General features: G+C 35.0%; 422 protein-coding genes, 10 tRNA genes, 1 pseudogene and 1 riboswitch (2 of these 434 only partly in view). Of the genes and pseudogenes, 239 read left to right on the plus strand and 194 right to left on the minus strand.

Features of this window, described 5'->3' with window-relative positions:
• Positions 1–488, minus strand: the 5' end (the start) of a protein-coding gene (gene asnA / locus E0Z07_RS05400; protein ID WP_131540396.1) for an aspartate--ammonia ligase. It extends 517 nt beyond the left edge of the window; 488 of the gene's 1,005 nt are visible here — the first part of the coding sequence; it begins with the start codon at positions 486–488; its stop codon lies beyond the left edge, outside the window.
• A 262-nt stretch (positions 489–750) separates the two neighbouring features.
• Positions 751–1,983 (minus strand): GTPase HflX, encoded by a 1,233-nt coding sequence (gene hflX, locus E0Z07_RS05405; protein ID WP_006257874.1) that lies wholly within the window; start codon positions 1,981–1,983, stop codon positions 751–753.
• A 238-nt stretch (positions 1,984–2,221) separates the two neighbouring features.
• On the opposite strand from hflX, the gene E0Z07_RS05410 reads away from it, so the two are divergent.
• Positions 2,222–3,559 (plus strand): hypothetical protein, encoded by a 1,338-nt coding sequence (locus tag E0Z07_RS05410; RefSeq protein ID WP_131540397.1) that lies wholly within the window; start codon positions 2,222–2,224, stop codon positions 3,557–3,559.
• Between the two features lie 87 nt (positions 3,560–3,646).
• Here the strand turns inward: E0Z07_RS05410 and E0Z07_RS05415 are convergent, their stop codons facing one another.
• The 3 genes from E0Z07_RS05415 to E0Z07_RS05425 all read right to left on the minus strand — a co-directional run bounded on the left by E0Z07_RS05415 (position 3,647) and on the right by E0Z07_RS05425 (position 5,974).
• Complete coding sequence (locus E0Z07_RS05415; protein ID WP_006257872.1) at positions 3,647–4,435, minus strand: S1/P1 nuclease; 789 nt, start codon at positions 4,433–4,435, stop codon at positions 3,647–3,649.
• Between the two features lie 4 nt (positions 4,436–4,439).
• Positions 4,440–4,952, minus strand: a complete 513-nt coding sequence (locus E0Z07_RS05420; RefSeq protein WP_006257871.1) for an acyl-CoA thioesterase — start codon at positions 4,950–4,952, stop codon at positions 4,440–4,442.
• An 80-nt stretch (positions 4,953–5,032) separates the two neighbouring features.
• Positions 5,033–5,974, minus strand: a complete 942-nt coding sequence (locus tag E0Z07_RS05425; protein WP_131540398.1) for an HU domain-containing protein — start codon at positions 5,972–5,974, stop codon at positions 5,033–5,035.
• A gap of 197 nt (positions 5,975–6,171) precedes the next feature.
• On the opposite strand from E0Z07_RS05425, the gene dprA reads away from it, so the two are divergent.
• Positions 6,172–7,281, plus strand: a complete 1,110-nt coding sequence (gene dprA / locus E0Z07_RS05430; RefSeq protein WP_449406731.1) for a DNA-processing protein DprA — start codon at positions 6,172–6,174, stop codon at positions 7,279–7,281.
• Positions 7,282–7,350: 69 nt separating this feature from the next.
• Here dprA and trpS read toward each other — a convergent pair whose 3' ends face one another.
• Complete coding sequence (gene trpS / locus E0Z07_RS05435; RefSeq protein ID WP_131540399.1) at positions 7,351–8,331, minus strand: tryptophan--tRNA ligase; 981 nt, start codon at positions 8,329–8,331, stop codon at positions 7,351–7,353.
• 137 nt (positions 8,332–8,468) lie between these two features.
• Between trpS and E0Z07_RS05440 the strand changes: the two genes are divergently transcribed.
• Positions 8,469–9,230, plus strand: coding sequence for a lysophospholipid acyltransferase family protein (locus tag E0Z07_RS05440; protein ID WP_131540400.1), 762 nt, complete (start codon positions 8,469–8,471; stop codon positions 9,228–9,230).
• A gap of 63 nt (positions 9,231–9,293) precedes the next feature.
• Here E0Z07_RS05440 and E0Z07_RS05445 read toward each other — a convergent pair whose 3' ends face one another.
• Both E0Z07_RS05445 and recA read right to left on the minus strand, forming a co-directional pair.
• On the minus strand, positions 9,294–10,175 hold the full coding sequence (locus tag E0Z07_RS05445; protein WP_131540401.1) for a hypothetical protein: 882 nt from the start codon (positions 10,173–10,175) through the stop codon (positions 9,294–9,296).
• A gap of 413 nt (positions 10,176–10,588) precedes the next feature.
• The gene (recA, locus tag E0Z07_RS05450) at positions 10,589–11,593 is read right to left on the minus strand and encodes a recombinase RecA (protein WP_006257865.1); all 1,005 of its coding nucleotides are present in this window, start codon (positions 11,591–11,593) and stop codon (positions 10,589–10,591) included.
• 593 nt (positions 11,594–12,186) lie between these two features.
• On the opposite strand from recA, the gene def reads away from it, so the two are divergent.
• The 4 genes from def to E0Z07_RS05470 all read left to right on the plus strand — a co-directional run bounded on the left by def (position 12,187) and on the right by E0Z07_RS05470 (position 14,384).
• Positions 12,187–12,765 (plus strand): peptide deformylase, encoded by a 579-nt coding sequence (gene def / locus E0Z07_RS05455; protein WP_131540402.1) that lies wholly within the window; start codon positions 12,187–12,189, stop codon positions 12,763–12,765.
• Positions 12,766–13,056: 291 nt separating this feature from the next.
• Positions 13,057–13,482 (plus strand): lipocalin-like domain-containing protein, encoded by a 426-nt coding sequence (locus tag E0Z07_RS05460; RefSeq protein ID WP_041888261.1) that lies wholly within the window; start codon positions 13,057–13,059, stop codon positions 13,480–13,482.
• A 25-nt stretch (positions 13,483–13,507) separates the two neighbouring features.
• Positions 13,508–13,924, plus strand: coding sequence for a lipocalin family protein (locus tag E0Z07_RS05465; protein ID WP_131540403.1), 417 nt, complete (start codon positions 13,508–13,510; stop codon positions 13,922–13,924).
• An 82-nt stretch (positions 13,925–14,006) separates the two neighbouring features.
• Complete coding sequence (locus E0Z07_RS05470; RefSeq protein WP_131540404.1) at positions 14,007–14,384, plus strand: VOC family protein; 378 nt, start codon at positions 14,007–14,009, stop codon at positions 14,382–14,384.
• Between the two features lie 70 nt (positions 14,385–14,454).
• On the opposite strand, the gene E0Z07_RS05475 is transcribed toward E0Z07_RS05470, so the two are convergent.
• Positions 14,455–14,784: a DUF4870 domain-containing protein gene (locus E0Z07_RS05475; protein ID WP_131540405.1), complete on the minus strand. Its 330-nt coding sequence runs from the start codon at positions 14,782–14,784 to the stop codon at positions 14,455–14,457.
• A 347-nt stretch (positions 14,785–15,131) separates the two neighbouring features.
• On the opposite strand from E0Z07_RS05475, the gene trhO reads away from it, so the two are divergent.
• The 11 genes from trhO (at position 15,132) to E0Z07_RS05530 (ending at position 25,504) form a co-directional block, all read left to right on the plus strand.
• Positions 15,132–16,490, plus strand: coding sequence for an oxygen-dependent tRNA uridine(34) hydroxylase TrhO (gene trhO / locus E0Z07_RS05480; RefSeq protein WP_131540406.1), 1,359 nt, complete (start codon positions 15,132–15,134; stop codon positions 16,488–16,490).
• An 11-nt stretch (positions 16,491–16,501) separates the two neighbouring features.
• The gene (locus tag E0Z07_RS05485; protein WP_131540407.1) at positions 16,502–17,743 is read left to right on the plus strand and encodes a peptidase U32 family protein; all 1,242 of its coding nucleotides are present in this window, start codon (positions 16,502–16,504) and stop codon (positions 17,741–17,743) included.
• Complete coding sequence (locus E0Z07_RS05490; protein WP_006257855.1) at positions 17,743–17,973, plus strand: ferredoxin; 231 nt, start codon at positions 17,743–17,745, stop codon at positions 17,971–17,973. The genes E0Z07_RS05485 and E0Z07_RS05490 overlap by 1 nt, the downstream gene beginning before the upstream one ends.
• A gap of 1 nt (position 17,974) precedes the next feature.
• Entirely contained in the window at positions 17,975–18,331 is a 357-nt protein-coding gene (locus tag E0Z07_RS05495; RefSeq protein WP_006257854.1) for an arsenate reductase family protein, read from the plus strand.
• A gap of 155 nt (positions 18,332–18,486) precedes the next feature.
• Positions 18,487–19,014, plus strand: a complete 528-nt coding sequence (locus E0Z07_RS05500; protein ID WP_131540408.1) for a dihydrofolate reductase family protein — start codon at positions 18,487–18,489, stop codon at positions 19,012–19,014.
• A gap of 695 nt (positions 19,015–19,709) precedes the next feature.
• Entirely contained in the window at positions 19,710–20,558 is an 849-nt protein-coding gene (locus tag E0Z07_RS05505; protein ID WP_082027811.1) for a YicC/YloC family endoribonuclease, read from the plus strand.
• A 30-nt stretch (positions 20,559–20,588) separates the two neighbouring features.
• The gene (gene gmk, locus E0Z07_RS05510; RefSeq protein WP_006257851.1) at positions 20,589–21,158 is read left to right on the plus strand and encodes a guanylate kinase; all 570 of its coding nucleotides are present in this window, start codon (positions 20,589–20,591) and stop codon (positions 21,156–21,158) included.
• Positions 21,159–21,168: 10 nt separating this feature from the next.
• Complete coding sequence (nadD, locus tag E0Z07_RS05515; RefSeq protein ID WP_006266056.1) at positions 21,169–21,756, plus strand: nicotinate (nicotinamide) nucleotide adenylyltransferase; 588 nt, start codon at positions 21,169–21,171, stop codon at positions 21,754–21,756.
• A 78-nt stretch (positions 21,757–21,834) separates the two neighbouring features.
• Positions 21,835–22,992 carry an iron-containing alcohol dehydrogenase gene (locus E0Z07_RS05520; RefSeq protein WP_131540409.1) on the plus strand — a complete coding sequence of 386 codons (1,158 nt, stop codon included), beginning with the start codon at positions 21,835–21,837 and terminating at the stop codon, positions 22,990–22,992.
• Positions 22,993–23,320: 328 nt separating this feature from the next.
• The gene (locus E0Z07_RS05525; protein WP_006257848.1) at positions 23,321–24,316 is read left to right on the plus strand and encodes an NAD(P)H-dependent glycerol-3-phosphate dehydrogenase; all 996 of its coding nucleotides are present in this window, start codon (positions 23,321–23,323) and stop codon (positions 24,314–24,316) included.
• A 198-nt stretch (positions 24,317–24,514) separates the two neighbouring features.
• Positions 24,515–25,504, plus strand: a complete 990-nt coding sequence (locus tag E0Z07_RS05530; RefSeq protein ID WP_131540410.1) for a TerC family protein — start codon at positions 24,515–24,517, stop codon at positions 25,502–25,504.
• A 73-nt stretch (positions 25,505–25,577) separates the two neighbouring features.
• On the opposite strand, the gene E0Z07_RS05535 is transcribed toward E0Z07_RS05530, so the two are convergent.
• On the minus strand, positions 25,578–26,003 hold the full coding sequence (locus tag E0Z07_RS05535) for a c-type cytochrome (RefSeq protein WP_131540411.1): 426 nt from the start codon (positions 26,001–26,003) through the stop codon (positions 25,578–25,580).
• 90 nt (positions 26,004–26,093) lie between these two features.
• Positions 26,094–26,501: a hypothetical protein gene (locus E0Z07_RS05540; protein WP_131540412.1), complete on the minus strand. Its 408-nt coding sequence runs from the start codon at positions 26,499–26,501 to the stop codon at positions 26,094–26,096.
• A gap of 252 nt (positions 26,502–26,753) precedes the next feature.
• On the opposite strand from E0Z07_RS05540, the gene E0Z07_RS05545 reads away from it, so the two are divergent.
• From E0Z07_RS05545 to atpG, 12 genes are all read left to right on the plus strand, one after another.
• Positions 26,754–28,229 (plus strand): DUF5687 family protein, encoded by a 1,476-nt coding sequence (locus E0Z07_RS05545; protein WP_131540413.1) that lies wholly within the window; start codon positions 26,754–26,756, stop codon positions 28,227–28,229.
• 1 nt (position 28,230) lies between these two features.
• On the plus strand, positions 28,231–28,926 hold the full coding sequence (locus E0Z07_RS05550) for an ABC transporter ATP-binding protein (protein WP_131540414.1): 696 nt from the start codon (positions 28,231–28,233) through the stop codon (positions 28,924–28,926).
• A gap of 775 nt (positions 28,927–29,701) precedes the next feature.
• On the plus strand, positions 29,702–32,353 hold the full coding sequence (porW, locus tag E0Z07_RS05555) for a type IX secretion system periplasmic lipoprotein PorW/SprE (RefSeq protein WP_131540415.1): 2,652 nt from the start codon (positions 29,702–29,704) through the stop codon (positions 32,351–32,353).
• Between the two features lie 24 nt (positions 32,354–32,377).
• On the plus strand, positions 32,378–32,773 hold the full coding sequence (locus E0Z07_RS05560; protein ID WP_131540416.1) for a bactofilin family protein: 396 nt from the start codon (positions 32,378–32,380) through the stop codon (positions 32,771–32,773).
• Positions 32,774–32,779: 6 nt separating this feature from the next.
• Complete coding sequence (locus E0Z07_RS05565) at positions 32,780–32,995, plus strand: AtpZ/AtpI family protein (protein ID WP_006257840.1); 216 nt, start codon at positions 32,780–32,782, stop codon at positions 32,993–32,995.
• The gene (locus tag E0Z07_RS05570) at positions 32,995–33,393 is read left to right on the plus strand and encodes a hypothetical protein (protein WP_131540417.1); all 399 of its coding nucleotides are present in this window, start codon (positions 32,995–32,997) and stop codon (positions 33,391–33,393) included. Before E0Z07_RS05565 ends, E0Z07_RS05570 begins: the two co-directional genes overlap by 1 nt.
• Positions 33,394–33,498: 105 nt before the next feature.
• Positions 33,499–34,677, plus strand: a complete 1,179-nt coding sequence (gene atpB / locus E0Z07_RS05575; protein ID WP_006262511.1) for a F0F1 ATP synthase subunit A — start codon at positions 33,499–33,501, stop codon at positions 34,675–34,677.
• A 55-nt stretch (positions 34,678–34,732) separates the two neighbouring features.
• Positions 34,733–34,927 carry an ATP synthase F0 subunit C gene (atpE, locus tag E0Z07_RS05580; protein ID WP_006257837.1) on the plus strand — a complete coding sequence of 65 codons (195 nt, stop codon included), beginning with the start codon at positions 34,733–34,735 and terminating at the stop codon, positions 34,925–34,927.
• Positions 34,928–35,021: 94 nt separating this feature from the next.
• Positions 35,022–35,522, plus strand: coding sequence for a F0F1 ATP synthase subunit B (locus tag E0Z07_RS05585; RefSeq protein WP_131540418.1), 501 nt, complete (start codon positions 35,022–35,024; stop codon positions 35,520–35,522).
• A gap of 13 nt (positions 35,523–35,535) precedes the next feature.
• Complete coding sequence (gene atpH, locus E0Z07_RS05590) at positions 35,536–36,072, plus strand: ATP synthase F1 subunit delta (protein WP_131540419.1); 537 nt, start codon at positions 35,536–35,538, stop codon at positions 36,070–36,072.
• 41 nt (positions 36,073–36,113) lie between these two features.
• The gene (gene atpA, locus E0Z07_RS05595; RefSeq protein ID WP_131540420.1) at positions 36,114–37,688 is read left to right on the plus strand and encodes a F0F1 ATP synthase subunit alpha; all 1,575 of its coding nucleotides are present in this window, start codon (positions 36,114–36,116) and stop codon (positions 37,686–37,688) included.
• Positions 37,689–37,751: 63 nt separating this feature from the next.
• A complete protein-coding gene (gene atpG / locus E0Z07_RS05600; protein WP_131540421.1) occupies positions 37,752–38,612 on the plus strand; it encodes an ATP synthase F1 subunit gamma in 861 nt (286 codons plus the stop codon).
• Positions 38,613–38,919: 307 nt separating this feature from the next.
• Here the strand turns inward: atpG and E0Z07_RS05605 are convergent, their stop codons facing one another.
• Complete coding sequence (locus E0Z07_RS05605) at positions 38,920–39,984, minus strand: endonuclease/exonuclease/phosphatase family protein (RefSeq protein ID WP_131540422.1); 1,065 nt, start codon at positions 39,982–39,984, stop codon at positions 38,920–38,922.
• Positions 39,985–40,118: 134 nt separating this feature from the next.
• On the opposite strand from E0Z07_RS05605, the gene E0Z07_RS05610 reads away from it, so the two are divergent.
• Together E0Z07_RS05610 and E0Z07_RS05615 are read left to right on the plus strand one after the other, a co-directional pair.
• A complete protein-coding gene (locus E0Z07_RS05610; RefSeq protein ID WP_131540423.1) occupies positions 40,119–42,953 on the plus strand; it encodes a TonB-dependent receptor in 2,835 nt (944 codons plus the stop codon).
• Positions 42,954–42,966: 13 nt separating this feature from the next.
• Positions 42,967–45,060, plus strand: coding sequence for a DUF5689 domain-containing protein (locus E0Z07_RS05615; RefSeq protein WP_131540424.1), 2,094 nt, complete (start codon positions 42,967–42,969; stop codon positions 45,058–45,060).
• A gap of 101 nt (positions 45,061–45,161) precedes the next feature.
• On the opposite strand, the gene E0Z07_RS05620 is transcribed toward E0Z07_RS05615, so the two are convergent.
• Positions 45,162–45,920, minus strand: coding sequence for a 5'-methylthioadenosine/adenosylhomocysteine nucleosidase (locus tag E0Z07_RS05620; protein ID WP_131540425.1), 759 nt, complete (start codon positions 45,918–45,920; stop codon positions 45,162–45,164).
• A gap of 501 nt (positions 45,921–46,421) precedes the next feature.
• Between E0Z07_RS05620 and ricT the strand changes: the two genes are divergently transcribed.
• From ricT to E0Z07_RS05650, 6 genes are all read left to right on the plus strand, one after another.
• A complete protein-coding gene (ricT, locus tag E0Z07_RS05625; RefSeq protein ID WP_131540426.1) occupies positions 46,422–48,023 on the plus strand; it encodes a PSP1 domain-containing protein in 1,602 nt (533 codons plus the stop codon).
• On the plus strand, positions 48,010–48,504 hold the full coding sequence (locus E0Z07_RS05630) for a gliding motility lipoprotein GldH (RefSeq protein ID WP_131540427.1): 495 nt from the start codon (positions 48,010–48,012) through the stop codon (positions 48,502–48,504). The genes ricT and E0Z07_RS05630 overlap by 14 nt, the downstream gene beginning before the upstream one ends.
• Before the next feature lie 33 nt (positions 48,505–48,537).
• A complete protein-coding gene (locus E0Z07_RS05635) occupies positions 48,538–50,853 on the plus strand; it encodes a transglycosylase domain-containing protein (protein WP_131540428.1) in 2,316 nt (771 codons plus the stop codon).
• A 69-nt stretch (positions 50,854–50,922) separates the two neighbouring features.
• Complete coding sequence (locus tag E0Z07_RS05640; protein WP_006257824.1) at positions 50,923–51,624, plus strand: CoA transferase subunit A; 702 nt, start codon at positions 50,923–50,925, stop codon at positions 51,622–51,624.
• Between the two features lie 20 nt (positions 51,625–51,644).
• Positions 51,645–52,298: a CoA transferase subunit B gene (locus E0Z07_RS05645; protein ID WP_131540429.1), complete on the plus strand. Its 654-nt coding sequence runs from the start codon at positions 51,645–51,647 to the stop codon at positions 52,296–52,298.
• Between the two features lie 111 nt (positions 52,299–52,409).
• The gene (locus E0Z07_RS05650) at positions 52,410–53,501 is read left to right on the plus strand and encodes an AI-2E family transporter (protein WP_131540430.1); all 1,092 of its coding nucleotides are present in this window, start codon (positions 52,410–52,412) and stop codon (positions 53,499–53,501) included.
• Between the two features lie 52 nt (positions 53,502–53,553).
• Here E0Z07_RS05650 and E0Z07_RS05655 read toward each other — a convergent pair whose 3' ends face one another.
• Together E0Z07_RS05655 and E0Z07_RS05660 are read right to left on the minus strand one after the other, a co-directional pair.
• Positions 53,554–54,393, minus strand: coding sequence for a universal stress protein (locus E0Z07_RS05655; RefSeq protein WP_131540431.1), 840 nt, complete (start codon positions 54,391–54,393; stop codon positions 53,554–53,556).
• Positions 54,394–54,535: 142 nt separating this feature from the next.
• Complete coding sequence (locus tag E0Z07_RS05660; RefSeq protein WP_131540432.1) at positions 54,536–55,327, minus strand: NAD(P)H-binding protein; 792 nt, start codon at positions 55,325–55,327, stop codon at positions 54,536–54,538.
• 98 nt (positions 55,328–55,425) lie between these two features.
• On the opposite strand from E0Z07_RS05660, the gene E0Z07_RS05665 reads away from it, so the two are divergent.
• A complete protein-coding gene (locus E0Z07_RS05665) occupies positions 55,426–56,697 on the plus strand; it encodes an alkaline phosphatase family protein (protein WP_131540433.1) in 1,272 nt (423 codons plus the stop codon).
• A gap of 84 nt (positions 56,698–56,781) precedes the next feature.
• Here E0Z07_RS05665 and E0Z07_RS05670 read toward each other — a convergent pair whose 3' ends face one another.
• From E0Z07_RS05670 to E0Z07_RS05690, 5 genes are all read right to left on the minus strand, one after another.
• The gene (locus E0Z07_RS05670; protein WP_131540434.1) at positions 56,782–57,576 is read right to left on the minus strand and encodes a porin family protein; all 795 of its coding nucleotides are present in this window, start codon (positions 57,574–57,576) and stop codon (positions 56,782–56,784) included.
• A gap of 28 nt (positions 57,577–57,604) precedes the next feature.
• Complete coding sequence (locus tag E0Z07_RS05675; RefSeq protein WP_131540435.1) at positions 57,605–58,744, minus strand: PCMD domain-containing protein; 1,140 nt, start codon at positions 58,742–58,744, stop codon at positions 57,605–57,607.
• A 317-nt stretch (positions 58,745–59,061) separates the two neighbouring features.
• The gene (locus tag E0Z07_RS05680; RefSeq protein ID WP_131541080.1) at positions 59,062–59,850 is read right to left on the minus strand and encodes a porin family protein; all 789 of its coding nucleotides are present in this window, start codon (positions 59,848–59,850) and stop codon (positions 59,062–59,064) included.
• A 1-nt stretch (position 59,851) separates the two neighbouring features.
• Positions 59,852–60,946: a PCMD domain-containing protein gene (locus E0Z07_RS05685; RefSeq protein ID WP_131540436.1), complete on the minus strand. Its 1,095-nt coding sequence runs from the start codon at positions 60,944–60,946 to the stop codon at positions 59,852–59,854.
• 253 nt (positions 60,947–61,199) lie between these two features.
• Entirely contained in the window at positions 61,200–62,726 is a 1,527-nt protein-coding gene (locus tag E0Z07_RS05690) for a bifunctional GNAT family N-acetyltransferase/carbon-nitrogen hydrolase family protein (protein ID WP_006257814.1), read from the minus strand.
• A 162-nt stretch (positions 62,727–62,888) separates the two neighbouring features.
• Here E0Z07_RS05690 and E0Z07_RS05695 point away from each other — a divergent pair, with 162 nt between their 5' ends.
• The 9 genes from E0Z07_RS05695 to E0Z07_RS05735 all read left to right on the plus strand — a co-directional run bounded on the left by E0Z07_RS05695 (position 62,889) and on the right by E0Z07_RS05735 (position 74,567).
• Positions 62,889–63,224, plus strand: a complete 336-nt coding sequence (locus E0Z07_RS05695; protein WP_006262518.1) for a single-stranded DNA-binding protein — start codon at positions 62,889–62,891, stop codon at positions 63,222–63,224.
• A gap of 170 nt (positions 63,225–63,394) precedes the next feature.
• Positions 63,395–64,114 carry a response regulator transcription factor gene (locus tag E0Z07_RS05700; RefSeq protein WP_131540437.1) on the plus strand — a complete coding sequence of 240 codons (720 nt, stop codon included), beginning with the start codon at positions 63,395–63,397 and terminating at the stop codon, positions 64,112–64,114.
• Complete coding sequence (locus tag E0Z07_RS05705) at positions 64,104–65,462, plus strand: HAMP domain-containing sensor histidine kinase (protein ID WP_131540438.1); 1,359 nt, start codon at positions 64,104–64,106, stop codon at positions 65,460–65,462. The genes E0Z07_RS05700 and E0Z07_RS05705 overlap by 11 nt, the downstream gene beginning before the upstream one ends.
• A 503-nt stretch (positions 65,463–65,965) precedes the next feature.
• The gene (locus E0Z07_RS05710; RefSeq protein ID WP_006257810.1) at positions 65,966–66,661 is read left to right on the plus strand and encodes an MgtC/SapB family protein; all 696 of its coding nucleotides are present in this window, start codon (positions 65,966–65,968) and stop codon (positions 66,659–66,661) included.
• A 21-nt stretch (positions 66,662–66,682) separates the two neighbouring features.
• Positions 66,683–68,080, plus strand: a complete 1,398-nt coding sequence (gene mgtE, locus E0Z07_RS05715) for a magnesium transporter (RefSeq protein WP_131540439.1) — start codon at positions 66,683–66,685, stop codon at positions 68,078–68,080.
• A 214-nt stretch (positions 68,081–68,294) separates the two neighbouring features.
• On the plus strand, positions 68,295–69,413 hold the full coding sequence (locus E0Z07_RS05720; protein ID WP_006257808.1) for an efflux RND transporter periplasmic adaptor subunit: 1,119 nt from the start codon (positions 68,295–68,297) through the stop codon (positions 69,411–69,413).
• A gap of 17 nt (positions 69,414–69,430) precedes the next feature.
• Positions 69,431–72,541: an efflux RND transporter permease subunit gene (locus tag E0Z07_RS05725; RefSeq protein WP_131540440.1), complete on the plus strand. Its 3,111-nt coding sequence runs from the start codon at positions 69,431–69,433 to the stop codon at positions 72,539–72,541.
• Between the two features lie 8 nt (positions 72,542–72,549).
• A complete protein-coding gene (locus E0Z07_RS05730) occupies positions 72,550–73,845 on the plus strand; it encodes a TolC family protein (protein ID WP_073143934.1) in 1,296 nt (431 codons plus the stop codon).
• Positions 73,846–73,856: 11 nt separating this feature from the next.
• The gene (locus E0Z07_RS05735; RefSeq protein WP_006262525.1) at positions 73,857–74,567 is read left to right on the plus strand and encodes an outer membrane beta-barrel protein; all 711 of its coding nucleotides are present in this window, start codon (positions 73,857–73,859) and stop codon (positions 74,565–74,567) included.
• Between the two features lie 66 nt (positions 74,568–74,633).
• On the opposite strand, the gene E0Z07_RS05740 is transcribed toward E0Z07_RS05735, so the two are convergent.
• Positions 74,634–75,326, minus strand: coding sequence for an HAD family hydrolase (locus E0Z07_RS05740; protein ID WP_131540441.1), 693 nt, complete (start codon positions 75,324–75,326; stop codon positions 74,634–74,636).
• 328 nt (positions 75,327–75,654) lie between these two features.
• On the opposite strand from E0Z07_RS05740, the gene E0Z07_RS05745 reads away from it, so the two are divergent.
• The 4 genes from E0Z07_RS05745 to E0Z07_RS05760 all read left to right on the plus strand — a co-directional run bounded on the left by E0Z07_RS05745 (position 75,655) and on the right by E0Z07_RS05760 (position 85,395).
• Positions 75,655–78,879 (plus strand): SusC/RagA family TonB-linked outer membrane protein, encoded by a 3,225-nt coding sequence (locus E0Z07_RS05745; protein WP_131540442.1) that lies wholly within the window; start codon positions 75,655–75,657, stop codon positions 78,877–78,879.
• A gap of 18 nt (positions 78,880–78,897) precedes the next feature.
• Entirely contained in the window at positions 78,898–80,436 is a 1,539-nt protein-coding gene (locus tag E0Z07_RS05750) for a RagB/SusD family nutrient uptake outer membrane protein (RefSeq protein WP_131540443.1), read from the plus strand.
• Positions 80,437–80,678: 242 nt separating this feature from the next.
• The gene (gene pafA / locus E0Z07_RS05755; RefSeq protein ID WP_131540444.1) at positions 80,679–82,328 is read left to right on the plus strand and encodes an alkaline phosphatase PafA; all 1,650 of its coding nucleotides are present in this window, start codon (positions 80,679–80,681) and stop codon (positions 82,326–82,328) included.
• A 142-nt stretch (positions 82,329–82,470) separates the two neighbouring features.
• Positions 82,471–85,395 (plus strand): M16 family metallopeptidase, encoded by a 2,925-nt coding sequence (locus tag E0Z07_RS05760; protein WP_131540445.1) that lies wholly within the window; start codon positions 82,471–82,473, stop codon positions 85,393–85,395.
• A gap of 205 nt (positions 85,396–85,600) precedes the next feature.
• On the opposite strand, the gene mfd is transcribed toward E0Z07_RS05760, so the two are convergent.
• The gene (gene mfd, locus E0Z07_RS05765; protein WP_131540446.1) at positions 85,601–88,963 is read right to left on the minus strand and encodes a transcription-repair coupling factor; all 3,363 of its coding nucleotides are present in this window, start codon (positions 88,961–88,963) and stop codon (positions 85,601–85,603) included.
• 3 nt (positions 88,964–88,966) lie between these two features.
• Positions 88,967–89,566 (minus strand): hypothetical protein, encoded by a 600-nt coding sequence (locus E0Z07_RS05770; RefSeq protein WP_131540447.1) that lies wholly within the window; start codon positions 89,564–89,566, stop codon positions 88,967–88,969.
• A 165-nt stretch (positions 89,567–89,731) separates the two neighbouring features.
• Here E0Z07_RS05770 and E0Z07_RS05775 point away from each other — a divergent pair, with 165 nt between their 5' ends.
• The gene (locus tag E0Z07_RS05775; RefSeq protein ID WP_073143943.1) at positions 89,732–90,685 is read left to right on the plus strand and encodes an NAD-dependent epimerase/dehydratase family protein; all 954 of its coding nucleotides are present in this window, start codon (positions 89,732–89,734) and stop codon (positions 90,683–90,685) included.
• Positions 90,686–90,740: 55 nt separating this feature from the next.
• Here the strand turns inward: E0Z07_RS05775 and E0Z07_RS17995 are convergent, their stop codons facing one another.
• Together E0Z07_RS17995 and E0Z07_RS18000 are read right to left on the minus strand one after the other, a co-directional pair.
• Positions 90,741–90,914, minus strand: coding sequence for a hypothetical protein (locus E0Z07_RS17995; RefSeq protein ID WP_006257795.1), 174 nt, complete (start codon positions 90,912–90,914; stop codon positions 90,741–90,743).
• Positions 90,915–90,942: 28 nt separating this feature from the next.
• Entirely contained in the window at positions 90,943–91,113 is a 171-nt protein-coding gene (locus E0Z07_RS18000) for a hypothetical protein (protein WP_165868443.1), read from the minus strand.
• A gap of 124 nt (positions 91,114–91,237) precedes the next feature.
• Between E0Z07_RS18000 and E0Z07_RS05780 the strand changes: the two genes are divergently transcribed.
• The 4 genes from E0Z07_RS05780 to E0Z07_RS05795 all read left to right on the plus strand — a co-directional run bounded on the left by E0Z07_RS05780 (position 91,238) and on the right by E0Z07_RS05795 (position 93,806).
• On the plus strand, positions 91,238–92,530 hold the full coding sequence (locus E0Z07_RS05780; protein WP_131540448.1) for an aldehyde dehydrogenase family protein: 1,293 nt from the start codon (positions 91,238–91,240) through the stop codon (positions 92,528–92,530).
• A gap of 29 nt (positions 92,531–92,559) precedes the next feature.
• Positions 92,560–93,201 (plus strand): trimeric intracellular cation channel family protein, encoded by a 642-nt coding sequence (locus E0Z07_RS05785; RefSeq protein ID WP_131540449.1) that lies wholly within the window; start codon positions 92,560–92,562, stop codon positions 93,199–93,201.
• A gap of 85 nt (positions 93,202–93,286) precedes the next feature.
• Positions 93,287–93,360 (plus strand) — tRNA-Asn (locus tag E0Z07_RS05790).
• A 372-nt stretch (positions 93,361–93,732) separates the two neighbouring features.
• A tRNA-Asn gene (locus E0Z07_RS05795) sits at positions 93,733–93,806 on the plus strand.
• Positions 93,807–94,421: 615 nt separating this feature from the next.
• On the opposite strand, the gene E0Z07_RS05800 is transcribed toward E0Z07_RS05795, so the two are convergent.
• Positions 94,422–94,856, minus strand: coding sequence for a VOC family protein (locus E0Z07_RS05800; RefSeq protein WP_131540450.1), 435 nt, complete (start codon positions 94,854–94,856; stop codon positions 94,422–94,424).
• 288 nt (positions 94,857–95,144) lie between these two features.
• On the opposite strand from E0Z07_RS05800, the gene E0Z07_RS05805 reads away from it, so the two are divergent.
• Entirely contained in the window at positions 95,145–95,561 is a 417-nt protein-coding gene (locus E0Z07_RS05805; RefSeq protein WP_006257790.1) for a CBS domain-containing protein, read from the plus strand.
• Positions 95,562–95,725: 164 nt separating this feature from the next.
• Here E0Z07_RS05805 and E0Z07_RS05810 read toward each other — a convergent pair whose 3' ends face one another.
• From E0Z07_RS05810 to panC, 3 genes are read right to left on the minus strand one after another with little or no spacing between them, the layout of a single operon-like run.
• On the minus strand, positions 95,726–96,694 hold the full coding sequence (locus E0Z07_RS05810) for a lysylphosphatidylglycerol synthase transmembrane domain-containing protein (protein WP_131540451.1): 969 nt from the start codon (positions 96,692–96,694) through the stop codon (positions 95,726–95,728).
• Positions 96,695–96,701: 7 nt separating this feature from the next.
• Complete coding sequence (panD, locus tag E0Z07_RS05815; protein WP_006257788.1) at positions 96,702–97,052, minus strand: aspartate 1-decarboxylase; 351 nt, start codon at positions 97,050–97,052, stop codon at positions 96,702–96,704.
• A gap of 12 nt (positions 97,053–97,064) precedes the next feature.
• Positions 97,065–97,913 (minus strand): pantoate--beta-alanine ligase, encoded by an 849-nt coding sequence (gene panC, locus E0Z07_RS05820; protein ID WP_131540452.1) that lies wholly within the window; start codon positions 97,911–97,913, stop codon positions 97,065–97,067.
• Between the two features lie 110 nt (positions 97,914–98,023).
• On the opposite strand from panC, the gene E0Z07_RS05825 reads away from it, so the two are divergent.
• From E0Z07_RS05825 to E0Z07_RS05845, 5 genes are all read left to right on the plus strand, one after another.
• On the plus strand, positions 98,024–98,827 hold the full coding sequence (locus E0Z07_RS05825; RefSeq protein WP_131540453.1) for a glycogen/starch synthase: 804 nt from the start codon (positions 98,024–98,026) through the stop codon (positions 98,825–98,827).
• 51 nt (positions 98,828–98,878) lie between these two features.
• On the plus strand, positions 98,879–100,522 hold the full coding sequence (locus E0Z07_RS05830) for a DUF4270 domain-containing protein (protein ID WP_131540454.1): 1,644 nt from the start codon (positions 98,879–98,881) through the stop codon (positions 100,520–100,522).
• A gap of 6 nt (positions 100,523–100,528) precedes the next feature.
• Positions 100,529–102,373: a glutamine--fructose-6-phosphate transaminase (isomerizing) gene (glmS, locus tag E0Z07_RS05835; RefSeq protein ID WP_041888359.1), complete on the plus strand. Its 1,845-nt coding sequence runs from the start codon at positions 100,529–100,531 to the stop codon at positions 102,371–102,373.
• Between the two features lie 153 nt (positions 102,374–102,526).
• Positions 102,527–104,038 (plus strand): F0F1 ATP synthase subunit beta, encoded by a 1,512-nt coding sequence (gene atpD, locus E0Z07_RS05840; protein ID WP_006257781.1) that lies wholly within the window; start codon positions 102,527–102,529, stop codon positions 104,036–104,038.
• Positions 104,039–104,064: 26 nt separating this feature from the next.
• Entirely contained in the window at positions 104,065–104,346 is a 282-nt protein-coding gene (locus tag E0Z07_RS05845) for a F0F1 ATP synthase subunit epsilon (RefSeq protein ID WP_006266097.1), read from the plus strand.
• 62 nt (positions 104,347–104,408) lie between these two features.
• On the opposite strand, the gene E0Z07_RS05850 is transcribed toward E0Z07_RS05845, so the two are convergent.
• On the minus strand, positions 104,409–104,969 hold the full coding sequence (locus tag E0Z07_RS05850; protein WP_131540456.1) for a hypothetical protein: 561 nt from the start codon (positions 104,967–104,969) through the stop codon (positions 104,409–104,411).
• A gap of 188 nt (positions 104,970–105,157) precedes the next feature.
• On the opposite strand from E0Z07_RS05850, the gene radA reads away from it, so the two are divergent.
• Both radA and E0Z07_RS05860 read left to right on the plus strand, forming a co-directional pair.
• Positions 105,158–106,528, plus strand: a complete 1,371-nt coding sequence (radA, locus tag E0Z07_RS05855) for a DNA repair protein RadA (RefSeq protein WP_006257778.1) — start codon at positions 105,158–105,160, stop codon at positions 106,526–106,528.
• Positions 106,529–106,544: 16 nt separating this feature from the next.
• A complete protein-coding gene (locus E0Z07_RS05860) occupies positions 106,545–108,185 on the plus strand; it encodes a DUF4139 domain-containing protein (RefSeq protein ID WP_131540457.1) in 1,641 nt (546 codons plus the stop codon).
• Positions 108,186–108,255: 70 nt separating this feature from the next.
• Here E0Z07_RS05860 and E0Z07_RS05865 read toward each other — a convergent pair whose 3' ends face one another.
• Positions 108,256–108,675: a hypothetical protein gene (locus E0Z07_RS05865; RefSeq protein ID WP_131540458.1), complete on the minus strand. Its 420-nt coding sequence runs from the start codon at positions 108,673–108,675 to the stop codon at positions 108,256–108,258.
• Between the two features lie 28 nt (positions 108,676–108,703).
• The gene (locus E0Z07_RS05870) at positions 108,704–109,135 is read right to left on the minus strand and encodes a hypothetical protein (protein ID WP_131540460.1); all 432 of its coding nucleotides are present in this window, start codon (positions 109,133–109,135) and stop codon (positions 108,704–108,706) included.
• Between the two features lie 351 nt (positions 109,136–109,486).
• Here E0Z07_RS05870 and E0Z07_RS05880 point away from each other — a divergent pair, with 351 nt between their 5' ends.
• A complete protein-coding gene (locus E0Z07_RS05880) occupies positions 109,487–111,235 on the plus strand; it encodes an alkaline phosphatase D family protein (protein WP_131540461.1) in 1,749 nt (582 codons plus the stop codon).
• A 243-nt stretch (positions 111,236–111,478) separates the two neighbouring features.
• Complete coding sequence (locus E0Z07_RS05885; protein WP_131540462.1) at positions 111,479–112,276, plus strand: M48 family metallopeptidase; 798 nt, start codon at positions 111,479–111,481, stop codon at positions 112,274–112,276.
• Positions 112,277–113,278: 1,002 nt separating this feature from the next.
• Here E0Z07_RS05885 and E0Z07_RS05890 read toward each other — a convergent pair.
• The 3 genes from E0Z07_RS05890 to E0Z07_RS05900 all read right to left on the minus strand — a co-directional run bounded on the left by E0Z07_RS05890 (position 113,279) and on the right by E0Z07_RS05900 (position 116,313).
• The gene (locus E0Z07_RS05890; protein ID WP_131540463.1) at positions 113,279–113,962 is read right to left on the minus strand and encodes a hypothetical protein; all 684 of its coding nucleotides are present in this window, start codon (positions 113,960–113,962) and stop codon (positions 113,279–113,281) included.
• Between the two features lie 84 nt (positions 113,963–114,046).
• The gene (locus tag E0Z07_RS05895) at positions 114,047–115,504 is read right to left on the minus strand and encodes an oligosaccharide flippase family protein (RefSeq protein WP_131540464.1); all 1,458 of its coding nucleotides are present in this window, start codon (positions 115,502–115,504) and stop codon (positions 114,047–114,049) included.
• 29 nt (positions 115,505–115,533) lie between these two features.
• Positions 115,534–116,313: a PdaC/SigV domain-containing protein gene (locus tag E0Z07_RS05900; RefSeq protein ID WP_131540465.1), complete on the minus strand. Its 780-nt coding sequence runs from the start codon at positions 116,311–116,313 to the stop codon at positions 115,534–115,536.
• A 238-nt stretch (positions 116,314–116,551) separates the two neighbouring features.
• Here E0Z07_RS05900 and recO point away from each other — a divergent pair, with 238 nt between their 5' ends.
• The 4 genes from recO to E0Z07_RS05920 all read left to right on the plus strand — a co-directional run bounded on the left by recO (position 116,552) and on the right by E0Z07_RS05920 (position 121,843).
• Complete coding sequence (gene recO, locus E0Z07_RS05905) at positions 116,552–117,268, plus strand: DNA repair protein RecO (RefSeq protein WP_131540466.1); 717 nt, start codon at positions 116,552–116,554, stop codon at positions 117,266–117,268.
• Positions 117,269–117,363: 95 nt separating this feature from the next.
• The gene (ileS, locus tag E0Z07_RS05910; RefSeq protein WP_131540467.1) at positions 117,364–120,765 is read left to right on the plus strand and encodes an isoleucine--tRNA ligase; all 3,402 of its coding nucleotides are present in this window, start codon (positions 117,364–117,366) and stop codon (positions 120,763–120,765) included.
• Positions 120,766–120,773: 8 nt separating this feature from the next.
• Entirely contained in the window at positions 120,774–121,160 is a 387-nt protein-coding gene (locus E0Z07_RS05915) for a TraR/DksA family transcriptional regulator (RefSeq protein WP_006257765.1), read from the plus strand.
• Between the two features lie 86 nt (positions 121,161–121,246).
• Positions 121,247–121,843: a lipoprotein signal peptidase gene (locus E0Z07_RS05920; RefSeq protein WP_006257764.1), complete on the plus strand. Its 597-nt coding sequence runs from the start codon at positions 121,247–121,249 to the stop codon at positions 121,841–121,843.
• A 164-nt stretch (positions 121,844–122,007) separates the two neighbouring features.
• Here E0Z07_RS05920 and E0Z07_RS05925 read toward each other — a convergent pair whose 3' ends face one another.
• From E0Z07_RS05925 to E0Z07_RS05935, 3 genes are all read right to left on the minus strand, one after another.
• Positions 122,008–125,151 (minus strand): S41 family peptidase, encoded by a 3,144-nt coding sequence (locus E0Z07_RS05925; RefSeq protein WP_131540468.1) that lies wholly within the window; start codon positions 125,149–125,151, stop codon positions 122,008–122,010.
• A 159-nt stretch (positions 125,152–125,310) separates the two neighbouring features.
• Positions 125,311–125,874, minus strand: coding sequence for a 5-formyltetrahydrofolate cyclo-ligase (locus tag E0Z07_RS05930; protein ID WP_131540469.1), 564 nt, complete (start codon positions 125,872–125,874; stop codon positions 125,311–125,313).
• The gene (locus E0Z07_RS05935; RefSeq protein WP_006257760.1) at positions 125,871–126,821 is read right to left on the minus strand and encodes a succinylglutamate desuccinylase/aspartoacylase family protein; all 951 of its coding nucleotides are present in this window, start codon (positions 126,819–126,821) and stop codon (positions 125,871–125,873) included. Before E0Z07_RS05935 ends, E0Z07_RS05930 begins: the two co-directional genes overlap by 4 nt.
• Before the next feature lie 837 nt (positions 126,822–127,658).
• Between E0Z07_RS05935 and E0Z07_RS05940 the strand changes: the two genes are divergently transcribed.
• From E0Z07_RS05940 to E0Z07_RS05990, 11 genes are all read left to right on the plus strand, one after another.
• Entirely contained in the window at positions 127,659–128,210 is a 552-nt protein-coding gene (locus E0Z07_RS05940) for an REP-associated tyrosine transposase (protein ID WP_131540470.1), read from the plus strand.
• Between the two features lie 365 nt (positions 128,211–128,575).
• Complete coding sequence (gene uvrC / locus E0Z07_RS05945) at positions 128,576–130,372, plus strand: excinuclease ABC subunit UvrC (RefSeq protein WP_131540471.1); 1,797 nt, start codon at positions 128,576–128,578, stop codon at positions 130,370–130,372.
• A gap of 20 nt (positions 130,373–130,392) precedes the next feature.
• On the plus strand, positions 130,393–132,630 hold the full coding sequence (locus tag E0Z07_RS05950; RefSeq protein ID WP_131540472.1) for a patatin-like phospholipase family protein: 2,238 nt from the start codon (positions 130,393–130,395) through the stop codon (positions 132,628–132,630).
• 505 nt (positions 132,631–133,135) lie between these two features.
• Positions 133,136–134,302 (plus strand): homogentisate 1,2-dioxygenase, encoded by a 1,167-nt coding sequence (locus E0Z07_RS05955; RefSeq protein WP_006266111.1) that lies wholly within the window; start codon positions 133,136–133,138, stop codon positions 134,300–134,302.
• A 31-nt stretch (positions 134,303–134,333) separates the two neighbouring features.
• Entirely contained in the window at positions 134,334–135,494 is a 1,161-nt protein-coding gene (gene hppD / locus E0Z07_RS05960; RefSeq protein WP_131540473.1) for a 4-hydroxyphenylpyruvate dioxygenase, read from the plus strand.
• Between the two features lie 258 nt (positions 135,495–135,752).
• Positions 135,753–136,532, plus strand: a complete 780-nt coding sequence (locus E0Z07_RS05965; RefSeq protein ID WP_006257752.1) for a DUF3108 domain-containing protein — start codon at positions 135,753–135,755, stop codon at positions 136,530–136,532.
• A 15-nt stretch (positions 136,533–136,547) separates the two neighbouring features.
• Positions 136,548–137,468: a tryptophan 2,3-dioxygenase family protein gene (locus E0Z07_RS05970; RefSeq protein ID WP_131540474.1), complete on the plus strand. Its 921-nt coding sequence runs from the start codon at positions 136,548–136,550 to the stop codon at positions 137,466–137,468.
• Between the two features lie 39 nt (positions 137,469–137,507).
• Positions 137,508–138,749 carry a M23 family metallopeptidase gene (locus E0Z07_RS05975; RefSeq protein ID WP_006257750.1) on the plus strand — a complete coding sequence of 414 codons (1,242 nt, stop codon included), beginning with the start codon at positions 137,508–137,510 and terminating at the stop codon, positions 138,747–138,749.
• Positions 138,750–138,768: 19 nt separating this feature from the next.
• Positions 138,769–140,394: a glucose-6-phosphate isomerase gene (gene pgi, locus E0Z07_RS05980; protein ID WP_006257749.1), complete on the plus strand. Its 1,626-nt coding sequence runs from the start codon at positions 138,769–138,771 to the stop codon at positions 140,392–140,394.
• Between the two features lie 53 nt (positions 140,395–140,447).
• The gene (locus E0Z07_RS05985; RefSeq protein WP_131540475.1) at positions 140,448–143,297 is read left to right on the plus strand and encodes a TonB-dependent receptor; all 2,850 of its coding nucleotides are present in this window, start codon (positions 140,448–140,450) and stop codon (positions 143,295–143,297) included.
• Between the two features lie 93 nt (positions 143,298–143,390).
• Entirely contained in the window at positions 143,391–144,341 is a 951-nt protein-coding gene (locus E0Z07_RS05990; protein WP_131540476.1) for an aldo/keto reductase, read from the plus strand.
• Positions 144,342–144,416: 75 nt separating this feature from the next.
• Here E0Z07_RS05990 and metG read toward each other — a convergent pair whose 3' ends face one another.
• The 5 genes from metG to E0Z07_RS06015 form a co-directional block, all read right to left on the minus strand.
• The gene (metG, locus tag E0Z07_RS05995) at positions 144,417–146,477 is read right to left on the minus strand and encodes a methionine--tRNA ligase (RefSeq protein ID WP_016650000.1); all 2,061 of its coding nucleotides are present in this window, start codon (positions 146,475–146,477) and stop codon (positions 144,417–144,419) included.
• Between the two features lie 195 nt (positions 146,478–146,672).
• Entirely contained in the window at positions 146,673–146,921 is a 249-nt protein-coding gene (locus E0Z07_RS06000) for a hypothetical protein (protein WP_025124880.1), read from the minus strand.
• 31 nt (positions 146,922–146,952) lie between these two features.
• The gene (locus E0Z07_RS06005) at positions 146,953–147,423 is read right to left on the minus strand and encodes a hypothetical protein (protein ID WP_006257742.1); all 471 of its coding nucleotides are present in this window, start codon (positions 147,421–147,423) and stop codon (positions 146,953–146,955) included.
• A 5-nt stretch (positions 147,424–147,428) separates the two neighbouring features.
• Positions 147,429–147,992: a hypothetical protein gene (locus tag E0Z07_RS06010; protein ID WP_131540477.1), complete on the minus strand. Its 564-nt coding sequence runs from the start codon at positions 147,990–147,992 to the stop codon at positions 147,429–147,431.
• Positions 147,993–148,138: 146 nt separating this feature from the next.
• Entirely contained in the window at positions 148,139–149,581 is a 1,443-nt protein-coding gene (locus tag E0Z07_RS06015) for a DUF5074 domain-containing protein (RefSeq protein WP_006257740.1), read from the minus strand.
• A gap of 139 nt (positions 149,582–149,720) precedes the next feature.
• On the opposite strand from E0Z07_RS06015, the gene E0Z07_RS06020 reads away from it, so the two are divergent.
• Both E0Z07_RS06020 and E0Z07_RS06025 read left to right on the plus strand, forming a co-directional pair.
• Positions 149,721–150,824, plus strand: a complete 1,104-nt coding sequence (locus tag E0Z07_RS06020; protein WP_006257739.1) for a DUF2891 domain-containing protein — start codon at positions 149,721–149,723, stop codon at positions 150,822–150,824.
• A 40-nt stretch (positions 150,825–150,864) separates the two neighbouring features.
• On the plus strand, positions 150,865–152,523 hold the full coding sequence (locus E0Z07_RS06025; RefSeq protein WP_006257737.1) for a hypothetical protein: 1,659 nt from the start codon (positions 150,865–150,867) through the stop codon (positions 152,521–152,523).
• Between the two features lie 245 nt (positions 152,524–152,768).
• Here the strand turns inward: E0Z07_RS06025 and E0Z07_RS06030 are convergent, their stop codons facing one another.
• The 3 genes from E0Z07_RS06030 to E0Z07_RS06040 form a co-directional block, all read right to left on the minus strand.
• Positions 152,769–153,116 carry a tRNA-binding protein gene (locus tag E0Z07_RS06030; protein ID WP_006257736.1) on the minus strand — a complete coding sequence of 116 codons (348 nt, stop codon included), beginning with the start codon at positions 153,114–153,116 and terminating at the stop codon, positions 152,769–152,771.
• An 81-nt stretch (positions 153,117–153,197) separates the two neighbouring features.
• Entirely contained in the window at positions 153,198–153,758 is a 561-nt protein-coding gene (locus E0Z07_RS06035; protein ID WP_006257735.1) for a 2'-5' RNA ligase family protein, read from the minus strand.
• 402 nt (positions 153,759–154,160) lie between these two features.
• A complete protein-coding gene (locus E0Z07_RS06040; protein ID WP_006257734.1) occupies positions 154,161–154,379 on the minus strand; it encodes a hypothetical protein in 219 nt (72 codons plus the stop codon).
• Between the two features lie 317 nt (positions 154,380–154,696).
• Here E0Z07_RS06040 and E0Z07_RS06045 point away from each other — a divergent pair, with 317 nt between their 5' ends.
• The 4 genes from E0Z07_RS06045 to E0Z07_RS06060 are packed head-to-tail and all read left to right on the plus strand — an operon-like array spanning position 154,697 to position 157,863.
• Positions 154,697–155,428 carry a hypothetical protein gene (locus tag E0Z07_RS06045; protein ID WP_006257733.1) on the plus strand — a complete coding sequence of 244 codons (732 nt, stop codon included), beginning with the start codon at positions 154,697–154,699 and terminating at the stop codon, positions 155,426–155,428.
• 28 nt (positions 155,429–155,456) lie between these two features.
• Positions 155,457–156,206, plus strand: coding sequence for a hypothetical protein (locus E0Z07_RS06050; protein WP_006257732.1), 750 nt, complete (start codon positions 155,457–155,459; stop codon positions 156,204–156,206).
• A gap of 2 nt (positions 156,207–156,208) precedes the next feature.
• Positions 156,209–157,039 (plus strand): DUF3592 domain-containing protein, encoded by an 831-nt coding sequence (locus E0Z07_RS06055; RefSeq protein ID WP_006257731.1) that lies wholly within the window; start codon positions 156,209–156,211, stop codon positions 157,037–157,039.
• An 11-nt stretch (positions 157,040–157,050) separates the two neighbouring features.
• Positions 157,051–157,863 (plus strand): DUF3592 domain-containing protein, encoded by an 813-nt coding sequence (locus tag E0Z07_RS06060; RefSeq protein ID WP_006257730.1) that lies wholly within the window; start codon positions 157,051–157,053, stop codon positions 157,861–157,863.
• Between the two features lie 301 nt (positions 157,864–158,164).
• Here E0Z07_RS06060 and E0Z07_RS06065 read toward each other — a convergent pair whose 3' ends face one another.
• On the minus strand, positions 158,165–158,614 hold the full coding sequence (locus E0Z07_RS06065; protein WP_006257729.1) for a GNAT family N-acetyltransferase: 450 nt from the start codon (positions 158,612–158,614) through the stop codon (positions 158,165–158,167).
• Positions 158,615–158,736: 122 nt separating this feature from the next.
• Between E0Z07_RS06065 and E0Z07_RS06070 the strand changes: the two genes are divergently transcribed.
• Positions 158,737–158,940, plus strand: a complete 204-nt coding sequence (locus E0Z07_RS06070; protein ID WP_006257728.1) for a hypothetical protein — start codon at positions 158,737–158,739, stop codon at positions 158,938–158,940.
• 239 nt (positions 158,941–159,179) lie between these two features.
• On the opposite strand, the gene E0Z07_RS06075 is transcribed toward E0Z07_RS06070, so the two are convergent.
• Together E0Z07_RS06075 and E0Z07_RS06080 are read right to left on the minus strand one after the other, a co-directional pair.
• Positions 159,180–160,433: an aspartate kinase gene (locus E0Z07_RS06075; RefSeq protein WP_006257727.1), complete on the minus strand. Its 1,254-nt coding sequence runs from the start codon at positions 160,431–160,433 to the stop codon at positions 159,180–159,182.
• Complete coding sequence (locus E0Z07_RS06080) at positions 160,434–160,907, minus strand: GNAT family N-acetyltransferase (RefSeq protein WP_006257726.1); 474 nt, start codon at positions 160,905–160,907, stop codon at positions 160,434–160,436.
• Between the two features lie 96 nt (positions 160,908–161,003).
• Between E0Z07_RS06080 and fbp the strand changes: the two genes are divergently transcribed.
• The gene (fbp, locus tag E0Z07_RS06085) at positions 161,004–162,008 is read left to right on the plus strand and encodes a class 1 fructose-bisphosphatase (RefSeq protein ID WP_006257725.1); all 1,005 of its coding nucleotides are present in this window, start codon (positions 161,004–161,006) and stop codon (positions 162,006–162,008) included.
• Between the two features lie 55 nt (positions 162,009–162,063).
• Here fbp and E0Z07_RS06090 read toward each other — a convergent pair whose 3' ends face one another.
• Positions 162,064–162,492, minus strand: a complete 429-nt coding sequence (locus E0Z07_RS06090; protein ID WP_006257724.1) for a fructose 1,6-bisphosphatase — start codon at positions 162,490–162,492, stop codon at positions 162,064–162,066.
• Positions 162,493–162,758: 266 nt separating this feature from the next.
• Here E0Z07_RS06090 and E0Z07_RS06095 point away from each other — a divergent pair, with 266 nt between their 5' ends.
• Positions 162,759–163,187 (plus strand): deoxycytidylate deaminase, encoded by a 429-nt coding sequence (locus E0Z07_RS06095; protein ID WP_006257722.1) that lies wholly within the window; start codon positions 162,759–162,761, stop codon positions 163,185–163,187.
• 12 nt (positions 163,188–163,199) lie between these two features.
• Positions 163,200–164,777, plus strand: a complete 1,578-nt coding sequence (locus tag E0Z07_RS06100; protein WP_006257721.1) for a S41 family peptidase — start codon at positions 163,200–163,202, stop codon at positions 164,775–164,777.
• Between the two features lie 354 nt (positions 164,778–165,131).
• Here the strand turns inward: E0Z07_RS06100 and E0Z07_RS06105 are convergent, their stop codons facing one another.
• A complete protein-coding gene (locus tag E0Z07_RS06105; RefSeq protein ID WP_006257720.1) occupies positions 165,132–167,198 on the minus strand; it encodes a M13 family metallopeptidase in 2,067 nt (688 codons plus the stop codon).
• A 161-nt stretch (positions 167,199–167,359) separates the two neighbouring features.
• On the opposite strand from E0Z07_RS06105, the gene E0Z07_RS06110 reads away from it, so the two are divergent.
• From E0Z07_RS06110 to E0Z07_RS06125, 4 genes are all read left to right on the plus strand, one after another.
• Positions 167,360–168,070, plus strand: coding sequence for an SCO family protein (locus E0Z07_RS06110; protein WP_006257719.1), 711 nt, complete (start codon positions 167,360–167,362; stop codon positions 168,068–168,070).
• 220 nt (positions 168,071–168,290) lie between these two features.
• Complete coding sequence (locus E0Z07_RS06115) at positions 168,291–168,521, plus strand: FeoA family protein (protein ID WP_006260493.1); 231 nt, start codon at positions 168,291–168,293, stop codon at positions 168,519–168,521.
• A 26-nt stretch (positions 168,522–168,547) separates the two neighbouring features.
• Complete coding sequence (feoB, locus tag E0Z07_RS06120; protein WP_006257717.1) at positions 168,548–170,656, plus strand: ferrous iron transport protein B; 2,109 nt, start codon at positions 168,548–168,550, stop codon at positions 170,654–170,656.
• Positions 170,657–170,663: 7 nt separating this feature from the next.
• A complete protein-coding gene (locus E0Z07_RS06125) occupies positions 170,664–170,795 on the plus strand; it encodes a FeoB-associated Cys-rich membrane protein (protein ID WP_006257716.1) in 132 nt (43 codons plus the stop codon).
• Positions 170,796–170,905: 110 nt separating this feature from the next.
• On the opposite strand, the gene trpA is transcribed toward E0Z07_RS06125, so the two are convergent.
• The 30 genes from trpA to pdxA form a co-directional block, all read right to left on the minus strand.
• Complete coding sequence (trpA, locus tag E0Z07_RS06130) at positions 170,906–171,676, minus strand: tryptophan synthase subunit alpha (RefSeq protein WP_006257715.1); 771 nt, start codon at positions 171,674–171,676, stop codon at positions 170,906–170,908.
• Positions 171,669–172,856, minus strand: a complete 1,188-nt coding sequence (gene trpB / locus E0Z07_RS06135) for a tryptophan synthase subunit beta (protein ID WP_006257714.1) — start codon at positions 172,854–172,856, stop codon at positions 171,669–171,671. The genes trpA and trpB overlap by 8 nt, the downstream gene beginning before the upstream one ends.
• Positions 172,843–173,478 (minus strand): phosphoribosylanthranilate isomerase, encoded by a 636-nt coding sequence (locus tag E0Z07_RS06140; protein ID WP_006266133.1) that lies wholly within the window; start codon positions 173,476–173,478, stop codon positions 172,843–172,845. Before E0Z07_RS06140 ends, trpB begins: the two co-directional genes overlap by 14 nt.
• Before the next feature lie 6 nt (positions 173,479–173,484).
• A complete protein-coding gene (gene trpC / locus E0Z07_RS06145) occupies positions 173,485–174,273 on the minus strand; it encodes an indole-3-glycerol phosphate synthase TrpC (protein WP_131540478.1) in 789 nt (262 codons plus the stop codon).
• Positions 174,270–175,262 carry an anthranilate phosphoribosyltransferase gene (gene trpD / locus E0Z07_RS06150; protein ID WP_006266135.1) on the minus strand — a complete coding sequence of 331 codons (993 nt, stop codon included), beginning with the start codon at positions 175,260–175,262 and terminating at the stop codon, positions 174,270–174,272. The genes trpC and trpD overlap by 4 nt, the downstream gene beginning before the upstream one ends.
• A 4-nt stretch (positions 175,263–175,266) precedes the next feature.
• Positions 175,267–175,827: an anthranilate synthase component II gene (locus E0Z07_RS06155; protein ID WP_025125773.1), complete on the minus strand. Its 561-nt coding sequence runs from the start codon at positions 175,825–175,827 to the stop codon at positions 175,267–175,269.
• A gap of 3 nt (positions 175,828–175,830) precedes the next feature.
• On the minus strand, positions 175,831–177,216 hold the full coding sequence (locus E0Z07_RS06160) for an anthranilate synthase component I family protein (protein WP_131540479.1): 1,386 nt from the start codon (positions 177,214–177,216) through the stop codon (positions 175,831–175,833).
• A 269-nt stretch (positions 177,217–177,485) separates the two neighbouring features.
• Positions 177,486–178,451: a carbohydrate kinase family protein gene (locus E0Z07_RS06165; protein ID WP_131540480.1), complete on the minus strand. Its 966-nt coding sequence runs from the start codon at positions 178,449–178,451 to the stop codon at positions 177,486–177,488.
• Between the two features lie 436 nt (positions 178,452–178,887).
• Positions 178,888–179,673 carry a lipopolysaccharide kinase InaA family protein gene (locus E0Z07_RS06170; RefSeq protein ID WP_006262586.1) on the minus strand — a complete coding sequence of 262 codons (786 nt, stop codon included), beginning with the start codon at positions 179,671–179,673 and terminating at the stop codon, positions 178,888–178,890.
• A 493-nt stretch (positions 179,674–180,166) separates the two neighbouring features.
• Positions 180,167–181,540, minus strand: a complete 1,374-nt coding sequence (locus E0Z07_RS06175) for an NADH-quinone oxidoreductase subunit N (protein ID WP_006257704.1) — start codon at positions 181,538–181,540, stop codon at positions 180,167–180,169.
• Positions 181,541–181,594: 54 nt separating this feature from the next.
• On the minus strand, positions 181,595–183,028 hold the full coding sequence (locus E0Z07_RS06180; protein WP_131540481.1) for a complex I subunit 4 family protein: 1,434 nt from the start codon (positions 183,026–183,028) through the stop codon (positions 181,595–181,597).
• A 9-nt stretch (positions 183,029–183,037) separates the two neighbouring features.
• On the minus strand, positions 183,038–184,930 hold the full coding sequence (gene nuoL, locus E0Z07_RS06185; RefSeq protein WP_016650020.1) for an NADH-quinone oxidoreductase subunit L: 1,893 nt from the start codon (positions 184,928–184,930) through the stop codon (positions 183,038–183,040).
• A 6-nt stretch (positions 184,931–184,936) separates the two neighbouring features.
• Positions 184,937–185,257 carry an NADH-quinone oxidoreductase subunit NuoK gene (gene nuoK / locus E0Z07_RS06190; protein WP_006257701.1) on the minus strand — a complete coding sequence of 107 codons (321 nt, stop codon included), beginning with the start codon at positions 185,255–185,257 and terminating at the stop codon, positions 184,937–184,939.
• Between the two features lie 2 nt (positions 185,258–185,259).
• The gene (locus E0Z07_RS06195; RefSeq protein WP_006257700.1) at positions 185,260–185,775 is read right to left on the minus strand and encodes an NADH-quinone oxidoreductase subunit J family protein; all 516 of its coding nucleotides are present in this window, start codon (positions 185,773–185,775) and stop codon (positions 185,260–185,262) included.
• Between the two features lie 2 nt (positions 185,776–185,777).
• The gene (locus E0Z07_RS06200; protein ID WP_006257699.1) at positions 185,778–186,323 is read right to left on the minus strand and encodes a NuoI/complex I 23 kDa subunit family protein; all 546 of its coding nucleotides are present in this window, start codon (positions 186,321–186,323) and stop codon (positions 185,778–185,780) included.
• A gap of 2 nt (positions 186,324–186,325) precedes the next feature.
• Positions 186,326–187,360, minus strand: a complete 1,035-nt coding sequence (gene nuoH, locus E0Z07_RS06205) for an NADH-quinone oxidoreductase subunit NuoH (protein WP_006257697.1) — start codon at positions 187,358–187,360, stop codon at positions 186,326–186,328.
• Between the two features lie 12 nt (positions 187,361–187,372).
• On the minus strand, positions 187,373–188,398 hold the full coding sequence (locus tag E0Z07_RS06210; protein WP_006257696.1) for a 2Fe-2S iron-sulfur cluster-binding protein: 1,026 nt from the start codon (positions 188,396–188,398) through the stop codon (positions 187,373–187,375).
• A gap of 41 nt (positions 188,399–188,439) precedes the next feature.
• Positions 188,440–189,798: an NADH-quinone oxidoreductase subunit NuoF gene (gene nuoF, locus E0Z07_RS06215; protein ID WP_006257695.1), complete on the minus strand. Its 1,359-nt coding sequence runs from the start codon at positions 189,796–189,798 to the stop codon at positions 188,440–188,442.
• A gap of 4 nt (positions 189,799–189,802) precedes the next feature.
• On the minus strand, positions 189,803–190,333 hold the full coding sequence (locus E0Z07_RS06220) for an NADH-quinone oxidoreductase subunit NuoE family protein (RefSeq protein ID WP_006257694.1): 531 nt from the start codon (positions 190,331–190,333) through the stop codon (positions 189,803–189,805).
• A 4-nt stretch (positions 190,334–190,337) separates the two neighbouring features.
• Positions 190,338–191,573, minus strand: coding sequence for an NADH-quinone oxidoreductase subunit D (locus tag E0Z07_RS06225; RefSeq protein WP_006257693.1), 1,236 nt, complete (start codon positions 191,571–191,573; stop codon positions 190,338–190,340).
• A 19-nt stretch (positions 191,574–191,592) separates the two neighbouring features.
• Complete coding sequence (locus E0Z07_RS06230) at positions 191,593–192,114, minus strand: NADH-quinone oxidoreductase subunit C (protein WP_006257692.1); 522 nt, start codon at positions 192,112–192,114, stop codon at positions 191,593–191,595.
• Position 192,115: 1 nt separating this feature from the next.
• Positions 192,116–192,667 carry an NADH-quinone oxidoreductase subunit B gene (locus E0Z07_RS06235; protein WP_006257691.1) on the minus strand — a complete coding sequence of 184 codons (552 nt, stop codon included), beginning with the start codon at positions 192,665–192,667 and terminating at the stop codon, positions 192,116–192,118.
• 14 nt (positions 192,668–192,681) lie between these two features.
• Positions 192,682–193,047 (minus strand): NADH-quinone oxidoreductase subunit A, encoded by a 366-nt coding sequence (locus tag E0Z07_RS06240; protein WP_006257690.1) that lies wholly within the window; start codon positions 193,045–193,047, stop codon positions 192,682–192,684.
• A 209-nt stretch (positions 193,048–193,256) separates the two neighbouring features.
• Positions 193,257–193,457 (minus strand): cold-shock protein, encoded by a 201-nt coding sequence (locus E0Z07_RS06245; RefSeq protein WP_006257689.1) that lies wholly within the window; start codon positions 193,455–193,457, stop codon positions 193,257–193,259.
• Between the two features lie 254 nt (positions 193,458–193,711).
• Entirely contained in the window at positions 193,712–195,061 is a 1,350-nt protein-coding gene (accC, locus tag E0Z07_RS06250) for an acetyl-CoA carboxylase biotin carboxylase subunit (protein ID WP_006257687.1), read from the minus strand.
• 72 nt (positions 195,062–195,133) lie between these two features.
• Positions 195,134–195,622: an acetyl-CoA carboxylase biotin carboxyl carrier protein gene (accB, locus tag E0Z07_RS06255; protein WP_006257686.1), complete on the minus strand. Its 489-nt coding sequence runs from the start codon at positions 195,620–195,622 to the stop codon at positions 195,134–195,136.
• Between the two features lie 24 nt (positions 195,623–195,646).
• Positions 195,647–196,645, minus strand: coding sequence for a beta-ketoacyl-ACP synthase III (locus E0Z07_RS06260; RefSeq protein WP_006257685.1), 999 nt, complete (start codon positions 196,643–196,645; stop codon positions 195,647–195,649).
• A gap of 161 nt (positions 196,646–196,806) precedes the next feature.
• Positions 196,807–197,004 carry a 50S ribosomal protein L32 gene (gene rpmF / locus E0Z07_RS06265; RefSeq protein ID WP_006257684.1) on the minus strand — a complete coding sequence of 66 codons (198 nt, stop codon included), beginning with the start codon at positions 197,002–197,004 and terminating at the stop codon, positions 196,807–196,809.
• Between the two features lie 9 nt (positions 197,005–197,013).
• Complete coding sequence (locus E0Z07_RS06270; RefSeq protein WP_016361602.1) at positions 197,014–197,637, minus strand: YceD family protein; 624 nt, start codon at positions 197,635–197,637, stop codon at positions 197,014–197,016.
• A gap of 50 nt (positions 197,638–197,687) precedes the next feature.
• On the minus strand, positions 197,688–198,758 hold the full coding sequence (gene pdxA, locus E0Z07_RS06275) for a 4-hydroxythreonine-4-phosphate dehydrogenase PdxA (protein ID WP_006257682.1): 1,071 nt from the start codon (positions 198,756–198,758) through the stop codon (positions 197,688–197,690).
• Positions 198,759–198,815: 57 nt separating this feature from the next.
• On the opposite strand from pdxA, the gene E0Z07_RS06280 reads away from it, so the two are divergent.
• The 4 genes from E0Z07_RS06280 (at position 198,816) to E0Z07_RS06295 (ending at position 201,097) form a co-directional block, all read left to right on the plus strand.
• Positions 198,816–199,409 carry a riboflavin synthase gene (locus E0Z07_RS06280; RefSeq protein WP_006257681.1) on the plus strand — a complete coding sequence of 198 codons (594 nt, stop codon included), beginning with the start codon at positions 198,816–198,818 and terminating at the stop codon, positions 199,407–199,409.
• Between the two features lie 68 nt (positions 199,410–199,477).
• Entirely contained in the window at positions 199,478–200,059 is a 582-nt protein-coding gene (locus tag E0Z07_RS06285; RefSeq protein WP_006257678.1) for an RNA polymerase sigma factor, read from the plus strand.
• 2 nt (positions 200,060–200,061) lie between these two features.
• Positions 200,062–200,289: a hypothetical protein gene (locus E0Z07_RS06290; RefSeq protein WP_006257677.1), complete on the plus strand. Its 228-nt coding sequence runs from the start codon at positions 200,062–200,064 to the stop codon at positions 200,287–200,289.
• Positions 200,273–201,097, plus strand: a complete 825-nt coding sequence (locus E0Z07_RS06295; RefSeq protein WP_006260495.1) for a mechanosensitive ion channel family protein — start codon at positions 200,273–200,275, stop codon at positions 201,095–201,097. Before E0Z07_RS06290 ends, E0Z07_RS06295 begins: the two co-directional genes overlap by 17 nt.
• Before the next feature lie 458 nt (positions 201,098–201,555).
• On the opposite strand, the gene E0Z07_RS06300 is transcribed toward E0Z07_RS06295, so the two are convergent.
• The gene (locus E0Z07_RS06300; protein WP_006257674.1) at positions 201,556–202,383 is read right to left on the minus strand and encodes a universal stress protein; all 828 of its coding nucleotides are present in this window, start codon (positions 202,381–202,383) and stop codon (positions 201,556–201,558) included.
• Between the two features lie 170 nt (positions 202,384–202,553).
• Between E0Z07_RS06300 and rimP the strand changes: the two genes are divergently transcribed.
• The 4 genes from rimP (at position 202,554) to E0Z07_RS06320 (ending at position 208,109) form a co-directional block, all read left to right on the plus strand.
• On the plus strand, positions 202,554–203,021 hold the full coding sequence (gene rimP / locus E0Z07_RS06305) for a ribosome assembly cofactor RimP (RefSeq protein WP_006257673.1): 468 nt from the start codon (positions 202,554–202,556) through the stop codon (positions 203,019–203,021).
• 14 nt (positions 203,022–203,035) lie between these two features.
• A complete protein-coding gene (gene nusA / locus E0Z07_RS06310) occupies positions 203,036–204,274 on the plus strand; it encodes a transcription termination factor NusA (protein ID WP_006257671.1) in 1,239 nt (412 codons plus the stop codon).
• A 45-nt stretch (positions 204,275–204,319) separates the two neighbouring features.
• Entirely contained in the window at positions 204,320–207,316 is a 2,997-nt protein-coding gene (infB, locus tag E0Z07_RS06315) for a translation initiation factor IF-2 (RefSeq protein WP_006257670.1), read from the plus strand.
• 121 nt (positions 207,317–207,437) lie between these two features.
• Positions 207,438–208,109 (plus strand): zinc metallopeptidase, encoded by a 672-nt coding sequence (locus E0Z07_RS06320; RefSeq protein WP_006257669.1) that lies wholly within the window; start codon positions 207,438–207,440, stop codon positions 208,107–208,109.
• A gap of 33 nt (positions 208,110–208,142) precedes the next feature.
• Here the strand turns inward: E0Z07_RS06320 and E0Z07_RS06325 are convergent, their stop codons facing one another.
• Positions 208,143–208,970 carry an endonuclease/exonuclease/phosphatase family protein gene (locus E0Z07_RS06325; protein ID WP_006260496.1) on the minus strand — a complete coding sequence of 276 codons (828 nt, stop codon included), beginning with the start codon at positions 208,968–208,970 and terminating at the stop codon, positions 208,143–208,145.
• 151 nt (positions 208,971–209,121) lie between these two features.
• Between E0Z07_RS06325 and E0Z07_RS06330 the strand changes: the two genes are divergently transcribed.
• Positions 209,122–210,081, plus strand: a complete 960-nt coding sequence (locus tag E0Z07_RS06330) for a bifunctional riboflavin kinase/FAD synthetase (protein ID WP_006257667.1) — start codon at positions 209,122–209,124, stop codon at positions 210,079–210,081.
• The gene (locus tag E0Z07_RS06335; protein WP_006257666.1) at positions 210,050–211,372 is read left to right on the plus strand and encodes an HTTM domain-containing protein; all 1,323 of its coding nucleotides are present in this window, start codon (positions 210,050–210,052) and stop codon (positions 211,370–211,372) included. The genes E0Z07_RS06330 and E0Z07_RS06335 overlap by 32 nt, the downstream gene beginning before the upstream one ends.
• 48 nt (positions 211,373–211,420) lie before the next feature.
• Here the strand turns inward: E0Z07_RS06335 and E0Z07_RS06340 are convergent, their stop codons facing one another.
• From E0Z07_RS06340 to E0Z07_RS06360, 5 genes are all read right to left on the minus strand, one after another.
• Positions 211,421–212,203 (minus strand): UDP-2,3-diacylglucosamine diphosphatase, encoded by a 783-nt coding sequence (locus E0Z07_RS06340; RefSeq protein ID WP_006257665.1) that lies wholly within the window; start codon positions 212,201–212,203, stop codon positions 211,421–211,423.
• A gap of 3 nt (positions 212,204–212,206) precedes the next feature.
• The gene (locus E0Z07_RS06345; protein WP_006257664.1) at positions 212,207–212,659 is read right to left on the minus strand and encodes a 6-pyruvoyl trahydropterin synthase family protein; all 453 of its coding nucleotides are present in this window, start codon (positions 212,657–212,659) and stop codon (positions 212,207–212,209) included.
• A 93-nt stretch (positions 212,660–212,752) separates the two neighbouring features.
• Complete coding sequence (locus tag E0Z07_RS06350) at positions 212,753–213,724, minus strand: hypothetical protein (RefSeq protein ID WP_006257663.1); 972 nt, start codon at positions 213,722–213,724, stop codon at positions 212,753–212,755.
• Between the two features lie 6 nt (positions 213,725–213,730).
• On the minus strand, positions 213,731–214,540 hold the full coding sequence (locus E0Z07_RS06355) for a hypothetical protein (RefSeq protein WP_071307112.1): 810 nt from the start codon (positions 214,538–214,540) through the stop codon (positions 213,731–213,733).
• Between the two features lie 203 nt (positions 214,541–214,743).
• Entirely contained in the window at positions 214,744–215,514 is a 771-nt protein-coding gene (locus tag E0Z07_RS06360) for an enoyl-CoA hydratase/isomerase family protein (RefSeq protein WP_131540482.1), read from the minus strand.
• A gap of 732 nt (positions 215,515–216,246) precedes the next feature.
• Between E0Z07_RS06360 and E0Z07_RS06365 the strand changes: the two genes are divergently transcribed.
• The 4 genes from E0Z07_RS06365 to E0Z07_RS06380 all read left to right on the plus strand — a co-directional run bounded on the left by E0Z07_RS06365 (position 216,247) and on the right by E0Z07_RS06380 (position 223,713).
• Positions 216,247–219,987 (plus strand): lectin-like domain-containing protein, encoded by a 3,741-nt coding sequence (locus E0Z07_RS06365; RefSeq protein WP_131540483.1) that lies wholly within the window; start codon positions 216,247–216,249, stop codon positions 219,985–219,987.
• A 35-nt stretch (positions 219,988–220,022) separates the two neighbouring features.
• Positions 220,023–221,720, plus strand: a complete 1,698-nt coding sequence (locus E0Z07_RS06370; protein WP_131540484.1) for a hypothetical protein — start codon at positions 220,023–220,025, stop codon at positions 221,718–221,720.
• Positions 221,721–221,827: 107 nt separating this feature from the next.
• On the plus strand, positions 221,828–222,445 hold the full coding sequence (locus E0Z07_RS06375) for a hypothetical protein (protein WP_131540485.1): 618 nt from the start codon (positions 221,828–221,830) through the stop codon (positions 222,443–222,445).
• A 17-nt stretch (positions 222,446–222,462) separates the two neighbouring features.
• The gene (locus E0Z07_RS06380; protein ID WP_131540486.1) at positions 222,463–223,713 is read left to right on the plus strand and encodes a gliding motility-associated C-terminal domain-containing protein; all 1,251 of its coding nucleotides are present in this window, start codon (positions 222,463–222,465) and stop codon (positions 223,711–223,713) included.
• A gap of 273 nt (positions 223,714–223,986) precedes the next feature.
• On the opposite strand, the gene E0Z07_RS06385 is transcribed toward E0Z07_RS06380, so the two are convergent.
• Positions 223,987–224,349 (minus strand): hypothetical protein, encoded by a 363-nt coding sequence (locus tag E0Z07_RS06385; RefSeq protein ID WP_006257656.1) that lies wholly within the window; start codon positions 224,347–224,349, stop codon positions 223,987–223,989.
• A gap of 81 nt (positions 224,350–224,430) precedes the next feature.
• Between E0Z07_RS06385 and E0Z07_RS06390 the strand changes: the two genes are divergently transcribed.
• A complete protein-coding gene (locus E0Z07_RS06390) occupies positions 224,431–224,910 on the plus strand; it encodes a GNAT family N-acetyltransferase (RefSeq protein ID WP_006257655.1) in 480 nt (159 codons plus the stop codon).
• Positions 224,911–224,913: 3 nt separating this feature from the next.
• Here the strand turns inward: E0Z07_RS06390 and E0Z07_RS06395 are convergent, their stop codons facing one another.
• Both E0Z07_RS06395 and E0Z07_RS06400 read right to left on the minus strand, forming a co-directional pair.
• A complete protein-coding gene (locus E0Z07_RS06395) occupies positions 224,914–226,140 on the minus strand; it encodes an MDR family MFS transporter (RefSeq protein WP_006262609.1) in 1,227 nt (408 codons plus the stop codon).
• 22 nt (positions 226,141–226,162) lie between these two features.
• Positions 226,163–226,795: a thymidine kinase gene (locus E0Z07_RS06400; RefSeq protein WP_006257652.1), complete on the minus strand. Its 633-nt coding sequence runs from the start codon at positions 226,793–226,795 to the stop codon at positions 226,163–226,165.
• 102 nt (positions 226,796–226,897) lie between these two features.
• Here E0Z07_RS06400 and E0Z07_RS06405 point away from each other — a divergent pair, with 102 nt between their 5' ends.
• From E0Z07_RS06405 to E0Z07_RS06455, 11 genes are all read left to right on the plus strand, one after another.
• A complete protein-coding gene (locus tag E0Z07_RS06405; RefSeq protein ID WP_131540487.1) occupies positions 226,898–228,298 on the plus strand; it encodes a hypothetical protein in 1,401 nt (466 codons plus the stop codon).
• 2 nt (positions 228,299–228,300) lie between these two features.
• Complete coding sequence (gene rsmI, locus E0Z07_RS06410) at positions 228,301–228,975, plus strand: 16S rRNA (cytidine(1402)-2'-O)-methyltransferase (protein ID WP_006257650.1); 675 nt, start codon at positions 228,301–228,303, stop codon at positions 228,973–228,975.
• Positions 228,976–229,755: 780 nt separating this feature from the next.
• The gene (locus E0Z07_RS06415) at positions 229,756–230,178 is read left to right on the plus strand and encodes an OsmC family protein (RefSeq protein WP_006257649.1); all 423 of its coding nucleotides are present in this window, start codon (positions 229,756–229,758) and stop codon (positions 230,176–230,178) included.
• A 3-nt stretch (positions 230,179–230,181) separates the two neighbouring features.
• The gene (gene recJ / locus E0Z07_RS06420; protein WP_131540488.1) at positions 230,182–231,885 is read left to right on the plus strand and encodes a single-stranded-DNA-specific exonuclease RecJ; all 1,704 of its coding nucleotides are present in this window, start codon (positions 230,182–230,184) and stop codon (positions 231,883–231,885) included.
• A 63-nt stretch (positions 231,886–231,948) separates the two neighbouring features.
• The gene (locus E0Z07_RS06425; RefSeq protein ID WP_073144023.1) at positions 231,949–232,938 is read left to right on the plus strand and encodes an aspartate-semialdehyde dehydrogenase; all 990 of its coding nucleotides are present in this window, start codon (positions 231,949–231,951) and stop codon (positions 232,936–232,938) included.
• Positions 232,939–233,133: 195 nt separating this feature from the next.
• A complete protein-coding gene (locus tag E0Z07_RS06430) occupies positions 233,134–233,793 on the plus strand; it encodes a response regulator (protein ID WP_006262614.1) in 660 nt (219 codons plus the stop codon).
• Between the two features lie 149 nt (positions 233,794–233,942).
• A complete protein-coding gene (locus E0Z07_RS06435; protein ID WP_006262615.1) occupies positions 233,943–235,361 on the plus strand; it encodes an MBL fold metallo-hydrolase in 1,419 nt (472 codons plus the stop codon).
• Between the two features lie 161 nt (positions 235,362–235,522).
• Positions 235,523–236,374 (plus strand): prephenate dehydrogenase, encoded by an 852-nt coding sequence (locus E0Z07_RS06440; RefSeq protein WP_006262616.1) that lies wholly within the window; start codon positions 235,523–235,525, stop codon positions 236,372–236,374.
• 63 nt (positions 236,375–236,437) lie between these two features.
• Entirely contained in the window at positions 236,438–236,725 is a 288-nt protein-coding gene (locus E0Z07_RS06445; protein WP_006262617.1) for a Dabb family protein, read from the plus strand.
• A gap of 207 nt (positions 236,726–236,932) precedes the next feature.
• Entirely contained in the window at positions 236,933–237,745 is an 813-nt protein-coding gene (locus E0Z07_RS06450) for a toxin-antitoxin system YwqK family antitoxin (protein WP_006262618.1), read from the plus strand.
• A 19-nt stretch (positions 237,746–237,764) separates the two neighbouring features.
• Positions 237,765–238,922 (plus strand): hypothetical protein, encoded by a 1,158-nt coding sequence (locus tag E0Z07_RS06455; RefSeq protein WP_006262619.1) that lies wholly within the window; start codon positions 237,765–237,767, stop codon positions 238,920–238,922.
• Positions 238,923–238,968: 46 nt separating this feature from the next.
• Here the strand turns inward: E0Z07_RS06455 and E0Z07_RS06460 are convergent, their stop codons facing one another.
• From E0Z07_RS06460 to E0Z07_RS06470, 3 genes are read right to left on the minus strand one after another with little or no spacing between them, the layout of a single operon-like run.
• A complete protein-coding gene (locus tag E0Z07_RS06460; protein ID WP_006262620.1) occupies positions 238,969–240,000 on the minus strand; it encodes an asparaginase in 1,032 nt (343 codons plus the stop codon).
• Positions 239,990–241,126: a 1-acyl-sn-glycerol-3-phosphate acyltransferase gene (locus E0Z07_RS06465; RefSeq protein ID WP_006257639.1), complete on the minus strand. Its 1,137-nt coding sequence runs from the start codon at positions 241,124–241,126 to the stop codon at positions 239,990–239,992. The genes E0Z07_RS06460 and E0Z07_RS06465 overlap by 11 nt, the downstream gene beginning before the upstream one ends.
• A 44-nt stretch (positions 241,127–241,170) precedes the next feature.
• Positions 241,171–241,941 carry a TatD family hydrolase gene (locus E0Z07_RS06470; RefSeq protein WP_006257638.1) on the minus strand — a complete coding sequence of 257 codons (771 nt, stop codon included), beginning with the start codon at positions 241,939–241,941 and terminating at the stop codon, positions 241,171–241,173.
• Positions 241,942–242,021: 80 nt separating this feature from the next.
• Between E0Z07_RS06470 and E0Z07_RS06475 the strand changes: the two genes are divergently transcribed.
• A complete protein-coding gene (locus tag E0Z07_RS06475) occupies positions 242,022–242,459 on the plus strand; it encodes a retropepsin-like aspartic protease (protein ID WP_016650045.1) in 438 nt (145 codons plus the stop codon).
• A 2-nt stretch (positions 242,460–242,461) separates the two neighbouring features.
• Here E0Z07_RS06475 and E0Z07_RS06480 read toward each other — a convergent pair whose 3' ends face one another.
• Positions 242,462–243,037: a DUF3109 family protein gene (locus E0Z07_RS06480; RefSeq protein ID WP_006260499.1), complete on the minus strand. Its 576-nt coding sequence runs from the start codon at positions 243,035–243,037 to the stop codon at positions 242,462–242,464.
• Positions 243,038–243,421: 384 nt separating this feature from the next.
• On the opposite strand from E0Z07_RS06480, the gene E0Z07_RS18205 reads away from it, so the two are divergent.
• Together E0Z07_RS18205 and E0Z07_RS06490 are read left to right on the plus strand one after the other, a co-directional pair.
• Positions 243,422–243,616 (plus strand): hypothetical protein, encoded by a 195-nt coding sequence (locus E0Z07_RS18205; RefSeq protein ID WP_006260500.1) that lies wholly within the window; start codon positions 243,422–243,424, stop codon positions 243,614–243,616.
• Positions 243,617–243,621: 5 nt separating this feature from the next.
• Positions 243,622–244,236: an FAD-dependent oxidoreductase gene (locus tag E0Z07_RS06490; RefSeq protein WP_131540489.1), complete on the plus strand. Its 615-nt coding sequence runs from the start codon at positions 243,622–243,624 to the stop codon at positions 244,234–244,236.
• 65 nt (positions 244,237–244,301) lie between these two features.
• Here E0Z07_RS06490 and E0Z07_RS06495 read toward each other — a convergent pair whose 3' ends face one another.
• The 4 genes from E0Z07_RS06495 to E0Z07_RS06510 form a co-directional block, all read right to left on the minus strand.
• A complete protein-coding gene (locus tag E0Z07_RS06495) occupies positions 244,302–245,267 on the minus strand; it encodes a PCMD domain-containing protein (protein ID WP_131540490.1) in 966 nt (321 codons plus the stop codon).
• A gap of 11 nt (positions 245,268–245,278) precedes the next feature.
• A complete protein-coding gene (locus tag E0Z07_RS06500) occupies positions 245,279–247,003 on the minus strand; it encodes a phosphoethanolamine transferase (protein ID WP_131540491.1) in 1,725 nt (574 codons plus the stop codon).
• 8 nt (positions 247,004–247,011) lie between these two features.
• Positions 247,012–248,184, minus strand: coding sequence for a BamA/TamA family outer membrane protein (locus E0Z07_RS06505; RefSeq protein WP_131540492.1), 1,173 nt, complete (start codon positions 248,182–248,184; stop codon positions 247,012–247,014).
• A 123-nt stretch (positions 248,185–248,307) separates the two neighbouring features.
• A complete protein-coding gene (locus E0Z07_RS06510; RefSeq protein ID WP_016650049.1) occupies positions 248,308–249,498 on the minus strand; it encodes an aromatic amino acid transporter in 1,191 nt (396 codons plus the stop codon).
• A 544-nt stretch (positions 249,499–250,042) separates the two neighbouring features.
• Here E0Z07_RS06510 and E0Z07_RS06515 point away from each other — a divergent pair.
• The 6 genes from E0Z07_RS06515 to E0Z07_RS06540 all read left to right on the plus strand — a co-directional run bounded on the left by E0Z07_RS06515 (position 250,043) and on the right by E0Z07_RS06540 (position 256,761).
• Entirely contained in the window at positions 250,043–250,417 is a 375-nt protein-coding gene (locus tag E0Z07_RS06515; protein WP_006257630.1) for a hypothetical protein, read from the plus strand.
• Positions 250,418–250,491: 74 nt separating this feature from the next.
• Positions 250,492–252,858: a TonB-dependent receptor gene (locus E0Z07_RS06520; RefSeq protein WP_006262631.1), complete on the plus strand. Its 2,367-nt coding sequence runs from the start codon at positions 250,492–250,494 to the stop codon at positions 252,856–252,858.
• A gap of 1 nt (position 252,859) precedes the next feature.
• Positions 252,860–253,222: a hypothetical protein gene (locus E0Z07_RS06525; protein ID WP_006257628.1), complete on the plus strand. Its 363-nt coding sequence runs from the start codon at positions 252,860–252,862 to the stop codon at positions 253,220–253,222.
• A 65-nt stretch (positions 253,223–253,287) separates the two neighbouring features.
• Positions 253,288–253,824 carry a DUF4625 domain-containing protein gene (locus tag E0Z07_RS06530; RefSeq protein WP_006257627.1) on the plus strand — a complete coding sequence of 179 codons (537 nt, stop codon included), beginning with the start codon at positions 253,288–253,290 and terminating at the stop codon, positions 253,822–253,824.
• Between the two features lie 132 nt (positions 253,825–253,956).
• On the plus strand, positions 253,957–256,062 hold the full coding sequence (locus E0Z07_RS06535; protein WP_006257626.1) for a prolyl oligopeptidase family serine peptidase: 2,106 nt from the start codon (positions 253,957–253,959) through the stop codon (positions 256,060–256,062).
• Positions 256,063–256,401: 339 nt separating this feature from the next.
• Positions 256,402–256,761 (plus strand): hypothetical protein, encoded by a 360-nt coding sequence (locus E0Z07_RS06540; RefSeq protein WP_225581463.1) that lies wholly within the window; start codon positions 256,402–256,404, stop codon positions 256,759–256,761.
• Between the two features lie 194 nt (positions 256,762–256,955).
• Here the strand turns inward: E0Z07_RS06540 and E0Z07_RS06545 are convergent, their stop codons facing one another.
• The 8 genes from E0Z07_RS06545 to E0Z07_RS06580 form a co-directional block, all read right to left on the minus strand.
• Positions 256,956–257,771, minus strand: a complete 816-nt coding sequence (locus tag E0Z07_RS06545; protein ID WP_233446016.1) for an SDR family oxidoreductase — start codon at positions 257,769–257,771, stop codon at positions 256,956–256,958.
• 70 nt (positions 257,772–257,841) lie between these two features.
• Positions 257,842–258,432, minus strand: coding sequence for a DUF1684 domain-containing protein (locus tag E0Z07_RS06550; protein WP_006257623.1), 591 nt, complete (start codon positions 258,430–258,432; stop codon positions 257,842–257,844).
• A gap of 98 nt (positions 258,433–258,530) precedes the next feature.
• The gene (locus tag E0Z07_RS06555) at positions 258,531–259,004 is read right to left on the minus strand and encodes a Dps family protein (protein ID WP_006257622.1); all 474 of its coding nucleotides are present in this window, start codon (positions 259,002–259,004) and stop codon (positions 258,531–258,533) included.
• Between the two features lie 176 nt (positions 259,005–259,180).
• Positions 259,181–259,657, minus strand: a complete 477-nt coding sequence (locus E0Z07_RS06560; RefSeq protein WP_006257621.1) for a hypothetical protein — start codon at positions 259,655–259,657, stop codon at positions 259,181–259,183.
• 75 nt (positions 259,658–259,732) lie between these two features.
• A complete protein-coding gene (gene mtgA / locus E0Z07_RS06565) occupies positions 259,733–260,452 on the minus strand; it encodes a monofunctional biosynthetic peptidoglycan transglycosylase (RefSeq protein ID WP_006257620.1) in 720 nt (239 codons plus the stop codon).
• A gap of 155 nt (positions 260,453–260,607) precedes the next feature.
• Complete coding sequence (locus tag E0Z07_RS06570; protein WP_006257619.1) at positions 260,608–261,324, minus strand: 3-ketoacyl-ACP reductase; 717 nt, start codon at positions 261,322–261,324, stop codon at positions 260,608–260,610.
• A gap of 66 nt (positions 261,325–261,390) precedes the next feature.
• Positions 261,391–262,161, minus strand: a complete 771-nt coding sequence (locus E0Z07_RS06575; RefSeq protein WP_006257618.1) for a DUF3050 domain-containing protein — start codon at positions 262,159–262,161, stop codon at positions 261,391–261,393.
• An 84-nt stretch (positions 262,162–262,245) separates the two neighbouring features.
• Positions 262,246–263,424, minus strand: coding sequence for an acyl-CoA dehydrogenase family protein (locus E0Z07_RS06580; RefSeq protein WP_006257617.1), 1,179 nt, complete (start codon positions 263,422–263,424; stop codon positions 262,246–262,248).
• Positions 263,425–263,870: 446 nt separating this feature from the next.
• On the opposite strand from E0Z07_RS06580, the gene E0Z07_RS06585 reads away from it, so the two are divergent.
• The 5 genes from E0Z07_RS06585 (at position 263,871) to E0Z07_RS06605 (ending at position 268,628) form a co-directional block, all read left to right on the plus strand.
• Positions 263,871–264,968 (plus strand): TlpA family protein disulfide reductase, encoded by a 1,098-nt coding sequence (locus tag E0Z07_RS06585; protein WP_006257616.1) that lies wholly within the window; start codon positions 263,871–263,873, stop codon positions 264,966–264,968.
• 107 nt (positions 264,969–265,075) lie between these two features.
• Positions 265,076–266,194, plus strand: a complete 1,119-nt coding sequence (locus E0Z07_RS06590) for a TlpA family protein disulfide reductase (RefSeq protein WP_006257614.1) — start codon at positions 265,076–265,078, stop codon at positions 266,192–266,194.
• Between the two features lie 90 nt (positions 266,195–266,284).
• On the plus strand, positions 266,285–267,406 hold the full coding sequence (locus E0Z07_RS06595) for a TlpA family protein disulfide reductase (protein ID WP_006257613.1): 1,122 nt from the start codon (positions 266,285–266,287) through the stop codon (positions 267,404–267,406).
• A 96-nt stretch (positions 267,407–267,502) separates the two neighbouring features.
• Positions 267,503–268,129, plus strand: coding sequence for a chloramphenicol acetyltransferase (locus E0Z07_RS06600; protein WP_006257612.1), 627 nt, complete (start codon positions 267,503–267,505; stop codon positions 268,127–268,129).
• Position 268,130: 1 nt separating this feature from the next.
• Positions 268,131–268,628, plus strand: a complete 498-nt coding sequence (locus tag E0Z07_RS06605) for an NUDIX hydrolase (RefSeq protein WP_006257611.1) — start codon at positions 268,131–268,133, stop codon at positions 268,626–268,628.
• Positions 268,629–268,792: 164 nt separating this feature from the next.
• Here the strand turns inward: E0Z07_RS06605 and E0Z07_RS06610 are convergent, their stop codons facing one another.
• From E0Z07_RS06610 to E0Z07_RS06665, 13 genes are all read right to left on the minus strand, one after another.
• Complete coding sequence (locus E0Z07_RS06610; RefSeq protein ID WP_006257610.1) at positions 268,793–269,632, minus strand: DUF4349 domain-containing protein; 840 nt, start codon at positions 269,630–269,632, stop codon at positions 268,793–268,795.
• Between the two features lie 769 nt (positions 269,633–270,401).
• Entirely contained in the window at positions 270,402–271,361 is a 960-nt protein-coding gene (gene metF, locus E0Z07_RS06615) for a methylenetetrahydrofolate reductase [NAD(P)H] (RefSeq protein WP_006257609.1), read from the minus strand.
• Positions 271,358–275,089, minus strand: a complete 3,732-nt coding sequence (gene metH, locus E0Z07_RS06620) for a methionine synthase (RefSeq protein WP_131540493.1) — start codon at positions 275,087–275,089, stop codon at positions 271,358–271,360. Before metH ends, metF begins: the two co-directional genes overlap by 4 nt.
• Positions 275,090–275,135: 46 nt before the next feature.
• Positions 275,136–276,329, minus strand: a complete 1,194-nt coding sequence (locus E0Z07_RS06625; RefSeq protein WP_131540494.1) for a trans-sulfuration enzyme family protein — start codon at positions 276,327–276,329, stop codon at positions 275,136–275,138.
• Between the two features lie 644 nt (positions 276,330–276,973).
• Complete coding sequence (thrA, locus tag E0Z07_RS06630) at positions 276,974–279,376, minus strand: bifunctional aspartate kinase/homoserine dehydrogenase I (RefSeq protein WP_225581464.1); 2,403 nt, start codon at positions 279,374–279,376, stop codon at positions 276,974–276,976.
• A gap of 12 nt (positions 279,377–279,388) precedes the next feature.
• A complete protein-coding gene (locus E0Z07_RS18210; protein WP_225581465.1) occupies positions 279,389–280,354 on the minus strand; it encodes an alpha/beta fold hydrolase in 966 nt (321 codons plus the stop codon).
• A gap of 16 nt (positions 280,355–280,370) precedes the next feature.
• A complete protein-coding gene (locus tag E0Z07_RS06635) occupies positions 280,371–281,510 on the minus strand; it encodes a trans-sulfuration enzyme family protein (RefSeq protein ID WP_131540495.1) in 1,140 nt (379 codons plus the stop codon).
• A 1-nt stretch (position 281,511) separates the two neighbouring features.
• Positions 281,512–282,786 carry an O-acetylhomoserine aminocarboxypropyltransferase/cysteine synthase family protein gene (locus E0Z07_RS06640; protein WP_006266182.1) on the minus strand — a complete coding sequence of 425 codons (1,275 nt, stop codon included), beginning with the start codon at positions 282,784–282,786 and terminating at the stop codon, positions 281,512–281,514.
• A 476-nt stretch (positions 282,787–283,262) separates the two neighbouring features.
• The gene (locus E0Z07_RS06645; RefSeq protein ID WP_006266183.1) at positions 283,263–283,970 is read right to left on the minus strand and encodes a tRNA1(Val) (adenine(37)-N6)-methyltransferase; all 708 of its coding nucleotides are present in this window, start codon (positions 283,968–283,970) and stop codon (positions 283,263–283,265) included.
• A 92-nt stretch (positions 283,971–284,062) separates the two neighbouring features.
• Complete coding sequence (locus E0Z07_RS06650) at positions 284,063–284,818, minus strand: GLPGLI family protein (RefSeq protein ID WP_131540496.1); 756 nt, start codon at positions 284,816–284,818, stop codon at positions 284,063–284,065.
• Between the two features lie 280 nt (positions 284,819–285,098).
• Positions 285,099–285,629 carry a P-loop NTPase family protein gene (locus E0Z07_RS06655; protein WP_006262652.1) on the minus strand — a complete coding sequence of 177 codons (531 nt, stop codon included), beginning with the start codon at positions 285,627–285,629 and terminating at the stop codon, positions 285,099–285,101.
• A 64-nt stretch (positions 285,630–285,693) separates the two neighbouring features.
• Positions 285,694–286,224 carry a ribosome maturation factor RimM gene (gene rimM, locus E0Z07_RS06660; RefSeq protein WP_006257597.1) on the minus strand — a complete coding sequence of 177 codons (531 nt, stop codon included), beginning with the start codon at positions 286,222–286,224 and terminating at the stop codon, positions 285,694–285,696.
• A 12-nt stretch (positions 286,225–286,236) separates the two neighbouring features.
• Positions 286,237–286,764: a 30S ribosomal protein S16 gene (locus E0Z07_RS06665; protein WP_006257596.1), complete on the minus strand. Its 528-nt coding sequence runs from the start codon at positions 286,762–286,764 to the stop codon at positions 286,237–286,239.
• Positions 286,765–287,345: 581 nt separating this feature from the next.
• On the opposite strand from E0Z07_RS06665, the gene E0Z07_RS06670 reads away from it, so the two are divergent.
• The 6 genes from E0Z07_RS06670 (at position 287,346) to E0Z07_RS06695 (ending at position 294,483) form a co-directional block, all read left to right on the plus strand.
• Positions 287,346–287,951 carry a hypothetical protein gene (locus tag E0Z07_RS06670; RefSeq protein WP_131540497.1) on the plus strand — a complete coding sequence of 202 codons (606 nt, stop codon included), beginning with the start codon at positions 287,346–287,348 and terminating at the stop codon, positions 287,949–287,951.
• A gap of 394 nt (positions 287,952–288,345) precedes the next feature.
• Entirely contained in the window at positions 288,346–292,872 is a 4,527-nt protein-coding gene (gene dnaE / locus E0Z07_RS06675; protein ID WP_131540498.1) for a DNA polymerase III subunit alpha, read from the plus strand.
• Between the two features lie 110 nt (positions 292,873–292,982).
• A complete protein-coding gene (gene trxA, locus E0Z07_RS06680; protein ID WP_006257591.1) occupies positions 292,983–293,300 on the plus strand; it encodes a thioredoxin in 318 nt (105 codons plus the stop codon).
• A 600-nt stretch (positions 293,301–293,900) separates the two neighbouring features.
• Positions 293,901–293,974, plus strand: a tRNA-Asp gene (locus tag E0Z07_RS06685).
• Between the two features lie 153 nt (positions 293,975–294,127).
• Positions 294,128–294,204, plus strand: a tRNA-Asp gene (locus E0Z07_RS06690).
• Between the two features lie 202 nt (positions 294,205–294,406).
• A tRNA-Asp gene (locus E0Z07_RS06695) sits at positions 294,407–294,483 on the plus strand.
• 234 nt (positions 294,484–294,717) lie between these two features.
• On the opposite strand, the gene E0Z07_RS06700 is transcribed toward E0Z07_RS06695, so the two are convergent.
• From E0Z07_RS06700 to E0Z07_RS06735, 8 genes are all read right to left on the minus strand, one after another.
• The gene (locus E0Z07_RS06700; RefSeq protein ID WP_039328873.1) at positions 294,718–295,704 is read right to left on the minus strand and encodes an ISAon1 family transposase; all 987 of its coding nucleotides are present in this window, start codon (positions 295,702–295,704) and stop codon (positions 294,718–294,720) included.
• Positions 295,691–296,044, minus strand: coding sequence for an ISAon1 family transposase N-terminal region protein (locus E0Z07_RS06705; RefSeq protein WP_006260368.1), 354 nt, complete (start codon positions 296,042–296,044; stop codon positions 295,691–295,693). The genes E0Z07_RS06700 and E0Z07_RS06705 overlap by 14 nt, the downstream gene beginning before the upstream one ends.
• A gap of 38 nt (positions 296,045–296,082) precedes the next feature.
• Positions 296,083–296,607 carry a GNAT family N-acetyltransferase gene (locus tag E0Z07_RS06710; RefSeq protein ID WP_225581909.1) on the minus strand — a complete coding sequence of 175 codons (525 nt, stop codon included), beginning with the start codon at positions 296,605–296,607 and terminating at the stop codon, positions 296,083–296,085.
• 75 nt (positions 296,608–296,682) lie between these two features.
• The gene (locus E0Z07_RS06715; protein WP_131540499.1) at positions 296,683–297,489 is read right to left on the minus strand and encodes a DUF4465 domain-containing protein; all 807 of its coding nucleotides are present in this window, start codon (positions 297,487–297,489) and stop codon (positions 296,683–296,685) included.
• 53 nt (positions 297,490–297,542) lie between these two features.
• On the minus strand, positions 297,543–298,637 hold the full coding sequence (locus tag E0Z07_RS06720; protein ID WP_131540500.1) for a DUF4465 domain-containing protein: 1,095 nt from the start codon (positions 298,635–298,637) through the stop codon (positions 297,543–297,545).
• Positions 298,638–298,665: 28 nt separating this feature from the next.
• Complete coding sequence (locus E0Z07_RS06725) at positions 298,666–299,967, minus strand: hypothetical protein (protein ID WP_006257587.1); 1,302 nt, start codon at positions 299,965–299,967, stop codon at positions 298,666–298,668.
• Positions 299,968–299,981: 14 nt separating this feature from the next.
• Positions 299,982–301,118, minus strand: a complete 1,137-nt coding sequence (locus E0Z07_RS06730; RefSeq protein WP_006257586.1) for a YncE family protein — start codon at positions 301,116–301,118, stop codon at positions 299,982–299,984.
• A complete protein-coding gene (locus tag E0Z07_RS06735; RefSeq protein WP_347278371.1) occupies positions 301,115–302,308 on the minus strand; it encodes an outer membrane beta-barrel protein in 1,194 nt (397 codons plus the stop codon). The genes E0Z07_RS06730 and E0Z07_RS06735 overlap by 4 nt, the downstream gene beginning before the upstream one ends.
• 268 nt (positions 302,309–302,576) lie before the next feature.
• On the opposite strand from E0Z07_RS06735, the gene E0Z07_RS18215 reads away from it, so the two are divergent.
• Entirely contained in the window at positions 302,577–302,786 is a 210-nt protein-coding gene (locus E0Z07_RS18215; RefSeq protein ID WP_233446017.1) for a hypothetical protein, read from the plus strand.
• An 89-nt stretch (positions 302,787–302,875) separates the two neighbouring features.
• Here E0Z07_RS18215 and tnpC (E0Z07_RS06740) read toward each other — a convergent pair whose 3' ends face one another.
• From tnpC (E0Z07_RS06740) to E0Z07_RS06765, 6 genes and pseudogenes are all read right to left on the minus strand, one after another.
• Positions 302,876–304,450, minus strand: coding sequence for an IS66 family transposase (gene tnpC / locus E0Z07_RS06740; protein WP_131540327.1), 1,575 nt, complete (start codon positions 304,448–304,450; stop codon positions 302,876–302,878).
• Positions 304,451–304,499: 49 nt separating this feature from the next.
• A complete protein-coding gene (gene tnpB, locus E0Z07_RS06745) occupies positions 304,500–304,838 on the minus strand; it encodes an IS66 family insertion sequence element accessory protein TnpB (protein WP_081048718.1) in 339 nt (112 codons plus the stop codon).
• The gene (tnpA, locus tag E0Z07_RS06750) at positions 304,838–305,128 is read right to left on the minus strand and encodes an IS66 family insertion sequence element accessory protein TnpA (protein ID WP_058699130.1); all 291 of its coding nucleotides are present in this window, start codon (positions 305,126–305,128) and stop codon (positions 304,838–304,840) included. Before tnpA (E0Z07_RS06750) ends, tnpB (E0Z07_RS06745) begins: the two co-directional genes overlap by 1 nt.
• A 70-nt stretch (positions 305,129–305,198) precedes the next feature.
• Positions 305,199–305,552: pseudogene (locus E0Z07_RS06755) on the minus strand (TonB-dependent receptor); the annotation flags it as partial.
• A gap of 113 nt (positions 305,553–305,665) precedes the next feature.
• Positions 305,666–305,846: riboswitch (cobalamin riboswitch) on the minus strand.
• A gap of 57 nt (positions 305,847–305,903) precedes the next feature.
• Entirely contained in the window at positions 305,904–306,344 is a 441-nt protein-coding gene (locus E0Z07_RS06760; protein WP_006257584.1) for a MepB family protein, read from the minus strand.
• Positions 306,345–306,420: 76 nt separating this feature from the next.
• Positions 306,421–307,242 (minus strand): hypothetical protein, encoded by an 822-nt coding sequence (locus tag E0Z07_RS06765; RefSeq protein WP_006257583.1) that lies wholly within the window; start codon positions 307,240–307,242, stop codon positions 306,421–306,423.
• 252 nt (positions 307,243–307,494) lie between these two features.
• Here E0Z07_RS06765 and E0Z07_RS06770 point away from each other — a divergent pair, with 252 nt between their 5' ends.
• The 8 genes from E0Z07_RS06770 (at position 307,495) to E0Z07_RS06805 (ending at position 313,890) form a co-directional block, all read left to right on the plus strand.
• A complete protein-coding gene (locus E0Z07_RS06770; protein WP_006257582.1) occupies positions 307,495–308,703 on the plus strand; it encodes an outer membrane beta-barrel protein in 1,209 nt (402 codons plus the stop codon).
• 408 nt (positions 308,704–309,111) lie between these two features.
• Positions 309,112–309,537 carry a hypothetical protein gene (locus E0Z07_RS06775; protein ID WP_036496581.1) on the plus strand — a complete coding sequence of 142 codons (426 nt, stop codon included), beginning with the start codon at positions 309,112–309,114 and terminating at the stop codon, positions 309,535–309,537.
• On the plus strand, positions 309,534–309,902 hold the full coding sequence (locus tag E0Z07_RS06780; protein WP_006257580.1) for a BlaI/MecI/CopY family transcriptional regulator: 369 nt from the start codon (positions 309,534–309,536) through the stop codon (positions 309,900–309,902). The genes E0Z07_RS06775 and E0Z07_RS06780 overlap by 4 nt, the downstream gene beginning before the upstream one ends.
• Before the next feature lie 2 nt (positions 309,903–309,904).
• The gene (locus E0Z07_RS06785; protein ID WP_006257579.1) at positions 309,905–311,107 is read left to right on the plus strand and encodes a M56 family metallopeptidase; all 1,203 of its coding nucleotides are present in this window, start codon (positions 309,905–309,907) and stop codon (positions 311,105–311,107) included.
• A complete protein-coding gene (locus E0Z07_RS06790) occupies positions 311,104–311,904 on the plus strand; it encodes a hypothetical protein (protein ID WP_131540501.1) in 801 nt (266 codons plus the stop codon). The genes E0Z07_RS06785 and E0Z07_RS06790 overlap by 4 nt, the downstream gene beginning before the upstream one ends.
• 86 nt (positions 311,905–311,990) lie before the next feature.
• Positions 311,991–312,473 carry a hypothetical protein gene (locus E0Z07_RS06795; protein WP_016650072.1) on the plus strand — a complete coding sequence of 161 codons (483 nt, stop codon included), beginning with the start codon at positions 311,991–311,993 and terminating at the stop codon, positions 312,471–312,473.
• Between the two features lie 78 nt (positions 312,474–312,551).
• Positions 312,552–313,343 carry an energy transducer TonB gene (locus E0Z07_RS06800; protein ID WP_131540502.1) on the plus strand — a complete coding sequence of 264 codons (792 nt, stop codon included), beginning with the start codon at positions 312,552–312,554 and terminating at the stop codon, positions 313,341–313,343.
• A 70-nt stretch (positions 313,344–313,413) separates the two neighbouring features.
• Positions 313,414–313,890 carry a hypothetical protein gene (locus E0Z07_RS06805; protein ID WP_131540503.1) on the plus strand — a complete coding sequence of 159 codons (477 nt, stop codon included), beginning with the start codon at positions 313,414–313,416 and terminating at the stop codon, positions 313,888–313,890.
• Between the two features lie 154 nt (positions 313,891–314,044).
• On the opposite strand, the gene E0Z07_RS06810 is transcribed toward E0Z07_RS06805, so the two are convergent.
• Genes E0Z07_RS06810 through ruvC form a run of 6 tightly spaced genes read right to left on the minus strand, consistent with a single transcriptional unit; the run spans position 314,045 to position 317,817 of the window.
• Entirely contained in the window at positions 314,045–314,575 is a 531-nt protein-coding gene (locus tag E0Z07_RS06810; RefSeq protein WP_006266204.1) for a GNAT family N-acetyltransferase, read from the minus strand.
• 36 nt (positions 314,576–314,611) lie between these two features.
• On the minus strand, positions 314,612–314,974 hold the full coding sequence (locus tag E0Z07_RS06815; protein ID WP_006266205.1) for an MmcQ/YjbR family DNA-binding protein: 363 nt from the start codon (positions 314,972–314,974) through the stop codon (positions 314,612–314,614).
• 2 nt (positions 314,975–314,976) lie between these two features.
• Positions 314,977–315,348, minus strand: a complete 372-nt coding sequence (locus tag E0Z07_RS06820) for an MmcQ/YjbR family DNA-binding protein (RefSeq protein WP_006266206.1) — start codon at positions 315,346–315,348, stop codon at positions 314,977–314,979.
• Positions 315,349–315,351: 3 nt separating this feature from the next.
• Positions 315,352–316,122 carry a cyclase family protein gene (locus E0Z07_RS06825; protein ID WP_071307157.1) on the minus strand — a complete coding sequence of 257 codons (771 nt, stop codon included), beginning with the start codon at positions 316,120–316,122 and terminating at the stop codon, positions 315,352–315,354.
• Between the two features lie 4 nt (positions 316,123–316,126).
• Positions 316,127–317,260: a radical SAM family heme chaperone HemW gene (gene hemW / locus E0Z07_RS06830; protein ID WP_131540504.1), complete on the minus strand. Its 1,134-nt coding sequence runs from the start codon at positions 317,258–317,260 to the stop codon at positions 316,127–316,129.
• The gene (gene ruvC, locus E0Z07_RS06835) at positions 317,260–317,817 is read right to left on the minus strand and encodes a crossover junction endodeoxyribonuclease RuvC (protein WP_006260508.1); all 558 of its coding nucleotides are present in this window, start codon (positions 317,815–317,817) and stop codon (positions 317,260–317,262) included. The genes hemW and ruvC overlap by 1 nt, the downstream gene beginning before the upstream one ends.
• Positions 317,818–317,987: 170 nt before the next feature.
• Between ruvC and E0Z07_RS06840 the strand changes: the two genes are divergently transcribed.
• Positions 317,988–318,926: a lysylphosphatidylglycerol synthase domain-containing protein gene (locus tag E0Z07_RS06840; protein ID WP_131540505.1), complete on the plus strand. Its 939-nt coding sequence runs from the start codon at positions 317,988–317,990 to the stop codon at positions 318,924–318,926.
• A 27-nt stretch (positions 318,927–318,953) separates the two neighbouring features.
• On the opposite strand, the gene E0Z07_RS06845 is transcribed toward E0Z07_RS06840, so the two are convergent.
• The gene (locus E0Z07_RS06845) at positions 318,954–319,433 is read right to left on the minus strand and encodes a hypothetical protein (protein ID WP_006257567.1); all 480 of its coding nucleotides are present in this window, start codon (positions 319,431–319,433) and stop codon (positions 318,954–318,956) included.
• Between the two features lie 47 nt (positions 319,434–319,480).
• Here E0Z07_RS06845 and E0Z07_RS06850 point away from each other — a divergent pair, with 47 nt between their 5' ends.
• Positions 319,481–319,981 (plus strand): DUF456 domain-containing protein, encoded by a 501-nt coding sequence (locus tag E0Z07_RS06850; RefSeq protein WP_006257566.1) that lies wholly within the window; start codon positions 319,481–319,483, stop codon positions 319,979–319,981.
• Positions 319,982–320,153: 172 nt separating this feature from the next.
• On the opposite strand, the gene E0Z07_RS06855 is transcribed toward E0Z07_RS06850, so the two are convergent.
• Positions 320,154–320,480: a hypothetical protein gene (locus tag E0Z07_RS06855; RefSeq protein WP_006262672.1), complete on the minus strand. Its 327-nt coding sequence runs from the start codon at positions 320,478–320,480 to the stop codon at positions 320,154–320,156.
• Positions 320,481–320,547: 67 nt separating this feature from the next.
• The gene (locus E0Z07_RS06860) at positions 320,548–321,420 is read right to left on the minus strand and encodes a DMT family transporter (protein ID WP_006257564.1); all 873 of its coding nucleotides are present in this window, start codon (positions 321,418–321,420) and stop codon (positions 320,548–320,550) included.
• Between the two features lie 195 nt (positions 321,421–321,615).
• Between E0Z07_RS06860 and E0Z07_RS06865 the strand changes: the two genes are divergently transcribed.
• From E0Z07_RS06865 to E0Z07_RS06870, 3 genes are all read left to right on the plus strand, one after another.
• Positions 321,616–323,010: a glycine-rich domain-containing protein gene (locus E0Z07_RS06865; RefSeq protein ID WP_131540506.1), complete on the plus strand. Its 1,395-nt coding sequence runs from the start codon at positions 321,616–321,618 to the stop codon at positions 323,008–323,010.
• A gap of 92 nt (positions 323,011–323,102) precedes the next feature.
• The gene (locus E0Z07_RS18220; protein ID WP_225581907.1) at positions 323,103–323,420 is read left to right on the plus strand and encodes a hypothetical protein; all 318 of its coding nucleotides are present in this window, start codon (positions 323,103–323,105) and stop codon (positions 323,418–323,420) included.
• Positions 323,421–323,423: 3 nt separating this feature from the next.
• A complete protein-coding gene (locus E0Z07_RS06870; protein ID WP_225581910.1) occupies positions 323,424–324,524 on the plus strand; it encodes an Ig-like domain-containing protein in 1,101 nt (366 codons plus the stop codon).
• A 919-nt stretch (positions 324,525–325,443) separates the two neighbouring features.
• On the opposite strand, the gene E0Z07_RS06875 is transcribed toward E0Z07_RS06870, so the two are convergent.
• The 3 genes from E0Z07_RS06875 to E0Z07_RS06890 all read right to left on the minus strand — a co-directional run bounded on the left by E0Z07_RS06875 (position 325,444) and on the right by E0Z07_RS06890 (position 327,934).
• Entirely contained in the window at positions 325,444–326,073 is a 630-nt protein-coding gene (locus E0Z07_RS06875) for a hypothetical protein (RefSeq protein WP_131540507.1), read from the minus strand.
• Positions 326,057–326,599 (minus strand): hypothetical protein, encoded by a 543-nt coding sequence (locus E0Z07_RS06880; protein ID WP_131540508.1) that lies wholly within the window; start codon positions 326,597–326,599, stop codon positions 326,057–326,059. The genes E0Z07_RS06875 and E0Z07_RS06880 overlap by 17 nt, the downstream gene beginning before the upstream one ends.
• A 948-nt stretch (positions 326,600–327,547) precedes the next feature.
• Positions 327,548–327,934, minus strand: coding sequence for a hypothetical protein (locus E0Z07_RS06890; protein ID WP_131540509.1), 387 nt, complete (start codon positions 327,932–327,934; stop codon positions 327,548–327,550).
• Between the two features lie 196 nt (positions 327,935–328,130).
• On the opposite strand from E0Z07_RS06890, the gene E0Z07_RS06895 reads away from it, so the two are divergent.
• The 4 genes from E0Z07_RS06895 to E0Z07_RS18230 all read left to right on the plus strand — a co-directional run bounded on the left by E0Z07_RS06895 (position 328,131) and on the right by E0Z07_RS18230 (position 330,354).
• Positions 328,131–328,568 carry an energy transducer TonB gene (locus E0Z07_RS06895; RefSeq protein ID WP_131540510.1) on the plus strand — a complete coding sequence of 146 codons (438 nt, stop codon included), beginning with the start codon at positions 328,131–328,133 and terminating at the stop codon, positions 328,566–328,568.
• Between the two features lie 357 nt (positions 328,569–328,925).
• The gene (locus E0Z07_RS18385; RefSeq protein ID WP_255404265.1) at positions 328,926–329,054 is read left to right on the plus strand and encodes a hypothetical protein; all 129 of its coding nucleotides are present in this window, start codon (positions 328,926–328,928) and stop codon (positions 329,052–329,054) included.
• Between the two features lie 326 nt (positions 329,055–329,380).
• Complete coding sequence (locus E0Z07_RS18225; RefSeq protein WP_225581906.1) at positions 329,381–329,884, plus strand: hypothetical protein; 504 nt, start codon at positions 329,381–329,383, stop codon at positions 329,882–329,884.
• Positions 329,885–329,901: 17 nt separating this feature from the next.
• Complete coding sequence (locus E0Z07_RS18230; protein ID WP_225581905.1) at positions 329,902–330,354, plus strand: hypothetical protein; 453 nt, start codon at positions 329,902–329,904, stop codon at positions 330,352–330,354.
• Positions 330,355–330,673: 319 nt separating this feature from the next.
• Here the strand turns inward: E0Z07_RS18230 and E0Z07_RS06905 are convergent, their stop codons facing one another.
• Positions 330,674–332,248, minus strand: a complete 1,575-nt coding sequence (locus tag E0Z07_RS06905) for a hypothetical protein (RefSeq protein WP_131540511.1) — start codon at positions 332,246–332,248, stop codon at positions 330,674–330,676.
• A gap of 445 nt (positions 332,249–332,693) precedes the next feature.
• Between E0Z07_RS06905 and E0Z07_RS06910 the strand changes: the two genes are divergently transcribed.
• From E0Z07_RS06910 to E0Z07_RS06920, 3 genes are all read left to right on the plus strand, one after another.
• Entirely contained in the window at positions 332,694–333,773 is a 1,080-nt protein-coding gene (locus E0Z07_RS06910) for a hypothetical protein (protein ID WP_131540512.1), read from the plus strand.
• A gap of 311 nt (positions 333,774–334,084) precedes the next feature.
• Positions 334,085–334,711 carry a DUF6266 family protein gene (locus tag E0Z07_RS06915; protein WP_006257549.1) on the plus strand — a complete coding sequence of 209 codons (627 nt, stop codon included), beginning with the start codon at positions 334,085–334,087 and terminating at the stop codon, positions 334,709–334,711.
• Between the two features lie 225 nt (positions 334,712–334,936).
• Positions 334,937–335,404, plus strand: coding sequence for a hypothetical protein (locus E0Z07_RS06920; protein ID WP_006262686.1), 468 nt, complete (start codon positions 334,937–334,939; stop codon positions 335,402–335,404).
• Between the two features lie 49 nt (positions 335,405–335,453).
• Here E0Z07_RS06920 and miaE read toward each other — a convergent pair whose 3' ends face one another.
• Positions 335,454–336,035, minus strand: coding sequence for a tRNA-(ms[2]io[6]A)-hydroxylase (gene miaE, locus E0Z07_RS06925; RefSeq protein ID WP_006257547.1), 582 nt, complete (start codon positions 336,033–336,035; stop codon positions 335,454–335,456).
• Between the two features lie 238 nt (positions 336,036–336,273).
• Between miaE and E0Z07_RS06930 the strand changes: the two genes are divergently transcribed.
• From E0Z07_RS06930 to E0Z07_RS06945, 4 genes are read left to right on the plus strand one after another with little or no spacing between them, the layout of a single operon-like run.
• Positions 336,274–336,480 carry a type II toxin-antitoxin system Y4mF family antitoxin gene (locus E0Z07_RS06930; RefSeq protein WP_006257546.1) on the plus strand — a complete coding sequence of 69 codons (207 nt, stop codon included), beginning with the start codon at positions 336,274–336,276 and terminating at the stop codon, positions 336,478–336,480.
• Positions 336,477–336,812, plus strand: coding sequence for a HipA N-terminal domain-containing protein (locus tag E0Z07_RS06935; RefSeq protein ID WP_025125596.1), 336 nt, complete (start codon positions 336,477–336,479; stop codon positions 336,810–336,812). The genes E0Z07_RS06930 and E0Z07_RS06935 overlap by 4 nt, the downstream gene beginning before the upstream one ends.
• Complete coding sequence (locus E0Z07_RS06940) at positions 336,805–337,752, plus strand: HipA domain-containing protein (protein WP_225581904.1); 948 nt, start codon at positions 336,805–336,807, stop codon at positions 337,750–337,752. Before E0Z07_RS06935 ends, E0Z07_RS06940 begins: the two co-directional genes overlap by 8 nt.
• 3 nt (positions 337,753–337,755) lie before the next feature.
• Positions 337,756–339,006, plus strand: a complete 1,251-nt coding sequence (locus tag E0Z07_RS06945) for a glycosyltransferase (protein ID WP_131540513.1) — start codon at positions 337,756–337,758, stop codon at positions 339,004–339,006.
• A 44-nt stretch (positions 339,007–339,050) separates the two neighbouring features.
• Here E0Z07_RS06945 and E0Z07_RS06950 read toward each other — a convergent pair whose 3' ends face one another.
• Complete coding sequence (locus tag E0Z07_RS06950) at positions 339,051–339,356, minus strand: cupin domain-containing protein (RefSeq protein ID WP_006257542.1); 306 nt, start codon at positions 339,354–339,356, stop codon at positions 339,051–339,053.
• A 126-nt stretch (positions 339,357–339,482) separates the two neighbouring features.
• Between E0Z07_RS06950 and E0Z07_RS06955 the strand changes: the two genes are divergently transcribed.
• Positions 339,483–340,406 (plus strand): helix-turn-helix domain-containing protein, encoded by a 924-nt coding sequence (locus E0Z07_RS06955; protein WP_131540514.1) that lies wholly within the window; start codon positions 339,483–339,485, stop codon positions 340,404–340,406.
• Between the two features lie 266 nt (positions 340,407–340,672).
• Here E0Z07_RS06955 and E0Z07_RS06960 read toward each other — a convergent pair whose 3' ends face one another.
• The gene (locus tag E0Z07_RS06960) at positions 340,673–342,061 is read right to left on the minus strand and encodes a dipeptidase (RefSeq protein ID WP_006257540.1); all 1,389 of its coding nucleotides are present in this window, start codon (positions 342,059–342,061) and stop codon (positions 340,673–340,675) included.
• 132 nt (positions 342,062–342,193) lie between these two features.
• Here E0Z07_RS06960 and E0Z07_RS06965 point away from each other — a divergent pair.
• The 4 genes from E0Z07_RS06965 (at position 342,194) to E0Z07_RS06980 (ending at position 344,654) form a co-directional block, all read left to right on the plus strand.
• A tRNA-Leu gene (locus tag E0Z07_RS06965) sits at positions 342,194–342,275 on the plus strand.
• A gap of 186 nt (positions 342,276–342,461) precedes the next feature.
• Positions 342,462–342,543 (plus strand) — tRNA-Leu (locus E0Z07_RS06970).
• Between the two features lie 314 nt (positions 342,544–342,857).
• Positions 342,858–343,697, plus strand: a complete 840-nt coding sequence (locus E0Z07_RS06975) for a mechanosensitive ion channel family protein (protein WP_006257539.1) — start codon at positions 342,858–342,860, stop codon at positions 343,695–343,697.
• A gap of 66 nt (positions 343,698–343,763) precedes the next feature.
• A complete protein-coding gene (locus E0Z07_RS06980) occupies positions 343,764–344,654 on the plus strand; it encodes a glycoside hydrolase family 25 protein (protein WP_006257538.1) in 891 nt (296 codons plus the stop codon).
• Positions 344,655–345,043: 389 nt separating this feature from the next.
• Here the strand turns inward: E0Z07_RS06980 and E0Z07_RS06990 are convergent, their stop codons facing one another.
• Both E0Z07_RS06990 and E0Z07_RS06995 read right to left on the minus strand, forming a co-directional pair.
• Positions 345,044–346,129 carry an ABC transporter permease gene (locus tag E0Z07_RS06990; RefSeq protein WP_006257537.1) on the minus strand — a complete coding sequence of 362 codons (1,086 nt, stop codon included), beginning with the start codon at positions 346,127–346,129 and terminating at the stop codon, positions 345,044–345,046.
• A 1-nt stretch (position 346,130) separates the two neighbouring features.
• Positions 346,131–348,365: a carboxy terminal-processing peptidase gene (locus tag E0Z07_RS06995; protein WP_006262692.1), complete on the minus strand. Its 2,235-nt coding sequence runs from the start codon at positions 348,363–348,365 to the stop codon at positions 346,131–346,133.
• Between the two features lie 340 nt (positions 348,366–348,705).
• On the opposite strand from E0Z07_RS06995, the gene surE reads away from it, so the two are divergent.
• The 5 genes from surE to E0Z07_RS07020 all read left to right on the plus strand — a co-directional run bounded on the left by surE (position 348,706) and on the right by E0Z07_RS07020 (position 353,691).
• A complete protein-coding gene (surE, locus tag E0Z07_RS07000; protein ID WP_016650099.1) occupies positions 348,706–349,473 on the plus strand; it encodes a 5'/3'-nucleotidase SurE in 768 nt (255 codons plus the stop codon).
• A complete protein-coding gene (locus E0Z07_RS07005; protein ID WP_006257534.1) occupies positions 349,474–349,752 on the plus strand; it encodes a hypothetical protein in 279 nt (92 codons plus the stop codon). It begins immediately after the preceding gene.
• Positions 349,753–350,877 (plus strand): lipid-A-disaccharide synthase, encoded by a 1,125-nt coding sequence (gene lpxB / locus E0Z07_RS07010; RefSeq protein WP_131540515.1) that lies wholly within the window; start codon positions 349,753–349,755, stop codon positions 350,875–350,877.
• Between the two features lie 23 nt (positions 350,878–350,900).
• Positions 350,901–351,521, plus strand: a complete 621-nt coding sequence (locus E0Z07_RS07015; RefSeq protein WP_131540516.1) for a C40 family peptidase — start codon at positions 350,901–350,903, stop codon at positions 351,519–351,521.
• A gap of 142 nt (positions 351,522–351,663) precedes the next feature.
• Complete coding sequence (locus tag E0Z07_RS07020) at positions 351,664–353,691, plus strand: ComEC/Rec2 family competence protein (RefSeq protein ID WP_131540517.1); 2,028 nt, start codon at positions 351,664–351,666, stop codon at positions 353,689–353,691.
• 5 nt (positions 353,692–353,696) lie between these two features.
• Here E0Z07_RS07020 and E0Z07_RS07025 read toward each other — a convergent pair whose 3' ends face one another.
• The 8 genes from E0Z07_RS07025 to E0Z07_RS07060 all read right to left on the minus strand — a co-directional run bounded on the left by E0Z07_RS07025 (position 353,697) and on the right by E0Z07_RS07060 (position 368,012).
• Positions 353,697–354,149: a thioredoxin family protein gene (locus tag E0Z07_RS07025; RefSeq protein ID WP_006257530.1), complete on the minus strand. Its 453-nt coding sequence runs from the start codon at positions 354,147–354,149 to the stop codon at positions 353,697–353,699.
• Positions 354,150–354,168: 19 nt separating this feature from the next.
• Positions 354,169–356,277 carry a peptide MFS transporter gene (locus E0Z07_RS07030; protein WP_006262695.1) on the minus strand — a complete coding sequence of 703 codons (2,109 nt, stop codon included), beginning with the start codon at positions 356,275–356,277 and terminating at the stop codon, positions 354,169–354,171.
• Between the two features lie 707 nt (positions 356,278–356,984).
• Positions 356,985–358,628 carry an MFS transporter gene (locus E0Z07_RS07035; protein ID WP_006257528.1) on the minus strand — a complete coding sequence of 548 codons (1,644 nt, stop codon included), beginning with the start codon at positions 358,626–358,628 and terminating at the stop codon, positions 356,985–356,987.
• A gap of 178 nt (positions 358,629–358,806) precedes the next feature.
• Entirely contained in the window at positions 358,807–361,440 is a 2,634-nt protein-coding gene (locus tag E0Z07_RS07040; protein WP_131540518.1) for a TonB-dependent receptor, read from the minus strand.
• Positions 361,424–362,218: a GLPGLI family protein gene (locus E0Z07_RS07045; RefSeq protein WP_006260528.1), complete on the minus strand. Its 795-nt coding sequence runs from the start codon at positions 362,216–362,218 to the stop codon at positions 361,424–361,426. The genes E0Z07_RS07040 and E0Z07_RS07045 overlap by 17 nt, the downstream gene beginning before the upstream one ends.
• 194 nt (positions 362,219–362,412) lie before the next feature.
• On the minus strand, positions 362,413–363,951 hold the full coding sequence (locus E0Z07_RS07050) for a peptide MFS transporter (RefSeq protein ID WP_006260529.1): 1,539 nt from the start codon (positions 363,949–363,951) through the stop codon (positions 362,413–362,415).
• Between the two features lie 39 nt (positions 363,952–363,990).
• Complete coding sequence (locus E0Z07_RS07055; RefSeq protein ID WP_006257524.1) at positions 363,991–365,763, minus strand: peptide MFS transporter; 1,773 nt, start codon at positions 365,761–365,763, stop codon at positions 363,991–363,993.
• Positions 365,764–365,846: 83 nt separating this feature from the next.
• Entirely contained in the window at positions 365,847–368,012 is a 2,166-nt protein-coding gene (locus E0Z07_RS07060; protein WP_006260530.1) for a S9 family peptidase, read from the minus strand.
• 213 nt (positions 368,013–368,225) lie between these two features.
• On the opposite strand from E0Z07_RS07060, the gene E0Z07_RS07065 reads away from it, so the two are divergent.
• The 10 genes from E0Z07_RS07065 (at position 368,226) to E0Z07_RS18390 (ending at position 376,509) form a co-directional block, all read left to right on the plus strand.
• Positions 368,226–369,542, plus strand: a complete 1,317-nt coding sequence (locus tag E0Z07_RS07065) for a hydroxymethylglutaryl-CoA reductase, degradative (protein ID WP_006266229.1) — start codon at positions 368,226–368,228, stop codon at positions 369,540–369,542.
• Positions 369,542–370,462, plus strand: a complete 921-nt coding sequence (locus tag E0Z07_RS07070; RefSeq protein WP_006260532.1) for a GYDIA family GHMP kinase — start codon at positions 369,542–369,544, stop codon at positions 370,460–370,462. The genes E0Z07_RS07065 and E0Z07_RS07070 overlap by 1 nt, the downstream gene beginning before the upstream one ends.
• Before the next feature lie 469 nt (positions 370,463–370,931).
• The gene (locus E0Z07_RS07075; protein WP_006260533.1) at positions 370,932–371,873 is read left to right on the plus strand and encodes a hypothetical protein; all 942 of its coding nucleotides are present in this window, start codon (positions 370,932–370,934) and stop codon (positions 371,871–371,873) included.
• Positions 371,874–371,884: 11 nt separating this feature from the next.
• The gene (locus E0Z07_RS07080) at positions 371,885–372,385 is read left to right on the plus strand and encodes a hypothetical protein (protein ID WP_006260534.1); all 501 of its coding nucleotides are present in this window, start codon (positions 371,885–371,887) and stop codon (positions 372,383–372,385) included.
• 80 nt (positions 372,386–372,465) lie between these two features.
• Positions 372,466–372,855 (plus strand): hypothetical protein, encoded by a 390-nt coding sequence (locus tag E0Z07_RS07085; protein WP_006257518.1) that lies wholly within the window; start codon positions 372,466–372,468, stop codon positions 372,853–372,855.
• A gap of 118 nt (positions 372,856–372,973) precedes the next feature.
• Complete coding sequence (locus E0Z07_RS07090; RefSeq protein WP_006257517.1) at positions 372,974–373,981, plus strand: TQO small subunit DoxD; 1,008 nt, start codon at positions 372,974–372,976, stop codon at positions 373,979–373,981.
• A gap of 129 nt (positions 373,982–374,110) precedes the next feature.
• Positions 374,111–374,839: a YqjF family protein gene (locus E0Z07_RS07095; protein WP_006257516.1), complete on the plus strand. Its 729-nt coding sequence runs from the start codon at positions 374,111–374,113 to the stop codon at positions 374,837–374,839.
• 11 nt (positions 374,840–374,850) lie between these two features.
• A complete protein-coding gene (locus E0Z07_RS07100) occupies positions 374,851–375,564 on the plus strand; it encodes a M949_RS01915 family surface polysaccharide biosynthesis protein (RefSeq protein ID WP_006257515.1) in 714 nt (237 codons plus the stop codon).
• Between the two features lie 73 nt (positions 375,565–375,637).
• Positions 375,638–376,348, plus strand: coding sequence for a carboxypeptidase-like regulatory domain-containing protein (locus tag E0Z07_RS07105; RefSeq protein WP_225602620.1), 711 nt, complete (start codon positions 375,638–375,640; stop codon positions 376,346–376,348).
• Positions 376,349–376,374: 26 nt separating this feature from the next.
• Entirely contained in the window at positions 376,375–376,509 is a 135-nt protein-coding gene (locus tag E0Z07_RS18390) for a hypothetical protein (RefSeq protein ID WP_006257513.1), read from the plus strand.
• On the opposite strand, the gene E0Z07_RS07110 is transcribed toward E0Z07_RS18390, so the two are convergent.
• Complete coding sequence (locus E0Z07_RS07110; RefSeq protein ID WP_006257512.1) at positions 376,506–376,916, minus strand: hypothetical protein; 411 nt, start codon at positions 376,914–376,916, stop codon at positions 376,506–376,508. The genes E0Z07_RS18390 and E0Z07_RS07110 overlap by 4 nt on opposite strands.
• A gap of 9 nt (positions 376,917–376,925) precedes the next feature.
• A complete protein-coding gene (locus E0Z07_RS07115) occupies positions 376,926–377,477 on the minus strand; it encodes a hypothetical protein (RefSeq protein ID WP_006257511.1) in 552 nt (183 codons plus the stop codon).
• 125 nt (positions 377,478–377,602) lie between these two features.
• On the opposite strand from E0Z07_RS07115, the gene E0Z07_RS07120 reads away from it, so the two are divergent.
• The 19 genes from E0Z07_RS07120 to E0Z07_RS07210 all read left to right on the plus strand — a co-directional run bounded on the left by E0Z07_RS07120 (position 377,603) and on the right by E0Z07_RS07210 (position 392,111).
• The gene (locus E0Z07_RS07120; protein WP_006257510.1) at positions 377,603–378,826 is read left to right on the plus strand and encodes a BaiN/RdsA family NAD(P)/FAD-dependent oxidoreductase; all 1,224 of its coding nucleotides are present in this window, start codon (positions 377,603–377,605) and stop codon (positions 378,824–378,826) included.
• Between the two features lies 1 nt (position 378,827).
• Positions 378,828–379,307: a hypothetical protein gene (locus E0Z07_RS07125; RefSeq protein ID WP_006257509.1), complete on the plus strand. Its 480-nt coding sequence runs from the start codon at positions 378,828–378,830 to the stop codon at positions 379,305–379,307.
• A gap of 517 nt (positions 379,308–379,824) precedes the next feature.
• Positions 379,825–380,262 (plus strand): DUF5958 family protein, encoded by a 438-nt coding sequence (locus tag E0Z07_RS07130; protein WP_006257508.1) that lies wholly within the window; start codon positions 379,825–379,827, stop codon positions 380,260–380,262.
• Positions 380,263–380,338: 76 nt separating this feature from the next.
• Positions 380,339–380,794: a DUF6896 domain-containing protein gene (locus E0Z07_RS07135; RefSeq protein WP_006257507.1), complete on the plus strand. Its 456-nt coding sequence runs from the start codon at positions 380,339–380,341 to the stop codon at positions 380,792–380,794.
• A 188-nt stretch (positions 380,795–380,982) separates the two neighbouring features.
• Positions 380,983–381,429 (plus strand): DUF3885 domain-containing protein, encoded by a 447-nt coding sequence (locus E0Z07_RS07140; RefSeq protein ID WP_006257506.1) that lies wholly within the window; start codon positions 380,983–380,985, stop codon positions 381,427–381,429.
• 135 nt (positions 381,430–381,564) lie between these two features.
• The gene (locus E0Z07_RS07145) at positions 381,565–381,903 is read left to right on the plus strand and encodes a DUF4279 domain-containing protein (RefSeq protein ID WP_233446019.1); all 339 of its coding nucleotides are present in this window, start codon (positions 381,565–381,567) and stop codon (positions 381,901–381,903) included.
• A gap of 160 nt (positions 381,904–382,063) precedes the next feature.
• The gene (locus E0Z07_RS07150; RefSeq protein WP_006257504.1) at positions 382,064–382,501 is read left to right on the plus strand and encodes a DUF6896 domain-containing protein; all 438 of its coding nucleotides are present in this window, start codon (positions 382,064–382,066) and stop codon (positions 382,499–382,501) included.
• Between the two features lie 254 nt (positions 382,502–382,755).
• Positions 382,756–383,115 (plus strand): hypothetical protein, encoded by a 360-nt coding sequence (locus E0Z07_RS07155; protein WP_006257503.1) that lies wholly within the window; start codon positions 382,756–382,758, stop codon positions 383,113–383,115.
• A 448-nt stretch (positions 383,116–383,563) separates the two neighbouring features.
• Positions 383,564–384,235 carry a hypothetical protein gene (locus E0Z07_RS07160; RefSeq protein ID WP_006257502.1) on the plus strand — a complete coding sequence of 224 codons (672 nt, stop codon included), beginning with the start codon at positions 383,564–383,566 and terminating at the stop codon, positions 384,233–384,235.
• A gap of 13 nt (positions 384,236–384,248) precedes the next feature.
• Positions 384,249–384,755 (plus strand): hypothetical protein, encoded by a 507-nt coding sequence (locus E0Z07_RS07165; RefSeq protein WP_006257501.1) that lies wholly within the window; start codon positions 384,249–384,251, stop codon positions 384,753–384,755.
• Complete coding sequence (locus E0Z07_RS07170) at positions 384,727–384,942, plus strand: hypothetical protein (RefSeq protein ID WP_225581571.1); 216 nt, start codon at positions 384,727–384,729, stop codon at positions 384,940–384,942. The genes E0Z07_RS07165 and E0Z07_RS07170 overlap by 29 nt, the downstream gene beginning before the upstream one ends.
• Positions 384,943–385,094: 152 nt before the next feature.
• A complete protein-coding gene (locus tag E0Z07_RS07175; RefSeq protein WP_006257499.1) occupies positions 385,095–386,180 on the plus strand; it encodes a diphosphomevalonate/mevalonate 3,5-bisphosphate decarboxylase family protein in 1,086 nt (361 codons plus the stop codon).
• A gap of 60 nt (positions 386,181–386,240) precedes the next feature.
• Complete coding sequence (locus tag E0Z07_RS07180; protein ID WP_225581570.1) at positions 386,241–386,642, plus strand: hypothetical protein; 402 nt, start codon at positions 386,241–386,243, stop codon at positions 386,640–386,642.
• A gap of 41 nt (positions 386,643–386,683) precedes the next feature.
• Positions 386,684–387,277: a penicillin-binding protein activator LpoB gene (locus tag E0Z07_RS07185; protein ID WP_006257495.1), complete on the plus strand. Its 594-nt coding sequence runs from the start codon at positions 386,684–386,686 to the stop codon at positions 387,275–387,277.
• A gap of 15 nt (positions 387,278–387,292) precedes the next feature.
• On the plus strand, positions 387,293–388,729 hold the full coding sequence (locus E0Z07_RS07190) for a COG3014 family protein (RefSeq protein ID WP_006260535.1): 1,437 nt from the start codon (positions 387,293–387,295) through the stop codon (positions 388,727–388,729).
• A gap of 7 nt (positions 388,730–388,736) precedes the next feature.
• Positions 388,737–389,090, plus strand: coding sequence for a cysteine-rich CWC family protein (locus E0Z07_RS07195; protein ID WP_006257491.1), 354 nt, complete (start codon positions 388,737–388,739; stop codon positions 389,088–389,090).
• Between the two features lie 72 nt (positions 389,091–389,162).
• Positions 389,163–390,101: a mevalonate kinase family protein gene (locus tag E0Z07_RS07200; protein WP_025125731.1), complete on the plus strand. Its 939-nt coding sequence runs from the start codon at positions 389,163–389,165 to the stop codon at positions 390,099–390,101.
• 66 nt (positions 390,102–390,167) lie between these two features.
• Entirely contained in the window at positions 390,168–391,091 is a 924-nt protein-coding gene (locus E0Z07_RS07205; protein WP_006257489.1) for a geranylgeranylglycerol-phosphate geranylgeranyltransferase, read from the plus strand.
• Between the two features lie 78 nt (positions 391,092–391,169).
• Positions 391,170–392,111 (plus strand): pseudouridine synthase, encoded by a 942-nt coding sequence (locus E0Z07_RS07210; RefSeq protein ID WP_006257488.1) that lies wholly within the window; start codon positions 391,170–391,172, stop codon positions 392,109–392,111.
• Between the two features lie 51 nt (positions 392,112–392,162).
• Here the strand turns inward: E0Z07_RS07210 and E0Z07_RS07215 are convergent, their stop codons facing one another.
• Together E0Z07_RS07215 and E0Z07_RS07220 are read right to left on the minus strand one after the other, a co-directional pair.
• Positions 392,163–392,894, minus strand: a complete 732-nt coding sequence (locus E0Z07_RS07215) for a pirin family protein (protein ID WP_006257487.1) — start codon at positions 392,892–392,894, stop codon at positions 392,163–392,165.
• Positions 392,895–392,986: 92 nt separating this feature from the next.
• Entirely contained in the window at positions 392,987–394,258 is a 1,272-nt protein-coding gene (locus E0Z07_RS07220) for an acetyl-CoA hydrolase/transferase family protein (RefSeq protein ID WP_006257486.1), read from the minus strand.
• Positions 394,259–394,400: 142 nt separating this feature from the next.
• Between E0Z07_RS07220 and map the strand changes: the two genes are divergently transcribed.
• The 8 genes from map to E0Z07_RS07260 all read left to right on the plus strand — a co-directional run bounded on the left by map (position 394,401) and on the right by E0Z07_RS07260 (position 403,735).
• Entirely contained in the window at positions 394,401–395,219 is an 819-nt protein-coding gene (gene map, locus E0Z07_RS07225; protein ID WP_006257485.1) for a type I methionyl aminopeptidase, read from the plus strand.
• A 16-nt stretch (positions 395,220–395,235) separates the two neighbouring features.
• Positions 395,236–396,000, plus strand: coding sequence for a class I SAM-dependent methyltransferase (locus E0Z07_RS07230; protein ID WP_006257484.1), 765 nt, complete (start codon positions 395,236–395,238; stop codon positions 395,998–396,000).
• 108 nt (positions 396,001–396,108) lie between these two features.
• Positions 396,109–396,789 carry a hexitol phosphatase HxpB gene (gene hxpB, locus E0Z07_RS07235; RefSeq protein ID WP_006257483.1) on the plus strand — a complete coding sequence of 227 codons (681 nt, stop codon included), beginning with the start codon at positions 396,109–396,111 and terminating at the stop codon, positions 396,787–396,789.
• Between the two features lie 15 nt (positions 396,790–396,804).
• The gene (locus E0Z07_RS07240) at positions 396,805–398,055 is read left to right on the plus strand and encodes a type IX secretion system plug protein (RefSeq protein WP_131540519.1); all 1,251 of its coding nucleotides are present in this window, start codon (positions 396,805–396,807) and stop codon (positions 398,053–398,055) included.
• A 52-nt stretch (positions 398,056–398,107) separates the two neighbouring features.
• Positions 398,108–398,503, plus strand: coding sequence for a Co2+/Mg2+ efflux protein ApaG (gene apaG / locus E0Z07_RS07245; RefSeq protein WP_006262728.1), 396 nt, complete (start codon positions 398,108–398,110; stop codon positions 398,501–398,503).
• 774 nt (positions 398,504–399,277) lie between these two features.
• Positions 399,278–400,903: an L-glutamate gamma-semialdehyde dehydrogenase gene (gene pruA / locus E0Z07_RS07250; RefSeq protein WP_006266256.1), complete on the plus strand. Its 1,626-nt coding sequence runs from the start codon at positions 399,278–399,280 to the stop codon at positions 400,901–400,903.
• 367 nt (positions 400,904–401,270) lie between these two features.
• A complete protein-coding gene (locus tag E0Z07_RS07255; protein WP_131540520.1) occupies positions 401,271–402,860 on the plus strand; it encodes a BCCT family transporter in 1,590 nt (529 codons plus the stop codon).
• A gap of 2 nt (positions 402,861–402,862) precedes the next feature.
• Positions 402,863–403,735, plus strand: a complete 873-nt coding sequence (locus tag E0Z07_RS07260; protein WP_006257477.1) for a universal stress protein — start codon at positions 402,863–402,865, stop codon at positions 403,733–403,735.
• A gap of 36 nt (positions 403,736–403,771) precedes the next feature.
• Here E0Z07_RS07260 and rsmG read toward each other — a convergent pair whose 3' ends face one another.
• Entirely contained in the window at positions 403,772–404,401 is a 630-nt protein-coding gene (gene rsmG, locus E0Z07_RS07265) for a 16S rRNA (guanine(527)-N(7))-methyltransferase RsmG (protein ID WP_006257476.1), read from the minus strand.
• A 114-nt stretch (positions 404,402–404,515) separates the two neighbouring features.
• Here rsmG and E0Z07_RS07270 point away from each other — a divergent pair, with 114 nt between their 5' ends.
• Positions 404,516–405,706 (plus strand): pyridoxal phosphate-dependent aminotransferase, encoded by a 1,191-nt coding sequence (locus E0Z07_RS07270; RefSeq protein ID WP_006262731.1) that lies wholly within the window; start codon positions 404,516–404,518, stop codon positions 405,704–405,706.
• A gap of 92 nt (positions 405,707–405,798) precedes the next feature.
• On the plus strand, positions 405,799–406,377 hold the full coding sequence (locus E0Z07_RS07275) for a Crp/Fnr family transcriptional regulator (protein ID WP_006257474.1): 579 nt from the start codon (positions 405,799–405,801) through the stop codon (positions 406,375–406,377).
• A 53-nt stretch (positions 406,378–406,430) separates the two neighbouring features.
• On the opposite strand, the gene gpmI is transcribed toward E0Z07_RS07275, so the two are convergent.
• Positions 406,431–407,948, minus strand: coding sequence for a 2,3-bisphosphoglycerate-independent phosphoglycerate mutase (gene gpmI / locus E0Z07_RS07280; protein ID WP_006257473.1), 1,518 nt, complete (start codon positions 407,946–407,948; stop codon positions 406,431–406,433).
• Positions 407,949–408,140: 192 nt separating this feature from the next.
• On the opposite strand from gpmI, the gene E0Z07_RS07285 reads away from it, so the two are divergent.
• The gene (locus E0Z07_RS07285; RefSeq protein WP_006257472.1) at positions 408,141–408,884 is read left to right on the plus strand and encodes a murein L,D-transpeptidase catalytic domain family protein; all 744 of its coding nucleotides are present in this window, start codon (positions 408,141–408,143) and stop codon (positions 408,882–408,884) included.
• Positions 408,885–408,946: 62 nt separating this feature from the next.
• Here the strand turns inward: E0Z07_RS07285 and E0Z07_RS07290 are convergent, their stop codons facing one another.
• Complete coding sequence (locus E0Z07_RS07290; RefSeq protein WP_006257470.1) at positions 408,947–410,470, minus strand: L,D-transpeptidase family protein; 1,524 nt, start codon at positions 410,468–410,470, stop codon at positions 408,947–408,949.
• Positions 410,471–410,714: 244 nt separating this feature from the next.
• On the opposite strand from E0Z07_RS07290, the gene E0Z07_RS07295 reads away from it, so the two are divergent.
• Positions 410,715–412,592, plus strand: a complete 1,878-nt coding sequence (locus E0Z07_RS07295) for a TonB-dependent receptor plug domain-containing protein (RefSeq protein WP_006257469.1) — start codon at positions 410,715–410,717, stop codon at positions 412,590–412,592.
• 172 nt (positions 412,593–412,764) lie between these two features.
• On the opposite strand, the gene E0Z07_RS07300 is transcribed toward E0Z07_RS07295, so the two are convergent.
• From E0Z07_RS07300 to E0Z07_RS07330, 7 genes are all read right to left on the minus strand, one after another.
• On the minus strand, positions 412,765–413,415 hold the full coding sequence (locus E0Z07_RS07300; RefSeq protein ID WP_006257467.1) for a WG repeat-containing protein: 651 nt from the start codon (positions 413,413–413,415) through the stop codon (positions 412,765–412,767).
• Between the two features lie 72 nt (positions 413,416–413,487).
• The gene (locus E0Z07_RS07305; protein WP_006257466.1) at positions 413,488–414,237 is read right to left on the minus strand and encodes an SDR family NAD(P)-dependent oxidoreductase; all 750 of its coding nucleotides are present in this window, start codon (positions 414,235–414,237) and stop codon (positions 413,488–413,490) included.
• A gap of 24 nt (positions 414,238–414,261) precedes the next feature.
• Positions 414,262–416,592: an AsmA family protein gene (locus E0Z07_RS07310; protein WP_006257465.1), complete on the minus strand. Its 2,331-nt coding sequence runs from the start codon at positions 416,590–416,592 to the stop codon at positions 414,262–414,264.
• Positions 416,593–416,660: 68 nt separating this feature from the next.
• Positions 416,661–417,233: a pentapeptide repeat-containing protein gene (locus E0Z07_RS07315; RefSeq protein WP_006257464.1), complete on the minus strand. Its 573-nt coding sequence runs from the start codon at positions 417,231–417,233 to the stop codon at positions 416,661–416,663.
• A gap of 82 nt (positions 417,234–417,315) precedes the next feature.
• The gene (locus E0Z07_RS07320; RefSeq protein ID WP_006257463.1) at positions 417,316–418,464 is read right to left on the minus strand and encodes a glutathionylspermidine synthase family protein; all 1,149 of its coding nucleotides are present in this window, start codon (positions 418,462–418,464) and stop codon (positions 417,316–417,318) included.
• Between the two features lie 3 nt (positions 418,465–418,467).
• Positions 418,468–418,851 (minus strand): hypothetical protein, encoded by a 384-nt coding sequence (locus tag E0Z07_RS07325; RefSeq protein WP_006257462.1) that lies wholly within the window; start codon positions 418,849–418,851, stop codon positions 418,468–418,470.
• A 7-nt stretch (positions 418,852–418,858) separates the two neighbouring features.
• Positions 418,859–419,152: a hypothetical protein gene (locus E0Z07_RS07330; protein WP_006257461.1), complete on the minus strand. Its 294-nt coding sequence runs from the start codon at positions 419,150–419,152 to the stop codon at positions 418,859–418,861.
• Between the two features lie 246 nt (positions 419,153–419,398).
• Here E0Z07_RS07330 and E0Z07_RS07335 point away from each other — a divergent pair, with 246 nt between their 5' ends.
• A complete protein-coding gene (locus E0Z07_RS07335; RefSeq protein WP_006257460.1) occupies positions 419,399–420,274 on the plus strand; it encodes an AraC family transcriptional regulator in 876 nt (291 codons plus the stop codon).
• 66 nt (positions 420,275–420,340) lie between these two features.
• Here E0Z07_RS07335 and E0Z07_RS07340 read toward each other — a convergent pair.
• From E0Z07_RS07340 to E0Z07_RS07350, 3 genes are all read right to left on the minus strand, one after another.
• Positions 420,341–420,411: transfer RNA gene (locus E0Z07_RS07340), tRNA-Trp, on the minus strand.
• Positions 420,412–420,462: 51 nt separating this feature from the next.
• Positions 420,463–420,837 (minus strand): DUF983 domain-containing protein, encoded by a 375-nt coding sequence (locus E0Z07_RS07345; RefSeq protein ID WP_006257459.1) that lies wholly within the window; start codon positions 420,835–420,837, stop codon positions 420,463–420,465.
• Positions 420,838–420,974: 137 nt separating this feature from the next.
• Positions 420,975–421,703 (minus strand): hypothetical protein, encoded by a 729-nt coding sequence (locus E0Z07_RS07350; protein ID WP_006257458.1) that lies wholly within the window; start codon positions 421,701–421,703, stop codon positions 420,975–420,977.
• Between the two features lie 329 nt (positions 421,704–422,032).
• Between E0Z07_RS07350 and E0Z07_RS07355 the strand changes: the two genes are divergently transcribed.
• Both E0Z07_RS07355 and E0Z07_RS07360 read left to right on the plus strand, forming a co-directional pair.
• The gene (locus tag E0Z07_RS07355; RefSeq protein WP_006257457.1) at positions 422,033–422,623 is read left to right on the plus strand and encodes a cytochrome b/b6 domain-containing protein; all 591 of its coding nucleotides are present in this window, start codon (positions 422,033–422,035) and stop codon (positions 422,621–422,623) included.
• 412 nt (positions 422,624–423,035) lie between these two features.
• Positions 423,036–424,448 (plus strand): WG repeat-containing protein, encoded by a 1,413-nt coding sequence (locus tag E0Z07_RS07360; protein WP_233446020.1) that lies wholly within the window; start codon positions 423,036–423,038, stop codon positions 424,446–424,448.
• Between the two features lie 7 nt (positions 424,449–424,455).
• Here the strand turns inward: E0Z07_RS07360 and tnpC (E0Z07_RS07365) are convergent, their stop codons facing one another.
• From tnpC (E0Z07_RS07365) to tnpA (E0Z07_RS07375), 3 genes are read right to left on the minus strand one after another with little or no spacing between them, the layout of a single operon-like run.
• Positions 424,456–426,030: an IS66 family transposase gene (gene tnpC, locus E0Z07_RS07365; RefSeq protein ID WP_131540327.1), complete on the minus strand. Its 1,575-nt coding sequence runs from the start codon at positions 426,028–426,030 to the stop codon at positions 424,456–424,458.
• Between the two features lie 49 nt (positions 426,031–426,079).
• A complete protein-coding gene (gene tnpB / locus E0Z07_RS07370) occupies positions 426,080–426,418 on the minus strand; it encodes an IS66 family insertion sequence element accessory protein TnpB (RefSeq protein WP_081048718.1) in 339 nt (112 codons plus the stop codon).
• On the minus strand, positions 426,418–426,708 hold the full coding sequence (tnpA, locus tag E0Z07_RS07375) for an IS66 family insertion sequence element accessory protein TnpA (protein ID WP_058699130.1): 291 nt from the start codon (positions 426,706–426,708) through the stop codon (positions 426,418–426,420). Before tnpA (E0Z07_RS07375) ends, tnpB (E0Z07_RS07370) begins: the two co-directional genes overlap by 1 nt.
• A gap of 42 nt (positions 426,709–426,750) precedes the next feature.
• Between tnpA (E0Z07_RS07375) and E0Z07_RS07380 the strand changes: the two genes are divergently transcribed.
• From E0Z07_RS07380 to E0Z07_RS07410, 7 genes are all read left to right on the plus strand, one after another.
• A complete protein-coding gene (locus tag E0Z07_RS07380) occupies positions 426,751–426,954 on the plus strand; it encodes a hypothetical protein (RefSeq protein ID WP_233446021.1) in 204 nt (67 codons plus the stop codon).
• A gap of 363 nt (positions 426,955–427,317) precedes the next feature.
• Positions 427,318–428,550, plus strand: a complete 1,233-nt coding sequence (locus E0Z07_RS07385) for a phage integrase SAM-like domain-containing protein (protein WP_058699236.1) — start codon at positions 427,318–427,320, stop codon at positions 428,548–428,550.
• A complete protein-coding gene (locus tag E0Z07_RS07390) occupies positions 428,535–429,806 on the plus strand; it encodes a hypothetical protein (protein ID WP_058699237.1) in 1,272 nt (423 codons plus the stop codon). The genes E0Z07_RS07385 and E0Z07_RS07390 overlap by 16 nt, the downstream gene beginning before the upstream one ends.
• A 67-nt stretch (positions 429,807–429,873) precedes the next feature.
• Positions 429,874–430,137: a MerR family transcriptional regulator gene (locus tag E0Z07_RS07395; RefSeq protein WP_058699238.1), complete on the plus strand. Its 264-nt coding sequence runs from the start codon at positions 429,874–429,876 to the stop codon at positions 430,135–430,137.
• A 99-nt stretch (positions 430,138–430,236) separates the two neighbouring features.
• Positions 430,237–431,475, plus strand: coding sequence for a primase-helicase family protein (locus E0Z07_RS07400; RefSeq protein ID WP_058699239.1), 1,239 nt, complete (start codon positions 430,237–430,239; stop codon positions 431,473–431,475).
• A 202-nt stretch (positions 431,476–431,677) separates the two neighbouring features.
• The gene (locus E0Z07_RS07405) at positions 431,678–432,523 is read left to right on the plus strand and encodes a toprim domain-containing protein (protein WP_058699240.1); all 846 of its coding nucleotides are present in this window, start codon (positions 431,678–431,680) and stop codon (positions 432,521–432,523) included.
• A 215-nt stretch (positions 432,524–432,738) separates the two neighbouring features.
• The gene (locus E0Z07_RS07410) at positions 432,739–433,356 is read left to right on the plus strand and encodes a hypothetical protein (RefSeq protein ID WP_131540521.1); all 618 of its coding nucleotides are present in this window, start codon (positions 432,739–432,741) and stop codon (positions 433,354–433,356) included.
• Between the two features lie 7 nt (positions 433,357–433,363).
• On the opposite strand, the gene E0Z07_RS07415 is transcribed toward E0Z07_RS07410, so the two are convergent.
• Positions 433,364–433,828 (minus strand): hypothetical protein, encoded by a 465-nt coding sequence (locus tag E0Z07_RS07415; RefSeq protein ID WP_058699242.1) that lies wholly within the window; start codon positions 433,826–433,828, stop codon positions 433,364–433,366.
• Positions 433,829–434,301: 473 nt separating this feature from the next.
• On the opposite strand from E0Z07_RS07415, the gene E0Z07_RS07420 reads away from it, so the two are divergent.
• A complete protein-coding gene (locus E0Z07_RS07420) occupies positions 434,302–438,084 on the plus strand; it encodes a DUF7149 domain-containing protein (protein WP_131540522.1) in 3,783 nt (1,260 codons plus the stop codon).
• Between the two features lie 367 nt (positions 438,085–438,451).
• Here the strand turns inward: E0Z07_RS07420 and E0Z07_RS07425 are convergent, their stop codons facing one another.
• Positions 438,452–439,375 (minus strand): TaqI-like C-terminal specificity domain-containing protein, encoded by a 924-nt coding sequence (locus E0Z07_RS07425; protein ID WP_131540523.1) that lies wholly within the window; start codon positions 439,373–439,375, stop codon positions 438,452–438,454.
• A 43-nt stretch (positions 439,376–439,418) separates the two neighbouring features.
• Here E0Z07_RS07425 and E0Z07_RS07430 point away from each other — a divergent pair, with 43 nt between their 5' ends.
• The 3 genes from E0Z07_RS07430 (at position 439,419) to E0Z07_RS07440 (ending at position 442,845) form a co-directional block, all read left to right on the plus strand.
• Positions 439,419–440,024: a master DNA invertase Mpi family serine-type recombinase gene (locus E0Z07_RS07430; RefSeq protein WP_058699245.1), complete on the plus strand. Its 606-nt coding sequence runs from the start codon at positions 439,419–439,421 to the stop codon at positions 440,022–440,024.
• A gap of 281 nt (positions 440,025–440,305) precedes the next feature.
• Positions 440,306–441,535 (plus strand): site-specific integrase, encoded by a 1,230-nt coding sequence (locus E0Z07_RS07435; RefSeq protein ID WP_225600313.1) that lies wholly within the window; start codon positions 440,306–440,308, stop codon positions 441,533–441,535.
• 194 nt (positions 441,536–441,729) lie between these two features.
• Positions 441,730–442,845, plus strand: a complete 1,116-nt coding sequence (locus tag E0Z07_RS07440; protein WP_006257453.1) for a Fic family protein — start codon at positions 441,730–441,732, stop codon at positions 442,843–442,845.
• A 1,083-nt stretch (positions 442,846–443,928) separates the two neighbouring features.
• Here the strand turns inward: E0Z07_RS07440 and E0Z07_RS07445 are convergent.
• The 11 genes from E0Z07_RS07445 to mce form a co-directional block, all read right to left on the minus strand.
• Positions 443,929–444,399 (minus strand): JAB domain-containing protein, encoded by a 471-nt coding sequence (locus E0Z07_RS07445; RefSeq protein ID WP_006257452.1) that lies wholly within the window; start codon positions 444,397–444,399, stop codon positions 443,929–443,931.
• A 190-nt stretch (positions 444,400–444,589) separates the two neighbouring features.
• Entirely contained in the window at positions 444,590–445,102 is a 513-nt protein-coding gene (locus E0Z07_RS07450; RefSeq protein WP_006257451.1) for a hypothetical protein, read from the minus strand.
• A gap of 2 nt (positions 445,103–445,104) precedes the next feature.
• The gene (locus tag E0Z07_RS07455) at positions 445,105–446,025 is read right to left on the minus strand and encodes a relaxase/mobilization nuclease domain-containing protein (protein WP_006257450.1); all 921 of its coding nucleotides are present in this window, start codon (positions 446,023–446,025) and stop codon (positions 445,105–445,107) included.
• 1 nt (position 446,026) lies between these two features.
• A complete protein-coding gene (locus E0Z07_RS07460) occupies positions 446,027–446,326 on the minus strand; it encodes a plasmid mobilization protein (protein WP_131540524.1) in 300 nt (99 codons plus the stop codon).
• A gap of 98 nt (positions 446,327–446,424) precedes the next feature.
• On the minus strand, positions 446,425–447,258 hold the full coding sequence (locus tag E0Z07_RS07465) for a toprim domain-containing protein (protein ID WP_233446022.1): 834 nt from the start codon (positions 447,256–447,258) through the stop codon (positions 446,425–446,427).
• Between the two features lie 270 nt (positions 447,259–447,528).
• Positions 447,529–448,770 carry a primase-helicase family protein gene (locus E0Z07_RS07470; RefSeq protein ID WP_006257447.1) on the minus strand — a complete coding sequence of 414 codons (1,242 nt, stop codon included), beginning with the start codon at positions 448,768–448,770 and terminating at the stop codon, positions 447,529–447,531.
• Positions 448,771–448,868: 98 nt separating this feature from the next.
• Complete coding sequence (locus tag E0Z07_RS07475; RefSeq protein ID WP_006257446.1) at positions 448,869–449,156, minus strand: helix-turn-helix transcriptional regulator; 288 nt, start codon at positions 449,154–449,156, stop codon at positions 448,869–448,871.
• A 91-nt stretch (positions 449,157–449,247) separates the two neighbouring features.
• Complete coding sequence (locus E0Z07_RS07480) at positions 449,248–450,072, minus strand: hypothetical protein (protein ID WP_006257445.1); 825 nt, start codon at positions 450,070–450,072, stop codon at positions 449,248–449,250.
• A gap of 186 nt (positions 450,073–450,258) precedes the next feature.
• Positions 450,259–450,332 (minus strand) — tRNA-Ile (locus E0Z07_RS07485).
• 24 nt (positions 450,333–450,356) lie between these two features.
• Positions 450,357–450,433 (minus strand) — tRNA-Ile (locus tag E0Z07_RS07490).
• Positions 450,434–450,502: 69 nt separating this feature from the next.
• A complete protein-coding gene (mce, locus tag E0Z07_RS07495; RefSeq protein WP_006257444.1) occupies positions 450,503–450,904 on the minus strand; it encodes a methylmalonyl-CoA epimerase in 402 nt (133 codons plus the stop codon).
• A 70-nt stretch (positions 450,905–450,974) separates the two neighbouring features.
• On the opposite strand from mce, the gene rbfA reads away from it, so the two are divergent.
• The 6 genes from rbfA to E0Z07_RS07525 all read left to right on the plus strand — a co-directional run bounded on the left by rbfA (position 450,975) and on the right by E0Z07_RS07525 (position 459,428).
• A complete protein-coding gene (rbfA, locus tag E0Z07_RS07500; protein ID WP_006257441.1) occupies positions 450,975–451,367 on the plus strand; it encodes a 30S ribosome-binding factor RbfA in 393 nt (130 codons plus the stop codon).
• Position 451,368: 1 nt separating this feature from the next.
• The gene (locus E0Z07_RS07505) at positions 451,369–452,574 is read left to right on the plus strand and encodes an ABC transporter permease (RefSeq protein WP_006257440.1); all 1,206 of its coding nucleotides are present in this window, start codon (positions 451,369–451,371) and stop codon (positions 452,572–452,574) included.
• Positions 452,575–452,981: 407 nt separating this feature from the next.
• On the plus strand, positions 452,982–455,507 hold the full coding sequence (locus tag E0Z07_RS07510; protein WP_225581569.1) for a tetratricopeptide repeat protein: 2,526 nt from the start codon (positions 452,982–452,984) through the stop codon (positions 455,505–455,507).
• Positions 455,507–457,285: an HSP90 family protein gene (locus E0Z07_RS07515; RefSeq protein WP_006257438.1), complete on the plus strand. Its 1,779-nt coding sequence runs from the start codon at positions 455,507–455,509 to the stop codon at positions 457,283–457,285. Before E0Z07_RS07510 ends, E0Z07_RS07515 begins: the two co-directional genes overlap by 1 nt.
• 2 nt (positions 457,286–457,287) lie before the next feature.
• Complete coding sequence (locus E0Z07_RS07520; RefSeq protein WP_131540525.1) at positions 457,288–458,364, plus strand: hypothetical protein; 1,077 nt, start codon at positions 457,288–457,290, stop codon at positions 458,362–458,364.
• A 2-nt stretch (positions 458,365–458,366) separates the two neighbouring features.
• Entirely contained in the window at positions 458,367–459,428 is a 1,062-nt protein-coding gene (locus tag E0Z07_RS07525) for a hypothetical protein (RefSeq protein ID WP_131540526.1), read from the plus strand.
• Positions 459,429–459,529: 101 nt separating this feature from the next.
• Here E0Z07_RS07525 and E0Z07_RS07530 read toward each other — a convergent pair whose 3' ends face one another.
• Positions 459,530–460,717, minus strand: a complete 1,188-nt coding sequence (locus tag E0Z07_RS07530; RefSeq protein WP_131540527.1) for a hypothetical protein — start codon at positions 460,715–460,717, stop codon at positions 459,530–459,532.
• A gap of 401 nt (positions 460,718–461,118) precedes the next feature.
• Between E0Z07_RS07530 and E0Z07_RS07535 the strand changes: the two genes are divergently transcribed.
• Positions 461,119–461,373, plus strand: partial view of a 2-hydroxyacid dehydrogenase gene (locus tag E0Z07_RS07535; RefSeq protein WP_131540528.1) — the 5' portion only. 744 nt of this gene lie beyond the right edge of the window; the window shows 255 of its 999 coding nt (coding positions 1–255); it begins with the start codon at positions 461,119–461,121; its stop codon lies off the right edge, out of view.

The following is a 461,373-nucleotide window of genomic DNA, read 5'->3' on the forward strand; positions in this document are numbered from 1 at the left end:
TTAGGCAGGATAGGTTCTATTCCTAGTTCTTCATATATTCTGTGTTCTGTGTCTAGCAATGTTTGATAGATTGAACGTACTATATTTTTCAAATAACTTAGAGTTCTATCAGATTTTTCAATGCGTAATTCCCAGTCCCATTGATCGACATAGATAGAGTGTATAGGACTGCTATCTTCATCTGGACGAAGGGCTTTCATATCTGTTAGAATTCCTTCATGAGCATCTAATTCTAGTTCTTGTAGTCTAATTCTTTTCCATTTTGCTAATGAATGTACTACTACGCCGCGATTGTTATTTAGAAATTTTACAGGGAATGACACTGGACGTTCTATACCATTTAGATCATCATTAATTCCTGTGCCTTCATTTACAATCATAGGTGATGATATAGGATATAGATTAAGTGCATCACATAGTCCTTTAGAGAATTGTTCTTTGACTAATGCAATGGATTTTTCTGTTTGTAAAATTTCTTTTTTGCTCATGATTTTTTGTTTTTGAATTTGTTTTAAAATAAAAAAGGCTCCTCAGAGAGGAGCCTTTAAACGGATAATGAAATAATATATAATTAACTTAAATCAATGCCAATAGGATTCCTCTTCGAGTCGTAGAAACGATTCAAATTATTATTAGAGAAATTATTGTTCATTGATAAATACATATAATCAGCTTTTTAGCAATAGTGTAAAAATAGAAAAAATATTATTATCTAATCTTCTTTTACTAATTAATTTATAAACAAATATTTTATTCTTCTTCTGAAGATTCAATTAAATGGTCATAATCCGGGAATAAAAAGTTGTTATAAGGGAAACGTGTAATGTGGATTTCACGTACTGCTTCATACACTTTCTTTCTAAACTCTTCAAAGTTTTCTTTGTTTGTTGCAGAGATAAAAATAGCATTGTTTTCACCTACTTTATTCATCCAAGTCTTCTTCCACTCTTCTATCGAATAGTGTTTTGAAGTGCGTTCTGTCATTAGATCATCCTCTTCTATTCTCTCTGGTTGATAAGCATCTATTTTGTTAAATATCATAATAGTAGGCTTGTCATTACTCTTGATATCCTTAAGAATCTCATTTACAGATTCGATGTGATCTACGAAGTCATGGTGAGAAATATCTACTACGTGTAATAATAGATCTGCTTCTCTTACTTCATCTAAGGTACTTTTGAATGACTCAACCAACTGAGTAGGTAGTTTACGAATAAAACCTACAGTATCTGACAATAAGAATGGCAAGTTGCCAATTACGATTTTACGTACAGTTGTATCTAATGTTGCAAACAACTTATTCTCTACGAATACTTCACTTTTACCTACAGCATTCATCAGTGTAGACTTCCCTACGTTAGTATATCCTACCAATGCTACACGTACCATCGCTCCACGGTTTCCTCTTTGAGAAGCCATTTGCTTATCGATTACCTTTAGTTTATCTCTTAAAAGGGTAATCCGGTCACGTACGATACGTCTATCTGTTTCTATCTCTGTCTCTCCAGGACCTCTCATCCCAATACCCCCACGTTGTCTCTCTAAGTGAGTCCACATACCAGATAATCTAGGTAACAAATATTGGAATTGTGCTAGCTCTACTTGAGTTCTTGCATAAGAAGTTTGTGCTCTTTGAGCAAAGATATCTAGGATTAAGTTAGTACGATCTAGTACTTTACAGTCTAGTTCTCTAGAAATATTCTTTTGTTGAGCAGGCGATAGTTCATCATCGAATATCACGGTATGAATATCGTTCTCTACAATATAATTATGAATTTCTTGCATCTTCCCAGTACCAACAAAGGTCTTAGGATTCGGCTTGTCCATTTTCTGTGTAAAACGCTTATATACTTGTCCTCCTGCTGTAAATGTCAAAAACTCTAATTCGTCTAAATACTCATTTAGCTTTGATTCATCTTGATCTTGTGTAATGATTCCAACGATTACAGAACGTTCAAAATTTATTTCTTCTCTATCAATCATATAAACTATATTATAGTGCAAAATTACTAAAATTGTAAGACTAAATAAGAAGATACTTTAAAATACTGTCTTTTAATTTGTTATCACTACCCTTGAAATGTGGAATATTATGAAAACATTTACTCTTTTTATGAAATCAAATAAGTTTTACTCTTTGTTTTTCAGTATCTTGCTATAGATTGTTATGGTACATTTTTTGCCATTATAGAAGAAGTGATAACATTTTATACTTTTTGAAATGAAAATAATACAATATATATTTTTAGTTATTTTTTCTCTTACTGGAGCTTTAAGTTTTGGACAGAGAGCTGTCGTAACAGCTAATAACTATGACATTAGTGATAATTTAGACCTTCAAGCTGTAGCTTCTATATTTGGAGAGTCTAAAGATTTATCTGATTTTGAATTTAGACTGAATGACCCTAATTTGAGAATTAATAACCTTGACTTAAATAGAGATGGTTATGTAGATTATCTACGAGTTGTGGAATTAGTGGAAGGAAGAACACACCTTATTGTGATTCAAGCTGTATTAGGTAAGGATCTTTTTCAAGATGTAGCAACTATTGAAGTAGAAAAAGATACAAGAGAAAATGTTGTATTAATGCAGGTAGTTGGAAACTCTTATCTCTATGGACCTAATTATATTTATGAGCCTGTTTATTTAAGTAGACCACCTATGTTTACTTTATTCTGGACTAGTAATTACAGAGCATATCACTCATCTTGGGGATGGGGGTATTACCCTGATTATTATTATCATTATTCGCCATACAGCACTGATCGATACATGAGCCATGTTAATATTCAGATTAATCATTATAATAATTACTATTATTCAAGTAAGCGATACAGCACACAGGCTCAGAATATGTATCAAGGGGTGGCTCAATCTTCTTATGAAAGGCAAAATCCTAATCAATCTTTTAGAACCAGATATAGTGAGGATAGTTTTTATAATAGAAAAGATTTAACCAATACTAGAGGTAGCTCTAACTCACGAAGTGAATATTCAGTAGACAGTAACCAGAACCCAAATTACAGAAGATCTGCTTATACGGATAATAGTAGTACATCTAGTAATGGAAACAGTAACTCTCGTTCTAGTTACAGTAGAGGTAGTAGTTCTACAGATAATACAGGTTCTAGTTCTTATAATAGAGGAGAGGCGATATCGAATACAGGAAGCAACAATTCTCGTTCTAGCTACAGTAGAGGTAACTCTTCTAGTAATGCGAGCTCATCGTCTAATAATTCCTCTTATTCTAGATCTAGTTATAGTAGAGGAAGTTCATCTTATCCTAGTAGCTCTAGCAATAGTAGTTATAGTCGTTCGTCTAGTAGTTCATCTTATCCTAGTAACTCATCATCTAGATCTAGTTATAGTAGAGGTAGCTCATCTTATCCAAGTAGTTCTAGCAATAGTAGCTACAGTCGTTCGTCTAGTAGTTCTTACCCTAGTAGCTCATCAAGTAGTAACTATAGCCGCTCATCTTCTGGAAGTAGCTCATCAGGCTACAGTAGAGGAGGAAGCAGTAGTTCATCTTCATCGTCTAGATCTAGTTATAGTCGATAATTTAAATGTAAATAAGCTAGTTTTAGCACTAAATAAGAAAAGGCGAAGTATCATTACTTCGCCTTTTCTGTATGCTTTAGATATGTCTTATTTAAAGATATCATTTAAGATTTTAGCTAATCTTAATCCTCCTTTTAGTAATTGACTTTCTACGTTGTCTTTGTGATCAAAGTGGTATCTGTAGCTTAGAGACTCTTCAGGCTCTACACTAGCATATAGTTTATTCGCCATCGTGTACGAATCATAGATCCAATCTTCTAATGTACCAGAAGTGATTTTTTGATTGTAGTTAGCACCGTGTACATCTAGTACAGTAGCATATTCTGTATAGCTGTATTTATCGAAATCAACTAGAGCAGAGTCCCATAGACTGTGTAAGTTAGTTGCTTTTCTAAACCATTCTATCTTTACTCTATTTCCTCCAAGATCCTCTGGTCTACCGATGTGTAGTGGTTGATGAGCATCACCGATGATATGGATTAAGAAGTACAGATTCTCTTGTTTTTTTGCTAATGGAAGATTCTTGTCTTTTAACTCTTCGATAAGGATAAGAGCTCTTTTATATAAGTTTTCATCTGTAGAGTTCGCTAGTTCTTTATCGAATGCTTGTCTATCTAGATCACCAGGCATATTGATATAGTGCCAGCTATCTGCGAACTTCCAAGAAGGATCTGACTTTAAAAAGTCTGGCCAGTTAGCCCAATACGCTAATTGTTGGTTGCCAATGATTTCTTTTAATTGTTTTTTAGCTTTTTTGCTTAGGTTTCTTTCTGCTAATTCAGCTACTACTCTGTGACCAGTAGTACCCCAAGCAAATACATTAGCTGTCTGTAATGCAAAGAATGCAACTACAAATAGGGATAATAATTTCTTCATAATATTATTCGTTAAATAGAGCTATAAGTTCTGTAGCATCACTAGGTTTCATCTTTCCTGCGATAACTAAACTCAACTGTTTACGTCTTAAGGCTCCGATGTATCTTTCTTTCTCTAAATCTGTTTCAGGTATTAGCTCAGGGATAGCTACAGGATGACCTGTATCATCTACAGCTACGAATGTATAGATAGCTTCATTTGCTTTTTTCTTTATTCCTGATTCTCTGTCTTCGATCCATACATCTAAGTACACTTCCATAGATGAGTTAAATGAGCGAGATATTTTAGCCTCCACAGTTACTACACTTCCTAGAGGAATGGGTCTGTTAAAAGCGACGTGGTTCACTGATGCCGTAACACATACTCTGCGCGAGTGTCTTCTAGCAGCGATACCAGCAGCTCTATCCATACGAGCTAATAATTCTCCACCGAACATATTATTAAGTGGGTTAGTCTCTCCTGGTAGAACTAAGTCTGTCATTAAAGTAGCTGATTCAGATACTAATTTTGCTTCCATTGTTATTATTTTCGACAAATATAGGCACATTAAATAAAAATCCCGAACCTTTTCAGATTCGGGATATATGTTTTAACTATTTATTGTACTAAAATCCAAGCATCAATATTGACAGTATTATGTATTTTTCTCATTTCTCGCTGAGCCTCTTGTTGAGTCGTATAGCTACCATAAGAGACAGGGTAGACTCCATATTTTGTACGAGATAGTGCTTTAGCACCTTCATACCCTTTTTTCTGTAGTTTCTTAGCCTCAGATAGAGAAGTTTGTTCTGATCTAAAAGCACATGCGATAACGTGGTAAGGGGTACTTACAGTCTCTTCTATAAGCTCCTCTTCTTCTTTTACTGGAATAGAGATAGTAGTGGCTGTAGGTTCTATGATAAAGGTCGCTTGTTGTATTTTATTCTCTACTCTACTCTGCACATTTTTACTTACAGTATATGCCTCATCATTTAAGTAGGCTTCATATCCTTTGTTTACAAATACTCCAGCTGTACTGATAAATAAAGCTACTACAGCAGCATATTTAAAGAAAGTATACTTTTTATTTGTTTTAACAGTGGGTACCGTAACAGTTTCAGCAAGTGGGATGATAGGAGATCGCTCTATCGTCTTTGCCATTACTGTAGACAGACCAAAAGAGGTCATTAAGTAATTGCTATTAGAAGCAGGTTCGAATACTAGATTACCTTCAGAGTTTGTTTGGAATACACCTACATTCAGTAATTCTAGACTACCGATATTGCTCAACTCTACTTCCCATCCTTTAATATTCTGATTGATTAATAAAACAGCTTCATCATAAGAGATATTCTCTTCTACAGCGATATGATTAGCTAATAACCCATCGTTATGCTTAATATTCGCATTAAAAGAAAGACTCTTCTGTGGAGGGAAGAAACATTGTTTCTCCTCACTGTAATATGATGACTTGATTTCTGTCAATAGAGCTCCAAAACCAGGAATGATTACACACTGGTATCTATAAAGCAAAGCTGATATGTATTTTTCGATCTTCATAAAGACAAAATTACATTAAACAATAACTAATCAAAAAAATATTCACTATTATTTTTAACAACCTATAACTTTTTTATCTATAGTAAGTTATATTTCTAAAACAAATGAAAGAATATCGAGGCTTGACGTGATATTGGATAGGTTTTTGAGGCTGTGAAGTGAAGATACAAATACTATAATTGATTACCAATTTACCTATGGAAGAAGAAACGTTATTTTATATGTTGGCATTACAATCGACTGTGGGAGTTGGCCCAATAACAGCTAAGCGATTATTAGAGTACTTCGGTTCTCCTAAAGAAGTCTTTTTAGCCAAAGAAAAGGATGTCATTGTTGTACATCGGATTGGTAGTATGTTATGGAGAAATCTTCAAGATAGCAATGTCTTAAAAAGAGCCGAACAAGAATTAAAAAATATTGAGAAGTATCACTTGTCTTGTTTTGATTATACAGATAGTTGTTACCCCACTTTATTGAAAGAGTGTGAGGATAGCCCTTTATTGTTATTTAGTACAGTACCTAGTATCAGTTTAGACAATAGAAAGGTTATTAGCTTTATAGGGACACGTAATCCAAGCAAAAGAGGTGTGGAAATCTGTATGGAATTAATAAGTGATCTAAAGTCGTATAACCCCATTATTGTGAGCGGTCTAGCCTACGGAGTAGATATTACCGCACATATAGCAGCTTTAGATAATGGTTTAGATACTTATGCTGTTCTTGGACATGGGTTGAATAGAATTTATCCTGATGTTCACACGGCGGTAGCTAGGCGTATTGAAGAACAGGGTGGGGCTTGTCTATCCGAGTTTTGGGTGAGCAGTAAGGTAGATAGAGAGAACTTTATTCAACGCAATCGCATTGTCGCAGGGATGTCTCAGGCTACTATTGTTATTGAAAGTGCTATTAAGGGAGGCTCTATGTCTACAGTGACCTTTGCTAATGATTATAACAGAGACGTTTTTGCTGTTCCTGGGAGAGTGGGTGATATTATGAGTGCAGGTTGCAATCATCTTATTCAAAAGAATAAAGCTCAATTATTAACTTCTGCTAAAGAGATTGTTGAAACCCTAAACTGGGATGCTCAAGCTAAAGCGCCTAAAGTTATTCAACCCCAACTGTTTCTAGATCTCAATCCTGATGAACAGTTGATAGTTAATTATTTGAGTAAGCATGATCGTGAGTTATTAGATATTATAGCACTCAGCTGTTCTCTACCGATTTATAAGGTAAGTAGTATCCTGCTTAATTTAGAAATGCTGGGTGTAGTAAGGCCATTGCCAGGTAAGTATTTTGAGCTTGTATAATAGCGATAAATACATAAGCCTTACACAGAGGTAAGGCTTATAAGATATCTTAAGAAAGGGTATAGAAGACTATTTAGCACTTCCGTAACCTAATTTCTCTCTTACTTTATTTAGAGTTCCTGTAGCGATCACAGACGCTTTCTCTGCACCGATCCCTAATAGACGATCTACTTCTTCTAAGTTGTTGATATAGTACTCGTATTTCTCACGAATATCTTTAAACTTCTCAACGATAAGTTCGAAAAGCTCTTGTTTTGCATGTCCATAACCATAGTTACCTCCTAAGTATTTAGCTCTCATCGCTTCTATTTGTTCTGGAGTAGCTAATAGTTTATAGATCGTGAATACATTACAAGTATCAGGGTTCTTTGGATTCTCTAGAGGAGTACTATCTGTCTCGATGCTCATAACCTCTTTTCTCAATACTTTATCAGTTTGGAAGATATTGATGGTATTGTGCCTAGACTTAGACATTTTGTTTCCATCTGTACCGGGTACTACCATTACTTCCTCTTGGATTTTTACCTCTGGTAATACAAAAGTTTCTCCCATTTGGTGATTAAAACGAGATGCTACATCACGTGTAATCTCTAAATGTTGCATTTGGTCTTTTCCTACTGGTACGAATTCAGCATCGTATAGTAAGATATCCGCTGCCATCAACATTGGGTAAGTAAATAACCCTGCATTAACATCAGATAAAACATCTGCCTTATCTTTAAACGAATGAGCTAATGTTAGACGTTGGTATGGAAAGAAGCAACTTAAGTACCAAGTAAGCTCAGTTGTTTGCGGTACATCTGACTGGCGGTAAAAAGTTACATGATTAACGTCTACACCACAAGCAAGCCAAGTAGCCGCAACACTATAGGTATTTTCTTGTAAAGTTTTAGCGTCCTTAATTTGCGTTGCAGAGTGCAAGTTCGCAATAAAAATAAAAGACTCATTCTCTTTTTTGTTTGCCATTTCTACTGCTGGTAGAATAGCTCCTAAAAGATTCCCTAAGTGTGGAGTTCCTGTACTTTGAACTCCTGTTAGAATTTTAGCCATTGCGTGATATTAATTATTTAAAAAGCAAAGATAAGCGAATTGAAGTTTATTTGCCTTGTTTTTACTAGTCAATGTAGTTATATGGTGTTAGAATTGTTTATTTTTGAAGTTAGTAAAAGATAGAATTTGTAATACAAATGGTGAAAAGTATAAGTGTGTTTTTCAGTTCACTTTGGCGACTGTGGTTTTATATCTGGATGGTAATCGTTATTTTAATATTATCTCCTTTTTTATTGATAACGATTGGATCAGAGAAGACATATCCTCAGTTTTTTAAAGTAGCTCGTATCTGGGCTATTCTCGTATTTTACGGCATAGGGATGAGGTATAAGATAGAAGAAGAAACTCCGCTAGAGAGAGGGAAGAGTTATATGTTTATTGCTAATCATACTTCGATGTTAGACATTATGATGATGCTTATTCTTGTAAAGGACAATCCTTTTGTCTTTGTAGGGAAGAAAGAATTATCGAGTATTCCAGTGTTTGGGTTCTTTTATAAACGTGCCTGTATTCTAGTAGATAGAAAGGATGCAAGAAGTAAAAAGCAAGTATTCGACAGTGCACAAGAGCGTCTAAGTAGAGGGCTTAGTATCTGCATTTTTCCTGAAGGCGGAGTGACAGATGATAGAACGATCATACTAGACAGTTTTAAGGATGGTGCTTTTCGGCTAGCTATAGATCATCAGATACCGATAGCTCCTTTAGCATTTGGTAGATTGAGACATTATTTTCCTTTTGTATGGGGGATAGGCCACCCAGGAGTGGTACCAGTCAAGATATTTCCTTGTATAGAAACGAAAGGGCTGACCCTAGAGAACAAAAAAGAAGTAAGAGATACAGCTTTTAATCTATTATATGATCCTGTGCTAGAATGGGAGAAGGAGTATAAAGCGAAATAATGCAAAAAGCGGTGAGACAACGAAGATCTCACCGCTTTTTTAGTTATAGTGTGGTTTATGGATTCACAGTTGTATGATACCTGCTCCTGAAATTCTACCACTAGCATGAACGAAGTCATTCATAGATTGGTTTTGTTCAGGTGATAATTTACTGTAATTAATATCAAGTTTAGAACGGCTCATAGATAAATCAAACAGTGCTTTTTGAATTTCTTTTTGACGACCTGCATCTGTTGAAGCTTTAAATTCTTCTACTAATGCTATCTCTTGCTGATAAGAAGCAATTACATCTTGTTGTGGTACGTCAGGTAATGTTAGTTCTAATGCGTTTGGTTCTGTAATGGTACATTCGCCTCCAGCAACCATGTTCTGTTGGTGAAAACCTTTGCTCTCTGCAGGTAAATCTTCATCGTAGAAAGCGATAAACTCAGCTTTAGTAAAGAATTTATTGTAGAAGTTACCTACTGCATTCTTATTATGTGTAATCTGTTCTGCAGGATATTCTTCACCTAAGAAATAGGTACATCTGTATAGGTTATTATCTATAAAAAGCGCATTAGTCGATTTAATATTATCTTCATAGAGTACATTATCAATAAGTACTTCTCTTGTAATAGAACCAAATTTGTCAAAGTTGCCTTCTGTAGCATATACCATCGAGAAGATATAGTGCGGTTCTAAAGTTGGGTTGATGATACCACCAGAGTTTTGTTTGAATACGTTGAACTTGTTTTTTTGTCCATTGTAGTCTAATTCGTGTATACCATTATCTAGCTTTAGTACCTCAAAGGTATTTGGTGCTAAGGTATATTTCTTTTCATCTAGTGATACTGTAATCTCTTTATCAGTTGGATTAGACAGGTAAAAATCATGTCTTTTAAACGGATCGTCACAGCTAATAAAGGTTGTAATTGTTAGCAAGAGTGCTAATAATCGTAATTTCATACTATTTTTTATGTTTTATTGAACAACAAAATTAAGTGATTCTTCTTTTAGTGCCTAGTGTTAATGGATTATTATTTAAAAGGCGTTGGTGTTGTTGAAATACTTTTTTTGTACTATTTAACGTTATTATGTATTGATTAATAGATATATGGCTTTAGATAGACATGATAAGAAAATTGTATTGAGAGGAATATTTAGTAGCTTACCTATCCTAATAGGGCTATTTGTGTTGTTTATCATTGCAGAAGGTAAAGGAGTTTTTCTAATTCCTTGTAATACTCTTTGTTAGTGGTTTTATGTATATAGCAGTATTGACGTTACGATATACTGCACTAGTAGGATTTATAGGTTGATATATAAAAAAATCCCTCACAATAACATTGTAAGGGATTCGTATTTAAGGATAGAAACAATTAAGCTTCTTTATTTTTGATTTCGTCCTTGATTAATTGTTCAAGTTCTTCCATTAGTTCAGGGTTGTCTTTGATCACTGATTTCACAGCATCACGACCTTGTCCTAATTTAGTATCACCGTAGCTAAACCAAGATCCGCTTTTCTTCACGATTTCATAGTCAACAGCCATATCCAGTACTTCACCTACTTTAGAGATACCTTCACCATACATGATGTCAAACTCAGCAGTACGGAAAGGAGGTGCTACTTTATTCTTCACGATTTTTACTTTCGTTCTGTTACCGATCACATTCTCACCATCTTTGATCTGAGTAGATTTACGGATATCTAGACGTACAGAAGCGTAGAATTTCAATGCGTTACCTCCTGTAGTAGTCTCAGGGTTACCGAACATTACACCGATTTTATCACGTAACTGGTTAATGAAGAATACAGTACAGTTAGTCTTGCTAATAGTAGAAGTTAACTTTCTCAAAGCTTGAGACATTAAACGAGCGTGTAATCCCATTTTAGAATCTCCCATCTCTCCTTCGATTTCACTCTTAGGAGTTAAGGCAGCAACAGAGTCAATTACTACTAAGTCAATAGCTCCAGAACGAATTAAGTTCTCAGCGATCTCTAATGCTTGTTCCCCATTGTCTGGTTGAGATATAATTAAGTTGTCGATGTCTACACCTAGTTTTTGTGCATAGAAACGGTCAAAAGCGTGCTCCGCATCAATGAATGCTGCTATACCACCTGCTTTTTGTGCTTCTGCGATAGCGTGTAAAGTTAAAGTCGTCTTACCTGATGATTCTGGACCGTATATCTCTATAATTCTTCCTCTAGGAAATCCTCCTACACCTAATGCAAGGTCAATACCTAGTGATCCAGAAGAAATAACTTCTACCTCTTCTACAGCAGTATCTCCCAACTTCATTACTGTTCCTTTACCATAAGTTTTGTCTAACTTATCAAGTGTAAGTTGTAACGCTTTTAATTTTGCTTCTTTATCTGCACTCATTTTTTATAAAAATTAGATTCTTACTGATGTAAAAGTAATATAAATTAATTACAGTCCAAGAGAGTTATATCATTATGCTATGAATTATAGCAGGGAGGTGTGTTCTCTTTGCTATGATATAATTTATAGCAATGCGTTGTTTTTTATCTCTTTATCATTAACGCCAATTCGACTCGAGCTAGCTGTCTCTTGGTTCTGCGTATTTATGGGTCACATACCTATAGCTTTATACCGAGATGCTTGGGGATTTCTTGAGGTTTGCTTGCACCTTTCTTCGAGAAAAGCGCTCTTTAGGCTAGTAAACTCCTAGAAAAGTGCAGGCAATCTCCACGAAAGTGCAAGCTAAGGACCTTATTAGAAGAGAACAATTTGCTTTTTAAAACTCGTCAACTTTATCTTTAATCTCTATGATTTCGCTAATATATAGGATAGAGATTTTTTTTGAGGTGAGGGTAAGTATGTTTGAATTAATGTTTTAATGGGAAGATTGGTCTTTCGTTTTTAAGTTTCTTATACCGTACTCATGTTATTTAAGGCTAGTTTTTTTGTGTAGGAAGTTACTTATCCCGACTTTTGTAACAAATAGAAACACAATGAAATTACCAATATTAGCATACGGAAATAAAATATTAAAAGTAGACTGTGATACGATAGATAGCAGTTCTGAAGATCTAAATAAGCTTATCGATAATATGTGGGAGACTATGGAGCATGCTTATGGATGTGGGCTAGCAGCTCCTCAGATAGGAGAGACTAAACAGCTATTCGTAGTAGATAGTATAGTGATGTATGAGAATGCAGAAGAGGATGAGCGAAAAGCTAACTTCGCAGAGGGAGATACAGGGATGCGCGAGACGTTTATCAATGCACGTATTGTCGGTAAGTCTGATGAGACATGGGATGAGATAGAGGGATGTCTAAGTATTCCTGATATTTTTAAGCGCGTTACACGTCCATGGTCTATCACGATAGAGTATCTAGATAGAGATTTTAAACCTCACACTAAGACGTTCCACGGTACTACAGCGCGTATTATACAACATGAGTATGACCATACTAGAGGGGTCTTATTTACTGATCGATTAAGCTCATTGACTAAAAAGTTGATAGGTACAAAGCTTAATAAGATTATGAATGGTAAGGTATTTACTGATTATAAAATGAAATTGTAAGGAATACAGAAGTCGCCTTTATAGCGACTTTTTTGTTTTCTGCATACAAGGTATTATTAGGTGAGAATAAAGTGATTTAGAAAGTGTATATATGATTATGTACTCCTCTGAGAATATGAATAGAAGAGGTCTGTTCTTTTTTTAACTAAAAAACGATTTTTATAAGAAAAGTTTATTTGTAATTTACTGTTTTACTTATCATTACGAGGTTGGTTAAATTATTCTTAATTTTATTTTTTCACACTTCTCTATCCTACATTTGATCCAACAAAAACAAAGATTTATATCGCTATGAAATTAACAAAAATGACTTTAGCTATTGCATTAGTAGCTATCACTTTCGCTTCTTGTAAACAACAAACTGAAGCTCCTGTATCTGAAGAAACAACAACTACTGAAGTAGTAGAAGAGACTACAGCGCCTGAGGCTGTGGACACTACAGTATTAGTTGCGTCTTGGACACAACCAAACCCTATTAATGATAAAGAAGTACAAGGATTCGAACTAAAAGAGGACGGAACAGCTACTTCTATTAATATGGCTACGCTTAAAACAAATAAGTGGTGGGTAGAAGGAGATAAATTGTTCTTAGAACAAGAGAGTATCGGTAATGGTACATCTAGTGTAGATACTGTGTCATACCAATTTGAGGTGGTTGATGGTAAAACATTAAACCTAGTGAATGGTGAATCAAAAGATTCATTCACTAAAAAGTAATCTAATTTAGATTTTTTAAGTACAAATGAAACAAACAGTTCTTGCTTTAGCTTTTGTAGCTATCGCTTTCGCTTCTTGTAAACAACAGACAGAAGCACCAGTAGTGGAAGAAACTACACCAACAGAAACAGTAGCTGAGTCTACTCCTGTAATTCTTGATATGAAACACTTGGTAGGTGCATGGACGCAGCCAAATGGAGCAGATGCAAGCTTGCTACAAGGTTTCGAACTAAAAGAGGACGGGACAATGTCTGCTATCAAGGACAAGGCTAACGAATTTACTAAATGGAAGATGGTAGATAATACTGTTATCTTCGAAACAGCGATGGTAGGTACTGATTCTACTTCTGTGAAGTCTGCTACGTTTACGTATGAGGTGACAGATCAGAATACATTAAAGCTTACTGCTAATGGTGTGACGGAAGTGTTCACTAAACAATAAGAACTACTATTATTTATATAAACAGAAGCTACCTCAAAAGGGTAGCTTTCGTTATTTTTGTAAGTATAATATAGATGTGATTATGGAACATAAAGAGCTTAATTTGTCAGTAGTAGAACTAAAGTCGTTTATCCCATGTAAAGACTTTGAGGTGTCTAAAGCGTTCTATACAGCTATTGGGTTTAAGATAGTATGGCAGAGTGAAGAACTGTGTCTGCTGGACTGTGGAACCGAGAAGTTCTTTTTACAGAATTTTTATAATCAAGAGGCAGCGGAGAATCTAATGTTTCACTTGCAGGTAGAGAGTGCAGATGATTGGTACACCCATTTGCAAAACCTAGATCTTCAGTCAAAATATGCTATCCGACTGACAGCTGTGGAAGACAGAGCGTGGAAGATGAGAGACTTCGTATTAATAGATCCTTCTGGAGTACTGTGGCGTATAGCACATAATATCTGATAAAAAGGTTATATAAGAAAGAGGATTGATTCATCAAATCAATCCTCTTTCTTATTGTAGAGTAATGTAACTACTTAATAAAACTAAGTGTCTTATCAGACCATTCACCGATAAGGGGTAATGGTTTTTTCTTTTCTCCTGCTGCATTAAGTATTCCCATAATCATATACAGAAGGATGATTAAGTATATTACTATTGCTATCATACCTGCAATGACCGGGAATATACCTGCTATTACTCGTATAACAAGTGATAAAACGAAGCTTAAGATTAATACACCAAATGATTGTCTTAAGTGGTATTTTAGTAAGTCATTTGCTTTTTCTTTTCCTACAAAGAATGCTACTAACCATCCAATTAATGTGATGTATGATACGATTGATAAAGTTTTATTATCCATTTCTATTAAGTTTATATGAAACAAATATCTGTATAATTGTCTCATATATTATTGATTAGGCTCGTCTATTTAAGAAAAATGGCTGTTTATAGGGATATTTAAGAAGTGCATTATCGTGTTTTATTTATATGATAGATCAATTCATAAATGTGATGACTATTTGTAAAGGTTATGTATGTGTTAGAAGTTGAGGTTCTGAAAAAAGGATTGAATAATTTGATAGTTAACTATTTATGTAAATTTTATAAGGTTCAATTCTCATTTTTAAATCTAAATAGTATCTTTGCACCGAAATTCTTCCATTTAGGATTTCAAACATATATAATCTACACTTAAAAGTATATAGCATGCAACTGTATAACACATTAAGCGCAGAGGAAAGAGCAGAACTTATCGAGCAGGCGGGAGAGAACCGTTTGACTTTATCTTTCTATGCGTACGCCAAAATAGAAAACCCACAACAATTTAGAGATGACTTATTCCTGGCTTGGGATGCATTAGACGCTTTAGGACGTACTTATGTAGCTCATGAGGGGATCAATGCTCAGATGTCTGTACCTGCATCTAAGTTTGATGCATTTAGAGAGACTTTAGAGCAATACGACTTTATGAAAGGTATTCGCCTAAATGTAGCTGTAGAGCAAGATGACTTATCATTCTTAAAGCTAACAGTAAAGGTTAGACACAAGATCGTAGCAGACGGATTGAACGATGATACATTCGATGTGACGAATAAGGGAATTCACTTAAAGGCAAAAGAATTCAACGAGTTATTAGAAGACCCGAATACGGTAGTAGTGGACTTTAGAAACCACTATGAGAGTGAAGTAGGGCACTTCGTAGGAGCGATCACTCCAGACGTGGACACATTCCGTGAATCACTACCAATCATTAAAGACCAATTAGAAGACATCAAAGAGGAGAAAAACCTACTGATGTACTGTACAGGAGGTATCCGCTGTGAGAAAGCATCCGCTTACTTTAAACACAACGGGTTTAAGAATGTTTACCAATTAGAAGGTGGTATTATAGAATACACTCGTCAGGTAAAGGCAGAAGGATTAGAGAGTAAGTTCATTGGAAAGAACTTCGTGTTTGACCACCGTCTTGGAGAGCGTATCACAGACGATATTATCTCTAACTGCCACCAGTGTGGTAAACCATGTGATACTCACGTAAACTGTGCTAACGAGGCATGTCACTTGCTGTTTATTCAGTGTGATGAGTGTGCTGAGCAGATGCATGGATGCTGTTCTGATGAGTGTTTAGATATCATTCAGTTACCAGTGGATGAACAAAAACGCTTACGTCAAGGAGTACAAAAAGGAAACTTAGTATTCAAGAAAGGGCGTTCGGAGGCATTAAAGTTCCAGAAAGAACGCAAAGCTACGGATGAAGTGAAGGCAGTGAAAGTAAGTGCAGTAACACAAATCCGCAAGAAACAAGCAGAGCGAAAAGTGCTTATTGGTACAGCTCAACACTACTTTACTAAAGCAAGTGTAGGGCAGTTTATTGTTGACAAGGAGTTAAATGTTGGAGATAAAGTAGCTATCGTAGGGCCTACTACAGGTGATGAGAGACTAACTATAGAGAAGATGATGGTAAATGGAGCGGAAGTTAGTACGGCTAATAATGGAGATAAGATGACTATGGAATTAGGTTTCCGTATTCGTAAAAACGACCAATTGTATAAAATAATAGATTAAGCATAAAGAATATGACAGTTTCAGGAAGAGTAGAGCTTATGGCTCCTGCAGGTAACTTCGAGTCTTTACAGGCCGCATTAGATAACGGTGCAGACTCAGTGTATTTCGGAGTAGACCAGTTAAATATGCGTGCGCGTTCTACGGTGAACTTTTCTATTGATGATTTAGAAGAGATTGCGAGAAGATGTAAAGAGAAGAATGTACGTACTTATTTGACATTAAACACTATCGTTTATGACCACGACTTATCTGTGGTTAAGACTTTATTGAATAAGGCAAAAGAGGCAGGGCTTACAGCAGTGATCGCGTCTGACCAGGCAGTGATCGCATCTGCAAGAGCGATCGGGTTAGAAGTACATATCTCTACTCAACTAAATGTGACCAACATTGAGACTGTTAAGTTCTATAGCTTATTCGCTGATACGATCGTGTTATCTCGTGAGCTGAGTTTGCGACAAGTAAAAAAGATCACTGAAGCTATCGAAAGAGAACAGGTGAAAGGGCCTTCTGGTAATTTGGTAGAGATAGAGATCTTCGGTCATGGAGCTTTGTGTATGGCTGTATCAGGGAAGTGCTATTTAAGCCTTCACTCGCATAACTCTTCTGCAAACAGAGGAGCATGTAAACAAAACTGTCGTAAGAAATACACGGTAATAGACCAAGAGAGTGGTTTTGAGATCGAGATAGACAATGAGTATATGATGTCTCCTAAGGACTTATGTACCTTAGATTTCTTAGATCAAGTGATCGATGCAGGTACTAAGGTGCTGAAGATAGAGGGTAGAGGTAGAGCTCCTGAGTATGTAGCAACTGTGATTCGTACCTACCGTGAGGCTATCGATGCTATCGCTGATGGTACTTACTCTCAAGAGAAAGTAGCAGAGTGGATGAAAGCTTTAGAAACGGTGTATAATCGTGGATTCTGGAGTGGATATTACTTAGGACAGAAATTAGGAGAATGGAGTGACAACCCAGGTAGTAATGCCACTCAGAAAAAAGTGTATGTAGGTAAAGCGGCTCACTATTTCCAAAAAGCGTCTATCGGAGAGTTTAAAATTGAAGCTTATGATATCAAGATTGGTGATAAGATTTTGATTACAGGACCGAGTACGGGAGCACAAGAGTTGATCGTAGATGAACTATTCGTCAATGAGCAGAAGGTAGAGAAAGCGACTAAAGGAGATGACTGTACAATCAAGATTCCGTTTAGAATTCGCTTATCTGATAAGCTGTATAAAATAGTAGAGGCATAATGGTCATAGTTACGCTACAACGCGATAAGTGTATCGGATGTAATTATTGTGTTGAGGTTGCTCCTCAGCAGTTTCAGATGTCTAAGAAAGACGGAAAGACTGTCTTATTGAAATCTGTGAATAATAAGGGATTTCATACGCTTAAGTCGCCAGATTACACTATTTTAGAGGCATGTGAACAAGCAGAGAAAGTTTGTCCAGTACATATCATTACCGTAAAAGATGTATAATATGAGAAAGATATATTATTTAAGTACTTGTACGACATGTAAGCGTATTATGGCTGAAATGCCTGAATTAGATACGTTTGAACTACAAGAGATCAAGAAGAATCCTGTAACAGAGTCACAGTTAGAAGAGATGTATAAGCAAGTGGGTAGTTATGAAAAGCTATTCAATAAGCGTGCTCAACTGTACAAAAGCGAAGGATTAAAAGACAAGAATCTTCAGGAAGATGATTTTAAAAAACTTATTCTAGAGCAATACACTTTTCTAAATCGCCCAGTAATGTTTATCGACGGTAACATTTACGTTGGGAATAGTAAGAAAGTAGTAGAGGCTGCTATCGAACAAGTAAAAAATAAATAGTAAAGAAAAGAGTCAGCATATGCTGGCTCTTTTTTTTGTAACTGAAGTTTAATAAATTATATAAACGTTTCAGGTAAGTTTTTTACCTGCTGAGGTAATTTTTTGTTTAGGAAAGGATAAAAGTTTGCAATTTTGTGTTTTAAGATCAAAGATATATGAGACAGGTAGTATTATACATTTCGAGTAGTTTGGATGGTTTTATCGCAAAAGCAGGGGATGATTTGAGTTTCTTGGATGCTGTACAGCGAGAAGGAGAAGATTATGGTTATGCCGCTTTTGTAGAAACTATAGATACAGTCTTGATCGGTAAACGTACGTATGACTGGGTAGTAAGTCAAGGACATGGGTTTCATCATGCGGATAAAGAGACGTATGTAATGACTAGACAAAATTTACCTACAGAAGGTAATGTGACTTTTTATAATGGTGATTTGAAGGAATTAGTATCTAAACTGAAATCACAAGAGGGCAAGGATATATTCTGCGATGGAGGAGCACTGTTAGTTAACAGATTACTGAAGGATGGTCTTATAAATAAGATCGTAATCTCTGTGATCCCAGTGTTGTTAGGTAATGGTACTAGACTATTCGATATTGGGATACCAGAGTCTAAGTTACAGTTAGAGGATACAAGGTCTTTTGAATCAGGATTAGTACAATTATGTTATAGCTTAATAAAGTAGTTTAAGAACTGTTTTATTCCTGATTGACTTCTATATAAATAGGGTTTTTAGTGTTTTAGGTATATTTTTAACACATGTAACTACCTGTTTGTGTGTTGTTTGTATTCTTTTTTAAAAAAATATTCTTTTTTTGATGTGACCAAATGCGATGCCTGTTGTCTTAATATCGAAGACGAAAGGGAAGAATTGCTATTAATTCCTTTATAAAAAAGAAAAGAAAAAGTTTTAAGTGTTTGGGGGTTAAATTAAAACAGAAGAGTTAAGGTTAGGTTGTTTTAGTAAAAAATTTAATTCACATAGTTTCATCGCGACTTTTACTATTGCTGACTTTGTAGATTGTGGTGGTCTAAATAAGGACTTAGAAGGCATAGTTCATAGTTATGGTTGTTTTGGTTATCTCCTATTCTAGGTGATGGAACGAACAAATAATAGGAGTATAAAACACAAAAGAGAGCTATATGGCTCTCTTTTTTTATGTATATATAACTTGTTTTTATTGTTTTGGTTATGAATGTGTTTACTACTATAATACCTTTTATTTGAAGTTATAGATGATAAACAGGTGTATTATCACCAATATATTGACTTAGCGATAATCTGTAATCTTATAGACAGTATTTTGTGCTATTTATAAGTCAGTTAGTAATGATTTTGTTACCTTTGTAGCTATTATTTTTTAATATATGATACAATCGATGACAGGATTTGGTAAGGCATGTTTGCAATTACCAACAAAGAAAATCACAGTAGAAGTAAAATCGCTTAATAGCAAAAGCTTAGATCTAAATGTTAGATTGCCTTTGATGTATAGAGAGAAAGAACTACCTCTTCGTAATCTTATAGCACAAGAATTAGAGCGTGGTAAAGTAGACTTCTCATTATATAGTGAGATTACAGCAGAAGAAACTTCTAATAAGATTAATGGCCCTATCGTGATGGCATATATTGATCAAATGAAGGAGATTATCCCTGATGCAGATGCTACAGAGCTTATGAAAATGGCTGTACGTATGCCTGATGCATTAAAAGTAGAGCGTGCTGAATTAGACGAGAATGAGTGGAAAGAGATAGAAAAGGTTATCACTGATGCTATCGCTAATATGAAGGAATTCCGAGCTAGTGAAGGAGCTTCATTAGAGCAAGACTTCAGACTGCGTATCGGTAACATCCGTAAGTATATGGATGAGGTATCTGTATTAGACAAAGAGCGTATCGTGACTGTAAAAGAAAGATTGCGTACGAACTTAGTAGAACTTCAGTTAAATATCGATGAGAATAGATATGAGCAAGAGGTGATCTACTATCTAGAGAAGATGGATATCACAGAGGAGAAAGTACGTCTGAGCAAACACTTGGATTACTTTATCGAAACACTTGAAGGAGCTGAGGCTAATGGTCGTAAACTTGGGTTTATCGGTCAAGAGATGGGACGTGAGATTAATACTATGGGATCTAAATCTAACCACGCTGAGATGCAGAAAATAGTGGTAAAGATGAAGGATGAATTAGAGAAGATAAAAGAGCAAGTACTAAACGTACTTTAGGTTATATATACAACACGACAGAATATTATTATGCAAAGAGGTAAATTAATCGTTTTCTCTGCTCCATCTGGTTCAGGTAAAACTACAATAGTAAGACATTTATTAGAACAAGAAGATTTGAACCTAGCGTTCTCTATCTCTTGTACATCTCGTGAACCAAGAGGTGAAGAGGTGAATGGTAAAGATTACTATTTTATTTCTCTTGAAGAGTTTAAACAAAACATAAAAGGGGAGAAGTTCTTAGAATGGGAAGAGGTATATAGAGATAACTTCTATGGTACACTTAGTAGTGAAGTAGAGCGTCTGTGGGCAGAAGGTAAGAATGTAATATTCGATATCGATGTAGCAGGAGGTCTTCGTATTAAGCGTAAGTTCCCTGATGAGACTTTAGCTGTATTTGTGAAGCCACCTAGTATCGATGAATTAAAGATTCGTCTTAAGAAACGTTCTACAGAGAGTGAAGATAAGATCAATATGCGTATTGCAAAAGCTTCAGTAGAATTAGCTACAGCTCCTCAGTTTGATATGATTATTAAGAATTACGACTTAGATACAGCGAAGAATGAGGCTGTAGAGTTAGTAAAGAACTTTATAAAGTAAGAAGATAAGTATGAAGGTAGGATTGTATTTTGGAACATTTAATCCTATTCATATCGGTCATTTAGTTATTGCTAACCATATGGTGCAGTACACTGACCTAGATGAAGTATGGATGGTGGTAACTCCTCATAGTCCTTTAAAGAAAAAGAAAGGTCTATTAGAGGATTTTCATAGGATACATATGGTTAATTTGGCTACGGCTGATTATGATTATATCAAGCCTTCTGACGTAGAGTTTAATTTGCCACAACCTAATTATACCGTGAATACGATGGCGCATCTACATGAGCGCTATCCTAAACATGAGTTTAGTTTATTAATGGGACAAGACAATCTAGATAGTCTGCCTAAGTGGAAGAATTATGAGGTACTATTAGAGCGTTATCCTATCTATGTATATCCTCGTATATTTAGTGGTAAAGAGGAGGCTAATCCTCTTCTAGCTCACCCTAATATACACCTAGTAGAGAATGCTCCAATTATGGAGATATCCGCTACGTTTATTAGAGACTCTATTAAAGAGGGGAAGAATATTATGCCTCTGCTCGATAAAGAAGTGTGGAAGTATATAGACCACAACTTGTTTTATAAGAAATAATTAAATAGAATTTAATACTATAAAAGGAATGCAATTGCATTCCTTTTTTTAATTTTATAAGATAAAAAGAAAGTAGTTATGTTGAATTTTGAATTATATAACCCTACTCGTTTATTGTACGGTAAAGGACAGATAGAAGAGATTGCTAATCTAATCGATAAAAAAAATAAAGTACTGGTAGTATACGGTGGAGGAAGTATTAAGAAGAATGGTGTTTATGACCAAGTGATAAAAGCTTTATTAGGGTATGAAGTAGTTGAGTTTTCGGGAGTAGAACCTAATCCTCGATATGAGACATTAGTGAAAGCTGTTGATTTGATTAAGAAAGAAAAGGTTGACTTTATCTTAGGTGTAGGAGGAGGAAGTGTAATAGATGGAGTTAAGTTTATCTCTGCAGCTGTGCACTTTGAAGGAGAGGCTATAGATATTATTCAGAAAAAACTAAATGTAAACTGGAAGGCTATGCCTTATGGTGCAATACTGACATTGCCTGCTACAGGTAGTGAGATGAACTGTGGCGCGGTGGTAACGATAGAGGCTACACAAGAGAAGTTATCATTCTCAGGAGAGGTATTGTACCCTGTGTTTTCTGTATGTGATCCTACTGTGATTGCTTCTTTGCCAGAGAAGCAGATTGCTAATGGTATAACAGATGCTTTCGTCCATGTATTAGAGCAGTACCTTACGTTCCCTCAAGGAGCACCTTTACAAGATAGGTTTGCGGAGAGTATCCTACAGACCTTAATAGAAGTAGCTCCTAAGATATTAAAGGATCCTACTGATTATGATGCAGCGATGAACTATATGTGGTGCTGTACGATGGCTCTAAATGGGTTAATATCGAAAGGAGTGAAAGAAGATTGGGTGACACATGCCATTGGTCATGAGTTGACTGTATTATATGGTATAGATCACGGTCGTACATTAGCTATTATAGGCCCTAATCTATATAGTGTGATGTTCGAAACGAAGAAAGAGAAATTAGCTCAATTAGGTAAGCGAGTATTTACTCTAGAGGGTAGTGATGATAAGGTAGCTAGACTGGCTATAGAGCGTATGGTAATGTTCTTTCATTCTCTAGGAGTTGCTACTAAATTGAGTGATTATACTGAAGATGGAGAGAAGGCGGTAGAGTGGATTGCTGAACGATTTAATGAAAGGGGATGGCTAGCAATGGGAGAAAAGAAAAATATAACAATTGACAAAGTAAGAGAAATAGTCAAACTAAGTTTATAATTCTATAGAGAAGCATATTTACTGCAATGGTGAATGTGCTTTTCTTTTTTATGTTTAATGGGAAGCATATTTAGCAGTATATCTTATATACTGTTAATTTAATCTAAAATTGGTCACGGAATGAGAAGGTATATGCTTTGTTTTTAATTAAACTAAAATGAGAATATGCAAATAAAAGTGTTTTTTATCAGCTTGTTTCTGAGTTAAAGTTAGATTTATTTCAATATTTATTGAATAAATGATGTGTTTTTTCAGCTTAAGCTATTGTTGTTCTAATTGTTTGCAATGTGTTTTTTACTTACTTTTGACCAACTAATAAATTTAGTGTATGAATGAATATCCGAAAATTGCAGTTATAGGTGGTGGGAGCTGGGCTACTGCTATAGTAAAAATGTTGAGCGAAAACCTAACTGAGATTGCTTGGTATATGCGTAACGAATCTGCATTAGAAGAGATAAAAGTTAATTATCACAATCCTAATTATCTTAGTTCTGTAGAATTTGATGTAGAGCAATTAAGATTGACGAATGATATAAACAAGGCAATATCTTATGCGGATTATGTAATCTTTGCTATTCCGTCTGCGTTCTTGTCACAGGAGATGAGTAGACTACATGTTAGTTTAGAAGGGAAAGTTATCGTCTCTGCGATTAAAGGGATTATCCCTGAGACGAGTCTTATCGTAGGAGAGCACTTCCATCAAACTTATAATGTACCATACGAGAACATTGCAGTAATCACTGGACCATGTCATGCTGAAGAGGTGGCATTAGAACGACTATCTTATTTAACGATTGCTTGTCAGACTGAAGAGTATGCTAAGACAATATCTAACTGTGTAAGCAGTCATTATATTAAAGCGAAAACAACAGATGATATTATCGGTACAGAGTATGCAGCAGTATTAAAGAATATTTATGCTGTAGCATGTGGTATCGCTCACGGTCTTGGCTATGGAGATAACTTTCAAGCTCTACTGATGAGTAATGCTATCCGTGAGATGAAAAAATTCATTAAGAAAGTGCATAGGATGAAACGTAATATTAATAACTCTGCCTATTTAGGAGATTTATTAGTAACAGGATATTCTCTGTTTTCTCGTAACCGTATGTTTGGTAATATGATAGGTAAGGGATATACTGTAAAGTCAGCTCAAATGGAGATGAATATGATCGCAGAAGGGTACTATGCTTCCAAAAGTGCTTATGAACTAAATAAGCAATATGGTGCTAAGACTCCGATAATCAATGCGGTATATGATATCTTATACAATGGAAAAGATCCTAAAAAGGTATTCAGAAAACTTACTGAGAAATTAGATTAAAAAAAATATAGATTTAGCCGTGTTTAGGTTTTATTCTAAAAAATTAAAATAACTTATTGTTTTTCAATAAGTTATTTTTTTTAGTTGTATTTTTGATATTCGAAAGTTTGTTTGTAATTTGTTGATTTACTATTAGTTATGGTGTATTCTCTTGGGGGAGATTATTCCATTTAGTTTTGTCGAGTAAAAAATTAAAAGATGGATCATTTAATCAATCACCCTGTATTATTAGGGGTATTTGGAGTAGTCGTTATTATTATGCTACTTTTAGACTTAGGAGTATTCAATAAACACAGTCACACTGTATCAACAAAAGAAGCGCTTATTTGGACGGCCGTTTGGGTAGGTCTGGCGATGTGCTTTAGTGGAGTAATTTATTATTACCTAGACTTTGAAAACTTTGCAAGGTTTCAATCAGCTTATTGGATAGAGAAAGCATTATCAGTAGATAATTTATTTGTATTTATATTGGTATTTACCTTCTTTAAGGTTCCAAAAGAATTACACCACAGAGTGTTATTCTGGGGTATTTTAGGAGCATTAGTCTTTAGAGCGATCTTTATATTTGCTGGTGTAGAGATTATTAATCATACTTATCTACCTGCAATGGAATTATTCGGTAGAACTGTGGAGATTAATGTAGTATTGACCATATTTGGTGTCTTCTTATTGATTTCGGGTATTAAGTCTTGGTTTGCTAAAGAGGAACACGATGAGAATGAAGACTTGTCTAAGAATTTTGCTGTACGTATGGTGCATAAGTTCTTTAAGGTAAGTGATGAGTATGATGGAGAGAAGTTCTTTACTGTAAAAAATGGAGTACGTATGGTAACACCATTATTCGTAGCATTAATGGTGATAGAGTTTACAGACGTGATTTTTGCAGTAGATAGTATACCAGCTATTTTTGCTATCGCACCAGATGATCCATTTATCTTATATACCTCTAATATCTTTGCAATTTTAGGATTGAGATCACTGTACTTCTTGTTAGCTAACTTCATGGATAGATTCTCTAAGTTAAAGTATGGTTTAGCAATTATTTTATCTTTTATTGGAATCAAGATGATAGTATCTCCATTCTACCATGTAGAGTCATTAGTATCATTAAGTATTATTGGAGGGGTATTAGTCCTATCAGTTGTAGCTTCATTTATGTTTCCTCCTAAAAAAGAATCAATAAATTAATAATAATATATTATGAAAAAGCCCTTCTAGTACACTAGAAGGGCTTTTTCTATATTGTAATCTATTGAATAGTCTATAGCTTAAGAGATTCTGAAGGTTTAGCAGTACCTCTATGACACATAGCACATGATACTACATCTATTGTTTCAGGTTTCGGGTGATTTTGCCAATTAAAGTTCTCTGCATTGATCTTTTGAGTCATTGTGATCATGTGTCTTGCGAACTCTTTTTCTTTTTTTGAATCTGCAGCGAAATCCAATTTGTCTGTTCCTTCTATTGTAGTGTGACAGTATCCACATTTCACTCCTAAAGCATCATTATAACCTCTCATTAGTCCTTTCAGGCTGTCATTAGAAATATCTTTAGGCAATACCTTTAAGTTTTTCCATTCTGTATCTCCTGCTTTACTTTCTGTTATAAGAGTCGATGAGCTAAATGCAAATAATGTTACTAATACACCTAAACAGCTTAATATGCTCAATACATTTTTTATTTTCATAATTATCTATTTTAAGTTCTGCTTACCAAATTAAGCAAACTAACATTTGGATTGATTATAAATTAAGGTATTGAGAGATAAGGGATTAAATTATTTTACTAATATTCCCTTTTTAGTAGTAAATGGCAATGTCTGTAGGTGTGCGTCTCCTAGAGAGTCCTGAATGAAGGTATATGTCTTATCATATAATTTACCTCCTTGGAAGAAAGTAAGCATAAATGAATTACTTAGTTTAAAAACCGACTCATCTAACAATTCTATTTTTACATTTTCTTTTGGAGCAAGTGATTTGAAGGCATGTCTAAATACTCCAGTACCTCTTACTTCACCATCTATCTCACCTATCGCTTGGGATACTACAAGTATAGCTTCCATTTCTTGATCTGAATTGTTGAATAGATATGCATACCATGAGTCTGCTAAGAACTCTTCATTGTATTCTTTTATAATCGCAATCTCGATATCTTTTACTACTGGAATCTCGATGTCTTTTTTCATTGTATTAAAATTTTAGGCAAAGATAAACGATTTTGTCCTAAATATGGTAGTGATTAAACAGAGGTAAACTTGGTTTGATATTGTAGTATATATCATTTGTTGAATGTTAATTTTTAGGTTAATTATATGTTTTGTGTAGGGGTGTATTTGTCTTGATTTTAGTGATAAAGTAAATAATTTAAAATAATGCTATTTTAGTTGTAACAAATCACTTAAATAAAGTACTAATTGTTATAATAAATATTTATAGCAATGCGTAAGTTGTTTGTTTTTCTAGAAAAGAAAAGATTGTCTCGAAGCAATGATAAGACCATGAATACAATATTGGTTGTCTTTAAATGGATAGCGATAGTGTATTTTGGTTTACTGTTTTTGTTAATGGGGATGAGCGGATTCTTTATTATTGAAGATATGAATCTAGGTATGGGATCACCTATACAGGTAGTTAGTAGATTTTGGATGTATTATATGGTGATGGAGATGTTTATGAGGTTTACACTTCAGAAGTTGCCGACAGCCAGTATAAAGCCGTTGCTAGTACTGCCCTTCCCAAAGATTAAGATCGTGAACTTCTATATAGGGAGCTCATTCATCAGTGCGTTTAACTTTATTCAGTTATTATTTATTCTTCCATTTGCGATAGTTAGTATTGTACAGGGATATTCTGTTCTAGGAGTAATCGCTTGGATGATAGCAGTCTATTTATGTGTGTGTACGATGCACTTTGTCAATATACTGATAGAGTCTTATAAATCTGTTTTTATAGCTGTTATAGTCGTATTTGGCTTATTAGCTGCGATTCAGTATTACCAATTATTTGACAGCACTTTATACACACAGCACTTGTTGTATAGTGTGTATGAATATCCTGCATTAGTATTAGTCTACGGTGGAGTGTTATGGTTAGCTATTAAGATGACAGTGCATTACTACGCTAAGAATATGTATATGGATGATCTGCTAAAGGTCAAGGTAGAAGTAGCGACTACACGTGAGATGAAATGGTTAGATGGATTTGGGACATATGCTTCTTTTCTTAAGAATGATTTACGACTAATCACCAGAAATAAACGAGCACGTACTACAGTGTTAATGAGTGTATTATTTATGTTCTACGGATTTTTTATACTTCGCCCAACAGAAATGGGAGGGTATCCGACCTTTATATTAATCTTCGTTGCCTTCTTTGTTTCAGGTGGTTTCTTGATGATGTTTGGACAGTATGTGCCTAGTTGGGATTCTTCATATTACTCTTTTATGATGACTCAGAATATCACGTATAAGAATTATTTAAAGTCTAAATGGTTAATTATTGCATTGGGAACTGGCGTGTCTATGTTGGCGGCGGTATTGTATATCTGGACGAGTATGGATCTCGTGTATTTAATCATAGCTAATGGTGTGTTTAATATTGGTATCAATGGTTATATAGTATTATGGGGAGGTGCTTATCTAAAAAGCCCTGTAGATCTAACTGCGAATAAGAATGTGTTTGCAGATAAGAATGCATTTAATCTAAGGGTAATGCTGATCTCGCTACCGAAGCTCTTTTTGCCTATTCTAATTTATTATATCGGGTTCTGGGTATACGGTTTTTGGGGAGGATTTACCTTGCTAACCTCAGTAGGAATCATAGGAATGTTCTTCCAAAATCTGGCATTTAAGTACATAGAGAAAATTTATAAACAAGAAAAATATAGCACAATAGAGGCTTTTAAATCTAAGTAATATGATAGTAGTAAATAATTTAGTGAAGTCTTATGGTCAACAGACTGTTTTAAATATACCTAGTTTAGAAATAGCGAAAGGACAAAGTGTTGGATTGGTGGGGAATAATGGAGCAGGTAAAACAACTTTTTTTAGCCTTCTGTTAGATTTAATCAAACCGACTCAAGGGAGCATTTCTAATAAAGGGAATGTAGTTAGTGAAAATGAGGAATGGAAAAAGTATACAGGATCATTCTTTGATGATTCTTTCTTAATCGGGTATTTGACACCTGAAGAATATTTTTATTTTGTTGGAGAACTGAGAGGGATGTCTCGTACAGATATAGAGAGTTATTTAAATGAATATGTAAGTTTCTTCAATGGAGAAGTACTGAATCAACGTAAATATTTGCGTGATTTCTCTAAGGGAAATCAGAAAAAGGTGGGTATTATAGCGGCTTTTATGGGAAAACCAGAGTTAGTTATCTTAGATGAACCTTTTGCTAACCTAGATCCGACTACACAGTTGAGATTAAAAGAATTGGTAAAACAGAAAATGAAAGATAGAGAGATCACGATTATTATATCTAGTCATGATCTTCAACATACTTATGAGGTATCTGACAGAGTAATCGCCTTAGAAAAGGGACAAATCATGAAAGATGTCCTGACACAGGATATCACATTTGATGCATTAGAAGAGTTTTTTCAGGTATAATAGAGTGGACTTCTTCTTTGTTTCAGTATAAGTAAATAGACTTAATACATTATGGTATAATTACCTTGCTTTAGATTGTGATTATTAGGTTAAAATAAAAATAGGAGAGTCAGTAGACAAGCTTTGATTTCGGTATTGATGAATGAGAAGAAAGCGTTTCGCTTGCACTTCTTAGGGGATTGCTAGGAGTTTTCTCGAGGTTTTCTTGCCTAGAAGGTGCTTTTCTCGAAGAACTGTGCCAGAAACCCTCAAGCAATCTCCTAGTAGGTCAAAACAAAACTGTCTTTAGTCTAGTGACAAGAGCGGATAAGAAATAGAATTCAGGTGTATTTATTTCTAAAGATGCTGTTTAAATATTTTATTGTTCTGTTGTTTATAGTTGTGTTTGTTGTACTTCTGATGTTATTGTAGCAAGCCCACTATTAATCGAACATAAAGAGAGAATATTGCTTAGTTGGTTAGTTAGCAGAACTCTAGTGAATATATTTTGCTAGAGTTTTTTGTTTGTAGTTATTGCTTAATATTTCATAGAAGTAGGACAATAGAAAATATTTTATCTTGTGAATGTTTTAGTGATATGAGGATAGATTTCTATAGGATGTTATAAATTGACTGAGATATTGCGATAAGTAGTGTAAATTACTTTTATAGGTTTTGTTTCTGTAGAACTTTAAAAACTTTTAAAATACTGTAGAAGTATTACTAAAAGTAATGTATTTTTACGTTTTGTTATATACTAAAATAGTGAATTTGTAGTTTTTAAGTAAAGCTCATTGTGTTGAATACTCGTTTTAAATATCTGATTTTTTTAGTTTTACTTCTTTTAGGAGCGGCTTGTTCTGTAAAGAAAGATAAGTTATTGAATAGGGGGTATCACGCGATGACTACTCGGTATAATATTCTGTATAACGGAGAATTAGCGTATGATGAGGCTTTAGTCTCTTTAAAAAAGGATTACTATGATGACTTTTGGGAGATACTACCTGTAGAGCGTATAGACATTAAGATAGATTCTACACGTGAGTTTGATAGAGGTAGATCACTAGAGTCTAAAAAAGGGTCTATTCTGGAAAACGTGCAATTAGATGGAGCTAATGTTACAGGTGAAGAAGAGCAAGGAGAGGTAGGATTTAGACGAGCAGAGGACAAGGCTGCTAAGGCTATACAGAAGCACTCTATGTACATAAAAGGGCGTGAGCGCAACTTCCAGATCGATGATGCTTATCTGATGTTAGGACAGGCTAGATACTATGATGGCCGTTTTGTACCTGCATTAGAAGCGTTTAATTATATCTTGTATAAGTATCCGGACGGGAGCTTAATAAATGATGCTATCATCTGGCGTGAGAAATCTAATGTGCGCCTTACTTATGATGATATTGCGATTAAAAATTTAAATGAATTTCTTCGAGATAAAAAAGATAAACTAAAGAAGCAGCAAGTAGCAGATGCGAATGCTACGCTTACTCAAGCTTATATTAATATAGAGGAATATGCCTCTGCAATACCCCCTTTAAAGATAGCTATAGAACACACTAAGGATAAGGAAGAGTATGCAAGATATACTTTTATCTTAGGACAGCTATATGCTAGGTTAGGTAAAGAGATGGAAGCGAATGAGGCTTTCGGTATTGTAATCGATATGAATCGAAAGAGTCCTCGATCTTATGTGATACAGTCTCATGCGCAGCAGTTTGGGCTGAAGCCTACTCAGGCTAAAGATTCGGTAGCATTCTTAAAGAAGTATAAAAAACTAATTAGAGATAGAGAGAACAGAGAGTATCTAGATGTATTACATCGTCAGGTAGGGCTGTTCTATGAAGGAAGTGGTAACACTAAAGAAGCATTAAAATCGCTAAAAAGAGCTGTTAAGCTAAGTAAAGGGGATAAGCAATTAAAGTCTAAAAACTACTTGAGTATAGCTGAGATTTACTTTAATGAGGCTGGGTATGCGTTGGCAGGTCAGTACTATGACAGTGTCTTATCTATCATGCCTGCTAAGGCTAAGGAGCGCTTTAGAATCACTAAGAGACGTGATGCATTAAGAGATGTTGTAAAATACGAGAGAGTCGCTCATGTGAATGATAGTGTACTTCGATTAGTAGCGATGAGTGAAGATCAGCGTATTGCTTATTTTCAGAAATATGTAGATGATCTAAGAAAAGAAGATTTTAGAAAGCTACAGGCAACACTTAAAAAGCAAAAAGGTGGCAATCAGAATTATTTTAATATGGCGACTTTTGGAGAGGCTATCGATGTTGCTTTAGGTACAAATAATCAGCAGACAGGAGGTAGTTCTACTTTTTATTTCTATTCAACACAAGCAGCTGCTTTTGGGAAGACTGAGTTTAGAAGAAAATGGGGGAATAGGCCTTCTGTAGATAATTGGAGATGGGCTAGTGATATACAAGAGGCACAGAATAATGCTGTGGCAGAAGAACAAGCGGCTCAGAATGCAGGTCAAAATAATAGTGCTGAAAAGTTTAACGATACTAGGTATGATATCAATAGCTATATTTCTAAGATTCCAACTGATGAAAAAGAAATAGCTACTATCAAGAAGGATAGAGACTTTGCTTATTTCCAACTGGGATCTATGTATGCAGATAGATTTAAGAAATATGATTTGGCTAGTCAAAGATTAGAATCGTTATTGACCTTTGAGCCTACAGAGAGATTGATTCTACCGAGTATGTATAAGCTCTATAAGATATACTTAGAGATAGATATGACAAGGGCATTAGCCATGAAGGATAGGATCATCGGTCAGTATCCTAATTCTAGATACGCTAAGCTATTACAGAATATGTCTAGGGATAAAATAGATGACTTATCACCAGAGCAGATTTATGCTCAGGCGTATAAGGTATATGCGGAAGGGACGGATTATAACAATGCGTTGCGAACTATAGATCGCGCTTTAGAGCGATTCGATGATGATGGATATGTAAGTAAGTTAGAATTGCTAAAAGCGCATGTAATAGGTCGATTGAAGGGAATAGAGGCTTATAAAGAGGCCTTGAACTTTGTGGCATTAACATATAGCTCTTCACGTGAAGGGCGAGAAGCAGAGGAATTGTTGAAAACCACTATCCCAATGTTAGAAAGTAGAGAGTTCTCAGTAGGAGACTCTAATAATTGGAAAGTAGTATTATTGATTCAAGATAAGGAATCAAGTAGTAACCAGTTGATTAGTCGTAGATTTATACAGTTTGCGACTGCTAATAGCAGTAAGGGAATAAAGTATTCTGAAGATCCGTATATTGGTGTAGGAGAGTTCTTTGTGTTACACGGATTTAAGACTAGAGAGGATGCTGAGTATGCAGCAAGAAGTGTGGATAGTAACGCTGTCACTATTAGTACTGATAACTACGTTATCGTCCAGATAAAGAAAAATTGGGAGAAATATATAACTCCATCAGAATAAGGTTGAAAAAAAAAGTAAAAAATTATGTTCCAAAAAACAAAGAATGGTGGGCCTATAGATCACTTAGGTAAAACGAATAGAATTATTGAGGCTACAATAATTAAAGGCGATATTGAAGCAGTGACAGATTTGCGTTTAGATGGTGTCTTACATGGTAATCTAAAAGTAAAAGGTAGAGTAGTAGTAGGACCTCAAGCTCAGGTTATAGGAAATGTAGAGTGTGAGAATGCGGATATAGAAGGCTTAGTAGAAGGAGTCTTAAAAGTAAAGGACCTATTGCATATCAAAGAAACTGCTGATGTAAAAGGAGACCTTATTGTGGGTAGACTTTCTGTAGTACCAGGGGCTAAGATTCAAGTGAAATGCGATATGGCTATAGCAGGAAACGGAGAGCAAAGTTCTGGTAAGAAAGGAAAATAAATAGAAGTGAAAAAAAATTCAGGGCCAAACCGTTGGTTAAGTTTAATTAATATCCCTATTCAGATGGGGGTAACTATTTACTTGTTTCACTTGTTAGGTACTTGGTTAGACGATAAGTATAATTTAGTTGATGGATTAGCAAATAAAATTTGTACGTTAATTGGAGTAGGATTAGCTTTGTACCAAGTTATAAAACAAGTAAATCAATTAAATAAAGATTAATGGATAAAGAAACAGTAAGTTTAAGTTTAAAGCTTTTTGGAGTTTTAGCAGTTATATTTGCAATTCATTTTGCACTTTTTACATATACTGATTTTGGTCAGTCATTTGTAGAATTAGGGTATTCATTAGCGGGTTTTTATGGCTTTGAATTTATTTTTTCTATAGGAATATTATTTGCTATGCAAGGTATAAAAACGAGTATGCCTAACAGTTTAGGATATGTGTTTTTAGGCTTTATTACAGTTCGGTTATTGGCTAGTTACCTATTTGTGAGAGAAGGATTAGATAGCGATAATGTAGATGAACTATTTAAGTATAATTTTCTGTTAGTAGTCTTGATTTATCTTGGCGGAGATGCTTTTATTGCATATCGTATTTTAAATAAGAAGGTTAGTTAACAAAAAGATAATAAAAAAAAGTTTCGCAAGAAAGTATGAAAGTCTAAGATTTATTGTACTTTTGCACAAAATTTTAAGAACCATAAATATTCAAGAAGTTAAGGTATGGTGACTCTGAAGAAATCACTGAATTTATTAGCAGCTGTAATTTTTACAGCATCGTCGGTATTTTCGTACGCACAAAGTAATGCTCAGAAGCTTGAAGAATCTATTCAAGAAACAGAGCAGTCAATTGAAGAAACAATCGCTGCTGTAGAAGGTACAGAGCATGTAGAAGGTGAAAAAACACAAGCTGAAAAAGTGCAAGATCACATCACGCACCACTTAGCAGATGATTACTCTTTTATATTCTTCTCTGACGAGGCTACTGGTAAACACTATGGATTTCCATTACCAGTTATTTTAATAGACAATGGTCTTAAGGTATTTATGTCATCAGAATTTGACTACGGGAATAAAGTAGTTGAAAAAGATGGGCAACACTACAAGTTATATCACAGTAAGATATACAAAACTGATGCAGCTGGTACTATCGAGTACGATGCTGAGCATCATCCTACTAATGAGAAGCCATTAGATTTTTCTATCACTAAAAACGTGGCATCATTATTATTTACTACAGTATTAATCTTCCTTATGTTCTTAAGCTTAGCTAAGACATACAAAAAAGGACCGAACAACTTGCCAAAAGGTTTTGCAAGAGCTTTAGAACCAATGGTACTTTATGTTCGTGATGAAATGGCTATTCCAAATATCGGAAAAGATAAATACAAGAAGTTCATGCCATACTTACTGTCAGTATTCTTTTTAATTTTCTTATTGAACTTATTAGGATTGACACCACTAGGATTCAACGTTACAGGAAGTATTTCGGTAACTGCGTGTTTGGCAATCTTTACATTCATAATTACACAGTTCTCTGCTAACAAGGATTATTGGAAGCACATGTTCTGGATGCCAGGTGTACCAGCACCAATGAAATTAATGTTAGCACCTATCGAAGTATTAGGAGCATTAATTAAACCATTCTCATTGATGGTTCGTTTATTCGCTAACATTACAGCAGGTCACTCAGTAGTATTTGGTCTTATCGCTATTATTTTCGTGATGAAAGAAGCTTTAGGTACTGCAGGAGCTGTTGGGATAGGATTCTTCTTATCAACGTTCTTAGTTGTGTTAGAGATCTTAGTTGCGTTCTTACAAGCGTTCATCTTTACAATGTTATCTTCATTGTTTATCGGAATGGCTGTAGCGGAGCACGAACATGATGAGGCTCATCATTAATAGAATTAAATTAGAATAAAAATAAAATTTGTTTAATTAATATAAATCAATCACTATGACATTACCAAACATTATTGGTGCAGGTTTAATCGTAATCGGAGCTGGTTACGGATTAGGAAAAATCGGATCTTCTGCAATGGACGCTATCGCTCGTCAACCAGAAGCTGCTGGAAAAATCCAAACTGCAATGATCATTATTGGAGCTTTATTGGAAGGTTTAGCATTCGGTGCTTTAATCTTAGGTAAATAATCCAAGACAAGTAAAAGAGTTTATCTGTAACGGTTGGTTGCAGATAAACTTCTTAATTAAACAACATAGGTATTAAAAAGTATAATTTTAGATAATGGATAAATTAATTAACGATTTCGGTTTTGGATTATTTTTCTGGCAGTTCATCATTTTATTGGTGATTGTATTCATCCTAGGAAAATTTGCATGGAAACCAATTGTAAATGCTTTAGAGGCTCGTGAAGAGGGTATCGCTGATGCATTAGCAGCTGCTGAAAATGCTAAAAGAGAAATGGCTAATTTAAAAGCTGATAACGAGAAATTATTAGCAGAAGCTCGTGCTGAGCGTGATGCTTTAATTAAAGAAGCTCGTGAGATTAAAGAAAAAATGTTAGCTGACGCTAAAACTGAAGGTGAAGCTGTAGGAGCAAAAATGATTGCTCAAGCAAAAGCTGCTATCGAAAGTGAAAGAGCGAGTGCTATCGTTGAGTTAAAAACTCAAGTTTCTTCTATTTCTATTGAAATTGCTGAGAAATTATTAAAAGAACAATTAGCTAACACTGAAGCTCAATCTAAATTGGTTGAGAAGATGTTAGACGAAGTTAAATTAAACTAATAAAAGGATCATTATGGTAAGCACTAGAGCAGCTGCAAGATATGCAAAAGCAATGCTAGAAGTTTCTGGTCAAAAAGGAAATGCTGAGGCTATTAATAGCGATATGATCTTGATCTCTGAATCAGTATCTCAAAGTGAAGACTTAAAAGTGTTTTTAACTAATCCTATCGTGAGTGGTGAGATTAAATTAAATGCTTTGTTAGAAGTATTCGCTAATGTTGATCAAAGTACTAAAGAATTGTTTAAAGTGCTTAAAGCGAACAATAGATTTGAAATCTTAGGTGTAATCGCTTTACAGTTTCAAGAGCAATACGAAGCTTTGAAAGGTATAGAGAGAGTTGTAGTTACTACGGCTGTTCCGATGGATGCCGCTTTAGAGAGTAAAGTTTTATCTAAAGTTCAAAGTTTAGCTCCTGGAAAACAAATTGTTATTTCAAATCTAGTAGATGCTTCTATCTTAGGAGGATTTATCTTGAAAATGGGAGATAAACAGTACAATGCTTCAATAGCGAATCAATTACAAGTTTTAAAAAGAGAATTAACAAATTAAAAAATCACCGCACGAATGTTCGTGTATAAACATAGATAAAAATGGCGGAAATTAAACCAGCTGAAATATCAGCGATTTTAAAGAAACAATTATCTGGATTTAGCTCAGAGGCTTCTTTAGAAGAAGTAGGAACAGTACTTGAAGTAGGAGATGGTGTTGCTCGTGTATACGGGTTGACAAATGCTGAATACGGAGAGCTAGTTGTATTCGAGAATGGACTAGAGGCAATGGTGCAGAACCTTGAAGAGGATAATGTAGGTATTGTATTGTTAGGAGCTCCTACTGGTGTTAAAGAAGGATCTACAGTAAAAAGAACAGGTCGTATCGCTTCACTTAAAGTAGGTGAGAAAATGGTAGGACGTGTTGTTAATACATTAGGTCTTCCAATCGATGGTAAAGGTGCTATCGAAGGTGATTTATATGAGATGCCATTAGAGCGTAAAGCTCCTGGGGTAATCTACCGTCAACCAGTAACTGAGCCGTTACAAACAGGTATTAAATCTGTTGATGCCATGATTCCAATCGGACGTGGACAACGTGAGTTAGTAATTGGTGACCGTCAAACAGGAAAAACAACTGTTTGTATCGATACTATCTTAAATCAAAAAGAATTTTACGATGCTGGGCAACCAGTATATTGTATATATGTAGCTATTGGACAAAAAGCTTCTACTGTAGCAGGTATTGCTAAAACTTTAGAAGATAAAGGTGCAATGGACTATACTATTATCGTAGCTGCTAATGCTTCGGATCCTGCTCCAATGCAAGTTTATGCTGCAATGGCAGGTGCTGCTATCGGAGAGTACTTCCGTGATACAGGACGTCCTGCATTAATTATCTATGATGATTTATCTAAACAAGCGGTAGCTTACCGTGAGATGTCATTAATCTTACGTCGTCCACCAGGTCGTGAAGCTTACCCTGGAGACGTTTTCTACCTTCACTCAAGATTATTAGAGCGTGCTGCTCGTATTATCGGTGATGATGAAATCGCTAAAAACATGAATGATTTACCAGAGTCTATCAGACCATTCGTTAAAGGTGGTGGTTCATTAACTGCTTTACCTATTATCGAAACTCAAGCTGGTGACGTTTCTGCTTATATCCCAACTAACGTAATTTCGATTACTGATGGACAAATATTCTTAGAATCTGATTTATTTAACTCAGGTGTTCGTCCAGCTATTAACGTAGGTATTTCTGTATCTCGTGTTGGAGGTTCTGCTCAGATTAAATCAATGAAGAAAGTAGCTGGTACTTTAAAACTTGACCAAGCTCAATACCGTGAGTTAGAGGCTTTCGCTAAGTTTGGTTCTGATTTAGATGCTGCTACAATGAATGTTATCTCTAAAGGACAACGTAACGTTGAGATCTTAAAGCAAGCTGTTAACGATCCATACACTGTAGAAGATCAGGTAGCTATTATCTATGCAGGTTCTAAAAACCTTCTTAGAAGCGTACCAGTTTCTAAAGTAAAAGAGTTCGAAAAGGATTATTTAGATGCTTTAAACTCTCGTCATAGAGATGTATTAGATCAATTAAAAGCTGGTAAATTCACTGATGAAATTACTGGTGTACTTGAGAAAGTAGCTAAAGAAATTTCTGCAAAATATTAAGAAATAATGTTTGTCTACAAGTGATATCATGTCACTTGTAGATAAATTTATATACAATTTACAATGGCAAACCTTAAAGAAATACGTAATAGGATTTCATCAATCGGATCGACAATGCAGATTACTTCTGCTATGAAGATGGTATCTGCAGCTAAGCTTAAAAAAGCTACTGATACTATTATGGCTATGCGTCCATATTCAGAAAAGTTGACTGAGTTGATTCAAAATGTTAGCGCAACTTTAGAAGGTGATAATTCAGGAGTATATTCTCAAACTAGAGAGATTAAAAATGTTCTTCTTGTGGTTATTACTTCAAACAGAGGTTTGTGTGGTGGTTTTAACGCGAATATTATCAAACAGATTAATACGCTTAAAGCTACTCAATATAAAGACGTTAATGTTGATTTATTGACAATTGGTAAAAAAGGTCACGATATATTACGTAAATCTTTTACTGTAATTGAGAACAAAAGTGATTTGTTTGATCATGTAGATTTTGCAAATTGTGCTGTTATAGCTGAACAAATGATGGAAGCTTTCGTTGAAGAGAAGTATGATTCAATTCAGATCGTTTACAATCAGTTCAAAAATGCTGCTACACAAGATGTAGTAACAGAGCAGTTTTTACCATTGTTACCTGTTGAAACTAGTGAGAATGCTAGTTCTGACTATATTTATGAGCCTTCTAAAGAAGAGATTATTAATACATTAATTCCTCTTTCTTTAAAAACTCAATTATTAAAAGCTGTTGCAGACTCTGTAGCTTCTGAACATGGAGCTCGTATGACTGCGATGCACAAAGCAACTGATAATGCTAAGGACTTACGTGATGAATTAACGTTAAGTTACAACAAAGCTCGTCAAGCTGCTATTACAAATGAAATTCTAGAAATTGTTGGTGGTGCTGAGGCATTAAACAACTAATCTGAATATTATACTTTTAAAAAAGGGATACTCGTCTGAGTATCCCTTTTTTTGTGCTATTAATTGATTTAAGGAGCTTTTTGCTATAAGATGTCTGTTTGTTTGTCGATGGATGTAAAGTTGCTTAAAAAGCTTTTAATGTAGTTAGTTAGTTAGTTAGTTAGTTAGTTAGTTAGTTAGTTAGTTAGTTAGTTAGTTAGTTAGTTAGTTAGTTAGTTAGTTAGTTAGTTAGTTAGTTAGTTAGTTAGCTGTAATAAAAAAGCCGCTTAAGATGTCTTAAACGGCTTTATACTTATATCAAGTAATCTTATTTTAATTCTCTAATTAGATAGATGTATACAGGGAAGTGGTCACTAAAACCAGGTTCTCCATTTGTATTTCTAAGAGGATAACCTTTGTACTGTCCTGTTGGTTGAACCATAAATGGTTTTTTATAGATTCTTGCTTTCCAGTACGCCCATGATGAATAATCATCTCTAACGTAAGGTTCACTAATTATCATTTGGTCAAAAACGTCCCATGCATCACGGTAAGCCAATGTCCCTAATCCATCTTTTGACATTTTTTCCATAGGATTAAAAAGACCTTGTGGAGTAAGTTCAGATTTTTTACCAGCTGTTTTAAGTACCTTTTTCATACTGTTATTGTATGGACCGTCGTTCATATCTCCCATAGTGATTACTTTCGCATTTGGGTTGATAGTGTATAATGAATCGATGATCTTTTTGTTTAATGCAGCAGCAGCTTCACGTAATGGGCTACTTCTTTTTTCTCCACCTACTCTAGAAGGCCAGTGATTTACGATAAAATGTACTTCTTCTCCATCTAATAACCCTGTTACCAACAGTTGATCACGAGTATAAATACGAGTACCTTTTTCTCCTGTATGTCTGTCTACTTTATTCATATCGTAGATATAAAGAGGATGTGGAGTCGCATTAGTTACAGAAAAGTGCTTTTTCTGATATAGTAATCCTACATCGATACCACGTTTGTCAGGAGAATCAAAATGAGCTATACCATAATCTCCAGCAGCAAGTTGTGGGTCGCGTACTAAGTCTTCTAGAACAGCTCTATTTTCAACTTCGGCTACACCAATTATTGCAGGCATTTTTGGGTTTTCATCAGTACCAATCTGAGACATCACTTTCGCAAGATTGTGGATTTTCTTTTGGTACTTTTTAGATGTCCAAGCTTGTGCTCCAGTAGGAGTCCACTCTTCATCGTAGATCTTTGGATCTCTAATTGTATCAAACAAGTTTTCGCAGTTGTAGAACGCAATTGTTTGAATCTCATACTTTTTCTCTTGTGCTTGAGCTCCCATTGTGATAAGAGCAAACAACAAAAAGATTCTTTGAAGTTTGATGTGCATGACTAGGTTAATTTAAGTAAAGAATTGTCTTATTTCTTTGACAAAAATAGCTAATATTATTATAATAACATACCTTTGTATTAGAAATAACCTTACGGTATTTCTTAACATAGCACTTTAATCATTTTTAATTTATGAAGAAACTTTTATTTAGTTTATTCTTTGTGTTACAGGTAGTTATATCTTATGCACAAGGAGTTCAGGAAATTAAAGGGAAAGTAGTGGATGGTACCACTCAGATGCCAATGAATGCGGTATCTGTAAAAGTACAGGCTACTAATGTTTCCTCTTTAACAGACAATGAAGGGAGATTCACTTTAGAAAATGTTAAAACGGGTAACCATGATGTTGTAATCTCTTATGTGGGATATGTAACAAAGCGTTTACCTGTAGAGGTAGGTGATGGTATCATCGATCTTGGTACAATTTCTTTAGACGAGGATTTCGCTTCTATTGCAAATTTAGGGCTTATTACACTTACGGAGAATGACCTAAGTGATGATGACTCTAGTAATGACACTTCATCGGGTTTATTACAAGCTACAAAAGATCCTTTCCAACAAGCAGCTGCTTATAACTGGGGATCGGCATTCTTTAGAGTGAGAGGGCTTGATAATGAGTACGGTAAAACCATGATCAATGGAGTGGTGATGAACAAAGTACAAGATGGTCGTCCACAATGGGGGAACTGGGGAGGTCTAAATGACGCTACTCGTAATCAAGTTTTTTCTTCAGGATCTACACCATCTGATTTTAACTTTGGAGGGATTTTAGGTACTCAAAACATTTCTACGAGAGCATCTCAAATCAGAAAAGGCGCTAAAGCAGGTTTCTCAGGTTCTAATACGAACTATACTTGGAGACCTTATGCGATCTATTCTTCAGGACTAAATAAGAATGGATGGGCATTTGCATTATCGGCTTCTTATAGAGGAGCTAAAGAAGGATATTTTGATGGTACTAATTATGACGCTTTATCTTTATTTGCTGCTGTTGAAAAGAAATTCAATGATAATCATAGTTTGAACTTTACAGCTATTTATGCACAGAATAAGAGAGGAAAAAACTCTCCTATTACTGAAGAACAAGCAAGTTTAAAGGATTTTAAATATAACTCTTATTGGGGATGGCAAAATGGAGATAAGAGAAACTCTCGTTATAAAGATGTTTCTGAACCAATCTTCCAGTTAACACACTATTGGAAGATTGATGAGTCTAATACTTTGACAAGTACTGCCTCTTATCAATTTGGACATATTGCTAATAGTCGTTTAGGTTATGTAGATGGTATAAATCCAGATCCAACGTACTACAAAAAAATGCCTAGTTACTTCTTGAATAAAATAGACCCTTCTTATTGGTCTATGTCTCAAGAAGATTTTAATAATCTACCAGATAGTGAGTTCAAAAGTGATACTCAAGCATTGTTAGATCAAGCTAAATATGTGAGAGAAGATTTTCAGAATAATGGACAAATTAATTGGGATGATATCTACACTATTAATAAAGCTAATGGTGGAGCTAGTAAGATTATGCAATATGAAGATAGACAAGATGATAAAACATTTTCTTTTAATACTAATTTAAAATCTGTTTTATCTGATAAAGTAACTTTAGACGCTGGATTTAATTACAGAAGAGTTCACTCTTTATATTATAAAAAAGCTGTTGATTTATTAGGAGGAGATTACTATATGGATCTTGATACATATCAAGATGCTGGTAAACAAGATAGTGATTTAAATAATCCTAATCGCAAAATTACGACAGGTGATAAATTTGGGTATAATTACGCAATTGACTCTAATGTTATTGACGTGTTTACACAGTTTAACTTTGATTATGATAAGTTTGATTTTTATGTAGCACAAAAAATAGGATATACTTCTTATGAGAGAGATGGAAAGTATAAAAATGCTGTGTATGAAAATAATTCTTATGGAAAAAGTGGCTTAGTTGATTTTAATAACTTTGGATTTAAAGGAGGAGCTGTTTATCATTTAACAGGTCGTCATGCGTTCAGTGTAAATGCTGCATATTATAATCAAGCGCCTTCAGTAAGAAATACTTTTGCTAATGCAAGATTAAATAATTTGGTAACTAAAGATTTAACGAATGAAGATGTGTTTAGTATCGATGGTAGTTATATCGTTAGAACACCAAAATTAAAAGCTAGAGTTTCGGGATATTTATCTGAAATCAAAAATAGTACACAGATTAACTTCTATTATGCAGATGGTGTTGGTATCGTGGACGACAATGGAGACTTCTTGTCTAGTACAGGAGGTGCATTTGTATCAGAGATCTTAACTGGTGTAAATAAGCGTAATATCGGAGTAGAAGTAGGTGCAGAGTATCAGTTAACACAAACATTAAAAGCTACTGCAGCTGCAACTATTGGTCAGTCTATCTATACTAACAATCCTAACTTACGTCTAAACTCTGATAATGTGGCTAAAACGTTTGATTACGGAACAGCTTATATGAAAGATTATAGAACTGGTAATGGGCCTCAGACAGCATTATCTTTAGGTTTAGAATATAGAGACCCAGCTTACTGGTGGGTAGGAGCGAACATAAACTACATGGATCATGCTTACACTAATATTTCTGGACTAAGAAGAACTGAGAACTTCGTAAAAGACCCTGCTACGGGACAACCTTTTAGTAATTTAACAGAAGATAAACTTAGATCTGTTTTAAAACAAGAACAATTAGCTGATTTTACTGTTGTAAATCTTACAGGAGGAAAATCTTGGAGATTGCCAAATAGAAATATTATTGGTTTTTTCGCTAGCGTAAATAACTTGTTTAACAAACAATATAAAACAGGAGGATTCGAACAAGCAAGAAATGCTAACTACGAACGTGAGATGTTAAACACTCAAAGTGGAACAAACACTTTTGCCAATAAATATTGGTATGCATATGGACGTAATTTCTTTGTAAATGTTTATTACAACTTCTAAAAAACTTTTCAAGATGAAGACAATTTTTAAATCATTATTATACTTTTCATTCGCAGGACTTATCCTTACAGGGTGTGCGAAGAATGATGACTTCTCAGTTCCACCAGTGAACTGTAATGAACCTAATATTGCAGCTAATCAAACGATAGATGGATTATACTCTACTGTTAAAGAAGATAGTAAAGTGGTTGCTCAATATACTAAGGACGAAACTATCTCTGGTATCGTTGTCTCTAGTGACCAAGGTGGTAACTTTCACCAACAACTTTATATTGTTGATGAAAATACACAAACTCCTGTTACTTTAAAGGTGGATATTAAAGGAGCATTTGCCCTTTATCCTGTTGGATCTAAAGTGTTTGTTAAGCTTAATGGAACTTATATTCATAATAGCTACGGAATGATCACTATTGGAGGAGGGATTTATACTTCTGGTAGTGGTAATAAATATGCTGATGTTATTACAGGTTCTAAATTAAGAAATACATTATACAGATCTTGCAATGTTATTACAGGTGATGAGTTTGATAAATACATCAATGTTGTAACGTTAGAGCAACTTCAAAGTGATAAAACTTTAATAGGAAAATTAATCCGAGTTAATGAAGTTCAGTTTGATAGATCAGTAGTGGGTAAGACTTATTATGATAAAGATGATAAAGAAAGTAATGATGCACAAGGTCAGACATTGAGAAAAATGGTTGACAAGAAAGGGAACTCATTAGTTGTTAGAACGGGACAGTATTCTAATGCGATTAAAGATCAAATTATTCCTGAAGAAAGTGGTTCTATTACGGGTATCGTTAGTGAATTCCAAGGGACACTTCAATTCTATCCTAGAACTATGGAAGATATGAAATTGGATCAAGATCCTTTTGAAGTTACTGAAGAAGTTATAGATGAAGGAGATCCTAGTATTATTGCAAAACCTGGCAAGTTTAACGCCTTTCCTGGAGCAGACTTTGAAGATTGGGATGCATTTTTAAAAGTGATTTACCAGAATAAATTAAGTGATGCTACTGCACAGAAAGCCGATGGGCAAGGATGGGAGAATAGTCGTGGTATGGCTGTAAAAGGTACTAGAAGTAATAATGGATATTTATTTTCTGTTGAGAAAGTGAACGTACCTAAGGATGCTACAAAAATTTCATTCTTAATGAAAGGGAAAGCTGATAAATCATTATCTGTTAATGTTTATAAAGCAAATGGAATTAATTATTACGCTTATAACGTTGAAAATATTAAAGGGACAAAAGTAATTAAACCTAATATGGTTGAGACTGTATATGATGGGAAACCTTCTGGTAATACTACTAATATTTACGATGGTAAGATAGATACTCAAGGTAAATGGGTTAAAGTAACTTTAGATTTATCAGAATTAAAAGGTGATTTTAATACTGGTGCTAAAGGTAATTTTATTGCTTTTAGAAATGGAAGTAAGGCTAATTATGACTTAGTAATTGATGAGATTAAATTTGAAGACGGTACTCCAGTTGATAACAGTGGTACTGGACCTGAAGAACCAGGTGATAAAGCAGAAGGAGAAGGAGTAGCTGGTGTTGATTTAAACACACCTAATGTACTTGCTGACTTTAGTAATTGGGCTAATTTTGTTAAATCAACAAATACTTATGGAGTTTTACCTTTAGCAAAAGAAGGAAAAGGACAAGGACAAAATGGAGGAGGAGCTTTAGTTGTTAAAGGAACACCTAAGGGTAATGATTTCTTATTTAGTACAGAAAACCAAACAATTTCTAGTTCAGCTACTAAGATCGTTTTCTATATTAAAGGAACAGCTGCGAAGTCATTATCTATAAATGTATATGATGGTACATCAACTACTAATGCAAATGGTGAGATTATCTATATTTCTAAACCTTACAATCTAACTACTAAAGCTGCTAAAGGAGAAAAAGAAGTTGTATTCACAAAACCTGATGCTTCTAACTCCTATACAGGTACTATAGATACTAAAGGAGGATGGACTAAAGTGGTTATTGAGAATCCTACTATTAACAAAACTAAAAAAGGAACTGTAATAGGTATTAAAGTTGGTAAAGAGGCTGTTTACGATTTATTAATCGATAAGATTTCTTTCGAATAATCTTTATTCAATATAATAACTTAAAAAGCTCGGCTATGCCGAGCTTTTTTTATGTTCTTTACTTAGAATATATGTCCTAGAATTATTGTTTTAGAACAGGTCTAAAACATCTTATTGATGATCTCTTGGCCATAGACAAGAGATACTTCTTCTACGAAAGATTGGAAGCTAAAACTTGCCTCTTCATTTGCGTTATCAGAGATTGTACGTATCACAATAAACGGTACTCCGAACTCAAAACAAACCTGTGCTACTGCGGCCCCTTCCATTTCTACACATAACACTTCCGGCAACTGTGACTGAAGATTGTTTTTTTGTTCAGATGTAGAAAAGAATTGATCTCCACTAGCTATTGTTCCATAATGAACAGTAGGTTTAGTAATATTAAATTTAGCTAACTCTGATGGTGTAATTAGTTGGTGTAGATTCTCTAGCCCAAACATATTATCTATATGATCACAAGTCTCTTTTGACCAATCTGTATCAGTATCAAAATAGGATTTGCCTAGCAGAGGTATTTCAAATTTTGGTCTTAGAGGAGAAGCATCCATATCATACTGTACCAAATTCTTTGCTACGACTACATCACCTACTTTTACATTAGGATGAATGCCTCCAGCAACACCAATAAAAGCAATTCGATCTACTTTAAACTCTAATAAAAGTGTCGCCACAGTAGCAGCTGCAGCTACTTTACCTATTCGAGAGTAAACTACTACTACTTTTTGGTCATGGATATAACCTTCATAGTAAGTTCGATTACCTATTTTTCTTTCAGATCTATCTCTTAGTTGAGTGATAATCCCATTTACTTCTTGTGGAATGGCTCCTAATATACCTATTGTATTTGTTGAGTGCATAAGTTTCGTGCTATTTTGAGTAACCAAAAATACAAAAATTATATCCAACCTATTTTGATAGTTATTGTAGCGGTGTACTTACTTGCCGTATAAATGTAGAATACGTGTAACATTCTTGCTAATGGTAGGTTTTTAGTAAGAATTCGAATATAATTGTTCTCGAATTATGTCTTGATATAAGTATGTTAACTTTTATAAAGAGTTATTAAAAGAATGTTTTAATGATAATATAATCATGCTTAGTTGTATTTCTTTTTATATCTTGTCAATTCGCATATGTAAAAACACCTATTTTTATAACAAAATAGTATAAAAATATAAGATGAAATAAAGGGTTATAGTAGGCTGTAGTCTATTTTAAATAAGATAATTAACGGAATGGGGATGTGAAAAAGTTGTAGAATAAAAAAATATTTAAGAGAGATGTAAAAATAGTATCTTTACAGCGAGTAAATAAATGCAATAATTCCCGTAAGGGATTCAATATATAAAAATTATTAGATGGCTTGTACAAATTGTTCAACAGAAAAAGATAGTAGTGGACTCCCGAAGGGATGCCAGAATAAGGGAACGTGCGGAACAGACGGCTGTAATAAATTAGCAGTTTTTGATTGGTTGTCAAATATGGTTTATCCTAATGGCACCGAGATATATGATATAGTAGAGGTTCGTTTTAAGAATGGTAGAAAAGATTTTTATCGCTACCCAAAAGAGATTGCAATTTCTATGGGAGATATTGTAGCTACAGAATCTTCACCAGGGCATGATATTGGTATTGTGTCATTGGTAGGGGAGTTAGTAAAGGTACAGATGAAAAAGAAAAAAGCTGATCCAAATGGAGAGGTTTTAAAAATCTATCGCAAGGCAACTCAAAAAGATATTGATATATGGCAAGAGGCACGTAATAGAGAAGAAACTGTAAAAGTTAGAGCTCGTGAGATAGCTATAGCTTTAAAGTTAGAGATGAAAATCTCTGATGTAGAGTTTCAAGGTGATGCTTCTAAGGCGACTTTTTATTACACAGCTAGCGAGCGTGTGGATTTCCGACAATTAATTAAGGATTTTGCACGAGAGTTTAGTATCCGTATTGAAATGAAGCAGGTAGGATTTAGACAAGAGGCTGCTCGATTAGGTGGAGTTGGTTCTTGTGGACGTGAATTATGTTGCTCTACTTGGCTAACAGACTTTAGAAGTGTAAATACATCTGCAGCACGTTATCAACAGTTATCACTTAATCCGCAGAAGTTAGCAGGGCAGTGTGGTAAGCTAAAGTGTTGTTTGAACTTTGAATTAGATACTTATTTAGAAGCATTGAAAGATATGCCTGATTCTGATACAAAACTAATGACGATAAAAGGATTAGCAATATGTCAGAAGATAGATATATTTAAAGGGCAAATGTGGTTTGCTTATATTAATAATTCTGCGAACTGGTATGTATTATCTACCGAGATGGTGAAAGAGATTCTTGCTTTGAATAGAAAAGATCAAAAAGGACAAGAACTAGAGAGCTATATGCTAGAAGTAGAATGTGAGGAGATAGACTTTAACAATGCGTCTGAACAAGATAGTGTTACTCGTTTTGACCAGCCAAAACGTAAGAAAAAACCTTCTAGAAATAACAAGAAGAAGGATGGACAGGCTAGAGAGGGACAAGAAGCACAGGCTCCAAATACATCTCGTGAGAAAACACCTAGTGGGGAAGCTCGTAATAATAAGCAACCTAAACAAGGTGAAAGAGAGCCTAGAGATAAGCAACAACCTCGTAATAGAAACAAGAATAGAGCAGAGGGGAATAAGGAGAGAGAAGGTGCAAATCTAGAGAAACAGAATACAGGAGAGCAAAAAAATATTCGTAAAGAGGCAAAAGGAGGAACTAGAGAGCAGAAAAGTCCTAGAGAACCTAGAAATGAAAATAAGGGGCCACGAGAAGGTAAACCTCATTTTAAGGAAAAGAAGAAACCTGTAGAAGGAACTAATGAAGGAGGTACTGATGGTGAAGGTACTGCTAAGGCAAAACAACATCATAAAGGAAACCGCCCGAATAGAAATAAACGATTTAAAAAAGATAATAATAGTGACAATTCTAATGCAGAGAATTAGTAGTTATTTATTGGTATTGAGCACTGTGTTGTTTTCAGTTGTGTCTTGTCAAAGAGATACGAATATGGTCTTTGACCAATATCAGAAGACTTCAGGTGTCTGGGATAGAACAGATGTAAAAACATTTGTGTATGACGTATATGATACTGTACAGCGTCATAATCTTTATTTGAATATAAGAGTAAATAAAAGTTATCCTTACAGTAATTTATTTGTAATCTTTAAAATGCATCAACCTAATTTAGATGTAGTAATTGACACTTTACAGTTTCAAATGGCCAATCCTGATGGGACATTGTTAGGGAATGGTTTTTCTGATGTAAAAGAGAGTAAATTAGAATTGAAGGAAGGATTTGCTTTTCCTGCTAAGGGAAGCTATAAGTTTACCATAGAGCAGGTTGTTCGCGAATTAGGAGAGGTAGAAGGGGTTAATTCTTTAGAAGGAGTATCAGAGGTAGGCTTTCGTATAGAAAAACAATAATAGAGTATTAGATTTATAAGTATTATAGACTTTATGAGTTCAAGTAAAAACAAAAAAGGAGATAAGAAACAACCAAAGAGTTTGGGTGGATATTTAAAAATGTTTTGGATTCTGTTCTTAGGAATGGTTGCTGCGGTTATTTTCTTTTTCTTATGTGCATCTTGGGGAGTTTTTGGACAGATGCCAACCTTCGATGAATTAGAGAACCCAGCTAGTAATGTAGCGACAGAGATTATCTCATCAGATGGTAAAACGATAGGTAAGTTTTATTTAGAAAACCGTGTACCTGTTAAGTATGAAGATTTACCAGAGTATTTAGTTAATGCTCTAATAGCGACAGAAGATGAACGTTTTAAGGATCATTCTGGTATTGATGCCCGTGGGACACTTAGAGCTATTACTTCTGTAGGAAGTAGTGGTGGGGCTAGTACTATTACACAGCAGTTAGCTAAATTATTGTTTCACGGAGAGGGCTCTAGAAGTTTACCTAAGCGTATTACTCAGAAGGCAAAAGAATGGGTTATCGCTGTAAAACTAGAGAGACAGTATACAAAAGAAGAGATTCTTACGATGTATCTAAATAAAGCTGATTTTGTAAATAATGCTGTAGGTATCCGCTCTGCTACTCGTATTTATATGGGTAAAGAACCTAAAGATCTTACTATAGATGAGGCAGCTATGTTTGTGGGGATGTTACAGAATCCTGCTTATTTTAACCCTGTTCGTAGACCAGAGTTAGTACATAAGAGACGTAATGTAGTACTGCATCAAATGGCTCGTAATGGCTTTATTTCTAAAGAAGAAAGTATAAGATTACAAGAGTTGCCATTGGCATTAAACTTCACTCCCGAAAGTCATAGAGAAGGTATCGCTACTTATTTCCGTGAGTATTTACGTGATTATATGCGTCGTTGGGTAAAAGAGAATCCTAAAAAAGATGGTACTACTTATGATATATATCGAGATGGATTAAAGATATATGTATCTATAGACTCTCGTATGCAGAAGTATGGTGAAGAAGCTGTAGAAGCACATATTGCTAACTTACAAGAAGAGTTCTTTATAGATCAGAAGAATAATAAAATGGCTCCATTTTATAAAATTAATCAACAAGAGGTTGATAATATTATGATGAGAGCAATGAAGACTTCAGAGCGTTGGAGACAGATGAAGGAACAAGGGAAATCTGAAAGTGATATCATCAAATCATTTGATGTGAAAACAGAGATGAGAATCTTCTCTTGGAAAGGAGAGAGAGATACTGTGATGACTCCTAAGGACTCTATCCGTTACTATAAGCATTTCTTACAAGCGGGTATGATGGCAATGGAGCCTCAGACAGGACATATTAAAGCATGGGTAGGAGGTATAAATTATAAACACTTCCAGTATGACCACGTAGGGCAAGGAGCGAGACAAGTAGGTTCTACATTTAAACCATTTGTATATGCTACTGCTATAGAGCAATTGCACTATTCTCCATGTGACTCTATAATAGATTCACCATTTACTATGCCTAAAGGTAGATATGGCATCTCTAGAGACTGGAGTCCTCAGAACTCGAATCGTTCTTATAGAGGTATTATGACATTAAAACAAGCTTTAGCAGGATCTGTAAATACTATAACTGCTAAGCTAATGGATAAAGTAGGGCCTAAGGCTGTTGTGAATATGTGTAGAGATTTAGGTATCTCAGGAGATATTCCACAAAGTCCTGCGATTGCATTAGGGGCTGTTGATATTACTGTTAGTGATATGGTTGCTGCTTATAGTACATTTGCGAATCAAGGTATTTATGTGAAGCCTATCTTTATTACACGTATAGCTGATAAGAATGGAGTTATTTTATTCAATGCTATACCTGAGACGAAGGATGTAGTGAGTAAGGATGTAGCTTATGCTATTATTAAGTTGTTAGAAGGAGTTACTGAGTCAGGATCAGGGGTAAGACTACGTACTACTTGGCAAGGTGCAGGTTATAAACGAGTAACAGGTCACCCTTATAAGTTTACTAATCCTATTGCAGGTAAAACAGGAACGAGTCAGAACAATAGTGACGGTTGGTTTATCGGTATGGTACCGAATTTAGCAACGGGAGTATGGGTTGGTAATGATGATAGAGCAGCTCACTTTAGAACGATGACTTATGGACAAGGAGCAACATTAGCATTGCCTATTTGGGGTATATTCATGAATAAGTGTTATGCTGATAAGAATTTAGAGGTAGCTAAGTCAGGCTTCCCTGTACCAGAACACCTTTCTATACGAGTAGATTGTACGAAAATTGTTCAACCAGAAACAGATGATGTTTCTGAAGGGGCTTTAGACACAGAAGAATTTGATTTTTAATAATAGAAACGCCTTTTTTTAAAGGCGTTTTTTTTTGTATTTTAGGAACATATTACTAAACCAAATATTATGATCAATAAAAAGGTAGCTAATGTTCAAGAAGCTTTAGCAGATATACAGAATGACATGACTATCATGTTAGGAGGATTTGGCCTTTGTGGTATTCCAGAGAATAGCATAGCCGAATTGGTAAAGAAGAACGTAAGTGGTCTAACGTGTATTTCTAATAATGCAGGTGTAGATAATTTCGGCTTAGGATTGTTATTGCAGAAGCGTCAGATAAAAAAGATGATCTCTTCTTATGTAGGAGAGAATGCAGAGTTTGAGCGTCAGATGCTATCTGGAGAGTTAGAAGTAGAGCTTACTCCGCAAGGTACCTTAGCAGAGAAGTGTAGAGCTGCTCAGATGGGTATTCCTGGTTTTTATACTCCAGCAGGTTATGGCACTGAAGTAGCAGAGGGTAAAGAGGTAAGAGAGTTTAAAGGTAAGCCACATATATTAGAATTAGCTTTTGATGCTGATTTTGCCATTGTAAAAGCATGGAAAGGTGATGAAGCAGGTAATCTAGTTTTTAAAGGAACAGCACGTAATTTTAATGCTTGTATGGCAGGAGCAGCTAAGATAACTGTAGCAGAAGTAGAAGAATTAGTTCCAGCAGGACAATTAGATCCGAATGAAATACATGTACCAGGGATATTCGTTAAGCGTATTTTCCAAGGAGAACAGTATGAGAAGAGAATTGAGCAACGCACAGTTCGTTCAAAGAATTAATCACCTTTTAAACTTAAGTTATGTTAGATAAAGTAGGAATTGCAAAACGTATAGCAAAAGAAGTTAAGGATGGCTTCTATGTAAATTTAGGAATAGGTATACCGACATTAGTAGCAAACTATGTACCTGAAGGTATGAATGTTGAGTTTCAGAGTGAGAACGGTATATTAGGTATGGGGCCTTTTCCGTATGAAGGAGAAGAAGATCCAGATTTAATCAATGCGGGTAAGCAAACAATTACAAGTTTGCCAGGGGCATCTTTTTTTGATTCAGCTACTAGCTTTGGGATGATACGTGGACAACATGTAGACTTGACTATTCTAGGTGCAATGGAAGTATCAGAGCAAGGAGACATTGCGAACTGGAAGATTCCTGGTAAGATGGTAAAAGGTATGGGGGGAGCTATGGATCTAGTAGCTTCTGCCGAGAATATAATTGTGGCAATGATGCACGTGAATAAGGCTGGAGAGTCTAAGATATTAAAAGAATGTACATTACCCTTAACAGGAGTGAAGTGTGTGAAAAAGATAGTAACAGAATTAGCTGTTATGGAAGTAACAGATCAAGGTATTAAACTGTTAGAGAGAGCACCAGGAGTGTCTGTAGAAGACATTATAAAGGCTACTGAGGTTACTTTAATCATTGAGGGAGATATTCCTGAAATGACATTATAAAAATTCAATAGAAGAGCTCTTAGAGCTCTTTTTTTATTTCAGCTTCTTTATTTCTGAATGTGTATATGCTGATTAAGTCTGTAATTGTTTATTTTTATATAAAAAATGCACATGAATAAGTTTGTCCAATTCCCTTTGTATCTAAAGATAACCTGTGTTTTACTTAGCTTGGTTGTATTTAGTTATATCGCTATTTTGCTTGAGAACATATTTGTACCAATGTTTTTAGGTGTATTGGTAGCTTCTTTATTAGTTCCTTTTAGTGAGTTTTTAGAGAGGAAATTTAGGTTTTCTCGTGCTATTGCATCTATAGTAGTTGTAGTCTTAGCTTTGCTTGTTTTGAGTGGTGTTCTATTGTTGATAGGAATGCAATTAACACATTTACAAGATGATTGGCCAGCATTCCAACAGCAGTTGCTAGCTGGAGTCTCTAGTATTCAAGAATGGATATATACTAAATTTGGTATCGCTAAGGAGAATCAAATGAATTACTTAGAATCAGCTGCATCTAATTCACTAAAGACAGGTACAGATATATTAGGAGCTGCTATGAGTTCTTTGTCTACTTTATTGATATTTCTTGTATTTACGTTCTTATATTCTGTGTTCCTATTGATCTATAGGGGGCATTTGGTACGCTTTGTATTAATGTTATTTCACAGTGGCTATAAGGATAAAGTGTTAGATACGATACATGCTATTCAGAATATGGTGAAGAAGTATTTAGTAGGGCTGATGTTACAGATGATGATTGTTACCACATTAGCATTTATCGCGTTTTTAGTACTAGATATTAAGTATTCTTTTATGCTAGCATTGATTACGGGGGTACTGAATGTATTACCTTATATCGGTATTCTAATAGCTTTAATTATTACTATTCTAGTCACATTTGCATCTGCTTCTGGAGCCAAGGTATTACTTGTATTAATTGCCTTTGTAGTTATCCATGCTATTGATGGTAATATTGTGATGCCGAGAATAGTTGGATCTAAAGTTAAAGTCAATTCCTTAGCCGTGATAGTAGGGCTTATTTTAGGAGAGATGGCATGGGGTATATCTGGGATGTTATTAGCTATACCAACTTTAGCTATTATCAAGATTATATGTGATCGTGTAGATAGTTTAAGACCTTGGGGTTATTTACTGGGAGAAGAAACTTATCCTGAGAAGATTAGTATAGAAGAAGAAAATAAAGAATAAGTATAAAAGTAAAGAGGTTAGCCATTGGCTAACCTCTTTTATATTAAGCTATCTATTTCTTAGACTTATAAACAAAGAAAGGAACTTTTAAGCGTTTAGCTAAGTGCTGTGTAACGCTCTTAGATAAGATATTCTCTATAAAAGTTTTATTTCTTTTGATTGTTGCTACCATATCTACAGGTTCGTGTTCTATAAAGTCAAGTAGTGTCTTTTCTATATTTTCTGCATTGAAGATATGGAAACTTACAGGAGCATCTTTATATTTCTCTTTCCATTTATTATAAACTTCTTCACATGAGATACATCCTTTTGATTTAACATGTACTATTTTTAAATGTGCTTTATTAGTTTTAACACCTTGAATAATATCATCCAATGTAGCTTCTTCTTCCACTTCAAAGCGTGAAGTAAAGATAATATTGTTTAGATCCTTAAAATGTGCTTCTTTAGGTACACTTAAGACAGGTATATCTACTTTAGTAATCGTATTTATCGTATTAGAGCCTAATAATTTCTTGTGAAAACTAGCATTAGCACCATCAGTACCCATTACTAGAAAATCAATATGATTTTCTTCAATAGCATTCTGTATTTCAGGAATAAGCAATCCTTCTTTTACTTTAAAGAATACAGGCACGTGTTCTAAGTTTAGTTCAGCTCTCATGTCTATAAGAGCAGGACTATTAGCATGTAATTGCTCTAGTTTCTCGAAGTCATTTTTCTTAATGACGTTTTCTACTAGATGTGGACTAATCCCTCCTGATATGATAGGCGGATCATAAACATGTAATACATAGAGCTCGGCTTCTCTATAGTTAGCTAACTGCAATGCGTACTTAAAAGCATTGTTTGCAGTCTCTGAATAATCTGTCGGGAATAATATCTTTTTCATAATAGAAGACTTTCTTGTAGCATACAAGGTACTAAAAAAAACGATGATAAATTATTTTTACATCAATAGAGTTTATGATACAATTCTATTGATTAACTTGAAATATCTAGGATATATCTTTGAATAATTATTCTTTTTTTACCTAAAATTTATATGATAAATCAGTGGTTATAGCTATCTTATTTCCACTAATTTTTTTGTAAAAATCGCTATTATTCTCTCCTAGTGGAGGTAAAGTCAGACTGTGTTTAGTCGCCTCTTGTGTGTAATAATCTAGTCTGTTTTTATATTTAGGAGATACGATATTGTAGATGTGCTTACCTGTGAATCCCTTTTCTATAATAGCAGTAGATAACGTGATGATATCATTAAGGTGAATCATATTGATAGGTAACTCAGGGTTCTCTAATATATTTCTCCTAATGATATAGTCTATAGGTTTTCTTTCTTCACTGAATAAGCCTCCTAGGCGTAGGATACAAGTGTTTATACCTTCTTCATTTAATAGAACATCTTCAGCTTCTCTAATTTGTACTGCTGTAGGTTCATTTGAGAATAGCTGATTGTCTTCTGTAATCTCTTCCCTTTGTGGTGCATATACAGACACAGAACTCATCATGATGACATGCTTGATATTGTGTTTACGAATATAAGGAAGTAGTTTTTTAAAGTTCTCAGCATACGTTGGTTGAGGCTCATCTCTAATAGGAGGGATAGTAATGATAAGAAGTTCAGCATTGCCAATGAATGAATCTAAAAACTGAACATTATCTTCATATAGATTGATATGATAAGGCTTGATCTGATGTTCCTCTAAGATATTCATTTTAGCTAGAGTTGTCGTCGAGCCCTTGACGTGATACCCTTTTTCTATTAAATTTTCGGCTAATGGTGTACCTAACCATCCACTGCCGAGTATGCTTATATGTTTCATATTAAGTGGTGTAATTTTTAAAATAGTTATAAAAATAAGAATTTACTTTGTAAGGATAAATTTATCTACGGATATTTGGTCGAGAAAAACAAAACAACATGAAGAAAATACTATTCGCCTTATTAACTTTCGGGTTGGGTTTGACTATGTCTAGCACTGTTTCTGCTCAAGAAGTACAAAAACAAATCGTAGTAGAAAATCGAGTAAACGATAGTAAACAAGTTGATAAGCCTTATGTTATCTTAATCTCTATCGATGGTTTCCGTTACGATTATATCGAGAAGTTTGGAACTAAGTTTTTAGAGAAGTTTGGAAAAGAAGGTGTGAGAGCAGAGTCTATGCAACCATCTTATCCATCAGTTACTTTCCCTAATCATTATACAATAGCAACAGGACTTTATCCTTCACACCATGGTTTAGTTGGGAACAATATGTATGACCCAAAGATAGAAGAGAGATACTCACTTAGAAATGCTAAAGCAGTACACGATCCAGCTTGGTATGGAGGTACACCATTATGGGTATTAGCAGAACAACAAGGAATGTTGAGTGCATGTTACTATTGGCCAGGTTCAGAAGCTCCTATTAAAGGGACTTTACCATCATATTACTATGCTTACTCTGAGAAGTTTGACATGGATGGACGTATTAATGAAGTAGTGAATTGGTTGACATTACCAGAAGAGAAAAGACCTCACTTCATTACCTTCTATTTACCAGAAGTAGATCATGCAGGTCATGGATTCGGACCAGATGCAGAAGAGACAAAAGAAGCAGTTCATTATGCTGACCAATCTATAGAGAAACTTGTAGCAGCTGTAGATAAGCTAAACTTACCTGTGAACTATGTGATTGTCTCTGATCACGGAATGCTAGCACTTGACCAAGAAACGCTATTGAGCTTTCCTTTAAAGTTAAAAGGAGATGAGATGAAACTAGCGAGTAATGGTACTTATATAAGCGCTTTTATCAATGATAAAACTCAGATAGACAAGTACTATAAGAAGATTAAAAAAGCGAGTAACCCTAAACACATGAAAGTGTATAAGGCTGAAGATCTACCTAAAGAGTTTCATTTTAGCAAAGAGCATGATCGTTTTGGTAGAATAGGAGATATCGTGGTGACAGCGGAAGCTCCATACTATTTTACTAACAGAAAGTTAGCAGGTAGTCACGGTTTTGACCCTATTGCTGTGAAAGAAATGCACGCTATATTCTTAGCTAAAGGACCACAGTTCCAATCAGGAAAGACAATAGGAACATTTGAGAATATTGATGTATATCCTGTTATCGCTAAAATACTTGGATTAGAGATTACAGAAGAAATAGACGGTACAGATAAAGTAGCTAAAGAAGTATTAGTAAAATAATCAGAATAATCTATTCTATTGAAATAAGAAAAGGCTTGTAGAAAACTCTACAAGCCTTTTTATTTGCATTTTAAGACACTTTAATTAAAATTGGTACCCAAATCCTAGGTTTAAGTATATATTGTGCATAGAGAACGATATAGCGTCAAAATCACTATTTAATACTCCATTAAATCCATAAGATAATTCTCCTAGTAAAAAGAAGTGTTTATTCATCTTCCACTCAGCACCTACTTGAGTACCCCATTGGAATTTACGTACTTCATCAGAGAAGTCATACGGAGCACTACTATCATCTTCGAAAGTTAATTTAATACCGTTAGGGTCAGTTTGTCTTAGGTGACCATTCGATACATATCCATCAAATGTTTTGTCTATTAAAGCTGAGAAGTATAAACCTCCATAGATATTCCAGTTATCATTGATAGAGTACACCACATTTACAGGTACAGTTAGATAAGTGTTTCTTACCTTCGTTTTTACATCTCCAGTGAAGTAACCTCTTACTTTAGAGTTGTCTTGTATAATCTCTGTTAAGTAACCTTTTACATTAGCCTTCGTTGTCATCCCTTTACCTTCAAAGCGTAGACCTAAACGAACCCCCCATTGTTTGTCATCAGTTAACCATTTTGTAGCATTAGCCTCTAAACCTAATTGTAATCCTGGGTTATAACTATTGATTTTTCTTATTTCTTTTGGAAGACCTAAAGGAGAAGAACCACCTATGCTAAAGTGTGCTCTTACTTGGTAATCCATATTTTCTGTAAAGAATTTTTCAAAAGAATTTTTGTCTGACGCTTTTGGTTCTTCTTGATTTTGTGCAGAAGAAGCAGTCAGTACACCTAATGATAATACTAACGTATATATTATTTTTTTCATTGTCTCTTAATTATGTATTGTGCTAATATTACTTATCGAAGTCTAATTCAACTTCATCAATTTGTAGAGTACTACCTACTGCTCCATTGAAGATATCTCCTTCCACACTTGCAGAGAATACGATAGCAATCATATAGTTAGCCTTTGGATCAAAAGTTTTTCCCTCCACCATTTGGAATGGGATTTCAAATTTTGTCCATTCATCAGTTTCAACTCTGTTCTTATCGTCTAATTTTGCGATAGCAATCATTCTAGGATCTAAGAATTTGTGGTCACCTGCTAAGAATTCTTTTTTAGGATTATCTCCTTTTTCAAAGATAATAGCATAAGCATCCCATGCATCTTTAGTTAGAGCAGAACCTCCTTTGCTTGTGATTGTAAAGTCTTTTCCAGCTTTATATTTATAGTATCCTTTTAATGTTTTAGGCATATTAATTCCTGTACTATAAGGAATACCAAATCTTGTAGATTTAATAGCTGGGAATGTGAAGTTAAAAGTACCTAAGTATAAGTTTCCTGCTGCGATAGGAGATCCCATCATACTACCAAGTGGTCCAGTACTTCTAGTTACCATTTTTACTCCTTTACCTTTGTATCCATCATTAATAGAGAAGGTAGGGTACACTGCTGGTGATAATTCTTGATTGTCTTCTAGTAGTGTTTCTGCTAACATATTATAACCTTGGTTACCACTGGCCCAGTCATATTTTATCATACCATCAGGAAGTACTTCGAAGAATTCGTGGTATTGTCCATCAGGCCCTTCAGTTACTTCAGTTTTTACATTTTCGAAATCATAATGTGTGATAAACGTATTTGTCAAGAAACTTACATTGTATGTTTTTTTCCATTTACCATCTTGTGATGTAATAATGTATTGTACTGGTCCTTTAGAGAAGTTTTGTTTTGACCCATTTTCAGGAGTAATAGTTGCTCCGTCTGATAATTTAAATAGTGGTGCGAACTCTCTTTCATCTACGTCAGGAAGAAGTCTAAAGAACACATTATTATTAGTAATTGTTGTAGTAGTAAGTAAGAACTTATTCGCATCTTCAATTGTTGCAGAAGTAATGTCAGATTCCATTGTGTCTGCCTCATCTTTTATACAAGACGAGAATGTGATCCCTATGGTTGTTAATAGGGCGAATAATAAGTAGTTTATTCTCATAAGTATTGTATTATTTTGTTATATAATTTTGCTGTTCGTTATTTAATGATAATTTAATATTTAAGTAACTATCAAGTAATAAACGAACATGCAAAGATAAGGATTATCATTCCAATAGCCGTTTCCCTTAAATACGTTAAGGATATGAGAACAACTGTCTTTTTTGATATTAATATAGTCAATTCATTTTTTTGTAGTCTTAAAGTTTGCCTATTCATTGAGAAAACGAAAGACACTATGAGAATGTTTCAAATGGTTTTTAAATAATAAAGGCCAATCTATACGATTGACCGTCATAGTTTAATGTTTTTTTAACGTTAGAACGTATACCCAAAACCGAGATTTAAGTAAATATTATACATTTTAAAGGATATAGCATCAAAGTCTTTTTTAAATACACCATTCAACCCCCAGTTTAGATCTGAGAATATGCGGAAATGTGTATTTAGTTTGTATTCACCTCCTACTTGTACTCCATATTGAAACCTGTTGAGGTTCTCCGAGAAGTCATAGTCTCCTTTAGCATCTCCTTCAAATTCTACAGGTGTACCGATAGGCGTACCTTCTCTTAATACTCCATCATACACATATCCTGTAAAGTCCTTGTCTATTAAGCCTGATAGATACAGTCCTCCATAGGCATTCCAGTTCTCAGATGCATTATAGGCTACTAATACGGGGAAGGTTATATAAGAGTTTTTCATAGTCGTCTTTACATTTCCTGTGAAGTACCCTTTGGTGTGTTTTCCATCACCACCATCTATCTGAGTATAGTAGTTCTTTACACGTGCATCTGTTTTCATCCCCCTACCTTCCATGCGCAATCCTGTACGGATTCCCCATTTATGGTCGTTACTCAGCCATTTAGTTACATTTAGTTCTAGTCCTAATTGCAATGTAGGGTTATAACTATTGATCTCTCGTATCTCAGCAGGCATACCGAGTGGAGTACTTCCTCCTATGCTGAATTGTCCTCTTAGTTGATATTCTATATTTTCTTTAAAGAAAGTTTTAAATCCTGTTGTGTCTTTTGTTTGAGCGAAAGACACTGTGTTTATTCCTATCAATAGGATTAAACAAATACTATATCTCTGTAGTAATCCCATCTTATTCCTTATTATCTTTTTCATAAACTAACTCTATCTCGTCTACTAGCAGTGTACTGCCTACTGCGCCCTTAAAGTCCGCTCCATCTATACTAGAAGTCATCACGATAGCAAGTATATAATCTTTTTGTGGATCATAGGTTTTACCAGGTACTAGCACAAACGGAACATTAAACTCCATCCACAAGTTCGTCTCTATTCTATCTTTAGCTTCTATTCTAGCGATAGCTACATTTCTAGGGTCTTTAAAAGCGTGGTCACCTGCTAGGAAGTTGTTTTTCTTTTGTGTCTCAAATAAGATTGCATAGATATCAAAAGTGTCTTTAGCACCTGGTATCTCGTTATAATTACTATCTGTCACGATCTTACCAGCAGTGTATTTAAACGAACCTCTTAGACTAGTAGGTAGCTCACCTGTGTAGGGCAGCCCAAACTTGGTAGACTTAATAGGAAATAGAGGATTGAGCTTAAAGGTTCCAAGGAATAAGTTACCTGCAGCTATAGGGTTACCAGCTATCTGTCCTGTTTTAGAAGTATAGACCGTCTGCATCTTTACAGACAGACCACCTCTTCTACCAGGTGCTATCGTAGTAGGGTATCCTTCTGGTGGCGTGTTTCCTGCTACAGTAGAGTATCCCTCATTACCGCTATCCCAGTCGTATATTTTATCTCCATTAGAGCCTATTTCGTAGAATCTATAGTATCTGTTTTTATTTGTAAGTTCTGCATTGTTAAAGGTGTATAATGTACTTAGCTCATCACTTGTGAAGCTAACGATATACTTCTTTTTCCAACTTTGATCTTGTGCAGTTATGATGACTTCCTGACTATTTCTGAAATCCCTTGTTGTGCCATTAGGTGGATCCATAGTAGCATTAGGCGAAATGATAAAGAATGGCGTTTGTTTTTCTAAATCAACATTCGCTTTTACTCTAAACTCTACAGACGTATTCGTGATAATAGGATCTGTCTTTAGATACTCAGAAGGAATATATGCCTCTAGAATGTCTGCATTCGTATCTAGTTCCTCATCCTTGATACATGATGAGAAGATTAGTGGGGTTAGCAGTAACAAGGCTTTAATGTACTGATTCATATAAGTCTTTTTTTATTGGGATAACAATATTCTTGCCACAGTTAGTTTTAGTATGATGTCTTCTTCATTTAGATACCCTATATTCTCTGTCATAATTGAGATAAAAATAAATATATTGTTCTGATTATTTATCTAAAAGATGATTTTTTAGTTAGTATTTATACTTTTTTAGTGGTTTGATTATTAGTTTTTTGTACAATAAAAAAGGGATGACCATTCAGATCATCCCTTAGTTAGTATATATTGGATTGTATTATTTCAGAGCTCTGGTTTGATATAGATCCGTACGTCTATCTTTTTTGATACGTACACTACCGTGCTCGTGTAGTTCTTTTAGTAAGTCTACATCCACATCTACGATAAGTGTCATTTCTGTATTAGGTGTTGCTTCTGCTTTTACTCCATTTGTTGGGAAGGCAAAGTCAGAAGGAGTAAGTACAGCTGCCTGAGCGAACTGAATATCCATATTATTCACCTTCGGTAGGTTACCCACACATCCAGCTATCGCTACATAACACTCATTCTCGATCGCTCTAGCAGCAGCACAGTTTCTCACACGAGTATATCCATTCTGCGTATCTGTAAGGAATGGAACGAATAAGATATCCATCCCTTGATCTGCTAGTAATCTAGACAATTCTGGGAACTCCACATCATAACATATCATGATACCAATCTTACCACAGTCTGTATCGAAGGTCTGTATCTTAGACCCTCCTCTCATACCCCAGTAGTGTACTTCGTTAGGAGTGATATGAATCTTAGAATACATCTCATATGTACCATCTCGCTTACATAAGAATCCTACGTTATATAAGATACCATCTACTAGGTACGGCATACTTCCCGTGATGATATTGATATTATACGAGATAGCAAACTCCTGAAACTTTTTGCGTATAGAGTCAGTATATCTCGCTAATTCACGTATTGCATCTGCCTCAGATAAGTGGTTATAGTCAGCCATAAGTGGCGCTGTGAACAGCTCTGGGAACATAGCGAAGTCACTCTCATAGTCAGATACTGCATTGATAAAGAATTCTGCCTGATCGAAGAACTCTTGTAGATCGTTTAGCGGTCTCATTTGCCACTGTATCAGACCTAGTCTGATCACACTTTTTTTAGCATTGATCAGCTGTACATCTTTCTCATAGTAGATATTATTCCACTCTAGAAGCACTGCATATTCCTTAGAGCTCGTGTCTCCCTCTAGGTAATTGCGCATTAGGCGTACCATGTGGAAGTCGTTAGCCATTTGGAATGACATCACTGGATCGTGTATTTCTTTTGTTTTTACTTTTTCTAGATATTGCTTAGGCGTTAGCTCATCTGCATATTTAGAATATTTAGGGATACGCCCTGCGAATACGATAGATTTTAGGTTTAATTGTTCACACATTTCTTTACGTGCATCATATAACCTTCTTCCTAATCTAAGTCCTCTATACTTAGGATGGATGAATACGTCTATACCGTATAGTACATTTCCTTCCGGATTATGTGTGCTAAAAGTAGAATATCCTGTAATCTGCTCATAGGTATGTGCAGACATTGCCTGTTTTTCATCAATAATAAGTGACAAAGCTGACCCTACTACAACACCATCTACTAAAACGACAAGTTGTCCTTCTGGAAAGACTTCTAATAATTGTTCGATTTCATCTTTGTTCCAGTACGAATCTTCTAGCCCTTGGTATGATTCGAGCATTGATTTTTTTAGCTCTAAATAATCGTCAATTAATAAATTTCTTAATTCTACTTTATTGATAGTAGTTTCCATAATGAATTTTTTTGTTTGCAATTTACGAATAAAAGAAAACAAAGTAAATGAGAAGTTTGGTTAAATATTCAAATAAGTGTTAAAAAACGGGGCTATTTTTGATATTGTTTTTATTGAATAAAGCTATATGTAATAAAATATTAACTATTAAAAAAAACAGTTATGAGTTCAATAAAAAACAAAGTGCAATTAATTGGCAGGGTTGGACAAGATCCAGAAGTGAAAATGTATGAATCAAATAAAAAGCGTGCTACCTTCTCTCTTGCGATAAATGATGTGTATTATAACGATGCAGGAGAACGAGTAGAATCTTGTAATTGGCATAATATTACTGTCTGGGGGAAGCTAGCTGACATTGTTGAAAAGTTTGTTAATAAAGGAAAAGAAATTGCTGTCGAAGGTAAGTTAGTTAATCGTAGCTTTGAAGATAAAGATGGTAATCAGCGCTATGTTACCGAAATTGCTGTTTCAGAATTAGTTTTTCTAGGCAGTAAGTAAAGTTTTATTATTTCTGTTGTCGCTCAATATTCACAAGAATTTTGAGCGACTTTTTTTGGTATTAATCCTTTGTAGATAGCTCTTAGAAAGGAATTGAATAACTATTTAGTACAGTGTTATTTAACTTTATAGTTAAAGTCTTACATCTCATTTTTTAAAAAAGCCTTACCTTGCTACAGGATAATTTAAGTAGTAATACAGTGGATAAAATATTAGTTATCGAAGATGATATTCGCGTAGCAGAATTACTTCAGCGCAGTCTAGAGGAACAAAACTTTGAAGTAGATGTAGCTTATGACGGATACTTAGGGAAAAAACTTGCCTTTCAGAAACCGTATGCTCTAATCATAACAGACGTAATCTTACCTAAAATAAATGGTATAGATCTGTGTAAGGACATTAAGGCTACCTTACCTCATATCCCTATCATTATGCTTACAGCACTTGGTACTACAGATGATAAGGTAGAGGGATTCGATGCAGGGGCAGATGATTATTTAGTCAAACCATTTGAGCTAAGAGAACTTTATGTACGTATACGTGCATTGCTTAAGCGCTTCGAACATATACAGTCTACTGACGCTCATCTTTTAAAATATGCAGATTTAGAATTAGACCTAAACGAAAAGGTATTTAAGAGAAACGGACAAGAGATACATCTGACTCCTAAAGAGTTTAACCTACTTCAGTATATGATGGAAAATCCTGAACGTGTACTATCTAGAACAGAGATTTCTGAGAAAGTATGGGATACACATTTCGATACAGGTACTAATTTTATCGATGTATACATCAACTATCTGCGCAAAAAGATAGAAATAGACCCTTCTAAGAAAGTGATTCATACCAAATCTGGTATGGGATTTATACTAAAGAGTAATGAGAATTAAGACTAGACTTACCTTATTGTTTACCTTACTAGTGGCATCTATATTATTAGTATTTGCTGTAGTAGTGTATTGGTCTTCGTCTAAGAATAGGGAAGTGGAGTTCTTTGAAGAGTTAGAGAAGGAAGCTATCACTAAGGCTAAGCTATATCTAGAGACAGAGGTAAAGTCATCTACACTACATAAGATATACAGATATAATAATGAAGTCATCAATGAGGTGCAGGTAGCTGTATATGATTTTGACTTTAATCTATTATATCACGATGCAGAAGAGATCGATAGTGTCAAGGAGACTAAAGAGATGATCGATCAGATCGCTTCACAAGGGCGTGTACACCTATTCCAAGATGACTGGCAGGTGATCGGTATAGTGTATAACAGTGGAGGTAAGGACTATGTAATCACTGCCATCGCTCTAGATCAGTACGGATATACGAAGTTGCACAATCTTTTTCTGACGATACTAGTGTTGAGTATTGTGTCCTTGATTGTTATTTTCTTTGTGGGAAGTTTCTTTGCAGAGCGTGTCCTACGTCCATTGAAGCTAATGAACGAAGAGATTAATAATATCACTGCTACTAATCTAGATTTGCGTGTGAGTACTAAGGCTAATCAGGATGAGCTGAGTCGATTAGGGAATACATTTAATACGATGCTAGACCGACTAGAACAGTCTTTTGATTCGCAGAAGCAGTTCGTGTCGAATATCTCACATGAGCTACGCACTCCACTAGCAGCAGTGATAGCAGAGTTAGAATTATCACTGTCTAAAGAACAAGACACCGCTAGCTATATCAGAACGATAGAGAACGCCTTATCAGATGCGAAGAAATTGGTGCGATTATCAAATAGTTTACTAGACTTTGCGAAGGCGAGTTATGATCCTACCGAGATTGTATTCAAGCCTACTAGAATAGATGAAGTAATACTAGATGCCTGCCAGAAGATACAGAGGGGTAATGCTGGATATACCTTCAGCTTTATGATAGATGAAGAGATAGACAGCGAAGAGTTAGTGACGGTACGAGCAAACCCTTACTTACTCGAAGTAGCTATTATTAACTTACTAGAGAATGCGTGTAAGTACTCTGATAATCATCACGGTAAGGTGAGTATTTCTAATCTGAATAATGCAGTAGTGATCAAGATAGCAGATGAAGGGTTAGGGATGAGTGCAGAGGATCTAGATGGGATCTTTAAGCCATTCTTTAGAGGTGAGAACGGAAAGCACTTAGACGGAAATGGTATCGGACTCTCCTTGACCAAGAAAGTTATTGACTTACATAAAGGTACTATTACAGTCACTTCAGAGATAAATAAAGGTACAGAGTTTACTATAACCTTATAGTATAACCAAATAATAGTAGAAAGCACTCCTAGTAGGGGTGCTTTTTTTTGTGGTGTTGTTTTCCATTTTTATTAGTAATTAGAAGGTATTCTATTCTTGATAAATATTTTTTCCGCTCTTTTTGGGTAGGGGGATCGGCATGTGGTCGGCTAGTGATACCATAGTGATTGCATTAAAATAGGCTAAAATTATGCGACCACTATCCCATCACTATGCGACCACTATGCGATCAGTCAATTTAGGACTGGTCAAAGCGAGAGTATCAAAGGGAGTGATGATTTTATTGTTTTTGGGATACTAGATGTGGGTATTCTAATAGGATTCTAATTTTTTTCTAAAAGCTTTCTAATAGCCTCTAGGAAGGGTAATACCTACTTTTGCCAAGTCAAAAAAAAATAAGAGATGGAAACAGAATCCACATTAGTGAAACGGGAATGTTAAACCTTCTTTCTGAATATGCATGATAACAATGTAGCTCAGAAAGAGCAAAAAAAATAGTTATCATGTTAATTACAGTATTTATAGGAAGATTAGCTCTTGCTTTTATTTTAGGAGCTCTTATCGGGGCAGAGAGACAAGTGAGACAAAAAAGTGCAGGTCTAAGAACCAATACGTTAGTGAGTATCGGTGCAGCAGGCTTTGTGTTGATGGCATATACCATCGGAGATATGGCTGTGGGTAGAGTAGCCTCTTATGTAGTGAGTGGTATCGGATTCTTGGGAGCTGGAGTGATTATGAAAGACGGATTCAGTATCCGTGGACTAAATACTGCTGCTACGATCTGGTGTTCGGCTTCAGTAGGGTCTATGTGTGCAGTAGGCTTATGGATGGAAGCGATAGCGATGACAGTATTGATTTTATTAGCACATATTTCGCTTAGACCTATTGGTAATATGATTAATAAACTCTCTTTTGAGAGTGAGACAGACTCAGCTGAGGTTCATTACGAGATTATCGTAGGATGTAAAGAACAAGTAGAGAATCACATCAGAGTAATGGTCTTAGAGAATCTGCGCGCTCAGAAAGACCTTCAGTTGCGTTCGTTAAAAAGTACAGATAATGGCAATCCTGCTTTTTCGTATCTGAAGTTTGAGATACTATGCATCGGTAAGAAAGATGATATTCTAGAGCAGATTACTAGTAAAGTTTCTTTAGAATATGGAGTATCAGAAGTGACATGGGAATTGACAGCGTATTAATCTATTAAAAACTGAGGTATTATGAGAATGCATAACAGAGATTTAAAAAATCTACAGAAGATAGCAACTGATATGAACAGTATGGAGAAGATAACGATGATGCTGCCTGTGATCAAGAAGATGCCTATTATCGACATCAGCGAGCTACTGAGCAGAGTGGCTAATGATGATTTGGTTCTTGTGTTTAATGAGTTTACAATAGCAGAGCAAGGGGAGATTTTTGCAGAATTTCCATTGGTGAAGCAGTTAGGATTCTTTCAGAGAGTGAGTAAGAAGCTATTCGCTAGGATATTCGAAGAGATGCCATCAGATGCTAGAGCAGATTTGTTTCAGCTGATGACACAGCAGGAGCAGGTAGACTTACTGCCTTATCTGACGAAGAATATACGTGAGAATGTACTAGCACTTAGTTCGTATCCTGCGCATACAGCAGGTGGTATTATGATTACAGATTTCGCTACAGTGTCTAAAGATATGACGTGCTTCGAAGCGATACAACAAGTGCGCAAAGACTCTCCTTCTAAAAAGACGATATACTATGTATATGTAGTGAATGAGGATAAGACTTTAGTAGGTTTTATTACTTTAAAAGATTTAATCATAGCTGAGCCTGATGTATTAGTTAAGGACGAATTACATACAGAGTTTGTATTTGGTTTTTTAAGTGATAGCAGTGAGTCGGTAGCAAAGAAAATAGATAAGTATCAGCTAGTAGCCTTGCCGATACTAAACGATAAGAAACAGCTAGTAGGAATAGTGACACATGATGAGGCACTAGATGTGATACAAGCAGAACATACAGAAGATATGGAACGCTTCATGGGAATCATCGGTACGAATGAGGAGTCTGATTATAATCAGACGAGTATATTCAACCATTTTAAGAAGAGAGTGTTTTGGCTTGTGACACTAGCAGTAATCGGGATAGGAGCTGGGATGATCATCTACAGCTATGAAGCGACATTAATGCAACTGATGATTCTAGCCTTATACATGCCGATGATTGCCTCTACAGGAGGTAATGCAGGAAGTCAATCTGCGACAGTAGTGATCAGATCACTGGCGCTAGGGCAGATTACAGTAAAGTCATGGCTAAAGGTATTGTGGAAGGAGTTAAGGATAGCGCTGATGTTATCTTGTTTTCTAGGTTTAGTCGCTTTTGGTATCGTAGCGTTTCTAAACTGGGGAACAGAGATTCCGACAGGTTATACACTAGTATCTATAGGAGGAGTGATCGCGTTAGCCCTGTCGCTACAGGTGATTACCTCTACGATAATAGGAGCATTGTTACCAATGTTGGTTCGCAGGTTTAACGGTGACCCTGCAGTAGCAGCTAGCCCAGCTATCACTACGATTGTAGACATCTCAGGGCTATTGATTTACTTTAGTATAGCAGCTCATTTTTTTAACTTAAAGTAGCACGGTTATTGTAGATTATACTTAACATAAATTATATAAAAAATAATGCAAAAATTACGCTCTCGATGCGATCTGTCAGCAGAAGGATAATAAAAATTCATAAAATGCTTCGTTATTTAATATGGAATCTCCGTATTATGAAGTAACTTTAAAGTGTTTTTAAGATAAAAACTTAGTGAAATAATAAATAAGGTATTAATTAAAAATAAACATAATGGCTAAAACATTAAAACTAGCAGGTATTTTAGGAGTTAGCATATTATTGAGCTATTGTTCTGAAAAGAAAGAGCAGGCAGCAGATAGTGCTCAGTTTACAGTAGAAAATAAGATCATCACTCTAACTGAAACTTCAAATCTAAAAGACAGAATAAAAACAAGTAAGGTATCAGAAGAGGACTTTACTTTCGATCTAGTTACTGCTGGGGTAGTGAAAGCTATTCCCAACCATTATGCAGAAATAGCATCTCCTTTCTCAGGGAGAATAGTCAAATCATTTATCAAACTTGGTCAAAAAGTGAGTGAGAACACTCCTTTATTTGAAGTGTCTTCACCTGACTACTTTGAGGCTCAAAAGGATTACTTTGATTCAAAACAAGAGTTTAAACAAGCAGCTCTAAACCTTAAAAGACAAGAAGACTTACTGAACAACGGTGTTGGGGTAAGACAGGAGTTCGAAGAGGCAGAGACAGAATACTCTATCGCTAAGGCGGCTTATGATAACGCTCGTGCAGCATTAAAGATATATAGTGTAGATGCTAGCTCACTAGTACTAGGACAGGCATTGACAGTGCGTTCTCCTATAGCAGGAGAGGTCTTAGAGAACAACCTAGTGATAGGACAATTCATTAACGATGAGGCTGACCCAGTAGTGAAGATCGCTTCACTAGGTAAAATATGGATAGTAGGTAAAGTGAAGGAAAAAGATATCAATCACTTAGCTAAACTAAATAAAGTACAAGTGGAACTTGCAGCATATCCTGATGCTCCACTATCGGGTACTATCTATCATATCAACGAGATCGTGGATGAGGAGACTAGAAGTATAGATGTACTGATAGAGGTGGATAATGAGAAGAGAATTCTAAAACCTGGTATGTATGTGAGTGTTCGTTTTATCGATCAACCAGAACCAGTAATCTTAGTGCCTTCTAGAGCAGTATTACAAGGAGAGGATAACTCATTCGTATTCGTGAAGGTAGGAGAGAATAAGTATGCTAAGAAGAGCATCGTGATCGGAGGAGTGTCTGGAGATAAGACTGTTATTCTATCAGGATTAGATAAACAAGATGAGGTAGTAAGTGAAGGAGGAATCTACTTGCCACAAGCTATTTAATAATAAACAATAATACAATGAAGAAAGGTATAATAGATACAGCTATTCACAAAAGATGGCTTGTAGCAGCGTTGTTTGCTTTGCTGTGTATATTTGGATATTATTCTTGGAAACAATTATCAATAGAAGCTTATCCAGATATAGCAGATACTACTTCTCAGGTAGTAACACAAGTGCCAGGGCTGGCAGCAGAAGAGATAGAATTACAGATTACCATTCCGATAGAGCGTGCTCTTAATGGTATGCCTGGAATGCATGTGATGCGTAGTAACAGTACATTCGGACTGTCTATGATCACGATAGTATTCGCTGATGGAGTAGATGACTACTTCGCTCGTCAACGAATCCAAGAGCGATTAAACGATGTAGAGTTGCCTTATGATGCTACTCCTGAGTTAGATCCGCTAACATCGCCTATCGGTGAGGTATATAGATATATCATAGAGGGAGATGGGTATAGTCTTAGAGAATTAACGGATTTACAAAACTTCGTGATTATCCCTAAGCTTAATCAAGTGCCTGGTGTAGCTGAGGTAACTAACTTCGGCGGAATCACTACTCAGTTTCAAATCGAATTAGATCCACATAAATTAGAACAATATGGTCTATCGCTAAGCGATGTGACAGAGACGATAGAAGAGAATAACGTTAATGCAGGAGGAAGTGTTCTAACTAGAGGAGACCTTGGGTATGTAGTGAGAGGTATCGGGTTGATTAAAGATTTAGAGGATTTAGGTAAAATCGTTGTTAAGGCAGAAGATGGTATACCTGTATTCTTAAATGATTTAGGTCGCTTAAAATATGGAAATGTAGAGCGCAAAGGTATTCTTGGTTTTACAGATAGAGAAAGAGATTATTCTGATAGTATCGAGGGTATTGTACTGTTGTTAAAACACGAAAACCCATCTGTAGTATTAGACAAGATACACCAATATGTAGATGAACTGAACAATGGTTTATTGCCAGAAGGTGTTAGAATACACACTTTCTTAGATCGTACAGATTTAGTAGATACGACATTACATACTGTGTCTACTACGCTAATCGAAGGAATTAGCTTAGTAGTGATTGTGTTGATTGTATTCTTAGGAAGTTGGAGAGGAGCGCTATTAGTAGCGATTACAATCCCTGTATCTCTGTTGTTTGCATTTATCATGATGCATTTCACAGATATACCTGCTAACTTACTTTCGTTAGGAGCAATAGACTTCGGTATTATAGTGGATGGTGCCATCGTGATGATGGAGTCCATACTGAAGAAGAGGGAGGATAATCCTGATGAGGAACTAAAAGAGAAGTCTATAGCACAGCGTACCAAAGAGGTGGCTAAGCCTATCTTCTTCGCAACAATCATTATTATCACAGCATACTTACCACTATTCGCTTTTGAACGTGTAGAGAAGAAGTTGTTTACACCGATGGCGTTTACAGTAGGATATGCCTTGATAGGTGCGTTATTAGTAGCCTTGATTTTGATACCAGGTCTTGCGTATGCGGTGTATAGAAAACCAAGAAAGATCTACCACAATAAGTGGTTAGAGAAATTAACGAATGTATATCACAATAGAATTATCAAGATTGTCAATAAGCCAAAGCAAGTATTCGTACCGCTATTAGTGGTATTAGCAATCACGGTAGGGCTTACGATGAAGGTAGGTAAGGACTTCTTACCCCCACTAGATGAAGGTTCTATCTGGCTTCAAGTAACCTTACCTCCAGGTATTTCATTAGAGAAATCAAAAGAGATGAGTGATACACTACGTGCTAGAACTATGAAGTATGATGAGGTAACGTATATCATGGTACAGTCAGGTCGTAATGATGATGGAACAGATCCATTTACTCCTTCTCACTTCGAGTGTTCTATAGGTATCAAGCCTTATAAAGAATGGCCTCGTGGTAAGACTAAAGATGACTTAATCGAAGAATTAGCAGCAGAGTATGAGTCATTACCTGGATTTACAGTTGGGTTCGCTCAGCCGATGATCGATGGGGTAATGGATAAGATATCTGGAGCACATAGTGAATTAGTAGTGAAGGTATATGGAGAAGATTTTCACGAGACTAGACGTATAGCGAATGAGGTATTGGGTACGCTGCGTACAGTAGATGGAGCGGTAGATTTAGCGATAGATCAAGAGCCACCATTACCACAGCTACAGATTCACGCGAATAGAGATAAGATAGCTCAATATGGATTAAACGTATCTGATGTTGCAGAACTTATCGAGGTAGCTATAGGTGGTAAGGCTATATCACAGATATTCATCGGAAATAAGGTATATGATATTAGTGCTAGATATACTGAAGAGAGTAGAAATACACCAGAGAAGATCGCTAACTTAATGTTGACGTCTAGTACAGGTGCTAAGATTCCACTGTCTCAGGTAGCAGATGTTAAGACGAGTACAGGAGAGAGTACGATCACTCGTGAGATGAATAGACGTCACTTAACTGTAAAACTAAACGTGCGTAATAGAGACTTAGCGTCACTATTAAAAGAAGCGCAACAAAAGATAGAAAGTAATATCACGTATGATCATGAGAAGTTCCACATCGAATGGGGTGGACAGTTCGAGAATCAGAATAGAGCGTATAGCCGTCTGGCAGTAATTGTTCCTTTGACCTTGTGTTTAATGTTTGTATTGCTATACGGAGCTTTTGGACAGTTTAGACAAGCTGGATTATTAATGATCGTTGTGCCGTTAGCTTTATTTGGAGGGATGTTAGCCTTGAACATTAGAGGGATGTCATTGAATGTATCTTCAGCAGTAGGATTTATTGCGTTGTTTGGGGTTGCGATACAGAATGGGGTGATTATGATCTCCCATATCAATGATCTCCGCAGAAGAGGTATAGCATTAAAAGAAGCAGTACTAACAGGTGCAGAAGAGCGTTTCAGACCTGTATTAATGACGGCTACAGTGGCGGTATTGGGGTTATTCCCTGCTTCGTTAGCTACAGGTATCGGTTCGGATGTACAGAGACCTCTAGCAACTGTGATCGTTTATGGTCTATTATTCGCTACTGTTCTTACACTGTTTGTATTACCTGCATTGTATTATATGGTAGAGCGCAAATGGGGTAGTGATAGCGACTTCGTAAAAAGTGAAACAGACGAAAATTAGGATTAGGTATGAATGTTATTAGAAAATATATACTAGTAGGATTATTAGCATTGTTCTGTAATGAAGTTGTGGTAGCACAACTTCATACAGAGAATGTAAGTGATAAGACAGCATTGACATATAAGGAGTATCTTCATAAGATGTCAATGAACAACTTAGGATATGCTGCAGCAAAGTATAATATCGATATTGCAGAAGCTGAGGTACAAGCAGCTAAGATGTTCCCGGATCCTGAACTGAGCTTTGGTTGGTTTGATAATCAACAGAAGCGTATGCAGATGGGATATGGCTTTGAGGCAGAGTTGTCATGGGATTTAGAATTAGGTGGTAAACGCAAGGCAAGAAAGAATTTAGCTGCAGATCAGAAGACATTAGCAGAATTAGAGTTGCAAGAGTTCTTCCAGACTTTACGTGCAGAGTCTACTATCTTATATTTAGAAGCATTGCAGAATAAGATGTTGTTCGATATACAACGCGATTCTTATGAGTCTATGAAGCAAGTGGCTAAATCTGATAGTATCCGTTATACATTAGGACAGATCAGCAAAGTAGATGCTATCCAAAGTAATTTAGAAGCTAAAGGGATGTATAATGAGTTACAAGATGCAGATGACGCTTGGGAGAATAGCTTGATAGAGATTAGAAACGTGATCAGTAAACAGAGAAACGATACAATCTATTTGCCTCAGGGAGACTTCAACAAGTTTGATAGATTATTCTCTTTAGATGATTTGATTGTGACTGCTCAGAACAATAGAGCTGACTTCCTTGTCGCTAGACAGAATAAGGTGGTAGCGAGTAAGCAAGTCTCTTTAGCTAAAGCAGAACGTGCAATAGATTTAGGCCTTAACTTCGGGGTAGAGAACAACTCTTTTGTAAAGAATGCAATCGCTCCTACACCTGGTAATACGGTGGTGAAAGCAGGTTTTTCTATTCCACTGAAGTTCTCTAATAGAAAAGAATCAGGATTAAAAACTGCATTATACGAGGAACGTCAAGCTCATTTAGAATATGACTTTATAGAGCTAGAGTTAGAGAAAGAGATCACTCAAGCATATCGTAACTATCTAACGAAACAAAAGCAGATCAATAGGTTTGAAAAAGGAATGTTAGAAGAGGCTAAACAAGTATACGAAGGGATCAAGTATAGCTATCAAAGAGGGGCGAGTAGTTTATTAGAAGTGTTAGATGCACAACGTACTTATAACGAAACACAACAAGCTTATGCAGAGACGCTATTTGGCTACGCATCTGCTCTAGTGGAGTTAGAGAACGCAGTGGGTATTTGGGATATTGATTTTTAAGAATGAGAGGTATGAAAAACTTATTACTAAGTGTATGCTCTGTGTTAGCAGTATCAGGTACAGCTATAGCACAAGATGTAAATCACGATTTAAAAGGGAATACTACTTTTAGTGTAAAAGGAGGTTGGATACAGTCTACGCTTAAAGGAGATGATCTAGAGTATTTAGCTATAGATGGTAAAGTGAGTAACCGCAATAACTTCTTCGTGGGAGTAAGTGTGGATAATAGTTTAGGAAAATATTTTGGTCTGAAACACGAGTTGTTTTACCAACAGTATGGTGGTCGCTTTGATAGAGAGACTGAGGATGGGGTAACACTAGATGCTAAATTGCAAATGCACAGTCTACGCCTTAATCCAATCAGTGCTGTATTTAAAGTAGGAGGGCTACAGGTATATGCTGGTCCTTATGTGAATATGTTATTATATTCTTCTATTACAGCAGTAGATGAAGAGGGGAATACATATAAGGATCACGGTATTTTCGGTAGTATAGAAGATGATCAAGAAGATGGACAATATCTACAGAAGATGGACTACGGTATCGTAGTGGGGGCTGAGTACCAGTTTAACTGTGGGTTCTTAGTAGGAGCTAACTACAGTAGAGGATTTGCTAGTATTTTCGACAACTCGAATACATTTGGGTTAGAAGAGAATCCTGGTGTGAAGGATCTGAAGATATATAATCAGAGTTTTAATGTATTCGTCGGATATAGATTTTAATCAAAGAATACATTGTTTATAAGTGTAAGTAAGAGGCTAGTTGATGATCAACTAGCCTCTTTTTATTTATAGTAGAATCTCTTTTATCTCTGATAGTTTTTTAATAGAAGTAAAGTTGGGATGTACTATTTCGTGATCGACATGCTCGTGTAACCATGTAGTATGGAAAGGGACGTGTACTGCATGCCCACCTAATTCTAATACAGGGAGGACATCAGATCTTAGAGAATTACCAATCATAATAAACTCTTCAGGTTTGATATCTAAACGACCTAATAACTTCTGATAGTCTATTTCTTCTTTATCCGTCATGACTTCTATATGATGGAAGTATGCCCCTAAACTAGACTTGTGTAGTTTGCGGTGTTGGTCTTTTAAGTCCCCTTTGGTTGCGACTACTAGTTTATATTTTCCTTGAAGTTCTTTTAGCACTTGCTCTACGTCATCTAATAACTCCACAGGCTTGGTTAATAAATCCTTTCCTATAGCAATGACTCTACTGATTACTTTTGGACTTACAGTCCCCTTTGAGATGATATTAGCCGCTTCTACCATGGATAGGGTAAAGCCTTTTATTCCATATCCGTATAGAGGTAGGTTGTCTATTTGTGTTTTGAATAGTATCTGTGAGATGCTTTGATGTGTTAGGTAATCTTCCATTAAGATACAGAATGCTTTCTCAGCTTCATTAAAGAAAGGTTCATTCACCCATAGGGTATCATCCGCATCAAAAGCAACAACTTTAAATGGTTTTGTCATGTTGTTTATTTTAGTATGTTATGTAAAGGTACGGGATAAAAGGATGAAAATAGGTATACAGAATATGGTAAAGTATAGAATGAATTGTACTTTTTATATATTAGGTTAATATTAATTAAAAATTAACAAATAAGTGTTTTTAGTTAAAATATATATATAAAATAAGTGTTTTTAATCTTTAAAACAATATGTTTTAAGTTAAATAAATTAATAAAAAATATGTTTAATGGTTTGTATTTATTGTTATTTTAATCATTTGTATTTAATATATATTATATGTGTTTTTTTATATTTTTGACAATGCTAAAATAATCTTAAAAAGATGTTTATGAAATTAAAACTTTACTTAACGTTTTCTATGCTTGTGTTAACAAGTGTAGTTTTTGCACAAGCAAAAAAGACAATAACTGGAAGTGTAAAAGACACTGAAGGTTTACCATTGATTGGTGCAACTATTGTTCTAGAGGGAACTGACTTTGGAACTAGTGCAGATGATCATGGGATATTTACAATTAATGCTGGCGAAGGCGATGTATTAGTAGTATCTTATGTGTTCTATGAAACACAAAGAATTAGATTAACATCAAAAACACATTATGACATAAAATTAAAAGAAGATGCTCAGGTGTTAGATGATGTTGTAGTAGTAGCTTATGGTACCGCTACCAAGGAATCTGTAACAGGTGCTATTGCAGTGGTGGATAACTCAGAGATTACTAAAAGACCTGGTACTAATGCTTTAGCTGCATTAGAAGGAGCAGCTCCTGGGATTAGAGTAAACAATACATCTGGACAGCCTGGATCTGAGCCAACTATCCGTATCCGTGGTTTTTCTTCACTAACATCTAATAGCCCTTTATTAGTTGTAGATGGCGTAGCTTTTGGAGGAAATATTTCTGATCTTAATCCTAATGACATCGAAAGTATGTCAGTGCTGAAAGATGCTTCTGCTTCTACTTTATATGGTAATAGAGCATCAAATGGAGTTGTAATGATTACTACAAAGAAAGCATCTAAAGGAAAAGGTTTCTTTGGATTCAGCATGAAGCAAGGGTTATTTACTCGAGGTATAAAAGAGTATGAAACTATGGGAGCCAATGATTTTATGGAAACTATGTGGTTAGGCTATAGAAATAATCTAATAAATAAAGATACTAATATTGAGCAAGCAAGCGCTTTAGCTAATCAAAAATTAATTAGTGATATACTTCTTACAAATATTTATAATTTGCCTAGTGATCAATTATTCGATGTGAATGGTAAATTAAAAACAAACGCATCTATTTTACCTGGTTATGCATCTGATTTAGATTGGTATAAACCTATAGAAAGAACCGGAATGTACCAAGATATTAATATGAGTGGACGTGTGGCTAATGATAAAGGAGGAGCATATTTTTCAGGAGGGTTTTTAAATAATGAAGGATATTTTAAAGGAAGTGATTTTAAACGTTTTACAGGGAGAGTGAATGCGGATTATAAAGTGAATGAAGCTATTAAAGTAGGTGCGAATCTTGCCGCTTCACATCAAATGTCAAATGGACTGAATGCAACAACTGATAATACAGGGTCATATACAAATCCATTTATGTATGCACGTAGTATTGCTCCTATTTATCCTGTGCATTTGCATGATACAAAAACTGGAAATTATATTTATGATGATAATGGTCAAAAGATTTATGATTCAGGAGATAGTAGCCGTAAACAATATGCAGGGCGCCATGTAATCTGGGAAAATGAGTTAAATAGTATAGAATCTATTCGTAATACTGTTAATGGACAGTTCTATGCCGATTTTAAATTCTTAGAAGATTTTACTTTTACATTGAAAGGAGATTTGAGTCTTAGGAATTCTGAGGATAGAAAGTATGATAATGCAATAATTGGTGATGGGAAAGGAAATAGCGGGCGTTCAAGACGTGATATTTATAGATATAAAACTTACTCTGCTCAGCAATTATTAAATTGGAATAGAAGTTTTGGAAATCATAATGTAGACATACTAGTTGGACATGAGAATTATAATAACGATTATAGTTATTTATATGGATTGAAAGCAGGACAAACATTTCCAGGTATACCTGAGTGGGCTAACTTTAGTGATGTTACAAGTTTGACGGATTATACTATTAAGTATAGAACTGAGGGGTATTTATCTAGAGCAAAGTATAATTATAACAATAAGTATTTTATTGAAGGTTCATTCCGTAGAGATGGTTCGTCTAAATTTCATAAGGATAATAGATGGGGTAATTTCTGGTCTGTAGGAGGAAGCTGGGTTGTAACCGCAGAGGATTTTTTTAAAGTAAAACCTATTGATTATTTAAAAATTAGAGCTTCTTATGGTGAAGTGGGTAATGATGGAGGAGCTGGAATTTATGCTTATCAGGCATTATATGCTTTAGTGAAAAATGGAGGGACACCAGGATTATATAAAAACCAAAATGGAAATGATGACTTACAATGGGAAACTTCGTCATCGGTTAATATAGGTATTGATGGGCGGTTATTTAACCGTGCCAATTTTACAGTTGAGTATTTTGATAAACGTTCTCAAAATTTATTATTTGATTTAAATATGCCTTTATCAAACGGTTCAACTAGTGCAGGTACTATAAAGTCAAGTGTTATAAGTAATGTTGGTACTATTTCAAACAGTGGTTTGGAAATGTCTTTTGATGTAGATATAATTAGAAATGAAAATTTTAAGTGGAACTTTGGAGTTAATGCAACTTGGTTAAAAAATAAACTAGTTAGATTGCCAGAAGAGAATAGAAAAGAGGGTATTCCTTCTTCTCCTTTTTTGCGTAAAGAAGGGAAAAGTATTTATGAGTTTTGGATACCTCAGTTTGTAGGAGTTGATCAAATGACAGGAAGAGCTCTTTATACAGTAGACACTGAAAACTATGATATTAATGGCTCTGCACCTGGTAAAGATAAGATTGATGCAGTTAACTTAGTTACTATTAATGGAGTTACATATACAACTAATACTTCATTTGGTAAAAGAGAATTTGCTGGAAACGCTTTGCCAAAAATGGAAGGAAGTTTTACAACCTCATTGTCATATAAGAATTTTTCATTATCTGCATTATTTACTTATGCATTAGGAGGAAAGATGGTTGATTATTCTTACATGAGTTTAATGTCTGTGAATACTACACCAAGTGCTATACATAAAGATGTTTTAAATTCTTGGAATGGTGTGCCAGAAGGAATTACAGAAACTTCTGCTAATAGAATTGACCCAAATGGAATCCCATTAGTGCAGTTTGGAACTGCGGGATCACAGAATAATGCGTTGTCTGATAGGTTTATTCAAAACGGGAATTATTTAGTAGTTAAAAATATAGCTTTAAACTATGAGATGCCAAAAACAATGTTATCAACAATAGGAATAAGTCAAATGAGTTTGAATTTAGGAGTTGAAAACTTAGCAACTTTTACAAAACTAAAAGGTATGAATCCTCAGCAATCATTTAATGGAACAAGCCAGGATGCTTGGGTGACTGCTAGAACAATCATATTTGGAGTTAATCTAGGATTTTAATAATTAAAATTAAAGAAAATGAAAATAAAATATATAAAATGCATTGTTTTATCTACAATATTGTCTTTAGGGGCTTGTAGTACGGATTATTTAGATACTACACCGACTAATCAAACATCTCCTAGTAATGTTTTTAAAAGCACAGAAACAGTTGCTATGGCTATAAATGGACTAGCTAAACTTATGACTGCTCAACATATAGGCCAAGGTTATAATGGAGAAGGAACTATAAAGTTATATTTTGGTGAGTATCCTGGTAATAATTTTAGAAAAGATGTATCTGCTTCTATTGCAAACCTAGAGAATATTGAGAATACAAATAGTTCTTTAAATGCGTATCCATGGCATTACTATTATATGTTAATTACAAATGCTAATGATATTATTGCTAATGTTGACGGGGCAGAAGGGCCAATAAATGATAAGAAGTATTTAAAAGCTCAAGCTTTAGCATATCGTTCGTTTGCTTATACGATGTTAATTCAGATATATGGTAATCGTTGGCTAGATTCTAATAATGGAGAGACAAAATCTGTCGTTTTAAGATTATCTCCTAATGATCCTAAAGAGTTACCATTATCATTACTAAAAGATGTTTATGTACAGATCTATAAAGATTTGGATTTAGCAATTCAATTGTTTGGTGAGAGTGGTTATAAGAGAGAAGCTTCTAAGAATTATTTTGTTGACTCTAGTGTCGCTCATGCAATATATGCTAGAGCAGCGCTAAATAAACAAGATTATGCTGTAGCTTTGAGAGAAGCAGGATTAGCTAAAAAAGATTATCCTCTTATGTCAACAACAGCTTATAAAGCTGGGTTTGGAAATCCAACTTCAGAATGGATATGGAGTAGCTATGGAGCAGCAGATGAACAATTACATTATTATTCTTATGGAGCATATATGGCATATAATTCAAACGCTGGAGCAGTAAGAAATACGCCAAGTAGAATCAGTAAGGAATTCTACGAAACAATTCCTACTTCTGATATAAGAAAGGAATTGTTTATTGATCCTGCAGGATATCCAACAAAAGAATATAATGAAGATACTGGTTTAACAGTTGCAAAGAGTCAATTAGATAAAGATATCAGAGTAAAATATCCAGATATTCAAGGCGATGCAAAGACAGCTGCTTATATGCAAGTTAAAGTTAAGAATAATACAAACCCAGGGGTAATGCATTTAAATCATTTCCGTTCTTCAGAAATGTATTTAATTGAAGCAGAAGCATTACATTTCTTAGGAAGAGATGGTGAATCTGCAAAAGTATTAGAAGCACTTACTAAGGAATCTGGTAGAGATGTTAATTATAGCTGCATCAAAGTAGGAGATGATCTTTTTAAAGAGATAGTTAAATATAGAGGAATAGAGTTATGGGGAGAAGGATTCGATTGGTTTGATTATAAACGCTGGAACTTAACTATAGAAAAAAAATTAGGATCAAAAGGAGGTAATGCTAGCCCTACTTTTGCTAGAAAATTTACTCCAGAAATGAATAATAAATGGACATGGAGAATACCTAAAGCAGAATCAGATTATAACCCAAACATTTAGTTTACAGATATTAAAGAATTAGTTAGCTTAAAGGCCATTCATAAATTTGAATGGCCTTTTTTTTAAATAATTTAAAATAATAACACTCTCTTAATCTTGGAATTAAGAAGTAAGTTTACTTTTGAGAGAAATAACTTTAAATGTTAATATTGAAGTTTTTTGTCTATTAAATGTTTGTGAAGTCTCATAGTTTAATAGTTTTGTAGACAGAGACCTTATTAAACAAAACTAATCTTAGATAAATGAAATTTAAAACAACCTTATTTGCAGCAGTAGGCTGTATGTTTTCACTTTCTGCCTTAGCAGGTGAAACATTACCGAAACCAAAGTTAGTAGTAGGAGTAGTGGTAGACCAGATGAGATGGGATTACCTTTATAAATACTACGATCGCTATTCAGATAATGGATTTAAACGCTTATTAAACGAAGGTTTTTCAAGTGAAAACACGCTTATAGATTATATCCCAACTTATACTGCTATAGGACACAGTACTATTTATACAGGAAGTGTACCTGCTGTACATGGAATAGCGGGTAATGATTTTATCATTCAGGCAACAGGGGAAAGTATGTACTGTACTCAAGATGATGGTGTAGAAGCGGTAGGAGGAGTAGGTAAAGTAGGAAAACAATCTCCTAAGAATTTATTAGTATCTACTGTGACAGATCAGTTAAAACTAGCTACTAATTTTCAATCTAAAGTAGTAGGTATCGCTATAAAAGATAGAGGAGGTATACTGCCTGCAGGTCATTTCGCTAATGCTGCTTATTGGTTAGATGGAGCATCAGGTGACTGGATAACAAGTACTTTTTATATGAATGATTTACCTAAATGGGTGAAGTCATTTAATAAAGAGAAGTTAGCTGACAAATACTTTAAGAAAGGATGGAATACTATGTATCCTATAGATACGTACGTATTAAGTACTGCTGATGACAATGAGTATGAAGAAACATATAAAGGTGAAGCAAAGCCTGTATTCCCTCGTGATTTAGTTAAACTAAAGAAAGACAATGGGTATGATTTAATTAAAGCTACGCCATTTGGTAATTCATTAACTCTAGACTTTGCAAAAGTTGCGATTGATAGTGAATCATTAGGAGCTAATCCGGCTGGAGTTACAGATTTCTTAGCAGTAAGTTTATCTTCTACGGATTATGTAGGACACCAATTCGCTATTAATTCAATCGAAATAGAGGATACATATTTAAGACTTGATGCTGATTTAGCAGAGTTCTTAACTTATTTAGATAAGAAAGTTGGAAAAGGTAACTATACTTTCTTTTTAACTGCAGACCATGGAGCTGCTCATAATCCTAAGTATTTTGCTGATCAAAAAGGTAACTCAGGTTACTTTAATACTGCAGAAGCGAAGAAAGTATTGAACGAAAAGTTAGAGAAAAAGTTCGGTGAGAAAGAAATCATCAAGAGCTTAACGAACTACCAAGTTCACCTAAACAATACTTTGCTACAAGAAAAAGACTTAGAAGAAGATGATATCCGTGAGTTTATCGTTAAAGAGATGAAGAAGCTAGAAGGTATTGCTTTTGTAACTGATATGGATAAAGCAGCTACAGCAGCTATTCCCGCTAAGATACGTGAGCGTATAGTTAATGGATATAATATCAAGAGAAGTGGAGTGATTCAGTATATATTAGAACCACAATGGTATAGTGGAAGAAAAGATGCTAAAGGAACAACTCATGGAACTTGGGGGTCTTATGATGCTCATATACCAGCTGTATTTATGGGATGGGGAGTTAAGCCAGGTAAGACTATCCGCGAGACTCATATGACTGATATAGCACCAACTATTGCAGAGATCTTAAAAATAGAAGCACCTAATGGAAATATAGGTACACCTATTCACGAAGCAGTAGATGTAAAATAAACATATTTTTAAAATATATATAGAGGTCAGTTGTGATATTACAGCTGAACTTTTTTTGTGTTTATAATTTAGATTGAATTTTAATAAAGGAGTGTGAAATTTATTTTATAGCTTTGGGAAATAGACACAAAAACACCGACAAATGAAAAAAAGGTATTTACTGTTCGGTTTTATTTTCTCTGTAAGTGCTTCAATGCATGCGCAGTATAAAACTGTTACTACAAAAGATGCTAATGGATTCACTTACGAATATGTAGAGAATGATCCAGCTAAGGCAAGAGTGTATACTTTAGGAAATGGGTTAAAAGTATATTTAGCTCAGAACCATGATGAACCACGTATACAAACGTATATTCCTGTTCGTACAGGATCTAATAATGATCCAGAGGATAGTACAGGACTAGCTCATTATCTTGAGCATATGGTGTTTAAAGGAACTTCTAAATTGGGAACTGTTAATTGGGCTAAGGAAAAAGAGCTAATTAAACAGATCTCTGATCTATATGAGCAACATAAAGCTGAGAAAGACGTAGAGAAAAAGAAAGCTATTTATAAAAAAATAGATGAAATCTCTAAAGTTGCATCTCAGTACGCTGTTGCAAATGAGTATGATAAAGCTGTTGCTTCTATCGGTGCTACTGGAACGAATGCTCATACTTGGTTTGATGAAACAGTTTATAAGAACGTAATTCCTTCTAATGAGTTAGAGAAATTCTTATTGATAGAGAGTGAGCGTTTCTCAGAACTAGTATTGCGTTTATTCCACACAGAATTAGAAGCAGTATATGAAGAGTTTAATAGAGGACAGGATAATGACTATTGGGCTTCACATGAAGCAATGATGAAGTTGTTATTCCCAACTACACACTACGGAACTCAGACTACGATAGGTACTTCAGATCACTTGAAGAACCCTTCTATGGTAGCTATTAATAATTACTTTAATGAATATTATGTACCAAATAATATAGCTGTTGTATTAGTTGGTGATTTAGAGTTTGAGCCTACGATTAAGTTAGTTAACGCTTACTTCGGTTCAATGAAGAAAGCGAATCAACCTAAAGAATATATTGCTCAAGAAGCACCTCTAACTAAGATACAAGTTAAGGACATTTATAGCCCACAAGCAGAGCGTGTAGAAATAGGTTTCCGTTTAGGAGGAGTTAAGACAAAAGATGCTATTTATCTTAACTTGATCGATATGTTGTTAAGCAATGGCCAGGCAGGTATTATAGATCTAGATGTAAATCAACAACAAAAAGCGTTGTATGCAGCTAGTTCTCCTATGGTAATGAAAGACTATTCTGTACACCAATTGACTGGTATGCCTAATGAAGGACAAACTGTTGAGGAAGTTAAAGATCTATTACTAGCTCAAATAGAGAAGCTTAAAAAAGGCGAATTTGATGAGTGGTTATTAAACGCAGTTGTCAATGAATTCCGTAAAAACTCTATGGAAGCTTTAGAAAGTAATGATGCAATGGCTACAGAAATGTATGAAGCGTTTATTCATGGGCGTACTTGGGAACAGGCTGTTTCTGATTTAGAGCGCATGTCTAAAGTGACTAAGCAAGAGTTAATCGACTTCGTGAACGCAAATTATAAAGATAATTATGTTGTTATTTATAAACGTCAAGGAGAGAATAAAGACTTAGTACGTGTAGAGAATCCTGGTATTACACCTATCGACATCAATAGAGATAGCGAATCAGAATTCTATAAACGTTTAAAAGGAATAGAAGTTGAAGAAATTGCTCCTGTATTTGTTGATTTCAATAGCGCTATTCAAAAAGAAAAAATCGGTAAAGGAAATAGCCAATTATATTCTATTAACAATACGACTAATGATTTAGCAACTGTAACTTATATTACAGAGATAGGTTCTGATAACGACAATAAATTATCTTTGGCTATCAGTTATTTAGATTATTTAGGAACTAGTAAATACTCTGCTGCTGATATTAAGAAAGAGTTCTATAAGTTAGGTATTTCTTATGGTATTAGTACAGGTACAGATAAGACTTATATCACTGTAAAAGGACTGAAAGAAAACATCCCTGCAGGTATCAAATTATTAGAACACTTAGTAACAGATGCTAAGGCAGATGATACTGCTTATGCTAATATGGTAGATCAGATACTAAAAGGACGTTTAGATGCTAAATCAAGCAAGGGAGGAATTCAAAGAGCATTGAATAGTTATATCGTTTCTAATGGAGAGTTAAGCCGTTTTAAAGACATCTTAAGTGAGAATGAATTAAAGACTATTAAACCAACAGAATTAGTTGGATTAATTCATAACTTTTTCGATTATAATAATGATGTTTTCTACTATGGTAATGATAAAGAAACAGCGAAGAAAGCAATCGTAGAGCACCATAACTTAGGGAAAGGTAAGAAAATACCTGCTGCTAAAGTATATCCAGAACCAGCTACTGACGGAACATTGTACTTTGCTCCTTATGATATGGTTCAAGCTGAGATTACGTATAGAGCAAGAGAAGGTAAGTTTAATAAAGACTTATTAGCGACTAGTTCTGTATTTAATAACTACTTTGGAGGAGGAATGGCTTCAGTGGTATTCCAAGAAATTCGCGAGTCTAAATCATTAGCATACTCAGCTTATGCATACTATATGAATGCTGCAAAAGCAGATAAACATAACTATGTAATGGCTTATGTAGGTACACAAGCGAATAAATTACCACAAGCTGTAGAAGCAATGATGGAATTAATGAATGCTATGCCTCAAGGAGAAAGCCAATTCCAAAATGCTAAGAATACTGTTCTTAAGAATATCGCTACACAACGTTATACTAAAGCACAGATATTCTCTTACTGGTTAAGCTTAAAAGAGAAAGGTATTGACTATGATATTAATAAAGATATCTACTCTCAAGTACAAAATATGCAGATGACTGACTTAGTTAACTATTTCGATAAATACGTAAAAGGAAAAACTTTCAACGTAGGATTATTAGGTAAGAAAGAGAACTTAGATTGGGAAGCTGTTAAGAAAATGGGTAAAGTAAAAGAACTTAGCCTAGAAGACTTATTCGGTTATTAATAGTAAGTTTTAAATTATATACTAAAGGAGCTTTGCACATTAGTGCAAAGCTCCTTTTTCTTTTATTAAAGAGAGAATTAGCTGTGTACAGTAACTTATTGTATCAGAATAAGATTAATGACTGTAAATGCTTCTATTCGATTTTGATTATAGATTATATAGAAACGCCTGATATTAATACAATATCAGGCGTTATAAGTTTATGTTAAGCTTCAGCTGAATCTAAAAGTTCAATGTATTCTAAACCTTGTTTGATAGACTTTACATTTTTAAAAGTAAGTAAGAGCCTTAATCCATTCTTTGTCTGTTTCTCTTTCATTTCACAGATATTAGAACGGTGTTGAACAAAGATTAGTACCTTTCTAAACTTAGCAGATTGATAGAAGTCTGACTGTTGATCCCCTAAGAAGTAACAAATCATCTTTCCTTGTTTCATCACGATCTTTTCTATTCCCATATTAGCAGCATGCCATTTGATGCGCAAGCTATTTAATAAAGCAATAGCCTGACGTGGCAGTGCGCCGAATCGGTCTATTAATCGTTGTTCATACTGTTGCAAGACTTCTTCATTTGTTATCAAGCTCAGTTCGTTATACAAGTTTAGTCGCTCTGTGATATTATTGATATACTCATCAGGGAACAATATTTCGAAGTCAGTATCTATCTGAGTATCTTTTACGAATACCTTATTTTCTTCTTTATTCTCTTCTTCGTATAGGTCTTTAAACTCGTTTGCCTTAAGTTCTTCGATAGCCTCTTGCATGATCTTTTGATACGTCTCGAATCCTATTTCATTGATGAAACCACTCTGTTCACCTCCTAAGATATCACCAGCCCCTCTGATCTCTAAGTCTTTCATAGCGATGTTTAGACCACTACCTAAGTCGCTAAACTGTTCTAGTGCCTGTATTCTCTTTCTCGCTTCTTCTGTCATAACAGAATAAGGAGGACAAATAAAGTAACAGAATGCTTTTTTATTACTTCGACCTACACGACCTCTCATCTGATGTAAGTCAGATAGCCCGAAGTTATTAGCGTTATTAATTAATATGGTATTGGCATTAGGTACATCTAATCCACTCTCGATAATGGTAGTAGCAACGAGTACATCGAACTCCCCATTCATAAACGCAAGCATTAGTTCTTCTAGCTTTTTACCATCCATCTGACCATGGCCGATACCCACTTTAGCATCAGGGACTAGACGTTGTATCATACCTGCTACTTCTCTAATATTTTCTATACGATTATTGATGAAGTAGACCTGACCACCTCGCTCTATCTCATAAGACACAGCATCTCTAATCACCTCTTCATTAAATCCTACCACATTCGTCTCGATAGGATATCTATTAGGAGGCGGAGTACTTATCACAGATAAGTCACGTGCTGCCATCAGAGAGAACTGTAGTGTACGTGGGATAGGTGTAGCAGTAAGTGTCAGCGTATCTACATTCTCTGATATCGTTTTCAACTTATCTTTTACAGCTACTCCGAATTTTTGTTCTTCATCTATAATTAATAACCCTAGGTCTTTAAACACAATGCCTTTATTCACTAACTGATGTGTACCGATAAGGATATCTATCTTTCCAGCTTCTAGGTCTTTAAGTATCTCTGCTTTTTGTTTAGCAGTTCTAAACCTGTTGATATAAGACACGCGTACAGGCATATCTTTTAGACGTTCTGTGAAAGTCTGATAATGCTGGAAGGCTAGGATAGTCGTAGGGACTAGTACAGCTACTTGTTTGCCATTATCGACCATTTTAAAGGTTGCTCTAATAGCTACTTCAGTCTTCCCGAAGCCTACATCCCCACATACCAAGCGATCCATTGGTCTTTCTTGTTCCATATCCGCCTTTACCTCTTGTGTCGCTTTTAACTGATCAGGAGTGTCTTCATAGATAAACGAACTTTCTAGCTCATGTTGTAAATAGCTATCAGGAGCACATTGGAACCCTTTCTGTAAACGGCGTTTTGCATATAGTTGAATAAGGTTAAAGGCAATGTGCTTTACACGAGCCTTTGTTTTATTCTTCAAGGTTTTCCATGCAGCCGAACCTAATTTATGGATCTTAGGTACAGCCCCATCTTTACCATTGTATTTTGATATTTTGTGTAGAGAGTGAATACTTACATAGACGATATCATTATCAGCATATACTAGCTTGATAGCCTCTTGTGTTTTTCCTTCTACTTGTATTTTTTGTAACCCTCCGAACTTACCGATACCATGATCTATGTGCGTTACGTAATCACCTACCGAAAGAGAGTTTAGCTCTTTTAGTGTGATCGTTTGCTTTTTAGTATACCCATTCTTGATACTAAACTTGTGATAGCGTTCGAAGATTTGATGGTCAGTATAACAGACGATTTGCTTCTCCTCATCGATAAACCCTTCGAAGATTGGCATCACGATCGTCTTGAACGATTGTACTACCTTGTGATTGTCATCTTCTTTAAGAGATTCAAATATATCTTTGAAACGCTTAGCCTGATTCTCATTAGAGCAGAATAGGTAGTTATAGAACCCATTGTCTGTATTGTCATTCAGGTTACGAGCTAGTAAGTCAAACTGTTTGTTAAACGAAGGCTGAGGTTTGATGTGAAACTCAACTGTCTTATTGACATCCATCAGTTTGGTATCATTTAACTCCAGTAGCGTAAATAGCGCTAACTTATGTAAGAAAGATTGTCCGTCTAAGAACATATCTTTTGGTTCCTTGTGCTTTAAATCTTTATTTAGCTTAGAGAAGGTATCTACAGCCCTATCGAATTGACGATCTAGCTGTTCTACTGTCATAGCAGTATGCTGCGTTAGTACAATAGTCTTCTCAGAGATATAGTCTAAGAAACTTTCTCTTACCTCTGCAGAGAACTTGTTCTCTACGTTGGGAATGATAGTGATTTTCTTTTGTTTATCTACAGATAACTGAGTTTCTACGTCGAAGGTACGGATACTATCTATTTCGTCTCCAAAGAACTCTATACGATACGGATTGTCATTAGAGAAAGAGAATACGTCTATAATCCCTCCTCTTACAGAGAACTCTCCCGGTTCAGCTACGAAATCAACTCGTTTAAAATTGTATTCAAACAAAACCTCATTGATATAGTCTATAGATAGTTTATCTCCTTGTTGTACTTTAAGTGTATTCTTTTCTAATACCTTTTTAGTAACCACTTTTTCGAATATAGCCTCTGTATAAGATACAATGATAGCTGGCTTCTTACGAGAACTAATCCTATTCAGTACCTCTGCGCGTAGTAGTACATTAGCATTATCCGTTTCTTCTATCTGATAAGGCTTTCTATAAGAACCTGGATAAAAGAGAACATCAGTTTTATTTACTAGTGTTTCTAAATCGTTTAGGTAATAAGCAGCTTCTTCTTTATCATTAAAGATTAATAGAAAAGGAGCATCAGCTTCTCGGAATAAGGCTTCTATCTGAAATGAGATAGCCGAACCTATTAATCCTTTTAGATATATTTTATTACCTCTAGACTGTAGGTCTTGGAGGAGTTGTTTTGTTTTTGAAGACTCTTGAAAGCGTTGTTTAATATCCATGCTCTATTCGTTTTCTGGTGTTGGATTAGCCCTTCTTTCTTCGTTAATAGCCTCTAGCATTTCAGCTTCACCTTCTTCTTGTGGTAATTTTGCTTTGACAATGTTTTCATCCATCTGAGCTAGAAGTAATCTTAGCGCAGTGTTGGTATGTTTCAGATTTTGATCCAACTTTTCTATACTTATCGGCGTCACTTCTAAGAACATATTTAAGTTATTTAGAGAAGTTTGTAACAGTGCCATTCTAGATTTGATATCCGGCAAATCTAATTCTTTAGGATACTGTTGATAAGTAAGGCTTTGCAGCAATTCTGATAGTCTATTAGCTCTCTTCTGAAAAGCACCTATAGTAGATACAGGTTTTAAACTTACCTCTTGCACAAACTCTTGCCAAGGCTTCCAGTCTTTTAGGATAACGCCTAACTCTGCAGAAGCTGCAGGAACACGTAGATTCCAGTTCTTCGTTAGATAGTCATACACACTATCATTGTGTTGCGCTATTTTTAATTCTTGTTCTTTCACAAATTTCTCCTCGTCTTTACATGAGAATGATATGATAGATACTAAGAATAAAAGAGGTAAAAGTATATATAAATTGCTTTTCATTGTTCTTAAGTTTTAGAGGTCAAATTTACAAAGTTCTGTGCTATTTTATACCACTTAGATTGTCAGATTGTTATATAAGTTATAAAGTTATTGGAATGTTGATGATGAAAATTGATTTGTAAAGGGACTTAAACTATATTTGTGTACTTTTTAAATACACAAACAATGGGAACCAAAATTCTTATAATCGGAGCTTGCGGACAGATAGGTTCTGAGCTAACGCTTAAATTAAGAGATGTTTATGGAAGTGAGAATGTTATCGCTTCTGATATTAGAGAAGGAAATGAAGCTCTTATGAGTTCTGGACCTTTCGAGACATTAAATGCTATGGAGTTTGACGCTGTTGCGGCAGTTATAGAAAAACATCAAGTAGAGGAAGTTTATTTAATGGCTGCATTGTTATCAGCAACTGCAGAGAAAAACCCAGCTTTTGCTTGGGATTTAAATATGAACTCGTTGTTCCACGTATTAAACCTTGCTAAAGAAGGTAAAATTAAAAAGATATTCTGGCCATCATCAATAGCTGTTTTTGGACCTACTACACCTAGACATAACACACCTCAGTACACTGTGATGGAGCCAAGTACAGTGTATGGTATTTCTAAGCAGACAGGAGAGCGCTGGTGTGAGTACTACTATAACAAATTTGGAGTAGATGTACGCAGTATCCGTTACCCTGGGTTAATCTCTTGGACTACACCTCCAGGTGGTGGTACTACAGACTACGCAGTAGACATTTTCTATAAGGCGATCGAGGATAAGCACTATAACTGTTTCTTATCTGAGGGATCAGCTCTTCCGATGATGTATATGGAAGACGCACTGAATGCAACTGTAGGTATTATGCAAGCGAAGAAAGAAGATGTGAAGATTCGTTCTTCTTATAATTTAGGAGGTATCTCATTCACGCCAGAAGAGATAGCAGCTGAGATTACGAAGCATATCCCTGACTTTACGATAGAGTATAATCCAGACTTTAGACAGGCTATCGCTGATAGCTGGCCAGCGAGTATAGATGATACTTCTGCACAGCAAGACTGGGGATGGAATCATAAGTATGACTTATCTTCTATGACAGAAGTAATGTTAGAAAACTTGACAAGAGAATTAAAGAAATAAACTTTTAAATATTCTGAAGAAGGGCTGTCTCATTGCAAAAAGAGACAGCCCTTATTTATTTGCGTAGTTTTTTAAAGACTAGTTTATACAGTGGTACTACTACGATGACTAGCGATATTATAGCTAATGCTAAGATAACGCTACTACTGATAGCTGTCATAGAACGAAGTACTATAGTGATTATAAAAAGGAAAGCCCCTAAGAGCAATAACTTTACATTTTTATCCATCTTTGTTTTTTTTGACAAAAGTAAAACTTTAGTTTAACTTATTAAATAGATAGATCACTAATGGGCTAATGATCATAACAAAAGATATCAGAAGCACAAAGTAAGCTAACTGAGCGCCTATTACATTTAAGTAAAACAAGGTAAATGACAGGGCAAATAATGCGATGCCGATTAGAAAAATTAGTTGATTTCTACTCATGGTCATTTCATTTTAGGATGATACTAATTTAGTTATTTTAACCGAGTTGTCAAATTTTATCTCGATGCTGAAGGAGGATTGTAAAACAATTATTAATTTTAGAGAAAATGTAAACATTCAAACTATGGACAAAGTAGTAACAGATATTTTAGACAATGCAAACAATGCATTTCTAAATTGGAAGAAACTTAAAGTGAGTGATAGAGTAGCTTATCTTCAGAAAGTTAAGCAGAACCTACTTACTAATGTAGAGGAGTATGGAAAATGTATGACATTGGATATGCATAAACCTATTAAGCAAGCTGTAGCTGAAGCAGAGAAGAGTGTGAGGTTAATAGATTATTATATAGAGCATGGTGAAGAGATTCTAAAAGGGAGAACTATACAGACAGACTGGACAGAGACTTATACGGTGAATGATCCTTTAGGTGTCATTTTAGGAGTGATGCCTTGGAATTTCCCTTTCTGGCAAGTGTTTAGATTTGCTATTCCGACTTTATTAGCGGGTAATACTGTAGTCGTGAAGCATGCAAGTAATGTACCTCTTAGTGCCAAGGCATTAGAAGACTGCTTTAGAGTAGAGGGGTATGAGCAAGTGTACTTTAATATAACTGTACCAGGTAGAGAAGTAGATGCGATCATAGAATCACCTATTATCAAGGGGGTATCTCTTACGGGGAGTGAGTCAGCAGGTAGTTCTGTAGGGAAGAAAGCAGGAGAATTAATTAAACCTACTGTATTAGAATTAGGAGGAAGTAATGCCTTTATCGTAAGAGAAGATGTGGATATAGACGCTCTTATTCCCACGGCTATCAATGCTAGATTTCAGAATACTGGGCAGAGCTGTATAGCAGGAAAGCGATTTTTGATCCACAATGCTATTATTAAAGAATTTACAGATAAGTTTGTAGCAGCAGTTAGAGAGATTAAATTCGGTGATTTAATGGATCATAATACAGGTATCGGATTGATGGCTAGAGAAGATTTAGCGATAGAACTAGAGACTATTATGAATGATTCTGTACAGATGGGAGCGAAGATAGTAGTAGGCGGTAAGCGCGATGGAGCGAAGTTCGAGCCAACTGTGATTACAGATGTCACATCAGATATGCCTGCATTTAAGCTAGAGACTTTTGGACCACTAGCGGTTATCGTAGGATATGATACATTCGATGAAGCAGTAGAGATGAGTAACGATTCTCGCTTCGGACTAGGTGTAGCGATGTTTAGTAAAGATGTAGAATTCTTAAAATCTAAGGTTCACGAGTTCGACGAAGGAGCTGTATTTATAAACGAGATGGTAATCTCTGATCCTAGAGTACCATTCGGGGGGAATAAGTTCTCTGGAATAGGAAGAGAAATGGCAGAAGAAGGATTATTATCATTCGTAAATAAGAAGTCAGTGGTAATTAAATAAGGCGGTTTTTATACATATATTGTCGTGTTATGCTAGATAAATTTATTGATTTTTGGACTACAATACACTTTGTAGACATTATTGAGTTCTTCGGGACTTGTGCATTTGCTATTTCAGGTATTCGTATGGCATCAGCGAAGAGCCTAGATTGGTTTGGTGCTTTAGTAGTAGGATTTGTCACTGCTACAGGTGGTGGTACTCTACGTGATTTACTACTGGGAGTTACGCCATTCTGGATGTTGAATAGTGTGTATGTATGGTGTACTGTACTAGCATTATTCTTTGTGGTAGTCTTTAGAAAACAATTAGTGCATCTAAACAATACCTTCTTATGGTTTGACAGTATAGGTCTAGGCTTATTTGTTGTTGTAGGTACAGAGAAGACCATGTCTCTGGGGTATCCGTTTTGGGTAGTAGTGATTATGGCTACTATTACAGGAGTAGTAGGAGGTATCGTTAGAGATATCATGATTAATGAGATTCCAGCTATTTTTAAACAAGAGTGGTATGCACTGACCTGTATATTCGGGGTGATGATATACTATTTGCTAGATTATTTCAGTGTGGGTATCATTTTTTCACAAATATTCTGTGCTGCATCTGTATTTGTAATACGCTTAATAGCAAACCGTTATAAACTGGGGCTTCCCACCTTAAAAAGTGAAGAATAAAAAAGTTTTATTTTTTTAAATTAATTATTTGCAGATACTAAAAATCGTTATATATTTGCACCGCAATAAAGGTAAAATATAACCTTCCTCCTTAGCTCAGTTGGTTAGAGCATCTGACTGTTAATCAGAGGGTCCTTGGTTCGAGCCCAAGAGGGGGAGCAAAACAAAAGCCAGTCTTATGACTGGCTTTTTTATTTTGAATCTATTTATATTTTTACTGTCTACTATTAGTATACTTTTTAATTAGATTTAGCACCTGAATTTTTTAGCGATATCAGAATAGTCTAATCAATTTGTGCTGAGATTACGTTAGAGGCTTTTTATAAGCTATAAAAAGAGTGATAAGTAGTATTTAGAATCAGTAGCGTTATTTTTTTTAAAAAAAAGTAATACTACTTCTATCTCATAATCAGATAGTTTTAATTATAGGCTAATTTTTTTTGACATAAAATGCTCAAAAAGCCTATAAACATTGAGATATTTGATTAAAAATGTATATATTTGCAGTGCAATAAAGGTAAAATATAACCTTCCTCCTTAGCTCAGTTGGTTAGAGCATCTGACTGTTAATCAGAGGGTCCTTGGTTCGAGCCCAAGAGGGGGAGCAAAACAAAAGCCAGTCTTATGACTGGCTTTTTTATTTGATATCTCTCTCATTTGTGTCTTGAGGGGTGTTACATACATGTATTCTTTTATCTGTTCGTATTCTAGGACATGACCTTTTCTTTGTTTTGTATTTTATTGATATAAAACTTATTATCTCTTTACTTCCAAATTTTTAAAACAATTAATAATTGCTTACTATATGCTAGAGCTAGTATATTTTGTTCTTTTTACAGAAGTGATCGCATAGTGGTCGCATAGTGATTGGATAGTGATCGCATAAAAAAAGGCAAAAAGTATGCGACCACTATGCTACTACTTTTCTATCACAAGCTGAGCATCTAAAAAATGAATTAAAAATCAGCAATAAAAAGAGCGATATGCTTGGTCTCAGTTGACTAGAGGATGATATAAGGTGTCTAAGGGGGATAAAAAGAAAATCCCCTTATAAATCTGCTTATTAGGGGATTGATAGTTGTGTAGTGTCTACAACAGCAATGCTGGATAACAATAGTTAGTTATATTGTAGGCTAGTCTTCTATGAGCTGGGGTAATTAAAAAAAAAATCCCAATAGAAGGTTAGTATTGATAAGGTGTAGTCCTAGTTAAAGATTGCATTAGTACTGCGCGTTTTTACTGAAGTTGACCATCCATTGGATGCCAAATTTGTCTAATACCATTCCGAAATAGTCACCCCAAAACATGTCTTCTATCGGCATAATTACCGTGCCTCCTGCTGCTATCTTAACGAATAGATCATCAGCTTCTGCTTGGCTATCTGTAGATATTGATATAGAGAAATTGTTCCCTTGTACTACAGGTGTTGGATCGGCAGATGAAGTATCACTACCCATTAGTATAGACTTGCCGATAGGAAGTGAGACGTGCATGATTTTGTTTTTGTCTTCTTCGGATACTACAAATTCTGGACTATCGGGGATACTATCGAATCTAACGAGGTAAGTATATTCTCCTCCAAATACAGATTTATAAAAATTAAATGCTTCTTCACAATTGCCATCGAAGGTTAGATAAGTGTTCGTTGTTGCCATAGATATATTGTTTAAGTGGTTAATTATGAAGCAATTTAGGTAAAAATCAGGTTTTTGGATAAACTGATTTGAGATAAATTATCACAATTTTCATTTTTTGAGTATTGGCAAGGGATTGAAGAATTTTTGGGATATGATATATTCACTAATGGTGAATAATGTATTCTAAAAATACGATTATGCTATATAAATTACGACATTATTATTTAGTAAAACCTGCTTTTTATCATGTATTATGAGATATGTAAGTGCAATCTTTGTATTAGAACAATAAAACACTATAGCACTATGAAACAAAGAGTACCAGTATCTCAGATTATGTCTAAAGCACTTATAGCTGTGCCAACGAATAAAAAGTTAAGTGAAGTAAATCAGTTATTAGTAGAATATAATATTAGACATATCCCTGTTATAGAAGCAGAGAATGTAGTGGGAATCATCAGTAGCAACGATATCCTAAAAATAGGATATGGTGCAAATGATTTAGACCAAAGTGCATTAGACGCTATTTATGACGCTTATAAGTTAGAAGATGTAATGACGAAGAACCCAATCGTGGTGATGGATGATACTAATATCAAAGATGTGGCAGAGATCTTCTCTAAACAACAGTTTCACTCTCTTCCGGTAGTAGATAAGGATAATGTACTACAAGGAATAGTGACAACTACAGATATGATCAATTACTTGATAGCACAATATTAAAACAACAAAACAGATCCCCACAAAGTAACCTATAAAGAGATAATGATTTATAACTGATAGCGCTGTTTATACCGTCATTATACCAATTTACTGGTTTGTACTATTAAAGAGTGCCTGTCTAATTTTTTAGATAGGTACTTTTTTTATGATGAGGTAGTGTGAGATTAGTTCTTCTTTTGGTTATAGTACAGGGGTAATACTAAAAATGATAGTGCTCCAAATATGACCACAATTGCTGTCTGAGTAGTCCATAATATCCATCCAAAGGCTGTTCCTGCAACAGTGGAGATGCTATAGATAGATAATAGTTCTGCAATAATCAAGGGAAATGCTCCAAACCCGCCATTGGTAAAAGATACAGCAAAACTACCTGCTACAAAGGCTGACATAACGATAGGTATGCTGAGCGAACTAGTGGCTTCTATGGCATGTGTACCGAAGTAGAATGTGGCGATATAACCAAACCAAATAAGAAAAGTGTGAAATAAGAAGCCAACTTTATAAGGCATCTTAAAAATGCTACTGACTCCCTCTGTAAGTCCTTTGATTTTATTTTTAATAAATAGAATCACTTTCCATTTACTGTAATAGAACAGGGCGATAGTAGCTATTAGCCCAATCACAGCGATGATGGCTAATATACTAAGTTTCTCTACTGGAACCTTGGCTAATAAGAAGTCTTTTAGTACTTCATACTGTAAAATTAGGGCTAAAAATACGCAAAGCAATAAACAGACAAGGTCAATGATGCGTTCTGAAACGATAGATCCAAAGCCTTTGTCAAAAGGGACTTTCTCATATTTTTGTAATACGATTGCTCTAGATACTTCTCCTGATCTAGGAACCGTTAGGTTTAGAAGATAACCGATAGAGATAGCCATAAAGTTAGTGAAAGTGGATACAGGATATCCCATATAACGCAAGGCATACTTCCATCTATAAGCACGTGCCCATAGACTTAAAATAGAAAAGAAAGAGGAGATGATAATGTAATTATAATTAGCATCTCTAAACTGAGATTTCATCTCCTCTATCTGATCTTCAGTAAATTGATTATAGGCGTAATAAACCAAAAAAACTCCCAACGCAAGTGGGAGTAATATATTCAATAATTTACTGATATTTTTTTTCAATAAGAGGCTATGTTAAGGTGTTGGTCTCTTCATTAGGGAACACGATAGAAGGCTTGAATGTCTTCGCTTCTTCGAAATCCATAATTCCATAAGTAATAATGATAATGATATCCCCTTTGTGTACTTTACGTGCAGCAGGACCATTTAAGCAGATTTCTCCACTGTTACGAGGGCCAGGGATAGCATAAGTTTCAAAACGTTCTCCATTGTTAATATTAACAATCGAAACTTTTTCTCCTTCTATGATGTTAGAAGCTTCCATTAAAACTTCGTCAATCGTAATACTTCCGATGTAGTGTAGGTCTGCTCCAGTTACAGTTACACGGTGAATTTTTGATTTTACTACTTCAACTTGCATTTCGCGTGAGTTTTAGTTAAAAGATATATTGTCAATTAGTCGAATGCCTTCAATATGAGCTACTAAGAAGCCTCTGTATCTACGACCTTCATCTTTAGATGTGGCTGTTTTTAGAGTTTCCTCTTCGGCTATAGTGAAGTATTCGAGTTCAAAGTTAGGATTATTTTTAAATTCATTCTCAACAAAAGCGTTAACTTTAGAAATACTTTCACTTTTGAATAAATCCTTGGCTTTCAACAGTACTTGATATAAGAAAGTTGATTTTTTTAATCCTTCTGTAGATACTCGTTCATTACGAGAGCTCATGGCTAATCCGTCCGTAGCTCTGAAGATAGGCACTCCGATAACCTGTACAGGTATATGAAGTTTGTCTACCATCTTGCGGATGATCTGCAATTGTTGGAAATCTTTTTCTCCAAAATAAGCTTTGTTAGGCGTAACAAGCTCAAAAAGTTTACTCACGATAGTTCCTACTCCATCAAAATGGCCAGGGCGCGAAGCACCTTCCATTTCGTTTTCTAGTCCATCAAAATCAAATGATTGGGCTACAGTATTTCCACCGTAAATCTCATCAACAGACGGTGCAAATATTACAATTTGTTCAGAAAGAGACTTTATAATCTCCTGATCTCTTTCTAAAGTACGAGGGTATTTTTCTAAATCCTCCGCATTGTTAAATTGCGTAGGATTAACGAAAATACTGACTACAGTACATTCATTTTCATTTAATGATTGTTCCATTAATGAAAGGTGCCCATTGTGTATGGCCCCCATTGTTGGTACAAGACCAATTGCCTTATTAGCGTCGCGAAATGGTTTTAAATACGCTTGTAATTCGGCTTTTGTACTAAAAAGAAACATTAGCTTCGTGTTTAAAATAATGGCAAAATTAGTTATTTAGAAAATAACTGCATAAATTTTTGTAAATTTGCAATGTTTATTTGTTTCAAACACAGAAATTATAATTGAAGATGAAAGAAAAGAGGATATTATATGTATCATCTGAAGTGGTACCTTATTTAGCAGAAAATGAAGTTTCATTAATGTCTTATGATGCTCCAAAAATGATTAACGATCAAGGAGGACAGATAAGAATTTTTATGCCTAGATACGGTAGCATAAATGAAAGAAGACATCAATTACACGAAGTTATTAGATTGTCAGGTATGAATCTAGTCGTAAATGATATGGATATGCCATTAATCATTAAGGTAGCTTCTATCCCGAAAGAGCGTATCCAAGTTTACTTTATAGATAATGACGAGTATTTTAAAAGAAAATCTACTTTCTCAGATGAGGATGGAACACTATATCCTGATAATGATGAAAGAGCTATCTTCTTTACAAAGGGTGTAATCGAAACCGTTAAGAAACTTAACTGGGTTCCTGATGTTATACATGTACAAGGTTGGATGGCATCATTGTTACCAACTTATTTAAAACATTATTATAAAGACGAAGCTATTTTCTCAGATACAAAAGTAGTTACTTCTATTTTTGGTGAAGGCTTTAGTGGTGTTTTAGATGCTACTATGAAAGAAAAGATTGCATTCGATGGCTTGCCAGAAGACGTAGTGAATGACTTCGAGAATCCTACTTATGAGAATATAATGATTAATGCTATCAAGAATTCGGATGGTGTTATCGTTGCTTCAGAAGAGGTAAGTTCAAATTTAACAAAATTTATAGAGTCTTCTGAAAAACCTTTTTTACCTTTCGTAGCTAAAGATGAGTTTGCTAAAGCTTATACTGAATTTTATCAGAAGTTTTTTTAATAACTATATCAGAATAGAATAGTAATAACCCAAATAGATTGGATTGACTAGATGAACCAAAAGAATATATTAAAAGGAATATCTCTTGTATTAGGCTTTATGGCCTTACAAGCTTGTGAAAGTGATTTTACAGAAACGGGAAGCGATATAATAGGAGGAGGAAACTTCGATATCGAATCGTATAACGTAAAGGATATAAAAGCTTATAACCAAGCTTATGGTGCAGTAGATGGAAGTAGATTAGGAGAAGTCCCTTTTGGGTATTTAGACAATGGATTGTTTGGTGCTACTAGTAGTGATTTAGTTGTTCAGTTAGCTAATGCTACATCAACTGTAGGAGATATTGGCGAAAATGTAAAGGTAGACTCTGTATATGTGTATATACCATACTTTTCTCAATTTGATAAAGTTGACGATAAAGTTAATTACTATAAACTTAAGAACGTATACGGTGAGGGATCTCTAGACTTAAAAGTATATCAGAATAACTATCACCTAATGGATGTGGACTTAACAGATGGTTCTGCATCAAAATATTATACTGACCAGACAGCTGCTTTAATCGATAAGAACAAGATTAATACACAGTTAAACACTTCAGGACTATCTTCTCAGAATACTAATTTTGTCTTTGCAAATAGAGAAATTGTTATCTATAAAACAGATGAAAAGGGTAATCCACTTAAAGATCCAAATACAGGAGATAATGAAATAAAAGAACGTCTTATCCCTGGGATGTGGTTAGACCTAGATAAGCAATACTTTGAAAAATTCATTAATGATAATAAAACTAAGTTATCAGAGACTAATGGATTCAGTGAGTTGTTTAAAGGACTGTATTTTAAAACTGAAGGAAACGGAAGTAAAGGTGCTGCTGGACTATTAGATATTGCTAAAGGTAAAATAGTAGTTATATTCAAAGTTGATAAGAAGACAACAGGTGAGGATGGGAAAGAAGAGACTACACGCGAAAGAAAAGAAATCACTCTTGCCTTAAGTGGTAATACTGTAGGGACTAAGAAATTCAGTGTGAATATGTTTAGTACACTTATGGATGGAACGTATCAATCAGAGCTAAGCAACGCGAATAAAGTTCAAGGTGATCAAAGTCTTTATCTAAAAGGAGGACAAGGTAGCTTAGCAGTTATTGATTTTCTAAAATCTAATAATCTTGAAGAGTTAAAAGCTCTTAAGGAGAAAGATGCATTATTGAATGAAGCATATTTAACTATCTATGTGGATAAGGAACGTATGCAAGGGCAACCTATTCCTGAGCGTCTATTCTTATATGATTATGATAATAGTATTGCACTGTCAGACTTTGCAAATGATGCTGTAAGTACATCTCAGTATATTAAACAAGGGTATAATGGTATCTTCGTAAAAGAGGACAAAGAGAATAATAAAGAAGGGTATTACTATAAGTTCAAAATCACTGACCACATTAGAGGTCTTCTGAAAAGTAAAAATGATGTGAGCCCTAAATTAGCGTTGACTGTTGCAAATAATTTTGCTGTAGGAGGATACACTAATCAAAAATTGAAAAACGAAATAAACAACGAACCTACTAACGTGAATGTTGTGCCTGCTTACGCTGTTAGCTGTCCATTAGGAGTTGTACTTCATGGAGCTAATACTACACAGGACAATAAGAAGATGAAGTTAGAGATTTTTTATACTAAAGCTAAAAAGTAAACAAGTATGTGTGGAATAGTTGGATACATAGGTCATCGCGATGCGTTTCCTGTTATTATTAAAGGTTTAACGAGATTAGAATATAGAGGCTATGACTCTGCTGGTCTTGCTATATTTGATGGAGAGACAATCAATCTTTGTAAAACGAAAGGTAAAGTTGTTGATTTAGAAGAAAAAAGTACAGATACAATAAAAAAAGGAACAGTAGGTATAGGACATACTAGATGGGCTACACACGGTGTTCCAAATGATGTGAATTCACACCCTCATTTTTCTAACTCTGGTGAATTAGTTTTAATTCACAATGGTATTATAGAGAACTACGATTCTCTTAAGCAAGAATTAATTAAAAGAGGATATACATTTAAGTCAGAAACAGATACTGAGGTATTAATTAACTTAATAGAAGATGTACAGAAGACTCAAGGTGTTAAGTTAGGGAAAGCTGTTCAGATTGCTTTAAATCAAGTAGTGGGAGCATATGCTATCGCTGTAATGGATATCAAAAAACCAGACGAAATAATAGCTGCTAGACTTGGTAGCCCATTAGCTATCGGAATCGGTGAGAATGAATACTTCATTACATCTGATGCTTCACCTTTTATCGAATACACGAATAATGCTATTTATCTTGAAGATGAAGAGATGGCTATTATTAGACTGCACAAGCCATTGCGCATTCGCAAGATTAAGGATGATTCATTAGTTACACACTACGTTCAAGAGTTACAATTAAACTTAGAGCAGATCGAGAAAAATGGTTATGATCATTTTATGCTAAAAGAGATTTACGAGCAACCAGAAGTAATTAAAGATACTTTTAGAGGTCGTTTATTAGCTGATCAAGGTCTGATCAGAATGGCAGGTATCGAAGATAATATCGATAAGTTCTTGAATGCGAAGAGAATTATTATAGCTGCTTGTGGTACATCTTGGCATGCTGCTTTAGTCGCTGAATATGTAATCGAAGAGTTTGCAAGAATACCAGTAGAAGTAGAGTACGCTTCTGAATTTAGATATAGAAACCCAATTATTGACTCTAGTGACGTTCTGATTGCTATTTCTCAATCTGGAGAGACTGCAGATACTCTTGCTGCTATTAAATTAGCAAAAGAAAAAGGAGCATTCGTATTCGGAGTTTGTAATGTGGTGGGATCTTCTATTTCTAGAGAGACACATGCAGGAGCTTATACACATGCAGGACCTGAGATCGGTGTTGCTTCTACAAAAGCATTTACAACTCAGATTACAGTATTGACTTTAATCGCTCTTCGTTTAGCAAAAGCAAAAGGAACATTAGCTAATTCTGAATATTTAAAATATTTGCATGAATTAGAGCTTGTACCTGAGCGCGTAGAAGAAGCGTTAACTCAAAATGAAGAAATATTAAAAATCTCTCAGGTTTATAAAGACTCGACAAACTGTTTATATTTAGGTAGAGGATATAACTACCCAGTGGCACTAGAAGGAGCTCTAAAACTGAAAGAAATTTCTTATATACATGCAGAAGGGTATCCTGCTGCAGAGATGAAGCACGGCCCAATTGCTTTAATTGACGAACACATGCCAGTTATTGTAATTGCACCTAATCAAGATCACTACGATAAAGTAGTGAGTAATATCCAAGAGATTAAAGCAAGAAATGGAAAAATCATAGCTGTGGTAACGAAAGGAGATAAGCAAGTAAGAGAGCTAGCTGATCACGTTATCGAAGTGCCAGGTATTTCTGAGGCTCTAACTCCAATATTAACGACAATTCCATTACAACTATTGTCTTATCACATCGCTGTTTTAAGAGAGTGTAATGTTGACCAACCGAGAAACTTGGCTAAGTCAGTGACGGTTGAATAATAGTAGAAAAGTGAGTCTTTTTAAGACTCGCTTTTTTTTTATTTAAAATAAAATTTCAAAGTTTTAATATTCAGAGAAAAAAACTATCTTTGCACTCTGAAAAAGTAGAATTTTTCGATAAACGTAAATAGCTGTTAAATAAATACATAAGCAATGTCTAAAGTTACAGGAAAAGTTGCGCAAGTTATCGGGCCAGTAGTTGACGTAGTATTCAACACTGCAAATGCCGAGCTTCCAAAGATTTATGATTCATTAGAAATCACAAAACCAGATGGTACTAAATTAATCCTAGAGGTACAATCTCATATTGGAGAAGATACAGTAAGAACAATTTCAATGGACTCTACAGACGGTTTAAGTAGAGGATATGAAGTAGCATCTACAGGATCTCCAATCCAAGTACCAATTGGTAAAGATGTATTTGGTAGATTGTTTAATGTTGTAGGAGACGCTATTGATGGTCTTGGAAACTTACCAAAAGAAGGTTCAAATGGTTTGCCAATTCACCGTTCTGCTCCAAAATTTGAGGATTTATCTACTTCAACTGAAGTATTATTCACAGGTATCAAAGTAATTGACTTAATTGAGCCTTATGCAAAAGGAGGTAAAATTGGTTTATTCGGAGGTGCTGGAGTAGGAAAAACAGTATTGATTCAGGAATTAATTAATAATATCGCTAAAGGACACGGTGGACTTTCAGTATTCGCTGGAGTTGGAGAGCGTACTCGTGAGGGTAATGACTTACTACGTGAGATGTTAGAGTCAGGTATTATTAAATATGGAGATGACTTCATGCACTCTATGGAAAATGGAGGATGGGATTTATCTAAAGTAGATAAACCAGGTATGAAAGAATCTAAAGCTACATTCGTATTCGGTCAGATGAATGAGCCACCAGGAGCACGTGCACGTGTTGCATTATCAGGATTAACTATTGCTGAGTTCTTCCGTGATGGAGCTGGTGATGACCAAGGAAAAGATGTATTATTCTTCGTAGATAATATCTTCCGTTTTACTCAAGCTGGTTCTGAGGTATCTGCATTATTAGGTCGTATGCCTTCTGCAGTAGGATACCAACCAACATTAGCTACTGAGATGGGAGCTATGCAAGAGCGTATTACTTCGACTAAAAAAGGATCTATTACTTCTGTACAGGCGGTTTACGTTCCTGCGGATGACTTAACTGACCCTGCACCAGCAACAACGTTTGCTCACTTAGATGCTACTACAGTATTATCTCGTAAGATTGCAGAGTTAGGTATTTATCCAGCAGTTGATCCACTAGAGTCTTCTTCTCGTATTTTGACTCCAGAGATCTTAGGAAAAGACCACTATGCTTGTGCTCAAAGAGTAAAAGAGATCTTACAGAAATATAAACAATTACAAGATATCATTGCTATCTTAGGTATGGAAGAGTTATCTGAAGAGGATAAACAAGCTGTATACAGAGCTCGTCGTGTTCAACGTTTCTTATCTCAACCATTCCACGTAGCTGAGCAGTTTACTGGTATCCCAGGTGTATTAGTTGATATTAAAGATACTATCAAAGGATTTAATATGATTATCGATGGTGAGTTAGACCACTTACCAGAGGCAGCTTTCAACTTAAAAGGTTCAATCGAAGAAGCGATTGCAGCTGGAGAGAAAATGCTTGCAGAAATATAATCTAATTAATATTTAAAAAGATCAACATGAGATTAGAAATTGTATCACCTGAGGCTACTTTATTTTCTGGAGAAGTTACTTCAGTTTCAGTTCCAGGAGCAAATGGAGAGTTTCAGATGTTAAATAATCACGCTCCTATTGTTTCTATCCTAACAAAAGGAAGTGTAAAGTTCACAGGGCAAAACATTTCTATTGCACCAGAGTTTAGTTCTAAATTCGAGAAAGTAAGTAATGATACTTATCATTTACCTATCAATCTTGGAACTATCGAATTAAGCGATAATAAGATTATTATATTAGCTAACTAATTAGCTGATTAGAAATATAAAAAGACCTACTCACGGAGTAGGTCTTTTTTTGTTATAAGTGGTTAAAAGTTGTAACCAATACTTAATCTTAACGCTAGGCCTGTTTCTTTTTCAGTTGGTCTATAGTCATAATGTATTCTATAGAAATCAAGACCTATACCAGCTTCGTAAGTAAAATTAGATTGACCTATATTCCGTCTTATATTCCACATAGGAGATAGATGAGATGATTTTTCTACTTTAATGTTGTCTTTCGAATCTGTACTTGTAAGTGCATCTGGAATATAATCAAAGCCTAAAGAAAGAAAGTTAGCTGAGTTATTCTTTGTGTTTTTACCTTTTCTAACTCTTTTATTATAGTTGTAGTAGTATCTAGATTCTACTCCTAAGGATAAAGAAGCAATGTAATCTACATAGTCAGAGTTGCCAAAGAAACCTACATTGTATTGTACTTTTCCTAGTATAGTTAACTGATCCACTATTGGGTATTCATAATTAACTCCAACTCCAAGTAGGTGTATTCCTGCTTCAAAACGTTTCTCTAGTTTTTGTTCTTGTGCATGCACAGCGTTAAAGCTTAATGTTAGTGTAGCTATTAAAGCTGTGTAAATTAATTTTTTCATGTGTTAATAGTGTGTTTTATTAAAGTAAATGTAATTGTTATTTAACAGTATATTTTCTACTTCGGTTTAAATTGTTTGATTATTGTTGCTTTTTTTTATTCTTATTTGTTTTTATAATAGTTCTTTTGATATTATTATTGTCTAATGATAACATCGTATCTTCGTAAGAAGATTTTAAAGAGAAAGTAATGGCAAAGGTAAAGACGGCTTTTTTCTGTCAGAGTTGTGGTACACAATACGCTAAATGGCAAGGACAATGTAATGCATGTAAAGAGTGGAATACACTTGTAGAGGAGGTAATCCAAAAAGAAGAAAAGACAGCGTGGAAAGCAGTAAGTAGTTCTCCTAATACCATGAAGAAGGTAGCGAAGCCTCTAAAGGTACGAGAGATTGACAGTACAGAGGAGATTCGTATGAATACTATGGATGGTGAACTTAATCGCGTTTTAGGTGGTGGATTAGTTCCTGGCTCTATGGTGCTTTTGGGTGGTGAGCCTGGGATAGGAAAAAGTACATTATTATTACAGATATCTTTGCGCTTACCTTTTAAAACTCTTTATGTATCAGGAGAGGAGAGTCAGAAACAGATAAAGATGAGGGCAGAGCGTATTAATCCTGCTAATGACAACTGTTATATCCTCACAGAAACTAATACACAGAATATCTTTCGTCAAATAGAGGAGATACAACCTGATGTGTTAATCATTGACTCTATTCAAACTTTGCATACCGAGTATATTGAATCTTCTGCTGGGACAGTGTCTCAGATAAAAGAGTGTACTGCAGAACTTACTAAATTTGCTAAAGAAACTGGAACTCCGGTGTTGATTATTGGACATATTACAAAGGATGGAAGTATAGCAGGGCCAAAAATGCTAGAGCACATGGTGGATACTGTACTACAGTTTGAAGGAGATAGAAATCATGTGTATAGAATACTAAGAGCGAATAAGAATCGTTTTGGTTCTACGGCTGAGCTTGGTATTTATGAGATGCAAGGAAGTGGTCTTAGAGAGGTGTCTAATCCTTCTGAAATACTAATATCGCATAAGGAAGAAGAGTTATCAGGTACAGCCATCGCAGCTACTTTAGAAGGAATGAGACCTTTGATGGTAGAAGTACAAGCGTTAGTGAGTACTGCTGTATATGGTACTCCGCAGCGTAGTGCTACGGGATATAATCTGAAACGACTGAATATGATCTTAGCAGTATTAGAAAAAAGAGCTGGATTTAGATTAGGGCAGAAAGACGTATTCTTAAATATCACAGGTGGTATTACTGTAGATGACCCTGCTATTGACTTAGGGGTGGTGGCAGCTATTCTATCTTCTGATCAAGATATGTCTATTGGTAAGGACTTCACATTCGCTGGAGAGGTAGGACTGTCTGGTGAGATAAGACCTGTAAATAGAGTAGATCAACGCATACAAGAAGCAGAGAAGCTTGGTTTCTCTACTATTTTTGTTTCAAAATATAATAAGATTAGTCATACAGGAAGAGGAATTAAGGTTGTTCTAGTGACTAAGATTGAAGATGTAGTCGAATACCTCTTCGGATAACTTAAAATTGAATACTATGAAAAAGAACTTAACGATTGTTGCATTAGCTTTGACTACGGTTATGACATGGGCACAGAAGCCTGTATTTACTCCTGCTAAGCTAGAGAGTGCTCGAGTGTACTTTAACAGTGCAGAATTAACGCATAAGGCTAAAGTGAAGCTGCCTAAGGGAACTTCAGAAGTGGTGATCACTAATGTAGCTGATTATCTAAACGAATCTACTATACAGATAGGATCTATATCTGAGGTTACAGTAATGGCTATACAGTATAGTAATCGCTATGTAGAAGAATATGATAGTGCAGTAGATTCTCCATTGTTGAAGCCTGTAAGGGATAGTATTAAATTAGTTCAAACTGAATTAAAGAAAGTGAATAATGCTATTGATGTAGAAAGTAGAACAATTGCTCTATTAGACTTTAACCAAAAAGTAGGTGGAGAACAAGGAACAACTACTGCAGAAGTGATGAAGATGGTAGACTACTATAGAACGAAGAGATTACAGCTGAGTACAGAGCTAGATAAGCTAAACGAGAAGAAGGATGAACTTAATACTCGACTAACCAACTTACAAGATAAACTTGCATTTAATGAAGGGAAAAGTGAGAAATCTAGCAAGGGTAAGCTGATTGTACAAGTAATGAATGACAGAGAGGGTGAAGTGCCTTTTCAGATTAAGTATTTAACTAATGCCGCGTCATGGAAGCCTTTTTATGACCTAAGAGTAGAGAAGATTAACGCTCCTGTGAAAGTAGTGTATAAAGCAGATGTAAAACAAAGTTCTGGTATTGACTGGAGAGGTGTGAATCTTAGCTTGACAAGTGGTGTAGCTAATCAGAGTAATGTTATTCCTACTTGGAGAACGTGGTTCCTTGATTATAATACTTATATAACGACTTCAGGATATAATAGAAATGCAAATAAAAAATTAAATGTAATGGCAGATATGTCTGCTAAAATGAGTTATGAAGCAGAGTCATCTTCTATGCTAAAGGATGCTGTTGTATATGAAGAGAGTACAATGAGTACTTTTACCCAAGTCAATGAATCACAGTTAAACGTATCATTTGATATAAATATTCCATACACGGTGATGTCTAATAATAAGTCACATAGTGTTACACTTAACGACTTTTCTATTCCTGCGGAGTATAAATATTATGTAGCTCCTAAGCTTGACCTAAATGCTTATTTAGTAGCAACGATTAAGGATTATGGTAATTATAATTTATTAGCAGGGGAGGCAAACGTAATCTTTGATGGAGTATATGTTGGTAAGACTATGTTGAATCCAGCTAACACAGAAGAGGAAATGAAACTAAATATGGGTAAAGACCCTAAAGTAGCAGTTACTCGTATCTTATTAAAAGATAAATCAGGTACTAAGATGTTATCTTCTAAAAAGTCTCAAAACTTCGTATACGATATTACTGTCCGCAACAACAAAGCTGAGCAGATAGATATACAAGTAGAAGACCAATACCCTATCAGTTCTAATAAAGACATAGAAGTAGAATTAACAGAGACTTCATCAGGAAAGCTTAATGAAGAGAAAGGGCTTGTGAAGTGGGATCTTAGACTGAAAGGAAATGATAGTAAATCACTTCGTTTTGGATACCAAGTGAGATATGATAAGAGTCAAAATTTAAACTTATAAGATTATAGCAAGTGAATAAAAAAGCAGGAGTGATAGATTCTATCACTCCTGCTTTTTTTATAAGGCTATTCTAATGCCTATATCTCAGCGAACGGTCTTTAGCTGTCCATATATCTTCTAAGTAATCTATCGTCAGAACAGTGTCTTTCTTGATAATTTCTAGTCTTGTAGAATTTTGTTTAGTGATTAGCGTATCTCCTATCTCTATTACCTTATAGAGGTATTCTTTCTCATAGAACCGCATATCATTGTCTAGTATGTAATAAGATCCTGCTCTAGATCCTTTATTAGCTTCTTGACTGATGACAACAGCCTTAAACTCTTTAAGTGTATTTTCTTTTAGTTGTCTATCATTCTCTGTGTAGGCATTTTCTCCTCCGCATTTATAAGCGATTAAGACGATAAGACATAATACAGCTAGCATAGGTATAAAAGGGTTTATACTTATGTTTTCGAAATCAAGTCCATCTTTAAACCAATTGTTTTTCATAGAAGTGTAGAGTAGTGATGGTAAGCTGTTATTTATAAAAGTTAGAACTTCTCGGTAATCTTGCCCAAATATCTGTCTTATAGTCTATATAGATTATAGTATCTTGTTTTCTGATTTCTAATGTAGAAGAATCTTTCTTAGTGATTAGGTTATCTCCTACATCTATTAAGTTAAAGATAGGGTGATATTTATAGAACTTCATATTGTTATCTAGCTGATAGTACTCCGTATTTCTATTATTTTTTTCAATGCCTTTATAGATTACAGAAGCATTAAACTCTCTTTTTATGTTTTCTTCTAATTCTTTATCATTGCGAGTATACACATTTTCATTGCTTTGGAAGTACATATCTACACCAAATATAGTCATTACTAGTAATGCCAATAACATAGGATATTTAGGAGTTTCTCCTTCGTTGAATAAATAATCAAACATTAGTCTAGTTGCTTTTGATAACATCTAAGGTACGTGTTATTGTTGAATAGAACTAATGACATTGTCTTTGAGGTCATCCTTCTATTTTAGTGTATAGAAGGATGAGATAGTCTAGAAGTTGTGTTTTTTGTATTTAGCTTTTGTTTAAAAGCAAGTAAAATTAGCGATATTAGAAATCACAGGAAGTATCAGTATCATCGCTAAAGCTAACATGGGGGGGCAGTATAGAGAACCTTTTCATAAGTACAACGGAAAACACCAAACAGTCTAAGCACCATAAATTAACATATCGCGCTTAATGGTTACGGATTGTTAACCTGGTTTTAATTCTCTGATAATGCGAGATGAGTTGTTTTGTGATAAAGTTTTTAAAGTATGGATAATTCACAATTCAATAGAAGGAAGTTCTTGCGCACTTCTTTATTAGCATCAGGAAGTCTTTTTTTAGCACCTATAATTATTAGTTGTTCTAATGATGATTCTAGTATTCCAGACACAGATGGTGTGGATGGACAATTTCAGATCAAAAACTTTGACTATGGTGTAGCTAGTTTTGATCCAACTGCTACTAGTGTGATCATTTGGACTCGTTATGCTAATGCAAATACAGAAATAGTATGGGAAATAGCAAAAGACCTTCATTTTAAAGATATTGTTCGTCAAGGCAAGGTTACTGTGGCCTCTCTTTCAGATAATACGATCGCTATAGAGATACAAGACTTACCTTCTAATAGTAAGTTCTATTATAGATTTTATAATGCTTTAGCTAAAGATACCTCTGTGATAGGGGAGACTATCACACTACCTGCTACATCAGATCAGGTAAGTAATGTGAAGCTAGCCATAGCGTCGTGTTCTAATTATCCAGCGGGTCTATTTCACGTCTATGGTGAGATGGCTAAGTCAGACGCGGATGTCATTATCCACTTAGGAGATTACATCTATGAGTACGCTCCTGGGCAGTACGGTACTAATGCGAGTACTATTGCCTTTAATAGAGCTCATAAACCGAATAAAGAGATCGTTACTTTAGAGGATTATAGAGAACGATATAAACAGTACAGAAGTGATGCTAACCTTCAGTTGGCACATCAGAAGAAGCCTTTTATCTGCGTGTGGGATGATCACGAGATAGCTAATGATACCTATAAAGATGGTGCAGAGAATCATCAGCCAGAAACAGAAGGTAGTTTTGAAACAAGAAAAAGAGCGGCATTACAGGCGTATAGTGAGTTTATACCACTAAAGACTGGTAAAGACGCTCGTATCTATAGAAGTTTTGACTTCGGTAATATTCTTTCCTTACACATGTTAGATACTCGTGTTATTGCAAGAGATAAACAGTTGAGTTACGGTAATTATATGACTGCTGAGGGCTTTGATCAAGCTAAGTTTATGCAAGATTATATGAATCCTAACCGTCAATTATTAGGGAAAGAACAGTTAGGGTGGTTAGCAGGTCAGATGAACTCTAGTGGGGCTACATGGCAAGTGTTAGGGCAACAGATCTTAATGGCGAAGATGCTTGTTCCTGCTGAGTTTTTAATGATTGTTAATCAGATTATGGCTGAAATAGAGGCTGGAGGAAGCGCTTCTGCTAATTCGATGCTTGCGTTACAAAAGGCTGTAGGAGAATTAGTAGTGATTAAAACTCGTTTATTACAAGGCGATCCTACGCTTACAGCACAAGAGAAGGCTAGAGTGACTACCGTGTTGCCATATAATTTAGATGCATGGGATGGGTATGCGGTGGAGCGAGAGATGCTGTATAGCTTGTGCAAAGGAAAAAAGGTGATGACTCTAGCAGGAGATACACATAATGCATGGTATAGTGAGATGAAGACACAGACTGGAGAGATAGTAGGATATGAGTTAGCGACTAGTTCTGTTAGTTCGCCTGGTATGGAGACATATTTAGGGATATCGAATGATCCGAGTCAGGCTAGACAATTAGAACAAGTAATGCCATTGCTAATAGATGAGCTAGACTATGTAAATCTAACAGATAGAGGATATTTATATATTGACTATACTACATCTGGCGCGAAGGCAGAGTGGAGATTTGTAGATACCGTATTGAATGCTAATTATACAGTACAAACTAAAAAAACAGTTGTGATATAATAAGTTGTTGTGTGTCATAATATTTAAGAGCTCTTAGGAGCTCTTTTTTATTTGGTAAAAGCGTTTTCATAGTGAGATACAGAAAACTTTATTTTTAGCCTTTTAGTGGAATAATAAGAGATTTTTTAGCTCTTTCTGAGAATATAATATGCCTGTTAAGCGTTGAATATGAGTATTTAATGTTCGATTAGCGAATTTAAAATAAAATAGTACATTTGTTCTTGTAAAAAAAATATTAACATTATGAAAAAAGTTTTATTATCTGCATGTTTAGTGTGTTTCGCAATAGGAACAGCTAATGCTCAGTTTGGTAAATTAAACCCAAAGAAGATCGAAGCTGGTCTAAAAGCAGCTCAGGCATTTACAGTAAGTGATGAAGAAGTAGCTCAGTCTGCTGCTGCTGCTGTTAAGTGGATGGATGAGAATAACCCTGTGTGTACAGTGAAGGATAAAGATCCTAAAATGAAGGCATACGCAGAGCGTTTAGAGCGTATCTTCGGGCCATATAAGAACTATGATGGTCTAGATCTAAACTATAAAGTATACTACGTTACAGACGTGAACGCTTTTGCTTGTCCTGATGGAAGTGTACGTGTATTCTCTTCATTGATGGATATTATGACAGATGATGAGCTATTAGGTATCATCGGTCACGAGATCGGACACGTAAAATTAAAGCACTCTTTAAACGGATATAGAAAAGTACTTCTTGCAGAAGCTGCTGTACAATTTGCTGGTACTACACAAGGTACAGTAGGTGACTTAATGAAAGGTGACCTAGGGGCTTTAACAGAGAAACTTATTGGAGCTCAGTTCTCTCAAGGACAAGAGACTGACTCGGATGATTACTCTTATAAATTCTTAGTAGCGAATGGTAAGAACCCACAAGCATTAGCAGATGGATTCCAAAAGTTTGCTGATATGGAGAAAGAGTATGGAGCTGATAAATCTACTAAAGCTAAAATATTCTCTACTCACCCTGATAGTGAGAAACGTGTAAAGCGCATCGAAGGTAAAATCAAAAAAGACGCTAAGAAATAGTCGTCTAAATGTCAATATGAAGAGCCACTTCTGTATAGAAGTGGCTTTTTTTTGTTTCTATGTATAAGTATGTAATCCTATTTTGAAGGAATACTTATACTAGCTTTCCCGTATGTATTAAAAAACACACTTCACTTTTTTTTAAAAATGCTGTTTTAGGCGTATTGATCAGGTGTATTTTAGAGTTATTCTCTCACTTTTTTTAGAAAAACATTGGTTTTGGGTACTAATGAAGTTTTATTCTAAAAAAAAGGATATGTTTTTTTGAATAGGTAATTATTGTAAGCTATTGTTATTTAGTTATTTGTGTTTTTATTGTGTTTTTCCTCTTCTTGGTGTACCTGTCTCTATCCTAGAGTATACCTATCTTCATTTTGAGTTGCTCGACAGTTAGTGGAGAATAGGTCGTAAATAGTGGACTAGAGAATTATTAGTCGAAGAATGCTTCTACTATTGATCATGTATTGTCCAAGAAGAAAGAATGGGGAAAGAAATGGCAGAGGTTCTATGCTATTTTAAGAAATAGATGGATGGGGTAGCATTTGATTATAGCAATACAGTTTGTAGCGCTTGATGTGAAGTGTTTACGCAAATGGTGTTGGAGATCTGTTGCTTAGAATTAGGTGCTAATCAGTAGAAGAATTCATGTTGTCTGGAGATTGAGAGTAGCTAAGAGAGAGCATTGATATATGGTTATCTTGATCTTTTCTTTTTTTTCCTCTTTTTCTTTTGATTGGGGTTTTTTACGATAAGGAGATGCTTTATATAAGCACCTAGTAAGATAAATATAAGTGCATCTACGAATATAAGGATGCTATACGCATTCCTAAGATTAATGTGATAGATAAATAAGCCTACTAGCGCTATTTGGCATAGTGCTAGTATTCTCATTTGTGTGGTTATCTTATTATGAGGCTTTGTACTCATGGTGTATTTATAGCTTGGATAATACTATATTCCCTTAGTGACAAGAGAGATGTGTTGTCATTATCTAAGAAGGAATTATTGGTTTATAATGAATAAAATAGCTATGATTATAAGGGAGATGAAGAAGTAGATTAGTTTACGAATATTCTTTTGCCTCCAATTTGGATCGTGGTCAGGTTTATCATTGTATCTGTTATCATCAGCGTGCTTATAGGGGGCTAATTCTTTAAATTCCTTGTTGTCTATCGAGGCTATACCTGTTCCAGTACCTATTAAGTCTATTGGGTCAAAGTACCGTATAGGATAAACTTCCTGTTTTTTTATGGATGTTATCTCTCTGTTTATATTCTTAATGAAGCCCTGTGGTGAGTCACAACAGCGAATATAGTATAGTATCTCTAAATTAATCACACTTCCTTGAGAGAGATGACTCTCTATACAAGCTATAAAATCATCGTATAGAGGTAATGCTTGATTGAGTTGCTTCTCTATCTTTCCTCTAGCTATTGTGGAATTGGTATGAAATTTTTCTTTAGAGATCGTGATTGTACATGCGGTGTTATCTATACTCTCATCATCTCTCTCATATTCCAGATCGAAATCTACGAATCTATAAGCTTGTTCCCAGTGAGGTATTCTACTACTTATCATCTCATGGTCTAGTAGGCAAATCCAGAAGAAAGGTAAAAATAACCTCTCTTCAAAGAGGGTAATAGAACTGTTGTCTTTAGTAATACTCAAAAAGATCTCGTTAGTCATAGCGTATTTTTTAAAGTATTAAATATAAGACAATTAAATACATGTTAAAAAAAATCCATTACTAACTAGTAATGGATTCTATATTTATCGTTTGATCATTTTTTTGATAACGGTATTTTCAAATTTGTATATAACACCTAAGAATACGAGTATAAAGGCTATTCCAACGAAATAATTTTCTCTAAAACAGTAGAAGTAGACAAAGCTGAGGAGTATAGATATGCCTAGATATCCTCCTATAGCCTTTTTGTCATAAGGGATAGGATATTGCTTTTGTCCCATCACATAAGAGACTAGCATCATAGATGCATAGGCTATCAGTGTAGCTATCGCAGATCCCATATAGCCCCATATAGGGATAAGTATAAAGTTAAAGATCAGTGTGAATACAGCTCCCATAATAGAGATATAGGCTCCTATGGCAGTCTTGTCCCTTAGTTTATACCATACGGATAAGTTTGTATAGATTCCCATACATAAGTTGGCTAAGATGATTAGTGGAACGACAATCATCGCATCCCAATAAGATTCATTTCTAATAAACAGGACTTTCAATACATCTGCAAATACGATAACGCCTAACATAATCATACTCCCAAAAATAGTGAAGTACTTAGTAATGGTTGCGTATTTAGTAGGTGCGTCATCATTCTTGGCATAGTTAAAGAAGAACGGTTCTATACCTAGTGTATAAGCTTGTCTAAACAGAACCATAAACAATCCTAACTTATAGCATGCTGCATATTTTCCTACCTCTGATAATGCGATATCAGCTGGTAATAGTCGTTCAAGAAGTATCTTGTCAAAACCTTCATTGATAGCAAATGCTAGCCCACCTACCATAATAGGAAAACTATATTTAAGCATCTGTTTATTCAGTTCTTTATTAAACTTAAATTTAATACTGAAGTAGTCTTTATAGAAGACTAAGAAAGTGAATAAACTAGCGACAAGGTTAGCAATGAATATGTAGACTACTTGATTTCCTTCTTTATAGATAGAATGAAAGAAACTATCAGGATAGGCGGTGCTCAGCTTAGGTAGATAGTATAAGAAGAATATATTAAGTGCTGTATAAATACAGACATTGGCTATTCTGATAGCACTGTAGTATAGAGGTCTCTGATCTGCTCTAAGTTTAGCAAAAGGGACGATGACTAAGGCGTCTAGTACTAAGATAGAGAGTACATAATATAGTAGCTCTGCTGAGACATCTAATAAGGATGCCCAATAGTGTATCGTAAGTAGACTGAATACAGCAAAGAGCAGAGAAGTAAAGCCTAAGAATAATAAGCTGTTATTAATAACCTCTTTCTTATCCTCTTGTTTATTATAAAATCTAAAAAAAGCTGTTTCCATCCCAAATGATAGAATAACATTTAGAAACATCATGATAGAGAAAATAACGCTATACTGTCCGTAAGCATTATTTTGCATTAAATCTGTATGGAAAGGAACCAGAAAAAATCCGATTACTTTTGGAAACACTGCTGCTAATCCGTAGATCGCTGTTTGTTTAAATATTTTTTTATAAATGCTCACTACTTCGAGATTCTATATTAATTGGATACTTACTTATTTGATTTGTTAGGGATCAGTAGGAAGTTTAAAAAAGGTTCTATTTCTTCCTTTGAAAAGGTAATGCGTACTGGTTCGTCAGAGAATGCTGTAATATCATAGCTGTTGTAATAGGCTATGACAGATTCTTCATAGAAGAAGATATTTTCGGGCATTTTAAATACATCTTCATCGAATAATAAACCATGCGAATTAATATTGTCTTCTTTGTCTATTCCTCTTTGTTCTCTCAGTTTAGATTCTAACAATTTAGAAAAACCTTCCCAATCTTTAAACAATTCTTGATTGTTGTACTGTTCTCCTGTTAGTGGATTATAGTGTACTGCTTTCTCTCCCTTGTATCCATGAGCTCCTCCTGTGAATGTATAGTATTCTATGGCAAAACTTAACAGGTGATTATTATAAAAGGTAACGGTATTCTGTGTAGTGCCTTTCCATGGGAATGAGTCTTTAGGGAACTTTTTAGCCATTTCTGTAAATGAGTTGATAAAAGAACTCACTATTTCGTCATAAGAACTCACATCATGAGGATTTTCGTCAAATGAAAGGATGTCGTTAATGATGACTAAGTTGTTTTGATTTATCTTAGTAGTGATGTCATTTACAGGGTCTATTATCTCTGCTGTATTTATCTTCACTTCTGTACAGTCATCTTCTATACAACTTTCCAGTAGAATCTTTTGGTAAACTTTTTCTTCAAAAGAGAATTCCTTATCCTTTTTACAACTTATAAAAGTGATGAAAAGGCATAAGAATAAAAGGCTTTTTTTCATAGTGGTTTTTTTCATAGGTCTTTGCAAAGCTATGAAAATTGTTATGATTATGATTAGTTTATGTTAGATTTAGTGTTTTAAGTTTACTACCTTTTTTGAGGTATAAGAGGTTGTAAAACAGATTTTAAATAAGCTTGGAAGTTCTTTTTTTAATCTGTAAAACATATTATTTTGATACTTTTGCCCTATGTCTAAACAGTAGTGTTTTAGAAAAGAGATTTTTAAAAAGAAGAGGATTATGCAGATCAAGAGTAAAGCTATTGTACTTAGTGCTTTAAAATATCAAGAGAAAAGCTTGATCGTAAAGTGTTTTACAGAGGAACAGGGTGTTGTTAGTTTCTTTGTTCGCAATGCTTTTGCTAAAGGTAAGTCTGCTCAGAAAATGGCTTATTTTCAACCATTGACAATATTAGAGATTGATTTTATTTATAAGAATAAAGGAGGTCTAGAGTACTTTAAGGAGGTTAAAACAGCTCATGTATATCAAGATATCTATTATAATTATAGTAAGAATTGTATTGCTATTTTTATAGGTGAAGTACTACATTCAGTATTTAGAGAACCTGTTGTGGATAAAGACTTCTTTACTTTTTTAGAAGCAGCTTTACTATGGTTTGACACACATGATGAGGTCGCTAATTTTCACTTGATTCTAATGATAGAATTGACGAAGTACTTTGGATTTTATCCTGCATTAGAGGGTAGAAGTAAGCTTTATTTTAACTGGGAAGAGGGAGTGTTTACAGATCATTTTTCTCCCTGTTGTTTTGATGAAGAACCGACATTTTTGTTTAGAAAATTGATGGAATTAGGCTTCTCTAGTGACCAAAAAGTCTTTAATAATAAGGATCGAAAGAGGCTGTTAACCATGTTGATTAGCTATTATGAGCAGCATTTAAGTGAGTTCAGAAAGCCGAATTCTCTAGAGGTTTTAAAAGAAGTATTCTCTAACTAAATATTTTAATGTTTTTCCTACCAATTAATTAGGGAGATATTGGAGTAATTTGTTTAAATTCGCAAAATTGATTAAAAAATATTATAATAATAACGATGAGCACTAAATTTACAGAATATAAGAATCTTGACATGTCAGGGGTAGCATCGGAGATGCTAGAGTTTTGGAAAGAACAATCAATATTCGAAAAAAGTATTAGTACTAGAGAGGATAATAAACCTTTCGTGTTTTTCGAAGGCCCACCTTCAGCTAATGGTAAACCAGGAATTCACCACGTGATGGCTCGTGCTATTAAGGATATTTTTTGTCGTTATAAAACTCAGAAGGGGTTCCAAGTAAAGCGTAAAGCTGGATGGGATACGCATGGACTACCTGTAGAGTTAGGTACAGAGAAAGAACTTGGAATCACGAAAGAGGATATCGGAACTAAAATTACAATAGAAGAATATAATCAAGCTTGTAAACGTACTGTAATGCGTTATACAGATCTATGGAATGACCTTACTGAAAAGATGGGTTATTGGGTAGATATGAACGATCCTTATGTGACTTACAAGTCTAAATATATGGAATCAGTATGGTGGTTGTTAAAACAGATCTATGATAAAGATTTGTTATACAAAGGATATACTATCCAACCTTATTCTCCTAAAGCTGGTACAGGTCTATCATCACATGAGATTAACCAGCCAGGAGCATATAAAGATATCACTGATACAACTATCGTAGCACAGTTTAAAGCTATTGATGAGACATTACCAGAGTTTTTAAAAGGATTTGGTACTATTCATTTCTTAGCTTGGACGACTACTCCATGGACGTTGCCATCAAATACGGCATTGACTGTAGGGCCTAAGATTGACTATGTATTAGTGAAGTCGTTTAACCAATATACTGGTGAGGCGATTAATGTGGTATTAGGTAAACCACTAGTTGGTAAGCAGTTTGCAGGGAAGTTTGCAGCTGTAGAAACTGAAGAAGAATTAAACGCATATAAAGAAGGTGATAAAAAGATTCCTTACTTAGTAGTTAAGGAATTTAAAGGTGCTGATTTAGTAGGTACTAAATATGAGCAGCTATTGCCATACGTATTGCCATACCAAAATCCTGAGAACGCATTCAGAGTGATTTCTGGAGACTTCGTAACTACAGAAGATGGTACTGGTATCGTACATACAGCTCCTACTTTTGGAGCAGATGATGCTAAGGTAGCTAAAGAAGCTACACCAGAAGTACCACCTATGCTTATCCTTGATGCAGACGAGAACCCAGTTCCTTTAGTAGACTTACAAGGTCGTTTCGTTAAAGAGATGGGAGACTTAGGAGGTAAATATGTGAAGAACGAATATTACGATGAAGGGCAAGCGCCTGAGCGCTCTGTAGACGTAGAAATAGCTATTCGTTTAAAAGAAGAAAACAAAGCGTTCAAAGTAGAGAAGTATGTTCACAGCTACCCACATTGTTGGAGAACGAACAAGCCTGTGTTGTATTACCCATTAGACTCTTGGTTTATCAAGATCACTGAGGTAAAAGAGCGCATGTTCGAATTAAACGAAGAAGTGAACTGGAAGCCTAAAGCGACTGGAGAGGGACGTTTTGGTAACTGGATTAAGAATGCAAATGACTGGAACTTATCTCGTTCTCGTTTCTGGGGTATTCCATTGCCGATCTGGAGATCTGAGGATAAGACAGAAGAGTTGGTAGTAGGATCTGTAGAAGAGTTAATGAATGAGATTAATAAATCTATGGCTGCTGGTATCCAAACAGCTAATCCTTTTGAAGGATTCGTAGTAGGAGATATGAGTGAAGAGAACTATGATAAAGTAGATTTACATAAGAATGTAGTTGATAATATCGTATTAGTATCTCCTTCTGGTAAGCCTATGCGTCGTGAGTCAGACTTAATTGATGTTTGGTTTGATTCAGGATCGATGCCTTATGCACAATGGCACTATCCATTTGAGAATAAAGATTTAATAGACAATAATAAATCATATCCTGCAGACTTTATCGCTGAGGGAGTTGACCAGACACGTGGATGGTTCTATACATTACACGCTATTGCTACATTAGTATTCGATACTAAAGCATATAAGAATGTAGTGTCTAACGGATTAGTGTTAGATAAGAATGGATTAAAGATGTCTAAGAGTTTAGGTAATACTGTAGATCCATTTGAAACATTAGCTGAGCACGGACCAGATGCTACGCGTTGGTATATGATTTCGAATGCTAATCCATGGGATAACTTGAAGTTTGACCTTGATGGTATTACAGAAGTAAGAAGAAAGTTCTTTGGGACATTATATAATACTTATAACTTCTTTGCGTTATATGCTAATATCGATGGATTTAAATACGAAGAGAAAGACATTCCATTAGCAGAAAGACCTGAGATAGACAGATGGATCTTATCAGAGTTAAATACTTTAGTACAACGTGTAGACGAATTCTATGCAGAGTATGAGCCAACGAAAGCAGCTCGTGCGATTACAGATTTCGTTACAGAGAACTTGAGTAACTGGTATGTGCGTCTATGTAGAAGAAGATTCTGGAAAGGTGAATATGCACAAGATAAGATAGCAGCTTACCAAACATTGTATACCTGTTTATTAACAGTAGCTAAACTAGGATCTCCTATTGCTCCGTTCTTTATGGATAAACTTTACAGAGACTTAACTTTAGCTACACATGGAGAAAGTTTCGAATCTGTACATTTGGCTAATTTCCCAGAATTCAAGGAAGAGTTCGTTGATAAAGCATTAGAAAGCAGAATGCAAAAAGCTCAAATCATTTCTTCATTAGTGTTATCACTTCGTAAGAAAGAGATGATTAAGGTACGTCAACCATTACAGAGAGTTATGATTCCTGTACTTGATGAGAACCAAAGAAATGAGATATTAGCTATCGCTGATCTAATCAAAGCTGAGGTTAATGTGAAAGAAATCGAGTTGCTAGATGATGCTTCAGGTATCTTAGTAAAACAGATCAAGCCTAACTTTAAAACATTAGGGCCACGATTTGGTAAGGATATGGGGCTGATTGCGAATAAGATACAAGGTTTTGGACAAGAAGAAATCGCATTAATTGAAAGAAATGGTGAGATTACGCTAGAACTATCAGAAAAAAGTGTTACTTTAACAGTAGCAGATGTTGAGATTACTTCTCAAGATATTGAAGGATGGCTAGTTGCTAATGAAGCTGGACTAACAGTAGCGTTAGACATCACTATCAGTCCTGAATTGAGAAAAGAAGGTATCTCAAGAGAGTTAGTAAATAGAATTCAGAACATCAGAAAAGATTCTGGATTTGAAGTTACAGACAAGATTGTAGTAAAAATACTAGAAGAAAAAGAAATAAAAGAGGCTGTTTTAGCGAATGAAGACTATATTAAGTCTGAAACACTAACACACACATTAGAATTCGTGACTGAGTTGAGCGAGGGTGTAGATGTAGAGTTTGATGAGCTAAAAACGCGAGTGTTAATTTTAAAATAATTAAAATTATGAAAGAAGTAGGTGAAATTGTACGTTATTCTGATGCAGATTTAGCTGAATTTAAGGTGTTAATATCGGCTAAGATTGAGAAAGCTCAAGCAGATTTAGAATTAATTAAAAGCGCCTATATGAATGATTTGAATAATGGTACAGATGATACATCACCTACATTCAAAGCGTTTGAAGAAGGAAGCGAAACAATGTCTAAAGAAGCGAATGCTCAGTTAGCAATACGTCAAGAGAAGTTTATTCGCGATTTAAAAAATGCATTAATCCGTATTGAAAACAAGACTTACGGTATATGTAAAGTAACAGGGAAACTAATCGATAAAGAAAGATTGAAATTAGTTCCACATGCTACTATGAGTATCGAGGCAAAGAATCTGCAACGTTAATCTTTAATAAATTTAAAAACGCTCCATTAGGAGCGTTTTTTTTATGTGATAAAATAACTACATTTGCTCCTTGTAAATAAAGAAAAATGTCGTTAAAGAGAGCTTACCTACTTGTTTTGATAGTATTGATACTAGATCAGCTATTGAAGATATATATTAAAACTAATTTTTTATTAAATGATGAGATAGTCGTTTTTGATTGGTTTCGCATTCATTTTATAGAGAATGAGGGTATGGCCTGGGGGGTAGAGTTGCCTGGTGATTACGGTAAACTTGCTTTGACATTATTTAGAATAGTAGCTGTATGCGGTATCGCATGGTGGTTAAATGATTCTTTCAAGAAGAAAGCTTCTAATTATCTTATCGTAGCGATTGCTTTAATTATGGCAGGAGCTTTAGGTAATATTATTGATTCTATATTCTATGGAGTTATTTTTAATGAGAGTACACCAGGGCAGATAGCAACGATGTTTTCAGATCAACCTTATGGTAGTTGGTTTCACGGTAAGGTAGTAGATATGTTTTATTTCCCTATCTGGAAAGGATATCTACCTGAGTGGTTACCTATCTGGGGAGGAAACTACTTTACTTTCTTCAATGCTATTTTTAATATTGCGGATGTAGCTATATCAGTAGGCGTAGGTATCTTAATCGTATTTAGTAAAAAAGTATTTAAAAACTAACAATATGGCTCTCTTTTAGGGAGCCTTTTTTTATATGTAGAGATTGGGCTAGATATAGATGATTCGTTGCTTAAATCACCTCGTATGAAGGTGATGGAGTAGGAGGTGAACTATAGCCTAAGATATAAAAGTATAAAGGCTTCCTTCAGGAAGCCTTTACTGTATTATTTAATGTCATTCAAGATTTCTTGAACAGCTCTCTCTAGTTGAGGATCATTGTCATTTAATCTATCTACGAATGTGTTTTTAACATAGATATCAGGTGCAACACCTGTTTTCTCTAGGTTCTGCCCATCCAGTGTATAAGTACCCCATGATGGTAATCTATATGATGAGCCGTCTACTAAGCTCTTACCAGAAGTGAAGATAATCCATCTATAGGTCTCTTGACCGATGATTTTACCTAGTTTTAAAGCTTTAAATCCTGCGGCAGTCATCTCGGCATCACTCAGAGACGATTCATTGATAAGTAGGACTATTGGCTTACCACTAGGGGTGAAGTTACTCTGTACTGTTAGTTTACCTTCTCTATACTTCCATTGTAGATAGGGTCTTTGAGATAAGAAGTTCAGTACCTTATCATGTACATTCCCTCCTGTATTATAACGCAAGTCTAAGATCACACCTTCTTTATTAGCCTCTTGTTCTACCATATCGAGTAAGAATCTGTCTAACTCAGGTGAAGTCATATTCTTCATATATGTATATGCGATACGATTATCACTAAGCTTGTTTACGCGTTGTTTATTTGTAAAAATCCATTCGTCATAGAGTAGTGACTTCATGTCTCCAAAAGAGATAGGATGTAGCTTCGTATTAATCTCTTTTCCTCCTCTATTGAATGTTAAGCTTATTTCTTCTTGACGATTAGGGAAAGCGAAATAAGTATCCCTATTCGCTTTATCATCTACTTTCTGCCCATTCACTTTGGTTAATACATCGCCTGGTTTAATGTCTATGTCTGTTGCATAAGCAGGAGATTTACGTACGATGCGCTCTACTTGATAAGGCTTATCCGTATTGAATACGATACCAGTCTCATAAGATCTGTAGCTTAGTTTTGTCTTTTCTTCACTTCCAGAAGAATTAAACCCTAAATGAGAAGAACCTAATTCTCCTAACATATCGTTTAGTAAGATACGCAGGTCATTTCTGCTATTAACATCTGGTAGATATTGAGCGAATTGCTCTTTCATATTATCCCAATCTATACCGTGGAAAGTTTCGTCATAAAAATTCTCCTCTACACCAGCCCATGTCTCATAATACATTTGGTTGAACTCATCTGCCAAGTTTTTAGTAAAGCTGTGTTTGATTTTAATCTGCTCAGGCTTACCTTTGCTTAACTCAAAACTATAGATATTACCACTGATTAGTGCATATACTTTTTTGTCGCGTTGAAGTAACTGATTCGCGCGTTTATCGAATACTTTCTCACTTTTATTATCTTCGAAGTCTTCGTAAACTGTTTTGTATAAATTGCCTTTTCCGTTTTCTTGATTCGTGTTATAGAACACTACCTCTTTTTTATCATCAGCGAATACGATAGGATTATATTGGTTACCAAAACGGTCACTTACCTGTTCTATACGGTCAAGTAGTCCCTCTGTGTTTATCTTAATAGATTTCACTTTTGGGGTATCGTCTTGTTTTTTCTTTTTGTCCTTTTTCTTAGTATCTTTTGTATCCTCTTCTTTCTTCTCTACGAATAGTTTGTCAAACTGATCAGACTTAAATGCATCTGTCTGCCAGTCTACAGAGAATCGGTAGATACTAGGATTTTGCATTCCTAGAGGATAAGAAGGATTAAGTCTATCACTCATAAAGTAGATATACTTCCCACTAGGAGACCAGTAAGGGCTAGACTCTGCTACACCTGTATTCGTTAAGTTAATGGTCTCATTCTTTGCGATATGATGAACAAAGATGTCCTCTTCAAAATTGCGCTTAGCGGTGAATAGTACATATTCGCCATTAGGAGAGAAAGAAGGTATAGAGTTTTGGAATGCCCATATCTCGTCTTTCACTATTACTTTAGAAGTATAAGTCGTCAAGTCTAATAATCTCACTTCATCTCTACCACTTAGGTATACAGCTTTAGTCATTTCTTTATTTAAAGTAATGTCTCTGTTGTTGCGATTATCAGAAGTTAATTGAGTAACTGTTCCCTTGCCATCAGCAGATCTTTTAAACCAATTTTGGTATCCTTTATACGTCTGACTGTATAGTAGTGTCTTGTTGTCCTTTAACCATTTTACTTCCATAACACGTTCTTTACCATCCGATACTGCTTGTACGAATTTTCCTTCGATATCCGATACGAATAATATCCCACGACTAACGAATGCAATCTTCTTGGCATCGGGAGATACATCGAAGTATTCCATATTCTCTTCTACAGCATAAGACTGCTCTTTCTCGATAGCTTTATTCGTGTTTACAGAAGTAGCTAGAGGTGTTATAGACTTAGTAGCTGTGTCAAGTACATAAATCATATAATCTTTCTCAAAAACGACTTTACTACCATCTGCTGACACATAAGGTTTCTTGATAGAGGTATCGAAGTTCGTCAAGGCTACTTTCTTTCCATTGTCGAAGGTGTATAAGTTATAGTTACCATTGTTCTCGTCTGAGATGAAGTATATCTTCCCATTCCTATCTACTGTAGGGTTAAAATCCTTTCCTTCATAATCTGTATAAGATTTGAATGCCTTAGTCGTAGGATTATAACCTAGTATATCTGGGTTGTTCTCTCCTTTATAACGCTTACGAGTAGTCTGACTAGCACTCTCCATAGAGCTAGTGAATAAGTACTCACCAGCAGGAGTAACTACTAATCCATTTGTATTATTAAAGTAGTTTGTGAACAGTGGCTTAGGAGTACCACCATTGATATCTATAGCATAAGAACCAAAGTTATTATTCGCGTTAGAAGTGAAGTAAATCGTCTTACTATCCCAACTCCAGCTCTCTACATCTTCAGAAGCTTGGTGATAAGTAAGTTGTGTGATTTGTCCTCCTGTTAGAGGCATTAAGAATACATCTCTGTTGCCGTATTGGTCAGAAGAGAATGCAAGCCATTTTCCATCAGGAGATACACGAGGGTTAGTCTCGCTGCCTTCTAAGGCAGTTATTCTTAGAGCTTCTCCACCAGCTGTTGGAGCTTGCCATATATCGCCATTATAGCTAAAGTAAGTAGTCTTTCCATCAGGGCTTAGTGATGGGGTAGAAGCAAATTTAGGTGATTGCTGTCCCCATGCTAAACTTACAAGAGAAAGTGTAAGTAAGGTGATAGTGTTTTTGATCATTGGTTAATATTTTTAATAAACATAAAAATATTTTCCCTAACTCACTAATCCTAATTTAGTTTTAATTGTTGACAGATGCCTAATAGCAAGGTGCCTGTATTCAAATAGATCTATAAAAAGAACGAGACAATACCTCAATATTGTCTCGTTCTATATGTATTAAAATCGATATACTTCTGTCGGTGTGATGCAATAGTCAAGAGGGATATCTCCCTCTCTTACATCACTGATATGGTCTTCTGGTGGGAAGAAACTCAGTCCTACTTTGATCACATCGGGCTTGCATTCTGCTAAGAATCTATCGTAAAACCCCTTGCCATAGCCTATTCTATTTCCTTGTTTGTCATAAGCTAATAAGGGAATGAAGACTACATCAAGCTGTTTTTCGCTTACTTGAATGCCGTCTATAGGTTCAGGAATACCATAACTATTGACTTTAATCGTAGTGTTATCCGTCAAGAGGTAATGTGACAATGTCCCCTCCTTGAAGTCAGATTTAGATAAGATAGTATTCTTATCCTTACCCGCTAATATCTGAAGTAGGTATTCTGTATCTATTTCTTTTTTATTTCGAATACTTAGAAACAGGTGATAGTTCACCTTATCCCAGATCGGTAACTGTAGTGCTTGATTTGCGATTTCTAAACTGAGGTCATCTATTCTATCTAAGTCTAAGTTATCTCTAAGAGCTTTATATTTTAATCTTAATTCTTCTTTATTCATTTTTTTAATGTTTTTGAGATGTGAAATACTGCATCTCCTTGATAGACTATAGGAGCATCATTTACATTGATTACATAGCCTGCATTCGGTGCTTTGATTGTTGTGTTTTCTTTTCCATACGGGTCAGATACCTCTGCTAATACAGCTCCTTTCTCTACGTACGAACCTATTTTTACCTGATCGTGTAATAATCCAGAACGCTTAGCACGTACCCAAATAGAGTTGGTGATGATGGTCATATCTTCTTTAGGAGGACAGATGCTAAACTCATCTTTCAACATATCAAAAGAGTGTAAGAATCGCTTCGTACCTTCTACTCCCATTTCAGATACATCAGAGTTAATATCTAAGGACTTTCCTCCTTCGAATAATAGCATTTTGATACCTTTCTTAGCACACGCATTTCTAAAAGAACCAGCTATCTGTGCTGAGTACAATAAGAAAGGCGGATGAAAGATTGTCGCTAGTTCTTCTAACTCTAGGTTTTCTGGAGCGATTCTGATTTGAGGAGCGTTAAATCTACTTGCACCTCCTGCGTGAAAGTCGATAGCATAGTCTACATGAGGCAAGATATAGTTCACGAGATAATGGGCAAAGCGCCCTGCTAGTGAGCCAGTCTTACTACCAGGGAATACCCTGTTCATATCTCTACCATCTGGGAACTCTCTAGATTGGTTAATAAAACCAAATATATTAATTACAGGGATACAAATAATCGTACCTCGCTTAGGAACATTCATCCCACGATGTACTATCTGACGTACGATATCCACCCCATTCAACTCATCACCATGTAGCCCAGCAGAGAGTAATACGGTAGGACCGTCTAGTCTAGCTCTAGATACGATAACAGGTATTTTAAGTTTAGTAGCTGTGTGTAATCTTGCGATTTCAAGGTTTAAAGTCTTGGTTTCACCAGGATGGATTGTTTCATCTAGTATAGTCATCTTTCTAACAATTTTGGAACTGTGAAGATATTAAAAGTTTCGCATTAGTGTTTTACTCGAAAGAGACAAATCGTTACTAGTGGTATTTTTAGTGCGGAGTATGTAAGTATAGTGCTTAAGTAATGTAATGTCACGGATTGCAAATCCGCGACAACAGGTACTATGTGAGGTAGTTCGTTTAGTTATGCAGTTCGCGTGGATTTGCAATCCGTGCGGAGTATGTAAGTATAGTGTTTGTTTAATGTCACGGATTGCAAATCCGCGACAACGAGTCCGCGACAACAAGTATTGCGTGAGGTAGTTCGCTTAGTTTTGCTGTTCTTACGGATTTGTCATCCGTGCGGAGTATGTAAGTATAGTGTTTGTTTAATGTCACGGATTGCAAATCCGCGACAACGAGTCTGCGACAATAAGTATTGCGTGAGGTAGTTTGTTTAGTTTAGTAGTTTGCACGGATTTGCAATCCGTGCGGAGTATGTAAGTATAGTGCTTAAGTAATGTAATGTCACGGATTGCAAATCCGCGACAACGAGTCTGCGACAATAAGTATTGCGTGAGGTAGTTCGTTTAGTTTAGTAGTTCGCGCGGATTTGTAATCCGTGCGGAGTATGTAAGTATAGTGCTTAAGTAATGTAATGTCACGGATTGCAAATCCGCGACAACGAGTCCGCGACAACAAGTACTATGTGAGGTAGTTCGTTTAGTTTAGCAGTTCGCGCGGATTTGCAATCCGTGCGGAATATATAATCCTTTTAAATTGCTTTGATTAGTGTTATTCTTTTTTATTTCTAGTGTTTAACTTTAGGTGTTATTTCTAATTTTAAAAATAGTGCCATAATGTCAACGAAGTACAAAGCTCTTGAAGTAGATAAAGCTTATTTTATAACTATTACCACTGTGGGATGGGTAGATGTGTTCACTCGTTTAAATCAGAAGTATGTTATTATTGATGCTTTGAGATACTGTCAAAAGAATAAAGGATTAGAGATTTATGCTTATGTTTTAATGCATAGTCATCTACATATGTTTTGTAGAAGTAATGGTAAACTTACAATTGCTGAAATAATGCGTGATTTTAAAAAATTCACAAGTAAGAAAATTATTGAAACGATAAATGAAGAGCCAGAGAGTAGACGCGAATGGTTATTAGGATATTTTGAAAAGAGTTGTGTTTATCTCAAAAGAAATCAACAGTATAAAGTATGGCAAGATGGGTATCATGCTGAAGAGATATATTCAAATAAGTTTATAAGACAAAAGATTAATTATATACATCAGAATCCTGTGGAGGAAAAGATTGTGGTTAAAGCAGAGGATTATTATTTTAGTTCTGCTCGTAACTATAATGGATTAGAAAACGAATTGGATATTGTAGAGGTATTTATATAGTTTATAATGTCACGGATTGCAAATCCGCGAAAACGAATCCACGACAATAAGTACTATGTGAGGTAGTTCGTTTAGTTTAGCAGTTCGCGCGGATTTGTAATCCGTGCGGAGTATAAATAGTGTTAGTATAATGTCACGGATTGCAAATCCGCGACAACGAATCCACAACAACAAGTATTGCGTGAGGTAGTTCTTTTAGTTTAGTAGTTCGCGTGGATTTGTAATCCGTGCGGAGTTTAAATAGTGTTAGTGTAATGTCACGGATTGCAAATCCGCGACAACGAAGCGTAGCGTCTTGTATAAACTGAACAGTTTTTTTAGCAAAGGAAATAGTTTTAGTATTTTTGTGAGTATAATATTTACTTATGCAGGTTTCACCTTCTTTAGCGGTACAGATACAGACATTGCCAGATCAGCCAGGAGTATATCAATACTATGATAAGGATGATAAGATACTGTATGTAGGTAAGGCTAAAAACTTAAAGAAAAGGGTTAGTTCGTACTTTAATAAAATACACGATAACGCCAAGACAAATGTGTTGGTGAAGAAGATTGTGACGATAAAGCATATCGTTGTGCCTACGGAGACAGATGCATTACTGCTAGAAAACAACTTGATCAAGCAGTTACAGCCACGTTATAATGTGTTGCTAAAGGACGATAAGAGTTATCCATGGATATGTATTAAGAAAGAACCTTTTCCGAGAGTGTTTACTACACGTCGAATGGTGAAGGATGGATCAGAGTACTTCGGGCCTTATACGAGTATCAAGACTGTGCATACGCTGATTGATTTGATTAAAGAATTATATCCGTTGCGTACGTGTAATCTTGATTTGACGATTAGTAATGTGCGCAGTGGGAAGTATAAGGTGTGTCTAGAGTATCATATCGGTAACTGTGGTGGGCCATGCGAGGAGCGTGAGAGTGATAAGCAATACGACAATAAGATCAGAGCTATCCGAGACATCTTGAAAGGGAATTTTAAAGAGAGTCTAAAGGAGTTTAAGGATTATATGATGGAGTTGGCTTCTAATATGGAATTTGAAGAGGCACAAAAGGTAAAGGATAAAATAGATCTGTTAGAGAATTACCAGTCTAAGTCTACTATTGTTAGTTCTAAGATTAGCAATGTGGATGTGTTCTCTATCATCTCGGATGAAGGAGCTGCTTATGTTAACTTTCTACAAGTGTCTTATGGTGCGATCATTCGTTCTCATACGATGGAGTTGAAGAAGAAGTTAGACGAGACAGATGAGGAGTTATTAGAGCTTGCGATAACAGAATTAAGAGAGCGCTTTCACTTGAATTCTAAAGAGATTATTGTTCCTTTTGATGTTGAGGTGCAAGAAGGGATACATGTGACTGTTCCTAAGCTTGGTGACAAGAAGAAATTACTAGACTTATCAGAGCGCAATGCTAAGTATTATAGAATAGATCAGCTTAAACAGATTAAGATAGTGGATCCAGAGCGTCATGTGAACCGTATCATGACACAGATGAAGAAGGACTTGCGTATGCATGTAGAGCCACGCCATATAGAGTGTTTTGATAACTCGAATATACAGGGGACTAATCCAGTTTCTGCTTGTGTTGTCTTTAAAGATGGGAAACCTAGTAAGAAAGATTACCGCCACTTCAATGTGAAGACTGTAGAAGGACCTAATGACTATGATACGATGGAAGAGATCGTGTATAGACGTTATAAGCGTGTGATAGAAGAAGGACAACCATTACCTGATCTTATTGTGATAGATGGAGGTAAGGGACAGTTAGGTGTAGCAGTTAATTGCCTTGAGCGATTAGGGATCAGAGGGAAGGTGTCTATTATCAGTTTGGCAGAGCGATTAGAAGAAATCTTCTATCCAGGAGATAGTGTTCCCTTGTATTTAGATAAGCGATCTGAGACGATGAAGGTGATCATACACCTTAGAGATGAAGCACACCGATTTGGGTTGACATTTCATAGAAACCAACGCAGTAAGAACGCGATAACAAGTGAGCTTGATGGGATCAGTGGTGTTGGAGAGAAAACAAAAACGACACTGATGAATCATTTTAAATCGACAAAGAGAATCAAAGAAGCTAGCTTAGAAGATTTAGAAAAAGTAATAGGAAAGTCAAAAGGGAAGCTTGTATTTGATTTTTTTCAAGTAAATTAGAGAAAAAATTAAAAATAGCGATGTATAGAATAATATTACTAATGTTTTGCTCTATCCTTTTAGCATCAAATAGTTATGCTTCAGAGGGAGAGAAAGGTAGACCAAAAGTGGGTTTAGTACTGAGTGGAGGTGGTGCTAAGGGATTAGCTCATATCGGAGTGCTAAAAGTATTAGAAGAAGAGGGGGTAAAAGTAGATTATATCGCTGGTACTAGTATGGGAGCTATCGTAGGAGGACTGTATGCTTCTGGATATACTGCCACAGAGTTAGACTCTATTTTTAATAGTATTGATGTTTCGGCTTTGATTAAGGATTATATCCCTCGTATATCTAAATCGTTTTATGAGAAGAAGAATGATGAGATCTATGCATTGACATTGCCTTTCGATAAGTTTAGAATTGGGTTTCCTAAAGCCCTGTCTAGAGGGATGTACAACTATAACTTGATGAATAAGCTATTAGCTCACGTTCGTCATGTTAGAGATTTTAGTGAGTTACAGATTCCGTTTTTATGTATAGCGACTGATTTAGAGACAGGAGAAGGGGTTGTTTTAAAAGAAGGGTATTTACCGCAGGTTATTTTAGCTAGTGGGGCGTTCCCTTCATTATTTGCTCCAGTGAAGATAGATGGCAAGTATTTAATAGATGGAGGGGTGGTTAATAACTATCCAATCGATCAGTTAAGAGCTATGGGAGCTGATATTGTTATTGGGGTGGATGTACAAGACGACCTTAAGACAATAGAACAGATAGAAGGGGCACCTGATTTGCTATTGCAGATATCGAATTACTCTACGATTAATCAGATGAAGAGTAAACTTCCTAAGACAGATGTATATATCAAACCAGATATTGTTGGTTATACTGTGGTGTCGTTTGACGAAGGGAAGCCGATTATAGAAAGAGGGGTAGATGCTGCGAATAAAGTAATTGTTGATTTAAAATTATTAGGAGGGAATAAGGATGTTGTTAAAGATCACTTCTTGCCTAAACAATCGGATTCTATCGCGATAACAGATATTGAAATTAAAGGATTGAACAAATATACTAGAAGGTACGTACACGGTAAGTTAGGTTTCAAGCCGAATACTAAGATTTCTTTTGACCAGTTAGCAGACGGTATCACACAGTTAAACGGTACTGAAAACTTTAGTAGTATGACTTATAAGTTCGAAGCTGATGGGGATGAGGATAAGATGAAGATGGAACTAGTGGAGAATCCTGTTAATCGTTATCTGAAGTTAGGAGTGCATTATGATGGATTGTATAAAGCAGCAGCTTTAGTCAACGTTACTCAGAAGCACCTTTTTACGAAGAGTGATGTTGCCTCATTAGACTTGGCATTAGGGGATAATGTACGTTATAACTTTAACTACTTTGTAGATAATGGATTTTATTGGAGTGTAGGAGTTTCTTCTAGGTATAATCAGTTTAGTCGAGATCTACCTTATGCGATGTTAGTTGGAAGTAGTGGAGGAGAGATAAATATAGAGAATGCACCTGCTAAGTTTGGTGTGGACTATGCGGATCTAGAAAATAAGTTGTATTTCCAAACTTTTTACCAACAGAAGTATTTGTTGAATATCGGTTTTGAGCATCGATTCTTAGATATTAGAAGTAAGACCTTAAACCTGCCTAATTCTAGATTTGATAGAAATCATTACTTAGGAGGATTTGCTAATGTGACGATGGATACTTATGACAATAAGTATTTTCCTCGAAAAGGATTCTTGTTTAAAGGAGAATATAAAAACTATTTTTATTCAACAGAAAATGAGAATTATGTCCCACATGACTTTGATAATTTTTCAACGCTTACAGGACAAATAGGATATGCTACGCGTATCACTGATAAGTTAGCAATAGATATAAAATCAAGATTAGGAACCGTGATAGGGACTACTCCTAGTCTAGGATTTGGTTATGCTTTAGGAGGATATGGTTTTGCAGATCGTGATAATGTTATCCCGTTTTTTGGATATGAGTTATTAGGGATAGGAGGAGACTCTTTCATTATGGGAGGTATTACTTTTGATTATGAAATATTCAAGAAGCACCATATTAATTTTACTGCTAATTATGCGAATGCAGGAGAGAAGATCTTCTCAAGTTCAGATTGGTTCACTAAGGCGAAGTATTCTGGATATGCAGTAGGATATGGAATGCAAACCATGATAGGACCTATAGAAGCTAAGTTTACTTATTCGCCAGAGACAGGAAGTACTTATTCTATATTCTCTGTGGGATTCTGGTTCTAAGAATATTAGAAGAGATCAAAACGGGTATATTAAAATTCATAGTTTTAATATACCCGTTTTTTATTCTTTACTATGCAGTAGTACTGCTATTTGCTGATATGTGTGTTTAATTTGTGTTTTGTTAGGGATATGTAAAATATATTTGGACAAAAAATTGTATAATTCATTTTTATTTCGATATTTGTGTTATTATGAAAACACAATGGGACGGTTTATTGGCTTATTTAAAGTTTCTCATCAAGCGCAAGCCTGAATGAGTACTTTTACTTTTTATATTATTCCTAATTAAACATTAGCCAAATGTTGTAATGTACCCTAGTGTATGTAGTGTAGTAGCTTATTATGACTTTTATAGCTACACCTTTCTATACATTTTGACCTGGCAGCTCTGTTGAGGTTGACTTCACAAGATATCTTTAGATGCATTGCCTTGTATGCTTGACGTTGTCTATTCTTTTTTGTTTAATCAGGAATCTGAATCACCAACCAAAAATATTAAGTAATTATGCCTTTATATCATCACTTAGGGAGTATTCCCCCTAAACGTCACACCGTATTCCGAAAGGAAAATGGGGACTTATATTATGAGCAATTGTTTGGTACAATTGGCTTCGATGGTATGTATACCAATATGTATCACGAGCACCGACCTACGCAGGTAAAGAAGATTTTAGGACAGTATAGTATTGCGCCTAAAATAGCAAAGTCTAATCACATTCAATCTTATCGTTTACGTGGTTTTCAGGTAGCTCCTGAGAATGATTATTTAGAAAGCCGAAAAGCAGTTTTGACCAATAGTGACTGTACCATTGTATTAGCGGCACCTAAACAATCATTAAGAGATTACTTTTATAAAAACACGGATTCTGATGAATTAATTTTTATTCATAAGGGGACAGGTACATTGCGTACGATGTTAGGTAACCTTACTTTTAAGTATGGTGACTACCTGCTGATACCTCGAGGAATTATTTATCAGATCGATTTTGATACGGAAGATAATAGACTATTTATCGTAGAGTCTAGACGTCCTATCTATACGCCTAAGCGCTATCGCAACTGGTTTGGACAGTTATTAGAGCATTCTCCATTCTGTGAGCGGGATATTAGACGTCCGGATGTATTAGAAACTTTTAATGAGACAGGAGATTTTCTTATTAAAGTAAGAAAGCAAGATGAGATATTTGAGATGGTTTATGCTACACATCCTTTTGATGTTGTGGGATATGATGGGTATAATTATCCATATGCATTCTCTATTCATGACTTCGAACCGATAACTGGGAGGATTCACCAACCACCACCAGTGCATCAGACATTTGAGACAGATGCATTTGTAGTGTGTTCTTTTGTACCACGTCTATATGACTATCATCCAGATTCTATTCCAGCGCCTTATAACCACAGTAATATTGATAGTGATGAGGTGTTGTATTATGTAGATGGAGACTTTATGAGTCGTAATGATATCGCTCCAGGGCATATCTCTCTGCATCCTGCAGGTATACCTCATGGACCACATCCTGGTGCAGCAGAGCGTTCGATAGGTAAGACTGAAACACAAGAATTGGCAGTGATGGTAGATACTTTTAAACCTCTTATGGTAACTGAAGAGGCGATGAAGATAGCAGATGAACAATATTACCAATCGTGGTTAGAACCTGAGAAATAACAATCAAACAACAACCTAAAAACTATATATTATGAGTAAAGAAGTAAAGTCAGTTGAATTTGGCTTAGAAAAAATATTTGAAGGAGCGCAAGATTTCTTGCCTCTATTAGGAACAGATTACGTAGAATTTATTGTAGGAAATGCTAAGCAAGCTGCTCATTTTTATAAAACGGCTTTTGGCTTTCAATCTTTGGCGTATGCTGGATTAGAGACAGGAGTAAGAGATAGAGCGTCTTACGTGTTGGTACAGGATAAAATAAGAATAGTATTGACTACACCTTTAACGGCAGAGTCAGAATTAAATAACCATATCGTACAACATGGTGATGGTGTAAAAGTGGTGGCGTTATGGGTAGAAGATGCTCGTAAAGCATATGAAGAGACTACTAGTCGCGGTGCTAAGTCATTTATGGCACCTACTGTAGAGAAAGATGAGTACGGTGAAGTAGTACGTGCAGGTATCTATACGTATGGAGAGACAGTTCACATGTTTGTAGAACGTAAAAATTATACAGGTACATTCTTACCAGGATTTAAAAAATGGGAGAGCGATTATAACCCTACTCCTGTTGGATTAAAATACGTAGATCACATGGTAGGTAATGTGGGATGGAATGAGATGAATACTTGGGTAAAGTGGTATGAGGATGTGATGGGATTCGTAAACTTCTTATCTTTTGATGATAAACAAATCAATACGGAATATTCTGCCTTAATGAGTAAGGTAATGTCTAACGGGAATGGTCGTATTAAATTCCCTATTAATGAGCCTGCGGAGGGAGCGAAAAGATCACAAGTAGAAGAATATTTAGACTTCTATAATGGTCCCGGAGTACAACATATCGCTGTAGCTACCGATGATATCATCAAGACTGTAGCTGCGATGAAAGATAGAGGAGTAGAGTTCTTATCTGCTCCGCCACAAGCATATTATGATATGATACCTACTCGTCTAGGCGTACATATGGACATGATGAAGGAGGATATTAAAGAACTTCAGAAGCTCGGTATCATGATTGACGCCGATGAAGAAGGATATTTATTACAGATATTTACGAAGCCTGTAGAGGATAGACCGACTTTATTCTTCGAAATTATTCAAAGAATGGGAGCTAGAGGATTTGGTGCAGGTAACTTTAAAGCCTTATTTGAGTCAATAGAACGTGAACAAGAGAAAAGAGGAACGCTTTAAGATTCAGTTAATTAAATATTAAAACAGGTTTTTTGGAGACTTGTTTGGTTAAATAAAAGTTAAAAACCAATTAGGGTGGTAATAGTCCGTAAAAAGCTATACATTTGCACTCGCAAAAATAAGGTCGTCATAAGCTTTATTTGAGTGTAATAAATTTTTCATAATTTATAGTTTTTTGGTTGGTTAATAGCATAAAAACTCAGTCATTTCTTTGGCTGGGTTTTTTTGTTTGCTATTTTTGAATAAAAAACAACCAATATGAAAAAGAATCTTCTAATATTACTTGTGTGTGTGTTTACCACAAGTATTCTGTACTCACAATCTTCTGTGAAGGCTTTTGATAAAGGTGAATTCCTGAAATTTAGAATTAGTTATGGGTTATTAAATGCTGGTATAGCTACTTTGCGTTTGACAGATACTGTCCAGAATGGCGTCCCTGTTTACCATGCTAAAGGAATTGGTTATACTACAGGTGTGCCTAAGATGTTTTTTAAAGTATATGATAACTACGAGAGTTATTTTGAAAAGAAAGAGGTAATTCCTCATCGTTTTATTCGAAAAATAGATGAAGGTGGCTATACAAAGGACCAGGAAGGGTGGTTTAACTACAAGAATATGAAAGTCACTGTAAAGGATTATGAGAAGAAGACAGAGAAGCAATATACAGTTACTAAAAGCGTGCAAGATATCGTATCTTCCTTTTACTATTTGCGTAAATATCCTGGGTTAAATGATCTTAAAGTAGGTGAGTCTGTAGAGATAGATATGTTCTTCGATGGAGAAATATTTAAATTTAAATTAAAATATCTAGGAGAGGAAGTTTTAAAGACAAATTTTGGTAAATTGAAAACTTTAAAGTTTCGTCCTTATGTGATGGCAGGCCGTGTGTTTAAAGAGAAGGAAAGTTTGACAGTTTGGGTAAGTGCTGATGCTAATAAAGTGCCAGTACGTATCAAAGCCAGCCTTGCAGTAGGTTCTCTAAAAGCTGATTTAGAGGAGTATAAGAATTTAGTGACGAAGCTAGAGTTCGTAAAATAATTAGTTAATAAAAGTATGATCGATAAAAAATTCTCTGAGGTAGTGGATCGCTTTAATGATTTAGGAATTAAGGCAGAAACTCAAATAGAAGGCATGTTGTATGCTAAACCTATTACGTATTGGGATTATATCCAAACTGATGCATTGCTAAATCTCCAGACTCAGAGAACCGTCTTGCCCGATGAGATGGTGTTTATTATGTATCATCAAGTGAATGAGCTATTATTTAAAATGATACTGTGGGAGCTGAATCAGGTAAGTGAGTGTAATGATGAGAGCCTAACAGTAGAGTTCTTTAAAGAACGGCTAGCTAGAATAAGTCGTTATTTTGATATGCTTACGTCTTCGTTTACGATTATGAAAGATGGTATGGAGGTAGAACAGTATTTGAAATTTAGGAATACTTTAGCTCCTGCAAGTGGATTTCAGAGTAGTCAGTATCGATTAATTGAGTTTGGTTGTACAGATTGGATTAATTTAATCGATAAGAGATTTGTAAATGATTTACCACAAAATATTTCTGAAAAAGAGGCGTTAGAATATATGTATTGGCAGGCAGCAGGTAAAGACTATAAGACAGGAGAGAAGTCATATCTATTGAAAGAGTTTGAAAATAGATATTGTGAAACTTTTGTTAAAGCCATGAAAGATTATGAAAAAACAAATTTATGGCAGAAATTTGTGAAATTACCCCTAGAAGCCAAATCAGATAAGGGGTTGGTAGAAGCAATGCGTCATTTTGATAAAACAGTTAATGTTGTGTGGGTAATGGGGCATTATGAAGCTGCACTTAAGTATCTTGAAAGTAATCCAGGAGAAACAAAAGAAGCTACTGGAGGAAGCGATTGGAAAAAGTATATGTTGCCACAATATCAGAAGCGTATATTCTTTCCAGAGTTATGGAGTGAGGAAGAAAAAGCGAATTGGGGAAAATAGTAAAGGAGAAGAAGTTGAAAATAAAGATATTTTAGAGTTTTGAAGCAATTTATTTATAGTGTACTAATCGCTACAGCACTTATCTCATGTAAAAAAACGGAAGAGGTTACTATAGAAGCCCAACCAGAAAAAGAGCATGTAGAAGAGATTGTAGGAGAATTATATGGTTTTGATTTAAAAGATTACGTTTTAGTAGAAGATACTATTCGAAGTGGAGATAATATTGGGAAGATCTTCGGGAATAATAATATTGGTTCTACTGAAGTTCATAATATAGTTACGCAAGTAAAAGATACATTCAATGTACGTAATATTCGCGTTGGTCAACCTTATGCTTTGGTTAAGTATAGAAAGGATCAAGAGAAGTTAGCTGCATTTATCTATCATCCTAATATATCTGGATATCAGGTTATCGATTTGCGTGACTCGATTAGTGCTTACACAATTACTTATCCAGTAACTATTAAGCGTAGAACAGTTGCTTCAGAAATAGAAGGATCGCTTTCATTAAGTTTAAGTAAAGAAGGTGTAGATCAATCTCTAGCGACTAAAATGTCACAGATCTTTGCATGGTCTATTGACTTCTTTAAATTACAACCAGAAGACAGATTTGCTTTTACAATAGAGGAAAAGTATATTAATGATACTATTTATTTAGGAGTGTCTAAGATAGATGCTGCTTACTTTAGATATCGTGGGAAGGATTTGTATTCTTTTCCTTATAAAAGACAAGATTCTAAAGCTACTGAATATTTTGATGAAGAGGGACGACCAATGAAGAGTATGTTCTTAAAGGCTCCTTTGAAGTTCTTTAGAATTACTTCAAAATATTCAAAAAATCGTTTTCACCCTGTACAGAAGAAATGGAAGTCTCATAATGGAACAGATTATGCAGCTCCTACAGGAACGCCAATCATGACTACTGCATCTGGTGTAGTAGAAAGAGCTGGATATACAGCAGGAAATGGTAACTTTGTAAAAGTAAAACACAATGGTACATATTCTACTCAATATTTACATATGTCTAAAATACTTGTAAAAGTAGGACAAAGGGTAGATCAGGGACAGACAATAGGACTTGTAGGGAGTACTGGCTTAGCGACTGGACCACACGTGTGTTATCGCTTTTGGAAGAATGGAGTACAGGTCGATCCTTTGAATCAGTCTTTACCTAATTCTGTTCCGATGGAGAAGAAAGAATTACCAGCATTTAAAGAATATATTACACCACTTAAAGCTGAATTAGACAAGGCATTAAACGAAAAATTTAAAGGAGAATAAAAGTTAGTTAGTTGTAGAGATGTTAGAGAGTATAAATCCTTCTGGAACTTTAGCTTGGAAGAAGCTTAGGGAGCATTACGGTCAAATGGAGTTTGTTCAGATGCAAAAATTGTTTGCTGAGGATCCTGAAAGAGCTAATAAAATGAATATTCAGTGGGAAGATTTCTTGCTAGATTATTCAAAAAATAAGATTACAGAGGAAACAATAAATATATTGTTAGAGCTTGCTAATGAATTGAATCTAAAAGAAGCAATTCAAGCAATGTATAAAGGAGATATTATTAATGCAACTGAGAAAAGAGCTGTATTGCATACGGCCTTAAGAGATTTGTCTCCTAATTCTTCTGTTCTTGTTCATGGAGAGAACGTTCTAACAGAGATACAAGATACTCGCAAACGAATTAAAGAATTTACTGCTAAGGTATTAAATGGTTCTTATACTTCTCATTCAGGTAAGAAATTTACCGATGTTATTAATGTAGGTATAGGGGGGTCAGACTTAGGTCCTAAAATGGTAGTACATGCATTAGCTAACTATCGTACTGAATTAGGAATGCATTATATTTCTAATGTTGATGATGATTATTTACAATCAGTATTAAATAAACTTAATCCTGAGACTACTTTAGTTCTTATTGTTTCTAAGACATTTACTACTCAAGAGACAATAGAGAATGCAAAGAAGATTAAATCTTGGTTAGAAGGTCATCTTGGAACTATTGATTTGAGTGCTCATTATGTAGGTGTTTCTGTAGCGATAGAAGAGGCGATGAGCTTTGGAGTAAAACGAGAGAACATATATCCTATGTGGGATTTTGTTGGAGGACGATTTTCTCTGTGGAGTGCTGTTGGAATTTCTATTGCTTTGGCTGTGGGATATGATCACTTTGAAGAACTTCTAGAAGGAGCTCATGCTATGGATAAGCATTTTAAAGAAGCTGAGTTTAAGGAGAATTTACCTGTACTGATGGCTCTTCTAAGTGTGTGGTATAATAACTTTTATGGATATGAGACAGAAGCTGTCGTTCCTTATAGTCAGTTACTTGGCAAGTTACCTGCTCACTTACAGCAGATGATTATGGAGAGTAATGGTAAAAATAAGGATAGAAGTGGAGCACCAGTCAATTATCAAACAGGTACACTAATATGGGGAGAAGTAGGAGTTTCTGCTCAGCATGCTTTCTTTCAGCTATTTCACCAAGGTACTAAGGTAATCCCTATTGACTTTATTGGTTTTGTAAACCCTCATTTCAAGGAGAGTACTAATCACGATATATTGATGTCTAACTTCTTTGGTCAAAGCGAAGCTTTGTTAAACGGAAAGATAGGGGAAGAGTATGAAAGTGATGGAGGACCTTTTTTAAGTAACTTTAGAGAGTTTTGTGGTAATAAACCATCAAATACAATTTTAATTGACAAATTAACTCCTAAAAGTTTAGGTGAGTTAATCGCACTATATGAACATAAGACGTTCGTTCAAGGGGTAATTTGGAATATTTATAGCTTCGATCAGTTCGGTGTAGAGTACGGAAAGATTTTGGCAAAGAATATACAAAATGAAATTAAATCTAAAAATATATGTGAACATGATAGTTCAACTGCTTTTTTATTGCGTTATTTTGTAAAAAATAGAGTTGTAGAATAAGTCTAAATAGTGATAAAACGTTAATTTTAATGTTTTGGTAACATTGAGTATGGATGTTTTTGTACATTTGTTGCGAAAATAATTTTATCACTTACACTTACAAAATGAAAAACTTGAAGAACTGGATGCTGATGATGGTAATGGTATTTACCTCAGTATCTGCACTTTCACAAAACAAAATTACTGGTGTTGTTATAGATGGTGAATTCCAATCGGGATTACCTGGAGCGGCAATCATAGTAAAAGGAACTCTGAACGGCGCATCATCTGATATGGATGGTAAGTTCGAACTGAATGTTTCTGAGGATAAAGGAGAAGTTGTTATCTCTTTTATTGGATATCAGTCTAAGACTGTAGCTTTCAAAGTTGGCGCTGATAAGAAAGTAGATCTTGGGACTGTAGTACTTGCTGCTGACCAAAATATGTTAGATGACATCGTTATTATGGGTGTTGCTGACGTAGCAAAAGATCGTAAAACTCCAGTAGCTGTTTCTACAATTAAAGCTGCTGAAATTCAAGAAAAACTTGGTTCTCAAGAGTTTCCTGAAATTTTAAACACAACTCCATCTGTGTATGCTTCTAAAGGTGGTGGAGGTTATGGAGATTCTAATATCAATATTCGTGGATTTGATCAAAAGAACATTGCTGTGTTAATTAACGGTATGCCTGTTAATGATATGGAAGGTGGTTCTGTGTACTGGTCAAATTGGGCTGGTTTATCAGATGTTACATCTGCTATGCAAGTGCAACGAGGATTAGGATCATCTAAATTAGCTATCTCTTCTGTGGGAGGGACAATTAACGTATTAACACGTACTTCTGATGCTAGAGAAGGAGGGTCTATTTCTGCGGGAGTAGGTAATAATGATTACTTTAAAGGACTTGCTTCTTACAATACTGGGGTATTAGAGAATGGGCTTTCTGCTTCTATTTTATTAGGATACACTAGAGGTAATGGTTATGTTGAAGGTACTGGATTTGAAGGAGTAAATTATTATTTAGGATTAGGGTATAAATCTAAAGATAGTCGTCATAATTTACAGTTTACTTTTACTGGAGCTAAACAAGATCACGATCAACGTAGTACTTCTATGTCAATCGAAAATATTAAGAAGTATAATAACGGAGAATTAAATAAGAGATATAATCCTGATACAGGATTCTATAATGGTGAGAGATTTAATTTTAAATCTAATTACTATAACAAACCAGTTATGTCTTTGAACTATGATTTCAATATTAACGAGACATGGACATTTGGTACTGTAGTTTATGCTTCATGGGGACGTGGAGGAGGAACCGGTACAATTGGTGGTGGACCAAGTGGATACAGAGACTTTGGTACTGAAGTAAGAGATGCAAATGGACATATGAGATTTGATGATATTGCAGCTTGGAATAGAGGAGAGACAGTAGCTGATTGGAAGCATCCTAATAATATTGCTAGCGAAGATGGTAAATATTATGTGGATACAAATTATAAAAATGCTGGAGACGGTGGATGGGCTAGAAGATCTAGTATTAACTCACATGACTGGTATGGAACAGTTATGAATATGAATGCAAAAGTTAATGATAATTGGACTGTTGACTTTGGTTTAGATGCTCGTATTTATAAAGGTTATCACTACCAGTTATTAGATAACTTAATGGGGGCTGATGGTTTTGTTGTTAATAACAATAAAAATTATACTGGCTCTTATGTTGTGAGTCAAACTTATGATGCTAAAGCTTCAATGAATCCTTGGGTTGATTGGAACGGAAGAGAAAAAGTAGGATACCACAATGATGGAAATGTTAAGTGGTTAGGAGGATTTGGACAAGTTGAGTATTCAAAAGATAATCTATCAGTATTCGTTCAAGGAGCTATTTCTAATCAATGGATGCAAAGAGTTGATTACTTTAACCATACTGCTGATTCTGGTGAACAGAAGACATCTTGGGAAAGTATCTTAGGAGGAAATGTTAAAGGGGGAGTAAACTATAATATTAATGAAAATCACAATGTGTTTTTCAACACAGGATATTATTCAAGACAGCCATTTATGAATAATGGAGTTTTCTTAAACAATTCAAATACAATTAATCCAAGTAGTACAAACGAAAAGATTTTTGGACTTGAGGCAGGTTATGGTTTCAGAAGTGAGAAGTTTAGAGCAAACGTTAACGTTTATAGAACTTCTTGGGATGACAGAGTGTTAAGAGCATCTACTAGATATAAGACTGGTATTATTGGTGAGAATGGTAAAGAGGTTGAAAATAATGCTACTGCTACATTAAGTGGAATTGAACAAATTCATACAGGAGTAGAGATGGATTTCTTATATAATCCAATTGATAGATTAAATATTACTGGGTCTTTCTCTTGGGGAGATTGGAAATATGCATCTAATGTATCTGGTATCTACTACGATGAAGAAAATAATACACCTATCTATAATACACCAGGCGATCCAAACTCTGGATTCAAAACGCAGACTTTATACATTGATGGAGCAAAAGTAGGTGGAGCACCACAGTTCATTATTAACTTAGGGGCTAATTACGAAATTGCTAAGGGACTTAAAATCGATGCTAATTATAGATACAATGATAATTTCTATGGATCTTTAGCAATTGATAAAGCTGATGCAGAAGGTAAGAGTGGATCTATGAAACTTCCTGCATTTAATTTATTTGATGCTGGTCTTTCTTATAGATTACCTGTTGGTAAAGAAAAAACAAATTCTGTTACTATGCGTGTTAACGTGAATAACGTATTTGATACAACTTATATATCTTCGGCAAGAACTAACTATGAAGCTAGACCAGGTGAAGCAACTTGGAAAGGTGTTAGTGAGAAGAATGAAGTTTTATTAGGTGCAGGTAGAACTTGGAACTTTACATTACGTTATAACTTCTAATAAGTTATCACAAAATATATACAAAAAAGGAGATCATTTATGGTCTCCTTTTTTTATTGCTTAACTTTAGGGGTATAATAAAAATGTAAAATTATGGCAAAATATAAATTTGGAAAGTCGGAGTTATATGTTCCAGCTTTGTCTTTCGGAGGTAATGTGTTTGGATGGACTTTAGATGAGAAAGAATCATTTAAGATGTTAGATGAGTTATATGACAATGGACTAACTTTTATAGATACAGCTAATAACTATTCTCATTGGGCGCCAGATAATGTAGGTGGTGAATCTGAAGCAATAATAGGGAAGTGGTTTAAAGAAAGTAAAAAGAGACACGATATCGTTCTTTCTACTAAAGTAGGTGGTCGTATGGGAGATGGAACAAAAGGACTTAAGAGAGAATATATTGAAGGATGTGTGGATGCTTCATTGAAGAGGTTGAATACAGATTATATTGATTTATATTTCTCTCACTATGATGACTTAGAGACTTCACAAGAAGAAACGATGGAGACTTTTAATAGTTTAGTTAAGGCTGGTAAAGTAAGATATTTAGGAGCGTCTAATCTAGAGGTTGAACGCATTGAATCAAGTAATGCTATTGCACGAGAAAAGGGATGGGCAGAGTATATGGCTATACAGCCTCTTTATAACCTTTATGATAGAGAGAAGTATGAGCATGAATACTTGCCTTTAGTAGAAGAAGAGAAACTTGCTGTAATGAGCTATTTTGCATTAGCAAGTGGTTTCTTAAGTGGAAAGTATAGAAACTTAGATGATATAGAAGGTAGTTCTAGAAAGGATATGGTGAAAGGGTATATTAATGAGAGGGGAATGCGTATTATAGATCAACTAGAGATATTAGCAAAACAGCACAATGCCACTATTGCAGAGATTGCTATAGCATGGCAAGTACACAAACCGTCTATTAGTACTCCTATCGTTAGTGCTACATCGAGCTCTCAATTAAAAAGTTTGATTCGTTCTACTGAGATAAAGTTATCAGTAGAAGAAGTGGCTCTACTGGATAAAATAAGTGAGTATTAATAGATAATAAATTCAAAATAAATAAAAAAGGCAGACCTTTAAAAGTCTGCCTTTTTGTTATTGTAAAAGCTCTGATTAATTAATCGTAGCTCCGTTTTTTACATTTTGTTCGTCTGGATTCACGAATACTAACTTGCCATCTTGGTCTTCAGTCATTAGTATCATACCTTGACTCTCCACCCCTCTTAGCGCACGAGGAGCAAGGTTAGCTAATACCGTCACTCTCTTACCGATGATATCCTCAGGTTTGAAGTGTTCAGCAATACCTGATACGATAGTACGTACATCCATACCAGTATCTACTTTTAATACCAATAGCTTATTTGCTTTTGGCATTTTCTCAGCTTCTACGATAGTTCCTACACGTAAGTCTAACTTAGCAAAGTCTTCATATACAGCAGTGTCTTTCTGAGGCTCTACTACTTTTGCAGCAGCGGCATTTGCTTTTTTAGAAGCTTCTAGACGATCCAATTGTTTTTGCACCTCTTCATCTTCTATCTTAGCGAATAATAGCTCAGCTTGTCCGATAGTGTGTCCTGTAGGTAATAATACTTTATCTTCAGCGATAGTACTCCATTGGATAGGAGTGTCTATTTTTAGAATAGATTTCAGTTTATTAGCAGTGAATGGTAAGAACGGTTCAGCCAAAGTACTTAATGCAGCAGCTATTTGTAAGGCTACATACATCTGTGTTTTTACTCTTTCAGGGTTCTCCTTGATTAGTTTCCAAGGTTCCTCATCAGCTAAGTACTTATTCCCTAGACGAGCTACATTCATCATTTCTGACAATGCCTCTCTGAATCTATAGCGCTCTACAGAACTTTCGATTACACTAGGATAAGCTCTTAACTCAGTTAATGTAGCGATATCAACATCAGAGAATTCATTAGGTTGAGGCACTACACCTTCGTAATATTTATTAGTCAATACTACCACACGGTTAATAAAGTTACCGAAGATAGCTACTAATTCATTGTTATTTCTAGCTTGGAAGTCTTTCCAAGTAAAGTCGTTGTCTTTTGTCTCAGGAGCGTTAGAAGTCAAAGCATAACGCAATACATCTTGTTTGCCAGGGAAATCTTCTAAGTACTCGTGTAACCATACTGCCCAGTTTTTAGACGTAGATAGTTTGTTTCCTTCTAAGTTTAAGAACTCATTAGCAGGTACGTTATCAGGTAAGATATAGCTTCCTTCTGCTTTTAACATCGCAGGGAATATTACACAGTGGAATACAATATTATCCTTACCGATGAAGTGTACTAACTTAGTATCATCAGACTTCCAATATGGTTCCCAGTCTTTACCTTCTCTCTGAGCCCATTCTTTAGTAGATGAGATGTATCCGATAGGAGCATCAAACCATACATACAGAACTTTTCCTTCAGCACCTTCTACAGGTACAGGGATACCCCAGTCTAAGTCACGCGTTACAGCACGAGGCTTTAGCCCATCCTCTAGCCAAGACTTAACTTGTCCATATACATTAGGTTTCCAGTCATTTTTATGACCTTCTAAGATCCACTCACGTAAGAATGTATCGTATTGGTCTAATGGTAAGAACCAATGTTTAGTTGACTTTAAGATTGGTTTAGTCCCAGTGATAGTAGACTTAGGATTGATTAAATCTGTTGCGTTTAATGAAGTACCACATTTTTCACATTGGTCTCCATAGGCTTCTTCATTACCACATTTAGGACAAGTACCTGTTACGAAACGGTCAGCTAAGAACTGATCAGCTTTCTCATCGTATAATTGTTCTGTAACTTCTTCTATAAATTTACCTTCGTTGTATAACTTCTTGAAGAATTCAGAAGCTGTCTGATGGTGAATAGAAGATGAAGTACGAGAGTAATTGTCTAAAGAGATACCGAAGTCCATAAAAGATTGCTTGATAATACCATTGTATTTATCAATTACTTGTTGAGGAGTAATTCCCTCTTTTTTAGCTTTCATAGAAATAGCTACTCCGTGCTCATCACTTCCACATATAAACGCTACGTCCTTTCCTTGCAAACGCAAGAATCTTGCATAAATATCAGCAGGTACATATACACCAGCTAAGTGCCCGATATGGATAGGTCCATTCGTATAAGGCAATGCTGCTGTAATAGTATATCTTTTAGGTTCTTGTATCATATATCAATTACTGTTAATATCAAACGAATTTAATAAGAATGCAAAAATAAACAATAGTAACGGATTACGACTATTTATTTTTGAGCTTAATTCGTGATAGGTTATCTATTGTTGAATTTAAATTAAAATAAAAAGACCTTAGAACTAGTCAAATAATTCTAAGGTCATACTAATTTATCAAATGAAGAAAGCTTTTTACTCCTGAGCTTTCTGTTCTTGAATATTTTTTTTCATACTCTCATCCATTTTGAAACTTCCATTAGTAGCAGAAGAACTATTCTCTCCAGTGCCGTGCATAGGTATAGCCATTGTACCATTGTCATCATTTGTTTTCGTAGTAGAAGACTTTAGTGATGTTGATTCGGCAGGAGTAGTGGCTTTGTTTTCTTTGCAGCCTACAGTCATGATTGCCATAGCAGCCATTAGTATAATGTGTTTATTCATGGTGTGAGTAGTATTGTTGTTTTTATATAATCTAATCTATTTTGGGTTGAATGTCAGATTGATCTAATTCAGTTGTTGATAAAGGTAAAGCTTTTCTTTTACCTTTTAAACAAAAGAAGAATAGACAACTGAAGATCCAGTTAAACCAAAACATATAACCTCCTAGATGGAAGTAAAACTTCATGTGCTTGTGCGAAGTTCTCGTAAAGTCGATATACGTATAGTAAGCGCCTATAACTCCTATGATAAGTAAAACTACTGTAACGATATTAGCAATTGGTCTTGAAGAGAAATACTTAAATAGAGCTAAGATAATAATTAGCGCTACCTGAATACCAAATATAATTAATGCAGTCTTCCAAGGTGTTTTAAATACAGTGTATTGTTTATACATTAGCGAAATACCTACTCTTCCTAAGAAAGACATCTTAGAGATAAGTACAGCAGATATTATCGCTAGACTAAGTTGTATAAATACTAAAATAGTAATATTCTTTCCCATTATTTCTAGTTAATAGACCATCCGTTTTCTTCACTATAGCGAAGTTTGTACTTCTTAGTAATAAACTTGGTATTCGGGTTTTTATCTTTAGAGAAAACGATAAAAGGAGTATACTGTTTAGATAGCATGACAGAGGCAGTAGCAGATTTCTTACTTCTGTTATTCAGTTGTAGATTATTGCTTTTATCTAATGTATATTCTATTGTTTTGACAGTTATCTTATCACTTTTTTGATTGATCACATAAGGGTGTGCTTTCTCAGTTAGCTTCACCGTTACATTCCAGATAGAGTCTTTAGACAACCATTTTTTCTTAGCAGACTCATTCTCAAATTCTATATAACCTTCTTTTTCCAATACTTTGTATTGATTGATCTGAAGGCTGTCTTTTTTATTTCTAAATTTCTTAGTTCCTAGTTGAATTGTTGTACTCTCAAACTCAGGTTTGTCTTCTAAGTGAGCTTCTATAGTATCAAGAGCTTTAGAAGAAGTAATATCCTTATTGTTACAACTACTCAATAATATCACTAAAAATAGTGATAATGAAGTAAGTATTGTTCTTGTTTTCATAGCTTAAATTTTAACCAAAAGTACAAAAAAAGAGATTATATGGATAACTATTTTAAAAATGTTTGTCGTTTGAATATTAGGTGTTTATGTATAATGAAAGAGGTCGCTGTATAGCGACCTCTAGTTTATTTATGCTTAAGTAATATTTAGTTTCTTACCCAGATTTCAACATCTTTTTGAAGTTTCTTTCCATTAGAACTAACCTTCATATTCATTGATGTTTTTCCTGTTTTTTCATTTGTTTTGATGACTAATTCATCACCTTCTATAGTAGCATATCCAAACTCATTTTCTAAGTTCTTTACAGACTTTTCGATTAAGTTATATGGGCTATCTTGATCTACTACGATATCTTTAAGCGCTACTCTGAATTCTTTGTTTGGTTTTAATACTATTTGGTTCACTAAGATTTCAGGAGCATTATTATCTTGGAAGAAAGGTACAGAAGGGAACCAAAAATAACCATTAACGTCATTATAAGAAGAAGATTCTTGATTTCCACCTTCCATGAAGGCTTGACCTTTTAGAGCACCTGTATTAGATACTATTCTAGTCCAGTTATAACTTCCATTACTCCCCCATCCTGGTCTTTTTATTAATAATACTAAATCATCTTTGATAGGATCTACTCTAAGTCCAGCAGCATAGAACTCTAGATTATTCCCCATATCATCTTGACCTAGTTCATAGAATTCACTGTTTAACTCGCCTGTTTTGGTATCGAATTTAGCTATCTTGTTTCCACCATTCCAAGCTCCGTCATTTGCTATCCAATAGATAGCATCTTCTTTCATACTTGGAGACATAGAACCAGGATTCCATGCACCCCATTTACCTTGGATTGGAGCAGCTGCAATATTATAAGCTTTAGTGTCCTGTGTGTCTTTAGGGTTGATACGTTCTATTTCACTGCCTTTACCTGCCCATACGATACCATTTTTGTCTAAGGTTACTTGTGTATATCCACCTGCCTTTGTATCGATTACAGTATCCGTATCCGTATTGATGATTGTTAAGCCTTTACCTTGTACTACCGCATATACTTTACCATCTACATAGACCATATTACCCGTCATTGAGGTAACACCTGCTACATTACCACTAATCACCTTGTCATTGGTATTTAGAATAACGATTCCGTTAGTCGTAGCGATGTATGCTTTATGATCTGAAATTCCTACGAAAGAGTTCGCTTCAACACCAGGTATCTCTTTTATAGTTTTTACTTCCTTAAAGTCCTTATCTGTGATTACTAATTTATTTTCTTGTTTAGAGATAATGTAATAATTCTCACCGAACGCTACCCCCATTGTAGTTGTTGCTCCTAAAGTACTGCCATTATTAGCCTCTCTATATATTCTATATTTTCTATTTAAACCATAGTCTAAGAAATTCACACTTCCCTTATCTGTTCCAAACCAGTCTTCATTAGCGATATAGAAACCACTAGGTTGTATCAGAGGAGTAGGTACAGAAGGCGGGATGATTCTAAAGCCATCTTCATTTTGATTATTATCGTCAGAGCTACAAGCAAAGGTTAATGCCAGAAGCGAAAAAACTAGTGAGCGAGTCAAAATTTTTTTAGTCATAGTAGTTTAATTGTTTTTTATGTTATCTACAAAAATAAGGCTTCATCCATGCGAACAAAGACTTTTTGTTTTCTTTTTTTAAAGAACACCTATAAATAGGAGTATTTTACTATTTTAGAGGAATAAAGAATAGAGTAATATGAGAAAAATAGGAAGTTTGTTATTTGCGAGTGTATTGTTGTTTTCGTGTACAGAGAAACAACAGTCATCAAATAATCCAATCAATACAGAAGACCAACCAGCATTAACACTTACAGTAGCTGAGGCGAAGAAGATTATAGAGTTGCCTTTACATTGTATAGAATTAGAATATCCTAACCGATTAGGACAAACACTTGGCAGTAATGATGACCTAAAGAATCCTAAGGCATTGCGTCCTATATTTTATGGATGTTTTGACTGGCATTCTTCAGTACACGGCTTTTGGTCTATTGTTACTTTATTGCAGAAGTTTCCTGAGTTAGATGCAGATGGACAGATACGCACTAGATTAAATAATCTGATTACAGATGAGAATGTAGCAGTGGAGTTAGCTTTTTTCCATGACCCTAATAATAAGAACTTTGAACGTACGTATGGTTGGGCATGGCTGTTTCAGCTTCATGGAGCTTTAACCCAATGGCAAGATGCTGATGCGCAACGCTGGGCGAAGACGATAGAGCCATTAGCGAAGATTATGGAAGAGCGTTATGCGGAGTACTTACCTAAGCTATTATACCCAATACGCACAGGTACACATGACAATACTGCTTTCGGGCTATCACTATCACTAGATTATGCACGTCAGATGGGTAATAAAGCATTTGAACAATTAATAGTAGCCAATGCTAAACGCCTGTATGGTGAGGATAAGGGGTGTAATATTGCCTTCGAACCTAGTGGACATGACTTTTTATCACCATGTTTAGAGGAAGCTCGCCTGATGAGTAAAGTAATGAATCAAGATGAGTATCGCACTTGGACTAAGGCGTTCTTACCACAACTATTTGATCAGAATTTTACCATAGAAGTAGCTAAGGTATCTGATCGATCAGACGGACATTTAGTACATTTAGATGGATTGAACTTTAGTAGAGCCACTTGTTTTAAAGAAATAGGGAAGGCATTACCAGAGTTAGCGCCTAATCTGAATGCGTTGTCAGTTCAACACTTTAATAATTCGTTTGGCAATATTACAGGAGACGATTATATGGGTAGCCACTGGTTAGGTACTTTTGCCTTGTACACATTAATACACCAGTAACCTTAATAGTAGATAAATAAGAAAACACAATAGAAGTAGTATGACATTAAGAGAAATGTTTAGCATCGAGGATAAGGATAGAGACCTATCCGTAGAGGCAGTAAGGAATATATTCAGCTTATCTATTGTACAGAGTTTATATTATAATAGATGGCTTTTATTAAGAGATGATGAGAATGTAGAAGATTTTTTAGAAGCTTTTGATGTGATAGGTAAGGATAAGGAAACGAGTAATCAGTTTGCTATATATTTTCAAGAAGATGAGTTCAATACTCGTATCGTTATCTCTCGAGATTATATTAATGGGGAAGGAGAAAAGGATGCAGAGATGTATCACTACTTTATACGCAGAGTAGGGATGGATGTAAGTGATGTACTTGTATTCTACCAAGAGCACAATGCTTATAATGATCAGTTATCATTGCTTACTCCTAAAGATGAGATGCATAAGAGTAGAGCAGTAGATTGGTTTAGTAGTGTATGTGATCTATTGTATTCTGTTAATCACTTTTTTGAGTTCGATGACAAGATTGCTAATATGGTGGAGCACGCACAGATGTTTAGCATAGAGGCTATTAATCAAGAGCCAGAGATAGACTCCATATTCTACAATGGGATTATGTATCGCGTAGTCAGTATACGCAATGGACTAGATCTACTTAAAGGGCTAAAAGGAGTAAATGATCAAAACGAAGAGTTATTTACACTAGACAATTTAGTGTACGACTTAAGTGATGAGAACTCTTTCTTCTTAGTAGTGGATAATGATGCAGAACTAGAAGAACTAGAAGTACTTAACTTCATAGAAGACTATGAGATAGATATACAGGGATATATATTCTTAGGTGATCTAAAGGTAACAGATTCTTTGTTTTGTCAGGAACTAGACTTTTCTCCGATGTTGATTGTGATGGGAGATTTGGTTGTGAAGAACGCTTATTTCTGTGGGAACACACACTATATAGGAGGAAGTGTCTATGGTGAGGTAGTATATGCTAAGTATAACCATGGTGAACTGCATGTGAAGGGAACTTTAGACGTGAGATGTATTGTCTCTATAGATATGCCATGTTATATTAATAAGATTCGCATTACTAGTATTATTTCAGACAACTCTGTACATGCTCTAGATCAAGTAAAGGGCGAAGACGGATTACCCTTCTTTATGCTTAATATATATCCGACTACACACCGTACACGAGATGTGTTTATAGACGAGATCAAAGAAGAACATGCTTGGGGTGAATACTTTCCGGATGACGATGACATCATAGAAGCGATGCGCATGGGCAAAACGTTACTAAAAGAGAGTGTCTTCTCTGTCTATAAAGACTTCAACGATACTGTAGCAGAGCGCTTTAATAGACTATTTATAGAATTAATAGGGAGTAATGGGATGGCCTCAGAGCGTATAGATGGTGGATACGTAAGTGATTACTTCTTTAATGTATATATGTATAATGATCAGAAGTATAGAGAACTCGGTAGAAAAGATAAGACGAGTAACTATCAAGCACGTATTCTACATAATATAGATACAGGAGAATATACGGCTATAGTTGATTTTTTTAAAGAAGATGGTAAGACACAGTATAGCGCTTTTAGATCAAAGCTGACGGATAACTTTACCTCTACTCACTCAGCTATGTATGCTTTTAATCAAGCAGAAGAAGCCTTTTTAAAGAAATTAGGGATTTAGTTAATAGTTTACGGTTTACAGTTCACAGACTGTAAACCGTTATTTTTTATTGTTATAGGATTGAGGGATGCAAAACATTGATATCTCTGAAAAACCGCCAACTACCCATATTCAATATATGATATATCATAGGCAAACACTGTCAACAGCTAATCGTTAACCATAAACTGTCAACTATTTATCATCAATGTATTGTATGCAAATACTGTAAACTGTAAACTGTAAACGGTCAACCGTTAACTAAATCACCCTATTCTTAAGCCATTTTTAGTAGGCTTATCCATAGTCATTAACGTAACCTCTTTTCCTTCTACAGCTCCCATTACTAGGCATTCACTCATTAGAGTAGCTATCTGTTTAGGAGGGAAGTTTACTACAGCTACTACTTGTTTACCGATCAGCTCTTCAGGCGTATATAGTTTAGTAATCTGAGCAGAAGATTTTCTCTTTCCGATTTCTTCTCCGAAGTCCACTACTAATTTATAAGCAGGGTTTCTCACTTCAGCGAATACTTCCGCTTCAACGATAGTACCTACTCTCATTTCTACTTTAGAAAACTCATCCCAAGTCAATGTATTGTTGTTATTTTCCATGTTTTAGGTTTGTGATTAATTCCAAAAATAGGGAAAATAAAATAAAAACGATGAGCTCATTTGCTTTTAACAGGAATAGCTTTAAAACAACGACAACTGCTCTGGTTCATTAGAAGGCAAGCCTAAGAAAGGGAAAGTCGCTATGATATCGTATTGTCTTCTGTCAGGATTAAACTGGCGTAAGGCGATATGATTACACAGACAAGAGATAGCAGGTTTCTGAAAATAAACTAATGCACGCTCTAATCGCTCAGGGTCTAGCTTGCGCGCGATAGACATATGAGGTTCGTTACTCTTATAGATTTCGGGCAAAACGACTTTGCGCATTACCTTTTTTGCATAATCTTGAAGAATAGGTTTAGAGAACTCATCTACTGCTAAGAAGAACGCTCCGTTAGGATATTGTCCATAGTCGTTAAATAGTACTTGTACAGGAGTGAATGTACTACACTGTGCTCTGACTAATTCGGCTATTTTTTTGATACCATTCAGGTCAGTTTTAAACTTAGAGATAGTGATATGTGCTAAGGAATTCTTACTGTTATACCACCCTATCTCATCGGCTAGTTGTAGCTTCATTTGCTTTACCAGTTCGAGTGTAGCTTCATCAGGTTGAAAACAAAGGGAGTATTTAGAAATCATAGCATAAGTTTAAAAGAGTAAAAATAAACAATATCAAGCGTATTTATCTCTTTTTATGCTATGAATACTGCGTTATTTCACTGTTCATATTGCCTTATTCTGCCTCTATTTGGAGATATTGATCAGATATGCTTCTTTTGATTTAATATGGAGTGTCTTTTTGATTGTAAGTAATTGTGATCTAATTTATTGTGTTTTTTTGATTTGATTTTGTTCGGAAGCTATTCGGAAATAAGCTGTGTTTACTTGGGATTAGAGGTTGTTTTGCAAACGAGATTCAGATTGTATCCGAAGGATCTCTAATGAAGGATTGTATTGAGGGAGTAAGATGTATCTAATAAAATAAGGAGACCTTCTCTCGATAGGTCTCCTTGCTTTATAGAAGTATAAATAACATTCTAATTATCGTATAACCACTCTTCCTCTAAATGGGACATCAGTCGCTATATCTATATTATGAGCTTTAGAGATAAATATCTTACAAGGCTTTACTTGATAGACAAATTCATCTATAATCTCAGATACCTGTACAATAGGGTTCTCTATTTGGTGGTCTTTAAAGTCAACAACTAGTATGTCATTGTCAAAATCTAAGGCTGAAAATTCTTTTACGTATTTCATGATTGTGTTGTTTTTGAAATTATATATTAAGTTACGGATAATAAAGTAGATAGAAAAATAGAGTTGATAAAATATTTTATATCAGTGCTTTATTACTTTTAAGAAAACTATATTTGTTAAAATTTTCATTAACATTTAACGTTATTTAGAGGAGTAGAAAGTAAAGTTGCAATTGCAGTAAGTGTTTAGTAAAGTAGTTTGAGGATTTAGAAAAAGAATATGAGTATAGTCTTGCGTTATTTGTTTTTAACAGGTGCAGTCTTGATACTATTTTTTGGTATTGAAGGAGTTTAAGTTTAGAAGTTAAGTTGATAGAAATGTTAGTACTGATAGGTATTGTGATAATAGGATGGTTAATGTATAGAGTACCAACTATACATAAAAACAAAGGAGTATATGTTAAAGAAGGCGCCAGCGGGACACGTCTGTTTATTTTGTCTATTACCGTTATAGCACTTGGAATGATTAATTATGCTACTAAACAGTGGCAAATAAAAAGTGAAGAGTTCAGAAGTATGGATAGGTATACTGCTGTACTTACTGGATATAATACAGTGACAGAAGGGAGTGGTAAGATGAAAACTATAGCATATATTCCTGTTTATAAATTTGTGACTAAGTCAGGTGATAGTATTGAATATAAAGCCAAAAATTCATCAATAGGGAAACCTATTGAAGGAAGTCATTTTAGAATTTATTATAATCAAGTAGAAAAAGTAGCTTATGTAATAGATGTACAGATGATGATTAGTATAGCTTTGATAGCTATAATTTTAATAGGTGCTGTATACTTTCTTATAGGGTTACTTGCATATAGTGTATTGCCTAATCATATAAAGTATAAGTGGGTAGGAGTTGAGTTAGCTTATGCGGTTCTTACTATAGTATTCTTTAGTATTATACAGTTGTGTATATGTTTGATGTTTTTTAGTGGATATCGTTATTCTTGGGTGATGATTGTAGTGTATCTGATTATATCAACATATTTGACAATAAGAGCATTAAGGTCAACTATAAAACAGAGAATAGAAGAGTTTAAGTTGAGGTGATTAATATCTAGATAACAGAAAAATAGTTATGATAGAAGATGTGATTTATAATCAGTGGTCTATAATACTAGGATTATTATATACAGGCTGGTTAACGTCTAGAATAGTGAAACGTACTACGAAAGGGCGAAAAGAAAAAGCGGGTTGTGTAGATGTAATACGCGTATTCTTAATTATCGGAGGTTTGTTTGGATTGACTGTTTTCGGGAGTGTTGCTTTTGGAAGTATGTTTATTCGTACACTATCTAGCTTAATTAACGGAACTCTAGTATTCAGTATTGAGTTGTTTGCAGAGTTGATTTGTTATGGGACGATGGTAGCGGTGCTAGTATTCGCATTTATAGGTGTTATGCTCTATGGTATGGGAAGAGATATGCGCCGATATAATAGATTGGCTAGATTATTAGGACTAGGAGTATTAGTTCCTTTGATTATGCTTGTATTCGAAGGGGCTTTGATCTACGCACTTGTTATTAATATATACAATATTCCCCTTTCTGTATTATTAATGGTATTTATCTTGATCTTGTTAATCGGGATTATACTGTATGTGAAGATTATCAGGGAAGAGATAACAGACTTAATAGAAAAAGAAAAGAACGCTAGTAAAAGTAAGGAGAATAAGACAAAAGGAATAACACAAGATAAATCTGTGACAAGGTCTCAGACTGCTAATCACTCTAGACAAGAAAGCAATAGAAGTACTCAACGTACTAACAAGCCTGATCCTCATAATGACGAGTGGAAGCGCAGAAGTAATAGACGTAAAAAAAGATAGTAATGGACGAAATCAGAATTAATCAGTTGGCATTTGGGTTAGGGATATTGTATACAATATGGCTGACTTATAAAATAATAAAGCGTTCTTCTCATAATGGAACCAAAACAGGATGTCTGGGAATTGGGTATATCTATCTTATCGTGGCGTCTATTTCTTCATTGGCAATAGGTGGGACTGTAGCCTTGACGATGATGATCATTACGAAGACACAGACTGTATATAACGGGGATAAATATGAGGCGCGTGTGGTATCCTATACTAGCTATGAGAGTCGTAACTCTGATGATAATGGCTATACCACGATGTATACACCTACAGTACACTTCACTACCAGAGGAGGTGAAGTGGTAGAATATGAGCTTGACTATTCTAGTAGTGGTATGCCTACCGTAGGCGATCAGCACACAGTATATTATGATGAGACTAATGAGCGTGTAACTACCTTTGGGCTAGGGACAGTAGCGTTGATACTCGCTTTTGGGGTGATGATCGTTATACTTGTATATCTTTTTGTCGGTATGGTGATATATGCGATGAACTGGTCTATGGATAGATATAAAGAGATAGGGGCATTCTTAGGACTGGCTATAGTATTGCCATTGATTATGATTTTGTTTGATGGAGCTATGATATGGGCATTATTTGATGGTAAGGATAAACCGCTTTGGGTTAATATCATCTTAGTGTTTTTTAGTTTGGTACTGACATTGGCTATTTGGGGTTATCTCAAAAATATCTATGGAGATGGTCTAAAGAATATGGGGATGAATAGAAAGGGAATAAGAAGAGTAGATAACACTAGGTTTGGGAATACAACGAGAAGGGGATAAATACGGGAAGTATGGATATAATTAAGAGAGAATTAATGTTTTTATTACCTGTGATAATAGGGATAGTCATTAGTATAATATTAGGTAAATTAATTAATAGACGATGTCAGAGATATAACTCACTTCCTATGTTAAAGGACCTAGGTAAGGGGACTTATTTTATATTGTTGGGTATTATGTGGGTTACTTATAGTACTGGCTCATTATTGTACAATGTAGTGTCTAATAAAGTTAATATTATTAGTAATGGTGATAAGTACATGGCTAAGGTAGTGTCTTATACAACATATAAGACTGAGGGGAGTCGAAGTAAAAGAGGGAGTCGAAGTGGAAGTATCAATTATAAACCAATAGTTACATTTAAAACTAAGGATAAAGTGAGTATAACTCATACCCTTGATTCTTCTGTAGGGGATATGCCTATTAAAGGACAAGGCTATGTAATCTATTATAATCCTAAGACAGAAAAGATAACAACGTTAAATACAAGTGATGTGATTGTGATTACTGGATTTAGTATAGTATTTATTCTTATCGCTTTTGTATTTGTGACAATGTTTAGTTTTGCGATTGGTGCCCCTATGATGAAGTATAAAAAGGTAGGAACTTATCTTCTGTTTCTGTTTGTCATTCCTATAAGTATGTTGTCTTTAATGTTTGCTTTTATCTATACACTATTGTATAGTAATGCTGTATCAGCAGGAATGTCATTAGTATTAATCTTCGTTATTTTGCTTATGATCGCGGGAATATATGGTGTATTAAAAACTGTTATGTCTGAGAATGGTATTATTCAGAAGATAATAGCATGGAAACCAAATTAGTTGAATGATATAAACTGTCTTAGGAAATACTAAGACGGTTTTTTATTTCTTTTAGATTCAAAAATATAGTATATACCTAATATCAAAAACATAAATAGACTATACAACAAAGAACTAATAAAGTCTTTTCTGTCAATTAGCAAAGACCAAAGTAGGTTAATAACTAGTAAAACCCATAAAAAGTAATATATCTTTTTATTCATAATTATTTGTTTGTTACTAAGTTATGTTTTTTGTGCTATATAGAGTTATTAATTTCAAAGAGAATATAGGAATAAGTATAATTATCAAATAAATAGATTTACAACACCTTCTCAAAACACAGGCTACTCTCCACACCTTCATACTGACCATAGTTAGGGATAACAGTATAGTTATTCTTTCTGTATAATATCTCTGCTTGTGTCTGTAGCTTACCCATCTCTAAGATACAGCGTGTATAACCTAGCTCTAGACTCCACTTTTCTAGTTCAGCTAGTACAATAGAAGCGACACCCTTACCTCTAGCGATAGGAGCAGTGTACATACGCTTAACTTCCATAGTATGTGAGTCATATTCTTTGATAGCTCCACAGGCTATAGCCTGACTATCTTCATAGATAACAATAACATGGTTGATATGATCTACTTTATTGTACTGATCAAAGAAGTCATGTTCATCACCATCAGTTGTTTTGAGGTATTTATCTAGTTCTGTGATGAGGTTTAGAAAGTCTTTATTGTCAGAGTTAGTTCTTGTAATGGTTAGCATAGCTTGATGTTTTGTGGGTTAAAAATACTGTTTTTTAAAGTGCTATTTATTTCATTAGAGAAAAACTATTCGTTAAAGTTGCGTATCTTTATAGAACGTGATTATTAAAAGCAAGTGTAGATATGGACTTAGATTATGAAAGTAGATTTTATATGGTATGGATACTATCGAGTATTGTGATAGGTGTCTTCGGTGCTATATTGTATAAAGTAATACAGGATATTAAAAAGAAAGAAGTGACTAAAGTGCAGTATATCATTGCTTTTATAGGTAGCTTTATCATCGCATTAGCCTTTGAGTGGGTGCTGTTTTATCTTGCTTTATAGCTAATATTTGGTTTTAATGAATAGCTTATGAAGAAAGTCTTAATGGGTATAGTCTATATACACGGGTTGCTATTATGGGGAATCTATATCCTGATATATGCAGTGGCTAAGTTCTTTTTACACACCTGTAGATTAGGTAAAAAGAAGATTAGACAATGAGTCTTATAACTATGGTCAATGTATGGTTATTTAGTATAGTATATTAAAAAGGCCGTCTTCGTGAGACAGCCTTTGTGATATTATTCTTTAGTGACAATCTGCATTGTCTCTCTATTCACTTGTTTTAATAATAATGTTTTATCACCAAGTATCTTCTGTGCAGAGTGATCGTCGAAGTGTCTTATGGTATATAGAGACACATTCTCATTATAACTCACCTTAAACTTATCTGTAAGCAATAGTCTTACATCTTCGAAGTGATTAAACTTATCTTCTACACATACAGAGAAGCTAATAGCAGAGTTCTGTATTACATTCACCTTAATATTATACTCTCCGAAGAGTTTAAAAATATCACTGATATTCTGCTCCATGATAAAAGAGAAATCCTTAGAGGATAGTGATATTAATAATTGGTTCTTTTTCACAATAAAACAAGGAACATGAGGAGTCAATGGCGCTCCTTTAGATACATTCGTTCCTGGTAATAATGGATTTAAGAAGGACTTTACATATAATGGTATTTCTTTTTGACGCAATGGTTGTAAGGTCTTCGGATGGATGACTGACGCACCGTAGAACGCTAGTTCTATTGCTTCTTGATAAGAAATATGTTGTAGTAGAGTCGTATCTTCAAAATAACGTGGATCAGCATTCAGTACTCCTGGTACATCTTTCCATATCGTTACACTCTCAGCGTCTAAGGCATAAGCAAATATAGCTGCAGAGTAGTCAGACCCCTCTCTCCCTAATGTAGTAGAGAAACCGTTATAGTCAGATCCAATAAATCCTTGTACGATGAATAATTGTTTTGTACAAATCTCTTTTTTGATATTCTCTATCGTGATATCCCAGTTTACATCAGCGTCTCTATAGACTGTATCAGTTTTGATTAAGTTTCTTGAGTCTAGCCAAGTGTTGTCTATACCTGATTCTAGTAGGTAATAGTGTAAGATAGTCGTAGAGATAATCTCTCCATAGCTTACGATTTGATCATAAACGAAATTGTAATTAGGAGATTTATTGTTCAGTAAGAAGTAAGTAATAGAATCAAATAACTCTTTTAGCGATGCATAGATATCGTGATCTTCATTAGGGAATAATTCTCTAACGATCGTGTAGTGATAATCTTTAACTACATCAACAGACTCTGCTAAGTCAAATCTATTCTGAAAATAGTTGTGTACGACTACTTCTAAGGCATTCGTCGTTTTACCCATTGCAGAAGCAATGATTAGGCTATCTTCATAGCCCACTGTTTTTAATACGTTACAAACGTTTCTTACATTTTCTGCGTCTCTTACTGAGGCTCCTCCAAATTTGAATACTCTCATTTACTTAGATTGACTAAATTGTTCTATTCCGTTTTGATCCATTTGTACAGTATACCAATCTTCTAATACTGTCGCTCCGGATTTTTTATAAAAGTTAATAGCCGGTTCATTCCAGTTCAGAACTACCCATTCTACTCTTCGTACACCTTCTTTCTTCGCGATATTCATTATTTCTGCATACAGTGCATATCCCGCTCCTGTACCTCTAGCAGCTTCTGTGACGATAAGATCTTCTAAGTGAATCGTCTTACCCTTCCAGGTAGAATATCTATTGTAGAATAAAGCCATGCCGATGATTTTAGTGTCTAGCTCAGCAACAATAACATTAAATAAAGGATTTGCTCCAAAACCATCTCTGATTAGGTCTTCAGCAGTAACTACGACAGCATCAGGTTCTTTTTCAAAAGTTGCTAGTTCTTGTATTAATGCTAACACATCAGGCATGTCTTGAGGGGTTGCAGGTCTAATATTCATTTTAGTTATTGATTTAATGGTTAATGTCTTCGGTTAGACAACAAAATTAACGATATTTGCACTGTAAAATACACAACTTAAGAATCATTTTTGAAAATGACAACAGAAAGATCTCAAACTTTAGGAGAGTTTATCATTGAAAAACAAGAAGATTTTAAATATTCTTCTGGTGAGTTATCAAGATTAATTAACTCTCTTAGACTAGCTGCTAAAGTAGTAAGTCACCAAGTTAACCAAGCAGGTTTAGTTGACATCGTAGGTGCTTTTGGAAAACAAAATGTACAAGGTGAGCAACAGCAGAAACTTGATGTTTTTGCAAACGAAGTATTCATTAAAACACTTATCAATAGAGAAATCGTATGTGGTATCGCTTCTGAAGAAGAGGATGATTTTATTTCTATCCACGGTAGAGATAATAGCAACGAGAACAAGTATGTAGTGCTAATGGATCCACTAGACGGTTCGTCTAATATCGATGTGAATGTATCAGTAGGTACTATTTTCTCTATTTATAGACGTGTGACTCCTATCGGAACTCCTGTAACAAAAGAAGACTTCTTACAAAAAGGAGAGAATCAAGTAGCAGCAGGATATATTGTATACGGTTCTTCTACGATGTTAGTTTATACTACAGGTAATGGAGTACACGGGTTTACATTAAATCCAGCGATCGGTACATTCTTCTTGTCTCACCCGAATATGAAGATTAATGAGGATGGGCATATCTACTCTATCAATGAGGGGAACTATGTACACTTCCCACAAGGGGTAAAAGATTACTTAAAGTACTGTCAAGCAGAAGAGAATGATAGACCATATACTTCTAGATACATCGGTAGTTTAGTATCTGATATTCACCGTAATATTCTAAAAGGAGGTATCTACATTTACCCTACTAGTACTAAAGCTCCTAAAGGGAAACTAAGATTGTTATATGAGTGTAATCCTATTGCATTCATCATTGAGCAAGCTGGTGGTAGAGCATCTGATGGTTATACTCGTATCATGGAGATAGAGCCAACGGAGTTACACCAACGTGTTCCTTTCTTCTGTGGTAGTAAAAACATGGTAGAAAAAGCTGAAGAGTTTATGAAGAAATAAGAAGTATTTCTATAAAATAACAAGTGAGCTAATCTTTAGGATTAGCTCACTTTTTTTATTTTTTAAGGTTGTGAATTTCTTCTATGAAGGTATCTATATCCACATTTAAGACTAATAACGATAGAGATTTATCTACTAAGAAATCTATATTGTTAGTGAAACCTAAGGCAACAGCAAATTTCTTTAATATCTCTTTTTGTTTTGGTCCTAATACGTGATTTACATATACCATTCTTGCCAAATCGTATAATCTTTCGATACGATTGGTCTCTAGATAGGGAGGGTTGACAGGATAGCTCTCTGGGTTCTTTAATATATTCGCATAGTCCTCGTCGCTGATTTCTAGTCGAATAGCTAGTTCATCTAAGAAAGCTTTTTCCTCTGTACTACAATGTCCATTCGCTAACGCCACACGTACTATCGAAGCAAAGTGGCCTTTGTTTCTCTCTCTAAATCCTAAATCAAATAATTCTGAGTATGACATTTTTGTTTGTTTTTTGGTTAGTAAATTGGTTCAGTTTATTATATCTAATATAATGATAAATTATGGAGTCCATAGTTTTTTTATGATATTTTTATGCTTATCATAATTATGTATGTTTTTAGTAGTGAGTTTATAATAGATTGTTCGTTTGGATAGTAAATTAGATAAACGAAGTAAGTTCCTATTCTAAGATTGGTGAATTAACAAAAAGGTTTGTGTATTTTTGTTAGATCAAAGGGATAGAGAACTTTGTAAATATTTCTGATATGAATGAATCAAAAATAACTAAATATGATAAGGCTTATTTGCGTATGGCTCGCGAATGGGGACAACTATCGTATTGTAAACGAAAAAAGGTAGGAGCGATTATTGTAAAAGATAGAATGATTATTTCTGACGGATACAATGGGACACCTACTGGTTTTGAGAATTGTTGTGAAGACGAAAACGATACTACGCACTGGTATGTGCTACATGCTGAGGCTAACGCTATCTTGAAGGTAGCTAGTTCTACACAGAGTTGTCAAGGGGCTACACTTTATATCACGATGTCTCCATGTAGAGACTGTAGTAAACTTATCCATCAGGCAGGGATTACTAGAGTGGTGTACAGTGAAGGTTACCGTGATACAGAAGGGGTAGACTTTTTAGAAAAAGCAGGGGTGGATGTCGTATTTCTTCCTGACCTTGATTAATATCCACTGTAGATGAAAAAGTTTTTTTGGCCTCTGATTATATCGATTTCTTTATCCTTAGGTATTTTACTAGGAGGCTTTCTTGTATCTGCTTCTTATCGTGGAAAAACAGGTTTTTATACCAATCACAATAAGCTTAAATTAAATCGGCTAATTGATTTTATAGAGAAGGAGTATGTAGATAATGTAGATACTGACTCTATCGTCGATAGAACGGTGACTACTATTCTAGAACAACTAGATCCACACTCTATCTATATCGGCAAGAGTGAGCTACAGTCTGTGACAGAGTCTATGCAAGGTAGTTTCGTAGGGATAGGGGTGAACTACTATTACTATAAAGATAGTGTCGCTGTAATCAAAGATATCGTAGATGGCCCCGCTTTTAAATCTGGTATACAGCCGGGTGACCGTATCATAAGTGCTGACGGACAGCATCTGTATGGAAAGGAGATGACCTCTGATAGTATCGCTAAATACTTAAGAGGGGAAAGGGATACTGATGTAAAATTAGAAGTCTATCGTAAGACTGTAGGTAAGAAGCTAGACATTGTGGTCAATAGACAGCCTATTCCTATCAAGAGTGTAGATGCTGCATTTAAGTTATCAGACGGTAGAGGATATATTAAGCTCAATAGATTCTCTAGTACAACTTACGAGGAGTTTAAAAAGGCGCTAGAGGATCTGATTACGCAAGATATTTCTAGCCTAGTCCTAGATTTGAGAGATAATGGAGGAGGGTATATGGATCAAGCAGTGAATATGCTAAATGATTTATTAAAGAAAGATCAGGTAATCGTAAAGACTGTAAATAAAGGTGGTCAAGAGAGAGTCACAAAGTCTAAAGGAAGTGGTCTCTTTACAGATAAGCCTCTTTATGTATTGATTAATGAGAATTCTGCTTCTGCTAGTGAAATTATAGCTGGAGCGATACAGGATAATGATAGAGGTACTATCGTAGGGCGTAGAAGCTTCGGTAAAGGACTTGTACAACGAGAATTGATGCTCGGGGATGGTTCTGCTATTAGATTGACTACAGCTCGTTACTTCACTCCTTCTGGACGATCTATACAGAAGCCTTATACGATGGGGGTAGAAGAGTATAATAACGATTTTAGAACGAGATATGCACATGGAGAGTTATATGCTGCTGATAGTATAAAAGTAGCCGATAGCCTACAGTATAAAACCTTAAAAGGACGTGTAGTCTATGGAGGTGGTGGTATAGTACCAGATATCTTTGTTCCGATAGGTAATAAGCATGGAGATGACACTGTGGTACTTCTGATGAAATCGGGTATTGTAAGCTTCTTTGTATTCCAAGAGATCGATAAAGAAAGAGCGAAGTTTACTAATATGTCTAAAGAAGAGGTGATAGACTATGTGATGTCTTCTGATAAAGTATTTAAAGCTTATATTAAACATCTAGAAGGCAATAAACTATTCTTCAAATTAGATAAGCGAAAACAGATTGTGAAGCGATTCTTAGTCGGAGAGTTTTTAAGTCAATTATACACTAGTGAGGATTACTATCTATGGATGTTAGAAGTAGACCCTATGATTAAAAAGATAGACGAGAAAACCTTATAGTTAGGAAGAACTCAATATAATAATACTAAAGCATTGTGATTATCACAATGCTTTTTTGTTGGATAAAGTGTTACTTGTTTATTTCTTGTTGTCTATGATAGAACAGTCAAAGGATAACGATAACATAGTGGTCGCATACTTTTAGCTCTTTTTTATGCGAGCAGTATCCCATAACTATGCGACCACTATGCGATAAGTCCAATTAGGGTTGATATAGTGAAGCGCTGTTTTTGTATGTATGGTGTTGAAGTTGAGGTTGTTGTTTGGATTTTGTGTAGGCTTAGCCTTGTCGTATGTATAAAACAATAAAGGAGCCTCATTGAGACTCCTTTATCCTTATTTATTCTGTTCTGATTACCAGATTTTAACTCTTTCCTCAGGTTTGATGTATAATTTATCACCTTCTTTAATATCAAATGCTTTGTAGAAAGCATCTACGTTTTGAAGAGGTACATACGCTCTGTAGTGTCCAGGAGCGTGAGGGTCAGTTTTCACTTGGTTTTTAATTGCCTCATCACGAGCTTTAGTTCTCCAGATAGTTCCCCAAGAGATAAAGAAACGTTGCTCAGGTGTGAATCCGTCGATTAGACCTGGATCACCATTTTCTTTTAAATAGATTTGTAATCCGTCATAAGCAGCATTAACACCACCTAAGTCTCCGATATTCTCACCTAAAGTGAATTTACCGTCTACGAATACACCTGGTAGAGGCTCTAATGCGCTGTACTGAGCAGCTAAAGCATCACCTAATTTAGTAAAACTAGCTAAGTCAGCGTCAGTCCACCAGTTGTTTAAGTTTCCGTTTTTATCATAACGAGCTCCTGAGTCATCAAAACTGTGAGAGATCTCGTGTCCGATTACAGCTCCGATACCACCATAGTTAATCGCTTCGTCAGCTTTATAATCATAGAATGGAGGTTGTAAGATAGCAGCAGGGAATACTATTTCGTTATAGATAGGGTTGAAGTAAGCGTTCACTGTCTGTGGAGCCATTCCCCAACGAGATTTATCTACAGGTTTACCGAAGTCTTCCATGTTTTTAGCAAAATCCCATTTAGTAGCATTCTTCATGTTTTCGAAGTGATTACCACCGTCTTTAGGAGCTTTAATATCCATAGCAGAGTAATCTTCCCATTTGTCAGGGTAACCGATTTTCACTGTTGTAGTTGCTAATTTTTCTAAAGCACCTTTTTTAGTTTCTTCAGCCATCCATGGTAATGCTTTGATACGATCACCGAAAGCTGTAAGTACGTTTTTAATCATTGCTTGAGCTTTTGCTTTCGCTTCAGCAGGGAATTTTTTAGCAACGTATAATTGTCCTAAAGCTTCTCCTACAGTACCGTTAACTACAGCTAATGCTCTTTCGTCAACAGGTCTTTGTTCTTTAGCACCTTCTAATGTTTTAGAGTAGAACTCCCAGTTCGCTTTCTCCATCTCAGTAGATAAGAAGCTAGCATTTTTGTTCACTAAAGTCCATTTCATATACGCTTTGATATCTTCGATATTCTTAGCAGAAAGGATTTCGTTAAGTGCTTTCATGTATTTCGGTTGAGATACAATTAGCTTTTCAACGTTCTTTAATCCTGTAGCAGCGATATAAGCATTCCAATCAACAGCAGGTGTTAATTTTTGAAGCTCAGCTACTGTCATAGGGTTATAAGTAAGACGGCTATCTCTACGCTCTACTCTAGTAAGGCGAGGTTCAGCCATTTTAGTTTCGATCGCTAATACACGTTTAGAATCTGTAGTAGCCTCTTCTTTAGGTTCACCAGCTAATTCTAACATACGTGCTACGTGTGCTACGTATTGGTCACGTTTTTCAGTGATGTCTTTATCTTTTAATACATAATAATCACGATCAGGTAAACCTAAAGAACCTAAACTGATGTATACTGTATTTTCTTGAGAGCTTTTTGCATCTGCATATACGTAGATAGAATATAATCCTAACCCTCCTTCAGCTACTAATTCGTTGATTAGTTTAGTCGCATCTTCTGGAGTTTTGATTGCATTGATTTTATCTAAGTAAGGTTTAAGAGGAGCTACTCCTAACTCATTTCTTTTAGCTTCATCTAAGTAAGTTTGGAATACAGCTACAGCTTTAGCTTGATCAGATTTAGGATCAAGTTTAGAGTCTTCAGCAGCCTCTCTAAGGATAGCAAGGGCATCCTTATCTGTGTTTTGTCTTAATTCATCAAAACTTCCCCAACGTGTTCTGTCATTTGGAATTTCAGTTTTGTCATACCAAGCACCGTTTACATAACGGAAAAAGTCATCACCAGGCTTTACATTTTTATCCATGTATTCTAGGTTGATTCCATGAGCTACTTGATCTTCTTGCTCTGTCGTATTCTTAGCATCTTTACAAGCTACTAATGATACTACAGCGAAGGCAGAGGTTAATAAAACTCTTTTGTTCATAGTATATAATTAATTTTGTTCCTATTGATATTCTAACAAAAATAGAAAATATCTTTTATAATCGTATTTTTCTCTACTTTAAATAAGACATCTTGTATTTATCATGTCTTTAACCTTCAGGTTAAAAGGGATTTTGTAAGTTTGTCGAAACTCTATTTAAAATGTTACACTTTTTCAAGAAATATAAATACTTTTTTATTTTCTTCTTCCTTTTATGTGCAGGGATCATGGTGATGTTCTACAATGCACTGAAGTATAGAAAATCACTACCAGTATATACACCTGCTATGGTGAATCCTGAGATGGTAGATAGTTTAATCCAACATGAGGCCAATAAACAGAAGCACAAGATAGCTGCTTTTAAGTTCTTAAACCAGAATGGTGATACAATTACAAATAAAGATTATGAAGGACATATCTATGTAGCTGATTTCTTCTTTACCACTTGTACTACGATTTGTCCTATCATGAGTGATAATATGGTTTGGCTTCAAGATAAGATTAAGACTCTGCCAGGCGTTAAATTATTATCACACTCAGTAACTCCTGATATCGATAGTGTACCTGTGCTAAAAGAATATGCATTACACAAAGGCGCTGATGATAAGATATGGAACTTAGTAACAGGGGATAAAAGAGATATCTATTATATCGCTCGTAACTCTTACTTAGCTGTGAAGACGGGGTCTCCAGAAGAGATGTATGATATGGTACACACCGAAAACTTTATTCTAGTAGATGGCAATGGCCGTATCCGTGGGTTCTATGACGGTACTAATCTAGATACTCCTGATAAAGAAGCTAAGAATATGCAGCAGCTATGGGAAGACATCCAATGGCTGTATGAGCATGAAAATAGTAAGTCAAAGTAATTAAATAATTATACAGTATAATCCCTCTACATTTATTAGTTGATGTAGGGGGATTTTTTATATATGAATATTTCTGTTTCTAAGTTATGAATCAAAATAAGCTAATAATGAAAAGGTTGTGCGGTAATTATAGTAGTATTAATACTGATAATTATTAGGAATATAGTTCTATAATCTTTTTTATTGACTAAATTTGCAATATGAATTAAATCTAAATAAGGTGAGTACAACTTTAGACTTATTAAAAAGAAATGAAAAAGGAGTGATAGCAGACTTCGATATGCACAAGGTTCCTTTAAAACTATTAGAGATGGGATGTCTACCAGGTAATGCTGTGGAACTTCTAGAGGTAGCTCCTCTAGGTGACCCAATATATCTGTGTATTAATGATACGCATTTATCTATTCGAAAAGAATTAGCTAAGGAGATACAAGTAGAATTAATTGGCTAATTAGATTAAGATATTACATATAGTTGATGAAAAAAGATATAAAAGTTGCCCTAATAGGTAATCCTAATGTAGGGAAAACCTCTGTATTCAATGCCCTGACGGGTCTTAACCATAAGATAGGAAATTATCCTGGTATTACTGTAGATAAAAAATCTGGAGTAGCGAAGTTAGATGATAAAGTAAATGCTACTATTATCGACTTACCAGGAACATATAGTATTAATGCGAGTTCTGAAGATGAACGCATTGTATTAGACTTATTATTTGATCCTACTAATGATGACTTTCCAGATGTTACTGTTGTAGTAGCTGATATAGAAAATCTAAAGCGTAACTTATTACTATTTACTCAGGTTAAAGAACTTGGTGTTCCTACGATATTAGCTGTTAATATGGCTGATCATATGGACGAGAAGGGGATTAGTCTGAAGATAGCGGAGTTAGAAAAGAAATTAAATACAAAGATTGTTTTAATCAGTGCGAAGAAAAAACTTGGTATTCAAGAGTTAAAACAAGCAATATTAAATTATAGAACGTATTCTATAGAACCATGTGTGAATGCTACAGCAGTAGACACAGAGTTCTTTAGTAAACTTGCTTTGACATTCCCTAACCTTTCTGTATTCAAATTGTGGATGATCTATTCACAAGACATCAAGATCGGGAATATAGGGAAGAAAGAGATAGAGGCGAAGGGAGTTCAGTTGTCAGAAAGTGAAATCAAAAAGCTTCAACACAAAAAGACAATCAAGAGATATCAGTTTATCAACGACGTTTTAAAAGAAACGTATTCACGTGATGTCAATAAAGCTACAGATCTTCGTTCTAAAGTAGATAGAATACTTACCCATAAAGTGTATGGATACCTAATCTTCTTTGCGATTATGATGTTGGTCTTCCAGGCTATCTTTGAGTGGTCAAGTATTCCGATGGATTGGATTGATGAGCAGTTTGCTAATCTTAGTTCTTGGGTACACGATACGATGGAGCCAGGTAAGCTTACAGATTTGATAGCGGATGGTATCGTACCAGGTATCGGAGGGGTAATGCCTTTCATTCCTCAGATTGCTATTCTATTTATGTTTATTTCTATCTTAGAAGAGACAGGGTATATGAGTAGAGTGGTGTTCTTAATGGATAGATTAATGCGTCCATTCGGATTAAGTGGTAAATCAGTAGTGCCACTTATCTCTGGTAATGCATGTGCTATTCCAGCGATTATGTCAGCTCGTAATATCGAGAACCCTAAAGAAAGATTGATTACAATACTTGTAACACCGTTTACTACGTGTTCTGCTCGTATTCCAGTATATATTATCATTATTGCCTTAGTAATTCCTGATACACGTGTATTTGGATTCTTAAGTATACAAGGATTGACATTGACGTTATTCTATCTAGTAGGATTCTTAGCAGCTTTGTTATCATCTTGGGCATTGAGTAAATACATCAAAAGCGAGCGCAAGTCATACTTCGTAATCGAGATGCCAAACTACCGTACTCCGATTATTAAGAACGTAGTGGTGAATATGTATGAGAAGACTAAAGCATTCGTAGTAGGTGCGGGTAAGATTATATTCGTATTATCGATCATCATTTGGTTCTTAGGTGCTCATGGACCAGGAGAACGCTTTGAGAATGCTGAGAAACATATTACAGAAGTATATCAAGATAAAGAGGTAAGCGAAGAAGAATTAAGCGAGCATATCGCTAGTTATAGATTAGAGAATTCTTATATCGGTATTCTAGGTAAAACAATAGAGCCTGTAATCAAACCTCTAGGATATGACTGGAAAGTAGGTATCGCAGTATTGTCTTCTTTCGTAGGACGTGAAATCTTCGTAGGAGTACTTGGAACTATTTATAATGTAGGATCTGGGGATGAGAACGATGAAGATGGACGTATTAAACAAAAAATGGCAGCAGAGATATGGCCTGATACAGGACAACCAGTCTTCACGCTAGCCAGTGGGGTGTCACTAATGTTCTTTTATGCTTTTGCGATGCAGTGTACAGCTACAGTAGCAATCGTGAAAAGAGAGACTAAGTCTTGGAAATGGACTATCTACCAATTAGTGTTTATGACTGTTTTTGCGTATGTCGCAGCTTTAATAGCATATCAACTTTTAAAATAAAGTAATTATGGGTTACCAAGAAATAATTGCCTATGCAATTGTAATTATTGCATTGGGGTACATCATTAAAAAAGGCTTTTGGAAGAATAAAACGAATAAGAAAGGTTCTTGTGGCGGAGGTAGCTGCGGATGTTCTTAATCACCATTCTTTAAAATAACAAAATAGGCAACTCGCATGAGTTGCCTATTTTGTTTAGTATATATCGTTAAATCTTAAATGTGGCGAATTCGCCATAATTAGGGCTATACTTACCTAATGCTTTTGATGAAGTTATGGATACTCTCCTCACTAATGCCATGTTCATTAATATGCTTCATAAAGGCTGTTCCTATAATCGCCCCTGAGCTATATTGATTGGTCAGGTTATAGGTGTGTTTATCTCTTACTCCAAAGCCGATAAGAGCAGGATTTTTAAGCTTTAAATCTTGAATGTATTTATAGTATGCTTGTTGCTCTTCTAAAGACTTGTTAGAGCCTGTGGTTCCATTAGAAGAAACTAAATAGATAAAACCATTTGTCTGTTCATCTATATGGCGTACACGTTCTATCGAAGTATCATTACTTATCAACATGATATTACTGACGTTGTGTTGATCACAGTGTGTCTTGAAATGGGATAAGTAGTAGTCCATAGGTAAGTCTGGAAGGATAATACCATCTACACCTACTTCTGCGCATTTCGCTATGAATGCCTCTACACCATATCTTAGTACTGGATTTAGATACCCCATTAAGACAACAGGTATAGTAATGTGCTGTCTCATTTCTTTTAATTGTTCGAATAGCTTAGAGACTGTAATACCGTTTAGTAAAGCCTGCTCACTACTGTGCTGTATAACTGGCCCGTCTGCTAGTGGATCTGAGAAAGGCATGCCTATTTCTACTAAATCTACACCAGCGTTATCTAGATTCTTTAAGATGGTCATGGTGTCTTCTATAGCAGGATAACCAGCTGTGAAGTAGATCGAAAGTATATTGGATTTCTTCTCGGTGAAGAGTGTGTTGATTCTGTTATTCATGGTTAAAGTATTTAGAGTAAGTAATCATGTCTTTATCGCCTCGTCCTGATAAGTTTACCACTACGATATCGCTTTCTTTTAGCTCCATCTTATTTAGGTAAGCCAAGGCGTGTGCTGATTCTAGTGCAGGTATAATCCCATCTATACGCGTTAATTCAAAAGCAGCTTTGATCGCTTCATCATCTGTGATACTACCTACAGTGATCTTACCTGTATCACTCAGATAGGCATGTGCAGGTCCTATACCAGGATAATCTAATCCGGCTGAGATAGAATAAGGCTCTATAATCTGTCCATCCTCTGTCTGTATAAGGTAAGTCTTACTACCGTGGATAATACCTTGTTTTCCTAAGGCGATAGTAGCCGCAGTCTGTCCTGTTTCTACTCCTAGACCTGCCGCTTCTACTGCGATTAATTTTGTATGACCATTGTCTATAAAGTGGTAGAAAGCGCCCATCGCATTACTTCCCCCACCTACACATGCTACTACATAGTCTGGGTTAGGAGTATTCTCTTGCTCTATTAGCTGTGCTTTTATTTCTTTACTGATGATAGATTGGAACTTCGCTACCATATCAGGATAAGGATGAGGTCCTACTACAGAACCGATCACATAATAGGTCTCTTGTGGATTATTGATCCATTCGCGTATAGCTTCATTTGTAGCGTCTTTTAAAGTCTTGCTCCCACTCTCAGCAGCTACTACTTTTGCCCCTAGCATACGCATGCGTTCTACATTAGGCTTCTGACGTTCGATATCGTGTGCTCCCATAAATACAGTACACTCTAGATTTAAGAGTGCGCAAGTAGTAGCAGTAGCTACCCCATGTTGCCCTGCACCTGTCTCAGCTATAATTCTCTTTTTGCCTAAGCGTTTGGCTAAGAGTACTTGCCCTATCGTATTGTTGATTTTATGGGCTCCTGTGTGGTTTAGATCTTCTCTCTTTAGATAAATCTTTGCTTTATATTTAGCAGACAAGTTAGCAGAATAGAATAGAGGAGTAGGTCTCCCCACATAATCTTTAAGTAGCTTGTTTAGTTCTTGTTGAAAATCTTCCGTCTGTATAATGTCAAGGTATCTCTCTTGTAAGTCTGATACATTCTTATACAGCATCTCAGGGATAAATGAACCTCCATATTCTCCGTAATATCCTTGTTCGTTTGGGTTAAATTCTTTCATAGTCTCTTATTTCTTTTACTAGTTTTCTCACTAGTGTTATGTCTTTATGATGTTGATTGTTTTCTAATTTACTGTTGAGGTCAAACCCTGCTAATCTAGTATCTCGTAATAGCAAAGCAGATTGTATGTTGTGTAATCCTAATCCTCCGCTTAGTAGATAAGGGGTACTAGCTTGATAATGCTGTAATACATCCCAATCAAATGATAATCCACTACCACCATGCTGTGGAGTAGGCGTGTCAAATACAAATAAGTCACAGTAAGGTTCGTATTGTTCTAATTGACTTAAGTCCTCTGCTGTTCCTATAGAGAAAGCCTTGATTACCTTTATTCCTTGTTCTTTATAATAAGCACAATCTTCGGGGCTTTCGTTACCGTGCAACTGTACATAGTCTAGCTTATACTGTTTTATGCGTTGTTCTATCTCTTCTCTTGTAGCATTGACGAATACACCTACTTTCTGAATATGATGAGGTAGGTTATCAACAGCCTTGTTAATATCTCTACTTAGATATCGCTTTGATTTCGGATAAAAGATAAATCCCATCATGTCAATGTGCTCTTGTCCAACAGAATTAATATTTTCTATATCAAACATCCCACAGATCTTTATCTTCTTCATCGCTGTTTACAATTTAATCTCTTGTTGTAATAGCCTTAATTGTTCAGCAGGATTAGCCATCTTCATAAAGTATTCTCCCATTAAGAACCCTGAGAATCCATTGTCAGCTAATTCTAATAACGTAGCGGCATTCTGTATACCACTTTCTGCTATCTTGACTGCCTGCTGAGGTAATAGATTAGCTAGAGCGATACTGTGCTGAATATTTACCTCAAAGGTGTTTAGATCTCTATTATTTATCCCGATGAGGTCAAACTCAGTATGTAAATGATCTCGTATTTCTTGTTCAGTATGTGTCTCTAGCAATACTTGTAAGCCAAGCTGATGTGCATAATCAGTCAATACTTTGACACGCTCTATAGGAAGCATCTTAGCAATCAATAGAATGGCGTCTGCACCTATCGCTTTAGCTTCTTCTATCTGGTACTCGTCTAGGATAAAGTCTTTTTGTAATAGAGGCAGGTTTACCGAAGTACGAGCGTTAGCAAAGTCAGTGGGTAGAGCACCGAAGAATTGACTGTCATTTAGAATAGATAAAGCCGCTGCTCCATTCGCTTCATACCCTTTTACTATCTCAGTGATATCTGCGTTGGGATGAATGATTCCTTTAGAAGGAGACTGTCTTTTAAACTCTGCGATGATGGCTCTGTTGTTTTTAGCCGTGATACAAGCTTTAAAATCAATCGGTGTTCTGTTGTATAATGGAGTATTTCTTAGTTCAGCAATACTCTTTATAGTCTTGCGTTGGGCTACTTCTATCCGTTTATGTGCTTTTATTTGTTCTAATATCTTCATCTCAATTCTTTTAGTATTTCAAACTTCTCTTTTGCCTTTCCTCCTAGTAGTGATTCTTCTGCTCTTGCTTTTGCCTCTAAGATGCTTAGTTCAGGATAGTAAGTATTAATAGCTAATGCACTATTAGCAAGGACTACACTATTCTGAGCAGGAGTACCTTTACCTTTAAGTATTTGCCAGAAGATATAAGCTGACTCTTCTACTGTTTTTCCTCCTTTGATATCTTCTTCACGGATGACAGGACTATTAAAGTAAGAAGCGTCTATTAGTTTCTCTTCTTTGTTATTGATTAGCTTAGCTGATTTAGTCAAGCTACATTCATCATAGCCGTCTAAGGCGTGTATAATGCTATACTGTGTATTCTCCTCTTGTAAGAAGTATTTATACATTCTCAATAACTCTAGGTTAAACAGTCCTACTAATTGTACTTTAGGCTGAGCAGGATTAGTCAATGGGCCAAGCATATTAAAGAATGTCTTCACTCCAAGTGCTTTTCTCACAGGAGCGATTCTCTTCATAGCAGGGTGAAATAGTGGTGCGTGTAGAAAACAGATATTGGCTTCAGCTAATTGTTCTTTTAGCTCTGCTTCTGTGCTTTTAAAATGTATACCCAAGTTCTCCATCACACTTGATGATCCTGAGATAGATGATACACCATAGTTACCATGCTTAGCTACAGGTACACCTGCTCCAGCTGTCACAAAGGATGATAGTGTAGATATATTAAAAGTGTCTTTTCCGTCTCCTCCTGTACCACATAAGTCCATAGGGTTATAGTCGGATAGATCCACCTTATTAGCAAGCTGTAGCATTCCTTCTCGGAAGCCTCTTAGCTCATCTAATATGATGGGTCTCATGATAAATGTAGTCAGTAGAGAAGCCATCTGTGCATCTGTGTACTTATCATTAGCCATGTTGATGACTATCTCTTTGGCTTGTTCTGTAGTAAGTGTTTTATGTTGTATTAAGTGATTTAGTATCTCTTTCATAGCATTAGTTTTTAATCCAATTTTTAATTATCTCTTTCCCATAAGTAGTAAGTATCGACTCTGGGTGAAACTGTACTCCTCTGACATTAAGTGTTCGGTGCTTCACCGCCATGATATGTTGTTGCTCGTCATAGGCTGTTATCGCTAGTTCACTATTACTTTCTTCTATTACCCACGAGTGATAATGTGCGATAGGGGAGTGATCTGGAATAGACTGGAATAGTTCATCAGGTGCAGCGAGCTGCATAGGTGATGATATTCCGTGTAAGGGTGTTTCCAGTCTCTTTAATTGGTGGCCATAGTACTCACCTATAGCCTGATGTCCTAGACAGATCCCTAATATGTCTTTATGGTCAGCAGCGTAGGCTATCACGTCCATTAGTTTTCCTGCTTCTGATGGAATACCTGGCCCTGGCGAAAGGATAATCTTATCGTACTGATCTATTTGCTCAAGTTCGATCTTATCATTCTTGATGATATCTATTGTTTCTACTCCTAGTTCTTTTAAGATGTGTATCACATTGTAGATAAAGGAATCATAGTTGTCGATTACTAATACTTTCATAACTTATATGTTTTGGGCTTCACGGATAGCTAGAGTGATAGCACTTAGTTTGTTTTCTATTTCTTTTAATTCTGACAAGTCATTTGATTTGGTCACGATACCACATCCCGCCTGATAGTGTAACTCATTCTGATAACTCAGAGCAGATCGGATAAAGATGGCATGGTTAATCTCTCCATCTAAGGTGATAAAACCTATCGTACCTCCATAGAACCCTCTGCTCTCTGGTTCATACTGATTGATTAGTTCCATCGCTCTGTGCTTAGGCGCTCCTGATAGTGTCCCTGCAGGGAAGGTATTGGCGAATACATTAAGGCTATTTTTCTGCATATCTATGGTAGCACTGACTTTAGAGACTAGATGGATGACATGAGAGTATTGCTCTACCGTTTTATATTCTTCTACTGTGACCTCTGTCCCTGTGATACTTAGGTCATTTCTAGCCAAGTCTACTAGCATAATGTGTTCTGCATTCTCTTTAGGGTCATTTAGCAGTTGATGTGTTAGTATCTCGTTTTGAGCCTTATCCTCTGTTTTTCTAAATGTGCCTGCTATTGGATTGACATAGGCTTTATTTTCTTTTACGACTACTTGTGCCTCAGGAGAAGAACCGAATATCTTAAATGCTCCATAGTCAAAGTAGAATAGGTAAGGAGAAGGGTTAATAGAGCGAAGTGCTCTATATACATTAAACTCATCTCCTGTAAAACGCTGTTTGTACTTACGTGAGAGTACCAGCTGGAATACATCTCCTCTGTAGCAGTGTTCTTTTCCTTTTTTTATAATCTCTAGAAACTCTTCATCTGTGTAAGGTGTCTTTGGAGCATCTACCGTTTTGAAAGGGTAGGGAGTAATGCTATTGGTGTTTAGATAGGCATGTATTTTATTCAATTGACTTTCTTCTCCTGTACGAGTGTATTCTACTAAGTGCATTTCATTTTTATAGTGATCATATACTATGACATATTTAAAGAAATGGTATTGCATTAAAGGAATGCTTGTATCAGTAGCCTTAAACTGTATATCATGTACTAATGGGATACTGTCATAACTAGTGTATCCATAGATACCAGCCTTTAGATAATCATAGTGATTAGCGTTTTCTACCTTGATCTCTTTGATAAATAATTGTAACTGATCTAGTACATTGATATCAGCTGTAGTATGTGTAGTCGTGTTCTCTAAGGTCTGTACTGTAGTCGTATCTGCAGTAACGATATAAGACATCATCGGGTCAAAACAGATGTATGAACAACTGTTCTCTCTAGAGTGGTTACTAGAGTTTTCTAATAAGAAGCTATTAGAGAATTTGTCTCTTAGTTTTAAGTAAATTTCGATAGGAGTGTATAGGTCTCCAAGTATCTTTTTGTGATTGATGTGTAGTGTCATTTCCTTTATTTTTTTGAATTTAATGCATAAAAAAAGCCTGCTAGGGGTTCCTAGCAGGCTTTATCTATATAATATGTGTATATAATTCTATCTATAATTACTCACAACTTAAATACATAGTACGACCAACCGAACCCTGATAGGATTTAGCTAGCCACCACCAATTAGTATTTAAAAATTGTGAATTCATTTTTGTCTTTTGTTATGAGTGCTAAATTATAATTTTTTTTGATATCAAAGTGTTTTTTTTCAAAAAAGCTCTTTTTCTCTTATTTTTCAGGTGTTTTCAGCTCTTCTAAGATGTTTTTACTCGTAATTAATTCATCTTTGAATATTGTTTCATAATAAAAAATGTCAAAATCTTCTCTTTCATACTCCGGATTAGCTCCTGTATGAGAAGTGACAAAGGCACCTAGTGATGCTGCTGTTTTAATAATCTGAATAGGATCATGCCCGTTCAACTTAGCTGCTAAGAAACCTGCAAGGTAAGAGTCTCCACTACCTACGGTATCTCTAATCACGATATCAACTGCAGGATAGCTATAGAGCATTTCTTTGTTTAAATACAGTCCTCCTTTATCCCCTTTAGAAATGATAATCTCATCACAATCAAAGTGTTTTTGAACAAACTTGATAGCGTCTTCTTCTGTTGTATAGGGTTCTTCTAGATACTCAAGAATCTCTTTTAGTTCGAACTTATTCATCTTTAGTAGATCTGCTTTATGCATGAGTTCTACTACGAACTCTAATTCATAATGAGGAGGTCTAAGATTGACATCATAGACTTTATACTTCGCTACATCTAGCAGTTTATGTAATGTTTCTCTAGTATGAGGAGTTCTACTCGCTAAAGTACCGAATACAAAGGCATCTGACTGCGCTACTAGATCACTATCTTCTTGCTTAAAGTCGATAAAGTCCCAAGCGCTATTCTTTAAAAATTCGTAACTAGCTTCATTGTGATCATCGAATGTAGCGAATACTGTACCTGTCTTTTTGGTAGTATCTGTCTGTATGTAGGAAGTGCATGCACCTACTTCTTTTAGTCTATAAATAATTTTTTGACCAGCGTCATCTGTACCTAATTTGGTAATAATGTGTGAGTCTATTCCCATCTTATGTAGGTGATAAGCTACATTTAAGGGCGCTCCGCCGATCTTCTTATACGTTGGGAAGATGTCCCATAGTATTTCACCAAAACAAACTACTATAGGAGAATGTGTATTATCTGACATAAAGGATAGTTCTTATATATAATTAGACTTTACTAAGTTACAAAAATCTTTGTTGAAGATAAATAACGTTAGTTATATTCTATTTGGTATATGCGTATTGATAAGGTTTTTTAGTTTAGGTAAGAAATGTTGGTTTTAGAAGTTTTAAGTGATGAGGTGGTAGGTAGTAGATGCTTCGGGTAGAGATAGGGTGTGCTTTTGAAAACAAGGATTGAACCCGTGTATATACTGGTTGTTTCCGAATGGCTTCCGAAGGATTTGTCTTGTTATTGTTTTAATAATCTGATAAGTAGTTGTTTAAGTGTTTTTAGATGGTGTAATCTTAGGCAAAAAGAGCAAAGGAAATCAATAAGGGCATAAGGAGGCATTATGAGTCAAATAATTGGGTAGGGAATAAAAAAAAACACCTCTAGATGATACTGAGGTGTTTTAAATGCTATTGATAATACATTTTTTTTACTTTATTCTTTATGGATTTCTTTTTATAAAACCTGTATTGAAATTTGATAGTCTCTAACCAAAGTTTTATAAACACATCACGTGAGCTCTTACCAATAAGCTCAGCATAATGGGTAGCCATCTTCTCGATATCTTGAATGTTTGTAGTCAAGTGTGACAAGTTTTTCATTCGATGTGAGAAACTCATTTCTTGATCAAACTTCATTCTGTTGATATCTACTAGATAAAATTCATGCGAACCATCTTCTCTTACTTTTATCAAAGTGTTACCTGGTGAATGGTCTAAGAAATTAATACCATTCTCGTGTAATTTAAAAGAGAATTCAACGAACTCCTCAAGGACTCTCTCCCTGTTAGGACAATCTTGGTTTTGTGCTAGATCTCTATAAGTGATATCTGTATCAATAAATTCTGATATGTAGTATGAGTTTCTTAATGCGCCTTTAGAGACGTATTCAAAATAAGCAATCGAATGTGGAGCATTGATTCCTAGATTGTGTAATCTTTCAGCGTTTTCAAATGATCTCAGACCTTTAGACTTACGTATATTTCGGTATACATATCTATTGATAAGATTAGGTTTCTTAAAGGATTTAATAGCAACCTTCTGACCAGTAGATAGCTCTACAAGCTTGATACTATTTCTAGTTCCTTTAGCGATATAAGTATCTATTTCGTCATAGGCTTCAATGATTTCCGTTAGTTCTTTTTTAAGGTTTTGATATTGAGTGTGTATTATCGCATTTACTTTCAACTTCTTCATATAAAAAGTAATTACAATTAAGCACTAAAGATAAAGAATACTTAGGAAACGAAATTATTAAACTAAAGGAGTTAAATTGTTGTATTTCAATGTGTTTATTTGTATTTATGTTTGTTTTATGAAGGATTTAGCATTTGTTTTTTTTGTGCTTTTTAACTGTTTTAATGCTTATAATTAGATATTGCTAGTGATAAGTTTTATTAAGTCTAGATAATTGTTACAAGTGCTGATTTAGAATAAAATAAACGTGATAAAATGCGAGTTTTTTTAGTTTTTTGAAGTTATACGGAATTAGATAGAAATGTCTTAAAAAGATGTGCTTTTTAAAATTAAATGTCTTTTAAATGAAAATTAAACAAAATAATGATCACTTATATTTTAGAGGTTTTCGGTTGTATCACACTGATTGTGATGTGGGTTATAAAAAAAGGTGGCGTTTTATTAATAAAACGCCACCTTTAGGGTAATCTATCGAGTTGTTATTTATTTTGTTCTAATTGAATAGGTTTAAAAGTATCGATGGACATAGACCAATAACGATGTTAATAACGATGGCTGTAACCCCAACGATCTTATAAGTTAACGGTACTTGGATGTGCTCTGTATCTTCTTCTGTAGAAGCGTACATACCAATGATTACTTTTAGATAGTAATAGATACTGATAAATGAGTTAATCACCCCGAAGATAACTAATGCTATAAATCCATTACTTATCGCCTGTGAGAATAAGAAGAACTTACCAAAGAATCCTGCAAAAATAGGTATACCTCCCATAGATAATAACGCTACAGAAAGGATAATAGCAAGAAGAGGATTCTTCTTCGCTAACCCATTGAAGTTAGATATTTGTTCGTTTTCTTTATTCTTTGTCACGATGATTAATACTGTGAATGCTGCTATACCTGCTACAGCATACGCTGATGCATAGTAGAATAGGTTAGCTGATGCTGTACCTAATGCTGTAAGTGCCATCATCATAAATCCAGCATGTGATATACCAGAGTATGCTAATAGACGCTTCATATTATCTTGACGGATAGCCATGATATTACCTACCGTCATCGTTAGAATAGCGATTACTACGATTACGTTGATATATTGACTTGGCATATCTACTAATAAGTACATGCTTAGTCTGTATAGCGTAGCTACAGCAGCTACTTTAACTAATGTACTCATCAGTGCTGTCGTAAGACTAGGTGCTCCTTGGTACACGTCTGGTGCCCAGAAGTGGAATGGAACAGCTGCTATCTTAAATAACATACCTATGATAATCATCGTAGTTCCTAGTGCATACCATATCGGTAATGATCCTGCTAGTGCTACTTCTTTTATTCTAACTACATCAAACGACCCTGTAGCCCCATAGATTAAAGCAATACCGAATAATACTACTCCTGAAGCGAATGATCCTAAAAGGAAATACTTCATCGCAGCTTCGTTACTCTTAATGTTCTTGCGATCTGTACCACATAAGATGTATAATGTGATAGAAAGGATCTCAAGTCCTAGGAAGAACATAGCCATATTACCAAAGCTTACCATACATATCGCTCCCATTAAAAGGAAAAGTTTTAATGAGATATAGTCTGATATCTTTGAGAATTCTGTTTTATAAAAATCTTTACTTAATGCTACTAAGAAAATAGTTAAGGCTATAAATAAAGATGAAAATGCGGTAGAAAATTTAGTGCTCACAAACATATTGTTATAATATGCTTGCACCACATCAATATTGCATACAGTATATCCCAAGATACCTAGTAATCCTAAAAGTGTCGCAGGAATGACTACTTTGCGCAAATTGATGATTTCTAGTACAAGTACTAAAACCGCTAATACTCCAATTGCTATTAATGTATTCATTTGTTTTATTTTGGAATTAAATTCATCAGTTAAGTACTGACTCCTTACTATTTATTACTTAATATAAGACATTATTTCAACCAAACTAGGTGTGATCAAGTCAGATAATGGCTGTGGGAATATTCCGAAGAATATAACAGCTACTGCTAATACGCCTAAGATCACTACTTCTTTAGTATTTACATCAGCGAATACTTTAGTATTAGTTTCTCCTAACATCGACTTTTGGAACATTCTAAGCATATAGAATGCACCTAAGATAATAGAGGTACCACCGATGATAGCATACCATATATTCACTTGTGATAATCCTAAAAGCAGGTTGAATTCTCCGATGAAACTGAATGTTCCTGGTAATCCTATTGAAGCAAACATTAAGATCATGAATAATGAAGCGAATTTAGGAGCTTGTTGTCTAATACCTCCCATTTCACCAATCATTCTAGTCAGGTAACGTTTGTAAATAATCTCTGCTACGTAGAATAAACCTACGATAACGAATCCGTGTGCTATCATTTGTAAAACAGCTCCTCTTAATCCGTCTAATGTCAATGAATATGCTCCTGCTGCAATAAGACCTACGTGTGCTAATGAAGAATATGCAAAGAATCTTTTGATATTCGATTGTTTTAATGCTACGATAGATCCATATACAACACCGATGATACACAGTACTAAGATAGTAGGCATTACCTCTTTCGCTGCTATAGGAGAGATCGGTAATTGCCAACGGATGATAGAGTATAACCCCATCTTAAGCATGATACCAGCTAATAACATTGTTCCTACAGTAGGCGCTTTCTCATAAGTAGAAGCCTGCCATGTGTGGAATGGGAATACAGGAATCTTAATCGCATAAGCAATGAAGAATGCTAAGAAGATCCAGTACTGTTCTGTAGCTGATAGTTTAGCATTATACAGGTCGATTAGCATAAAGCTACCAGCACGTTGGTATAGATAGATAAATCCAACTAACATGAATAATGAACCTGCAAATGTGTAAATAAAGAACTTAAAGATTGCTTTCTTACGTGCTTCGAAACTGTCATTACCCCATAATAAAGCAATGAAGTAAATAGGTAGTAATGATAACTCCCAGAAGATGTAATACAAGAATCCATCAGATGCTAAGAATGTTCCTGTCATAGCGAATGACATAAACATTACTAATGCATAGAATGCATTAGATTTCTCTATGTGATCTCCTAATGATGATAATATAATCACAGGAGTTAATGCTGTCGTTAATAAAACTAAAGCTAATCCTAAACCATCTGCTTTAAAGGCTAAATGAATATTAGGGTTAGTCATCCATTGCGTTACATATCCTGTGTCAACCCCAGAATTATGTGAACAGATTAGAACTAAAGTTTCTACAAAAGCAACTAGTCCGAATAACAAGGCTACTTTAGCAGCTGATTGTTTACCTACTAAGTAGGTCGCTATAGCTCCGACTAATAACGTTAATAATAATATAGTTACGTTCATCTCTCTAAGTTATCTTGCAATGAATAAATAATATAAAATCAAACAGATTCCGAATACAAAAGCAAATAAGTACAATCCGATATTACCGTTTTGAGCTTTTTTACCTTGTAGAGATAATCCGTCTGCTATCTTTCCTAAACCAAATATAGTTCCTGATAAAGCTACTTCTACTACATCTCTTAAGAATGTAGCTAGTGTGTAGATAGGGTTTACAATTACTTTTTGATAGATTTCATCAATGTAGTATTTGTTGTAAAGTACTTTATGGAAACCAACGATTTGTTCGTCTTCTTGAGGTACTTCATTTTTACTAATGTACTTAGAGTAAGCAAGACCTAGTCCGATTAAGAAACCAATAGTAGCAACCCCCATTAAAACATATTCTAAGGTACCTAGTTCATGACTGTGTTTAGTCACTGTATTTACGATAACAGGTTTAAGATATTCGTTTAACCAAGAGTTTCCATTACCAGGTAAGCTGATAAGTCCACCAACAATAGAAAGTACAGCTAATACTACTAATGGTGTAGTCATAGCAGCAGGGCTTTCGTGTAAGTGGTTCTTTTGTTCTTGAGTTCCTCTAAAGTTCTTTTTGAATGTCAAGAAGAATAGACGGAACATATAGAAAGCTGTCATAATAGACGCTAATGAACCAATAATGTATAATACAGTATTGTGTTTAAACGCTGTTAATAAGATCTCATCTTTAGAGAAGAAACCTGAGAAGAATGGGAATCCTGAGATAGCCAATGTAGCGATTAAGAACGTTAAGTAAGTCACTTTCATGAATGGTTGTAGACCACCCATTTTACGCATATCTTGTTCTCCGCCCATAGCGTGTATAACTGATCCTGATCCAAGGAATAAACAAGCTTTAAAGAAAGCGTGTGTGATTACGTGGAATACAGCAATCTCATAAGCTCCAAAACCAATAGCCATAAACATTAATCCTAACTGAGATACTGTAGAGTAAGCAAGTACTTTTTTGATATCGTTTTGTACAAGACCAATAGTTGCTGCGAATAAAGCAGTAAATGCTCCAACGATAGCGATTATGTTTTGAATATGAGGTACAAGATCAAATACAAAGTTTAATCTAGTGATTAAGAATATACCTGCAGTTACCATCGTAGCAGCGTGGATTAATGCTGATACAGGAGTTGGTCCTGCCATCGCATCTGGTAACCAAGTGTACAAAGGTATCTGTGCACTCTTACCAACTGCTCCAATGAAAAGAGCTAAAGCAGCATATCCAATCCAAGTATTTACTTGGTGGTTAGTTCCGCTTAGAATAGCTTCTTTAATTGTCATATAATCTAACGACTGGAATAAGAATGCTAAAATGAATACCCCTACTAGGAAACCTAAATCTCCTATACGGTTCATGATAAATGCTTTCTTAGCTGCGTCGTTATATGATTGGTTCTTATGCCAGAATCCGATAAGTAAGTATGAACAAAGTCCTACACCTTCCCAACCAATAAATGTGATTAGTAAGTTGCTACCTGTAACTAATAAAATCATGAAGAAGATAAATAAGTTAAGGTAAGCAAAGAACTTTCCATAGTTCTCATCACCTTTCATATAGCTAGTAGAGTACCAGTGTATCAGTGTACCAATACCTGTAACAAATAATAACCATAACAATGAAAGTTGATCTAATAAGAATCCGAAAGAGATATCAAATCTCGTTGTTGACATCCAATTAAATAAGTCAACTTGTATTGGTTCACCTGTACCGTTTACTTGTACAAATGCTATTACTGTAATAATGAATGAAATTAAAACTGCAAGGGTAGCAATCATTCCAGCACTATTACCTAATTTCTTTCCGAAGAAAATATTAACTAGTGACCCTAATAAAGGAGCCAGTAATAAAAGTAAAATTACGTTCGTATCCATGCGGAATTATCCTTTTAAGTTTTTTAATTTATCAATATCAATTGATCCAATATTTCTGTATATCGTTACTAATATGGCTAACCCAACAGCAACTTCTGCTGCCGCTACCGCCATCGTAAAGAATACGAATACCTGTCCCTGTGCATCTTGATGATATGTAGAAAACGCTACTAATAGCATATTAGCAGAGTTCAACATAATCTCGATACACATAAACATTACAATTGCGTTACGTCTATATAGAATACCAAATACTCCGATGCAGAATAATATGATCGATAAGTAAATGTATCTGTCTATACCAATTATTTCAATTACATTCTCCATAATTATGCTTCTTTATCGGTTTTGTCCTTTTTAGAGATTAGTACTGCACCTATCATAGATAATAATAATAGAACAGCTACCATTTCGAAAGGCATTACGTATTCATTTAATAATACTTTACCTAGTACTTGTACTGATTGGAAGTCTTGTCCATGAGTTGCGTATTGCAATTCATAAGTTTGAGCTCCACGCATAGTAATAGAAAGCAATAATAAACCTACTAAACAGAAAGCTATTGTAGCAACAACTTTAGTGATAAAAGGTTTAGAGACTTCATGGCTTATATTTAAGTTCATTAACATGATTGTAAATAGCATTAAAATCATGATAGCACCAGAGTAAACCATAATATGTACCATTCCTAAGAACTGAGAGTTTAATAGGATGTAGTGACCAGCTATTGAAAAGAAACTTACCACTAACCACAAAGCACTATGGATAGGGTTTTTGCTCAATAGGGTAAGTACTGCACTTCCGAGTGTTATAGTCGAAAGAATATAAAATAATATTTCTACCATGATTAAGCTTGATTCTGTTGTTTAGTATTTTCGATTGCTACATCTAGTGGCATAACTAATTTGTCTTTTCCAAAGATGAAGTTCTCACGAGTAACATCTGCTTTAGCAATTTGTTTAGATGTAGTCAAGTAAATTGCTTGTTTTGGGCAAGCCTCTTCACATAAACCACAAAATATACAACGAAGCATATTAATCTCGTATATCTCAGCGTATTTCTCCTCGCGATAAAGATGTGCTTCTTCAGGTTTGCGTTCTGCTGCTTTCATTGAAATTGCTTCTGCAGGACATGATAATGCACATAAACCACAAGCTGTACAACGTTCTCTACCTTCGTCATCACGCATTAGCATATGTCTTCCGCGATATACATCACTGAAAGGTCGTTGTTGTTCTGGATAAGCGATAGTCACTTTTTTCTTAAACATGTGTTTTAAGGTAACCATCATTCCTTTGAAGATAGCTACTAAGTAGATCTTCTCTGTCCAAGTCAGCTTCTTATTAGAAACTTCCTTTTTTCTTCCTGATAATGAATAAGTATTTGTCGACATGCTTAACTTTTTACTAGTAAGATTACAATAGCTGTAATCACTAAATTCAACAATGCTAATGGAATTAATGATTTCCATCCTAAGTTCATCAATTGATCATAACGGAAACGTGGTAAAGTCCAACGAACCCACATATAAACAAATATGAAGAAACATATTTTAACGAATAGAGCGAAAATACCTATTACGTTTGCAATATTTACTCCCCAGTTTTCTACAGCCCATGACATACCTGGATAGTTATACGCTCCAAAGTATAGTACAGAGATGATAGCTGATGAGATAAATAAGTTTGCATATTCAGCGAAAAGGAAGAATCCCATCTTCATAGAAGAATATTCTGTGTGGAATCCTCCAATTAGTTCTTGTTCACATTCTGCTAAGTCAAAAGGCGCACGATTAGTTTCAGCAAATGAACAAATCAAGAAGATTAAAAAACCAACTGGTTGGTAGAATACGTTCCAGTTCATTCCTTGTTGTTGTAATGCTATTTCTCGCATGCTTAATGACTGAGTCATTAATAGTAATGATATTAGTGAAAGTCCCATTGCGATTTCATACGAAATCATTTGAGAAGCAGCACGAATACCACTCATTAAAGAGTATTTATTATTTGATGCCCAAGCTCCAATCATGATACCGTATACTCCTACAGAAAGTACTGCGATGATATATAGTAAGCCAACATTTAAGTCAGCAGCTTGTAATATAATATCTCTTCCAAATAAATGAAACTTATCTCCCCAAGGAATAACAGCACTAGTCATTAATGCTAATGTCATCGCCAGGAAAGGTCCAAACTTAAATAAGAATTTATTTGGTGTGTTTGGTTGTGTTTCTTCTTTAGCGAATAGTTTTAAACCATCTGCTAGGGGCTGTAATATACCTCCTTTACCAGCACGGTTAGGACCTAGACGGTCTTGTATCCAGGCAGCAATTTTACGTTCTGCTAACGTGGCATACATCGCCATAAGCATCGTAACTGCAAACACAACTACAATGATAACTGCCTTATCTATAATAATAGTTTTATCCATACTTATGCCGATTTATTCTTTTGATTCATTATCTGTAAAAGGAATTTCCTTCATACTAATTTTAACGCGGTCTTGGTCACGTCCTTCTAAGATATGTTTTTCTGTTTTCATTACTACTTTATCTAATTTCTTAGTGTAGTTGTTTTGATTGATAACAGAGAATTTCTCAAACTTACGTGGTCCTTCAATAACCCAGTCTTTTGTGTCTTTGTGGTCAAAACGACAACTGTTACAGATAAATTCTTCTACTTCGTGGAATTCATCTTTACGAGCTGTTACTCTTTGGATTTCTTCTCCGAACATCCATACTGTTACTTTACCAGAACATGTAGGACAATCTCTATGTGCGTTATAAGGTTTGTTAAACCAAACACGTGATTTAAAGCGGAATGTTTTATCTGTTAATGCTCCTACAGGGCATACATCTATCATGTTTCCAGAGAACTCATTATCAATTGCAGCTGATATATAAGTTGATATTTGTGCGTGATCACCACGTCCACATACACCGTGTACTCTTGCGTCTGTTAGTTGTTCTGCTGTCTTTACACATCTATAGCAAAGGATACAACGATTCATGTGAAGTTGAATATTGTCTCCTATATTTTCAGGAGCGAATGTTCTTTTTTCTTCTTTGAAGCGTTTCTGACCTTTACCATGGTCGAAAGCTAGGTTTTGTAAATCACATTCACCTGCTTGGTCACATACAGGACAGTCAAGAGGGTGGTTGATTAATAAGAATTCAGTAACTGCTTTACGTGCTTCTAGTACTCTTGGAGAAGAAATACTTTTTACCTCCATACCGTCCATAACTCCTGTTTTACAAGAAGCCATTAACTTAGGCATAGGACGTGGATCTGCTTCACTACCTTTAGATACTTCCACTAAACATGCTCTACATTTTCCTCCTGTACCTTCTAGTTTTGAATAATAGCACATTGCAGGAGGTACTGATTCGCCTCCTATCATTCTTGCTGCTTGTAGAATGGATGTCCCTGGTTCTACTTCTATTTCATGTCCGTCTATAGTAACTTTCATAAACTGTGCTTTGTTTAAGCTGAATATTTAGTCAGCGTATATTATTTATTGATCAAGTGTTTTACTGTTGAGAAAGGCTCATTCACATAGTGATTTCTATCTTTAACTTTCTCTGGATATAAAACGTGATATTCAAACTCTTCTCTAAAATGTCTTATGGCTGCAGCTACTGGCCATGCAGCAGCATCTCCTAAAGGACAAATAGTGTTTCCTTCAATATTGCTCTGGATGCTCCATAATAAATCGATGTCATCCATAGTTCCGTTACCCGTCTCTATACGGTGTAATACTTTTTCAAGCCACCCTGTACCTTCACGACATGGAGAACATTGTCCACAACTTTCATGAGCATAGAAACGAGCGAAGTTCCAGGTGTTTCTAACGATACAAGCTGTATCATTATAAACGATGAATCCTCCAGAACCCAACATAGATCCTGTTTCGAATCCTCCATCAGATAACGATTCATACGTCATTAGACGATCTTCACCATTAGCTGTTTTATAGATTAAATGCGCTGGTAAGATTGGTACTGAAGATCCCCCAGGGACTAATGCCTTGATAGGACGATCATCTATCATACCACCACAGTATTCTTCTGAGTTAATAAATTCATGAACAGTGATACCCATTTCGATTTCGTATACTCCAGGTTTTTTGATGTGTCCTGAAGCAGAAATAAGTTTTGTACCAGCTGATCTCCCTAATCCTAATTTAGAATACGCTTCTCCAGAGTTGTTTACAATCCATGGAACGTTAGCAATAGATTCTACGTTATTTACCACTGTAGGATTACCCCATAGTCCACTTACAGCAGGGAATGGTGGTTTGATACGAGGATTACCTCTTTTACCTTCTAGTGATTCGATAAGAGCAGTTTCTTCTCCACAGATATAGGCTCCTGCACCACAGTGTACGTGTAGATCTAATGAATAGTCTGACCCTAAGATATTTTTACCAAGCCATCCAGCAGCATAAGCTTCTTTTATAGCTCTTTCTAGTATTTTAAAAACCCACATATATTCTCCACGAATATAGATGTAAGATAGGTTAGCCCCTAAAGCGAAACTTGATGTAATCATTCCTTCTATTAATAAGTGAGGAATATGTTCCATTAAGTAACGGTCTTTAAAAGTACCTGGTTCAGATTCATCCGCATTACAAACTAAGTGTCTTGGTTTGCCTGACTTTTTATCGATGAAACTCCATTTTAATCCTACTGGGAATCCAGCACCTCCACGACCTCTTAAACCAGAAGCTTTTACTTCTTCCGTGATTTCATCAGGAGTCATAGATTTTATAGCTTTCTCTACAGAAGCATAACCACCATTTTGACGGTATACTTCATAAGACTTAATCCCTGGGATATTGATTTTATCTAATAATATTTTTGTTGCCATATTACTATTTGTCGTGAAGAATTACTTTACCAGCTTTACAATCTTCTATGATTTGATCTATTTTTTCTTTTGTCAAGTGCTCTTTATAGAAATCTCCTAATTGCATCATTGGAGCATATCCACAAGCACCTAAACATTGAACACCTGCTATAGAGAACATTCCATCAGGAGTTGTTTCTCCTGGTTTTATGCCTAGCTTTTCACAAGCGTATTCCATCATATCATCAGCACCTCTAATTCCACAACAAGATGTTAAGCAGAATTCGAACATATACTTACCTACTGGTTTTTGGTTGTACATTGTATAGAATGTAACTACCTCGTATACTTCGATAGGAGTTATGTTTAGCATTTCAGCGACTTTGTCCATTAGTTCTGCACTTAACCAGTTGTCATGAGCATCTTGTACCTCATGTAAGACTGGTAATAGCGCTGACTTTCTTTTATCAGCAGGGTAGTGGCTAATCAACTCATCAATGCGTTGTTGCAACTCTGGTGTGATATTTATGTTTTGTTTGTATTTTTTAACTTCCATAATCTTAAGCGTCTAATTCTCCTGCGATAATATTTAAACTTGACAGTGTAATAATAGCATCTGATAGCATACCACCTCTTACGATGTCATTATATGCTTGATAGATGATAAAACAAGGTCTTCTAAAGTGTAAACGATAAGGAGTTCTACTACCATCAGTGATTAAGTAGAAACCTAATTCTCCATTACCACCTTCTACAGGATTGTATAGTTCTGTAACTGGCACAGGTACTTCTCCCATGATTATTTTAAAGTGGTAGATAAGTGCTTCCATATTAGTATAAACATCTTCTTTTGGAGGAAGGTAATAATCTGGTACATCTGCATGGTATGGACCTTCAGGCATTTTGTCTAATGCTTGTCTGATGATTTTTAAACTTTCCCATACTTCAGCATTACGAACGCAGAATCTGTCGTAACAGTCACCACTTGTACCAACTGGAATATCAAAGTCAAAGTCTTCGTAAGAGCAATATGGTGAAGCAATACGTACGTCATAGTCAACTCCTGCCGCTCTTAAGTTAGGACCTGTGAATCCGAAGTTAATAGCTTCTTCAGCAGAGATTCCACCTACACCTATTGTTCTGTCCATAAAGATTCTGTTACGCGTAAGTAACCCTTCAAATTCAGACCAGATTGCAGGGAATTCTCTTAAGAATTCTTCGATTAGTTGGAATACCTTTGGAGACCACTCTCTCTCAAATCCTCCGATTCTTCCCATATTAGTAGTTAAACGTGCACCACTAATTTCTTCGAATATTTCGTATATTTTTTCTCTGTACTGGAATACATATAAGAACCCTGTAAGAGCTCCTGTATCTACCCCCATTACTGAGCTACAGATAATGTGGTCAGCTATACGAGCCAATTCCATTACGATAACTCTTAAATATTGAACTCTTTTAGGGATTTCAATACCTAATGCCTTTTCTACAGTTAACCACCAAGCAGTATTGTTGATTGGTGAAGAACAATAGTTTAGACGATCTGTTAATACGTTGATTTGATAAAAAGGTCTGTTCTCAGCTATTTTCTCAAATGCTCTATGTATATATCCTACTGTTCCTTCTCCATCTAGTACTTTCTCTCCATCTAGTAAGATGATATTCTGAAAGATACCGTGTGTAGCAGGGTGTGTAGGTCCTAAGTTTAATATCTGTAATTCTGTCCCGTCTTCTTGAAATTTCTCTTCAATAAGTTTAGCATATCGTTGCTCAGGAGGTAATAATAAATCTGACATAGTCTCGTTCCTTTAAGTATTAAGAATTATGAACCGTTCTACCAAAGAATCTATCATCTTTGTCTGTTCTACCTGCATCTTCCATTGGGAACTCTTTTCTTAATGGGAAAGATTCCATCTGGTCCATATTTAATATTCTCTTCAATTGAGGATGATTCTTAAAGATAATCCCATAAAAATCATATGTTTCTCTTTCTTGCCAGTTTGCACTTTTAAACAAATCTGTAGCAGACTCTACAACTGGGTTTTTGATATCTAAGAAGGTTTTAAAACGAACTCTAATATTATCTGTCCAGTTGTGCATGTGGTATACCACCGCTAATTGACGTTCCGAAGGTAAGTCAGCATAATGAACTCCGCAAATATCTGTAAGGAAGTTAAAGTTCATCTCACTATCTTCTTTTAAAAACTTAAGAACATCGTGCGAAGCATTAGTTGCAACTTCAAAAGACAACATTCCATGTTGTTCATGAAATTCACTAACTGACATACCAAATGTTTCAATTAGCCTTTTTTGTAATGTAGTATTATCTAATGCCATACTATTTGTTTATGTTGTAAGAATTTAATAATTCATCATATTCTTTCGTACCTCTGCGATTAACAGATTCAGATTTTACAATTTCTTGTAGTCTTAGTACACCATCTAGAATTTGTTCTGGTCTAGGAGGGCACCCTGGTACATAAACGTCTACTGGGATTACTTTATCTATTCCCTGTAGTACAGAGTAAGTATCAAAAATCCCGCCAGAACAAGCACAAGCTCCAACAGCAATAACCCATTTTGGTTCAGCCATCTGTTCATATACTTGTCTTAAGATAGGAGCCATTTTTTTAGAAATAGTTCCCATAACCATTAGCATATCTGCTTGTCTAGGAGAGAAACTCATACGCTCAGAACCAAAACGAGCTACGTCATACGTAGCTGCCATTGTTGCCATGAATTCAATTCCACAACAAGAAGTTGCGAAAGGTAGAGGCCACATTGAATTAGCACGTGCTAATCCAACTACTGAACTTAATTTAGTAGCAAAGAATCCTTCTCCTACATATCCTTCCGGAGCTTCTACTGTATTATATTTTTTATCGCTCATCTCTATCTATTTTATTAATCCCACTCTAGTCCTTTTTTCTTGAATTCATATAGTAATCCGATTATGATTAGGAATAAGAAAATTCCCATTTTCATTAAACCGTCCCAACCGAACTCTTGGAAGTTAACTGCCCAAGGGTATAAGAAGATTACCTCTACATCAAATAATACGAATAGTATTGCTACAAGGAAGTATTTTACATTGAATGGGATACGTGCACTACCTAGTGACTCTAATCCACATTCCCATGTACTGTCTTTAATTTTAGAAGATTTTTTGGGACCTAATTTACTAGAAACCCAAATTGTCATGGATACAAACCCAGCAGCTAGTGCTATTTGCATTAAGATTGGGATGAAATCAAGTTGACTTGCCTGCATATCTAAAGTATTTATATTAATACAACATACAAATATACATTTGAGTTCTCGTTTTACAAAGCTTTGGTACTCTAGGTGTTGCCTAGTTTGACTCTAATGGCTTAATATGTATTTGGATTAATTATAAATAGAATGCTAGGTAATAAAAAAAGCTATCCATTTTTGAAATGAATAGCTTCTTCGTAATTGAAAATTTATATTGTAAAAAATTAATTTCCTATCACTTCTACATCTACAGCGATTAAACCTTTTTTACCTTTTTCTTCAGTATAAGAAACGCGGTCACCTTGGTTAATGCTTTTAGTTTTTAAACCTGTGATGTGAACAAAAATGTCTTGTTTAGTAGCTTCATTTGTGATAAAGCCAAATCCTTTGTCTTCATTGAAGAACTTAATTACGCCTGTATGCATTGTATTGAAATAAATAAAATTATGTTCAAATATAATGTTTGTTTCGAACTAAGTTTAGTTTTTTTTAATTTTTTTTTAAAAATTAATGTTTATTTAATTGATGAGGAGATTTTTATTTTCAATTCTATAATATATTTCGAATAGTTTGTGTTACTTCTTGTAGTATTTGCTTTTTGTGGTGATGCGATAGGGCATAATTAAAAACAAAAAGGGCTATTCAGTTAAGAATAGCCCTTTGAGATATCTGATGTAGATTAATCCTCTAATGGTTTCATTGTGAAACTTTCCATAAATGCTGTTGTATAATTACCAGCGATATAGTTTGGATCATCCATTAATTGTCTATGGAATGGAATAGTCGTTTTGATTCCTTCGATTACGAACTCGTCTAATGCTCTTCTCATCTTGTTAATTGCTTCTTCTCTTGTTTGAGCAGTTGTAATTAACTTAGCAATCATTGAGTCATAATTAGGAGGAATAGAGTATCCAGAGTACACGTGAGTGTCTAGACGTACACCGTGTCCACCAGGTGTGTGAAGAGTTGTAATCTTCCCTGGAGATGGGCGGAAGTCATTGAATGGATCCTCTGCATTGATACGACATTCTATTGAGTGCATTTTAGGCAAGTAGTTTTTACCAGAAATTGGTGTACCTGCTGCAACTAAAATTTGCTCTCTGATTAAGTCATAATCGATTACTTGTTCAGTGATAGGGTGTTCTACTTGGATACGAGTATTCATTTCCATGAAGTAGAAGTTTCTGTCTCTGTCTACTAAGAATTCGATAGTACCAGCACCTTCGTATTTAATGAATTCAGCAGCTTTTACAGCAGCTTCACCCATTTTGTGTCTCAATTCATCTGTCATGAATGGAGAAGGTGTTTCTTCTGTTAGTTTTTGGTGACGTCTTTGGATAGAACAGTCACGCTCAGAAAGGTGACATGCTTTACCATAAGAGTCTCCTACTACTTGGATCTCGATGTGGCGTGGGTCAAGGATTAGTTTCTCCATGTACATACCATCGTTACCGAAAGCTGCAGAAGCTTCTTGACGAGCACTTTCCCATGCTCTGTCTAGCTCTTCTTCTTTGAAGATTTCACGCATACCTTTACCACCACCACCAGCAGTAGCTTTCATCATTACTGGGTAACCGATAGCTTTAGCTGTTTTTTTAGCGTGTTCTAATGATTCTAGTAATCCGTCAGAACCTGGTACAGTAGGTACTCCAGCTAATTTCATTGTTTCCTTAGCTGTAGCTTTATCTCCCATTTTTTCAATCATCTCTGGTCCAGCACCGATGAACTTCACACCGTGCTCTTGACAGATTTTAGAAAATTTAGCGTTTTCTGATAAGAAACCGTAACCAGGGTGTATAGCATCTGCGTTTGTAATTTCAGCAGCAGCTATTATGTTTGAAATCTTTAAATACGATAAGTTACTTGGAGCAGGTCCAATACAAACAGCTTCATCCGCAAAACGAACGTGTAAACTATCTGCATCCGCAGTAGAGTAAACTGCTACAGTTTTAATGCCCATTTCTTTACATGTTCTGATAACACGTAAGGCAATTTCACCTCTATTAGCGATTAATATTTTTTTAAACATCTCTTGAAACTTTAATTTAACTTTAGTGAGTTTACTTCGTTAGAAAGTAAAAATTGGTGTGTTATAAATTTCTTAAGATGGATCAACTAAGAATAATGGTTGATCAAATTCTACTGGAGAAGCATCGTCAACTAATACTTTAACGATTTTACCAGAAATTTCAGATTCGATTTCGTTGAATAATTTCATTGCTTCAATTACACATACTACATCTCCTGCTTTAATAGTTTTTCCTACTTCAGCAAATGGTTCTTTGTCTGGAGCTGGTTTTCTATAGAATGTTCCAATGATTGGAGATTTTACAGTGATGTATTTAGAATCTTCGTTAGCTGCAGTTTCAGTTGCAGCAGCAGCTGGTGCAGCTGGAGTTGCAGCTTGTTGAGCAACAGGAGTTTGAGATAAAGCAGAAGCTACTGGTACTTGTTGGATGTAAGTAGTTTCAGTATTACCTGTTTCAGTTGTTTTAATGGTGATTTTAAAATCATCCATTTCTAATTTTACTTCTGTAGCTCCTGATTTTGCTACAAATTTAATTAAGTTTTGAATCTCTTTAATGTCCATACCTAATGTATTGGTTAGTTGTTTTTATTTCGCTGTGTACGCCCACTTTAAGTACATTGCACCCCACGTGAAACCACCTCCAAAAGTAGCAAAAATAATATTATCACCCTTTTTAAGTTGTTTTTCATAATCGCAAAGTAGTAATGGTAAAGTGGCAGACGTTGTATTTCCGTATCTTTCGATATTCATTAATACCTTTGAGTCATCTAAGCCCATTCTGTGAGCTGTAGCATCAATGATTCGTTTGTTCGCTTGGTGTGCAGCTAACCAAGTCACATCTTCATGAGAAAGATTGTTTCGTTGCATAACTTTTTCACTTACATCAGCCATGTTTGATACAGCATATTTAAATACTGTTTTTCCATCTTGGAATACATAGTGTTGTTTGTTTGCAACAGTTTCTGCACTTGCAGGTAAGATAGATCCACCTGCTTCGATTTTTAAGAACTCACGGCCAACACCGTCGCTTCTTAAGTATTCATCTTGTACTCCATAGCCTTCTGTGTTAGGCTCGAATAATACTGCTCCAGCAGCATCTCCGAAGATAATACAAGTTGCACGATCTGTATAATCGATGATTGAAGACATCTTGTCTGATCCGATCAACAATACTTTTTTATATCTACCTGATTCGATATATGCAGAAGCTACTGACATACCATATAAAAAGCTAGAACAAGCTGCTTGTAAATCAAATGAAAATGCATTCGTTGCTCCAATTTTTGTTGCAACATAAACTCCTGTAGAAGCTACAGGCATATCAGGTGTCGCTGTTGATAAGATTATACAATCGATATCTTTAGGATCTGTGCCTGATTTGCGTAATAAATCTTCTGCGGCTTTGATAGCCATATAAGAAGCTCCTTCACCAGGTTCTTTAAGAATTCTTCTTTCTTTAATTCCTGTACGGCTAGTTATCCATTCGTCGTTTGTATCTACCATCGTCTCTAAGTCTGTATTGGTTAACTTAGTCTCTGGTAGGTAGCATCCGATCGCTGTAATGGCTGCGTGTATTTTTGTCATATGGTGTTGCTTTACTTTATAAAAACATTCCAAAAAGAAGCGAAAATTACAAAAAAAAAACGAATTAACGGTTCTTTGGAGGCGTAAAGTACGTTTTTTGGGCTATATACCAAAAAAAAACTCTCACACATTGTGAGAGTTAATTTGTACTTTGTCTAAAGTTATGCCTCTACTTCAGCTGTTTTGTCGATTACAACTTGCCCTCTGTAGTACATTTTTCCTTCATGCCAGTAAGCTCTGTGATATAAGTGAGCTTCTCCTGTTACAGGACATGTAGCGATTGTTGGAGCTACAGCTTTGTAATGAGTTCTTCTCTTATCTCTTCTTGTTTTCGAGGTTTTTCTCTTAGGATGTGCCATTTTACTATATTATTTATCCGTTAATAGTTTCTTTAATTCTGCCCATCTAGGGTCAATATCTTTATTTGTATTTTCTTCTTCCTCTTCTACATCATCATATTCTAGGTCGTCTATTAAGTCGAAGATTTCGTCATCTTCATCATCGAATAGACTGTCAAATTCGTCTTCATCCTCTTCATTAACGTAACCTAAGTAATCTAATGCTGCAGAATCTAATGTTCCATCTTTTACTCCAGGATGAACCCTTTTTTGTGGTATAGCTAGAACGATCATTTCATATATATATTGAGCTACATTTATTTGATGTTCAGTATATGGGATGATTAATATCTCGTCGTGATCATCATTAAATGAATCTCCAAATTTAACTACCAAATCAATTTCACTCTCTACTGGCATGTCAAAATCTTGGTTTGTCACATCACAAGGTACATTTGCTATACCTTTTGCAGTGAAGTGTAACTCAAATAGATTAATTTTCTTGTCTAAAAGAACGTTTATATCAGCATTAATATGATTGAAATCACTGTAGTTGTAGTTTTCGAAAAAACGGTCATCTACCTTAAAATCAAACGAATGCTTTCCGTTTTTTAATCCTGTAAAAGGTATTAAAAAGTCTTTTTCAATATTCATGGAATACATGATTTGAGCGTGCAAAGATAAAAAATTATTATAATTACAAGCTAGTTATCAAATTTTTTTGTGCTAAAATCTTTTTCTTGAGGCTGTAAAGGGTTTGCTGCTGCTTCGATATTTCTACTTCTATTGTTATAAATATCAATAGCTAGATATAGTGCTTCTTTAAAAGAAGTTTCGTCTGCAATGCCTTTTCCAGCTATTTCATAAGCAGTTCCGTGGTCAGGAGAAGTTCTAATCTTATCTAGACCAGCAGTATAGTTCACACCATGACCGAAAGAAAGTGCTTTGAAAGGGGCTAAACCTTGATCGTGGTAGCACGCTATCACTGCATCAAAGTGTTTGTGTGTTCCTGATCCGAAAAAACCATCTGCAGGAAATGGGCCTGAAATTAGAATACCTTCATCATTAAGTTTTTCTACTGTCGGTTTTATGATTGTTAATTCTTCATTACCTATAACACCGCCGTCACCAGCGTGTGGGTTTAATCCTAAGATAGCAATGCGTGGTTTAAATATATTGAAATCTTGAATTAAAGTATCGTTTATCGTTTTTACTTTTTGTTCGATTAATTCAGGAGTGATTGCTTTCGCTACATCTTGTATTGGTAAATGATCTGTTAGTAATCCTATTTTTAGATCTTCACTTACTAGTAGCATAAGAGCCTGACCTTCTAATTGCTCGTTTAGATAATCAGTGTGTCCAGGGTACTTAAACTCTTCGTCTACGCTATTATATTTATTGATAGGAGCTGTTATAAGTACATCTATCTCTCCATTTTTTAGAGCTTCAGTTGCTGCAACAAATGATTTGATAGCATATTTTCCAACGATGGGGTCATTTTTACCAAATGAAATATTAACGTTTTCTTTCCATAGATTTAGTACGTTTAATCTATTTGGGACAATTTGATTTAGATTGTCTATTCCTTGTATTGGTGTATTATTATCAATCGTTTTTTTTATATATGATAGAGGCTTTGAATTTCCGAATATAACAGGAGTGCAGATTTCTAGCATTCTACTGTCTTCGAAACATTTGAGTATAACTTCACTACCTATCCCATTTAGATCTCCGATAGAGATCCCTACTTTTATAATTTCTTCTTTGTGGCTCATAGTTTCGTCTAAATTATTCCTACTTTTGAAAGCAAATTTAATAAAATAAATGGAGTTATGTTTACAGGGATAGTTGAAAACATCGGAAATATCAAAAGAATAGAAAAAGAGCAAGAAAACTTACATATCACAGTAGAATCTGCATTTGCTAGTGAGTTACAGATCGATCAGAGCGTTTTACATAACGGTATCTGTTTGACAGTAGTAGCACTGGCAGATGTTGAATATACTGTTACTGCTATTAAAGAAACGATAGATGTGACAAGTATAGGACAGTGGCAAGTAGGGCAGGAGCTAAATCTAGAAAGAGCTATGCTGATGAATGGTCGCTTAGATGGGCATATCGTACAGGGACACGTAGATCATATCGCTACCTGTGTGAGTATTGAAGAAGTGGGAGGTAGTACATATTTTGGGTTTGAATATAAAAAGACGTCACAGCATGTGACGATAGAGAAAGGGTCTATTACTATAGATGGCACGAGTCTGACTGTTGTAGACTCTGGTATCAATACTTTTAAAGTTGCGATTATTCCATATACTTTAGAGCATACTATTTTTAAACATTATCAAGTCGGAACCGTGGTTAATCTTGAGTTTGATGTTGTTGGGAAGTATGTTGCTAAGTTGGTGCAATTGAGAAGTTTGTAGTAAATATTTAGTATTTTTATGGGACTATTGGTGTAAAAGACTTTACTTTGCACCTGAAAAAAAAGTATATGAAGTTTAATTCGCAAAATAGTAATTTTGCTGCGATGACGGATGAAGAGTTAGTACAATTCATTGTTCATAGTAGCAATACTAACTTATTTGGGATACTTTATGATCGGTACGCACAGAAAGTTTATGCGAAGTGTATTGGTTTTGCTGAGTCTAGGGATGTGGCAGAAGATCTTACACAAGATATTTTTGTGAAGTTGTATTTAAACCTAAAGAACTTTAGAGGTGATTCTAAATTTTCTACATGGTTGTATTCTTTTGCGTATAATCATTGTGTCAATTATTCTAGGTTAGTTCTTAAGAAGAAGAGAAATGAAGAAACATTGGATGATGAGAATCAATACGCATTATCTGTAGAAGACGAGATTTCGGATGAGGAGATATTCTCATTGAGTGTCGATAGGTTACAAGAGTCATTAGTAAGGTTGGATCCGGAGGACAAGATTGTTTTGTTGATGAAATATCAGGATGACAAGTCTATTAAGGAGATTTCCACCCTGTTGGATTTAGGAGAGAGTGCGGTGAAAATGCGACTCCACAGGGCTAAGAAAAAAATTGTTGAAATTTATAACTCGTTGTAATTATGGATAATCCGTTTAAAAAAATTCTTCAGGACGAAAAATTACCAGATTACTTAAAAGATAGGGTAATAGATAATCTCAACTTTATTAAGTTATCACTAGATGTGTCAGAACTTTATACTGTTAAGGTTCCTCAGGCATTAGGTAGCCTGATAGGAGAAAAAGATGTGAAAAAAGAAAATGAAATAATCAATAAAATTAAAAATAGTAAGGATGATGGAACGTTATAACTTTGAGTATCCTAGTCAAATGATTAACTCTGTAATGAGCTCGTTATTACAAGGATTGATAGGATTTGTTTTTTTAGTAGGCTATATTTTAATTTCTTGGTTAATAATTAAGGTATGTTCTTATGTCTTAAAGAAGCTGTTTAAGGTTATTCGCTTAGAGAAAATACAAAATCTATTAAGCGAAAATGACTTTTTGAATAAGGTGAATATCAAGATCAGTGTGTCTGATATCTTAATCTTCTTTGTAAAGGTGTTTTTAATCTTCTTAATGGTAGTAGTAGGAGCTGAGTTATTTGGTCTAGCTATTGTCTCTCGTGAGATTGGAAACCTGATGTTGTATATTCCTAAAGTGTTTGTAGCACTACTGATCTTCGTAGGAGGATTGTATTTTGCTACATGGGTAAAGAAAGCTATTGTGGAAGTGTTAAAGGCTGTTGACTTCAGTGGAGCACGTATGATAGGTAATATCTTATTCTATCTAATCTTGGTTTTTGTGTTTATTACTACATTGAATCAGATGGGTATAAACACAGATATTATTACTAATAATATCTCTATTATCGTAGGGGCTATCCTATTGACTGTAGCTTTATCATTAGGATTAGGGGCTAAAGATGTTGTGACTAGACTATTGTTCTCTTTTTACGCTCGTAAGAATCTAGAGTTAGGACAGCTAGTGCGTATCGATGGTCTAGAAGGATATGTGATCTCTATAGATAATATCTACCTATGTCTGTTAGTAGAAGGGAAGAAACACTATCTACCGATAGCTAAAGTATCAGAAAGTCATATCGAGATAATAAAATAGATTATTTATATAGCAGTAGCTATTAGCATATAATAAAAGGCGAATGTTCTCATGATATTCGCCTTTTTTAGTATTAGTATCTTGGATTAAGAGTTGTTCTCTAAGGTTACAGTTGTTGAATAAGGCTGTTTTTTTATTTTCTTTCCGCTCTTTTTGACTAGATATGGAGTTTATGACTTTGGTTGCTCTTTTTGTTTTATTATGAAGGACTGAGTTTTTTACAGAGTATTGATTTATAGAGGTATATTGTGTTTGGGCTTGGGGTTCTTCGGGTATTCTAGGGGTTTTCTTCGAGTTTGCTTGCCCAGAGAGGGGTTTTCTCGAAGAAATGTGCAAGGATAGTCGAAGGAATCTGCTAGGAACTAAAAGCAAAGAAGAGAGTAAATGAATAGAATAGGAGAAATAAAAAAGCTGATTGCGAATAGCAATCAGCTTTTTATATTATATAAGGATAGTACTTAGTCTATCTTGATAGTCAATACTGAGATAGGTGAGTGATTTACTAAATCTTCACTGATACTTCCGTTGAAGAAATGAGCTAACCCTGTACGTCCATGTGTAGCGATCGTGATTAGGTCTGCATTCGTTTTCTTAGAGAAGTTAAGGATTCCTTTTTCTACTGTTAGATCATTATAGATAGATAAGTCGTATTCTGTATCTGTGATGTCTTCTAAGAAGTCTTCTAATACTTGTTCTGCTACATGAGTAGGTTTAAAGCTATTAGGGGTGTTTACCATCAGTAGGTGTAATTTCGTGTCGAACATCTGGTGTAGACGTAGAATCTTTTTAAAAGGTTCTTTCATATTATCAGTAAAGTCAGAAGCGAATACAAGATCATTCACGTTGAAGTCATCCCCTTCTCCTTTAATTACTAATACAGGTGCGTCAGATGTTCTTACTACTTTCTGAGTATTAGAACCTACGAAGTATTCTTTCGCTCCGCTCGCTCCATGAGATCCCATTACGATAAGGTCTGCTTTATTCGTCTCTGCTGTCTTAGTCACGCCATAAGCCGTTCTGTCTAGGATAAGACTAGTAGATACCTTAATGCCTTCGAATAGGTCAGATAGGGCTAATTCTCTAAGTTTCTCTTCAGCAGCGTTCTTGAAGAACATTACTTCAGGAGCAGGAGTACCTTTATTGATACTATCATTTCCTTGTTGTGGCAAGTCCAAGATGTGTAATAGTAGTATTTCTGCATCTCCTTTTTTAGCTATACAAGCAGCTACCTTGATAGCGTTATAAGCTTGCGTAGAAAAATCTGTTGGGACTAGTATTTTTTTCATAGTGATATTTGTTGTTTTATTTCGATTTAATTACATGATTTAAAGTTAAGAATATAATTATCAATAGGCAAAAGTTTTATTTGTAATAAAAAAATTAATATCTTTGCACAGTTATTTATTAAAAAAGTTAAATAATGAGGGGACAAAGTAGTCCCCTCTTTTTATAGCATATGACATTAAAAAGTAAAGTACAAGAATTAATAGATAAGGCTTTAGAAGAGCATACATCTATATTTATTATAGATTTTACGGTGTCTGCTGACAATAAAATCACTCTAACTATAGATGGTGATGAAGGTGTGACATTACAAGATTGTATAAATTTTAGTAGAGCTATAGAGCATAATTTAGATAGAGAAGAGCAGGATTTCTCACTAGAGGTAGCATCAGCAGGTGCAACAGCACCTTTAAAATTACTTCGTCAATACCATAAGAACATTGGTAGAAAGCTAAAAGTGGTGACGCTAGATCAAGAGAAATACGAGGCTACTCTAGATAATGTGATCGATAATCAGATTGTCCTAAAGTGGAAGGCTAGAGAGCCTAAACCTGTAGGAAAAGGGAAGGTGACAGTAGAGAAAGAAGCTGTGATTCCTTTTGAGAATATTAAAGAAGCGAATGTTATAATTTCATTTTAAAATAAAAAAAGCACATGGAGAATAGAGATTTAGTAGATTCATTCTCAGAATTTAAAGACGAAAAAGATATTGAGCGTGTAACGCTGATGGCCATCTTAGAAGATGTATTTAGAAATGCATTGAAAAAAAGATTTGGTAATGATGATAACTTTGATATCATTGTTAACCCAGATAAAGGAGATTGCCAGATATTCAGAAACCGTGTAGTAGTAAATGATGGGGAAGTAGAGAATGATAACTATGAAATTTCATTATCTCAAGCACGCAAGATCGAACCAGATTTTGAAGTAGGAGAAGAAGTTTCAGAAGAGGTTAAATTAGAGGAGTTAGGAAGACGTGCTATTTTAGCATTGCGCCAAAACTTAAACTCTAAAGTGACTGAGCACGATAATACTACTTTATACAAACAGTTCAAAGATATTATTGGAGAAGTTTATTCAGCAGAAGTGCACCACATCCGCCCAAAAGTTGTAATTTTGATGGATGAGGAAGGAAATGAAATCGTTTTACCAAAAGATAAACAGATTCCATCTGACTTCTTTAGAAAAGGTGATACTGTAAAAGGAATCATCGAAGCAGTAGAATTAAAAGGATCTAAACCTCAAATCATCATGTCTAGAACTGCTACTGAGTTCTTAGAAAGATTATTCGAGCAAGAAATTCCTGAGATCGCTGATGGACATATCACGATTAAGAAAGTGGTACGTATCCCTGGAGAAAAAGCAAAAGTGGCAGTAGATACTTTTGATGATCGTATCGATCCAGTAGGAGCGTGTGTAGGTATGAAAGGATCTCGTATCCATGGTATCGTTCGCGAATTAGGAAATGAGAATATAGATGTAATTAATTTTACTAATAATACAGAATTATTCGTTAAGCGTGCTTTAGCACCTGCTAACGTAAATAAGGTAGTTCTGAATGAAGAGACTAAAAAAGCAAATGTTTATTTAGCTCTAGAAGAGGTATCACGTGCGATAGGACGTGGTGGACAAAACATCAAATTAGCTGGTATGTTGACTGGATATGATATTGATGTTATGCGTGAATTAAACCCAGAAGACGATGACGTAGAATTAAAAGAGTTCAAAGACGAAATCGACGAGTGGGTAATTGAAGAATTTGCAAGAATCGGTTTAGATACGGCTAAGAGCGTTTTAAGCCTAAGTGTTGAAGAGTTAATGAAACGTACTGATCTTGAAGATGAAACAATTGAGAATGTACTTAGAATCTTGAAAGAAGAATTCGAGGATTAATTACAAGTTAACAACACAACACATTTAATACACTAAAAGGATAATATGTCTGAAGAAAGAGCAATAAGAATTAATAAAGTTTTAAGGGAATTGAATATTTCTCTCGATAGAGCCGTTGACTTTTTAAAAGGAAAAGGTTTCGATATCGACGCAACACCTAATGCTAAAATTTCTGATCAAGAATATAGTGTTTTGTGTAAACAATTTTCTGCTGATAAAGGTAAGAAAGAGGCATCTATTGAAGTAAGTGAAGAGAAAAAGAAAGAGAAAGAGGCCTTGAAAATTGAGCGTGATAAAGAATTAGAGGAGAAGAAAAAACAAGAGGAAGCACGTATTAAGCGTGAACAAGAAATTATCCGAGCTAAAGCTGAAGAAATTGCAGCTATCAAAACTGTGGGTAAAATCGATCTTGAGCCTAAAAAAACTAAAGCTTCTTCAGACGATTCTAATAAAGAAAATAAATCTTTTGAAAAAGATGCCAAAGCTCCTGCTAAAGAGAGTAAGCAAAAACAAGCTAATGAGGTTATAGAGGATAAGAAAGAGACTGTCGCTAAACCTGTAGTTGATAAGGAAGCATCTAAAGTAACGAACTCAAATAAACAAGTGGAAGCTAAAAAAGAGGTGGAAAAACCAAAACAGAAAGAATCTGTAGCAGGAAGTAAGGATGCTTCATCTAACAAAGTGGATTCTAAAAAAGCAGAGTCTAACAAAGCGGAAGAGGCTGCTAAGACAGAAGAAAACGCAGGAGAGGAGATGATTAAAACTAATTATCAAAAACTTTCTGGTACTACTTTTACTGGACAGACTATCGATTTATCTCAATTCGATAAGCCTAAAAAGAAAAAAGAAGAGCCTAAAAAAGGTGGTAACAACGCTGGTAACAATGCGAAACCAGGTGCTGGTAATGCCGCTAATAAGAATAAGAGAAAACGTATAGCTAAACCAGGTACTGCTGAAGGTGGTAATACTACTAATAACAATAGCAATAATGCTAATGGTGGTAATAACAACAACAATAACAGAAACCAAGGTGGCGGGCAAAGAAATAACAACAATAATAACAATGCTGGTGGAAACAAATTTGGTAATAGAAACCAAAGACGTAACCAACAAGCTCCTGTAGTTAAGGCTGAGCCAACAGAAGAAGAAGTTAAAAACCAAATCAAGGAGACGCTAGAACGTCTTCAAGGTAAAGGTAATAAGTCTAAATCTGCTAAATACCGTCGTGATAAACGTGATGTACACCGTAAGAAAACGGATGACGAACAAAAAGCATTAGAAGCTGGAAGTAAAATATTAAAAGTTACTGAGTTCGTTACTGTAGGTGAGATCGCTACTATGATGGATGTGCCTATTACTAAAGTTATCGGTACATGTATGTCATTAGGTATCATGGTAACAATGAATCAACGTCTAGATGCTGAGACATTGACTATCGTGGCTGATGAGTTCGGATACGAAGTAGACTTTACTACTGCAGCTATTGAAGAGGCTATCGAAGAGGCTCCAGATAGACCAGAAGATTTAAAATCTCGTGCTCCTATCGTTACTGTAATGGGACACGTTGACCACGGTAAGACATCGTTACTTGACTACGTTCGTAAAGCTAACGTTATCGCTGGTGAGTCAGGAGGTATTACGCAGCACATCGGTGCGTATGGGGTAACTTTAGAAAATGGTCAAAAGATTACTTTCTTAGATACACCAGGTCACGAGGCGTTTACTGCGATGCGTGCACGTGGTGCGCAAGTAACGGATATCGTTATTATCGTAATCGCTGCGGATGATGACATCATGCCACAAACGAAAGAGGCTATTAGCCACGCTCAGGCGGCAGGTGTACCTATTATCTTCGCGATCAATAAGGTAGATAAGCCAACGGCTAACCCTGATAAGATTAAAGAAAAGTTAGCATCAATGAACTTGCTAGTAGAAGAATGGGGTGGTACTTACCAATCTCAAGATATCTCTGCTAAACAAGGTATTGGTATGACTGAATTACTTGAAAAAGTATTATTAGAAGCTGAAATGTTAGAACTGAAAGCTAACCCAGATAAGTTAGCAGTAGGTACTGTAGTAGAGGCATTCTTAGATAAAGGTAGAGGATATGTATCTACTGTATTAGTACAAGCTGGTACTCTTCGTGTAGGAGATTATTTATTAGCAGGATGTAACCATGGTAAAGTACGTGCTATGCACGATGAACGTGGTAAGTCTATTAAAGTAGCTGGTCCTTCAACTCCAATCTCTGTATTAGGTCTTGATGGTGCGCCAACTGCGGGTGATAAATTCAACGTATTCGAAGAAGAAAAAGAAGCAAAACAAATTGCATCTAAACGTACTCAGCTGATCCGTGAACAATCTGTACGTGCTCAACGTCACATTACGTTAGCAGAGATTGGACGTCGTATCGCATTAGGAGATTTCAAAGAATTGAACATTATCTTAAAAGGGGACGTGGATGGTTCTGTTGAGGCATTATCTGATTCATTCTCTAAATTATCTACAGAAGAAATTCAAATCAACATTATCCATAAAGGAGTTGGTGCGATTACAGAATCTGACGTATTGTTAGCATCTGCTTCTGACGCGATCATTATCGGATTTAACGTTCGTCCTATGGCATCTGCTAAAGTATTAGCTGATAAAGAAGAGATTGATATCCGTAACTACTCTATCATCTATGCTGCTATCGATGACCTTAAAGATGCAATGGAAGGTATGTTATCTCCAGAGCTTAAAGAAGAGGTTACTGGTACTGCTGAGATCCGTGAGTTGTTCAAAATTTCTAAAGTGGGAACTATCGCTGGATGTATGGTTACAGATGGTAAGATATTCCGTAGCTCTAGAATCCGCTTAATCCGTGAAGGTGTAGTAATCTACACTGGAGAGTTAACTGCTCTTAAACGTTTCAAAGATGACGTTAAAGAAGTTTCTAAAGGATATGATTGTGGTATTCAGATTAAAAACTACAACGACATTAAGGAGTATGACGTAATCGAAGCTTTTCAAGAAGTAGAGGTTAAAAAGAAACTTAAATAGTATAAAATATAGTTAATAAGAGAGGGTTACAGTGATGTAACCCTTTTTTTATGTCAAAATGTCTTATTTTTAGTTTGGCTTATAATTTGTAGATTTAATTAAAAAAGAAAAACGTCTAAGTATGATTTGGATTTTTATGATTGCGATAATGGGTGCTAGTTGGTTAGTAGGTTATCGCTTAAAAAGTAAATTTGAGAAATATTCTAAAGTACAACTTCAGAATGGGATGAGTGGTGCGGAGATAGCACAGAAGATGTTGTTTGATCATGGGATCAGAGACGTAAGAGTTATTTCTACTCCAGGTAGGCTAACCGATCACTATAACCCAATGGATAAAACAGTCAACTTAAGTGAGGCTGTGTATAATGAGCGCAATGCTGCTGCGGCTGCTGTTGCTGCCCATGAGGTAGGACACGCTGTACAGCATGCTGAGGCATATCACTGGCTGACTATGCGCTCTAAGTTAGTTCCTATTGTTAGCTTTTCGTCTAATATAGTGACGTGGGTATTATTAGGAGGTGTGTTAATGATTAATACATTTCCGCAGTTGTTATTAATCGGGATTATTTTGTTTGCGATGACGACGATATTCTCTTTTGTAACGTTACCTGTAGAGTACGATGCGAGTAATCGTGCGTTAAAGTGGTTACAAGCGAAGAATATAGTGACTCAAGGAGAATATGCAGGAGCTAAAGATTCGTTGAAATGGGCAGCTCGTACGTATGTAGTGGCTGCGATAAGTTCACTAGGTACGCTACTGTACTATGTAATGATCTATATGAATAGAAGATAATAAAAAAGACCTCTGCTAAAGAGGTCTTTTGGGTTATAATATATTCAACGTGATGAGTAATGGGATGTGATCAGATACTTTTCTTGCTATGCTAATTTCTTCAAAGTCTTCAAAGAAGTAGATAGGCTTAGCACTGATAAGTTCATTCTTATCAGGGTGATAAAAGATATTATCATACTCTGATGCTAGACAGTCACCTTTAAGGCATTTCTGTCTAAGGCTCGTCTTCTGTGTAGAGAAGCTAGGTAGATACCCTTGTTTCTTTAAGGGATTAAATACGCTGTGGCTTTCACTTAAGTTAAAATCACCTAAGAAGATAAGGTTGTGTTCAGGATAGTGTTCGGGAAAGAATTTGAGGTACTTGATTTCTTTCTCAGGCTGATGTTTAGTTGGTAGTGCGTGTAAACTACTTATCGTTATTTCTTTTCCTTTATAAATAAATGTAGCCATATAAGGCTCTCTTTCTATTTCCTCTTGATAAGTAGGTTCAAGAAAAGGTTTGCCTTTCAGCTTGACTTTACTAGTTCTCCATAGGTAAGCATAGCGTTCTGAGCGATATGGTGAACTAACAGTAGGATCGCTTATCGCATAGTCCCATTTGGCTCCTGATGATCTGTTTAGTTCTTCGTGTATCTTAGCAATAGCCTGTGCGCCTGTAGGGTTAGTAACAACCTCTTGTATAGCTATGATGTCTGTTTGTTTAATCGTTTTGGCGATGTATTCTATATTCTCTTGTGATTTACTCTTTCCTACATTAAGTAAATTCCAAGTCATTATTTTCACTTGGGCATTAACCGAAAAAGAAACAATAAGAGTGATAATAAATAAAGTTAAGGCTTTTAAAAATCTAGTGTTAGGCATATTGAATTTTGTTAAAAGGCGTTAGATTATAGTCATTTTATAAAGAGGCATTTATAAAAATGACGTATTTTTACGCAGTTTTGTTCTCTACCCAGTCATTGGGAATAAAGGGGCACAAAAATAGTAATGTAACTGATATAAACTTTAAAAATTGAAAACATTTTCTTCTATAGCTGATTTTAATTGCGATAAAAAAGTAGTTGCTACATTAGGTACTTTTGATGGAGTACACGTAGGACATCAGATGATTATCAAAAAGCTTGTTGATTCTGCTAAAGCTAATGGTGGCGAGAGTTTGGTGTTGACCTTCTTTCCTCATCCTCGCATGGTTTTAAAGCAGGATAACAGTATTCGATTACTGAATACTATAGAAGAGAAGAAAGAGCTTTTAAAAGGATTAGAATTAGATAATCTAGTCATTCAAAAGTTTGACTTAGAGTTCGCTCAGTTATCAGCAGAAGAGTTCGTAAAGCTGGTATTAGTAGATAAATTTAATATCTCTAAAATAATTATAGGCTATGATCATCGCTTCGGAAAAAATAGAACTGCTGATATTCATGATTTAAAGGCATTCGGTGAGAAATATGGCTTTGAAGTAGAGGAGATCTCTGCTCAAGAAATAGATCATGTCTCTATTAGTTCTACTAAGATACGCGTTGCTCTAGAAGAAGACGGTAATATGATGTTGGCGAATGAGTTCTTAGGGTATGAGTACTATTTCTCTGGTACAGTAGTACACGGTAAGAAATTAGGCCGTAAGTTAGGTTTTCCTACAGCGAATATTGTTGTGGACGAAGATTATAAATTGATTCCTGAGAACGGTGTGTATGTGGTAGAATCTGAGTTAAATGGAGCGAAAGTGATGGGAATGATGAGTGTGGGTATTAACCCTACCTTTGCAGACCATCCTTATACGATAGAAGTAAATTATTTAGATTGGGATGGTGATTTATACGACCAAAAGTTAAAAGTTCGTATCTTAGACAGAATAAGAGATGAATTAAAATTTAGTGGACTTGATGAGTTAATCGCGAAGTTAAAAGATGACGAACGCGTGACTCGAGAGTTCTTCAGTCGTTATGAAGGAAAAACTGTACCGTCAGATAGATAATTCTCCGTTAATTATCTTTCGAATATTCTTTGGTTTCTTATTCGCTTGTGAGTCATTCGGTGCGATTGCTACAGGTTGGGTAAGAGATAACCTAGTCGATGTAAAGATTACATTCTCCCATATCTATATGGACTTTCTGCAGGTGCTAGTAGGACCTCAGATGTATGCCTACTTTTTTGTGATGGGCTGTGTGTCAGTGGCTGTTATGCTTGGGTATCGATATAAGTGGACTATGCCACTACTAACGATATTATGGGCAGGTGCTTATTTTATACAGAAGACATCTTATAATAATCACTACTATATGCTATTAGTGATTTGTGTGTATATGTGCTTCGTACCCGCTAATCGATATGCTTCTCTTGATGTAAAAAGCAATAGAGTAACAGAAGAATACTCCATGCCTTATTACATCTCTTGGCTATTTATCTTTCAGGTATTCATGCTTTATATCTATGGTACTGTGGCTAAGTTCTATCCAGATTGGTTAGATGGTACGTTTACAAAGTTGATGTATCAAGGAGCTAATATTCCTGATGTGTTTAAGCAAGTATTTACACAGGATTGGTTCTATGTCTCTATTGCTTATTTAGGGATTATATTTGATGGACTAGTAGTGTTCTTATTGTTGTATAAACGCACGCGTACTTTAGCTGTGATAGCCTCATTGGTATTTCACTTGTTTAATTCTATCACCTTACATATCGGTATATTCCCTTATTTTGCATTGAGTTTTGCTGTGTTCTTCTATGAACCAGAGCAAGTAAGAAGTTGGTTCTTTAAGAAGAAAACTCCTTTAGATGAGGATACTTTAAAAGAGGAACAAGTTGTAGCTAGACACTTCTCACCTCAAGTGAAGTATTTCTTATTGGCATTTATGTTTGTACAATTAGTGCTTCCTCTAAGACATTATTTTATCAAGGGAGATGTGTTATGGACTGATGAAGCTCATCGCCTTAGCTGGCGTATGATGCTTAGGTCAAGGAGTGGTTATACGAATTATATAGTAGAAAATAAAAAGACAGGGGATAGAAAGTATTACGATATAGAAGATGTGCTAACTAATAAACAGATGGCTCGCCTATCTTCTCCAGATATGATCTGGCAGATGGCACAATATATCAAAAAAGAATATGAAGTAAAAGGAGAGGACGTGGCAGTATATGCTGAAAGTTATGTATCAATTAATCAACGTGATTTAAGCCAATTCGTAGATCCTAAAGTAGACTTAGGAGCTGTAGGTTGGAATTACTTTACGCACTGTGAGTGGATATTAGAGAAGCCTTTTTAGAATAAAAGAGATAACAAAAAACGCATACTGATCAGTATGCGTTTTTTGTTATTGTTTAGCTTCAGCAAGCTCTTTCTTATATTCTATTAGATGTAGACTAGTATCGTATTTACCATAGGTGAAGTAGTTAATCCAATCTCCTAGGTTGATGTACTTAGACTTATCATTTAGATCTATAATCATTGGTAAATGACGGTGCCCAAAAACGAAGTAGTCATAGTGAGTGGTTTCTAATTTGCGTTTAGCATATAGGATTAACCATTCGTTGTCTTCTCCTAAGAATTTAATGTCTTCATCACCTGATATCAGTTTATTCTTAACAGATAGGTAAGAACCAAGTCTAACGCCGATGTCTGGATGCAACCATCTGAACAGCCATTTAGAGAAAGGATTGGTAAAGACTTTCTTCATTCTCTTATAGCCCATATCTCCAGGTCCTAGTCCATCTCCATGTCCGATAAAGAACTTCTTACCATTAATGTCAAACACTTTAGGCTCGTGATATACTGGTATTCCTAGTTCTGTCTGGAAATAGTCATCCATCCATAAGTCGTGGTTTCCTACAAAGAAGAAAACAGGAATGCCTCTATCTTTGATTTCAGCCAACTTACCAAGTATTCTTACAAAACCTTTAGGTACTACAGTCTTGTACTCAAACCAGAAGTCAAATAAATCTCCTAGTATGAATAAGGCGCCCATATCATCTTCTTTCTCGCGTAGCCACTGTAAGAATAACTCTTCTCTAGGAAGACTTTTCTCTCGAGTAGGAGCTCCGAAGTGCTGATCAGAAGCGAAGTATATACTCTTATCTGTATTAATTGTAAAACTCAAGTCCTATAAATTATCTGATTGATGCCATTCAGCGTATGATGATTCTGTCTCTTGTAATCTTAATGAGTATAGTTCTATCCCTTCAGGTAATTTGCTTTTTATCTTCTGAGCGAAGTCAATAACCATGTTTTCACTAGTTGGTTGATAATCGACAAGAATAACGTGGTGTCCGCGTTCTTCTAGTTCTTTTGCTAATTCTATATGAGGGGTATTTTTATTGAAAACAGTAGCGTGATCGAATACATCTACGATATCTCCTTTCACTATTTTTTTTAAGTCTCCAAAATCTATAACCATACCATACTTCACATTATTAGTATCCTCTATCGGAGTTCCAATAACTGTAACAGCTAGCTTATAACTATGACCGTGTACGTTACGACATTTACCATCATAACCATATAAGGCATGTCCTGTTTCAAATGTGAATTGCTTTGTAATTCTAATCTTAGGCATAACTAAAAATTTTGGCAAAGGTACACAAAAATATAGTTGACCTCCTATATTTAGCGTAGCCTTTTCTCTTTATCCTTAAAGAGATGACTGAGTTTAGAATAATCTATATCTAACTTGGACGGATACTTTAGGCCACCATTTAATACGATTTAACCATTTCTCTCCTTTTTCGTTGTATTCAAAGTCGTTATCAAGATCGAAGTGAACTTTACTTCCATCTTGTTTTAGTTCATAGTCCCCTTGGTACATAATCCCCAGTTCAAATGAAAAACCTAGTTTTTTATTCGTTACCACTCTTCCTATTCCTATCCCTAGATAAGGCTTGATGATACTACCGAGTGTAACATCAGCTTTCATATTCCCTTCATTTAACTTGATTTGGTTTCCTTGAAAGTCTAAATCAGGCCATTCGGCATATTGTTTTTTTAATTCTGCTCTATTACCATAGACGTCAATTAAATACCCGTCTAAGGCTGTTTTGTTTTGCCCAAAGTAGAAACCCCCACTAAGAAAGAATAAACCATCTGGGACAGGGTAAAAGTCAACTAAGGTGTGAGCATGTATCATGTGATTTTTACCTTTAATTCTTAAGTTAGGTTTACCTTTTTCTAGATATTGCCCTATGTTATTAGGGTCATCAATACCAACTTCATAATGCTTAGAATTATAGAAGAATAAGTCTATACCTCCTCTAAGTTTTAAATAGCTGTTAATAGGAGTCAATGCCTCTAGTGTTAGCCCCATCGTAGATACTCCTGCACTTAATGTCCATTCATAGAAGCGTTGGTCAGAGTAGTGCTTCGCTATATTATCTCTCACGAATTCGTCTTCACCTACATGTAGTAAGTAAGCTGTAGAATTATTGGGAGGTAAGGTAGGAGGTCCTGACTTCTTTTTCTTCTTTTTGTCTTGCTTAGGTTGTTGTTCATCTATTGTTTTCTCTTGACTTACTTCTTCTACAAGATTAACTGCTGTATTCTCAGTGGGTTCTTCTTGTGCATAAGAGTTTGTAGAGTAGATGAATAAGCAAGATAAGATGACTGTTGTGATATGCTTTAATTTCATGATATTTTAGAATATTCGGTAATTAATTTGAAAGTTTACCATTGGCCATAGTTTTAGCCATTTGGTTACTTTATCTGCATCTTCTATTGAAGCATTAAGGTCGCTTGTAGAAGCAACTGTTCTACCGTTTTGTTTTAAAGTATAGTCTCCTTGGTATAATACTCCTAGTTCAAACTTAACTCCTAAACGTTTTTTAGAAACAGCTCTTCCTAATCCAATACCTATATATGGTTTGATTACTTGACCTAATGTTAGCTCTGCGTTTATCTTACCATCTATTACTGCTAGTTCTTTGCCATCGAACTCTATTATAGGCCAGTCATGACCAGGTTTTAGTTCAGCTGGGGTACCATTACCATCTGTTAATAGTCCATCCGCTTCAAGTTTAGTACTTCCTAAATAGAAACCCGCAGTAAGATGAAATATTCCTTTTCTAAAAGGGTAATAATCTACTAGTGCGTGTCCATGAATAGCTTTTATACTACCATGCATTTCATAAGTAGGTGTATAACCAAAGGCTTCGTGTAGTATTCCTTCTTGATCATCAAAGTTTACATCGTACTTTTTAGAATTGAACTCAAAATAATCTAATCCTGCTCTAAGTTTTAAACTTGAATTAATAGGAGTCGCTGCTTCTATGGTAAATCCTAATGTAGAAACTCCGGCAGCAATATTTAAATGACTTAGAAAACCTCCTTCATAATGTGAGGTACTGTACCTCCCTTTATCTCTGTAATCATCTAGCTTTAGCGGTTCTGAAGCAACAGCTTTGCAAGCGATTAAAAGTATTGGAAGTAAGTACTTTAGTGATTTCATAGTTTTATATTTTTTAGCAAATATAGTACAATGAGTTAATTAAAATTAACATTATTGATAAAGAGATGATTATTGTAAGTAAAAAGCTTTTATATTGACGTGTTTTTATTTAATTTTGATGTATTGCGTTTTATTTTTAAGAATAATGGTGTTTATATATAAAAAATCCTTCTAGAGATATTGTTCTAGAAGGATGAGATATGTTATTTAGCCTTAAATTGGTTAAGCGCATTTATTGTAAATTCTGACAATACTAGTCTGCCTGATATTTCAGCACGTTGATGTAATAATTCTGTCCAATGGTCTGTTCCTTCCCAGAATATTTTCTTCATTTCATATAGAGCTTCTGGGTTATATGAACTTATCTTAGTAGCGAAAGTCTCTACTTCTAAGTCAAGTCTGTCTACAGTATCATACACCTCACTATACAATCCGTGATTTTGTGCCCAAGTAGCCGTTTTCCATTCATGTGCTGCAAGAGACATTGCTGTGAAGGCTGTTTTACCTATTTTGCGTGAGACCGCAGGCTCGATTACAAAAGGCCCTATCCCGATGGCTAGTTCTGATAGTTTAATAGAAGCATTCGTTGTTGCAAAACAGTAATCACATGCAGCAGCTAGTCCTACTCCTCCTCCTACAGTTTTGCCATGGACACGACCGATAAATATCTTCGGACTTTTGCGCATTGCATTGATTACATTAGCAAAGCCAGAGAAGAAAGTCTGTCCTGTAGTAGTGTCTTTAATAGAAAGTAGTTCATCAAAGGAAGCCCCTGCACAGAAGGCTCCTGTTCCTTCACTTTTTAGAATGATTGTATTAATATGAGTATTGCTACTAAGTTTGGTAATAATACTAGTTAGCTTTTCTAATTGTGAACTTGGAAATGAGTTACTAGCTGGACTATAAAATGATATAGTTGCTACTTTATCTTGAATAGATTCTGTTATAAAAGGTGTATTATGGTCTTGGTTCATGGTTAATAATTTTATTTTAAAAATAGTAAATAAAGATTAGAATGCCTTATTTTTCTGAGTTTCCTTTCTTTGATATAAATTTAACAGTCACATAATGTGAATATTAGGTGTTTTAATTTAGCAGTAAAAAGAGCTTATGGATAATGATACCTTGTTCACTTTCTTATAATTTAATTATTAAATCATATTTTATCAAAAAATAATAATTTTTCACTTGCTTTTAAGGAATTGTATTCTGCTTTGTGTTGTAATAAAGGTTAGGATGATGAACTGTTTTGAGTAAATTTGCACAAAAATAGAGTGTTTTTTGTAATATGTAATAAGCATTATTACAGGTAGTTATGAGTTGTTGAGGAAAGTAATGTATCACAATAGGTGATTTTTTTTCATAAAAAACAATTATGGCTTAATATTTGTTTTTAACTATAGTGACGGTTAGTAATATTTGTTTTTTATATTATTAATTTAAGATTTAAATAATTGATTTGAGTATGTATTCTCAAATAAAAAGAGTAGAAAAGGAAAAAGAATAATAGTATCATAAAAACAACAACTATTTCTCAGTTGTAAATCACAATCAAGTTTAATGGGATTTTAAACACTTTGTATAAGGTGTGGACTTCTATTTTCTAAATATCTGATGTCATGTAGAGTATCAGCAAGGAAATCTTTGTCTAAAAAAAATAGTGTTTTGTTTATTATGTTATTGTAAATGTGATTGTTATTGGTAATATGTTAGAGAAGTATAGATATGTTTTAGCGTTTGTACTATGTGTTTTATTAGGGCAGTTATCTCCTTTATATGCACAGTTTACAATACAAGAAAGTTTTACTCATCAAACAGTGAATAGCAAAGTAGTATTAGGGGATCATGCTATACTAACAGCTTCACGAGGACAAGATCGTTCTGGAGAAGGATGGCTAAGACTTACTTCTGATGGAATGAATCAGAAGGGGTATGCTATTATAGAAGAGAGCTTTCCTTCAGATAGAGGAGTATTAATTGACTTTGAATATAAATCTTGGCGTACAAGAAATGGAACTATAAGAGGAGGAGCAGATGGTATTTCTGTATTTCTATACGATGGGAGTATTCCTAAGGGAAGGTTTAAATTAGGTAGTTATGGTGGTTCATTGGGTTATGGGTCTGGCAATAATACATATGGTGTAACGGGGGGATATATCGCTGTAGGACTTGATGAGTATGGTAATTTTACTCATGAAGCTGTTGGAAGGCCAAATACGAATGGCTCGTTTGCCCAAAGTGTTGTATTAAGAGGTAAGGTTACAAATGACCTCAGAACAACTGCTAGGTATCTGACACATATAAAGAAACCGGGAGGTAAAAATATTGATTATTCTGAATTTATATACTCTAGACCTGATGACTATAACTTTTATAGAAGAGTACAGATCGAGATGAAACCTATCTTAGAAGAAGATAGAAGCAAGAAGAGATCTGATGGAACTTACGCTCTTAAAAGGAAGTTCCATATTAAAGTACGTGTACAGCCAGAATATAGTGGAGGATTTGTAGAAGTATTAGATTATAAATATGATGAGTTACCTTTTGAAACATTGAAGATTGGCTTTGCAGCTTCTACAGGGGCAGCTGTCAATATTCACGAGATAAGAGATTTAAATGTTACAACTCCTGAAGGATTAATGATTAACAAATCTGTCAATTTATTAGAAGCAAAAAAAGGAGATAAATTAAGCTACACATTAGAGATGTCTAACCACTCATCTGATTTGTACAAAGACTTCAAATTGAATGATTATTTATCCTCTATAAAAGAATTCTTTCGAGTAGACGAGATTTTTTTTGATAATAGAGGTAATTATAAAAACACCTTGACACCTCCTTCTAATATTCCTAGTATATATAGTGCGAAGAGTATTGAGAATTGGAAAGTGAACCTAGACGCTCACTCTTCATCTAGAGTCATTATTAATGGAACAGTGATAGGCTACCCTGGTTTAGGAGTGTTATCTAATGAAGCTCATCTAGATGTAAGTAATCTAAAATTACCGTATGTAGATCCTACGAAGATTCGTTCTATAGCACATACGAATATTGTAGGCAAACCACATCCTAAGCCTTCTATCTCATCAGATGTAAGCGTAATCTGTGAAGGAGATGAAGCGATACTAACTGCTAAAAAGCCATTGACTACTATTGGTACTGTAGAGTCTTACCGCTGGTTTAAAGACGGTAATTTATTTAAGGTACGCGAAGTAGGAGATGACTTAGAAGATAGAATAATCGAGGAGTTATTGCCTATAGAGAGCATTAGAGTTACAGAGTCTGGAGAGTACAGTGTAGTATATGTTATCAAGGGTGTGAGCTCAGAAGAATCTGCTAAAGTGAAGATTAATGTAAATCCCATACCTAAGTTAAAACTGAAGAATAATTCTGATGCTCTAAGCTATACTTTGAATGTAGGAGATTCTTTTGTATTGCCAATTTTAATAACTGATAATGCTAGAGATATAATCACTTGGTATGACACAAATGGAGAAGAGATTATAGATAGAACGAGCCCTAAGGTATTTAACCAAGCAGGAGTATATAACTATACGGTAGTTGCTGAGAGTGCTAATGGATGTTCGGATATCAAGAATATTCAAGTCAATGTATTTAATAACGAAGACTGTCCACCGACTTATGAGAGATACTGGGCAACAGATTATACAGCGTGGTATTCTGCTCTAACGGGAGGAGTATCTAATAAGAGTAATTCTATTGATGGACGACCAGATACTTATTCTACAATCACGGTAGGACTAGGACTATTAGGATTAGGTACTACATGGCAGAATATTTACTTCAAGGAAGACCAAGCCGCAGGAACTCCAGTGACAGTGAAGTTAGGTAAAGAATACAGTGGTTTAGTTGCCCTAGGCGGTATTACAGTAGTAGGACTTGATGCAAATGGGAAGAAGATAGGAACGTTACAAGGAGTAGATGGAGGACTAGTAGATCTGTTAGCAGCAGATAATGTGTTAGAATATACATTCGTACCATCGAATAAGAAAGGACCGCAGAAATATAGAGGAGTACAAGTTGTCTTAGGGTCTACAGTAGGTGTTGCTCAGAACGCTAAGGTGTATGGGGCTTATGTGACGAAGCAAGTAGAGAGTCCTAGTTGTGCAGCTGTATTACCTAATATTAATCCCAATGTATTAGACGTACTCCACGGAGTAGAAGATATAGGATTAGGAGTAGCGAGTGCCACAGCTTCTGTTAGCCATCCTTGGAATGCTGTTGATGATGATCCTAACAGTTATGCAGTAATAGCAAGAGGAGTAGCAGTAGCGAATATGGCGAGTCTAACAGTCGTGTTTAAACAGACTGCTCTACCAGGAGATGAGTTGCATATTACAGCAGAGAATAAGAACCCTGGAGTACTGAGTTTAGAACTAGTCAAGGGCTTTAAGATTCAACGCTATTTAGGAGATAAGAAAGTGGGCGAACCACTTACAGAGTCTAATGGAGCGCTTCGCTTGAGATTACTAGGTATAGGAGGTAGAGATAGATACAGAATTATAGTAGCTCCTTCTACAGAACCTTTTGATAGAGTGAAGATATCGTATGGCTCAGTTGTAGGAGTATTAGGAGATTTTACTCATATCTATAATGTAGATCTAGTTCCTAGGGTAGAAGTAGGTATGGAGATAGAGACAGATCAGTACGGTTATGAATTAGAACAGATTCTCCAGTTATGTGAAGGAGAACCGTTGAGAATACAACCACAGAATAGTCACTGTACGAGTTATGAAGTGTACACTTCTGAGAAAGGGACGACTAGACTGCCAGCAGTAGGAGATATGTTCACGATAGACCTGTCTAAGCATTATAAAGTAGGTGATGAGTTTATAGTATATGTGCAGGCTGTTCGAAATGGCTGTACCATTGGCTCTAGAACTCCGATTAAGATTAAGATAAACAGTCTGCCTTCTATAGAACGTGTAGTCGCTAAGGATCACAAAGGGAAACAGACTACAGTAGTAGATCAAGTAAACATTAAAGGGGGACAGCCATTACAGCTTAGCCCTGTAGTGACAGGAGAGATACAGCGATATGACTGGGAGTATCTATTAGATACAGAGAATGAGTGGAAGGCGTTTCCTTTTGCTACAGTAGATAATCCAGAAGTAGAGATTAGAGTAACAATATTAGAAAGAGATAAGGATAACAAGGTAATATTCGATCAGAACGATAAGCCTATCGTTAAACAACAAGGAGGAGTATTTATTACTAAACCAGGAACAGGGGCGCTGACGATAACCTTTCCTAAAGATGCCAAAGTCAATGGAGAGAACTGGCATAATAAGAAAGGTAAAGTGAGATTAACCATAACTAATTTGACAGGGTGTAGTACATCTGTGATCTATGATCTGGCCTTTCTTAGAGGATTTAGAGAAGGAATATTCTCTAACTCGATGTTACCAAGTAAAAAGACAAAATAACAAAACAATACAGATATTAAATAGAATTTATAATCATGAAGAAAATTATCATTTTAGCCGCTTTCTTAGGAACGTTTTATACAGCATCAGCACAGGTAGGTATTGGTACACCAGATCCTGAAACATCAGCTGAACTTGAAATTCTTTCTAGCCACAGAGGGGTATTGATTCCACGTGTAAGTTTATCAGACTTAAAGGTTTTTGCACCGATAGATGGAACCCAAGTAGAGAGTTTATTGATTTATAACCTTAATGAAGATACTTCTAAAGATATATTAAAAGGATTCTATTACTGGACAACAGAAGATGGAGGACAGTGGAATAGAATAGTGAGTAAAGCGGAACTAACTACAGTTATCAATGGATTAGATAATAATGTGACAAAATTAGAAGGAGACGTTAAGAACATCCAGAATGTAATTAACTATATCGTACCGACTAATCCTGACAATAAAGATGCTGCTAAAGAAGGGCATTCTACTATTGTATTTGACCCAGTGAAGAATGAGTTTAAATATGTGGTTTATAACACAGTTGATAATAAGTATGAGACAGCCAATGTAGACTTTGAAGATCTAGTATTAAAAGAAGAGACTAAAACATTTTTCCGTGAAGTAGCAGTATCTGATACTGATAAGACAAAGAAATTCCTTTTCTTCTCAGAGACAACTATTCAGAATTGGTTAGCTCAGAAAGGAAATGAAGGAAAGACTGAGAACGATGTGCCTAATGACGCATATGGAGTAGTTACAATAGATGTAGTAGGAGAAATCGCTTCTAATGTATCGAACTTCTTTAATAGTAAAACGACTGTCCTAAAAGAAGGAAGCGCTAGTGAGTATTATACAATTGAAGAGTTAATTAAGAGTATCTCTACGAAGGTAGATGGTAACGTAATCTATAAGAATACTGGGGATGGTACAAATACTAATTGGGAGTTCCAATTTTATAACAATGGCAAGTATGAGACTATTAACCTTAAAGATTTAGTAGCAGATACAGAGACGACTACAGTAGTAGTACCAGTAGTGAAAAATGGAAAGACTGTAGGGTATAAATATTTCAATGAAGAAGCAGTAAAGGTATTCTTGGCTAGTAATGCAGGTAAGACTGTTGCTGATATTACCGGAGATACTACAGGAGGTACAGAAGTAAATGTAGTAGGTGATATCGTAAATAACTTTAGTGATATTCTAAACCAAGAGGTAAAAGAGGGTGATGTTACTTATAAGGTAGGGGATCTAATCTCTAAGTTTATTAATAAAGGGGGGAATGTGTACTACGGAAAGATAACAGACGATAAAGAAGAAGTATTCTATACGATAGAAGATAACGGAGCGAAGAAAGAAATCAGCTTTGACTTTATCACGAACTATATTACGAATAATGTGGATAAGATCAAGAATATCTTAGGAGATCATATCGATGTTCATAATAGTAAAGTAATCTTCACTGGGAATACGATTAATAATAAGAAGGTTTACAAGTTCATTGGGACTACTAATATCGCTAAAGCTAACTCCGCTAGAACATCAGGAGTGGCTATTCCTGCAGGGGCTACAGTAGGGTCAGTAGTAAGCATCCAAGTATTACAAGGAGAGATGCTGAAGACCACAGCTACTACAGATATTAAAGTGAGTGGTAGTACCTTAAACTTTAATATCGGATCTGGTAACCAGTATATCATGATTGGAGAAGGGAACTATAATGTAATCGTAGAGTTTACAGAATAGTTATATACAATATAGACAAGCAAACAAACAATAATCAAACAACTCACACCACACTGTGCGAGTCTTGTATTGAGACTCGCACTTTTTTTTCAATTACTTAAAGATAAATGATGAAGCAATTATATTTCGCAATGCTTGCTGTGCTATTCAGCGCTCTAAGTTTTGCACAAACTAAGATTGGTACATCACCAGATATAAATAAGGATGCCATGCTAGAAGTAGAGTCTGCTGATAAGGGGTTATTATTACCTAGAGTAGAGCTTACATCCACTACACTAGCGAAGCCTTTAAGTGCCCACGTAGCGGGTATGACTGTGTATAACACGAAGGCAGAGAATGATGTAGTCGTAGGGTTCTATTATAATGATGGAACGAAATGGCAACAAATGGTAACCAAAGATTATAAGGCAGTGAAGTTCTTCTATATGCCTTCTATTGTATTTGATACTTCAGAAGACAGAATAGGACAAACGATGAACTTATTTGAAGAATATAAGAAGCAATTCTCTTTACAGAACAGTAATCACTTTGTCAGTGAAGGAGCTCCTACTACAGGTATCCCTTATTTTGAGAAGCCGACAGACTTATACTATTATGTGACGAGTTATGATACAGATGTATTTACGATAAAGTCAATATCTAAAGAAGGTGTGATGACTTATGATGTAAAGGCAGCAGCTACAGACTGTACGATAATGAATATCATATTCGTAGTGAAAGACTAATACTAGCTATAGAAGAAATGAAGATATATTTGAGATTACTACTGTGTATAGTGATGCTACCAACTATAATTTATAGTCAGGCAGTGAATAAAGGTATGTTTTATATTAAACCAGGTTCTACGGTCTCTGTATATTATACGCTAGAGAACCAAGGAGAAGGAGATTTTAAAAATAACGGTGAGCTTTACTTACATCGTGACCTTGTTAATAATGGTAAAATATTTGACTATAAAGGAAATATCCCTCAAGGAAAGACCTTTCTTATCGGAACTGCGAAACAAACTATAGAAGGACATACAGGAACTCATTTTAATACTTTGATTCTAAATAATCCTATAAAGGAAAGATCTTTTGATATCAAGACATCTGTGAGTATTGCGGGTACAGTTGAGTTCACTCAGGGTATTATCGCTAAGGTAGATTCTCTTCAGGGAGCTTTTACTTTCTTAAATAAATCTAAGGTTCTTCATGTCAGCGATATTTCTCATATCGAGGGAGAAGTAGAGAAAGAAGGAAATGAGGAGTTCACCTATCCTAAAGGAGATAAAGGATTCTATAGACAAGCAATAATATCTGCTTCTAAGCATCAGAAAGATATCTTCGTGGGAAAATATAGCTTAGACGATAAGCAGTTCTTCAAAGTCCGTAAGGCAGGTTCTGGGATAGTTGATAAGATTAATACGAGAGAATATTGGCTGATAGAACATTCACAGACCACAGCGAGTAATATTGTGCTTACACTTACTTGGGATGAGCGTACCACCCCTAAAGAGATTTATGAGCATGCAACTGATAATTTGCATATTTTGAGATGGGATGCCATAGAGCAGTTATGGGTAGATGAAGGGGGGATAGTAGACTTAGAGAATAAGACTGTGACTACACCTACATCATTAGAGAAGTACGGTTTCTTTACACTAGGGACAGTGAGAACTGATAAAATGCTGAAGGGAGATGTAGTGATCTATAACTTCGTCAGTGCGAATGGTGATGGAGATAATGATTACTTCAGAATAGACAATATCCAACGATATCCAAATAACCGTGTCGAAATATTTAATCGATGGGGTGTTAAGGTATACGAGACTGCAAATTATAATAGTAATGGTAACGTGTTTAGAGGCTATTCTGATGGTCGAGTGACGATAAAGAAGAATGAACTATTGCCGACAGGTACCTATTTTTATATTGTCTCTTATGAGTATAAAGATGATAGAGGATCTAGTATGATTAAGAAAACGGGATACCTCCACTTAGAAATAAACTAATTCAATGAATAGAAATATTGTTGAGATTTTTTATATTACCTTACCGTAGTTAAAGAGAGCTAAGACATTGTGTTTTGGCTCTTTTTTTGTTGTAGAATACAGAAGAATGCGATAATGTAGTAAAACAAATAATATCAGAAAGGATACTGTATGTTAAATATTTGATTATTATACTAAATTGTTAAGAAAAAGTATCTTTTTAATCTATGTGCCTAAGCTTATCTTTGTATAGTGTATAATAGAAATGTGGTCGTTATATAAGAATAAAGAACACTATACTATAGGAGGAGGATCTACTAAGGGTATATATGGTGTTGAATGGATGACATGTTTATAATAGAAGGGACTGTAGTGATAAGTAACTTTTTGTTTTGTATAGACTGCTAATTCTAATTGATTAATAAAGAAAGTTTCGCAGGCTATTGTAGTTACTTTATGTGTATCAGTATCCTTCGTATCAGGATTAGATGAGTGTGATGTGTTTTTATACACAGTGTACACATACATATTAGCAGTAGGACAGTACATTAATTTTTTGTCACAAGTCTGCTCCACAGCGAAGTTTATCTTCTCTGCGCCGAATAAGGCAAAAATGATAATGAGTAGCCAGGCTATATGTCTGTTATAAAGATTCATCTAGTCACAAATATATTTGTTTCTATAGAACTTTATAGAGCAGTTGTTAAATAAGAAAGGTTTTTTAACATATTTTGAATAATGAAAGAGAAAGTTTTATTTTTTGAAGTCTTAACACAAGAGGAGGCAGTAGAAATAGCTTATAATTGGAAGTATGAAGGAATATTGAGCTTTTATAATATGACCTCAGATTTAGAGGACTTACACGATTTTTTAGACGAGAATGTAAGAGGACAGAATACCTTCAGTGTACGTACTCCACGAGAGAAGGATATTATAGCCTACTTCTATTATGACTTAGTAGATCATAATACAGCAGAAGTCATATTAGGTATCAACCCGATCCACCTTCATAAAGGATATGGGAGGGAGATTATACAGTATGCAGAAGAAGCTCTACACAAGCGAAAAGCTGTGGAGAAAATAACTGTTGCTGTAGCGAAGTTTAATACCTTAGGAGTTGACTTCTATCAAAACCTTGGATACGCTAGCGTAGGTAAATTTGAGAATTATACTAATGGTGGGCTGTATACATTCTTAAAAATGGAGAAGAAACTATAATGTTTATTCTTCAGCCATTTTTTTGACAGAATAGTTTAGCCCTAGAGCAGCTATGATTACTAATGCAGCTGTACCTAACCATAAGACATCATATCCTAGTGTAGAAGCTACCTTTGTCCCTAGGATAGGTGAAATAATAAATCCGATAGCGAAGGTCAACCCATTCACGCCCATATAAGCACCTTTATTCTTACTACCAGCACGCATCGCTGTCACCGTAGAGGTAAATGGCATTGCTAGCATCTCAGAGACACATAAGATCGTCATCGATATATAGATAGAGATATAACTGTGGTCAAAAGCTAACATTCCGTATCCTAAGGCACTAATCATAACCCCGTAGAAGATAGTCTGTCTGATCGTAAAGAATTTTTCTGCGACATGCACTAATAACATCTCTGTTAAGAAGATTAGTAGACCACTGTACCCTAAGATAAGCCCTATTTCTACTTCATCTAGCCCCACAGCTTTCTCATAGAATATAGGTAGTGTACTTAATAGTTGTAAGAAGGCAATAGAGTATAACGTACAAAATACACTGTATATTAAGAACATCTTATCCTTATATGGAGATTTATTAGAGACATCTTCTATCTCATTCAGCTCAGTGATATCTTCTTGTTCTAATAATAATTCTTTGTTCGTCTTTCTATTTCTAAAGAAATAAATAAATACGACAGCTGCTAGAAATGCAGCAGTAGCATTCACGTAGAATAATAGCGCATACGATATCGCAGCTAGAATACCTCCCATAGCAGGCCCTATAGAGAACCCTAAGTTCACTGCCATTCTATTTAGAGAGAAGGCACGGGTGATATTCTCAGGTTTAGCATACATGGTGATGGCTACAGAGTTCGCCGGTCTAAACATTTCACTGACTGCACTCTGTAATAACATCATCAGTGCTAGACTGACTACAGACGTGAAGTGTGGTAACATGATAAATACTGGAATACTACCTATTAAGCTCAAGTACTGTACTTTATAGTTACCTATCTTATCAGTTACCCATCCGCCTACTGTAGTTCCTATAATAGAACCTACCCCAAAACAAGCTAATACATACCCTGTCTGTTCTTGACTAAAGTGAAGTTCTTTCGTCATATATACACCTAAGAATGGCAATACCATGGACCCCGATCTATTGATTAACATTACAATTGCTAGCATCCATGATGCTGATGATAGACCTTTGTAAGAGTCGATATAGATTTGAGCTATTTTTTTCATAGGTGTGGTAGTCGTTAAAGTATTATTCTATTTGTTCTGGTGGTATTGTATTTTGTTTTTCTGATTTTGATATATCTACACCTCTCAGTGCATTGAAAAAAGCTGCTCTACTCAGCGGCTCGTATTCTTGTGTTTCTCCTAGCATGACGATATCCTCACTAGCTGCCTTTCTGAAGCTATAATTAGCTAGATTTCCTGATCTAGTACAGATAGCATGTACCTTAGTCACATACTCTGCAGTAGCCATTAGGTAAGGCATTGGTCCAAAGGGATTTCCTTTAAAGTCCATATCTAGCCCCGCTACGATCACTCTGATGCCCGAGTTCGCAAGGTCATTACATACTCTGACAATTTCTTCATCGAAGAATTGGGCTTCATCTATTCCTACCACATCACATCCATCAGCTAATAATCTGATATGTGCTGCAGAGGGTACAGGCGTAGACCTAATCTCATTAGAATCATGAGATACGACGAATTCATCGTGATATCTTGTATCGATAGCAGGTTTAAAAATTTCGACTTTTTGTTTGGCAAATTTGGCTCTTTTCAGTCTGCGAATCAGTTCTTCAGTCTTACCAGAGAACATAGAACCACAGATAACTTCGATCCAACCAAATTGTTCTTTGTTATTAACGGGATTTTCGAGAAACATTTTGTAAATTTCAAGCTGAAACCAGCGGTTTTTTCTGTTATTTTTGTATGGAGCAAATTTATCAAAAAAAGCTCGTCAATTTACTAATGCAAAATAAAAGTTATGAAGAAAGTCTTAGAAGGAGAGTTGTTAAGTCTGGCTCATCGTGTATTACAATTGAAAGACAAGGAAGTAGATAGTTTATATAGAGAAGCTAAAGAATTATATGAGAAGCTTACCATCTTAAAATTCTATCAAGATCATTTTGAAGCAGGATTAATCAAAGAAGTTTCTCCTGAGCAATTGGACGATGCGCTAAAAGCCATGGCGATTAATGATTCGAATTCAAATACTGTAGATGAGGTAGTACGTCACCAGATGCCTATAGATCTAGTGGAAGAAGAATACCCTATCGTTGCAGAAACTGAAAAAGAGGCAATTAATACTATAGATGATAGCCTTCTTGCGGATAAAGTGAATAAAATAGCACCTGAAGTGGTAGAAGAATCTTCTATTATTCAGAAAGCTGTAGTCTATGACGAACCATTTATTACAGAGGTGTATATAGATGATAGTGCCAATGAAGCGGATGATGCTCAACTTCACCATTATCTAGATCAACACGAAGCGATGCTAAAACAATTAGACGAACGTGAAGTAATCGCTAATATCGCAGTAGAAAATCCTGTAGTAGAACAAGAAGTAGTAGCAAATAGCACGACAGAGGCTCCTGCAGTAGAGCAAGAAGTAAAAGTAGAGGTAGAAGAAGACAACGATGATATCGAAGTAACTACTTTCTATGAAGAAGAAGTTGTGGTACATGAGGAGGTGATAGAAGAGCCAATACCTTCTATTGTGGAAGCGAATAAAGAGGAGAGCATTGAGGAGGCATTAGTAAATATAAACGAACAATTCGCTCCTGCTAAAATAGAAGAAACAATAGAGGAAACTACGATTACTTCTACTTACAAAGTAGAAGAAGAAGTAAAAACAGTAACAGAGAATAAACCAAATACGGATGATCCTTTCTTTGGATTCGACTTCAGCGATGTAGAATTTGTAAGAGTAGAGGATGTAGATAAGCAAGAGGTACAGAAGTTCAATACAGATTTTGTACCTAAAGAGCCAGTAGTAGAAAGTACTTTCGTACAGCCAGAACCTATCGCTCCTGTAGAACAACACATCGAACCAACTGTAGAAACTCCTGTACCGCAGAGTACGCTATTTAATGTAGAGCACACTTCTGTACGCGAACCAAAGATCAATAAGCCTAAATCTATTAATGATATATATAGTTCTACTATCGTAGTAGGCTTGAATGACCGTATTGCTTTCGAGAGACATTTATTTAATGGAAGTGCAGAAGACTTTAATAGAGTATTGTCACAATTAAATACAGTGAGTTCTTTTGACGAAGCGAATAGTCTAATAGATCATTTAGTAAAACCAGAATATAATAACTGGGAAGGAAAAGAAGAATACGAAGAACGCTTTATGACGTTAGTAGAAAAACGTTTTATATAATTATGGGGAAACTTTACTTGGTACCTACACCAATTGGAAATTTAGAAGATATGACGTATCGCGCAATAAAAGTATTGCAAGAAGTAGATTATATCTTAGCAGAAGACACACGTAATAGTGGAAAACTATTAAAACATTTTGAAATCTCTACACCGATGTTTAGTCATCACATGCATAATGAGCATAAAACTGTAGAAGGATTAGTAAAGAGAATGCAAGCAGGAGAGACCTTCGCACTGATATCAGATGCAGGTACACCAGCTATCTCTGATCCAGGATTTTTATTGACACGTGCGTGTGTAGAGCAGGGTGTAGGAGTAGAGTGTCTACCAGGGGCTACAGCATTCGTACCTGCATTAGTGAATAGTGGTTTGCCGAATGATAAGTTTGTCTTTGAAGGGTTTTTACCTGACAAGAAAGGAAGACAGACGAGATATCTAATCCTAGCAGAAGAGACCAGAACGATGATCCTTTATGTATCTCCTCATAAGTTAGTAAAGACCTTAGGAGAATTTAAAGAATACTTCGGTGAAGATAGACAAGTATCTGTCTCTAGAGAATTGTCAAAACTACACGAAGAGACTGTAAGAGGTACAGTGATAGAAGTGTTAGCTCATTTCGAAGCGAAACCTCCTAAAGGAGAGATAGTAGTGATCGTAGCTGGAAAAAGTAAATAAGAAATTGCCACCTGCCTTAGCAGATAGGTTATTACAGTATAGAGAATTGCCCGTAGCAGATTGCTATGGGCATTTTTTTTGTTTAAAAACGAGTGATGTGTTTTGTGGTGAACTTAGTCTAATAGTCTAGTTTCTGATAAGAAAGAGCAACCTCTTCAATACCGCTACAAGATTTCTTCAATAGTTCTTCAAGAAAGAGGCTTCTAACTAGAGAAATCTTGGGGAAATGTTGAAGAAGTGTTGAAGAGAATGCTAGTAATGCTTGTATTCAGTGACTTGAGGAGTAATAGACGTTAGATTGTTTTATAATCTGATTATTTGTTAATGTATTGATTGTTAGGTCAGTATTGGGTTTTGTTCACATTATGAGGTGTAAAAAAGTGAGCATTTTTTTATGTTTTTTTGCTAGAATATGGTTTTTTAGTCAGTGTTTTGATTAAAAATTATCCATAAAAGATATTCTATTAAGCAAAAAAGCTTTTTTTGAGGTAATAAAAGAGGATATTTAGGCAAATAAAGAGTTTTAGACTAAAAAAAGGGATATGCATATAAAGGACTGTTTATAGCATTGTATTTTATCTTGTTATGTACATATTGTCTTGTATGTAGTGAAGTGTAGTATAGAATTTATCTGTTTAGCGAATAATTTTGTTGCAAGGAGAAATAGTTAGGCTATATCAGATAGTGAGAGGAGGGTTGAGCATTAGATTCTCTTTTTGCGTCTTCATTAACTAGTGAACATTGATTTTTTTTTGATACATTTGATAAAAACAGAACATTATGTCACATAAAGTAACTACAAGTTGGATAGAAAACATGCAATTCGAATCAACTAATCCAAGTGGAGGAACGATTAGAATAGATGCAGGCCCTGAAAATGGAGGAGATAATAAAGGTCTAAGACCAAAAGCATTAATGCTATCTGCTTTAGCAGGATGTTCAGGATTAGACGTAGCATCACTGATTAAGAAAATGAGATTAGATGTTGCTGATTTTAAAATAGAGACAGAAGGACTACTTACAGATGCAGACCCAGCTACTTATCATACTGTGATAGTAGAGTATCACTTCTATGGTGCTAATCTAGATGAGGCGAAGCTAAAAAAAGCAGTTGATTTATCGATCGAGAAGTATTGTGGTGTAATGGATATGTTTAAAGAATTTGCTGAAGTTAAAACTAGTATTCATTATCATAAAGAGTAATTAATGCGCTGGTATTTAAAACAAGATCCAGATGAAAAAATAGTTGCTCATTTACAAGAAGTTTTAGGTGTAGATCCTATAGTAGGGAGGTTATTAGCACAGCGTGGGATAGAGACCTTCGAAGCTGCTAAGAAATTCTTTAGACCTTCTTTAGAAGATTTGCACGACCCCTTTCTGATGGCAGATATGACAGAGGCTGTCCATCGCATTCTAAACGCGATTAAGAATCGAGAATCTATCTTGGTTTTCGGTGATTACGATGTGGATGGAACTACGTCTGTCGCCTTAATGTATTCCTATTTAAAGAGCTTAGGTGCTCAGGTAGATACGTATATTCCAGATCGATATAATGAAGGATATGGTATATCGTATCAAGGGATAGATTATGCTATAACGCAAGGTATCCATCTAATCATAGCTCTAGACTGTGGTATAAAGTCTATAGAGCACATACAGTATGCTAAAGAGAAAGGTGTTGATTTTATAATATGTGATCATCACTTACCTGGAGAGATTATTCCTGATGCAGTAGCCGTGTTAGATCCTAAACGCGTAGACTGCTTATATCCCTATAAGGAGTTATGTGGATGTGGTGTAGGATTTAAGTTGATTCAGGCATTAAATACGATTCAGGGACTTCCTTTCGCCTCTATAGAACACTATCTAGATCTAGTAGCTACTGCTATCGCAGCAGATGTAGTGCCGATCACAGGAGAGAATAGAGTATTGGCGTACTATGGACTTAAGGTGATTAATGAAAGCCCACGTCCTGGTATAAAAGCATTGATGAAGTTATATGACTTAACTACATATACGATGACAGATATAGTATTTAAGTTAGCTCCTAAAATCAATGCGGCTGGAAGAATAGAACATGGTAACTTTACTGTAGATCTATTGACAGAAGCTACTGAAGAAGGGGCAAATATGACTGTCGAGAAAATCGTAAATATCAATGAAGAGCGCAAGTCGCTAGACCAAGGTATAACGGAAGAAGCGCTTAAACAGATAATCGATCAGAAATTAATTAACTCAAAGAGTACCGTAGTGTATAGCCCATCTTGGCATAAGGGGGTGATCGGTATCGTGGCTTCTCGTCTTATCGATACGTATTATAGACCGACTATTGTGTTTACAGATAGTGGGGATTACCTAGCTGCATCAGCGCGCTCTGTTAAGAACTTTGATATCTATCAGGCTCTTGAGAAGTGCTCTGAACATCTTATTCAGTTCGGGGGGCATATGTATGCTGCTGGGTTGACAATAAAGAAAGAGAATCTAGAGGCTTTTAGACAAAAGTTTGAAGAAGTAGTAGCAAGTACGATTGAGGAGACTGACCTTATACCTGAGATCGAAATAGATGCTAAGATTCAGTTCTCAGAGATTACAGATAAATTTCTGCGTATTTTAAAGCAGTTTGAACCTTTTGGCCCTGGTAATCCTAGTCCTTGTTTCTTGACGAAAGAGGTCTTCGATACAGGATATGCAAAATTAGCAGGAGCAAAAGGAGAACACCTAAAGGTGAGTTTTAAACAGCGAAGAAATCCTGGATATAAGTTTAGTGCTATAGGTTTTAACCTAGGAGCTCAGTATGAGAATGTGAAGGATAAGCAGCACGTAGATATCATTTATTCTATCGAGGAGAACAACTGGAGAAATAAAACTACTATTCAATTGCAAATAAAAGACCTACAGTTGTCTTGGTAATTGAATAAAGTGTTATTTTTATCCTTGATTAAAACTATTTATCAATCCTAATTTTATAAAAAAATGAAAATCGCAGTAGTAGGCGCTACCGGTATGGTAGGTGAAATCATGCTAAAAGTATTAGTGGAGAGAAATTTTCCTGTAACAGAATTAATTCCTGTGGCTTCTGAGAAGTCTGTAGGTAAGGAAGTGGAATTTAAGGGTAAGAAGTATACCATAAAGTCCATGCAAGAGGCTGTTATGATGAAGCCGGATATTGCTTTATTTTCAGCAGGAGGAAGTATTTCTCTAGAGTGTGCACCGAAGTTCGCTGAGGTAGGTACTACAGTTATAGATAATTCTTCGGCATGGAGAATGGATCCAACGAAGAAGTTAATCGTACCAGAGATTAATGCTGATTCATTGACTAAAGAAGATAAAATTATTGCGAACCCTAACTGTTCTACTATTCAGTTAGTGATGGCATTATCTCCTTTACACAAGCAATACGGGATTAAGAGAGTGGTAGTATCAACGTATCAGTCTATTACTGGTACAGGTGTGAAAGCTGTAAAACAGTTAGAGAATGAGTATAAGGATGTAAAAGGGGATATGGCTTATAATTATCCTATTCACCGCAACGCTATTCCTCACTGTGATGTGTTCGAAGATAATGGATACACTAAAGAGGAGATGAAGTTAGTGAAAGAAACGAAGAAGATTCTTAGAGATGATACTGTATTAGTAACGGCTACAGCTGTGCGTATCCCTGTAGTGGGGGGACATAGTGAGACTGTGAATATAGAGTTTGAAAAAGACTTTGATTTAGGAGATATTAGACAGATTCTTCACCAGACTCCTGGTATCACTGTACAAGATAATACAGATACAAATACATACCCAATGCCACTATATGCAGAGGGGAAAGACGATGTGTTCGTAGGGCGTATCAGAAGAGATGAGAGCCAAAAAAACACTGTGAATATGTGGATCGTAGCAGATAACCTTAGAAAAGGAGCTGCAACAAATACAGTACAGATTGCGGAGTACCTAGTGGCTAATAAGCTTGTATAATCTATTAAAATAAAGATATATAAAGCATCAAGTGTATTACTTGGTGCTTTTTTTGTATATTGAATCTTATCATTTTGTACTTTTATGTAGATTGTTGATATTTTGTGTATAAAAAGTTGTAACTTATCACAAATAAGTATTTTTATACTAGTTTAATGTTTAAATTTGTAGTATGATTCTCAAAACTCGATTATTATGTGCAGAATACTGTTAGTAGATGACCATCCTCTTATCGTAGAAGGATATGTATTGGCTCTCTCTAAAGATAAATTAGGACTCGGAGAGGTTGTCTTTGAAAAGTCATTTGACTGTTTGACTGCTAAAGAAACAATAGATGCTGCCGTTGAACGAGGTGATTTATTTGATCTTGCTATTGTTGACTTTTCTTTACCAAGTAAGGAAGGAGCACTACTAAGAGATGGAGGAGATATAGTAGCCTATATAAAGAAAGAAATGCCTTACTGTAAGACCATCATCTTGACTGGTCATACAGAAGTGATAACGATCTATAATATCGTTAAAAACATTAGACCTGATGGGTTAGTAAGTAAGCATGAGATTACACCTGATAACTTATTAGATATCGTTAAACGCGTATTAACAGGCGATCGTTATCAGAGTGATATCGTGAAGCACTGCTTAAATGAAATAGTAAGAAAGGAAGTAATGTATGATGATTACAATAGAGAGATTCTAGTGTTGTTATCTAAAGGATATAAACTACAAGAATTAGAAAATCATATTCCTCTCTCTAATCCTGCTATCAAAAAAAGATTAGCAAAGATGAAGCATGTATTCGAAGTGTCGGATACCGCTAATCTAATACAACTGGTACTAAAAGAAGGTTTCGTATAAGAAATAAAAAGGCACTCCATACAGAGTGCTTTTTGTTTATCAAAGGGTGTTGTTCATTTATTTTTATCTGTAATTATTTGGATCTATGATATTTGTCATTTTTTTACTAAGTGATCAATAGTACTTTTAATCTCGAAAAAAAGTAAGATATGAAAATAGAACAGATATATACAGGCTGTATTGCACATGCTGCTTATTATGTAGAGAGTAACGGTGAGGCGGCTATATTTGACCCCCTTCGAGATGTAGAACCTTATTTAGAAAGAGCTAAAAGTGATGATGCAGTCATTAAGTATGTATTCGAGACACACTTTCATGCAGATTTTGTGAGTGGACACCTTGATATTATGGAGAAGACAGGAGCGAAGATAGTCTTCGGACCTACTGCAGCACCTAGTTATGAGGCTGTTATAGCAGAAGATAATCAAGTGTTTAAACTTGGGAACATTCAGATAAAAGTATTACATACTCCTGGGCATACGATGGAGAGCAGTACTTATCTTATTATAGATGAAGAGGGTAAAGAGCATGCTATCATTAGTGGAGATACACTATTCATCGGAGATGTAGGTCGTCCTGACTTAGTACAATTAGTCAAATCTGAGATTACAGAAGAAATTTTGGCTAGGCATTTATTCCAATCACTTCGCAATAAAATCATGGTACTACCAGATGAGGTAATCGTGTATCCTAATCATGGTGCGGGGTCTGCCTGTGGTAAGAATATGAGTAAGGAGACTGTAGATACTTTAGGTAATCAGAAGAAGACTAACTATGCACTACGTGCTGATATGACAGAAGATGAGTTCGTAGTAGAGTTATTAACAGGGTTAGCTACACCACCTCAGTATTTTCCTAAAAATGTGTTGATGAATATCACTGGGTATGAGCAACTAGACAGTATCTTAGATAGAGGTAAAACGCCTATGAGTGTAGAGGCTGTGAAGGAACAGATGAAGAAGAAAGAAGTGATTCTGTTAGATACACGTATGCCACAGGCGTTCTCAGAGGGCTTCGTACCTAGTAGTATTAATATAGGATTAAATGGTCAGTTCGCTGTTTGGGTTGGTGAGTTGATAAAAGATATAAAAGCGCCTATTGTTTTAATCACGGAGCCAGGGAAAGAAGAGGAGAGTATGATTCGTCTATCACGTGTGGGATATGATAATACAATAGGATATCTAGAAGGTGGAATAGAAGCTTGGAAGAATGCTGGTGAGCCTATTCATACTATTACTCGTATAACGCCTCAGGAGATGGATAGGCTCTATCTAGAGGATAAAGGAGTACTGTTAGACGTACGTAAGATAAATGAGTTTAGATCAGAGCATTTAGAAGATTCGGTGAGTCTTCCTCTGAATGAATTAGAAGATAAAATAGATGTGATGTCAAAAGAGAAGAAATATATCATCTACTGTGCTGGAGGGTATAGAAGTATGATGGCTGCATCGATATTATATAAGTATGGAATTACGAATCTAGTGGATGTGTTAGGGGGATACAACGCAATAAGTAAGGAGAGTACACTAGACCATACAGACTTTGTGTGTCCTACATCTATGTTATAACTGTAGTAACATTGTTCTCGATATAGGTTATAAAGGTTAGTTAGTTTAGGTGTTGATCAAACACAAACGAGAACAAAAGTTAGAAAAGTTTAAAAAAAGGGAAGAAATTATGCTGAAACAAAGTAGGTATTTATAGCTTTGTTTATCATAATAGACGTAATATGGCAAAAATAGTAGGATTAGTAGGTGTAGGACTAATCGGAGGATCTATTGTTTTAGATCTAAAAGAAAAAGGGTTTGTAACGAAGGTATTGGCTTCAGATTTATCTGAGCGCAATGCTAGTAAGGCATTAGAACTACGTATCGCAGATGAAATCGTAGAACTAGATACATTAATAGAGAAATCAGATATTATCATTATAGCGACACCTGTGAACGCGAGTGTAAAACTGGTGTCATATGTGTTAGACAGAGTAGGAGATGGGCAGTATGTAATGGACGTGGGATCTACGAAGTCTTTATTAGAAAAGGAGATAGAAGGACATAACAGAAGAGGACAATTCGTAGCTACGCATCCGATGGCAGGTACAGAGTTTAGTGGGCCTGAAGCTGCGTTTAAAGGATTGTTTAAAGATAGGGTAGCGATTATTTGTAATCCAGAGAAGTCTAATCCTAAGGCATTAAATGCAATCTCTGAACTGTATTATCACCTAGAGATGCGTATGATCTTAATGGATGCTAACTCGCATGATGAGCATGTGGGGTATGTGTCTCATCTATCTCATGCGATATCTTATGCGTTAGCAGTAGCGGTCTTAGACAAAGAGAAAGATGATACAGCTATCTTTAATTTAGCAGCAGGAGGATTTGCTTCTACAGTTAGATTAGCGAAGAGTTCTGTAGATATGTGGTTGCCTATCTTTGAACAGAATGCAGAACATGTGTTACCGATTTTAGATACGTATCTAGAGAAGTTAACTCAGTTCAAGACATATTTAGAAGCAGGTGATACTAAAGGATTAGCTGGTTTTATAGCTGAGGCTAATCGAATAAAGGATAAATTGAAAAAATAAGTGGAGCGTGCTAAAGATAAGGCAGTTTTGATTAACTTGTTAGTTCAATAAAAAATAGACATTATGATTACACATATAGTAATGTGGAGGCTGAAAGATGAAAATAAAGAAGCCAATAAATTAGAAATAAAACGACTATTAGAAGATTTAAAAGGGAAGATAGAGGTACTAGAATCTATCGCTGTATCATTTAATGATCCTCAATCAGACCCTAAAAACTTTGAAGTGATTTTACATACAACATTTAAGAACCTTCAAGACTTAGATATTTATGCAAAACACCCTGAGCATCTAAAAGTAGTTGATTTTATTAAATCAGTAGTAACAGAGAGAGTAGCCATAGACTACTAGTAATGTATAATAGTACAGCTTTTTTTGTATAAAAAGTTAGTTATTTAGTTATCGATTTTAGTTTAAAAGCAGTTTGTCCAATGTGATGAACTGCTTTTTTTATTGGTGTAAATAATAGGGTTAAAGACTTAATGTGTTTGTTTTTAGTTTTATATTGCTATTTTATGTTTAAATTTAACTTAAAATAGTAATTAATTAAAGTGTTATATGAAAAGAATAGCCCTGTCATTATTGTGTTTAATGTTGCCTATATTAACGGTTACAGCACAGACTAAAATAGATTTTACAGATATAGAAATTGTCAATCTAGGAGATGGACAACGCTATATAAAAGAAGTTAAGTCATCTACTCCTCTTAATGGAAAGAAACGAATCATAAACGGAGTAACCGAACAGTATATAGATGTGGACTTAAAGGATGGTTTGTTAAACGGTAAATGGGAGTACTACGATAAAAGTAAGTTGAAAGAATTACTTAATTTTAAAAATGGGTACATGGATGGCAAGCAGCAAGCTTTCTTTGTTGCAACTGGTAAGCCGGAATATGAAGGAAATATGAAGATGGGGAAGAAACACGGAGAATGGATATACTTCAGTAGTAATGGAAATAAGCGTGAGATGGAGGTCTATACAGATAATAGTATGACAAAGCGTGTTACTTACTATACTAGTGGTCGGGTAGAGCAAGAGCGAAACTTTAAACAAGGAAAAGAAGACGGTGTGTCTAAGGCATTCACTAATGAAGGAAAGATGAAGTATGAACGTACATTCGTCAACGGAAAACAGATTGGTAAGGAGCGTTCATTGATATCTTCTAACAATGGTGATTTCTTTATCACATGTAATTACAATGACAAAGGGAATAAGGATGGTGACTATAGTGAAGAATGGGCTGATTCTAAAAAGCCAAAAGCTAAAGGAAAATATCTCAATGGACAGAAGGATGGTAAATGGACTGAATGGACTTCTAGAGGAGATGTGAAAAAGGAAGAAACATATAAGAATGGTGTGAGACAGTAATCTAATCAACAATTAATTAATGAAAAAGATAATATATCTCTTAGTAGGGATGACTTTAATGTTAGGTAGTTGTAAGAAAGGTCGTTCAAGTAGTGAGATTAGTCTTTATTTTGATAGTATCCACAAAGCTAAAGAGGAGTACTTTAGCCATAAAATAACTATGGACTCTGCTGCTATAGGTGAAAGATTAGATCTTTTATTACCAACTACCCCAATTCTTATTAATGGTGTAGAGAAGCGGATACCCTTTATGTATACTTTTGATATATGGGAGCAAGGTGAAAATAGGTCTATGCAATTGATGGTAGGTGATTTAAAAGTAATTGATAGTGAACTAAATATTCGATTCAGTCATATATTCTCATTTAAAGAGGAAAGCGATATGCGAGCTGGAGATTTGTTTTTTATTCGTAGTAAAGATCCTCAAGCTATAACTGTAAATGATTTACTAGATGGTATTGAAGATCGGGTGTTATATTTTGATAATGAATGCGTTATTTATCAAATAGGTGAAAATATATATGCGCAATTTTTTAAGTATTTTGCTAGCGAAGGTATATATGCTGTATTTTATACGGATACTTTTTTTAAATTGAGAGGTGAGTTCTTACCTGTTAAACTTGATTTTATTATAGACGACCTTAGGGTGATTAAGACTTTCTTTAGTCAGAATAAATTAACTTCTTTTAAAACATGGAACGAATATACTAGAGTTTTTAGTCCTGGTATGTTACTTATAGTTGAGAAACAAAGACAGTATTTATCCAAGGTATTGTCTGATATTGCAGATGAAGATGTAGTAATTAATGGAGAACAGTATATTTCATTACCTTTAGATAAGGATATTAATAAGGTGTGGGATAGATTAAATAAACAAGCTTTAAATAAAGAATTTGTTTTAGATAATGATACTTATAAGTTTGATTTTAAAGATATTAATTATTGGTATAATGGACAAAAAACTGTTTCTGTATTTTATAAAGATAAGAATACAATCATATTGAAGTGTAATACATTAAATGGTTCTACTTATAGCTATATTAAGAAAATTGTACTTAGAGGTAAAGAGTTTCTTATTGTAGATTATAAGCTAATAGAATCACCTAATTTTTGGGAAAATGAACCGATGCTAATGTATAGGTTACGTATGTTAGAAAGTCTTACTGATGTCAAATAACAATAGTAAAAGCTCTTAGAGTAGTTCCAAGAGCTTTTACTATATTTTAATCTTCTTCCATTTCTCCACAGATAGGAGTCTCGAAAGCAGTTTTAAAGTCTTTTAAGTCTTTCTGTTTGAGTAAGAACATCAGCTTAGTGATGGCAGCCTCTGTCGTAATATCTTTACCAGAGATAATACCTATTTCTTTTAGCTCTGTACTTGTCTCATATTTACCCATATGTACACTACCGCTAGAACACTGAGTAACGTTGATTACTTTAAGTCCCTTTTTAATAGCCTGTCCTAATGTTGTTAAGAACCATGCTTCAGTAGGTGCATTACCTGCGCCATAAGTCTCAAGTACGATTCCTTCTAGATCTTTAATATTTAGAATAGCCTCTAATACATTCTGCTGTATGCCAGGGAATATCTTTAGAATCATCACATTACTAGACATCTCTTTGTGTACGAGTAATGGTTCTTGAGTATGTGTATAGTTGAGTAAAGGTTTATTGATACGCAGATTTACTCCTGATTCTGCTAAATGAGCAATATTAGGAGAGGTAAACGCATTAAATAATTCAGCACTTACCTTAGAAGTTCTATTTCCTCTGTATAATTTGTATTCAAAGTATAAACACACCTCTTGAATAACAGGAGTATTGTTTTCTTGTACAGCAGCTACTTGAATAGCCGTGATAAGGTTTTCTTTAGCATCTGTACGCAAGTCTCCAATAGGAAGCTGAGAACCTGTTAATATAACAGGTTTGCGCAAGTTTTGAAGCATAAAGCTTAGTGCAGATGCTGAGTATGACATCGTATCCGAACCGTGTAGAATAACGAATCCGTCAAATTTATCATAGTTCTCTTCTACTACACTTGCCATCTTTACCCATAAGGCAGGGCTCATATCAGAAGAGTCTATCGGTGTTTCGAATGAATAGGTCTCTATCGAACACTCTAGCATGTGTAACTCAGGTATACGCTCTACTAACTGATCAAAATTGAACGCACGTAAAGCACCTGTTTTAAAGTCTTTTACCATACCGATAGTTCCACCAGTATAGATTAAAAGAATAGCAGGACTATTGTTCATCACTCAATTTAAGTTTATTAATAACAGGATTAGCATACATAGCTAAGAAGCCATCTACGATTATTTTGTTCTCTTTATCTACACGTAGTTCAAGACGTCTTTCGAATAATTGCCTCTCCTTTTCTGTATATTTATCAGCGAACTTATTGCTGTTATGCATGATATCATAAGCAATATAGTTAGTAGGCCATAAGAAATAGTTAGCAATAATAGACTTATCTATTTCTGTAGCTACAGCTTGCATTTGCTTATTAGTCTTATCTACAGTGTTTTTAATATTCTCTAATTCTTGGTCTAGAACATCTCCTACATGGATATGAATACCACGTTTTTGACCGATGATACCACTATATAAGTTGATAAAGTCTTCATTCTTATCTTTGATATATACTTCATCATTCGCTTTAGCTAATAACTGAGGCATCTTAAGTGCATCCGTAGGATCATACTCATACGAGATAGATACAGGTACTATCTTCACTTTTTTGAAGTAGTCCATTAAGTTAGCCTCATCAGAAGCCATTCCTATCATCTTCAGCACTCCCTGATGAGTTGCATCATTTCCATCTTTAGTACGTCCTTCTCTCTGTGCTATCCACACAGATCTGTTCTCTTCGAATAAAAGATGTTGTATATATTCAGACATTAGTTTAGAACTTTCTAATAGTTCTCTAGGTGGTAATCCACGTTTAACTAAGAAGTTTCTATTTACTTTAGCTAGCGCTAGTAAAAATGATTTCTGCACTAGGTTATCCCCTATAGCAGAGGCTGTCATAACTAATTTATTGTCTTTAAGAGCAACGTTGAGAAGAGAAGTATCCATAAGGATATCTCTATGGTTAGATACGTATAGATAAGCTGTGTCTTTATCTAATTTGTCAAACCCCGAAGTGGTCAAACCATTAGAGCTTTTCTCTAGGATTCGTTGAATAGAGTGGTAAGCAAAATCATCTTGAAATTGTTGAATAGACTTTACTTCCTTTAAGGCATTCATCCATTCCTCTTCCGTTTTATTAGGAAAAGTATATCCCATTAACGCTTTTATCATTGGGTGTTTAGAAATCTGTTGTAAGACTTCGTGTACCTCGTGATCGTGGTAGTGGCGTATAGAATCAAACTTAGACATTAGTGTAATGTATTATTATAAACAAGTTATGTTGTTTTCGTGTTTTAAATTCCAAACACAGCTATTGAATTTGCTGTAGTTTGTTTTGCTATCTCTTCTAGAGGCAGCGCGTAAATATCGGCTAATTTTTCTGCAATATTCACGATATATGCACTTTCATTTCTTTTTCCTCTAAAAGGAACAGGTGCAAGGTACGGAGAATCAGTTTCTAATACGATATGCTCCAGTGGTATTTTGTTTAAAAACTGATCTATTTTACCATTTTTAAACGTTGCTACCCCACCTATACCTAGCTTTAGGTTATAAGAAATAGCTTTTAGCGCTTGTTCTTCTGTACCTGTGAAGCAGTGGAATATCCCTCTAAGGCCTTCTCCTTTTTCTCGTTCTAGTACTTCGAACACTTCGTCAAAAGCATCTCGACAGTGTATATTAATAGGCAATTTATATTTCTTTGCCAATTGAATTTGATATTGAAAGGCTTCTTGCTGTATGGCTAAAGTACTTTTATCCCAATACAGGTCAATGCCTATCTCTCCTACAGCGTAATAAGTACGTCGTTCGAGTTCACGCTCTACATAAGCCAACTCTTCTTTATACGTCTCTGGTTTTACATCAGTAGGATGTAGTCCCATCATAAGAAATACATTATTAGGGAACTCTTGCTCTAGTTCAAACATTGCATTGCTATAGCTTGAATCTATCGCTGGTATAAAAAAACGCGTAACTCCACTAGATATTGCACGATTTATTGTTTCTTTACGATCTTCTGCAAAAGCATCTGAGTATAAATGTGTATGCGTGTCAGTAAATATCATTCTAATATTGTATTTTTCTATAATGTTAGATTAATGCTACAAAAGTACCTTTTAAAAAGAATTTAAACTACATTTGATTGATGGAAAACATGAAAGATATATTAAAAAAGGGAGGATATAAGAAAATTAAGTTTAAAATATCTAAAACGAACCACCTTTTTGTCAAAGCTAAAATCAATGGAATACTAGGGGACTTTATCCTAGACACAGGAGCATCTAATAGCTGTATTGATTTTAGTCATATAGACCATTTTAATATTATTCCTGAGAATTCGTCTACTAAAGCCTCAGGAGCAGGGGCTAATGGAATGCATACCCAAGTAGCATATCATAATCATTTACAAATGAGCCGTTGGCATAACAAGAGTTTTAACCTAGTAATTATAGATTTAACTCATGTCAATGTTGCCTTAATAGAGTATAAAGTAAAGACTGTACACGGGATTATTGGCTCAGATGTATTACTACAAGGGAATGCAATTATTGATTATAAAGAGCAAGTGCTCTATATACAATAAATCTATTGTCTTGATTTGCTCCACTCTTCTGCTACTAGTTCCAATTCTTTATACCAATCTTCACCATATTTTCTGATTAGAGGGGTTTTTAAGAATTTATATACAGGTACGCTTAACTCTTGACCTAGGGTACAAGCATCACTACAGATATGCCATTTGTGATAGTTCACAGCAGAGAAAGAAGAGAACTCTTTGATACGTATAGGATATAAGTGACATGAGATTGGCTTTTTCCAGTCGATTAGACCTTCGTTATACGCTTTCTCTATTCCACATAGTGCCATTTCATTTTCGTAGATTACATAAGCACATTCTCCCCCTTCTATTAGAGGAGTTTCATACTCATCATCATCACCATATACAGATGTACCTTGTTCTTCTATTGCCTTAATACCTTCAGGACGTAAGAAAGGTTTTACTTTATCATATACAGCTCTAAGTATCTCTACTTCATCATCTTCTACAGGCGCTCCTGCATCTCCGTCTATACAGCATTCCCCTTTACAAGCCGAAAGGTTACATACGAATTCTTTTTCTAGAACTTCTTCTGATACGATTGTTTTTCCTATTTGAAACATCTGAATATAATAATTAATTGGCTGCAAAATTACAAATCTTTATGTAATAAAGAGTAACACCCTTTAGATTAACCTTTTTCACTAAGTAATTTAGGATGAATATAAAGTTCATAATATAAGATAGTTGTACCAGATCAGTAGAATAGTGTTAATTACGCTATTATTTTACATGTTAATGTTTTTTAGATTATTTCATTGTAGCGCTTATATCTATGATGTGTGATTCAAGAATAGTGATGAGTTCTTGATAAAAATAGTGAAAAACCACGTTTTATGACTTTTATATCTCGTTGTTAAAATATATAGTGGTAATGTTAAAGGATTGTCCGAGTGGTGGTTTTTTTGTACTTTCGGATGGTAAAATCAAATTCTTTATCATTCGAAATGAAAATTTTTAGTTACATAGTTATAGCATTTGTTGCGGCATTGATTGTATTAAATATCACAATGTTAGATTTTAATAACCTATTCCAAGGGGATAGTCTAATCGCATTAATTGGTATTGTAGCATTGCTTTGTGCAGTATGCATCTTATTGATTTACCGTACATCTAAAATGATAAACGATAAAACAAAATAAGACCTATGGAAGTATTCGATGTACTAATCATAGGGGGAGGCGTATCAGGAGTATCTTGTGCGCAAGTTATTGGTAGTGCTGTAAAGAAACCTTTTGTAACAGATAAGAAAGTAGGTATTATTATGCATCAGAAGAGCTCAATGCTTCAAGATGCTATCTTCTATAATGCTTATGGTATAAAACAAGGGACTTTAGGAAAAGACCTATTAGAACAGTCTATAGAAGACTTAAATTACTACAACCACATTGACCAAATCACAGGTGAGAAGGTTATTTCTGTACAGAAGAGGGATGGAGTATTTGAAGTCAAGACGAATAAGGAAGTATACTATACTTCACTTGTAGTAGTAGCTATTAATTCTAGCCCTACTTTTGAAGTAGAAGGATTAATGGAATATGTAATACCACATAAGAAGTCACTAGCTGCTAAGAATAGAATCCAGTTGAGAAACGAAGATCACTTAGTAACAGAAGGAGTTTATGTGGCAGGAACATTAGCAGGACATAGGAGTCAGTTAGCGATAGCTGCTGGTAGTGGAGCTGCTGTAGCTACAGACATTCTGACTTTGTGGAACGGGGGAATAGAAACTCATAGCCACGATAGTACTAGAGTGAAGTAATAAGATAAAAAAAAGAGGTAGTTTAATCCAGATTAAACTACCTCTTTTTTTTGTATTGATATTTTTTAATAAACTAATCCTACGTTATCTATCCATAAACGGCTATCCGTATTACCGATATACGCTCCTCCATTACTAGAAGAGAATTGTACGATTAGGTGAGTTACCTCGTCATCTGCAGTACCCCAACCTTCTTCTATGATCGGCACCATCTTACCTTTGCTATTTCTAGTGTAGTATGCATTGCTACCTGTTCTCAGTGCCATATGTGCGCCATAGTAACTCTGCTTCGTGATATCACCATAGTTTACAGTCAGACGGTGTTTGTTTTGCCATGTTTTTACAGACTTATCCATCAGTTCCCATCCCGTACCTATACGTTTAGCATGTACATTACCATCTTTGTCTTCCCATCTCTTTTGTAGTAGAATCTGTATCTCGGCCTTGTCATTTCGCTTAGCATCAGTTCCGCTTCCCATACCATTCACACGTTTAGAAGGACCACCAGTAGTTACTTTATAGTCGAACTGTAGTGCTTTAGGCTTTTTAGTAAAAGGAATACCTGTTACTAGTTTACTTTGAGGGTTTTTAGTATCTGTGATAGGTTCTATCATTTCCCCTAAGAAGATTGTTCCACTAGCGAGTACATTGATATTAATTACTCCTAGTACTTTCACTTTCTCTATACGAGTCTCTAAACGAGCAGCGTACCCATTATCTCTTTTTTCTGGAAATACAGTTACACTCCCTTTCGTTATACCGCTTACAGTAGCTAGTACAGATGAGGTCGCCCATGGAGACTTTTTATTCTTATAAGGCGTATTGTCCTTTAGTGTATCTTTTGTTTCAGTGATTTCGTATAGGTATTGTGTATTACCCCCGATGATAAACGATTCTTTAACTTCGCGTACCATCCAGTGATCCATATTACCTAGTTTTATAGATTCTACTTTCTCACTCTGCGCCGTAGCTAGCAGCGGCATAGCACACATGGCTAGTGCTAGTATCTTATGTTTAGTTTTGTGTATCATTGTTTTGTTGTTTATTCTTTAATATTATTCTTTTTCAGCATTTCGAAATCTTCTTTCTTCAAGTTCATTTTAGTATAAGGAACAGCGATATCGTGGTCATTTAAGTACATACGAGCTTCTGCATTAAAAGCTCTATTGACTAACGATAAGTCCTTTTCTAGATAAGAAGTACGAATATGTGCTGCATTAATCATCGTATGGAATACTGCATTCGTAGAGATAGGCTTGTTTTTATTCTCTTGTACTGCGGTCATTCTCTTTTCATTATGGGTAATATACTCATCCGAGAACCACATTAAGAATGGTATTCTTAGCTGATAGTAAGTCGGACTAGGCGAAGCGTGTAAGAACCTATTTCTATCATCGTCGAATAAGTCCTCTCCATGGTCAGAAGTATATAGCATAGCTACCTCTTCATTAGTCTCTTTCAGGGCTTCTATCGTTTTAGCTAAGAAGTGATCTGTGTATAAGATAGAGTTGTCATACGCATTGACTAGGTGTTCTTTCTCAGATTTCTTTACACCACCTATCTCATCAGGAGTGAACTGTCTGAAGTTCTCAGGGTAGCGCTCCATATACTTAAAGTGTGACCCATAGGTATGTAATAAGATGAATAGATCTCCAGTAGTCTCCTGTATGTGTTTTTGCATTAAGTCTACCAACTCTTCATCATAGTGATTCTCCGTCATACGGGTATGGCTATCAGTAGTACGTATCGTCTTATAGATATCTGCTTCTTTAGTGAAGTATTCTATAAACGAAGAGTTCTCTGCCTGATTAGACAGCGATATCGTGGTAAAGCCAGCTTCTTTAAACGCGTGCACAATACCTTTTTTGACATAGATAGAATTATAGTTTTCTGCCTCTGCTTCTGATAAGATGATCGAGACACTCTTATGTGTCGTATTCGATTGCGTTAATGCATCTTTAAACACGACCAAGTTCTTCTCATTCTTTAGCTTCGGATTGGTCTCGCGATCATATCCATACAGAGACCAGTTATCAGCTCTACTCGTCTCACCTATGATCAGTACATATATTTGTCTTTTATCAGTAGAGATGCTGTCTCTAGTAGCTTTAAAGGTAAAGTCTTTAGAGGTCTCAGGGTATCGATTGACCTTATCCCATTTATTCACTGCGAACCCTAAGTTGTGTAACGCATTGATAGGATACACATCTTGGTTAAAGGCAAATGTACCAGTGTTCTTATTCGCACTGAAGAATGATAATACTAGTGATGCTATTAATAACAGTACTGCAGGTAATAGAGTCTGTCTTCTAAAGCTCCAGTCTAAGAAGTTCTTTCTCTTCCACTGAAGTATAGCGAATACGATAGGTGGAATGTATAAGAAACACACAAAGGCGATAGAAGGCAATAGACTACCTAGTAGTTCATTTATTTCTGAAGTATTCGTAGTTGCTACGTTTAGAAACATATCTGCGGCTATCACATCTTCTCCGAATAGGTAGAATAACACGATCTGGAAAGCGTGCAAAAACAGGAATGGAAAGCATAGTAGTAACCAGGCTCCCGAATTTTTAAACGCAGAGAATATTGTCATGAATAACCCTAAAGGAAACAGTATGACTACGATTTTCCCAATTAGATTCACGGGTTGTGTAAAGACAAAATAAATGCTCGGAACCATATTGACAGCAATATAGAACCAAAACAAGGCGATCGGGTTATTTATGATTCTACTAAAGAATCCTTTTTTATTTAATTGTTCAGTCATTTTATCCCTTAAAACGATTCATAGATATTAAAATAGAATCCACTCTGTCCTTTACCAAAACCATAGTCAAGACGTACGTTCACTCTATTTTTAAACTCCCATCTATATCCTATACCATATGTTGGTAAGGTGTGGCTCCAATCAAACTTATCCATATTCTCGAACACATTACCTGCACCACCCCATACTGCTACACCATGTCGGTTATGTATTTTTTGTCTTAGTTCTATCTGTGTATTGATCTGTTTTCCATCTCGATACTGCCCACTGTAGTACCCTCTCATCTGTCTAGCTCCTCCTAGTTTAGAGAGCATTGTCCATGGCACTTCACCATTGTTAAACTCTCCATTTAAGTCGAAGGCTATTAGCCCATCCTTCCACACCTGTTGGTATGCACGTGCTGTAAAGTTAATCTTTCCGAAGTGTTTATTACTTCCCAGTGTTTTCGGGAAAAAAGTCTGTTCATATTGGATAAAGATTCCTTTACTCGGGTTAGGGATAAAGTCTCTACTATCGTATGACGCGATAAATCCTCCTCCGATAGCCGTATCTTTAGAGTCTGTATCAGGTCTCACCTCACTATCTCTGAAGTTTCTACTCTGAATATTCTGAGCAGAAAAGACTAATCCTACATATGTATTCGGCAACACTTTTCTTAATACATCAAATTTCAAGCCTAAGTGATATTCATCGTACTTCACATAGTCTCCTTGGCTACCTGCCTCGTATCCTATACCATAGTATTTACTAGGCATATATTTAAATGCCATATCGTAGTGAAATCGGTAATCATCATTAGGAAATATCGTTGTGTTCTCTACTCCGATAGCGAAGAATCCACTTGTAGTAAAGTTAGTATAAATAGCCAGATCAGAAGGGGGTAAGTCTAGGTTCTCTTTATCTACTCTATACAGTCCAGAAGCGACTATCCCTAGTCCTAGTTTAGTATCTACAGAGTAGCTTGGACCACCTATGAATGAGAGGTCAAATTTGCTCTGTGATTTATCTTTTTTAGCTTCTTCAAAATAAGAAACTACACGGTCAAAAAATTTCTGTTTTGCTGCCGTGCTATCCCGTTGCTCTTCATTAGAGATGACTTCTACACTTTGTTGTGCAAAAGATACGGTGTTCGTTATCAGTGTGATAACGAATATTGTTGTTAGTAAGTATTTGTTTATCATATAATAATTTAAGCTTGCAAATTTACGCAATTTCTAGGTCTTTGAATCTCGTAAATTCCTAAATTAAAATGATACAAAACGTTTCTTAACTAACTTTTAGAAAGTTTATAAAACATTTAGGTTTTAGCTTTTGCTAACGACTAATAGTTGTGCAAATACTATTACTAAAGAAAGTATTAATATAAAACCGATAATGAAATATTGTAACAACGAAATTTTGATTTTGTGAAATCTCATTGCCTTTAAATACAGCACCACAGGAATGACTAATGCTAATACAACACCTGCTATCGCCGCATACCCTAATGCCAAGATAAAACCTTCTGGATAGAAGAGTGCAAATAGTAGTGGCGGTATGAATGTACAGATAGCGGCTAGAGGCTTGATTAATTTTTTTGACTTATTTTTAAACAAGTCTTTATAGTAATCTAACAACCCAATACTTACTCCTAAGAAAGAGGTACCTAATGCTGTAGCAGCGAAGAAACTAAATAAAGTCTCAATATAGGTAGAATTAGATAATTCTCTTATGCTAAGTAATAACCCTTTTACCTCAGAGTGTTCTTGCAATATTTGCATAAAGACAGTCTGATCTAAAGTCCCTAATATAACGATCTGCCAAACTAAGTAAATCACTAAGGGTAGTAAGCTTCCTAGTATAAAGGCTCTTTTTAATAGTTTCTTATTCCCCTCTAGATAATCAACAATACTAGGGATACTTCCATGAAAACCAAAAGAGGTGAATATCGCAGGGATAGACATAATCACTAGACCTTGTGATAAGGGCATGTGAAGTAGATTTGCTCCTTCTATCAGAGGAGTCATAACGATCACTAATAGCGCTAAGAAGATAAGCTTACCTGTAAAAAGAATACGAGTAAACCAATCTACCCATCTCGTCCCAATAATCACAATAGTACTGAATATAGCAGAGAAGATAAGCACTGCTAAGCGATCGTCTAGATTAGTGTCTAGTAGAAGGTCTATATTCGTCTTTAGGATGGTACCACCACCAGACATATACGCAGCTGTCAGCCCATAGATTAAGAACATAAGACTTAGCCCGGCTATTCGGTTTACAGTGAATCCTGCATACTTCCTAGTCAAGGTATCAAAGCCATCTTTAGGACTATTAAAATCATAAATACGAACCATCAATAATGCTGTATAACACATCGCAAACCAAATGATAAATAACAGTAATGTAGCCCCTATAAAGCCTACTCCTGCTGATGTGATAGGCATGGCTAACATACCTCCACCGATAGAAGAACCTGCGATGATTAATATACTTCCTAATAGTCTGCTATTCATTATTAATGATTTTTTATGAGAAACAAAGGTAACAAAACACAAACAATAATTTTTGTTCTATACTGAACACATTTGTACAGTGAAGAATAGGATTATAAATAATAACTGTACAGCTATAGTAGGACGAGACAAACCCTAATTGGACTTATCGCATAGTGGTCGCATAGTTATCGGATACTGCTCGCATAAAAAAGGGCTAAAAGTATGCGATCACTATGGAATCAGTATACTAGTGTTACCTTATTATACTATCGAAGGACTGAAGTGGTTTAATATTGATTACAGTGTTTTAGGAAGGAGGTTGTTTTATTGTTGTTAGAATATTTGATTTTAGTTTATGATTCTGATTTAAAATATGTTATGTATTGAGAAAGCTAGAATTGTAAGAAGTATTGTTTTAGAGTAGAAAAATGAATAAATACCTTGTTTATAAAAGAGATTAATCGAATAAGAATTAGAAAGAGGGTGACTCTCAATATGAACTAATTATTAAATATTATCATTCATATTGTCTATTTCTAGCATTCTTGTCTATATTTGCAGTATGCAAGCAAAGAAAAACATATCAAGAATATTGTTGGTGGTAGCCATTATGTTTACCATCGTTTTTCAGTTTATGCATAGTTTTGAACATATTGTTTCTTCAGTAGAGTACGAAAAAGAACACAGTACACATGCTCATTTTAATGAAAGTAGAGGAGATCTATCGGATCAACTTACTTTTAAGGAAGCACATAGTCAGCTAGACAAGTGTTTTGTCTGTGATACTATACTTAACCCTGCTATCACTTCAGATGTATTGTCTGTAGAGTTCATTACTTATGATGTAGCCAGATCAGTTCAGGATATTGTATCACTATCTATTATACCTCTTTCACAGGTATTCTTTTCCCTTAGGGCACCCCCTGTATTAGCATAAATTATTGTTTAAGTCTCTTGCAATCTTTGCAAAGGGATAGATTATTTATGTACAATTAAATTATTAGCGATTAAATGAGAATATCTATTCTTATGCTTTCACTAGTGGCTTCTATTGGTACTTACGCACAACAATATGTTGTAAAGGGTAAGGTATCAGACATATATGGAGAAGCATTAGTAGGGAGTAATATAACTTTTTCGGGATTACAGTCTGGAACTGACCTGAAGGGACAATTTATATCTACACCTGTATCTGCAGGTCAACACCGTTTATTAGTTGAATATCTTGGTTATAAGACTGTTGATACCTTGCTTACAGTGAAGTCTGATATGTATTTAGATTTGCACCTTAAGGAGGACAATACACTGCTAGACCAAGTAGTTGTATCGACACATGGGCTAAAGACGATTGCGAATACTGAGGTAGTTAGTAATAAGCAACTAGTAGAGAGTTTTTCAGGCTCATTTGCTAAAACCTTGACATCAGTACCAGGGGTTAATGCTATGGAGATAGGGGCAGGAGCTTCTAAACCTATTATTCGAGGACTTGGATTTAACCGTGTAGCTGTCGCTGAGAATGGGGCCAAACAAGAAGGTCAACAGTGGGGAGCAGACCATGGATTAGAGATAGATGCCTTCAGTACTGAAGAAGTAGAAGTGATAAAGGGTGTAGGTACTATTGAGTATGGGAGTGATGCAATCGGAGGTGTGATCAAGATTAATAATGAGAAGGTACCAGAAGTACACTCATTTAGTGGCAGTGCTACTATGTTTGGCAAGACAGTTAACGATTCGTATGGTGCTTCTGTACAGGTAAAGGGAAGAGATGAGAAGTTCTTCTATAAGTTTAAAGCAACAGGTCAAGATGCTGGTGACTATCGTGTACCTGTGTCTGAGATAAACTATTTAAACACTGTGATTCCTATCTATGGCAATAGAATGAAGAATACTGCTTCTAAGAACTTTGCACTATATGGACAAATAGGATATGTGGATAATAACTTTAAAAATATCCTGAGCATTAGTAATGTTTATGACAAGAGTGGATTCTTTCCAGGATCTCACGGATTGCCTAATGTGGCATCTGTAGCAGATGACGGGAATCACCGCAATATAGAATACCCACGTCAGAACGTCAATCACTTTAAGGTAGTGAATACAACTACATGGGATAGTTCATTACAAGATAAGTGGACTTTTATGGTCGCTTATCAAAATAATAGAAGACAAGAGCACAGCTTGTTTCACTCTCACTTTGATGATCAAACACCACCAAGTTCTAACCCTAATCTAGAGTTACAGTTTGTATTAAATACAGTAGATGCTTCTGTGAAGTATGAACATCTATTTAATAACAACCATAAGTTGACATTAGGAGTACAACAGAATTTTCAGAATAATACCATTGACGGATACGGATTCTTATTACCCAAGTTTAATAGACAGAGTACAGGTGTATTCGGGATGTATGAGTATTTCGTGAATGATAAATTGACTTTAGAAGGAGGAGCACGCTTTGACTATGCAAGTGTACATGTTAAGCCGTTTTATGATCAATTCTTATTTGACTATTTAAAAGAACAGGGCTATGCAGATCAGCTAGCTAATAAATATGCACAGAGAAGTACGACTACAGATAGAGACTTCAATAGTGTGAATGGAATGGTAGGTGCAAAGTATACGCTAAACGACAACTTTAATTTTGGAGCTACCGTGGGTACTAACTTTAGATTCCCCACTGCTATTGAGTTAGCATCTAATGGTGTTCACCACGGAGCTTTTAGACATGAGAAAGGGAATCCTGATCTTGATCCAGAGAAGGGGATTGCATTAGACTTTAGAGCAGAGTTTAAGACTCCTACGTTTAATACGACGTTTAGCCCTTATTTATATTATTTTTCTAATTATATCTACCTAAAGCCATCAGGTAAGTTCTCTATACTACCAGATAGTGGGCAGATTTATGAATATACCCAGTCAGAAGCTATCATTAGCGGTTTTGAATGGAAAGTAGAGAAACGTTTTTTTGATCGTCTAAATATATCAGCAGTACTTGAGTATATCTATAATCAGCAAGTGTCTAATGGGCAGAACGGAGCTTATCCATTGCCATTCACTCCTCCGATGAATGTATTCGGAGAGGTTAGATATAGCTTTAGAGATACGGATCTGTTTAAAGAGTCAGAAGTGTACTTTAACGGGAAGTGGTATGCTGAGCAAGAACGTATTGCACAGGGAGAAGAAGTGACACCTAGTAGTCAGAGCTTCGGTGCTGGAGTGTCTTCTACAGTACAGTTTGGTAAGTTTAAGGCGCGTACTACACTGTCTATCTCAAATATGTTCGATACGAAGATATTAAATCATACGAGCTTCTACAGACCATTAGGTATACCTGAGTTAGGACGTTCAATACAATTGATGATACAAGTACCATTCTGATATGACAGATAAGAACATACGTGCTATAGTATGTTCGCTATGGTGTACTTTATTCTTAGTACCTATACTGAACAATACTCTTCACTATGTCATCATTGATCATCACTTTGGGCAGAAGTCAGCTAAATTAGAATATGTAGATAGTAATACGATTCACTACTGTGAGCAGTATATATGTAAGCTCTCACCTGCTATAGAACACATAGTCTCCACACTAGTGTTATGGGTCGAGAGAGTACACGATGAATTAGTAATCGAGGTAGTAGTCAGCTATAAAGAGTGTCTGTTTCCTTTTTATTGGTTAAGAGGACCACCTGCAGAAGAGTTAACTCATTTTGCACTAGGTAAGAACAAAGACATTTAACTCATTCTCCAGATTGTGCTAGGCTAAGTATAAAGTCACAATCTGGATTTTTAAACATTAAAAAAATGAAACAATTAAAATATATAGCAAGCGTAACTTTATTAAGTAGTATATTATTTACATCATGTCTGAAGAGTGATTCAGATGTAGATACTCAAAAACCTGTGATCGTGTTAAACGCACCAGAAGAAGGAGCTAAATTAGAAGCAGGAGAGACTATCCACTTTGATATGGATGTATCAGATAATATCGCCTTAGGGTCTTATGATATTGACATTCACTCAGCTGAGGGGCATACGCATACACACAGTGTATCTGTACGACATGCTGACCACGATCATGACCATGATCACGATGATGAAGAGAACGCACACCGCAAATCGTTTAAATATAAAAATAGCTGGGATGATATCTATGGACAGCGAAATGCACATATACATCACCACGAAATCTTAATAGACAAAGAGGCAAAGAGAGGTGAATACCACTTTGTAGTAAAAGTATTAGATAAGGCAGGTAACCAAGCTATGGAATTTAGAACTGTGAATATTGTAAACCCAGGAGAGGGAGATCATGATCACGACCATGAACACAAGCATTAATAATAGGAAATAATGTTAATATATAGAGAGTAAGGAGGATTCTCCTTGCTCTTTATATATTTATGGATATATTTACTAACTTATTATTTAAGAAAACAATAACTAACTTAAACATTTATGAGAAAAACACTTATGACTTTACTAGTTGCTACAATCATAGTTTCTTGTAAGCAAGGAGCTACGGAAGAAGCAAATGTAGAACTAAAGTACCCAGACACGAAAAAAGGTGAGGTAGTAGATACTTACTTCGGTGTAGAAGTAGCTGACCCATATAGATGGTTAGAAGATGATAGATCAGAAGAAACTGCTGCTTGGGTAAAAGCAGAGAACCAAGTTACTTTTGATTATTTAGCTCAGATTCCTTTTAGAGATGACCTAAAGAAACAAATGGAAGAGGCATGGAACTACGAGAAGATCGGTGCTCCATTTAAAGAAGGTAAATACACTTATTTCTTTAAAAATGACGGGTTACAGAATCAGTCTATTTTATACCGCAAAGATGAAGCTGGTAAAGAAGAAGTATTCTTAGATCCTAACACATTCTCTAAAGATGGTACTACATCATTAGGAAGTATTGATTTCTCTGAGGATGGTTCTAAAGTAGCTTACGCTATCTCTGAAGGTGGAAGTGACTGGAGAAAGATTATCGTTCTAGATGCAGAAACAAAACAAGTGATAGGTGATACATTAGTAGATGTGAAGTTTAGTGGTGTTTCTTGGTTTGGTAATGAAGGGTTCTATTACTCTAGTTATGATAAACCAACAGGTAGTGAATTATCTGCGAAGACAGATCAACATAAATTATATTACCACAAATTAGGTACAGCTCAGAAAGAGGATGCTCTAATCTTCGGAAAAGATCAGAAGAGACGTTACGTAGGTGGAGGAGTGACTAGTGATAATAAATATTTAATTATTACAGCTGCTAATTCTACTTATGGAAACGAGCTTTATGTGAAAGATCTAACTGTAGCGAATAGTCCTATTGTTACTGTAGTAAATAACTTCGATAGCAGTAATGGAGTATTAGATAGTAAAGATGGTAAATTATATATCGTAACAGATTATAAAGCACCTAACACAAGAGTAGTAACTGTAGATGCTAAGAACCCAGGACAAGCGAATTGGGTTGACTTTATCGCAGAAACGAAGAATGTATTGACACCTTCAACAGGAGCTGGATATATCTTCGCTAACTACCTAAAAGATGCTGTAGCGTATGTAGAGCAGTATGACTATACAGGTAAAAAAGTGAGAGTAGTAGAATTACCAGGAGTTGGAACTGTTGGTGGTTTTGGTGGTAAAAAATCAGACACTACATTGTACTATTCTTTCACGAACTATATCACTGCAGGAAGTATCTATGCTTTCAATCCAGTAGATGGTACGTCTAAAGTATATGAGCAACCTAAAGTGAAGTTTGACTCTTCTCAATATGAGTCTAAACAAGTATTCTATACTTCTAAAGACGGAACTAAAGTACCGATGATCATTACACATAAAAAAGGTCTTAAGTTAGATGGTAAGAATCCTACTATGCTATATGCTTACGGAGGGTTTAATATTAGCTTGACTCCTTCATTTAGCATTGCTAATGCTATTTGGTTAGAGAATGGTGGTGTATATGCTGTACCAAACCTTAGAGGTGGTGGAGAGTATGGTAAAGAGTGGCACGTAGCAGGTACTCAATTACAAAAACAAAATGTATTTGATGACTTTATCGCTGCAGGTCAGTACTTAATTGACAATAAATATACTTCATCTGATTTCTTAGCTATTAAAGGTGGATCTAATGGAGGGTTATTAGTAGGAGCTACTATGACTCAACGTCCTGATCTTATGAAAGTAGCTTTACCAGCAGTAGGAGTATTAGATATGTTGCGTTACCACACATTCACAGCAGGTGCAGGATGGGCGTATGACTATGGTACTTCAGAAGATAGCAAAGAGATGTTCGAGTACTTAAAAGGATATTCTCCTCTACACAATGTGAAAGCTGTAGCATACCCTGCTACAATGGTAACTACTGGAGACCATGATGATAGAGTAGTACCAGCGCACAGCTTTAAGTTTGCAGCTGAGTTACAAGCTAAAAATACAGGTAATAACCCTATGTTAATTCGTATTGAAACGAATGCAGGACATGGTGCTGGTAAATCTATTGCTCAACAAATACAAGAGCACGTAGACTTACAAGCATTTACATTATACAATATGGGTATCAAGAAACTGAAATAGGAAACAACAGTTTTTAAATCCAATAAAGGCGAGTCAATATTTTGACTCGCCTTTTGTTTTTTTAAGAGACCTATTTTTATTCGTTTAGTTATAGTTCAGTCCAGTATGTTATTGATTCAGTTTCTCTATTAGATTAATAATGATTCTAGAAAATATAGATGTCACTAGTATCACAATATCAGATGCATACCTATAATTTATATTGCTCTCACTTTACCAATTTTGCTTTCTTAAGATTAAAAGTGAAATAGAAATTCTCAATTTGTAACAAACAAGACATATCTTGACATATATTTTAGACTTTTAAAATGTATGTTTGTGGAAATTATAAACAAAAACATGAAAAAATTATTAGCTATATTTATAGTATTAATGTGTGTTATGAGTTTTAATTCTTGTTCAAAAGACGAAGAGTTGAACCCTATTAGTACTTACAGATTAAAAGTAACAACAAATCCTAAAGAGACATATTTAATATTAACTTATGAAGGTGTGGGAGGTAATAATAGATATGAAATAGAAGGTAATAGTGAAATAGAAATTAAACAAAGAAAACACCACTCTACACAAATAAAGGTTTTAGTTTCCAATAATCCTGATAACAAAGTTAAATCACCATATATAAAATTAGAGTTATTTAAAGGAAAGAAATTAATAGCTTCGAAAGAAGGTTCTTATTTTGTTCAATTATCTCATTAATTTTTTTCTTGTTTTTTACAAAGTCTATATAAGTACTTTCACTTTAAAGAAATAAAAGTGCAAAAAAGTCTTTGGACTGACTTTAAAAAGTTGGACAAATTGATGCAACTTTTTCAATACAAGTGAATGAGACTTACAAGCATTTACACTATACAATATGGGTATCAAGAAACAGAAATAGGAAACAACAGTTTTTAAATAAAATAGAGGCGAGTCAATATTTTGACTCGCCTTTTTAATTTATCGCCTTTTTCTTTATGATGTTTTATCTTTGGAAAGCCTCCATCTACACTTAGCTCTGTACCTACTATGTATGAAGCGGCATCAGAAGCTAAGAACATGACTGCTTCTGCTACTTCAGACGCTTGACCGAAGCGCTGTATAGGCACCTGTGGTGCAAAGGAAGTCGTGAAAGATTCGACCTGTTCTTTGGATAAGTTTGATCGGTCGAAGTAATTCGTTTGGATAGGACCAGGAGATATAGCATTAACGCGTATTCCTCTACTGATTAATTCAGAGGCAAAGGTCTTAGTGAACGATTGTACAGCTGCCTTAGCAGCAGAATAGACACTAGAGTTTTGCATCCCTACTTCTGTGACAATAGAAGTGTTTAGCACAATAGCGCTATCACTAGACATAAGAGGTAAGACCTGCTGTACAGTGAATAGAGTCCCCTTAACGATAGTATTGAACATCTCTTCATAGTGCGTCTCGTCTATTAGTTCTAGTGGAGCATATTTGCCAAAACCAGCATTGACAAACACAATGTCTAAACGAGTAGTATAGTGTCGTAACTGTTCACCTAGACGCATAAGGTCTACCATATTACCTGCGTCAGAGACGATACCTATAGCCTGATGACCTAGTTCTGCTACTGTACTGTCGATAGTATGTTTATTTCTACCTGTGATGATGACCTGTGCACCGTGTTGGATAAATAGGAGTGCCGTTGCTTTACCGATACCACTAGTTCCACCAGTGATAAGCGCTATTTTACCTTTTAGTTTCATTTTACTGTATTTAGAAACCCAAAAGTATATTGACTCTTACTCACTCACAATCCGTTTCTTGCTACTCTGCTTATTCGTATTTATAATTTTTTACACCAGCATTTATTTCTACTTCTATGAAGTTTTGTTCAGGTGGTATAGGGCATGAGTACTTAGGGTTATACACACAGAATGGATTATAAGCCTGATTAAAGTTTAGAGTGATAAGGTCTCCTTCTGGTATCTCTAAATCTATATATCTACCTCCACCATAAGTAGTCACCCCAGAAGTAAGATCTGTAAAGGGTAAGAATAGATGATTAGCATAGTCTTCTTTCTTTAGGATATCTAGATCCTGAAAGACATCTACTTTATGTTCTTTTTTATCTAATGTAAAGTGTAGTTCTCCGTATTTGACATAATTCAGCTTATTCGAAGTCGTTGTAGGCATCGTAAAAGGCTTTTCGTCTGGTGTGCGAACTAGTTTAGCTTCTACAACATAATCTTCTGTTATAGGGAAGAAATCAAGTCCTTTAAACTTCTTTAGGGCATCCTTAGGTAATGGAGATGTTTTAGAGTCGCTAAACTCTTTGTTGAGTTCTTTTTGGAATACCTCTGCTCTTTCTATATCTGTTTTAGGTTGAGAACACGATACTAGTAGGGATAATACTGCTCCCAACATAAATAGCTTTTTCATATTGGTTATTGTTGTTTGAGGTAAAAGTAACAAAAAAGGTTTGCCCAAAAAAGGCAAACCTTGATATAATGTTGTTTCACTGATTATCCTAAGTGAGAACGTAGCATCCAAGCTGTTTTCTCATGCGCTTCCATTAAGCCGATTAAGAAGTCAGCAGTACTCTTATCATTAGACTCTTCAATAGCATCTATATTCTGTCTGATGAATGATACGATTACCTCATAGTCTATTAATAACTCAGCTATCCAAGACTTACTATCTGTATCTGTAGTTTTTCTCTCTTCTGTTAAGTGAGTTAGTTTTAAGTAATCTTTTAAAGAAGAAGGAGCATAGTGTCCTAGAGTTTTAATACGTTCTGCTACAGCATCTACATTCACTGCTAGTTCTGTATATAGTTCTTCGAAGTATACGTGTTTAGAATGGAAGTCTACCCCCGTTACGTTATAATGAGCATTTCTCGCTTTAGTGTAAAGGATAAACTCATCTGCTAATAATTTAGATAGTACTTCTGCATTGAATTGACGTGCGTTGTCTGTAAGACCGATATTTGTTTTCATAGTGTTTTGATTTTTTATTACTATGTAAATGTACGAAATATATTAGGCAATGTCATTGATACGTAATTGTTTATATTTATGAAGATATTAAAAATATCTATAAAATTTATAGTATCCTTATAAGAGTAAACAAAAAAAGGAGCTCGTCATGAGCTCCTTTCCGTATTCTATAAATACTATTTTTTTAGTTTGTCAGCTGCGTCTTTCATCGCACCTTTTACTTCATCAGCTTTCTTTTCAGTAGCTTCTTTCACTTCTTCTACTTTTTTCTCAGTAGCGTCTTTTACTTCTTCTACTTTTTCTTCAGTAGCATCTTTAGCGTTTTCTACTGCATCACCAGCTTTTTTGCTTACTTCTTCGAATTTAGCTTTAGCATCATCCCAAGTTTTTTGTGCAGCTTCTAAAGCTTTGTTAGCTTCTTCTTGAGCTTTTTTGTCTCCTTTTTTAACAGCTTCTTCTACTGCTTTCTTAGCATCAGCTAATTTTGTTTCAGCTTCAGTTTTAGCTTTTTCAAATTCTGATACAGCAGCTGATTCTTCTGTTGTAGCTTCTGTGTTTTCTACAGCTGGAGTTGTTTCTTCAGCTTTTGTGTCTTTACATGAAGTAGCGAATAATAATCCAACTACTGCGAATGATAACAATACTTTTTTCATAGGAATTTATTTTAGTTCCTAACAAAGTTATAAAAAAACTATGTTAATACTGTAATTTAAATAGTTAAAATAGGATTACTTCTTTTTATTCTCTGTTTTATTAGCTCCTTTCTTATTAAAATCGAGAGGACCGAAGTTGTTCACATAACGTGTGATTGTATTCTTTCTTTTCGCGATATATGGTCCAGAGTTATTGGCTTTATATCGTCTCGGACTCGGTAGGATGACCGCAATACCTGCTGCTTGATTAGCAGTTAAGCTCTTTGCATCTTTATTATACCAATGCTTTGCCGCAGCCTGTGCTCCATAGACACCATCACCCATCTCTATACTATTTAGATAGACTTCTAGGATTCTCTCCTTAGGCCATAAGAACTCTATCAGTACAGTGAAGTACGCTTCAAAGCCTTTGCGGATATAACTACGCCCTGGCCATAAGAACACATTCTTAGCAGTCTGTTGTGAGATGGTGCTACCGCCTTTGATCTTTTTGCCTTTTTCATTGTTCTTCATTGCTTTCTCTATGGCTTTAAAATCAAAACCATTATGCGTCAAGAAGTGTCCATCCTCACTAGCGATCACTGCCTTCTGTAGATTGACATTGATGTCGTCTAGAGGTACCCATTTATGTTGTAGTGTCATTGGTTTGCCGTCTTTGACCTGTTCATACAGTCTGATAAACATCAGTGGGGTATAAGGTACAGGGACAAAACGAAAGACTAGTACTGAGAAAATACTCAGTCCAAAAAAGAGAAGTGCTAGCTTTAAAAAGAAGCGTATTATTTTTCGTATCATGACGAAATAATGTATATAAATCGGCGCAAAAGTAAATAAAAAAACGGTTGCTAAATAAAAAATTAATACAATAAAAAACTCGCCAAAATAGCGAGTTTAGGTTGTAATCATAATAAGTAATAAGAAAGAATAGGAGTCAAACCTCTCCTTCTAATTTATTGAGGATTAGTTGTCCACAGCGATGCTGTTTTAACCATGGCTCTTCTTGGTAATCTCAATGTAGCTACGATAAGCTCTGCGAAGTCCTCTGGCTGTAAGATATGATCAGGGTTACCATCTGTAAGCCCTAATTCTATAGACATATCTGATGCGATAGTACTTGGCGTTAGCGTACATACTCTAATGTTGTTTTTACGCACTTCCTTCATTAGTGATTCAGACATCCCGATCACTGCAAATTTAGACGCAGAGTATGCAGACGTAGTTGCATTTCCGTTAAGACCAGCTGTAGAAGCTACGTTGAAGATATCTCCTTCATTCTGATCTATTAAGTGAGGTAGTACTTCTCTAGTCACATTATACACTCCCATCACGTTAGTAAGTAAGATCTCTTCCCAACGCTCAGCAGACATATCTGTGAATTTTCCGAATTCTGATATACCAGCATTGTTCACTAATATATCTACTCCTCCTAATGTTTCTATTAATTTAGCTATTTCAGCTTTTACTTTTGCTTTATCAGTCACATCGAATACGGCATAAGTAGCTTTCACTCCTAATGCTTCTAACTCTGTAACAGTAGCTTGTAATGTTTTCTCGTTTCTACCAGTAATAGCAACGTTTATCCCTTCTTGAGCGAAAGCAATAGCAGTAGCTTTACCTAATCCTCTTCCACCTCCGGTGATAATTGCGTTTTTACCTTTCAATTTCATGTTTTTAATGCTTTTGTGTAAATATATGTAAATTAATGAGAAATTAGTGTTTTGTAAACGTTAAACTTACTTGGTTTTTATAAATTTTTCGATAGAATTCCACAAGTTATAACGTTTTATTAGTGCCTGTTTAGAGATTGCGATGACATCTTGCCATTTCTGTTGATCATCTCCACATAGCTCAGAGATCATCTTCATCGCCATCGGACCATGCTCATCTCCATCTAGTTCGATATGACGTTCGAAGTAATACACTAGCTTTGTCAAGTCTGTCTCAGGGAAGTTTTGTTGAAAACCTTTTAAGATTTCGGTAAACATATCTGGTATCAAATCTTCGCGACCAAATGTGAAGGCTGCTGCGATCTCATGTGCTTTACCTCCTTCGATAGTCTTGAATGTAAAGTTTAAAAACTCTTTTACCCCTTCATCTAAGTCTGTCTGTGCTATCGCTTCGAAGATAGGTGTACCAGACTTAAGAGTGCGGATAAGTGCTTCGATAGCAGTAGTATCTGCTTTAGCCGTTATCATCGCATCTAAGTACATCTCGAAGTGGCTCAGACGCTGTCCATCATAGGCTAGGTCTGACTCTTCTGCTAGTACAATCTCGTTGATCAAATAGCGTGTCTGTGGAAACTCTGAGGCAAACCAAGGAGTCGTAGTACAAGTCAATTGTTGTTGTAACGCTTTAAGCAATGACATAAAATCCCATACCGCATATACATGCCCTTCCATAAATGTACATAAGTGAGGGATAGTCTTTATTTTATTATAAAGAGGGTGTTGAAGTAACGCATTTCTTTCTTCAGCTATCTGTGCATTGATTTCTTGAATAGTCATATCTTCTAAAATTTAGTACAAAAGTAAAAAAGCTTCACCGAAAGGCGAAGCTCTTTGTATAAAGTTTATCTATAAAGATATTTATTACTTAAATGCAGGGAATCCTGTCACATCCATACCTGTTATTAACAAGTGGATATCATGTGTCCCCTCATAGGTCACTACAGATTCTAAGTTCATCATGTGGCGCATGATAGAGTATTCTCCTGTGATACCCATACCTCCCAACATCTGACGCGCATCACGTGCGATGTCTAATGCCATAGCCACATTGTTTCGTTTAGCCATAGAGATCTGTGCAGAAGTAGCTCTTCCTTCGTCTCTCAGTACGCCTAATCTCCAAGTTAACAACTGTGCTTTAGTGATCTCTGTGATCATCTCTGCTAATTTCTTTTGTTGTAACTGAGTCGCACCGATAGGTTTGTCGAACTGTATGCGCTCTTTCGAGTAGCGAAGTGCTGTGTCATAGCAGTCCATAGCAGCTCCGATAGCTCCCCATGCGATACCATATCTAGCAGAATCTAGACAGCCTAGAGGCGCTCCTAATCCTGATTTGTTTGGCAATAAGTTAGCTTTAGGTACTTTGACATTATCGAATATTAACTCCCCTGTAGCCGAAGCTCTCAGTGACCACTTATTATGTGTCTCTGGAGTAGTGAAGCCTTCCATACCACGCTCTACGATCAGCCCGTGTATACGCCCTTCTTCATTCTTAGCCCATACTACAGCGATGTCTGCGAATGGAGCATTAGAGATCCACATTTTAGCCCCATTTAGCAGGTAGTGGTCTCCCATATCTTTAAAGTTAGTCAGCATCCCACCTGGGTTAGAACCGTGATCTGGCTCTGTTAATCCAAAGCATCCGATATACTCTCCCGTCGCTAACTTAGGTAGGTACTTCATGCGTTGCTCCTCATTACCATACTTCCAGATAGGGTACATCACTAGTGAAGACTGTACTGATGAGGTAGAACGAATACCAGAATCTCCTCTCTCGATCTCCTGCATGATTAGTCCATACGAAATTTGGTCTAATCCTGCTCCTCCATATTCTGTAGGGATATAAGGACCGAATCCACCTATCTCGGCTAACCCTGGTATTAATTGTTTTGGAAATTCTGCACGTTGAGCGAAGTCTTCTATAATAGGAGAAACTTCTTTCTTCACCCATGCTCTCGCTGTATCTCTAATTAACTTGTGTTCATTACTTAACAAGTCGTCTAATAAGTAATAATCAGGTGCCTGAAATAAATCTGGTCTCATATATCAATATCGTTTTTTGTGGTTGTATAACAAAAATAGACATTATTTCGAATTGACCAATTTTTACCTCTAAAAGAGAATATAAAAATTCAAATACACGTCGTTTTTATACAAATAATGCTTTATTTCTATCTTAATCTATAGTAGATGGTTCGGGTACAACCTGAATACAGTTCGGTAAACTACCTCTTATCCCAAGTAAATACTGGGTGTTACCGAATAGCTTCCGAATAAAAATAAATGGAATAAGCTTAAAGTTTTGAATCACAGATGTCTATGTGCAATAAGAAAGTGCATATCTGTGCAAAAAGAGCTAATGAGGTCATTATCTCCATAAGGGGGCAGGGATATTTGAAATCATAAAGAGGGAGAAGGTTATTCTTTGAATAATATTGTTCTGTATAAGTTGAATTACCTATCTTGTAGAGATTAAATAGTAAGCTATGATGAATAAAGTAATGATATTAATCGCATTATTCTTCTCTATAGGAATAATGGCTCAAGATAAACTACACGTAACAGGTAAGATTACGGGGATAGATAATAAGACTAAACTTAGTATCTCAGGAGGAGAGAAAGAAAAAGAGTTCTATCTAAAGGATGGTGTGATAGATGTAGAGGTTGATCTAAAAGAAGCACCTGCTTCTGTATCTATAACTGTGTATTATGACAATGATATCAAGTACACTTATTTTTTTTTAGGTAACGAATCTGTGACTATCGATGCTTCTATTGATGATTTTCCTAATGAGGTAGTTGCTAAAAACTCGAAGTATGATGGATTAAGATATGAGAATTATGTATTGACTAAAGATCTTGAGAAGAAGCGCAATGATATTAACAAGGTCATAGAAAAAGAGATAAAGGAAGGGGCTAAGCCTGATAGCATATTTATAAAATATAAAGCGGAACTAGAAACTATTAGAAAAGAGGTGGCTGTGCGCCAGTACGAGTTTCTGAAAAAGCACATTAATACTGATTATGGTAGACATTTAATTAGGTTTTATGTAGATCAATTTACTGAAGAACAGTTTAAGACTTTGTATAGCTTAGTGGATCCTATAAATATGGATAGAAGTGAGATTAGGTTTTTAAAGGCTTTATGTGATTCTAAACAGTTAGAAGTAGGAGATATATATTATGACTTTACCGCATTAGATTTGAAAAATAAGGAAGTTAGGTTCAGTGACTATTATAATGGTAAGTATGTCCTATTAGATTTCTCTAATGTTCACTGTTGGTTTTGTGGCAAGGCAGCTCCCAAGACCGCTTTGATAGCAGAAGAGTTAAAGGATAAAGTAATGTATGTGACTTATCACACAGGTGATAATCTGAAAGAAGCTGAAGAGTATTATGAGTTAAAAGGAAAGAAAGGAAACATAATTTGGAATAAAGAAGGTTATCTCCATCCTGCTATGGCTATGTACCGAAATATGATGACACCTACTTATCTTTTGTTTAACCCAGAAGGGAAGTTGGTAAAAGAAGTTAATGGGGCTAATACAGACCTAAAGACAATTATATTAGAAGAGATAGAGAAGTAAGATTAATCTTATTGTGTAGAATTTGTGATTATTGACATCTTAAGACAGTAATAATAAAAAAGAGACAGTAGTATCTATCTGTATTTACCAACCTAATTATTTAAACAATGACTAATAAACTAATGATGTTAATCGCATTATTCTTTTCTATAGGAATAATGGCGCAAGACAAACTACACATAACAGGTAAGATTACAGGAATACCTAATGAAGCTAAGCTTACATTAGAAAATAATTTTAAGAAGGTTGTCTTTCAATTAAAAGATGGAGTACTAGATGTAGAAATGGAGTTGACAGTTGTACCTACATTAGTCTTTATGATGGTAGAACACGAAGGTAAACAGAAGTATACTACTTTTTTTGTAGGTAATGAAGCTATTGTACTTAACGGCTCTATAGAGGATTTTCCTAATAATATAAAAGCAGAGAATTCTAAATATGATGAGCTAAGATATCAAGAGCATTTATTGACAAAAGAGTTAAATGATAAGATAGAGATCCTAAGTGCTGAAGCTCGTACTATGATAGAAGAGGGAGCTATCCGTGACAGCGTGTATAAAATGTATATGAATAATGTAGAACCTCTAGGAAAGATAACGAAAATCATAAGGGAGATAGAGCAGAAGTCGGCTGACTTTATAAAGGATAATATCAATACAGATTATGGGCGTTATTCATTGAGGTATTGTTTGAGTCAGTTTACTCCTGAAGAGATTAGAGAGATAGCACCTTTAATAGATCCGAAGTATAAGAATACTGAAGAAGTTCGATTTGTCTACTCTATAGCAGATAGTAATACACTAGAAGAAGGAGATAAGTATTATGATTTTATAGCTAAAGATATCAATCAAAAGCAAGTGAGATTTAGCGATTACTTTAAGGGTAAATACGTGTTGTTAGACTTTTCTACATTGCATTGTGGATATTGTCAAGAGGCAGCTCCTAAAACAGCTCAAATAGCAGAAGAGTTAAAAGATCAGTTAACATACGTTACCTATTATGTAGACCATGATATAGAAGGCCTTCATGATTATTACAAATTAAAGAAGGATAGAGGGAACTTAATTTGGAATAATGGAGGACGTTTAGAGCCTAATCTCGGTATGTATAGACAGAATGGGACACCACATTATATGCTCTTTGACACTAAAGGAAAGTTAGTAAAAGATTTCTTAGGAATGCAAGGAGAGGATTTTGAAGAGCAGTTGAGAGCGTTGATGAAATAAGAGCGTATCTATATTTATTTGAATGTTGATATTTAGTTGTATTTTAATTAGTTATATTGCTGTTACTTAGCTCTAATTAATTTGTGAATTATGAAATATAAGATATTCTATATGCTTTTAATGCTGTGTTCTATAGGAGTATTAGGACAGGAGAAGCTACATATAACAGGAAAACTGGAAGGAATAAGCAATGAGGTAAAGATGAAGTTATCTAGTGGTGGACAAGAACAAGAGTTTAGTCTAATGAATGGTAAGGTAGATGTATCTATGGTACTAGAAGATGTTCCTAATTATGTGAGATTAGATGCTTATGTAGGAAAAGAGACAAAGAGTACCTTCTTCTTTTTAGGAAATGAGTCTGTAACTATTCATGGCTCTATAAATGATTTTTCGGGTAATCTTAGAGCGATAAATTCTGTGAATGACAGTCTGAGATATGAAAATATGTTAGTTAATAAGCAGTTAGTAGAAGAACGAAGTGTTTATATCAAAGAGTATTATCGTCTTCTAGAAGAAGGGAAAGATAAGGATAGTGTAGCGAAGGTGTATCTAAGTGATGAAGAACCTCTAGGTAAGATTAAGAAGTTGTCAAATCTTATTAACAAACAAAATAATGCTTTTATAAAAAAGAATATTAATACAGCTTATGCTCGATACCTACTACAATACCAGGCTAGAGATTATTCATCTGATTATTTAAACGAGCTATATGCTCTTATAGACCCTAAGTATTATGATACTAAAGAAGTACAGATGCTTAAGATATTTATAGATCATAAGCCTCTGGAAGTTGGGGCTAAGTATTATGATTTTTATGCTGAAGATATGCAAACTAAGCAAGTAAAGCTTAGTGATTACTTTAAGGGGAAGTATGTATTGTTAGATTTTTCGACTTACCACTGTGGTTATTGTGAAAAGGCAGCTCCTAAGACAGCTCAGATAGCTGATAACTTGAAGGATAAGCTTGTACATATCACATATTACGCAGGACATGATCAGAAAGATAAGTTTAAATATTACTCAGAATTTAAAGGTAATAAGGGTATTTTATTAAGTAATAAAGAGGGGAGACTAAGTCCTGTTCTAGCAATGTATAGAAATAATAGTACACCTGATTATTGGTTGTTTAATTTGGATGGAAAACTAGTGATGAGATTTGAAGGAATGCAAGGAGAGGATTTTGAAGAGCAGTTAAGAGCGTTGATGAAATAGGAGTAAACGAAGGTGTATACGTTAGTCTAGGACAAAAGTCTTTTACCATCAAGAAGATTACGTATATTTTCGCTGTGAATAAAACAACACAACAAAATGAGAACTAAGATTGATACCACTCAATGGGAGAGAGGGGAGCAATATGCTTTTTTTAAACAGTTTACAGAACCTTTTTTTGGTATTACAGTACAAGTAGATTGTACTACGGTGTATAATAGAGCTAAAGCGAATGAGGATTCTTTCTTCCTTACTTATCTATATGATGCACTTAGAGCAGCTAATGAGGTAGAGGCGTTTAGATATAGAATAGTGGATAACGAGGTATATCTGTATGATGAGGTGCACGCATCACCTACCATCAATAGACCTAATGGAACTTTTGGGTTTGCCTATATGAATTATTATGCTGATAAACAGACTTTCTTCGCAGAGGCAAAAAGTGAAATAGAGAGTGTACAGCAGTCAACTTCATTATTACCTGCGTCGAATAGTGAGAATGTATTACATATCTCAGCTTTGCCATGGCTAGACTTTACGAGTATGAGTCATGCACGTAATTTTGACTTCCCAGATAGTTGTCCTAAGATTTCTTTTGGGAAAGTAATGGAGGAGAATGGTCGTAAGCGCATGGCAGTATCTATACATGGACACCATGCACTGATGGATGGATATCACGTTAGTCAATTCGTAGAACGCTTTCAAGAATTATTAAACGAGCAATAGGATGAGTACAACTGCTGTTCCGTTAGGAATAAAAAGAATAGCAACACTGTGTGTGTTGAGAAATGGGAATAACTTTATGCTTCTAAAGCGTTTAAAAGAACCCAATAAAGATACGTATACTCCTGTGGGAGGTAAGATAGAACCTTTCGAAACTCCTGAAGAGGGGGTGATCCGTGAGACATTTGAAGAGACAGGGATAAGAGTAGATAAGGTGAAGTTCTGCGGAATACTGACAGAGACTTCTCCTGTGAAGTATAATTGGCTAAGCTATGTGTACGTAGCAGATATCGATGCTGTCACTCCTCCTGAGTGTAACGAGGGAACTTTAGAGTGGATAGCGTATGAGGACTTGCTAAATGTACCTACTCCGAAGACAGATTGGTTTATTTATAAATACATCTTAGAGAATAAGCCTTTTGTGTTTCATGCATTATACGATGGAGAGTTGAATCTGTTAGAGATGAAGGAGGAGATTTCTAATGAGGAATTAGGAATTTAGAATTAGGTATGGTTTACGGTTCATAGTTTATGGTTTTTACCTGCGACATTAGGTATAAGTAGGATTTTACTGTAGAGACGCAAGATTTTGCGTGTCACATAAAGCAGGTAGATACACAATTAATATAAAAAGCCCTACTATAATGGTAGGGCTTTTGCTTTATATTAGTTTATTTTATTCTGTTTTCTGCGTTTTCTGATACGTCTGATGATAAAGATTAATCCAATTGAGATTAGGATAAATGGCCAGATATAGAATAGCCCTATTACGAATGATAATAGATTACTCCATCCAGAACCAAAGGCAGATGATATTTCGTGTCCAAAGCCTGTTGTTGATTCTCCTTTTTCATAGAAAGTTACCGTAAGAGTACTTAGCGATATTCTACTCTTTAGGTACTTTAGTCGTCCTTCGAATGACTCAATATCCGCACGTAGAGCCCCTAGTTCTCTTTCTATTCTTAGAATATCATCTATCGTGTTAGCGCGTTTAAGTAATTCTTTATAGCGTTCTTCTATTTCTTTTTTCGTCTTGATTCTCGCTTCTATATCGATGAACTCTTCGGTTACATCTAAGGCATTGATATTTTTGCTGTCTACTTTAGTGGCAGTCTGTGTAACTCCTTCTAACAAGGTTTCGAAGTTCTTTGCTGGTACGCGAATCACAATGGTATGTTCAGTGCGATTGCCATAGACATTTGATGTGTCTTGTGATAGATATCCGTTGAGTTTTTTACTACTTGCTACGATATTAGCTCGAGTTTCTTGTGCATTAGAAGTTTCGAAACGTATATTCCCTTCTTTGACTATCATACGCTCAGGTACAGTGATATCTTGAGTAGAATCTGTGGATTGTGGTGCTTCGGCAGTAGTTTCTGCAGCCGCATCTGTTGTGCTGATATCTTCTAAAGCAACAGCAGAGATTTCTCCGTATTCTGCTGATTTAGAGCAAGAGGCTAATGCTATGAATAACATTAGGGTTAATAGTTTGAGTGTCTTTTTCATAGTTATTGTTTTACATTAACAAATGTAATAGATGGTTTAATATATAACCTATTAGAGGTTAAAAATATTGTTTTAAATCACTGATTATAGGGAGGAGTTTAATTGGGAATGGACAATTAAGAATGTTTTATATTGTCCTATTAGCTACAGTGTCCCACTTTCTGCTACTAAAAGTGATTAAATGATATCATTCATAGTCAGAATAGTCAGTATTAAAAAGAGCATTTGATAAGAGAAGTACTTTTGGAGGGTGATTGATAGTGTATCAGTTACCTTTTAAGTTCACTTAGAGGATGTTCTTTGAAATATTGTTTACGGTTCAATGTATTGTGGTTATTGTTTTTGACACGCAAGATATGCGTCTCTACTTTATGTGTGTTGTGGAGCTGTATGTGTAATGTTTATTGTGTAGTATTGGTGGTAGATGTTTATTGTGGTTACTGTGTTTGACACGCAAGATATGCGTCTCTACTTTATGTATGTTGTGGAGCTGTATGTGTAAGTTTTATTGTTCAGCATTGGTGGTAGATGTTTGTTGTGGTTACTGTGTTTGACACGCAAGATATGCGTCTTTACTTTATGTATGTTGTGGAGCTGTATGTGTGAGTTTTATTGTGTTGCATTGGTGGTAGATGTTTGTGGTGGAGTTATGATTTGTATAAAACATAAAACCTCTTGCTTTAAGACAAGAGGTTTATCACAACCAAAAAATTATAAATAACGAGCTTATTAGTTTGCGGTCTACAAGTGGTCAACCGCTCCCTGTTCTCTAAACTGTTGCAAGCTTAATGATGTTCTTGATATTGTCAGATTTACCCATTGAGTAGTAATGTACTATAGGGGTTCCTGCTTCTATCAATTCTCTTGACTGCTGGGCACACCATTCGATACCGATTTCGCGGATGGCAGCATTGTCTTTTGCTTTGAGTACCTCAGCAACCAAATCATCTGGTAAGTCAACTTTAAAACGTTGAGGTAATAGATTGAGTTGGCTTAAGGTAGCTAAAGGCTTTAGTCCTGGGATAATCGGCACATCAATACCAATTGATCTACATTTATCTACAAAGGCAAAGAACTTACTGTTGTCAAAAAACATCTGTGTAACAATGTATTCTGCTCCATTGTCTATCTTCTGCTTTAGGTATTTAAGATCTGTGTCAAAGTTAGGTGCTTCCATGTGTTTCTCAGGGTAACCTGCTACTCCAACACAGAAGTCAGTCTTACTGGTATTCTCAAGTTCTGGGTCTAAATAGATACCTTGGTTAAGCTCACTTATTTGGGTAACTAGGTCAGAGGCATACTTATTTCCTTTGGGTTCAGGCTTAAAGTAAGTTTCGTTCTTTACAGCATCACCTCTAAGGGCTACAACATTATCAATACCTAAGAAATCAAGGTCTATGAGGAAGTTTTCGGTGTCTTCTTTGGTGAATCCTCCACATAAGATGTGCGGTATGGCGTCCAACTTGAATCTATTTTGGATAGCCGAACAAATGCCGACAGTTCCTGGTCTTTTTCTAACTGTTCTTTTTTCCCACAGTCCGTTGCCTGCTTCTTTGTACTCATATTCTTCTCGATGATACGTTACGTCTATGAAAGGAGGATCAAACTCCATTAGCGGTTCGATAGAGTCAAATATTCCTTGAATATTTTGCCCTTTTAAGGGAGGTAATATCTCAAAAGAGAATTGTGTTTTACCGTTTGCTTTTTGGATATGTTCTGTTACTTTCATGATTCGTTCGTCGTTAATTTATTATTTTGTGCTAAGTTGGGAGATAACCAACGTTCAGCTTCTTCTATTGATATATTTCTTCTATTGGCATAATCTTCTAATTGATCTTGTTCTATCTTACCTAACCCAAAGTATCTACTCTGTGGGTGGGCGAAGTAGTAACCAGATACTGCAGCAGCAGGGAACATCGCATAACTTTCTGTTAGACTAACACCTATTCGTTCTTCGACTTGTAGGAGTTTCCATATTGTACCTTTTTCTAAATGATCAGGACAAGCAGGATATCCTGGTGCTGGTCTGATACCTTGATATGCTTCTTTTATCAGTTCTTCATTACTAAGGCGTTCTGCAGAAGCATATCCCCATATTTCTTTGCGGACACGATGGTGTAGATATTCTGCAAAGGCTTCTACTAAACGATCTGCTAATGCCTTCACCATAATAGCGTTATAGTCATCAAGGTCGTCTTCGTATTCTTTTGCTATTTCATCTACTCCAAAACCTGTTGAGACTGCGAATAAACCAATGTAGTCTTCTAATCCACTTTCTTTTGGAGCAACAAAGTCCGCTAAGGCAATATTCGGAGCCTTGATATTCTTTAATGATTGTTGACGCAGTGTTAATAACTTATCTAATGTTTCTCCTTGTTCATTGTACACTTCGATATCATCATCATTAACTTGATTTGCAGGGAAAATACCTAAGACACCTCGTGCTTCGAACCAACGTTCATTAATAATCTTGTCTAACATAATCAAGGCATCATCATATACTTGTGTAGCTGTCTGCCCGACTACCTCATCTGTTAATATCTGAGGGAACTTACCATACAACTGCCAAGAACGGAAGAACGGTGCCCAATCTATAAATGGCAATAATTCGTCTAACTCTACTGTTACGGTTTTCGTACCGATAAAGTTGGGTTTAACAATGTCTTTAGCATCCCATTCTATCTTGACTTTGTTAGCTCTTGCTTGTTCTATTGTGATATAGCTTTTGTCTCTTGCTCTACCTAAGTAATCGCGTCTTAGCTGATCATATTCTTCTCTGATGTTATCTTTAAATGTTGCTTCAATTTCTTTTTGTAATAACTGATTAGCAATGGTAACTGAACGTGAGGCATCGTGTACATGTACAACACAATTCTTGTACTCTGGTGCTATCTTCACGGCTGTATGAACACGTGAAGTAGTTGCTCCACCAATCATGATTGGAATATTGCTATTGACCTTGTCTAATTCTTTAGCTAAGTGTACCATCTCGTCTAAAGAAGGTGTGATTAAACCACTTAGCCCAATGATATCCACTTGTTCTTTAATAGCTGTTTCAATAATCTTCTCAGGTGGAACCATTACCCCAAGGTCTATAATCTCATAGTTATTACAAGCCAATACCACAGCTACAATATTCTTACCGATGTCGTGTACATCTCCTCTCACAGTAGCCATAAGTATCTTACCAGCATTACCTACAGAGGCTTCTGCATTCTGTTTTTTACTTTCTTCAATAAACGGAAGTAGATAGGCTACAGCCTTCTTCATCACACGTGCAGACTTTACTACTTGTGGTAAGAACATCTTACCTGCTCCGAATAGGTCACCGACTACATTCATTCCATTCATTAGGTATTGTTCAATGACTTGGATAGGTTGAGGTACGCTTAGACGAGCTTCTTCTGTATCTTCTATGACATAAGTCTCTATTCCTTTTACTAATGCATGTGTTAGTCGGTCTTGGATACTACCTGAACGCCATTCTTCTACTTTGATTTCGGTTGATTGAATAGCACTTTCATTTTTAATACTTTCAGCAAAGTCTAATAGGCGTTCAGTCGCATCATCACGTCTATTTAGCAACACGTCTTCTACGTGTTCCATTAGATCTTTGTCTACCTCATCGTACACTTCTAACATCTCAGGATTCACTATACCCATATTCATACCGTGCTGTATTGCATGGTATAAGAAGGCTGCATGCATCGCTTCACGTACTTTATTATTCCCTCTAAACGAGAAAGAAACATTACTTACACCACCACTTACATTGGCGTAAGGAAGGTTCTCTCTAATCCATTTGGTGGCATTAAAGAAGTCCAAAGCATTGTTGTTGTGCTCTTCCATTCCTGTCGCAACAGGAAATATGTTAGGGTCAAAGATGATGTCCTGAGGTGCGAAGTTCACTTGGTTGACTAATATATCATAAGAACGTTGGCAGATCTCTATACGTCTTTCTAAAGAATCTGCCTGTCCTTTTTCGTCGAATGCCATTACTACAGAGGCAGCTCCATAGCGTTTGATTAATTTAGCGTGTTCGATAAATAACTCTTCTCCCTCTTTTAGGCTGATAGAGTTCACAATCGCTTTACCTTGTACTACGCGTAGTCCTGCTTCGATAATCTCCCATTTAGAGCTATCAATCATAATAGGAACTTTCGCAATATCTGGTTCAGAGGCTATGAGATTAAGGAAGTTAGTCATACAGTGTACACCGTCTAACAGTCCTTCATCCATATTAATGTCTATAACCTGAGCACCACCCTCTACTTGTTCTCTTGCAACAGCTAGAGCTTCGTCAAATTTCTCTTCTTTAATCAGACGCAGGAACTTACGAGAACCTGTAACATTGGTACGCTCACCTATGTTGATAAAGTTAGCCTCGGCAGTTACATATAGTGGTTCTAATCCAGATAAGGCAAGCACAGGCTTTAGGTTGAATTGCTTTGGTTGTCTATCTTTACTGTGTTCTGCTACTGCCTGAGCAATTAACTTAATATGCTCTGGTGTAGTACCACAACAACCTCCAATAATCTGTACCAAGTTTTGACTCAAGAAGCTATCGATTAGTTCTTTCATCTCTGTTGGTGTTTGGTCATATTCTCCAAAGGCATTTGGTAACCCCGCATTTGGGTGAGCAGAGATATTCACTGCTGCGTGTTGACTCAGTTGTTTTACATACGGCTCTAATTGCTCCGCTCCTAAAGCACAGTTAAACCCTATACTCAATAAAGGGATATGTGCTATAGAAATCAGAAAAGCCTCAACAGTCTGTCCTGACAAGGTACGCCCCGAAGCATCAGTTATCGTACCTGAAATCATAATCGGAATATCGATACCTCGTTCTGCTTGTATCTCGTCTATAGCGAATAAAGCTGCTTTAGCATTAAGGGTGTCGAATATAGTCTCGACTAATAGTAAGTCACATCCACCGTCTAATAATGCTTCTGCTTGCTGTTTATACGCTATACGCAGTTCTTCAAAAGTAATGGCACGGTATCCTGGATTATTTACATCAGGAGATAAACTCGCTGTCTTATTCGTCGGACCGATAGCTCCTGCTACATAGCGAGGTCTATCAGGGTCTAAAGCTTCTACTTCGTCTGCTACTTCTCGTGCTATCTTAGCCGATTGGTAGTTTAGTTCGTATACTATATCTTCAAGGTGATAGTCTGCCATAGCAATGGTAGTTCCTGAGAAGGTATTCGTAGATAAAATATCAGCTCCTGCCAAAAGATATTGTCTGTGTACTTCTTTTACAGCGTCAGGTTGAGTGATAGACAACAAGTCATTATTTCCTTTTAAAGGATGAGCAAAATCAGCAAAGCGCTCTCCTCTAAAGTCTTCTTCTGAGAATCGGTAAGCCTGAAGCATTGTACCCATTGCTCCATCGAGTACTAATGTTCTTTGTTTTAATAGGCTTCTGATATCAGTATGTATAAGTGTTGTTGACATAATTTTCTCTTTTAATCAATGTTTTTTGAAGTGTCTTGAACTTGTTTTACTGTGCAGCAGTTAAAGCTTGTTCTAAGTCACGGATAATATCTTTTGTATTCTCTAAACCGACAGATAGACGTATCAGGTTGTCTGTAATACCTGTGGCTATTTTTTCTTCTGCAGGAACCTTACTATGTGTGGTAGAAGCAGGGTGGGTAACGATAGTTCTACTATCTCCTAGATTAGCAGTGCGACTACATAACTGTAAAGCATCTAAGAATGTTCTACCAGCATCTAGTCCTCCTTTAATCCCAAAGGCAATGATGTTACCCCCTTGTTTCATTTGTTTTTTAGCAATTTCGTATTGTGGATGACTTGGCAAGAAAGGGTATTTGATAAACTCCACTGCTGGATGTTGTTCTAAATACTCGGCTATGGTCAAGGCATTCTCACAATGTCTGTCTACTCGTATGGCTAATGTCTCTAAGCTCTTAGATAATATCCAGGCATTAAATGGTGAGATACTAGCACCTATGGTACGGGCAAACAGATATATCTTATGGATGTATTCTTTATATCCTACGGTCACTCCTCCACAGGCTCTACCTTGCCCGTCAATTAACTTCGTAGCAGAGTGCACTATGATATGAGCTCCTAAGGTAATAGGGTTCTGTAGGTAGGGTGTAGCGAAGGTATTGTCAACGATAAAAATAAGGTTGTGCTTCTTCGCTATCTCTCCTAGATAGGCTAAGTCTAATACATCTACTCCTGGGTTAGTAGGACTCTCTGCAAATAGTATCTTAGTGTTTGGTCGAATCAATTGCTCTACATCGTATACTTGATTAAGGTCAAAGTAACTCGTCTCAACTCCCCACTCTGGAAAGGTATTACTGAATAACCCTCTCGTAGAACCAAAAATATTAGAACAAGAAACAATGTGATCACCTGTTTTTAATAACGGGAACAAGCTACAGTACACAGCCGCCATACCTGTAGCAAAGGCAAAACCTGCTTCTGCTTTTTCGAATAAACGTATCTTCTCAACCAGCTCTGTTTGGTTAGGGTTAGTAAAGCGAGAGTAAGAGTATTGTTGTATTTCTTCTGCAAATACAGCACGCATATTCTCTGCATCGTCAAAGACAAAGCTAGAGGTTAGGTATAGTGGTGTAGAGTGCTCATTGTATTGGGAGCGTTCTGTCTGTGTTCTTATGGCTTGTGTCTCAAAACAACAGCCTTCTTCATTGTTTCTTGTATTCATCTTTATTTAGTTTACGGTTAACGGTTCACAGTGGACAGTTAACGGTGTTAGTCTTTAGTTTTTGGGTAATAGTTATATATCAAATACAAATCAAAAGTAGTCGCTTGTATAAAGTCTTTTTACATACTTGACTATTATGATCTAATATGATTATTATAGTATTAAATGGTAGCATAAAGTGGGACACTATGTTGGTTTATGGTTTACAGTCTGTTCGTTAATTATCCACTGTTTACAGAATTAATATACTTGATGAACCTTGGGTGACACGGATAATAATCCGTCTCTACCTTGATATACTATGTGTACACAATGCCGAAGGCAAAACTGTTTACTGTCCACCAAATCCACAATATCAATTCAAGACAATGACTTCCTTGTTTACAGATTTAGTAAACTTGAAGAGCCTAGGGTGACACGGATGATAATCCGTCTCTACATTGATATACTATATGTACACAATGCCGAAGGCAAAAACTGTTCACTGTTCCCTAAATCCGCGACAATGACTTTGTTTACAGATTTAATAAATTTGATGAACGTTGGGTGACACGGATAATAATCCGTCTCTACATTGGTATACTATGTGTACACAATGCCGAAGGCAAGAACTGTTCACTGTCAACTGTCCACCGTTAACCAATTTATTTATCAGCTAATCTTAAGATATCTCCAAACACTCCACGTGCTGTAACAGATGCTCCAGCTCCAGCTCCTTGGATAATGATAGGGTTGTCACCATAGCTCTCTGTGTATATTTCGAATATACTGTCTGAACCTTTTAGTTGTCCTAATGCTGAGCCAGTAGGTACTTCGATTAGCTTCGTTTCTAATACTCCTTTGTCCTCTTGTAAGTCACCTGATAGTTCTCCTACATAGCGAAGTACTGTATCTGGTGCTAAGCCTTGTTTTATCTTATCGAAATAAGGGTTTAGCTCATCTAAGCTGTTTAAGAACGTTGGTGTATCCACAGCTTGTAAGTCTGTTGGAATTAAGTTTTGGATATTAATTTCTTCGAACTCGTTTTGTAGGTCTAACTCACGAGCAAGAATTAATAACTTACGTCCAACATCATTACCTGATAAGTCTTCACGAGGGTCTGGCTCTGTATATCCTTTCTCTATCGCTTCTTTCAGCACTTCACTGAATGGCCTATCTTGGATAGAGTAGTTGTTGAAGATGTAACTTAGACTTCCTGAGAACACTCCTTTTATCTTTGTGATATTTTCTCCTGATAAGTGAAGTAGTTTAATCGTATCAATCAATGGTAAACCTGCACCTACGTTTGTCTCGTATAGATATTCTTTGTGGTTTGCCTTTAATGTTTGACGAAGCTCTTTGTAGAAGCTATAAGAGATGGTGTTTGCTATCTTATTTGATGAGATAAGGTCAAAACCATTCTCTACTAACGGAATATAATTCTTGATAAACTCGCCCGAAGCTGTATTATCTATAGCTATTAAGTTCTCTAAGTGGTTAGCATTCGCATAGTCGATTACTTCTTGGATATTATAAGCAACACTTTTTTCTTTTAGATCTTCTCTCCAGTTACAGTTAATACCTCCATCGTTTAGCAATACTTTTTTTGAGTTACCAATAGCGAAGATGTTAAGAGCTATATTCTTTTTACCTTCTATAGATTGAGCAGAGTGTAAGATCTGGTCGATTAAAGTTCCTCCTACTAATCCGTGTCCGAATACAGCGATGTTTATCTTCTTCGCGATACCGAATATTTGCCCGTGGATGACATTTAATGCTTTCTTTGCTTCTTCTTTACGAACAACTAAGCTTACGTTCTTTCCTGTTACCGTATTGTTGAATAGAATAGGAACGATCTTATTTTTCACTAATGCAGCATAAGGCTTGTCAAATGTACTTAGGTTTTGACCGATGATAGAGATCACTGCTATATCTCGGATGATAGAGATACTGTTCACATCACGAGTATAGAAATCATTAGAGAACTCTCTATTTAGTGCTTCTGCTGCTTTATCAGCATCTTTCTCTTCTACGATAAAACCTAATCCACGTTCTGAAGAACCTTGAGAGATAACACCTACGCTAATTCCTTCATTCGCTAATGCTGTAAATACACGAGCATCAACTCCTACGATACCTAATAACCCACGTCCTTCAAACTGTATTAAGGCAACATTAGACTGTACAGAAAGAGACTTGATTCCTTTAGCAGTAGTCTTGTTAGAGATTAATGTTCCTTTGTTATCTGGGTTTAATGTATTCAAGATACGCAGAGGAATATTGTTTTCTACCAGAGGTAATATCGTTTTGGCATGTAAGATAGAAGCTCCGAAGTTAGCTAACTCATTTGCTTCATCGAAGTGAAGTTCTTCTATCTTCTGAGCGTTCTTTACCCAATCAGGATTAGCAGTATAGATACCGTCTACGTGAGTATAGTTTTGCAATTCATCTGCTTGAATAAAATTAGCTAATAGAGCTGCCGAGTAGTTACTACCATTGCGACCTAGTGTAGTCGTTTCCCCTTTTTCAGTTGCACCGATAAACCCTGTTACTACTGCAATAGTCCCTTTGTCTAAGGTAGCAAAGTAAGCTTGTGTTTTCTTTTTCGATACTTCATCTAATGCTTGTGCACTACCGAAGTTGTTATCTGTGATAAAGAATTGACGGCTATCTACAGCAATGGCTTTTATTCCTTTGGCATTTAACTGAGCAGCTAAAATCTTACTTGATATTAATTCCCCTTGTGCTAATACTTGGTCTTTAATTTTTAACCCGTAGTCTTCAATTAAAGAAACTCCTTCGTATAATTTGCTCAATACTTCTATTTCTGTATGTATATCTGCTTCATTGTGATATGCTCTGTTTTTGAACGCTTCAAAAGCAGTTGTATAATCTTGTTTAGTCTTTGCTAAGTCTAATATATTCTCTAAGGTATCTGTTGTATCTCCGATAGCAGAAACTACTATGGTAATAGGTCCTTCGTTTACCTTTTTCTTAATGATATTGATTACGTTGTCAAAAGCTTGCCCTGATGCAAGAGACTTTCCTCCAAACTTTACTATTTTCATGATGTGCTGATTTTAGAATAATGGTTTTAATAAATTGTTTAATTGTTCGTATTCAATTAAGAAGGCATCGTGGCCGTGTATTGATTGAATCTCTTGGTATGTAATGTGTTTGCAACAGTCCTTTAATAAAGCGACTGTCTGTTCTTGTTCTTTGTTTGTGAACATATAATCTGTATCTACTGCTATACAGTGTATCTGTGCACTTGTTAGTTGAGCAAAAGCCTTTAGACTATTTTGTGTCTGTTCTTGACCTATTGTTTTGAGCAGGTGATTCATTAGCTTGTAAGCTTGTAGCTTAAATCGACTTTCTAAAGTCTGCCCATGATATTTAAGCCAACTCTCTATCGCATATTGGTTTTCACTTTCTTTATACCCATTGGCGAACTTCTGCTGGAGCGATGCAGGAGTGCGGTAGAGTAGCATAGCATGCATACGAGCATCTTCTATCGGCTTTGATGAGTTGTTCAGTATGCTGTCTTGTACTAAGGCATTACCTATTAACCAATCTGATGCTTTACAACTTGTCGCAATTGGGATTAAATGATCTACTGCCGTAGGTCTTATAAAAGCTAACTCCCATGCGATACTTCCTCCTAAGCTTCCTCCGATGATCGCATAAAGATGACTTACGTGTAATCGGTCTAAGGCTTTCCAAAACACTTCAGCGATAACTTTAGTCGTTAGCACTTTATAATCTTGGATGAGGTGTGCCTCTTGTTGGTTAAAACCATTGCCTGGGATATCAAAAGCGATAACTGTGTATTTGTTGAGATCGATTACTTTGTCATAACCTACTAAGCTATTCCACCAGCCGTTGTCTCCAGCTACTTGACTATTTCCTGTCAAAGCATGGTTAACCAATACGATAGGAGCACTGTGTAAAGGTTGTCCCACCACCTGATAGGTGAAGTGAAAAGTATGTGTACTTCCGTTTGGTAGTGTGTGATTAGTGATTGTTATTTCTTGTAAGCGACTCATGGTATTCTATTGTTATTTATTGTGCTAATGCTTGTTTGATATCTTCTATTAAATCCTCTGTTTCTTCTAATCCTATAGATAGTCTTATTAGACTTTCTGTTATCCCAGCTTGTATTTTAGTCTCTTTAGGTACGGAGCCATGAGACATTTCAAAGGGATAATTGCTCAAGCTCTTTATACCTCCTAAACCTTCTGTTAGGGTAAAGAGCTTTAAATTCTGTATGACTTGTAAGGCAGCTTCTTTTGTATTCTCTTTTAGATCAAAGCTGATGACGCCCCCGAAATACTTTTGTTGCTTCTTAGCAAGCTCATGTCCTTCATGACTCTTTAATCCTGGATAATATATCTTGTCTATCTTCGGATGCGTGCTGAGGTATTCTGCAATCTGGACAGCATTCTCAGAGTAACCTTTATATCTCAACAAGAGTGTTTCAATACCCCTGATGGTTAAGAAGCTATCGAAGGGACTTAGTATAGCTCCTGTTGAGTTTTGGTGGAACTTAATGACCTTTCCGATTTCTTCTGTTTTGGTTATTACTAATCCTGCTATTACATCAGAATGCCCTGCTATATACTTCGTAGCACTGTGTACCACGATATCAGCTCCTAAGTCTAACGGCTTTTGCGCTATCGGGGTAGCGAAGGTGTTATCTACGCATACCCATACGTTATGTTGCTTAGCGATACTCGTGATAGCTTGTATATCTGATATACGCAGTGTAGGGTTAGTAGGACTTTCTATCCATATCAATTTTGTTTTGTCATTGATTGCTTTCTTTACATTATCGGCTACTGTTGTATCTACATAATGAGTCTTGATCCCAAACTTTGCATATACTTCATTTAGCAGTCTGTATGTGCCACCGTAGATATTTGCTACTGCTATTACTTCATCTCCCTGACTAAGGGTTTTAAATACAGCATCTATAGCGGCAAGTCCACTGCCAAAAGCAAATCCCTTTGCACCATTCTCTAATGAAGCTATCAAGTTTTCTAATACCTGACGAGTAGGGTTGTTGGTACGGGTGTAATCAAATCCTTTGTTTACTCCTGGTGCTTCTTGAGCGAATGTCGTAGTCTGATAGATTGGTACGGCGATGGCTCCTGTGTGTGGGTCTATCGGAATGTGCTTTAGTATATCGGTTTGGGTACTCATCTTATAGTGTTTTAAATACGTTAGCTAAATCGGCTTTTAAATCTTCAATGTTTTCTATTCCTACTGACAGTCTGATTAAGTCAGGTGCTACCCCAGTTGCTTTCTGTTCAGCTACACTTAATTGTTGGTGTGTAGTAGAAGCAGGGTGGATGATTAAGGACTTAGTATCTCCGATGTTTGCAAGTAGTGAGAATAGTTTTGTCTCGTTCGCTACTGTCTTCGCTGCTTCAAATCCTTTTTTCAATCCGAATGTTACCACTCCACTTTGTCCTTTAGGCAAGTACTCTTTTGCTAAGTCGTGGTAAAGGCTTGATTTTAGTCCTGGATAGTTTACCCATGCTACAGCATCTTGTTTCTCTAACCACTCTGCTAATGCAAGAGCATTCTCACTGTGCTTTTGGATACGGATAGGCAATGTTTCTAATCCTTGGATGATTTGGAAAGCATTGAATGGACTAAGTGCTGCACCTAAATCTCTTAATCCTTCTACTCTGATTTTGGCAATGAAAGCGGCATTACCTAACGCTTGGTGATATATTAGTCCGTGGTATCCTGGTGATGGTTCTGTGAACTCTGGGAATCTACCACTTGACCAATCAAATGTCCCTGCATCGATAATCGCCCCACCTAGAGAAGTACCATTACCTGTGATATACTTAGTCAGCGAGTGTACTACGATATTAGCTCCATATTCGATAGGGTTAAGTAGAGCAGGAGAGGCAACAGTGTTATCTACGATGAAAGGTATCTTAAACTCTTGTGCAATCTTTGCTACTGCTTTTAGGTTAATGATGTCTAACTTAGGATTACCTAAACTCTCTACGAATATTGCTTTTGTGTTCTCTTGAATATTTATTCTGAAGTTCTCTACATCAGATGGATCTACGAAAGTGGTGTTGATACCGAATCTTGGAAGAGTAACATTAAATAAGTTATAAGTTCCTCCATATAAGCTATTAGATGATACGATGTGGTCTCCTGCTTTTAATAATGTTAAGAACGTTGTAGAGATAGCAGATGCTCCTGATGCTGTTACTACTGCTCCGATACCTCCCTCAAGTGCTGCTAAGCGTTGTTCTAAGATATCGTTAGTAGGGTTGTTTAATCTTGTATAGATATACGCTGGGATAGATAGGTTAAAAGCTCCTGCTGCATGATCAGCATTTTCGAATACATACGATGATGTCTGATAGATAGGCACTGCTCTTGTTCCTGCTGTAGATTGTACATTGTGTCCTGCGTGTAATGCTTGTGTTGAAAAATTTAGATTGCTCATGGTTATATTTTTTAATGTTTTAGTTTCTTGTTTTTTATTTTCTCAGTACTTAACCCTACTGAGTAAAGGGCATAAAAAAAGTCCTTTCGGCATTGCCAAAAGGACTTCAAGTATCTTAATCTTTTTGTTTAGATTATAACTAACTCGTTGACTTTAGGCAATAGGGCGTCGTGAACATCATCATGTTCATCATCATCATTGCCATCATCATTGTGTTAGTATTGAAAATCATGGTATTTATATTTATCTAATTATATACTGTTTGGTTTGGTGTAAAAAAAAAGCCCTCGCTATTGCAAGGGCTTTATATATGTTATTTAGAATTTAAGTTTATGCAAATAACAAGCCCTGCGGATTTCTCCACATCATCATTGTCATCATCATTGTATAAACTGTATTCATTTTTTCTTCTTTGTTTTCGTTGGTACAAATATCATTAATTTATTTTGGAATAAACAAAATAAAAGTAACTTTTTTTATAATTTTAAATAAAAATCTCTCACAAGTGCTTCAAATGCTGGGGTGTACTGATGTCTCTCTACTTCGATAGTTAGCTCATCTAAGGGGATTTTCTCTACTAATTGACGTGAAAAAGCAATTAAGCTACGTTTGATTTCAGCTTGTTCGTTCCCTCGAACGCGAGTTACCTTGAATGGATAGATACCAAACTCGGCTGCTAATCTCATCAATGTCTCTTCTTCTTTGGCTGGAATAATTACACTAAACACTCCTTTCTCAGACAAGAAATATTCTACCGCCTCAATTAATAAATCAAAAGGCATCGCATCCTGAAAACGAGCAGTATCTCTCTGCTTATCATTCGTGTGATAATCTTCACTATAGAAGGGAGGATTAGAGATAATTAGATCATATTCTTCTTCCATCTCATTAGCGAAGGTCTCTAAATCGGCATGGTAACAGAATAGTCTATCACCCCAAGGGCTGTTCTCAAAGTTCTCTACAGCTTGCTCATGTGCGTTTTCGTCTATTTCTACTCCATCTATCTGCTCTGCACCTGTGCGCTGCGCCATCATTAAGGCTAATAGTCCTGTGCCTGATCCTATGTCTAACACATTGTAAGGATTATTGTCTATCGGTGTCCATGCTCCTAATAGTACTCCATCCGTACCTACCTTCATCGCACATTTATCCTGCTGTATCGTAAACTGTTTAAATTGAAACATCTTGCTTAGTCTTTTTGCAAAAGTACAAAAAGGAGGTTTAGCGACCTAATGTATAGCTGTACAGAAGTGTAAGTGAGAATAAAAGACTTAAGTTAAAAATCACGTTCAATTGGGTTCTCACTATCACCTACTTTTCTATTGAAATATTCAGCAGTAACTTTGTCCAGAACAGTACCTTTTTCTTCTAATAGTTGAGCATACGTTTTACTAGCCGCTACTTTGCGTGCTTTATTCGTTTGGTCTTTAGAATATTTTGCATACTTATCATCAGCGACAATATCCCATGAAGTAGATACTTTCTGACTGTCAAGTAGTTCAAAAACAAAGTGATTCTCACTATCCCAAGCCTTCACTACGAAGCCAGGTAGATTAATGAATTTATAAGGGCCGCTCTGTACAGGTATATCTTGGGTGAATAGTACTGTCCATGCTCTACCACCATAAGTAGCAGTTGCTTCTTGTACCTTGTAGTTATTCCAGTCTTTAACCTCTGGAAGTATAGTCCACTTTATACTATTCTTATCTTCCTCATAATAGCTCAGATCTAATCCTATCTTATCATAGAACGAAGTAGTAGTCCCATCTGCATATACAGTCCATTTAAAGGTTGATTTATTGTTTTTTTCAGGATTATCTGTTTTTTGAGAGGTTACAAAACTATAGTTCATCAGATCTGTAAATCTAGATTCTTTGTCTTTTATATCAAGTATAGCATTACCATCACGGACAAGCTTCTTAGACCCATTGGCAATACTCGTTTTATAGCTGTATCTCATCACTTCTACTTCAGAGGTATTCTGAGCAAAAGAAGAGGTCATAATCAATAATAAGAATAGATACTTTTTCATAATTGTGGTTTTTATGAATCTAATATAATCCTTTTATTTAACTTATCTATGGGTTATTAATTATACTTAAAGGCTATTCGTTTGTGCTGTTGATAAAAAATTAGAATATTTTTTTAAAATGATTAAGCGTAATTTATAGTTAAGGAATAACCCAAAGGGGAGGTAGAGGCTTGAAAGAACCTTGGAAAGAATAAAGAGATGATGTGAAAAGTAAGATATAGGTATTGTAAAGGGTATAAATGAATTTTAAATCAATTTAACAACTATCAGAATAGACTATTTACAATCCCCACACTCTATACCACTTCATTAGTTCTTTAAAACTTCTGATATGGATGAAGGTAGCAGAGCTATTGTTAATCAGTTCTACATACTTAGGGCTTTTTTTAGGAGCTTCGAATAAGATATACTTGACCATTTTCATACTGAATTGACTCTTGGCACCATCTAAGTTGCCAGGGCGAGTATCTCTGTGTGTGATACTGCGCTTTATATATCTGTACAATGCTCCGATAGGAGAGAAGTCTAACCAGATAATACACGTAGCCTCTTTAAATCGCTCAGGCATTAAGAAGCTATAGTTGCCTTCTATCACCCAGTCTGTATGATCCGTTAAGAATGTCTGATGATCAGCTGTCATAAGTGCTTTGTCACGAGGTGTCCAGTCTGTATTAGGGATATGTGCTATCTGATCTAAATGCAGGATATTTAGATTCAGTTTCTTCCCTAAAGCTTGTGCTAGAGTAGACTTGCCAGAGGAGCTAAGTCCAATGATGCAGATGCGATTACCTAAGTCATGTAGTGCTACCATAATCGACAAATATAAAAACAAAAAACCTCGAAACAAGTGTCTCGAGGTTGTATTGTATGATGTATTATCTACCTAAATAAATATCTAATAACCCAACAGGTACATTAAGATATAACTTCTTATTCTCACGATCTACTTTATGGATAAGTTCATCTATCATCGGAACTAATATTTCGGTTCCGTTAAAGTCTATCTCGAATAGAGGTTGATAATTACTATCGTTTACTCTTTTTAGTTGACCTATTTCACCTTCGTTAGTATCTATTACATCGAAACCAGTGATTTCGTGGTAGTAGAATTTGTTTCCTTCTAGTTTAGGAAGCATCGTCAGTGGTAGGTATATCTCTGATCCGACTAATCGGTCAGCATCTTCTTCAGAGTTAGACTCCTCGAATTTAACTCTTAAAAAATCGCTTTTATGTAATGAAGCTTGTTCCATAAAAAAAGGAACCAGTTGTCCGTCGAAGTCGACGAACACTGATTCCAAGTTTTCGTATAACTCAGGTTCATCGGTGTCTAAATAAATAAGCACCTCCCCTTTAAAGCTAAATTTCTTTGCGATTTTGCCTAAATAGAAACAATCCTTTTTACGCATATCGCTAGTAAATTATGCTTGAGTTTCTTCGTTGCTTTCTTCAGTTGCTTCAGCAGTTTCTTCTGCAGGAGCAGCTTGTGCTTCAGCAGCTTTAGCTTGAGCAGCAGCAGCACGCTTAGCGTTTACTTCTTTCTCAGCAGCTAATCTAGCAGCTTTGTCAGCAGCTTTAGAAGAAGATAATCCTTCTTTCTTAGCGTTGATTTTAGCAGCTTTTTCTTCTAACCAAGCAGCGAATTTCGCGTCAGCTTGCTCTTGAGTTAAAGCTCCTTTTTTAACTCCACCTTGTAAGTGGTGTTTTAACATTGCTCCTTTGTAAGAAAGTAATGTTCTAGCAGTATCTGTAGGTTGAGCACCATTGAATAACCATTTAACAGCAGCATCAACATCTAATTCTACAGTTGCAGGGTTAGTATTAGGATTGTAAGTTCCGATTTTCTCTAAGAATTTACCATCTCTTTTAGCGCGTGCATCAGCAGCTACTACCCAGTAAAAAGGTTTTCCTTTTTTACCGTGTCTTTGTAATCTAATTTTTACAGACATAATTAATTTAATTAGTTGAGGTACCCGACCTCGGTTCAAAATTGAGCTGCAAAGATAATATTTATTTTGAAGTGATTCGTTAATATATTGATTTTTTTTATTTTCTATCTATCTGACACACTGTGTGTTCTATGACGTAAGTAAATCAATTCTCTTCTACTATTCTAAACTGAGCTAGTCTGTAGATTATTCGGGTAGAGAATTAGTACGCTTCGGTAAACTTATCTTTAACCTAAGTAAATACTGGTTATTTCCGAATGGTATCCGAAGGAATTAGTATAGAATTATTCTTGTTATTTGATGGTGAGGTGGTTAGGAAAGGAATGTATCTTCATTATTGTGCAAAAAGGGAATATTGAGGTATTAATGTCATAAGAGGGCAGATAAATATAGTTATGAAGAAGGGATGTTATAGTGAAGTATTAATGAAATTAGGTGGGTAAACTAACTTTAAAGACAATTACTTTTAGTAAATTACTTAGAGAATACAAAAGTTAATATTATATTAAAATAAAGCTTTTTTGTGTGGTTAAAATACTATATTTTTGTATTTGCTGTTATTAAAGAAGATAGTTAAAAATATGAAAAAGGTTATAGGGATAGTTTTGATGGTATTAGGGTTAGGATTCATCGCATGTGAGAATGAGACGAAGACTGCTGATCCGAGTATTATTGCGATGGTTAATAATGAAGAATTTACAACTGGAGTGAAATTCGAAACATGGAGACCTCAGTATACTGACTTAAGAGTGGCTAATGAGAATATACTGTATCTAAAGGCAGAAACGGATACAACGATGTTTACCTTAAGAGTTCCTTATGCTTTCTCGGACGTACCTGAAGAAAGAACATTCGCTTTTGGGGATGTAGTGCCAGTAGATGTGTCTGACCTAAAGACAGCTTTCGCACAGTATATCGTTTATGATAAAGTAACTAAGGTACCTATCGCTATCTATAAAACAGCGAATAATATCACTAATACTGGTGAATTTACGTTTGCGGATAAGGATAGTCAAGTGCCTGGAATGGTCACTGCAGAGTTCTTTGCGAATATGAAGAAAGATACTATGCCAGGGTTTTATAAATTAACTACGAAACAGAAAGAGTACTATAAGAATACACTTAGGGATATGAAGTCTTTCCAAGATGGCGTGGTGTACAGAATGTCTGTGAGCGTAGGGAAATAATTACGAATTATTAATTACGAATTAGGAATTTTTGCCTTCGGCATTGTGTGATATATAAGACTACTCTTTATGAGTGGTCTTTTTTTGTTTAGAGATGTCATGGATTGCAAATCTGCGACAACAATCCGCGATAACATTTCACGACAATAATCTGTGACAACTGTTTAATAATGTCACGGATTACAAATCCGCGACAACAATTCTTTATGAGTGGTCTTTTTTATATACTTTATGTATTCAAGTCTATGACAATGTACAGAACAACATAAATACAACATCACGACATCACAAAAACACAAAAGAACGACATCACAGCATCACTTCGTGAAAGTTTTGTAACTTTGTTTTTTACACTATTCTACCTTATTTAAGGTTAAAACTCTTATAATCAAGTATGTATTTAATTTTTGATACCGAAACCACAGGGCTTCCTAAAAGTTGGCAGGCGCCCATTACCGATACTGATAACTGGCCTCGATGTATACAGATCGCTTGGCAGTTACACGATGAGTATGGTAAGCTGATAGAGCATCAAGATTATCTGATCAAGCCAGAAGGATTTAATATTCCTTATGATGCAGAGCGCATACATGGTATCTCAACAGAATTAGCAGAACAAGATGGTATTTCTCTAATGGAAGCATTGGAGAAGTTTAATATTGCGCTGTCTAAGACTAAGTTTATCGTCGGTCAGAATGCTGGGTTTGACGTGAATATTATGGGATGTGAGTTTTATCGTAAGGGAGTGAATAGTATTATGTCAGAGCTACCTGTACTGGATACGTGTACAGAGGTGACGGCTGAGATGCTAAAGCTACCTGGAGGTAGAGGAGGTAGATATAAGCTTCCTACATTGACAGAGCTGCATACATTCTTATTTGGTGAGAAGTTCGCTGAGGCACATAATGCTACTGCTGACGTGGAGGCGACTACTCGATGTTTCTTAGAGTTAATCAAGCATGGAACATTCTCTACTCAAGAGTTACAGCAGGATGAGGAGTATATCGTGCGTTACCGCGAGGCTAACCCTCAGCCATTTCAGCTGATCGGTCTTAAACATATTAACTTAAAGAAGGCGTCTGAAGAGATTCGCAAGCGACTGGCAAAACTAGAGGGAGGAGCATCTGAAGAAGTGTCTGATCACGAGAAAGAATTATTAGATCAGGCGAACTTCGCACACTTACACGTGCATACACAGTTCTCTATCTTACAGTCTACGATAGCGATTAATAATCTAGTGAAGAAGGCTGGTGACTGTGATATGTCTGCTGTAGCGATGACAGATCACGGTAATATGATGGGAGCATTCCACTTCGTGATGGCTGTGAATAACCATAATAAGGGGATAGAGGCTAAGAATAAAGAGCGCGCTGAGAATGGAGAGGAACCATTACAGACACTGACACCTATCGTGGGATGTGAGTTCTTTATCTGTGAGAATCATACGGATAAGACTAAAAAAGACAATGGATATCAAGTAGTATTACTTGCTAAAAATAAAAATGGGTATCACAATCTAGCGAAGATGGCTTCTATCGCTTATACAGACGGGTTCTACTATGTACCTCGTATCGATAAGCAGGTGGTAGAGCAGTATAAAGAAGATGTGATGGTACTGACGGGTAACTTATATGGTGAAGTGCCTGGTAAGATATTAAACGTAGGTGAACGCCAAGCTGAAGAAGCCCTACTATGGTGGAAAGAGCAGTTCGGCGAGGATCTATACGTAGAGTTGATGCGACATAATCAAGAGGATGAGAATCGCGTGAACAAGGCATTAGTAGAGCTAGCACGTAAACACGATGTGAAACTGATAGCGACTAATAATGCTTACTATTTAGATAAAAAAGATGCGAATGCACACGACATTCTATTGTGTGTGAAGGATGGTGAGAAGCAGTCTACTCCTATCGGTAGAGGTAGAGGCTATAGATACGGTCTTCCTAATCAGGAGTACTACTTTAAGTCTACTGAGGAGATGAAGGAGCTGTTCTCAGACTTGCCTGATGCGATCTATAATATACAAGAGGTAGTGGATAAGGTGGAGCCATTCGTGCTACATCGAGATGTATTACTACCTAAGTTCGATATACCAGAGGAGTTTCAAGATGCGCGAGATTTAGAAGGAGATGGAAGTGGTAAACGCGGAGAGAATAACTTCTTAAGACACCTTACTTATAAGGGAGCAGAAGCTAGGTATCCTGAGGTGACAGAGGAGATCCGAGAGCGACTAGACTTCGAATTAGCGACTATCGAGAGAACCGGGTATCCTGGTTATTTCTTGATTGTACAAGATTTTATCGCAGCAGCGAGGGAGATGGGAGTATCTGTAGGTCCTGGTCGTGGTTCGGCTGCGGGTTCGGCTGTAGCGTACTGTCTAGGAATTACGAATCTAGATCCTATCGAGTATGATTTGCTTTTTGAGCGTTTCCTTAACCCTGACCGTGTATCGATGCCCGATATCGATATTGACTTCGATGATGAAGGTCGTGGTCGTGTAATGGATTATGTAATCAATAAGTATGGCTCTAATCAGGTAGCACAGATTATCACGTATGGTAAGATGGCGACTAAGTCTGCGATTAGAGATACGGCTAGGGTATTAGACTTACCGTTATTCGAGGCAGATAGAATCGCGAAGCTTATCCCAGGTATGATGCCATCTAAGTGGAATCTGAATCGATTCTTAACAGAGGATGAGAACGCTATAAAAGGAGTACTTCGATCAGAAGAATTTGATAAAGTAAAAGAATTAATAGCCTTAGCCCAGGAGGGGTCATTAGCTGCAGAAACTATACAGCAAGCTAAGATACTAGAAGGGTCAATGCGTAATACAGGTATTCATGCCTGTGGGGTAATTATTACTCCAGATGATATTACGAAGTTCGTTCCAGTAACGCTAGCTAAAGATTCTGACTTATATGTAACGCAGTTTGACAACTCGGTAGCAGAGAGTGCAGGTCTACTAAAGATGGACTTCTTAGGTTTAAAAACATTAACCCTTATTAAGGACACGATTAAGCTGGTGAAGTATCGTACAGGTATAGATATAGACCCAGATAAGATACCTATCGATGATGTGAAGACCTACGAGCTGTTCCAGAGAGGGGAGACTATCGGGGTGTTTCAGTACGAGTCTGCAGGTATGCAGAAGTATATGCGTGAGCTGAAGCCTACCGTGTTTGCCGATCTGATAGCGATGAATGCACTGTATCGTCCAGGGCCATTAGAGTATATCCCTTCGTTTATTCGTCGTAAGAATGGGGAAGAGCCTATCGTATATGATTTAGATGCATGTGAAGAATACTTACAGGAGACGTACGGTATTACGGTATATCAAGAGCAGGTGATGCTTCTGTCGCAGAAGTTGGCTGGATTCACTAAAGGTGAGGCTGATGTACTGCGTAAGGCGATGGGTAAGAAACAGAAGGATGTACTAGATAAGATGAAGCCAAAGTTCGTAGAGCAGGCTTCTGCTAAAGGACATGATGCTACTACACTAGAGAAGATATGGAAAGACTGGGAAGCCTTTGCTTCTTATGCGTTTAACAAGTCTCACTCGACCTGCTATGCATGGATAGCGTATCAGACAGCATATCTGAAGGCGCATTATCCTGCAGAGTATATGGCGGCTGTACTGTCTAATAATATGAATGATATCAAGTCGGTTACCTTCTTCATGGAAGAGTGTAAGCGCATGGGGCTACAAGTATTAGGACCTGATGTGAATGAGTCATTCTACAAGTTTACAGTAAATGATAACTATGAGATTCGCTTCGGTATGGGAGCAATTAAAGGAGTAGGACAAGGGGCTGTAAATACTATCGTAGAGAATAGAAAAGATGGGTTATATACTTCTGTATTTGACCTAGCGAAGAGGATAGATCTGAGATCAGCAAATAAGAAAGCTTTTGAGAATCTTGCTTTAGCAGGAGGTTTTGACTGTTTTAAAAATACACATAGAGCACAGTACTTCCACACGGATCCAAGTGATAATATCGTATTCTTAGAGAAAGCTATACGCTATGGGGCTAAGTCGCAGGAGAATGATAATTCTTCTCAGTTTAGTCTATTCGGTGAGAGTAGTGAAGTACAAATACCTGAGCCTTTATTGCCTATCTGTGAGGAATGGAGTACGATGGAGAAATTGGCGAAGGAGAAAGAGGTAGTAGGGATTTATATCTCAGGACATCCATTAGATGACTTTAAGTTTGAGATGAGATATTTCTGTAATGTGAAGGTAGAGGAGTTGACAGACTTGAATCCTTTCACAGGGCGCAATCTGATGTTTGGAGGAATGATTAGTGATGTACAGTTCCGTACTTCTGCTAAAGGGAAAGATTGGGCTATGTTTACCATAGAAGGGTATGACGAGAGCTTTGAGTTCAGAATGTTTAATGAGGAGTTCTTGAAGTTTAGACATTTCTTGTTAAACAATACATTCGTATATATTAAGATCTTAGTCAAAGAAGGTTGGGTAAATAAAGATACAGGAGAGAAGAGTGAACCTCGTATTCAGTTTGTGGAAATGAAGTTACTACACGAAGTAATCCCTACTTATGCTAAGAAGCTTACTGTAGTGATGAACGTAAAAGATGTGGCTTCTAGGCAAGCGGAGTTAATCAAAGATGCTTTTAGTAGATATCAAGGGGATAGCTTTGTAAACTTCGAGGTACTAGAGGTAGAACGAATAGAGAAAGAAGCTACACCTATAGCAGTGCCACAGCTAAGGATGAATGAAGGAGATGAAGAGGATGGTGCTAGTGAAAGCTTTGATATGGATGAGCCTATAGCAGTAGATGTACCAGAGTTCAGAGTAGTGAATAGATTAGAGTTTACCAGTCGCAATAGTAGAGTGAATATCACAGCAGAATTACTAGAAGAACTGGAAGCCTTACAAGTAGATTTTAAATTAAACTAGTAAAAGCAATATTATTTGATAATGCTTTTATAGATAAAAAAAATTGTATGTAGGTCGATTACTATAATAATTTTATTAAGTTTGTTGATATAATATAAAAGCAAAGAAGAATGGCATTAGAAATAACAGATGCTACTTTCGAGGAAGTAGTATTAAAATCAGACAAACCCGTAGTGGTTGACTTTTGGGCAGTATGGTGTGGACCTTGTAAAATGTTAGGGCCAGTAATCGAAGAGATCAGCTCAGAATACGAAGGAAAAGCTGTAGTAGGTAAAGTAGATGTTGATGCAAATCAAGAATTCGCTGCTAAATTCGGTATTAGAAATATCCCTACTGTATTAGTATTCAAAGATGGTGAAGTAGTACAACGTCAAGTAGGTGTTGCACCTAAGAAAACTTATGTAGATTTCATTGAAGGATTATTATAATCCTCGATATATATAGTATTAAGGAAGACTCTCAGTAATGAGGGTCTTTTTTTTTGACTTTATTCTAGAGAAGTGAGTATAGTGTCACAATAGTTGCGACCATAATAGGGCAAAATAATGCAGAAGTGATTATAATAAGCAGTATGTAAGATAAGGAATGCATGAATACTTAGCTTTGTCAGTGAATTGTAATTCATAGGTTCTTTGACATATTGTATTAATAAGAGAGAAATAATCTTAGGAATGGCTCTTTTATGGAGGAGAGGATTACTCAGTTTTTTGTTTTAAGAGTAGAAAAGCGAGTTGTTTGATTTGATAGCTTGTTTTTTTAAGTAATCACATTACTTTTTTAGAGAAAAACAGGAGATTATAAGAGGTGCTGATGCTAAATAGTATGTGGAATCAGTGTGATTTTGGTTGTTTAGGGGAGGGGTGTGTGAAGGGAGGTAAAAAAAATGAAAAAAAAGTTTATGTTTTATGTTGTTGATACTCAGTTTTATCAAATTTAATAAGGAGAAAAGTTTAATTTTTTTTAAAAGTACATTTGGTACTGTAGAAAATGGTTGTATATTTGCATCGCATTAAAGCAGTAATGACGAAGGTTTGGTAGTTCAGTTGGTTAGAATACATGCCTGTCACGCATGGGGTCGCGGGTTCGAGTCCCGTCCAGACCGCAAAAGGGGAGACTAGCATCTCTTGAAATATAGAGATGCTTTTTTATCCACTCTTCGTTAAAAAATAAAAACTTTAAAAAAAGTTTGGAAGTTTTAAAAAAAGAGTTACCTTTGTCGCCGTTAAAGAATTAAGCTTTAATACAAAAAAACACTGGTTTGGTAGTTCAGTTGGTTAGAATACATGCCTGTCACGCATGGGGTCGCGGGTTCGAGTCCCGTCCAGACCGCCAGTTAAAAGGAGCCTCTCACAACGTGGGACGGCTTTTTTTGCCCTCTAAAGTTTTTTAGGGAGCTAAAGATTAGTTGTGTTGTTAAGTGCGAAAGCACTAAAGGTTTAGTAGTTAGACCAATGAAAAGCTTTCCTAGTGCGGGAGAGCTTTTTTTAATCAACTGTTGACTTTTGATAATAACACGTAGAAAATATTGAATATTGGTTTGGTAGTTCAGTTGGTTAGAATACATGCCTGTCACGCATGGGGTCGCGGGTTCGAGTCCCGTCCAGACCGCCAATAAAAAAGAGCCTCTCATGAAGTTGGGAGGTTTTTTTTGGCCTCTAAATGTTTAACATTAGAGGAGCTAAAAATAGTTGTGTTGTTAAGTGCGAAAGCACTAAAGGTTTAGTAGTTAGACCAATGAAAAGCTTTCCTAGTGCGGGAGAGCTTTTTTGTTTTTATATCCTTATCTGTATTGTTCTCTATTACGATATTTAAAGATTCTTAAGGATCAGTGACAAAAGTTGGGGACTAGGCAAAAAGTCTAGTTAATCTAAAAAGGAAAAACTTCTTATCCCTAACACCTCTATACATCATACGGAAGTATTTAATTTTGGCATTAAATGATTCCGCAGAAGCATTTGTACTTCTATTAATAAAGTAATTGATGATTTCGTTATAGTGTACATTAAAAGTCTTTAAAACAGTACTAAAGTGTTTGAGTGAAGCTTTTTCAATATCATTAAACCAATGAGCTAGCTTAGTCATAGCTATTTCTTTATCTATTTGTAGATTATATATCTGTCTAAGGTTATTAGCAAGTAGATAGGCTTGTTTGATCTCTGGGTATAATTCAAATAGTACCTTAGCTCTTTCTTGTTGGTCAGATGTCCAATTAATTTGGTTTTTATAAAGTAGAGAACGTGAGCGAACTAAAAGTTGCTTCTTAGTATCTCCATTACTAAGTATTTCAGGATTATATATAATGCCTTCTTCCTTAGCCTTTAAAACAGCAGTGTTCTCAGCGTCAAGCTCAGCCCATCTATATTTTATTCTAATATCTTGTACAGCTTCACTTACAAGCTTTTGTACATGAAAACGATCAATTACTTGCACAGCTTTAGGGAAGCACTTCTTAGCTATCTGTTTCATAGCCCCTGCCATATCTAAAGTAATCTCGGTAACTTTATCTCTAAGTTTTTTAGGTAGTTTAGATAGATGCTTTATTACAGTATCTGATTTTGTTCCTTTAACTATCGCTACAATGGTCTTTTTCTGACCTTTACCTGCTTTAGAAGTCAGTATAGTGTACAATTCTCCCATAGATAAACATACTTCATCTATGGAGAGTTGTTCAGTTATATTTTCTGGGTAGAGTAGCCAGTCTTGTGCATGTTCTTGTTGATCCCATTGTTTGAAACCACTAGTTTTATGTTTGTATTGGCGTTGAAACTTTTCACCTTTAACTCCAAATAATTCACCAATAGCCTTACAGCTAAGTACTTTAGTATCGGCCAATTTTTTTTAAGAACTCCGAGAACTCTGTAGTCATTCGTGTTCCTTCTGCGATGATATTCCAATCACGTGATATAATTTCTCCTGTTTGTTTATCTGTCCAACGACGACGTTGTACGTGTAGTTTAACTGATTTACCTCGTAACGGGAAGTCTTCAATAGTAATCATACTATGGAAACCTTTAGAAATAAGCTGTCTTTCAGCACATTGATTTCCGTAATCATTCTTCTCTTCAAAGTAGATATGTAGTTTGGTCTCTAATTCTTCTACTTTAGTAATATTGAAGTGTTCTACTAAGTAAGTAGGTAAGATTAGTTTTAGTATTTCTTGGCTATCCATCATAGCACAAAGATATTATTTTACACTTTCCTCCCCAACTTTTAACGTTGATCCATTCTTAAGGCTGCCTTTAAAAGGTTATTCTGGATATAATCATCTTTGACAAATATATAATCCATATAGATGGCGTTAGGATGTGGCACTGTTACATAAGGTGTACACTTAGTAAAACCGTATTCTCTATAGATAGCGTTCTGGCCTTGTTGTGCTTTAGTGGTAGTTATATAAATTCTCTTGTAGTTTAATGATTCTATATGTTGTATGATGTGCTGGCATAGTTTATTTCCTAGACCAAGCCCTTGATGCTGTGGACGTATACATAAATTAGTAATCTCACAAGTCGTATCAGTAAGTCTGTGCATGGCGATACAGCCTGCTAGTGTACCATTCACTTTAGCTATATATAGTAGCGCTTCATTAGAGACGTTATCTGTACTTGAGTTAGCACTTATGCTGATGGAGTTGTCTAATGGCCTTAAATCTGCTTGTATAGCTCTATTGTATTCTGTAAGTAATTGTTCTATATCTGTAGTTATAGTTAGTGACTGTATTATCTGGATGTTCATTATTAGGTGTGTTAATCTAAAGGATAGAACAAGGTATAAAAAAAGGACTATTGTACATAGTCCTTTTAATAATGTTTAATTGGTTTTATAAACTGTAAGATTTTTAGCTGTAAAGTATGCAGGTGTATTAACTCCCCATTCTCCTTTATCAGATGAATCTATATAAAACACCAGGTATTTTATATTAGTTAGTTTTTCTAAATTTACTTTTTGCCAGTCCATATTTACTTTGTCAACTTCTTTTCTATAATCAATCAGGAAGTGTTCTATTGGTTCTGTAGCAATAGCTTTATTACTATCTAGTCCATAAACAAGTACTTTAAAGAAATCTCCTTTTACAAACTTCTTTGCAAAAGCATCTCCTCTTTGCGTTGAGTGATATGTGTATGGGCTTAATGCTAATTCTATTGATTCTGCAGAGTAGCTCTCTTTAAGAGTAACTACTGTTAATGCTTTATCAGTATCTATAATATCCCCTTTCTTTAGGTCTGATGGAACTCCTGAAGTGTTAGCAACTAAGAATGGTGTAGTGTTATCAGCCATTGTACCATACATGTAAGTAGGAAAGTTGTCATTATGATCCTCTTTATCTGTACTGTTGGATACAGTAAAACCATTCCAATATTTAACACCACTAAAATCATTTACTTTATGACTGAATGTATAAGGAGAAACAACTAGAGGTGTGTTTTCAAATGTTTCTCTCCATATTTTGCCATCTTTTGTATCTAGCGTTAAAGGAACTGAAGAAAGATTTAATGATTCTCTTTCTCTTAATGGTATGCTATTATCATCACTAGAGCAACTAGTAAATGTAGTAGCAGTAAGAAGTGTAAGCCCTAATATTAAAGAGGTGCTTAGCCTTAAGAAATGTTTTTTCATAGTTTTTTATTTAAAGATTTAAAGAACTATTCTAGTAGTTGTTCTTTAGTTAATTATTTATCTATTTTATCAACTGTTAAGTTGTCCATACAGAAGTAAACAGATGTATTTGGCCCAAAGTCTCCTGCATCTGTAGTCTCCATCTGGAATACTAAATAACTTACTTCACCAAGTGATGATAGGTCTATTTTATGCCAATCTTTAGACATGATTAATTCATCACCTCTGTAATCTGCTAAGTAATGTGTAACAGGTTTTTGGTTGATCTTATTGTCTTTATCAACTCCATAAATCATTAGCTTAAAGTAGTCTCCTTTGACAAATTTTCTAGCAAAAGAATCTCCTGTTAAGTTTCCATAATATGGCCATGGATGGTTAGAGATATCTACATTAACAGCTTTGTAACTGTCTTTAGCTTCTCCTATCTTAATCCAATTAGAGTATTGCTTTTCATTAAATACTCCTTGTGTTGCTTGCCAATCTTTCATATAGTATCCCCAATACCCTATTATAAAAGGTGTGCCTTCGCCTTGTGTACCTCCTTTAGCCATAGAGCCCCATTGGTTCTCTATGAAACCTGCAGATCCTTCTTGGTTATAATTTTTATTGTCTTTTACATTAGATACTGTAAAACCATCCCAAGTATTTGGATATTCTGACGTGTGAGAGAAGGTGAATATCTGATGTTGTAATAGTACTTTATCAGTATAAGTCTTACCCCATATTTGACCTCCTTGTTTATTCAGGCCATTAGCTAGATTGAAAGTAGAAAGGTCTAATGTAATGTAGTTATAATTATAGCTTTTAGCTACATCAACTTTATAAGTATAATAACTATGAGAGTTTCCTTGCTCTACTATTAAAATTAGGTTTCTAGTTCCAGGAGTATTGTATGTGTACTTTAATACTTGTTCATTAGATAGAATAGTTCCTGAAGTATTGTCTTTCCATCTGTAGACAGCATTAGCAATGTTCAGTTGAGGATCTATGGTGACTTCATCGAAAGTTACAGATTCAACTGTTCCACTGAATGTAGGTATTACATAAGGGACATTGTCATCATTAGAACAGCTCGTAAATATAGAAGCTGTTAGTAAAGTTAGTCCTAAAAATAGTATCGAACTTAACTTAGTAAAGTATGTTTTCATTATATATGTTAGTATTGTTCGAAATTAATTATTTTCTAGTATTAATAGAGGTTCCTTCAACATGTAAGTCTATAGCACCAGCTACTTCTGTAGATACTTCTCCTAGCCAACCTGACTCTTGATTGATACCTGTATATACTTTAACAAAATCAATACCTGGTAGATTAACTTTATTACCATCTTTATCTACAGCCCAATTGATATCAATGGCTGATTCGTCATCATTATTAGGTGCGTTGTCTGCATATCCCCAAGGATATGAATATAATACCCAATATGAACCTTGTCCGCTTTCATCTTTAGCATTATTGGCTAACTTAGTTCCTTTAAAGGTAATCTTGTCCCCTGTATGCCATTCTGGAAAATAGCTTTGTTGGTGGAAAGTGTTCTTAGGTTTCCATCCTTTATTACCTTGGTTGTCTTCCCATTTTATATATTCTAAATCAGTAGCCCAATTGATACTAGGATCTTTTACAGGTTCTTTATTTGGGTCGGGTTTGTAATATGTAATTTCGTAATTCTTTATAGTCTCTTTTTTATGATATTCGCTACCAGCTATTTCATACCATTCATCCTCATCAGGTATACCATTTTGATTTTTGTCATACGCTACCATAATGATTCCAGGTTCACAACTTCCTCCACGACCAGGAGCTTCTGGATTAGGGTTGCCACTAGCCCAAAAAGCATTTCCTAGTACTCTAAAGTCTCTCTTTCCTGGAACATTAACAATTGTGTGGTCAAATCCAAATACTACATAACCTCCAAAGCCACCAAGAGAAATCATTCCAGCTTTATCTTTAGCTATTGCGTCTTGAGCCTTCTTAATCATTGTTTCCTTTGTGTCTCCAACGTTATAAACAGGTAGTTTATTAGTGAATTGGCCATAAGAAGGCATGAAGTCAAATACTTTCGTAATATGCTTTTTGTATTCTACACTTTCTTTGTTAACAATAATATTAAATTGTTGATTGATTTTTAATTTAGGATCTTTAGCTTCTATTTCAATAGTATAGTTTCCTGTATTTAGAGTTACAAAGTCTAACTGTTGTTGGTCACTAATTATAGAGTCTTTACTAATATCATTAAGCTTTATTACTTTCCAAGAAATAGAAGGGTTAGTAAACTGTTTTAATTCTGGTTTTATTAGTACTAATTTACTTCGGTCTACTTGATATATAGAGTCAAGTTTTAAGACATTACCAGTTGGAACTACTGGATCAATTGGCGGAGTACCAGGAGATGAATCATCACTAGAACAGCTATAAAAAGTAATAGCTGATAAGCATAGAGTAGCTATTAGGCTTAGTTTTAATCTTTTTGTTTTCATATTAAGTTATTGGTTTATTTTTTAATGAATGCTATATGAGCAGGTATATTACCTCCTGTTGTCTTCCATTTAAGTTTTCCTTCAGGGGAGAAACAGTAGACAAAACCTGTTCCTATATAGTCTTGTGCGTCCGTCATGAAGATTTCTTTAGTTTCAGGATTGACTGCTATTCCATAAGGTATCTGTATTTGTTTTTCTGTGCCATCGGTGATGATGTTATCAGTAATAACTTTTTTTGTCAATGTATTAAGGATACCATAAGACACATTATTACCTCCTGTGTTATGTTTATAAGAAGTAGCGTAGTAGTATAGCTTGTCATCATCCATAGTCATATTAGATACAGGTATGTCAAGCTTCTGCTTCACTTGGTCAGAGTTAGAGTCTATTACATATAAGTTAGGTTCTACATTATAATAGTCTCCTCTCGAAGAAACATAGATATCCCCAGCTTTATCAATTTGCATACGATGTAAGTTGATGGCTACATCTATCTTTTTGGTTTCTGTAAATGAAGGAATGTCTATCACTGATACTGTAGTATCATAATTAGGAACACGGTATCCTCCAGAGTTAGCCACATATAGTTTATTTCCTTTAATGACCATTTCTTCAGGTTGATAACCTACCGTTACTCGTCTAGTTACTTCTAAGGATAAGGTATCTATCTCCGCTACAAAACCACGTTCTGCATTTGGATTAATCTCTACTTTTCCTGCATAAGAGCTAACGTACGCCTTACCATCTTTAAAAGCTAAATAACGACAGTTAGGTACATGTATTTGCTTAATATGTTTGCCTGTTTCTACATCAAATACTTCTATGAAGTTTGATACGTTAATAGTAGCATAAGCTTTAGTACCATATATCTTGATATCATTACCTACATCACCTAGTTCTTTAGTAATGTTTGGATTTCTTTCTGAGAAGATATCTCTAGTATACGTTCCGTTGTGATATTCAAATAAGTCTATAGACGCTCTGTTCATTCCCATATTACCTTCATTAAGCAGGTAAAAACCACTGAATTTATTAGTGGAAACAGGAATAGATACTTGTGAACTATCGGATAAGAATATCATCTCATCTTTGCGACAACTTACTAATGTTAGTAATGCTAAAGCAAGGAATATTATTTTATTTAATTTCATAGGTCAAAACTTAAAGTGAAACGGAAGTTACGTCCAGGCATTGGGAAGTTACTCACAACTTCATAATATTGATTAGCAATATTGTTTGCCTCTATGCTTGCTTTAAAGTGGTATTGTCGCCATTTAAAGCTTTTAAGTAAGGAGATATCATGCGTATACCAAGGCTGTATTTCATTTCGCTTGATATTGTTTTTGTTTCCATTATAGCGTTCTCCTACATAAATAAAGCTATAGTTAAGCCCCCAATCTTTATAATCTAGACTAACAATAGATGACCCTGAATGCCAAGGAGCATAAGGTATCTGATCTCCGTAATAAGAAGGCGTCCCATATAGTGTCTTGCTTTTGTCTTTGGCAACCGTATATTCATAAGTTAGATTTACTCCTAACTTTAAGTCCTCCATGATTTTTAGGGTAGTACCTAAGTTAGTTTCTATTCCGTAGTTCTCTACTTTACCTAGATTAGTCATCATCCATCTCATCATACTAGAAGTAGGAGTAGCGATAATCTTATCTGTAATATTAGCATAATAAGATTCAACAGACAGATGTACTTCTTCAAAAAGAGACTGTTGAAACTGTTTGTTATAAGTAAAACCTAAGTTAACCTGTCTAGATGCTTCAGGCTTTAAGTTAGCTGTACCTAATTGGGTATAATAAAGGTCATTAAATGTAGGTAGTCTATAAATATACTTATAGAATGAATGAATGACTAAATTCTCATTGTCCCATGGTTTATAGCTTAGGAACACAGAAGGTGCCCAAAACTGACGATCAGGTGCCTCAAAGTTATAACGTACTTTCTCTTTTGTAAATGTTCCTAGTATATTAGCCTGAGCCTTTACTTTACCTAGATTTACAGAAGTAGCAAGTGAAGTCAAGAATGTATAGCGTTCTGGATAAGAGAACGGAGTTCCTTGACCCTTACGTGTTGCGTTTAACTTATTGTATTGTAAATCTGTAGATAAAGACACATCCCATATATCAGTAAGCTTGTACAGGTGTGCTGCAGATAGATAATATTCTTGTTGAAAATAAGTATTGTCAAACTGTGGATTATAAGTTACCTCTTCTCCTTCGAAGCCTACCGTCTTACGCGATAAGTAATGCATTTCATCATAAGCATATTTTCCTTTGAGTTGGAATTGATATCTGTCTGAAACAAATCTAGTCCATTCTCCTTGTGCCATGAAGTTTTTGTCTTGTTGACGTTCATTGATATTCTCTGTTTCAAGAGTAACATCACTTTTCTTAATAACAGCACCAGGTAGTCCTCTATCTGATTGATAGTAATATAAATTAGCTTGCCAAGTATCTTTATCTGTTTTTCCAAACCATGTATTCTCTATTCGATACGCCTCTATATCACTATTCTGCCTATGACCAATAGTATCATAAGCTACAGAACCATCTATATTATGGCGTTTTTGTCTGAATTTATAATCACCATTAGAATAGATGTATTCAGCACTGATAGAGGTGCTAATATTGTTGTTTACTTTGATATCTGTGCGTACAGAAGGGTTGACTAATTGGATAGAACCAGCCTTGTATTTAGCTGATATATTTATGTCCTTTCCTTTTTGGAAGACAGGTTTTTTAGTTTGTAGATATACAGTAGAAGCAGACGCAAACTCTTTAGCAGATTGGAAGATGGCACTGCGCTGACCATTATATAGTGTTACAGTCTCAATATTATCTAAAGAGAACTTACCTAAGTCGTATGCACCCGAGCAAGTACATCTTGTGAGATATAATTATTCTTCTACAACGTTTGAGTTTAATGTTTTATAGTTATGAGGATATAAATCTGTAATGTTCTTGTGGTTGATAGATTGAATATTTTCTAGAACATATTTAAGCCATTGGTATGGATTAATATCGTGCTTTTTGCAGTTAGCAAAAAACGTATACGCCATAGCCGCCCTTTGAGCTGCATCGTGTGATCCTGCAAAGAGATAGTTTTTACGTCCAATAGCTACTGGTCTAATTACATTTTCAATGAGATTATTGTCTATCTGTAAGTTTCCATCATATAAGTACGCACTAAGATTATCCCATCTAGTTTGTGAGTAAGCAAAAGCTTTACCTATTTGACTTTTAGGAAGTACGAGTTTCATTTGAACAAACATATATTTACCCAGTTCATTGATGATTGGTAAGCTTTGTTCTAATCGAAGTTCTTTAATTTGCTCTGGGGTTAAGTTTTGTTCTTTTGCTTTTCTTTCTACAGCATATAGTTTTTGTATTTCTACAAGTACATGCTGTGCTTTTGTCTTATCATTGTCAAGAGCTCTTTCAAACTCACGACGAGCGTGTGCCCAACAGCCCAGATGAACTACACCAGACTTAGCTCCATAGGCTTTGTATCCGCTATAACCATCGGTTTGCAGATATCCTTTGAAGTTTTCTAATACAGGTAGTGCAGCGCTACCACTACGTGTGGGACTGTAATTGAACATTACGAGTTTGGATATAGGTGCGTGATACACCCAATAATACCCAAGATGAGATTTATCTTTCTTTTTCTCATCTAAGACTTTGATGGTGGTTTCATCAACTTGAAGATATCCTTCATTTTTGATGTCCAGCAGAAGCTTTTCATATAGTGGTTTTAAAGCATCTATACATTGAGCTGCCCAGCCATCTATAGTAGAAGAAGCTATATCGATATTTTCTCTTGAAAAGCGTTGCTTCTGTCTATATAGCGGAAGGTGATCTACGTATTTGTCAACAAGTATTGTAGATAATAATCCTTCAGAAGGTATTCCTTTATCTATAATTCGCTCTGGAAGCAGTGCAATACTGATTTGCGTATTGTCTTTGTCTTTCGTGGCGTATTTATATCGGATGTAACGTTTTATTTTAAAGTAACCTGGAACATAATCTAAGACATCTGTAGTTTCTTTACCAATGCAAATCTTATCAGATAAATCTCCCTCTGGGTAGATTTCTATTTCTTCTACAGGTAAATGATCGGGTAGTTTAGCTCTTCCTGGATGTTTTTTCTTCTGACGAGAATAAGTGATCTCTTGTTTGATTACTTCTTCTTGTTCTTCCAGGACTGCTTGCTGAACCTCTAAAGGTAACTGTGTTTGATTAGGGTCTTCGAAACGCTCGCGTTTTTGTCCAAATTGCATGCGTCGTAAAAGATCTACTAAGCGTTGGAGTTCTTGCTTTTCTTGTTCTAGCTGAGATGTCTTTTGCTCTAACTTAGATGTCTTTTGCTCTAACTTAGTATTTATTTTGTCTTGTTTGGAAATAGTCTTAGACTGCTTTTTTATAAGCGCCAAAAGTTGTTCTTTCGATAAGTTTTCTAAGTCTATTTCCATGAAGTAAAAATACGTCAAAAGCCCAGAATATACAAGGTTTTAACCTGTTTTACTTCAATAAAAAACGCCTTTTTTGGTTACTTTTGATAACCTGGATTCCCTCTATCATCAGTACTAAATCAGTCCAACTTATTTGAGCTTTACTATGCGTGGGAAAAGCAAAAGTTCCTTGTTCTAAGCGCTTGTGGTATAGTACAAAGCCTCCTGCTTCCCAATGCAAGAGCTTCATTTGATTACAGCGTCTATTGATAAATATATAGACACTTCCACTATGAGCTACTTGATTAAGTTCATTCTGGACAAGTCCACAAAGGCTATCAAAACTCTTGCGCATATCACAAGCTTGTCTATACAAATGAAATTGATTAGAACTACTCAAACTAAACATTACACTAAGTTTACTAATGAATATAGTTCACTAAGATTATCCGTTTGTAGACGTAACTTTACACCATTGGGATATACTATCTCATATTCCTGAGTATTGATGACTTGACCTTTTGTTACAGTTATAAAATTATTGTCTAATTGCGTTGACTCTGACTTTGCCTTATACTTAACCACCCAATAACTAAAGGTTGCTAATTTAATTCCGACACTTTCACAGTATCTTGATTGCGTTAATCCACTTGTTTTCCAATCCTCTACATGAGAGTACATTATTTCTTGTTTGCTCATCTCTTTATTATTTCAAGCAAACTTACTACCTTACGTTAGCTTATGAAATATGGGCTTGGTCGGGTGGATACCCTAAGTCTACGATTCCATTCTGCGCATTGCCTACTTGTACCCCGTTATAAAATACTCCTACGTGATGAGTACCCATATTACGAACGTCTACAGTCTTTAGCCCTCCCATACCACCATAATCTTTGATCTTCACTCCTGCGAAGTATCGTAGAGCATCAGCTACGCTATAACTATTAAGGCGTTGAAGTTTAGCTCCGTCTAGTGTCTGTACAGGTATAAGATCTCGAAAGACTTCTTTTTGTATCACGATCTCATTTAGAGCAGTGATACTGTCTTTAGGTGTCTGCGCATATATAGCAGTATTCGCCATACATAACACAGTGGTTAGTACTAGTAATTTTGTTTTTGTCATATTAGTTTTTGGCTAGTTGATTTTGACATTTGGAGTAGATATAAATGCGTCAAAATCATTGTTGCCAATGACTATATCATAGAACGCCTTATGTTTCATCCCCCGAAAACATCAAAACTTATTTTAGAATGGCAGGTATTCTGACTTACTCATAACGAATATCCTTCCCATCTATGCGACAGTGGATAACTAGATTCGTTATTATTTATGAGCTTACAGCAGCGGGTCTGTTTAGGATTTTCACCTAATTCCCTTTTTCATATCACAGTGATAACCAGTCTGATTACAAATATATAAAAAAAGCTTAATGGAAAGTATTTATTCTGTTAATGGTATTTTATTATAGAATCTTTAAAAATTATTCCAAAAAGGCAAGTGAGATTGATAAGTCTTTAAAGCTTGCTTATTCATTTCAGCCTCTAGATTAGGATAGACACGCATTCCTCTTTTGCCTTCTTTTTGTTCGGTAGAGATGATATTAAGTTTAGCTAATTCTTCTTTGGGGTATAGAAAGTACCCTTGTTGAGTAGATATAATAAAATAGTCAAAATCATCTTTAATATGATAAGGAATAGTCTTCCCTTCATAATCACGTTGCCAAATGGCTACGAAATAACCTACCTTTTTAGGTGTTACTTTAGCTTCTCTATATATAAATTTCTTATCATTTAGAGTAAAAGTACAAGCGTTATAATCATTTTTCTCTATACCCCACTGTATATCTGAGATACTAGTAGATATACAGTTTCCTAATATTTTATTTAGTTGTTCTATATAGTAATGAGGTAGCATTTAATGATATTTATCTATCGTTTTATTATGTTTATAAATGATTGGCATTAGAAAATTTAAACTCTTTTATTTCATATTATTTTTCTACTGTAAGTGCTTTATAGTTAAAAAACTCTTCAGTTATATATTCATTGTGATTTATTTTCTTAGTATATGTTGGATAATTATCTTTATTATATTGATATTCCTTGGTCTCTATGGGATAGAAAACACCTTTATATGTCTTTATATTGTTAGAAGGGGTATAGTTATATCTAATAGGAGAAAATGCAGTACGATATTCTAATACTGATAAGTTTAAAGGCATATCCTTAAAGGGATTATATGCTTCATCATATGTAAATTCTTCTCTTGGTAGAGTAGAACCCTCTAATTTGACACTGGTTACATTGCCTTTTGTATCATATAAGTATTCTATATTACTTTTATTTTCTGAAGCTATAGGATATACATAGTAAATTTGATTATTACTGTTCGTTTTGTATTCATAGTTAGAGTTGCTATACTTATTCGAAAGTACTTTAGTTAAGATTCCTTTGTCATTGTATACTAAAGCATCATCTTCTTTGATTTTTCCTAATGAATCTTTTTCTATTAAATGAAGAAGCTTGTTAGAGGTATTATAAGTATAGTTTGTTTCTGACTTATTTAGATAGAATAACTTTTCATATCCTTTCTTCTTAAAATAATCTACAGTATAATGTTTTATTACATTACCATTTTTATTGTATTCAAAAGTTATTTCGGAGATTAAAATATTGTTGTTTTCTGTTGTAATTTTTTTGTAAGATTCTAATACAGTGATTGTTTTGTTGTTTTCAGTTGTATTGTCTGAGGAGCAACTACTTATGCTTATTGCAACTAATAAATAAGTGAAAAAAGTAATATTTCTAATCATAATTTGTAAGTGTTTAGTAAGTCTTAAAGATATACTTTTGTTTGATTACACTTATAGTTAATATGATATCCTCTCGACTTTTTTAATTTATGAATAGAAACAATGAGTAAACTTACTAATCTTATGGAAATTACTACTGTTATTATTTGACAATATAAATAAGTTTGTGTTTTTGTTTGAAAATGTTAATAAGTAATTATTTTATTTTGATTACTTTTAGATTTGTTTAACAATCTATTAAGTGTGTGAATTATGCGTAAACTATTTGTTTTTCTGTTTTTAGCTACTTCTTTAGTAGGGTTTGCTCAGATTAATTTTGAGCCAGGTTATTATGTTGATAATAATGGTAATCGGGTAGAGGGATTGATCAAAAATATTGATTGGATGAATAATCCTACTAGTTTTCTATATAAAGCAGATGAGAATGCTAGAAGTGAGAACATTCTTTTAGCGGATGCTAAAGAGTTCTCTATTCTCAATAAGAGTAAATATGAAAGACATAAAGTTAACGTTGATATTTCAAGTGATAAACTTCAAAATATGACTAGTGATTCTTTACCAATCTACAAGGAAGAAATGGTCTTCTTAAAATTATTAGTAGATGGTAAGGCAAAATTGTATACATACTATAATAATCAGAGTAAATTCTTTTATCAAAAAGAGGATAAAGAGATTATTCCATTAGTATATAAGAAGTATATTAAGGAAAATAGTAAGGTGAGTAAAGAAAATGGAAATATTGCTACTAATGATAGTTATAAACGTCAGTTATGGATGGACGTTAGTTGTAATACTGACTTAAAGAAGAGAATTAAATATTTAGAGTATAAAATTAAACCATTAACGAAGTACTTTCAGGAATATAATAATTGTGAAGGAGATGAAAGACAATTGTTTGAGAAGAAGAAAGACGGCAATAATCTTCATTTAAGTCTGCGTCCACAGGTATCTATTTCTACTTTTGATTTTGATAATAGTGTTAGTAATGAAAGTCATAATTTAGGAAGTAAAGTTGGTTTTGGAGTTGGTGTAGAATTAGAGTATACGCTTCCATTTAATAATAAAAAATGGAGCTTAATAGTAGAACCTACCTTTAAGAATGTGAATTTTAAGGAAAAGGGTGAAGTAGAGATTAAAATGAATTATAATTCTTTTGAACTACCTTTTGGAGTGAGATATTATTTCTTTATTAATGATAAGTCAAGAATATTTATTAATGCTTCTTATCAGTTTAATTTTGCTTCTAGTACAAATATTAAGTTTAGTAAGGCTAACACAGAAGCATATAAAAGTCTGGATGTTAAATCTGCTAATAATGCAGTATTCGGTATTGGTTATAAGTATGATCGATTTATTGTAGAGTATAGAATTAGTACAAAAAGAGATGTATTGAAAGATTATTCATACTGGGATTCATCTTATGGTAATATGTCATTTATTTTGGGATATTCTTTTTTTTAAAAAATGTTGATATATAATGAAATGAACCATCTTATGATGGTTCATTTTTTATTTATACCTCTAGTTCAATTAAAAAGACTTTATGTATTAGAACTTAATCGTGTTCTTTTAGCGTGATACCATCAGCATCTATTTAATAGATATGTACGCTCAGCTTGCACTTTCTTGGAGATTCCTAGGAGATTCCTAGGGGTTTTCTTGCCCAGAAGGTACTTTTGTCGAAGAAAGGTGCAAGAAACCCTCAAGCAATCCCCTAGCAAATCAAATGAAAACGATCATTAGTTTAGAAATAAACACTAATAAGAAATAGATCTTTTATGTACTTATTTTTAAAATAATGATGTGAATATTTGTTTTTCTAAGGAAGTGTTCTATATTTGTAGAACAACATCTACAAATACCAGTGTTATGAAGTATAGTGTATTCATTTTTAGTCTTGTAATAATTGTATCTTTCAGTTCTTGTAAGATTAATCAGAAAGTAGAAGGAGAGAAGGTAGGACGTTGGGTGTTTAAAAGTACAGTCGAGGGAAAGCAGGAGGTACAACGTGGGAAATACGACAATGAGGGTTTTCAGAAAGGGACATGGAGGTATAAGCGAGATGGAAAGCTGTATAAAAAAGAAGTGATACGAGATTCTATAGCTCACACTACTTTTTATCACCCTAATCATAAGGTAGAAGCAATCGGTAAAACGGTATTGGTCAAAACTAATAAAGGTTTACATTATTACTATACAGGATCTTGGTTTATCTATGATATAAGGGGGAGATTAATACAAGTAAAGCATTATAAAAAAGGAATATTAGAACATATTACAACTGTACGAGAATGATAAAACTACCACAAACAGAAGAACAACTAATGGAATATATTTGGGATATGGAGAAGGCATTTACAAAGGATATTATGGAAAAATATCCAGAGCCTAAACCTGCTCAAACAACAGTGGCAACGTTATTAAAAAGATTAGTTGACAAAGGGTTTATTGATTATAAACTTTATGGTAACTCTAGAGAGTACTACCCTTTAATAGCGAAGGACGATTACTTTGAAAAACATCTTAACGTCATGGTAGAGAACTTCTTTGATAACTCTGCTTTGCGTTTTGCTTCTTTTTTTACTAGAAAAAGTAAGATGAGTAAACATGAATTAGAAGAATTAAAAAAAATAGTAGATGAACAGTTAAAAACGAAATAACTATGTTATTATACCTATCCAAAATCACACTCATTCTCATTGCTTCAATAGTGATATATAAGCTTGTACTAGAGAATAGTAAAGCACATCACTTTAAGAGATATTACCTACTAGGGACATTGCTTATAGGACTTTTCTTACCGTTTATTACTGTTTCTACAGATGTGGAGATGGTATCATGGAATCAAACTTTAGAAGAGTTAAACGACGTCATTATGGAAACTCCTAAACAGGAGGTGATGGTTAGTTCTACTATAGATTGGTCTTATGGAATAGGGGTGTTATATCTGATAGGTATAGTATTCTCACTATCTAAGTTAGTTGTCGAAACTATCAAAATTAGAAGGTTAAAACAAGAAGGAACTAGTATAGAGTTCAATGATGTAGCGATAGTTTTATCTAGTCAAATCACAAATGCCTTCTCGTTTAGGAATACTGTTTACTTTCCTATTACAGAAGAAGTGTCAGAAGACAATAAAATATTGCAACATGAGATAGTACACGTACAGCAGAGACATAGCTTAGATATTATCTTGATAGAGATACTAAAAGTGCTCTTTTGGTTTCACCCAATATTCTATTATTATAAGACTTGTATAGCGTTAAACCATGAGTTTTTAGCAGATGACTCGAGCGTTTCTTCACAAGAGGAAGCAGGAGCATATTTACAGTTATTATTAGCTCAGACTTATAAACAGCATGAGTTACAAGTAACGAGCTCTTTCAACTTTAACTTGACAAAGAAGCGATTCATTATGATTACAAAAAACAATAGTCCATGGAGAAATAGAGTAGGGATCAGTTTGTCTTGTATTCTTTTTTTACTAGTGGGTACACTTGCTATTCAAGCCAAGTCAACTAATCAGAAAGTGACGTCAGATACAAGTAGTAGACCGTTCCAAGCGACAGATACGAGAGCTCAATATCCAGGAGGAATGAATAAGTTTATTAATGACTTTCTTCTAAATTTTACAGATCCATATCCCTATTCAGAAGAGAGTGAAGCTAAAGTAGTAATACAGTTTACAGTAGAAATGGATGGGACATTAGAGAATATAGTGGTTTTAAGAGATCCGCTAGGAGTAGGAGAAGAGATCGTAAAGACCTTAAGGACGATGCCAAAATGGCTTCCTGCACAGAAGAATGGAGAAGTAGTAAGCACAGTGTTTACTTTACCAATAACTTTTAAAAGAGCAACACCATGAGACCAATAACAACAGTATTATTATCATTTAAGCTATATGTTACTTGCGTAGTGACTTTATTAGGAGGTGTACTAACAAGTATGGGACAAGAGATATTAGAGGATTACAGTAACTTTCTTGCACTTGAGAAAGTTGAGCTTTCGTCAGGCGAGATACGTCTTCATAAAACTATAAAAGAAGTAGACTCTACTGTGAAGGGAGCAGAGTATATTAATAAGCATCGTTTGTTTTGGAACTACCTTGTAGTGAATTTTTCAGAGCCTTTAGAGAAGAATACATTTGCTTCGAATAAAGAGATTACTTTGTCACAAGATAGCGTTCTATCTATGATGGTGTCGGATACTATTTTTAGTCCGTTAGTAAAGAAGTATAACGCTCAAGTAATTAAAAAGAATAGTAAAAAAGATACGATCTCTATGGATGAAGTACTTAATGTTGCAGTTAAGTTCTTTAGTATAGAGAATATTACCCCAAAGGGAGAGTACACGGCGAGGGTGTGTGTAGGGCTAAATAGTATTAAAAATACTGAAGCTATACGTATGCCCTTTGTAGAAGCTTTTGCTTTCAATGCCATTATGAAGAATCTTAGAAATGAACAGTATGATGTGTATAATTACTTTATAGATTCAATAAGGGGTATTTATAAGTTAAACCTTGGTATTGATAAAGAAGAAAGATTGCTTCGTGCTCAGGGTGCTCTTTTTATACAGATGCTTCAGAGTGATAAACTGAAAGAGTTATTAGAAGATGAATATGATCTGAATAAGGAGGTATTACCTTTTGTAATTTCTTCGTAATTAGAATAAATTTATATCCAACCTGTCGTTAAAAGACAGGTTTTTTTATACTAGCACTTGAATAATTTGTATTTTTAAAACAAAAAATGAGAACTAATTATTTTAAGTACCTCTTCACTATTTTTATCGTTACCTTAGTTATGGACTCGTTTGCACAAGATAGAGTAGTTATCCATGAGCATACTCCTAAGTCTGCTTTGATATGTGCTAGGTCCAATACAGATACTGTTGAATTTACGCATAATAAGCAGTTTAAACCTGCTTCTTCTCGTGTGAGTGCTGAGCAATTATCTATAAACTTTTCTAAGCACTTCTATCAAGCATTTCCTGATAAGAAGGTGAGTAATAATATTAGCCTTGTTTTTGAATTAACTATTGAGAAAGACGGCTCTATTAATGGTGTCAGTGTGTTGCGCAGTAACTTTACATCAGAAGAGAACGATAGGCTAAAAGAGATTATTTATACGATAACAGCAGATATGTGGATTCCAGCTTCTTATAAAGGAGAGAAGATTACTTCACAGTATACGTTACCAATTATATTATTAGCAGATGTTAATGAAATTTAGTGTCAATGTGATGTAGGGGCTTTTTTGTTATAGTTATAAGAGATATCTTAGTTAGCTGTTAATAAAAAGCACATTATAATGTTCAATACAACGACAACTAAAGTAATACTAATATTTGTATCTACTACCTTATTTTGGTTTGGAGGAGGGATGCATAAAGTGGTAGCAAATAACCTATCGAATGAAGTATCTGTTCTGACAGATAAAAAGCACGCTAAGTATCCAGGTCACTTTATGAATGATTTCGTAAAAACCTTTTACAAGAATAATCAAGAAATAGAGACAGAAGAGACAGAGCTTAGTTTTACTATTAATTTTACAGTAACGGAGTCAGGACAGGTAGATAATATTACTGTGCCGGGTATTACAGACTCATCTATATCAGAGGAGGTTGTCCGTACAGTGAAGTCTCTAAAGAAGTGGAAGCCTGCTACGGAGGGTAAAACAGCAATAGCATCACGATATTCAGTACCTTTTTATATTAATTTATCGGATGTTAAATCTGGTAATAGTAAGCCAGTATATTATGCAAAGAAAGAGGATAGTTTATATCAGATGGCTACTTATCCAGGTGGTATAGACGCTTTTTGGAAAGAGTATAATAAGAAAAGAGGCCCTAGTGGAGAAGCTAATTTTGTTGGGGATAGACTGAAATATACAATTACGGTGACTATTGAGAAAGACGGAACAATGACTAGTCCTCAAGTTAAAGGAGTTGATAATGATAGACATCAGCAGGGGGTGTCAGAGGAGTTTATGAATATAGTAGGAAAGATGACTAAGTGGTTCCCAGCTATGTATGATGGTAAACCGATACGTAGTAAGATGAACTTTACATTTACCAATAATGTATCCATATTAGAAGTATAACGAAATCATAGAAGAGGGCATATCGCTCTCTTTTTTTGTTTATCTTGAACTTGCTAAAAAAGAAAACAGAATGATACATAGAATCTTAAGACTAGTGTTTGTTTTTACCTTGTTTGTATTAGGGACTCAGTACAGTGTGGCCCAGAGAAAGAATAAAAAGTCAAAGAATAAGCAGACAATAGAAGTTGTTACATCACCTCGTGATACAATAGCTACATATCAAGGCGATTTTAAAGAAGACTTCTTAAGAGCATTCTTTAAGGAGAGTGGTAAGATTGTATTTAGTGGAGCAGAATTTAAGTTTGTTCTTAGTTTGTTATTGACTGATACAGGAGAGGTGAATGAAGTCATCGTTCTTGGTGTAGATAATAGCAATGTCAAGGAAAGAATGAAGACGATTGCGATGAGTGTAGGAACTTGGAATCCTGAGGTAAAAGAAGGAAAGCATGTCAAATCTCAAGTAACAATCCCTTTCGTTATTAAGCAGAGTGACTTTATTATGACTCCTGCAGATTTAAATAAGTTATTAGAGAAAAATAAAGAGTAAACGATCTGTTGGTATAGAACTATATCTCTGAAGAATGTAAACCTATTGATTTTTTATTGGTGTAATAATATCTCTGTAGTAAGTCCTTTATTTTTATACGAATTTATGGACTTACTACAGAGTCATTTAATAGAAGATTACCTTGCTGAGATTTCTATAAGTTGATCTCATATAAGACATGCTCTACTAGAGGATGGTCTTTAGGAACTAATGGGTGATTAAAGTTCTTTACATAAGACATTCCTATTTTCTCCATTACATTATACGAACGCTTATTCTGTGTCGTAGTGAATGAATAGATCTTATCTAACCCTAAAGTTTCTTTACCAAAGGCTAGACACGCTTTAGCAGCCTCTGTAGCATAACCTTTACCCCAGAACTGTGGTAGCATACGCCATCCTATCTCTACTCCTGGAGCGAAGTCCACATCAAAGGTAATATCTAATAACCCGACAAACCCAATAAAGCTTCCACTGCTCTTTTCCTCTACAGCGAAGAATGCATATCCTTGAGTATCTATTTTACTCTTCATATTGTTATATGCCTGTGTAGATTCCTCAGCTGTTTTCTTGTCTAAGAAGAATTCCATTACTTGATCATTCTGATTCATAGCTATAAAGTCAGCTAGATCACTTTCTTTGTATTGACGAATCAGTAGTCTATCTGTTTCTATAAATACCTTCATTGTTTTATTTATTTTATTGTTTGTAGAAGAGTAATACTATAGGTTAATCTCTTCACGTACCTTTTTAGTTAAGCTGTTGAATACTAAATCATACGAATGATCTATTAATTCTTTTAATAGAGGCCACTGTACAGAACCTCCTAAGTGTACACTGTTCCAGTGTTTTTTGCTCATGTGGTACCCAGGTGTGATTTCACTATAATCAGCACGTAATTCTTCTGCACGTTCAGGATCACACTTCAGATTGATAAAACAGTTCCCTTGTTCCCATTTCGTTAGGTTTAGGAGTAAGTATATTTTACCTCCCACCTTGAATGTCAGGGTTTCTTCATCAAAAGGGAAGTCCTCTACTGTCCCTTTTTTGTTTAGGCAGTAGTCATAGAGTATATGTACATCCATAGTTATAGTGGTGTTTTACCGAGTTGTATAAGTTCTTTGCGAGATAGAGTATCGTAGACTAAATCATAAGAGTGGTCTATCCATTCTTTGATTTGATCAGGTGTAAATCTACCTCTGAGATATACCGTATTCCAGTGTTTCTTGTTCATGGTATATCCATAAGTAATATCTTCATATTCCTCCCTTAATTCAGTTGCAAGTTGAGGTTCACATTTGAGGATAATATTACGATCACCCTGTTCCCAAAAGTGCATGGCAATCATAGCAAATATCTTTCCACCAACTTGGAATGTCATTAAGTTTTCGTCAAATGGAAAACCACTTGTAGCGTAAGGTCTAGAAGAACAATAGTCGTATAATTCATCTAGTTCCATAGTTTATATGATTTTATATAATACAGGTTTACTAGGACTAGCATCATTGACAAAAGAAGCTAGTTGTATATTCAGAAAATAGAACCCATCCTTTACCTCATCATCCACATATATCATTTCTGAAATGGTAGCTTCTAGTCTTGCATCATCGTTCAGATGGCGAGTATCTGTTACATTCCAGAACGCCTTATGAGCGAGTAGTTGCCCGCCATCTTCTTCTCTGTCTACACTTGGCAGATCTATAAGTAGATGATCTATACCTTGTTCTCTTAAGAAGGTAGCAGCCTCAGCACATAAGTAAGGAGGATTAGTATGAGAGTATTTTCTATGTTTTTTGTTTAGCTCATTAGGCGTAGTACGTATGATAATCGCTTTTTGATGATTAGCAGTCCATACCTTTTTTACCTGTGCTAATGTGATTACACAGTCTCCATCTTGTTGTACTTCTGGAGAGATAGTCACAAGTTGAGCAAAGAAGAAATATTCTTTTAAGCTCTCATTGACATTGTAGAAGTCATACGTGATATGTCCTAGACATTCTGTATGAGTCCCATGCCCATGAGGGTTGAAGGCAATATTATTAAAGTTAGTCGAAGACTTCCCATCACTTACTTTTCCTACCCAGTCTTCTACGACTACAGGAGATATCTCAGGCTTATCTAGATACCATGCGATAGGGTTATCGTCAGTATTGATAAGCGGGATAGAGATATCTATCGGCTTAGAGAAGTCGATTTGATAGTCTGTATCTGAATAGGTTATCGTTGCTTTCATTGTTTTATTTCAAATCTAAATAAAATAAATCAGATGCAATACCATCACTTAAGAATTTTCCCTTATTTGTGATTGTAAGGATATCACCTTCTTTATGCATGAGTTGCTCTTCTAAGAAAGGAGTGCTAAGTTTGACTAGATAATCGTGATAAGTCTTACCGAACTCTCTTTCTACACGAGTCAGATCTACTCCCCATATCGTTCTCAGTCCTGTCATGATATACTCATTATATCGATCCGTCAGGTTGAGCTCTTCTATTTCTCTAGGTAGTTTATCTTCTGAAATATCTTTGATATAAAGGCTGTTATTCGCTATATTCCAACTTCTGTGTACTCCGTCAAAGCTATGTGCTGAAGGACCAATACCCAAGTATTTTTTACCTAACCAATACGCTGAGTTATTCTTAGAATAATACCCCGGTTTAGCGAAGTTAGACAGTTCATAGTGGATATACCCATTCGATTTTAGAGTCTCTATTAACAGCATAAAATGTTGATGAGCTACTTCTTCTTCAGGACTAGGGATAACCCCTTTTTTGATTAGCTTATTTAAGGCTGTACGCTCCTCTACAGTTAGCGCATAGCACGATATATGAGGAATACCAAGGTCTAATATACGCTGTACATTAGATAGCCATCGTTCATTACTCATATTCGGAATACCGTATATTAGGTCTATTGAGATATTGTCAAAGAGACTCGTAGCTATCTCTAGACATTCGATAGCTTCTGTAGAGTTATGAGCTCTATTCATCATCTTCAGATCATCCTCATAGAAAGACTGAATACCGATACTTAATCGGTTCACTCTAGATTCTGCTAATTTGTATAAGGTAGCTTTATCTAAATCATCAGGATTCGCTTCTAATGTGATTTCAGGATTATCATTAACCTCAAATAAATTATAGACTGTTTGTATTAGCTCATTAATCTCATCTACCTCCAAGATACTAGGCGTACCACCACCGAAATATATTGTCTCAATGATTTCCCCATCTAGTTCATTTTGGCGCAGTGCCATCTCATGCTTTAGACCTGCTAGCATTTCCTCTTTCTTCTTTAATGAAGTAGAGAAGTGAAAGTCACAGTAGTGACACGCTTGTTTACAGAACGGAATATGTATATAGATACCTGCCATTATTTCTTTACTCTATCTTGGTTTTGTTTTACGAATGCATCCCAGCCACTATAACTTTTAGTAGCCAATGTTCGCCCACTGTTAAAGAAGTGACAGACAGCCGCTGCTAGTCCATCCGTACTATCTAGATTCTTAGGTAGTTCTTTTAGTCCAGGTAATAGTTGTTGTAGCATCTTTGCCACTTGTTCTTTACTTGCATTACCACTACCTGTGATTGCCATCTTTATTTTTTTAGGTTCATACTCTGTCACAGGGATATCGCGAGACAGTGCTGCAGCCATTGCTACCCCTTGAGCACGTCCTAGCTTTAGCATAGATTGAGGGTTCTTACCTAAGAACGGAGCTTCGATAGCAATCTCATCAGGGTGAAAAGTTTCAATTAATTCAATAGTTCTATCAAATATCAATCTTAGACGAGTATATCTATCCTCATACTTAGCTAATAGCAATTCATTCAGTTGAAGGAATTCCATCTTTTTATTCACCACCTTGATTACGCCGAATCCCATGATCGTTGTTCCAGGGTCTATACCTAATATGATTCTATCTACTGTCAATCTATTCTTGTTTTTAATATCTATACAAAGATGATACGAAATCCACACTACTCCAAAAAACTGTTCAGTTTTGCTATAAACCTTAGCAACATAGCTTTTGTATAGGAGCTGTAGTCACTTTTTTGCACTAGATACACTATCACACTAAAAATATCGTTTACTTTGTAGCAATGAAGATACTATCTGACAAAATTAAGCAATATCTCGTACTTCTAATTAAAATATTAGTAGTAAGCGCCGCTTTTTATTACATCTATAATCAGCTGTCAAATGATGAGACATTAGACTTCCATATTTTAGGAGAAGTGGTGAGTGATCCTAAGAATTACCTCGCTATTGCTGCGTTGATGTTCTTGACATTCTCTAACCGTTTTGTAGAGATTCTGAAGTGGCAGAGTCTATCTTCGTTAATCAAACCAGTCTCAGTAGGACAAGCGGCTAAGCAAGTATTGAGTGCTTTGACACTTGGAATATTTACCCCAAATGGAATAGGAGAGTACGCTGGTAAGGCACTTTATTTTGAGAAGAAAGATGCCCCTCGTGTTATATTCTTGAATATGGTGTGTAACGGGGTGCAGGTGATCTACGCTATTGTTTTTGGGTTGATTGGGTTGACTATTCTGAATCAGTTCCATGAGATTATCCCCAATACGTATCTGTACATTGTATACGCTGTGATAGCAGTTGTATTTACGTTGTTATTCTCTATCAGAAACTTCGCTATAAAAGGCTACTCTATACAGACTATTCTCAATTTATTAAACGAAATACCAAAGAAGAAGCACCGTAAGAATCTATTCTTAGCCTTACTTCGCTATGCATCTTTTACGCATCAGTATGTGATCTTGTATTATCTATTTGGTGTAGATATACCTTATTTTGAACTCTTATGTGCAGTATCCGCTATTTATCTGATGGCGTCTTCTCTGCCTAACTTTCAGTTTTTAGAGTTTGCTGTTAAAGGGAGTATTGCCATGTTTATCTTCACTACCTTAGATGTTAATCAGTGGGTTGTAGCATTAGTCGCTACCTTGATATGGTTGCTGAATATTGTGTTGCCGATCAGTATCGGAAGTTACTTTGTATTGACATTTAAAGTGAAAAAATAATAACAACAGTAGAGATACAGTACACTATTACTGCTTACTCAAGACAACAGGTACCACGAATTGACTCTTCACAGGAACACCTCTTTTTAGAGCAGGATGTACTGTAGTGAAATCTTGACTTTGTTTGTGTAAGATATCATCTATTGTTTTAGTCAATCCTTTTAGGCTATCAGGAATCTCGTATAGCTGAAAGTCTATTTTAGAATTCGCTTGTACAGTCACCAGTATTTTGAGAGTATCCAGTTGATCGAAGTTACCTTGAATAGTATCCGCATTTAATCTTAACTGTAGATTTTGGGTAACATATGAAAAGAAACAATCCTTTTTAGCTTGATTATCTGTCAGAGAATCACATGATTCTACGGACGGATAAGTATCTACCTTACTCCAGTCTATCTTCTCTAATTCCTCCTTTAATAAAGCCTCTTCGTCTAGCTGATAATTCGCTTTATTCTGACAACCTAGTAATACTATCGATAAGAAAATTGAAAAGAGTAATTTTTTCATAACTTGGATTATTGTATCTTTAATTCTCAAAAATACAAAAAATACAGATGGAATATGTACTATTATTAATCAGTATCTTATTATTAGCAGGAGGACTTATCGGAAGTGTGCTACCTGCGCTACCAGGATTACCTTTGAGTTGGGTAGGCATTCTATGTCTATATTTGACTAAAGGAGTAGAGATGGATCATCCTATTCTGTGGGTTAGCTTTGTGGTGATGATAGCGATTTCCATTTTAGATTATATCATTCCAGCACAAGGAACTAAGAAATTTGGAGGGAGTAAGTACGGCGTATGGGGAACCAATATTGGACTAGTAGTCGGGATATTTGCACCTATTCCATTAGGGTTTATTATAGGGCCATTTGTCGGAGCTTTAGTAGGAGAGTTGATCTATAATAGCAAAGAAAAAGGACGAGCATTAAGAGCCGCTACAGGCTCGCTGATTGGCTTTTTAGTTTCTACTTTTATGAAAGTAGTAGTCTCTATCATCTTTATAGGTTTAGGAATAAAGATTATTTGGAACAACGCCTCAGTGTGGTTCTAAGATAGGCGTCAATTATTTTTCCAAAAAGCAATGTTATACTGACGAAGGAAGCATCCCATACTATAAGAATTCTTGTATGAGATCTTTCCTACCGTCAAGGTGACACGCTAAACGTATATCCATTCAGAATACGCAACACACTGCGTCTACCACACAGTCTGTGAATTTAGTACTACTGTTCTATTTTTACTTTGAATGTTTCTCTCCATGCACTTGATACTTGAGTCTTGATTTCAGAATTAGTGATACGCACTTTTAGTTCATCGTTAAAACGGACATTTACATCATTTGCGTACTCGTCGAAGTTATTGACACGTACATTCATACTACCATCTGCATTTAGAGGCACTAATCCATAGCTTGTATTAGCACTAGGAGTGAAGTTAGCAGGAGTATTCGCTTGTGCAGGAGTGATGATAGAAATATCTTTAAATACTATCACCACTAGGCATGCAGCTATTACTGTAAGTATAGCTTTAGTGTATAAATCAACTTTCATAATGTTTTTTTTAATAGTTAACTAGTTGAAATATACAAAAATAAGCGTTCTAAATATAGACTATTTTTTATTTTTTACTTCCTAACAATGGTTTTTCTATAAAAGTAATTCCGATACCGAGTAAGATAATAGCACCTCCTATCATCATCTGTACAGTGATTTGCTCGTCTAAGAACACCCAAGCTAGTATAGCCGCTAGCAGTGCCTGACTAAGAAGGCTTAACGATACACGAGTAGCTCGCATATGCTGAGTAGAGTAGCTGATTAATAACCAAGCTAACAATTGACAGATAATCCCTTGTATCACTAGCGTCACCCATCCCTCTGTAGACCATCCCGTAAAAGGCGAACCTGCTATTAGATTCACTATCGCTAAGAACACAGATGAGACCAGTAAACTATATGTCATAAATGGGATAACTCCTACAGTAGATAGCACCTTTTTACTCATCAAGATATAGCATGCATACAATATCCCTGACAATATCCCGAAGGCAAAAGGCAGGTCAAAAGAGAAATCCATGAATACTTCTACTCCGATAAGAACCACCATCCCTAGAATAGCGAATACTGTTCCTATCCAGAAGTTAGACGTAGGCTTAGTACTTAAGAATAAATAACTACCTATACCTACCCATACAGGAGCGAGGTTAGTCAGTAATGTAGCCTGTGTAGCAGAAGACCCTTGTATCGCATAGTTCCATACAGCGATATCAGATCCGAAGAATATTCCACATAGCACGATCAAGATCATTGTTTTAGCATCATATAGCTTGATCTGTTTCGTAAAGATAGCATAAGGCACTACGAATACTGCAGCTATAGCCATACGGTAGAAGGCAGATACTAGACTCGGAGTCAAGTTTAACTTCACAATCACTGGGAATATAGAGATACATATTATTCCGATAAACAATGCTATACGTGGTTTATTAGCCATAATGGGTCTTTTTTTTACTAGCTGCAAAGTAACACTTTTCTTTTGCTAGTTTCTCTGTTTTTTAACAAAGGTCATTAGAATATGAATTAGATTGTTACAGTTTGATAAAAGAGGTTTAACTTTTTCTTCTTACATTTAGTTCTGATAACACATATAGAAGCCCCCAACTCTATATTACTTAAACTCGAGAAGAGAATGAATAAAGAACTTTGGGCAAAGATAGAAGCGTTCCAACTAGATAAATGGACAGATGAGTATGGGTTCGTATTGCGCTTAGCGAAAGAGAACTTATGGACTAAGCATTTTACAGAATCAGCTATATTAGAATACAAGAAGTTTATGTATCTCGCTGCCACTTCTAATCAGATGGTCTCACCATCAGATATTGTCGATATCGTATGGCATCAGCACCTTATCTTCACACAGAGCTATAATCGCTTCTGTAAGCTGTTAGGTAAGGATATACAGCATATCCCTTCTACACATAATCGTACAGAGATAGACAAATTTAGCGAAGCAAAAGAACAGACGACCACCCTCTATACTAAAGCATTCGGAGAACAACCTAAAGAGATATGGGAGTATCGCACGATGTATGACAGTCTGAATATAAAGCCTGCGATAAGAAGTTTAGTATCTATCTCTATTGCGAGTATTATATTATTTGTTGTTTTTATACCAATTGCTTTTGCCCTTTTATTGCCTTTTTATATTCATATAGGTAGTTCAGTCTTTATGTTTACTAGTGTATTGGCTTTTGTAGGGGTTATAATATTACTTCAGAGATATCCTAAATCTAAAATACAACAGATATTTACTGATAGTAGTCCTACTTCATTTATTAATGATCTATATCCCTATGAGTTAATGTATTTAAAGCATAAAGGAGTAAAAGAAGGAGTGATAGGAACACTTAATGAATTGATAGAACAAGGCAATATAAAAATAGGATTGAAGGATGAAATAGTATTTGTACATGATCATATTGTCAAGAATAGGGAGCAGGCTATTGTATTACAAGAATTAAAAACTACAGAAGTAAGACAGTATAAATTGTTAGTTGATATACTTAAGGAGAAAACCGTTTTTATTAATCAACAAGTAAGTATGAAAGGTTTATTAGCTTACTTAAAAACATCAGATACGATTGCTAAGATATGTTCTTTTAATAATAAAATACTAGGTGTATTGACCTTATTAGTGTTCACTCGATTAATTATTGGAATAAGTAGAGATAAACCTGTTTTGATGGTTGCTATCCTTACATTTATTCTTATTCTTTATGCTATAGGGAAGACGGTTTTTTTCTTAGAAAATGAAATATCTACAGGGTTAATAACATATTATAAAGATACTATTATACCGAAGAAGAGTAAAGATAATAATTGGCAATGGTCTTATTTATTAAATGGTAATACAGCTCTAGGTGCTGCATTGATAGGTGTTTTTAGTTTATCTAGCAACTATTCTAATTCTGAAAATAGTAGCTCTGAAAATTCATGTAATAGTAGCTCTGATAACTCCTGTAGTAGCGACTCAGGTAGCTCATGTGGTAGTAGCTGTGGAGGTTGCGGTGGTGGAGGAGATTAATGTGTGGTTTATTAAATGAATGTCTAAAAAATGTTTTTTTAGTCTTGAGTTTTTTATGTTAATTTACAGTTAATATAAACACCACTATTATTATGAAATTAAAGAGTATATTATTTGTAGCTTGTTCTTTATTTCTGTTTAATTGCTCTTCTAGTGATGATAACGGAGGTACACCAACTAAGCCAAGTAAAATAGAATTCAAAACAAAAGAGAAACAACTTTTAGTCAACGAAAGTTTTAATTTATTAGATGAATTAATATTAGAGAATGCAGATACTAAGACTATTCAATGGACTGGATATAATGATAAGATTGTCAACTTATCAGGTACTACGATTAAAGCAACAGCTAAAGGAGAGACTACACTTACTGCGTCTGTAAAGAACAGTGATAAGAAAGCTACCCTATAGCTGATAGTCGCAGATGTTAAGGTCGTTTTCAAGCAAGAGAAAGTAGAAGTTCACAGAGGAAATACTATTGATCTAAACGAATTATTAACCTTAGAGAATGTGGCGAAAGATGAGCTGACTTGGACATTGGATAATAATGACTTTGCTAAAATAAAAGATGGAGTAGTAACAGGTTTTGCTAAAGGGGAAGTGAACATTACAGCGGCTGCAACTAATAAACAAGTCAAAGCTACTATTAAGGTTGTTGTTAAACCAGCTGAGATAAGCGATTTGCAAATTGTAGGGTTAGATGGAGTATTAATATTGAATAAAAAAGAACAACTAAAAGCAGTTGCCTATCCTCAAGACGCAGAGCTTATTGGATTAATATGGAGTAGTTCTAATGAGAAGATTGTTAAGATTAGTTCAACAGGACTAGCAGAGCCATTAGCATTAGGAAGTGGTGTTTTAATAAGTGTGAAGTCTCCTAATGGAAAAGAGCAAACTATTGAGGTTGAGGTTATAGAACCAGATATTACAGATATTGCTATGTTACCGAAAGAATATGATATTATATATGGTACCACTTTCGAATTAGAAGTATTAACTATTCCAAATAGAATAGAAGAAGGTATGTTAGTGTTTACTTCTAGTAATCCTTCTATTGCTACCGTAGATGAGAAAGGAGTAGTGACTACCTTTGCTAATAAAAAAGGAACTGTGACTATCACTGCTTCTAGTAAAAAAGATCCAAGTATAAATTCAAGCTCAAAGCTAAATGTAATAGCTCCTTTTGATAAAATAACAGTTTCTACTACAGTAAGAGGACTAAATTATGTAGATGGAGCAGCACATGGTCATGCTACACTAGAGATTAAAGATAATAGTATTAATGCTGGTTTTGTTTATGATAATCCTAATTGGTTTCAGATTACACGAGTACGTGTATTTAGTAAAGACGGTAAAGTAATATTTGAGAATAATGATATAGAAGATACTCGTTATGGGGCTTCTAGAAAGTACGGCTTTAAACTAGAAGGAGTATATGATCCTTATATAGAATATGACTTGAAGTTTAAAGATTATAAAGAAAGCAAGAAAGAAACATTAGTACTGAAAAAATAAATGTATTAACAATAGATAGAGCGTGATATACTTAGTATATCACGCTTTCTTTTTTTAGTGAAATTACTACCACAGTAGGTATACCGCGTCCATTCAACCCCATCGTAGGGCTGTATTACATACAGTCGACAACGTATAACCACACAGTATACCACATCCATTCAACCCCATCGTAGGGCTGTATTACATACAGCCGATGATGTATAGCCACACAGCATACCACGTCCATTCAACCCCATCGTAGGGCTGTATTACATACAGCCGACAACGTATAACCACACAGCATACCACGTCTATTCAACTCCATCGTAGGGCTGTATTACATACAGTCGACAACGTATAGCCACACAGTATACCACGTCTATTCGACACCATCGTAGGGCTGTATTACATACAGCCGACAACGTTTAGCCACACAACGTATCACAGATTATAAACATAAACACCTCATACTGAATTAATTATTTTATAATGTTAAATAAATAATTATTTTTTGTTTAAAATGTTAAAATATATTTGAATATATGTATATATTAGCATTTTGAAAATTATTATTGCTGTGAAAAAGAATCTTTCATTGTCTGAAAGATAGAGGTACTATTAGTTTAGACTCGTTTGATTATCGTAAGTTTGTTATCTAATGTTCATATAGTAAGTGTAAGTGATAAGATTAATTATTTTGAACATTTGAAAAGCCAAAAGGATACTTCCTTTTGGCTTTTTTGTTTCTTAACGAATGCAAAGAACGACTTAAGCCTACTATCTCTCTAACTCCACAAATGAATTGTACTATCATCATGATGGCAACCTGCATAGATAAGGAATGCTGATATCAAAACATTTAGACATAATGTATTGTTTTCCCTCTCATTCCCAATACCCTATTTTCCAAACTCTGTTCCCCGTTCCCCAATTCCCATCACTTTATCACGATAACATTGAAGAGCTGTTGTAGCATCTTGCGAAAGTGTTGTCCATATCTATCCTCTATCTCAGTAGGAGAGAGTGAGGTAGTGATATGTATGCGAGGGTACATCTGATCAAAGCGTTGCTCATAGTGACTCTCGATGATATTCGTAACTACCTCACAGGCGTACCCGTAGTGTTTTGCCACTTGTTCTTTGCCAAGGTTATCTAGGCAGAAGGGTTTCGCATTGATGTTTTCGTATCGTGTAGTCGTCTCGAATCCTCTCTGCATAAAATCATGCGAGAGTGAGCGACACGTCTTGATATCATACTGTTTCTTTCTCGAGAAAAAAGGTTTGACCAGCTGCATCACAGCAGTCTTTCCACTACTAGGAGCCCCCATGATGAGCAAACCTTTATCTAGCGATAAATCTAATTTCTCTAGTGTAGCGTGATCTTCTATGGCATAGATAAGCACTTTGTACAGTGCATCTTTGTGAAACGGATTAATGATAAACTCTTCTCCATATAATTTTTTTCCTCTTTCGAGGATATAAGATAAGCAGGTATTAAAATCATACTGCTTCGTTCTCTCAACCAAATCGTATGTGTCTTCTAAACTAGTTTTATAGCGCTTCATCATATTTTGAAATTGTTGAATTATTTATATTTATATGTTTTTGTTTATTGTTTATAGTTTTATATATGTGTCCCACTACTAGTCCACGACTTGTCCCACTTTCGGGACAAGTGCTGACCTCCTCTAGTGTCCCACTTTCGGGACAAGTAGTGGACTGGTGCACTGTACCATTTTTTGGACTAGACGTATCAGACTTAGCCTTCTTTATTTTCTTGTGTCGCTCTACGATATCCAGAGTATAGATGATCTTCATCACAGAGTTGCTATAGCTAGACGTAGACGGTGTATAGACTATCCATCCCCAGTCCACCATCTCTTGGAGACACTTACTGTACGTAGTCTTGCTCCCGATTTTGCTCAGGCTCATCAGTTCAGGACGATTGATAATAAATGTTTCTGTAAAATGGTTGAGGTTCCACTGTTGGAATAAGGCGATGTATAAGCTAACATGGGTTGGTTTTACAGCAGGATTATCCTTTAGTAGTTCGAACCAAAAGTTGAGATGCTTGATGTAATTGATGTTTTTCATATTGTCTTTTTTAAGTTGATAAATAGCTTTAGAATAGTATCAAATTTAAAAAAGAGAATCCATTTAAAAATATACTTTATAAACAAAGTTTCGATTACAAGGGGTTTTGGTTTTAGGTAGTTTATAAATGGTTACAATACCTTATTTAATCAGTTATAAGGCTTGTTTTACTAGAAGAAATAAAAGGATAAATACCTTTCAAAAACGGATTAATGTAACTATTCAAATATTGTCAAAAGCGAGAGAAGTGCATTTGTATTCGAAACATTGTTCTTGTTTCGTTACGTGGTTCAATAAATGGACTAGAGCTGGACTCATCTGCTCTTTTTGACCGCTTATGCTATCTTGTGCCCTGATTATAAACCCATCAAAAAAGTAAAATGTTATGAGAAGAAAACCAACGAGATTTTGTATTTACCCAAAAGATGTCATGCTTATCACGGGTAAGAGTTATTCGACGTCCCTAAGACTGCTGCGAAAGATCAAGACAGTCTACCGCAAACCTAAGGAAGCTTATGTCAGCTACACGGAGTTCTGTGAGTATACGAATCTAGATGAACAAGAGGTGCTAGAGGCGATCAGTAGGTACTAAGAGACGGCTATAGCGATGTAGAAGAGAGCCTATATCGCTATTTTTTTGTGTGATGAGGTGTAGATGGTTCAGATCAACTATTGATGAAGTAAGGAGATGGTTCGGATAGAGATTTACTATAGTTCGGTAAAACACCTTCTAATCCAAGTAATCACTGCTACTCTCCGAATAGTTTCCGAACGAGATAAAAATGAAGTCTTGCTGTGATTTGATTATCAGTGTGTTGTTTTAGTTTCAGTCAGGCATACTGAGGCAAAAAGGGATTTTAGAGTCATTATCTCCATATCGGTTCATTAATAGGCATAGCGCATCGCTCCACCTAGAGATAGCGGAGATGAGAATTAGGAAGGATTAGGCTATCCCAATGCAGGTATCATAGGAGTAGATGAGGTACATGTACACGAAGTGGACTTCTTCTTTCTAAAAAAGTAGTTGGTTCTCGTAAATCCATCAACAACGTTACTATTGATATGAATCAACTCATATTCTTTACTGTCTAGATAGTTCATCACATCTATAACTGAATTAAAAATCATAGGTGTACCATCGTCATTCTTGAGTTGCTTATTATTCGCCTTTTGTCCATAGTCTATGTTGGCATAGTGTTTACTTGATAGAGGAGTTCCAGATACGGTTACCTCTAGATAAGTAGCCGTGATCTCCGAAAGAGGCGTGTCACTGATCTTCTGGCCGTAAGATATCGTACAGAATAGTGTAGCGATAAGTAGGATAAGCTTGTTCATAGTTGTGTTTGATTATGTATGTAGAGCTAAAGATAGGCTATATCGCGGATAGAAGTGTGTGTTAGTCTTAATTAATTTAAAAGGACATACTGAGAATGTTGAACTGCGATATAATAAATAGGGGATATCACAGTTAATTAGGTATTGCTAAAAAGAAATAAAAATACAGTGCTAAATCGCACGTAACAAATTGTTTATGAAAAAGAAAATACTACTAGTATCTGCTGTGCTTGCACTACTGACTACTGCTGATATCACAGCTCAAGTGAAGAAGGATAACACTCCTCCTAACCGCGATCAGACTACCAAGAGCTATAGTAAGGAGGCTACTCCTGTGCGCTCTCGTATCAGTATCGAACAGCTATCTCGCAATCTGACCAAAGCCTTTAAGGAGAAATTTCCTACTAATGCTGTGGATTATGACCACTCTGTTATCTTTGACTTTATGATAGAGCCTGACGGTACTGCATCTTATATAGAAGTAGTGCGTAGTGACTTCGACAAGGAGATGGAAGTTCACCTTATCCAACTAATCGATAAGGTAACCATGAACGCCTGGGAACCTGCTTCTCTAAAAGGTAAAAAAATCCCTATGCAATACACCGTAAAGCTATACGTGATGAAAGGAAATTAGTTTTAATTAGGAATAATGTACGTCTTGTATATAAAGGTAGAGACGGATTATCATCCGTGTCACATTATGTATGCCCACATGTCATAGACCGTGAAGCTATATGTGATGAACAATTGACAATGAATAATGAGGAATAAGGTAGGTCTTGTATATCAAAGTAGAGACGGATTATCATCCGTGTCACATAATGTATGCCACATGCGATAGACCGAGAAGCTATACGTGATGAATAATTGACAATGAATAATGTACGTCTTGTATATCAAAGTAGAGACGGATTATCATCCGTGTCACATTATGTATGCCCACATGTCATAGACCGTGAAGCTATATGTGATGAACAATTGACAATGAATAATGAGGAATAATGTACGTCTTGTATATCAAAGTAGAGACGGATTATCATCCGTGTCACATAAGGTATGCCCACATGCCATAGACCGTGAAGCTATACGTGATGAACAATTGACAAATGATACTGAATAATGAGGAATAATGTACGTCTTGTATATCAAAGTAGAGACGGATTATCATCCGTGTCACATAATGTATGTCACATGCGATAAACAGATATTGTTTATTCCACATTGATACGCCTTGCAATATTTTGCGTCTACCGCAATGTATTGACACCTTTCTTTATCCATACCGTATGTCACCTTGACGATAGGAAAGGTCTCACATTTAATTAGGAATTTAAAATTAAGAATTAGGAGTGTGTGCCTACGGCATTCGTTTTATTTCATTCTGTAGGTATGTAGAGATGGAAAACATTGTGTCTACTTCAATATTTAATTAATGTATAAAAGAAAATGAAAAGAAGTTATTTAATCTATTTAGTATTGATGTTAATGACTATTAGTAGTCACGGACAACTTATTGAGGTATATTCTTCTCAAGAAAAAAAGGAAGTGTTTTTACCCATAGAAGGGCTAATAAAAAGTAGAGAGGGTGGAGCTGAATACTCTAGTTTTGTTTGGAAAAATTATGTTAGTCAAGAGTATGTTAGGAATATGAATGAGCAAGAACGTAGTTATATAACACTTGAGCCTAAGATGGCAGAGGAAGTGTTTAGAGATATTAAAATGTCTAGTAACGATTCTATTTTTTATTACAACTATTGTTATAATGAAGGGTATAGTATTCCAGTGTCTAAGTTGCGACCTGTAGGTATGTTAAATGAGTATGATATAGCAGAAGGGAGAGACTTATCATATGATGTTGGACTTGCCTTTGATCAATCCTTATTAACGAATATATATTCACATTATGGGTATGCTTATATCGCTGTAGGGAAGGTAATCCTTTTAAAGTAAAAGGAGATGTAGAGGTAGTGGAATGGGCTGAAATAACGAATGAAAAATTGGTATTATCATTAAGTGTAATGGAAGATTATGCAAATGAAAGTTCATATTGTGGTAATCAGCATTGGAAGATACAAAAAGCATTTAAAAGTCATTATATTCAATATGATTTGTATAGTTATGAATTAATAGGTGAAAGAGGGTGTTATGGTTACTTAATAACAATAACAGAGAGAGGAACTGATAAGGTGGTACATACTCGATTTTTTCAAGACAGTGAATCAAAGTATTTAAATCAAATCAATCCAGATTGGACAGATATGACTAGATATACTGATGCGTATGATCGGATAAGGATAGGTACCTTTATGAAAGATAAACCACCTATTTATTGGGGAGTACAGAGTTATAGTTTTGGATGTCCAGAAGTATTCACTCTTGAAGGAGAGGTGATCAAAGTATCATGTGTAAATAATCATTAAAATTATAGAATAACTAGGAGATGTATGTTTAAATCACTAATGATATTTATACCTATGCAGTTCGGTTTTATTGTACTAGAGAGTTTCTTTATTATAATCTTATTTAGTGGTGAGGGATACTTGTGAGGTAATAGATACATTGTGAAAAATCGGAAATTCCGATTTTTCTCTACAGCAAACAAATCACTATAATTTAGATGTTTTCATATCGTAGGTTAAAGTATTGGGTTTTGTCAATGGGCTACTAAACGATAAAAGACGTTATATTATAATTAATATAGTAACAACAAAAAAACGAGACCACTGGTCTCGTTTTTTGTTATCGGTGTCCTAGGATGCTTTTAAGATAGGTGTTACCTTTCTCTTTAGCTTCGCGTAGTTTTATTTCTTCCTCAGTGAGGATGACCTCTTCTTTTATCCATACGCGTTCGATGTACTTCTGTAGGTAGACGAAGTAGTTAATCGCTTTTAGCATACGTCTGCGCGTAGATACTTCTAAGAAGAATACATCTGCCTCTGGGCTGATCTCACGTTGGTAATACAGCTGTATGTACGGCTTGCCTTTTGGGTCAGGGTCTTGCTCTAGCTCGTAGTGGAAGTACTCGTATTGGTTCTCTCCATTTTTGCCTTTGCCGAGGTAGTTCTGTATCGTGATACGTGGAGCATGACCTGCAGCTCTGTCCTCTAGTCTGAATCTCCACTGCTGTCCACAGTAGTATATCGTAGAGTCTTCCTGTTCATAGTATCGCTGACCTAGTCGCTGTACGACAGGGCGCTTCATGATATCGTTAAAGTTGGCTACGGTGATGATCTTCTGTTTCTTATTATAGATACCAATCATATCACTGTATTCTACTAATAGTTTCTCCCATTCGATGGTCAGTGATTCGGCTATACTGGTATTCACCATCGGCTGCCAAGTCTGATCTAGCTCTGTAGGGTATCTATAGAAGGTCTGTAAGGCGTAGTCTTTAGAGAATGGAAGTAGAGACTTTTTCTTCTCTATGGTAACTAGCATAGCATATAAGTCTTGGTACTGGAAGTACACAGATGTGGTGTACGAGTTCCCATTCGTAAATGAGATACGCTTATACATATCTTCTTCTGCATAGTCTATGACGATCTCTTCTCCAGTAGGGATGTGATCTTGATTAAAGATGCTACCACCTGCTAGCTTCATTAGGTTGTCTAGGTTCACCTCCTTATTCGCAAAAGCAAATGGGTACTTCTCATCTGCATAGGCAGGATTAGGCGTTTCTAGTAGAATGGATTGGTTCTGAGCGAATGATTGTAAAATAGCATCAGTACGCAACCAATTTGCCCAAGAATATATGGTGTCATCTAGTTCTTCTCGTTTATATAAGAATTCTGGTTTGATCAAATGGAATAGGACTGTAGGCTCTGCTACGTCTCGTTCTAAGTCATGGTTTAGCAAGAAGTCTATCTCTATGCGATCTTTCATACTGAAGCGATAGTCGTCTACACCATAGTCTGTATTGATAAACAGTCTAGCGCGTATGGTACCTCCTACGATAAGTTCTCCATGATTATAATCTCCCCAGAATACCTCTGCTACTCTTAGATTTCTTTTGACATAGATACCTTGTCCTCCTACTGCTATATTATTAGTAGTAAGGCTACCTAGTACGACTAGTCCTGTAGAAATCTCTGTATTAGCATTGAAAATTTGGGGTACAGTAAGATTGCCATTTATAAGAATAAACGGGATAAGGTCATCAGTATAATGTTGGGCAGAGATGGTATCTAGGTTTAGCGGGTCTTCCCACTGCTGGTGCCCTTCGTAATATAAGATCGGCAAGTCTAGATTCTCATGCTTATACCAACAGTCCTCTGGTAATAAGTGCTTTATCTCTGCTAGAGGGATAAACTTCATAATCGGTGAATTAGTAATGTTTTATTATAACAAAAGTAAGTAATTATTGGCTCTATCGTTAGATGAAGATAGGAATTATCTTCATCATTTTCTAATGAAAGTAATGATAATAAGTACAATGATTGAAAATAGGGTTTAAAGAGTTTTTTTAGTTGTTAATCAATTGATTAATAGTAGTTAAAATGTTTTCTTAAAGAAGAATTTGACTGCTTGTCGGTTAGAAGTAGTATGTAAAATATTTGAATAGTATAATTAATTGTTCTGATATATGTGATGAGTGTTATTATTTGTTCTCTGCTAGAGGCTTTCTTTTCGTTAAAATTCTATCAATTAGAGAGGTTTGTTTAAAAAATACGCAATTGGTATGTACCATATTTGATTTGTTTTAGTTAATAAAAAGTGAATTTTGTTAATTTGTAATTAAAATTATTTAGTTAAAAAAGTTATGAAGAGAATTTTATTTTTATTTCTAGGTCTATCATTATTAGCTTCGTGTAGTAGCGATGATAATGCTGTGATAGATGATGAAAAATTAGGTGAGTTAGTCGTAAAAATTGAACAGAAGAACTACTACGTAGGTGATAAGGTATCTATAAAGGTAGAAAGCCAAAAAGGGGAAGAGGTGAAAGGTGCTAGAATCTTCATCAATGAGACACAGGTGAATGCACTATATGAGTTTATGAAACCAGGAGATTTTAAAGTAGTAGCGAAGAAGGCGGGGTATACTTCTAGCAAGGTTGTAGATATTAAAGTGAAAGCTTATGTAAACATAAATCTATCGGTAAAGGAGAGCAAGTTAATCGTAGGAAACAAAATCGTATTCGACGTATTAAATGATTCTAAAGAGACCGTAGCTGCTAAAATATACCATGTAGAGAGCGGAACAGAGATAGAGGGAACTGAATATACTCCGACAGAGATAGGTGTATACACTTTCGTAGCACGTGGGGGCGAAGGCTATAAGGAGAGTAATAAGGTCACTGTAGAGGTGTTAGCTGACACGAGTTACTTCTGGATAGGGGGTAAAAATTATGAGATTCATGAGTTAACCTTTGACGTAAGCCAGTATAAGTATAAATCTGGGGTTAAAGACAGAGTGTATCTCTTAAATGGAAAAACGATGAATGCTGTAGAAATCAATGTTTGGAATATAAATGGAGAAGCTGCTAATAACATGAGTATTACAGTTTGGATTCCAAACCCGACGATTAAGGTGAATAGTAAGAATCAAATTACTGATTTCGGTCAACGTGTTTCTTTAAGTGATTCAAGTGATTGGATCGTAAGAAGTGTGTTTTTGATGTTAGAAGGGGAAGATGCCCAATCATATGAAGTAAATGAAGATCGATTGACTGATATTACATTAAAAACGAAAGGATTAGTAATACCAAATAATGGGGTTGGTGCTGGAAAATATGGTGTTGTGAGCCAAGGAGAATTTGACTTTAAAGCTTTCGGCGATAAGGAGATGAAGTTATTATTTAATGGATATTTTACTACAACAGAAGCTGTTAAGAAATTCTAAGAGAGTAACGTTATAGAAAGAAGAATTGTTTACATTTTTTTAAAGGGAAGAAGGGCCTTACTGTTTTATACTAGTAAGGCTTTTCTGTTTTTACTAGTTTGGGTGTAGATCTGATGTAAGAAGTAGTGTATAGTGTCCCACTATATGCGACCATAAGTGACTAGAATAGGTCATGTGTGGTTAAAAAAGTCATGATTTAAAATAAAGTTTTTGATATGAAATAGATTTGTATCAGAAGATTAAGCGATAGAGTAGCTACTGAGTAATAATCTGATATCATAATTAATAACCATTTTAAAAAATTAGAAATCATGGCAGAAATTAAAAAAGGAATTTTAGGAGGAGTACAAGGAAAAGTAGGTACTGTAGTAGGGGTGAACTGGAGAGGTAAAAACATTATCCGAAGCTTGCCAAAAAAGAGTGGTAAACCTGCAACGGAAGGACAGTTAAAACAACGTGCGAAGTTTAAACTAGTAGCAGAGTTCTTATCTCCGTTGAATCAATTGACTGGGAAGTATTTCGGAGAGTATCAAGGGGCTAAGTCTAGAACCAACTTAGCGATGTCTTATCAGTTATTAGAAACGGTAATAGAGAAAGATGGTGACTTAGCAATAGACTACGCTAAGGTAGTGATCACTAAAGGGGTATTGCCTGTGCCTATCGTAAGTGATGTGAAGATAGAGAATGCTAAACTTACTGTGAATTGGAAGTCTGATGTAGGAATAGGATTGGCAAAGGAGAAAGATGATATGGTCTTCGTGGTGTATAATCAAGATGCTAACCAGTTTTACGTGATAGAGAATCAGGCTAATCGTAAGGCGGGGACTATCTCTGCTAATATCCCTGCTGAGTGGGCTAAGAATAACTCAGTGTGGTTGATCATAGTAGATGAAGCTAAGAAGTATAGCAGTACAAGTGCTTTCTTAAGTGTAGTGTAGATTGTGTAAGGATGAATAAAGAAGAGCCTGGGGATAACTCAGGCTTTCTTTATCTTTGCATATATACTGTGTTTTCATAAAAAGAAAATAGTTCTTTTTAGAACGTTAGTCAATATTAATTTTCTTTGTGTATTTCAAAATATTTAGTGCAAAAGGTAACATACTATTTTAGTCGTTATATTAGTGTATAATTGATTTGATGTTTTCTAAAAATATAGAATTCTTATGCTGAGTAAATTAAGTATTGTTTTAGGAGTTTGTCTTATGACTGTATCTGGCTGGGGACAACGCAGTAATTCTGATTATAAACCTATATTTAATGTTGGGTATAATCAAGGAACGCATAGCATGATTCAGTTAGGAGTGGAGTATGATGTATTGAGTTCTAATGAGAGATGGCTCTTCATAGGAGGTGGTGTATTGGCTACTCCTTATCACAAGGAATGGCATTGGTTGCCGTATGTGGATGTTACAAAGAGTAATGGACTATTGTTCTACGGGGCAAAAGCCTCTACCAAACATGTACAGCCACAAGTAGGGATATCATTATTGAATCTGATGGATATAGGACTGGGATACGGTATCCCCTTTAACGAGGATAGGATACCTGTAATAAAAGGTTTTAATCTGAATATCAAAATACGCCTTAGTGGGAATGATAGTGTATATCCAAAGTTAAAAATGGGGTTCTAGATATTGTAAAAGTAAAGAGCCTCAGTTTATTAGCTGAAGCTCTTTACTATTATCCGTGTATGTGTTCTTTGTTTCCATAAGATTGGATTAGTTCTCCTTCGAACTCAAGCCATTCTTTCCAACGCTTGTCTACATCTACTTTCTCTGTGTATTTCTTAGCGAACTTTAAGAATGTAGTATAGTGATTTGCTTCTGATACCATTAGTTCGTGATAGAACTTTGCTAACTCTTCATCTTTGATGTTTTGAGATAGTGTTCTAAAACGTTCACAACTTCTCGCTTCTATCATCGCAGCGAATAATAGTTTATCAATGAAGCACTCATTACGGCTACCGTCTTTCTTAGAGAATTTATACAGCTGACCAACATAGTCATCTTTGCGTTCTCTACCTAGTGTGTATCCACGCTCTTTAATGATGTTATGTACCATCTGGAAGTGTTGCATCTCTTCGATAGCAATCTCCGTCATCGCAGTCACTAAGTCTTCGTGCTCTGAGTTATACGTAATCAGTGTGATGGCATTCGTAGCCGCTTTTTGTTCACACCAGCAGTGATCTGTTAATATCTCTTCTAAGTTAGACTCAGCGATATCTGCCCATCGAGGGTCTGTTAATAGTTTTAATCCAAGCATAATTCCTTTTCGTTTTATGCAAAAATAGCAATTATTAGGTAGTAACATACTGTATTATTGGATTATCCTATCGTTATAAGAGAGTTGCTTTTGTCTGTATTATATGTTATTGCATATAAAATGATGTTTTAGAGGTTGATTATATGTAATTGCATATAGTTTTGTATATTTGTGTATAATTATATGTTATTACATATAATATGAGTTAAGATTTTCATTGTATTTAATTCTGGAGTATATGAGCACATCATTAGGAGAGTTTGTTAAAGAACACCGCAAAAGGGTTGGTTTAACACAAGAGCAGTTAGCTGATAAGGCTGGAGTTGCATTGACTGTTATTAGAAAGATAGAGCAAGGGAAAGATAATTTAAGCTTAGCTAAGGTAAATGAAGTACTTATCATGTTTGGACATACTCTAGGGCCTATAAATACTAAGGAATTATGAGAAGGGCATTAGTTAAGTATGATTCTGTTAATGCAGGAGTATTAACGGAGACTGATCAGGGAGAATATGTATTCGAATATCTAGCAGAGTATATAGAGAAGTATGGGCAGCAGTTCATCACCTTTCAGATGCCTGTTCGTAAACAAGTTTATAGAAGTAATCGATTATTTCCTTTTTTTGATGGATTAATACCTGAAGGATGGCTATTAAACATTGCTACTGAAAGCTGGAAAATACAGAGTAATGATCGTATGGGGCTTTTATTAGCATGTTGTCAAAATTGTATCGGTGCCGTAAGTGTACATCCTATAATAAATGAAGAAGATGAGTAGATGTTTATATTGTTATGAAGTACTTAGTGATGAAACTCAACAAGAATATCACGATACCTGTGCTAAACACTTTTTTGGAACTGTAGTAGCTCCTGTTTTGTCTTACGAGATGAGTGAAATAGCACAATTAGCTAAAAGTGTTGTAGAGCGATCTGTGACCGTTCCTGGTGTACAACCAAAATTATCAATGGGTGTTGTAGAAAAAAACATAGGTGATGGACAGTCTGGTAGAATGACTATTTTGGATGCCTTAGAGGGACTCTACATATTAAAACCACAGAACGAAAACTATATACAGATGCCTGAGAATGAACATCTGTCTATGCGTTTGGCAGAGTTGTTTGATATCAACGTAGTGTCTTCTAGCTTAATTAGAATGGCATCAGGAGAGTTGTGTTATATAACAAAAAGAGTGGATAGAACTGCAAATAGCAAAAAACTGCACATGATTGATTTCTTGCAGATCCTAGAATTAGAAGATAAGTATCTTGGCACAATGGAGCAAGTGGGTAAGGAGATAGGAGAATTATCATCTTATACAGCATTAGATAAGATGCGTTTCTTTGAGTTGGCTGTTTTTAATTTTATTATAGGGAACAATGATATGCACTTAAAGAATTTTTCTATGTTATGTATAGATAATGTGTGGGGATTATCACCTGCGTATGATTTGTTAAATGTAAAAATAGTTCTACCTAAAGATAAGGATGACTTTGCCTTAAATTTAGGAGGCAAAAAGAAGAATCAAAATAGAGCATACTTTGAACGCTTCGCAGAAGTATTGAAGTTGAATAAAAAACAGGTAAACAATGTGTTTTCTAGAATAGAAGAATGGAATAAAAAAGCAGTGGAGCTTATCAATAAATCGTTCTTATCAGAGGATTTAAAGAAAGATTATCTTCTTACAATAAATACACAGATAGAAAGACTTAAGCAATAGTTTATGAAACACAATTTATCCGGAAAGAAAATATTAGTTATAGGACCTGTATGGCCAGAGTCTAAATCCTCTGCAGCGGGGAAGCGCATGCTTCAGCTATTGCAATGTTTTAAAGATTGGGGGATGCAGATCTACTTCGGGAGTACAGCGAAAAAGTCTGAGGTGAGTGATGATTTGTCTTGTTATGGGGTGACTGAAGTAGAGCTGTGGTTAAATGATGTACGTACGGATGAGGTATTAGCTGATCTGATGCCTGATATAGTGATGTATGACCGCTTTATGATAGAGGAGCAGTTCGGATGGCGTGTGACAGAACAATGTCCTGATGCGATGACGATATTAGATACGGAAGACTTACACTTCCTTCGATTTGCTCGTCAGGAGATGCAGAAAAAAGGAGGACAGGATATAGAAGAATATTTATATAGTGAACGTACTAAACGTGAGCTAGCTAGTATACTGAGATGTGATTTGACTTTGATTATTTCAGAGTATGAGTATAAGTTATTAGTAGAGAAGTTCCATATATTACCGAATGCGCTGTTGTTTATCCCTTTTATGGAAGAAGAGGTTACGTCAGAGGATATTAGTAATTGGAAAGGATATGAGGAGAGAGAGGACTTTGTGTTTATAGGGAACTTTATTCACGAGCCGAATTGGCAGACTGTTCTTAGATTAAAGACGGTAATATGGCCGCTGTTGCGCAAGAAGTTGCCACAGACAAGAATGCATATTTATGGAGCTTATCCTTCTCCTAAAGTGATGCAACTACACAATGAGCGCGATAAGTTCTTAGTACACGGTAGAGCAGATGATGCCCTAGAGGTCATTAGTGATGCTAGAGTAATGCTAGCTCCTATACCATTTGGAGCTGGGATTAAAGGGAAGTTTATTGATGCTATGAGAGTGGGTACACCTTCTGTGTCTTCGTCTGTAGGTGGAGAGGCAATGCGTGGGGAATATGAATGGAACGGTTTTATCACAGATGATGTAGAAGAATTCGTGGATAGAGCAGTAGAGCTTTATACAACAGAATCTTTATGGAAAGAGAAGCAAGAATATGGTGTGAAGCTTATCAAGGCTAATTATGATAGTAAGTATTATGGAGACTTATTTTATAGTGCTGTCAATACCATGTTTAGCAATCTAAAAGAGACGCGTAGAGCCAACTTTATAAGTGAGGTACTAAGACATCACAGTGTACAGAGTAGTAAATTCTTTGGGATGTGGATACAAGAGAAAACGAGTAGATAGGGTGCCACGGATTATAAAAATCCGCGACAACAACTCACTATCTACTACATCCTATTAGGTTCAAAAAGCATCAGAGTAACTTCTTCTTTTCCTACAGGTTTATTTTCTACTCCCTTTGGGACAATAATGCATTCGTTAGGATGAAGAGTAATGACTTTATCTCTAAAGTGAAGTTCTAGGATTCCATCTACTACCATAAACAGTTTGTCTTCATGGTCATGTGAGTGCCATTCAAACTCTCCTTGTAGTTTTATTAAATTGATGGTGTGATCATTGATATTTCCTAAGTTCTTTAACTGCCAAAAGTCTTTTAGAGAATCTGATTCTTGAGCTAAGTTTATTTTATTCATTTGAGTCTATTTTAGATGTATTATCTTTGTTATTTAGAATTAGTAAAAACAACTAAGCAAAGCTAAAGAGGTATACATCTGGTTTTTGCAGTATGATGTTTGTTTTTTGCAATAATAAGATCGTGTATGAGAGTAGGATTAGGTTTTGACGACTGTAGAAGAGGAGAAGGGTATGTACAGATGCATAGACAACTGTGTACAGAAGACTTGGATCTACACTTCTATCAGAGTACTCAACAGACTGCGAGTAAGACGTATGTGTATAAGGAACAGCCTTATATACAACTCCATTATGAGCTAGATAAGGGATATACGGAGTACAAGGCACGCTATCAGCAGAAGTCATCTATTTATACAGAAGTAGGAAAGTGTACCTTGTTTTATCTGCCTGTACTAGATGGTTATCTATATGATCCTGTATGTGATAGTGCTATAAGCTGTGAGATCGAAATAGGAGAAAGTTGGTTAACCCGTAACTTGAAAGAGGAGTCTAAGGAGAGCTATCAATTCTTAAAAAAGATGTCTCTCGGTGAAATCGCCGTATTAGGAGACGATAGTTTCACAATCACTCCTGATATGAAACAGCTCATTTATGAAATCAATACGTGTCCTTATACGGGTATGGTAAAAGATTTGTTTATCGAGGGCAAAGTAATGTTACTTCTGGCATTACAGTTAAATCAGGTGCAATCTGATGTAGACCAAAAACACGCTCAGCGCATACATGCTCAAGATGTAAGTAGATTATATGATCTAAAGGCGCTCTTAGAGCAAGAGAGTCATCTAAAACATACCATAGAAGAATTAGCGATGCGCATAGGAATGAATCGTACGAAGCTGCAAGCAGGATTTAAGCAGTGTTTTGAGATGACTATTCATGAGTATGTATTAGAGATGAGAATGAATGTGGCATATCGTTTATTAACGTCCTTCTCTAAGGGAACTTATAGCATAGAAGAGGTAGCTAGGTCAGTTGGCTATAAGAACTATGCACACTTCTCTACGATGTTTAAAAAGAAGTTCGGTGTATCGCCTAGTAGTTTTATATAATTCCTCTAAAAAGACATTAATATAACATAAACTAATGGAACACAGAAGACGTTGTTAGGGTACTCGTTATTGTATTTTTTATGCCCTTATCGCATAGTTATCGGATAGTGATTACATAGCGGTCGCATATTTTTGGTCGTTTTTAATGCGATCAGTATGCGATTGTGATTCTATTGTTTCTCTACTAGTAGAATGAAGGGGAAGAAAAAAGGCATAAAAAAAGCGAGTAATTTCTTACTCGCTCTAGTATTATAGTTAATGATGGATTACTTCATCATTTCAGTATAGTATTTGTAGAACAATGGAATAGTCTCAATACCTTTTAGGTAGTTGAATACTCCGAAGTGTTCGTTAGGAGAGTGTATCGCATCAGTGTCTAATCCGAATCCCATCATTACTGATTTAGAACCTAATTCTTCTTCGAATAACGCAACGATAGGAATACTTCCTCCTGAACGTACTGGAATAGGTGTTACTCCGAATGTATCTGTGTATGCTTTAGAAGCAGCTTGGTATCCAATAGAGTCGATAGGAGTCACATATCCTTGTCCTCCGTGATGAGGTTTTACTTCTACGCGTACTCCTGCAGGAGCGATGCTTTCGAAGTGTTTTTTGAATAGTTCCGTGATTTCTTCCCAGTCTTGGTTTGGTACAAGACGCATAGAGATTTTAGCAAAAGCTTTACTAGCGATAACTGTTTTAGCACCTTCGCCTGTATAACCTCCCCAAATACCATTCACATCTAATGTAGGACGGATAGAGTTACGCTCATTCGTCGTATAACCTGCTTCTCCGTATACATCGTCAATATCAAGTTTTTGTTTGTAGTCTTCTAAAGAGAATGGACGTTTAGCCATTTCATCTCTTTCTTCGCGAGATAATTCTTCTACTTTATCATAGAATCCTGGTACTGTGATATGGTTGTTCTCATCGTGAAGAGAAGCAATCATCTTCGTCAATACGTTAATAGGGTTAGCTACTGCACCTCCATATAATCCAGAGTGTAAATCACGGTTAGGTCCAGTTACTTCTACTTCTACATAGCTCAGTCCTCTTAATCCTGTCGTGATAGAAGGTTGTTCGTTAGAGATCATTCCTGTATCAGAGATTAAGATTACGTCATTCTTAAGTTTCTCTTGGTTTCTTTTTACGAACCATCCTAAACTTACAGAACCAACTTCTTCTTCTCCTTCGATCATGAACTTCACGTTACATGGTAATGCATCGTTTGCAATCATGTATTCGAACGCTTTTACGTGCATATACATTTGCCCTTTATCGTCACAAGCTCCACGAGCGAAGATTGCTCCGTCAGGGTGTAGATCTGTTGTTTTGATTACAGGTTCGAATGGAGGAGAAGTCCATAACTCAATAGGATCAGCAGGTTGCACATCATAGTGTCCATAAACTAATACTGTAGGAAGAGCTGGATCGATGATTTTCTCACCATAAACGATAGGATAACCAGGTGTTTCGCATAATTCTACTATATCACATCCTGCTTTTTCTAAACTTTCTTTTACTGCTTCTGCAGTGTTGATTACATCTTGAGAATAAGCGCTATCAGCACTGATAGACGGCTTTTTTAATAGTTCAATTAGCTCATCTAAAAGACGTTGCTTGTTTTCTTGAACAAATTGTTTTGAATCTTTCATAATATAAAAGGATACATTGATTTTGTTACTCACAAAGCTAAGAATAAAAAAATACAATTTTTTTCTTGCAGATAAAAAAACCTGTTGTATATTTGCAACGTCTTAAAGGAACAGGATGTTCCACTAGATTTCGCGGGTATGGTGAAATTGGTAGACACGCCAGACTTAGGATCTGGTGCCGCAAGGTGTGAAGGTTCGAGTCCTTTTACCCGCACAAAAAAGCCTCTTCATTTGAAGAGGCTTTTTTTATGGAATTATTTTAGGAATCATTTATTTTTAAAAGTCTCTGTATAAGAGTTTTAAAAATAAATGATTTTTTTTATTATTTAAGATTTGTTTTTAAGCAAAAAAATCTATTATATTTGCCACGTCTTAAAGGAACAGGATGTTCCACTGATTCGCGGGTATGGTGAAATTGGTAGACACGCCAGACTTAGGATCTGGTGCCGCAAGGTGTGAAGGTTCGAGTCCTTTTACCCGCACAGAAAAGCCTCTTCAAACGAAGAGGCTTTTTTATTGGTGTAAAGTTATAGCTTAATTAACTTTTTTGTAGCAATACAATAATCAAATATTATATAGCAGTACGAGAGTTTACATCATTATTTTGTATAGACCTACTCGTATTCGTTTTAGCTTTTAGAAAATATGTTTCTTGATATTATCATTGATTAGAAATTATGTATCATCTTTTTTTGTAAATTTCATTCTTTAAATATTGAATTTAGAGGAATGGTGTGACTTTTGTATGAAGTGGAGTCTAAATTATAATGTCTAAGGATTAATCAAGGAAAAAGGAATGGAATTAAAAAATTTGCTGGCAACTGTATTAGAGTTTGAGTTATATACGAGTAAGTCTATCAGTATTACGATAGGTACCTTATTATTCATCGCATTCACGCTTATGATTACTAATGTAGGGGTGAGGCTGTTGAAAAAAGCATTTATACGTATGGCTACTCCTGATGTAGCGGCTAGGCTAGGGAGTGTTTTTAATTTCATTAATTACTTTATTTACCTGATTATGATTTTCTTTATCCTGAATGTAGTAGGGATAAATATCAGTATGTTTTTGACTACTTCAGCCGCTCTATTTGTTGGTTTGGGATTTGCACTACAAGATATCTTTAGAGATTTGATAGCAGGTATTTACATCTTGTTTGACAAGACATTGAACGTTGGTGATGTGGTAGAGATAAGAGGTGAGGTGGCTCGTGTGAAGGTCATTAACCTTAGATGTACTATCGCTGAGACGCGTAATAGAAAGGATATCGTGATTCCGAATAGAAAACTGATAGACGATATTATGAATAACTGGACGCATGAGGACCCTGTGATACGTGCTAGGATTAATGTAGGTGCATTTATAGGGACGGATGTAGAGTTAGTCAAATCGGTGTTATTATCATGTGTAGAGGATAATGATGAGGTGCTAAAAACACCTAAACCTATAGTGTTTATAGATGAGTTCGGAGAATCTTCTATCCGTTTTATCTTGTATTATTTTATAGATAACGCTTTTGATAACGATCGCATCGGTAGTGAGATCCGCTTTGAGATAGACAAGAAATTTAAGGCGAATAATATAGAACTACCTGTGCCTGTACTCAAATTAAAACAAGGTGCTGAGTCTGTGTAAAAGTTATAGCTTCTAGAAGTATTCAATATCAATAAAAGGATTAATTTTGCTTTTTTCTAAAGAGAGATGGCTTCTAATAAAACTAATTCAAATCCTATGTCTGCTGTGGGGGCTAGACCAAAGAGAAAACCTCCAACAAAACGAAAACCTTCTAGAAAGAAGAGTACTAAATCATCTACATGGACTACTGTGAAGTGGGTGGTCATCATCGTGGTATTAGTGGGAATAGGTATTTGGTTTGGGTTACATTTTAGAGAGGGAATACGCTATTTCTTTAGCTCTGATGACAAGTCAGAAGGCAAGTCTATCTATGATGTGCGTACTGTAGAGGTGTTGAATAGACATGATAGTATGCTAGTCGGCTTCGATGTGTCCCATTATCAAGGGGTGATCGATTGGAAGGTGGTGGATTCTGTAGCTGGTAAAGCTTCTCTTGACTTTGTGTTTATTAGAGCGACTATGGGTAAAGATGGCAAGGACAAAGCTTTTCATCTAAACTGGAAAGGCGCTAGAGCAAATCACTTTATTAGAGGGGCATATCACTATTATCGCCCTGATGAAAATTCGACAGAGCAAGCAGAAAACTTTATCAAACTAGTGAAAATATCTGAAGGAGACTTTCCTCCTGTATTAGATATAGAGGATATGCCTAAAGAGCAGTCTATGGAGAATCTTAGAAAAGGACTGCAAAACTGGATCAAGCTAGTAGAAGCGCATTATAAAGTAAAACCGATCTTGTATTCGGGAGAGAATTACTATACACATCACCTTAAGGAATGGTTCCCTGATCATGTATTATGGATCGCTAACTACAACTTCTTTGTTGAAGAAATAAAGCCTGACTGGCATTTCTGGCAATTTACAGAGAAAGGGGTTATCAATGGAATAGATGGTAAGGTGGACTTAAATATCTATAATGGGAATAAGGCAGATATACGAGAGTTACTTGTGCCTTAAAGTTCTTTTAGGGTGTACAGTGTCCCACTTTCTGCTACCATATACACTCATTATCGTCATAATAGGGCGTTATGAGCAATATTGAAAAGAACATAAATAAGGTTATTTACTTTTGTGCTGTATCTGATTTAGATTGGATACACCGTAAGTAATGACTTATAGTATGTTCTTTGACATTGTGTATAATCCTAGAATCAGCGTTAGTTAAACCCAGATTAAGCATTAGTCAAATACGATAAAGCTATTCTACTTCATATCTCTTTCATTAGCTCTAAAACCATACTATAGTATGCTTTTATTAGTAATTCAGACCTATTTTGTATACTTGCTTTTCGTTTATATGTCTATCGCTTATTCCAGGATAATAAGGAAAAAATAAGGATGGGATGTTATTTTCTAACATCAAGGGCATCTCTTAAGGCATTGCCTATCAGCATAAAACTTATCACTAGTACAAACATAGCAAAGCCTGGTAATAAGGCTAAATAAGGTTTGCCTAATAAGATATAGTTATAGTTTTCTTTAATCATGGCACCCCAACTAGGTGTAGGTACTTGTGTTCCTAAACCTAAGAAACTTAGTCCACTCTCTACTAAAATGGCAGAAGCAAAGTTAGCAGCCGAAATTACGATGACTGGAGCCATACAGTTTGGCAAGATATGTTTAGTAATGATTCTGTAGTTAGAATAGCCTAAAGCATGGGCAGCAGTTACGTATTGTTGTTCTTTTACACTGATTACTTGTCCTCTGACTACACGAGCTACTTCTACCCACATCGTTAGTCCAACAGCGATGAATACTTGCCAAAAACCTTTGCCTAAGGCTAAAGTAATGGCAATCACTAACAGTAAGGTAGGTATAGACCAAAACACATTAATCAACCAAAGAATAAAGGCATCTATCTTTCCGCCAAAGTAACCGGCTATAGCGCCTAATGTGATACCTATCACTAAAGATATTAGCACAGCTACAAAGCCTATAGATAAAGATACTCGAGCACCAATAACTAGTCTACTTAGGTAGTCTCTTCCTTGGTTATCTGTACCTAACCAATATTTCTTTTGTTTGATAATCTCGGATTCTTTAGCGTTGTTTAAAGAACTCAGCGCTATGCTTTTAGTTTCTTCTAGTTGTGGTTGGTTACTATACCCCTTATAGAATAGGGTATCGTTAGTAATGTGATATTCACTAATAGGGATAAATCTAGTAGCTTCTTCTCTTCCAAACCAAAGCTCACTCCAGGTGCGATCTGTGTCTGTAGGAATAGTGATAGTAGATACTGTAAAACCTGGGCTCTGAGAACGAAGGGCAAGGTCTCCTGCGTTAGCATTCTTAGAGTTGTCAGGGATAATGAAGTAAGCAAAGGCTGCTACTATAGCAATGCTTACAATAATCCAAAAACACAAAACGCCCCAAAAATCTTGTTTGAATTTTTGGAGCGCAATCTGTGTATATGATTTGCTAGTGTGAGACATTCTATAATTTAGAACTTACGTTGTTTTTATCACCACTTACTTTATATATTTTCTTTGTGTCTAAGTCTTTTAAGATTTTCACACCTTCTTCGATATAGACATCGCCATTTAGCATCTCATGCCATCTATCTCTTTTGCTTTCAAGTATTGTATCGTTCTTGATTCTAGCTAATTCGCTAGGTAAAGAAGTAAATTTCAATTCGTTTTTATACTTAGAAATAGCTTTGAATTTCTTAGCTTTCTCTTCTACTTCTTTTTGTTTTGCACGATATTTCTCAAGGCTTAATGGAACTTCTTTTTCATCTTTTCTTTCATTGATCCATTGCGCGTTCTCGTCAATCAATTTGAATTGCTCATTAAGGGCAATACGTTCTTTACTTGACTTGATAACAGCAGAGAAATCATTGTTATACGGAGTATAAGTAGCTCTTTCTATCTTGTCCCATGGCATTGCGTTATCCATATCTCTTTCTCCCATGTCGATATAAGAATATCTGTCTGGTAATACGATATCACTTAGTACTCCTTCGCGTTGAGTAGAACCACCATTGATACGGTAGAACTTCTGTAGTGTTACTTTTAAAGCACCTAAATCGCCATAAGGTTGTTTTCTTAATAGGTCATTAAGTGTTATTAAGTTTTGTACAGTTCCTTTACCATACGTGTGTTTACTACCGATGATAATTCCACGCTTATAATCTTGGATAGCTGCTGCAAAGATTTCAGAAGCAGAAGCAGAGAAGTTATTTACTAATACAACTAATGGTCCTTCCCATACGATAGGAGTATCTTTATCATCTAGTACTTTTTGTTTTCCTCTAGAAGACTTCACCTGTACTACAGGGCCTTCTTTAGAGAATAGCCCAACCATTTTGATAACTGTCTCTAATGAACCTCCACCATTGTTTCTAAGATCCATAATGATACCGTCTATGTTCTGTTGTTTTAGTTCTTTAATTTCTTTTTCAACGTCTGTAAATGCGTTACGACTGTCTTTGTTCTCAAAGTCAATGTAGAATTTAGGTAAATGAATAACCCCATATTTCTTGTCACCATCTTGGATAACACTTGACTTAGCGTAAGTTTCTTCCATTTCGATAACTTCACGCATTACAGGGATAACCTTAATCGTTCCGTCTATTTTCTTAATCGTTAAGAATACTGTAGTGTTCTTTTTCCCTTTGATCAGTTTTACAACGTTGTCAAGACGCATACCAACGATGTCGATAGGTTCTTCATCTTTAGTCTGACCAACTTTAAGGATAATATCTCCAGTTTCGATTTCTTTACCTCTCCAAGCAGGTCCGCCTGGTACAAGTTCATTAATCTCTACACCTTCTGATTTTTTGCGTAAGACAGCACCAATCCCTTCGAAGCTACCACTCATGCTAGCATCAAACTTCTCCTTGTCTTCAGGAGCAAAATAGAAAGTATGCGGGTCAAAACGCTCTACAATAGAATTTAAGTAGATAGCAAACCAGTCTTTTCTTTCAAGGTCTTTAATGAATTCGAAAACTTCATCATACGATTTTAAAGCACTTTCACGAGCCTCTTTTTCAAGCTGTTCAAAAGATTTCTTTTCAACAGGCTTTTTGTCTTTTGCTTTTTTATCTGTTTTCTTTTCTTCTTTAATGATAGGCTCTCCGAACTCGTCAAACTCTTCTTCTTCCTCTACTTTACCTTCTTGTATTTTAAGGTTGTCAGTAATGGTAGATAAGACATTAAGTTTTAGTAGTTTTTTCCAACGCTCTTTTAATTCTTCCGCATCTTTAGCGTAGCCGATATTGTCATAGTCAGCATTCAATACATCGTCTGATTCGAATTCGAATGGTTGTTCAAGAACTTCTGTATAAATACCTTTAGCTTCATTCATACGTTGAGTAATACGCTCATAAGTCAGGTCAAAGAAAGAAAGTTCCTTTAACTGAATCATGTCGTCTATTAGGTACTCATATTTAGAAAACTCATCAATATCCGATTGTAAGAAATATCTCTTCATTGGATCCAATGCTTTTAGATATTCTTTATATACAGTAGCAGAGAATTTATCATCAATCTTTGCTGGATTATAATGTGTGTTTTCTAATATATACGTTACTAATTCTAAAAGAAGCTGATCTTTTTCAGGCGTATCTTTTTGCTGTTTAGGCATAAAACTCCACAGAAGAGCAGACACTCCGATAAGTAGAAGTATAACCTTATAATTTCTTTTCATAAATAGCTTAAAAGTATTCATTAATTAGTTTTGAACTAAAGTAGTTAAAAAAGTAAATATTTATACGATATGGTCGATAATTATTTGTTAAAACACATAATCGTATAAAAATCCGTAGTTGTTATATGCTTAAACCCAAAATCCGCATCAGTCAAATACTGCAAAGTAATTCTACTTTATAGCTCCTTCATTAGCTCTAAAACCATACTAGTGTATGCTTGTATCACTAATTCTGACCTATTTTGTATAATTACTTTTCGTCTATATGTCTATCACGTATTTTCGGTTAAAACTAAGTAATTTCACAAACAAAATAACATATAATCCTTACATTAGCGAATGTAATTAAAATAAATATATGATGCAAAGACCTTTAATACTTGTTACAAATGATGATGGTATCACAGCACCAGGAATGAGAGCCTTGATAAGTGTGATGAAAGAGATAGGAGAAGTAGTGGTAGTTGCCCCAGATAGTGCTCAATCTGGAATGGGGCATGCTGTAACGATCAATAATACGCTTACGTTAGAAAAAGTAAATATCGACCCAGAGATAGAATTAGAATACGCTTGTTCAGGTACACCTGTAGACTGTGTAAAGATAGCGCTAGGACAAATACTAGACAGAACACCTGATCTGTGCGTGTCTGGAGTAAATCATGGTTCTAACTCTTCTATTAATGTAATCTATTCTGGTACGATGAGTGCTGCACTAGAAGCAGGAATGAGCGGTATACCTGCAATAGGTTTCTCTTTATTAGATTTTAGCTGGAGCGCAGATTTTGAACAAATAAAACCTTTTATAAAAAAGATTACAACAGAGGCACTTAAACATGGGATTCCAAAAGACGTGGTGTTGAATGTAAACTTCCCAAAGTTGGCTACTGAAGATATTAAAGGAATAAAAGTGTGTAGACAAGCTAAGGCTACATGGGTGGAGAACTTCGATAAACGAGTTAGTCCTCATGGAAAAGAGTACTACTGGTTAGTAGGAGAATTCGTGAACCAAGATAAGGGAGAAGATACAGATGAGTGGGCATTGCGAAATGACTATATCTCTATCGTACCAGTGCAATTTGACTTAACAGCACATCAAGTATTAGAACGTATTAATAGATGGGATCTGTAGATGAAAGATAAGATTGTTCATATTCTAATCGGTTTTGTTGGAGGTGTAGTGGCTACTGTAGTGGGTATAGAACTTTATTTGTTGTTGTTTACTAACTATGAGTTGTTTAGTGATTTTAGTTTCATTAATAACATAGGGTTGGTAGGAAGAATAACAGCGATAGGGAGCTTACTTAATTTGCTATTGTTTACGTTTTTTATTAATCGCAGATTAGATTTTATGGCTAGAGGTTGTATTTTAGCCGTAATTATTTTAACCATAATAACACAGTTAGTGTAGATGAAGTATTATATAATAGCAGGAGAGGCATCAGGGGATCTACATGGATCTAATCTTATGCGATCTATATACAAGAAAGACCCTGAGGCAGAGATACGCTTTTGGGGAGGAGATTTAATGCAACAGGTAGGCGGTAAGCTCGTGAAGCATTATAAAGATCTTGCTTTTATGGGATTTGTTGAAGTGGTACAAAATCTAGGAACAATATTGCGCAATATTAAGTTCTGTAAAAAAGATATCGCATCTTTTAATCCAGATGTATTAGTGTTTATTGATTACCCCGGCTTTAATATGCGAATAGCTAAATGGGCAAAGAAAATAGGTATAGAAACACATTATTATATCTCACCTCAAATATGGGCTTGGAAGGAGAATCGAATCAATGATATCAAAAGAGATTTTGATTTTATGTATGTAATTCTGCCTTTCGAAAAGGATTTTTATGAGAAGAAACATAATTACCCTGTAACCTTTGTAGGACACCCATTAATTGATGCTATTGCAAATTACCGTGCACAGGAGCATGAGGACTTTAGAAAAAAGCACAATTTAGATGATAGACCAGTGATTGCGTTATTACCTGGTAGTAGAAAGCAGGAGATCAGTAGATTATTAAATGAAATGCTTTCTGTAATACATCATTACCCACAATATCAATTTGTAATAGCTGGTGCTCCAGGACAAGAAGCTTCATTCTATGAGACTTTTATAAAAGATCAAAATATTTCGTTTGTATTTAATGAAACGTATGCTTTATTGAATATTGCCCATGCTGCATTAGTGACTTCAGGTACAGCAACGTTGGAAACAGCCTTGTTTAGTGTGCCACAGGTTGTCCTGTATAAGGGAAACCAGATGTCTTATGAAATAGCGAAGCGCATCATTAAATTAAAGTATATTTCTTTAGTTAATTTAATTATGGATGATGATGTGGTGGTAGAGTTGATTCAAGGGGATTGTAATGCTGTGAGAATAGAGCAAGAATTCGCAAAAATCATACAAGGTGAAAAAAGAAATGAAATAATGTTAAAATATAAAGAATTAATTCGTAATTTAGGCGGTCAAGGAGCGAGTGATTATGTTGCGGATGAAATAATAAAAAATCATATGACAAAAAGAAGTTAGTTAACCACCACAAAATAACCAATATGAAAAAGTTTACATTATTATTAATCAGTGTTTTGGGCCTTTCTGGTTTCCATACAATAGAAGCGAAGACAACAAGTAAAGCTGTTTATAGTAGCCCTGTTAAAAAGAAACCTACAGCCGTTATCGATGAGAGTAAAAATGTAGATGATAAAATACAAGCAGAATTAGACGCTTTATTAGGTGACTTTATTGAGGAGGCAAAAGAAGCAAAGGGGGAGTACTTTGATAACTTGACTAGTCAAGTGTTGAATACCGCTTTTGATTATGAAGGAGTGCGTTATAGATATGGTGGAATGAGTAGAAAAGGTATGGACTGCTCTGGTCTAGTGATGACTGCTTTCGGAGATACTAGTGTGAATCTGCCACGTACCTCAAGTGAAATGGCTCAAGTAGGTGAACGTGTGAGAAAAGCAGAAGCACAGACAGGTGACCTAATCTTCTTTAAAACTCGTGGCAATAGAATTAGTCATGTAGGAATAATCACTGAAGTATTAGATGACGAAATTAAGTTTATTCATTCTTCAACTAGCAAAGGAGTGATTGTGTCTTCAACAAAAGAAAATTACTATAGTAGAACTTTCGCACAGATTAACCGTGTTGTTCTAGAAAGTATGAATTAAGATTACAAGGATTCAAAAAATAATATTAAGCTCTATCCATCAGGATAGGGCTTTTTTTATGGTATTCACTATATTTTTAGAATTGCTGATACTAATCAAAGAATCAGTTATTTTGGAAAGGGTTTTGATACTTATTGTAAGTATGAAGCCTATTAAATTCTCTTTTTTATTTTATTCTCTATTCCTTTTTTTGGGAATATACTTAGACTTACCTATAAGTACTTTTTGGGTGATAGCCACTTTATGTATTCTTCTATTTGTATTGACAATGTCATTAATGAATAGATATGTACATTTTCCGTCTTGGTTTACGGGGAGTAAGGATATTGTATTATTTGTCAGTCTCTTTTTCTTTTTAGGTGTTGGGTTAAAAGGTTTGGTTAAGAATCAATATGATTCTGAGTTACTAAAAATAGAGACATATCTAAACAAGCCTAAAAATAGTAGAATAGATATAAAAATAACAGAGACTCTTAGTAATAAAACGAACAAACGATTTATAGGAGAATTGATTAGAGTAGGTGATACAGTGTGCAGTAATAAGATTGCTCTTTATTTTAATGAGCGTCAAGATTCACTTGTAGTAGGAGATGTCATTAGTTATTATGGCAGGGTAGGGAGTATACAACAACCGAAGAACTTTGGCCAGTTTGATTATCGAAAGTATATGCAAGGTAAGGGAATCTTTATTCAAAGTTACGTAGGAGATTACTTTGTAGTAGGACATGATGTACATTGGCGTTATGAAATATTGAAGTTAAGGAGGTCTTTAATTGATAAAATATATCTTGACAACACTGTTCTTCAAGAGAATACTAAAGGTCTAATCATGGCGCTATTACTAGGGGAAAAGTCATATATAGACTCTACTATTATTAATCAGTTTAAAGAAGTAGGAGTCATGCACGTATTAGCTATTTCAGGATTGCATGTAGGACTTATCTACTTAGTTCTTGCCCGAAGTTTATTCTTTTTACCTAAGAGGATAAGGAGTATTGTGATACTTGTATTGCTGTGGTTCTTTGTCTTTTTATCAGGTTTATCAGCTTCAGTATTTAGAGCGGTCCTCATGTTTACGATTTATCTTGTTAGTCAACTCCTAAGAAGAAATCAGAATTTAGAGCACAGTATCGGTTTAGCCTTATTCTGTAGTCTATGTATATATCCTTATTGGGTATATGATCTCGGTTTTCAGTTAAGTTATTTAGCTGTTATTAGTATAGTCTATATTCACCCTCTATTTAAGAAGCATTATTCTAAGCATAAAATAATCCAGTATATTCAAGGAATTATTTATATCTCCATAAGTGTACAGATTGGTTTGATACCTATTCAGTTATATTATTTTCAGCAGTTTTCTTTTCTGTTTTTATTAGCTAATCTAATTGTCATACCGTTAATAACAGTACTTATTATTTTAGGGATGGTCTATTTGATTGTGATGTGGATTGAAAGTATATCTATAGCAGTTGGTTTTTGCCTTAATGTGTTAACGGATCTAATGTACCGCTTAATAGAACTAGTGTATCGTTTGGATTATTTCTCTTATCAGAATGTACAGATAAGCTTTACACAAATGTCTTTAATCTTGATTCTTATAGGAGGAGTATTACTTAATTATTATCAGAAGAAATTGAGATATATAGTAGTAGGGGTGCTGCTATGTAGTGCTCTACAGTTAGGTACTACTTTAGGATCCAGTAAAGAAGATACTTTGGATACTGAAATTGTGGTTCCATTCATGTCTAATAAGAATAATAGATCAGTATGGATTAGAGACTATGATACGGTACATGTATTAATGAATCTTATTGATAGTACTGACCAGAGATATTTACGTGATTTAGATAAATATGTACAAGAGTATGGTTTAGATAAAGTCATGTACCATCCATTAGAGGGAATTGTACCGAGTACTCAAGACAAATTACTAATTATAGATAATGATAGGATAGCGTATAATGGAGTATTAGATGCTTCAGTTGTATTATTCTCTGGGCAACCTAAGATTAACTTTGAGCGAATGCTAGAAGTGAGGTTACCTAAATTAGTGATCTTTCATAATTCAGTCCCGTTTTGGTTTAAGAGAAAGTGTATTGATATATGTGTAAAAAAGAATATCCCTTTCCATGATATGTATGAAAAGGGATATTGGTCTTCTTTATTATAATGATCTTAAATCTGTTGTAATAGTTGTTGAGGGGTTTGGTACCCAACGATTACTTTAGTCACATCACCTTTTGTACCGAAGATAACCATAGAAGGGTATCCAGGTATTCTTAAGAACATCGTGAAGTCATGTGTAGCATTTCTACCTTTTCTTTCACTGTTATATCCTGGGTTTGTGTACTTTGTTCCTTTGTAGTTTATTTCTTCATTACCTTCTGCATCAAATTTCACTGCGTAGTAATTCTTGTTGATATACTCGATTACTTTAGCATCACTAAAAGTATTTTTGTCCAGCATTTTACAAGGTCCACACCAGTCAGTAAAAGCATCCATAAAGATAGGTTTAGCTTCTTTCTTTTGTGCTGCGATAGCTTCGTTAAACGACATCCATTTTATTTCTTGAGCATTAGCTGTTAATCCTAAGAAAGTAATGGTAAGTAATAAAAACAGTTTTTTCATATTTCTTTTAATATTGTTATTATTTGACCCCGTGCATTAATTTCTTCAACACTGGGTTAAGAGCAATAACTAACAATCCCGCTACAATAGGCACTATAGTGAAGATTAAGAAGAATACTGATAATGAGTATTGTTCTGTAATAGTTTCTATTTGTCCACCTAATGTGGCAGCTAAATTGTTTCCAATTGCGATTGCAAGATACCACATTCCGAACATTAGTGCAATCATTCTTGCAGGAACTAATTTAGAAACATACGATAATCCTACAGGTGATGAGAATAATTCTCCTAATGTATGGAAGAAGTAAGCAAAAACTAACCACATCATAGATACTCTCGTACCTTCTGTAATTCCATGTGATCCATATGCTAATACTCCGAATCCGATAGCCATAATAATTAATCCTAGTCCATACTTAATAGATGCAGGAGGGTTAAATCTTGAATCCCATAACTTAGATACTAGAGACGCTAATGCAATAATAAAGAATGAATTAAGGATAGAGAACCACGAAGCTGTTATCTCTACTTGATTATCTTTTATTTCTGTTATCTCTGCTTGTACTATTTCAGTTTCTTTATTTGCTTCAGTAAACTGTTTAGTTAGATGTTCTTTTTGTTTACTATCAAGGATATTAAAGTTACCTAACTCTTGAAAGATTTCTACTTTATCCCCTTTCGTTAATGTTGCTAACTGTGATACTACAGCAGTATGTTTGACCACGTTATCTCCTTCTTTAGGTTGGTTAGCAGCATGTATCGCTTTATAGTCATAGATAGGCTCATTGTGCTTGTCTAGAATAGGCTTACCTTCTCTGTCTACTTTTTGAACTTGGATTGCATCATAAGTAACTTCGTATGCATGTAATGACCAGTCTCTGTTAAGCATCCAGATAGCTGATGCCCATACTCCCACAAAAGTAATCGCTAATATAATGTTAGATAGTAACGCTTTCTTAATTGTCTGTTTTGCTAATAAAATAAGTACCCAAGAGATAATTAGTAAGGGCACTATCGTCAGTAATGAGTTGAAGATATTAAATAATAATGCTTTGTCTCCAGATAGAATTCTCTGTGTATTATCACGTGCGAAGATGATTAGCGATGTAGCTCCTTGTTCAAACGACATCCAGAAGAATATCGTAAAGAAAGCAAAGATGATAACCGCTATCATACGATCTCTAACTACTTTAGCATATCTCATTATTCGTGATATAATTAACCACATCAATATTAATAGTCCTGTGACAACAACTACTGCCTGACCATCCATACCGAATATTTCAGCAGGGAATAATCTAATCTTACCTACGATATAGAATACATCACTAAATGCATATAAGAATCCAATGATAGTAGTAATAGCTATAAGTATGTAGTCTAATGTAGTAAATGGATTGCGTTTCAGTTCATCCTGTTGAGCAGGAGTTAAGTCTTTCGTATCTACAGGTGTTTCATCTTTTATTTCTGTAGATGTATTAGGAACATCACCTATAGCTCCGAAGATAGGTTTAGCAAACCAGAATTGTAGTGTACCTAGTAACATGAAGATACCTGCTAAACCAAATCCATAGTGCCATCCGATACGCTCCCCGATATATCCACATAGCATCATACCAAAGAATGCTCCAGCATTAACTCCCATGTAAAATATAGTATAAGCTCCATCTTTTTTCTCAGGGAATGATTTGTACATCTCAGATAAGATAGAAGTCATATTTGGTTTAAAGAATCCTGTACCTACTACTAATAGTACTAATCCTAGATACATAAAGAACTCTGTCTCTAAGGTCATAGAGGCATGCCCTAGTGTCATAATTAGTGAACCAATTACTACAGCCCATCTATAACCTAGATATTTATCTGCTAGGATACCTCCGAAGATAGGGGTGATGTATAATAACATGGCATAAGTAGCGAATATCGCTCCTGCATCTACTACACTCATTTCCCATCCAGGGTTGAGGCCTATGACAGACATGGTTAAGAATTGAATCAATAATACGCGCATTCCGTAGAATGAGAATCGCTCCCACATCTCTGTAAAGAAGAGAACGAATAATCCTGAAGGATGTCCCAGAACTTTACTGTCGAAGAAGTTCGGCCGGTCAGTAGTAGAGTTTTCCATAATGTAATTTTAAAAGTCTAGTTTGTGGTTAGTTATAAGATTGTGTTTAAGACATAATCTCATGTCATAAAGGCTAAAAATAGTAAAATAAACTTAAGATTAATTGTTTTACTAAAAAATATAAATAGTTTTTAGTGAGAGATTAGTATTTATAGTTCGTTTTTATTCACTATTCTTAATTCTACTGGTTCATATTGCGATATGATAGAATAAAGTATAATCAGATTAAGTGTTTTTATATAAAATAGTAATTGTTGTAAAATAAAGTAATTTGCGGTTATGCTAAATTTAGCATACTAATCTGTAATGAAGAGTTGATCCTAACTTCGTCAGCATATAACTATATTGAGATCATGATGATATACTTCTATATAGATTATTCGGGTAGAGATAGAGTATCATTCGGTAAAGTACCTTTTATCCCTTGTAGTTATTAGTTATTACCGAATGATTTCCGAAGTTACTTCATTTTGTTTAATGATAGTGGTTGAATATGAGGTTGTTAATGTTCAATTAAACGTTCAGAATAAGGCAATAAGGGATTATGGAGTCATTAACTCCAAATGAGGGCATTAGTAGACGATTTGTTGTTAGTTGTGTTTATAGAAGTTGATATGGAGCCTCTTTAGCACACGCTAGTATAGAGAACTAGATAATGTATAAACATAAAAAAACGCCTTAGATTACTAAGGCGTTTATATGAGTATTTATTGATTTGCTTTTTTCTGTTCTAGAGGTCTGATGACTAGTCTGTCGTAGATGACTAGTGTGACCACAGAGAACATCCCGATACCGAATACCACATACCATATCTTGTTTGGATTATAAGTGCTCCATAGCATATCTACCATCTCCCAGTGAGACATGCTTAACTTCTGTTCTGCTAAAGCGAAGTACTCATTCTTAGAGAATGGGAAGTGTACTTGGCTAATGTCAATACCTTTATTGATAGCGTATTCTTTAAAAGAGGTAGCCACTTGTGACCAATCTACACTGTCCGCTTTAAGGTTAAACTGCTTTTCGAAGGCAGATAGAGACATATTTAGAGTCTTTGATCCTTGTTCCATGAACTGTTCATGTGTTACCACTTCTGGCATATCTATGCTTCTAGTAGCCATCTCTGTTTTTAGTAGTGATAGTTTGTCTGACCATGCTTGATATAAATCACCTGATATGAATTTTGTCACATAGTAACTAGCTGCCACAGGTAAGAAGTATGTCCCTTGGTAAAGTCCATCCTTACCTTTAGGTGTAATCAATGCTATAAATGAAGATACAGTAGGGCTAGACATCATCTCTCCGATAGAGAAGATCATTGTACCTAATATGGTAAACAATGGGTTGTGTGTGTAGAATGTAAGTCCTACCCCTATACTCGCGATTATTGCACCTCTGATTACCGCATTGATATGGCGCATTTTTATCACAAAGTATGAGACACTAACTTGACAGATAATAATCATCAATGAATCTATATTAGTAAACCATTCTGGTTTTACTTGACCATCTTGAGTAAGTAATGTTCCTAAGAATGGTATATTTTCATTAATCCAAGTACTTAATGTAGCAGAGTTAACCCAGTCTTCAATAAAGTTAGGCAGTGTGTTGAACAGTTGGTTGAACATCGTCCAGAACCCAATCATTAATAATAATAGTATTCCTAGACGTACATCTTTTAGTGCTTCGAAGATTCCTAATACAGAATCTTTGATCGCTTTACCAATAGAGTCTTTAGGTTTCTCTACTTTTGATTCTTTGTAGAAAAATATTACTACAAATAAGTTTATTGCTATAACGATAGCTGCTTGTATAAATATAATCTTCCAACCAAATGTAGTACGTAAGCCTGATGACATTGCTGGTCCGATAAACCCTCCGATGTTAACCATCATGTAGAATATACCGAAGCCAAGTGTTCCAGAATTTTCGTCAGTATTACTAGCAATAATTGCGGATGCTACAGGTTTAAAGAATGCTGCACCTACAGCAACTAATAAAAATGTTGCATAGACATTGGTATAGGTTGTTACTTCTCCTAAAAGATAGTAACCAGCAATCATAATGATAAAGGAAATAATCAATGAGATCTTATACCCTATACGGTCAGCAATAACTCCAAATAATAGAGGTAAAAAGTATAGGATAGCTACAACGCCTCCCATGATACTACCTTTTTGGATATGGTTAAAACCAAGTCCTCCCATGTCAGTAGAGCCTACTAAATATAATCCTAATAAGGTATAGATACCATACCATGCCCACCGTTCCATCAGTTCCATAAAGCTGGCTATCCAGAAGTTTTTATTGAATGATGTTATTGTTTGTCTCAACGTTTTATTGGACTGTGACATGGTGATAGGTGATTTAAAAATTATAGGTGGTAAGTTAAGTTGTATATTCTAAACTGCAATGGATGATAACCAAAAAAATGTTATTCAAATAGAAATATAGATGTAATCTGAGTAATTATGATGATGTATATATGATATAATAAAAGCGCCTTAGTTGTCTAAGGTGCTTTTATTAAGTTTAAAAAGAATAATTTACACTGAGTAGTAGTTGTCTTCCTAATAGCTTATAGGTCGTAGAGGTACTGCTGTAGTCTGTTAAGGCGTAGTTTGCATACGTCTTAGTATTAAAGAGGTTCGTTAACTCTAGACGCGCGTTCCACTTCGACTTATTAGGGATATACGCAATATTAAAGTCTAAAAAGGTGTAATACTTACGACTAGGTGCCACCTTATCGAAAGAATATAACTCACTGATTAGGTTTAAGAAGAGGGTATCTTTCAATTTATATTTAGCAGTCAGTTTAGTCTCTGTATCTATAAAACGCTCAGTGCTAATGATGTTCATATACGTAGTAAACCAATTCGTACTTACGGCATAGTTAAACCTTGATCTAAGGTTAGACTTCAGCTCTATTCCATAGGTAAGTGATGTGCTTCTGACCCGTCTCGTCTCAGAATCATTTAGCGTATTATAGAAGTCAGCTTGATTAGCATTTAGATTCAACTTTAGGTTGTGTTTTAGCTTTTGGAAATAATATTCTGTAGAGGCTAGTATGAAGTAGCTCTCGTTGTTCTTTATAGTAGATATATTGCTCTTTGTATGGTTAGGATAGATATAGTTATTCTGTGTATAAAAGTCGTTGTACTTATTATACGATATCGTTACTGTAGAGAATGACCTATCGTGGTAGTTCCCTAATTTATAGGTTAGACCTACTGCATTATTTGTGAAAGGATCTAGGTTAGTAGTTCCTCTTAAGAAGCTTCTATACGATGTCTGTATATACCCATCATAGGTTTTGGCAGCATTGATATTGGTATAACCGTATTTATAATAGATGTCTATTTTGTTCTTGTCATTAATTCTTTTTTCGATAGAGAAGTGTGGACTTATGACTAACTTCTGAAGACTGTTATCCGTAGTTATTGACTTTAACTTATTGTCAAATAAGGAAGCCGAGATACTCGTCCCCATACTCCACGTACCCCATGTCATCTTCGTCAATGCTTTTGCATAAAGTTCGTTTACTTTTAAGGTTGAGTTATTCTTGTTAGTATAGATGTCATCATCTGCTAAGTTGTTTAGACTGTAGAGATGTGTGTTCGTGTTCGTATTCCCTAGCGTGATGTGAAGTAGGTGGTTACCTTTCATCATTCCTTTATAGCTTGCCTGTACAGTGTGATAGTTCATTTTATTCTGAACGAGTTGACTGAATGGCGCTTTCGCATCCTGTATATAGATATTAGGCGTATTGATATAATCTTGAGTGTTCTGCTCATAGATATTCTTATAACTAAGCACTAGAGCTTGTTTATCAGATAGCTTAGTGGTGTACTCTAAGTTTTGTTCTACTCTTTTGTTCTCATTGTCTAGAGCTTGATTATTTGGAATATCGTTGTAGCGTACATCGCTATTAATCTTTGTGTTTGAGATATTGCCTTTTAGATCATATTTCAGTGTAGAGGTTTTATTGATATCATAGACCATATCACCTTTTAGAAACGAGAAGTTACTTCTGTTTTTATTGTTCATCATTTCTATATTGTGATAGGAATTATCTGGAGTATATAGAGTCTGATCCATAGACCTTTTGCCTAGCAGAGTCTCTTTATTAAACAGCCCTGATATTTTTACTTCTAATTTAGGAGATAGAGTTACAGCTGTGTTGATAGAAGCAAATTGGTTATTGTTATCCTTATATCGATGGTTTCTGAGACTTAGCGAGATATTGTCAATATTGATAGGATTAGATAGAGCAGTAGGAGTTGTTATTTCCCCTTTATTACTATTTAGAAACGAACTAAGGTCACCCGTAGCGTCATAGCTAATATTGTTAGACTGTAAGATAGAGTAGAACTTCGTCTTTTTGCCAAAGTTCATGATGTTTGATCTTGCAGCATGTACCTCCTTATCACGTACACCAGCTCCCACCTCTACATTGCCAAACCATACACGCTTAGCCTCTTCACTAAGTTTAAGGTTAAGTGCTAGCTTCTTAGCAGGGTTTAGATCTGTCAGGTGTTTGTTCTCAGAGTAGTTTTGTAGTAGTTCTACTTCTTCTACCGGATTGACAGGCATATTCTTAGTCAGTACTCTGTATCCTCTATCAAAGAGGTCTGTGCCATCTACCATGACTTTCTCTACTTCTTGATTGTTCACACTGATTTTGCCATCAGTGCTAATCTCTAGCCCTGGTAGGTTCTTGAGTAGGTCTTCTATGACGCGTTCATCTCCTTTAGAGAACTGTTTGACATTATAGACTACGGTATCCTTCTTCACCGTGATAGGTGAAGTAGCCTTAATGGTGATCTCGTTGAGTACTTCCGCAGAAGAGAGCAGGTATAGGGGTGTGTCTAGACCATAGTTGTTTTTAGTAGCATCTAGGGCAATAGTTGTTTTCTCTATTCCTATTTTTTGTATCGTAAGTTGAGAGGCAGTAGGGTGGTTCACTACATTCTTAAACTCTACTAGTCCTTCATTGTTAGAGGAGGTATACGCTAAGGTTTTATTGTTTTGATCTTGTAGAAATACTGTTGCACGGATTATCTCTACACCCTGACTATCTAGTAGTCGTGTAGAGATATGCTGTGCTTGCGTAGTTAAAGTAAACAGAACAAGTAATATAAAAGTTATGTTATTCTTCCCACTCATATTTGCGTTCGAGTTCACTGTTTTTTAAACGTTCAAATTGATTAGGATCTGTCATGACCTCGAGTATCTCTACGCCAGGTATATTGCCAAAAGGATTGCGATGAGGGCCATTGACTAGTCTATCAAGCTCTTTGTAGTATTTCTCTTGAAATGATTGGATAGACTCGTTGGCACGACTAACGTCATATCTAAAAGGTAATATCTTGAATTTGTTGACTTCTATATTCTGTATGCTCCAATGGTATCTGTGTTCATCATCATAGAGCTCAAATACTAAACCAGGTAAGTTATTGAACTTCCAAGGGCCTACTTGTACAGGATAGTCAGTAGAGTACCATGCCGTATAGTTTCTCCCTCTAAAGCTTAATGTAGCCTTGTGAAGTGCGATTTGTTCTGCATTGGTTTTGGTCTCATCGTGTAGTTGCCAATCCATTTGAGGAATATCTTCCTTGATAAAGTATCGCGCTTCCCAAGGCTTTATTCTTGAATAGAGCAGGTTCTTCTTAAAGTCAAAGTAGAAGAACTCTTCAAATTCTTGTTTATCGTAAATCACTATTTCATTTGGCTCTCTGGGAGGCTCTTTAGTGAATTTGTATTTGCCATTAATGTATAGACTTTTATCTTCTTTAGGGCTAATGTATAGTTTGTCTTCTGCTGAGATGATATGAGCATCAGAAGTTGTTGTCTTTAGATAAGTGATGCCGTAATTGGTATCTTGGGCATATCCAATAACACATAAGAATAGAATAATAAATAAGTAATAGGTTGATTTATACATATCTAAGTTTTAGTTCTTGTTAGAACGTTGTGTATAGATCAGATATTGTAAATATTATTAATTAAATCTTAAAAACTAAGGAAGGAAAGCTGGTTCGTTTTATTGTTTTTATTTGTTTATTGAAAGTATTGCATAAAAAAAGCGCCTTAGTTGCCTAAGACGCTTTTGTATATTAGATTAGAATAGATAGTGAACTATCTAACTTCTTGCATAAGTTTTTTCATAAGTGGAGAAAGTGCGATTAACACTACCCCTGCGATTACTGCATATAATCCTAAATCTTTATACCCATCAGTATACGCTAATAGAGCATCATAGTTAGGATGGTTACCAGTAGCTACTTCAGAACGACTCTTAGACATAGCAGCTCCTAAGATACCTGCTACATACTGTCCGTAAGCACTAGCTAAGAACCACATACCCATCATCATCCCTTGTAGATTAGCTGTAGAAAGTTTAGTCATGATCGATAGACCGATCGGTGATAAACACAGCTCCCCTAAAGTAATGATCAATAAGGCAAAAGTAAAGAAGTCTAATGATGTCATACCTGCTGCGTCAGCGAATAGACGTGTAGCAAATAATGCATAGTATCCAGCTCCTAATAGGATAAATCCTAAACCGAACTTCATTACTGTATTTGGCTCTATTTTCTTCTTAGCCATCCAGATCCATAATAGACCTAAGATAGGTGCGATGAAGATGATGAAGAAAGCTCCTCCTGAGTTATTCACTCCATTAGGATCTAAGTGCATACCTAGTAAATCAGAGTTTAAGTTCTTCGCTGCGAAGATGCTTAATGATCCTCCTGCTTGCTCATAGATACCGAAGAATAGAATAGAGAAGAAGATAAATACTAGGGCAGCGATAATCTTCTTACGCTCTGCACTAGTCAGCTTCGTCATTTCATAGAATAAGTAGATCAATGCTAATGGTCCTACTGTGTACATAAAGTATGCAGTATAGTCCGTATTATCAATCATGAATACGATAACAGGTACCATCGCAAATGTAAGGATGTATGTCCCTACTTCTTTCCATAAAGGCATTTTAGTCTCACTACCATCTTTAGCTACTTGCATAGGCTGAAGTCCGATAGGTCCTAAATGACGTTTTGTAAAGATGAAGTTGATTAGACTCACTAACATCACGAAAGCAGCTAAACCAAAAGCTACACTCCAACGGTGCTCTACAGCGATAGAGTCTTGGAATAAGTGTCCTTTACCGATAGCGATACATAAGTATCCTCCGATAAGTGCTCCTAAGTTAATCCCTGCATAGAATAATGAGAAACCAGCATCAGTACGTTCGTCCCCTTTTTTGTATAAATATCCTACCATAGTAGAAATATTCGGTTTAAAGAAACCTGTACCAATTACAGTAAATGCAATACCTACGAAAAAGTAAGCGTGTGGATCTATAGCTAGAATAATACTACCTAAGATCATCATCGAGCCTCCCCAGAAAAGAGATTTACGGAAACCTAAGATTTTGTCAGCGAAAATACCTCCTAAGAATGTGAATGCGTACACGAATGCTTGTGTAGCTCCATACTGTAAGTTAGCTTGTGCTTCTTCAAAGTGTAGTTGGTCGATCATAAAGAAAACCAACATTCCTCTCATTCCATAGAAGCTAAAACGCTCCCACATCTCTGAGAAGAATAAGCTCCAGATTTGCTTAGGGTATTTACCTGAGAAATTCTGAATCTCTTCTAATGTCTGTTGTTGACTCATTTTTTTTAGTTATTTATTATTGTGCAATGCACTGTGTTCTTATCGAACACCGTGCATTAGTTTTTTCAATAATGGGTTCACTAGCATTACCATGATTGCTGCTGCAAAAGGTATTAATGTGAATAGGAAGAAGAAGTGACTAAGTGAGTACTCTTCTTTAATATTTTCGATTTGTCCCCCTAAGATGGCTGCAAATTTCTGAGCAATAGCTAAGGCTAAATACCACATACCGAACATGAATGCAAGCATCTTGCCAGGTACTAGTTTAGAAACATAAGACAGTCCTACAGGTGAGATAAATAATTCCCCTAAGGTATGGAATAAGTACGTTAATATTAGGAATATAATCGACATTTTTACTCCGTCAGTAGCTCCCATAGATCCTAAACCTAAGATTAAGAATCCGATAGCTACGAAGATTAATCCGATACCGTACTTAAATGCAGCCGATGGATTATACTTAGAATCCCACAGTTTAGACACTGTAGATGCTAACGAAATAATGAAGAATGAGTTCAAGATAGAGAACCAAGATACAGTGATCTCAGATACTTCTTTATTAAACTCTGCGTTCAACATATAGATAGCCATAGCCCAGATACCAGCAAAACAGATGAATAAAATAATATTAGACATCGCGATTTTTGACCAAGTAGCTTTTGCTAATAATATAAGTACCCATGAGATGATTAACAATGGAATCACTGTAAGACATGTATTGATAATGTTGAAAGCCATTAATGCAGTTCCTTCTAACGATCTGTCTACATAGTCTCTCGCTACAAGTACTAACGATGTAGCCCCTTGTTCGAAACTCATGAAGAAGAACATTAAGAAGAACGCTAATAAGATTACAGCGAACATTCTGTCTCTAATCACTTTTCCATAACGTAAGATACGTGAGATCACTAAGTATAAGAACGTGATAAGGGCTAGGATAGCCATGATGTTCTGTCCTCTTAATGCTTCTGTATCTAAGAATGCAAATAGATCTAGTACTCCGTTTTTAGATAATGGATCATTGAAAGCATATAATAAACCGATTACAGATACGATAGCGATTAAGATATAATCTACTAGTGTGTAAGGGTTTTTAGTGTCTTGATCTTCTTTGATTTGCTCTGGTGTTTTCTCTACTGTAGTGTCTACTTTTTTAAGCTCACCTAAGTCTCCCATTAATGGTTTAGCTAACCAGAATTGGATTGTACCTAATAGCATGAAGATACCTGCTAATCCGAATCCGTAGTGCCATCCTTTAGTCTCTGCTAAGTATCCACATAGCATCATTCCGAAGAAAGCACCTGAGTTTACACCCATATAGAAGATGGTATACGCAGCATCTTTTTTGTCTGGTAATGATTTGTACATTTCTCCTAAGATAGAAGGCATATTTGGTTTAAAGAAACCTGTACCGATCACAAGACATGCAAGTCCTACGAAGAACCATAGTTTAGAAATTCCTTCTGCAGCCATCGATGCGTGACCTAAAGTCATGATGATAGCTCCGATAATTACAGCCCATCTAGAACCGATATATTTATCTGCAATAACTCCACCTAAGATAGGTGTTAAGTATAATAACATGGCATAAGTACCGTATAGTGCACCTGCTTGTTCTGCTGACCATCCCCATCCTGAGAATGCATCGCCAAAGATAACTTTAGCTGTTAAGAATTGAATTAACAATACTCTCATTCCGTAGAAAGAGAATCGCTCCCACATCTCTGTAAAGAAAAGAACGAATAACCCTGCTGGGTGCCCAAGCACATTAGATTTAAACAGGTTTGAGTTTGTAGCTGTTTCTGCTGACATTTAAGTAAATATTAGTTTGTTTTAGTTCGTACTTATTGGTGATATAGTACTTTGGTTGGTTTTAGGTGTAAGGTTATTTTGGCTTATAAATTGTTTAAGATGAAATTAGTCATCTTCGTATATAATTGTAATCTTGTATTTCCTCCTGAGATACCGTGATTCTTATCTGGATAGATTAGCCAGTCGAAGTCTTTGTTCTCTTGTACTAGCGCTTCTATCATAGCCATAGCATTCTGTACGTGTACGTTGTCGTCAGCAGTACCGTGTACTAGTAGGTAACGACCTTTTAGTTTAGAAGCATGTGTGATAGGTGAGTTATCATCATATCCAGCTTGGTTCTCCTGTGGAGTAGTCATATAGCGCTCAGTATAGATACTGTCATAGTATCTCCAGTTAATCACTGGTGCTACAGCGATAGCCAGTTTGAATACGTCGTTTCCTTGTAGGATAGCATTAGAAGACATAAACCCTCCGTAGCTCCATCCCCAGATACCTATTCTGCTAGCATCTACATAAGATTGTTGACCTAGGTATTTAGCAGCGATGATCTGGTCATCTACTTCATATCTACCTAATTGGTTTTGTGTCATTTTTTTAAATTCAGCTCCTCTGAATCCTGTTCCTCTACCATCTACAGTCACTACGATATACCCTTTCTGAGTAAGCATAGCATGCCAGTAGTCGTTAGAGTCTAGCCATTTATCAGCTACTTGTTGTGATCCAGGACCACTGTACTGATACATAAACACAGGATATTTCTTAGCAGGATCAAAGTCTTTAGGTTTCATCACCCAAGCGTTAAGCTGTAATCCGTTAACTGTAGGAATCTGTATGAATTCTTTAGTAGGTAAGTTATAGTCTACTAATTTGCTCTCTAATTCTTTATTGTTTAGAATTTCTTTTACCACCTTACCTGTTTTAGATTGTTGTAAAGTGTAAGTAGGAGCTACTGTACTAGAAGAGTACACATTGATAAACTGTTCGAAGTTAGGGCTGAATATCGCTCTATTCGTTCCTAGTTTCTCAGATAGTTTCTTTTTATTTTTTCCATTAAGGTCTATAGAATACACTCCTCTATAGATAGAACCTTCTTCTACAGACTGGAAGTAAAGTTTCTTAGATTTAGTATCGATACCGTAGTAATCCGTTACTTCCCAATTCCCTTTTGTGATTTGGTTTACTAATTTACCTTCTTTGTTATAGTAGTATAGGTGGTTATGACCATCTCTCTCACTTAGCCATACGAAATCGTTGTTGTCTAAGAAGCTAAGCGTAGCTACATCTACATAAGCCTTATCTGTCTCATTTAGAATCAGTTTTTTGCTTAATGTATTTCCATCGATGAAGAATACTTTTAAGTCATTCTGATGTCTATTGATGATTTGAGCACTTAAGTATTGATTGTCATTTGTCCATTTGATTCTAGGGATATAGAAATCGTTGAACTCGCTTAAGTCTACTTTACTTGTCTGGTTAGACTTCACATCGTAGATATGGATAGATACTAGAGAGTTCTTTTCTCCTGCTTTAGGATATTTAAACTTATCTTGAGTAGGATAAAGTCCTGTTCCATATACATCCATTGAATATTCTGGAACGTCAGTCTCATCAAACTTAATATAAGCTATCTTGTCTCCATTCTTATTCCAATCAAACATGCGTACGATACCAAACTCTTCTTCGTATACCCAATCAGAGATACCATTGATGATATGATTTTTCTTACCATCATTCGTTATCTGTTGTGTTTTTTGAGAAGCGATATCATAGATATATAAGTTATTCTGATACGCATAAGCTATTTTAGAACCATCATTAGAGAATGTTGGTTCAGATATTTTGTGATCTGCTATTTTAACTAGTGAATTTTTAGTTGGGTTGAACAAATAAAAATCAGTTAAAGCAGAACGACGGTAAATAGGAGTGGTGTTAGTTCCTATTAATAATTGTTCTTCTTTATGATCGAAGATATAAGTATCTATCGATTTAATATCTTTAAACGCACTAGTAGAAAAGATTGTTTTTGCTTTTTCTAGTGTTTCGAAGTTATAAAGGTTTATTTCTTGGTGGTCTTTAGCAACGCGCTCAATGCGTGAGTATTGATTCGATTTTTCCATCGAATTAACGGATTGCATTACTTTCGTTCTAAATGTGCCGTTCCAAATTTCTTCTTGTGCAATTTGTTTCTGAGCCAACCCAATTTGGGTAGCTATGATACAAAATAGTAGGGTTAGGTTAAGGTGTTTCATTATCTATTTAATCGAAAAAACTTCCAATTTTAATGAAAAAATATGATTTACACCAATTTATTTTTCGAATAAACCAAAAAAAGTCTAATTCTGTTGAAGCTATTTTGGTAATAAAAATCATAATATCATAAACAAAAAGTACTAATAGCTGTTTTTTTAGTTTTTTTAACCTTGTAAGAATGAGTTATCTTTGTGGCATAAACAAAAATAAAGATGGAAGGTAATATTAATGGATTCTCTAAGTTGAGTAAACAAGACAAAATCAATTGGATAGCACAAACCTATTTTTCTAATTCTGCTGATACAGTAGAATTGATAGAACAATATTGGAATTCAGATGAGGAATTACAGAAGCTTCACGATGAGTTTATAGAGAATACGATTACGAATTTCTATTTGCCTTTTGGTGTAGCTCCTAACTTTAGAATTAACGATAGATGGTACACTATTCCGATGGTGATAGAAGAGAGTTCTGTAGTAGCTGCAGCTTCTAAGGCTGCTAAGTTCTGGTCAGAACGAGGCGGATTTAAGACTACTATACTAGGGACAGAGAAGATAGGACAAGTACACTTTATATATAAAGGAGACAAGAGTAAACTAGTTCAGTTTATTAAAGATATAGATAGTAAGTTCTATGAAGATACGAACTCTATCACACAGAATATGCAGAAGCGCGGTGGAGGTATCTCAGCGATCGAGCTAAGAGATAAGACTGCTGATGTGGATAATTATTATCAACTGCATGTGACATTCGAGACAAAAGATAGTATGGGGGCAAACTTCATTAACTCTTGTCTAGAGCAAATCGCTAAAACGCTAAAAACGGAGGCGATGAACTGTACAGCGTTTACAGAAGAGGAGAAAGCAGTAGATGTAGTGATGAGCATTCTGTCTAACTATGTACCTAACTGTGTGGTAAGAGCTGAAGTTAGCTGTCCGATCGAAGACCTAAAAGGGAAGGATATTAAAGAACCGCAGTTATTCGCAGAGAAATTTGTACAAGCTGTGCGTATCGCAGAGGTAGAGCCTTTTAGAGCAGTAACGCATAATAAGGGAGTGATGAATGGGGTAGATGCTGTGGTACTAGCTACAGGGAATGACTTCAGAGCTATCGAGGCAGGAGTACATGCTTATGCTGCTCGCAGTGGTCAGTATAGCAGTTTATCTCATGCTAGTATAGAGAATGGTATCTTTAAGTTCTGGATTGATTTGCCACTAGCATTAGGTACTGTGGGAGGATTAACTTCATTACACCCTATGGTAAAGGTGGCTTTAAAGATGCTTCAGAGTCCTTCTGCTACTGAGTTAATGCAAATCATAGCAGTAGCTGGATTAGCACAGAACTTCGCTGCTGTAAAATCATTGACAACGACAGGTATTCAACAAGGACATATGAAGATGCACTTAATGAATATCCTAAACCAGTTCAAGGCAACAGATGCAGAAAGAGTAAAAGTAGTAGCTCATTTCGAAAAGAATGTAGTATCCCATAGTGCAGTAGTAGAACTGCTAGAAAGCCTTCGCAAATAATGGTGAAAGAATATTATAGTAACGGAAAACTGCTTATCTCAGGAGAGTATGTCGTGCTAGAAGGAGCTAAGGCTTTTGCCTTGCCTACTAAGTATGGACAATCACTGAAGGTAAAGGAGAAGGAAGGTGACTGTATTCATTGGACGAGCTATGATGTGGACGGTAGTATCTGGATGAGTGAGGTAGTGCCTCTTCAAGATGTACTAGGTACGCATGAAATCGAACATCAATCAGAGTATTATAAAACGCTAGTAGATGTACTGCGTGCTGCACATAGACAGAATCCTTCTATTCTAGTAGAGGGAACTGGATATGAGGTGGTATCTGAGCTAACTTTTCCTCGTTTATGGGGATTAGGGACTTCTTCTACTTGGATTAATAATGTAGCACAGTGGTTTAATATTAATCCATATCAACTATTGCAGGAGTCATTTGGGGGTAGTGGATATGATATTGCCTGTGCGCGTCATGATCAAGGAATCTTTTATACCTTAACTGATGTAAACCATCCTGAGGTAGAGCAGGTGTCCTTTAATCCGTCTTTTAAAGAGCATTTATACTTCGTATACCTAAATCAGAAGAAGAGCAGTAAAGAGGCTATTGCTAATTTTAAAGCGAAACGCCATGGTATTCACCATCAGGTAGAGCGTATATCAGAGATTAGTAAGGCGATGTCTGTTAGCACTACATTAGAAGAGTTTAGTCAACTAATGGATGAGCATGAGCAGATTATGAGTGAGGTATTAGGAGTCACTACTGTGAAGCAAAGTTTATTTGCGGACTTCGACGGATCAATCAAAAGTCTAGGAGGCTGGGGAGGAGACTTTGTGATGGTTGCTTCTAAAAATGACCCTTTGGAGTATTTTAGTTCTAAAGGATATGAAGTAATAGTAAACTTTGAGAATATGATTCTTTTTTAGAAGTTTAACTACTATTTTTGATTTTAATGCTTTATATTTATCCTTTCATAATATAGTATTTTTTAAAACAAAATCTATTGGATTCATTAGTGATGCTTAGGTTGATATCGCAAAGAGACTATCATTAATTAAAGAAGAAGCATAAGTGCTATGTTTTGAGTACTGATTTAATTAAATAGAGATGTTGACCATAAGGCTTTACTAATGCTTAATGTAGGTTTTAAGTAAAGAAAGTCTGAATCTTTATGAGCAAGTTGGAGAGAATGACAATCTGGAGAGGTTATCTGTTGCAAGATAGCCTCTTTTTTTATTGTATAGTGTCCCAGTTTATGCGACCATAAGTGTTTATTAGTAGGCATAAGTAGGCAATATCGTCATAGGTAGAAAGTATTATTATAGTCTTTCGTACTTTTGACACCGTATAAGAATGGTAAGAGATAGTATCGCTTAGCATAATAAAAAGAATAATATGAGAAGAGACATATTCAATATAAACGAGTACTTAGCAAATCACAAGGAAGTTCCCGAAGAAGGGATTGTGACCTTGTTGAGTTTTGCTGAGAATAAGCGTCTTGTTTCTTCAAGTAATTTTGATGAATATGGAGTGCTGAAGCGTGAAGTAGTTCTATATGAAGATGATCTAACTGAGGAGGGAAAGTTGGTGTTCATGGATATCTTAAAAGATTGGTTATCGTATATAGAAGGAGAAGAGAAGAAGGGAAGTGATGGTAAGTACTTGGCTCAACTTTATAAGTGTCAGAAAGAAATTATAGAGAAAATAGAAAAGTCCACGCAGTGGTCATGGACATTAGCGGTATCAGAACATTGGTCTGTAGGTATTAATAATCCAATAGGAGAGGGATATCTAGAAGATACTTTATTATTTACGGCTGAGAATATAAAGGATGGTAGAGGTATATATGTGATGTATAGTAATGATAAGGTAGGGTATGAAGTAGAATATATGGAGTATAATCGTGTGCTCGGTAGTTGGGATTATGAAGGTGAGTTTAGGAAGTATGAAGTCCTCTGTCAAAGTCATGATCTGGGAAGTGTAAAAGAGGTTGTACAAAAGTTATTAAATCAGACAGATCAGGATTTGCTACCGTTTGTTCAGTACGGGTATTGGTATGTTGTCGTTCATAAGCTGATAAGAGGAAAGAAGAGTTATCAATCCAATGAGCTACTGTACTTCGCTAGTAATGACAAATTGTTTATAGAGGTGATCTGGATAGATAATCAGTTTAAAATATCGTTGGTTAAGCTTAAACACCCTATTGCTAAAGGAGCAATCCTTGTTAACTTAAATAATATAGTAGAGCATCATACTATTTATGTAGATACAGAAGAAGAGCTAATGCGAAAATTAGAAAGGGTAATGTGTATGCCTTATGAGTTTATACCTCATTAATAGTAATAAATATGAATGCATATTATAGTTATGACCATTTAGAACTCGAGGGAGTGGAAGGCTGTATCAGTTATTATGAGGTGTCTGAAGAAGGCTATTATCTGCGTAGTGTGACTAATCATAATGACTGTTGGACAAATAGTTATATTGAGATAAGAGATCAAGAGTTCTTTTTGCCCGAAACGCTGTTAGAAGAGGAGGATAAGGGTTTTCTAAATGAAATAAGTCATGAGGAGTTTCTCGATCAATGGTCACAGAGTAAAATGCTTTATGAAGAGCATTGGGCTGTATTTAAAAAGGAGCTAGGTGATCAGGTAGAAGGAGAGATAGTCTGTTTTTATCCACAAGGTGTTATGGTCTATCTAGGAAGCTCTTTTTATGGCTTAGCAGATTATCATCAGTGCCTGTCTGTATTGTCTAGAGAGAAGATGAGCCCTGGCACAGTAGCTCGTTTTAAGGTTGAAGGAGTGGATGAAGAGAACTTTCTCGTAAATCTAACAAGCCTAGTTTAACAATACTTTGTCAATTGTAATTGTTAAAATTAAACTTAAAAGGCTATTTTTGAGCCTTTAATGATGAGAGTATATATTAAATGTTAACCTTGAAAAAGAAAGTAGCGGTACAAATACAGTGTTATCTATGGATAGCACTCTTGATGTTTACTACAGTTGGCTGTTCTGCTAAGAAGGCTTTTTTTGAGGTATCAGGACTTCAGGTAGAACGTTCTTTGAATGCAAATAAAGCATTAGGCGTTAATCAGATTTCTTGTGATGTAGAGACTTCATCTGTAACTGTTTCTTCAAAGCAGTTAAAGCAAAAAGTAAAAGGAATATCGTTGAGTTCGTTGGCTTATACAACGGGAGTAGACTTGGCTTTATTTCACCACAGTAAGGGAGTACAATTAGACTATATTCTTAATATAGCAGGAACCGACCCTCCTAAATATATATTATATCAGCAGTTTAAATTAGCTATAGCGTAAGGATTTATATACTTACCTAAGTATTGTTATTCTCTAGAATGAACGACGGGATAATGATCTATGGGTTTGTATTTTAATGAGTTAAAACAAATTGATTACACTATTTTAATTTAAAATCATGCAAATTTTTAATAAGCAGTCGTATACAACGGCTGGATTTTTTACACTTGGAATTCGCTTAGTAGTTGGATGGACTTATTTCTCTGCTTTTTGGCGTAGGTTAATATTAGAGAACAAATTAATAGAAGAAGAAGCAGGATATATTGGTGCGAAGTTTAATCATTTTTTGCCAAATGCTTTAGGTATAAAACCGCTTATAGAATATCTAGTGAGCAATCCTGATATGCTATGGTGGGCGATGGTTATCTTTACAATAGTAGAGGCTATTGTAGGATTGTTTATTATGTTAGGTCTATTCACTAGGCTGATGTCTGTAGGGGTATTCTTTTTGGCGATGGGAATCTTACTAGGTTCTGGCTGGATAGGGACTACATGTTTAGACGAATGGCAGATAGGAGTGCTAGGTGTAGCAACAGGATTTATGTTATTCTTGACAGGAGGTGGATATGGTTCTCTAGATTATTATTTTGCAAAGAAAGGCAAGGCATTTACGACTAAGAAGTGGTTTGGTTTCTTAGGCTCAGGAGAATTACCTATTAAGAATCTTAAGCCTGTGGTATTCATAGGATCTTTTGCGGTGTTATTATTGACATTATATACGAATCAAGTTTTCCACGGAGGAGTGTTTGGTACTCTACACAATAAGTCTGTTAAGCCTAAGCTAGAGTTGGCAGATGTGACTTGGAGAGAAGGACAGTTGAAGTTTGAAGTATATCGTGTAGAAGGTGCAGATGTATATGGATCATTCCTTATAGGTGTGCAATTAGAAACTAGGGATGGAGAGGTTATTCAGAAGTGGGATGGTGAAGCACTGTCAAAACTGAGTAAAGAACAAATCAGTAATCGCTATGTAGCTAAGATAGCTCCTGGTAAACACAGTTTGATTATTCCTTTAGGTGCAAAGGCTGATCTTACTTTTGAGCCTGGTGTAGCTCATCCTAAACAGAGTGTTGTTCTTCGACTGATAGATATCAGTGGGATTGAGTGGACAGCTGAAGTGAATTAATGAATATAGTGATAAGGTAGCTTCTATTCAGCTTTTGATGGTTTGAGGATATTTGATTGAGATTAATTGTCTTTAAATAGTAATAAGGTTGTGTTTATTTATGTAAATTGCTTAGTAAAAAAATACAATATGAGCCAAATAGATGATGTGTTAAGTTCAGTGTCCCATCGTCCTTGGGCATTGCCTGAAGGACCTTGGAAGTTCTATCAAGAGTGGAATAGAGCTATCTTTTTACATTTTGAAGTGCCTCTAGAGGTACTGAGACCCTTAGTGCCAGAAGACTTAGAACTGGATAGTCTAGATGGGAAGTACTATGTATCTATCGTGCCATTCACGATGGAGAATATTCGTCCACGTCGTTTACCTGCAGTGGGTGTGGTATCTGATTTTGATGAGATTAACGTGCGTACTTATGTTGTGATAGATGGAAAACCAGGAGTTTATTTTATCAATATAGAAGTAGGAAAAAGCCTATCTGCATTTGTATCTCGTACGATATCTGGGTTACCTTATGAAAAGTCAGATATAATTCGTGAGAAAAATGCTTATCTATCTTTAAACGAAAAGAAACGCTTCTTTCTAAAACTTGAATATCAAAAAGGGGAGAAAGTTAAGGATAAGTCTACATTAGATTTGTGGTTGACAGAGCGTTATTGTCTGTATGTATATGTACATGAGGAGCTGTTTCGATATCAGATACACCATAAAGAATGGCCTATTAGAACAATAAAATTTGATACAATGGAGTTTGATTATAGTATAGGCGATCTGCACTTGACAGAAGCTGATGTGATTGCACAACATTATTCTAAAGGTGTCGTGGTGGTATCATGGGATAAAGAAAAAATCAAACTCTAATAATGTATATAATGTCAAGATTACTTTTTTTGTGCTGTAGTTTTTTGTTTATCTCTTCTGTTGTGATGGGACAAAATACAAGAAACTTAGAACGTACCTTACAACCTAAATGGAAGATGCAGATATATGACAAGGAGTCTCCTGTTAAGGCAAAGACGCTATTGTATAACGATATTCCGAAGACCTTCGACTTTAGAGGAACTGTAATGGAATCTATTAGTTGGAAAGATAAAGAAGGAGAGAAAATATTGATTCTAACGACTACGGGGTATTTCCCTTATAGAGACTTGTCTCAGAAAGGGTTTGGTCAGTATTCTTCTGGAACGAAAGGTGAAATCTATATGTATATGTTCACGAATAAAGACGATGATAATGGCTATGTGATGACGATGAAGATGTATGATGTCGTACCCTGCGGTGAAGGAAGCCCTGCACCATATATAGGATATGTACCTATGGGGACAGTTGTTACTGATTTAGATAATGATGGAGTGACTGAAGTAATCGTGTCTTATGTGACGAGCTGTAATGATGGAGAGAAAGGAGAATATGATTTAAAAGTCATGTTGTTTAATGGTGAAGAGAATATTCTAGCCAAAGGAGCATTTATACCTAGCGAGGGCAAAGTAGATAAACCTGTGGTAGAAAAGGCAGATAAGACAAAGAAAGTATTCTCTAAGTCGGTAGAAGAAGGCTGGAAGAAAATAGCTAATAGTTTTAAATAATAAAAAACGCATAGATACCACTATGCGTTTTTTATTATTTATGTTTGTGTTATCATTCGCTATATTAGTAACTATGAAATACAGAATCGAAATACCAGAACCCTGTCATGAAGATTGGGATAAAATGGCTCCTCAAGATAAAGGGAGACACTGTGCTGTATGTGATAAGGTAGTCGTTGACTTCTCTAAAGCAAGTAAGCGAGATATCATCAATTATATTAAGAAAGAGGGAAAAATATGCGGACGTATTCCACGTCAGTATATAGGTACAGACTTAGAAGAAGAGAAAATCAGAAAGTCTTTTGGACTGAATGGTATGGTGGCTACAATGGTAAATTTGTTAGCACTAACAACTATAAGTACAGCTGTAGCTCAAGAGAAACCTAAGGTGGAATCTGTATGTCAAGATACTAAGACAAGTACTCCTTTACCAACGTTAGTTCAGAATGAAACTAAGAATGAGAATACAAGAGTGATTAAAGGAAAGGCTTATGAGTCAAACCTTGAATTACCTGGTACAGTTGTTATGATTAAAGGAACTAATATTGGTACTCAAACTAATATGGAAGGAGAGTATGAGTTAGTTATTCCTAAAAAATATAATACTAAAAGGCTTACTTTAGTAGCTTCATTTATTGGATTTGAAGATAATAAAATCAAAGTTGGTAGATCAACAAATAATATTGATTTTCATTTAGAAGCAAGTACTGACATTTTTATGGGTGAGGCAGTAGTAAAAGCGTATAAAAAAAGTAGAAACAAAAAGAAATATGAAGAGAAGTAAAGGGGGTATTAATAGTAGGATTATTAATGATATCTATAGGTACAAGTCTAGTAGCAATGCAAAACTTTGGGATAGGGCTATTTCTGCTTATATCAGCAGTAGTAGTATTGTTGTTTGCCTTAGTGATCGGAGCTAAAGAAAAGAGAGCTTCTAAGAACTAAGTTAGACGACTTTTTAGGGTGATAATTTTATTCTCTCTTCCCCAGTCGTAGGTCTTAGATGTATCTGATACATATTGAAATAACAGAAGTGCTTTGCTATTTAGGAGAGCACTTTTTTCGTTTAAAGAATCTTGAGTTTTGAGAGCTAGTAGTCTTAGGATGTCAGCCAGTGATTCTATATTTTCGATATCCATTCCCTCTATGGTTAATAAGTAAGTCAGAACTTCTTCATCTGTAAGCAGGATAAATTTGTCTAGATCTAGGTGTAAGTTCTCCTTAAGAGACGAGGTGAAGTCTTGTACTTGCTGTTCGGTCTCGAAGTCATCGATAGGAAGCGAATTAAAAACGGCTCTAAGTAATTGAGCCGTTTGTTGTATCATTCTAAGGACAAGGTCTCTTTTTTCCATTATTGAAGATTATCGAACAGGACGTAGCGTATTGCTAAATGTCACTTTAAAAGGAGTTTCCTTATTTGCGTTGTTTTTCATCACATAGATGAATTTAAACATTTTAGCATGGTCACTTTCTATCGTCAGTGAGCCTCCTGTATAACTGTCTTTTAATACTATATTTTGCGTGTTGTCTACACGGATAGACTTCGCTATACCAGAGCGTAGATCACTCATGGTCATGGCGTAGTAGTAGGTCTTGCTATTTCCTTTGATAGAGATATTTTCTCCTTTAAAGCCTTTAGTTAAGATGACTACAGAGTAGTTATCAGCAGAAGCATTCATTCCTCTAAGGTAGTTTGCTTTCGTTTTGTCAGTAACGGATCTAAAGTCATCTCTCACCTGAGCATAATCAGGTAGATCCATTACATCATCTTCTTCAGGAAGTCTATCTTCCTCTTTGATTTTTTCGATACGCTCATCTACTGTCAGTTCTTTAGGCGGTTTCGTGGCTACGTGAGAAGCAGATTTACACATAGAGAACAAGACAATTAAAGCTAAGAAAGGTAATTTTTTCATATTCTTAATTTAACAATGATAGTGGTGCGATCGTAAGTAAGTATCTTTGTTGGCGTAAAGATAATTTTTTACACTCAATAAAAAAACTCTAGAAGAGAGTCTTAAACGTTAAAATAGGTTTTTCAATGAATTATGATGTCATATTAGTCGGAGGTGGAGCAGCAGGTTTTTTTACTGCAATTAATCTTGCAGAACAAAATAAAGGACTAAAAATAGCGATTATCGAGAGAGGAAAAGAAGTGCTTTCTAAAGTAAGAATATCAGGAGGAGGAAGATGTAATGTGACTCATGCTTGTTTTGATCCGAAAGAATTAACGCAGTTCTACCCTCGTGGTGCAAAAGAGCTATTAGGGCCTTTTCATCAGTTTTGTTCAGGTGATACTATTGAGTGGTTTGATAGACATGGCGTGACATTAAAGATAGAAGAGGATGGTAGAATGTTCCCTGATACAGACTCTTCTCAGACTATTATAGACTGTTTTATGAAGGCAGTACAGAAGCTGAAGATAGAAGTCATCACGAGTAGTAGTGTACAGGGCATCTTTAAGAAAGAGAACAGTTGGAAGCTAGATACCACAACAGGTAACTACGAAGCGACTTATCTAATCATGACTACGGGGAGTAATCCTAAGATGTGGAATACAGTAGCCGAATTAGGACATAAGATAGTAGAGCCAGTACCTTCATTATTTACATTTAATATCAATGATAAACGCATCAAAGATTTGATGGGAGTAGCTACACCTGCTGAGGTAAGTGTTAAGGGGACTAAGTTAGAAGCATCAGGGCCTTTATTAATTACCCACTGGGGGATGAGTGGGCCTGGTATATTGCGTCTTTCTGCTTGGGGTGCTAGAATATTAGCAGACAAGAAATATCAGTTTCATATCACAGTAAATTGGATGCCACAGCACAGCTTCGAGTCTCTAAAAGAAGAATTGCAACGCATCCGTAAAGATCATGCAAAAAAGAATGTGATTAAGCGTATAGAATTAGATTTGCCTAATAGACTATGGGAACGCATGGTCGTGATATCAGGAATAGCAGAAGATACCAAATGGGCAGATGTGACTAATAAGCAGTTAGATATACTATGTGGGGAATTGACTCAAGGAGAATATCAAGTCAATGGTAAAAGCACGTTTAAAGACGAGTTTGTTACTGCTGGAGGGGTAGACCTAAAAGAGGTTAACTTTAAAACCATGGAAAGTAAATTGCACAATAATTTGTACTTTGCAGGGGAGATTTTAAATATAGATGCCATCACAGGAGGGTTTAATTTTCAGAATGCATGGACGAACGGATACCTTGCTGCATTAGCAATAACAACTAAAATAGAACATAAATAAGATGAGGTTTAGTTATTATAATTTGACGAGTAAGATATTGCTATTCGTATTTTGTTTACTTCCTTTTTTAGGGATGTCTATTTTCTTTCTACAAGTTGGCAATGGATTAGCCAAGTCTCTTAGTGCTGTTATGTTATTTCTATTCGTCGTTTTTGTCTATAAATGTTTTTTTATCAAAGTAAGTATAGACGTAGAAGGAGTGACGTATAAAAGCCTACTCAAAGAGAAGCAACTCAAGTGGAATGAGATAAACGATGTGCTGATCGTGGTGAGAGAGAGACGCTCTGTAGCTGATTATTATAAATTTGACGAATGGATGAATGCGGGTAAAGCAGGTAAGAGTTATTTCGTCTTATTTAGAACGACAGAGGGATTTCCTGAGAATCCAATGTTTATGTTTAGTGCCCCTACTAGTGAAGATTATATCAGCGTACAGTTTAGGCCTGCAATACAGAAGGCAATAGCACAATATCGAAAATAGAAACGATCGTTTTAAAGAAAAATAAAAAATATCAGAGAAGGCAGTAAAACCTCGGTTTTACTGCCTTTTTCGTTGGTTTATTTTTGATTTATCGCATACTGGTCGCATAGTTATGGGATAGTGCTCACATAATTAAGGCTGTTTTTAATGCGATCACTATGGGAGCAGTATCCTGTCAAGTTGTGATTAAGGCTAGGGAGGTGGTGTGGTTTTTATTTAGGGATGTGAAATTTAACTCCTAAGCATAATTGCTTAGGAGTTTTTTTATGGTGTTTGAATAGTGATAGAGAGTTGAGAGAATAATAGTTAACTTTATTACGCTGTACAAGTAATTTTAAATACAAAAACAGTTTACTTTCAACTAGGTGTACAATACTTCCGTTGATTAGTAAGGTTAAGAATCCTTTTTTGTAGGAGCAAAAATTGCAACTGATTGAATTCTTAGAAAGATAGATGTTTTCGGAGAAAGGAGGAGATATTAATCGACGTTGTATAGTAATAAAAGCTAGAAGAAATAATGAATAAAGAGAAGGAAGTAATAGTAAATAGGTATGGACAATCTATAATTGGGATAGAAGTCGTTACAGAGCTCTTTAATAAAGAAGATAGTAAGAGGCTTTTTTTAGAGAGCCTCGTTTTTTTAATACAACAATCTAAACCTTTAATTACAGATGTGGATGCTGTGATTAAAAATAGTGGGCTTAAAGAGACTTGTACTCCATGTGTGATGCTTCGCAAAGATGTAAAAGAGTATAGCCTCAGGAATATAATTAATTTGCCAGATTATGAATTAGTAAATGTTTTTATTCTTTTTCTAGAGTTGTTTAAAGTCGCTTACCAAAGACGTTTTTTATTAGAGAGAAATAATCCTAATAAATGGTGGTATTGGGATTTGAACAGTAAAGAGAATGTAGATAAAATATTTAGTGAGCATGACGATACTGTAGTGAAGTGAACTACTGATTAGTGATAATGTAATAATTATTCAACGAGAAGTAATGCTTAGCATTAGGCAAGAAAGATAAAAGGTTATGTATAATAAATTAATTATGAATGATATAAAGAAATATCTGAGTGAGTATGTTCGGTTTATTCATGATTTTGAAGAAACGCTTAGAGATAAATTAAGCCTTAAAGAAGAGGATATATATCAGGAGATTTATAAGATTAATATTAACTCAAATGGTACTAAAAATTATAAACATGGTAACATTGATGGATATGAATACCATTATCATGGAGCTGGATGTTTTATTCAAAAGGGAGATGTAAGATGTGACTTTGACTTCGTACACTATATTGATGATTTAACCTATAATTTTACGTCATTTGCGCTTAAAGATTTTATTGATAGTTATTATCATGTTGATATTGATGATGATAAACTGAATGAAAAACTAAAAGAATTAGTGAAAGAAGGATTTTTACTACCTGTTATATTTGGAGGTAGAGTATGGAATTCCTTTTTAATAAAGAGGTATAGCTAAAGATTGTTATTAGGGAAGTATATTATTTGTTAGTAAAATCAATTAATAAAGAAGTGAGATGTTTTTAGAAAGAGAGAGTTTTTAGTAGAAGTGGGTCTAAATAAGATGGTGTCTGGAAGATCTTTGGAACTAATGGGGTATTTAACTAGAATAGGTACTACCAATGAAATTTTAAAAAGCTTTATGATATGGTATTAAAAGAATTTGATGAAAAAGCTAGGAGTACTTTTGGAATATGTTCATTTGAAACTATTAAAGAGGTATTTAGAGTTGAAAGAATTAGTTTTAGAGAGGATAATGTTTTTGAGATTTTAGAGGTAATAATTGCTTTGATAGAAAAGAATTTTAAGAGTGGGTATTGTTATGTTCGAATTACTTTTTGGGATTTAGCTGAAAGTGATAGTTTTTCAAATAATTGTCTTTTAATAGAAATTAATGATGATAGTGCAGTAGGTCTGTATCATTTTAATCTTAAAGAAGAGGGATTGAAACAATTGCTTTTGAGCCATTTAAATTATGAATTGGGATTAGAGCCTTCAATTAATATTACTGCTTTCTTTATCAATTTTGAAGATAAGATTGTTGTAAATGTATTTGATGATCGTGGTCTTGATTACTTGGTAATTAATGATTAGATATTTTTTGATAATGTAAAAATTGCACGATATGATTTATATAGACATACTAAGACTGATGAAGTCTTGATAATAGCGAAGGAAGGAAAAGGAACACCTATCAATACATGATATATTTATTAAATAGTAAAAAATATGACAAACTTTAGATTGATATATTCGATTTTTGGGGATAATTGGAATCCTAGAGAATTAACCAAAGCAATTGGGATTATTCCTACTGCTTATTGGAAAAAGGGAGATAGAATAGATAAATATCATCCAAATGTAGTTCTTAGAAAAGAAACGAATTGGGAATATAGTTTTAGAAAGACTAATACTTTGTTATCAGAAGATGTTACTGAACAGTTTGTGGAATTATTTTCGTCTAAAGTTGATATAATAGTAAAATATATAAATGATAACAATTTAACATCAAAATTATTTATTATTCCTGAAATATTTCCAAATCAGGTACCTGGTATTTTTTTTTGATAAAAGATTACTAAATCTACTAGTGAAATTGAATGCAGAGATAGATATTGATTTATATGTTATTAATGAATAGAGTTCTTGAGAATGAGGCGATCGTTAAAGTGTTAGTGGGGATAAAGAATGGATAAAGTGATAAGAGACTATATACAATAAATTAGTTATGAATGATATAAAGAAATATTTGAATGAATATGTTAGATTTATTCATGAATTTGAAAAAGTGATAAGAAGTAGTTTGAATTTGGTTGAAGAAGATATATATCAGGAGATTTATAAGATTAATATTAATTCAAATGGTACTAAAAATTATAAACATGGTAATATTGATGGGTACGAATACCATTATCATGGTGGAGGTTGTTTCATCCAGAAAGGGAATATAAAATGTGACTTTAATTTTATACGCTATATTGATGATTTAACTTATCAATTTACTTCAATAAAATTAAAGGATTTTATTGATAGTTATTATAATATTGATATTGATGATGATAAACTGAATGAAAAATTAAAAGAATTAGTGAAAGAAGGATTCTTATTACCTGTTATATTTGAAGGTAGGGTATGGGATTCCTTTTTAATAAAGAGGTATAGCTAAAGATTGTTAGAGTGAAGTGATATTAATTGATTATTGTTATTTGTTTAAATATAAACTCCTAAGCATAATTGTTTAGGAGTTTTTTATGGTCTTTGAATAATGTTATTCTGTTGAGTGAATAATGATTAATTTTATTAGATAAAGGAAGTCAGTTCTTAGTGCAGGCTGGTGTATTAGGAGATTTGATGAATGATGTAACCAGTAAATTTTGGAAGTGCTGATACATGCATTAGGATTAAGTAATTAAGAAGAATATGAATTTAATTAGAAATAATAAATTACTATATACTTTTGATGATGAAGTTGTAAGTAAGTTTGTTTATGCTATAGATGAAAAAAAAATAGAATTAAGCTTCGACGGTTTCTATGATTTAGAAAAAGATGAAGTGATAGATAGAAAATGTATTCTAATTATTGAAAGTTGGAGTAAGGCATTATCTAGATTATATCCTAATTCTAAATTTGATAACTTAGGAAGTAATTTTGGTATAATTAGTATGATTGTTGCTGTTAATGTGGAGCATGATGAAGTATATATGACTGTAAGTACAATTGATAATCGTCATTATGATTTGATATTTTTAAAGCCTTCAATGTATATATCGTTGATTTAGTGATTGACTTTATTTATTGGAGTATTTAAAATTAATTATATTTTATAAAATGTTATGTATTTTATATGAAGATAAAAATTAGAAAAACTCCTAAGCGATTATGCTTAGGAGTTTTTTTATGCTCTTTGAATAGTGATAGAGAGTAGAATAATAAATTAAAGTACTATAGTGTGATGACTCTATGTGATTGAGGAGTTGATATACTGTTTATATAGAGTAACTTCTTAAGTAAAAGATAGGGGAATAGTCTAAAGATGAGTATTCCAAATTCAGAATATGAGGTGATTACTGTTTGATAATAGTTTTTTCGGAAGATATAATCTTTATTTTTTATTTATTATTACTTGAGTGTTTATTGTAGGGTTTTATTATTTAAAAATAAAAGTTTAAAATAGTTAATTTAACAAAATTATTTATTTTTATTGTTTGTAATTTAATTAACTATTATATGATAGATAATGTAAAGTATGGGCTAAAAATCTCTGGTTATGGAGCGTTTAGTTTTTTAAAGATCGCTGTGTTTGGAGTATTTAGTGCGGTGTTGAGTTTGATTATAGGTATAGTCTTGCTATCTAATGGTAGTTATACAAACAAATTAGGAGAAGTCCGTTATAGTTCATTTAGAACTTTTATTATTGACTATCCTTATCTATCAGTGTTACTACTAATCACGTTGATTAGTATTTATTTTGTTTTTTCTTTTTCGACACAGTATGCTTTCAGAAAGGTGGCTAGACGTATCTTAGATGATAAAGCAGAGGTGCTATTAGACCCTATTATGGATAAAGTGATGGATAAGACGATGGGAAAAATAGGAGAGACAGAGAGACAGAATATGCTACAGAGAGGAGTTGATTACTCAATGTTAAAGTTGCAAACGATTAATACTGTTAAGGAAGAGACTACGAATAAATGGTTGAGGTATTTACTTGTGTTAGGATTTTCTAAGTTGAGGTTAGATGATATTCCATTTGGCGATCCGAAGTTTAATGTTCGTTCAGAGATAAAGAGTAGAGTGATCGAAGTGATTAAAGATTTTGCGACACCTGATAAGCAATTCTTTTGGATGATAGTCGCTTACCATTGGATAGTTATCTTGATTATTTCATTTTTAAGATAACGATATTTTTACGATGTTAGATAAGGTAAAGTATGCCGCTAAATTATCTTTTATAGGCGGGAGTAGTTTCTTTAAGGTATATGCGGTAGGATCATTAAGCGCAGTGTTTTCTTTTACTATAGGTCTTTTGTTATTTATGTATAGGCCTTATAACCAACCTGGTAATTTGGGTGGTTCGGCAGGTATAATGGCTATATTCGTGGTCTTTATGATTGCACCTATCCAGAGTGTCTTATTAACTGTTATAGCGATTAGTAATTACTTTGTTTTTTCTATGGCGAGTTCTCATGCTGTTAAAAGAGTAGCAAATAGATTATTGACTGACAAAGGTGAGAGTCTGCTGTTTCCATTAATAGATAGAGCATTAGATAAAGTTATTAGTGATACATCTGCGTCTGATAAACAAAACTGGATGCAAAAAGGGTTTGATTTCTCTTTAATACAAATGCAGATTATCAGTAATATTAAAAATCAGAGTGAGAATAAATGGGGTGAAGAAATTGTTGATTTATGGGTTTAAAAAGCTGAAGGTAGATGATATCCCTTTTAACGATCCGAAGTTAAATATCCGTGAGATTATAAAAGATCGAGTGATTCAGGCTATTCGTGAAATGGCAAACCCTAGCAAGAAGAAGTTTTGGTATACAATCTTGTTTCATTGGATAGCCGTTGTGGTCATTTTGATTATGAATTTGATTTATAGATAAAGGAAGTTAAGTATAAGTAAAGAGCTAATGATATAGGTGTAAATCATTAGCTCTTTTATCTTAGTGCTGTTCTAAAAAAAGAGAAGTTTCTTAAAGAATAGAGGGGCTATTAATAAAAGATGTTATTTTTGTTGTTTAGAAATCGATGAACAATGAATATAGAAGACTTTATTTTTAGCCAAGATATAGATGTTAATCAAGTAAAGGAGGGGACATTCTCATGGAGCTCTCCTAGTAATATCGCTTTAGTTAAGTATTGGGGTAAAAAGGAGAATCAGATTCCTGCTAACCCGTCTTTGAGTTTTACTTTAAACAATTGTAAGACAGAAACGACATTAAGCTATAGTGCGAAAGCGGATAAAGGGATCAGCTTTGATCTTTTGTTTGAAGGACAGCCTAAAGAAGAGTTTAAGCCGAAGATTCAGAAGTTTTTTGAGAGAATTCTAAAATACTGTCCTTATATCGAGTATTATCACTTCACGATAGATACTAAAAATACGTTCCCTCATAGCTCAGGGATAGCTTCTTCTGCGTCTGGTATGGCAGCGATGGCAGTGAATATTATGTCATTAGAAAGAAAGTTGAATGTGGATATGACAGAAGACTATTTTGACCAGAAAGCTTCTTTCTTAGCTCGTCTTGGTTCAGGTAGTGCATGTAGAAGTATAGCGGGTAGTGTAGTAGTATGGGGAGAACAACGCGATATACCTGGAAGTACAGATTTATATGGAGTGAATTTCCCTTTTGAGGTACACCCTATCTTTAAGGGGTATTGTGATACTATCTTGCTAGTGGATAAAGGAGAGAAGAAAGTGTCTAGCACAGTGGGACATGATCTGATGCACAATCACCCTTATGCAGCGCAACGCTTTGAACAAGCTCATGAGAACCTAGCTCGATTGAAAAAAATATTAATAGAAGGTAATTTAACGGAGTTTGTAGCGTTAGTAGAAAGCGAAGCATTGACTCTACACGCAATGATGATGACTTCTATGCCTTATTTTATCTTAATGAAGCCAAATACGCTTCAGATCATCGAGAAAATTTGGGCATTTAGAGAAAAAACATCAATCAATGTGTGCTTTACACTTGATGCTGGGGCAAATGTACACGTTCTATACCCAGAAGGGGACAAAGACTTTGTTCAGACATTTATAAGACAAGAATTGGCGCAGTTCTGTCAGAATGAACAGTATATAGATGATAAAGTTGGATTCGGTTCAGAAATAATTAAATAATTTTTTGTAACTTTATACTACGGTATGCTAATTGCATATACTAATATAAATATTGAAGATATGAGAAAGTTAATGACAATTTTTGGTTTAGCACTAGGTAGCTTACTATTTAGTCAAGCAACTTATGCACAAGAGTTAGCACCAGATCAAAACCCGAATTATAGAGTAAGTATGGTAAAGTATATGGCACAGAAAGATTCTCTGACTGCGACTTTAAGTACTACTGTACAGGATACTTATAAAGCGTACGATTGGTACGAGGCTAAGATGGAGCGCAAAGCTCAGAAAAAGCAATGGAGACATGAAGAACGCATGGCTCGTGCTAAATATGGTAGAAGTTACTATAGCTATGACAATGGGTATTATGGTAACTATAATAGATATTACTCTGGATGGAATAACTGGAATACATGGAGACCTAATATTGGTTTTAGAACTGGTAACTGGTGGTTCTCTATTTAAGAATTAGGAAAAAAACATAAAGAAAAACAAATAATAGGATTATGCAAATTAAACGTATAGCATTAGCTGCAATATTAGCTGTTTCAGGACTGGCTATTACATCATGTGGACGTCAAGTAACTAGAGTAAGTACAGAAGAAACTATCGACATTAGTGGAAGATGGAATAACTCTGACTCTAGAGAAGTAGCTGACCAAATGACTCAGCAGATATTAGAAGAGCCATGGATCTTTAACTTCCGTGAAGAGAATAAAGGAGAGAAGCCTGTGGTTATTGTAGGTATGGTTTATAATAAAAGCCATGAGCATATTGAAGCTGAGACGTTCGTAAAAGATGTGGAACAAGCATTTATTCGTTCTCAAAGAGTACGTTTAGTTCAAGGTGGTAAAAAACGTGAGGAATTACGTGGTGAACGTGCAGATCAACAAACGAATGCATCAGCATCATCTATGAAACAATTCGGTTTAGAACAAGGAGCTGACTTTATGTTACAAGGTTCTATCAATTCTATCGTAGATTCTCACAAAAAGAAAAAAGTGGTTTATTACCAAGTTAACTTAGAGTTGACAAATATTCAAACAAGTGAAGTGGTTTGGATTGGTGAAAAGAAAATCGCTAAGTACGTAAAAAACTAATTTAAAGTAAAATAGATGGTTTCAAGTAGAGCCATATATTCTGTTATAAAAACATCATTGCTCTTTGCAGTGATGTTTTTCGTGTTTGGATGTGCTACCTATCACGATCGTATAACAGACTATTATCAGAAGGTAGGTGCCTCAGAATATGATCTAGCTGAAAAGGCATTAGATAAAAATGCTTTATTACAAAAGCCTCGAAATCTATTGCTGTTTTATATGGAGAAAGGGAGGGTAGCACACCTAAAAGGAGACTATGAGTCTAGTAATAAATATTTTAACCAAGCAGATTTACTAGTAGAAGACGGATTGTCAACTACAGGGGATATCGCTGTAGGATTATTCCTTAACTCAATGTCTCAAAATTATAAAGGAGAAGAGTTTGAGATCTTTATGCTTCATTACTACAAAGCACTTAACTATATGCATCTGGGAAGAATAGATGATGCGATAGTAGAGGCTAGACGTATTTCTTTACAGAACTACTCTCAGGGTGATAAGTATAAGGATAAAGCAACACGTTATTCTAAGGATGCTTTCTCTCTGAATCTGCAAGGACTGATCTATGAGTATAGTGGTAATTATAACGATGCTTTTATTGCATATAGAAATGCCGTAGAAGTATACCAGAGTTCTAAGGATGGTACATATTATGGTGTAGCAATGCCTAAGAATCTGCAGTACGATGTGATGCGTATGGCTGATGCAAATGGCTTCGGAGGGGACTTAACAAAGTTCGAGAAGCAGTTTAATCTAAAGTACACAAGAGAAGCTAAAGCTCCAGGAGGAGAATTAGTTATCTTTTGGGAAAATGGACGTGCACCTATTAAGGAGGCTGAGAATATGTTCTTTACATTAGCTAAAGGAGACAGTGGTAGTCTAGTGTTTACAAATGCGTTAGGTTTTGTGATTCCATTAGATTTTGGTATTGCAGGTAAGACTAACCTAAATGATATACACAGTGTGAATATCGCTTATCCTAAGTATATCGTACAACCACCACCTTATACAAGTGCTCAGATTCAGGCTAATGGAGCTTCAAATACTAGATTCGAAAAAGCAGAAGATATAGATGCGCTTGCCGTACTAACACTAAAAGAACGCGCAGGTAAAGAATTAGGGCAAATATTGACTAGAGTAGCAGTGAAGAAAGCTGCTGAATATTCTGTAAAAGCTGTCGCGAAGTCTAATGGTAAAAATGGAGATCCGAATGCAGCATTAGAAGCTATCGGCTTAGGAATACAGTTGTTTAATCTATTCTCTGAAAAAGCGGATACGCGTAACTGGCAGACATTACCTGCACAGGTTAACTATGCTAGAATACCATTACAGTTAGGTCAGAATCAAATCAAGATGACACTAGAGAGAGCAAATGGTCAACGTGTGGAACATAATGTAGAAATAGAAGGTACTGGAAAAATGCAGTTCTATAATTTTGCAACAATGAAGTAATAGAAGTATGGGAAAGAATAGAGTGTGTACGCATTGTAAGACAGAGATAATTTGTAATACAGATGATATCAAACAATGTGACTGTACTCAGGTGAATATATCTAATGATACACGTGTCTTTTTAGCAGGCTCTTTTCATAAATGTTTATGTAATAATTGCTTGTCTAAGTTTGATGAAATGGTTATTTCTTCAAAAGGGAAGCTTTTTCCTAAGCGCAGAAGTGAGATGGAAGAAGGAGTGCATTATTACATGGAAAATGAGTATTTTGTGTTCACAGAATTGTATCATTTAATGAAAGGACAGTGTTGCCAAAATGGGTGTAGACATTGTGTTTATGGCTTTAAAAACAGATATTTATAAAAATAAAGTAGTAAAAAAGACGGTGTGAGAATATTATGTGTATTTTTGCAACGTGAATTTACAATAACAGCTATGAAAGGACCATTATTTTATTCAAAAATTCTTCTTTTTGGGGAATATGGGATTATTAAAGACTCTAAAGGATTGTCTATTCCTTATAATTTCTATAAGGGAGCATTAAAGATGGAAGAGAATCTAGAAGGAGTATCTTTAAAGTCTAATCAGAGTTTAAAAAACTTTGCAGCATATCTACATGATTTGCAAGAGCAAGAACCTACTTTAGTACAGTTTGATCTAGAGCGTTTAAACGCTGAGATAGAACAAGGATTGTACTTTGATTCTAGTATTCCACAAGGATATGGTGTAGGAAGTAGTGGGGCATTAGTAGCTGCTATTTATGATCAGTATGCTTATGATAAAGTTACTGTTCTAGAGAACTTGACTAAAGATAAACTTTTAGTATTAAAAGGAATCTTCGGAAAAATGGAAGCATTCTTCCATGGAACGAGTTCAGGGTTAGATCCACTAAACAGTTATTTAAGCCTGCCTATCCTAATCAATTCTAAAGATAATATCGAGCCAGCAGGTATTCCTTCTCAAAGCGTAGATGGAAAAGGAGCTGTGTTCTTAATAGATTCGGGTATCGTAGGAGAGACTGCACCGATGATTACAATCTTTATGGAGAACCTAAAAGATCAAGGTTTCCGTCAGATGTTGAAAGATCAGTTCGTGAAATATACAGATGCTTGTGTAGAGAACTTCTTAAAAGGAGACGTGAAATCGTTATTTAGTAATACGAAGTTATTGTCTAATGTAGTGTTTAATCACTTTAAGCCAATGATTCCAGAGCAATTCCACAGTGTATGGCAAAAAGGAATCGAGACTAACGATTACTATTTAAAATTATGTGGCTCTGGTGGAGGTGGTTATATCTTAGGATTTACTGCTGATATCGAAAAGGCAAAAGAGTCTTTAAAAGATTATAAATTAGAAGTTGTATATCAATTCTAATTCAGATATGAAAAAATAGATGTTATAACCTTTCGCAGTAGCGATATAAAATTGAAACAAGAGATAATGTTATCTAGGAAAAATAAACTACTCTTAGCTAAAATATTCAGCTTGTTCTCTGTTGTGAGAGGTTATAATATTTTTATTATAGTACTAGCACAGTACTTAGCGTCTATCTTTATATTTGCACCTGAACTTAGGGCGTTAGACGTAATTTTAGATTGGAAACTCTTTCTAATTATCTTTGGATCTTCCTTAGCTATCGCAGGAGGGTATATCATTAATAATTTTTATGATGCAGAAAAAGATTTAATCAATAGGCCGATTAAGTCTATGTTAGATCGACTAGTGAGTCAAGCTACAAAATTACGTGTCTATTTTGCGCTGAATTTTTTGGCTGTGGGGATTGTATTTCCAGTGTCTTGGCATGTGTCAGCATTCTTTTCTGCTTATATATTTCTGTTGTGGTTTTATTCTCATAAGCTTAAGAAGTATCCTATTATAGGTAATCTTACTGCTTCTTTATTAGCTATATTGCCTTTCTTTAGTATCTTGATGCATTTCAGGTTTTATTATCCTTCTATCTTCATACATGCAGCTTTTCTGTATTTAGTTATTCTGATTAGGGAGTTGATAAAAGATATGGAGAATATTAAAGGAGACTTCGCTAATGATTATCAGACTATTCCTGTTCGATTTGGAGATAGAGTAGCGAAAGAGGTAATCACAGTCGTGACAGTATTGACACTGATACCGATCTATTTTTTAGTCAATAAAGAGAATCTTGGGTACATGGTATATTACTTCTATCTAAGTATTATTGTATTAATCATGTTCTTATACAGATTATGGACATCAAAGGAAATAGAACAGTATCACAGTTTACATATTAGTTTAAAACTGTTGATTTTATTAGGAGTATTCTCGATTATGCTAATAGACCCGGATGTGGTAATTAGTGGCAAAGTACTGCTAGAAGAAACTTTATAGTATTAAAAGTTGTGTAAACTTTTAGAGTTATATTAATAAATGCATAGAATAAAACTATCTTTGCAAAAATCTTTAGATATGAATAACGGTAGGTCGAATTCAGGAAATAATAAATCGAATCGCTCAGGAAATAGAAATGCAGCGGGAAAGAAGTCTTTTGGTTCTAAGGATGGAGCTAAAAAGACTTATGGGGGAAATGATAGCAAGAAAAGATCATTTGACAATAATAAAGAAGGAAATAAAACGTATGGTGCTAATACTACAAAGAAATTTGATAGTAAACCAAGAGTAAAAAATACACCTAAAGAAACAGACGAAGTACGTCTGAATAAATATATCGGTAACTCTGGAGTGTGTTCACGTCGTGAGGCAGATATCTATATCGTGTCTGGAAATGTGACTGTAAATGGAGTAGTAGTTACTGAGTTAGGTTATAAAGTAAAGAAAACGGATATCGTTAATTTTGATGGAACAGTATTGACTCCAGAAAAATTGACTTACGTATTATTAAATAAACCGAAAGGATTTGCTACTATTAATGAGCCAATCGTATCAGCTGAGAATGTATTAAGCTTATTAAAAGGAGCTTCTAAATATCCTTTAGCTCCTGTCGGTCGTATGGATAAGACTACTATTGGTCTAATGTTATTCACGAATGATACTAACTTATTACAGAAGTTAAACTCTACTGATTCTCGTTCTTCTAAATTATATCATGTATCATTAGATAAGAACCTTAAATATGAAGATCTAGAAAAGATTAAAAAAGGAGTTTATATCGATGAGCGTCGTGTATTTGTAGAAGAAGTATCTTATGTAGATGATCAGCCTAAAACAGAGATCGGGATTAAACTAAAGGCATCTAATGTGAAGTTAGTACGTGCTATATTCGAATCTTTAGGATATAATGTTATTAAACTTGACCGTGTGATGTATGGTCAGTTGACAAAATGGAATCTACCAAGAGGTAAATGGAGACATTTAACGGATGAGGAAGTAAGAAACCTTAAAAACGGTTAATATAGATATTTAAAAAGCTCGCTAGATGATAGCGAGCTTTTTTATTGGTATTTATTGAAGATAACTAGGTAGTTCCATAGGTATCTCCATGACTAATATTTGGCTTTTTTCATTTGCTTTGATCGTGAAAGTATCTTCTCCATCAAAACCAATAGCATCTCTTCTATGTAGCGTATCTTCACCTAAAGTAATATCTCCTTCTAGAACAAATAAGAAGATACCATTAGACTTATCTTTTAAGTCATAAGATAGTTCTTTACCTTGATCTAAATCAGTCATGTGGAACCATGCATTCTGATGAATCCACACTCCTTTATCGTCAGGATTAGGAGAAAGGATTTGATCCCATTGATTCACGCGATCTTCTTTGTTTAATTTTAGTTGATCATAACGTGGTTTTACATTTAGTTTATCAGGGAATATCCATATCTGTAAGAACTTACTCTCTTTATTCTCATCAGGGTTAAACTCACTGTGTTGAACTCCTGTTCCTGCACTCATGACTTGTATTTCACCTTCATTTATAATCGTACCATTGCCCATACTATCTTTATGTGAAAGACTTCCAGATAAAGGAATAGATATAATCTCCATATTATCATGAGGATGTGTACCGAATCCCATACCTGCAGCTACCTGATCATCGTTAAGTACACGTAACACACCGAAGTGTATTCTTTCGTTGTTTCGATAGTTAGCAAAGCTAAAGGTATGATGAGATTTTAGCCATCCGTGGTTAGCATATCCTCTACTATCTGCTGTGTATATAATTTTTGTGTTCATAGCTTTATGATTTTAATACTACAAAGATACGTTATAGGCTGATTTCCATTGCTTAATGTAGGTTAAGAATAGCGTACATCTATAAATGTCAGTTATTTGTTTCTAGTATTGTCAAAGTATTCTCTTAGAATATCTTCTCTAAAATCTGGATGAGCAATATTAGCAAGAGCATGTACTCTATCTATAATAGACTTACCTCTTAGATCAGCTACTCCATATTCTGTGACAATGTATTGAGCATGTGCACGAGACGTTACCACTCCTGCTCCTTGTTTAAGGAATGGAACTATTTTGTTTCCTCCTTTTTTAGTAGTAGCAGAAAGTGCTATGATAGCTTTTCCTCCTTTACTTAGCGTAGCACCTCTCATAAAGTCAACTTGTCCACCTACACCTGAGTAGATATTCGCTCCGATAGAGTCTGCACATATTTGTCCTGTAACATCTATTTCTACAGCAGAGTTAATTGCTATCATTTTAGGATTCTGACGAATCACAAATGGATCGTTCGTATATGAACATTCTCTAAGTTCAAAGAATGGATTATTGTCTACATAGTTATATAGCCTCTCCGTTCCGATAAAGAATGTAGAGATAGCTTTGCCATTAGAAGTAGTTTGTTGAGAACAGTTTAAGGCTCCTGCTTCAATTAAATCAACAACACCATCTGCAAACATTTCTGTGTGTAATCCTAGATTCTTATGCCCTTTCAGTTTTTGAAGAACGGCATCAGGTATAGAACCAATCCCCATCTGTAAGGTACTGCCATCTTCTATCATAGAGGCGATGTGATGTCCTATTTTATCTTCAACCTCACTAAAGTCAGAACTGTATTCTGTCAGAAGTGGTGTATCATGCTGTACTAAGGTGTTAATCTTAGAGATGTGGACTAGCGCATCTCCAAAAGTGCGAGGCATGAATTTATTGACCTGTGCTATAACTATCTTGGCAGTGCGAATAGCCGCTTGTGCAGCAACTACAGAAGTTCCTAACGTACAAAAGCCGTTCTCATCAGGAGGAGAAACTTGTATTAATGCCACGTCTAAGGGAACAAGACCACTGTCAAACAGCATCGGTAGCTCACTTAGGAATACGGGAGTATAAGTACCATTACCTTCTCGTATAGTGTGTCTAACGTTACCACCAGTAAAGAAAGAATTCACAAAGAAACTTTCTCTATATTTTGGATCAGCATAAGGGGCTTTGCCTAAAGTATGTATGTGACAGAACTCTACATTTCTTAATTCGGACGATCTTTCTACAATAGCATCAATGATGTGATTAGGTGTACAAGCTACTGCGTGTACATAAACTCTGTCACCTGACTTGATCAGCTTAGCTGCTTCTTGTGCTGTTGTGTAATTCATTTTGTGTGTAATTTTGTGTATTTAGACAAATGTTTCCTTAAAAGTAAAGCATTAGTCTTTATAAGGCAAGCAAAAAGTGTGGCTAATCATTTTTTTCATTAACTGTAATAGTGTAATTTTGTAGGATATAAAATTTTAAGGTATGATAATTCCAAAAACTCTTGAAGAAATCGAGTTGATGAGACAAAGCGCATTGCTTGTTTCTAAAACATTAGGTATGATAGCTACAGAGCTAAAACCAGGAGTAACGACTTTAGAGCTTGATGCAAAAGCTGAAGAATTTATTAGAGATCACGGAGCAGTACCAGGATTTAAAGGCCTTTATGGTTGTCCTTCTACCTTGTTGACAAGTGTGAATGATCAGATTGTACACGGATTACCTACAGATCGTCCTTTAGAAGAAGGAGATATTGTATCTGTGGACTGTGGAACAGTGATGAATGGATTTTATGGAGATCACGCTTATACATTCGAGATAGGTGATGTAGATCCAGCTACTAAAAAGTTATTACAGATTACAAAAGAATCTCTTTACGTAGGTATTAGAGAATTCAAATTAGGAAATAGAGTAGAAGATGTAGGTAGTGCTATCCAACGCTACTGTGAGAAAGAAGGGTATACGGTAGTACGTGAGCTAGTAGGTCATGGACTAGGACGTAAGATGCACGAATCTCCAGAAATGCCTAACTACGGTAAGCCTGGTAAAGGTAAGAAGTTCGTAGAAGGTATGGTGGTAGCTATCGAGCCTATGATTAACTTAGGTACTCGTAATATCAAACAACTGAATGACGGATGGACTATCGTGACTCGTGACGGAAAACCTTCTGCTCACTTCGAACACGATGTAGCATTAGTAAATGGTAAACCAGAATTGTTATCTACTTACCAATATATCTATCAAGCATTAGGTATCACTAGCAATGAAGAAGATGAGTTTAGAGCTAAACCATTAGTTCTGTAATTACTCATTTCTATTAATGAAGAAGTTATTCAAAACAATATTGAACATTGTGCCTCGACCGATATTAATTCGGTTGAGTTACGTTGTTCGACCTATGATGGCATGGTACCTAAAAGGGGATGTGTATACAGATCCTATTGATGGTAAAAGTTTCAAGACTTTCTTGCCTTATGGATATGCGAAGCAACGCAATAATGTCCTTTCTCCTAGTACACTTTCACTAGAGAGACACCGCCTATTATGGCTTTATCTTCAGCGCGAGACCGACTTCTTTAGTACTCCTAAAAAAGTATTGCACTTCGCACCTGAGCAGGCGTTTTATAAACGCTTTAAAAAACAACCTAATTTAGATTATATAACTACCGATCTAGAATCTCCTTTGGCAGATGTGAAGGCGGATATTTGTAATTTACCTTTTGAGGATAATAGTTTTGATATGATTTTGTGTAATCATGTCTTAGAACATATTCCAGATGATACGAAAGCCATGCAGGAACTGTATCGCATTCTTAAGCCTGGAGGTATGGGAATCTTCCAAATCCCACAAGATATGTCTAGAGAAACTACTTTTCAGGATGATACTATAACAGATCCTAAAGAGCGCACACTTATCTTTGGTCAATACGATCATGTACGTGTATACGGACGTGATTATTTTGATAAGTTAAGAGCTATCGGCTTCACTGTAGTAGAAGAAGACTTTATTCATAAACTTACTTCAGAGGAAGTAACTAAATACTGTCTAGCAGAGGGTGAGATTATCCCAGTTTGTTTTAAGTAGAGTAATCATAATATTTAATTGCTCGATTAGAGAATTAGTTAAAGTATCCTTATAAGGGCTACCCTATCTATATCCTATTGTGTATCTTCGTATTTATTTAGAAAGATTATGAAGAATACATTGATTACTACTGTACTTTTTGATATGGATGGAGTTTTAATAGACTCTGAGGGCTTTTGGCAACAAGCAGAACAAGAGGTGTTTACTTCTATGGGGGCTACTTGGGATGAAGAGATTGCGATCCAAACACAAGGCAAAACGACTAGAGCAGTGACCGAGCTGTGGTATAGCCTGTTTCCATGGGAAGGAAAGAGTATTGAGGAGGTGGAACAAATGGTGATTGATAGAGTCGATGAGTTAATTAGTACAGAAGGAGAAATAAAAGAAGGGGTAATTCAGACATTGAATTTTCTAAAAGAGAGAAAAGTGAAGATTGGTCTGGCTACTAATTCTCCAGAATCTTTGATTAATACAGTTTTAAAGAGATTAGGTATTCGTGATTACTTCCAAACCATAGTTTCTGTAGATCATGTAGAACACGGTAAGCCTGCACCAGATGTGTATTTAAGAGCAGCTCATAATCTAGGGAGTGAGCCTAGAGAGTGTCTAGTGGTAGAAGACTCGTTCACAGGCGCTACAGCTGGTAAGAATGCAGGGATGACTGTAGTAGCCATACCTGATCATTTACAGTATGAACAAGAAAGATTTAATATTGCTGACTTTAAATTGAAAAGTATGGTTTTTTTAAACGAAAAAATTGTATCTTTTTTGCACGAAGTAACGGTTTAGTTTAAAATGGTCATTATGCGAAATAAGGTTTGGTCTATTATTCTTTTTTTTCTTTGGGTAGGGTGCGTATTGGCACAATCTCCACAGAACTATACTGCTGATTATATTAAGTCAGTAGGGTTTATGAGTAATAATAGAGCTGTAACGCCGTTCTTTCAAATAGGAGATCGATTTACACTTGTTTTTGATGACTTGTATGGAGATGATAGTAACTATTTCTATCGTGTCAAGGCTTATAACTATGACTGGACTCCATCTAAACTGAAGCAGATAGAATATATAGATGGACTAGACAGACAGCGTATTATGACGTATGAAAACTCGTTTAATACACTGCAGAACTATACCAACTATCAGTTAACACTTCCCGCTCAACGTTATAGAATATTGAAGAGTGGTAATTATGTATTGGAAATTTATAATGAAGACGACGAAGTAGTAATTAGAAGGAAGTTCGTCTTATATGAGAGCTTGGTCAATGTACCGATTCAGATTAAGCGTACTAGAAACCTGGATGTCATAGAGACGAAACAGAATGTAGAGTTTAGTGTGTTATTAGGAGATGCGTTATACCAGAATCCAGTTCAGAATATAAAGATAGCGATCTTTCAGAATGGGAGATGGGACTCTTATCTGACGAATATTAAGCCTCAGTACACGATGGGTAATGACCTTATCTATAAGTACGAGAATGAGACTCAATTCTGGGCAGGGAATCAGTTCTTAAACTTTGACAATAGTGATATTAAGCAAGTGAATAATATGATCGGTTCTGTAACTACGGATAATGGTATTTATAACACGTATCTGTATACAAACGAGAGCCGAAAAAGTAAAGGATATACCTATTTTCCTGATATTAATGGAAGTTTCTATCCTAGAAATATCAATGGGAGAAACCCGAATATAGAAGCGGAGTATAGTTGGGTATATTTCAGTTATTGTCCAGAGGAGGATGTACAGAAAGGAATAGATTATTATGTGACAGGATTATTTAATGATTATGCCTTAGTACCTGCTAACAAAATGACGTATAACGAAGAGAAGGGATATTATGAACAAATCATTTTAGTGAAACAAGGTTTTACTAATTTTAGTTATACAGCAGTTCGAAATGGTGTTGTTGATCCAAGCATTGCACCAGATGGGAACTATGCAATGACAACGAATCGCTACCAAGTTTTAGTTTATTATCGTGGTAATAATGATTTACACGATAGAGTAATTGGTATAGGTGAGGCAAGTGCAGAGAACATAGTGTATTAGACACTGTGATAAAACGAAGAATTCAATGTGTTTTTTATAGTAAATTATTAAGATGGAAAAGATGATTTCACAAACGACGAAGGGAATAAAAATATCTGTAAATACTGAATATGAAGGCAATTTTTTTAAATCAAAAAAGATATGCTATGCTTTTTCATATAAAATAACAATTGAAAATAACTCTACTGATTATATCCAGGTGAAAGGACGACTATGGGAGATATATGATGCGCTGAATAGTGTACAGATAGTAAAAGGAGAGGGTGTAGTAGGTGAGCAACCTATCATAGAGCCTGGTACCAAATATACATATAGTAGTGGATGTGTCTTAAATTCATCTATGGGAGCTATGCAGGGATTCTATGAGGTACTTAATCTAGCGAACCAAACTTATTTTAATGTAGAAATCCCAAACTTTAAGCTAGTAGCCCCTTTCGTATTGAATTAGAAATAATAAAGAACGCACTCTTATAGAGTGGCTAGTATACTAAAAATAAAATGCTTCAACCACCTTTATGCAATTACATAAAGGTGGTTTTTTTATAAGTTAAAGGTGGTAAGGTAATAGTGAGAAATGGTGAATAGGATAGAGGAGGTATTTAGTTGTTTTAATATCTTACTCTATAAGTGTCTAATGGTATTATTTTAACGCGATATCAATATGCATATATGGGCTAAAGCATAAGTAGCTGTTGAAATTTTTAAACTGATAAGAGAGTGTTGATTTTGATTACTATTTATGAATGAGATAATAACCTTCTGCTTGCACTTCTTAGGGGATTCCTAGGAGTTTTCTTGGGCTTTCCTTGCCTAGAAGGTGTTTTTCTCGAAGAAAGGTGCAAGAAACCTGCAAGCAATCCCCTAGCAAATCAGTACAAAATTATCTGTGGTGGATCAATACATGCTGAATTGAAATAGATTTGGTACTTGCTTTTTATTTTTTCTAAAGAATATTAATGGGTTGTGATTCATTTACATAAAAATATTTTGATTTACTTCTGGCGTGATTGTAAAAACTAATTATTAATCGCACATAGGTTTGTATTCAGAGTTAAGTATAACAGGTAGTTAGAAGAATGTAGTGAGGCAAAAATACTATTGATAGTCAATGTTTTGAAATCGTTAAGGAGATGTTTTTAGGGCTTTAGAGAAAAGTGGTTTCATTTTTTTTCGTTATATTTGTGCTTATTCATTTAGAAATTATATAAATAATACGCGTAATATGTCAAAAGGATTCTATCAAGTTCCAACTGCGTTCAATGAGCCAGTTAAGTCTTATGCACCAGGAACAAAAGAAAGAGAATTGACTTTGAACTCGTTCAAAGAGCAATACAACACAACTGTTGATATTCCATTATACATTGGTGGAGAAGAAATCAGAACAGGAAATACAAAAGATTTATTCCCTCCATTTGATCACAAACATAAATTAGGTGTTTACCACGAAGCTGATAAAGCGTTAGTAGAGAAAGCTATTGCTACAGCTTTAGAGGCTAGAAAAAAATGGGCTGCAATGCCATGGGAACACAGAGCATCTATCTTCTTAAAAGCTGCTGAATTATTAGCTGGTCCTTACCGTGCTAAGATCAATGCTGCTACAATGATCGCTCAAGCAAAAACATTACACCAAGCTGAGATCGACTCTGCATGTGAGTTTATCGACTTCTTACGTTTCAACGTAGAGTATATGACTCAGATCTATTCTGAGCAACCAGCTTCTGTAGATGGAGTATGGAACAGATTAGAGCACCGTCCATTAGAAGGATTTATCTATGCGATCACTCCTTTTAACTTTACAGCTATCTCTGGTAACCTACCTTCTGCTCCTGCTATGATGGGGAATGTAGTGGTATGGAAGCCAGCTGCAACTCAAATCTACTCTGCTAGAGTAATCGTAGAGGTGTTTAAAGCTGCAGGTTTACCTGATGGTGTTATCAACGTAGTATATGGTAACTCTGGAATGATCACTGATACGTTATTAGCAAGTCCTGACTTCGCTGGTATCCACTTCACAGGATCTACAGGAGTATTTAACAGTATGTGGGCTCAAATCGGTCAAAACATCGATAAATACAAAACTTACCCACGTATCGTAGGAGAGACAGGTGGTAAGGATTTCGTTGTAGCTCATCCATCAGCTTGTCCTAAAGAGGTAGCAGTAGCTCTTACAAGAGGTGCTTTTGAATACCAAGGACAAAAATGTTCTGCAGCATCTAGAGCTTATATTCCAGCTTCATTATGGAATCAAGTGAAAGAGTATATGACTGCTGATCTAGCTACTATCAAAATGGGTTCTCCAGAAGATCCAAGTAACTATGTGTCATCTGTGATTACAGAAGCTTCATTTGACAAATTAGCGAAAGCTATCGATCAAGCAAAAGCTGATGCTGACGCAGAAGTTATCTTAGGAGGTAAATATGATAAATCTATTGGTTACTTTATCGAACCAACAGTTATCTTAACTACTAATCCTAAGTATGCAACGATGGAAACAGAACTATTCGGTCCTGTATTAACTATCTATGTATACGAAGATGCTAAATGGTCTGAAACATTAAAATTAGTGGATGAGACTTCTATCTATGCATTAACAGGAGCTATCTTCTCTGGATGTCGTTATGCTATCGTAGAGGCTACAGAAGCATTAGTAAACTGTGCTGGTAACTTCTATATCAATGATAAACCAACAGGTGCTGTAGTAGGACAACAACCATTCGGTGGGGCTAGAGCTTCTGGTACTAATGATAAAGCGGGTTCTATCCTTAACCTACTTCGTTGGGTATCACCAAGAACGATTAAAGAAACTTTCGTTCCTGCAACTGATTATAAATATCCTTTCTTAGGATAATCAAATTATAATAAAAAGGCGGTTGCAAAAGAGTTGACCGCCTTTTTTAATTTACACTAGAATACAATTCAGTGCTTTTTATTGGGAATGTATAACCGATGAAGAATGACATGATAAGAGTCATTCAGGCTATACTACTAAGTAAGAATACACTATCTATTTTGCTTTTATCTTTTTTCGAATACAGAAAAAAGTCCCTTTTTATTAGGATCGTTTTTAAGAGAACACTATTTACCTATAACACTTATAAAACGACTGAGTAAAAACTATTATCTTTTTGCTTTTATTATTTTTCGATTACTGAAAAATGATCCTTTTTTATCTTTAAAGTACTGGGTTATCATTATTAATTTAAATAGTATAACTCATGTTTAAAAAATTACTTGATAATAGACAATTGGTTATTAATCCACCTGTCTTTATAACTTCAATATTATTAATAGTAGCATTAATCCTTACTTGTGTGCTTTTTCCAGAAAAAGTAGGAGTATGGTTTCCAGCTGCCCAATTAGCAGTAACTTCTAACTTCGGTTGGTTCTTTGTAGTCACAGTGAATGTTATTTTAATATTTGCCATCTACCTTGCTTTTAGTAAGTTCGGTAAGATACGATTAGGTGGTGATGATGCAGAGCCAGAGTTTACTAAGGCGTCTTGGTTTGCCATGCTGTTTAGTACAGGTATGGGGATCGGTATTATGTTCTTTAGTATTGCTGAGCCTGTATCTCATTTCTTTAATACGCCTAGACCAGTAGATACAGACATAGAAGCTGCTGTACAAGCTATGCAATTTACGAGTTTGCACTGGGGATTACACGCTTGGGGTATTTATGCGATGGTTGGATTAGCTTTAGCCTTTTTTGGATTTAATAGAAAGTTACCTATGACCTTTAGATCTCTTTTTTACCCATTCTGGGGAGAGAAAATACATGGCTGGTGGGGACACATAATCGATATATTATCGGCTTTAGCTACAGTGTTTGGATTATCTACATCTTTAGGATTAGGGGTAATACAGATTACAGCTGGTTTAGAGTATTTATATGGTTGGGAGATAAGTCCTATGATGCAAGCAGGGATTATTCTGTTTGTGATTGGTATCGCTACTATTTCTGTTTTTTCAGGATTAGATAAAGGAGTTAAGATACTTAGTAATGCCAATATGTATATCGCAGCCAGTTTTATGTTGCTAATCTTTATTCTTGGGCCGACTCTATTTATCATGAAAGGGTATGTTGAGAATACAGGAGCGTACTTAGCTAATTTTATTGATATAAGTACATGGAATGATACTTACTTAGGTTCTGGCTGGCAGAATGTCTGGACTATATTCTATTGGGCTTGGTGGATTGCATGGTCTCCTTTTGTAGGAAGTTTTATTGCTCGTATCTCTAAAGGACGTACCGTGAAAGAGTTTGTATTAGGGGTATTGATTGTACCAGGGTTGATTACCTTATTATGGATGAATGTCTTCGGAGGTAGTGCATTGCACACTATTTTATCAGGTGATGTGACGATGATAGCAGCAGTTAAAGCTGATGTGTCTACAGCATTATTTGTCTTCTTAGAGAACTTCCCTTTTACTAAGTTCCTTTCTATTGTGGCGATTATTCTGATTTTCTCTTTCTTTATTACCTCTTCTGATTCAGGTTCATTAGTTGTAGATAATATTACCTCAGGTAGTAATGGAGAGTCTCCTGTGTGGCAGAGAGTCTTTTGGTCTTTTGCACAAGGGATTATTGCTATCGTATTATTATGGGGAGGAGGACTGGATGCGCTACAGACTGCGGTTATTATTACAGGACTGCCTTTTGCAGTGATATTACTGGTGATGTGTTATAGTTTACAAAAAGGGTTAAAAGAAGAGTTAGCTAAATCGTCTAAGAAGGCTAAGTCAAAAGAAGAAAAGAGCTATAAGGAGATTATAGCAGAACTATTAGATGAACCACAAAGCAAATAAGGATGGATAAAAATAAAAAATTAGATATAATAGTTGGTTTAGACTTGTCTACAATGGATCAATATCTGTTGCAATATATGCAAGTGCTAGACCAGATTTTAGATATAAATAAGGTAACGTATGTGCACAACCTTAAAGTAGGTGAGTTACCTAAGGAATTACTTAAACCAGAGAGCATTGTTGTTATTAAGGAGAAGATAAAGAATAAGCTTACTCAGTATTTCACAGAAGCAGGAGTGAGTTATGATTTCGAAATCTTGGTATCGGTAGAGAGTTATACAGAGATTGCTTTTATGAATATAGCTAAGAAATCTTCGTATGACCTGATGGTATTAGGTAATAAACAGGAACTAGAGGGTACTGGTGCGCTGGCTGATAAGCTGGTACGTATATTCCCTTCAGCATTATTATTAGTACCAGATACGTTTAAAGTACCAATCACAACAGTAATTGATGCGATAGACTTCTCTCGATATACGAGTGATATTATGATGTGGGCAGATCGTTTTAAGAATAATTCGAAGGGGCAAAAGATAGAGCATTCTGCAGTACATATCTCTAAGTCTTATATGGGGTTCTATCCTACGATGACGAATAGAGAATTAGAGAAAGTAACGAAGGATGATATCAAAGAAAAACAAGAGAAATGGAATAAGAAGTACGCTACTTATTCTGATATTGATATAGTGCCTGCTGGAGAGCGCAATATATCAGCATCCTTGATCGCTTATGCGCGCAGTAAAAAGGCTGATATGCTGATATTGGGAGTGAAGGGGACTACAGGATTTAAAGAGATATTCTTAGGTAGTGTGGCAAACCACTTGCTACACAGAAATACGAATACTTGCTTATTATTCGTTAAGCACAGTAAATAAAAGAAGAAGGGCTGTCTTATAGACGGCCCTTTCTTTTTATCCTTTATATTTTAAGGGTAAGTACACCACTTTTTTCGTTTCAAAGAATTCATCTGAGAAGATATTAGTCAGGTCAAACTGAACAGCTTTAGGGAAGTCCTTAAGCTCTTCTGTTAAGTCACCTCCTTTTAGGTATAATATACCATTGTCAAACTCATGCTTGTTTTCTTTCTTCGTTTTGTGTCTAATCCACTCTACGAAGTCAGGCATATTCGTAACAGCTCTACTTACGATGAAGTCAAACTTCTCGTCTATAGTTTCGGCACGTTTTTGTTCTGCTTTAACGTTCTTTAAGTCTAACGCTTTTACTACTTCATTAACTACGCGTATCTTCTTCGCGATAATGTCGATTAGGTAAAAGTTAGTTTCTGGATATAATATAGCTAAAGGAATACCAGGGAAACCTCCACCAGTACCTACATCTAGTATATTAGCTCCAGGAAGGAACTCCATAACCTTAGCGATACCTAATGAATGTAATACATGCTTCGTATATAGCTCATGTATATCCTTACGTGAAATAACGTTAATTTTAGCATTCCAATCCGTATATACTTCTTCCAATTTCTCAAATTGAGCAATCTGTTCAGGAGTTAAATTAGGGAAATATTTTAAGATTTCTTCCATGTCGTAAATTTTGACAAAAGTAGGCTTTTTATCGTGAATAAATAAAAGATAACACAGATTAATAGAGATATAATAATTACCTTTGGGATTAAGTTTCATTAAAATCACAACAAGATGAGCAACCAACTTCTATCTAATAGAATAAACAATTTGACTACTTCACAGACCTTAGCAATGGCTGCGAAAGCAAGAGAGTTAAAAGAACAAGGCGTAGACGTAATTAGTTTGAGTCTAGGTGAGCCAGATTTTAATGCTCCTGAGTTTATCAAAGAAGCTGCTATTCAGGCTGTAAAAGATAACTATAGTAAGTATCCTCCTGTAGAAGGATATAAAGAACTAAGAGAGGCAATAAGCAATAAGTTTAAGAGAGATAATAATTTAAATTATTCACCGAGTCAGATCGTTGTATCTACTGGTGCTAAACAATCGTTATACAATGTAGCTCATGTCATGATCAACCCTGGTGATGAGGTAGTAATTCCTGCTCCATACTGGGTGAGTTATGCTGAAATCGTGAAGATGGCTGAGGGTACTCCTGTAGAAGTACCTACTAGTATAGAGAGTGATTTTAAAATTACTCCTGAACAATTAGAAGCAGCTATCACTCCTAAGACGAAGATGATATGGTTCTGCTCTCCATGTAATCCTAGTGGTTCTGTGTATAGTAAAGAGGAATTCGAAGCTATAGCTAAAGTATTAGAGAAATATCCAAATATCTTTATCTTATCAGATGAGATATATGAACATATCAACTTTACAGGTAATTACTGCAGTATCGGAACTATCGGTAATTTAATTGACCGTACGATTACTGTAAACGGTATTGCGAAGGCATTTGCGATGACAGGATACCGTATCGGATATATCGGTGCCCCTGAATTTATCGCTAAAGCATGTACTAAGATGCAAGGACAAGTAACGTCTGGTGCTAATAGTATTGCACAACGAGCTACTATTACTGCTGTAGAGGCTGACCCTAGCGTATTAAAAGATATGGTTGCGGCATTCAAGAATAGAAGAGATCTAGTAGTAGGGTTATTAAAAGAGATTCCAGGAGTTAAGATTAATATACCTGAAGGAGCGTTCTATGTATTCCCAGACATATCTTCTTTCTTTGGAAAGACACTTCAAGGTGTAAAGATTAATAATGCGGATGATCTATCTATGTATCTGTTAGAGAAAGCACACGTAGCTACTGTAACAGGAGTGGCATTCGGGAATCCTGATTGTATACGTATGTCGTATGCGACTAGTGAAGACCAGTTGATCGAAGCATTCAAAAGAATTAAAGAAGCATTAGCGTAAGTTATAATCGTTAAAAAAGCCTTAGTAATGAGGCTTTTTTAGTTATAATGAGCATTATTGTTTATTTTTATACTTTATAAAAGTTCGTCATCGTGGATATATTATTACAGAGTTTTGCTAAACATGTTTCTCTGACTAAAGAGGAACAACAGATTATATTAGAGTCATTTACTGTAACTCGTTACCCTGCTAAAACGAAGCTGTTAAGTGCAGGAGAAGTATGTATTAATTCTACTTTTGTCGTTTCAGGTATCGTACGAAACTATTGTCTAGATGATCAAGCAGTAGAACATACTGTTAGCTTTGCAGCATCTGGATGGTGGATAGCTGATATGTATAGTTATTTATCTCAAAAACCTGGTAACTCTTATCTAGAAGTAGTAGAAGATGCGATAGTAATGACTTTGAGTAGAGATCATCAATTAGCTTTGTTTGATAGAGTGCCTAAGATAGAACGTTATTTCAGAGTTCTTATAGAGAGGTCACTAGTGGCTACACAACAACGACTGATGGACAACTTATCACTACCTGCAGAAGAGCGTTATACACGCTTTTTAGAGCGTTTCCCTGAGATTAAGTATTGTCTGCCACAGAAGCAGATAGCTTCTTATTTAGGGGTTACTCCTGAGTTTTTTAGTAAAATGAAGAAAAAGATGCTTACAGGAAAGTAAATGTCTATGATATAAAATAGAAAAGCCACTCATCGAGTGGCTTTTTTTGTATATTATACTAGAGAGTGTCTAGTCATTTCTTCTGGTTGAGGTATGCCTATTAGTTTAAGAATAGTAGGAGCTAAGTCTCCCAGTACTCCATCCTTTACCTCTTTGATATCATTGTCTACGATAATGATCGGTACAGGATTAGTAGTATGTGCTGTGTTGGGAGTACCATCAGGGTTGATCATTACCTCACAGTTACCATGATCTGCTAACACTATCGTAGTGTATCCATTATCAAGAGCAGTTGTGATTACTTCTTTTACACATTGGTCTACTGCTTCGCATGCTTTGATTGCTGCTTCCATTACACCTGTGTGTCCTACCATATCTCCGTTAGCAAAGTTTAGACATACGAAGTCAGCTTCTCCTTTTTTCAATTCAGGAATAAGTGCGTCTTTAAGGTCATAAGCACTCATCTCAGGCTTAAGGTCATAAGTAGCTACCTTAGGAGATGGACATAAGATACGCTGTTCTCCATCGAATGGAAGTTCTCTACCTCCAGAGAAGAAGAAAGTCACGTGTGGATATTTTTCTGTCTCTGCAATACGTATTTGTTTTTTACTATGTTTTTCTAGTACTTCACCCAATGTGTTGTGTAAGTTCTCTTTGTCATAGACAACATGTACATTCTTATAAGTATCATCGTAGTTCGTAAGCGTTACAAAGTACAAGTCAAGTTTCTTCATGTCATGATCTGAATGATCTTCTTGAGATAATACACGTGTTAGTTCTCTTCCTCTATCCGTTCTAAAGTTAAAGAAGATCACTACATCGTCATTTTCAATCTTTCCTATCGGCTGATTGTTTTCATCAACCATTACAATAGGCTCAATAAACTCATCAGTCACATTATTTAAATAACTTGCTTCAATGCTTTTTACTGCATCAGTAGAGTGAATACCTGTACCGTTTACTAACAGATGGTAAGCCTTTGCTACTCTTTCCCAACGCTGGTCTCTATCCATTGCATAGTATCTTCCGATTACAGAAGCTAGTTTAGCAGTAGATAAGCTCAGTCTGTCTTGTAGTTGTTGTACGTGATTTGCACCCGATTTAGGATCTACATCTCGTCCATCTGTAAAAGCGTGAATACAGATATCTGATACTCCTGCAGCTGATGCTGCATCTACTAGACCATATAAATGTTGCTCATGAGAGTGTACTCCACCATCAGATAGCAGTCCTAAGAAGTGTACTTTTTTATTGTTTGTCTTTGCGTATTCGAATGCTGCTTGTAATGCAGGCTCTTTAGCAATAGTGTTATCTTCTACTGCCATATTTATTTTTACAAGATCTTGATAGACGATTCTACCTGCCCCAAGATTCATGTGTCCTACTTCAGAGTTACCCATTTGCCCTTTTGGAAGACCTACATTTAGTCCATCAGTAAGTACAAATGTATTAGGATATTTAGTATATAGACTGTCTATAAATGGCGTATTTGCGTGCTCGATAGCTGATACTTTAGGATCTTGAGTCTGTCCCCAGCCATCTAGAATCATTAATATTACTTTCTTATTCATAATAGTGAAACTTTAAATATTATTAGTTGTGTTATACAAATTTACGCATACTTATTCAAAAAAGGCAATGTTTGATTCTTGAAATAACGGCATTAAATATTTTTATTATTAAAAATTCCTTTGGTCGTATAATATTTTTTTTAAATTTACGTTTCTAAAATTAGAATTAAAGACTATAAATGAGAAGGTTATATGAAACAAAAGAATTTTTATTGGTTATTTGCCTCAATGGCATTTTTTGGGAATGTAGTAGGAAGTAATACTTTACCAACGTCGAATGAATATACAAATGTGATTGAAAAAACTGTAGATAACACAGTAGATTCTGAAGAATATAGTTTTGAAAGTACGGCTAAGAGTTTGTATTCTAGTTTAGAATTAAATCATTATAATGCTCCTGCTAGAGCAGTATATACTGCTGCACTGAAAGGGTATTATAAAATGCTAGAAACAGGTAAGATTAAGAATGAGAAGTTAACTATCGTTGACTTTAGTTTATCGTCAGCTAAGCCTCGTCTATGGGTAATAGATATGAAAGAGAATGCTGTTCTGTTACAATCACTTGTAGCACATGGCAAGAAGACAGGAGAAGAGTACGCGACTACGTTTTCTAATCGTGTGAACTCACATATGAGTAGTTTAGGATTTTATACAACGGGAGAGACATATAACGGAAGAAATGGATTCTCTCTAAGATTAGATGGATTAGAAGCAGGGATTAATGATAAAGCTAGAGAAAGAGCGATTGTAATCCATGGAGCGGATTATGCTTCACCTGATTTAGTACGCGCTCAAGGGAAGTTGGGACGTAGTTATGGTTGCCCAGCTGTGCCTGTAGAAGTAAATGATGATTTAATAGAAATGATTAAAGACAAATCTTTACTGTTTATTTATTATCCAAGTAATCAGTATGAGCTAAAGTCAAAATTTGTTTAGTAAGACCTTTTATATAAAGAAAAACACCCATTAAGATTTCATTCTTAATGGGTGTTTTTTTGTTATTGTAGTTTAGTGTATAAATCGTTATCAAACTTATAGACATCTCTAAACTGAGTTATCTTACCATTGTTATCTACTTGTATAGTCCAGTATAACTGATGGATGTGTACAGCCTCTTTACTAGTTGTGATATTCTTAGTATTTTGAGAATCAAGAATCTTTTTTATTTCTTCTTGAGAGATCTCATTCTGTTGTATATCAAATACAAATTGTGCTAGGTCAAAAGGATCTTCTACACGTATACATCCAGAACTTAAGCTTCTCTGAGCTCTATTAAAGTTAGCTTTATTAGGAGTGTCATGTAAATACACTGCGTGATTGTTATCAAACATAAACTTAATACGTCCTAATGTGTTACCTACACCGGCTTTCTGTACATATCTATAAGAAGAAGCTTTGCTAGAATCCCAGTTTTCTGGAGCTACTACTTTGCCTGTGCTCTTATCGTAGATTGTAAATCTAGCATTAGAGAAGTAACTTAAGTTAGCACTAGCTTTAGGTGTTAAGTCATTCTTTAGAATGGTAGGAGGAACTGTCCATGTTGGATTGATCACAATTGTCTTTAGAACTGAGCTCAGTATAGGCGTTTTACGACCTGTCGTACCTACGATTACCTTGTGTTGTTTTACAGTATCACCAGACTTCACCGCAACTAAACTATAATCAGCTATATTGATTAAGATATAGTTATCACCTAAATCTCTTGGGAACCATCTCCAACGTTCTAGATTGACTACTAGCTTTTCTTTTACAGTAGCTTCTTCTTTTAGGATGGCCTCTATTGTTTTCTTATCAGCAACACCGTTCTCGACTAGTTTACTATTTTTTTGAACTTGTTTTAAAGCAGTTACGACTCCTTCGTTATTGATAAAGTCCTTTGATAGGCTATCAGGGTAATAACTCAAGAAGTTTAAATGTTTTTTAATATTCACTAGCTCAGGTACTGTATCATTTAACTTATACTTAGCTGTCACAGCTTTGATTGTATCTTGATTCAGTTGATATAGGTTTGATAGTTTATTTTTTAGATTGACATATATTTTATGAGGTGATCTTAAACTATCAAAGGTCGTCTGTATTGTTCCTCTACTTAAAGCGAGTTGCATTGTAGCAGCTGTATTTAGCTCTTTTGGAAACATATCCCAGTCATTGTATAATCTTCTAGGATTTTGTACACCATTATACAAGTCTTTACTCGCATTAAAAAATGCCTTAGTGAACAGAAAGTCTGCTTGTACTTTATCTAGGTCCGATAGCCTTTGATAATCTTTGTGAAATTGATGAACTTTTTCAGTATTGTACTTTGAGTTGTTTATTCCATCTAAGTATGCTTCGTCAAGTACTTTTAGAAGTTGTTCTCGGTTACTTGTTCTTCCCCAACCGATTTGGTATAAATTTTCTACATAGAACTTTTGGATATCCTTTGGAAGACTAACTATAGATGCACTATCTACGTGTATCTTTATTTGATCCTCCATAGGGTCTACCTTGATGGTATCATTGAGAATCAAAGTTTCTGCCATAGTATTTGCCTTTTTACAAGAAGTAAGGACAAGTATACTCAAAAAACTGAAGATTAAATGTTTCATGTTTTTATATATTATACTGCGAATTTAATATAATATAGTGAATAATTTATTGTTTATTCTTAAAATGTTCTATAAACCTCGTTTTGGAGTACTGTAGGCCGGACTAGTTGTTATTTTAAAAGTGGACTAGTATAGAAGAGAGGAATAAGAATAGTTTTGCGTAAATAAACTACCTGAAATGAAGAATAATTATGTCATTTTAGCCTTGTTAAGTACTGTTTTTACTGTACAAGTGCAAGGACAAACTAAGACAGAAAATACCCTTGAAGATAAAATAGAAGAAATAGTAATCTATAATCAACGATTACAGTTGCCAAGTTCGCTGAAGAATAGAAATATTACATTTATTAATCAAGAACAGATAAAACAATTACCTGTGTCGTCTATTAATGAGTTGTTGACTTATGCTACTGGTGTTGATATTCGTCAGAGAGGTCCATTTGGAACACAATCAGACTTTAGTATTGACGGAGGTAGCTTTGAGCAGAATGTATTGTTGCTTAATGGACAGAAGATTTCAGATCCACAGACAGGGCATAATAGTCTTAACGTACCAATTCCTTTAGAAGCGATTGAACGTATAGAGATAGTACGTGGACCTTCTGCTCGTCTATATGGTGTGAACAGCCTGACAGGAGTTGTAAATATCGTAACGAAGAACCCTAAAAAAGATGGTCTTTTTGCTAATACGTATATCGGAAGTAGCTTAAAGAAAGATAAAGAAGGCGATCATGGAGAGTTATTTAATAACCGAGGTATTCAATTAGGAGGTACACTTGTACGCAAAAAAGATAATCATATGTTATTCGGTAGCCATGACTCAGGTAATGGTACTCGTTATAACACTGCTTTTAATAACAATAAAATCTTCTATCAAGGGAACTATACCCCTAATGAGAATAATGCTATTATGGTACTTGCAGGTCATGCTAGAAGTTCTTTTGGAGCAAATGGATTCTACGCAGCTCCTGGAGATAAAGAGTCAAAAGAAGTAGTATCTACATCAATGGTAAATCTGAGTTCACGTCATTATTTAACTGACCGTTTTACATTAATGCCTAGTGTAGCTTACAGATATAACTTTGATGATTATCGTTACTTCAGACATGAGTTAAGTAAGGCACGTAGCCGTCATTATTCACATGCGATTACTAGTAATATTAGAGGAGAGTACTTAGCAGATTTTGGTAAGATATCTTTTGGAGGAGAGATGAGGTATGAAGAGATTAACTCAACTAATATCGGGGATCACAGCAAGAGTAACTACGGATTGTACGCTGAGATACAACGTGAGTTTTTTGATCGACTAGATGTAAATTTAGGGGCTTATGTTAATTATAATACGAAGTATGGATGGGAAGTTTTCCCAGGGATAGACGCTAGTTATACCTTTAATGAACATTGGAAAGCGATGTTTAATGCTGGTACAGCAAGTAGAATACCTTCTTTTACAGATTTGTATTTAGATCAACGCCCTGGTAATATAGGTAATCCTGATCTATTACCAGAAAAAGCTTATCAGATAGAATTAGGAGGGAAGTATGTCAATAAAGGATTTAGAGCAGAGGCTTTTGCTTTTTACAGAGATATTGATGACTTTATTGATTGGATAAGAGTAGATACGACAGTGCCATATCAGCCATATAATGCTTCTAAGAATAAGACTAAAGGATTTAATACAGCTTTAAAGTATAAACTAGGATCAGAAAAGTCTTATTGGGACTTAGGATTATCATATACTTATTTATCTCCAAAAGTGGAGAATAAAGGAGAAGATAAGATCTCTAAGTATGCGATAGAGAGTTTAAGACATCAGTTAGTAGGAACTATTAATTATACTTATAATAACCTTAGTGCTACACTGGCTAATCGTTTTAACGAACGTATCAGTTATAAGAATTATTGGATTACAGACATAAGAGTAAACTATAATCTAAAGAAATATAGTATCTACTTAGATGCTCAGAATATATTTGATACTACTTATATAGAGGCAGGTGCAGTACCTATGCCGGGGAGATGGTTTATGTTAGGAGTGAAGTTTAATGGGCTTTAATATATAAATTGGTTAGTTGGAGTTTTCAGATGACTAAGTACTGTTTTGATTATCGTGGGGGGTAGTTTCAATAGTATGAATCAATTATTACAAATACTTAGAATACGCTTTTTTGCTATGAAATTCTAGTATACAGAAACGGTAAGCCTTGTACAGCTTACCGTTTTTTATTTTAATAAGATACCTTAGTTCCTTTTTTATCAATCGTAAAAGATTCAAACTTTAGTTCTACTTGTGCTTGTCCATCTTCGAAGTTACTAGCGTAGTCATATTGAAAAGGGATGACTACTCTTCCTTTGTGATCGATATAACCAAACAATTGATCTTTAGAAGCTAATGCTAATCCATCAGAGTAGCTTCCTACATAATCATATTGAGCAGAGATAATCTTTTTGCCTTCTGTGTTGAAGAATCCCCATTTGCCACCTTCTAAGAAGGCTATTTTGTACTCACTGCTCGTCTGTAGTTCTTCATAAGCAAAAGGAATAATCACTTCTCCTTTATCATTTATTGCGCCTTGGAAGTTGTCCATAGACACAATAGATATTCCTTCTATAAAAGATTCTATCTGATAGAAAAGAGGCTCAATGAAGATTTCATTCTTATTGGTTTTGATTCCAAACAACTCTAACTTCTTATCTTGATACCATCTTAAGTTGTTTTGAAACTTAAAGTCTGGGTCATTTTTTAAGTCGAGATAGACGGTGTCTAGTTTTACACTTTCCTCTAACTGTACATTGATGTGTGAGTAGGTACTTTTATAAGCCCAACTAGATGTGCAACTCAGCCCTAATAAGAGACTTATTGCTAAGATTTGTTTCATTCTAATAGAAGATTAACGTACTGTAATTCCTCTGCAAATGTATTAGTTTTGGGATGATTAATATGATAATTTTTACAATTTTTTATGAATGCTTGTTGCACCAGCTTGAGCCTTCGGAAATACTGTAATATCAGCTATTTGCACATGTTCAGGTTGGTTGACGATATAAGCTATAGCATTCGCTATATCTTCAGCTACTAATGGAGTATACCCTTCATATACCTTTGCTGCTCTATCACTATCTCCTTTAAAGCGGATTAGGGAGAAGTCTGTTTCTACTGCCCCAGGAGCTACATTAGTTACCTTAATTCCATCTGATAGTAAATCATATCTCAGTCCTTTAGAGAATGCCTCTACAGCAGCCTTAGAAGCGCAGTAGATTGTACCGTTTTGGTATGACTCTTTCCCTGCGATAGAAGATAGATTGACGATATGTCCATATTGTCTTTTGATCATAAGAGGAACAATAGCTTTAGTCACATAGATTATTCCCTTTACATTGATATCTATCATAGCTTCTAAGTCCTCTAGAGAAGCTTCTTGGAAAGTAGCTAATCCATGAGCATTTCCTGCATTATTGATTAGTACATCTATATCTTGCCATGCAGTCGGAAGAGAGGCTATTGCCTTAAATGTAGCTTCTTTATCACTCACATCGAAGGTTAGTGTCATCACTTCTGTCTGCTCTGCTAGTTCACGCTCTATGGCTGCTAAGTTCTCTTTATTTCTTCCACACAAGATTAGTCTGTGATTAGCAGCTAATGCTTGCGCTGTTGCTTTTCCTATACCTGATGTCGCTCCTGTAATGAATGCTATTTTCATATCTTTTTGTTTTGTGGTGTTGTACTATAAGACGGTTTGTTTTAAACCTTGCATTATGCATAACCAAAGATAATTGAAAAAAGACTTCTCTTGGACTCTATCTACTTTTTTAATATTAACTGTCTTGACTTCATCCTTAGTGTTCTTTCGGATAAACATATTCCCCACAGCAGATAAGAACTTTTTCTTTTGTTGCCCATCTTTCTTATAGATAGTTACTTTTAGATCCTCATATTGCATACCATAGGTTCCTGTAGCAGAAGTATTATTACCAGTGAAGTTAAAAGTGACTAGACTGATACTACCTTCTGTATTAGCCTTGACATACGGCTGTAAGAACGGGCGCATAGAATTAGCTGGGAAGTTCGTAATCTTACCTTGTATATTGAAGTTATCTCTTCTGTTAAGTACATTGAAAGACCAGTCCACACGCAGTGGAGCTGCATTCATAAACCTCGCATTGACAGCTATCGTAGTAGTAGGTACTTTAGTTACACCATATCCACTATATATATTCTTAATAGTCGCATTGAAGTTATGAAACATAATCTTACCTGGAGCTACCGCTTTAGGGTCAGTCTCTTCATAGACTAGTTTAGAGTTGCGTATTGCAACATTATTTACTTCTAATCCGAATTTTAGATCTCTTAGCTTTTTACTAAACATGGGCTTGATACTCATATTGAATGTAGGAGCCTTATCTCTAAAGATATTTGCATCAAGTTGATTGATGTTGATCTGTTCTGTTTTAAAGAGTAGTGTTCCTTTGGTATCGAAGTCATAGTTATAATTCTTTAGAGCTATCTCTTTGGCATGTAGTGTGAAGATATCATCTGCATATCTAAACATGCTTACTGTCTTCTTTCTAGAGTACTTTGGCTTCATATTGAAGTTAGCCAGTTTTAGCTCTTTATTATCGATAGATAGAGAGTCTACACTTATATCATAATATTTCTTCGTATCGTATGTAATCGCTCCAGAGGATAGCGTAGTCTTGCCATAAGTAAAAGGAATCTTATTTCCACCAGTATTTTTATCAATACGGATATCTGCTATCACAGCATTGATATTATTCACCTTTAAGCTGTTGCTATTTGTCTTTCTATCGTGTATTTGGAAAGCTGCCTTGCGCAGCACTAATGAATCTAATGTGATATAATCAGACAGTAACTTAGCAGTAGTCTTAGGTTTACTCTTTACATCATTAGGGGTATAGGTGATGACAGGAGAGTCTATCGCTATTTTAGCTACTTTTAGTTGTTCTCCTACCTTATTGTTGATATCCGTTAAGACTATATTGGTCTTAGACGTATTCCAAGTGTCTAATGCATCTAGTGATAATTTGTTAATCCTAATATCACCTATCTTCAAAGCAAATGGGACTAGTGCAGGCAATGTATCATATACCACTGCCACCTCTTGCTTTTTCTGCTTTTTAGTTTTTTTAGCAGGTTGTTTTTCTGCTACTTTGATATCTTGTTTGAGTTTGTTGTTTTTGATGGTGATCGCTGTAGAGTCTGTCTCTATAGAAGCAATGTCAAGGTAGAAGTCTTGCTCATTTTTATACCCCCAGTCTGTCCCAGTCAGCTTTAGCTGTGGAACATCCACAGACAATAAGTTCTTAGCTAATTCTTTTGACTCGACAGTCTCTGAGAAGGGCTTTACAGATAGCTGGTGCATCTTTAGCGCTGTTGGTTCTATGATAATCTTACCGATGGTGAACTTATGCCACTCATTCAGCTTACTATAGATAGAGTCTGTAGTCATCACATAAGAGTCATAACTAAAAGGTATTGCCTTCTCTACGACTTCTTCACCGAAATGTACTCCTCTGATTGTTGCATTGAAGTTGTAGACCTCATTTAGTCTTGTATTACTCTTTCTGTCTTTTATTAAGACATGAGCATGCTCTACGATAATAGATTCTATATCTATATCATTTTTTACGTTTATTTTAGCTTGCTTCTGTACGACACTATCTCCTTTAATCATCACTATACTAGGATGACTTAGTTTGATTTTGTTTGCACGTAGATTCTTGTTTTGTAGTAATTCTTTGATAGCTACCCCTTGAATCACTATTTTATCTAGTCTTGCACTGATATAAGTAAGATTAGGATGAGTAGTAGTATCTTTAGGAGTCACTGTGATTCCAGAGACAGTTAGTCTTCTTAATGCAGGGTAGTAGCTGATGTCCTCATACGCTAGATCATAAGGAGTATCATTCTTTTCTGCGATAATCTCTGGTAAGTGTTTATATATAAAACGGTTTAATGCATATCTCCCTATCTGATATAGCCCTAGTAGACTGACACCAACTATTAAAAGGATTTTGACACGTTTTGATAATTTCATTTTTTAATAAAGATAAATTAATACTTAAAAGTACTAATTTATCTTTATGTTTTTGTAATTATTATGAATTACTTTAAGACTAATTGATGCTTTGTTAGTAAACCAGCTAATCCGTCCATAGAGAATATTGCTTTTTTAACCTTAGTGAACTGTGGGTCTATATCATAGTTATAACTCGTATAGAAGTCCGCTTTCTCTGCATTAGCTTTGTGAAATACTGCACGGTGTAAGTTACAGTTGTCAAACAGTGCCATACTCAGATCTGTATCAGAGAAATCAGCACTGATTAGACTACAGTTAGAAAACAGTTGCTTTTTAAGCTTTAATCCATAGAACTGAGTTAATTCTAAATTACAATCTGTAAAGGTAAATTCGAATATAGTCTGGTCTATCATGGCGAAGTTTACACGTGTAAAGTTACAAGCTGTAAAGTTGACATTGCGAAGTCCTACATAGTTCACCTCTGCATCTTTAAAATTGCAGTTGATAAAATCACAGTCTATAAAAAGAGTAGCTAAGAATGAACAAGCGCTCAGATCACAGTTTTCAAACTTACAATTCTCAAATTCTTTAAATGAGATATCGTTATAGTTAAATGCAGTGTTACTGTATTGTTTGTCGTATATAAATTCAGGAGTCATCTGTCTGGTGTTAAAAGTTAGCTACCGTATATAGAACTTATCCATATACGGTAGCAAGATATAATATTATAAAGATTTATCCTTATGATTCTTCTATGATATGAGGTATAAATCTGCTTTTGTCTGTTGTGATTCGATTATTACTTTCTCGGAATGTAATACCACATGATTCTTGACCTATGATCCAGCTTCCGATAATAGAATATCCTGTTGACTCTTGGTGTAAGTGAGCTAACTCTTGACAGATATAGCCTTCTTCTCCATAATCTCCAGGAGTAGCTTCTACGATAGCTCCATGCTGGTATAGCGTTACATTAGCACCTTCTCTTGAGAGTAAAGGTTTCTTTACATAGTCACGCATCCCATTAGGTGTATCGAAGTAGGTCTCTAGTAGTAGTCGATGGTTAGGATACAGCTTCCACAGTACAGCCATGATAGCCTTATTAGATAAGATCATCTTCCATGACGGTTCTATCCAGTTCGCTTGTGCTTCGTCATTCGGTATATGTAGCGCAAATGGCTCATATACCAACCATTCCCACGGATATAGCTTAAATATATCTGTTATCGTCTCTTCTTCTAGGTCTGTAAAGTTCACCCCATTCCATCCGATATCATCTATGAAGATTAGCTTTGTGTTGATACCAGCTTGTATAGCAGTGTCTCTTAGGTATTCTATATTCGTTAGATCCTCTAAGGTCTCACGCATACAACTGAAGTGTAGTGTGTCCCCTTTAAGATAAGGCTTTAGATCACGCCATGAAGCGATTAATTGATCGTGTACAGAGTTAAACTGGTCTTTGCGTTCACCGAAGTAATGTTGCATCCATTGCCACTGCGTCACTCCTGTTTCATACAGAGAAGTAGGAGTATCTGCATTAAACTCTAATACTTTCAGTTGTTGTTTTTTCTCATCGAAGACAAAGTCAAAACGACCATAGATACTTGGAGCATCGTTCTCCCATGACTGCTTTATATGATCGTGAAAGAAGATCGGAATCTGAAATTGATCAAATAGATTATGTGTGATCACGTGATCTACTGCCTCTAAGCACATCTGCCATAGCTCAGTAGTGGCATTGTATATCTCATCAGCGAATGCTGGCTCTATACTGTAATAGTAGTGCTCTATCCAATAAGGGACATTATTCTCATCTGTGTGAAATCCAAAACCGTTGTCTTCTAATCTCTTTTGCCAATTTGCATCAGCTGTTAGGTATTTTATTCTCATAGATTATGAACTAACAGTAGATGACTTAGAAGTATTACCAAAGCCTCCTCTAGCTGACTTATGTGTCTTTACCGCATTAGATTTAGACGTATTCGTGCCTACATTAGCTTGGTGAGAGAGTCCATTACTAGCATATCCCATACCTCCACCCATTAGTGGTCTGAAGGCCATGTACCATAGTAGCGCACTCCCCATACCACCTCCACTGTGATGGCGTTGTTGGTTATATTGTTGAGTCACATCTGTATACGGTGCAGAGCTATCTGCTCTCATATATACTTTCTGTGCTTGTTCTTGTTCTTCTTGTTTATCAGGAGTCTTAGAGCATGAAGCTAATGCTGCTGTGATAAGTACTAGACTCACTGCTTTACTACTTTTTCTATTCATGATATTATTATTCTACAGTTACATAAATCGGCACTTTTACTAGAGAAGTAGGTTTAGTATCTCCCCATGCGCTTACTTCTTTTGCTGTTTTGATTGTGTCCGTTTTTTGTGTTACTAGTTGACCATTCGCCCATATTTTTTGACTTGTGATATGTAGGATACTATCTCCTGCTACTACAGACTTGATCGTTACTTCTCTTGCAGATTGTTTATCGATAGTCTCAAGATCTGTTTTTTTAGTTTCGCCACCTCCACATGAGGCTAGCCCTAATACCATAAGAATAGGTAGAATATATTTCATAACAATTATTTATTTTAACGAGTGCTAAAGATAGTAAAGTTTACTCAAAACTTTGTTTGTTGTACAGTAGACTTTTTGGATAATATTCACGCTTAGTTCTTGATCAAGTGTGTACTAGCGTATTATAGAGTCTATTTGTCTTTTAATTAGATAGTGTAGAGCAGTAGCTAGGACATAAGTCATTAGCATAAGAATTATTTAGTGTAAACTAAAAATGCTATTTTTGTTTGACCATATATTTGATTGATGAAAGATATTACTATTTTACAAATGCGAGATTTGACTGAGGAGGTTAAAGGAGCTGATTTTTATGCCAATACGATACCACAACACCTTATCACAAATCACAATCATGTGGAAAAACCACATCGACATGACTTCTATGTTTGTATGATATTTACGAAAGGATTTGGTACCCACGAGATAGACTTTCAGAGTTATGAGATACAGCCTGGTATGGTATTTATGCTAGCACCAGGGCAGACACATAGTTGGATCTTGTCAGGGGATATAGATGGTTATATCTTTTTTCACACTCAAGAGTATTTTGATCTATTCTTTGTCCGCGAGACGATACGTGAGTATCCTGTATTTAGATCAGCGTATTACCCGAACGGTTTTCTACTAAATGAAGAGAGTAGCGTATTAGTGGAGAATCTAATGAAGAGAATGACAGATGAGGTAAGCCAGCCCAACTGGAAGAAGAACTTCTCTCTCGTGAATTTAGCTTCACTCTTCTATATAGAATGCAATAGACAGCTACTAGAAGGGAACTCCTTTAGTGCTGTACCAAACTTGCAGTATAATCAACATCTACATCACTTCGAGAACCTATTAGAAAAGAACTTTCGCACGGAGAAGTCGGCTGCAGTGTATGCAGAATGGATGAATATGACACAAAAGCATTTAAATCGCGTGTGCAAGACGTTATTAGACAAGACTACTACTGATATCATTATAGACAGAATCGTCTTAGAGGCTAAGCGTATGCTTATCTATACAGGCAAAAGCTTTAGTGAGATCGCTATGATGCTAGGATACGATGATTATTCTTACTTCTCTAAGGTGTTTAAAAAGAGAACTGGTATCTCTCCGAAAGAGTTCCTTAAAAAGTATGTGTAAAATAAGAGAATGATATAAAAATAAAAAGCTCCTTAATGTAAATATTAAGGAGCTTTTTTTACGCTGCACGGGTGGAGGGATTCGAACCCCCATCAACGGTTTTGGAGACCGCTATTCTACCCTTGAACTACACCCGTTTCTCTGTTAGGTGGCGCAAATATAATAACTTTTATTTTAATAAACCTAGACTATTGCTCATCTTTTTTATAAAATAAATTTAACCACATGATTCGAGATAAGCGATAGTTAAATGTCCACAGAATAAAGATTACAAAGACAATTGCAATAAAGGCGTGTAACATCGTGATATTCAAATCAAATAAGTGATTGATGATAAGACGAAGCACCATCACTGTTACCATTTCAGCAACTGTAAGTGCATAACTCATATACATAGCCCCAAAATAAAATCCTGTTTCTCTATGGAAGTTATATCCACAAGATCCACACTCTTTCGTCATTTTCGGCATCTTAAATGTAATCGGATTTCCTTTGTCATGGAATATGTGCTCTTTACCACAGTTAGGGCATTTTCCACTAATAACTTTGCTGATATAAGACATAATTTATTTTTTATGCAAAGTAACTTAAAAAAACTGAAAGCTTTGCGCTTAATATACTTGTATTTTGGTAGTATTCGGACATTATGGCTGTTAAAGTACCTTAATGTATTTAAATAATACAAAAAAAAAGAAGGAGATTAATACTCTCCTTCTTCTTCTGATGTTATTTCTTCTGTCTCATTAGAATATTCTTCTTTTACATCTAAGTATTCTAATGGATTCGCTTGTGTCGGTTCATTGTAGTAATCGTCGTATTCTTTATATAAGTTCGCGATTTCTTCTAATGTTAATACTTTATCTCCCTCTTCACCTTCTTCTTCTACAGCTTGGTTGTATTTTTTGTAGATACGAAGTTTATCTGCATCGTATTGTTTTCTCACTACATTTCTACTCGCGTAGTACAGTTTACGATCTTTGCTGTACTTTCTGTATACTTCTTTTAGTTCTGCTTTATAAGCTGAGTCTAGTGCAGCCATCTCCGTTTTTAGATCAGTGCTCTCTTCTTCACTAGCAGCTATTTCTTTTTTAATTACATTCCAACTTTCTAATTGGTCTTCATTCAGTGTTCTATTTACGAAGTTGTCATAACCAGCGAATAATTGACGTTGGTGCATGTTCTTTTCTACCTCCTGCATCTTTGTTTTAGAATTCAGATTCTGTAAGTCACGCTTAATGTATTCATTTTTGATTGTCAAGGCTCCTACCTGTTTTTGAGTTAATTTAAGCTCATCTTTATTTGATAGAATTTGAACAATGTCTAGGTACTCAATCTTCTTCACAGGTTCTTCCTGTTTTTTAGATTTTCGTTGACCATAAGAAGTACTAATTGACATTAGTATTACAAACAAGAGTAATATCTTTTTCATTCCAATTTATTTTTGATTCAATAACAATTTGTTTTTCACTCTGCAAATTTAAGATAAATATTAATATTTTATTTCAAAAAAATATTGCAGACTAACAAACATACTTTAAAAAATAGACATAATAGAGTTAATCCATTTTTTCTGCATTTTATTAGCTAGATATATAACGGATGGTATCATTTGATATTGTATAAAAAGCCATTTTTTTTACTTTTTTCAAATTATGTTCACTTTTGTTTAGAAGTTATTGATTGTTATTTTTATATTTGATTATTGTAGTTATTTTAAATTAACATATTTGGTAATTTAATTTTATTAAAAGTATTAAAATGAGAATGAGAGGTGAGTGCTATAGCTTGGCATTTCGGGTTTTGCACTGGAGTATAGCATTCGTGATGCTAGGTATGCTTATCACTATACTGCTGCGTTATACCTGGCTGAATAAAGAAGGCATGAGTGAAATCATTATGGAATATTGTACTTCTCAGGAGGTTAATATGACTAAAGAGAAAGCCATCGTACTCGCTAAGCGGTTACGTGCTCTTATGTGGGAGTGGCATGTCTACTTGGGTTATACCTTGATGGGATTAGTATTCGTGAGAATCATACTAGGGATGATGGGTAGAGTACCGTTTTTAAATCCGTTTAAGAGAGGAATTATACTTAATACACGTATTAGAGCAGTTATATACTTAGTGTTTTATGTCTGTGTGGTTATCTCTATAGTATCTGGAGTCGTCTTAGCATTAGATATCGAGACAGCTTATAATAATGAAATAAAGAGTATTCATTTTGGCTCTATATATTACTTCGTGACATATTTAGTTATCCATTTTATCGGAGTACTATTCGCTGAGCTGAGTTCAGATAATGGGATAGTCTCTCGCATGATCAATGGGAAGAGTAAGTATGACCTATAACTATAGAGCCGTCTAATGATATATTAGGTTAGTGTAAATGTGTTTTGTTGAAAAGCATCTGTAGTCATACAGATGCTTTTTTTATAATTCTAAATCATTGGTTTGTTTTGATTTTGTTCGGAAAAACACCCCTTTTACCGAAGGATTACCGAACATGACCCGAACCATTCCCGAACAAAACTTAAATAAGAAAAAAGTTTTCTAGTGTAGATAAGGGATGTCGAATAAATGTAGTTGTCATAAAAATCAAATAGAGCTTTTATAGTCAAATGAGGGCATTTGTGTAAGGAGATGTAGCTATTATAAATGGTAAAATAGTAAATAATGTATTTCTTAGCAGAGTACATTGATTTATGTATAAAAACTGTATTGTTTTATTTTTTAAATATTTAATTGTTATTTTTGTTAAAAAATGAAAAATATACTTATCGCTTTTGTAATGCTGTTTAGCACTCTAACACATGCACAAAAATTTTTGAACAAGTACAAGAAAAAGTACGAAGTTGTGGTTGTTGAAAATAGCTATCTCGTTATATCTAAAGGGGATGATCACGGATTTAAAATTCTTAATGAAGAAGGTAAGATTGTTTTGGAAGGCGATAGAAAGACAATTGAAGGGTTCAATTATAATCCAGATAATCAGACGTTATTGTATTTAACGGGGCCAAGAGTTCCTGGTTATTTGTGTGGAACCAGTAAAAAATTAAATGTTTTAAATTACTACAATTTTAAAACTAAAGAAATTAAACAGTTTCCCTATCCGGTAGATTATTTTACAAAAATTCAAGAGAAAAATTATTTGATCTTTGCTAATGAATCTAATACGAAATTGGGGTTGATCGACCTTAATTTAACAGTTTTATTAAAACCAGTATATGATGAACTGTATCCTTTTTACAAAGATTTGCTATTTGTTAGTAAAGACAAGAAAAGTTTTTTATCTGATTTAACAGGAAAGAATGTTCTCGGGGAGGAGTTTGCGAGTTTATCAAGTAAAATGTATCCTATCAAAGATATGAAGTGTCTTGTAGCTTCTCGTGATGGACAACAAAAAGGATTATTCGATATCAATAGCAAAGAAACAGTGATCCCTTTTGAATATAAGTCTATTGGGCTTTATAGTTCAGAGTATAATTTAATCGAATTGCGTAAAGATAAATACAATTATTTGGCAAATTTGGATCGATTGACAGAAGTAGAGATTGATGAATCTTATAAAGTAAATAGGTTTAAAACGATTCAAACATTTAATGGAAATCTGATATATGAAACTTCAGAATATATCACAGATGAGAAAGGTGCGACGAGTGAGTATCTCAATTATATTTATAAAGGAGCGTATTTATTTGAACCAGGAGGGGCTGTAAAAGTAACTTATTCGAATATAGAAAAAGGTTTTATCTACGGAATTTACAATGAAAATAAAGCTTTGATGTTTTATGATCTCAACAAAGAAAAATTTATTTTTTCTCAAGCTGATAAAATATTGCCGAACCATCAATTGGAAAATGTGGATTACTTTAATACTAAAGACAAAAAAGAGTATCGTTATACCTTTATAGATCCCTCTAATAGGAAGCTAAATTTTCTTTTTGATGAGCACAATGAGTGTTTGATGATGATTCAAGGGACTGCTACCAAGTTTGTCCTTGATCCCGATACAGATGAAGTACTATATGAGACAATTCGCAGAGAAGGTCAGTCCCAATATGTTTCTATTTATGTTGACTGTGTAAATACAATTGTTTTCAATAAAGATAAGCGAACTTTTTTTTATGGGGTTGACACAGATAGAAGTATGCACCCGAGCAAGTACATCTTGTGAGATATAATTATTCTTCTACAACGTTTGAGTTTAATGTTTTATAGTTATGAGGATATAAATCTGTAATGTTCTTGTGGTTGATAGATTGAATATTTTCTAGAACATATTTAAGCCATTGGTATGGATTAATATCGTGCTTTTTGCAGTTAGCAAAAAACGTATACGCCATAGCCGCCCTTTGAGCTGCATCGTGTGATCCTGCAAAGAGATAGTTTTTACGTCCAATAGCTACTGGTCTAATTACATTTTCAATGAGATTATTGTCTATCTGTAAGTTTCCATCATATAAGTACGCACTAAGATTATCCCATCTAGTTTGTGAGTAAGCAAAAGCTTTACCTATTTGACTTTTAGGAAGTACGAGTTTCATTTGAACAAACATATATTTACCCAGTTCATTGATGATTGGTAAGCTTTGTTCTAATCGAAGTTCTTTAATTTGCTCTGGGGTTAAGTTTTGTTCTTTTGCTTTTCTTTCTACAGCATATAGTTTTTGTATTTCTACAAGTACATGCTGTGCTTTTGTCTTATCATTGTCAAGAGCTCTTTCAAACTCACGACGAGCGTGTGCCCAACAGCCCAGATGAACTACACCAGACTTAGCTCCATAGGCTTTGTATCCGCTATAACCATCGGTTTGCAGATATCCTTTGAAGTTTTCTAATACAGGTAGTGCAGCGCTACCACTACGTGTGGGACTGTAATTGAACATTACGAGTTTGGATATAGGTGCGTGATACACCCAATAATACCCAAGATGAGATTTATCTTTCTTTTTCTCATCTAAGACTTTGATGGTGGTTTCATCAACTTGAAGATATCCTTCATTTTTGATGTCCAGCAGAAGCTTTTCATATAGTGGTTTTAAAGCATCTATACATTGAGCTGCCCAGCCATCTATAGTAGAAGAAGCTATATCGATATTTTCTCTTGAAAAGCGTTGCTTCTGTCTATATAGCGGAAGGTGATCTACGTATTTGTCAACAAGTATTGTAGATAATAATCCTTCAGAAGGTATTCCTTTATCTATAATTCGCTCTGGAAGCAGTGCAATACTGATTTGCGTATTGTCTTTGTCTTTCGTGGCGTATTTATATCGGATGTAACGTTTTATTTTAAAGTAACCTGGAACATAATCTAAGACATCTGTAGTTTCTTTACCAATGCAAATCTTATCAGATAAATCTCCCTCTGGGTAGATTTCTATTTCTTCTACAGGTAAATGATCGGGTAGTTTAGCTCTTCCTGGATGTTTTTTCTTCTGACGAGAATAAGTGATCTCTTGTTTGATTACTTCTTCTTGTTCTTCCAGGACTGCTTGCTGAACCTCTAAAGGTAACTGTGTTTGATTAGGGTCTTCGAAACGCTCGCGTTTTTGTCCAAATTGCATGCGTCGTAAAAGATCTACTAAGCGTTGGAGTTCTTGCTTTTCTTGTTCTAGCTGAGATGTCTTTTGCTCTAACTTAGATGTCTTTTGCTCTAACTTAGTATTTATTTTGTCTTGTTTGGAAATAGTCTTAGACTGCTTTTTTATAAGCGCCAAAAGTTGTTCTTTCGATAAGTTTTCTAAGTCTATTTCCATGAAGTAAAAATACGTCAAAAGCCCAGAATATACAAGGTTTTAACCTGTTTTACTTCAATAAAAAACGCCTTTTTTGGTTACTTTTGATAACCTGGATTCCCTCTATCATCAGTACTAAATCAGTCCAACTTATTTGAGCTTTACTATGCGTGGGAAAAGCAAAAGTTCCTTGTTCTAAGCGCTTGTGGTATAGTACAAAGCCTCCTGCTTCCCAATGCAAGAGCTTCATTTGATTACAGCGTCTATTGATAAATATATAGACACTTCCACTATGAGCTACTTGATTAAGTTCATTCTGGACAAGTCCACAAAGGCTATCAAAACTCTTGCGCATATCACAAGCTTGTCTATACAAATGAAATTGATTAGAACTACTCAAACTAAACATTACACTAAGTTTACTAATGAATATAGTTCACTAAGATTATCCGTTTGTAGACGTAACTTTACACCATTGGGATATACTATCTCATATTCCTGAGTATTGATGACTTGACCTTTTGTTACAGTTATAAAATTATTGTCTAATTGCGTTGACTCTGACTTTGCCTTATACTTAACCACCCAATAACTAAAGGTTGCTAATTTAATTCCGACACTTTCACAGTATCTTGATTGCGTTAATCCACTTGTTTTCCAATCCTCTACATGAGAGTACATTATTTCTTGTTTGCTCATCTCTTTATTATTTCAAGCAAACTTACTACCTTACGTTAGCTTATGAAATATGGGCTTGGTCGGGTGGATACAGATAGAAAGTTATTTTATACTTCAGAAACTGTTACTAGGCAAGAGAGCAATGGAGATAAGTACTATCCGCGTACGCTGAATAATATGTATAGCATCAAATCGTACTACAATGGGAAGGGTGAGCTTGTAGATAAAGAAGAAAGGTACGAAGGAGAAAATACACGAGATTATTAGAGTATTGACATCTAACTGCTATTTTGTGTAGTTTAGTAAAAAGTAAGGTATAAAAAAAGCATCTATTGAAAAATAGATGCTTTTTTTTGTGGTCCCACCTGAACTTGTTTTGTTTTTTAATTCCTTTTTATATAGTTTTACTGATTGATAATCAGTTTATTATGATTTATTTTAATTCGTTTTAACTGACTTTAATTAATTAGAATAAAAAATTTGACCCCTAATTTGCCCCTGGGGATTTTGAGTCTTTTTTAGAGCTTTTTTTTCTCTTTTTTGTTGAAAAGAAAAACAAATTGGATTCGTACTGTTTTTTTGTGAAAATAGTCAGCCCCCTTGGTCAGCCCCCTTTAATAATTGTACAAAATGAAGTATTATTTCGAGCTAAGAAAAGACAAAGTAGATAAAGAAGGAATGATTCCTATTAGATTGATTGTTAGTGCTCCTAGAGTTAGAATACGAAAGAATTTAAGTGTCAAAACTAAGCTTGAGCATTGGGATGCAGAAATAAATCAAATTCGAAATATTAAAGGTGATAATAACCCCCTTTATAATGACTATAAGGAGTATAATGCTGTATTAGCAAATACGGTTGATAAAGTGGAACATATTTTCGATTTTTTTAAATTTAATTCCATCCCTTTTACGGAGATGCTTTTCGAGGAAAAGTTCAAATTAGATTCTGTAAGTGTAGCTATTCGTTTTTTTGACGCATTTAATGAGTATATCAAAGTATCCAGTGTTTCTAGGGCTAAGAGTACAATTATCAAGTATAACTCTGTGAAGAATTTTTTTATGGAGTTCGCAAAGTCAACAAAGTATGTCTTAAGGTTCGATACTATTGATTACCGCTTTGAAGATGCCTTTATGGAGTATTGCTTTGTAGAGCGTAATACTTTAAATAATTACTACGGGAAGTTAATTTCGACCTTAAAGGCTTTTATGCAATGGGCTTTTAATAGAGGTTATCACAATAGCTTAGAGTTTAAAAAGATTAAAAGGGTCGATAATGAAATAGAGGTAGTTTTCTTAACTATGGAGGAATTAATGAAATTGTATCACTATAATTTTACAAGTAAGTCTATGCAAAGAGCTAGGGACATGTTCTGCTTTTTGTGTTTTACCGGACAAAGGCATTCCGATATCTATTCCTTACGTGATTGTAATGTGGTAGGAGACTATCTAAACTATACAGTTGTAAAAACTAAGACAGTGCATCATCAAGTGTATTTAATGTCTTACGCTAAAGAAATTTTGGATAAGTATAAAGATTCTATTTACAGTCCAATACCTAGGATTACTTCCCAAAAGTTGAACGAGCGGTTAAAGGAATGCTGTGAGGAAGTAGGGATTACTGATAAAATTCGTTTAACCAGATATGTTGGATCTAAGAGAATCGACACAGTGGTTCGAAAGTGCGATGTGATTACCTCACATGTTGGCAGGAAAACATTTATAACAAACAGCATTATTCTAGGGATCTCAGAGCGTGTTATCAAAAGCACTACCAATCATAAAGACGAGAGAAGTTTTAGAAGGTATGTGCATGTAGGAGAATCTTTTAAACAAAAAGAATTGAATAAATGGGAAACTTTATAAATAAAATTAAGAATTTCTTTTTTGCTAGTGAAAAAAAAAATGAAAGCCAGCTTGTCTTAAAAAGCTATGCTGTCCAAGTAATAGATCATTTGCAAAATAGTAGTAGTGTAGATACAATTGATACACAGGAGCTCTATGATCTTATCCGTAGGAATTTCGATTACTCTTCCATATGTGAACTTGATAATCTATTGTGTGGTACTTCTGAATCACAATTTGTTTATTCGTTTTTAAAGAAATTTGAGTTTGATTGCGTTATTAAAAATTCACATAGAGAGTTCGAAGAAATTAAGATCAATAGTTCAACAACGGAGTATTTAGCTTTTTTATTGGGTGTTAAGAAAAAGATGATAGGTATATCTCATCTCATTAATATTCAGAAAAGTATTCATGATGTTGATACTAGAATTATTCAACAAGCCGCTCTACTTGAGAAGTATTTAGAGGAACCAGTAAGTGTCAGAGATGCTTTTGGATATTTTTTTATATATGAGAAAGAAGTAGCACAAAATCTATTTGTAAATTACTTATCTAATAGCATTAAAAAAGCAGGGGGATATCCTAATTTGGTTATGTGTTTACATAATACATTAGATGATCTAAGAATTAGATTAGATATGAATTTTATCCCCGTAGTTACTCATTTGAACTTTAGAAGTAAAGAGCTTTTTAAGTTTAATGCTTTGATAAATAATAGCTTTGAAGAGATTTATAAAATAAGTAAGATCAAAGAATACTTTTTGCAGTCAATTCCATTACAGGACTTTAAGGAAGAAGAGTTGATTAATGTAGCAGTAGATTGCTGCGATATAGGATACATAAAATTTATATTATATGAGTTTTTTAAGTTCATATGTAAAGATGAGTTTTATTTTGAAGATAAAAATGTGTTTGAGTTTTTCTGGTCTAATTGTACTGAGAAAACACCGAGCTTTAGTAAGCTTGAATTGAATTACGCACATTCGCTTTTAAATAGATTAGTAGTCGAAGATCGCCAGAACCTATATTACATAGTTGCAATATTTCTTTATTTTAAAAATGGGGATTTAATAACCAGGTTGCCAAGTAAATTACCAAAAATATTAGCCATGTATTTTGGGGTGAACTCTTTAAAGGAAAGAACTATCTACGAGCTGCTAACTAGAGATACCTTAAATAATAAGAGCTTTAATAAAGACAATAGTTATATTAATGACTGGGCAGTTATTAAACAAAAAAAATACACTAACCCATTGGTTGATAGTGGTGTGTATTGATGTGTATTGTTTTTTTTAGTTTGTAAATTAATCTTTGCTGTGTTCAAATGTTTTAAAATCGATTCAAATGAGTGCAAATGTGTTAAATGAAAAAGTCCAGAGTATATCAGATCAATCTCAAGAAGTATTGGTAAGTACTTTTTTTCCAACTGGAGATGATCGTATGTCTCAACAAGAAGTAGCAAGTATGTTTGATAGGACAGTTCAAACTATTATTAATTGGAAGAATAAAGGAAAGATCCCTTATTATGAAATTGACGGACGACCTATATTTTCTAGAAAGCAATTAATTCAAATTGCTTTAAAAAATCAACATCTTTTAAATCCATAAAAAAAGCGTTTGCCTTCTTCAAAAACCAAACGCTTAAAATTTTATTTTTTAATAAAATCCTTATAGTGCAAATATAAGGATTATAATCTATTAATTATTATGAACTTAGATTCTGCCGAATTTATTCGTGTGGGTACGGCTTATTATGCCATCATCGAACGACCTACACTCAGTAAAACAACTGAAAAAGTCATGTTACCTTGGAACAAGGAAACCATTGTAAATGATTTTGGAAAAGATTTTATTTCCAATATTAAAAAGTATTATGGCTTCTGTTGTATTCCTCAGCATATAAACTACAATAGAGAGATTGGCGACTTCTACAACATATACCACCCTATAGACTATCAAGTACAAAGATTCAATGATAATTTAGATTTCTTAGAAAGTAAGTTAGTATATACCTTAGATTTTATACGTCATATTTTTGGAGATCAATACCAGCTAGGACTGGATTATTTCAAAATATTGTTAGAATATCCCACACAGGTACTACCTGTACTTGTATTAGTTTCAAAAGCTAGGGAAACAGGTAAATCTACAATGCTTAAATACTTACGAAAGATATTTTCATTTAATGCTACTTACATTAATGCGGAATCTTTTGTGAACAATTTTAATTCCGACTTAGATGGTAAGTTATTAGTACTTATTGATGAAGTTGTTACTGATAATCAACAGATAACTGAACGTATTAAATTTCTAAGTACTGCTGATCGCAACAAAATAGAGAGAAAAGGGAGAGATAAGGAAGAAGTAGAGTCTTTTTACAAATTTGTGATGACTAGCAATTTTGAAGATTCATTTATGAAAATAGACAGAGAGGAAATTCGCTTTTGGGTACGTAAAATTCCACAGATAGAAAAGAACCCTGATTTCTTAGACTTACTCTTTAAAGAAATCCCTGATTTTCTTAATTACCTACATACAATACCCTATTCAACAACTAAGAAAACACGTATGTGGTTTACTCCAGAACAAATTCGTACTGATGCTCTTGTTAAACTAATGAATTCCGATAAAAGTAAACTACAGGATGAAGTACTAGAATTGTTGCGAGAAATTCAGGAGAGATTCGAAGAGAAGAAAATATGTCTTACTCCAATGGAAACCTGTGCTATCATAAAAAAGCTTAATAAAAGGAGTCATATAGAAGCAAACGATGTAAGAACTATCTTTAAAAGTTGGGGATTTGTACCATCTAATAATTCAAATAAGTACTTAGGATATGATTACCAATCCTACGGGGAGTTTACAAGATTAGATCGCAAAGGACGCTATTATGAAATTGAGTTGAGCAAAATTGCTCGTTTTTTTGATGACAGTGATGACAGGTAGTGTAATGTATTTAATATCAATATCTTATATGTCATCAAAATTGTCATCAAACTGTCATCAAAATAAGTTTGATGACAGTTTAAAAGATAAGTTTGATGACTGATGACAATTTGATGACAGCGTATTTTATTGAATGTAAGATGGTTATAGCGATCTGTCATCAAATATCAAAAAATCACTAAAATTTAAGTAGCATAAGATTATGACATGTGATGAAGCAAAAAAAATAAGTTTAGGCTCTATTTTAGATAAAATAGGTGGTATAAGAATGAAACAAAATAGTCGAGAGCTTTGGTATAAAAGTCCGTTTAGAAAAGAGGTGACAGCTTCATTTAAAATTGATCTCGTTAAGAATGTTTGGTTTGATCACGGCGAAGGAGTTGGAGGAAACGTCCTGGATTTAGTGATGAGATATAACCAATGTAATTTAAAGCAAGCATTGAAGTTTTTAGCCAGTGATTCATTTTCTTTTCACCAGCCAATTTTTCTTGAGCACATATCTGAAGTAGTGAAGAACTACGAAATCAAGGTTATTAAGCCCTTAACAAATATAAAACTGTTCAATTATATACATAGTAGATGTATTGATGTTGGGTTAGTTAAAAAGTACTGTATAGAGGTGCATTATTGTTTGAATGGGAGGCTGTTTTATGCAATAGGTTTTAAAAATGTGTTAGGTGGGTATGAGTTACGAAGTAAATACTTTAAAGGGTGCTTAGTAGCCAAAAGCTATTCCTGGATTTGTAATTCAAGAAAAAAGGTAGTGGTCTTGGAAGGTTGGACCGACTTTTTGAGTTTGTTAAGTCTATATCCTTCTATTGAGAAAAAATTAGATTTTATTGTGTTAAATAGTGTATCCAATAAAGATAGTATAGTAGGTGAGTTAGATAATTACAATGTAATTTATTTATGCCTAGATAATGATAACTCTGGTGAGTTAACTACAAAGAGTATTATAGATGTATACCCTAATAAGTCTAAAGATATTAGGGGAATATTTACAGGATATAAGGATATAAATGAATTTTTAAGCAGTAATAATATTTAATTATTTACTAGAATATATACTCCCGCGTATTGAGCAAGAGGAAACGGAGGTACAGGGTACCGCCGTTTTTTAATGGGCTGAATTTTAGGTGGTTGTGTCTTTAGTGGGTAGAGGGTGTATGTTGATTTTGTGGTATAAGTAATGTATAGTGGTAATTAGTTTATTTAAAGTGCTGGTTTATATAGGGTTAAGTGTATGTGAAAAATGTATGTAATATGAAAATATCAACAATTAGGTTAAGTATGTCTGTGATTGGACAAATCAATCAATTAAAAGAGAAATATGAATTGAAGAATCAGGCTGAAGCTGTTGAGCTGGTGTTTAATTTTATCGAAAAATATGGTGTAGATGTTAAGCGGGAATTTGTAAATAATACCTTAGATAACCTTTTATTAACTATGGCTAGAGTCGATAAGGAAACTAGTGAGTTACAACAGTTATTAATTAATTTAGAGAAGAGTAGTGATAAATCAAATAAGACAATCGTAAGTATGTTACGCCACAATGAAAAAAATTATTTAGTCCCTATTTTATTAGAAAGGCAAAGTGCAAGTAATCAAATTGTGGAGAACAATAGCTACATCCAAACAGAGAATAAAGCCCTTTTCGAGGAGACTATTAAGAATAAAGAGAAGGAGGTTTTAAAGTTGCAAAACTTAGTAGATCAACTACAATATGAGATAAACCGAAAACAGGTTTCAATCGATGAAGGTCAAAGAGACTTAGAAGTAACTAAGAGGCATTTAAAGGCTTTAAAGTCTCAATTTAAGCGATCTTCTCTTACGGGGAAATATTCATTATCAATTACAGAAAAAGAGTATCACAAACTATAGTTATTTTCTATTCCCACATTGTTTTATGATTTTGTGCTTGCTGTAGGACTATTAAGAACTCTTGAATTGTAAGTGTACTATTTTGGTAGTTAAATTGGAGAATAATCATTGAGAAGAAAGTGTAAGCTAGAAAATTGTAATGGGTTTGTAGAGCGTTAATTTGCTCACTTTCTAAGTCATATTTATTAACTTCATTTTGGAATGCTATTTTAGTAAAGAAACTTTCCAAAACTATATCCACTTTAGTACTTAAATAGAGGTACATATCGTCTTGGATCTTTTCTTTTTCTAATTGTTTGAATGCTAAATCTACCTTCTCTAGAATGTACAAGCTTGGCTTGTTTTTTTCTATTTGCGCTAATGCGGAAAAAAAACGGGGTGATAATTCCTGTTTATCTAGACTTTTGTAATTAATATTTAGTTTATCGTAAAAAATATAATTTAAAAAAGGGGCGAAGTATTTAATGTCCATGACCTAAAGGCAAAAAAGGCGTGTAACTAAGATCATGTCCTTATCAGAGGTTTGCGACAACCCAACAGCCAGACAGACTCAGCCCACGCCAATATAAGGCACGGGCGTAAGTCTATCGCTATGTTGGCTGTGATCTGAAGGTCGCAATTTCTGATAAACCAGTAACGATAGATTACGCTTGTTCGTAATGTTTTCAAGTACAAATGTAGGGAAGAATTGCTTAATTTAAAAAAGGTAGTCGTACGTAATTTCATATCTAACAATATTATATTTCTTATTGAAGCTTTGTTTGTAAGTTTAAATGCGTTATTCTTATTATATGTGTTGAGAGAATTGTTATTTAAGTGTTTTTTTAAGACTAATCTAGTTTGTTATTTTCTGCATGGCAGTTTTGAGTTAATTTTAAGTTATTTTAACCTATTTGAATTATTTTGTACTTTTAGCTTTTATTAATAAAAACAGTATTTAGAACCATGGGAGCAATATCAATAACTAAAGCATTAAATCCTGCATATCGTAAATTTAAACCAGTATATAATGATATAGATAAATTTAAGGTTGCATTATTAAATTGTCTTGAAGCTATTGAGATAAGTGATAAACAGAATGAGAGTGAAGAGCATATTAAAGAACCAATAAAACTTTTTTTAAAAAGCACTTTTTACCAGGATAACTTAATTAATACCAAAGGGCGTATAGATCTTGCAATTTATTTAGGAGATACAGCTAAAACTGACATAGGAGTAATTATTGAAGCGAAAAGACCTAGTAATAAAGCAGAATTTATATCTAAGGATAATTTAAATAAAAAGGCGCTTCAAGAGTTGCTCTTATATTATTTAAGGGAGCGTATTGATCAAAAAAACAATAACATTAAACACTTGATTATTACAAATGGTTTAGAGTGGTTCTTTTTTAAGGCAGAGGATTTCTACTCTCTATTTTATAAAAATTCAAGTTTAGTTAAAGAGTATATTGCGTTTCGTGATGGTTTAAAAGATACCTCTCGGAATGAGCTTTTTTATGATGAGATTGCATCTAAATACATTAAGGAGATTCAAGATAAGTTACCATTTGTTCATTTAGAATTAAATAAAGAAGAATTAAATAGCCTAAATGAGACTAAAACTACTGAGATTTATAAGTTATTTTCAAATGTTCATTTATTAGGACATAGTTTCGGTAATGATAGTAATAAGTTGAATGAGTCTTTTTACAAAGAATTGCTTCATATCATAGGTTTAGAGGAAGTAAAAGAGAGTTCAAAAAAGGTTATTATACGTAAATCAGAAAAGGATCGTGATTATGCATCACTTTTAGAAAACACTATTTTTACTCTAGAGGATAAAGATTACTTGCATCGTGTTAAAGGCTTTTCTGGAGTTGAAGATAAATCATTCGCAATTGGCTTAGAGATTTGTATTAATTGGATTAATAGAATATTATTCCTAAAGCTTCTTGAATCTCAATTGGTAAGTTATAATAATTCAGAAGATTATCGATTTTTAAACTTTACTTTTTTGGATGGTTATGACGCTTTAAATGACTTGTTTTTTTCAGCATTAGCCAAACCTTTACCTGAACGTCATGTCAAATATAAAGATAAGTTTAAAAATATTCCATATCTAAACAGTAGTCTTTTTGAGCATAGCGAGTTAGAGAAACAAGCTTTTGATATTTCTGCGCTTAAAGATGAAGAGATGGAGATTTTTTCATTAACAGTTTTAAAAGATGCTAGTGGCAATCGTTTAAAAGGCAAATTAAGTACTCTAAAATATATTTTTCTTTTTTTAGATGCATATGATTTTTCTGCGGATGCAAACACAGATTTTGAAAATAGACAAGAGAATAAGACTTTAATTAATGCCTCTGTTCTAGGGTTAATTTTTGAAAAAATAAATGGATATAAAGATGGATCTTTTTATACACCAGGTTATATTACCATGTTTATGTGTAAAGAGGCTATTCGAAAAGCGGTTGTTGATAAGTTTAAGCAAGAATATAATGGCACCATCGAAACTTTCGAGGATGTTAAAGATTATTGTTCGCAATACTTTAAGAAAGCTGATTTAGTTAAGTTTAATCAAACTATTAATAGCCTAAAAATATGTGACCCAGCTGTAGGTTCTGGGCACTTTTTAGTATCCGCTTTAAATGAAGTGATTGCAATTAAAAGCGAATTAAATATTTTGTGTAATGAGGAAGGTAATCGAATTCCTTGTGAGATCTCTATTGAACAAGATGAACTATATATTGCATACAATGAAGGGGAATTGTTTGAGTATCAACGACATGATGTTAATAGTTTAACCATACAGAAAACACTTTTCCATGAAAAGCAAAGTGTGATTGAAAATTGCTTGTTTGGTGTAGATATAAATCCAAACTCCGTTAACATTTGTCGTTTGAGGTTGTGGATTGAGTTACTTAAAAATGCGTATTATACTAGCACTGGTGAGTTACAAACATTACCAAATATAGATATTAATATCAAGTGCGGGAATTCACTTATTAGTCGCTTTTCATTAGAGGATAGTTTGAAAGCTGCTTTTAAAAATAAAGAGGTGATTTACTCCATTGAAGATTATAAAATGGCAGTAAATAACTATAAAAAGACTAATAGTAAAACGAAAAAGATTGAGATTCAAAATATTATTGACACTATTAAGTCTAACTTTAAAACTACACTAAATAATAAGACGAAAGAGGATATTGAACGAGTTTCTAATAAGTATGAGACTGAGCGTCAGCGTTTAATAAATTTAGAGTTATTCGGAGAGAAGATTAAGAAAGTTGAAAAAGATAACTTAAAGAAATTGAAAATAAGGGCTGATAAAGCAAACTTACGAAAAGAAGAGATTTTGAATAACGTGATTTATCAAGATTCTTTCGAATGGCGATTTGAGTTTCCGGAGGTTTTAGATGATGAGGGTAATTATATTGGATTTGACGTTGTTATTGGGAACCCGCCGTATATTCAACTGCAAAAAATGGGCAAAGCAAGTGATGTCTTGCAGCAATTAAGTTATTTAACTTTTGCTCGTACAGGAGATATTTATAGTTTATTTTATGAGTTGGGAAATAATATACTTAAGAATAAGGGGGTTTTAATTTTTATTACTTCTAATAAATGGATGCGTGCTGCGTATGGTGAAAGCTTACGAAAGTATCTTATTGATTACACTAATCCTTTAATACTTATAGATTTTGGTGGTATTCAAGTATTTGATTCAGCAACTGTTGATACGAATATTCTAATGTTTACTAAGGAAAAAAATAGACAACAAACACAAGCTTGTATTGTAAAAGGAAAGGTGTTAAATAATTTGAGCATTTATTTTGAACAATACTCTAACATTTCCTCTTTCAATACTACTGATAGCTGGATTGTTTTGAGTGAAATGGAACAACGTATAAAATCAAAAATTGAAGCTGTGGGAACTCCATTAAAAGATTGGGATATCAATATCTATAGAGGAATACTTACAGGGTATAATGAAGCTTTCATTATTGATGGTGAAAAGAGAGATGAACTTATTGCAGCTGATCCCAAAAGTGCCGAAATTATACGACCGTTACTCAGAGGACGTGATATTAAGCGTTATTCCTATGAATTTGCAGATTTGTATATAATTACAACCTTTCCCAGCTTAAAAATAGATATTGAAAAATATCCCGCTGTAAAAGAGCATCTTATGAGTTTTGGATATGATAGATTAAAACAAACTGGAGACAAAGGAAGTAGGAAAAAGACTAAAAACCAATGGTTTGAAACCCAAGATACGATAGCTTATTTGGACGATTTTTTTAAGCAGAAAATAGTATGGGCAGAAACTATGCGGATAAGAAAAGATAATACTGAACGTTTTCCTAGATTCTCATACACAACAGAGTCACTTTACACAGATAAGACTTGCTTTATCGCAGTTGGTAAAGATCTAAAATACGTGCTCGCCTTCTTGAATTCTATAGTTGGACGCTATCAGATCAGTCAAACAGTTTCCATGATGGATAATGGAGGATATCTTATGCAGAAAATTTATATTGAACAAATCAAGATAGCAACTTTGGTGGATCAAACAACAAAGAAGAAGCTTACTGAATTAGTTGATTCCCTACTTAAATCTCCTGATGACGATCAAGCAGATGAATTTGAAAATCAAATTAATGATATTGTATTTAATTCATTTGGAATAACACTTCATGAACAAAAATATTTAGATAAGAAGCTAGCAGAAACATTAGTAAGAGTGTAGTAATATTGATAAGAAACTTTGAAATAAATAGGACTTAGTTTTTTTGAAAAATGTGTAATACAAATCCTAAGGCTTGAGATAGGCCTAAATTAAGGCCTAACCTTTGCTTGGTATAAATTAAAAAGTGAGAAAATATTCTAACTTGAATTTCAATGTGAGAAACTAAAGTTCTTCTACAAAAAATAAAGTAGACATTTTAGTAAAGGACAAAATTATGATGCACTATAGATTGGAATGTTTCAAATAATACAACTAAATCACAAGTACAAGCTGAACCTAAATATCTATATGTCTTGACATTTTATAATTCTTTCTTCATCCATACTTAAGTTAAGATGCATAATTTAGATAATTATTTTTAACAACATTATTTAATTTCAATAAAACCAATAATATCTTTTTCTTCTTCACTTAAAGAATATAATTCAAAAATTCGCCTATCAATTTCAAGCTCTATTTCTGTGGTACATAACTGATTACTCTTTAGTTCTTGAACTTCCGAAACTAACTTTTCGAATTCTAAATTTATATTTTTAGAAACTTGTAGAACGGGAATCTTATCCAAAAATACTTTCCTTAACTCACGAGTACCACCTTGTAACTCAGGGAAATTATCAATAAAACAATATTTAAACAGTGAAGAGTTCAAAAATGCTGTCAAATAAGCAATATTTTCTCCCGTTATCATAAATGATTTATCATTATGCATAAAAGATTTATCATCTAGATAAAAAGGTAGAAACTTTGTCATATTTGGGTAAATAATTTTTTGTCCAAAAAAATTATCCCAATAGTTAATAGGCTCTTGCATCCAACTCCACCACGGCCTTTTAAAAACTTTTGTAGTTGAATTATCTCCAAGTTGTTTACTTCCAATGTATGCCGTTAAATGTTCATTTATAGCAGGGTAATTAATTGGTATTTCCGCAATTAACCTTGCGCATATTAAATACTTGTCAGCAAAGTCGTAACCATATCTTTTAATATCTCTGCCACGTAAAATAGGTCGTATAATCTCGACACTTTTAGGGTCCTTTTCAATTAATTCTTTTCTCTTTTCTTTAGAAATTATAAAAGCCTCATTAAAGCCTGTTTTTATTCCGTAATTAATATTTATATTCCATTCTTTTAAGGGAGTTCCTGCGGCTTCAATTTTCTCTATAATTTGTTTCTCAATAGGAGAAAGTACAACCCAGCTTTCGCTACTTTGAAAATCTGTAAGGTGACTAAACTGTTCAAAATAAATGCTCGTTTTAAAGTCATATAAAATGGCTAGATTTATTTTAGTCAATTAATGTTTATTTTAAACCATTTTTGTATAAAATTTATACAATATGATTTACGGATACATTAGAGTAAGTACAGACAAGCAAACAGTAGAAAACCAGCGCTTCGAGATTAACCATTTTTGTGAGAAACAGGATGTAGTAGTTAATAAATGGATAGAGGAGACAATTTCAGGATCGAAGCAGGTTGATGAGCGTAAACTAGGGAAACTTTTAAAAAAAATGAAAAAGGGAGATATTTTAATTTGTTCTGAACTGTCGCGTCTTGGACGTAATTTATTAATGATTATGGGGGTTTTAAATGAATGTATGAACCGTGATATACATGTATGGACTATTAAAGATAATTATCGCTTAGGAAGTGACATTAATTCTAAGGTATTAGCCTTTGCGTTCGGACTCTCCGCAGAAATAGAACGTAATTTGATTTCTCAGCGTACAAAGGAAGCTTTAGCGCGTAAAAAAGCGGAAGGGGTTATACTTGGTCGCCCAATAGGGAGTAAGTCTGCTAGAACGAAGCTAACAGGTCAGGAAAAAAAGATAAAAGAACTTTTAGACAAGAATGTTTCTTATAGTGCTATAGGAAGGATTCTAGGTGTACATCGGTTAACAGTAACAAGTTTTGTGAAAAATAATTCGAGTTTATTTACATAAAACAGTTTTTTATTTACTTTAATTCAGCCCCCTAACGAGCCCCCTAAAAAAAATAAACCCCTTAAACACAGTGTGTTAAGGGGTTTTTCGGTGGTCTAACCTGGGCTCGAACCAGGGACTTACTGATTATGAGCCGGAGAAATGAATGTTGTATTTAATTGCATTTTATTTCAGATCGACTGATTTTTAGCTAGTTGCAAAATTTTTAAAATATTTTTGTTTCATCTATTTGCACAATAAGTACCGATTTGTTGTACGTATGTTGTACTTTAAAATTATTTATGATGAAAACGAGTTTAAAAATTGTATTAAAAAAGACAAAATTAAGTGATGGAACTTACCCAATTAATCTTAGAGTTACTATTAATAGGAGGTCTAAATTCTATAAAACACCTTACAGTACTGCACCTAAATTTTGGAATGCAAAAGTGGGGGAGTTTACTTCTAAGTTTCCAAATTTTTTACAGGCCAATAGAATATTAAGTACGCTAAAACAAGATGCGTCAAAAGTATTGGACTTGATGATTGAACAAGAAAAAGAATTTACACTTGAAGTATTTGATTCTCTACTTCGACCAGAGAAGGTTGAGATTGTAAAATTTGTTGCTTTTTTTCAAAATAGGATTGAGCAATTCAAAGAAGCAGGTCAAGTTAGTTCAGCAAGTTCATATAATGATTCGTTAAAGGCTTTAAAACGTTTTAAGCCTGGGGTGATCAAATATGAGTTTACACAAATTGATTATTCTTTTTTAGTAGCCTTTGAAGCAGACTTAAGATCAAGAGGCTGTACAAATGGAGGAATAGGTATATATATGCGTAATATACGTGCTATTTATAATTCTGCTATTAAATCAAAAATAGCATCTTTGGAGAATTATCCATTTAGAGATTATGTGATTTCTAAGTTGAAATCTACCAAGATAAAAAAAGCGCTTACAAAAGAAGAGTTACAGCTGCTACTTGATTATGACTTTTCAGAAAATACTGAAGGAGCTAAGGTGTTGTATACTTATTTATTTAGTTTCTTTTGTCGAGGAATGAACTTTACTGATATCGCTGAATTAAAATGGGATGATATAAACTCTAATCGTTTTAGTTATATCCGAAATAAAACAGGCGTGGCTATTAATGTAAAGATACCAGAGAATAAAGACTTGGATACTATCTTAAACTATTTCAGAATCTATAGGCCATTTGATACAGATTACATCTTTTCAATCCTGGATAAAGATCTAAGCTTATATACTAAAGAAGAACTAAGAGCACGAAAAAGTAGTGTTAGGGATTATTATAATAAGCAGTTAAATATCATTGCAAAGGAATGTGGGATTAAAACAAAGATTACCTTTTATACAGCTCGTCATACTTTCGCTACTCTATCATTAAAAAAAGGGGTGAACTTATATATGCTTAAACAGGCCTTTGGGCACCAATCTATTAAAACTACTGAAGCTTATGTAGAGGATTTTAATAGAGAAGAGCTTGATCAGGCATTTGAGAATTTGTTTTAACTATGTTTGTGGGAACTGATAAAACGTGTTTTGTAAAGAGGGAAGCTTATTTGATTTTTAATAGAGATTTATCTGTTTCTATTTTACATTATAATTTAGTAAAAATACTTTGATTACAATAATGTGTGTTTTTATGTAATCAAGAGGCTTTGTTTTGTTTTTTATTTGTATTTTTGTAATCAAAATAAAAGTGTATGAATTATAATTTAGAGAAAGCGGTAGATTATCATTATGGTGTTTTTCCTCCAAAGAGTATTAATTATGCTCTTTTTATTCAAGAATTAGTGAGGGCTACTGATGCATTGGCACGTTTTGATCAAATGTTAAAAAACCTACATAACACTGAAATTTTATTAGCTCCTTTAAGAAATCAGGAAGCGGTACTATCTTCTAGAATTGAAGGTACAATTAGCACAATGGATGAGATACTTCAATATGAGGCTGATCATGAAGGTGAAGATATCACTACTGCTAAAGCCGATGTAATAGAAACTATCTTATATCAGCGTGCTTTGAAAAATGCTCAAAGTGCACTTGAAAGTGGCTATGATTTTTCATTAAGCTTTCTTAAGCAAATGCATCAACAGTTATTATATTTAGGTAGAGGAGCAAATAAATCTCCTGGTGAATTTAAGAAAGAACAAAATTATTTGGCGGATAGGTTAAAAAGAGAAATTCAGTTTATTCCTATTAGGCCAGAAAATCTAGTTGATGGATTAGAGCAGCTTTTTAAGTTTTTAGAAAATAGTGATTTTCCTCCGTTAATTAAAACTGCTATTATGCATTTGGAGTTTGAAGCATTGCATCCTTTTAAAGATGGAAATGGAAGAATTGGAAGAATGTTAATTACGCTGAACTTATGGAGAGAAAAAATTCTTTCAGAACCTCATTTTTATATTAGTGGATATTTTGAAGAAAATAAAGATGAATATATAGAACAAATGCGTAATGTTTCCAAAACAAAGGATTGGAATGAATGGATTCTTTTTTTCTTAAAAGCAGTAGAAAATCAAGCGATTAAAAATTTAGAAATAGCTGAGAGTATAAAGAGTTTGTACGAAACTACAAAAACTGAATTCTCTGAGTTACTATCTTCAAAATGGAATATAGAGATACTTGATTTTATATTTACTTATCCAGTATTTAGAAATAATAAATTTGTTAGTACCACAAAGATCCCGAATGCAACAGCAGTACTAATGATTAAAAAATTAGTTGATAATGGCTATTTAGTTTTAAGAGAAGAATCATCAGGGCGTAGAGCTGCGATGTATTCTTTTGAACCTTTAATGAAATTAGTTAGGGTATAAAAATTGTAATCAATATTTTTTGCTTACATAAAAGTGTTGTTTTTTGTAATCAAACTAGTTAGTCTTCAAAAATTGTAATCAATATTTTTTGCTTACATAAAAGTGTTGTTTTTTGTAATCAAACTAGTTAGTCTTCAAAAATTGTAATCAATATTTTTTGCTTACATAAAAGTGTTGTTTTTTGTAATCAAACTAGTTAGTCTTCAAAAATTGTAATCAATATTTTTTGCTTACATAAAAGTGTTGTTTTTTGTAATCAAACTAGTTAGTCTTCAAAAATTGTAATCAATATTTTTTGCTTACATAAAAGTGTTGTTTTTTGTAATCAAAGTAGTTAGTCTTCAAAAATTGTAATCAATATTTTTTGCTTACATAAAAGCGCTATTTTTTGTAATCAAACTAGTTAGTCTTCAAAAATTGTAATCAATATTTTTTGCTTACATAAAAGCGCTATTTTTTGTAATCAAACTAGTTAGTCTTCAAAAATTGTAATCAATATTTTTTGCTTACATAAAAGTGTTGTTTTTTGTAATCAAACTAGTTAGTCTTCAAAAATTGTAATCAATATTTTTTGCTTACATAAAAGTGCTATTTTTTGTAATCAAACTGATTTGTATGAAAGTAGTGAACTTTTGGCGTTTTTTTAAATTGTGTAATTAAATGGCCTAAAAAAGAAATATATATACTGTTTGCTCTTTTAGCTTTTTTTTGTAATACACTAAGGTTATATACCTTTTTATATTTGCTTTATCTTGCAGGTATCTTGTTCGGTTTGAGGTACAGTTTTTATTTAAGGTAACATAATTATTGTTAGGTTCTCGTATTGATAAGTATAGTTTTAAGGAATTCTAGAAATGCCCGATTCTAACTAAGAATTGAAATTGCTTAAAATCAGTTGTTTTTTTATTTGATGGTTATTTGATACAAACCTAGTTTTAAAAGTTAAACTACTTAAAATTAGCTTTTTTCTTATTTGATGTTTATTTGATAAAGGGTATTTTTAGCTTCTAAGTAAATTCATTTGAGTCAAATACAAAAGTGAAAAACTAGAGTAATTAAGAATATATAAAAAAACAAAGACACCTATAAGGTGCCTTCGTCTGCAAAGGAGTAGTAACTCTCTTCGGTTATAATTAAGTGATCTAAAAGAGTAATATCAAGTATCTTGCTTGCTTCTTTTATCTTTCTTGTAATTTGTCTATCAGGATCACTTGGAGTTAACTTTCCAGATGGATGATTGTGAATAATTATAAAAGCTGTAGCATTAGCCTTTAGTAAAGCTGAGAAAATAATTCTTAAATCTACTATTGTTGCGGTTATTCCTCCTGAGGAAGCTTCTAATACTCCAAGTACTTTATTGTTGTTAGAAAGCATAAGAACTTTAAACTGTTCTAACAATTCAATCTTATTACCATCCCAAGCCTTTAATGCTATTTGATATGCATTGTAAGAAGATGTAATTTGAGGTCTCTGTGAAGCCTTTACTTTTGATTTGTAAATTAATTCTACTTCTGAAGCGATAAGCCATTGTTTGTCTAAAACTGTAGTTTCCATAATATTAAATTTTTAAATTAATTATGGAGCAACAGTTGGTAATGGCTTAGCAAGCGCAAGAAACGGGCGCAATAAAGCGAAGACTTTAGTCAAGCATTTATGGGGGTTTTCTTGCTAGCGAACCGCGAGGCATTGCCTAACTTTGTGTAATTGTTAATAAAAAATAAAACTAAAACTAAAAATCAATGTACTATAAAGACTTTTTTGTGTTATTTTCAGAAGTGATTTTCCACTTTTTATAGACCTCAAAGTTCTTTGGATTCTCTTTAAAGAATTGATTCAGATACATTAATTCAAGATTCGATTTCTTATTATTTTCTATTAACTGATTATAATCAGAGTAATGAATTGATTTTTTAATCGCAACGTAAATTGATAAACCACTTGTGAGTAAAAGAAAAATATTAAGGGCTATGATGTAGAACATCTTTTTATGACTAATAGCCCTATATACTTTTAAAAGGTCTTCTTTAGTATCATAAAGTGTGGACTGAAATGCAGTGAAATCATCTTGTAATCTTTGTCTATTATTTGACTCAATTTTGTGTAATTCAGACACATTTACTTTTACTTCAATATTATTTATCCTGTTTGAAAGCTGAGTTTGCAGAGTAATATTTTGCTTGAGTTTTTCTTGCAAGTGAACTACCTGCTGAAATAGTAACTCAGTGAGTTCTGTGAGTGTAGGTTGTCTCTTTGCCATAGTTAAAGATTTAATGTTTGTTTTCGTTTTTTCTTTTTAGTTATATCAGGCATATAATCCTCATAGTAATTTCCATAAGCGTTTAAAAAACTAAATAGACTTACTGTATTTGTATTCCAATTTTCAAAACAGATTTGTTTGTCTTGGTCTTTATATAATACAGTATGAAATAAATCATTATTTGGTTTTGGTATGTTATTTTCAAAGAGTTCATTCAGTTTTAAATTCCGATCAACCTCACTTGCTTTTAGGTTTGTGTTGGTTGGTAAATGAATAAATCTATATCCTTGAATATTACCTTGTTTGTTTACAGTTGGTTTTACTTCTATTTGATGTGCTAGCATCATATTGATGTATTGATCTAAGTTTTTAGGACGCTCTTTTAAAACAAAATAATGAGCCTTTTTTATTATTTCAGCTGTCTGTTTCTGATTAGTTTTTAAAAGCTCTTTTCTATTTAGATTTTCTTGTCTTATTGAAGTCCAATTGTATTTTAGGGCTATTTCGTGAGCAATACTCTGTGCTTGAAATCCGATATAGTTATCTTTTAGTGCTTTTCCATTCTCATCAATACGGTTAATCAAAATGTGAATGTGTTTGTGCTCTTTTTCAGTATGTAAGTAAGCGATGTATTGCGCGTCTTTGGGATCTAATTTTAAACCAACTAAAAAATCTTTTACGAGATTTTCTAAATCTTGGTTTGTCATTTTTCTACTATCTTCAATAGTAGGGGATATAACAACGGAGATTGTATTGTTTTTACAGCGAGTGTTTTGATTTTGTAGAATCTGCATGGTTTGATACATATCTTTCGGAGTTTCCCCCGAAAGATTATTTCTAGCAAGTTCATAGCCTTTACTTGGATTAATTACATAATTAAAAAGTGCTGCTCCTCCAATACATGTTTTTGCTTTAGCTATCATATTACTTTAGTTTTTCAAGGTGAGCTCTAATTAAGTTTGCTGTTTCAATGGTGGATTCTTTTACCTTCGTGGTATCTCCAAGTTTAAAAAGGTTACCTATTCTTCTAAAGTTGTCAGCAAATTTGTTTAGTAGTTTGTAAATTTCAATTTCATCTTGAGTTAGTTTATAACTTACAGAATACCCCAGGGCAGTACTTCGTAAATATTCAGAAACGCTACAACCAATTTTCTTTGCTTTGTTTTTTATAAGCAGAGATTCAGTAAGGGTAACTCTAAATTCTATCTTGTGTTCTCTTTTCATCGTCTCACCAATTTTGCGACCTTCGGGAGAAAAACGAGTGGTCTTTGTTCCGGTTCAAATTTTCAATTTGTAAGGACAAAGACACATCTCGATGATTCTCACGTCAGTTTATCGCGGTTAATACTCAGTAAATAATCATTGACATCCTTGTAATCTTTATATCTAACTCTTGCATCTTTTGTAATTAATGGAAATGCTGAAATTAATTTCTCAGTTGCTTTATCTCCAGCAGTATCATTGTCAAAACAAGCAACTATGGTTTTATATTTAGATTCAAATGTTTTAGAATCGTCTAAGGTTTTATATAAAAACTTGTTCGAGGATTGAATAAGTGTGATATCTAAAGTATTAACGGAGTTTAAAATGATGTAATCAAACCTATATTCTAAATTAGGTTTAAGAGTTATAAAGGATAAAAAGTCGATAAAGGCTTCAAATAAAAATACGGTAGATGAATTATTATTAATATAGGTAGGATATTTGGAGCCTAAGCATATTTGAACATATTTGTTTCTGAGTTCTACCCCATCAAGTTCATTTTGAAAACCTATTGCATAATAAGCTTTATCTTTAAGAATATAATGTATTTCCTTACAGTACTTTTGAGTTGTTTTAATGCATAAGCCTCTTTGCTTGATGTAATATATAAGATATTTATTTCTCAGAGGTTTAATTGCTGTAATCTCATAATCTTTCTCATCTGTATTAACCGGTGAATTAAAAAGTTGCTGGTGAAAAGAAAAAGAATTGTTTGCTAAGATCTTTAGAGCTTCTTTTACATCACATTTGTAATATAGCATTACAAAGTCAATTACATTTCCTTTATATGTACTATCGCCAAAGTCATAGAATACATTTTTAGTTATACTCACACTAAACGAAGGGGTAATTTTCTGCTCTAAAAGGAGAGTGGTACCAGGCTTGTTTATCATTGATTTTAGTTGGTTTTATACCAAGGCTATCTAAAATAGAAATAATCGATATGTTTTTTGCTTCTTGAATATTCATAATTTGAGTTGTTTGGTTGTATGTTGTTGATTTATAGTGTTTAAAGTGGTATCTGTATGTCATTTAGTTGTCATCTGAGCATCTGATCATAATTGTACTAATAGTGAATTACATTCATTAGATGAGCGCAGATGAGTCGTAGATGACAAGTAGTTTATGATTTATTAATACTTAAGTTGTTGGTAAATAGCTTATTACTTTTTTATGTCATCTGTCATCTGATTTAAAAGTATTTCTTTTGAAATCCTGTAATATTTACCCTTGTGAATAGTCCGTTTTAAAGTATTATCCTCTATTTTGACTCGTTCATAATTATTTGAGTTAGTTGATCGAACTAAGGCTATGTTTTCAAGTGTTGTTTGTATCTCTCTCATTGTGATATTATGACCTCTGTTATAATAATTCAGCAGAGCATTAATATCCGAAGGAGTGGTATCTATTTGATCAATATCAAATTCATTGAATATAATATCAAGTATATCAAGCACTAGGTTCTTGTTTTGAAGATCTACATCGTGTTTTAGTTTATGTAAAGCTTCTGTGTGTAAAGTCTCTGGAGTAAACCACATCCGGGTTTTGTTTTCTGTAGAGAAAGGAACTCTATAGAGATAGTTTAAAAAAATGGGAATTTCCTTAATGAGTTTGGTGTAAAACTCAGTAGTTCTGTTTTTAATAAGAGGGACTTTAATAACCCAAAACCTTGTTTCTTCTTTATCTATCTTTAGAAAGTTATGTTCGTGATTACTTGTCATGATAATCTTAAGAAATGATCTTTGTTCAATTTTCTCTTGGCCTTTGTATTCAATTGATTGATACATAGCCGTTGAAATGTATTTAATTGCTTCAACAATATCTTTGTTCTCAGATTTTACTTCTTCTATTAATAAGAGAAGTTTACTATCCATCTCACTGTTGAATTTTTCTGTAAATGCATTAGCCTTTATAAATACAGCATTTTTATCAAAGATTTCTTTTATCCAATTTAAAAATGTGGTTTTTCCTGTTTCACGATTCCTAGATACAAGTACTATAATTGGCAATATTTGCTCTGGATAGAATAGTAGAATTTTAAAATAATCTATTGCAAGTAAGTATTGATTTCCAAAGATGTGATGCAGAAAATAACTAGTAATAGGTATCTGCTGTTTAAGGGAATCTATAGATAATGGGCTTTCTGTGTCAATGTGATATAAAATAGGAGAGTAGGAATTAAAGTAATCTCCTATAAAATGAGTGTAATTAATGTGACAGGGTTCACATTTATAACCAAAGAATTTGGGTAACTCTTTGATGATATCCTTTCCAAAGTCAGTGATGATTTCAGACTTTTTCCACAGTTTACGTTCAACAATGATTTCTTTACCGTTGACGTTCTTCTTTCTTATCGCATAGTACTCTGTTCCTATTCGAATATATTCTGTTGCAGTTGTATTCATATCAAAAAATTTTCAGAAAGAAGTAGCTATATTTACTACTGTTTTCTTTTGTTATCGAAATAGTTATTTAAGCATTGATAGTAGGGCTATCAATGCTTTTATTTTTTTAACTGTTTTGAAAATTGTGATAGAACTTCTTGGTCGGTAAAGACTCTATATTGTTTAATCCACTCAATTATCTCAAGGCGGTCAAAGAATAAAGTGCCGTTTGTGGGTTTGTGATGAGGAATTAAGTTTTTAGAAGTTAACTTATGAATAGTACTGTCTGAAAAGCCAGTATAAGCCATCAAATCTTTAATAGTGAAGATTTCTTTTTGAAACTGATTACCTTTAGTAATCATTAGCTTGATCTCGTTAAGCTCTTGAATGATTTTTAGCGTTGTCATAATAAATGTTTTTTGGATTATGACGCTAAACTATTGTAATGAAGCTACTTGAAATGGTTGTTTGTCGGTGAACCGACATTTAATTTTAGTCTTAGGACAGTTTTTTAGATAACTGACTTTTTACATTTTCTAAGATTTTAGCATAAGTTTCTTTATGAGCGTTTGTAATTAACTTTCTACTCTTTTTACTTATTGAATCATACTTTATGGTACAATAGTTTTCTAAGGTTGCATATTGAAAGTAGCGACAACTTTCTTTAAGGTTGGTTTTGTGTAAAGTAAATAACTCTACAAAAGGTATAAAGAAAGCTTCTAAGAACATGGCGCAATGTTGTGATTGAAGTTCTAACTTAATAAAAGAATTAGGATTATCTGTTTTTTTGCTAATACAAGATCCTATGACTTTTTTAAAATCTTGAATTGTTGTGTCATCATTAATAATTTCTTTCTTTAATTCATGCAAGGTTTCTTTGATTAGAGTCTCATGTGTTGTGCTAAAAACAAATACATTGTCTTTTTTTTGCTCTTGCTTCTTTTTACAGGGAGTTGTATTATAAATTGTAATTGTTTTTTTAGAAGGAAGTGTTAGTAGATATTCTTTAGAATTTTTAAATGATTTAAAAGATTCTTTATATATCAAACTTAGATGACTAATTAAAAATATGTTCTGCCCTTTGTAAAAATTAATTGCAGCACTTAATAATAATATTGAGTAAATCAATGCAGTTAAAGGCAAAAGGGTATACCATTTAGATATACTATAAAAATAGGGTAATTGGAAAGTGGATGTTACCAGGGATATAATTGGTAATAATGCGGCAGTTATATAGGTGAACTTCTTGGAAAGAGTTACAGAGCCTAACTTTTCTAACTTTTGGTGAAAGAAAAAAAACGGAGTTTCAATAATAGTATTCATAGTGTCTTGTTGTTGGTTAGTAATAAAAGTACTAAAAATATAACTAACTGCAAGAAAATGAAAACTTTACTATCTTTATGGGGTAAAACAAATTGTTGTACTTTTGTTGTACTGATGAAAAAAAAGGTGAAAAAAGGGCAAAAAAAAAGCACCTATTTTACAATAGATGCTTCTCTGAAATTTTAGTGGTCCCACCTGGGCTCGAACCAGGGACTTACTGATTATGAGTCAGTTACTCTAACCAGCTGAGTTATAGGACCGCTCATTTTGAGCGAAAAATTTCGTGGTGGTCCCACCTGGGCTCGAACCAGGGACTTGCTGATTATGAGTCAGCTACTCTAACCAGCTGAGTTATAGGACCAGTTAAAACGTGTTTAACGGGTGCAATATTATGGTTTTTTATTGGTTCATGCAAGAGTTTTAAAAGAAATTATTTAATTTCTTGACATAATTCTATAAGCACCCCATTGGTTGTTTTTGGGTGTAAAAAGGCAACTAATTTATTATCAGCTCCTTTTTTAGGAATTTCGTTTAATAATGTGAATCCTTCTGCTGCTAATCTTTTCATCTCAGCTTCTATATCTTCTACATCAAAAGCGATATGATGGATGCCTTCTCCTTTTTTTTCTAAGAATTTGGCGATAGGGCTATCAGGGTTAGTTGCTTCTAATAGCTCTATTTTATTAGGGCCATTCATAAAGAAAGAAGTTTTTACTCCTTCGCTTTCTACAGCTTCTTCCTTATAAGCTGGAGCACCGAATAGTTTTTCGAATAAGGCATTAGACGCTTCTAAGTCTTTTACAGCTATTCCGATGTGTTCTATTTTTCGCATTTCTTAGTGTTTTGGGTTATATAAACAAAGATAAAAAAGTTTGCTATTCAAAAAATTGTATTTTTGCATCATGGAAACTAATAGACAAAAGAAGATGGGAGCCTTATTGCAAAAAGATATCGTGGATATCTTGCAAGGTGAGGTGCGTAAGAACGGGATAACTAACTTAGTTATTTCGGTTTCTAAAGTGAATATAACAAGTGATTTATCAGTAGCGAGAGTGTACTTAAGTATCTTCCCTATCGATAAAGGTGAAGAGCTACTTAAAGGGATAAAATCTAATGCTCCGTTAATTAAACACGAATTAGCACAGCGAGTAAAACACCAAATGAGAAAGGTGCCAGACTTACTGTTCTACGTGGATGATAGCTTAGAGTATATCGATCAAATCGACAAAGCGCTTACGGGTGATGAAAACCCTATCGCTAATCCTGACTTATTAGAAAAGAGAAAGAAAAAATAGATTGAAGTTTTCCCTATACATAGCGAAACGTTATGCCTTTAGTAAAAGTAAAAGCAAGGCAATTAATGTTATTACGACAATATCTTCTGTAGGTATTGTGGTGAGTGCTATGGCTATGTTTATCGTGTTATCGGTATTCAGTGGGTTAAAAGCGTATAGTCTTTCTTTCGTTGATGATTTAGATCCAGATTTAAAAGTTTTTACCCCAAAGGGTAAAAGCTTTGTAGTCGAAGACAGACAGATTCTGGATTTAGAAGAGTCAGGTTATTTTAAGGGTGTAGCTAAGGTAGTAGAGGATCGCTTGTTGTTTTCGTTTAAGGATAAGCAGGCAGTCTCTATGATTAAAGGGATTGACTCAGACTTCGTTAATGTGACGGACTTTGACGAAAAGGTAGAGTATGGTAGTTGGCTAGAACCTGATACGGATGATGCAGTAGTGGGAGTGGGTATGTCTCACTTATTATCTATGGGACTGTTCGATACAGAGAATGCCTTTGAAGCATTGGCGTTAAAACCTGGTAAAGGAACTATCGAAAATCCTGAGGATGCTTTTATTAAAAGACATTTAAATCCTACAGGAGTATATGTACTAGGTAATGATGATCTAGATAATAAGTATGTGTTCGTCGATATAGATAATGCACGTGCACTACTGAATATACCTACTACTGAGGTGACTAATCTAGAGCTGGCTATTGCTGAAGGAGTATCTGAAGGTAAAGCTATTCAGAAGATTAAGGAGGTACTCGGTGAAGAGTATATCGTAAAAAATAAAACACAGCTAAACGATGGATTGTACCGTATGTTGAATATGGAGAATCTAGTTGTTTATCTGATATTCGTATTGGTGGTGATTATGGCTCTGTTTACATTAGTAGGGTCTATGATTATGATCATTCTTGAAAAACAGCCTAATATTAAAACGCTGAACCAAATAGGTGTACCTGTGAGCGACCTGCGCAAGATATTTTTATTCCAAGGATTAATTATCTGTGTGTTAGGGAGTGTGATAGGATTGGTGTTAGGTGGTATTGTTGTTTCGTTACAAGTTGCTTTTGGGTTTATTTCTATCCGAGAAGGACTTGCTTATCCAGTTGCTTTTAACTGGGTAAATATCTTCGTTGTACTCGTATCTATTATTGTGCTAGGTTTGTTAGCCTCTCTTGTTTCTTCGTCAAGAGTAAATAATAGTTATTTAAAATTATAATTTATTTGCCTTCCTCTTTAGAAGGAAATTGTTAGTTCGAAAGTTAGTCGAACGGTTTTTGCCTATTCTTTATTTGATTTTTTTACTTATTTATTGACTTAATTACGGTGCTAATGTTTTGATAGGGTGAGTGTAAGCTGTTTTTAAATTACAGTATGTGTACTTTATAACTAACTTCTTCTACTATTTGTGAGTGTTTTTCTAAAAGAGTCTTTTTTTCTTTTTTTTCTGTTATTTTTAAGTAAAAAGCATGTTTTTTTGAAATATTGGTAGTATTTTAATTAACTGTTTGAGGGTGGTATGTGTGTGATTTAGGAATTTACTATTTCATGTATTAATTGCCATTTTCCTACATTTGCTATAAAATGAAAAAGAACTAAAAAAATCAGCTTGTTTACAAGGTAGTTATGAAACAGTTTACTATGGAATATTTAAATTACGTTAGAGAATTTGCAAATGACAGTGTGTCTATTACAGCACATGCTGAAGAGTTTTTAAATAAGAATGATTACAGCAATCCACATGAGTGGTATAAAGCGCATGCAATCTGTATGCTGGCTGAACAAATAGGTAAGAATAATGAGGTGCTGGAGAAGCTGTATGATCAGCTGAATGAGGACTCTAACTGTCTTCATAGTAGTATGAGTCTTAGTGATGAGGATTATGCAGACTGGTTTACAGATGTGAAGGCATTGAATGACATATTTATAGATAGAGGATATAAACATGCTTATGCATATCAATATGAATTATTCATTAACTCTAGATACGGATTTAGAGATGAAGAAAGAGCTGTAGGCTATCTAAAGAAAGGTGTGGAATTAGGAGATGACTTGTGTAAATGTTATGTAGGATATGCTATGTATTATGGTACACAAGGGTATGAGAAAGATGAAGAGGGAGCAGTAACAATTCTAAAAACGGCTGTAGATGGAGAGAGAGCAAATATCGCTAATCTGTTTTTGTTAAACATTGAGTTTAGAGGATGTACTTCAGGAGAAGAAGGTAAAGCTGTGGTAGAGAAGTTCTCTGAACTAATCAATGTGAAGAAAAGAGGGCTTTATATCTTAGCTGATTATTATCTAAGAGAAGATGATAACGTTAGTGCTGAAGCTGCTTTAAAAGATGGTATTGCGAATAATAGTACTTACTGTAAGTACTTGTTAGGAATGATGGCTTGTAATGGTCGTTTTGAAGAATTAGGTTATACAGAAGAGCAAGGTAGAGAGTTACTAGCAGATGCTTATGACTATGGTATCACACATGCAGGATATGTACTAGGGTATTCTTACTTCTATCCTAGAACAGAAGGACTAGAAGCTAAGCAAGAAGCGGGTATTGAAATGTTCAAGAAAGCTATTGCTTACTATTCTAGTGAGGCTACACTAGAGCTAGCTATTATCTACTTGTATAATGAAGATTTTAAAGATATTGCTAAAGGGATGGAGTTCTTAGATAGAGGAGTTGAGTATAAATACGATAGAGCAATGTCTGAAAAAGGTTTTGTTTTATTAGACTTCGAAGAGGTAGAGCGCGATGTAGAAGGAGGAAAAGCAATGTTAGAGCAAGCTATGGCAGCAGGTAATGATTATGCTCCTTATCGATTAGGACTAGCGTATCAGAATGCTGATTTTGAAGAAGAGGCAGATTATGAAAAGGCGTTATATCTATTCGAGTTAGCAGCTGAGCGAAATAACTTATCAGGATTAGAATTAGCGGGTCGTTATCACCGTTTTGGGTATGCTGGAGAACCTAATCTAGAGAAAGCAGTTAGCTACTACCAAAGAGGGATAGAATACTTTAACTCTAATTACTGTAAGGTAGAACTAGCAATGCTATTAGAGAGAGGAGAAGGTATAGAGCAGGATGTTGCTGAGGCAGCTCGCTTATATGAGGATGCGCTGAATGAAGGGTATACTTATGCGGCTATTCGTCTTGGGTTTATCTATGAAGAAGGTAGTATAGGAGAACCTGATTATGCTAAAGCAAGAGCTCACTTTGAGTTAGCTGCAGAACAAGATATGGCTGAGGGTGTGTATCACTTAGCTCGCTGTTATAGATATGGTACAGGAGGTGAAGAGAACCAAGAGAAATCATTTGAGTTATTTTCTAAAGCACTAGAGTTAGGTTTTGTAGACGCTAATGTTGATATCGCTCTGTTCTATGAAGAAGGTATTAACGGTGGAGAGCCTGATTATGAAAAGGCTTTTGAATACATGATAGTTGGTGCAGAGGCAGGGTTTAACTATGCACAGTATAAAGTAGGAGTTTATTACTCTTATGGATATCTAGCAGAAACAAATGTAGAACTAGGTAAAGAATGGTTTGAAAAATCAGTAGAGAGTGGTTCTCCTCTAGGGATGTTGTCATTAGGGGATTATTATCTATATGGGTATGGTGAAGAGAAGGAGTATGACAAAGCCTTTGAATACTATATCGCAGCAGAAGAGAGAAACTATATCTCTGAAGGACTTGGTATTTGTTACCAATTTGGATTAGGAGTAGAGGTAGATGAGGTTAAGGCATTCCACTATTATAAATTGGCTGCTGATAGACAGTATGATTCTGCTATATTCCGTCTGGGATTATGTTACTTCTATGGCAATGGTACTGAGAGAGATCTAGTAGAAGCATTCCATTACTTAAAGCAAGTAGCTGATAGAGGTAATATGGATGCTGCTAGTTATGTAGGGCTAATGTTAGTGAAAGGGGATGGTGCAGAGAAAGATCCTGAATATGGTGTGAGTTATTTGATTCAGGCTGCTGAAGCAGGTTTTGATATGGCACAGTACGAGTTAGCTAACTGTTATTTAAAAGGAGAGGGTGTTCCTCAGAGTGATGATTCTGCTATGGAATGGTATCAACAAGCTGCAGAGAATGGCAATGAAGATGCACAGAAGATAGTAGGAGGTCCTCGTAAAAGAAGAAGATAATGGAAAATCAGAAACAATTTCAGTTTCAAGTGAATATGAAGGGAATGATAGAGCTGTTGTCAGAGCATATATATAGCTCTCCAACAGTATTCGTCAGAGAACTTCTACAGAATGGTATGGATGCGGTGACGGTCCGAAAAGGCATCGATGAAAGCTTTAAGGGAAAGATCAATATCACCTTTGAAGGAGATCGTTTAATCTTTCAAGATAATGGAGTAGGGCTTACACATGATGATGTGCATCAGTTCTTATCTGTTATTGGGCAAAGCTCTAAACGTGGAGAACTAGCTGATAAAGACTTAATCGGTAAGTTTGGTATTGGGTTGTTGTCATGTTTAGTAGTGAGTGAGGCTATTGTTGTAGAATCGCGTTCGCTATATAAAGACGAGTCTGTAAGATGGACGGGTAAAGCTGATGGTACGTATGAAGTAGAAATGATCCCTCTATTAGATGAAGTGGGTACTAAGGTAATCTTAGATGCAAAGAAAGCTTGGCGTAGTCTGTTTAAGCGTGATGAGGTGAAACAGAATGTGCTGTTTTATGGTAGTGCATTACCTATAGAAGTGAACCTAATCGAAAAAGGAGAGGTAGAACAATGCTTAGATGGTAATCCTGTTTGGTTAGATAATGAAAGTTCAAAAGAACAGTTATTAGACTATGGTAAGGAAGTGTTTAAGACGAAGTTCTTAGACGTGTTTAGACTATATTCTGAAGCAGGTGAGATACAAGGAGTAGCTTATATTATCCCGAATAAGGTGAATACTACAGCTACTAAAGAACATAAAATATTTCTGAAAAAGATGTATCTATGCGATCAGGCTACTAATCTGTTGCCTGAGTGGACTTCTTTTGTGCGTTGTATTTTTAATTCGAATGCGTTACAACCTACGGCTTCTAGAGAGTCATTAATGAATAATGCGGTCTTACAAGAGTCTAAAAAGGAGTTAAGTGAGTGTTTTAAAGATTACTTAAAGACACTTTCTATTACTAACCCTGAGATTCTAGAGAAGATTATTAGTATTCACCATATGTTTATTAAGGCATTGGCGGCATCTGATAACGAGATTATGACTATGTTCGAAGATTACCTTCCTTTTGAGACAAATCAGGGAATGATGGCTTTCGGAGAGATTAAAGAGACGTATAAGAATATATACTATACTCCATCTCTAGATGATTATAGACAAATACGTCGTATAGCAGGTTCTCAGAATAAGTTAGTGATTAATGCAGCGTATAGCTATGAAACGGATCTAATAGAAAAGCTTAAACGCTCTCATGCAGAGTTAAAGTTAGAACGTATCGCACCTAATGATATTCTAGAAGAATTCGAAGATGCAATAGAAGATAGTCAACGTATAGAGAACTTTATAGATAAAGCGAATAAGATATTAAAGAGACATTTCTGTAGAGCAGAGGTGAAGAGATTTGAACCAAAAGATACGACAGCAATATATATCGCTAATGAGGATGCTCTGACTTCTAAAAACATTCAGAGTCTGTCTCAAACGTCTAATCCTTTTGCAAGTACGTTACAGCATTTTAAAAAGAAAGAGGAAGTAATGCCGACACTGTGTTTTAATCAACAAAGTGAGTTGGTAGAGAAAGTAATGCTTATCGATGATGATGAGTTGTTTGAAGCTCTAATTAATGTGCTTTATGTACAAGCTCTTATGCTAGGAGGGTATACTATTAATAAAAGAGAAATGGATACCTTCAACGATGCTCTATATCAGTTTATGATCTTAGGAATGTCTAATTTCTTACCTAAATTTTAAGTATGTATCGGTTAGAAATACAAAAGCTGTTATTGGCTATTGATGAGAATCTTGATGATCAAGAACTGTGTTTAAGTTTCATTCGTCAAGGTATTCAGATTGCAGATAAGCACAATGATTTAGACTGGGGCGTAGAGTTGCGTTATAGCTTAATACACGAAGAACGCGCTACTTCTGGATGTACAGAAAGTGTATTGGCTTTTGCATGGATTCTAGATGTCTGTGATCGATACCCTGAGCGTTTTCACGAGTCAGAGTTCTTGTTAGAATATGAGTGGATGCTGTGCTCTGCATATAGTAATGCTTCACTGTCTACAGAGCAGATTCTAGCAGTAGCGGATGATCTGTATACAAGATTAGAGCGCAACCATATCAGCAAAAGAGGATATTACTTCACTATGGCGGAGTATGTGCAGAATATAGGTGATTATGCGAAAGGCGAAGAATACATTAAACTAGCGATGCAAGAACCTTATGACGATGAGAATATAGAGATAATGGAGTATGATTATCGTATAGAGAATTTGGTTTTAATGGGAAGGTTTGATGAGGCTATTGTGCTAATGGAGCAGGTGGAGTTAAAGAAGTTAAGTGATTTTGCTTTGCCTTTTGAGACCTATTGTGCGATGGCTTATTGTATGGCGAAGGTTGAGGATGTAAGAGCGTCTATTTATTTAGAAAAAGCAAAGGCTTCTTTTGAAACATTAAGGGAAGTAAACAGTTCTATGCTATACAGTATGACACGTCTGATGTATGCTATGTATTTACTAAAAGATAGTGTAATGTGGTCTACTTTTGAGCGTATTGCTGATTGGGAGATAGATGCAGAAGATGACTTGCAGTTTATGTTGAGTAGACATGCAGCTTTAATATGTGCTCAAGGAGGCGTGATAGCGTTAGACCTTTCCCCAAGGTTGTCATATTATGAGCCTAACGGCAAGTATGATTTGACACAGTTATACGAGTATTATGACAATATAGCGACTAGATTAGGACTACAGTTTGACTCGCGCAATGGCTTAGATTTTTGTTCTAAGGAGTACAAAGAGTTAAAAATGATGAATGGAATAAAAGTATAATTATGAATTATAATTTAGAAATACAGAAGATCTTATTAAAGGTAGAAGAGTTACCTAGTTTTAGTGATAAAGTAAAGGCATTAAAAGAGGCTATTGCCCTTGCAGATAAGCACAATGATTTAGACTGGGGGTTTGATTTAAGATTGACTTTAATTCAAAAAGAGAGAAATACCTCTAAGTGTGAGGAGAGTTTTCCTGCTTTTGCCTGGATACTTAATGCAAGTGATTCTAACGAAGATTATTTTGACGAGTCAGAGTTCTTATGGGAGTATAAGTGGATGTTTTGTTCTGCTTACCGCAATGCTTCTATTTCTTTAGAACAGATTAAAGAAATAGGAGATGACCTAAGAAGACGTCTTAAAAAGAATGGATATAGTGATAGAGCATATTATAATGTAATGACTGGATATGCATTGCATCTAAGAGATTATAAGTTAGCACAAGAGTATATTCGCTTGGCTGATGAAGAGATCTTAGACGATATGGCGAACTGTCCTGCTTGTGAGTTAGATACTAAAGTAGAGACTTTATTAGATCTAGGTCATATAGATGAGTCATTAGTAAAGGCGCAAGACTTGATCAATAAGAAGTTGACATGTTATTCAATGCCATTCCAGACTTTCTGTAGTTTCGCTAATAAGTTGTACGATGCGGGTGATGATAGAGCTTCTATCTACTTCGATAAAGCATTAGAAGAATATCACGCGCATGATCAATACGATAGTTCTGTAGGATACTCTATGGGAGAGTTAGTGTCGTATATGGCAAAAACAAAGCATCCTGAAATGTGGAGCTTCTTCTCTCGTATCTGTGAGTGGCAGTTAGGAGCTGAAGATATACATATCTATAACTTTGCTAAAGCAATGGCTCCGTTGATGCAAGGAGAAGGTGAAGTAACATTAAGCTTATCTCCACTATTGCCTTATTATCAAGAGTCAGGAGTGTATAGGTTATCTGATTTATATACTTACTTTAAGGATACGGCTTATGATTATGCCAACAGATTTGATCAACGCAATCACAATACTAATTTTATACAAGAAGTAGATAAAGCATTAAACTAAACGTGCTTATTGACTTTAGATATTTACAGCAAGACTTCAGAATATGAGGTCTTGCTTTTTTTATATTAAAAAAGCCACTCTTTTTGAGAGTGGCTGTATTTTTAGAATAGGCTAATCTGTCCGTCTTGTTCAGCTTTGACTATTTTCTTTTCTTTTTTCTTCTCTTTCTTTTCTTTTTGTTCACTAGGTTCAACCTCGATCATTTCTACATCAAATATCTCTATTTGCATGACATCTTGGCTATACGGGATGTCCTCTTCTTCAGTAAGCAGGGTATTCATTCCTTGTTCTGGCTGAGATGAGATGATAGGTTCGTGATTGATAAGATCTTGTTCATCTACATTTATACCAGTTTTAGCAATATTAAATAACTCGTTGTATTTAGGGTCACTAAAGGTTACTTGTTCTGCTGTATTTTTTTTCTCTGAAGATGGTGAAGGGTCTTCTGTAGTAATTCTCTCCCAATCTAACTTAGGTTGACTTTCTGGTATACTCGTCATGAATAAGTCTTCCTCTGTACTGTAGATCGTTTCTTGAGTAGGGAATGTTTCAGATGTTGTATTAGATTCCTCTGTAGAACCTATTGTTTCTTCTGTCACATCCATTTCTTTCTCTAGATAAGAATTATGATCTAAAGGGAGTTCGTTATCAAGGATTACTTTATCCTCTACAGAAGGAGCAAATAACTCTTCTAAGGTATTAGACATAGTAGATACTACCTCATGAGATACTTCTTCATTCGGAGTATCTATTTCTTCATGATCACTAAAAGCATCTGTCATATCAAATAGGATAGGTATCTCTACTTGATTAGGATCTACTGTATGAGCGTCTTCTACACCTTCTAATACTAAGATTCTCTCAGGCTTAGTCTCTGTAACCTCTATTGGGTTATCTTCTACTAAGTCTTCATCTATGATAGTGATATCTTCTTCTTTAGCGAAGATGTCTAGTTTATTATGTAGTTCAGAGATAAGTCTTTTTATCTTTTTGATATGTAGGTTATCACTGAATAATTCTTTTTCGTGAACAGCCTCTAAAAGCTTATACATAGAATACGCTTCATGGTATTTCAATACTAATGAATGCTTTTTATTATGATCAAGAATAGAAACTTGTTTCTGTATGGTCTTTGCTTTATCTTCTAACTTATTGATTAAATCTTCTTTGATGCTTATTAGTAATGCGTCTGTGACATTCTCTACAATATAGTCATCTGTATGCTTAACCATTTTGATGACTGTAAGCAATACGTCATTATTTAATTTAAGTTGAATTTTTGCAATCATTTTATTCGTGAAAAAGGCTTGTTTATTTACGTTCAAGAAAGTTCACAAAATAATGAAAAATTATTGTAAGTGCTACGTATTTAGGGGAAAATATTATTAATTGGAGTGGGTTAGGAGGATTTATAGACTAGAATAAATAGTTGTTTTTGTAATGAGTTGATTTGTTTAGTTTTATGTTTTTGTAGTGTCCTTTTTTTCTTAGTTTACTTCATAAGATTTTGAAGATAAATGAAGATATATAAAAGTGTTATTCAAAGGATTGCTTTTAACCCTACGTTTATTGGGTAAAAGAAGTCGCATTACGTGGTTTAATGGTTTTTTATCAGTAACTTTAATAAGTGAAACAAGGCAAACACCTTGTCTCATATAGACAGAAATAATAATATTAAAAATAGTAAGATATGAAGATTGCTTTTTTTTCTACGCAACCTTATGATGTAACATTCTTTGATAAGGAGAATAAACAATTTGGCTTTGAATTAGAATACTTTGAAACAGGTTTGGATGAACAAACAGTGAATGTGATTACAGAAAATACTGATGTAGTATGTGTATTCGTAAATGATAAAGTAGACGCTGAGGTGATTAGTAATCTAGCTAAAAAGGATGTTAAGTATATTGCTCTTCGTTGTGCAGGGTTTAATAACGTAGATTTG

The sequence above is a fragment of the Myroides odoratimimus genome (genome assembly GCF_004337635.1).
Classification (GTDB): domain Bacteria; phylum Bacteroidota; class Bacteroidia; order Flavobacteriales; family Flavobacteriaceae; genus Flavobacterium; species Flavobacterium odoratimimum.

Excerpts from the sequence above, each read along its gene's own strand:
- hflX (WP_006257874.1), bottom strand. The coding sequence starts at position 1,983 with ATGATTGATAGAGAAGAAATAAATTTTGAACGTTCTGTAATCGTTGGA.
- E0Z07_RS05410 (WP_131540397.1), top strand. The coding sequence starts at position 2,222 with ATGAAAATAATACAATATATATTTTTAGTTATTTTTTCTCTTACTGGA.
- E0Z07_RS05415 (WP_006257872.1), bottom strand. The coding sequence starts at position 4,435 with ATGAAGAAATTATTATCCCTATTTGTAGTTGCATTCTTTGCATTACAG.
- E0Z07_RS05420 (WP_006257871.1), bottom strand. The coding sequence starts at position 4,952 with ATGGAAGCAAAATTAGTATCTGAATCAGCTACTTTAATGACAGACTTA.
- E0Z07_RS05425 (WP_131540398.1), bottom strand. The coding sequence starts at position 5,974 with ATGAAGATCGAAAAATACATATCAGCTTTGCTTTATAGATACCAGTGT.
- dprA (WP_449406731.1), top strand. The coding sequence starts at position 6,172 with ATGGAAGAAGAAACGTTATTTTATATGTTGGCATTACAATCGACTGTG.
- trpS (WP_131540399.1), bottom strand. The coding sequence starts at position 8,331 with ATGGCTAAAATTCTAACAGGAGTTCAAAGTACAGGAACTCCACACTTA.
- E0Z07_RS05440 (WP_131540400.1), top strand. The coding sequence starts at position 8,469 with ATGGTGAAAAGTATAAGTGTGTTTTTCAGTTCACTTTGGCGACTGTGG.
- E0Z07_RS05445 (WP_131540401.1), bottom strand. The coding sequence starts at position 10,175 with ATGAAATTACGATTATTAGCACTCTTGCTAACAATTACAACCTTTATT.
- recA (WP_006257865.1), bottom strand. The coding sequence starts at position 11,593 with ATGAGTGCAGATAAAGAAGCAAAATTAAAAGCGTTACAACTTACACTT.
- def (WP_131540402.1), top strand. The coding sequence starts at position 12,187 with ATGAAATTACCAATATTAGCATACGGAAATAAAATATTAAAAGTAGAC.
- E0Z07_RS05460 (WP_041888261.1), top strand. The coding sequence starts at position 13,057 with ATGAAATTAACAAAAATGACTTTAGCTATTGCATTAGTAGCTATCACT.
- E0Z07_RS05465 (WP_131540403.1), top strand. The coding sequence starts at position 13,508 with ATGAAACAAACAGTTCTTGCTTTAGCTTTTGTAGCTATCGCTTTCGCT.
- E0Z07_RS05470 (WP_131540404.1), top strand. The coding sequence starts at position 14,007 with ATGGAACATAAAGAGCTTAATTTGTCAGTAGTAGAACTAAAGTCGTTT.
- E0Z07_RS05475 (WP_131540405.1), bottom strand. The coding sequence starts at position 14,784 with ATGGATAATAAAACTTTATCAATCGTATCATACATCACATTAATTGGA.
- trhO (WP_131540406.1), top strand. The coding sequence starts at position 15,132 with ATGCAACTGTATAACACATTAAGCGCAGAGGAAAGAGCAGAACTTATC.
- E0Z07_RS05485 (WP_131540407.1), top strand. The coding sequence starts at position 16,502 with ATGACAGTTTCAGGAAGAGTAGAGCTTATGGCTCCTGCAGGTAACTTC.
- E0Z07_RS05490 (WP_006257855.1), top strand. The coding sequence starts at position 17,743 with ATGGTCATAGTTACGCTACAACGCGATAAGTGTATCGGATGTAATTAT.
- E0Z07_RS05495 (WP_006257854.1), top strand. The coding sequence starts at position 17,975 with ATGAGAAAGATATATTATTTAAGTACTTGTACGACATGTAAGCGTATT.
- E0Z07_RS05500 (WP_131540408.1), top strand. The coding sequence starts at position 18,487 with ATGAGACAGGTAGTATTATACATTTCGAGTAGTTTGGATGGTTTTATC.
- E0Z07_RS05505 (WP_082027811.1), top strand. The coding sequence starts at position 19,710 with ATGACAGGATTTGGTAAGGCATGTTTGCAATTACCAACAAAGAAAATC.
- gmk (WP_006257851.1), top strand. The coding sequence starts at position 20,589 with ATGCAAAGAGGTAAATTAATCGTTTTCTCTGCTCCATCTGGTTCAGGT.
- nadD (WP_006266056.1), top strand. The coding sequence starts at position 21,169 with ATGAAGGTAGGATTGTATTTTGGAACATTTAATCCTATTCATATCGGT.
- E0Z07_RS05520 (WP_131540409.1), top strand. The coding sequence starts at position 21,835 with ATGTTGAATTTTGAATTATATAACCCTACTCGTTTATTGTACGGTAAA.
- E0Z07_RS05525 (WP_006257848.1), top strand. The coding sequence starts at position 23,321 with ATGAATGAATATCCGAAAATTGCAGTTATAGGTGGTGGGAGCTGGGCT.
- E0Z07_RS05530 (WP_131540410.1), top strand. The coding sequence starts at position 24,515 with ATGGATCATTTAATCAATCACCCTGTATTATTAGGGGTATTTGGAGTA.
- E0Z07_RS05535 (WP_131540411.1), bottom strand. The coding sequence starts at position 26,003 with ATGAAAATAAAAAATGTATTGAGCATATTAAGCTGTTTAGGTGTATTA.
- E0Z07_RS05540 (WP_131540412.1), bottom strand. The coding sequence starts at position 26,501 with ATGAAAAAAGACATCGAGATTCCAGTAGTAAAAGATATCGAGATTGCG.
- E0Z07_RS05545 (WP_131540413.1), top strand. The coding sequence starts at position 26,754 with ATGCGTAAGTTGTTTGTTTTTCTAGAAAAGAAAAGATTGTCTCGAAGC.
- E0Z07_RS05550 (WP_131540414.1), top strand. The coding sequence starts at position 28,231 with ATGATAGTAGTAAATAATTTAGTGAAGTCTTATGGTCAACAGACTGTT.
- E0Z07_RS05560 (WP_131540416.1), top strand. The coding sequence starts at position 32,378 with ATGTTCCAAAAAACAAAGAATGGTGGGCCTATAGATCACTTAGGTAAA.
- E0Z07_RS05570 (WP_131540417.1), top strand. The coding sequence starts at position 32,995 with ATGGATAAAGAAACAGTAAGTTTAAGTTTAAAGCTTTTTGGAGTTTTA.
- atpB (WP_006262511.1), top strand. The coding sequence starts at position 33,499 with ATGGTGACTCTGAAGAAATCACTGAATTTATTAGCAGCTGTAATTTTT.
- atpE (WP_006257837.1), top strand. The coding sequence starts at position 34,733 with ATGACATTACCAAACATTATTGGTGCAGGTTTAATCGTAATCGGAGCT.
- E0Z07_RS05585 (WP_131540418.1), top strand. The coding sequence starts at position 35,022 with ATGGATAAATTAATTAACGATTTCGGTTTTGGATTATTTTTCTGGCAG.
- atpH (WP_131540419.1), top strand. The coding sequence starts at position 35,536 with ATGGTAAGCACTAGAGCAGCTGCAAGATATGCAAAAGCAATGCTAGAA.
- atpA (WP_131540420.1), top strand. The coding sequence starts at position 36,114 with ATGGCGGAAATTAAACCAGCTGAAATATCAGCGATTTTAAAGAAACAA.
- atpG (WP_131540421.1), top strand. The coding sequence starts at position 37,752 with ATGGCAAACCTTAAAGAAATACGTAATAGGATTTCATCAATCGGATCG.
- E0Z07_RS05605 (WP_131540422.1), bottom strand. The coding sequence starts at position 39,984 with ATGCACATCAAACTTCAAAGAATCTTTTTGTTGTTTGCTCTTATCACA.
- E0Z07_RS05610 (WP_131540423.1), top strand. The coding sequence starts at position 40,119 with ATGAAGAAACTTTTATTTAGTTTATTCTTTGTGTTACAGGTAGTTATA.
- E0Z07_RS05615 (WP_131540424.1), top strand. The coding sequence starts at position 42,967 with ATGAAGACAATTTTTAAATCATTATTATACTTTTCATTCGCAGGACTT.
- E0Z07_RS05620 (WP_131540425.1), bottom strand. The coding sequence starts at position 45,920 with ATGCACTCAACAAATACAATAGGTATATTAGGAGCCATTCCACAAGAA.
- ricT (WP_131540426.1), top strand. The coding sequence starts at position 46,422 with ATGGCTTGTACAAATTGTTCAACAGAAAAAGATAGTAGTGGACTCCCG.
- E0Z07_RS05630 (WP_131540427.1), top strand. The coding sequence starts at position 48,010 with ATGCAGAGAATTAGTAGTTATTTATTGGTATTGAGCACTGTGTTGTTT.
- E0Z07_RS05635 (WP_131540428.1), top strand. The coding sequence starts at position 48,538 with ATGAGTTCAAGTAAAAACAAAAAAGGAGATAAGAAACAACCAAAGAGT.
- E0Z07_RS05640 (WP_006257824.1), top strand. The coding sequence starts at position 50,923 with ATGATCAATAAAAAGGTAGCTAATGTTCAAGAAGCTTTAGCAGATATA.
- E0Z07_RS05645 (WP_131540429.1), top strand. The coding sequence starts at position 51,645 with ATGTTAGATAAAGTAGGAATTGCAAAACGTATAGCAAAAGAAGTTAAG.
- E0Z07_RS05650 (WP_131540430.1), top strand. The coding sequence starts at position 52,410 with ATGAATAAGTTTGTCCAATTCCCTTTGTATCTAAAGATAACCTGTGTT.
- E0Z07_RS05655 (WP_131540431.1), bottom strand. The coding sequence starts at position 54,393 with ATGAAAAAGATATTATTCCCGACAGATTATTCAGAGACTGCAAACAAT.
- E0Z07_RS05660 (WP_131540432.1), bottom strand. The coding sequence starts at position 55,327 with ATGAAACATATAAGCATACTCGGCAGTGGATGGTTAGGTACACCATTA.
- E0Z07_RS05665 (WP_131540433.1), top strand. The coding sequence starts at position 55,426 with ATGAAGAAAATACTATTCGCCTTATTAACTTTCGGGTTGGGTTTGACT.
- E0Z07_RS05670 (WP_131540434.1), bottom strand. The coding sequence starts at position 57,576 with ATGAAAAAAATAATATATACGTTAGTATTATCATTAGGTGTACTGACT.
- E0Z07_RS05675 (WP_131540435.1), bottom strand. The coding sequence starts at position 58,744 with ATGAGAATAAACTACTTATTATTCGCCCTATTAACAACCATAGGGATC.
- E0Z07_RS05680 (WP_131541080.1), bottom strand. The coding sequence starts at position 59,850 with ATGGGATTACTACAGAGATATAGTATTTGTTTAATCCTATTGATAGGA.
- E0Z07_RS05685 (WP_131540436.1), bottom strand. The coding sequence starts at position 60,946 with ATGAATCAGTACATTAAAGCCTTGTTACTGCTAACCCCACTAATCTTC.
- E0Z07_RS05690 (WP_006257814.1), bottom strand. The coding sequence starts at position 62,726 with ATGGAAACTACTATCAATAAAGTAGAATTAAGAAATTTATTAATTGAC.
- E0Z07_RS05695 (WP_006262518.1), top strand. The coding sequence starts at position 62,889 with ATGAGTTCAATAAAAAACAAAGTGCAATTAATTGGCAGGGTTGGACAA.
- E0Z07_RS05705 (WP_131540438.1), top strand. The coding sequence starts at position 64,104 with ATGAGAATTAAGACTAGACTTACCTTATTGTTTACCTTACTAGTGGCA.
- E0Z07_RS05710 (WP_006257810.1), top strand. The coding sequence starts at position 65,966 with ATGTTAATTACAGTATTTATAGGAAGATTAGCTCTTGCTTTTATTTTA.
- mgtE (WP_131540439.1), top strand. The coding sequence starts at position 66,683 with ATGAGAATGCATAACAGAGATTTAAAAAATCTACAGAAGATAGCAACT.
- E0Z07_RS05720 (WP_006257808.1), top strand. The coding sequence starts at position 68,295 with ATGGCTAAAACATTAAAACTAGCAGGTATTTTAGGAGTTAGCATATTA.
- E0Z07_RS05725 (WP_131540440.1), top strand. The coding sequence starts at position 69,431 with ATGAAGAAAGGTATAATAGATACAGCTATTCACAAAAGATGGCTTGTA.
- E0Z07_RS05730 (WP_073143934.1), top strand. The coding sequence starts at position 72,550 with ATGAATGTTATTAGAAAATATATACTAGTAGGATTATTAGCATTGTTC.
- E0Z07_RS05735 (WP_006262525.1), top strand. The coding sequence starts at position 73,857 with ATGAAAAACTTATTACTAAGTGTATGCTCTGTGTTAGCAGTATCAGGT.
- E0Z07_RS05740 (WP_131540441.1), bottom strand. The coding sequence starts at position 75,326 with ATGACAAAACCATTTAAAGTTGTTGCTTTTGATGCGGATGATACCCTA.
- E0Z07_RS05745 (WP_131540442.1), top strand. The coding sequence starts at position 75,655 with ATGAAATTAAAACTTTACTTAACGTTTTCTATGCTTGTGTTAACAAGT.
- E0Z07_RS05750 (WP_131540443.1), top strand. The coding sequence starts at position 78,898 with ATGAAAATAAAATATATAAAATGCATTGTTTTATCTACAATATTGTCT.
- pafA (WP_131540444.1), top strand. The coding sequence starts at position 80,679 with ATGAAATTTAAAACAACCTTATTTGCAGCAGTAGGCTGTATGTTTTCA.
- E0Z07_RS05760 (WP_131540445.1), top strand. The coding sequence starts at position 82,471 with ATGAAAAAAAGGTATTTACTGTTCGGTTTTATTTTCTCTGTAAGTGCT.
- mfd (WP_131540446.1), bottom strand. The coding sequence starts at position 88,963 with ATGGATATTAAACAACGCTTTCAAGAGTCTTCAAAAACAAAACAACTC.
- E0Z07_RS05770 (WP_131540447.1), bottom strand. The coding sequence starts at position 89,566 with ATGAAAAGCAATTTATATATACTTTTACCTCTTTTATTCTTAGTATCT.
- E0Z07_RS05775 (WP_073143943.1), top strand. The coding sequence starts at position 89,732 with ATGGGAACCAAAATTCTTATAATCGGAGCTTGCGGACAGATAGGTTCT.
- E0Z07_RS17995 (WP_006257795.1), bottom strand. The coding sequence starts at position 90,914 with ATGGATAAAAATGTAAAGTTATTGCTCTTAGGGGCTTTCCTTTTTATA.
- E0Z07_RS18000 (WP_165868443.1), bottom strand. The coding sequence starts at position 91,113 with ATGAGTAGAAATCAACTAATTTTTCTAATCGGCATCGCATTATTTGCC.
- E0Z07_RS05780 (WP_131540448.1), top strand. The coding sequence starts at position 91,238 with ATGGACAAAGTAGTAACAGATATTTTAGACAATGCAAACAATGCATTT.
- E0Z07_RS05785 (WP_131540449.1), top strand. The coding sequence starts at position 92,560 with ATGCTAGATAAATTTATTGATTTTTGGACTACAATACACTTTGTAGAC.
- E0Z07_RS05800 (WP_131540450.1), bottom strand. The coding sequence starts at position 94,856 with ATGGCAACAACGAACACTTATCTAACCTTCGATGGCAATTGTGAAGAA.
- E0Z07_RS05805 (WP_006257790.1), top strand. The coding sequence starts at position 95,145 with ATGAAACAAAGAGTACCAGTATCTCAGATTATGTCTAAAGCACTTATA.
- panD (WP_006257788.1), bottom strand. The coding sequence starts at position 97,052 with ATGCAAGTTGAAGTAGTAAAATCAAAAATTCACCGTGTAACTGTAACT.
- panC (WP_131540452.1), bottom strand. The coding sequence starts at position 97,913 with ATGTTTCTTTTTAGTACAAAAGCCGAATTACAAGCGTATTTAAAACCA.
- E0Z07_RS05825 (WP_131540453.1), top strand. The coding sequence starts at position 98,024 with ATGAAAGAAAAGAGGATATTATATGTATCATCTGAAGTGGTACCTTAT.
- E0Z07_RS05830 (WP_131540454.1), top strand. The coding sequence starts at position 98,879 with ATGAACCAAAAGAATATATTAAAAGGAATATCTCTTGTATTAGGCTTT.
- glmS (WP_041888359.1), top strand. The coding sequence starts at position 100,529 with ATGTGTGGAATAGTTGGATACATAGGTCATCGCGATGCGTTTCCTGTT.
- atpD (WP_006257781.1), top strand. The coding sequence starts at position 102,527 with ATGTCTAAAGTTACAGGAAAAGTTGCGCAAGTTATCGGGCCAGTAGTT.
- E0Z07_RS05845 (WP_006266097.1), top strand. The coding sequence starts at position 104,065 with ATGAGATTAGAAATTGTATCACCTGAGGCTACTTTATTTTCTGGAGAA.
- E0Z07_RS05850 (WP_131540456.1), bottom strand. The coding sequence starts at position 104,969 with ATGAAAAAATTAATTTACACAGCTTTAATAGCTACACTAACATTAAGC.
- radA (WP_006257778.1), top strand. The coding sequence starts at position 105,158 with ATGGCAAAGGTAAAGACGGCTTTTTTCTGTCAGAGTTGTGGTACACAA.
- E0Z07_RS05860 (WP_131540457.1), top strand. The coding sequence starts at position 106,545 with ATGAAAAAGAACTTAACGATTGTTGCATTAGCTTTGACTACGGTTATG.
- E0Z07_RS05865 (WP_131540458.1), bottom strand. The coding sequence starts at position 108,675 with ATGAAAAACAATTGGTTTAAAGATGGACTTGATTTCGAAAACATAAGT.
- E0Z07_RS05870 (WP_131540460.1), bottom strand. The coding sequence starts at position 109,135 with ATGTTATCAAAAGCAACTAGACTAATGTTTGATTATTTATTCAACGAA.
- E0Z07_RS05880 (WP_131540461.1), top strand. The coding sequence starts at position 109,487 with ATGGATAATTCACAATTCAATAGAAGGAAGTTCTTGCGCACTTCTTTA.
- E0Z07_RS05885 (WP_131540462.1), top strand. The coding sequence starts at position 111,479 with ATGAAAAAAGTTTTATTATCTGCATGTTTAGTGTGTTTCGCAATAGGA.
- E0Z07_RS05890 (WP_131540463.1), bottom strand. The coding sequence starts at position 113,962 with ATGACTAACGAGATCTTTTTGAGTATTACTAAAGACAACAGTTCTATT.
- E0Z07_RS05900 (WP_131540465.1), bottom strand. The coding sequence starts at position 116,313 with ATGAAAAAAAGCCTTTTATTCTTATGCCTTTTCATCACTTTTATAAGT.
- recO (WP_131540466.1), top strand. The coding sequence starts at position 116,552 with ATGCAGATCAAGAGTAAAGCTATTGTACTTAGTGCTTTAAAATATCAA.
- ileS (WP_131540467.1), top strand. The coding sequence starts at position 117,364 with ATGAGCACTAAATTTACAGAATATAAGAATCTTGACATGTCAGGGGTA.
- E0Z07_RS05915 (WP_006257765.1), top strand. The coding sequence starts at position 120,774 with ATGAAAGAAGTAGGTGAAATTGTACGTTATTCTGATGCAGATTTAGCT.
- E0Z07_RS05920 (WP_006257764.1), top strand. The coding sequence starts at position 121,247 with ATGTCGTTAAAGAGAGCTTACCTACTTGTTTTGATAGTATTGATACTA.
- E0Z07_RS05925 (WP_131540468.1), bottom strand. The coding sequence starts at position 125,151 with ATGATCAAAAACACTATCACCTTACTTACACTTTCTCTTGTAAGTTTA.
- E0Z07_RS05930 (WP_131540469.1), bottom strand. The coding sequence starts at position 125,874 with ATGAATAAAGAAGAATTAAGATTAAAATATAAAGCTCTTAGAGATAAC.
- E0Z07_RS05935 (WP_006257760.1), bottom strand. The coding sequence starts at position 126,821 with ATGACTATACTAGATGAAACAATCCATCCTGGTGAAACCAAGACTTTA.
- E0Z07_RS05940 (WP_131540470.1), top strand. The coding sequence starts at position 127,659 with ATGTCAACGAAGTACAAAGCTCTTGAAGTAGATAAAGCTTATTTTATA.
- uvrC (WP_131540471.1), top strand. The coding sequence starts at position 128,576 with ATGCAGGTTTCACCTTCTTTAGCGGTACAGATACAGACATTGCCAGAT.
- E0Z07_RS05950 (WP_131540472.1), top strand. The coding sequence starts at position 130,393 with ATGTATAGAATAATATTACTAATGTTTTGCTCTATCCTTTTAGCATCA.
- E0Z07_RS05955 (WP_006266111.1), top strand. The coding sequence starts at position 133,136 with ATGCCTTTATATCATCACTTAGGGAGTATTCCCCCTAAACGTCACACC.
- hppD (WP_131540473.1), top strand. The coding sequence starts at position 134,334 with ATGAGTAAAGAAGTAAAGTCAGTTGAATTTGGCTTAGAAAAAATATTT.
- E0Z07_RS05965 (WP_006257752.1), top strand. The coding sequence starts at position 135,753 with ATGAAAAAGAATCTTCTAATATTACTTGTGTGTGTGTTTACCACAAGT.
- E0Z07_RS05970 (WP_131540474.1), top strand. The coding sequence starts at position 136,548 with ATGATCGATAAAAAATTCTCTGAGGTAGTGGATCGCTTTAATGATTTA.
- pgi (WP_006257749.1), top strand. The coding sequence starts at position 138,769 with ATGTTAGAGAGTATAAATCCTTCTGGAACTTTAGCTTGGAAGAAGCTT.
- E0Z07_RS05985 (WP_131540475.1), top strand. The coding sequence starts at position 140,448 with ATGTTTTTGTACATTTGTTGCGAAAATAATTTTATCACTTACACTTAC.
- E0Z07_RS05990 (WP_131540476.1), top strand. The coding sequence starts at position 143,391 with ATGGCAAAATATAAATTTGGAAAGTCGGAGTTATATGTTCCAGCTTTG.
- metG (WP_016650000.1), bottom strand. The coding sequence starts at position 146,477 with ATGATACAAGAACCTAAAAGATATACTATTACAGCAGCATTGCCTTAT.
- E0Z07_RS06000 (WP_025124880.1), bottom strand. The coding sequence starts at position 146,921 with ATGAATAAACACATTATACTAATGGCTGCTATGGCAATCATGACTGTA.
- E0Z07_RS06005 (WP_006257742.1), bottom strand. The coding sequence starts at position 147,423 with ATGGGAAAGAATATTACTATTTTAGTATTTATACAACTTAGTCTAGCG.
- E0Z07_RS06010 (WP_131540477.1), bottom strand. The coding sequence starts at position 147,992 with ATGAAAACAAGAACAATACTTACTTCATTATCACTATTTTTAGTGATA.
- E0Z07_RS06015 (WP_006257740.1), bottom strand. The coding sequence starts at position 149,581 with ATGACTAAAAAAATTTTGACTCGCTCACTAGTTTTTTCGCTTCTGGCA.
- E0Z07_RS06020 (WP_006257739.1), top strand. The coding sequence starts at position 149,721 with ATGAGAAAAATAGGAAGTTTGTTATTTGCGAGTGTATTGTTGTTTTCG.
- E0Z07_RS06025 (WP_006257737.1), top strand. The coding sequence starts at position 150,865 with ATGACATTAAGAGAAATGTTTAGCATCGAGGATAAGGATAGAGACCTA.
- E0Z07_RS06030 (WP_006257736.1), bottom strand. The coding sequence starts at position 153,116 with ATGGAAAATAACAACAATACATTGACTTGGGATGAGTTTTCTAAAGTA.
- E0Z07_RS06035 (WP_006257735.1), bottom strand. The coding sequence starts at position 153,758 with ATGATTTCTAAATACTCCCTTTGTTTTCAACCTGATGAAGCTACACTC.
- E0Z07_RS06040 (WP_006257734.1), bottom strand. The coding sequence starts at position 154,379 with ATGAAATACGTAAAAGAATTTTCAGCCTTAGATTTTGACAATGACATA.
- E0Z07_RS06045 (WP_006257733.1), top strand. The coding sequence starts at position 154,697 with ATGTTAGTACTGATAGGTATTGTGATAATAGGATGGTTAATGTATAGA.
- E0Z07_RS06050 (WP_006257732.1), top strand. The coding sequence starts at position 155,457 with ATGATAGAAGATGTGATTTATAATCAGTGGTCTATAATACTAGGATTA.
- E0Z07_RS06055 (WP_006257731.1), top strand. The coding sequence starts at position 156,209 with ATGGACGAAATCAGAATTAATCAGTTGGCATTTGGGTTAGGGATATTG.
- E0Z07_RS06060 (WP_006257730.1), top strand. The coding sequence starts at position 157,051 with ATGGATATAATTAAGAGAGAATTAATGTTTTTATTACCTGTGATAATA.
- E0Z07_RS06065 (WP_006257729.1), bottom strand. The coding sequence starts at position 158,614 with ATGCTAACCATTACAAGAACTAACTCTGACAATAAAGACTTTCTAAAC.
- E0Z07_RS06070 (WP_006257728.1), top strand. The coding sequence starts at position 158,737 with ATGGACTTAGATTATGAAAGTAGATTTTATATGGTATGGATACTATCG.
- E0Z07_RS06075 (WP_006257727.1), bottom strand. The coding sequence starts at position 160,433 with ATGAGAGTATTCAAATTTGGAGGAGCCTCAGTAAGAGACGCAGAAAAT.
- E0Z07_RS06080 (WP_006257726.1), bottom strand. The coding sequence starts at position 160,907 with ATGAATATTAGACCTGCAACCCCTCAAGACATGCCTGATGTGTTAGCA.
- fbp (WP_006257725.1), top strand. The coding sequence starts at position 161,004 with ATGACAACAGAAAGATCTCAAACTTTAGGAGAGTTTATCATTGAAAAA.
- E0Z07_RS06090 (WP_006257724.1), bottom strand. The coding sequence starts at position 162,492 with ATGTCATACTCAGAATTATTTGATTTAGGATTTAGAGAGAGAAACAAA.
- E0Z07_RS06095 (WP_006257722.1), top strand. The coding sequence starts at position 162,759 with ATGAATGAATCAAAAATAACTAAATATGATAAGGCTTATTTGCGTATG.
- E0Z07_RS06100 (WP_006257721.1), top strand. The coding sequence starts at position 163,200 with ATGAAAAAGTTTTTTTGGCCTCTGATTATATCGATTTCTTTATCCTTA.
- E0Z07_RS06105 (WP_006257720.1), bottom strand. The coding sequence starts at position 167,198 with ATGAACAAAAGAGTTTTATTAACCTCTGCCTTCGCTGTAGTATCATTA.
- E0Z07_RS06110 (WP_006257719.1), top strand. The coding sequence starts at position 167,360 with ATGTTACACTTTTTCAAGAAATATAAATACTTTTTTATTTTCTTCTTC.
- feoB (WP_006257717.1), top strand. The coding sequence starts at position 168,548 with ATGAAAAAAGATATAAAAGTTGCCCTAATAGGTAATCCTAATGTAGGG.
- E0Z07_RS06125 (WP_006257716.1), top strand. The coding sequence starts at position 170,664 with ATGGGTTACCAAGAAATAATTGCCTATGCAATTGTAATTATTGCATTG.
- trpA (WP_006257715.1), bottom strand. The coding sequence starts at position 171,676 with ATGAATAACAGAATCAACACACTCTTCACCGAGAAGAAATCCAATATA.
- trpB (WP_006257714.1), bottom strand. The coding sequence starts at position 172,856 with ATGAAAGAATTTAACCCAAACGAACAAGGATATTACGGAGAATATGGA.
- E0Z07_RS06140 (WP_006266133.1), bottom strand. The coding sequence starts at position 173,478 with ATGAAGAAGATAAAGATCTGTGGGATGTTTGATATAGAAAATATTAAT.
- trpC (WP_131540478.1), bottom strand. The coding sequence starts at position 174,273 with ATGAAGATATTAGAACAAATAAAAGCACATAAACGGATAGAAGTAGCC.
- trpD (WP_006266135.1), bottom strand. The coding sequence starts at position 175,262 with ATGAAAGAGATACTAAATCACTTAATACAACATAAAACACTTACTACA.
- E0Z07_RS06155 (WP_025125773.1), bottom strand. The coding sequence starts at position 175,827 with ATGAAAGTATTAGTAATCGACAACTATGATTCCTTTATCTACAATGTG.
- E0Z07_RS06160 (WP_131540479.1), bottom strand. The coding sequence starts at position 177,216 with ATGACACTACACATCAATCACAAAAAGATACTTGGAGACCTATACACT.
- E0Z07_RS06165 (WP_131540480.1), bottom strand. The coding sequence starts at position 178,451 with ATGTCAGATAATACACATTCTCCTATAGTAGTTTGTTTTGGTGAAATA.
- E0Z07_RS06170 (WP_006262586.1), bottom strand. The coding sequence starts at position 179,673 with ATGAAGAAGTTGAAAGTAAATGCGATAATACACACTCAATATCAAAAC.
- E0Z07_RS06175 (WP_006257704.1), bottom strand. The coding sequence starts at position 181,540 with ATGAATACATTAATAGCAATTGGAGTATTAGCGGTTTTAGTACTTGTA.
- E0Z07_RS06180 (WP_131540481.1), bottom strand. The coding sequence starts at position 183,028 with ATGAACGTAACTATATTATTATTAACGTTATTAGTCGGAGCTATAGCG.
- nuoL (WP_016650020.1), bottom strand. The coding sequence starts at position 184,930 with ATGGATACGAACGTAATTTTACTTTTATTACTGGCTCCTTTATTAGGG.
- nuoK (WP_006257701.1), bottom strand. The coding sequence starts at position 185,257 with ATGGAGAATGTAATTGAAATAATTGGTATAGACAGATACATTTACTTA.
- E0Z07_RS06195 (WP_006257700.1), bottom strand. The coding sequence starts at position 185,775 with ATGGTAGAAATATTATTTTATATTCTTTCGACTATAACACTCGGAAGT.
- E0Z07_RS06200 (WP_006257699.1), bottom strand. The coding sequence starts at position 186,323 with ATGTCGACAAATACTTATTCATTATCAGGAAGAAAAAAGGAAGTTTCT.
- nuoH (WP_006257697.1), bottom strand. The coding sequence starts at position 187,360 with ATGGATAAAACTATTATTATAGATAAGGCAGTTATCATTGTAGTTGTG.
- E0Z07_RS06210 (WP_006257696.1), bottom strand. The coding sequence starts at position 188,398 with ATGAAAGTTACTATAGACGGACATGAAATAGAAGTAGAACCAGGGACA.
- nuoF (WP_006257695.1), bottom strand. The coding sequence starts at position 189,798 with ATGGCAACAAAAATATTATTAGATAAAATCAATATCCCAGGGATTAAG.
- E0Z07_RS06220 (WP_006257694.1), bottom strand. The coding sequence starts at position 190,333 with ATGGAAGTTAAAAAATACAAACAAAACATAAATATCACACCAGAGTTG.
- E0Z07_RS06225 (WP_006257693.1), bottom strand. The coding sequence starts at position 191,573 with ATGTCAGATTTATTATTACCTCCTGAGCAACGATATGCTAAACTTATT.
- E0Z07_RS06230 (WP_006257692.1), bottom strand. The coding sequence starts at position 192,114 with ATGGCATTAGATAATACTACATTACAAAAAAGGCTAATTGAAACATTT.
- E0Z07_RS06235 (WP_006257691.1), bottom strand. The coding sequence starts at position 192,667 with ATGAGCGATAAAAAATATAATACAGTAGAAGCTCCGGAAGGATATGTA.
- E0Z07_RS06240 (WP_006257690.1), bottom strand. The coding sequence starts at position 193,047 with ATGCAGGCAAGTCAACTTGATTTCATCCCAATCTTAATGCAAATAGCA.
- E0Z07_RS06245 (WP_006257689.1), bottom strand. The coding sequence starts at position 193,457 with ATGCATACAGGCGTAATTAAGTTCTTCAATGAAGACAAAGGATTTGGC.
- accC (WP_006257687.1), bottom strand. The coding sequence starts at position 195,061 with ATGTTTAAAAAAATATTAATCGCTAATAGAGGTGAAATTGCCTTACGT.
- accB (WP_006257686.1), bottom strand. The coding sequence starts at position 195,622 with ATGGACATTAAAGAGATTCAAAACTTAATTAAATTTGTAGCAAAATCA.
- E0Z07_RS06260 (WP_006257685.1), bottom strand. The coding sequence starts at position 196,645 with ATGACAAAAATACACGCAGCCATTACAGCGATCGGATGCTACCTACCA.
- rpmF (WP_006257684.1), bottom strand. The coding sequence starts at position 197,004 with ATGGCACATCCTAAGAGAAAAACCTCGAAAACAAGAAGAGATAAGAGA.
- E0Z07_RS06270 (WP_016361602.1), bottom strand. The coding sequence starts at position 197,637 with ATGAATATTGAAAAAGACTTTTTAATACCTTTTACAGGATTAAAAAAC.
- pdxA (WP_006257682.1), bottom strand. The coding sequence starts at position 198,758 with ATGAGCCACAAAGAAGAAATTATAAAAGTAGGGATCTCTATCGGAGAT.
- E0Z07_RS06280 (WP_006257681.1), top strand. The coding sequence starts at position 198,816 with ATGTTTACAGGGATAGTTGAAAACATCGGAAATATCAAAAGAATAGAA.
- E0Z07_RS06285 (WP_006257678.1), top strand. The coding sequence starts at position 199,478 with ATGAAGTTTAATTCGCAAAATAGTAATTTTGCTGCGATGACGGATGAA.
- E0Z07_RS06290 (WP_006257677.1), top strand. The coding sequence starts at position 200,062 with ATGGATAATCCGTTTAAAAAAATTCTTCAGGACGAAAAATTACCAGAT.
- E0Z07_RS06295 (WP_006260495.1), top strand. The coding sequence starts at position 200,273 with ATGATGGAACGTTATAACTTTGAGTATCCTAGTCAAATGATTAACTCT.
- E0Z07_RS06300 (WP_006257674.1), bottom strand. The coding sequence starts at position 202,383 with ATGAAAAAAATACTAGTCCCAACAGATTTTTCTACGCAAGCTTATAAC.
- rimP (WP_006257673.1), top strand. The coding sequence starts at position 202,554 with ATGACATTAAAAAGTAAAGTACAAGAATTAATAGATAAGGCTTTAGAA.
- nusA (WP_006257671.1), top strand. The coding sequence starts at position 203,036 with ATGGAGAATAGAGATTTAGTAGATTCATTCTCAGAATTTAAAGACGAA.
- infB (WP_006257670.1), top strand. The coding sequence starts at position 204,320 with ATGTCTGAAGAAAGAGCAATAAGAATTAATAAAGTTTTAAGGGAATTG.
- E0Z07_RS06320 (WP_006257669.1), top strand. The coding sequence starts at position 207,438 with ATGATTTGGATTTTTATGATTGCGATAATGGGTGCTAGTTGGTTAGTA.
- E0Z07_RS06325 (WP_006260496.1), bottom strand. The coding sequence starts at position 208,970 with ATGCCTAACACTAGATTTTTAAAAGCCTTAACTTTATTTATTATCACT.
- E0Z07_RS06335 (WP_006257666.1), top strand. The coding sequence starts at position 210,050 with ATGAAGGAAAAACTGTACCGTCAGATAGATAATTCTCCGTTAATTATC.
- E0Z07_RS06345 (WP_006257664.1), bottom strand. The coding sequence starts at position 212,659 with ATGCCTAAGATTAGAATTACAAAGCAATTCACATTTGAAACAGGACAT.
- E0Z07_RS06350 (WP_006257663.1), bottom strand. The coding sequence starts at position 213,724 with ATGAAATTAAAGCATATCACAACAGTCATCTTATCTTGCTTATTCATC.
- E0Z07_RS06355 (WP_071307112.1), bottom strand. The coding sequence starts at position 214,540 with ATGAAATCACTAAAGTACTTACTTCCAATACTTTTAATCGCTTGCAAA.
- E0Z07_RS06360 (WP_131540482.1), bottom strand. The coding sequence starts at position 215,514 with ATGAACCAAGACCATAATACACCTTTTATAACAGAATCTATTCAAGAT.
- E0Z07_RS06365 (WP_131540483.1), top strand. The coding sequence starts at position 216,247 with ATGTTAGAGAAGTATAGATATGTTTTAGCGTTTGTACTATGTGTTTTA.
- E0Z07_RS06370 (WP_131540484.1), top strand. The coding sequence starts at position 220,023 with ATGAAGAAAATTATCATTTTAGCCGCTTTCTTAGGAACGTTTTATACA.
- E0Z07_RS06375 (WP_131540485.1), top strand. The coding sequence starts at position 221,828 with ATGATGAAGCAATTATATTTCGCAATGCTTGCTGTGCTATTCAGCGCT.
- E0Z07_RS06380 (WP_131540486.1), top strand. The coding sequence starts at position 222,463 with ATGAAGATATATTTGAGATTACTACTGTGTATAGTGATGCTACCAACT.
- E0Z07_RS06385 (WP_006257656.1), bottom strand. The coding sequence starts at position 224,349 with ATGAATCTTTATAACAGACATATAGCCTGGCTACTCATTATCATTTTT.
- E0Z07_RS06390 (WP_006257655.1), top strand. The coding sequence starts at position 224,431 with ATGAAAGAGAAAGTTTTATTTTTTGAAGTCTTAACACAAGAGGAGGCA.
- E0Z07_RS06395 (WP_006262609.1), bottom strand. The coding sequence starts at position 226,140 with ATGAAAAAAATAGCTCAAATCTATATCGACTCTTACAAAGGTCTATCA.
- E0Z07_RS06400 (WP_006257652.1), bottom strand. The coding sequence starts at position 226,795 with ATGTTTCTCGAAAATCCCGTTAATAACAAAGAACAATTTGGTTGGATC.
- E0Z07_RS06405 (WP_131540487.1), top strand. The coding sequence starts at position 226,898 with ATGAAGAAAGTCTTAGAAGGAGAGTTGTTAAGTCTGGCTCATCGTGTA.
- rsmI (WP_006257650.1), top strand. The coding sequence starts at position 228,301 with ATGGGGAAACTTTACTTGGTACCTACACCAATTGGAAATTTAGAAGAT.
- E0Z07_RS06415 (WP_006257649.1), top strand. The coding sequence starts at position 229,756 with ATGTCACATAAAGTAACTACAAGTTGGATAGAAAACATGCAATTCGAA.
- recJ (WP_131540488.1), top strand. The coding sequence starts at position 230,182 with ATGCGCTGGTATTTAAAACAAGATCCAGATGAAAAAATAGTTGCTCAT.
- E0Z07_RS06425 (WP_073144023.1), top strand. The coding sequence starts at position 231,949 with ATGAAAATCGCAGTAGTAGGCGCTACCGGTATGGTAGGTGAAATCATG.
- E0Z07_RS06430 (WP_006262614.1), top strand. The coding sequence starts at position 233,134 with ATGTGCAGAATACTGTTAGTAGATGACCATCCTCTTATCGTAGAAGGA.
- E0Z07_RS06435 (WP_006262615.1), top strand. The coding sequence starts at position 233,943 with ATGAAAATAGAACAGATATATACAGGCTGTATTGCACATGCTGCTTAT.
- E0Z07_RS06440 (WP_006262616.1), top strand. The coding sequence starts at position 235,523 with ATGGCAAAAATAGTAGGATTAGTAGGTGTAGGACTAATCGGAGGATCT.
- E0Z07_RS06445 (WP_006262617.1), top strand. The coding sequence starts at position 236,438 with ATGATTACACATATAGTAATGTGGAGGCTGAAAGATGAAAATAAAGAA.
- E0Z07_RS06450 (WP_006262618.1), top strand. The coding sequence starts at position 236,933 with ATGAAAAGAATAGCCCTGTCATTATTGTGTTTAATGTTGCCTATATTA.
- E0Z07_RS06455 (WP_006262619.1), top strand. The coding sequence starts at position 237,765 with ATGAAAAAGATAATATATCTCTTAGTAGGGATGACTTTAATGTTAGGT.
- E0Z07_RS06460 (WP_006262620.1), bottom strand. The coding sequence starts at position 240,000 with ATGAACAATAGTCCTGCTATTCTTTTAATCTATACTGGTGGAACTATC.
- E0Z07_RS06465 (WP_006257639.1), bottom strand. The coding sequence starts at position 241,126 with ATGTCTAAGTTTGATTCTATACGCCACTACCACGATCACGAGGTACAC.
- E0Z07_RS06470 (WP_006257638.1), bottom strand. The coding sequence starts at position 241,941 with ATGATATTTACTGACACGCATACACATTTATACTCAGATGCTTTTGCA.
- E0Z07_RS06475 (WP_016650045.1), top strand. The coding sequence starts at position 242,022 with ATGGAAAACATGAAAGATATATTAAAAAAGGGAGGATATAAGAAAATT.
- E0Z07_RS06480 (WP_006260499.1), bottom strand. The coding sequence starts at position 243,037 with ATGTTTCAAATAGGAAAAACAATCGTATCAGAAGAAGTTCTAGAAAAA.
- E0Z07_RS18205 (WP_006260500.1), top strand. The coding sequence starts at position 243,422 with ATGAAAATTTTTAGTTACATAGTTATAGCATTTGTTGCGGCATTGATT.
- E0Z07_RS06490 (WP_131540489.1), top strand. The coding sequence starts at position 243,622 with ATGGAAGTATTCGATGTACTAATCATAGGGGGAGGCGTATCAGGAGTA.
- E0Z07_RS06495 (WP_131540490.1), bottom strand. The coding sequence starts at position 245,267 with ATGATACACAAAACTAAACATAAGATACTAGCACTAGCCATGTGTGCT.
- E0Z07_RS06500 (WP_131540491.1), bottom strand. The coding sequence starts at position 247,003 with ATGACTGAACAATTAAATAAAAAAGGATTCTTTAGTAGAATCATAAAT.
- E0Z07_RS06505 (WP_131540492.1), bottom strand. The coding sequence starts at position 248,184 with ATGATAAACAAATACTTACTAACAACAATATTCGTTATCACACTGATA.
- E0Z07_RS06510 (WP_016650049.1), bottom strand. The coding sequence starts at position 249,498 with ATGAATAGCAGACTATTAGGAAGTATATTAATCATCGCAGGTTCTTCT.
- E0Z07_RS06515 (WP_006257630.1), top strand. The coding sequence starts at position 250,043 with ATGCAAGCAAAGAAAAACATATCAAGAATATTGTTGGTGGTAGCCATT.
- E0Z07_RS06520 (WP_006262631.1), top strand. The coding sequence starts at position 250,492 with ATGAGAATATCTATTCTTATGCTTTCACTAGTGGCTTCTATTGGTACT.
- E0Z07_RS06525 (WP_006257628.1), top strand. The coding sequence starts at position 252,860 with ATGACAGATAAGAACATACGTGCTATAGTATGTTCGCTATGGTGTACT.
- E0Z07_RS06530 (WP_006257627.1), top strand. The coding sequence starts at position 253,288 with ATGAAACAATTAAAATATATAGCAAGCGTAACTTTATTAAGTAGTATA.
- E0Z07_RS06535 (WP_006257626.1), top strand. The coding sequence starts at position 253,957 with ATGACTTTACTAGTTGCTACAATCATAGTTTCTTGTAAGCAAGGAGCT.
- E0Z07_RS06540 (WP_225581463.1), top strand. The coding sequence starts at position 256,402 with ATGAAAAAATTATTAGCTATATTTATAGTATTAATGTGTGTTATGAGT.
- E0Z07_RS06545 (WP_233446016.1), bottom strand. The coding sequence starts at position 257,771 with ATGAAACTAAAAGGTAAAATAGCGCTTATCACTGGTGGAACTAGTGGT.
- E0Z07_RS06550 (WP_006257623.1), bottom strand. The coding sequence starts at position 258,432 with ATGTTGGGAGCAGTATTATCCCTACTAGTATCGTGTTCTCAACCTAAA.
- E0Z07_RS06555 (WP_006257622.1), bottom strand. The coding sequence starts at position 259,004 with ATGAAAACAAATATCGGTCTTACAGACAACGCACGTCAATTCAATGCA.
- E0Z07_RS06560 (WP_006257621.1), bottom strand. The coding sequence starts at position 259,657 with ATGAAAAAAGTATTGTTATCATTCGCAGTAGTTGGATTATTATTCGCT.
- mtgA (WP_006257620.1), bottom strand. The coding sequence starts at position 260,452 with ATGATACGAAAAATAATACGCTTCTTTTTAAAGCTAGCACTTCTCTTT.
- E0Z07_RS06570 (WP_006257619.1), bottom strand. The coding sequence starts at position 261,324 with ATGAAATTGAAAGGTAAAAACGCAATTATCACCGGAGGTGGAAGAGGA.
- E0Z07_RS06575 (WP_006257618.1), bottom strand. The coding sequence starts at position 262,161 with ATGACTATTCAAGAAATCAATGCACAGATAGCTGAAGAAAGAAATGCG.
- E0Z07_RS06580 (WP_006257617.1), bottom strand. The coding sequence starts at position 263,424 with ATGAGACCAGATTTATTTCAGGCACCTGATTATTACTTATTAGACGAC.
- E0Z07_RS06585 (WP_006257616.1), top strand. The coding sequence starts at position 263,871 with ATGAATAAAGTAATGATATTAATCGCATTATTCTTCTCTATAGGAATA.
- E0Z07_RS06590 (WP_006257614.1), top strand. The coding sequence starts at position 265,076 with ATGACTAATAAACTAATGATGTTAATCGCATTATTCTTTTCTATAGGA.
- E0Z07_RS06595 (WP_006257613.1), top strand. The coding sequence starts at position 266,285 with ATGAAATATAAGATATTCTATATGCTTTTAATGCTGTGTTCTATAGGA.
- E0Z07_RS06600 (WP_006257612.1), top strand. The coding sequence starts at position 267,503 with ATGAGAACTAAGATTGATACCACTCAATGGGAGAGAGGGGAGCAATAT.
- E0Z07_RS06605 (WP_006257611.1), top strand. The coding sequence starts at position 268,131 with ATGAGTACAACTGCTGTTCCGTTAGGAATAAAAAGAATAGCAACACTG.
- E0Z07_RS06610 (WP_006257610.1), bottom strand. The coding sequence starts at position 269,632 with ATGAAAAAGACACTCAAACTATTAACCCTAATGTTATTCATAGCATTA.
- metF (WP_006257609.1), bottom strand. The coding sequence starts at position 271,361 with ATGAAAGTAACAGAACATATCCAAAAAGCAAACGGTAAAACACAATTC.
- metH (WP_131540493.1), bottom strand. The coding sequence starts at position 275,089 with ATGTCAACAACACTTATACATACTGATATCAGAAGCCTATTAAAACAA.
- E0Z07_RS06625 (WP_131540494.1), bottom strand. The coding sequence starts at position 276,329 with ATGAATACAAGAAACAATGAAGAAGGCTGTTGTTTTGAGACACAAGCC.
- thrA (WP_225581464.1), bottom strand. The coding sequence starts at position 279,376 with ATGAAAATAGTAAAGTTTGGAGGAAAGTCTCTTGCATCAGGGCAAGCT.
- E0Z07_RS18210 (WP_225581465.1), bottom strand. The coding sequence starts at position 280,354 with ATGAGTCGCTTACAAGAAATAACAATCACTAATCACACACTACCAAAC.
- E0Z07_RS06635 (WP_131540495.1), bottom strand. The coding sequence starts at position 281,510 with ATGAGTACCCAAACCGATATACTAAAGCACATTCCGATAGACCCACAC.
- E0Z07_RS06640 (WP_006266182.1), bottom strand. The coding sequence starts at position 282,786 with ATGAGCAATCTAAATTTTTCAACACAAGCATTACACGCAGGACACAAT.
- E0Z07_RS06645 (WP_006266183.1), bottom strand. The coding sequence starts at position 283,970 with ATGTTTCAATTTAAACAGTTTACGATACAGCAGGATAAATGTGCGATG.
- E0Z07_RS06650 (WP_131540496.1), bottom strand. The coding sequence starts at position 284,818 with ATGAAAAAGTATCTATTCTTATTATTGATTATGACCTCTTCTTTTGCT.
- E0Z07_RS06655 (WP_006262652.1), bottom strand. The coding sequence starts at position 285,629 with ATGGTAGCACTACATGACTTAGGTAATCGCATCTGCATCATTGGACTT.
- rimM (WP_006257597.1), bottom strand. The coding sequence starts at position 286,224 with ATGCGTAAAAAGGATTGTTTCTATTTAGGCAAAATCGCAAAGAAATTT.
- E0Z07_RS06665 (WP_006257596.1), bottom strand. The coding sequence starts at position 286,764 with ATGTCTGTAAAAATTAGATTACAAAGACACGGTAAAAAAGGAAAACCT.
- E0Z07_RS06670 (WP_131540497.1), top strand. The coding sequence starts at position 287,346 with ATGAAAAAGGTTATAGGGATAGTTTTGATGGTATTAGGGTTAGGATTC.
- dnaE (WP_131540498.1), top strand. The coding sequence starts at position 288,346 with ATGTATTTAATTTTTGATACCGAAACCACAGGGCTTCCTAAAAGTTGG.
- trxA (WP_006257591.1), top strand. The coding sequence starts at position 292,983 with ATGGCATTAGAAATAACAGATGCTACTTTCGAGGAAGTAGTATTAAAA.
- E0Z07_RS06705 (WP_006260368.1), bottom strand. The coding sequence starts at position 296,044 with ATGATGGATAGCCAAGAAATACTAAAACTAATCTTACCTACTTACTTA.
- E0Z07_RS06710 (WP_225581909.1), bottom strand. The coding sequence starts at position 296,607 with ATGAACATCCAGATAATACAGTCACTAACTATAACTACAGATATAGAA.
- E0Z07_RS06715 (WP_131540499.1), bottom strand. The coding sequence starts at position 297,489 with ATGAAAAAACATTTCTTAAGGCTAAGCACCTCTTTAATATTAGGGCTT.
- E0Z07_RS06720 (WP_131540500.1), bottom strand. The coding sequence starts at position 298,637 with ATGAAAACATACTTTACTAAGTTAAGTTCGATACTATTTTTAGGACTA.
- E0Z07_RS06725 (WP_006257587.1), bottom strand. The coding sequence starts at position 299,967 with ATGAAAACAAAAAGATTAAAACTAAGCCTAATAGCTACTCTATGCTTA.
- E0Z07_RS06730 (WP_006257586.1), bottom strand. The coding sequence starts at position 301,118 with ATGAAATTAAATAAAATAATATTCCTTGCTTTAGCATTACTAACATTA.
- E0Z07_RS06735 (WP_347278371.1), bottom strand. The coding sequence starts at position 302,308 with ATGGCACAAGGAGAATGGACTAGATTTGTTTCAGACAGATATCAATTC.
- E0Z07_RS18215 (WP_233446017.1), top strand. The coding sequence starts at position 302,577 with ATGTATTCAGCACTGATAGAGGTGCTAATATTGTTGTTTACTTTGATA.
- tnpC (WP_131540327.1), bottom strand. The coding sequence starts at position 304,450 with ATGGAAATAGACTTAGAAAACTTATCGAAAGAACAACTTTTGGCGCTT.
- tnpB (WP_081048718.1), bottom strand. The coding sequence starts at position 304,838 with ATGTTTAGTTTGAGTAGTTCTAATCAATTTCATTTGTATAGACAAGCT.
- tnpA (WP_058699130.1), bottom strand. The coding sequence starts at position 305,128 with ATGAGCAAACAAGAAATAATGTACTCTCATGTAGAGGATTGGAAAACA.
- E0Z07_RS06760 (WP_006257584.1), bottom strand. The coding sequence starts at position 306,344 with ATGCTACCTCATTACTATATAGAACAACTAAATAAAATATTAGGAAAC.
- E0Z07_RS06765 (WP_006257583.1), bottom strand. The coding sequence starts at position 307,242 with ATGATTAGAAATATTACTTTTTTCACTTATTTATTAGTTGCAATAAGC.
- E0Z07_RS06770 (WP_006257582.1), top strand. The coding sequence starts at position 307,495 with ATGCGTAAACTATTTGTTTTTCTGTTTTTAGCTACTTCTTTAGTAGGG.
- E0Z07_RS06775 (WP_036496581.1), top strand. The coding sequence starts at position 309,112 with ATGAAGTATAGTGTATTCATTTTTAGTCTTGTAATAATTGTATCTTTC.
- E0Z07_RS06780 (WP_006257580.1), top strand. The coding sequence starts at position 309,534 with ATGATAAAACTACCACAAACAGAAGAACAACTAATGGAATATATTTGG.
- E0Z07_RS06785 (WP_006257579.1), top strand. The coding sequence starts at position 309,905 with ATGTTATTATACCTATCCAAAATCACACTCATTCTCATTGCTTCAATA.
- E0Z07_RS06790 (WP_131540501.1), top strand. The coding sequence starts at position 311,104 with ATGAGACCAATAACAACAGTATTATTATCATTTAAGCTATATGTTACT.
- E0Z07_RS06795 (WP_016650072.1), top strand. The coding sequence starts at position 311,991 with ATGAGAACTAATTATTTTAAGTACCTCTTCACTATTTTTATCGTTACC.
- E0Z07_RS06800 (WP_131540502.1), top strand. The coding sequence starts at position 312,552 with ATGTTCAATACAACGACAACTAAAGTAATACTAATATTTGTATCTACT.
- E0Z07_RS06805 (WP_131540503.1), top strand. The coding sequence starts at position 313,414 with ATGATACATAGAATCTTAAGACTAGTGTTTGTTTTTACCTTGTTTGTA.
- E0Z07_RS06810 (WP_006266204.1), bottom strand. The coding sequence starts at position 314,575 with ATGAAGGTATTTATAGAAACAGATAGACTACTGATTCGTCAATACAAA.
- E0Z07_RS06815 (WP_006266205.1), bottom strand. The coding sequence starts at position 314,974 with ATGGATGTACATATACTCTATGACTACTGCCTAAACAAAAAAGGGACA.
- E0Z07_RS06820 (WP_006266206.1), bottom strand. The coding sequence starts at position 315,348 with ATGGAACTAGATGAATTATACGACTATTGTTCTTCTAGACCTTACGCT.
- E0Z07_RS06825 (WP_071307157.1), bottom strand. The coding sequence starts at position 316,122 with ATGAAAGCAACGATAACCTATTCAGATACAGACTATCAAATCGACTTC.
- hemW (WP_131540504.1), bottom strand. The coding sequence starts at position 317,260 with ATGGCAGGTATCTATATACATATTCCGTTCTGTAAACAAGCGTGTCAC.
- E0Z07_RS06840 (WP_131540505.1), top strand. The coding sequence starts at position 317,988 with ATGAAGATACTATCTGACAAAATTAAGCAATATCTCGTACTTCTAATT.
- E0Z07_RS06845 (WP_006257567.1), bottom strand. The coding sequence starts at position 319,433 with ATGAAAAAATTACTCTTTTCAATTTTCTTATCGATAGTATTACTAGGT.
- E0Z07_RS06850 (WP_006257566.1), top strand. The coding sequence starts at position 319,481 with ATGGAATATGTACTATTATTAATCAGTATCTTATTATTAGCAGGAGGA.
- E0Z07_RS06855 (WP_006262672.1), bottom strand. The coding sequence starts at position 320,480 with ATGAAAGTTGATTTATACACTAAAGCTATACTTACAGTAATAGCTGCA.
- E0Z07_RS06860 (WP_006257564.1), bottom strand. The coding sequence starts at position 321,420 with ATGGCTAATAAACCACGTATAGCATTGTTTATCGGAATAATATGTATC.
- E0Z07_RS06865 (WP_131540506.1), top strand. The coding sequence starts at position 321,616 with ATGAATAAAGAACTTTGGGCAAAGATAGAAGCGTTCCAACTAGATAAA.
- E0Z07_RS18220 (WP_225581907.1), top strand. The coding sequence starts at position 323,103 with ATGAAATTAAAGAGTATATTATTTGTAGCTTGTTCTTTATTTCTGTTT.
- E0Z07_RS06875 (WP_131540507.1), bottom strand. The coding sequence starts at position 326,073 with ATGATGAAGCGCTATAAAACTAGTTTAGAAGACACATACGATTTGGTT.
- E0Z07_RS06880 (WP_131540508.1), bottom strand. The coding sequence starts at position 326,599 with ATGAAAAACATCAATTACATCAAGCATCTCAACTTTTGGTTCGAACTA.
- E0Z07_RS06890 (WP_131540509.1), bottom strand. The coding sequence starts at position 327,934 with ATGAACAAGCTTATCCTACTTATCGCTACACTATTCTGTACGATATCT.
- E0Z07_RS06895 (WP_131540510.1), top strand. The coding sequence starts at position 328,131 with ATGAAAAAGAAAATACTACTAGTATCTGCTGTGCTTGCACTACTGACT.
- E0Z07_RS18385 (WP_255404265.1), top strand. The coding sequence starts at position 328,926 with ATGAGGAATAATGTACGTCTTGTATATCAAAGTAGAGACGGATTATCA.
- E0Z07_RS18225 (WP_225581906.1), top strand. The coding sequence starts at position 329,381 with ATGAAAAGAAGTTATTTAATCTATTTAGTATTGATGTTAATGACTATT.
- E0Z07_RS06905 (WP_131540511.1), bottom strand. The coding sequence starts at position 332,248 with ATGAAGTTTATCCCTCTAGCAGAGATAAAGCACTTATTACCAGAGGAC.
- E0Z07_RS06910 (WP_131540512.1), top strand. The coding sequence starts at position 332,694 with ATGAAGAGAATTTTATTTTTATTTCTAGGTCTATCATTATTAGCTTCG.
- E0Z07_RS06915 (WP_006257549.1), top strand. The coding sequence starts at position 334,085 with ATGGCAGAAATTAAAAAAGGAATTTTAGGAGGAGTACAAGGAAAAGTA.
- E0Z07_RS06920 (WP_006262686.1), top strand. The coding sequence starts at position 334,937 with ATGCTGAGTAAATTAAGTATTGTTTTAGGAGTTTGTCTTATGACTGTA.
- miaE (WP_006257547.1), bottom strand. The coding sequence starts at position 336,035 with ATGCTTGGATTAAAACTATTAACAGACCCTCGATGGGCAGATATCGCT.
- E0Z07_RS06930 (WP_006257546.1), top strand. The coding sequence starts at position 336,274 with ATGAGCACATCATTAGGAGAGTTTGTTAAAGAACACCGCAAAAGGGTT.
- E0Z07_RS06935 (WP_025125596.1), top strand. The coding sequence starts at position 336,477 with ATGAGAAGGGCATTAGTTAAGTATGATTCTGTTAATGCAGGAGTATTA.
- E0Z07_RS06940 (WP_225581904.1), top strand. The coding sequence starts at position 336,805 with ATGAGTAGATGTTTATATTGTTATGAAGTACTTAGTGATGAAACTCAA.
- E0Z07_RS06945 (WP_131540513.1), top strand. The coding sequence starts at position 337,756 with ATGAAACACAATTTATCCGGAAAGAAAATATTAGTTATAGGACCTGTA.
- E0Z07_RS06950 (WP_006257542.1), bottom strand. The coding sequence starts at position 339,356 with ATGAATAAAATAAACTTAGCTCAAGAATCAGATTCTCTAAAAGACTTT.
- E0Z07_RS06955 (WP_131540514.1), top strand. The coding sequence starts at position 339,483 with ATGAGAGTAGGATTAGGTTTTGACGACTGTAGAAGAGGAGAAGGGTAT.
- E0Z07_RS06960 (WP_006257540.1), bottom strand. The coding sequence starts at position 342,061 with ATGAAAGATTCAAAACAATTTGTTCAAGAAAACAAGCAACGTCTTTTA.
- E0Z07_RS06975 (WP_006257539.1), top strand. The coding sequence starts at position 342,858 with ATGGAATTAAAAAATTTGCTGGCAACTGTATTAGAGTTTGAGTTATAT.
- E0Z07_RS06980 (WP_006257538.1), top strand. The coding sequence starts at position 343,764 with ATGGCTTCTAATAAAACTAATTCAAATCCTATGTCTGCTGTGGGGGCT.
- E0Z07_RS06990 (WP_006257537.1), bottom strand. The coding sequence starts at position 346,129 with ATGTCTCACACTAGCAAATCATATACACAGATTGCGCTCCAAAAATTC.
- E0Z07_RS06995 (WP_006262692.1), bottom strand. The coding sequence starts at position 348,365 with ATGAATACTTTTAAGCTATTTATGAAAAGAAATTATAAGGTTATACTT.
- surE (WP_016650099.1), top strand. The coding sequence starts at position 348,706 with ATGCAAAGACCTTTAATACTTGTTACAAATGATGATGGTATCACAGCA.
- E0Z07_RS07005 (WP_006257534.1), top strand. The coding sequence starts at position 349,474 with ATGAAAGATAAGATTGTTCATATTCTAATCGGTTTTGTTGGAGGTGTA.
- lpxB (WP_131540515.1), top strand. The coding sequence starts at position 349,753 with ATGAAGTATTATATAATAGCAGGAGAGGCATCAGGGGATCTACATGGA.
- E0Z07_RS07015 (WP_131540516.1), top strand. The coding sequence starts at position 350,901 with ATGAAAAAGTTTACATTATTATTAATCAGTGTTTTGGGCCTTTCTGGT.
- E0Z07_RS07020 (WP_131540517.1), top strand. The coding sequence starts at position 351,664 with ATGAAGCCTATTAAATTCTCTTTTTTATTTTATTCTCTATTCCTTTTT.
- E0Z07_RS07025 (WP_006257530.1), bottom strand. The coding sequence starts at position 354,149 with ATGAAAAAACTGTTTTTATTACTTACCATTACTTTCTTAGGATTAACA.
- E0Z07_RS07030 (WP_006262695.1), bottom strand. The coding sequence starts at position 356,277 with ATGGAAAACTCTACTACTGACCGGCCGAACTTCTTCGACAGTAAAGTT.
- E0Z07_RS07035 (WP_006257528.1), bottom strand. The coding sequence starts at position 358,628 with ATGTCACAGTCCAATAAAACGTTGAGACAAACAATAACATCATTCAAT.
- E0Z07_RS07040 (WP_131540518.1), bottom strand. The coding sequence starts at position 361,440 with ATGAGTGGGAAGAATAACATAACTTTTATATTACTTGTTCTGTTTACT.
- E0Z07_RS07045 (WP_006260528.1), bottom strand. The coding sequence starts at position 362,218 with ATGTATAAATCAACCTATTACTTATTTATTATTCTATTCTTATGTGTT.
- E0Z07_RS07050 (WP_006260529.1), bottom strand. The coding sequence starts at position 363,951 with ATGAGTCAACAACAGACATTAGAAGAGATTCAGAATTTCTCAGGTAAA.
- E0Z07_RS07055 (WP_006257524.1), bottom strand. The coding sequence starts at position 365,763 with ATGTCAGCAGAAACAGCTACAAACTCAAACCTGTTTAAATCTAATGTG.
- E0Z07_RS07060 (WP_006260530.1), bottom strand. The coding sequence starts at position 368,012 with ATGAAACACCTTAACCTAACCCTACTATTTTGTATCATAGCTACCCAA.
- E0Z07_RS07065 (WP_006266229.1), top strand. The coding sequence starts at position 368,226 with ATGGAAGGTAATATTAATGGATTCTCTAAGTTGAGTAAACAAGACAAA.
- E0Z07_RS07070 (WP_006260532.1), top strand. The coding sequence starts at position 369,542 with ATGGTGAAAGAATATTATAGTAACGGAAAACTGCTTATCTCAGGAGAG.
- E0Z07_RS07075 (WP_006260533.1), top strand. The coding sequence starts at position 370,932 with ATGAGAAGAGACATATTCAATATAAACGAGTACTTAGCAAATCACAAG.
- E0Z07_RS07080 (WP_006260534.1), top strand. The coding sequence starts at position 371,885 with ATGAATGCATATTATAGTTATGACCATTTAGAACTCGAGGGAGTGGAA.
- E0Z07_RS07085 (WP_006257518.1), top strand. The coding sequence starts at position 372,466 with ATGTTAACCTTGAAAAAGAAAGTAGCGGTACAAATACAGTGTTATCTA.
- E0Z07_RS07090 (WP_006257517.1), top strand. The coding sequence starts at position 372,974 with ATGCAAATTTTTAATAAGCAGTCGTATACAACGGCTGGATTTTTTACA.
- E0Z07_RS07095 (WP_006257516.1), top strand. The coding sequence starts at position 374,111 with ATGAGCCAAATAGATGATGTGTTAAGTTCAGTGTCCCATCGTCCTTGG.
- E0Z07_RS07100 (WP_006257515.1), top strand. The coding sequence starts at position 374,851 with ATGTCAAGATTACTTTTTTTGTGCTGTAGTTTTTTGTTTATCTCTTCT.
- E0Z07_RS07105 (WP_225602620.1), top strand. The coding sequence starts at position 375,638 with ATGAAATACAGAATCGAAATACCAGAACCCTGTCATGAAGATTGGGAT.
- E0Z07_RS18390 (WP_006257513.1), top strand. The coding sequence starts at position 376,375 with ATGATATCTATAGGTACAAGTCTAGTAGCAATGCAAAACTTTGGGATA.
- E0Z07_RS07110 (WP_006257512.1), bottom strand. The coding sequence starts at position 376,916 with ATGGAAAAAAGAGACCTTGTCCTTAGAATGATACAACAAACGGCTCAA.
- E0Z07_RS07115 (WP_006257511.1), bottom strand. The coding sequence starts at position 377,477 with ATGAAAAAATTACCTTTCTTAGCTTTAATTGTCTTGTTCTCTATGTGT.
- E0Z07_RS07120 (WP_006257510.1), top strand. The coding sequence starts at position 377,603 with ATGAATTATGATGTCATATTAGTCGGAGGTGGAGCAGCAGGTTTTTTT.
- E0Z07_RS07125 (WP_006257509.1), top strand. The coding sequence starts at position 378,828 with ATGAGGTTTAGTTATTATAATTTGACGAGTAAGATATTGCTATTCGTA.
- E0Z07_RS07130 (WP_006257508.1), top strand. The coding sequence starts at position 379,825 with ATGAATAAAGAGAAGGAAGTAATAGTAAATAGGTATGGACAATCTATA.
- E0Z07_RS07135 (WP_006257507.1), top strand. The coding sequence starts at position 380,339 with ATGTATAATAAATTAATTATGAATGATATAAAGAAATATCTGAGTGAG.
- E0Z07_RS07140 (WP_006257506.1), top strand. The coding sequence starts at position 380,983 with ATGGTATTAAAAGAATTTGATGAAAAAGCTAGGAGTACTTTTGGAATA.
- E0Z07_RS07145 (WP_233446019.1), top strand. The coding sequence starts at position 381,565 with ATGACAAACTTTAGATTGATATATTCGATTTTTGGGGATAATTGGAAT.
- E0Z07_RS07150 (WP_006257504.1), top strand. The coding sequence starts at position 382,064 with ATGAATGATATAAAGAAATATTTGAATGAATATGTTAGATTTATTCAT.
- E0Z07_RS07155 (WP_006257503.1), top strand. The coding sequence starts at position 382,756 with ATGAATTTAATTAGAAATAATAAATTACTATATACTTTTGATGATGAA.
- E0Z07_RS07160 (WP_006257502.1), top strand. The coding sequence starts at position 383,564 with ATGATAGATAATGTAAAGTATGGGCTAAAAATCTCTGGTTATGGAGCG.
- E0Z07_RS07165 (WP_006257501.1), top strand. The coding sequence starts at position 384,249 with ATGTTAGATAAGGTAAAGTATGCCGCTAAATTATCTTTTATAGGCGGG.
- E0Z07_RS07175 (WP_006257499.1), top strand. The coding sequence starts at position 385,095 with ATGAATATAGAAGACTTTATTTTTAGCCAAGATATAGATGTTAATCAA.
- E0Z07_RS07180 (WP_225581570.1), top strand. The coding sequence starts at position 386,241 with ATGAGAAAGTTAATGACAATTTTTGGTTTAGCACTAGGTAGCTTACTA.
- E0Z07_RS07185 (WP_006257495.1), top strand. The coding sequence starts at position 386,684 with ATGCAAATTAAACGTATAGCATTAGCTGCAATATTAGCTGTTTCAGGA.
- E0Z07_RS07190 (WP_006260535.1), top strand. The coding sequence starts at position 387,293 with ATGGTTTCAAGTAGAGCCATATATTCTGTTATAAAAACATCATTGCTC.
- E0Z07_RS07195 (WP_006257491.1), top strand. The coding sequence starts at position 388,737 with ATGGGAAAGAATAGAGTGTGTACGCATTGTAAGACAGAGATAATTTGT.
- E0Z07_RS07200 (WP_025125731.1), top strand. The coding sequence starts at position 389,163 with ATGAAAGGACCATTATTTTATTCAAAAATTCTTCTTTTTGGGGAATAT.
- E0Z07_RS07205 (WP_006257489.1), top strand. The coding sequence starts at position 390,168 with ATGTTATCTAGGAAAAATAAACTACTCTTAGCTAAAATATTCAGCTTG.
- E0Z07_RS07210 (WP_006257488.1), top strand. The coding sequence starts at position 391,170 with ATGAATAACGGTAGGTCGAATTCAGGAAATAATAAATCGAATCGCTCA.
- E0Z07_RS07215 (WP_006257487.1), bottom strand. The coding sequence starts at position 392,894 with ATGAACACAAAAATTATATACACAGCAGATAGTAGAGGATATGCTAAC.
- E0Z07_RS07220 (WP_006257486.1), bottom strand. The coding sequence starts at position 394,258 with ATGAATTACACAACAGCACAAGAAGCAGCTAAGCTGATCAAGTCAGGT.
- map (WP_006257485.1), top strand. The coding sequence starts at position 394,401 with ATGATAATTCCAAAAACTCTTGAAGAAATCGAGTTGATGAGACAAAGC.
- E0Z07_RS07230 (WP_006257484.1), top strand. The coding sequence starts at position 395,236 with ATGAAGAAGTTATTCAAAACAATATTGAACATTGTGCCTCGACCGATA.
- hxpB (WP_006257483.1), top strand. The coding sequence starts at position 396,109 with ATGAAGAATACATTGATTACTACTGTACTTTTTGATATGGATGGAGTT.
- E0Z07_RS07240 (WP_131540519.1), top strand. The coding sequence starts at position 396,805 with ATGCGAAATAAGGTTTGGTCTATTATTCTTTTTTTTCTTTGGGTAGGG.
- apaG (WP_006262728.1), top strand. The coding sequence starts at position 398,108 with ATGGAAAAGATGATTTCACAAACGACGAAGGGAATAAAAATATCTGTA.
- pruA (WP_006266256.1), top strand. The coding sequence starts at position 399,278 with ATGTCAAAAGGATTCTATCAAGTTCCAACTGCGTTCAATGAGCCAGTT.
- E0Z07_RS07255 (WP_131540520.1), top strand. The coding sequence starts at position 401,271 with ATGTTTAAAAAATTACTTGATAATAGACAATTGGTTATTAATCCACCT.
- E0Z07_RS07260 (WP_006257477.1), top strand. The coding sequence starts at position 402,863 with ATGGATAAAAATAAAAAATTAGATATAATAGTTGGTTTAGACTTGTCT.
- rsmG (WP_006257476.1), bottom strand. The coding sequence starts at position 404,401 with ATGGAAGAAATCTTAAAATATTTCCCTAATTTAACTCCTGAACAGATT.
- E0Z07_RS07270 (WP_006262731.1), top strand. The coding sequence starts at position 404,516 with ATGAGCAACCAACTTCTATCTAATAGAATAAACAATTTGACTACTTCA.
- gpmI (WP_006257473.1), bottom strand. The coding sequence starts at position 407,948 with ATGAATAAGAAAGTAATATTAATGATTCTAGATGGCTGGGGACAGACT.
- E0Z07_RS07285 (WP_006257472.1), top strand. The coding sequence starts at position 408,141 with ATGAAACAAAAGAATTTTTATTGGTTATTTGCCTCAATGGCATTTTTT.
- E0Z07_RS07290 (WP_006257470.1), bottom strand. The coding sequence starts at position 410,470 with ATGGCAGAAACTTTGATTCTCAATGATACCATCAAGGTAGACCCTATG.
- E0Z07_RS07295 (WP_006257469.1), top strand. The coding sequence starts at position 410,715 with ATGAAGAATAATTATGTCATTTTAGCCTTGTTAAGTACTGTTTTTACT.
- E0Z07_RS07300 (WP_006257467.1), bottom strand. The coding sequence starts at position 413,415 with ATGAAACAAATCTTAGCAATAAGTCTCTTATTAGGGCTGAGTTGCACA.
- E0Z07_RS07305 (WP_006257466.1), bottom strand. The coding sequence starts at position 414,237 with ATGAAAATAGCATTCATTACAGGAGCGACATCAGGTATAGGAAAAGCA.
- E0Z07_RS07310 (WP_006257465.1), bottom strand. The coding sequence starts at position 416,592 with ATGAAATTATCAAAACGTGTCAAAATCCTTTTAATAGTTGGTGTCAGT.
- E0Z07_RS07315 (WP_006257464.1), bottom strand. The coding sequence starts at position 417,233 with ATGACTCCTGAATTTATATACGACAAACAATACAGTAACACTGCATTT.
- E0Z07_RS07320 (WP_006257463.1), bottom strand. The coding sequence starts at position 418,464 with ATGAGAATAAAATACCTAACAGCTGATGCAAATTGGCAAAAGAGATTA.
- E0Z07_RS07325 (WP_006257462.1), bottom strand. The coding sequence starts at position 418,851 with ATGAATAGAAAAAGTAGTAAAGCAGTGAGTCTAGTACTTATCACAGCA.
- E0Z07_RS07330 (WP_006257461.1), bottom strand. The coding sequence starts at position 419,152 with ATGAAATATATTCTACCTATTCTTATGGTATTAGGGCTAGCCTCATGT.
- E0Z07_RS07335 (WP_006257460.1), top strand. The coding sequence starts at position 419,399 with ATGAAAGATATTACTATTTTACAAATGCGAGATTTGACTGAGGAGGTT.
- E0Z07_RS07345 (WP_006257459.1), bottom strand. The coding sequence starts at position 420,837 with ATGTCTTATATCAGCAAAGTTATTAGTGGAAAATGCCCTAACTGTGGT.
- E0Z07_RS07350 (WP_006257458.1), bottom strand. The coding sequence starts at position 421,703 with ATGAAAAAGATATTACTCTTGTTTGTAATACTAATGTCAATTAGTACT.
- E0Z07_RS07355 (WP_006257457.1), top strand. The coding sequence starts at position 422,033 with ATGAGAATGAGAGGTGAGTGCTATAGCTTGGCATTTCGGGTTTTGCAC.
- E0Z07_RS07360 (WP_233446020.1), top strand. The coding sequence starts at position 423,036 with ATGAAAAATATACTTATCGCTTTTGTAATGCTGTTTAGCACTCTAACA.
- tnpC (WP_131540327.1), bottom strand. The coding sequence starts at position 426,030 with ATGGAAATAGACTTAGAAAACTTATCGAAAGAACAACTTTTGGCGCTT.
- tnpB (WP_081048718.1), bottom strand. The coding sequence starts at position 426,418 with ATGTTTAGTTTGAGTAGTTCTAATCAATTTCATTTGTATAGACAAGCT.
- tnpA (WP_058699130.1), bottom strand. The coding sequence starts at position 426,708 with ATGAGCAAACAAGAAATAATGTACTCTCATGTAGAGGATTGGAAAACA.
- E0Z07_RS07380 (WP_233446021.1), top strand. The coding sequence starts at position 426,751 with ATGAAATATGGGCTTGGTCGGGTGGATACAGATAGAAAGTTATTTTAT.
- E0Z07_RS07385 (WP_058699236.1), top strand. The coding sequence starts at position 427,318 with ATGAAGTATTATTTCGAGCTAAGAAAAGACAAAGTAGATAAAGAAGGA.
- E0Z07_RS07390 (WP_058699237.1), top strand. The coding sequence starts at position 428,535 with ATGGGAAACTTTATAAATAAAATTAAGAATTTCTTTTTTGCTAGTGAA.
- E0Z07_RS07395 (WP_058699238.1), top strand. The coding sequence starts at position 429,874 with ATGAGTGCAAATGTGTTAAATGAAAAAGTCCAGAGTATATCAGATCAA.
- E0Z07_RS07400 (WP_058699239.1), top strand. The coding sequence starts at position 430,237 with ATGAACTTAGATTCTGCCGAATTTATTCGTGTGGGTACGGCTTATTAT.
- E0Z07_RS07405 (WP_058699240.1), top strand. The coding sequence starts at position 431,678 with ATGACATGTGATGAAGCAAAAAAAATAAGTTTAGGCTCTATTTTAGAT.
- E0Z07_RS07410 (WP_131540521.1), top strand. The coding sequence starts at position 432,739 with ATGAAAATATCAACAATTAGGTTAAGTATGTCTGTGATTGGACAAATC.
- E0Z07_RS07415 (WP_058699242.1), bottom strand. The coding sequence starts at position 433,828 with ATGGACATTAAATACTTCGCCCCTTTTTTAAATTATATTTTTTACGAT.
- E0Z07_RS07420 (WP_131540522.1), top strand. The coding sequence starts at position 434,302 with ATGGGAGCAATATCAATAACTAAAGCATTAAATCCTGCATATCGTAAA.
- E0Z07_RS07430 (WP_058699245.1), top strand. The coding sequence starts at position 439,419 with ATGATTTACGGATACATTAGAGTAAGTACAGACAAGCAAACAGTAGAA.
- E0Z07_RS07435 (WP_225600313.1), top strand. The coding sequence starts at position 440,306 with ATGATGAAAACGAGTTTAAAAATTGTATTAAAAAAGACAAAATTAAGT.
- E0Z07_RS07440 (WP_006257453.1), top strand. The coding sequence starts at position 441,730 with ATGAATTATAATTTAGAGAAAGCGGTAGATTATCATTATGGTGTTTTT.
- E0Z07_RS07445 (WP_006257452.1), bottom strand. The coding sequence starts at position 444,399 with ATGGAAACTACAGTTTTAGACAAACAATGGCTTATCGCTTCAGAAGTA.
- E0Z07_RS07450 (WP_006257451.1), bottom strand. The coding sequence starts at position 445,102 with ATGGCAAAGAGACAACCTACACTCACAGAACTCACTGAGTTACTATTT.
- E0Z07_RS07455 (WP_006257450.1), bottom strand. The coding sequence starts at position 446,025 with ATGATAGCTAAAGCAAAAACATGTATTGGAGGAGCAGCACTTTTTAAT.
- E0Z07_RS07460 (WP_131540524.1), bottom strand. The coding sequence starts at position 446,326 with ATGAAAAGAGAACACAAGATAGAATTTAGAGTTACCCTTACTGAATCT.
- E0Z07_RS07465 (WP_233446022.1), bottom strand. The coding sequence starts at position 447,258 with ATGATAAACAAGCCTGGTACCACTCTCCTTTTAGAGCAGAAAATTACC.
- E0Z07_RS07470 (WP_006257447.1), bottom strand. The coding sequence starts at position 448,770 with ATGAATACAACTGCAACAGAATATATTCGAATAGGAACAGAGTACTAT.
- E0Z07_RS07475 (WP_006257446.1), bottom strand. The coding sequence starts at position 449,156 with ATGACAACGCTAAAAATCATTCAAGAGCTTAACGAGATCAAGCTAATG.
- E0Z07_RS07480 (WP_006257445.1), bottom strand. The coding sequence starts at position 450,072 with ATGAATACTATTATTGAAACTCCGTTTTTTTTCTTTCACCAAAAGTTA.
- mce (WP_006257444.1), bottom strand. The coding sequence starts at position 450,904 with ATGCGAAAAATAGAACACATCGGAATAGCTGTAAAAGACTTAGAAGCG.
- rbfA (WP_006257441.1), top strand. The coding sequence starts at position 450,975 with ATGGAAACTAATAGACAAAAGAAGATGGGAGCCTTATTGCAAAAAGAT.
- E0Z07_RS07510 (WP_225581569.1), top strand. The coding sequence starts at position 452,982 with ATGAAACAGTTTACTATGGAATATTTAAATTACGTTAGAGAATTTGCA.
- E0Z07_RS07515 (WP_006257438.1), top strand. The coding sequence starts at position 455,507 with ATGGAAAATCAGAAACAATTTCAGTTTCAAGTGAATATGAAGGGAATG.
- E0Z07_RS07520 (WP_131540525.1), top strand. The coding sequence starts at position 457,288 with ATGTATCGGTTAGAAATACAAAAGCTGTTATTGGCTATTGATGAGAAT.
- E0Z07_RS07525 (WP_131540526.1), top strand. The coding sequence starts at position 458,367 with ATGAATTATAATTTAGAAATACAGAAGATCTTATTAAAGGTAGAAGAG.
- E0Z07_RS07530 (WP_131540527.1), bottom strand. The coding sequence starts at position 460,717 with ATGATTGCAAAAATTCAACTTAAATTAAATAATGACGTATTGCTTACA.